The organism is Bacillus sp. JS, assembly GCF_000259365.1.
In the GTDB taxonomy this organism is placed as follows: Bacteria; Bacillota; Bacilli; order Bacillales; family Bacillaceae; genus Bacillus; species Bacillus stercoris.
On record NC_017743.1, the window covers coordinates 2,667,750 to 3,037,500 of the forward strand.

The 369,751-nt window shown below is 44.6% G+C and carries 359 protein-coding genes, 12 tRNA genes, 1 other RNA gene, 6 pseudogenes, 2 riboswitches and 7 other annotated features (2 of these 387 only partly in view); of the genes and pseudogenes, 75 read left to right on the top strand and 303 right to left on the bottom strand.

The window, feature by feature from the left end:
* A protein-coding gene (locus tag MY9_RS13560; RefSeq protein WP_014664795.1) for an AI-2E family transporter crosses the window boundary here: on the bottom strand, window positions 1-336 show its beginning. It extends 726 nt beyond the left edge of the window; only the first 336 of its 1,062 coding nucleotides appear in the window; the start codon lies at window positions 334-336; its stop codon lies beyond the left edge, outside the window.
* 102 nt (window positions 337-438) lie between these two features.
* Here MY9_RS13560 and MY9_RS21955 point away from each other — a divergent pair.
* A pseudogene (locus MY9_RS21955) lies at window positions 439-719 on the top strand (amino acid ABC transporter permease); the annotation flags it as partial.
* A 34-nt stretch (window positions 720-753) separates the two neighbouring features.
* Here the strand turns inward: MY9_RS21955 and MY9_RS13570 are convergent.
* From MY9_RS13570 to cymR, 8 genes are all read right to left on the bottom strand, one after another.
* Window positions 754-885 carry a DUF3918 family protein gene (locus MY9_RS13570; protein ID WP_014664797.1) on the bottom strand — a complete coding sequence of 44 codons (132 nt, stop codon included), beginning with the start codon at window positions 883-885 and terminating at the stop codon, window positions 754-756.
* Window positions 886-906: 21 nt separating this feature from the next.
* The gene (locus MY9_RS13575; RefSeq protein ID WP_003225893.1) at window positions 907-1,098 is read right to left on the bottom strand and encodes a hypothetical protein; all 192 of its coding nucleotides are present in this window, start codon (window positions 1,096-1,098) and stop codon (window positions 907-909) included.
* A gap of 11 nt (window positions 1,099-1,109) precedes the next feature.
* Window positions 1,110-1,634 carry a PRC-barrel domain-containing protein gene (locus tag MY9_RS13580; protein WP_081483633.1) on the bottom strand — a complete coding sequence of 175 codons (525 nt, stop codon included), beginning with the start codon at window positions 1,632-1,634 and terminating at the stop codon, window positions 1,110-1,112.
* A gap of 56 nt (window positions 1,635-1,690) precedes the next feature.
* The gene (gene recD2 / locus MY9_RS13585) at window positions 1,691-4,087 is read right to left on the bottom strand and encodes an SF1B family DNA helicase RecD2 (RefSeq protein ID WP_014664799.1); all 2,397 of its coding nucleotides are present in this window, start codon (window positions 4,085-4,087) and stop codon (window positions 1,691-1,693) included.
* Between the two features lie 24 nt (window positions 4,088-4,111).
* Window positions 4,112-4,732 (bottom strand): tetratricopeptide repeat protein, encoded by a 621-nt coding sequence (locus MY9_RS13590; protein WP_206696623.1) that lies wholly within the window; start codon window positions 4,730-4,732, stop codon window positions 4,112-4,114.
* Between the two features lie 85 nt (window positions 4,733-4,817).
* On the bottom strand, window positions 4,818-5,933 hold the full coding sequence (gene mnmA, locus MY9_RS13595) for a tRNA 2-thiouridine(34) synthase MnmA (RefSeq protein WP_004398509.1): 1,116 nt from the start codon (window positions 5,931-5,933) through the stop codon (window positions 4,818-4,820).
* A gap of 27 nt (window positions 5,934-5,960) precedes the next feature.
* Window positions 5,961-7,103: a cysteine desulfurase family protein gene (locus tag MY9_RS13600; protein WP_014664801.1), complete on the bottom strand. Its 1,143-nt coding sequence runs from the start codon at window positions 7,101-7,103 to the stop codon at window positions 5,961-5,963.
* Window positions 7,104-7,121: 18 nt separating this feature from the next.
* Complete coding sequence (gene cymR / locus MY9_RS13605) at window positions 7,122-7,538, bottom strand: cysteine metabolism transcriptional regulator CymR (protein WP_003225879.1); 417 nt, start codon at window positions 7,536-7,538, stop codon at window positions 7,122-7,124.
* Window positions 7,539-7,740: 202 nt separating this feature from the next.
* On the opposite strand from cymR, the gene MY9_RS13610 reads away from it, so the two are divergent.
* Entirely contained in the window at window positions 7,741-9,006 is a 1,266-nt protein-coding gene (locus tag MY9_RS13610) for a replication-associated recombination protein A (RefSeq protein WP_014664802.1), read from the top strand.
* Window positions 9,007-9,045: 39 nt separating this feature from the next.
* Here the strand turns inward: MY9_RS13610 and MY9_RS13615 are convergent, their stop codons facing one another.
* From MY9_RS13615 to MY9_RS13635, 5 genes are all read right to left on the bottom strand, one after another.
* Complete coding sequence (locus MY9_RS13615; RefSeq protein WP_014664803.1) at window positions 9,046-9,810, bottom strand: tRNA threonylcarbamoyladenosine dehydratase; 765 nt, start codon at window positions 9,808-9,810, stop codon at window positions 9,046-9,048.
* An 81-nt stretch (window positions 9,811-9,891) separates the two neighbouring features.
* A non-coding RNA gene (gene ssrS / locus MY9_RS13620) (6S RNA) lies at window positions 9,892-10,084 on the bottom strand.
* Between the two features lie 60 nt (window positions 10,085-10,144).
* Window positions 10,145-11,923, bottom strand: coding sequence for an aspartate--tRNA ligase (gene aspS / locus MY9_RS13625; protein ID WP_014664805.1), 1,779 nt, complete (start codon window positions 11,921-11,923; stop codon window positions 10,145-10,147).
* A 13-nt stretch (window positions 11,924-11,936) separates the two neighbouring features.
* Entirely contained in the window at window positions 11,937-13,211 is a 1,275-nt protein-coding gene (gene hisS / locus MY9_RS13630) for a histidine--tRNA ligase (protein ID WP_014664806.1), read from the bottom strand.
* A gap of 89 nt (window positions 13,212-13,300) precedes the next feature.
* Window positions 13,301-13,533 (bottom strand) — a binding site (T-box leader).
* Between the two features lie 59 nt (window positions 13,534-13,592).
* Entirely contained in the window at window positions 13,593-13,763 is a 171-nt protein-coding gene (locus tag MY9_RS13635) for a YrzK family protein (RefSeq protein ID WP_014664807.1), read from the bottom strand.
* A 132-nt stretch (window positions 13,764-13,895) separates the two neighbouring features.
* Here MY9_RS13635 and MY9_RS13640 point away from each other — a divergent pair, with 132 nt between their 5' ends.
* Entirely contained in the window at window positions 13,896-15,452 is a 1,557-nt protein-coding gene (locus tag MY9_RS13640; RefSeq protein WP_014664809.1) for an SH3 domain-containing protein, read from the top strand.
* A 26-nt stretch (window positions 15,453-15,478) separates the two neighbouring features.
* On the opposite strand, the gene dtd is transcribed toward MY9_RS13640, so the two are convergent.
* The 8 genes from dtd to comN all read right to left on the bottom strand — a co-directional run bounded on the left by dtd (window position 15,479) and on the right by comN (window position 24,851).
* Window positions 15,479-15,919 (bottom strand): D-aminoacyl-tRNA deacylase, encoded by a 441-nt coding sequence (gene dtd / locus MY9_RS13645; RefSeq protein ID WP_014664810.1) that lies wholly within the window; start codon window positions 15,917-15,919, stop codon window positions 15,479-15,481.
* A gap of 12 nt (window positions 15,920-15,931) precedes the next feature.
* Window positions 15,932-18,136, bottom strand: coding sequence for a GTP diphosphokinase (gene relA, locus MY9_RS13650; protein ID WP_003229747.1), 2,205 nt, complete (start codon window positions 18,134-18,136; stop codon window positions 15,932-15,934).
* A 168-nt stretch (window positions 18,137-18,304) separates the two neighbouring features.
* Window positions 18,305-18,817 carry an adenine phosphoribosyltransferase gene (locus tag MY9_RS13655; protein WP_014477521.1) on the bottom strand — a complete coding sequence of 171 codons (513 nt, stop codon included), beginning with the start codon at window positions 18,815-18,817 and terminating at the stop codon, window positions 18,305-18,307.
* A 5-nt stretch (window positions 18,818-18,822) separates the two neighbouring features.
* Complete coding sequence (recJ, locus tag MY9_RS13660) at window positions 18,823-21,183, bottom strand: single-stranded-DNA-specific exonuclease RecJ (protein ID WP_014664811.1); 2,361 nt, start codon at window positions 21,181-21,183, stop codon at window positions 18,823-18,825.
* Window positions 21,184-21,249: 66 nt separating this feature from the next.
* The gene (locus MY9_RS13665; protein ID WP_014664812.1) at window positions 21,250-21,573 is read right to left on the bottom strand and encodes a LapA family protein; all 324 of its coding nucleotides are present in this window, start codon (window positions 21,571-21,573) and stop codon (window positions 21,250-21,252) included.
* Between the two features lie 74 nt (window positions 21,574-21,647).
* Complete coding sequence (locus tag MY9_RS13670; protein ID WP_014664813.1) at window positions 21,648-22,145, bottom strand: cation:proton antiporter regulatory subunit; 498 nt, start codon at window positions 22,143-22,145, stop codon at window positions 21,648-21,650.
* A 157-nt stretch (window positions 22,146-22,302) separates the two neighbouring features.
* The gene (secDF, locus tag MY9_RS13675; protein WP_014664814.1) at window positions 22,303-24,516 is read right to left on the bottom strand and encodes a protein translocase subunit SecDF; all 2,214 of its coding nucleotides are present in this window, start codon (window positions 24,514-24,516) and stop codon (window positions 22,303-22,305) included.
* Window positions 24,517-24,554: 38 nt separating this feature from the next.
* Entirely contained in the window at window positions 24,555-24,851 is a 297-nt protein-coding gene (gene comN / locus MY9_RS13680; protein WP_014664815.1) for a post-transcriptional regulator ComN, read from the bottom strand.
* Between the two features lie 115 nt (window positions 24,852-24,966).
* On the opposite strand from comN, the gene spoVB reads away from it, so the two are divergent.
* Window positions 24,967-26,523 (top strand): stage V sporulation protein B, encoded by a 1,557-nt coding sequence (gene spoVB / locus MY9_RS13685; protein ID WP_014664816.1) that lies wholly within the window; start codon window positions 24,967-24,969, stop codon window positions 26,521-26,523.
* A 3-nt stretch (window positions 26,524-26,526) separates the two neighbouring features.
* Here spoVB and MY9_RS13690 read toward each other — a convergent pair whose 3' ends face one another.
* Window positions 26,527-27,183 (bottom strand): DUF421 domain-containing protein, encoded by a 657-nt coding sequence (locus MY9_RS13690; RefSeq protein WP_014664817.1) that lies wholly within the window; start codon window positions 27,181-27,183, stop codon window positions 26,527-26,529.
* Window positions 27,184-27,380: 197 nt separating this feature from the next.
* Here MY9_RS13690 and MY9_RS13695 point away from each other — a divergent pair, with 197 nt between their 5' ends.
* A complete protein-coding gene (locus MY9_RS13695) occupies window positions 27,381-27,770 on the top strand; it encodes a TIGR04086 family membrane protein (RefSeq protein ID WP_032728255.1) in 390 nt (129 codons plus the stop codon).
* Between the two features lie 53 nt (window positions 27,771-27,823).
* On the opposite strand, the gene yajC is transcribed toward MY9_RS13695, so the two are convergent.
* From yajC to iolG, 9 genes are all read right to left on the bottom strand, one after another.
* Window positions 27,824-28,090: a preprotein translocase subunit YajC gene (yajC, locus tag MY9_RS13700; RefSeq protein WP_003237527.1), complete on the bottom strand. Its 267-nt coding sequence runs from the start codon at window positions 28,088-28,090 to the stop codon at window positions 27,824-27,826.
* 37 nt (window positions 28,091-28,127) lie between these two features.
* On the bottom strand, window positions 28,128-29,273 hold the full coding sequence (tgt, locus tag MY9_RS13705; protein ID WP_014664820.1) for a tRNA guanosine(34) transglycosylase Tgt: 1,146 nt from the start codon (window positions 29,271-29,273) through the stop codon (window positions 28,128-28,130).
* A gap of 26 nt (window positions 29,274-29,299) precedes the next feature.
* The gene (gene queA / locus MY9_RS13710) at window positions 29,300-30,328 is read right to left on the bottom strand and encodes a tRNA preQ1(34) S-adenosylmethionine ribosyltransferase-isomerase QueA (RefSeq protein ID WP_014664821.1); all 1,029 of its coding nucleotides are present in this window, start codon (window positions 30,326-30,328) and stop codon (window positions 29,300-29,302) included.
* Between the two features lie 29 nt (window positions 30,329-30,357).
* On the bottom strand, window positions 30,358-30,558 hold the full coding sequence (locus MY9_RS13715; protein ID WP_014664822.1) for a DUF2905 domain-containing protein: 201 nt from the start codon (window positions 30,556-30,558) through the stop codon (window positions 30,358-30,360).
* Window positions 30,551-31,555: a Holliday junction branch migration DNA helicase RuvB gene (ruvB, locus tag MY9_RS13720; protein ID WP_014664823.1), complete on the bottom strand. Its 1,005-nt coding sequence runs from the start codon at window positions 31,553-31,555 to the stop codon at window positions 30,551-30,553. Before ruvB ends, MY9_RS13715 begins: the two co-directional genes overlap by 8 nt.
* Before the next feature lie 10 nt (window positions 31,556-31,565).
* A complete protein-coding gene (gene ruvA, locus MY9_RS13725) occupies window positions 31,566-32,171 on the bottom strand; it encodes a Holliday junction branch migration protein RuvA (protein WP_014664824.1) in 606 nt (201 codons plus the stop codon).
* 138 nt (window positions 32,172-32,309) lie between these two features.
* Window positions 32,310-32,822 carry a sporulation cell-cell signaling protein BofC gene (bofC, locus tag MY9_RS13730; RefSeq protein WP_014664825.1) on the bottom strand — a complete coding sequence of 171 codons (513 nt, stop codon included), beginning with the start codon at window positions 32,820-32,822 and terminating at the stop codon, window positions 32,310-32,312.
* A 47-nt stretch (window positions 32,823-32,869) separates the two neighbouring features.
* Window positions 32,870-34,177 carry an MFS transporter gene (locus MY9_RS13735; RefSeq protein ID WP_014664826.1) on the bottom strand — a complete coding sequence of 436 codons (1,308 nt, stop codon included), beginning with the start codon at window positions 34,175-34,177 and terminating at the stop codon, window positions 32,870-32,872.
* Window positions 34,178-34,247: 70 nt separating this feature from the next.
* Entirely contained in the window at window positions 34,248-35,273 is a 1,026-nt protein-coding gene (iolG, locus tag MY9_RS13740) for an inositol 2-dehydrogenase (RefSeq protein ID WP_014664827.1), read from the bottom strand.
* Between the two features lie 236 nt (window positions 35,274-35,509).
* Between iolG and MY9_RS13745 the strand changes: the two genes are divergently transcribed.
* Complete coding sequence (locus MY9_RS13745) at window positions 35,510-36,157, top strand: phosphotransferase (protein WP_014664828.1); 648 nt, start codon at window positions 35,510-35,512, stop codon at window positions 36,155-36,157.
* A 47-nt stretch (window positions 36,158-36,204) separates the two neighbouring features.
* Here MY9_RS13745 and MY9_RS21625 read toward each other — a convergent pair whose 3' ends face one another.
* Window positions 36,205-36,324: a hypothetical protein gene (locus tag MY9_RS21625; RefSeq protein ID WP_014664829.1), complete on the bottom strand. Its 120-nt coding sequence runs from the start codon at window positions 36,322-36,324 to the stop codon at window positions 36,205-36,207.
* A gap of 201 nt (window positions 36,325-36,525) precedes the next feature.
* On the opposite strand from MY9_RS21625, the gene MY9_RS21630 reads away from it, so the two are divergent.
* Entirely contained in the window at window positions 36,526-36,852 is a 327-nt protein-coding gene (locus tag MY9_RS21630) for a DUF5412 family protein (RefSeq protein ID WP_231560773.1), read from the top strand.
* 282 nt (window positions 36,853-37,134) lie between these two features.
* Window positions 37,135-38,589, top strand: a complete 1,455-nt coding sequence (locus MY9_RS13760; RefSeq protein WP_014664831.1) for an alanine/glycine:cation symporter family protein — start codon at window positions 37,135-37,137, stop codon at window positions 38,587-38,589.
* A gap of 41 nt (window positions 38,590-38,630) precedes the next feature.
* Here the strand turns inward: MY9_RS13760 and MY9_RS13765 are convergent, their stop codons facing one another.
* From MY9_RS13765 to nadB, 6 genes are all read right to left on the bottom strand, one after another.
* Entirely contained in the window at window positions 38,631-39,353 is a 723-nt protein-coding gene (locus tag MY9_RS13765) for a YebC/PmpR family DNA-binding transcriptional regulator (protein ID WP_014664832.1), read from the bottom strand.
* 107 nt (window positions 39,354-39,460) lie between these two features.
* On the bottom strand, window positions 39,461-40,060 hold the full coding sequence (gene sgpA, locus MY9_RS13770) for a spore germination protein SgpA (protein ID WP_040082279.1): 600 nt from the start codon (window positions 40,058-40,060) through the stop codon (window positions 39,461-39,463).
* Window positions 40,061-40,207: 147 nt separating this feature from the next.
* Entirely contained in the window at window positions 40,208-41,362 is a 1,155-nt protein-coding gene (gene safA, locus MY9_RS13775; RefSeq protein WP_014664834.1) for a spore coat assembly protein SafA, read from the bottom strand.
* A 115-nt stretch (window positions 41,363-41,477) separates the two neighbouring features.
* A complete protein-coding gene (gene nadA / locus MY9_RS13780) occupies window positions 41,478-42,584 on the bottom strand; it encodes a quinolinate synthase NadA (RefSeq protein WP_014664835.1) in 1,107 nt (368 codons plus the stop codon).
* Window positions 42,571-43,440: a carboxylating nicotinate-nucleotide diphosphorylase gene (gene nadC / locus MY9_RS13785; RefSeq protein WP_014664836.1), complete on the bottom strand. Its 870-nt coding sequence runs from the start codon at window positions 43,438-43,440 to the stop codon at window positions 42,571-42,573. The genes nadA and nadC overlap by 14 nt, the downstream gene beginning before the upstream one ends.
* Complete coding sequence (gene nadB, locus MY9_RS13790; protein WP_014664837.1) at window positions 43,394-44,986, bottom strand: L-aspartate oxidase; 1,593 nt, start codon at window positions 44,984-44,986, stop codon at window positions 43,394-43,396. The genes nadC and nadB overlap by 47 nt, the downstream gene beginning before the upstream one ends.
* A gap of 102 nt (window positions 44,987-45,088) precedes the next feature.
* On the opposite strand from nadB, the gene MY9_RS13795 reads away from it, so the two are divergent.
* Together MY9_RS13795 and MY9_RS13800 are read left to right on the top strand one after the other, a co-directional pair.
* Window positions 45,089-46,276 carry an IscS subfamily cysteine desulfurase gene (locus tag MY9_RS13795; protein ID WP_041521395.1) on the top strand — a complete coding sequence of 396 codons (1,188 nt, stop codon included), beginning with the start codon at window positions 45,089-45,091 and terminating at the stop codon, window positions 46,274-46,276.
* A complete protein-coding gene (locus MY9_RS13800; protein WP_014664839.1) occupies window positions 46,236-46,778 on the top strand; it encodes a transcription repressor NadR in 543 nt (180 codons plus the stop codon). Before MY9_RS13795 ends, MY9_RS13800 begins: the two co-directional genes overlap by 41 nt.
* A gap of 23 nt (window positions 46,779-46,801) precedes the next feature.
* Here the strand turns inward: MY9_RS13800 and pheA are convergent, their stop codons facing one another.
* Genes pheA through spo0B form a run of 4 tightly spaced genes read right to left on the bottom strand, consistent with a single transcriptional unit; the run spans window position 46,802 to window position 50,076 of the window.
* A complete protein-coding gene (gene pheA / locus MY9_RS13805) occupies window positions 46,802-47,659 on the bottom strand; it encodes a prephenate dehydratase (RefSeq protein WP_014664840.1) in 858 nt (285 codons plus the stop codon).
* A 16-nt stretch (window positions 47,660-47,675) separates the two neighbouring features.
* The gene (gene thrR, locus MY9_RS13810) at window positions 47,676-48,119 is read right to left on the bottom strand and encodes a transcriptional regulator ThrR (RefSeq protein WP_003222630.1); all 444 of its coding nucleotides are present in this window, start codon (window positions 48,117-48,119) and stop codon (window positions 47,676-47,678) included.
* A gap of 60 nt (window positions 48,120-48,179) precedes the next feature.
* Window positions 48,180-49,466, bottom strand: coding sequence for a GTPase ObgE (gene obgE, locus MY9_RS13815; protein WP_014664841.1), 1,287 nt, complete (start codon window positions 49,464-49,466; stop codon window positions 48,180-48,182).
* 31 nt (window positions 49,467-49,497) lie between these two features.
* Window positions 49,498-50,076: a sporulation initiation phosphotransferase Sop0B gene (gene spo0B, locus MY9_RS13820; protein WP_014664842.1), complete on the bottom strand. Its 579-nt coding sequence runs from the start codon at window positions 50,074-50,076 to the stop codon at window positions 49,498-49,500.
* Between the two features lie 77 nt (window positions 50,077-50,153).
* Here spo0B and MY9_RS21635 point away from each other — a divergent pair.
* Window positions 50,154-50,278: pseudogene (locus MY9_RS21635) on the top strand (hypothetical protein).
* A 120-nt stretch (window positions 50,279-50,398) separates the two neighbouring features.
* Here MY9_RS21635 and rpmA read toward each other — a convergent pair.
* The 16 genes from rpmA to valS form a co-directional block, all read right to left on the bottom strand.
* Window positions 50,399-50,683 (bottom strand): 50S ribosomal protein L27, encoded by a 285-nt coding sequence (gene rpmA, locus MY9_RS13825; protein ID WP_003222623.1) that lies wholly within the window; start codon window positions 50,681-50,683, stop codon window positions 50,399-50,401.
* Between the two features lie 12 nt (window positions 50,684-50,695).
* Window positions 50,696-51,034 (bottom strand): ribosomal-processing cysteine protease Prp, encoded by a 339-nt coding sequence (locus tag MY9_RS13830; protein WP_014477547.1) that lies wholly within the window; start codon window positions 51,032-51,034, stop codon window positions 50,696-50,698.
* A 2-nt stretch (window positions 51,035-51,036) separates the two neighbouring features.
* Window positions 51,037-51,345 carry a 50S ribosomal protein L21 gene (rplU, locus tag MY9_RS13835; protein WP_010330275.1) on the bottom strand — a complete coding sequence of 103 codons (309 nt, stop codon included), beginning with the start codon at window positions 51,343-51,345 and terminating at the stop codon, window positions 51,037-51,039.
* A 13-nt stretch (window positions 51,346-51,358) separates the two neighbouring features.
* Window positions 51,359-51,434, bottom strand: a sequence feature (ribosomal protein L21 leader region).
* Between the two features lie 57 nt (window positions 51,435-51,491).
* Window positions 51,492-52,358, bottom strand: a complete 867-nt coding sequence (gene spoIVFB / locus MY9_RS13840) for a stage IV sporulation intramembrane metalloprotease SpoIVFB (RefSeq protein WP_014664844.1) — start codon at window positions 52,356-52,358, stop codon at window positions 51,492-51,494.
* The gene (gene spoIVFA, locus MY9_RS13845; RefSeq protein ID WP_014664845.1) at window positions 52,351-53,145 is read right to left on the bottom strand and encodes a stage IV sporulation protein SpoIVFA; all 795 of its coding nucleotides are present in this window, start codon (window positions 53,143-53,145) and stop codon (window positions 52,351-52,353) included. The genes spoIVFB and spoIVFA overlap by 8 nt, the downstream gene beginning before the upstream one ends.
* 148 nt (window positions 53,146-53,293) lie before the next feature.
* Window positions 53,294-54,100 carry a septum site-determining protein MinD gene (gene minD / locus MY9_RS13850; protein ID WP_014664846.1) on the bottom strand — a complete coding sequence of 269 codons (807 nt, stop codon included), beginning with the start codon at window positions 54,098-54,100 and terminating at the stop codon, window positions 53,294-53,296.
* Window position 54,101: 1 nt separating this feature from the next.
* Window positions 54,102-54,782 carry a septum site-determining protein MinC gene (gene minC, locus MY9_RS13855; RefSeq protein ID WP_014664847.1) on the bottom strand — a complete coding sequence of 227 codons (681 nt, stop codon included), beginning with the start codon at window positions 54,780-54,782 and terminating at the stop codon, window positions 54,102-54,104.
* A 52-nt stretch (window positions 54,783-54,834) separates the two neighbouring features.
* A complete protein-coding gene (mreD, locus tag MY9_RS13860; RefSeq protein ID WP_014664848.1) occupies window positions 54,835-55,353 on the bottom strand; it encodes a rod shape-determining protein MreD in 519 nt (172 codons plus the stop codon).
* Complete coding sequence (mreC, locus tag MY9_RS13865; protein WP_040082268.1) at window positions 55,350-56,222, bottom strand: rod shape-determining protein MreC; 873 nt, start codon at window positions 56,220-56,222, stop codon at window positions 55,350-55,352. The genes mreD and mreC overlap by 4 nt, the downstream gene beginning before the upstream one ends.
* Before the next feature lie 30 nt (window positions 56,223-56,252).
* On the bottom strand, window positions 56,253-57,266 hold the full coding sequence (gene mreB / locus MY9_RS13870; protein ID WP_003229650.1) for a cell shape-determining protein MreB: 1,014 nt from the start codon (window positions 57,264-57,266) through the stop codon (window positions 56,253-56,255).
* Window positions 57,267-57,357: 91 nt separating this feature from the next.
* Window positions 57,358-58,053, bottom strand: a complete 696-nt coding sequence (radC, locus tag MY9_RS13875) for a RadC family protein (protein ID WP_014664850.1) — start codon at window positions 58,051-58,053, stop codon at window positions 57,358-57,360.
* Between the two features lie 36 nt (window positions 58,054-58,089).
* A complete protein-coding gene (locus MY9_RS13880) occupies window positions 58,090-58,659 on the bottom strand; it encodes a Maf family nucleotide pyrophosphatase (protein ID WP_014664851.1) in 570 nt (189 codons plus the stop codon).
* Window positions 58,660-58,810: 151 nt separating this feature from the next.
* On the bottom strand, window positions 58,811-59,809 hold the full coding sequence (locus MY9_RS13885) for an SPOR domain-containing protein (protein WP_014664852.1): 999 nt from the start codon (window positions 59,807-59,809) through the stop codon (window positions 58,811-58,813).
* A 133-nt stretch (window positions 59,810-59,942) separates the two neighbouring features.
* Window positions 59,943-60,689, bottom strand: a complete 747-nt coding sequence (locus MY9_RS13890; protein WP_081483634.1) for a prepilin peptidase — start codon at window positions 60,687-60,689, stop codon at window positions 59,943-59,945.
* Between the two features lie 139 nt (window positions 60,690-60,828).
* Window positions 60,829-62,121, bottom strand: coding sequence for a bifunctional folylpolyglutamate synthase/dihydrofolate synthase (locus MY9_RS13895; protein ID WP_014664854.1), 1,293 nt, complete (start codon window positions 62,119-62,121; stop codon window positions 60,829-60,831).
* A 59-nt stretch (window positions 62,122-62,180) separates the two neighbouring features.
* Window positions 62,181-64,823 (bottom strand): valine--tRNA ligase, encoded by a 2,643-nt coding sequence (gene valS, locus MY9_RS13900; RefSeq protein ID WP_014664855.1) that lies wholly within the window; start codon window positions 64,821-64,823, stop codon window positions 62,181-62,183.
* A gap of 59 nt (window positions 64,824-64,882) precedes the next feature.
* Window positions 64,883-65,105 (bottom strand) — a binding site (T-box leader).
* Between the two features lie 165 nt (window positions 65,106-65,270).
* On the opposite strand from valS, the gene MY9_RS13905 reads away from it, so the two are divergent.
* Window positions 65,271-65,462, top strand: a complete 192-nt coding sequence (locus tag MY9_RS13905; protein ID WP_003222590.1) for a hypothetical protein — start codon at window positions 65,271-65,273, stop codon at window positions 65,460-65,462.
* A gap of 18 nt (window positions 65,463-65,480) precedes the next feature.
* On the opposite strand, the gene cotN is transcribed toward MY9_RS13905, so the two are convergent.
* The 8 genes from cotN to hemA all read right to left on the bottom strand — a co-directional run bounded on the left by cotN (window position 65,481) and on the right by hemA (window position 74,617).
* Window positions 65,481-66,506: a spore coat protein CotN gene (gene cotN / locus MY9_RS13910; protein WP_014664856.1), complete on the bottom strand. Its 1,026-nt coding sequence runs from the start codon at window positions 66,504-66,506 to the stop codon at window positions 65,481-65,483.
* Window positions 66,507-66,538: 32 nt separating this feature from the next.
* Window positions 66,539-68,233, bottom strand: coding sequence for a LysM peptidoglycan-binding domain-containing protein (locus tag MY9_RS13915; RefSeq protein ID WP_014664857.1), 1,695 nt, complete (start codon window positions 68,231-68,233; stop codon window positions 66,539-66,541).
* Window positions 68,234-68,363: 130 nt separating this feature from the next.
* The gene (hemL, locus tag MY9_RS13920; protein ID WP_014664858.1) at window positions 68,364-69,656 is read right to left on the bottom strand and encodes a glutamate-1-semialdehyde 2,1-aminomutase; all 1,293 of its coding nucleotides are present in this window, start codon (window positions 69,654-69,656) and stop codon (window positions 68,364-68,366) included.
* A gap of 29 nt (window positions 69,657-69,685) precedes the next feature.
* Window positions 69,686-70,660: a porphobilinogen synthase gene (gene hemB / locus MY9_RS13925; RefSeq protein WP_014664859.1), complete on the bottom strand. Its 975-nt coding sequence runs from the start codon at window positions 70,658-70,660 to the stop codon at window positions 69,686-69,688.
* Window positions 70,657-71,445, bottom strand: coding sequence for a uroporphyrinogen-III synthase (gene hemD / locus MY9_RS13930; protein WP_014664860.1), 789 nt, complete (start codon window positions 71,443-71,445; stop codon window positions 70,657-70,659). The genes hemB and hemD overlap by 4 nt, the downstream gene beginning before the upstream one ends.
* Window positions 71,435-72,379, bottom strand: a complete 945-nt coding sequence (gene hemC / locus MY9_RS13935) for a hydroxymethylbilane synthase (protein WP_014664861.1) — start codon at window positions 72,377-72,379, stop codon at window positions 71,435-71,437. Before hemC ends, hemD begins: the two co-directional genes overlap by 11 nt.
* A gap of 32 nt (window positions 72,380-72,411) precedes the next feature.
* Window positions 72,412-73,242 carry a cytochrome c biogenesis protein gene (locus MY9_RS13940; protein ID WP_003222575.1) on the bottom strand — a complete coding sequence of 277 codons (831 nt, stop codon included), beginning with the start codon at window positions 73,240-73,242 and terminating at the stop codon, window positions 72,412-72,414.
* A 7-nt stretch (window positions 73,243-73,249) separates the two neighbouring features.
* Window positions 73,250-74,617 carry a glutamyl-tRNA reductase gene (gene hemA, locus MY9_RS13945; RefSeq protein WP_014664862.1) on the bottom strand — a complete coding sequence of 456 codons (1,368 nt, stop codon included), beginning with the start codon at window positions 74,615-74,617 and terminating at the stop codon, window positions 73,250-73,252.
* Window positions 74,618-74,846: 229 nt separating this feature from the next.
* On the opposite strand from hemA, the gene MY9_RS13950 reads away from it, so the two are divergent.
* Window positions 74,847-75,344, top strand: a complete 498-nt coding sequence (locus MY9_RS13950) for a hypothetical protein (RefSeq protein WP_014664863.1) — start codon at window positions 74,847-74,849, stop codon at window positions 75,342-75,344.
* A gap of 21 nt (window positions 75,345-75,365) precedes the next feature.
* On the opposite strand, the gene yihA is transcribed toward MY9_RS13950, so the two are convergent.
* From yihA to ilvB, 13 genes are all read right to left on the bottom strand, one after another.
* A complete protein-coding gene (gene yihA / locus MY9_RS13955; RefSeq protein WP_014114673.1) occupies window positions 75,366-75,953 on the bottom strand; it encodes a ribosome biogenesis GTP-binding protein YihA/YsxC in 588 nt (195 codons plus the stop codon).
* Complete coding sequence (lon, locus tag MY9_RS13960; RefSeq protein WP_014664864.1) at window positions 75,950-78,274, bottom strand: endopeptidase La; 2,325 nt, start codon at window positions 78,272-78,274, stop codon at window positions 75,950-75,952. The genes yihA and lon overlap by 4 nt, the downstream gene beginning before the upstream one ends.
* Before the next feature lie 180 nt (window positions 78,275-78,454).
* Window positions 78,455-80,113: an ATP-dependent protease LonB gene (gene lonB / locus MY9_RS13965; protein ID WP_014664865.1), complete on the bottom strand. Its 1,659-nt coding sequence runs from the start codon at window positions 80,111-80,113 to the stop codon at window positions 78,455-78,457.
* A 150-nt stretch (window positions 80,114-80,263) separates the two neighbouring features.
* Window positions 80,264-81,526 (bottom strand): ATP-dependent protease ATP-binding subunit ClpX, encoded by a 1,263-nt coding sequence (gene clpX, locus MY9_RS13970; RefSeq protein WP_003229613.1) that lies wholly within the window; start codon window positions 81,524-81,526, stop codon window positions 80,264-80,266.
* 272 nt (window positions 81,527-81,798) lie between these two features.
* Complete coding sequence (gene tig / locus MY9_RS13975) at window positions 81,799-83,073, bottom strand: trigger factor (RefSeq protein WP_014664866.1); 1,275 nt, start codon at window positions 83,071-83,073, stop codon at window positions 81,799-81,801.
* Window positions 83,074-83,300: 227 nt separating this feature from the next.
* Complete coding sequence (gene ddcA, locus MY9_RS13980; RefSeq protein ID WP_014664867.1) at window positions 83,301-84,305, bottom strand: DNA damage checkpoint antagonist DdcA; 1,005 nt, start codon at window positions 84,303-84,305, stop codon at window positions 83,301-83,303.
* Between the two features lie 118 nt (window positions 84,306-84,423).
* Window positions 84,424-85,023 (bottom strand): 3-isopropylmalate dehydratase small subunit, encoded by a 600-nt coding sequence (gene leuD / locus MY9_RS13985; RefSeq protein ID WP_014664869.1) that lies wholly within the window; start codon window positions 85,021-85,023, stop codon window positions 84,424-84,426.
* A 12-nt stretch (window positions 85,024-85,035) separates the two neighbouring features.
* A complete protein-coding gene (leuC, locus tag MY9_RS13990) occupies window positions 85,036-86,454 on the bottom strand; it encodes a 3-isopropylmalate dehydratase large subunit (protein ID WP_014664870.1) in 1,419 nt (472 codons plus the stop codon).
* Between the two features lie 49 nt (window positions 86,455-86,503).
* Entirely contained in the window at window positions 86,504-87,601 is a 1,098-nt protein-coding gene (leuB, locus tag MY9_RS13995) for a 3-isopropylmalate dehydrogenase (protein WP_014664871.1), read from the bottom strand.
* 20 nt (window positions 87,602-87,621) lie between these two features.
* A complete protein-coding gene (locus MY9_RS14000) occupies window positions 87,622-89,178 on the bottom strand; it encodes a 2-isopropylmalate synthase (protein ID WP_040082253.1) in 1,557 nt (518 codons plus the stop codon).
* Window positions 89,165-90,193: a ketol-acid reductoisomerase gene (gene ilvC / locus MY9_RS14005; RefSeq protein WP_003222549.1), complete on the bottom strand. Its 1,029-nt coding sequence runs from the start codon at window positions 90,191-90,193 to the stop codon at window positions 89,165-89,167. The genes MY9_RS14000 and ilvC overlap by 14 nt, the downstream gene beginning before the upstream one ends.
* A gap of 23 nt (window positions 90,194-90,216) precedes the next feature.
* Window positions 90,217-90,735, bottom strand: coding sequence for an acetolactate synthase small subunit (gene ilvN / locus MY9_RS14010; protein WP_014664873.1), 519 nt, complete (start codon window positions 90,733-90,735; stop codon window positions 90,217-90,219).
* Window positions 90,732-92,456 (bottom strand): acetolactate synthase large subunit, encoded by a 1,725-nt coding sequence (ilvB, locus tag MY9_RS14015; RefSeq protein ID WP_014664874.1) that lies wholly within the window; start codon window positions 92,454-92,456, stop codon window positions 90,732-90,734. The genes ilvN and ilvB overlap by 4 nt, the downstream gene beginning before the upstream one ends.
* A gap of 121 nt (window positions 92,457-92,577) precedes the next feature.
* Window positions 92,578-92,822, bottom strand: a binding site (T-box leader).
* Window positions 92,823-93,267: 445 nt separating this feature from the next.
* On the opposite strand from ilvB, the gene cotQ reads away from it, so the two are divergent.
* The 3 genes from cotQ to MY9_RS14035 all read left to right on the top strand — a co-directional run bounded on the left by cotQ (window position 93,268) and on the right by MY9_RS14035 (window position 95,224).
* Window positions 93,268-93,603, top strand: coding sequence for an inner spore coat protein CotQ (gene cotQ / locus MY9_RS14020; RefSeq protein ID WP_014664878.1), 336 nt, complete (start codon window positions 93,268-93,270; stop codon window positions 93,601-93,603).
* Window positions 93,604-93,767: 164 nt separating this feature from the next.
* Window positions 93,768-94,229 (top strand): GNAT family N-acetyltransferase, encoded by a 462-nt coding sequence (locus MY9_RS14025; protein WP_014664879.1) that lies wholly within the window; start codon window positions 93,768-93,770, stop codon window positions 94,227-94,229.
* 167 nt (window positions 94,230-94,396) lie between these two features.
* Entirely contained in the window at window positions 94,397-95,224 is an 828-nt protein-coding gene (locus MY9_RS14035; protein ID WP_014664881.1) for a YsnF/AvaK domain-containing protein, read from the top strand.
* A gap of 63 nt (window positions 95,225-95,287) precedes the next feature.
* On the opposite strand, the gene MY9_RS14040 is transcribed toward MY9_RS14035, so the two are convergent.
* The 12 genes from MY9_RS14040 to sdhC all read right to left on the bottom strand — a co-directional run bounded on the left by MY9_RS14040 (window position 95,288) and on the right by sdhC (window position 104,210).
* Window positions 95,288-95,361: transfer RNA gene (locus tag MY9_RS14040), tRNA-Arg, on the bottom strand.
* A 129-nt stretch (window positions 95,362-95,490) separates the two neighbouring features.
* The gene (locus MY9_RS14045) at window positions 95,491-96,000 is read right to left on the bottom strand and encodes a metallophosphoesterase (RefSeq protein ID WP_014664882.1); all 510 of its coding nucleotides are present in this window, start codon (window positions 95,998-96,000) and stop codon (window positions 95,491-95,493) included.
* A 15-nt stretch (window positions 96,001-96,015) separates the two neighbouring features.
* Window positions 96,016-96,612, bottom strand: coding sequence for an XTP/dITP diphosphatase (locus MY9_RS14050; protein WP_080488112.1), 597 nt, complete (start codon window positions 96,610-96,612; stop codon window positions 96,016-96,018).
* 12 nt (window positions 96,613-96,624) lie between these two features.
* Window positions 96,625-97,362 carry a ribonuclease PH gene (gene rph, locus MY9_RS14055; protein ID WP_003246039.1) on the bottom strand — a complete coding sequence of 246 codons (738 nt, stop codon included), beginning with the start codon at window positions 97,360-97,362 and terminating at the stop codon, window positions 96,625-96,627.
* A 110-nt stretch (window positions 97,363-97,472) separates the two neighbouring features.
* Entirely contained in the window at window positions 97,473-98,573 is a 1,101-nt protein-coding gene (gene gerM / locus MY9_RS14060; protein WP_014664884.1) for a spore germination protein GerM, read from the bottom strand.
* A gap of 113 nt (window positions 98,574-98,686) precedes the next feature.
* On the bottom strand, window positions 98,687-99,505 hold the full coding sequence (racE, locus tag MY9_RS14065) for a glutamate racemase (RefSeq protein WP_081483635.1): 819 nt from the start codon (window positions 99,503-99,505) through the stop codon (window positions 98,687-98,689).
* A 7-nt stretch (window positions 99,506-99,512) separates the two neighbouring features.
* Entirely contained in the window at window positions 99,513-99,953 is a 441-nt protein-coding gene (locus tag MY9_RS14070; protein WP_003229573.1) for a MarR family winged helix-turn-helix transcriptional regulator, read from the bottom strand.
* Between the two features lie 246 nt (window positions 99,954-100,199).
* Window positions 100,200-100,424, bottom strand: coding sequence for a spore germination transcription factor GerE (gene gerE / locus MY9_RS14075; RefSeq protein ID WP_003184172.1), 225 nt, complete (start codon window positions 100,422-100,424; stop codon window positions 100,200-100,202).
* 115 nt (window positions 100,425-100,539) lie between these two features.
* On the bottom strand, window positions 100,540-100,983 hold the full coding sequence (locus tag MY9_RS14080) for an acyl-CoA thioesterase (RefSeq protein WP_014664886.1): 444 nt from the start codon (window positions 100,981-100,983) through the stop codon (window positions 100,540-100,542).
* 60 nt (window positions 100,984-101,043) lie between these two features.
* Window positions 101,044-101,805, bottom strand: coding sequence for a succinate dehydrogenase iron-sulfur subunit (gene sdhB / locus MY9_RS14085; RefSeq protein ID WP_003229569.1), 762 nt, complete (start codon window positions 101,803-101,805; stop codon window positions 101,044-101,046).
* A gap of 2 nt (window positions 101,806-101,807) precedes the next feature.
* Window positions 101,808-103,568, bottom strand: a complete 1,761-nt coding sequence (gene sdhA, locus MY9_RS14090) for a succinate dehydrogenase flavoprotein subunit (protein WP_014664887.1) — start codon at window positions 103,566-103,568, stop codon at window positions 101,808-101,810.
* A 33-nt stretch (window positions 103,569-103,601) separates the two neighbouring features.
* The gene (gene sdhC, locus MY9_RS14095; protein ID WP_003222512.1) at window positions 103,602-104,210 is read right to left on the bottom strand and encodes a succinate dehydrogenase cytochrome B558; all 609 of its coding nucleotides are present in this window, start codon (window positions 104,208-104,210) and stop codon (window positions 103,602-103,604) included.
* A 292-nt stretch (window positions 104,211-104,502) separates the two neighbouring features.
* Between sdhC and MY9_RS14105 the strand changes: the two genes are divergently transcribed.
* Window positions 104,503-104,949, top strand: a complete 447-nt coding sequence (locus MY9_RS14105) for a YslB family protein (RefSeq protein ID WP_003222508.1) — start codon at window positions 104,503-104,505, stop codon at window positions 104,947-104,949.
* Window positions 104,950-104,992: 43 nt separating this feature from the next.
* Here the strand turns inward: MY9_RS14105 and MY9_RS14110 are convergent, their stop codons facing one another.
* The 14 genes from MY9_RS14110 to zapA all read right to left on the bottom strand — a co-directional run bounded on the left by MY9_RS14110 (window position 104,993) and on the right by zapA (window position 121,363).
* The gene (locus tag MY9_RS14110) at window positions 104,993-106,219 is read right to left on the bottom strand and encodes an aspartate kinase (protein WP_014664888.1); all 1,227 of its coding nucleotides are present in this window, start codon (window positions 106,217-106,219) and stop codon (window positions 104,993-104,995) included.
* Between the two features lie 125 nt (window positions 106,220-106,344).
* Window positions 106,345-106,524, bottom strand: a riboswitch (Lysine riboswitch).
* Window positions 106,525-106,588: 64 nt separating this feature from the next.
* Window positions 106,589-108,361 carry an excinuclease ABC subunit UvrC gene (uvrC, locus tag MY9_RS14115; protein ID WP_014664889.1) on the bottom strand — a complete coding sequence of 591 codons (1,773 nt, stop codon included), beginning with the start codon at window positions 108,359-108,361 and terminating at the stop codon, window positions 106,589-106,591.
* A gap of 135 nt (window positions 108,362-108,496) precedes the next feature.
* Window positions 108,497-108,811 (bottom strand): thioredoxin, encoded by a 315-nt coding sequence (gene trxA / locus MY9_RS14120; protein ID WP_014664890.1) that lies wholly within the window; start codon window positions 108,809-108,811, stop codon window positions 108,497-108,499.
* Between the two features lie 322 nt (window positions 108,812-109,133).
* Window positions 109,134-110,621 carry an alpha-L-arabinofuranosidase AbfB gene (gene abfB / locus MY9_RS14125; RefSeq protein ID WP_041521526.1) on the bottom strand — a complete coding sequence of 496 codons (1,488 nt, stop codon included), beginning with the start codon at window positions 110,619-110,621 and terminating at the stop codon, window positions 109,134-109,136.
* A 214-nt stretch (window positions 110,622-110,835) separates the two neighbouring features.
* Window positions 110,836-111,813: an electron transfer flavoprotein subunit alpha gene (etfA, locus tag MY9_RS14130; RefSeq protein ID WP_014664892.1), complete on the bottom strand. Its 978-nt coding sequence runs from the start codon at window positions 111,811-111,813 to the stop codon at window positions 110,836-110,838.
* 35 nt (window positions 111,814-111,848) lie between these two features.
* Window positions 111,849-112,622: an electron transfer flavoprotein subunit beta gene (etfB, locus tag MY9_RS14135; RefSeq protein WP_014664893.1), complete on the bottom strand. Its 774-nt coding sequence runs from the start codon at window positions 112,620-112,622 to the stop codon at window positions 111,849-111,851.
* 14 nt (window positions 112,623-112,636) lie between these two features.
* Window positions 112,637-113,413, bottom strand: coding sequence for an enoyl-CoA hydratase (locus tag MY9_RS14140; protein WP_014664894.1), 777 nt, complete (start codon window positions 113,411-113,413; stop codon window positions 112,637-112,639).
* Window positions 113,414-113,427: 14 nt separating this feature from the next.
* Window positions 113,428-114,012 carry a fatty acid metabolism transcriptional regulator FadR gene (fadR, locus tag MY9_RS14145; protein WP_040082234.1) on the bottom strand — a complete coding sequence of 195 codons (585 nt, stop codon included), beginning with the start codon at window positions 114,010-114,012 and terminating at the stop codon, window positions 113,428-113,430.
* A 99-nt stretch (window positions 114,013-114,111) separates the two neighbouring features.
* Entirely contained in the window at window positions 114,112-115,794 is a 1,683-nt protein-coding gene (gene lcfA / locus MY9_RS14150) for a long-chain-fatty-acid--CoA ligase LcfA (RefSeq protein WP_014664896.1), read from the bottom strand.
* 189 nt (window positions 115,795-115,983) lie between these two features.
* Window positions 115,984-116,388 carry a DUF350 domain-containing protein gene (locus MY9_RS14155; RefSeq protein ID WP_003222485.1) on the bottom strand — a complete coding sequence of 135 codons (405 nt, stop codon included), beginning with the start codon at window positions 116,386-116,388 and terminating at the stop codon, window positions 115,984-115,986.
* Between the two features lie 14 nt (window positions 116,389-116,402).
* Entirely contained in the window at window positions 116,403-118,760 is a 2,358-nt protein-coding gene (locus MY9_RS14160; protein WP_014664897.1) for an endonuclease MutS2, read from the bottom strand.
* Window positions 118,761-118,780: 20 nt separating this feature from the next.
* Window positions 118,781-120,493, bottom strand: a complete 1,713-nt coding sequence (gene polX / locus MY9_RS14165) for a DNA polymerase/3'-5' exonuclease PolX (protein WP_014664898.1) — start codon at window positions 120,491-120,493, stop codon at window positions 118,781-118,783.
* Between the two features lie 72 nt (window positions 120,494-120,565).
* Complete coding sequence (locus MY9_RS14170) at window positions 120,566-121,099, bottom strand: CvpA family protein (RefSeq protein ID WP_014664899.1); 534 nt, start codon at window positions 121,097-121,099, stop codon at window positions 120,566-120,568.
* A gap of 6 nt (window positions 121,100-121,105) precedes the next feature.
* Window positions 121,106-121,363, bottom strand: coding sequence for a cell division protein ZapA (gene zapA, locus MY9_RS14175; RefSeq protein ID WP_003229534.1), 258 nt, complete (start codon window positions 121,361-121,363; stop codon window positions 121,106-121,108).
* 133 nt (window positions 121,364-121,496) lie between these two features.
* On the opposite strand from zapA, the gene rnhC reads away from it, so the two are divergent.
* The gene (gene rnhC / locus MY9_RS14180; RefSeq protein ID WP_014664900.1) at window positions 121,497-122,438 is read left to right on the top strand and encodes a ribonuclease HIII; all 942 of its coding nucleotides are present in this window, start codon (window positions 121,497-121,499) and stop codon (window positions 122,436-122,438) included.
* A gap of 36 nt (window positions 122,439-122,474) precedes the next feature.
* On the opposite strand, the gene pheT is transcribed toward rnhC, so the two are convergent.
* Both pheT and pheS read right to left on the bottom strand, forming a co-directional pair.
* Window positions 122,475-124,889, bottom strand: coding sequence for a phenylalanine--tRNA ligase subunit beta (pheT, locus tag MY9_RS14185; protein WP_014664901.1), 2,415 nt, complete (start codon window positions 124,887-124,889; stop codon window positions 122,475-122,477).
* A 15-nt stretch (window positions 124,890-124,904) separates the two neighbouring features.
* A complete protein-coding gene (gene pheS, locus MY9_RS14190) occupies window positions 124,905-125,939 on the bottom strand; it encodes a phenylalanine--tRNA ligase subunit alpha (RefSeq protein WP_004398818.1) in 1,035 nt (344 codons plus the stop codon).
* Window positions 125,940-126,020: 81 nt separating this feature from the next.
* Between pheS and MY9_RS21275 the strand changes: the two are divergent.
* A pseudogene (locus MY9_RS21275) lies at window positions 126,021-126,228 on the top strand (hypothetical protein).
* Between the two features lie 66 nt (window positions 126,229-126,294).
* On the opposite strand, the gene MY9_RS14195 reads toward MY9_RS21275, so the two are convergent.
* Window positions 126,295-127,041: a TrmH family RNA methyltransferase gene (locus MY9_RS14195; RefSeq protein ID WP_014664902.1), complete on the bottom strand. Its 747-nt coding sequence runs from the start codon at window positions 127,039-127,041 to the stop codon at window positions 126,295-126,297.
* Window positions 127,042-127,159: 118 nt separating this feature from the next.
* Between MY9_RS14195 and sspI the strand changes: the two genes are divergently transcribed.
* The 4 genes from sspI (at window position 127,160) to MY9_RS14215 (ending at window position 131,396) form a co-directional block, all read left to right on the top strand.
* Entirely contained in the window at window positions 127,160-127,375 is a 216-nt protein-coding gene (sspI, locus tag MY9_RS14200) for a small acid-soluble spore protein SspI (protein ID WP_003222464.1), read from the top strand.
* Between the two features lie 68 nt (window positions 127,376-127,443).
* Window positions 127,444-128,550 carry a CdaR family transcriptional regulator gene (locus MY9_RS14205; protein ID WP_014664903.1) on the top strand — a complete coding sequence of 369 codons (1,107 nt, stop codon included), beginning with the start codon at window positions 127,444-127,446 and terminating at the stop codon, window positions 128,548-128,550.
* A 102-nt stretch (window positions 128,551-128,652) separates the two neighbouring features.
* Window positions 128,653-130,065, top strand: a complete 1,413-nt coding sequence (gene glcD / locus MY9_RS14210) for a glycolate oxidase subunit GlcD (protein WP_014664904.1) — start codon at window positions 128,653-128,655, stop codon at window positions 130,063-130,065.
* The gene (locus MY9_RS14215) at window positions 130,062-131,396 is read left to right on the top strand and encodes a (Fe-S)-binding protein (protein WP_014664905.1); all 1,335 of its coding nucleotides are present in this window, start codon (window positions 130,062-130,064) and stop codon (window positions 131,394-131,396) included. The genes glcD and MY9_RS14215 overlap by 4 nt, the downstream gene beginning before the upstream one ends.
* A gap of 38 nt (window positions 131,397-131,434) precedes the next feature.
* Here the strand turns inward: MY9_RS14215 and MY9_RS14220 are convergent, their stop codons facing one another.
* The 17 genes and pseudogenes from MY9_RS14220 to MY9_RS14295 all read right to left on the bottom strand — a co-directional run bounded on the left by MY9_RS14220 (window position 131,435) and on the right by MY9_RS14295 (window position 148,653).
* Window positions 131,435-131,803, bottom strand: coding sequence for a VOC family protein (locus MY9_RS14220; protein WP_237711724.1), 369 nt, complete (start codon window positions 131,801-131,803; stop codon window positions 131,435-131,437).
* Window positions 131,718-131,905: pseudogene (locus MY9_RS21960) on the bottom strand (hypothetical protein). The gene MY9_RS14220 and the pseudogene MY9_RS21960 overlap by 86 nt, the downstream one beginning before the upstream one ends.
* Window positions 131,848-133,644 (bottom strand): carbon starvation protein CstA, encoded by a 1,797-nt coding sequence (gene cstA / locus MY9_RS14225; protein ID WP_014664907.1) that lies wholly within the window; start codon window positions 133,642-133,644, stop codon window positions 131,848-131,850. Before cstA ends, MY9_RS21960 begins: the two are co-directional and overlap by 58 nt.
* Before the next feature lie 111 nt (window positions 133,645-133,755).
* Window positions 133,756-134,646, bottom strand: a complete 891-nt coding sequence (locus MY9_RS14230; protein ID WP_014664908.1) for a DUF4097 family beta strand repeat-containing protein — start codon at window positions 134,644-134,646, stop codon at window positions 133,756-133,758.
* On the bottom strand, window positions 134,643-135,197 hold the full coding sequence (locus MY9_RS14235; protein WP_014664909.1) for an HAAS signaling domain-containing protein: 555 nt from the start codon (window positions 135,195-135,197) through the stop codon (window positions 134,643-134,645). Before MY9_RS14235 ends, MY9_RS14230 begins: the two co-directional genes overlap by 4 nt.
* A complete protein-coding gene (locus MY9_RS14240; RefSeq protein WP_041521396.1) occupies window positions 135,194-135,520 on the bottom strand; it encodes a PadR family transcriptional regulator in 327 nt (108 codons plus the stop codon). Before MY9_RS14240 ends, MY9_RS14235 begins: the two co-directional genes overlap by 4 nt.
* Window positions 135,521-135,670: 150 nt before the next feature.
* Window positions 135,671-137,173, bottom strand: coding sequence for an alpha-L-arabinofuranosidase AbfA (abfA, locus tag MY9_RS14245; protein ID WP_014664911.1), 1,503 nt, complete (start codon window positions 137,171-137,173; stop codon window positions 135,671-135,673).
* A gap of 18 nt (window positions 137,174-137,191) precedes the next feature.
* Complete coding sequence (gene araQ / locus MY9_RS14250; RefSeq protein WP_014664912.1) at window positions 137,192-138,037, bottom strand: arabinose ABC transporter permease AraQ; 846 nt, start codon at window positions 138,035-138,037, stop codon at window positions 137,192-137,194.
* Window positions 138,038-138,979 (bottom strand): carbohydrate ABC transporter permease, encoded by a 942-nt coding sequence (locus tag MY9_RS14255; protein ID WP_014664913.1) that lies wholly within the window; start codon window positions 138,977-138,979, stop codon window positions 138,038-138,040.
* A 35-nt stretch (window positions 138,980-139,014) separates the two neighbouring features.
* Entirely contained in the window at window positions 139,015-140,316 is a 1,302-nt protein-coding gene (locus tag MY9_RS14260) for an ABC transporter substrate-binding protein (protein WP_014664914.1), read from the bottom strand.
* A 30-nt stretch (window positions 140,317-140,346) separates the two neighbouring features.
* Entirely contained in the window at window positions 140,347-141,531 is a 1,185-nt protein-coding gene (gene egsA / locus MY9_RS14265) for a sn-glycerol-1-phosphate dehydrogenase (RefSeq protein ID WP_014664915.1), read from the bottom strand.
* Window positions 141,528-142,346 carry a sugar-phosphatase AraL gene (araL, locus tag MY9_RS14270; RefSeq protein ID WP_081483684.1) on the bottom strand — a complete coding sequence of 273 codons (819 nt, stop codon included), beginning with the start codon at window positions 142,344-142,346 and terminating at the stop codon, window positions 141,528-141,530. The genes egsA and araL overlap by 4 nt, the downstream gene beginning before the upstream one ends.
* Window positions 142,324-143,013 (bottom strand): L-ribulose-5-phosphate 4-epimerase, encoded by a 690-nt coding sequence (gene araD / locus MY9_RS14275; RefSeq protein ID WP_014664917.1) that lies wholly within the window; start codon window positions 143,011-143,013, stop codon window positions 142,324-142,326. The genes araL and araD overlap by 23 nt, the downstream gene beginning before the upstream one ends.
* A gap of 16 nt (window positions 143,014-143,029) precedes the next feature.
* Window positions 143,030-144,712 carry a ribulokinase gene (araB, locus tag MY9_RS14280; RefSeq protein WP_014664918.1) on the bottom strand — a complete coding sequence of 561 codons (1,683 nt, stop codon included), beginning with the start codon at window positions 144,710-144,712 and terminating at the stop codon, window positions 143,030-143,032.
* 13 nt (window positions 144,713-144,725) lie between these two features.
* Window positions 144,726-146,216: an L-arabinose isomerase gene (gene araA, locus MY9_RS14285; RefSeq protein WP_014664919.1), complete on the bottom strand. Its 1,491-nt coding sequence runs from the start codon at window positions 146,214-146,216 to the stop codon at window positions 144,726-144,728.
* A 183-nt stretch (window positions 146,217-146,399) separates the two neighbouring features.
* Entirely contained in the window at window positions 146,400-147,371 is a 972-nt protein-coding gene (gene abnA, locus MY9_RS14290; protein WP_014664921.1) for an arabinan endo-1,5-alpha-L-arabinosidase AbnA, read from the bottom strand.
* Window positions 147,372-147,567: 196 nt separating this feature from the next.
* A complete protein-coding gene (locus MY9_RS14295) occupies window positions 147,568-148,653 on the bottom strand; it encodes a M42 family metallopeptidase (protein ID WP_014664922.1) in 1,086 nt (361 codons plus the stop codon).
* A 183-nt stretch (window positions 148,654-148,836) separates the two neighbouring features.
* Here MY9_RS14295 and ysdB point away from each other — a divergent pair, with 183 nt between their 5' ends.
* Window positions 148,837-149,229 (top strand): sigma W pathway protein YsdB, encoded by a 393-nt coding sequence (gene ysdB / locus MY9_RS14300; protein WP_003229493.1) that lies wholly within the window; start codon window positions 148,837-148,839, stop codon window positions 149,227-149,229.
* 16 nt (window positions 149,230-149,245) lie between these two features.
* Here the strand turns inward: ysdB and MY9_RS14305 are convergent, their stop codons facing one another.
* From MY9_RS14305 to lytS, 8 genes are all read right to left on the bottom strand, one after another.
* Window positions 149,246-149,515, bottom strand: coding sequence for a DUF1294 domain-containing protein (locus MY9_RS14305; RefSeq protein ID WP_014664923.1), 270 nt, complete (start codon window positions 149,513-149,515; stop codon window positions 149,246-149,248).
* A gap of 55 nt (window positions 149,516-149,570) precedes the next feature.
* Window positions 149,571-149,930: a 50S ribosomal protein L20 gene (gene rplT, locus MY9_RS14310; RefSeq protein ID WP_014664924.1), complete on the bottom strand. Its 360-nt coding sequence runs from the start codon at window positions 149,928-149,930 to the stop codon at window positions 149,571-149,573.
* Window positions 149,931-149,961: 31 nt separating this feature from the next.
* Window positions 149,962-150,162 carry a 50S ribosomal protein L35 gene (rpmI, locus tag MY9_RS14315; RefSeq protein WP_003222418.1) on the bottom strand — a complete coding sequence of 67 codons (201 nt, stop codon included), beginning with the start codon at window positions 150,160-150,162 and terminating at the stop codon, window positions 149,962-149,964.
* 12 nt (window positions 150,163-150,174) lie between these two features.
* Entirely contained in the window at window positions 150,175-150,696 is a 522-nt protein-coding gene (gene infC, locus MY9_RS14320) for a translation initiation factor IF-3 (protein ID WP_010886591.1), read from the bottom strand.
* Window positions 150,697-150,754: 58 nt separating this feature from the next.
* Window positions 150,755-150,885: a sequence feature (ribosomal protein L20 leader region), on the bottom strand.
* A 205-nt stretch (window positions 150,886-151,090) separates the two neighbouring features.
* On the bottom strand, window positions 151,091-151,786 hold the full coding sequence (gene lrgB / locus MY9_RS14325) for an antiholin-like protein LrgB (RefSeq protein ID WP_003229482.1): 696 nt from the start codon (window positions 151,784-151,786) through the stop codon (window positions 151,091-151,093).
* Between the two features lie 20 nt (window positions 151,787-151,806).
* Window positions 151,807-152,247 (bottom strand): antiholin-like murein hydrolase modulator LrgA, encoded by a 441-nt coding sequence (gene lrgA, locus MY9_RS14330; protein WP_014664925.1) that lies wholly within the window; start codon window positions 152,245-152,247, stop codon window positions 151,807-151,809.
* Between the two features lie 133 nt (window positions 152,248-152,380).
* The gene (lytT, locus tag MY9_RS14335; protein ID WP_014664926.1) at window positions 152,381-153,106 is read right to left on the bottom strand and encodes a two-component system response regulator LytT; all 726 of its coding nucleotides are present in this window, start codon (window positions 153,104-153,106) and stop codon (window positions 152,381-152,383) included.
* A complete protein-coding gene (gene lytS, locus MY9_RS14340) occupies window positions 153,084-154,865 on the bottom strand; it encodes a two-component system sensor histidine kinase LytS (RefSeq protein WP_014664927.1) in 1,782 nt (593 codons plus the stop codon). The genes lytT and lytS overlap by 23 nt, the downstream gene beginning before the upstream one ends.
* 166 nt (window positions 154,866-155,031) lie before the next feature.
* On the opposite strand from lytS, the gene MY9_RS14345 reads away from it, so the two are divergent.
* The gene (locus MY9_RS14345) at window positions 155,032-155,814 is read left to right on the top strand and encodes an HAD family hydrolase (RefSeq protein ID WP_014664928.1); all 783 of its coding nucleotides are present in this window, start codon (window positions 155,032-155,034) and stop codon (window positions 155,812-155,814) included.
* A gap of 39 nt (window positions 155,815-155,853) precedes the next feature.
* On the opposite strand, the gene thrS is transcribed toward MY9_RS14345, so the two are convergent.
* The 9 genes from thrS to MY9_RS14390 form a co-directional block, all read right to left on the bottom strand.
* Entirely contained in the window at window positions 155,854-157,785 is a 1,932-nt protein-coding gene (gene thrS / locus MY9_RS14350; protein WP_014480529.1) for a threonine--tRNA ligase, read from the bottom strand.
* Window positions 157,786-158,180: 395 nt separating this feature from the next.
* Entirely contained in the window at window positions 158,181-159,026 is an 846-nt protein-coding gene (gene ytxC / locus MY9_RS14355) for a putative sporulation protein YtxC (protein WP_014664929.1), read from the bottom strand.
* 78 nt (window positions 159,027-159,104) lie between these two features.
* The gene (locus MY9_RS14360) at window positions 159,105-159,746 is read right to left on the bottom strand and encodes a TVP38/TMEM64 family protein (protein WP_014664930.1); all 642 of its coding nucleotides are present in this window, start codon (window positions 159,744-159,746) and stop codon (window positions 159,105-159,107) included.
* 33 nt (window positions 159,747-159,779) lie between these two features.
* Entirely contained in the window at window positions 159,780-160,715 is a 936-nt protein-coding gene (dnaI, locus tag MY9_RS14365) for a primosomal protein DnaI (protein ID WP_014664931.1), read from the bottom strand.
* Between the two features lie 26 nt (window positions 160,716-160,741).
* Window positions 160,742-162,160 (bottom strand): replication initiation membrane attachment protein DnaB, encoded by a 1,419-nt coding sequence (gene dnaB, locus MY9_RS14370; protein WP_014664932.1) that lies wholly within the window; start codon window positions 162,158-162,160, stop codon window positions 160,742-160,744.
* Window positions 162,161-162,274: 114 nt separating this feature from the next.
* The gene (gene nrdR / locus MY9_RS14375) at window positions 162,275-162,733 is read right to left on the bottom strand and encodes a transcriptional regulator NrdR (RefSeq protein WP_040082169.1); all 459 of its coding nucleotides are present in this window, start codon (window positions 162,731-162,733) and stop codon (window positions 162,275-162,277) included.
* A gap of 262 nt (window positions 162,734-162,995) precedes the next feature.
* Entirely contained in the window at window positions 162,996-163,376 is a 381-nt protein-coding gene (gene speD, locus MY9_RS14380; RefSeq protein ID WP_003223584.1) for an adenosylmethionine decarboxylase, read from the bottom strand.
* Window positions 163,377-163,614: 238 nt separating this feature from the next.
* On the bottom strand, window positions 163,615-164,637 hold the full coding sequence (locus tag MY9_RS14385) for a glyceraldehyde-3-phosphate dehydrogenase (RefSeq protein ID WP_014664934.1): 1,023 nt from the start codon (window positions 164,635-164,637) through the stop codon (window positions 163,615-163,617).
* A gap of 203 nt (window positions 164,638-164,840) precedes the next feature.
* Window positions 164,841-165,221 (bottom strand): winged helix-turn-helix transcriptional regulator, encoded by a 381-nt coding sequence (locus tag MY9_RS14390; protein WP_003229458.1) that lies wholly within the window; start codon window positions 165,219-165,221, stop codon window positions 164,841-164,843.
* A 182-nt stretch (window positions 165,222-165,403) separates the two neighbouring features.
* On the opposite strand from MY9_RS14390, the gene MY9_RS14395 reads away from it, so the two are divergent.
* On the top strand, window positions 165,404-166,594 hold the full coding sequence (locus tag MY9_RS14395; RefSeq protein WP_014664935.1) for an MFS transporter: 1,191 nt from the start codon (window positions 165,404-165,406) through the stop codon (window positions 166,592-166,594).
* 23 nt (window positions 166,595-166,617) lie between these two features.
* Complete coding sequence (gene ytbE, locus MY9_RS14400) at window positions 166,618-167,460, top strand: aldo/keto reductase YtbE (RefSeq protein ID WP_014664936.1); 843 nt, start codon at window positions 166,618-166,620, stop codon at window positions 167,458-167,460.
* Between the two features lie 39 nt (window positions 167,461-167,499).
* Here ytbE and coaE read toward each other — a convergent pair whose 3' ends face one another.
* The 10 genes from coaE to MY9_RS14455 all read right to left on the bottom strand — a co-directional run bounded on the left by coaE (window position 167,500) and on the right by MY9_RS14455 (window position 179,647).
* Window positions 167,500-168,093 (bottom strand): dephospho-CoA kinase, encoded by a 594-nt coding sequence (gene coaE, locus MY9_RS14405; protein WP_014664937.1) that lies wholly within the window; start codon window positions 168,091-168,093, stop codon window positions 167,500-167,502.
* 15 nt (window positions 168,094-168,108) lie between these two features.
* Complete coding sequence (ytaF, locus tag MY9_RS21285) at window positions 168,109-168,741, bottom strand: sporulation membrane protein YtaF (protein ID WP_003229449.1); 633 nt, start codon at window positions 168,739-168,741, stop codon at window positions 168,109-168,111.
* A gap of 169 nt (window positions 168,742-168,910) precedes the next feature.
* Window positions 168,911-169,738 carry a DNA-formamidopyrimidine glycosylase gene (mutM, locus tag MY9_RS14420; RefSeq protein WP_081483636.1) on the bottom strand — a complete coding sequence of 276 codons (828 nt, stop codon included), beginning with the start codon at window positions 169,736-169,738 and terminating at the stop codon, window positions 168,911-168,913.
* Window positions 169,739-169,760: 22 nt separating this feature from the next.
* Window positions 169,761-172,403, bottom strand: a complete 2,643-nt coding sequence (polA, locus tag MY9_RS14425) for a DNA polymerase I (RefSeq protein WP_014664939.1) — start codon at window positions 172,401-172,403, stop codon at window positions 169,761-169,763.
* 243 nt (window positions 172,404-172,646) lie between these two features.
* Window positions 172,647-174,386: a sensory box histidine kinase PhoR gene (gene phoR / locus MY9_RS14430; RefSeq protein ID WP_014664940.1), complete on the bottom strand. Its 1,740-nt coding sequence runs from the start codon at window positions 174,384-174,386 to the stop codon at window positions 172,647-172,649.
* The gene (gene phoP / locus MY9_RS14435; RefSeq protein WP_014664941.1) at window positions 174,379-175,101 is read right to left on the bottom strand and encodes a two-component system response regulator PhoP; all 723 of its coding nucleotides are present in this window, start codon (window positions 175,099-175,101) and stop codon (window positions 174,379-174,381) included. Before phoP ends, phoR begins: the two co-directional genes overlap by 8 nt.
* Window positions 175,102-175,312: 211 nt before the next feature.
* Complete coding sequence (gene mdh, locus MY9_RS14440) at window positions 175,313-176,251, bottom strand: malate dehydrogenase (protein ID WP_003237775.1); 939 nt, start codon at window positions 176,249-176,251, stop codon at window positions 175,313-175,315.
* A gap of 43 nt (window positions 176,252-176,294) precedes the next feature.
* On the bottom strand, window positions 176,295-177,566 hold the full coding sequence (icd, locus tag MY9_RS14445) for an NADP-dependent isocitrate dehydrogenase (protein ID WP_003229433.1): 1,272 nt from the start codon (window positions 177,564-177,566) through the stop codon (window positions 176,295-176,297).
* Between the two features lie 164 nt (window positions 177,567-177,730).
* Window positions 177,731-178,849, bottom strand: a complete 1,119-nt coding sequence (gene citZ, locus MY9_RS14450; protein WP_014664943.1) for a citrate synthase — start codon at window positions 178,847-178,849, stop codon at window positions 177,731-177,733.
* 333 nt (window positions 178,850-179,182) lie between these two features.
* On the bottom strand, window positions 179,183-179,647 hold the full coding sequence (locus MY9_RS14455; RefSeq protein ID WP_004398695.1) for a DUF441 domain-containing protein: 465 nt from the start codon (window positions 179,645-179,647) through the stop codon (window positions 179,183-179,185).
* A 96-nt stretch (window positions 179,648-179,743) separates the two neighbouring features.
* Here MY9_RS14455 and ytvI point away from each other — a divergent pair, with 96 nt between their 5' ends.
* Window positions 179,744-180,859, top strand: a complete 1,116-nt coding sequence (gene ytvI, locus MY9_RS14460; RefSeq protein WP_014664945.1) for a sporulation integral membrane protein YtvI — start codon at window positions 179,744-179,746, stop codon at window positions 180,857-180,859.
* Window positions 180,860-180,890: 31 nt separating this feature from the next.
* Here ytvI and MY9_RS14465 read toward each other — a convergent pair whose 3' ends face one another.
* From MY9_RS14465 to dnaE, 7 genes are all read right to left on the bottom strand, one after another.
* Window positions 180,891-181,274 (bottom strand): FxsA family protein, encoded by a 384-nt coding sequence (locus MY9_RS14465; protein WP_014664946.1) that lies wholly within the window; start codon window positions 181,272-181,274, stop codon window positions 180,891-180,893.
* A 93-nt stretch (window positions 181,275-181,367) separates the two neighbouring features.
* Window positions 181,368-183,125 (bottom strand): pyruvate kinase, encoded by a 1,758-nt coding sequence (gene pyk, locus MY9_RS14470; RefSeq protein WP_014664947.1) that lies wholly within the window; start codon window positions 183,123-183,125, stop codon window positions 181,368-181,370.
* Between the two features lie 42 nt (window positions 183,126-183,167).
* Window positions 183,168-184,127 carry a 6-phosphofructokinase gene (gene pfkA, locus MY9_RS14475; RefSeq protein WP_003237788.1) on the bottom strand — a complete coding sequence of 320 codons (960 nt, stop codon included), beginning with the start codon at window positions 184,125-184,127 and terminating at the stop codon, window positions 183,168-183,170.
* Between the two features lie 183 nt (window positions 184,128-184,310).
* Window positions 184,311-185,288, bottom strand: coding sequence for an acetyl-CoA carboxylase carboxyl transferase subunit alpha (gene accA / locus MY9_RS14480; protein ID WP_014664949.1), 978 nt, complete (start codon window positions 185,286-185,288; stop codon window positions 184,311-184,313).
* Window positions 185,273-186,145: an acetyl-CoA carboxylase, carboxyltransferase subunit beta gene (accD, locus tag MY9_RS14485; protein ID WP_014664950.1), complete on the bottom strand. Its 873-nt coding sequence runs from the start codon at window positions 186,143-186,145 to the stop codon at window positions 185,273-185,275. The genes accA and accD overlap by 16 nt, the downstream gene beginning before the upstream one ends.
* A gap of 334 nt (window positions 186,146-186,479) precedes the next feature.
* A complete protein-coding gene (maeB, locus tag MY9_RS14490; RefSeq protein ID WP_014664951.1) occupies window positions 186,480-187,712 on the bottom strand; it encodes an NADP-dependent malic enzyme in 1,233 nt (410 codons plus the stop codon).
* 137 nt (window positions 187,713-187,849) lie between these two features.
* A complete protein-coding gene (gene dnaE, locus MY9_RS14495) occupies window positions 187,850-191,197 on the bottom strand; it encodes a DNA polymerase III subunit alpha (protein ID WP_014664952.1) in 3,348 nt (1,115 codons plus the stop codon).
* Window positions 191,198-191,336: 139 nt separating this feature from the next.
* On the opposite strand from dnaE, the gene ytrH reads away from it, so the two are divergent.
* From ytrH to MY9_RS14510, 3 genes are all read left to right on the top strand, one after another.
* Window positions 191,337-191,678 (top strand): sporulation membrane protein YtrH, encoded by a 342-nt coding sequence (gene ytrH, locus MY9_RS14500; protein ID WP_003229410.1) that lies wholly within the window; start codon window positions 191,337-191,339, stop codon window positions 191,676-191,678.
* Entirely contained in the window at window positions 191,675-192,178 is a 504-nt protein-coding gene (gene ytrI / locus MY9_RS14505; RefSeq protein WP_014664954.1) for a sporulation membrane protein YtrI, read from the top strand. The genes ytrH and ytrI overlap by 4 nt, the downstream gene beginning before the upstream one ends.
* A 102-nt stretch (window positions 192,179-192,280) precedes the next feature.
* Window positions 192,281-192,472 carry a hypothetical protein gene (locus MY9_RS14510; RefSeq protein ID WP_003229407.1) on the top strand — a complete coding sequence of 64 codons (192 nt, stop codon included), beginning with the start codon at window positions 192,281-192,283 and terminating at the stop codon, window positions 192,470-192,472.
* 17 nt (window positions 192,473-192,489) lie between these two features.
* On the opposite strand, the gene nrnA is transcribed toward MY9_RS14510, so the two are convergent.
* Window positions 192,490-193,431, bottom strand: coding sequence for a bifunctional oligoribonuclease/PAP phosphatase NrnA (nrnA, locus tag MY9_RS14515; protein ID WP_014664955.1), 942 nt, complete (start codon window positions 193,429-193,431; stop codon window positions 192,490-192,492).
* Between the two features lie 130 nt (window positions 193,432-193,561).
* Between nrnA and MY9_RS14520 the strand changes: the two genes are divergently transcribed.
* Window positions 193,562-193,864 carry a YtpI family protein gene (locus MY9_RS14520; protein ID WP_014664957.1) on the top strand — a complete coding sequence of 101 codons (303 nt, stop codon included), beginning with the start codon at window positions 193,562-193,564 and terminating at the stop codon, window positions 193,862-193,864.
* An 18-nt stretch (window positions 193,865-193,882) separates the two neighbouring features.
* On the opposite strand, the gene MY9_RS14525 is transcribed toward MY9_RS14520, so the two are convergent.
* From MY9_RS14525 to snaA, 13 genes and pseudogenes are all read right to left on the bottom strand, one after another.
* On the bottom strand, window positions 193,883-195,202 hold the full coding sequence (locus tag MY9_RS14525; protein WP_040082153.1) for a CBS domain-containing protein: 1,320 nt from the start codon (window positions 195,200-195,202) through the stop codon (window positions 193,883-193,885).
* Window positions 195,203-195,378: 176 nt separating this feature from the next.
* On the bottom strand, window positions 195,379-196,281 hold the full coding sequence (locus MY9_RS14535) for a sulfite exporter TauE/SafE family protein (protein ID WP_014664959.1): 903 nt from the start codon (window positions 196,279-196,281) through the stop codon (window positions 195,379-195,381).
* An 18-nt stretch (window positions 196,282-196,299) separates the two neighbouring features.
* Window positions 196,300-197,550 carry an S-alkyl-N-acetyl-metabolite deacetylase SndA gene (gene sndA, locus MY9_RS14540; protein ID WP_014664960.1) on the bottom strand — a complete coding sequence of 417 codons (1,251 nt, stop codon included), beginning with the start codon at window positions 197,548-197,550 and terminating at the stop codon, window positions 196,300-196,302.
* Window positions 197,551-197,567: 17 nt separating this feature from the next.
* Window positions 197,568-198,260, bottom strand: coding sequence for an RNA-binding riboflavin kinase RibR (ribR, locus tag MY9_RS14545; RefSeq protein WP_014664961.1), 693 nt, complete (start codon window positions 198,258-198,260; stop codon window positions 197,568-197,570).
* A 47-nt stretch (window positions 198,261-198,307) separates the two neighbouring features.
* Entirely contained in the window at window positions 198,308-199,636 is a 1,329-nt protein-coding gene (locus tag MY9_RS14550) for an LLM class flavin-dependent oxidoreductase (RefSeq protein WP_014664962.1), read from the bottom strand.
* Window positions 199,633-199,916 (bottom strand): annotated as a pseudogene (locus tag MY9_RS14555) (glutaredoxin family protein). Before MY9_RS14555 ends, MY9_RS14550 begins: the two are co-directional and overlap by 4 nt.
* A 14-nt stretch (window positions 199,917-199,930) precedes the next feature.
* Window positions 199,931-200,935 carry an LLM class flavin-dependent oxidoreductase gene (locus MY9_RS14560; protein ID WP_014664964.1) on the bottom strand — a complete coding sequence of 335 codons (1,005 nt, stop codon included), beginning with the start codon at window positions 200,933-200,935 and terminating at the stop codon, window positions 199,931-199,933.
* Window positions 200,932-201,711 carry a sulfur-containing amino-acid ABC transporter ATP-binding protein TcyN gene (gene tcyN, locus MY9_RS14565; protein WP_014664965.1) on the bottom strand — a complete coding sequence of 260 codons (780 nt, stop codon included), beginning with the start codon at window positions 201,709-201,711 and terminating at the stop codon, window positions 200,932-200,934. The genes MY9_RS14560 and tcyN overlap by 4 nt, the downstream gene beginning before the upstream one ends.
* Complete coding sequence (gene tcyM, locus MY9_RS14570; protein ID WP_041521398.1) at window positions 201,708-202,415, bottom strand: sulfur-containing amino acid ABC transporter permease TcyM; 708 nt, start codon at window positions 202,413-202,415, stop codon at window positions 201,708-201,710. Before tcyM ends, tcyN begins: the two co-directional genes overlap by 4 nt.
* A 29-nt stretch (window positions 202,416-202,444) precedes the next feature.
* The gene (gene tcyL / locus MY9_RS14575; protein WP_014664967.1) at window positions 202,445-203,164 is read right to left on the bottom strand and encodes a sulfur-containing amino acid ABC transporter permease TcyL; all 720 of its coding nucleotides are present in this window, start codon (window positions 203,162-203,164) and stop codon (window positions 202,445-202,447) included.
* Window positions 203,165-203,185: 21 nt separating this feature from the next.
* Window positions 203,186-203,998 (bottom strand): sulfur-containing amino acid ABC transporter substrate-binding protein TcyK, encoded by an 813-nt coding sequence (gene tcyK, locus MY9_RS14580; RefSeq protein WP_014664968.1) that lies wholly within the window; start codon window positions 203,996-203,998, stop codon window positions 203,186-203,188.
* 13 nt (window positions 203,999-204,011) lie between these two features.
* A complete protein-coding gene (gene tcyJ / locus MY9_RS14585; RefSeq protein WP_014664969.1) occupies window positions 204,012-204,821 on the bottom strand; it encodes a sulfur-containing amino acid ABC transporter substrate-binding protein TcyJ in 810 nt (269 codons plus the stop codon).
* A gap of 13 nt (window positions 204,822-204,834) precedes the next feature.
* Window positions 204,835-205,371: an N-acetyltransferase SnaA gene (gene snaA / locus MY9_RS14590; RefSeq protein ID WP_014664970.1), complete on the bottom strand. Its 537-nt coding sequence runs from the start codon at window positions 205,369-205,371 to the stop codon at window positions 204,835-204,837.
* 152 nt (window positions 205,372-205,523) lie between these two features.
* Between snaA and ytlI the strand changes: the two genes are divergently transcribed.
* The gene (ytlI, locus tag MY9_RS14595) at window positions 205,524-206,450 is read left to right on the top strand and encodes a LysR family transcriptional regulator YtlI (protein ID WP_014664971.1); all 927 of its coding nucleotides are present in this window, start codon (window positions 205,524-205,526) and stop codon (window positions 206,448-206,450) included.
* Window positions 206,451-206,500: 50 nt separating this feature from the next.
* Here ytlI and MY9_RS14600 read toward each other — a convergent pair whose 3' ends face one another.
* From MY9_RS14600 to sppA, 14 genes and pseudogenes are all read right to left on the bottom strand, one after another.
* Entirely contained in the window at window positions 206,501-207,184 is a 684-nt protein-coding gene (locus MY9_RS14600) for a metal-dependent hydrolase (protein ID WP_014664972.1), read from the bottom strand.
* A 62-nt stretch (window positions 207,185-207,246) separates the two neighbouring features.
* Window positions 207,247-208,014 carry an SDR family oxidoreductase gene (locus MY9_RS14605; RefSeq protein ID WP_014664973.1) on the bottom strand — a complete coding sequence of 256 codons (768 nt, stop codon included), beginning with the start codon at window positions 208,012-208,014 and terminating at the stop codon, window positions 207,247-207,249.
* 126 nt (window positions 208,015-208,140) lie between these two features.
* Entirely contained in the window at window positions 208,141-208,272 is a 132-nt protein-coding gene (locus tag MY9_RS22030; protein ID WP_041521399.1) for a hypothetical protein, read from the bottom strand.
* Window positions 208,273-208,336: 64 nt separating this feature from the next.
* Window positions 208,337-209,722, bottom strand: coding sequence for an argininosuccinate lyase (gene argH, locus MY9_RS14615; RefSeq protein ID WP_014664975.1), 1,386 nt, complete (start codon window positions 209,720-209,722; stop codon window positions 208,337-208,339).
* Window positions 209,719-210,930: an argininosuccinate synthase gene (locus MY9_RS14620; protein ID WP_014664976.1), complete on the bottom strand. Its 1,212-nt coding sequence runs from the start codon at window positions 210,928-210,930 to the stop codon at window positions 209,719-209,721. Before MY9_RS14620 ends, argH begins: the two co-directional genes overlap by 4 nt.
* Window positions 210,931-211,099: 169 nt before the next feature.
* On the bottom strand, window positions 211,100-211,612 hold the full coding sequence (locus tag MY9_RS14625) for a MogA/MoaB family molybdenum cofactor biosynthesis protein (protein WP_014664977.1): 513 nt from the start codon (window positions 211,610-211,612) through the stop codon (window positions 211,100-211,102).
* Between the two features lie 84 nt (window positions 211,613-211,696).
* On the bottom strand, window positions 211,697-212,884 hold the full coding sequence (locus MY9_RS14630) for an acetate kinase (RefSeq protein ID WP_003223511.1): 1,188 nt from the start codon (window positions 212,882-212,884) through the stop codon (window positions 211,697-211,699).
* A 172-nt stretch (window positions 212,885-213,056) separates the two neighbouring features.
* Window positions 213,057-213,256, bottom strand: a pseudogene (locus MY9_RS21965) (hypothetical protein).
* The gene (locus tag MY9_RS14635; RefSeq protein ID WP_014664979.1) at window positions 213,228-214,217 is read right to left on the bottom strand and encodes a class I SAM-dependent methyltransferase; all 990 of its coding nucleotides are present in this window, start codon (window positions 214,215-214,217) and stop codon (window positions 213,228-213,230) included. Before MY9_RS14635 ends, MY9_RS21965 begins: the two are co-directional and overlap by 29 nt.
* 59 nt (window positions 214,218-214,276) lie before the next feature.
* Window positions 214,277-214,780, bottom strand: a complete 504-nt coding sequence (tpx, locus tag MY9_RS14640; RefSeq protein ID WP_040082146.1) for a thiol peroxidase — start codon at window positions 214,778-214,780, stop codon at window positions 214,277-214,279.
* A gap of 108 nt (window positions 214,781-214,888) precedes the next feature.
* The gene (gene ytfJ, locus MY9_RS14645; RefSeq protein ID WP_014664981.1) at window positions 214,889-215,344 is read right to left on the bottom strand and encodes a GerW family sporulation protein; all 456 of its coding nucleotides are present in this window, start codon (window positions 215,342-215,344) and stop codon (window positions 214,889-214,891) included.
* 13 nt (window positions 215,345-215,357) lie between these two features.
* Window positions 215,358-216,038, bottom strand: coding sequence for a DUF2953 domain-containing protein (locus MY9_RS14650; protein WP_041521400.1), 681 nt, complete (start codon window positions 216,036-216,038; stop codon window positions 215,358-215,360).
* 74 nt (window positions 216,039-216,112) lie between these two features.
* Window positions 216,113-216,607, bottom strand: coding sequence for an RDD family protein (locus tag MY9_RS14655; protein ID WP_014664983.1), 495 nt, complete (start codon window positions 216,605-216,607; stop codon window positions 216,113-216,115).
* A gap of 12 nt (window positions 216,608-216,619) precedes the next feature.
* The gene (gene sppA, locus MY9_RS14660) at window positions 216,620-217,627 is read right to left on the bottom strand and encodes a signal peptide peptidase SppA (RefSeq protein ID WP_014664984.1); all 1,008 of its coding nucleotides are present in this window, start codon (window positions 217,625-217,627) and stop codon (window positions 216,620-216,622) included.
* Window positions 217,628-217,812: 185 nt separating this feature from the next.
* On the opposite strand from sppA, the gene MY9_RS14665 reads away from it, so the two are divergent.
* A complete protein-coding gene (locus MY9_RS14665; RefSeq protein ID WP_040082141.1) occupies window positions 217,813-218,616 on the top strand; it encodes an NAD kinase in 804 nt (267 codons plus the stop codon).
* A gap of 31 nt (window positions 218,617-218,647) precedes the next feature.
* On the opposite strand, the gene MY9_RS14670 is transcribed toward MY9_RS14665, so the two are convergent.
* The 5 genes from MY9_RS14670 to MY9_RS14690 form a co-directional block, all read right to left on the bottom strand.
* Window positions 218,648-220,237: an amidohydrolase gene (locus tag MY9_RS14670; RefSeq protein WP_014664987.1), complete on the bottom strand. Its 1,590-nt coding sequence runs from the start codon at window positions 220,235-220,237 to the stop codon at window positions 218,648-218,650.
* Window positions 220,238-220,256: 19 nt separating this feature from the next.
* Window positions 220,257-221,846 carry an acyl-CoA synthetase MbcS gene (gene mbcS, locus MY9_RS14675; RefSeq protein WP_014664988.1) on the bottom strand — a complete coding sequence of 530 codons (1,590 nt, stop codon included), beginning with the start codon at window positions 221,844-221,846 and terminating at the stop codon, window positions 220,257-220,259.
* Window positions 221,847-222,024: 178 nt separating this feature from the next.
* Window positions 222,025-222,234 carry an alpha type acid-soluble spore protein SspA gene (gene sspA, locus MY9_RS14680; protein ID WP_003223491.1) on the bottom strand — a complete coding sequence of 70 codons (210 nt, stop codon included), beginning with the start codon at window positions 222,232-222,234 and terminating at the stop codon, window positions 222,025-222,027.
* A gap of 93 nt (window positions 222,235-222,327) precedes the next feature.
* On the bottom strand, window positions 222,328-223,533 hold the full coding sequence (thiI, locus tag MY9_RS14685; protein ID WP_014664989.1) for a tRNA uracil 4-sulfurtransferase ThiI: 1,206 nt from the start codon (window positions 223,531-223,533) through the stop codon (window positions 222,328-222,330).
* Window positions 223,534-223,536: 3 nt separating this feature from the next.
* The gene (locus MY9_RS14690) at window positions 223,537-224,682 is read right to left on the bottom strand and encodes a cysteine desulfurase family protein (protein ID WP_014664990.1); all 1,146 of its coding nucleotides are present in this window, start codon (window positions 224,680-224,682) and stop codon (window positions 223,537-223,539) included.
* A gap of 201 nt (window positions 224,683-224,883) precedes the next feature.
* Between MY9_RS14690 and brnQ the strand changes: the two genes are divergently transcribed.
* A complete protein-coding gene (gene brnQ / locus MY9_RS14695) occupies window positions 224,884-226,221 on the top strand; it encodes a branched-chain amino acid transport system II carrier protein (protein ID WP_014664991.1) in 1,338 nt (445 codons plus the stop codon).
* A gap of 104 nt (window positions 226,222-226,325) precedes the next feature.
* On the opposite strand, the gene ezrA is transcribed toward brnQ, so the two are convergent.
* Window positions 226,326-228,029, bottom strand: coding sequence for a septation ring formation regulator EzrA (gene ezrA, locus MY9_RS14700; RefSeq protein WP_014664992.1), 1,704 nt, complete (start codon window positions 228,027-228,029; stop codon window positions 226,326-226,328).
* 196 nt (window positions 228,030-228,225) lie between these two features.
* Between ezrA and hisJ the strand changes: the two genes are divergently transcribed.
* Window positions 228,226-229,032 carry a histidinol-phosphatase HisJ gene (gene hisJ / locus MY9_RS14705; protein WP_014664993.1) on the top strand — a complete coding sequence of 269 codons (807 nt, stop codon included), beginning with the start codon at window positions 228,226-228,228 and terminating at the stop codon, window positions 229,030-229,032.
* On the opposite strand, the gene refZ is transcribed toward hisJ, so the two are convergent.
* On the bottom strand, window positions 229,029-229,652 hold the full coding sequence (gene refZ, locus MY9_RS14710) for a transcriptional regulator RefZ (protein WP_014664994.1): 624 nt from the start codon (window positions 229,650-229,652) through the stop codon (window positions 229,029-229,031). The two genes, hisJ and refZ, sit on opposite strands and share 4 nt — an antisense overlap.
* 126 nt (window positions 229,653-229,778) lie before the next feature.
* Between refZ and MY9_RS14715 the strand changes: the two genes are divergently transcribed.
* The gene (locus MY9_RS14715; protein ID WP_014664995.1) at window positions 229,779-230,270 is read left to right on the top strand and encodes a GAF domain-containing protein; all 492 of its coding nucleotides are present in this window, start codon (window positions 229,779-229,781) and stop codon (window positions 230,268-230,270) included.
* Window positions 230,271-230,307: 37 nt separating this feature from the next.
* On the opposite strand, the gene MY9_RS14720 is transcribed toward MY9_RS14715, so the two are convergent.
* Complete coding sequence (locus tag MY9_RS14720; protein WP_014664996.1) at window positions 230,308-232,047, bottom strand: diguanylate cyclase domain-containing protein; 1,740 nt, start codon at window positions 232,045-232,047, stop codon at window positions 230,308-230,310.
* A gap of 294 nt (window positions 232,048-232,341) precedes the next feature.
* On the opposite strand from MY9_RS14720, the gene rpsD reads away from it, so the two are divergent.
* Window positions 232,342-232,944: a 30S ribosomal protein S4 gene (rpsD, locus tag MY9_RS14725; RefSeq protein WP_014664997.1), complete on the top strand. Its 603-nt coding sequence runs from the start codon at window positions 232,342-232,344 to the stop codon at window positions 232,942-232,944.
* A 21-nt stretch (window positions 232,945-232,965) separates the two neighbouring features.
* Here rpsD and sr7p read toward each other — a convergent pair whose 3' ends face one another.
* The 3 genes from sr7p to acsA all read right to left on the bottom strand — a co-directional run bounded on the left by sr7p (window position 232,966) and on the right by acsA (window position 236,555).
* Complete coding sequence (sr7p, locus tag MY9_RS22035; protein ID WP_041521401.1) at window positions 232,966-233,094, bottom strand: small protein SR7P; 129 nt, start codon at window positions 233,092-233,094, stop codon at window positions 232,966-232,968.
* A 131-nt stretch (window positions 233,095-233,225) separates the two neighbouring features.
* Entirely contained in the window at window positions 233,226-234,494 is a 1,269-nt protein-coding gene (gene tyrS / locus MY9_RS14735) for a tyrosine--tRNA ligase (RefSeq protein ID WP_014664999.1), read from the bottom strand.
* Window positions 234,495-234,544: 50 nt separating this feature from the next.
* Window positions 234,545-234,782, bottom strand: a binding site (T-box leader).
* 54 nt (window positions 234,783-234,836) lie between these two features.
* A complete protein-coding gene (acsA, locus tag MY9_RS14740) occupies window positions 234,837-236,555 on the bottom strand; it encodes an acetate--CoA ligase (protein WP_014665001.1) in 1,719 nt (572 codons plus the stop codon).
* Window positions 236,556-236,714: 159 nt separating this feature from the next.
* Here acsA and acuA point away from each other — a divergent pair, with 159 nt between their 5' ends.
* From acuA to MY9_RS14755, 3 genes are read left to right on the top strand one after another with little or no spacing between them, the layout of a single operon-like run.
* Entirely contained in the window at window positions 236,715-237,347 is a 633-nt protein-coding gene (gene acuA, locus MY9_RS14745; RefSeq protein WP_014665002.1) for an acetoin utilization protein acetyltransferase AcuA, read from the top strand.
* 26 nt (window positions 237,348-237,373) lie between these two features.
* The gene (locus MY9_RS14750; protein WP_014665003.1) at window positions 237,374-238,018 is read left to right on the top strand and encodes an acetoin utilization AcuB family protein; all 645 of its coding nucleotides are present in this window, start codon (window positions 237,374-237,376) and stop codon (window positions 238,016-238,018) included.
* The gene (locus tag MY9_RS14755) at window positions 238,015-239,178 is read left to right on the top strand and encodes an acetoin utilization protein AcuC (protein ID WP_041521402.1); all 1,164 of its coding nucleotides are present in this window, start codon (window positions 238,015-238,017) and stop codon (window positions 239,176-239,178) included. The genes MY9_RS14750 and MY9_RS14755 overlap by 4 nt, the downstream gene beginning before the upstream one ends.
* A gap of 10 nt (window positions 239,179-239,188) precedes the next feature.
* On the opposite strand, the gene motS is transcribed toward MY9_RS14755, so the two are convergent.
* The 13 genes from motS to MY9_RS21645 form a co-directional block, all read right to left on the bottom strand.
* Complete coding sequence (gene motS, locus MY9_RS14760) at window positions 239,189-239,917, bottom strand: flagellar motor protein MotS (RefSeq protein ID WP_014665005.1); 729 nt, start codon at window positions 239,915-239,917, stop codon at window positions 239,189-239,191.
* Window positions 239,907-240,725 carry a flagellar motor protein MotP gene (motP, locus tag MY9_RS14765; RefSeq protein WP_040082125.1) on the bottom strand — a complete coding sequence of 273 codons (819 nt, stop codon included), beginning with the start codon at window positions 240,723-240,725 and terminating at the stop codon, window positions 239,907-239,909. Before motP ends, motS begins: the two co-directional genes overlap by 11 nt.
* 62 nt (window positions 240,726-240,787) lie before the next feature.
* On the bottom strand, window positions 240,788-241,792 hold the full coding sequence (gene ccpA / locus MY9_RS14770; protein ID WP_014665007.1) for a catabolite control protein A: 1,005 nt from the start codon (window positions 241,790-241,792) through the stop codon (window positions 240,788-240,790).
* A gap of 275 nt (window positions 241,793-242,067) precedes the next feature.
* Complete coding sequence (locus MY9_RS14775) at window positions 242,068-243,144, bottom strand: bifunctional 3-deoxy-7-phosphoheptulonate synthase/chorismate mutase (RefSeq protein ID WP_040082124.1); 1,077 nt, start codon at window positions 243,142-243,144, stop codon at window positions 242,068-242,070.
* A gap of 235 nt (window positions 243,145-243,379) precedes the next feature.
* Window positions 243,380-243,706, bottom strand: a complete 327-nt coding sequence (gene ytxJ / locus MY9_RS14780; protein WP_014665009.1) for a bacillithiol system redox-active protein YtxJ — start codon at window positions 243,704-243,706, stop codon at window positions 243,380-243,382.
* A gap of 23 nt (window positions 243,707-243,729) precedes the next feature.
* On the bottom strand, window positions 243,730-244,182 hold the full coding sequence (locus MY9_RS14785) for a YtxH domain-containing protein (RefSeq protein WP_040082123.1): 453 nt from the start codon (window positions 244,180-244,182) through the stop codon (window positions 243,730-243,732).
* A 30-nt stretch (window positions 244,183-244,212) separates the two neighbouring features.
* Complete coding sequence (locus tag MY9_RS14790) at window positions 244,213-244,635, bottom strand: DUF948 domain-containing protein (protein WP_014665011.1); 423 nt, start codon at window positions 244,633-244,635, stop codon at window positions 244,213-244,215.
* 161 nt (window positions 244,636-244,796) lie between these two features.
* On the bottom strand, window positions 244,797-246,095 hold the full coding sequence (murC, locus tag MY9_RS14795; RefSeq protein WP_014665012.1) for a UDP-N-acetylmuramate--L-alanine ligase: 1,299 nt from the start codon (window positions 246,093-246,095) through the stop codon (window positions 244,797-244,799).
* Between the two features lie 249 nt (window positions 246,096-246,344).
* Complete coding sequence (locus tag MY9_RS14800; RefSeq protein WP_014665013.1) at window positions 246,345-249,188, bottom strand: DNA translocase FtsK; 2,844 nt, start codon at window positions 249,186-249,188, stop codon at window positions 246,345-246,347.
* Between the two features lie 159 nt (window positions 249,189-249,347).
* Window positions 249,348-249,953 carry a YtpR family tRNA-binding protein gene (ytpR, locus tag MY9_RS14805; RefSeq protein WP_014665014.1) on the bottom strand — a complete coding sequence of 202 codons (606 nt, stop codon included), beginning with the start codon at window positions 249,951-249,953 and terminating at the stop codon, window positions 249,348-249,350.
* A gap of 15 nt (window positions 249,954-249,968) precedes the next feature.
* Complete coding sequence (locus MY9_RS14810) at window positions 249,969-250,778, bottom strand: DUF1444 domain-containing protein (protein WP_080478262.1); 810 nt, start codon at window positions 250,776-250,778, stop codon at window positions 249,969-249,971.
* Between the two features lie 14 nt (window positions 250,779-250,792).
* Window positions 250,793-251,116 carry a thioredoxin family protein gene (locus MY9_RS14815; RefSeq protein WP_014665016.1) on the bottom strand — a complete coding sequence of 108 codons (324 nt, stop codon included), beginning with the start codon at window positions 251,114-251,116 and terminating at the stop codon, window positions 250,793-250,795.
* Window positions 251,117-251,155: 39 nt separating this feature from the next.
* Entirely contained in the window at window positions 251,156-251,272 is a 117-nt protein-coding gene (locus tag MY9_RS21645) for a hypothetical protein (protein WP_004399150.1), read from the bottom strand.
* 78 nt (window positions 251,273-251,350) lie between these two features.
* Here MY9_RS21645 and MY9_RS14820 point away from each other — a divergent pair, with 78 nt between their 5' ends.
* Window positions 251,351-251,797 (top strand): YtoQ family protein, encoded by a 447-nt coding sequence (locus MY9_RS14820; RefSeq protein WP_014665018.1) that lies wholly within the window; start codon window positions 251,351-251,353, stop codon window positions 251,795-251,797.
* 56 nt (window positions 251,798-251,853) lie between these two features.
* Here MY9_RS14820 and MY9_RS14825 read toward each other — a convergent pair whose 3' ends face one another.
* Window positions 251,854-252,927 carry a M42 family metallopeptidase gene (locus MY9_RS14825; RefSeq protein ID WP_014665019.1) on the bottom strand — a complete coding sequence of 358 codons (1,074 nt, stop codon included), beginning with the start codon at window positions 252,925-252,927 and terminating at the stop codon, window positions 251,854-251,856.
* Between the two features lie 158 nt (window positions 252,928-253,085).
* On the opposite strand from MY9_RS14825, the gene MY9_RS14830 reads away from it, so the two are divergent.
* Window positions 253,086-253,403: a PepSY domain-containing protein gene (locus tag MY9_RS14830; RefSeq protein ID WP_014665020.1), complete on the top strand. Its 318-nt coding sequence runs from the start codon at window positions 253,086-253,088 to the stop codon at window positions 253,401-253,403.
* A gap of 51 nt (window positions 253,404-253,454) precedes the next feature.
* On the opposite strand, the gene MY9_RS14835 is transcribed toward MY9_RS14830, so the two are convergent.
* The 3 genes from MY9_RS14835 to trmB all read right to left on the bottom strand — a co-directional run bounded on the left by MY9_RS14835 (window position 253,455) and on the right by trmB (window position 256,794).
* Window positions 253,455-255,155 carry an NAD-dependent malic enzyme gene (locus tag MY9_RS14835; RefSeq protein ID WP_014665021.1) on the bottom strand — a complete coding sequence of 567 codons (1,701 nt, stop codon included), beginning with the start codon at window positions 255,153-255,155 and terminating at the stop codon, window positions 253,455-253,457.
* Window positions 255,156-255,237: 82 nt separating this feature from the next.
* Window positions 255,238-256,083: a YtnP family quorum-quenching lactonase gene (locus MY9_RS14840; RefSeq protein WP_014665022.1), complete on the bottom strand. Its 846-nt coding sequence runs from the start codon at window positions 256,081-256,083 to the stop codon at window positions 255,238-255,240.
* A 69-nt stretch (window positions 256,084-256,152) separates the two neighbouring features.
* On the bottom strand, window positions 256,153-256,794 hold the full coding sequence (gene trmB, locus MY9_RS14845) for a tRNA (guanosine(46)-N7)-methyltransferase TrmB (protein WP_014665023.1): 642 nt from the start codon (window positions 256,792-256,794) through the stop codon (window positions 256,153-256,155).
* A 206-nt stretch (window positions 256,795-257,000) separates the two neighbouring features.
* Between trmB and MY9_RS14850 the strand changes: the two genes are divergently transcribed.
* Window positions 257,001-257,279: a YtzH-like family protein gene (locus MY9_RS14850; RefSeq protein ID WP_003237926.1), complete on the top strand. Its 279-nt coding sequence runs from the start codon at window positions 257,001-257,003 to the stop codon at window positions 257,277-257,279.
* Here MY9_RS14850 and MY9_RS14855 read toward each other — a convergent pair whose 3' ends face one another.
* The 5 genes from MY9_RS14855 to thpR all read right to left on the bottom strand — a co-directional run bounded on the left by MY9_RS14855 (window position 257,280) and on the right by thpR (window position 262,906).
* Window positions 257,280-258,077, bottom strand: coding sequence for a phosphotransferase family protein (locus MY9_RS14855; RefSeq protein WP_009967993.1), 798 nt, complete (start codon window positions 258,075-258,077; stop codon window positions 257,280-257,282). It abuts the gene before it with no gap.
* Window positions 258,078-258,256: 179 nt separating this feature from the next.
* Window positions 258,257-260,413 carry a type I pullulanase gene (gene pulA, locus MY9_RS14860; protein ID WP_014665024.1) on the bottom strand — a complete coding sequence of 719 codons (2,157 nt, stop codon included), beginning with the start codon at window positions 260,411-260,413 and terminating at the stop codon, window positions 258,257-258,259.
* Window positions 260,414-260,436: 23 nt separating this feature from the next.
* A complete protein-coding gene (locus tag MY9_RS14865) occupies window positions 260,437-261,366 on the bottom strand; it encodes a YegS/Rv2252/BmrU family lipid kinase (RefSeq protein WP_014665025.1) in 930 nt (309 codons plus the stop codon).
* A 48-nt stretch (window positions 261,367-261,414) separates the two neighbouring features.
* Entirely contained in the window at window positions 261,415-262,329 is a 915-nt protein-coding gene (locus tag MY9_RS14870) for a hypothetical protein (RefSeq protein ID WP_014665026.1), read from the bottom strand.
* Between the two features lie 25 nt (window positions 262,330-262,354).
* Window positions 262,355-262,906: an RNA 2',3'-cyclic phosphodiesterase gene (thpR, locus tag MY9_RS14875; RefSeq protein WP_014665027.1), complete on the bottom strand. Its 552-nt coding sequence runs from the start codon at window positions 262,904-262,906 to the stop codon at window positions 262,355-262,357.
* Between the two features lie 148 nt (window positions 262,907-263,054).
* On the opposite strand from thpR, the gene cysK reads away from it, so the two are divergent.
* Window positions 263,055-263,990: a cysteine synthase A gene (gene cysK, locus MY9_RS14880; RefSeq protein WP_014665028.1), complete on the top strand. Its 936-nt coding sequence runs from the start codon at window positions 263,055-263,057 to the stop codon at window positions 263,988-263,990.
* Between the two features lie 33 nt (window positions 263,991-264,023).
* Here cysK and pepV read toward each other — a convergent pair whose 3' ends face one another.
* Entirely contained in the window at window positions 264,024-265,415 is a 1,392-nt protein-coding gene (gene pepV / locus MY9_RS14885; protein WP_014665029.1) for a dipeptidase PepV, read from the bottom strand.
* A 96-nt stretch (window positions 265,416-265,511) separates the two neighbouring features.
* On the opposite strand from pepV, the gene pbuO reads away from it, so the two are divergent.
* Entirely contained in the window at window positions 265,512-266,810 is a 1,299-nt protein-coding gene (pbuO, locus tag MY9_RS14890) for a hypoxanthine/guanine permease PbuO (RefSeq protein WP_014665030.1), read from the top strand.
* Between the two features lie 39 nt (window positions 266,811-266,849).
* Here pbuO and MY9_RS14895 read toward each other — a convergent pair whose 3' ends face one another.
* Entirely contained in the window at window positions 266,850-268,007 is a 1,158-nt protein-coding gene (locus MY9_RS14895) for an ABC transporter permease (protein WP_014665031.1), read from the bottom strand.
* Entirely contained in the window at window positions 268,004-268,714 is a 711-nt protein-coding gene (locus tag MY9_RS14900; RefSeq protein WP_014665032.1) for an ABC transporter ATP-binding protein, read from the bottom strand. Before MY9_RS14900 ends, MY9_RS14895 begins: the two co-directional genes overlap by 4 nt.
* 288 nt (window positions 268,715-269,002) lie before the next feature.
* Between MY9_RS14900 and MY9_RS14905 the strand changes: the two genes are divergently transcribed.
* Entirely contained in the window at window positions 269,003-269,224 is a 222-nt protein-coding gene (locus MY9_RS14905; RefSeq protein ID WP_003152337.1) for a DeoR family transcriptional regulator, read from the top strand.
* 118 nt (window positions 269,225-269,342) lie between these two features.
* Here MY9_RS14905 and MY9_RS14910 read toward each other — a convergent pair whose 3' ends face one another.
* Both MY9_RS14910 and murJ read right to left on the bottom strand, forming a co-directional pair.
* Entirely contained in the window at window positions 269,343-270,062 is a 720-nt protein-coding gene (locus MY9_RS14910; RefSeq protein WP_014665033.1) for a pseudouridine synthase, read from the bottom strand.
* Between the two features lie 68 nt (window positions 270,063-270,130).
* Entirely contained in the window at window positions 270,131-271,765 is a 1,635-nt protein-coding gene (gene murJ, locus MY9_RS14915) for a lipid II flippase MurJ (protein ID WP_040082102.1), read from the bottom strand.
* 202 nt (window positions 271,766-271,967) lie between these two features.
* Between murJ and MY9_RS14920 the strand changes: the two genes are divergently transcribed.
* Together MY9_RS14920 and opuD are read left to right on the top strand one after the other, a co-directional pair.
* Window positions 271,968-273,230 (top strand): NAD(P)/FAD-dependent oxidoreductase, encoded by a 1,263-nt coding sequence (locus MY9_RS14920; RefSeq protein ID WP_040082530.1) that lies wholly within the window; start codon window positions 271,968-271,970, stop codon window positions 273,228-273,230.
* Between the two features lie 189 nt (window positions 273,231-273,419).
* On the top strand, window positions 273,420-274,955 hold the full coding sequence (gene opuD / locus MY9_RS14925; RefSeq protein WP_014665036.1) for a glycine betaine transporter OpuD: 1,536 nt from the start codon (window positions 273,420-273,422) through the stop codon (window positions 274,953-274,955).
* Between the two features lie 38 nt (window positions 274,956-274,993).
* Here opuD and MY9_RS14930 read toward each other — a convergent pair whose 3' ends face one another.
* The 6 genes from MY9_RS14930 to rmgP all read right to left on the bottom strand — a co-directional run bounded on the left by MY9_RS14930 (window position 274,994) and on the right by rmgP (window position 279,826).
* The gene (locus MY9_RS14930) at window positions 274,994-275,176 is read right to left on the bottom strand and encodes a sporulation protein Cse60 (RefSeq protein WP_003223398.1); all 183 of its coding nucleotides are present in this window, start codon (window positions 275,174-275,176) and stop codon (window positions 274,994-274,996) included.
* Between the two features lie 67 nt (window positions 275,177-275,243).
* Entirely contained in the window at window positions 275,244-275,912 is a 669-nt protein-coding gene (locus MY9_RS14935) for a YesL family protein (RefSeq protein ID WP_014665037.1), read from the bottom strand.
* Between the two features lie 21 nt (window positions 275,913-275,933).
* A complete protein-coding gene (locus tag MY9_RS14940; RefSeq protein ID WP_041521403.1) occupies window positions 275,934-277,220 on the bottom strand; it encodes a Gfo/Idh/MocA family protein in 1,287 nt (428 codons plus the stop codon).
* Between the two features lie 11 nt (window positions 277,221-277,231).
* On the bottom strand, window positions 277,232-277,735 hold the full coding sequence (rmgS, locus tag MY9_RS14945) for a rhamnogalaturonan transport/degradation protein RmgS (protein WP_081483637.1): 504 nt from the start codon (window positions 277,733-277,735) through the stop codon (window positions 277,232-277,234).
* On the bottom strand, window positions 277,732-278,853 hold the full coding sequence (gene rmgQ, locus MY9_RS14950; RefSeq protein WP_148267356.1) for an unsaturated rhamnogalacturonyl hydrolase: 1,122 nt from the start codon (window positions 278,851-278,853) through the stop codon (window positions 277,732-277,734). The genes rmgS and rmgQ overlap by 4 nt, the downstream gene beginning before the upstream one ends.
* A gap of 7 nt (window positions 278,854-278,860) precedes the next feature.
* Window positions 278,861-279,826, bottom strand: coding sequence for a polygalacturonan/rhamnogalacturonan ABC transporter permease (gene rmgP / locus MY9_RS14955; protein WP_014665041.1), 966 nt, complete (start codon window positions 279,824-279,826; stop codon window positions 278,861-278,863).
* A gap of 214 nt (window positions 279,827-280,040) precedes the next feature.
* On the opposite strand from rmgP, the gene MY9_RS14960 reads away from it, so the two are divergent.
* Window positions 280,041-282,356 (top strand): helix-turn-helix domain-containing protein, encoded by a 2,316-nt coding sequence (locus MY9_RS14960; protein ID WP_014665042.1) that lies wholly within the window; start codon window positions 280,041-280,043, stop codon window positions 282,354-282,356.
* Between the two features lie 40 nt (window positions 282,357-282,396).
* Here MY9_RS14960 and MY9_RS14965 read toward each other — a convergent pair whose 3' ends face one another.
* The 11 genes from MY9_RS14965 to MY9_RS15015 all read right to left on the bottom strand — a co-directional run bounded on the left by MY9_RS14965 (window position 282,397) and on the right by MY9_RS15015 (window position 293,696).
* Complete coding sequence (locus MY9_RS14965; protein ID WP_014665043.1) at window positions 282,397-283,893, bottom strand: extracellular solute-binding protein; 1,497 nt, start codon at window positions 283,891-283,893, stop codon at window positions 282,397-282,399.
* A 23-nt stretch (window positions 283,894-283,916) separates the two neighbouring features.
* A complete protein-coding gene (locus MY9_RS14970; protein ID WP_080478349.1) occupies window positions 283,917-284,777 on the bottom strand; it encodes a carbohydrate ABC transporter permease in 861 nt (286 codons plus the stop codon).
* Between the two features lie 207 nt (window positions 284,778-284,984).
* Window positions 284,985-285,746, bottom strand: coding sequence for an NAD-dependent epimerase/dehydratase family protein (locus MY9_RS14975; RefSeq protein ID WP_014665045.1), 762 nt, complete (start codon window positions 285,744-285,746; stop codon window positions 284,985-284,987).
* A 77-nt stretch (window positions 285,747-285,823) separates the two neighbouring features.
* Window positions 285,824-287,011: a cytochrome P450 gene (locus MY9_RS14980; RefSeq protein WP_041521404.1), complete on the bottom strand. Its 1,188-nt coding sequence runs from the start codon at window positions 287,009-287,011 to the stop codon at window positions 285,824-285,826.
* Between the two features lie 68 nt (window positions 287,012-287,079).
* Window positions 287,080-288,087, bottom strand: a complete 1,008-nt coding sequence (bioB, locus tag MY9_RS14985) for a biotin synthase BioB (RefSeq protein WP_014665046.1) — start codon at window positions 288,085-288,087, stop codon at window positions 287,080-287,082.
* A gap of 2 nt (window positions 288,088-288,089) precedes the next feature.
* On the bottom strand, window positions 288,090-288,785 hold the full coding sequence (gene bioD / locus MY9_RS14990) for a dethiobiotin synthase (RefSeq protein ID WP_014665047.1): 696 nt from the start codon (window positions 288,783-288,785) through the stop codon (window positions 288,090-288,092).
* Entirely contained in the window at window positions 288,782-289,951 is a 1,170-nt protein-coding gene (bioF, locus tag MY9_RS14995; protein ID WP_014665048.1) for an 8-amino-7-oxononanoate synthase, read from the bottom strand. Before bioF ends, bioD begins: the two co-directional genes overlap by 4 nt.
* Window positions 289,941-291,287, bottom strand: a complete 1,347-nt coding sequence (bioA, locus tag MY9_RS15000) for an adenosylmethionine--8-amino-7-oxononanoate transaminase (RefSeq protein ID WP_014665049.1) — start codon at window positions 291,285-291,287, stop codon at window positions 289,941-289,943. Before bioA ends, bioF begins: the two co-directional genes overlap by 11 nt.
* Window positions 291,277-292,053, bottom strand: a complete 777-nt coding sequence (gene bioW, locus MY9_RS15005) for a 6-carboxyhexanoate--CoA ligase (protein ID WP_041521405.1) — start codon at window positions 292,051-292,053, stop codon at window positions 291,277-291,279. Before bioW ends, bioA begins: the two co-directional genes overlap by 11 nt.
* Before the next feature lie 187 nt (window positions 292,054-292,240).
* A complete protein-coding gene (locus MY9_RS15010; RefSeq protein ID WP_337445508.1) occupies window positions 292,241-292,723 on the bottom strand; it encodes a hypothetical protein in 483 nt (160 codons plus the stop codon).
* A 73-nt stretch (window positions 292,724-292,796) separates the two neighbouring features.
* Complete coding sequence (locus MY9_RS15015; protein ID WP_014665052.1) at window positions 292,797-293,696, bottom strand: dienelactone hydrolase family protein; 900 nt, start codon at window positions 293,694-293,696, stop codon at window positions 292,797-292,799.
* Between the two features lie 217 nt (window positions 293,697-293,913).
* Here MY9_RS15015 and MY9_RS15020 point away from each other — a divergent pair, with 217 nt between their 5' ends.
* Genes MY9_RS15020 through melA form a run of 5 tightly spaced genes read left to right on the top strand, consistent with a single transcriptional unit; the run spans window position 293,914 to window position 299,311 of the window.
* Complete coding sequence (locus MY9_RS15020) at window positions 293,914-294,948, top strand: LacI family DNA-binding transcriptional regulator (RefSeq protein ID WP_014665053.1); 1,035 nt, start codon at window positions 293,914-293,916, stop codon at window positions 294,946-294,948.
* Window positions 294,949-294,981: 33 nt separating this feature from the next.
* Complete coding sequence (locus MY9_RS15025) at window positions 294,982-296,262, top strand: ABC transporter substrate-binding protein (protein WP_014665054.1); 1,281 nt, start codon at window positions 294,982-294,984, stop codon at window positions 296,260-296,262.
* Entirely contained in the window at window positions 296,255-297,166 is a 912-nt protein-coding gene (locus MY9_RS15030; RefSeq protein ID WP_014665055.1) for a carbohydrate ABC transporter permease, read from the top strand. The genes MY9_RS15025 and MY9_RS15030 overlap by 8 nt, the downstream gene beginning before the upstream one ends.
* Window positions 297,163-297,993: a carbohydrate ABC transporter permease gene (locus MY9_RS15035; RefSeq protein ID WP_014665056.1), complete on the top strand. Its 831-nt coding sequence runs from the start codon at window positions 297,163-297,165 to the stop codon at window positions 297,991-297,993. Before MY9_RS15030 ends, MY9_RS15035 begins: the two co-directional genes overlap by 4 nt.
* A 19-nt stretch (window positions 297,994-298,012) precedes the next feature.
* Window positions 298,013-299,311 carry an alpha-galactosidase MelA gene (melA, locus tag MY9_RS15040; RefSeq protein ID WP_014665057.1) on the top strand — a complete coding sequence of 433 codons (1,299 nt, stop codon included), beginning with the start codon at window positions 298,013-298,015 and terminating at the stop codon, window positions 299,309-299,311.
* Window positions 299,312-299,332: 21 nt separating this feature from the next.
* Here the strand turns inward: melA and MY9_RS15045 are convergent, their stop codons facing one another.
* The 3 genes from MY9_RS15045 to MY9_RS15055 form a co-directional block, all read right to left on the bottom strand.
* Complete coding sequence (locus tag MY9_RS15045) at window positions 299,333-299,644, bottom strand: rhodanese-like domain-containing protein (RefSeq protein WP_014665058.1); 312 nt, start codon at window positions 299,642-299,644, stop codon at window positions 299,333-299,335.
* A gap of 115 nt (window positions 299,645-299,759) precedes the next feature.
* On the bottom strand, window positions 299,760-302,174 hold the full coding sequence (gene leuS, locus MY9_RS15050; RefSeq protein ID WP_014665059.1) for a leucine--tRNA ligase: 2,415 nt from the start codon (window positions 302,172-302,174) through the stop codon (window positions 299,760-299,762).
* A 109-nt stretch (window positions 302,175-302,283) separates the two neighbouring features.
* Window positions 302,284-302,498: a binding site (T-box leader), on the bottom strand.
* 102 nt (window positions 302,499-302,600) lie between these two features.
* Entirely contained in the window at window positions 302,601-302,936 is a 336-nt protein-coding gene (locus tag MY9_RS15055; RefSeq protein WP_003223352.1) for a DUF4257 domain-containing protein, read from the bottom strand.
* Window positions 302,937-303,339: 403 nt separating this feature from the next.
* Here MY9_RS15055 and MY9_RS15060 point away from each other — a divergent pair, with 403 nt between their 5' ends.
* Window positions 303,340-304,125 carry a blue-light photoreceptor gene (locus MY9_RS15060; protein WP_014665061.1) on the top strand — a complete coding sequence of 262 codons (786 nt, stop codon included), beginning with the start codon at window positions 303,340-303,342 and terminating at the stop codon, window positions 304,123-304,125.
* Window positions 304,126-304,157: 32 nt separating this feature from the next.
* Here the strand turns inward: MY9_RS15060 and MY9_RS15065 are convergent, their stop codons facing one another.
* Complete coding sequence (locus tag MY9_RS15065) at window positions 304,158-305,351, bottom strand: MDR family MFS transporter (RefSeq protein WP_014665062.1); 1,194 nt, start codon at window positions 305,349-305,351, stop codon at window positions 304,158-304,160.
* A gap of 188 nt (window positions 305,352-305,539) precedes the next feature.
* Between MY9_RS15065 and MY9_RS15070 the strand changes: the two genes are divergently transcribed.
* Entirely contained in the window at window positions 305,540-306,286 is a 747-nt protein-coding gene (locus MY9_RS15070; protein ID WP_014665063.1) for an LMBR1 domain-containing protein, read from the top strand.
* A gap of 36 nt (window positions 306,287-306,322) precedes the next feature.
* Here MY9_RS15070 and bceB read toward each other — a convergent pair whose 3' ends face one another.
* The 12 genes from bceB to MY9_RS15130 form a co-directional block, all read right to left on the bottom strand.
* Complete coding sequence (bceB, locus tag MY9_RS15075) at window positions 306,323-308,263, bottom strand: bacitracin ABC transporter permease BceB (protein ID WP_014665064.1); 1,941 nt, start codon at window positions 308,261-308,263, stop codon at window positions 306,323-306,325.
* Complete coding sequence (bceA, locus tag MY9_RS15080; RefSeq protein ID WP_014665065.1) at window positions 308,253-309,014, bottom strand: bacitracin ABC transporter ATP-binding protein BceA; 762 nt, start codon at window positions 309,012-309,014, stop codon at window positions 308,253-308,255. The genes bceB and bceA overlap by 11 nt, the downstream gene beginning before the upstream one ends.
* A 101-nt stretch (window positions 309,015-309,115) precedes the next feature.
* Complete coding sequence (gene bceS, locus MY9_RS15085) at window positions 309,116-310,120, bottom strand: two-component sensor histidine kinase BceS (RefSeq protein ID WP_014665066.1); 1,005 nt, start codon at window positions 310,118-310,120, stop codon at window positions 309,116-309,118.
* The gene (bceR, locus tag MY9_RS15090; RefSeq protein ID WP_040082064.1) at window positions 310,113-310,808 is read right to left on the bottom strand and encodes a two-component response regulator BceR; all 696 of its coding nucleotides are present in this window, start codon (window positions 310,806-310,808) and stop codon (window positions 310,113-310,115) included. The genes bceS and bceR overlap by 8 nt, the downstream gene beginning before the upstream one ends.
* A gap of 96 nt (window positions 310,809-310,904) precedes the next feature.
* Complete coding sequence (ytrF, locus tag MY9_RS15095) at window positions 310,905-312,215, bottom strand: ABC transporter permease YtrF (protein WP_041521406.1); 1,311 nt, start codon at window positions 312,213-312,215, stop codon at window positions 310,905-310,907.
* The gene (ytrE, locus tag MY9_RS15100; protein WP_003229129.1) at window positions 312,205-312,900 is read right to left on the bottom strand and encodes an ABC transporter ATP-binding protein YtrE; all 696 of its coding nucleotides are present in this window, start codon (window positions 312,898-312,900) and stop codon (window positions 312,205-312,207) included. Before ytrE ends, ytrF begins: the two co-directional genes overlap by 11 nt.
* Window positions 312,901-312,914: 14 nt before the next feature.
* A complete protein-coding gene (gene ytrD / locus MY9_RS15105; RefSeq protein ID WP_041521407.1) occupies window positions 312,915-313,892 on the bottom strand; it encodes an ABC transporter permease YtrD in 978 nt (325 codons plus the stop codon).
* Window positions 313,893-313,921: 29 nt separating this feature from the next.
* Window positions 313,922-314,908, bottom strand: a complete 987-nt coding sequence (gene ytrC, locus MY9_RS15110) for an ABC transporter permease YtrC (protein WP_014665070.1) — start codon at window positions 314,906-314,908, stop codon at window positions 313,922-313,924.
* Window positions 314,902-315,780 (bottom strand): ABC transporter ATP-binding protein YtrB, encoded by an 879-nt coding sequence (gene ytrB, locus MY9_RS15115; protein ID WP_014665071.1) that lies wholly within the window; start codon window positions 315,778-315,780, stop codon window positions 314,902-314,904. The genes ytrC and ytrB overlap by 7 nt, the downstream gene beginning before the upstream one ends.
* Window positions 315,777-316,166, bottom strand: a complete 390-nt coding sequence (gene ytrA, locus MY9_RS15120; RefSeq protein WP_014665072.1) for a GntR family transcriptional regulator YtrA — start codon at window positions 316,164-316,166, stop codon at window positions 315,777-315,779. Before ytrA ends, ytrB begins: the two co-directional genes overlap by 4 nt.
* A gap of 33 nt (window positions 316,167-316,199) precedes the next feature.
* A complete protein-coding gene (locus tag MY9_RS21650; RefSeq protein WP_003229119.1) occupies window positions 316,200-316,337 on the bottom strand; it encodes a hypothetical protein in 138 nt (45 codons plus the stop codon).
* 154 nt (window positions 316,338-316,491) lie between these two features.
* A complete protein-coding gene (locus MY9_RS15130) occupies window positions 316,492-316,764 on the bottom strand; it encodes a YtzC family protein (protein WP_014665073.1) in 273 nt (90 codons plus the stop codon).
* 164 nt (window positions 316,765-316,928) lie between these two features.
* Here MY9_RS15130 and MY9_RS15135 point away from each other — a divergent pair, with 164 nt between their 5' ends.
* Complete coding sequence (locus MY9_RS15135; protein ID WP_014665074.1) at window positions 316,929-317,894, top strand: TIGR01212 family radical SAM protein; 966 nt, start codon at window positions 316,929-316,931, stop codon at window positions 317,892-317,894.
* Window positions 317,891-318,475, top strand: a complete 585-nt coding sequence (locus tag MY9_RS15140; protein WP_014665075.1) for a tRNA (mnm(5)s(2)U34)-methyltransferase — start codon at window positions 317,891-317,893, stop codon at window positions 318,473-318,475. The genes MY9_RS15135 and MY9_RS15140 overlap by 4 nt, the downstream gene beginning before the upstream one ends.
* On the opposite strand, the gene tbcS is transcribed toward MY9_RS15140, so the two are convergent.
* Together tbcS and ytpA are read right to left on the bottom strand one after the other, a co-directional pair.
* Window positions 318,465-319,568: a tetraprenyl-beta-curcumene synthase gene (tbcS, locus tag MY9_RS15145; protein WP_040082058.1), complete on the bottom strand. Its 1,104-nt coding sequence runs from the start codon at window positions 319,566-319,568 to the stop codon at window positions 318,465-318,467. The genes MY9_RS15140 and tbcS overlap by 11 nt on opposite strands.
* A gap of 20 nt (window positions 319,569-319,588) precedes the next feature.
* On the bottom strand, window positions 319,589-320,368 hold the full coding sequence (gene ytpA / locus MY9_RS15150) for a phospholipase YtpA (RefSeq protein WP_014665077.1): 780 nt from the start codon (window positions 320,366-320,368) through the stop codon (window positions 319,589-319,591).
* A 48-nt stretch (window positions 320,369-320,416) separates the two neighbouring features.
* Here ytpA and MY9_RS15155 point away from each other — a divergent pair, with 48 nt between their 5' ends.
* Window positions 320,417-320,932, top strand: a complete 516-nt coding sequence (locus MY9_RS15155; RefSeq protein WP_041521408.1) for a gamma carbonic anhydrase — start codon at window positions 320,417-320,419, stop codon at window positions 320,930-320,932.
* Between the two features lie 251 nt (window positions 320,933-321,183).
* On the opposite strand, the gene alaP is transcribed toward MY9_RS15155, so the two are convergent.
* The 3 genes from alaP to metK form a co-directional block, all read right to left on the bottom strand.
* Window positions 321,184-322,575 carry an alanine permease AlaP gene (gene alaP, locus MY9_RS15160; protein ID WP_014665079.1) on the bottom strand — a complete coding sequence of 464 codons (1,392 nt, stop codon included), beginning with the start codon at window positions 322,573-322,575 and terminating at the stop codon, window positions 321,184-321,186.
* 136 nt (window positions 322,576-322,711) lie between these two features.
* Window positions 322,712-324,610 carry an asparagine synthase (glutamine-hydrolyzing) gene (asnB, locus tag MY9_RS15165; protein WP_014665080.1) on the bottom strand — a complete coding sequence of 633 codons (1,899 nt, stop codon included), beginning with the start codon at window positions 324,608-324,610 and terminating at the stop codon, window positions 322,712-322,714.
* A 148-nt stretch (window positions 324,611-324,758) separates the two neighbouring features.
* The gene (gene metK, locus MY9_RS15170; RefSeq protein ID WP_014665081.1) at window positions 324,759-325,961 is read right to left on the bottom strand and encodes a methionine adenosyltransferase; all 1,203 of its coding nucleotides are present in this window, start codon (window positions 325,959-325,961) and stop codon (window positions 324,759-324,761) included.
* Window positions 325,962-326,128: 167 nt separating this feature from the next.
* A riboswitch (SAM riboswitch) is annotated at window positions 326,129-326,267 on the bottom strand.
* A gap of 196 nt (window positions 326,268-326,463) precedes the next feature.
* On the opposite strand from metK, the gene pckA reads away from it, so the two are divergent.
* Complete coding sequence (gene pckA / locus MY9_RS15175) at window positions 326,464-328,047, top strand: phosphoenolpyruvate carboxykinase (ATP) (protein ID WP_014665082.1); 1,584 nt, start codon at window positions 326,464-326,466, stop codon at window positions 328,045-328,047.
* A gap of 37 nt (window positions 328,048-328,084) precedes the next feature.
* Here pckA and MY9_RS15180 read toward each other — a convergent pair whose 3' ends face one another.
* The gene (locus MY9_RS15180; protein WP_040082053.1) at window positions 328,085-328,327 is read right to left on the bottom strand and encodes a DUF2584 domain-containing protein; all 243 of its coding nucleotides are present in this window, start codon (window positions 328,325-328,327) and stop codon (window positions 328,085-328,087) included.
* 51 nt (window positions 328,328-328,378) lie between these two features.
* Entirely contained in the window at window positions 328,379-329,152 is a 774-nt protein-coding gene (locus tag MY9_RS15185) for an alpha/beta hydrolase family protein (protein ID WP_014665084.1), read from the bottom strand.
* Between the two features lie 150 nt (window positions 329,153-329,302).
* On the opposite strand from MY9_RS15185, the gene MY9_RS15190 reads away from it, so the two are divergent.
* The 3 genes from MY9_RS15190 to MY9_RS15200 are packed head-to-tail and all read left to right on the top strand — an operon-like array spanning window position 329,303 to window position 331,889.
* Window positions 329,303-330,307 carry an ABC transporter substrate-binding protein gene (locus tag MY9_RS15190; protein ID WP_014665085.1) on the top strand — a complete coding sequence of 335 codons (1,005 nt, stop codon included), beginning with the start codon at window positions 329,303-329,305 and terminating at the stop codon, window positions 330,305-330,307.
* Window positions 330,308-330,319: 12 nt separating this feature from the next.
* Complete coding sequence (locus MY9_RS15195; RefSeq protein WP_014665086.1) at window positions 330,320-331,102, top strand: ABC transporter ATP-binding protein; 783 nt, start codon at window positions 330,320-330,322, stop codon at window positions 331,100-331,102.
* Complete coding sequence (locus MY9_RS15200) at window positions 331,077-331,889, top strand: ABC transporter permease (RefSeq protein ID WP_014665087.1); 813 nt, start codon at window positions 331,077-331,079, stop codon at window positions 331,887-331,889. The genes MY9_RS15195 and MY9_RS15200 overlap by 26 nt, the downstream gene beginning before the upstream one ends.
* Before the next feature lie 29 nt (window positions 331,890-331,918).
* Here the strand turns inward: MY9_RS15200 and ytkD are convergent, their stop codons facing one another.
* The 3 genes from ytkD to MY9_RS15215 form a co-directional block, all read right to left on the bottom strand.
* Window positions 331,919-332,395, bottom strand: a complete 477-nt coding sequence (ytkD, locus tag MY9_RS15205) for an RNA deprotection pyrophosphohydrolase (RefSeq protein ID WP_014665088.1) — start codon at window positions 332,393-332,395, stop codon at window positions 331,919-331,921.
* Between the two features lie 208 nt (window positions 332,396-332,603).
* On the bottom strand, window positions 332,604-333,008 hold the full coding sequence (locus tag MY9_RS15210; protein ID WP_014665089.1) for a phage holin family protein: 405 nt from the start codon (window positions 333,006-333,008) through the stop codon (window positions 332,604-332,606).
* 156 nt (window positions 333,009-333,164) lie between these two features.
* Window positions 333,165-333,602, bottom strand: a complete 438-nt coding sequence (locus MY9_RS15215) for a Dps family protein (RefSeq protein WP_003229083.1) — start codon at window positions 333,600-333,602, stop codon at window positions 333,165-333,167.
* Between the two features lie 128 nt (window positions 333,603-333,730).
* Between MY9_RS15215 and ytzI the strand changes: the two genes are divergently transcribed.
* A complete protein-coding gene (ytzI, locus tag MY9_RS15220) occupies window positions 333,731-333,871 on the top strand; it encodes a YtzI protein (RefSeq protein ID WP_003229081.1) in 141 nt (46 codons plus the stop codon).
* On the opposite strand, the gene MY9_RS15225 is transcribed toward ytzI, so the two are convergent.
* Complete coding sequence (locus MY9_RS15225) at window positions 333,865-334,302, bottom strand: FixH family protein (protein WP_014665091.1); 438 nt, start codon at window positions 334,300-334,302, stop codon at window positions 333,865-333,867. The genes ytzI and MY9_RS15225 overlap by 7 nt on opposite strands.
* A 119-nt stretch (window positions 334,303-334,421) precedes the next feature.
* Window positions 334,422-334,895 carry an S-ribosylhomocysteine lyase gene (locus tag MY9_RS15230; protein ID WP_014114882.1) on the bottom strand — a complete coding sequence of 158 codons (474 nt, stop codon included), beginning with the start codon at window positions 334,893-334,895 and terminating at the stop codon, window positions 334,422-334,424.
* Between the two features lie 127 nt (window positions 334,896-335,022).
* Between MY9_RS15230 and yidD the strand changes: the two genes are divergently transcribed.
* Entirely contained in the window at window positions 335,023-335,250 is a 228-nt protein-coding gene (gene yidD / locus MY9_RS15235; protein WP_014665092.1) for a membrane protein insertion efficiency factor YidD, read from the top strand.
* Here the strand turns inward: yidD and MY9_RS15240 are convergent.
* Both MY9_RS15240 and MY9_RS15245 read right to left on the bottom strand, forming a co-directional pair.
* The gene (locus MY9_RS15240) at window positions 335,247-335,810 is read right to left on the bottom strand and encodes a beta-class carbonic anhydrase (protein WP_014665093.1); all 564 of its coding nucleotides are present in this window, start codon (window positions 335,808-335,810) and stop codon (window positions 335,247-335,249) included. The genes yidD and MY9_RS15240 overlap by 4 nt on opposite strands.
* A gap of 93 nt (window positions 335,811-335,903) precedes the next feature.
* Window positions 335,904-336,152: a type B 50S ribosomal protein L31 gene (locus MY9_RS15245; RefSeq protein ID WP_014665094.1), complete on the bottom strand. Its 249-nt coding sequence runs from the start codon at window positions 336,150-336,152 to the stop codon at window positions 335,904-335,906.
* Between the two features lie 205 nt (window positions 336,153-336,357).
* Between MY9_RS15245 and MY9_RS15250 the strand changes: the two genes are divergently transcribed.
* From MY9_RS15250 to MY9_RS15260, 3 genes are read left to right on the top strand one after another with little or no spacing between them, the layout of a single operon-like run.
* Complete coding sequence (locus MY9_RS15250) at window positions 336,358-337,689, top strand: cytochrome ubiquinol oxidase subunit I (RefSeq protein ID WP_014665095.1); 1,332 nt, start codon at window positions 336,358-336,360, stop codon at window positions 337,687-337,689.
* A 42-nt stretch (window positions 337,690-337,731) separates the two neighbouring features.
* Window positions 337,732-338,772: a cytochrome d ubiquinol oxidase subunit II gene (locus tag MY9_RS15255; RefSeq protein ID WP_014665096.1), complete on the top strand. Its 1,041-nt coding sequence runs from the start codon at window positions 337,732-337,734 to the stop codon at window positions 338,770-338,772.
* Window positions 338,773-338,825: 53 nt separating this feature from the next.
* Window positions 338,826-338,984, top strand: a complete 159-nt coding sequence (locus tag MY9_RS15260; protein WP_014665097.1) for a DUF1540 domain-containing protein — start codon at window positions 338,826-338,828, stop codon at window positions 338,982-338,984.
* Window positions 338,985-339,002: 18 nt separating this feature from the next.
* Here MY9_RS15260 and mntD read toward each other — a convergent pair whose 3' ends face one another.
* The 10 genes from mntD to MY9_RS15310 all read right to left on the bottom strand — a co-directional run bounded on the left by mntD (window position 339,003) and on the right by MY9_RS15310 (window position 350,644).
* Window positions 339,003-339,890: a manganese ABC transporter permease MntD gene (gene mntD, locus MY9_RS15265; RefSeq protein WP_014665098.1), complete on the bottom strand. Its 888-nt coding sequence runs from the start codon at window positions 339,888-339,890 to the stop codon at window positions 339,003-339,005.
* Window positions 339,880-341,187: a metal ABC transporter permease gene (locus MY9_RS15270; RefSeq protein ID WP_014665099.1), complete on the bottom strand. Its 1,308-nt coding sequence runs from the start codon at window positions 341,185-341,187 to the stop codon at window positions 339,880-339,882. The genes mntD and MY9_RS15270 overlap by 11 nt, the downstream gene beginning before the upstream one ends.
* 5 nt (window positions 341,188-341,192) lie before the next feature.
* Window positions 341,193-341,945, bottom strand: coding sequence for a manganese ABC transporter ATP-binding protein MntB (gene mntB / locus MY9_RS15275; RefSeq protein ID WP_014665100.1), 753 nt, complete (start codon window positions 341,943-341,945; stop codon window positions 341,193-341,195).
* An 18-nt stretch (window positions 341,946-341,963) separates the two neighbouring features.
* A complete protein-coding gene (mntA, locus tag MY9_RS15280; protein WP_014665101.1) occupies window positions 341,964-342,884 on the bottom strand; it encodes a manganese ABC transporter substrate-binding protein/adhesin MntA in 921 nt (306 codons plus the stop codon).
* Between the two features lie 280 nt (window positions 342,885-343,164).
* Window positions 343,165-344,280 (bottom strand): o-succinylbenzoate synthase, encoded by a 1,116-nt coding sequence (gene menC / locus MY9_RS15285; RefSeq protein ID WP_014665102.1) that lies wholly within the window; start codon window positions 344,278-344,280, stop codon window positions 343,165-343,167.
* A complete protein-coding gene (locus tag MY9_RS15290) occupies window positions 344,277-345,737 on the bottom strand; it encodes an o-succinylbenzoate--CoA ligase (RefSeq protein WP_014665103.1) in 1,461 nt (486 codons plus the stop codon). The genes menC and MY9_RS15290 overlap by 4 nt, the downstream gene beginning before the upstream one ends.
* 90 nt (window positions 345,738-345,827) lie before the next feature.
* Window positions 345,828-346,643 carry a 1,4-dihydroxy-2-naphthoyl-CoA synthase gene (gene menB, locus MY9_RS15295; RefSeq protein WP_003229054.1) on the bottom strand — a complete coding sequence of 272 codons (816 nt, stop codon included), beginning with the start codon at window positions 346,641-346,643 and terminating at the stop codon, window positions 345,828-345,830.
* A gap of 34 nt (window positions 346,644-346,677) precedes the next feature.
* A complete protein-coding gene (gene menH, locus MY9_RS15300) occupies window positions 346,678-347,502 on the bottom strand; it encodes a 2-succinyl-6-hydroxy-2,4-cyclohexadiene-1-carboxylate synthase (protein ID WP_014665104.1) in 825 nt (274 codons plus the stop codon).
* Window positions 347,490-349,232, bottom strand: a complete 1,743-nt coding sequence (gene menD, locus MY9_RS15305) for a 2-succinyl-5-enolpyruvyl-6-hydroxy-3-cyclohexene-1-carboxylic-acid synthase (protein ID WP_014665105.1) — start codon at window positions 349,230-349,232, stop codon at window positions 347,490-347,492. The genes menH and menD overlap by 13 nt, the downstream gene beginning before the upstream one ends.
* Entirely contained in the window at window positions 349,229-350,644 is a 1,416-nt protein-coding gene (locus MY9_RS15310) for an isochorismate synthase (RefSeq protein ID WP_041521409.1), read from the bottom strand. The genes menD and MY9_RS15310 overlap by 4 nt, the downstream gene beginning before the upstream one ends.
* A 289-nt stretch (window positions 350,645-350,933) precedes the next feature.
* On the opposite strand from MY9_RS15310, the gene MY9_RS15315 reads away from it, so the two are divergent.
* Complete coding sequence (locus tag MY9_RS15315; protein ID WP_014665108.1) at window positions 350,934-351,653, top strand: yteA family sporulation protein; 720 nt, start codon at window positions 350,934-350,936, stop codon at window positions 351,651-351,653.
* A gap of 8 nt (window positions 351,654-351,661) precedes the next feature.
* Here MY9_RS15315 and MY9_RS15320 read toward each other — a convergent pair whose 3' ends face one another.
* Complete coding sequence (locus MY9_RS15320; protein WP_014665109.1) at window positions 351,662-352,480, bottom strand: UTP--glucose-1-phosphate uridylyltransferase; 819 nt, start codon at window positions 352,478-352,480, stop codon at window positions 351,662-351,664.
* Between the two features lie 171 nt (window positions 352,481-352,651).
* Here MY9_RS15320 and MY9_RS15325 point away from each other — a divergent pair, with 171 nt between their 5' ends.
* The 3 genes from MY9_RS15325 to MY9_RS15335 are packed head-to-tail and all read left to right on the top strand — an operon-like array spanning window position 352,652 to window position 356,111.
* Entirely contained in the window at window positions 352,652-353,938 is a 1,287-nt protein-coding gene (locus MY9_RS15325) for a UDP-glucose dehydrogenase family protein (RefSeq protein WP_014665111.1), read from the top strand.
* A complete protein-coding gene (locus tag MY9_RS15330; protein ID WP_014665112.1) occupies window positions 353,935-354,885 on the top strand; it encodes an NAD-dependent epimerase/dehydratase family protein in 951 nt (316 codons plus the stop codon). The genes MY9_RS15325 and MY9_RS15330 overlap by 4 nt, the downstream gene beginning before the upstream one ends.
* A 2-nt stretch (window positions 354,886-354,887) precedes the next feature.
* Entirely contained in the window at window positions 354,888-356,111 is a 1,224-nt protein-coding gene (locus MY9_RS15335) for a glycosyltransferase family 4 protein (RefSeq protein WP_014665113.1), read from the top strand.
* 71 nt (window positions 356,112-356,182) lie between these two features.
* Here the strand turns inward: MY9_RS15335 and MY9_RS15340 are convergent, their stop codons facing one another.
* Genes MY9_RS15340 through cotSA form a run of 3 tightly spaced genes read right to left on the bottom strand, consistent with a single transcriptional unit; the run spans window position 356,183 to window position 358,822 of the window.
* A complete protein-coding gene (locus MY9_RS15340) occupies window positions 356,183-356,617 on the bottom strand; it encodes a hypothetical protein (RefSeq protein ID WP_014665114.1) in 435 nt (144 codons plus the stop codon).
* A gap of 1 nt (window position 356,618) precedes the next feature.
* Complete coding sequence (gene cotS / locus MY9_RS15345) at window positions 356,619-357,674, bottom strand: spore coat putative kinase CotS (protein ID WP_014665115.1); 1,056 nt, start codon at window positions 357,672-357,674, stop codon at window positions 356,619-356,621.
* Window positions 357,675-357,688: 14 nt separating this feature from the next.
* The gene (gene cotSA, locus MY9_RS15350; protein ID WP_014665116.1) at window positions 357,689-358,822 is read right to left on the bottom strand and encodes a spore coat protein CotSA; all 1,134 of its coding nucleotides are present in this window, start codon (window positions 358,820-358,822) and stop codon (window positions 357,689-357,691) included.
* Window positions 358,823-359,011: 189 nt separating this feature from the next.
* Here cotSA and cotI point away from each other — a divergent pair, with 189 nt between their 5' ends.
* Together cotI and MY9_RS15360 are read left to right on the top strand one after the other, a co-directional pair.
* Window positions 359,012-360,085: a spore coat kinase CotI gene (cotI, locus tag MY9_RS15355; protein ID WP_081483640.1), complete on the top strand. Its 1,074-nt coding sequence runs from the start codon at window positions 359,012-359,014 to the stop codon at window positions 360,083-360,085.
* Window positions 360,086-360,177: 92 nt separating this feature from the next.
* Window positions 360,178-360,645: a TspO/MBR family protein gene (locus MY9_RS15360; RefSeq protein ID WP_014665118.1), complete on the top strand. Its 468-nt coding sequence runs from the start codon at window positions 360,178-360,180 to the stop codon at window positions 360,643-360,645.
* A gap of 30 nt (window positions 360,646-360,675) precedes the next feature.
* Here the strand turns inward: MY9_RS15360 and glgP are convergent, their stop codons facing one another.
* The 16 genes from glgP to MY9_RS15440 form a co-directional block, all read right to left on the bottom strand.
* Complete coding sequence (gene glgP / locus MY9_RS15365) at window positions 360,676-363,072, bottom strand: glycogen phosphorylase GlgP (RefSeq protein ID WP_014665119.1); 2,397 nt, start codon at window positions 363,070-363,072, stop codon at window positions 360,676-360,678.
* Complete coding sequence (glgA, locus tag MY9_RS15370) at window positions 363,059-364,513, bottom strand: glycogen synthase GlgA (protein WP_014665120.1); 1,455 nt, start codon at window positions 364,511-364,513, stop codon at window positions 363,059-363,061. The genes glgP and glgA overlap by 14 nt, the downstream gene beginning before the upstream one ends.
* Entirely contained in the window at window positions 364,510-365,541 is a 1,032-nt protein-coding gene (gene glgD / locus MY9_RS15375; protein WP_014665121.1) for a glucose-1-phosphate adenylyltransferase subunit GlgD, read from the bottom strand. Before glgD ends, glgA begins: the two co-directional genes overlap by 4 nt.
* Window positions 365,542-365,564: 23 nt before the next feature.
* Window positions 365,565-366,707 carry a glucose-1-phosphate adenylyltransferase gene (locus MY9_RS15380; protein ID WP_014665122.1) on the bottom strand — a complete coding sequence of 381 codons (1,143 nt, stop codon included), beginning with the start codon at window positions 366,705-366,707 and terminating at the stop codon, window positions 365,565-365,567.
* The gene (glgB, locus tag MY9_RS15385; RefSeq protein WP_014665123.1) at window positions 366,704-368,587 is read right to left on the bottom strand and encodes a 1,4-alpha-glucan branching enzyme; all 1,884 of its coding nucleotides are present in this window, start codon (window positions 368,585-368,587) and stop codon (window positions 366,704-366,706) included. Before glgB ends, MY9_RS15380 begins: the two co-directional genes overlap by 4 nt.
* Window positions 368,588-368,819: 232 nt before the next feature.
* Window positions 368,820-368,891: transfer RNA gene (locus MY9_RS15390), tRNA-Glu, on the bottom strand.
* 30 nt (window positions 368,892-368,921) lie between these two features.
* Window positions 368,922-369,012 (bottom strand) — tRNA-Ser (locus tag MY9_RS15395).
* Window positions 369,013-369,015: 3 nt separating this feature from the next.
* Window positions 369,016-369,090, bottom strand: a tRNA-Asn gene (locus MY9_RS15400).
* Window positions 369,091-369,102: 12 nt separating this feature from the next.
* Window positions 369,103-369,179: transfer RNA gene (locus MY9_RS15405), tRNA-Ile, on the bottom strand.
* 15 nt (window positions 369,180-369,194) lie between these two features.
* Window positions 369,195-369,268, bottom strand: a tRNA-Gly gene (locus MY9_RS15410).
* A gap of 10 nt (window positions 369,269-369,278) precedes the next feature.
* Window positions 369,279-369,354 (bottom strand) — tRNA-His (locus MY9_RS15415).
* A 20-nt stretch (window positions 369,355-369,374) separates the two neighbouring features.
* Window positions 369,375-369,450 (bottom strand) — tRNA-Phe (locus MY9_RS15420).
* Window positions 369,451-369,462: 12 nt separating this feature from the next.
* Window positions 369,463-369,539 (bottom strand) — tRNA-Asp (locus MY9_RS15425).
* Between the two features lie 11 nt (window positions 369,540-369,550).
* A tRNA-Met gene (locus tag MY9_RS15430) sits at window positions 369,551-369,627 on the bottom strand.
* Between the two features lie 17 nt (window positions 369,628-369,644).
* Window positions 369,645-369,737, bottom strand: a tRNA-Ser gene (locus MY9_RS15435).
* A 6-nt stretch (window positions 369,738-369,743) separates the two neighbouring features.
* Window positions 369,744-369,751, bottom strand: a tRNA-Ile gene (locus MY9_RS15440) (it continues 69 nt past the right edge of the window).

Consider the following 369,751-nt stretch of genomic DNA (forward strand, 5'->3'; position numbering starts at 1 on the left):
TTCGGCAAACATCGGTATATTTTCTGACAACTCCGTCAGCTGCACGATGAGAACAGGCACCCCCTTATACAGCGCCCAGCCAATCCCGCCAAAAAAAAGAACATAAATCACCAAGATGCTCAAAGTCCTAGGCAATCCTTTGCCATGCAGCCATTCCGTGACCGGAAGCAATAAATAAGATATAAAAATGGAAATAATCAAAGGAATAAAGATCGTTTTTATGACGTACCAAAAGGGTGTCCATAACATATCAAGCATAAAAAAGACGTAGACTGTTAACAGAACCAGCAAACAAATGGCCACCCATAACAAAAGCTGCACCGGTTTTTGAAGCATCTGCTTTCACCTCACCTATATCTTTTGAGGTTTACACAGAATTATTCTTTTATGTTTTCAGCCAGTCATAAGTTGTGGACATTTTTTCAGATCGTTTAGTGTGTTTTTAAATCCGCTATGCTATCTGAAATTACAGAAGCGGCTGATAGAAGCGTCGTGTTCCACCGGGCTGAGCTACACTGACTTTGTTCTTTTCATGCCGCAAGCGCTTCGCTGCATGGTTCCGCCCATTAGATACATCGCTTGCTGTTGTGATTGCTCTGCCCGAACTGATCAGACGGTGGTTATTTTTTTCGATCTTTTTACTTACGGCACTTATGTATGTGGCAGTCAATTACTTCCTTTCAATCGCAGCAAGGCGCCTTGAGGCACGGCAAACATAGAAAAGGATACTCTTTAGAGAGTATCCTTTTTGCATTAAAACATTTTCATCATTCTTCTTCTCATCCGCTTCATGCTTCGATTATTCAGCATGTCAGATTGAGTCGCCATTCGGTACACGAGAGCTCCGGCTCCCATTGCCAAAAGAGAAGTCATCGTCCGATTCATCCTGCGCATCTCCTTTCATGATTAAAAATTGATGCTGCGTTCATCCTCAGAAAACAAATCATCCAAGCTGCTTAACGTTCCGTCTTCTTCCACCTGATGAGTTGCAATTTTCCCTTTCGCCACAGTCAGCTCAATAAAACAGCCCCAGCAATAATATTGGTTCACGCCGATTTTCCCGATATCCTTACTTTTGCAATTCGGGCATATAAGCATATCTCACACCTCTATCCGTTCAGAACGATCTCGTCTTTCCGCACCTCGACAAGCGAATCCGCTCTTTGGATCTGGCGCTTGCTTCCCGCCAGGTCAGAAAAGAAACCGTCCGAGAGTTCATATGCTACGATTATGCCCCTGTCCAAACAAAAGTATACATCTTCCAGCATCCCCAATATATCCCCCTCTTGCGATTTCACAAGCTTCATTTTCATCTGTTCGTATGTGAAGCATGATTTCGGAAGAGGCAGAAGCTGTTCTGAACTGACCGAAGCCAATATGCGGTCATCAAGAACGGAAGAGATATCACACGCCCGTAATAGCGCATGATGATGATGCAAAAACCGTTTTTGTGCAAGAATAAACCCGAGACAATCTCCCTGCAGAGAAAAACAAATATCAGAAATTGTCCCGAGATAACAAGAAGTTCGTTCTGAGTATACTGGGAATCCTTCTACTTCATGGCATGTTCTCAAAGTGTGATCAACCACCTTTTGTTGAACAGGCTTAGGTTTTGCTTTGCGCCTTAGACTCATACGATGAAATCAATTCCACTGCAAATGAAAAAACTCCCGCTTACACGGGAGCATGTTTACAGCTGTTCTTCTTTCATAAAATCAAATGGTGTAATGCCTTCCATGCCAATGTTGGCGTCGTGTACGCTGAATGGGAGCTCTTTTTGGAGAGCCTCAAGCTCGGCATCCATTTCCTCAACCTGTACGGACAGCCTGTTTTTTAAGGAGGTCTGTCTGACAGTTGCATCATTATTTTTCACGCCCCACTCCAGCGCCTCCTCTTCCCCGCATAAAATGAGAAATTTCTTCGCTCTTGTAATCGCGGTATAAAGAAGGTTTCTTCTGAGCATTCTATAGTAGCCTTTCACAACAGGCAAAACCACAATCGGAAATTCACTTCCCTGCGATTTATGAATAGAACAGCAATACGCATGGGTAAATTGATTAAAATCTTTTTTCGTAAACGTCATTTCATTGCCATCAAAAGAAACGACGGCCATGTCTTCTTTTTCTGTATTTTCCTTTGCATAAAATATCGACGTAATTTCGCCAATATCTCCGTTGAATACATTGTTTTCCGGCTGATTGACAAGCTGCAAAATTTTATCTCCGGTTCTGTAGACAACATCCCCGAACTTCAATTCTCTCCGTTTTTCTTTAGGAGGATTTAAAATGTCCTGCAGCATCACATTCAACTCATTGATGCCAGCTTTTCCTCTGTACATCGGAGCGAGGACCTGAATGTCCTTTGCCGTATAGCCTTTTTTCAATGCATTGGCGACAACTTTTTCAACAACTTCTTTAATTTGCGAGCCTCCGCAGCGAATAAAGGATCGGTCCTTTGTGGGGGCAGTCAAATTGTTCGGCAGCAATCCATTTTTCATCTGGTGGGCAAGCTCGACGATTGATGACCCCTCAGCCTGGCGGTAGATGTCTGTCAGTCTCACCGTGGGAATCACCTGGGATGCCAGTAGGTCTCTCAGCACTTGGCCCGGACCTACAGAAGGCAACTGGTCTTCGTCTCCGACAATGATGATTTGGATATGATCAGGGATCGCCTTGAACAAATGATTCGCCAGCCATATATCAAGCATACTGGCTTCATCGATAATTAACAGCTTCCCTTCGATCGGCTGATCCTCTGTATGAGTAAAGCCTTCAGCACCGTTCCAGCCAAGCAGCCTGTGTATCGTGACTGCAGGAAGTCCCGTTGATTCACTCATTCGTTTTGCTGCTCTCCCTGTCGGAGCGGCCAAAACAATCGGAAAAGCTTCATCCTTTTTATAAGCTGACGGGTCTAGTGACACACCGTGAAGCTCTCCGTAGAGCTCGACAATCCCTCTGATAACCGTCGTTTTCCCTGTTCCTGGGCCGCCTGTTAAAAGAAGCATCGGCGAGGAAAGAGCTTTTTGAATCGCTTCTTTCTGGCTGGGGGCATACTGAACGTTCATCCGTTCTTCCAATTCCCCCAAAGCGAGCAAAAACTCTGATTCGGGAAACTGGTCATCATATTCAGTTTGGCTTGCGATATGTTTCACTCGCTTAGCAACATTTTGTTCAGCGTAAAACAGCGATGGAAAATAACAGCGTCCATCTTCTATGACAATGTCTTTATTTTCTCCAAGAGCAATAATCGCGTTAGCGGCATCCATTTCTGTGATGCGCTGATCTTCCTTTGCTGACTGGTTTAACAGTGATTGGGTATCGATGATCAGCTGCTCCGTTTCTATGTACGTGTGCCCCTCTGACAGACAAGTCGTTTCAAGCGTGTACAGAATCGCAGCTTTTACCCGCTCAGGATGATTACCCGAAAGACCCATTCTGCCGCCCAGCTCATCCGCTTTTCCAAACCCGATGCCTTCTACGTCCTTCACAAGCTGATAAGGATTTTCTTGAATCTTTTCAAGCGTCTCGGATTCATAGGCTTGATAGATTTTCATGGACAGCTGCGGGCCAAAGCCAAACTGGTTCAGGGAAATCATGATTTGCTCCAGCCCCTGATGCCGCTGCAAGGCACCGGCCAGCGTGTCTGCTTTCTTTTTTGAGAGCCTCGGAACATCATAAAGCACTGAAGCGTCAGCCAATATTTTGTTAATGGCGCTGTCGCCCAGCTTTTTCACAATTTCTTCAGCTGTTTTTTTGCCGATTCCCTCGAATAAATCACTCGATAAATATTGTATAATGCCTTCCTTAGTCGTCGGTATCTCTTTTTTGAAATGCTCCGCTTGAAATTGGAGCCCGAATTTCGGGTGTGTTACGATCTTTCCGTAAAACGTGTAGGTCTCTTCTTCTTGAAGCGCAGGGAAGTAGCCCGTCACGGATACGGCTTTATCTTCTATGGCTTCGGAGGTCTCTGTGACTTTCACTTTCAGAACCGTATATAAATTGGTGTCATTATGATAGATGACTGTGTTAACTGTCCCTTTTAAATAGGGCTCTTCCTCCAGTTTAAGCTGATCCGGATGCTGCTGCACGAGCTTTCCCTCCTCCTGTGCCTATTATGATGGGTCGATCAGTTTTTTAGCATGAAGCGCAAGCATATGATCTGGCTGGATATCGATCGCCTTGTCCAGCATTTCCAGCGCTTTTTCTCGGTTTTCTTTATAAGCATAAGCGACACCGGCATTATAAAATGCATCTGCATGCCCGGGATCTTGCTCTGTTACAGCTGAGAACTGGCTGAGCGCTTCGTCCAGCATGCCCTCATTGGCTAAGCACATCCCGAATTGAAAGCGTGCTTCCGTATCGTTTTCATTCAGCTCAACCGCTCTTTGTAAATATGGCAGTGCAAGCTTAGGCTGTTCGAGCTTGACAAGAACCGTTCCGAGCATGTAAAACAGGTCGCCGTTTTCCATCCCCGCACGAAGCGCTTTTTCAAACATGTCTTTCGCTTCTTTGTACATTTCTTTTACAACATAGACATTTCCTGCTCCATAATAAGCAGTGGCTGCGCTATTGTCTAATTCTAGCGCTTTATCATAAAACGCAAGCGCACGTTCCAGCTCGTTTACGGATGAAAGCAGGTTGGCAAAATTGATATACGGAATCGCGTCTTCTTTATTTTCTTCAATCGCTTTTGTAAATGCCTCTGCCGCTTTCTCGTAATCGCCTTCCTGCATCGCCTCTATACCGAGTTGATTATAATCCACCGATCATCTTCCTTTCACTAAAAAACCCCAACTCAGTGTTGAGGTTTCTCATCTTTTATACGTACCACAATTTTGTTCCGTCTTTGTACACATCATCAATTGTCCCGCCGCCAAGGCATTCTTCACCGTCATAGAAGACAACGGCTTGTCCCGGCGTTACAGCTCTGACTTGTTCATCAAAGATGACTTCCGCTTCACCTTCGCCAGTCATGCGCACCGTCACTTTATGATCTTCTTGGCGGTAACGGAATTTAGCCGTGCAGGAAATCTCTTCGCCCTTCATGATATCCGAACGTACCCAGCTGATATTTGTTGCTGTGATTTTGTCGGAATATAAAAGCGGGTTATGGAACCCTTGATCTACGTAGAGGATGTTCTTTTCAAGATCTTTCCCTACCGCAAACCACGGCTCGCCGCTTCCGCCGATGCCAAGGCCGTGACGCTGTCCGATCGTGTAGTACATCAACCCGTCGTGGCGGCCTTTAACTTCGCCGTCCATCGTCATCATATCGCCCGGCTGTGCAGGGAGATATTGGCTGAGAAACGTTTTAAAGTTACGCTCGCCGATAAAGCAGATGCCTGTACTGTCTTTTTTCGTCGCCGTTGCAAGTTCTGCTTCTTTGGCGATTTCACGCACACGGCTTTTTTGAAGTTCGCCGATCGGGAACATGACTTTGCTCAGCGTATCTTCTGTCAGCTGATTCAAGAAGTACGTTTGATCCTTGTTTTCATCAATGCCGCGCAGCATTCTGACTTTTCCGCCGCTTCTGTCTACTCTTGCATAGTGGCCAGTCGCCAAATAGTCGGCGCCAAGTGACAATGCGTGCTCCAAAAATGCCTTGAATTTAATTTCTTTGTTGCACAGTACATCCGGGTTTGGTGTTCTGCCTGCTTTATATTCATCAAGGAAGTATTGAAATACTTTCTCATAATATTGCTTTTCAAAGTTTACGGCATAATACGGGATTCCGATTTGGTTGCAGACGCGGATCACATCTTCATAATCCTCTGTCGCCGTGCAAAAACCGTTTTCGTCCGTGTCATCCCAGTTTTTCATAAAGATTCCGATTACATCATAGCCCTGTTCTTTTAACAGCAGGGCCGCCACAGATGAGTCTACTCCGCCGGACATGCCGACGACGACTCTTGTATCCTCCGGCCGTTTTTCCATTTCATTCACTCCAATAACTAAGCCGCCTTATTGTGTCAGTCGTTTGACAACGTCGGCCACATGTTTGGCAGCAGTTTTCACTTGCTCAGCCGTATTGCCGAGGCCGAAGCTGATTCGAATAGAGGACGTCAGCCTGTCACTCTCTTCTCCGAACATAGCAGTCAGAACATGTGACGGCAGGACTGAACCGGCCGTGCACGCTGAACCGCTTGAGACAGCGACACCCGCCATATCAAGATTGACCAGCAGCGCTTCCACTGACACACCGGGGAAATAAAGATTCAGAACATGCGGCAGACTATGCTCTTTGTCCCCGTTGATCTCGAATGCCACACCTGCATCTTTAAGCGTGTCGGCAAAGATTGCTTTAAACGATTGATACTTCTCGTTTTTTTCGTCCCGTTCTTCACTTGACAGCTTAATCGCTTCTTTCAGCCCGACAATGCCCGGAACATTTTCTGTTCCAGCACGGCGTTTTCTTTCTTGCTCTCCTCCGAATAATAGCGGTGAAAGCTTCACATCTTTACTCGCATATAAAAAGCCTGTCCCTTTTGGCCCGTTGAGCTTGTGCCCGGAAACAGACAGAAGATCAATATGGCTGTTTTTCACATCAATTGGCAGCAACCCGAACGCCTGAACAGCATCGGTATGAAAATACGCTTTGTGTTCCTTCAGCAGCTCACCGATTTCATCGATCGGCTGCACTGTTCCGACTTCATTATTTCCATACATCACTGTCACAAGGATTGTATCATCACGCAGTGCTTCTTTCACCTGTTTTGCACTGACTCTTCCATTTTGGTCAACGTCCAGATACGTTATGTCAAATCCGTCTTCCTCAAGTTTTTCACATGTGTGAAGCACAGCATGATGTTCAATTTTTGTCGTGATGATATGTCTGCCCAGATCTTTTCTTGCAAGCGCGGTTCCCATAATCGCCAAGTTATCAGCTTCCGTGCCCCCGCTTGTAAAAATGATCTCCTGCTCTGCCGCTCCGATTTCTGCTGCGATCTGCGCTCTTGCTTCATCCACCCATTTTCGAGATTCTCTGCCAAATGAGTGAATACTGGATGGATTACCGAAACTGCCTGAGAAATGCGGTATCATTTTTTCCAGCACGCGCTCATCCATCGGAGATGTTGCGGCATGATCTAAATAAATCCGTTCCATAATGTTTACACCTCTGATCTAAATATAGAACATATAAGCTTCTTGCTCTCCGTCTGTATAGCTGGCAAGATCCTCTAATGTTGTACTGTCTAAAACCTCTTTTACAGCGTCTCGGATGCGAATCCAAAGTTCACGCTTGGCAGGCTCCTCATCTTCCAGCACTTCAACAGGGCTGATCGGCCCCTCTAGCACACGGATAATATCTCCCGCCGTAATGGCATCCGGCTCACTGCCTAATACATATCCGCCATATGCGCCTCTGATGCTTTTCACTAAACCGGCATTACGGAGCGGCGATACCAGCTGCTCCAAATAATGCTCGGACAAATTATTCGTCTGTGCGATGCTTTTTAATGAAGTCGGGCCCTCACCATGCTTTTTTGCAAGCTCGATCATAATGGTGAGCCCGTATCTTCCCTTAGTTGATATTTTCAACATGAACACCTCTGTTATTTCATGATTTTTCACATTTATAATGGTAATTTCTATATGTTTCGTCCGTTTATTATCTAATAGACCAACTGTTATTATAACATACCTTCAGCGAATTTTCATTGAGGCAAAAGGAAACGGGCCTTTCCCCTTTTCTAATGTACGGTTTTCCGTTACCCTGTAATTAAGTAAGGAGAGATGATAGATGAAGCCATTGGCATATCGAATGCGTCCGACAAAAATAGAGGATATTATCGGCCAGCAGCATCTGGTGGCCGAAGATAAAATTATCGGCAGAATGGTCCAGGCAAAACATTTGTCATCCATGATTTTGTACGGGCCGCCCGGAATTGGAAAAACATCAATCGCCACAGCAATCGCCGGTTCAACAAGTATTGCTTTTCGAAAGCTGAATGCTGTCATTAACAATAAAAAAGATATGGAAATCGTCGCCCAAGAAGCCAAAATGTCCGGCCAAGTGATTTTGATTCTGGATGAAGTCCACAGGCTGGATAAAGGAAAACAAGATTTTCTATTGCCCTATTTAGAAAATGGGATGATCATTTTGATCGGAGCAACTACGGCTAACCCGTATCATGCCATTAATCCGGCGATCAGAAGCCGGACCCAGATTTTTGAGCTTGAGCCGTTAACACCTGAACTGATCAAACAAGCGCTGGAAAGGGCCCTTCATGATGAACATCGAGGCCTTGGCACATATTCTGTATCCATTGATGATCAGGCGATGGAGCATTTTGCTCACGGATGCGGAGGAGATGTCCGCTCCGCTTTAAATGCACTTGAGCTGGCCGTGTTGTCAACGAAGGAGTCAGCAGACGGTGTGATTCATATTACATTAGACACTGCGGAAGAATGTCTGCAGAAAAAGAGCTTTTCTCACGATAAAGATGGTGACGCGCATTATGATGTGCTGTCCGCTTTTCAAAAATCGATCCGCGGCTCTGATGCCAACGCTGCTCTTCACTATTTGGCAAGATTAATTGAAGCCGGTGATCTGGAGAGCATCGCAAGACGCCTGCTCGTCATCGCCTATGAAGATATCGGCTTAGCAAGCCCGCAAGCCGGTCCGAGAGTGCTGCACGCTATTCAGACCGCTGAGCGAGTCGGTTTTCCCGAAGCGCGAATCCCGCTGGCCAACGCAGTCATTGAGCTTTGCCTCTCACCGAAATCAAACTCAGCCATTCTGGCAATTGATGAGGCTCTGGCTGATATCAGAGCCGGAAAAATCGGTGATGTACCGAAGCATTTAAAGGACGCGCATTATAAAGGAGCTCAGGAATTAGGAAGAGGAATCGACTATAAATACCCGCACAATTACGACAATGGATGGGTCGAACAGCAATATCTCCCTGATCCTTTAAAGAATAAGCAATACTACAAGCCGAAACAGACAGGAAAGTTCGAATCCGCCTTAAAGCAGGTGTACGACAAATTAATGAAAAGAAAATAAAACAAAAACAGCCTTGCTCTTCAAGGCTGTTTTTATGCGTTATTTATCCTTTACGCGTTTGATTTCAATGTCTTTCAAAAGATCCATGACAACATGTCCGCCCATAATCAAGCCTGCGACTGACGGCACAAACGCATTAGAGGATGGCGGCATTTTCGCTTTACGGATTTTCGCTTCGTCATTTCCCACTTCTTTTCTGACATCTTCCCGAATGACAATCGGGCTTTCATCAGAAAAAATCACTTGAACGCCTTTTTTGATGCCCTCTTTGCGTAATCTCGTACGGACGACCTTCGCAATTGGATCAGTGTGCGTTTTTGAAATATCTGCGATTTGGAAGCGTGTCGGGTCCGTTTTGTTCGCGGCACCCATGCTGGAAATGAGCGGAATATCCCGTTTCAGACATTCTTTCATTAAATGGATTTTATAATGAATCGTGTCTGACGCGTCAATGACATAGTCGAGATTATAGTCAAAAAATTGCTCGTACGTTTCTTCCGTATAGAACATTTTTAACGCGATCACTTCGCACTCCGGGTTAATGTCAGCGATCCGCTCCTTCATTAAATCAACTTTCGGCTGTCCGACAGTTGAAAGCAGCGCGTGAAGCTGACGGTTTACATTTGTAATGTCCACATCATCTTTGTCGACAAGCAGAATGCGGCCGACGCCTGACCGCGCGAGCGCTTCCGCCGCGAACGACCCGACTCCGCCAACCCCAAGTACAGCCACCGTGCTGTTTTTCAGCGTTTCAAGGCCTTCTTTTCCGATAGCTAATTCATTGCGTGAAAACTGGTGTAACAAGAACCTCACTCCACATTCGTATTCTGGTTTCATCTATAAAATGGCTGATTCATGAGCAGCCGTTTTTCTGCGCACAAAAAATAAAGTCCCAATAGTGCCGTTGCAGCTTTCCTTTGTTTTGAACCCGCTCTCAGCAGGTGGGTGCCCTCTTTTAAATCTTGTAAGTCCTCTTTACCGAATGAAAAGAGGCATGTACGCCATTTAAAAATGCGGGCTCCCAAATCAAAAAAATGTTCGGTCAAAACTAGGTGTACAACTAACACATCAGGACTTTATTTAACTTGTCAAAATCATATCACAGACGATTTTGATTTTCAAGAATCGAACTGCACATTCAGTTCTTAACTTTTTTCTTGATAGAAAGATGAAGCTCATCAAGCTGAGCATCGCTTACTTCGCCTGGCGCTTCTGTCATCAAGCAGCTTGCGCTTGCCGTTTTCGGAAATGCAATCGTATCTCTCAGGTTCGTACGTCCAGCTAGAAGCATAACGAGACGGTCTAAGCCGAGTGCGATTCCGCCGTGCGGAGGAGCGCCGTATTCAAATGCTTCCAGCAGGAATCCGAACTGTTCAGCCGCTTCTTCTGGTGAGAAGCCGAGAAGCGCAAACATTTTTTCCTGAATATCCTTTTCGAAAATACGGATTGAACCGCCGCCAAGCTCATAGCCGTTTAAAACGAGGTCATAGGCTTGTGCTTTCATGTCTTCAGGCGCTGTTTCAATCAGCTCAAGATCTTCGCGGACAGGCATTGTGAACGGATGGTGCGCTGCGTAAAAACGGCCTTCTTCCGGATCATGCTCTAATAGCGGCCAGTCGATGACCCATAAGAAATTGAACAATTTTTCGTCAATCAGTCCGCGTTCTTTCCCAAGCTTTAAGCGCAGGGCGCCGAGTGATGCGGCCACAACTTCGAATTGATCCGCTCCGAACAGCAGCAAATCACCTTCAGCAGCATCAAGTGCTTCAATCAGCTTAGACTGCTTTTCTTCATCAAAGAATTTAGCGATCGGGCCTTTCACTCCGTCTGCCTCAACTTTCACCCAGGCAAGCCCTTTTGCCCCGTAGTTTGCAGCAAAAGCGCCAAGAGCGTCGATGTCTTTTCGGGAGTAGTCGCCAGCACCGTCTTTTACGTTGATGGCTTTGACCACGCCGCCGTTTGCTACAGCTGATGAGAACACTTTAAATTCCGTATCCTTTACAATGTCAGACACATCCGTCAATAGCATGTTAAAACGCGTATCCGGTTTATCAGAACCGTACTTGTTCATTGCTTCGTCATACGTCATTCGAGGGAGAGGAAGCTTAAGTTCCACACCTTTTGTTTCACGCATAACCTTTGCCATCATCTCCTCAGCCAATGACATAATGTCTTCCTGGCTCATAAAGGACATTTCAATATCAATTTGCGTAAACTCAGGCTGGCGGTCCGCGCGCAAGTCTTCATCGCGGAAACAGCGGGCAATTTGATAATATCGTTCAATGCCTGATACCATCAGAAGCTGTTTAAATAGCTGCGGGGACTGCGGCAGCGCGTAGAACTCACCTTCATGCACACGGCTCGGCACCAAGTAGTCACGTGCGCCTTCAGGCGTGCTTCCTGTTAAAATCGGCGTTTCAATATCAAGAAACCCGTTTTCATCTAAAAAGCTGCGAACAGCTTTCGTCACGTTATGGCGCAGCTGCATCGTCTGGAACATAGCCGGTCTGCGTAAATCTAAGTAACGGTGTTTTAAACGAACGTCCTCTGATACCTCTTCTGCTTGATCAGAAATCGCAAATGGAGGTGTCTTTGCAGCATTTAATACGTTCACTCCATCAGCATGAATTTCGATCGCGCCTGTTTTCAAATTCGGATTAACTGTTCCCTCTTCACGCGCCACCACTTTCCCTTGAATATCAAGCACGTATTCATTTCTGATGCCTTCCGCAATAGCAAGCGCTTCTTTTGACACATCTGGGTTAAAAACGACTTGAACAATTCCCGTACGGTCACGCAAGTCAATAAAAATCAATCCGCCGAGGTCCCGTCTTTTTTGGACCCAGCCTTTCAGCGTTACAGATTCACCGATTGCTTGTTCAGTTATTTCACCGCAATAATATGTTCTACCAAACAATGTGTTCCACTCCTTATCCCTTTTGGTTTGCCTTCATTACATGTATAAATTCATCAAGTGCCACTTCAATCTGTTCGCCCGTCTGTGCATCCTTTACATTGATTTTGTTTTGGGCCAGCTCATCTTCACCCAAAATCGCAATAAATCTCGCATTCAAGCGGTCAGCTGTCTTAAACTGGCCTTTCATTTTCTTATTTTCATAATCGATTTCACTGGAAATGCCTGCTTCTCTCAGTTTGTACACCAATGAAACAGAATAATCCTTTGCTTTTTCGCCGAGTGTGACGATATAGCAGTCGATTCCCTTATCAACAGGCAGCTCTCTTTTTTCAGCATCAATTGCGGCAAGCAGGCGTTCGATGCTCATCGCAAATCCGATGCCCGGCGCTTCAGGTCCGCCGATCTGTTCGACAAGCCCGTCGTAGCGTCCGCCGCCGGCAAGTGTCGTAATCGCGCCGAAGCCCTCCGCATCGCTCATAATTTCAAATGCGGTGTGGTTGTAATAGTCCAGCCCCCTCACAAGGTTCGGATCAATTTCATACGAAATGCCAAGATCGCTTAAGTATTGTTTCACTTTCTCAAAATAAGCGGCAGATTCTTCATTTAAATATGTCAAAATCGAAGGTGCCGATTTCATCAGCTCATGATCACGGTCTTTTTTGCAATCCAAAATTCTAAGCGGATTTGTGTGCAGCCGTGACTGGCAGTCTGAACAAAATTCTTCGATGCGCGGCTCGAAGTGTTTCACGAGCGCTTCTCTGTAGCTTTTGCGGCTAGCTTGATCGCCGAGGCTGTTTATGACAAGCTTAACGTTTTCTAAACCTGCTTTTTCATAAATACTCATCGCAAGCGCCATCACTTCAGCGTCGATTGCTGGGTCTTTCGAGCCAATCGCTTCAATTCCAAACTGATAAAACTGGCGGTAACGGCCCGTCTGAGGACGTTCATAACGGAACATCGGCCCTACATAATAAAGCTTTGTCGGCTGTACAGGATTTGCGAACAGCTTGTTTTCATTAAAAGCGCGAACCGCAGCAGCTGTTCCCTCCGGACGAAGCGTCAGGCTTCTGCCTTTGCGGTCCTCGAAGGTATACATTTCTTTTTGTACGATATCTGTTGATTCTCCGACACCTCTGGCAAACAGTTCTGTATGCTCAAAAATCGGTGTGCGGATTTCTTTATATTGATAAGTGCGGCAAGTGTCTCTCATAATTTGTTCAACAAACTGCCAGCGATCTGATTCTCCAGGCAGAATATCCTGTGTTCCTCTTGGAATGTTATATCCCATAAGTAGACCTCCTTATGTATTCCTTTTAAAATATACAATTGTCGTTCATGATGAAAATGAAAAAAACTCCCGCCCCTACTATACATGATAGTAGGGACGAGAGTTATACCCGTGGTGCCACCCTAGTTGGAATATGTTCATATTCCCGCTCGATCCTTTAACGCAGGTTCACGTTCGCTGCCTAATGGCGTTATTCACGCGTTCAGCAGGAAACCTCCGGAGTGTTGTTTCGAGAAAGACGCAATGGGATCCGCTTTCAGCCTGGGGCGGGTTCCTCTCTAGCCATGCAATCTGACCTACTCTTCTCCATTATTGGTTCAAATCTTTCATCATTTGCTATGTACTCAATTTCTATTATAATAATGGGATTGGGGTTCTCTGTCAAGCTTTATTCCGGTTGTTTTTCCTCAGCGCTGCTTCTTTGGACATAAGACCAAATTCAGATGCTGTTTCCGTTAGATAACCAGTCGTATCGGGATCTGCGTGATCGCTGTAATGCAGATTTGCTTCACCGTCTTGAAATGCCCGTCCCATTTTTGGATGATATTTCATGATTTGCACACCTTTTTGATTGTATTTACGCTTAGTATAAACAAATCATTTTATTTTTATTTAAAAATCAGAAAGGACTTTACGATATTAAACAAGAATGCTTTTTTAATGATCATCTGAAAGGAGGACACAATGAGCAAGAAATACTTTGTCCTTATTGTATGTATTATTTTCACCGGAGCGCTTTTCCCGACATTTTCATCCGTTACAGCCGCTCAAGGAGAAGCAGTCATCGCAACAAATGAAATGAACGTCAGAAGCGGCCCGGGGCTTAGCTACGGCATTACAGCGGAAGTAAAAAAGGGAGAACGCTATCCCATTTTAAAGGAAGATGGGGACTGGGTGCAGATCCAGCTTGGTTCCGGAGAAAAGGGCTGGGTAGTCTCCTGGCTAATTACAAAGGAAAACCAGGCCAGCACAAGCTCTTCAGGAAGCAGTGACACTGTGACATCAACAGACCCCGATCTGCGGATGAGAACCGGCCCGGGTACTTCATACGAAGTCATCGGCAAATTCCCGCAAGGCAGCCAAGCATCTGTCATTGATAAAGATTCGGGCTGGATCAAGATTTCCTATCAAAATGCCACCGGATGGGTGTCATCTGAGTATGTCACGTCAGGAGGCAGCAGTTCAGCATCTAATGAGAGTGACCAAACCGAGGATTCCGGTGCGTCAACCACGGGCACAGTCGGTGTTTCTTCACTAAATGTAAGAGCCTCCGCCTCACATGACGCGGCAATTATAACAAAACTTGACCGCGGAACGATACTGACGGTTCTCAACGAGAAAAATGGCTGGGCTCACATTGAGGTGAATGGGCTGAAAGGCTGGGTTGCAAGCCATTACCTTTTGACTAATTCTGATCCAGCTGAGAATTCGGCAAATGCAGGCAGTTCGTCCTCCGCTAAAAAAGCCTATATTATGTACGGAGGAACGAATCTAAGAAGCGATGCGTCAACATCAGCTTCGATCGTTGAGCGTGCTGCCAAAGGAGATTCATACGCCATTACCGGTTCAAAGGGAAACTGGTATGAAATCAAACTTGATAACGGGCAGACTGCTTATGTAGCCAATTGGGTAGTCCAAACATCTAAAAGCGCAGAAGAAGCAGGTGAACCGCCAGTCTCTGATTCTCCGTCTGGAAACGGCTCTCTCAACAATAAAACGATTATTGTTGACCCGGGACACGGTGGAAAAGACAGCGGAACAATCGGGTATTCGGGGAAATTCGAGAAAAACCTGACGATCAAAACGGCAAAACTGCTCGCCAGCAAACTTAGATCGGCTGGGGCAGATGTGTATGTGACACGCCAGGATGATACCTTTGTCAGCCTGCAGTCACGGGTCTCCACGTCTCACTATCGCAACGCTGACGCCTTTATCAGCATTCACTATGACAGCTATGCGGATACCTCCACAAGAGGCAGTACTGCTTACTACTACAGCCCTGCCAAAGATCAGGAACTCGCATCAGATGTCCACTCTGAAGTGGTAAAGCGGTCTTCCATTCCAGACCGCGGCGTATTATTCGGGGATTATTATGTGCTCCGGGAAAACAGACAGCCCGCTATGCTGTATGAGCTGGGATATGTAAGCCATCCGCAGGAAGAAGCCATTGTACATAGCAATTCATACCAAGAAAAAGTAACAGATGGGATCGAAAGCGGATTAGAGAAATACTTCCAATAAAAAAAGCTGCCTCTTGGCAGCTTTTTTTATTTTGAATCCATTATAAGCGTGACCGGTCCGGAATTTGTAAGCTGAACATCCATCATGGCTCCAAACGTTCCGGTCTCTACTTTGATTCCTTTTTCACGAAGCAGGTCATTCCATTTTTCATAAAGGCCTAAAGCTTTATCAGGTTTGGCCGCATTCATGTAGTTCGGCCGGCGCCCTTTTTTCGTATCTCCATAAAGCGTAAACTGTGAGACAGATAAAATTTCTCCTCCTATATCTAAAAGAGACAGATTCATTTTTCCTACACTGTCATCGAAAATACGGAGATTGACAACTTTATCGGCTAAATAAGCTGCATCCTCTTCTGTGTCATCGTGAGTGATGCCGACCAGCACCATGAGGCCTTGTCCAATTTTGCCGACGACCTCTTCGTCCACTGTAACGCTTGCTTCTGTTACTCGCTGAACAACTAATCTCATTTTCTAACCCCTTTAGTTCATGACGCGGCGCACAGAGTAGATATCTCTAATCTGTTTAATACGCTCGACGACTTTGTGCAAGTGATTGATGTTCTGAATAAAAATCGCCATATGAATGGTTGCCACTTTATTGCGATCCGATTTGCCAGAGACAGATGAAATATTTGTTTTTGTTTCGTTCACTGCCTGAAGCACCTCGTTCAGCAATCCGCGACGGTCGTACCCAAGAATCTCTATCTCAACATTGTATTCCTTGCGCTTTTGAACCTGTGACTCATGTTCCCACTCTACCGGGATCAGCCGCTCTTGGGCTTCATTCGTTTTGACATTCGGACAATCTTCGCGATGGACCGAAACCCCTCTGCCTTTTGTGATAAAGCCGACAATATCATCACCCGGCACAGGATTGCAGCATTTTGATAAACGGACAAGGAGGTTGTCGATGCCCTTGACGCGAACACCAGCTTCCCGTTTTCTTCCTTGAGGGTATGGCTTAGGTTCCCCGGTGACTTCCTGAACGATCTTTTCCTGTTCTTCCTGATCGCGCTGTTTTCTCTCTTTTTCTGTTAGGCGGTTTGCCACCTGGAGAGCTGTAATGCCGTTGTAGCCGACCGCTGCGTACATATCTTCTTCATTTGAGAAATTAAATTTGTCAGCAACTTTTTGAATATTCTCCGGTGTTAAGACATCCTTCAATTCAAAATCCAGGTTTTTTATTTCTTTTTCGACCAGTTCACGGCCTTTTTCGACATTTTCTTCACGTCGCTGTTTCTTAAAGAATTGACGGATCTTATGCTTCGCTTGGGATGTTTGGGCAAGCTTCACCCAATCCTGGCTCGGACCATAGGAATGCTTAGAAGTGAGAATTTCAACGATATCACCTGTCCGAAGCTTATGGTCAAGCGTAACCATTTTTCCGTTCACTTTGGCACCGATTGTTTTATTGCCGATTTCAGAGTGAATCCGGTAAGAAAAATCAATCGGAACAGAACCGGACGGAAGCTCGATTACATCTCCTTTTGGCGTAAAGACATACACCATGTCAGAAAACAAATCAATTTTGAGCGATTCCATAAATTCTTCTGCATCTGTCGATTCATTTTGAAATTCTAAAATTTCACGGAACCAAGAAAGCTTTTTCTCAAAGGTTGCGCCTTCATTGGCTGCTTTCCCTTCTTTATAAGCCCAGTGAGCCGCAACCCCGTATTCAGCGATTTCATGCATTTCGAAGGTGCGGATCTGCACTTCCAGCGGATCGCCTTTAGGGCCGATAACCGTTGTATGAAGCGATTGATACATATTCGGCTTCGGCATTGCGATATAATCTTTGAATCTTCCGGGCATCGGTTTCCAGCATGTGTGAATGATGCCGAGCACCGCGTAGCAGTCCTTTATGCTATTCACAAGAATACGGACAGCCAGCAAATCGTAAATTTCATTAAATTGCTTATTTTGCAGCACCATTTTTCGATAAATGCTGTAAATATGTTTCGGACGTCCCGAGAAGTCAGCCTTGATATTCACTTCTTCGACACGTTTCTTCACTTCATTGACAACCTCATCGACATAGAGCTCACGTTCTGCGCGTTTCTTCTTCATGAGGTTGACAATTCTGTAATATTGCTGAGGATTCAAATAACGGAGCGCCGTATCTTCCAATTCCCATTTAATTTTTGAAATCCCGAGACGATGCGCCAAAGGAGCAAAAATTTCCAGCGTTTCATTGGAGATTCTTCGCTGTTTTTCTTGAGGCAGATGTTTCAGTGTCCGCATATTGTGAAGACGATCCGCCAGCTTGATCAATATGACCCTGATATCTTGAGCCATAGCGACAAACATTTTGCGATGATTTTCCGCCTGCTGTTCCTCTTGAGATTTATATTTAATTTTGCCGAGTTTTGTTACGCCGTCTACAAGCATTGCCACTTCTTCGGAAAATGCTTCTTTCAGGTCATCGAGCGTCACATCTGTATCTTCCACCACATCGTGCAAAAATCCGCCCGCAATTGTGGAAGGGTCCATTTCAAGATCGACGAGAATCCCCGCAACCTGAATCGGATGAATAATATATGGCTCGCCCGATTTGCGGTATTGCTCGCGGTGAGCATCTTCAGCGTACAGATATGCTTTTTCGACAAATGCGATATGCTCATCAGATAGATAGCTTCGCGCTTTATCAATAACTTGCTCGGCAGTCAATACTTGTTCGTTCGCCATGGAATCACCTTTTTTAAAATGTAAACTGTATTGTAGTTTATTATCAAGAAAAAAACGAAAGATGTAAAGAGCAGAAGTTCAAATAGCCAAATATTATATAAAATAAATGCAAAACAATAGGAAAAAAGCACCCTGACATGGAGTGCTTTTTTCGTTATGCGATTATCCTTAGTATTTCATTAATGTTAAGATGTCATAATCTTCCAACTTATCTCTGCCGTCAAGGTAAGAAAGCTCGATTAAGAAAGCGATACCAGCAACAACGCCGCCAAGTTCTTCAACAAGTTTGATTGTCGCTTCAATTGTGCCGCCTGTCGCAAGCAGGTCATCTGTAATAAGCACACGCTGACCAGGCTTAATCGCATCTTTGTGGATCGTTAATACGTCTTTTCCGTATTCCAAGCCATAATCCACTTTGATTACTTCACGAGGCAATTTGCCTTCTTTGCGGACCGGCGCAAAACCTACGCCAAGCGCGTAAGCAACGGGACAGCCGATAATAAAGCCGCGCGCTTCAGGGCCAACGACCAAATCGATTTGCTTTTCTTTCGCATATTCAACAATTTGATCTGTGGCATAGCGGTATACATCACCTTTATCCATCAGTGTTGTAATATCTTTAAATTGCACGCCCTCTTTCGGGTAATCCGGTACAATTGTTACGTATTGTTTTAAATCCATCTGTTTTATGTCCTCCTCGTACTTTCATAAGCCTCTGAATCTTGTTTCATCAGCTTATTCAGCCATTCCTTCAGCTCTTCAGCAGAAGAATAATTCAGCTTTTGATCCAGTTCCATCAGCTGCTGTTTCGCCTGATATGTTTGTGAGTCTGTTAAGTCGCGTTTCTTTGCTCCGCTCACAACAGACAGCACACCATTCTCTATTTTAACAAAACCGAGATCAAAAAACACCTTTGTCATGAAATTGATTGTTTCAACAGACCAGCCTTTATGTTTTGCAAGCTCTGAACCGTGTTTTTTCACATCAAAAGCGCCTCTTTTCAGCAAGAACGCATAATACCATTTAAAGTGGTCTCTTGCGGGAAAAGTCGATAAAAAGTGGTCCTCATGATTGAGAAAAATAAAATATATCCGCTCAGGCGCCTTTCCTTCCAGCAAACGTGCGAGCATGTCCAACGAAGGCGGCGGATCCAGCAATACAATATATGCACCATCGAGGTCAAACGCCTTTGCTTGATCTTCTGAGCTGATGACCTGCACTTCTTGACGAAGGCCTTCAGTTTTAAGAAGTGTTGTTGAGTCTTCTTTGAAAGAGACAATGGCCCGTTTAGCAGATGGGAGGGCGGAAACTGTATCTTCCCACGTCCGTTTTCCCCTTAAATCAAACAGCTGCCATTCAGAAACAGCGGCATCCTTTATCATAAGCTGCGGTTTTTTCCGATTGTTCCATTCGTTGATTGACATCTCACCGACAATGGAAATTCTTGATCCAGGTACGATGCCTTCTTCGAGCTCACCTTTATTAAAACCGACGCAATCAAGCTGAGACGACTCATTTTTGATCGTCATTTTGACATGAGTTTTATTTGCCCCTATCTTGCGGACATCTTCCAGTACTGCGTTTTCTACGAGAACGTGCGGTTTCGGGTTCAGCATGCCAAAAGGAGAAAGCATGTTCATTTCTGTGATGCTTTCAACTGTAATGTCCTCGACGCTGCAGACAAGGTCGACTTCCTGTACAGGAACAAAATCCTCTTCCGTAAGCGTATTGTCCGCTATTTCATTCAGCCTGCTTCGCAAATTCGGCACATCCTCGGCTTTGAGCGTCATCCCCGCTGCCATTGGATGGCCGCCGAAATGAGGAAGAATATCTCTGCATTCAGAAAGGCTCTCAAATAAATTAAATCCCCTGATGCTTCGGGCCGAACCTTTAGCGATCCCCTTTTCTTCATCAATGCCAAGCACAATAGCAGGGCGATAGAAACGGTCCACAAGCTTTGAGGCCACAATCCCGACGACTCCCGGGTTCCATCCGGCTTTTGCCACGACAATTGCAGTTTGATCGAGCCCTTGCCGTTCAACCATTTCAATCGCTTCATCCGTCATTTTGCTGACCATTTTTTGGCGCTCTTTGTTCAGCTGGTCAATTTCTGCGGCAAGCTCTTCCGCTTCAAACGAATCCTCTGACATGAGCAAATGAACAGCTGGGTCCGCCTGTTCGATTCTTCCGACGGCATTCAGCCTTGGAGCGAGCTGAAATCCGACAGTTTCTTCGTTCGCTTCTCCAATGTCTCCGCCTGACAGCTTAATCAGTTCTTTTAAGCCGAGCCGGTTTGTCCGCCGGAGCCTTTCAAGTCCTAGTGTTGCAATTAATCTGTTTTCGTCATGCAGCGGGACAAGGTCAGCAATGGTGCCGATTGCCGCCAGGTCAAGCAGTTCATCCGGAAGTTCACCCAATAAAGCATGGGCCAGCTTAAACGCGACTCCGACCCCTGCAAGCTCTTTAAACGGGTAAGTGCAGCCCGGCTGCTTCGGGTGGACGATCGCATGGACATCCGGAAGCTCCGGTCCCGGTTCATGATGATCTGTAATAATGACATCCAGCCCGAGTTCTTTCGCCACCTTCGCTTCATGCACAGCGGCAATTCCTGTATCAACCGTAATGATCAAAGAGAAGCCCCGTTCTTTAATCGAACGAAACGCCTGTTCATTAGGTCCATATCCTTCTTTAAAACGGTCAGGTATATAAAAATCAACTTGAGCCGATAGTTTTTGCAGCGTGTGAAGCATCACTGACGTACTGGTAACCCCATCGGCGTCATAATCGCCATATATCATAATCTGTTCTTGTTGTGAAATCGCCTGTTTTATTCGATCTGCCGCTTCTTTCATGCCTTTCATTTCAAAAGGATCATAAAAATCGGCATCCTTTGTATGTAAAAACAGCCTAGCGCTTTCTGCCGTATCAAAGCCTCTTTTTACAAGCAGGGACGCAACAAGAGGTGTTATATGCAATTGTTCTGTGAGTGATTTGACCTTATCCTGATCTGGTCGCTGGATTTCCCATCGCATTTTTGACGCTAACATAAATTCACCCCTCAACCACCCTATTATACTAGAGCAGGCTGAAGGGTTTCAAATAATATTCGAAAACTAGTCTTTTTTCTCAATCATGGCTGAAGCATCCTGTGTGTCGGTCTGATCAGCAAGCTGGATATCCTCTTGTTTATGGATTGCAGCTCTATTTTCTTTCCGCAGCGTTTTGATTTCCCGCTTTAATTTCATCACCTGAAAAATGCCGACAGAAAATACAATGAGCGCTCCCATTAAAACCGAGCCTAAAATAACAAGAATAAGCGGCCATTCTGACCTGCCAAACAGGTAATCAACTTCTACGGATCGAACATTAATAACTGCAAAAATAGCGACAATTAAGGTAAAAATAAGTGCGAAAATAATGGTCCATTGTTTATTCATTCTCTTTCCCCCAAACTTTTTATTGAGGTAACTTTCCCTATCAAGACTGGTTTTAAACATGGCTTAACACTAGGTTAAGCCATGTTTGCGGTCAATTTTTCCCGGATCAGCCTCTTCAGTCCGTTTCCCTCACCGGACATGACAAGTGTATCGCCTTCATCAATGATTGTTTCAGAGCTCGGATTTAGTTGTTTATCCTGATTCTTCTTAATCATTGCAATGACCGTCACATGATATTCCTGCCCCATATCCAAATCACCAATCGTCTGATGAATGGCAGGCGCTCCCGCTTCTGCTTTACACCACTCTATCATAAAATCATCAAGGGCTGACTCAACCTGTTCTATTGCTTTCGGTTTATATGCCATTCCGCCAAGAATTGCAGAAATCTGCCTTGCTTCAGCGTCATCAAGCTGCATGGAGGCAACACATTCTTCATGGTCGTTTTCGTCAAAATAGTAAAGCTCTCTCCGTCCGTCATGATGAATGATAATTGAAATTTTATCACGGTTTCTAGTAACCATTTCAACTTTTTGTCCTATGCCCGGCAGCTCTGATTCGCGAACCCTCATATATAAACCCTCCTACATATCTGAAAACCAGTCACAAACACGTTTAACACCATATATATGTTTAAATGTAAGCGTATGTCATTATAGCAAATGCCTGTTTTAAGTTCAATGAAACTTCAAAAAACAGGCTGTCCTGCAGAGGACAGCCTGAGATGTTTTATTGAGCCGAGTCTTTTTTCAATTCTTTCCCTTTCCATGCAAGCCAAATTTGTGCGGCAATGTATAGAGAGGAATAAACGCCTGTTAACAGCCCGATCAATAAAGCAATTGAGAAGTTTGTAATAGAAGATGCTCCAAAGATCAGCAACGTGATAACAACGATCACGACAGTTAATACAGTGTTAATAGATCGTGTAAAGGTTTGCTGCAGGCTCAGGTTTACAATATGGTTCAGGTCGGCAAATGTTTTCGGCTTGCGCTTTTTCATATGCTCGCGAATCCTGTCAAATGTAACAATTGTATCGTTAATCGAATACCCGATAATCGTCAAGACGGCCGCAATGAACGTAACATCTACCTCCAGCCTTGTAATACTGAAGAACGTGACGATAAAGAATGCGTCATATAGCAGTGAAGCGATTGCGGCAATCGCCATTTTGTATTCGAATCGGATTGAAACGTAAATGATGATGCCAATAGAAGCTATAGCAACTGCGTACAGCGCATTTCTTGCCAGCTCTTTGCCGACTGTCGGTGAAACTGTGCTGACATTCGGCTCTGTCCCGTATTTGTCTTTAAAGTACGTTTTCACTTTGGCAATCGTTTCTTTATCAGGCACTCCAACAAAACGGGCAACACCGACATTGCTCTTTTCGCCTGACAGAACAACAGTATCAGGGTCCATGCCCAGAGATTCAAAATCCTTCTCAACTTGCTCTGTCGTCAGCTTATGGTCACTTTGCACTTCTATCCGTGCACCGCTTGCGAAGTCAATGCCAAGATTCAGCTTGAACACAAGCAAGATAATAATCCCGGCAATCGTGACCGCACTGGAGAAAATAAAGAAATATTTGCGTTTGCTCGTGAAATCCCATTTTTGGAACGGCGTATGCGGCTCTGTATTTTCGTCCGTATCCTGAATATCCATAATATGCTTCTTATTAACGCCAAACCAGCCTTTTTTCCGATCAAGCCATCTGCTTTCCACAAGGAGAGCGAGTAGAAATCTTGATAAGAAAACGGCAGTGATAAAGCTTGTCAAAATCGATAGGATCAGCATTGTCGCAAACCCTTTAACAGAGCTTGTCCCAAAGATAAAGAGCACAACCGCGGCAATAATCGTTGTAATATTCGCGTCAAAAATTGTCGCAAATGACCGTCTGTTTCCTGAACGGAAGGCAGAGCGAACTGACTTGCCTAGCTTAAGCTCTTCTTTAATCCGCTCATAGGTAATGATGTTGGCGTCAACCGCCATCCCTACCCCTAAAATGAGCGCGGCAATCCCCGGAAGCGTAAGTACAGCATTCATCCAGTCAAAGACCTGGAGTGTAATGTAGATATAAACGGATAGCGTAATCACCGCGATAAATCCCGGCAGACGGTAATAGAAAAGCATAAATAAGAAAATAATTGCGATACCGATAATACCGGCAAACACCGTATCATGGAGAGCTTGCTGTCCAAATTGTGCGCCTACTGATGTCGAATACTTTTCAGTCAGTTTCACAGGAAGTGCACCAGCGTTTAAAATGCTGGCTAAATCTTTCGCTTCTTGAGCTGTGAAATGCCCTTCAATTTTTACATCAGTTGTATTTAGCTCCTGACTTACATTTGGAGCGGATACAAATTTAGGATGCTCTTTTTGAACTTCTTTCTTATAGGAATCACCTTTATCATAATCCAGCCAAATGACAAGCTGATTGTTTGGTGCCATTTTCATGACCTTTTTGGTCACTTCACCAAATTTATCAGCGTCTTTCAGTTTGATAGTGACAATCGGCTCGTTTGTTGTGCTGTCATATGTTTGTTTAGCTCCGTTTTCAACAAGATCAGCACCGTTTAACAGTTCCTTATCATTTGCATCTCTGAAAGAAAGCTGCGCTTCAGTTGCCAGAATTTCACGCGCTCTGTTTTGGTTTGTCACCCCAGCGAGCTGAACGCGAATCCGGTTATTTCCTTCAATTTGGATGTTCGGTTCGCTGACACCGAGAACATTGGCCCGGCGGTTCAACGCCTCTACTGTGCTGACCAGAACGTCTTTTGTGATTTTGTCACCTTTTTTTACAGGCTGTACATCATACAGCACCTCAAATCCGCCTTGCAAATCCAATCCTAACGTAATATTGTTCGCGGCAGGCTTCGTAAAGTAGCCCAAGCCCGTGCCGATCAATAAAACGAAAAGGAAAAACGCAATCAAGCGTCCTTTTTTCATTATGTATATCCTCCCTTAAACCTGTGCGAATCAATCTGCTATCTCAGCAGTTCTTCCAATGCTTCCTGTCCTTCTTCACTGCCCAGCCAATTAGACGTTTTGAATGACTCAACGGTTGCATAGTTCATAAATTCGCCAATTTTCACTGATAAAATATCACTCGCCAGTTCATAAATGTTCAGTTCCATTTTCTTTTTCCACTTCTTATTTGTTAAGTATGACCACAAACTTTCAAGTTCAACATCATCATACCCGAGAATCTTAAACTCTTCCAGTTTGCTGTAAAGAAACGGCCTGACGTGGTCTTTATATAGATCTGCGGGATGCTTCTCCATGAATTCCACGCTCCTTTTTTATTGTTTTTCATGAAGACTTGTCATGCTTGGACGATATATACGCATATCTTTATTGTATATGATTCCAGGTAGTTTGAGAAGGCAGGGGGTAAAAATGGCGAAACAGACGTTTTTAAAGGGCACTCTTATTCTTATCGCAGCAGGAATGGTTACAAGAATGCTCGGGTTTGTCAACCGGGTGGTTATCGCCCGTTTTATCGGTGAAGAAGGGGTCGGGCTTTACATGATGGCGGCGCCTACCTTTTTCTTGGCCACTACATTAACTCAATTCGGTCTGCCGGTCGCGATCAGCAAGCTTGTCGCTGAAGCCAGTGCGCGCGGAGATCATCAAAAAACGAAAAACATTTTAGTCATGTCTCTGACCATCACGGGAGTGCTTAGCCTCATCTTTACACCGCTGTTTCTGTTTTTCGCCCCGGTTATGGCTGAAACGATGCTGACAGATAAGCGAACACTGTACCCGCTTCTGGCCATTACGCCGGTTGTGCCGATTATTGCTATTTCGAGTGTGCTGAGGGGGTACTTTCAAGGAAAACAGAATATGAACCCGCTCGCTATGTCACAAGTCCTTGAACAGGTCGTCCGTATTTCACTCGTAGCTGTCTGCACGACGATTTTTCTCCCTTACGGAATTGAATATGCTGCAGCGGGGGCCATGCTTTCCTCAGTAGCAGGTGAGCTAGCATCCCTTCTTTATTTATTTGTTTGCTTTAAGTATAAAAAAACAATTAAAATCAGAAAGCATTTTTTCCAGTCAATTAAAAATGGAAAACAAACCTTTACCCAATTAATGAGCGTATCCCTTCCAACTACGGGAAGCCGCTTTATCGGAAACCTTTCTTGGTTTTTCGAGCCGATTGTCGTCGCTCAAAGCCTTGCCATTGCAGGTGTGGCGACAATTTCCGCAACAAAGCAATACGGTGAACTGACCGGCTTTGCCATGACTCTGCTGACTCTGCCCAGCTTTATTACATATTCTTTGTCGACCGCGCTTGTTCCTGCGATCAGTGAAGGAATGGAGCAGAAAAAATTGCAGGTGGTGGAATACCGCTTGGAACAGGCGATGCGTCTCTGTCTGCTCAGCGGAGGCATTTCGGTTGTTATTTTATTTGTATTTGCGGATGAACTGATGAGAGTGATGTACGGTTCCTCAAGCGCAGCTGTATTTATAAAAGTGATGGCCCCGTTTTTTTTGCTTTATTATTTCCAAGGCCCGCTTCAAGCTGTGCTGCAGGCGCTTAATTTGGCAGGAGCTGCGATGATGAACAGCTTAATCGGAGCGCTTGTCAAAACAGGTCTTATTTTTGTCCTAGCCACAAGACCGTCTCTTGGCATTATGGGGGCGGCATTGGCCATTGTTACAGGCATGGTGCTCGTCACGCTATTGCATGCAGCAACTGTAAGCAAAGTGCTGCCGATCAGCATTAAAATTAAGGAATACGCACTCAGCTTCGCTGTTATTGTGATTAGCGGATTCATCAGCTCCGCCATCAAACAATATATTCATTTTGGAGCATCTGAGGCTGTGAATCTCGCTGGATGGATTGCGGTGAGCGCCGCTATTTACATTGCCCTCCTGCTCGTTTTCCGTTTAATTAAAAAAGATGAGCTTCGCCGCATTCCCATTATCGGACGTTTGATCATCCGATAATGGTCACGTACGGTGCCCATCTTTTTCATCAATAAATAATTCTCCGTCTGTAAACGAGCAAAATGAAATATCTGAAGGGTTTGTGTATCCGTGTTTTTGCAAATTTTCAAGCAGCCATTGTTTATCTTTACCGATTCTGTACAGGTTTTCGGTTTGAATGGAGCCGTCAAGGATGATTGGCAAATCGAGCTGCCGATGCTCTCCGCTATTTTCTTTCTTTACAATAGTCAGTTTGCCCGACGGTTCTAAAATGGCAAATGATACATCAGCTACTCTGTCGATACTATTTTCTCTGAGCTGAACCATTAAATCATCAAAATTATACCGCTGTGATCTCATGGCGTCTTCGTCAATTTTCCCATATTTAATAATTATGGTCGGCTTACCGTCAAGAAGCTGGCGGACTTTTCGGTTTTTTAAAGATAGGTATGCGAATGTCACTTGAATAACCATTAATACAAGCATTGGCAAAATGGTGTGAAACAAATGATCTTCTACGTTTTCTATGGCCAAAACGGCAATTTCAGCCATCATGATAAAGACAACGAGGTCTAAAATGCTAAGCTCCCCGATCTCCCGTTTGCCCATGAAACGAAAAATGATCAGTATCACAAAATACAATACGATTGTGCGAAACGCAATAGTGAGAAGCTCTTCCATCATGCACCTCCGACTCGTCATAGGATGCAACAAAACGAACAATTTATGTAAGAAAAACCGATTGTATTTCATAAAGCTTTTACGTCTAATTCAAGGGTTAAGGGAATACATTTTTACAAAGACGAGCCATCAGCATGTCTGACGGTTTTGTACAAAAAGAACAGAAGCCTTTTAATACAGGCAGAGAGGAGACAATCATGGAGGAAACGAAACAAGTTGGAAAAGGCATTCTTTACGGCTTAATCGCCATATTTTCAGCCATGCTCCTGACAAGTTTAGCGGTTTCACTTTTATTGACCGCAACCTCGCTGGAAGAGTCATCATTTAACTGGCTGATCACCGCTATCTCATTTCTCTCTTTATTTATAGGCGGATTCATTTCAGGCGGGAAAGGCAAGGAAAGAGGCTGGATGATTGGCGCATTGACTGCTTTAAGTTTTTCACTGATTATTTTATTGTTTCAGTATTTAGGATTTGGAAAGACATTTACGGCAGAACAGCTGCTCTTCCATCTGGGGTTTTTAGGGGTGTGCATGCTGGGCGGGATTTTCGGCGTAAACATAAGGGGAAACAGGTCTTCCACATAAAAAAGAGCGGGCTCACCCGCTCTTTTTTTGTTTGCTATGTATAGCTCCTGCTGTTATTCAGCAGCAGAAACTTCTCTGATCGCGCGGCGGTCGAACGTAAGACGTGTGTTTTCACCAGTCTTAATTACGACTTTGCTCTCATCGATCGAGTCAACAGTACCGTGCAATCCCCCGATTGTCACTACTGAATCGCCTTTTTTCAGTTCTTCCTGCATTTGGCGTACAGCCTTTTGCTGCTTTTGCTGAGGACGAATCAGCAAGAAGTAAAGGACCGCAAACATTAAAATAATAGGAACCAATGTGCCTAAAGTGCCAGTCATCATTTTCACCCCTTTCTGTAAGCCTGTTATTGTTTATTTAGAAGCTTTTCGCATTTGGCTTGTTGTAGCCGTAACGCTCAAAGAACTCTTCTCTGAAATCACCCAGACGATCCTCGCGAATGGCCTGTCTTACCTGCTCCATTAAGTGTAACAGAAAATGAAGGTTATGGTAAGTTGTTAATCGAAGGCCAAATGTTTCATTGCAGCGAATCAAGTGCCTAATATACGCGCGAGTGTAGTTTTTACATGTATAGCAATCACACTCTTCATCAATCGGACGGAAATCTCTTTCGAATTTCGCATTTTTCATATTGAGTCGTCCTTCAGCGGTAAACACTGTGCCATTTCTTGCAATCCGAGTAGGCAGCACACAGTCAAACATATCGACCCCGCGGATTGCTCCGTCGATCAGCGCGTCCGGAGAACCGACTCCCATCAGATATCTCGGTTTATCCTTCGGCAAGAGCGGTGTTGTAAATTCGAGTACACGGTTCATGACATCCTTCGGTTCACCTACAGACAATCCGCCTATAGCATATCCCGGAAAATCAAGGGAAATCAAGTCCTTCGCACTTTGTGTGCGCAGATCTTCATATTCTCCGCCTTGTACAATACCAAACAGCCCTTGTTCATCCTGACGATTGTGGGCATTCAGGCAACGTTCCGCCCAACGGCTTGTCCGTTCAACTGACCTCTTCATGTAGTCGTACTCCGCCGGGTATGGCGGGCATTCATCAAACGCCATCATAATATCAGAGCCGAGTGCGTTTTGGATCTCCATCGCTTTTTCCGGAGATAAAAACAGCTTGTCCCCATTTAGGTGGTTGCGAAAATGGACGCCCTCTTCCTCTATATTACGAAACTTGCTTAAAGAAAAGACCTGAAAACCGCCTGAATCTGTTAAAATGGCGCGGTCCCAGTTCATAAACTTATGAAGCCCGCCCGCTTCTTTGACAATATCGTGACCCGGACGCAGCCATAGATGATAGGTATTGCTTAAAATGATGCCCGCATCCATTGCTTTCAGCTCTTCAGGCGCCATTGTTTTGACTGTCGCCAGTGTGCCAACCGGCATAAAAACCGGCGTTTCAAAGGAGCCGTGAGGCGTATGCACTTTGCCCAGCCGCGCTCCTGTTTGTTTGCATTCTTTTATAAATTCATAGCGTATTGGTTGTTCAGCCACTTTTAATGAGGCCTCCTGTTCTCAAATTAGATAATCAGCATCGCGTCTCCGAAGCTGAAGAAACGGTATTCCTCTTCCACTGCATGGTTATAGGCACGCAGAATGTTTTCTCTTCCAGCAAGCGCGCTGACCAGCATAATCAATGACGATTTCGGCAAATGGAAGTTTGTAATCATTCCGTCAATGGCTTTAAATTCATAGCCTGGATAAATAAAAATAGATGTCCAGCCGCTCGATGCTTTAAATTGCCCGTCATGTTCCCCGGCAATCGTTTCAAGCGTGCGTGTCGAGGTCGTGCCGACAGAAATGATCCTGCCGCCATTTTCTCTTACTTTGTTTAAAGCCGCAGCCGTTTCTTCCGACATTTGATAAAACTCTGCATGCATATTATGCTCTTCCACTTCATCGGCACTCACAGGGCGAAATGTTCCAAGGCCAACGTGGAGTGTGATGAACTCAATTTGCACACCTTTATCTTTCAGCTGCTGTAAAATTTCTTCCGTGAAGTGAAGGCCTGCTGTAGGCGCAGCGGCAGAGCCGATTTCTTTTGAATACACGGTCTGGTAGCGCTCTTTGTCATCAAGCTGTTCTTTGATATATGGCGGAAGCGGCATCTCTCCAAGGGATTCCAGCACCTCGTAGAAAATACCGTCATATTGAAATTCCATTTTTCTGCCGCCATGCTCCAGCTCTTCCGTGCAAACTGCCTTCAATCTTCCGTCTCCAAATGTGACAACGGTTCCTTTTTTCACCCGTTTCGCCGGTTTCGCAAGTGTTTCCCATTTATCGCCGGTTTCTTGTTTCAACAAAAGAAGCTCCACTTTCGCACCGGTATCCTCTTTTGTGCCGAATAACCGCGCAGGCAGCACACGGGTATTGTTCAGCACAAGACAATCTCCTTCGTTAAAAAAGCTGATAATGTGTTTAAACGAGCTGTCAGTCAGCTCTCCTGTATGTTTATCAAGCACCATCAGCCTTGAAGCATCGCGCTGCTCCAACGGTACTTGTGCAATTAAACGTTCCGGTAGTTCAAAATCAAATAAATCGACTTTCATGATAACTTCACCTTTATTCTAGTCTTTTGTTATTTCATTCTGCCGAAAAGATTAAGCAAAATTGATAATACCACACTTATGATAATACAAGTGACAACCGGGAAGAAAAACGTGACATTTCCTTTTTTCACAAAAATATCTCCCGGCAGCTTGCCGACAAAATGCAAAACTGCTCCGATAATAAGCAAAACAGCACCAAGAATCATCATGATCTTAGGAAACTCAGTCATATCGGGGAGCCTCCATTTGGAAATGATGATAAACGGCCGGTGTCACGATCCTTCCACGCGGCGTTCTTTGGATAAATCCAATTTGCAGCAGATATGGTTCATATACGTCTTCAATCGTATGCGATTCCTCGCCGATCGTAGCGGAAATCGTATCAAGGCCCACTGGCCCGCCGTTAAATTTTTCGATCATGCCCATCAACAGCTTATGATCAATATGATCCAAACCGAGACGGTCAACCTGAAGCCGCTCCAGCGCATCCTGAGAAATGTCTTCCGTAATCCGGCTGTCACCCAGGACTTGGGCGAAATCGCGCACCCTTCTCAGCAGGCGGTTCGCCACGCGCGGCGTACCTCTAGATCTCCTTGCAATTTCAAGAGCAGACGGTTTATCAATCTCAACCTCAAATACATCCGCAGTTCTCGTGACAATATCGGCCAGTTCTTCTTGTGTATAGTACTCAAGGCGTGACATGACGCCGAATCTGTCTCTTAAAGGAGCCGTCAATAGTCCTACCCTCGTCGTAGCTCCCACCAGCGTAAACGGCGGCAGGTCAAGCCGCACTGAGCGGGCAGAAGGGCCTTTGCCGATCACAATATCCAGGCAAAAGTCTTCCATTGCAGGATAAAGCACCTCTTCAATCGATCTGTGCAGCCTATGTATTTCATCAATAAATAATACATCTCCCGGTTCAAGCGCCGTTAATATAGCAGCCAAATCACCAGGCCTTTCAATCGCAGGCCCTGATGTCGTCCGCAATTCCACTCCCATTTCATTTGCAACAATGGAAGCCAGCGTTGTTTTCCCAAGTCCGGGCGGTCCGTACAGAAGAACATGATCCAGCGTCTCCTGTCTCATTTTCGCCGCATCTATAAACACGCGTAAATTTTCTTTCACCTTATGCTGTCCGATATACTGTGCCAGATTTTGCGGCCTCAGGCTTTGCTCTATCACTGATTCATGGTTGTCTGCTTCACTTGAGACGAGCCGTTCATCCATGAACATCACCTTACTTTAATAGTTTTTGTAATGCTTTTTTCACATATTGGTCTGTTGTCAGCCCAATTTCTTCTTTAAGGTGAGGAAGCACCTTTTTGATTTCTTTTTCAGCATATCCGAGAACCCTGAGGGCTTCAAGTGCTTCTTCGAGAGCCGTTTCCGCTGTTTGCTTTTCAAGCCTTTCTTCATGATTAAACAGATTTTCAATCATTTCAGGCACAACATCTGCCAGCTTTCCTTTTAAATCTAGAATAATCTGGCGTGCGGTTTTCTTTCCTACTCCAGGAAACTTGACCAAAAAAGCTTCATCCTCATTTTCAATTGCTTGGATGACCGCTCCCGGATCACCCGAGCCCAAGATGGCAAGTGCTCCTTTCGGCCCAATTCCGGTCACGTTTAACAGCTTTGTAAAGAGCGCCTTCTCCTCTCTCGTTGAAAAACCGTAAAGCGAAAAAGCATCCTCTCTGATATGATGATATGTAAAAATCGTTTCTTGGTTTCTCTCCTTATATATAAACGGATTCGGCGTAAAAATCTGATAGCCGATGCCTCCGTTCTCTATGACTATATATTGGGGAGATACATAATCAATCGTCCCTTTAACAAATTCAATCACGCACATTCACCTCTTTGACTGTTCTTCATTGTACCATAAAAACAGCCAAAGTCTTATAGAAAAGTTAACATACGTTCGCTTCTCTCTCATTCTTTCACGAAAAAAAAGACATGAATACATGTCTTCAATCAGATGACGTTACCCGCTGTATGTCTTAATATGTTCGATGACATCCTCAAACTCCGCTTTTGTCCGAAATGGAATGCCTTTCAACAGATTTTTTTGCATGTGGCTTTCCAGCCTTTCTAAATCAATTTGAAAAAAAGACTGAATTGGTTCGGAAGCTGGCTCAGGCCGCCCATGAAAAGTGGAAATCACTCCATTATCCGATACACCGATATACCCGTTGACCTTGCTGAGCGGAGAAATATCGTCCATTTGCTTCCGAAAGAGCACATATCCCTTTTTTTGTTCCACAAGCGTCCATCCGGCATAAGCTGCCCAAAAATCATCCATAGAAAACACTTTTTCATGCTTATGCTCAATGCTGACATCGCCGTCCAAATACACCTTTTCAAGCTGCACATGCACCTGCAGCGGCTCATAGTGCTCCACTTCCGCGCCAAGTGCGCGGGAAGGAGCTCCTATTAAAAATACTGCCGCTGAGCAAAGAATGCCCAGCAAAAGATACGCCGTGCTGAATCGTTTCACCCTCTACACCTCTTTGCACACGTTTATGATTAGTTTGACCAAAGAGGCTACTGCTTAACCGTTTTATCAAAATTTGTCTGCACATTTTCCCTGATAAACCGTTCCTCCGTATACACCTCTGTTCCTTGCTCAGGAATTGTCAAGAATTGCGTCAGAAAAGCACTGAAAAAATACAATGCCGCAAAGATCCAAATTACGCCGCCTGCACCGAGCGGTCCAATGAAAAGGCTCACGATACCCGGCGCGATAAACGCACACAAACCAGATCCCAAATTCAACACTGACATGGCAGCGCCTTTATTATCAGGCGCAAGCGTCGGCAAAAGAGCGCTTAATGGAACGTAGCCGGCTAATGCTGCGCCGTAGCAGCAGGCGATCATCATCATCACCCAATACTGATGCCCGATCAGCTGAGGCGTGTAATAAAGCGCCAGCGTAAAAATGCCGCATCCGACACCGCCAAACCACATGACGGTATTGCGCCAGCCAAGTTTATCTCCAACTGCGCCAAAAATGATATTAAACACAATATTCACAAAAAAGAGCGTCCCCCAAATTTGCAGCCATTCCGAAACCGAATACCCGTAATGTGCTAAATAAGTCGGAAGAAAGATGGCAAATCCAAATTGTCCTATTGCATTAATCGTTTTGACCACTCCGCCGATGCCGACCTTAGGGTTTTCAAACATAATTGTAAATGCCTTCGACAGTTCTTTCCATTTCGGGTGATCTTGTTTTTTTGCTGGGGTAAATTTATCTTTGTTAAAAAATAAGGCCAGAAATCCGCCTGCCGCCACAAACAGCAATGCACTCCAAAGCGTATTGATTTCTCCAAAGGCAGGAACTGCATAGCTGGAATAGAACGGGCCGAGTACGTTAAGGCCGCACGTAAACATAAACCAAAACCAGCCGACAGCTTTTCCGAGAATTTTTTGAGAGGTGCTGTATGATACCCACACGAGAAAAGAGTATGCAAACAGCGGATATCCCAAGCCTCTAAGGGCATAGCTGCCTAAGAGAGCCGGATAATACATATGAGGAATCGCCCAGCCGATAAAAGCGGCCGAACCGAGGATAAACGCAAGCAATCCGATCGTCATCGTTTTTCTCGGCCCCCACGTTTGCACAAACGTTCCTGAAAGCCAAGCCGAGATGGTGACAGCAATGCCGTACATGGTAAATAACGATGCGGATTGCTGCATACTGAGACCATGATCCACGAGAAAAGGAGACAGCCAGCCTTGTTCGAGGCCGTCTCCAACCATAAAGATGACAACGCCAATATAACCCCAAACCATGTGAGAAGGAATTCCGATTTTGTTCAAAACATTTCCTTTAGCATGTACTGTATTCATTTTCTCCACCGCCTACTTAAAGTATCAATGGAGTATATACCCAAGCTTGCGGAATTGTAATCCTTTTTGATTAAAAAGCGATTTTTTCAGTGTGCTCAATACTGACAGGCATGCCAAAAGCAAGCGATTGCTGTGCTGCTCTGGCAATCCGTTCGGCCTGTAAACCGTCATTGCCGGTGCAGGCAGTCTCCTGATTTGTGCCGATCGCTTCTGCAAAACGGAGAATCTCCTCCTCATACGCATCCTTATAGCGTTCAAGGAAAAAGAAATGCGGTTTATCCTTCATCACAAAATCAGCGGTTGACACTTCAACCGTCGTCGGCCTGCTATTGTCCGCCGCTGCAGAGCCTTTCGTCCCGAAAACCTCTACCCGCTGGTCATATCCGTACACTGCTTGGCGGCTGTTATCAATCACGGCCATGGCACCGTTTTCAAAAGTCAGTGTAATAACAGCTGTATCAATATCGCCCAGCTCCGCAAAAGAAGGATTCACCAGAGCCGCCCCTTTTGCATACACTTCTGTCACTTCGCTTCCCATAATATATCTGGCCATATCAAAATCATGGATTGACATATCCATAAACAAGCCGCCTGACATGCGGACATAATCTATATTCGGGGGTTCTGGATCCCGAGACGTGATTTTTAATAAGTGAGGTGTACCGATTTCACCATTTTCAACAACTGTTTTGATTTTCTTAAAATGAGGATCAAAGCGGCGGTTAAAACCGACTTGAAGTGTTACTCCATGTTTCCGGACGGCCGCAAGCGCTTCTCTTGTTTCATCTAGAGAGAAACTAACTGGCTTCTCACAAAAAATATGCTTTTTCGCTTCGGCTGCTTCTCTGATCATCTGTGCATGGACGGCTGTAGGTGAGCAAATAAAAACAGCATCAATTTCAGGATCATGTAATAAATCACGATAATCAGAAGTTATGTATTCAATCTGATGACTGTCGGCCCAGCTTTTTATACGGCTCGCCTGAATATCAGAGATTGCTTTTAATTTCATGTGAGGAATCCGGCTTATATTTTGAACATGAAGTTTGCCGATGCGGCCTGCACCGATAATCCCTGTCACAATCTGTTTTGTCATCGCATGTTCCCCCTTGAATATTCACGAAAGCGCTTTATTTAAAATTAATACTATCCCATTTGTAAGCGCTTTTCAAGAATGGAAATAAACGCTCTATGTCTCTTTTATCACAATTTATGCTTATAAGTAGCCTTCTTCTCCAAGACCAGATACACTAGAATTAGGCTCTTTTTCCTGAACAGTTTATGATTTTCCTATAAACGACTGCATAAAATAGAGCAAAGAAGGTGAATGAAATGCTGACAAAAGCAGAGGAACTGGCCCATTCAGTCATATACCGCAAAAACAGCAGATTTGATAAAGTCAAAGAGAAATCCGAGGAATTAACACTAATCGGCAAGGGTAGAAGCGCCTATGTGTTTGCCTTAACAGAAGGCGGCCGGAAAATGGCGCTGAAAGTATTTTTTCCGGAGTATCAAGCGACAGCAGTCAAAGAAGCCGCGATCTATGAAAAATTAGCCGGGTCCGCATTCTATCCTGACATTTACGAAACTGGCGATTCATTTATTCTTATGGAATATATTAAAGGTGAAACCTTTTATAACTGTCTGAAGAAAGGCATTGCAATCAGTGATAACATGATTCAGCAGGTTGAAGAAGCGCTTTCTGACGCCCGGGCAGCCGGACTGAACCCGTCAGACATTCATTTGCGGAATCTGATATTGACAGAAACCGGAGCGGTGCGGGTGATTGATGTTGCGAGATTTGAGCAGACAAAAACATGCACGCAGTGGGACGACTTAAAATCAGCATATCATTCACTCTACAAAAAACCGATATTCCCCAAAAAGATTCCGGGTTTTTGGCTGGAGATCATCGCATTTTTATATAAGAAAGATTGGTTTCAAAGGCATTTCGCACAGCGGAAAAGAAAGTATTCTTAAATCAAAAAGGCAGCCGCTTGTGTGGCTGCCTTTGTTCTGTATGTTTACTATCTTACGGTAGAAATCAGTTTCATTTGTTCAGGCGACAGCTTAATTCGATAGCCTCTCACAGTTAAGTAGACCGCTTCTGAGTCCTTCTCTCCGGAATGACAATACGTTTTCTTCATTTTCTGTCTCCCCTCACCCTTATTGGTTTTATTTCATCATATCATTGCTTTATTGAGTTAATTTTAAAGAAATGTAAAGATCATATGAATCCGATATATGGTAAAATGAGAGAAAAAAAGGGAGAGAGTCACATCAAGACACGCAGTAAAGTCCCGTTGATGTTTATGCTGCTGGTATTCTTTAGCGGCGCCGTTTATTGGATGTTATTTTCACTAAAAAACGTTCCGAAAGGAAACCTCGTCCAATCGGTTGAATCGCCTGACGGCAGCTATACGTTAAACACTTACGTATCCGAAAACACCTTAAGCTTAGATGCGGCCAGAGGTGAACTTGTAAATGAAAAAACACTTGTTAAGAGAACAATCTATTGGAATTATCCGGACAGCCGTCCAGCAGTGACATGGATCAATCACAACACAGTGAAAATCGGCAATCAGACATTACACCTCGATACTGATGAAACGTATGATTGGCGAAAAGATGATCATTGGATCCGTGAAGAACCGCCTCAGGCACAAGTGAGGTGACGATACATGAATAAGAAAAACAAGCAATTGTGATCGCTTGTTCTTTTATATACGGATTGACTGAACTAGGCTAATTGTTGCAAGAATTTTATAACAAATGCCCTAAGTCGGCCTCTGCAGAAAAACGCAGCGTAATCGATACGCCGCGTTTTTTCTTTTTTCCTTCCTCTTCTTATTGATAATTATCAGTCATATAATGTGACAAATCGATTGTAGAAATAGTTCGATTAGCCCAAAATCCTTTTTATACATGTATTCGAATGGAAGTGAGGAGGAAGCTTGATGGCAGATATTGTTGCTAGTTTAAACGCGATCTTATGGAGTACCCCCGTCATTTATATTTTATTGGGAATTGGATTGATCTTTTCAATTATGACCCGTTTTTTACAAGTCAGACATTTGAAAGGAATGATTGTTCAGATGTTTAAAGGAAAGAGCTCTGAAGCTGGCGTTTCTTCTTTTCAAGCATTATCAATTGCGCTTTCCGGCCGAGTGGGTACAGGAAACATCGCAGGAGTGGCGACAGCAATTGCATTTGGCGGACCCGGCGCTGTGTTCTGGATGTGGGCGATTGCCTTTATCGGGGCGGCGAGTGCCTTTGTTGAATCAACGCTTGCCCAAATTTATAAAGTGAAACAAGACGGTCAATATCGGGGCGGCCCCGCTTATTATATAGAAAAAGGCTTAGGCATTAAGTGGTTTGCCGTCTTATTTGCCGCTGCTGCCCTGATTGCAATGGCCCTTCTGATGCCGGGCGTACAGTCCAACTCCATTGCGGCCGGGGTCAAAAATGCATTCGGCATCTCTCCTTTCATCACAGGGTGTGCTCTCGTTTTATTATTAGGGTTTATTATTTTTGGCGGCGTCAAACGAATTGCTAATGCGGCGCAAATGATTGTTCCTTTTATGGCCCTTGGATATATCCTGCTGTCTTTGATTATTATTGTCATGAACGTGTCTGAATTGCCTGCTGTGATCTCGTTGATATTCAAAAGCGCTTTTGCATTGGATTCCGCTTTTGGCGGCTTAATTGGCATGGCGATTTCCTGGGGTGTTAAACGTGGGATTTACTCAAACGAAGCTGGCCAGGGAACAGGGCCGCATCCGGCAGCCGCTGCAGAAGTTTCTCATCCGGTCAAGCAGGGGCTGGTTCAGGCATTTTCTGTTTATATCGACACCTTGTTTGTATGTTCCGCTACAGCTTTCATGATCTTGTTTACCGGTATGTACAATACCCAGGCTGCAGATGATTCCTTTATCGTCCATCACCTTAAAGGCGTAGAAGCAGGACCTGGTTTCACACAAGCGGCAATTGACAGTGTTCTCCCCGGATTTGGTGCAGGCTTTGTTGCCATCGCTTTATTCTTCTTCGCATTTACAACAATTATGGCGTATTACTATATCGCAGAAACAAATATTGCTTATTTAGCACGGGGCAGAGAAAGCAAATGGGCAATGCTCGGCTTAAAACTGATTATTTTAGCCGCCACGTTCTATGGGACTGTGAAAACAGCTTCACTTGCTTGGGCATTGGGCGATGCAGGGCTTGGCATTATGGTATGGCTGAATGTCATTGCCATTGTGCTGCTTGCCAAACCGGCGCTTCTCGCTTTAAAGGATTATGAACGCCAAAAGAAGCAGGGCTTAGACCCGGTCTTTGATCCGAAAGCGCTGGGTATCAAAAACGCTGATTTCTGGGAGAAAGAATACACTAACGAAAATGAACGTGTCTCTTAAACAAACTAAAAACCGGCCCGATATGACATCGTGCCGGTTTTTTATGAGCGATAATTGGTATACACTTCTTGAACATCATCATCATCTTCAAGGATGTCTATTAATGTTTCCAGTTTCTCAACAGCCTGGTCATCGGCATCTGCATAGGTTTTGGGGAGCATGGTCACCTCCGCTGAAGAAATTGGATATTTCGATTTGAGCGCTGTTTTTACCTCTTCAAAATGCTCAGGCTCTGTTAAAACCTCATATAGGTCTTCTTCAGCCCGCAGCTCTTCTCCTCCTGCTTCCAGCACATCAAGCATGAGTTCATCTTCTTCTATTTGCTGTTTAGTCCGGTCTATCGTAATGAATCCCTTCCGTTCAAATAAAAAGGCTACACATCCGCTCTCTCCCAGACTTCCGCCATTTTTATTAAAGGCAGTTCGCACATTTGACGCCGTTCGGTTTTTATTATCTGTAACGCATTCAACCATGACGGCAATCCCTGAAGGACCGTAGCCTTCGTAGGTGATTTCTTCATAGCTGCTTCCATCTTGGCCTCCCGCAGCTTTTTTAATGGCCCGGTCTATATTTTCATTTGGCATATTGGCGCCCTTTGCTTTTTCGATAACAAGACGCAATGCTGAATTTGCTTCCGGATCCGCTCCGCCTTCTTTCGCTGCCACATAGATTTCTTTCGCAAGCTTCATAAATATTTTCCCGCGCTTTGCATCCTGTGCATTTTTTCTCTTTTGTATGTTTTTCCACTTAGAATGGCCTGCCATGTTTTCACCTGCTTTCCTTTTTCTATGTACACTTTAATGGGTATTGTTCGCTGATGCAAAGAAAAAGGCTGCCGAATATCACTATCACTTCCGGCAGCCTTTCATCCTTAGCGGGTGTTCATTTTATGAAGTCTTCTGAACAGCCCTTTATCTGTCGATACTTGGACGTCACGGCCATTCGCATAGTTGCGAGCAGCTTTTGCGACATTATCTCTGTCAGACTTTGTGAAATCCCTGTGGCTTCTGACTGCGACAACTACTCGGTCATCCGATACCATCACTTGTGTGTCATTGACATTTTTCACTTGTTTCACACGGTTGGCAATTTTGGCCGCCAGTCTTCTGTTTTCTTGGTTGTCATACCCGTTGTACGCCACATTCCGATTCATGTTTCGGTTATTCGTGTTGTTATATGTTCCATCAGTAGCCAGAGGAACGCGATCGTCGGCAGTAACACGGTCACGGTTATTTACATTCGTGGTGTTTCGGTTACCGTCGTTCTGATCCTCCATTAATTCAGAAACAGGACCATCGTGGTCGATTCCGTCTCCCTGTCTGTCAGCATCGTTTTCATTTGTATAATATCCGATTGGACGGGTATTGCCGTTATTGCGCGTATCATTCATCGCATTATTATCGTTTGCTCCGCATGCTGTTAAGCCGGCTGTCATAAGAATCAAGCTAGCGATCGTCATTTTTTTACCCAATGGAAAAACCCCCCGTGGACGAATTGAGCATGTTTGCTCGTTTTTATCATGTGCGTCCGAGGGGCATGTTAAGCGTGTCAGTTCTGTCCATTTGGCAGTGATCTGCTTGAAAACAAAAAAAGGAACGATTTACATCGTTCCGAACGATCACTCATTTTCTTCTTCCGGCCGGCCAAACATTTGGTTTACAGAAGGCTGATTCGTCATTGGCATAGAAACTCCTGCCGAATATGGGTTTGGATTTGGGTTAGCTGTGCCATATGGCATATTAGGACTTCCATAAGATCCCAGTCCCGAGTGGCCAGGCGCAGAGAAATATGGCTGATGATCACCGTCACAGCCGCAGTCGTCATGATCTTTGTACGGCATGAAACCAGGAGCCGCAGCAGGCTGGTACGCTCCCATTACTTGGGGAGTGCCATAATAAGGGCCATATGGCATATGTCCATACGGAGATCCATAAGCCGGAGATGCGTAATGCGGATCACCGTATGAACCGTAATGTCCGTGGTGGCTGTTTTCATGATGCTGGTTTTCATAACCCGAGTCATACTGAGGCGAGACAAAGCCTGGCTGATATCCATGCATCGGATACGGATAAGCATGTGCAGGATAGAACGGATAGCACAATCCGGATCCTGGAAGAATTGGCGAAACAGGCACCGGACATGGTACAAAATGAGCCGGATAATGAAAATAAGGCTGAACAGCCGGCATATTCGGAACTGTGTGATGAACGTTTTCTTCTTCTACACCGCCTACTTCTGGCGCCTTTGGCATATTAGGCATATTCGGATAATTTGCATTTTCCATATTACTCATAGCCTCCTGTTGTGGAAATTGATCTTGCATATGATACATATGATCTATATTTCCGTCATGATGTTTTTTCGGCTCCTCCGGTTTAGGAGGCGACCAAGGCTGGAAAAGCTGTTTCATATCATAATACTCGTTCACATCAGCTTCAGGATACACATTTTCCTGCAAATTAGGCATCGGCGGGACATACGGCACAGACTTCTTTTCTTTCGGCTTTGTGTCTTCTACGTCGACAACGGATTTAGGCTTCTCTTTCGCATATGGATGTTCTTGCTTCACATTCCCGGCCGCAGGACTTTTGCCCGCTTTTGGCTCTTTTCTGACCGGGACGCCTTCTGACGGCACTTTTATTTTCATTCCAGGCATGATTAAGTCTGGATTACTAAGCTGTGTATTGAGTTTTTTCACTTCCTCAACATCGACTCCGTACTTTTCAGCTATTTTCCAGAGCGAATCGCCTTTTTGAACGATATGGATTTTCAACGTTTTCCCCTCCTATGCAAAACGTGAACAGTTCAGCTGTGCTTACAATATGTTTCTTCACAACATATGCCTGAACAAAAGAAGTTATGAGTACAGGAAGGGAAATATTTCTGATCTACGTGATCGAAAGCATTCGATTCAGGGCAAGGAGTGCATCCTCCTGAATGGCTTTTGGCACCTTAATGACGCCTGAAGGCTCTCCTTTTTCAATTTGTTCCAACGACCACAACAAATGCGGCAAATCGATTCGGTTCATTGTCAGGCAAGGGCACATGTCAGGGTTGAGTGATTCGATTTGTTTATCAGGGTGCTCATGAATGATCCGCTGGACAAGATTCATTTCTGTCCCGATTGCCCACTTGCTTCCCGCCGGAGCCTGGTTGATTGTGTCGATAATATATTTAGTTGATCCGCTATCATCGCTTAGTGTCACGACTTCGTGGGAGCATTCCGGGTGCACAATGATCTGAATGTCGGGGTCACGCTCTCTCATATCATGGATATTTTTAGTGGTGAATTTCTCGTGAACAGAACAATGCCCTTTCCACAAAATCACTTTCACATTCGTATGCTCGGATTCAGTCACTAATTCATCTGTAATCGGGTCCCACACCGCCATATCTTCAAGCGCAATGCCCAGATCATAAGCCGTATTTCTCCCTAAATGCTGATCAGGCAAAAATAAAATTCTTTTTTTCTGTGTAAACGCCCATTCAAGCACTTTTTTCGCATTCGAAGAAGTCACAGTTGCTCCGCCATGCTTTCCGACGAATGCCTTGATCTCCGCAGTGGAGTTCACATAAGTTAAAGGTATGATCGTATCTCCAAATATATGCTGAAGCTTCTCCCATGCCCTATTGGTTTGCTGCATGTCAGCCATGTCAGCCATAGAACATCCAGCTCTCATATCTGGCAGGACAACCGTTTGCTGCTCGCCTGTCAGCATATCAGCGGTCTCTGCCATAAAGTGAACGCCGCAAAATACGATGTAATCCGCTTCTTTGTTTTTTTCCGCTACTTGGGCCAATTGCAGGGAGTCGCCTGTTTGGTCAGCAAATTGTATCACTTCATCCTTTTGATAATGATGGCCTGGTATAAAGAGCCTGCTGCCGAACTTTTCCTTAATGGCGGCAACACGCATTTCCATATCCTTTCTTGACAGTCCTTTGTAACTTTCCGGCATCATATCATTCGATTGTTTGATCACATCAAGAATTGACATAACGGCATTCCTCCACAGATTCATTTGATAACGTAACATCCATGCTGATATCTAAACTTTTGACGGAATGAGTCAGAAATCCTAAGGAAATATAATTCACACCCGTCCCTTTAAAAGCAGGCAAAGATTCTAACGTAATCCCGCCAGAGGCTTCAGTTTTTATATGATCCGGTGTGAGCTTTGAAAAATGACGGACCGTATCTGGCGGACAGTTGTCAAACATAATAACATCTGCTCCTGCTTCAATTGCTTCTCGAAGCTGGTCCTCCGTTTCAATTTCCACTTCGATATTTACCATGTGCCCCACGGCCTGACGAGCTTTCTGGCATGCCTCTAAAATAGAGCCGCATGCAGCAATATGATTGTCTTTAATCATGACACCGTCATACAAGCCGAATCGATGATTATACCCGCCACCCGCTCTGACAGCGTATTTTTCCAGCATTCTCAGCCCCGGTGTTGTTTTTCTCGTGTCACAAATTTTAATCTGTTCATCATCCAGCCTGTGGACAGCCTCTCTTGTCATCGTCGCAATTCCTGACAGCCTCTGAATAAGATTTAATACGACCCGCTCTCCTGAAAGAAGCGCTGCCGCCGGACCTCGTAATACTGCAATCACTTCACCTTTTCGCAAAATGTCCCCATCTTTTTTGTGTAAAATGATTTGAACATTTTTATCTAATAAAGCAAAGCCTTCTTTTATCACCGCAGCCCCTGCAAAGATCCCCTCTGACTTTGCAACAATCTCCGCTTCACAGCTCTGCTCTCCAAAAATAGACTGCGATGTAAGATCCCCTGACCCAATATCCTCAAGAAAAAAGTGATTCAGTAATTTTTTCAGCTGTAAATGATTCATTGTTCCAAATCCCCTCGTTTATTCTGATCTTCGTTCCTTTTTTTGTATGGACAATTTGTCTTCCCTGCCAGCTCACCTCAGCATGAGGAAAATCGGTGCGGAAGTGTGCCCCCCTGCTTTCCTCCCGTAAAAGCGCAGAAAACGTCATCAGCTTTGCAGTTTGCCATAAATGAGAAAGCTCCAGCTGCCGAATTGTGATATCCTTCACATTCATTTTTTGAAAAGGCAGCGTATGAAGCCAGATGCTAAGCTCAATCAAACTGCTTTGTTCCCGCAGAATAGACATGTGGCTTGTCATTTTGCTTTGCAGTTCATGCACCTCTATATCCGGCACCTCGTAGAATACGTTTTTGGGAGTCGCTTGATATTGCCTGTTATAAACCGGTTTTTGCATAATATGCTCTGCTGCTCTTTTTCCAAACACCAGCGCCTCCAATAAGGAATTGCTCGCAAGCCGGTTTGCTCCATGTAAACCAGAGCATGCAGTCTCGCCAATCGCATAAAGCCCCGGTACTGTCGTTTCTCCCCAGCGATTAACTGAAACACCTCCCATTAAGAAGTGCATTCCCGGAGCAACAGGGATTTTTCCACTATGGATATCAACCCCTGCTTTTTCACAAATGGCGGTGATGGTAGGGAAACGCGCTTCAAAATCAGAAATCGCACTGAAGTCAATATAAACGTGATTTCCTTTTGCCATTTCCTCATGAATAACCCGTGAGACAACATCCCTTGGAGCCAGGTCACCTAAAGGATGCCGTTCAGCCATAACCCGGCGGCCGTTTTCGTCTACTAAACATCCGCCTTCCCCTCTGACAGCTTCTGAAACAAGCCCATAGGAAACACCATTTTTCACAAGCAGTGTCGGGTGAAACTGTGTAAACTCTAAATCCGTTACTTCCGCTCCGGCCCTGTAAGCAAGAGAAAGACCGTCACCTGTGACAGAGGGATCATTCGTATGATGAAGAAACAGGTTTCCGCAGCCGCCGGCAGCCAGCACAACTTCGTCTGCATGCCTTACCTTGAGCCGCCCCTTGCAGTCTTTTGTCATAACGCCGATACAGCGGCCATCCTCTATAAGCAACTCTGCTGCCGTTTCATGCTCGATTAACTTAATTTTGCTGTCGATCCGTTTGAGCAAATAATCGACAAGCAACCTGCCTGTTGCGTCTCCGCCCGCATGAAATATACGGTTGTATGAGTGGGCTCCTTCTCTTCCGAGACAAACATCGCCTCGTTCATTGCGGTCAAATGGAAATTCACGCTCCAATAGGCTTTGAATCATCATTTTTCCATCATGTAACACATCTGCTGCAATAGCTGGATTATTATGGCCGCACCCTGCGTATAACGTATCCTCCAGATGGGCTTCAATCGAGTCACCTTTTGTATAGGCCGCAGCAATCCCGCCTTGTGCATAGACAGAATTGCTGTTTTTGGCGCTTTTTTTTGTGATAACAGTCACTTCGTATGACGGCGGGAAAGCTGCCGCTAAAGAAAGTGCCGCCGCCCCTGAACCGATGACTGCAATCGTCTTTTTAGACATATGTCACCCTCCTGTTGTTTACACCTGTCTTGACACCTATATTTACACAAGGATAAAATAAACTCAAGAGTTTTTTATGGAGAACGGATGGAGGAAGACCGGATGATTTATTTAGATTATGCAGCGACAACGCCGATTTGTGAGGAGGCTCTTAACGTTTATCAGAAGCTCAGCATGGATATGTACGGAAATGCAAGCAGCCTGCACGATGCAGGAGGAAAAGCAAATCACATACTGGAGTACTGCCGTGAAAAAATCGCCAACATCATTAGCGGTAAAGCAAGCGGCATCTATTTTACAAGCGGCGGCACTGAATCTAATTTTCTGGCCATTCAATCATTGCTAAACGGCCTGCCAAAAACGAAAAGACATTTTATTACGACCGCCATGGAGCATCAGTCTATTCAAAACTGTGCTGCATATCTGGAACAGCATGGATTTGATGTCACCATCATTCAACCGAATGAATACGGGCTTATTACCGAGGAAATATTAGCAGCTCATATCCGTCCAGAGACAGGCTTGATATCGATTCAGCATGCCAATTCTGAAACCGGGATCATTCAGCCCATTCAACGTCTGTCTTCATACCTGCATAACAGGGATATTCTTCTTCATTGCGACGCTGTTCAAACGTTTGGGAAAATTCCTATCAATACAGAAGATTTGGGAGTAGATGCACTCTCAATATCGAGCCATAAAATCCATGGACCTAAAGGAGTGGGTGCGGTCTATATCCGCCCGGATGCCCCTTGGAAACCCGTTTATCCTCTCACTACTCACGAACGAGGATTCAGAGCCGGCACCGTAAATGTTCCCGGGATCGGAGCCTTCACTGCCGCGGCGGAATGGATCGTAAGCGAAATGGAAACACAGATACCCCGCAATGAGGCATTAAGAACATACTTTCTAGACCAAATCCGTATGCGTTCTCTCCCTGTAACCCTTGCGGCAGACACTTCACAAACAGAATGTCTTCCGCATATTGTAGGGTGTTTTTTTCACTCATTTGAAGGACAATATGTTATGTTAGAATGTAATCGGAGCAATATTTGCATTTCAACGGGCAGCGCTTGTTCTGCCGGTTACCACGGTCCGTCAGCAACGATGAAAGCATTAAGAAAAACGGAACAAGAGGCTCTGCAATTTATCCGCATCTCTTTTGGCAGGCATACAACAGCTGACCAGCTGGATCAGTTATTACATACGTTTACAATGCTTTGGGAACAAAAGAAAGGAGAATTTGATATTGACCGAGGAATTAAAGCTTATGGGCGCCAACAGGCGTGACCAGCTTCTTCTGTGGCTGAAGGAATCTGCATCACCGCTGACAGGAGGAGAACTCGCAAAAAAAGCAAACGTTTCAAGACAGGTTATTGTACAGGATATATCGCTCTTGAAAGCGAAAAATGAACCGATTATCGCCACAAGCCAAGGATATGTATACATGGATGCGGCCGCTCAGCAGCACCAGCAGGCGGAAAGGATCATAGCATGTCTACACAGTCCTGAACGGACAGAAGAGGAACTGCAGCTCATCGTGGACGAAGGCGTTACAGTGAAAGACGTAAAAATTGAGCATCCCGTTTACGGAGATTTAACTGCAGCCATCCAAGTAGGCACCCGGAAGGAAGTTAGCCATTTCATTAAAAAAATCAATTCTACGAATGCTGCCTACTTGTCACAGCTGACCGACGGCGTCCATCTGCATACACTGACAGCATCTGATGAACACCGCATCGATCAAGCCTGCCAAGCACTCGAAGAAGCCGGCATTTTAATTAAAGACTAAAAAAAGCCCTCTAGAGGGCTTTTTTATAATTGGTAGGACTGGTATGCACCCAAAAGCTTCACTTTGCAGCCAAGCGCTTCAAGCTCCTGCATGGCTCCTGGAATCAATACATCATCAAACGCTTTCTCAATATCAATAATAAAGAAATAATGGCCTAATCCCGTTTTAGTCGGACGTGACTCAATTTTTGACAAGTTTAAATTTCTCCAAGAAAATGCAGACAGCACTCTATGCAGCGCCCCCGACTGATCATCCTGCGGAAGCATGACCATTAAGGTCGTTTTCGGCCTGGAACTCAATTTTGAATTCACTTCAAAAGATATGTTTTCATCCGGGGACAGGATAACAAATCTTGTATGATTGTCCCTATAATCCTGTATATCCCGTTTCACGATTTTTAATTCGTATGTAGAAGCTGCCATCTCATTGGCAATGACCCCGATATTCAGCTCGGGATGGTCACTGACAAACTTTGCTGCCGCCCCGGTAGAATTGGCGTATTCATATGGAACGGAAGGAAATTGACGATGGAGAAATTTATGGCATTGCGCAATCGCGTGCGAATGTGAGTAAATTTTGTCGAGCTCTTTCCACGCATTCTCTCTAGAGGGATGGACGAGCAAATGCTGATGGATCGGCAACGTCATTTCACCCACGATTGGCAAGGGCTGTTCATGTATTAAATAGTCTATTGTCAGATTTACTGATCCTTCTAATGCATTTTCCAAAGGAACAAAAGCGAAATCAACTTCGCCTGCAACTGCCGCATCTATACACTCCGGAATGGTGCGGTAAGCCACATGTTCGGCGCCGTTTTGAAAACAAGAACTGACTGCTAGATGTGTAAATGTAGCTGCTGGACCTAAATAACCGACTTTCATGACGATTTTCTCTCCCTTATGCACCTGAACCTAATATTTCAACCTTTTCTACAAAATCAAACTTCCTGAGCTTATTCATTAATGTATGAATGTCTTCTTCCATTGCAGACGTACTGATAGACAGTGTCACATTTGCTCTCCCTTGAAGCGGAATGGTCTGGTGAATGGAAAGAACGTTGCTACCAGAATCAGCTACCGCCTGAAGGAGCTGAGATAACGCACCTGACCTGTCCTCTAAATGAAAGAAAAGTGTGATAATTTGTTCTTTAACCATAGTATAGAATGGAAAAACAGCATCTCTGTATTTATAAAATGCACTTCGGCTTAAATCAACCTTTTGAACGGCATCTGCTACTGAGTCTGCTTTTTTTCGATCAAGCAGCTTTTTGACTTCCAACGTTTTTCTCATTGCATCGGGCAATACATCTTCACGGACAAGATAAAATGTCTCCTCTTTCATTTGCATCTCCCCTTTAAAATAGAGAGCCTGACACCAGGCTCTCTTCTCAGCCAACTTTCATTAATCAATAAATTCAAATTCAAATTCAAGAAGCCTGATAATATCTCCATCCTTGGCTCCGCGTTCTCTGAGTGCTTCATCAACACCCATTCCGCGCATCTGTCTCGCAAACCGTTTAACCGATTCATCACGTGAGAAATCAGTCATCTTGAATAATCGCTCAAGGCTATCTCCTGAAAGCACAAATACACCGTCTGGATCGCGTGTAATGTTAAATGGCACTTCTTCATTTTCCATCGTGTACATGACACGGTTTTGTGTAAGCTCTTCCTCATCATACAGCGGGAACTCCGGTGTGTTCTCAAGCTGATTGGCAACCTCAAACAGAAGCTCGCGAAGGCCTTCTCTTGTCACCGCGCTGATCGGGAATACCGGATAATCATCCGTCAGTTTTTCTTTAAAGGCTTCAAGATTTTCTGCAGCCTCCGGCATGTCCATTTTATTTGCAACGATAATTTGCGGACGCTCAGTGAGTCGCAGATTGTACTCGCTCAGTTCCTGATTAATCGTGACATAATCATCATACGGATCGCGGCCTTCTAAGCCGGACATGTCAATGACATGAACAATAACTCGTGTCCGTTCAATATGGCGCAAAAACTGATGGCCAAGTCCGACGCCTTGGTGTGCGCCTTCAATCAGTCCTGGTAAATCTGCCATTACAAAGCTGCGTCCGTCATCCGTTTCAACCATACCGAGATTCGGCACAAGCGTTGTAAAGTGATAGTCCGCAATTTTCGGTTTTGCAGATGAGACAACAGACAGCAACGTCGATTTTCCTACGCTCGGGAACCCGACGAGTCCGACATCTGCAAGCACTTTTAATTCAAGAACAATGTAGCGTTCTTTTCCCGGCTCGCCGTTTTCTGAAAGCTGAGGCGCGGGATTAGCCGGTGTAGCAAAGCGGCTATTCCCTCTTCCGCCTCTTCCGCCTCTTGCAATGACAGCCCGCTGTCCGTGCTCTGTTAAATCAGCGATGACCTGTTTTGTATCATCGTCTGTCACAACGGTGCCTGGCGGAACTTTAATGACCATATCATCAGCATTTCGTCCGTGCTGGTTTTTGGACATGCCATGCTCGCCGCGAATCGCTTTAAAGTGTTTTTTGTATCTAAAATCCATTAGGGTGCGGAGACCTTCATCCACTTCAAAAACGACGTCTCCTCCCTTTCCTCCGTCGCCGCCGGCAGGGCCGCCTTTCGGCACATACTTTTCACGGCGAAACGCAACCATCCCGTTGCCGCCGTCGCCGCCTTTTACATATACTTTGACCTGATCTACAAACATAATGTCCTCCGTTCTAACCGTTAAAACTCCGCTAGTCCAATCCAATTTCAATCAGACATTCGTGACTTGTGATTTTAAAACGCATGATATCAACTTCCTCATATCCATTCTGCCGAATATCATCAAAAGCAGATGGATCGGCAAAGGCGCCGTGGAAATCAAGGTACAGAATCAGCTGTCTATCAGGATGATCTGTTTGGAGCGAAACCGTTAAATGGTTTTCACTCTCTCTGCTGACCGCTTGATCAAACAAATCAAACAGCTTTCTCATCAGTTTCGCCAGCTTTTGGTCATAAGCCGACAAATCCTTAATTTCTCCAAGAACTTCATATTCAAGCGTCATATAATGGGTTTTCCAATTAAATGTAAGAAAATCAAACGCCAAATGCGGTGTTTTCAGGTTTGAGAGCTTTGATTCGTGCTTTGCGTCTATAACCATTTCTTCAATCATTTCAAAGACGCGATCATACTTCTGTAAGCTTAAGTTTCCTTTAATCAGCTGCAGCTTATTCATCCAATCATGCCGGGAATGGCTAAGCAGATGAATCAGTTCGTTTGTTAATGCCGTGTCGCTTATATTTTCTTCTTGATTTTTTGAAACATCCTTCATTTTCGCACTCCCAATCATTTAATTTCTTATTTAGGAGTCTGTATAAGTGTGTATTATGAATTATAACAGAGAAGGCTTTGTTAGAAAAACAATTGTTTTTCCCAGAAATATCATGTTCCTTTTTTCTGGCGCTTTGGTTGATTTGCAGCCAGGCAGAACATTTTATGTATTACTGCTTGGGGAACATATCCAGTGGGTTTGAGATGTTTATTCTCATTCTTGGCGGGGTCTGCTCGCACATACTCTGCATTTCATTCTAGGTGTTTACTCCGCGTATTGCAAAAAAAACTCCAGTCATCAACGACCGGAGTTTTTTGAATCATTATTGAGCTACAGGATATACGCTCACTTTTTTGCGGTCACGGCCGAAACGTTCGAATTTAACAGTTCCGTCGATTTTCGCAAATAGAGTGTCATCTCCGCCGCGGCCCACGTTTTCACCTGGGTAAATTTTTGTTCCGCGTTGACGGTAAAGGATAGAACCGCCTGTTACGAATTGACCGTCAGCACGTTTAGCACCTAAACGTTTAGCCTCAGAGTCACGTCCGTTCTTTGTAGAACCTACTCCTTTTTTAGAAGCGAAAAACTGAAGATCTAATCTAAGCATGTAGCTCACCTCCTATATTATGTTTGTGGTCACACGCAAGTTGTCTTTGTAATCTCGTTCGATTGTCTCTAGCGAAACAATCATGCCTTCAATCAGCAGCTGAGCTTTTTGGCGCGCATCCGGATCAAGAGATTCAGGAAATTCAAAATAAAAATAACCCCCGTCCTCTCCTATATCAAGAAGCGGCTCGAAGCCTGCGAGCACAATGACCGCGTTAACGGCTCCAAACACAACGGCTGTCACTCCGGCACAAACAAGATCTTGTCCATGTTCAGCAAAATTCGCATGGCCCGTCATTTCAAAAGACAATATGCCTTTATCATGAGACCTTCTGATTGTTGCCTGAATCATGCTTACGCGTTGATTTTTTCGATCGTCAATTTAGTGTAAGGCTGACGATGACCTTGTTTTTTATGAACGTTTTTCTTTGCTTTGTATCTGAAAACAGTGATTTTTTTCGCGCGGCCTTGTTTTTCAACTTTAGCCGTTACTGTCGCGCCTTCAACTGTAGGGTTGCCGACTTTCACGTTGTCTCCGCCAACAAACAAAACGTCTTCAAAAGTAACTGTTTCACCTGCTTCAGCAGCAAGTTTTTCGATGTAAACAGTTTGGCCTTCTTCAACTTTGATTTGTTTACCGCCTGTTTTAATGATTGCGTACATTCTCTGCACCTCCTATTAGACTAAGACTCGCCAGATACCAGGGGGCTGTAAAAGCTCTTAACACCTGTACTGAGCGGTTGTAGCAATGGTGCTACATCCATAACATTAAAAAATATATCAAAATACAAGGCGTTTGTCAATCAGTTTTAGTAAGGCAGCAGCAGTTCCTCCATGGAGGAATTCGTCCGCTTATCGGCAAAGTAAGCGTGCAACACTTCATTCTCGTCAAGCTGGCTGAGCTTCTCGCCTGATTTCTCAATAATAATTGGATGTTTGCAGCCGCGTTTGAACTCGGCCATCACGTGATAGACTTTATCCTCCGCCTTTACTGTCAGCGGCAGAAGTTTCTCAAGATCCCGGTTTTTCCCATAATACCTTTCAAGAAGAAATCTCACATGGATATAGTGCCTTTGCCTATATTCCTCAAACAAAGAAACAGCCAGAAAGACAAACAAAACCCATGCGCTGATTTGCAGAGGAATCACAAATAAAACCCAGCACCCGAGCAACAGGCAGAAGCAGAGCGACGTTTTTAGATTGAGCCGGTGAGCCTTTTGAAAGGGCAGCTGTTTGGAAAACAATAAAAATAACAGTTTTCCGCCATCCAGCGGCCAAATCGGCAGTAGATTGACAAATAAAATAGAAAGATTATAAAAGGTGAAGAGTTCAAAGGTATGCTGATGAATCACTGAGGCTTCTGCAAGCATCCAGGCAGCAACCTGAAGCCAGATGTGCTGAAGAGGGCCGGCAATAATGACCGCAAATTCTTCCTTTAACGGCCGATTCCCGTGCTCTTCCACTTCAACCGTTCCGCCAAACGGCAGCAAAAATACACGCTTGATTCTCCAAGAAAAAAACACAGCCAGAGCAGCATGCCCCAGCTCATGAATCAATACAATCAGGAGCAGACATAATAATGCTTTCATATGGCCTGTGAGCAGCCCTAGCGCCGCAATAATCCAAAGAAAAGGATGCACATGGATCTTTAAGATAAGGTCGAGCCATTTATTCAAATGAAATCACCTGAATCGGATCAATAAATTTATCGCCGTCTTTCATGGCAAAATAATAGACCCCTTTATTATGATCATCAAGCTTAATTGAACCAAGCTTTTTGCCTTTATCCACAAAATCATATAAAGCAACATCCACATCTTTGAGCTCGCCATAAATACTGTAGGTGTTGTCAGCATGCTGCACCTTAACCGTCAATCCCGTCTGGCTGTCTTTGCTGACTTCAACCACATAGCCTTCCTTTACGCTATCAATCGTATCGCTGCTTGTTTCAACTTTAATTCCTTCCCCATTGTTCTGAAAATCCTGCTGTACTTTCCCGGATGCAGGCGCGACCAGATCTTTGCTTACTTCAACCTGCTGTTCCTTATCTTTGTGTTCAGGAGCCAGAAAAGCAAGCGGATTTCCAAATTTCGTTTCAAACCAATGGCTTGCCGAAGCAAATTGAAATTCAGTTTCGAAAGTTTTGGCAACTGCGGGTTTAATCTGGCTGGCAGGTCCAATGTTTGTTTTATAGGCTATAGCCGAAACGAGAACAAGGCAGGCCGAAAGAAGACATTTCAGGATAATTGAATCTGTTTTCACCAATGGGTGTTTTCCGTTGAATGTTGGCATGTTATCTTCGTAGACCGGAAGTGTTCCATGCTTTTCCTGATCCGTTACCATCACCCAGGACGGGGGTTTCTGCTTTTCAGAAACTGTCTGAGTAGAGAAACGTTTTGAGCCGGAAAGCTGTTTTCTTCTTTTCTCTAATCGTTTTCTGATTTCATCTGCTCTGTGACTCATTGCCATCATCCTTTGCATTCGTTGGGTTTGTACATCATATGTCTTGTCCATGGCAAATATTCGGTTTAGTCAGGAACAAAGCAGACAAAAACAAAAAAACCTGACACAGCATTTGCTTTGTCAGATTCTTCTCTTTGATTCTATCACATTAAGATCTTACGCCGAAAAATGACTTAATCTTAGCCATCATTCCTTTGTTTTGCTCTTCAAGCACTTGTAAAGGAACAGATTCACCTAAAATACGGCGGGCAATATTTCGATATGCAATGGAAGCGCGGTTTTTCGGGTCCATCGCAATCGGTTCGCCATGATTGGAAGCTTTAATGACTTCATCATCATCAGCCACGATTCCGAGCAAATCGATCGACAGATGCTGTACGATTTCGTCGATATCCATCGTGTCACCGTTTTTCATCAGGTGATTTCTGATTCTGTTTACAACAAGCCGCGGCGATTCAACATTTTCTTCTTGCTCCAGCAGCCCTATAATACGGTCAGCATCACGAACGGCTGAGATTTCAGGCGTAGTGACCACAATCGCTTTATCAGCTCCGGAAACGGCATTTTTGTACCCTTGCTCGATTCCCGCAGGACAGTCTATGATGACATAGTCAAATTCCTGTTTGAGCTCTTGGACCATGTTTTTAATTTGTTCAGGAGCAACAGCTGTCTTATCGCTCGTTTGAGCAGCAGGCATTAAATAGAGCAGATCATCAAAACGTTTGTCTTTTACGAGCGCCTGATGCATTTTGCATCTGCCCTCTACAACGTCTACAAGATCGTAAATAATTCTATTTTCAAGACCCATTACAACATCAAGGTTGCGCAGTCCTATATCAGTATCCACTAAGCATACGCGCTTCCCTAAAATGGCTAAGGCGGTACCGAGGTTCGCAGATGTTGTTGTTTTACCTACTCCGCCTTTTCCCGAAGTTATTACGATAGCCTCACCCAATTCACATTCCTCCCTCAAGCCTTGTTAGATCAGGTCTTAAATGAGCCAAATGTTGAAGGCGTTCAATGACCATATTTCCGTCTGTATCTAAATAAGCACATTCCATTTCGTTCCCTTTTTGAATGTGGTCTGGGGAGCGATTTAACACATGATTGATTCTTAATTGTGTCGGCAGCATTTCAGAGGCGGCGATGACCGCTTGATTATTTCCGTTAAAACCGGCGTGCGCGATTCCTTTCAGGGAGCCCAGAACAAAAATGTTCCCTCCGGCCCTTACTGTTCCGCCGGGATTCACATCACCGATCAGGAGCAAGTCGCCTTTTACCTGCAGCACCTGGCCTGAACGGACAATTTTTGAAACGGAAATAATTTCGGCTTCCTCTTTTATCCGCTGTGCTTCTTTTTTAGTAATGACTTCACTGTCAATAGAATGAACAAACAAATCTTTCTTTGACGCAATCAATTCGGTCAGCTGTTCCTCTTGCTCCTTATATAAAAAGCGATTTCCCAGCTTAACATGGACGCTGATTTTCTGGCCTTTTCCATCGGTATATTGTTCAATTGACAGCATATTCTGAAGACCATCGAGAAGCTCATCAAAAGAACACGCATCATCCAGATGCAATGTTAACCCATTCTTTGTTCCTTTTATCGTTACATATTGCTGCTTTTTGGTCTTCACAATATTCACCTCAACAACATACTCATTTCGTCAAAAAAAGATAAAATCCTTTTTACTCATCTCTCAATTCTTTCTTTAGACTCATAAAAAATAATCTAAACGGCAGAACAAGAATAAGAGCTGCTACAATATTCAATAAAATTGTCGGTATAAACCGGTCAAGCACAAATCCGTTAAACGTCATAATATCTTTATGAATCAAAGACTGAATGCCGAATACGTAAAATTCGAGCAGACAGACAGCCAGAACTGCTATCAATATCACTACAAATGCGTTTGTATGCAGCACTTTAAACGCTTTTGAAGCCAAATAGCATAGCCCTGCAAAACCAAACATGTAAACCCCTAATAGACTTGTATAGTTCATGTCATATAGAAAACCAAAAATAAATCCGTAAATCATCGCGTGTTTTTGATTGATAAAAGCCGACATGAATATCAATACAAGCATCAAAAAACGCGGAGCGAGCACTTGGTCGTCTGTAACGAAAGGAAAATGCACCAAATCTGTAAAAATGCTTTCCGCAGAAAAAACAAGCATCATAACGAAAGGGAGAAGGAAACGTTTCACGATCCTTCCTCCTCTGTATCGACAGTCGGCACGTCACGGTTAACAACGATCACATTATTTAAATCGGTAAGGTCAGCCGCAGGTTTTACATAAGCAACCTTCGTTAATCCATAGGAATCTGACTCGATATCAGTCACTTCACCGATTGTCAGCCCTTCTGGGAAAACACCGCCTGTTCCTGATGTTTCAATAAGATCGCCTTTTTTCACGTCTTGTTTATCCTTACGCTCAATAATTGTCATCTTAAGACGTTTTTTCTCTTTGTCATATCCTTCGATCAAGCCGTAGCCTTTGCTGCCTTTTTTTCCGGAAATTTTCGTCGCGACTCTGTTATTGCGGTCAGTATCGCTTAAAAGCTGAACAGTTGAAGTGAAATTGTTCAGTCCGGAACTTTTGATCTTGCCGATTAATGCACCTTTTTCGTTCGTAACGGCCATATCTTTCGCTACGTTTTGCTGAGTCCCCTTGTTAATGGTGACCTGTTTCGCCCAATTATCAGGGCTTCTGGCGATGACCGTTGCCAAAATCGGCTTGTAATCCTTAATCGATTTGACATGGCCAAGCTCGGCACGCAAGGATTTGTTTTCTTCTTCAAGCTCTTGAAGCTTGGCTTCATATTGTGTCTGTCCGTCAAGCTTTTCTCTCAGACGCTCGTTTTCTTTGTATGTGTTTTTTAAATCATTGATGTTCTCAAATATTCCTGCAAAAAATTCGGCAGGTGTATGAAAAATATTTTGAAATACTCCCGTCGTATCGCCGATCACTTTCTCAGGCCAGGTGGTATTGCGGCCGCCCTTCAGCGAAAATCCAATCATAGCCACCAATATGATAATACACAGAAGTAATAGCATTAACCGCTTATTCGGCATCGTGTTACACCTCTTCTATTGAACTCCCGATTATCTAGTTTTCCCTTTGAAAAGATGGATGTGCTCCAGTGCTTTCCCTGTTCCGATCGCTACACAATCAAGCGGATCTTCGGCGATAAGGACCGGCATTTTCGTTTCTTCGCTAATGACTTTGTCCAAATTGCGAAGAAGCGCTCCGCCGCCGGTTAACACTATACCTCTGTCCATGATATCTGCTGCAAGCTCAGGCGGTGTTTTTTCGAGTGTGCTCTTCACGGCTTCAACAATTGTAGATACAGTGTCGCGTAGAGCGTTAGAAATCTCTTTTCCTGTAATTTCGATTGTTTTCGGCAGACCTGTCAGCAGATCGCGTCCGCGGATTTCCATGTTATCGGACTCTTCAGGAGCTTCTGCAGATCCGATTTCCATTTTAATCGCTTCAGCCGTACGGTCACCGATCATCAGGTTGTATGTTTTTCTGATGTAGTTGATAATCGCGTCATCCATCTCATCACCGGCTACGCGGATTGATTGAGACGTTACGATGCCTCCGAGGGAAATAATCGCAACTTCTGTCGTACCGCCTCCGATATCAACAACCATGCTTCCAGTCGGTTCCCAAACTGGCAGATTGGCTCCGATTGCTGCAGCAAATGGCTCTTCAATCGGATACGCGTCACGCGCTCCCGCCTGTCTTGTCGCATCGATAACAGCACGTTCTTCAACAGCTGTAATACCTGATGGAACACATACCATTACATATGGTTTTCTGGCAAACATGCCTTTATTTTTAATGGCCTGATTGATGTAATATTTCATCATCGTCGCCGTTGTTTCATAATCAGCGATAACGCCGTCTTTCATCGGGCGCAGAGCCACCACGTTGCCCGGTGTCCGTCCAATCATATTTTTCGCATCATTTCCGACAGCAACAATCGATTTCGTATCCGTCTGCAAAGCGACAACTGACGGCTCTCTCACAACAATTCCTTTTCCTTTTACAAAAACAAGCGTATTCGCAGTTCCAAGATCTATACCAAGGTCTCTTGCACCAATTCCAAACATATGTATGTATCTTCCTTTCTTAAAGCAAAAATACCCTAAAGGGAAAAACTCATAAACTCTATTATAGCTTAATTCGACGAAAAAAAAAGTGTTACAAATATCCTTTTTCCTTTAAACTCACAAATTTTTTGTCCCCGATCACCAAATGGTCGAGCAGCTCGATGCCAATCAGGTTTCCGCATTCAAACAGCCGTCTTGTCACTTCAATATCTTCCCTGCTCGGCGTCGGATCTCCAGAAGGATGATTATGAACACAGATAAAGGAAGCGGCAGATCGTTTAAACGCTTCTTTAAACACCTCTCGCGGGTGGACAATAGATGAATTCAGGCTTCCGATAAATACGGTGCGTTTATGGATGACTTGATTTTTTGTATTTAAGTATAAACAGACAAAATGCTCCTGGGTTAAAAAGCGCATATCCTCCATGACAAGATTAGCGCCGTCTTCCGGGGAGCGAATGACGAAATGTTCTTCGTTGGCTAATTTATGAATCCGGCTTCCGAGCTCAACTGCTGCCAGTATTTGAATCGCTTTTACCATACCGATTCCCGGGATGCTTGACAGCTCTTCAACCGATGCTTCCTTCAGCAGACGCAGCCCGTCAAAAGAGCGCAGCAGCCGGTTTGACAGCTCCAAAACAGATTCGTGTTTAGTCCCTGTCCGCAATAATATAGCCAAAAGTTCATGATTCGCTAAGTTCTCGGCTCCGACTTTCAGGAGCCGTTCTCTTGGCTTTTCTTTCGTTGGGAAATCTCTGAGTTTTAATGGCAGATCGTGTATGACCAAGCACTCCTTTTCTTTCCCTTCCCGTTTATAAAATCATCATGCCTTTATATCAAAATGACGTAGAGCTCTCATTGTTTTTGATATAGGAAGGCCCATGACTGAATAATAATCTCCGTCTATTTTCTTTACAAAAAGCGCGCCTCTTCCTTGGATGCCGTATGCACCTGCTTTATCCATCGGCTCTTTTGTTTCAATATACGTCCAAATCTCTTCTTCACTGAGGGGCCAAAACACAACTTCTGTCTTATCATAAAAAGTCTCGCTGTGATTTTCAGCTTGAATGCTGACCGCGGTTATTACTGAGTGACTTCGGCCTGAAAGCCTCCGCAGCATGGATGCAGCTTCTTCTTGATCCTGCGGTTTTCCGAGGCATTCGCTGTCAAGGCATACCATTGTATCAGCACCGATAACAATTGCATGCGGGTGGAGATCAGCAACAGCCTTAGCTTTTTGTTTTGCCAACCATTGGACGTTTTCTTCCGGTGAAAGGTTTCGATTTAATTTTTCTTCTACTTCACTGACAATAATGGAGTAGGGCAGCTGGAGAAGATCGAGGAGTTCTTTCCTGCGCGGAGATTGTGATGCAAGTATTAGCGGTTTTGTCATGTTCGTCATCCTTTCAGGGTTTGCTTAAGAAAAAAAGATACTCGTTTATCCTACCAAATCACGGGGCTTGTCACAATTTCAGAAAAATAACTTTTTCATGACAAAATAAAAAAAGCCTGTCACTAAAGGACGAAGGCTCACGCATTTTCTCTTATTTAACGACGGCTAACAGCTGCTGCTGAGCCTTCCATCCGGCTGCAGCACTTGGCTCCTCTAACTCCTTTAATGCCTGCAGAATCGCTTTTTTCTCTCCTGTTTCTGTCGCTTTTGTTTCACCAAGCGACTTTTCTATTTTTTCTACACTCGCTTTTGCAATGTCTTCTCCGAGAATCGCCTTTGTCGCAAGCTCCGCTGTTTCCTTAAAAGAATCTGTCATATCCGACTCTATTGATAAAGAAAGCTCCTTTCCTCCCCAAGCTTCAAAATCACTGTCGATTAAAAGCTGTCCTAACTGCTGTGAGACATCCTTTTCACTTGCTAAGCCTGCAATAACATACGTATACCCATCATCCTTTGACAGTGACACGGCGGAATAACCCTTTTCGGTCAATTGTTTTGTTAACGTTTCGGCACCCTTTTCATTTGAAAATTTCCCGGCTTGCACAGCGTATGTTTTGTATGTACCTTCAGTTTGTGCCGCTTGTTTTTCTGTGCCTGAGGTTTGTTTATCAGCAGAAGCATCTCCGGCTTTTGCCGTTTGGCTGCCTAGAGAATCCTCTAAAGAGGCCGGTGCTGACGCTTCTTTATTCCCCGACATGCTTAACGCGAATAGCCCTAACCCAGTGCCAATGACAGCCGCGAAGGCAATCGTCGCAGCCACTCTTTTTACTGGTTTGGCAGTCCCGGTCTTTCCTTTTGCATAAGACTTTGATTTTTTCTTTTGATAAGGAGGAACAACTTTAGGGTCCTCTTTAAACACCTTGTCCTCCTCGGAATCCCAATTAAATTCATCTTCATCAGGATGTTCCTGGGATGCCGCAACCTCTTGTTCTGCCTTTCTTTTTTCCTCCCAATTTGAAAATGTCATGCTTTTATCCGCCTCTGTATCTTGCGTCTCTTGTTCGTAAACTGTCTCTTCTTTTCCATTAATCGTCACCTTGAGGGCTTTTTCTGCGGCTTTACTGTTTTTTTTATTCTTTCTTTTTTTCAATTCCGCTTCCTCCCTTCATTTGCTTGACCGTTCTTGTCGGCTTTTCATGCTACACACTTTAGCACAGGCGAAAAAAAAAAGAACAAGACTTTTGTCGTCTTGTCCAAAAAACGTTCGTCAAATTTTTCAGCAGTCATCCCGATGCCATTTTGATATAAAACGAAATGATAGAGTCCCCGTATAAATAGGTTAAAATACTCCCTGCCGCTATTGCGGGGGCAAAGGGAAGCGGCTGCTTTTTGGCGAGTCTACCAGTCAGAACAGCTGCCGACCCGTACAATGCGCCTATCAAAACAGAAAAGAAAAAGGCAGCCGCCAGCATTTTCACACCAAGCACAAAGCCAATCACCGCAAATAATTTAATATCTCCTCCCCCTACTCCCCCATGAGTGATTGCGGCAATTAAAGCCAGAAATAGAAATCCGGCTGCAGCACCTAACAGGCCTGCATACCAGGAATCAAGCGGAGAAATCAATCTCGCAGCGACCAAAAAGGGAAGGAAAAAAATCAATATTCGATTTGGAATCAGCATATAATGAAGATCTGTCACTGCAACAATAATGAGAAGAGAGAGAAACACGACAGCGGTTAACAATTCCAGCGACATGCCAAAGCGTATTCCTGCGGCGGCAAATAAACACGCTGTCACAAGCTCTGCCGCGGGATACATAAAAGAAATCCTATGCCCGCAGCTTTTACATTTACCTTTTTGAAATAGGAATGACAGGATGGGAATTAATTCTGCAGGGGTCAAAGCCCGCCGGCAAAACGAGCATGATGAACGGGGCGCGATAATAGATAGATGTAAGGGGATACGGCGTCCGGCCGTATAGTAAAAAGAACCAAGGATAAGCCCGAAGATAAAAAGAATGAATAGCATAGACAACACACCTTTACTCACTGAGTTATGGTATTGATTGTAGCAAAATGAGAAACCTGAACTCCAATCGGGATTATGCAATTTTACACATAAAAAAGCCGGCAGAATCTTTTTTCGATTCTGCCGGAACCTGATGCGTTTATTTCAACCGTTTGCGAATGTCAGAAATAAAATAAAGAGATCCGGTAATCAGTACAATTTCATGTGAGCCCTTTTTGCTTTCTACGAAATTGATCACATCGTCTGGATCTTCACTCCAGCTTTTATTGCTGATTTCACTTGCATCATAGAGATCTTTTGCAAGAGAAGCACGGGGAAAATCAAAAGAAGCAAAATGAATCTCATCAGCTATGGTTTCCAGTCTTTTAATCATGTTCTGATACGGTTTGTCCTTTAACGCGCTAAATACCACAGAAATGCGTGAATTGGCGAAACGCTGCTTCATCGTTTCCGCCAGCTTTTCAACACCTTCTTCGTTATGCGCACCGTCTAAGTAAACCGGAGGATCTTCTTGAACAAGCTCTAACCGTCCAGGCCAAGCAGCCTTCACAAGCCCGCTTCTTAACGCTTCATCACTGATATTGGCAATATTCTCCTTATTGAGCCACTCCGCAGCCAAAATGGATAAAGCAGCATTTTGTCTTTGGTGGGTGCCAATCAAGGATGTCCGAATATCTTCATAGCAATTTTTGTCCGTTTTGAATGAAAACTGTTCTCCTGCAGGCAGAGCCTTTTCATTGAAAATAGCACAGGTATCATGTAATGACTGGAACGGCGCAGCATGCCGTTCAGCTTCATGGCGGATGACCTGTAAAGCTTCCGGCTGGGTAACTGCTGTAACGATTGGAATACCTTCTTTAATAATACCGGCCTTTTCTCCTGCAATTTCTTCAATGGTGTTTCCCAAAATGTTCATATGATCGTGTCCGATGCTTGTGATTACAGTTAAAAGCGGCTCTACTACATTCGTAGAATCGAATCTGCCGCCCAAACCTGTTTCAAAAATAACAAAATCTACCTTATGAAATTCTGCAAAATATAAAAATGCACAGGCCGTCATAATTTCAAATTCTGTCGGCTGTCCGTGTTCCGTTTGATCAAGGGCTTCAACGTGCGGTTTCATTTGATTAACGAGTGCTGTCCATTCCTCATCTGTAATCGGTGTCCCGTTTACGCTGATCCGTTCATTAAACGTAATGATATAAGGCGATGTAAACGTTCCTACCGTATATCCGGCTTCCTGCAGCATAGAACGGATAAAAGCGACAGTTGATCCTTTACCGTTTGTTCCTGCGACGTGGAGCGCGCGGATTTTTTTTTCAGGATGTCCTAAACGCGCCATCAGCTGCTCCATTCGGCCAAGCCCGGGTTTCACCCCGAATTTTAGCCGCCCGTGAATCCAGCTGCGCGCTTCTTGATATGCAGTAAACAATGATAATCCCCTCTTTTATAAGACAAGGCGGTTTCTCTAGAAACCGCCCCGGCTTTTCATTAGCCCTTCAGCTCAGCCATTCTTTTTTGAACAGCGTCACGCTTTGCCACATAATCTTTTTCTTTTTCACGTTCTTCATCAATTACGTGTGCAGGCGCTTTTTTCATAAATCCTTCATTTCCAAGTTTCTTTTGGACGCGCTCGACTTCTTTCGTCAGCTTATCGAATTCTTTTTGCAGACGGGCAATTTCTTCATCAATATTAATTAAGCCTTCAAGCGGAAGAATAACCTCTGCTCCTGAAACAACGGCCGTCATCGCTTTATCAACAGCCTCGATATCCGTGCCGATTTTAAGCACACTCGGATTCGTAAAGCGTTCAACATATGAACGGTTCGCTTCGAGGCGGGCTGCTATTTCGTCTGTGCTTGTTTTAATATACAGTTCAACCTGCTTGCTCATTGGCGTATTGACTTCACTGCGGATATTACGCACAGAACGGATCAGCTCAACAAGAAGCTTCATGTCAGCTGCCGCTTCCGTATCAGTATGCTCCGGCACGACAACAGGCCATTGACTTACTGTAATCGATTCCCCTTGGTGAGGAAGGTGCTGCCAAATTTCCTCTGTTAAGAATGGCATAAACGGATGGAGCAGACGCATCGTTTGATCAAGCACGTAAGCAAGGATGGAGCGGGTAGTTTTCTTAGCCGCTTCGTCTTCTCCATAAAGCGGAAGCTTCGCCATTTCAATATACCAGTCACAGAAATCATCCCAAATAAAGTTATATAAATGGCGTCCGACTTCACCAAATTCATATCGGTCAGCAAGCTGGGTCACGTGCTCGATCGTTTCATTTAATCGCGTTAAAATCCACTTGTCAGCGACTGATTTTTCGCCTGACAGATCAAGCTCATCGTACGTCATGCCATCCATGTTCATTAATGCAAAACGAGAGGCGTTCCAAATTTTATTGGCAAAATTCCATGTCGATTCCACTTTTTCATAGCTGAAGCGCAGATCCTGGCCAGGAGAGCTTCCAGTCGCAAGGAAATAACGCAGAGAATCAGCTCCGTACTTGTCAATGACATCCATCGGATCGACACCGTTGCCAAGAGATTTACTCATTTTCCGGCCTTGCTCGTCACGGATTAAGCCATGAATTAAAACATCCTTGAACGGGCGCTCGTTTGTAAATTCAATGCCTTGGAAAATCATGCGTGACACCCAGAAGAAAATGATGTCATACCCTGTCACGAGAACGTCTGTCGGATAGTAGCGTTTAAAGTCTTCAGCTGTTACATCAGGCCAGCCCATTGTGGAGAAAGGCCATAGCGCAGAACTGAACCATGTATCCAGCACGTCTGTATCCTGTTCCCAATTTTCGCTATCCTCCGGCGCTTCAAGCCCGACATATAGCTCTCCTGTTTCTTTATGATACCAGGCAGGAATACGATGGCCCCACCACAACTGACGGGAGATACACCAATCGCGAATGTTTTCCATCCAGTGTAAATACGTTTTTTCAAAACGGTCAGGCACAAAATTGACTTTTTCTTCTTTCTTTTGCAGTTCAATCGCTGCATCAGCAAGCGGCTGCATGCGCACGAACCATTGTGTAGAAAGATAAGGCTCCACAACAGCCCCGCTTCGTTCACTATGGCCGACAGAATGCATATGATCCTCGATTTTAAAGAGAACTCCCGCTTCCTGTAAATCTTTCACGAGCTTTTTGCGGCATTCAAAACGATCCATACCTTGATATTGCAATGCATTTTCATTCATCGTGCCGTCTTCATTCATGACAAGAATGCGTTCTAAATTGTGGCGGTTGCCAAGCTCGAAGTCGTTCGGATCATGAGCAGGCGTAATTTTCACCGCACCTGAACCAAATTCCATATCAACATAGTCATCACCGACAATCGGAATTTCACGATTTACAATCGGCAGGATCACCGTTTTTCCGATAAGGTGTTTATAGCGTTCGTCTTCAGGGTGAACGGCAACTGCTGTATCACCGAGCATCGTTTCAGGACGTGTCGTCGCAATTTCAATTGAACCTGTCCCATCAGCAAGCGGATAGCTCATATGATAGAACGCGCCTTGAACATCCTTGTAAATCACCTCAATGTCGGATAGGGCTGTCTTTGTCGCTGGGTCCCAGTTAATAATATATTCGCCTCTGTAGATCAGGCCTTTTTCATAAAGCTTAACGAATACTTCCCGTACCGCTTTGCTTAAGCCCTCATCCAGCGTAAAACGTTCCCGGGAATAATCAAGGCCAAGACCTAATTTCGCCCACTGGCTGCGAATAAAGTCAGCATACTCTTCCTTCCACTTCCACGTTTCTTCGAGGAATTTTTCACGGCCCAAATCGTAGCGGGATTTGCCTTCTTCACGAAGTTTCGCCTCCACTTTAGCCTGTGTCGCGATGCCGGCGTGGTCCATGCCAGGCAGCCACAGCACATCATAGCCCTGCATGCGTTTCATTCTTGTTACAATGTCTTGCAGCGTTGTATCCCATGCGTGGCCAAGGTGTAGTCTTCCAGTTACGTTTGGCGGCGGGATAACAACAGAGTACGGCTCTTTTGCTTGGTCACTGCCCGCTTCAAAAAATTTGCCTTTTAGCCAAAAATCATATCGGTCTTTTTCGACCGCTGCCGGATCATATTTCGTCGGCATTGTTTGTTCATTCGTTTCCATCATAACCCTCCAGCATGTTTAAAAATGGCTGAGAACGAAAAAAGAGCTCTTCATCCCTGTAAAAGGACGAAAAACTCTTTCGCGGTACCACCTTTTTTCATGAACTCTATCAGTTCATGCACTTATAACGGATAACGGGTGTTTCCCGAATTTCTCTACTCTTCCTTCAAGAAATTATGCTCCCGGGCGACCTTCCAATCAGACAGCATAAGAAGCCTTTCAGCAAACGGCTTCTCTCTCTGCATGCGCCTTTTTTGTACTCTTCCCGTTCTAAGCAGGTGTATTTATCAGCTCATTGTATACATTATTTATGTTCTTTATTATAGTAAAAGTGTTTTTGATTCGTCAATCATCTTTTCCAAAAACACCGCTTTCTATACAGATAGGCAGGCACCTATTGCCCAAGTTTACATATGATGCTTGTAAATGCGCAGAGGAGGATGCACTGTGAAGAAACGTTTCAGCTCTTATTCGCTGCCGCCATGGGTCAGACAAATTCGGCTTGTATCCGCACAAGTGATTATTCCCATTACGATTTTTCAAGGAATCAGAACCATTTTCTTTCCGACAACCTTTGATGTTTTGCTGCTCGCAATCCTAATCTTTTTAGCTTGCGCCCTTCATTTAGAATGGATATAAACAAACAAGTCCGCGCCATTAAGACGTGGACTCGTTTTCAGCCTGAAATTTTTTCTCTTGTTCAATCTGATGAATTTTCATCACAAACGGCTCTATATTTTTCATTTGCCAATACGCCTTTAATAATTGTGTACATTCTTCTTTTTCATGCTGTCTTTTCCCGGCTTGATAACCGTTCAGCACTTTGTACATGGCTTGCGGATAAGCCATATAGCTGAGAAATAGACTGACTTCCGCTTCACGTAAAGGAAATGATTTCGTGTATCCATAAAACCATTCGACGCATTCCGGACAAGCTTTCGGAAAGCCTCTGAACATTTTTGTAAAAAAGCCGAGCAGGTCGTTTTGCGGCGGGCCGACAGAAGCTCTTTCGAAGTTTGTAAAATATCCCGTCCCGGTATCATTATATAGAAAATGGTGTATAGACAGGCTGCCGTGGTTCATTACAACCCTTGAAACATCCTTTTCTTTTGCCGACTCATACCAGTCTTCCAGCCGCTCCAGCGCAAAGTTCACCGCGGAAATGGTTTCTGAAAAATAGGTGATGGTCTGAAGTTCAAAAGGAGAAAGGTACCATTCCTTCTCTGCTCTATCGACAAACTGTTCATAGAAGATCTTATCATGTTCCCACTTTTTTTTCGTTTGACCGTAATACCGTTCAATCTCATCACGCCTAACCTTTAGTTCCTGCATGGTTCTTTCGTGAAGGCGGGCTGTCTCTCTAAATAAATAAGCATGTTTCTGATCACGTTCTTCTTCTTGGTCAAATTGGAGCCAAGGCATTAAATAGTAGGTATCTCCGTATTGCCTGCCTGCTGAGAAAAACTCACCGCTATTTGTTCTGTATACAGGAACAAATGAACGAAAACCTTTTTCCTCAATCGCCACCATATGATCTGTAAATTGCCTGCCGCGACCCTCTTTCAACTTTTTCAGGGCAAATACGCCGTAGTCTGTATACACTTTCCAAACAAGAGGACTGACAGGCTCAATAAATTGAGCAGTCAGTCCGTATTCCTGAAGAACCGATTGGGTATCTTCCATTTCATTCACCACATTTTCCGATCGCTTACGGTTTATGCATGGCTATTTTTATATTGAGGAATATAGAGAATCTGTCCTGCTTTTAATTCATCATCCAAGGCTAAAGAATTCATCCTGATCAGCTGCTGGGATGTAATTTCATACCGTTCGCATAAACGTTCGATCGTATCTTCCTGCTGCACAATGCAGATTTTCATTCTCGAAAACTCATCCTCTTCTCTTGTAAAAAGTTTCGTTAGATAAAGAGAATTATCACTTTCCTTTGTTTGAGGTTCCTTCGTTTCAGCAGCAGGAGAAACCCTAGAAACAGCATTCGTTTCCTTCCTTTCAGTCTCAGAGGATTCAGGCAGCTGGAAGGATTGAAAAGGTGTTTCTTCCATAGGCTCTTCAGCCGGTGGTGTTTTTCTCACTTCAATTTCGAAGCTTTCGTCCTCTTGTTCTTCCTCCTCCAGTAGCTTAGGCGCTGAATAAAAAGAATCCTCCTCTTCTTGTTCGGGCAGGAAGGTACGATAGGCCGGTTCAGGCGATTCTTCTTGGGATGCCTCCTCCGAGCTTGTTTTTTGATGGAAATGGAAATGCAAATCGGCTTTGTCATTCTCCGCATATACAGCTGAAGCTGATTCTCTGCTATCTTCTATGGAGAGAGCGGCCTCTGGTACATTCTCCAAAGCTCCATCCTGTTCCGTTTCTTCTTGACAAAGCGCCGTACCAGCCTGATCTGATTGAGGCTCTTCTTCATTTTGAGCCTCTTGACGCAATGCGTATTCATGAATAGATGTTTCTGCTTTTTCCTCTTTGACCACAGTCTCTGAATGATGTTCAGCTTCCAATGCAGGCGATTCTTCTGCGCCAGCGTGTTCACGAAGCTCATCCTCCGCTGGAGAGTCTGCTTTTTCACGAACATCTGCTGCAGCTGCCGGCTCTGCCGTTTCTTTTTTTGCTTTAACGATCTCATGAATCTCTATTTCTGAAGCAGCAGGTTCTGGCTCCGATTCTGCTTTTTCTGTACGAACCTCTGCTTCCATCACTGCAGGCTCTTCAGCCTCGTCTTCCTCTTTTCCATCTTCTCTGGCCTCTGGTTCTGAAGCAACCGATTCAGGCGGCTCAGATTCTGCTTTTTCTGTCTCCAGTTCTTCACGGAGCCCTGCTTTTGAGACAAAAAGTTCTGGCGGTTCATCCTGAAGAACTGCTTTCTCTGCCGATGATGCACCTGGTTCTTCTACATTATGTGCCGGCGGCTCTGAAAGCTCTTCCTCCCTGAACGCCTCAGAAGCTTCATATAAAGGTATCTCCGGTTCTTTGTCTTGCGTATCATCTAAAAGACCTTCGATCGCTAAATCAGCTTGAATTGTTAAAATGCGCGAATCCGTTAATTGATAGTCAAATGCGTCAATAAAAACAAAGACATCCTGTAAATGGCTCACTTTATTTTTTGGAATGGTAATATCCACAGGAAAACAGTGAGCCAGTTCCGCACTTCCATCCTCTCTCTTTCTGACTTGCTCAACAAACCGCTTATCTGTATACATCTCTTCGGTATGTTTGTTTTGATCTATGTTGTACTCACCTGTAAGTTCAAGCGATCCTCTGATTGATACATAATCATTTACTTCCTGAACCCTGATATCAGGATCTAATGAAATTGAAAGCAGTTCAGAAACTTCCTGTCCTTTTTGGAAACAGATCGATTCTTCTACAGAAAATTGCAATCGATGATTTTGCGGCAAGTTCATATCCTCCTTTCATCTAATCCTTAAAATTAGATGTCACTAAAGGTGTATGTATGAACTGGAGAAAATATGAGTGGGAGTGCACGAAAAAACCGGCACAAGGAGTCCTTGATGCCGGTTTTCACTCTTATCTGCGGCTGATCTCAGCAAATACGTTCTCAGCTGCCTGGATTGTGTTTTCAATATCTTCATCAGTATGGGCCGTTGAGAGAAACAGTCCTTCGAATTGTGATGGCGGAAGGAATACCCCTTCATTTGCCATCCCTTTATAATAGCTTGCAAACAGCTTCAAATCTGATGATTTCGCTGTTTCATAATTGATGACAGGTTCGTTTGTAAAGAAGAAACCAATCATGGAGCCTGCACGGTTAAAGGTATGCGGAATGCCATGTGCCTCGGCGGCTTTTGAAATTCCTTCTTCCAGCCTGTCGCCTTTTTTGATGAAATTCTTGTAGGATTCAGGTGTCAGCTGCTTCAATGTTTCTAATCCAGCCGTCATCGCAAGCGGGTTGCCTGACAATGTACCCGCTTGATAGATCGGACCGCTCGGAGCGATCTGTTCCATGATTTCTGCCTTTCCGCCATAAGCGCCGACAGGAAGTCCGCCCCCGATTACTTTTCCTAAACAAGTCAGGTCAGGCGTTACGCCGAAGTAGCCTTGAGCGCAGTTATAGTCGACGCGGAAGCCTGTCATCACTTCATCAAAAATCAGCAGGGAGCCATATTGCTCAGTGATATCACGCAGACCCTGCAGGAAGCCTTCTTGCGGCGGAACAACGCCCATATTTCCGGCAACCGGCTCTACGATGACTCCCGCAATGTCTTCACCGTATTGCTGAAAAGCAAGCTTTACACTTTCTAAATCATTGTACGGAACGGTGATGGTGTTTTTTGCAATGCCTTCAGGCACACCAGGGCTGTCAGGCAGACCGAGAGTGGCTACACCTGAACCTGCTTTAATCAAGAGGGAATCGCCGTGTCCGTGGTAGCAGCCCTCAAATTTTAGAATCTTGTTGCGGCCCGTATAGCCCCTTGCCAAACGGAGGGCGCTCATTGTAGCCTCCGTTCCGGAGCTGACCATACGTACAATTTCTACAGATGGCACACGATCAATGACGAGCTTTGCCAGTTCATTTTCCACTTCTGTCGGAGCACCGAAGCTTGTCCCGTATTCAGCCACTTTTTTAAGGCTTTCAACAACGCGGTCATTCGTATGTCCTAAAATTAAAGGCCCCCATGACAAGACGTAGTCAATATATTCATTCCCGTCAATATCAAAGATTTTCGAGCCTTTTCCGCGCTCCATAAAAATCGGGTCCATGTCTACTGATTTAAATGCGCGAACGGGACTGTTCACACCACCCGGCATGAGTTTTTGCGCTTCTTTAAAAGCCGTTTTTGATTTTTCATAGCTTCTCATCTGCCTCAACTCCTGTCAACTGAATAAAATTACTCCGCAAGCCATTTCGCTGCGTCTTTCGCATGATACGTAATAATCAGGTCGGCACCCGCGCGCTTCATGCTTGTCAAAATTTCCAACACGATTTCTTTTTCTTTGATCCAGCCGTTCTGCGCTGCAGCCTTCACCATTGAATACTCTCCGCTTACATTATAAGCGACGAGCGGCAAAGCAAACTCATTTTTCACGTCACGCATGATATCCATATAGGAAAGCGAAGGTTTGACAATCAAAAAGTCCGCGCCTTCCTCGACATCTGATTGTGCTTCGCGGAGTGCCTCCATACGGTTGGCAGGATCCATCTGATATGTTTTGCGGTCACCAAATTGCGGTGTGCTGTTTGCTGCGTCACGGAACGGACCGTAAAACTCACTTGAATATTTTACAGCGTAAGACATGATTGGAATATTGACGAATCCTTCTTTATCGAGCGCTTCTCTGATCACTGTAACAAATCCGTCCATCATGTTTGATGGCGCAATGATATCCGCACCTGCCTTCGCTTGGCTGACAGCTGTCTGTGCTAAAAGCTCAAGCGATTCATCATTGAGGATGACCCCGTCTTTGACAAGTCCGCAATGGCCGTGGTCTGTATATTCGCATAAGCACGTGTCAGCGACAACCACCATTTCAGGGAAGTGTTTTTTAATTTCCGTGATGGCTTTTTGAACGATACCATGATCATGGTACGCTTGAGTTCCGCAATCATCCTTTTCTTCCGGGATGCCGAACACGATAACAGATTGAATTCCCAGTTTGACCAGCTCAGCTACTTCATCCTTCAATAGATCTAATGATACATGATAAACATCAGGCATTGACGGAACAGCTTTTTTGCCTTCAAGCCCTTCTACGACAAAAATCGGATAGATAAAATCGGATGGATGCAAACGTGTTTCCTTTACCATCTCTCTCATTGCATTTGATGTCCGCAGGCGGCGGTGTCTATTAAATGATTGACTCATATTCTCTCTTCCTCTCTAGACATGCTGCACATTAACTCAAGCATGCCATCTATTGTAAATGTATCTGGTGTATACGATGTAATGCCATACGTCAGAAGGGCGTCCCTTGTTAAAGGTCCGATGGTGATACAGGCAGTCTCATTCGCCTTCCACTTTTTTAATTCTTCTCCCAAGACATGCATAAACGTATGTACGGTTGATGAACTCGTAAATGTTACATAGTCAAAGGAATATTGACCCGCAGCCTTCTTCAGTGCCTTGATGCCTTCTTCGTCCGGAATCGTTTCGTAGAGAACCCATTCCTTCACTTCAAAACCGAGCGGAACAAGCTCTTGTTTTATCACATCACGTGACAAATTCCCCTTCATCACGGTAATCCGCTCTCCCGGTTCAGCATGCTGCTTAAGAGCTGCAGCCAATTGTTCAGCAATATAGTCCTGTGGCATCACATCAACCGATACGTTATGCGTTTTTAAACGGCAGGCGGTTTTTTCACCGACGGCCGCAATTTTTTTATGTGCAGGGAGAATAAGCTGATTTTCCTTCAGATAAGAAAAAAAGAAGTCTGCCCCATTCACGCTTGTAAAAACAAGCCAGCCTGGCGCGGCAAGATCCTCTCTCACCTGTTCCGCAACATCATTCGGCAAAGCGGGGCGAAACGTAATCAAAGAGGTCAAAACCGCTTTTCCGCCGAGCGCCTCCACTTTGTGCCGGAATGATGTAGCCTGTGCCTTATTCCGGGTGACAAGCACTGTTTTTCCTTTCAGGGGAAAATCATTTTCCATCCTCATCAAGCTCCCGTTTTACACGATCAATTAAATCTTTTGCTCCTTTGTCAGCCATAAGAGCGGCACAACGCTTTCCTACTTCCTCCGGATCGTTCCCGGTGACGGTTTCTTTAAAAATGATTTTGCCGTCAGGAGAAGCGACAAGCCCTGTCATTTCAATTTCATCCTGTCCGTTTAACACAGAGTAGCCTGCGATCGGAACCTGGCAGCCGCCCTCCATCGCATTTAAAAAAGCACGTTCTGCCAAAACAGTCCGTTTTGTATATTCATCTGTAAACTGAGAAAACAACGCCAACAGCTCTTCATCCGATTCTCGGCACTCAATCGCCAGTGCTCCTTGCCCCACAGCAGGCAAACAGCGCTCAGGCTCAAGGAATTCGGTTACGACATCCTGCTTCCACCCCATTCTGGAAAGGCCGGCAGCGGCTAAAATAATCGCGTCATAATCCTCTGTTTCAAGCTTTTGAAGTCTCGTATCTATATTCCCTCTAATCCATTTAATTGTAAGGTCAGGCCGCTCAATCAAAAGCTGTGCGCTTCTTCTTAAACTGCTTGTGCCAATGACAGCGCCTTCCTTCATTTCTGAAAGCTTTACGCGATTCTTTGAAATAAGGGCATCACGAGGATCTTCCCGTTCAGGAATACAGCCGATCACAAGGCCTTCAGGCAAAACAGCAGGCATGTCCTTCATGCTGTGCACTGCCATATCAATTTCTTCGTTTAAAAGCGCTTGTTCAATTTCTTTGACAAACAGCCCTTTTCCACCCACTTTTGAGAGTGTGACATCGACAATCCGGTCACCCTTTGTCACGATCTCTTTAATTTCAAAAGTAAACGAAGGGTTGATTTCTTTCAGTTTTTGGATAACCCATTTTGTTTGAGTCATAGCGAGTTTGCTTCGTCTGGAACCTACTTTAATCGTTCTCATCATTTCTTTCCTCCCGAATCTGCTTGGGACATCATTTAACTGAACCAATGGAATTGCGACAGGCTTCCAAGCAGGAAATAATTGATCATCAGCACGAGAAAACAAGCCGTATTCCACAGTGCAGCGACCTTTCCTTGCAGCTCTTTAATCAGCCTGATATAAAGATAATAGCTGTACAGCAGCAGGACGACAAATGAACCAAGCACTTTGGCGTCAAACCAATACAGCGTTTCTAGAGAGACATATGCCCAAATAACGCCGAGAATCAAACTCAGCAGCAGCATCGGAACGCCGATCACATTTAAAACATACGCCATATAATCAAGCTTTGATAAATCTTCTATTCTCAACAGCCATTTTCCCCACTTTTTCTTTTTCAGCAGATGATATTGAAACATGTACAACACAGAAAAAACGAAAGAAAGGGAAAAAGCGCCGTATGAAAGAATCGCCATTGTAATATGAATCACCAAAAGTTCTGACACAAGCTGCCCGGAAAAAGCCGCTGACTGCTGCTCTGTCGGTGAAAATGTGTGAATGGCGATCATAGAAAATCCTATAACATTTGTAAAAAACACAATAAAGTCAACACGTAAAAGCTTTGTCAGTACAAGTGACAGCGTGACAAGCACCCAGGCATAAAAATAAAGCGCCTCCGTGACATTTAATACCGGAAACCGCCCCGTCACCCACATAAAATAGGCCAAATACACGGTTTGCAGAGTCCAGACAATAGAAAGCAACCAGAAGGCCATTTTTCCAGCCTTCCGGTTGTGTTGAAGAAAATCTATAAAATAAAAGAGTACACTTAACGCGTAAATGACAATTGTCCCCTCATTAAGTCTTGCCATTGCAGTATCAATCATTCAGCTTTCACTCACTTACAAGTGGGCTAAAGCCCGCTTTTGATTCAGCCTTTTTAAAAGAGTGGACCTTCTGGCTGCTTTCAAGGGTTTTCATCATTTGACGTCCCGCAGCTTCTTCAATATCAAAAATCTGCATAAACAACGCGAGCTTTTCTTCAGAATCAACATCTGCTGCAAGCTCTTTCACCTTTAAAATCGGATCACGCAGCATTTGGTTAATGATACTTTTGGTGTGTTTGTTCAACAGTTTTTTCTCTCTTGTGCTTAAATGAGGCAGCTTACGCTCGATGCTGTCCATCGTTTCTGACTGGATGGCAAGCGCCTTTTCGCGCAATGCAGAAATAACCGGCACAACACCAAGTGTATTCATCCATTGTTTAAATTCGACAATGGTTTCTTCAATTAACAGTTCAACTTTTTCAGCGGTTTCTCTCCGCTCTTTCATGTTCGCTTCTACAATGCCTTCCAGATCGTCGATATCATAAAGAAAAACACCTTCAAGATCATTCAGCGCCGGATCAAGATCTCTAGGCACGGCAATGTCCACCATAAACAGCGGACGTCCCTTGCGAAGCTTATTCGCGTTTTCCATCATCTCTTTGGACACGACAAATTCACTTGCACCGGTTGAACTGATTAGAATATCAGCCTCCGCAAGCGCGCTTTCAAGCTGATTCAAGCTTCTCGCTTCACCGGAGAAACGGTCAGCAAGCTCCTTGGCTTTCAAGTATGTTCGGTTAATGACAGTGACCTTGCCGATTCCTTGTCCGTGCAGGTTTTCCGCAGCAAGCTCGCCCATTTTTCCCGCACCGAGAATCAATATGTGCTTGCTTGAGAGATTTCCGAAGATTTTTTTAGCAAGTTCAACTGCAGCATAGCTTACAGACACCGCATTTGAGCCAATGTCTGTTTCGGCGTGAGTCCGTTTGCCCACTGTCACGGCCTGCTTAAACAGCTCATTAAAAATAGTCCCGATCGTTTTTTCTTGCTGAGCTGTTTTAAAGCTGTCGCGTACCTGTCCGAGAATCTGCGTTTCACCAATCACCATCGAATCCAGTCCGCAGGCTACACGGAATAAATGCTCAACAGCTGCATCGCTCTCATAAAATGTTAAGAACGGTGACAGCTCTTCTTTGCTTAATTGAAACCAATCAGCTAAGAACTTTTTTATATAATAACGGCCGGTATGGAGCTGGTCGACTACCGCATAAATTTCAGTGCGGTTGCAGGTGGAGACAATGATGTTTTCCAGAATGCTTTTCTCTTCTTTCAGCTGCACCATTGCGTCTGCCAGCTCATTCGGCTGAAAACTTACTTTTTCACGTATCTCAATAGGGGCGGATTTATAATCTACTCCCACAACAAGTATATGCATCGCTTTAATTACACCCCCAACACCCAATCTTAATTTATAATTATTCTAACATAGAACTCATTATTTATAATAATTATAACATAGATTCTTTCACAAAATGTGAACAGATTTTAAAATTCTTATGCTATATTAGAAAAAGCTTCAGGGAAAAGAAGCATTCCTATTGACAATACCAAAAACAGCAGAAATTTACTACACATCAGCTCTAAAAAACAAGAAGGTGATATGCATGAAACAAAAATCAATTTTATTCCCTTGTCTGCTGCTTGCCGCTTCTGTATATGCTTGGCTTGAAAGCGGCCAAGCGGAACTGTTTTCAGGACAGGATCAATGGCCTGTTCTCCTCATGCTGTTAGGCGCAGCCTTTGTATATCAAGGAAAAAAAGAAGCCGTTGCACCCCATTTCTTTATCGGTTTGCTTCTCTTCGGGATCGGTTTACACTTTTTTGCCAAGCCGAAATGGGTATGGTGGCCGGATGATTTTGAAATGATTCTCTTTATGATCGGCTTCTCACTACTCGTTTCAACCGTTCAAAAAAAAGAATATGTATATGAGGCTGTGTCGATGATTTGTTTTTCCCTGTTTTTGTACTTTTTTAAACAAATTATGGCGTGGCTTGAGTCTGCGCATATTCCAACAGCACTTCTGAAGGAGTATTGGCCGTTTGTCTTTATTGGAATCAGTTTATTGTTATTATTGATAAAACGGAAAAAATCTATACGATAAATAAAACCGGTAGAGGATTCTCTACCGGTTTATCATTTTTTTGATCGCTCCCCAAGCTTCGTCTTTCCCCTTTTTCGTTTCTGAGGAAAAGAGAATCAGCTCGTCTTCCGGATCAATATTTAATGTTTGTCGGACAACCTTCGCGTGTTTGTCCCATTTTCCTTTCGGGATCTTATCCGCCTTTGTAGCGATAATAATAACAGGAATGCCGTAATACTTTAAGAATTCATACATCTGTACATCATCATTGGATGGCGCATGCCGCAAATCAACGATCTGTACCACTGCTTTTAATTCCTCGCGTGTCGTGATATAGGTTTCAATCATTCTGCCCCAAGCTTCACGCTCAGACTTTGACACTTTAGCAAAACCGTACCCCGGCACATCCACAAAATGCAGCTCATCATTGATAATATAGAAATTAAGCGTTTGTGTTTTTCCAGGCTTTGACGATGTTCTCGCAAGATTTTTGCGATTGATTAATGAATTGATAAAAGACGATTTTCCTACGTTTGATCTTCCGGCCAATGCAATTTCCGGTAGCCCTCCTTCAGGGTACTGTTCCGGTTTTACTGCACTGATCACGATTTCTGACTTTGTGACTTTCATTTCTTCTCTCCTACTAAGGCATGTTCCAAAACTTCGTCTAGGTGGGATGCCAATATAAATGTCAGCCCCTCTCTGACGCTTTCAGGAATATCCTCTATATCTTTTTCATTCTCTTTAGGCGCAATAATGGTCTTCAACCCCGCTCTATGGGCGCCAAGCGCTTTTTCCTTCAGTCCGCCGATTGGCAGCACGCGCCCGCGAAGCGTAATTTCCCCAGTCATGCCGACTTCACGAGAAACTGCCCGCCCCGTTAAAGCAGAAACAAGTGCTGTTGCCATCGTAATGCCGGCTGACGGACCATCTTTAGGCACCGCACCCTCTGGTACATGTATATGAATATCATACTTCTCATGAAAGTCAGGTTCAATGCCAAGTTCTTCTGTTTTGGATCGCACATAGCTGAATGCTGCCTGAGCTGACTCTCTCATTACATCTCCGAGCTTTCCAGTCAGGATTAATTTCCCTTTTCCCGGTGAAAGCGATACTTCAATCGAAAGCGTATCTCCGCCAACGGTTGTATACGCAAGCCCTGTCACTACACCAACTTGATCCTCTGTTTCAGCTTGTCCATATCTGAAAATGCGTTTTCCGATAAAATCTTGAAGGTTCTTCTCAGTAACCGTAATTCGTTTTCGCTCTTCAGCAACAATGGCTTTTGCAGCTTTACGGCAAATTGCGGCAAGCTGGCGTTCAAGGCTTCTTACACCCGCTTCTCTCGTATAGTAACGAATAATATCAAGAATCGCCTGATCACGCAGCTGCAAGTTGCTTTTCTTCAGCCCGTGTTCTTTGATCTGCTTTGGAAGCAAGTGATCCTTTACGATTTCGAGTTTTTCTATTTCTGTGTAGCCTGCGATATTAATAATTTCCATTCTGTCTCTGAGCGGCCCTGGAATTGTAGCCAAATTGTTCGCCGTTGCGATAAACAGCACTTTTGATAAATCAAAGGTTTCTTCAATATAGTGATCACTGAAGCTGCTGTTTTGCTCTGGATCAAGCACTTCAAGCATAGCAGATGACGGGTCTCCTCTAAAATCAGATGACATTTTGTCAATTTCATCTAATAAGAAAACTGGATTCAGCTTGCCGGCTTTTTTCATCCCTTGTATAATCCGTCCTGGCATTGCTCCTACATAGGTTCGTCTGTGTCCGCGGATCTCTGATTCATCCCGTACTCCTCCGAGTGAGATTCTGACGAATTTCCGTCCCAAGCTTTTTGCAATTGATTTGGCTAAAGACGTCTTTCCGACACCTGGAGGTCCTGCCAAACAGAGGATCGGGCCTTTCAGGGATTTTGTCAGCTTCTGGACAGCCAAATATTCTAAAATACGTTCTTTTACTTTTTCAAGTCCGTGATGCTCTTCGTCCAAGAGACGTCCTGCTTCTTTCAAATCAAGCTTATCATCTGTTTCATCCGTCCACGGGAGAGCAATCAGCCAGTCGATATAGCTGCGGATGACGGAGCTTTCCGCAGAACTTGACGGAATTTTTTCATATCTGTTCAATTCCTTAAGGGCTGTTTCCTTCACATGATCAGGCATGCCTGCTTCTTCAATTTTTTCAGTCAGCGTCTGAACTTCGCCAGTTTTGCCTTCTTTATCGCCAAGCTCTTTTTGGATCGCCTTCATCTGTTCACGCAAATAGTATTCCTTCTGCGTACGTTCCATTGAACGTTTGACACGCTGGCCGATTTTTTTCTCAATCTCCAGCACTTCTTTTTCATTATTAATAAAATCAATGACCTTGTTCAGCCTGTCTTTGACATCTGCCGTTTCTAAAATATCCTGCTTATCCTTTAGTTTAAGGGGCAGATGAGAAGCAACGATGTCTGCCATTCTCCCCGGCTCTTCGATATCAGTAACCGCGGCGTACGTTTCGGCCGAGATTTTTTTAGAAATTTTTATGTACTGATCAAAGTGGTCTAGCAAAGTCCGCATCAACGCTTCGTCTTCTGTATCTTTTGAATCATCTTCATGAATGAGTTGAATGTCGACCGACGTGTATTCCTCGTGTTCATTATATTTAACGATTTGGGCGCGCTTGAGGCCCTCCACCAACACACGAATCGTACCGTTCGGAAGCTTTAGCATTTGCTTAATTTTTGTATAGGTGCCGACAGTGAAAATCTCGTCTTCACCAGGTTCGTCTATCGAAATATCCTGCTGAGTGGCTAAAAATATCATATGATCATGCATCATTGCCTGTTCAAGAGCCTGAACCGACTTGTCACGTCCTACATCTAAATGCAAAACCATCGTCGGGTACACTAATAAACCTCTTAAAGGGAGGAGCGGGATGCTGCGTTTTAATTCTTCTGCCATGTGACTGACACCTCCGTGACTTTAGTATGAACCATTATAATACAACTTTTTCATCCTTGTACAATAAACGGCATGGTTCCATTTTCTATAAAGCAGTCTCCTCGTAGTATACCCTTTCTTTCTGATATGAAAAAGGAAAAGATGTCCTTCATGAAAAAAACCCTATTATAAAAATAGGGTTTAAACGGATTCTTTATTAATTTCAATATGGAACGGTTTTTGTTCCGTTGGCGGATTCACTAAAATTTCATCAAGCACTTCTTGGAACGTCTTCACTGCAATAATCTCGATTTCGTCAATCTGCTTTAAGATCGCCTGCTGATTTTCATATGGAATAATCACCTTTTTCGCACCGGACTGCTTGGCCGCTTTTATTTTCGGAATAACGCCTCCGATAGGTTTCACAAGGCCGTTCAAGCTGATTTCGCCTGTCATCGCAACGGTATTGTCAATAGGAATTTTATGTATCGCCGAGAAAATCCCCGCCGCCATCGCGATGCCCGCTGACGGCCCATCAATCGGAACCCCTCCTGGGAAATTGATGTGAATATCATAATCAGACGGCTTCATTCCCATTGTCCGGAGCACAGTTAACACATTTTCAACCGAACCCTTCGCCATGCTTTTTCGTCTGATTGATTTTGATTGGCTGCCGATGCTTTCTTCTTCAGCTATTCCTGTGATATTAATTGATCCTTTATCTTGAGCCGCGGTTACACTTACTTCGATTTCCAGAAGCGACCCGCTGTTAGGCCCATAGACTGCAAGCCCATTTACAATGCCGACCTGCGGTTCAACACCGATTTTTTGCTCATGCTTCGGTGTAAGCTGACTAGAGTGGATGACCCATTCAATATCCTCAATGGTAATGTCTTTCCGATTCTCCGTAACAGCCATCCCCGCTGCGATTTGAATCATATTGACAGCTTCCCGTCCGTTCCTCGTATAGCTGGTCAGCAGATCGAGGCCTTCTTCAGAGATATTTTTTTCAATTTTATCCGCTGCTGTTTTGGCAACAGTTTTCAGTTCGTCCTTTTCAAGCTCACGGAAAAAAACCTCCAAACAGCGGGACCTGATAGCTGGCGGAATTTCGTTTGGCATTCTTGTGGTTGCGCCAATCAGGCGAAAATCAGCCGGCAGCCCATTTTGAAAAATATCATGAATGTGATTCGGAATTTGTGTATTTTCCTCACTGTAATACGCACTGTCTAAAAAGACTTTTCTGTCCTCAAGCACCTTCAGCATTTTATTCATTTGAATCGGATGCAGCTCCCCTATTTCATCAATAAACAGCACACCGCCATGGGCATGAGTGACAGCTCCCTGCTTCGGCTGCGGTATCCCAGCCTGCCCCATTGCTCCGGCCCCTTGGTAAATCGGGTCATGGACAGAGCCGATGAGCGGATCGGCAATTCCTCTTTCATCAAAACGGGCTGTTGTCGCATCAAGTTCCACAAAAACAGCTTGCTCTTTAAACGGTGATTGTTTATGTTTTTTTGCTTCTTCCAACACAAGCCGCGCAGCAGCCGTTTTTCCAACTCCCGGCGGTCCATAGACAATGACATGCTGAGGATTCGGTCCGCACAAAGCCGCCTTTAATGCTTTAATACCGTCTTCCTGTCCGACAATATCTTGAAAGCTTTTGGGGCGGACCTTCTCAGATAATGGCTCGGACAAGCTGATAGCGCGCATTTTCCGAAGCTGCTCCATTTCCTTCTTTGATTCTTTATCTATCGTGACCTTTTGTGTCCTTTGATTTTTAAGCAAATTCCAAAAATACAAACCAATGATGATCCCAAAAAACAGCTGAATAAATAACGCGATCCCTGTCCAACTCATGGTGGTCCCTCCTGAAAAACAATTTATGTATCCAATTCATTCCTCTGATTGCTAGTATCTCCCATAGGAGGCGGGAATAAACGTTTTTCCGGAAGAGTTTACATGCAAAAAACCTCCTGAATGATTCATTCAGGAGGTTTGTGTTTATCTTTATGCAGATGTTTTATCTTGGCTAACCTCAGTGCCGTCTTTTAATAAAAGGCGAGGAGGCTCTCCGTGTGTCACAGTTGCCCCGGTAATCACACATTTTTCAATGTCATCACGAGAAGGCAGCTCAAACATCACATCAAGCATGATGCCTTCAATGATAGAACGGAGTCCGCGTGCGCCAGTCTTGCGTTCAATCGCTTTTTTAGCGATTTCAGAAAGCGCTTCTTCTTCAAATTCAAGCTCAACGTTGTCAAGCTCAAGCATTTTCTTGAATTGCTTAACAAGAGCGTTTTTCGGTTTTGTTAAGATCGCAACCAAAGCTTCTTCGTCAAGCTTTTCAAGGCTTGCAATAACCGGAAGACGTCCGATAAACTCAGGAATTAACCCGAAGCGGAGCAAATCTTCAGGAAGCACTTTTGAAAGAAGATCTTCTTTCTCAAGATCAGCAGCTTTGTTGTCAGCACCGAATCCAATCACTTTTTGGCCTAAACGGCGTTTGATGATTTGTTCGATACCATCGAAAGCTCCGCCGCAGATGAACAAAATATTTGTTGTGTCAATTTGAATGAATTCTTGATGAGGATGCTTACGTCCTCCTTGAGGCGGCACGCTCGCCACTGTACCCTCAAGAATTTTAAGCAATGCCTGCTGTACGCCCTCACCTGACACGTCACGTGTGATAGACGGGTTTTCAGATTTTCTAGCCACTTTATCGATTTCATCAATATAGATAATGCCTTTTTCGGCTTTTTCCACATCATAATCAGCAGCTTGAATGAGTTTCAAGAGAATATTCTCTACATCTTCACCCACGTATCCAGCTTCAGTCAAAGATGTAGCGTCTGCAATCGCAAACGGCACATTTAAAATGCGAGCCAACGTTTGCGCCAGAAGGGTTTTACCGCTTCCTGTAGGCCCGATTAATGAAATATTACTTTTTGAAAGCTCAACATCATCGACTTTGCTGTTGGAGTTAATGCGCTTATAGTGGTTATACACAGCAACAGCAAGTGATTTCTTCGCTTGATCTTGGCCGATGACATATTCATTCAAGATTTCACGAATTTCCTGAGGCTTTGGTACGTCTTTAAATTCTACTTCTTCTTCTGTTCCGAGTTCTTCCTCTACAATTTCAGTGCAGAGTTCGATACATTCGTCACATATATATACACCAGGCCCAGCTACAAGCTTACGAACCTGATCTTGTGTTTTTCCACAAAACGAGCATTTCAATTGTCCTTTTTCCTCGTTAAATTTAAACATTCTTTCACCCCTTAATCTTGTCTCACTTTTTCTTTTACCGGCAGAGCAAAAGAAAATGATTCTTGAAACGAAACGAGTATGTATTGCATTTTACCATACTTTCCAAAAAGACGGTAACAATGTGTTTCTGACTTGCACATTCTATATGTATGACAAAAAACTGCCCTGCATTAACTATCTTGCCCCAAGAAAAAGAGATAACTCATAATTGTACAAAACAAGGCACGAATGATTCGCGCCCTGTTTTATTATTACTATTATTATGCACCATATTAACGGTTTTCTACAAGAAAATCAATTGCTTTGCGAACTTTTAAATCTTCTTTCATCGCGTCAGTAGAACCGATGGCTTGTTTAATATTTTCAACAGGCATGTTGTATGCTTCAGACATTTTTGTAAGCTCAGCATCAACTTCCTCATCTGATACTTCAAGGTTTTCCGCTTTCGCAATCGCCTCAAGAGTCAGGTTAGATTTTACGCGTTTTTCAGCATCTTCTTTCATTTGCTCTTTTAACGCAGCTTCATCTTGGCCTGAGAATTGAGTGTAAAGCTCAAGGTTCATGCCTTGCATTTGCAGACGCTGTTCGAATTCTTTCAGCATGCGGTCAAGCTCAGTGTCGACCATTGCTTGCGGCACATCGATTTCAGCATTTTCAGAAGCTTTCAGAACAAGCTCTTCACGCAATTTAGCGTCAGCTTCGTTTTCTTTCGCTTCTTCTAAACGTTTCTTAGTTTTTTCAGTTAATTCAGCGAGTGTTTCCACTTCTTCATCGATATCTTTAGCGAATTCATCGTCAAGCTCAGGAAGCTCTTTCGCTTTGATTTCGTGAATTTTCACTTTGAACACAGCTGGTTTGCCTGCAAGATCTTCAGCGTGGTACTCTTCAGGGAATGTCACTTCAACATCCTTCTCAGCACCTGCTTCAAGGCCAACTAATTGATCTTCGAAGCCAGGGATGAATGAACCAGAACCTACTTCTAGAGAGTAGTTTTCAGCTTTTCCGCCTTCGAATGCTTCGCCGTCAACGAATCCTTCGAAATCAAGAACAACTGTGTTTCCTTCTTCAACAGCGCCTTCTTCTTTTACAACAAGTTCAGCTTGACGCTCTTGAAGCGCTTTTAGTTCGTTTTGAACATCTTCGTCAGTTACAGTTGTGTCGTCTTTTTCAATGCCTAAGCCTTTGTAGTCGCCAAGCTTCACTTCAGGTTTTACTGTTACTTTCGCAGTGAAGATTAAGCTTTCGCCTTTTTCGATTTTTTCAACATCGATTTCAGGACGGTCTACAGGCTCGATTCCAGCTTCTTCAACCGCTTTAGGGTATTCTACAGGAAGAAGAATATCCAAAGCATCTTGGTAAAGAGCTTCTACGCCAAAGCGCTGTTCGAATAATCCGCGAGGAATTTTACCTTTACGGAATCCAGGAATTGAAACTTGTTTTACTACTTTTTTAAATGCATCATCAAGTGCTGTTTTAAACGTTTCAGCATCAACTTCAACCGTTAAAACGCCTTCGTTGCCTTCTTGTTTTTCCCATTTTACAGACATGTGTTTCCCTCCAAAAATCTATTCAGGTTGTGTCGGTCTTCCATTCTAAAGCAATCATTCGGCTTCGTCCAACAAAAACAAAGCTGCCAAAGATCAGAATCATTATGTATAGATGTTAATAATGAACTGCAAAGCCTGTCCAACCGTATTTCTTATAACCCGTTATACACAAATACAACCACTATATTATAACATAACACATAGCGCTTTCAACTATATGGCGTGATTTACAAATAAGAAATTTCTTCAATATCTTTTATCATAGTGCAAGCTTCATCGAGTTCTCTGTCGGTAAATTCATACATCATATGAAGTTCTTCTCTTTCAATTTCAATCCCGTGCATCTCGTAGCCGACTTTATGCAGGGCAGCCGCCCAAAGATCAGCCGACAGCAATTTCGGCTGGAACGGATATAAAACGTATAAATGTCTTCTCCACAATTCTTCTACGGCCGCATACAAGGTTGGATTTTCATTTCCAAGTGTCTCATCCAGCACCCTGAGAACACGGTGCAGAATCGGAGCGGCATCAGGCGGGACAATCTCAGACGGTTCAATTGTCAACGACTCGCCAAATTTACTAATGTGCACAGGTTTACTGTACTCATGCTCGGCCAACAGCATAACAATCATCGTTTTGATAATCGGGTGGGCTGAGGGGTCTTGAAGGATTGTTTTGAGCAATCCTGTATACTTTGCTACGTTACGGTCTTTTAAGGAATGAATGAGATTCATTTGCTCCTCAGGGCTTGCCAGCACTTTCTCAGTGTCAATTGTATCCTCGTATTCTTCAGCCCAAGCCTCGTCCTCTCGATCCGGATCGGTCATTTTCCGGCTGAAATCAAGCAGCTTGTAAAATTGCTCGGCGCTTTCTGCCGGCAGCTGATTTTCTTCCAAAACGGCTTCAATAGTGCTTTTGACTTCTTCGTATTTTTTAAGCTGAATTAAGATGGTCATGTACACCTGCAAAACCGTAAAATAATGGCCATAACCTTCTTTGAGCATCTTCTCGCACACACTTTTTGCCTCTTCCAGCTCGCCCAGCTCTAAAAAGCAGATGGCCATCCCTAAGTGAAGATCAGATTCAGTATCATCATATTTCATTGCTTCTGAAAACAGCTCAAGCGCTTCTTGATACTTTTTTTCCTTGAGTGATGACATCCCTTTTTCCACGAGGCGGTCTTTTAGATGAGGAAAAGGAATAATTTTTGCGTTTTTCTTGTCATGCGTCATACCTATATTCCTTTCAGGCATTTATTTTGTTCAAGTGTATCAACACCTGTGAACAAACACAAGAAATGAAAGGTTTCACCAGGCAAAAAAAGCCGCCGGACAAAGACCGGCCGCTTCTTCAGGCTTGAAGCCAAGAGCTTCTTTTCGATTCAAATAGCTTGATTTCATCTTCAAGCAGCAGCGTTAATGAAATTTCATCATAGCCGTTGATGAGCATCTCTTTCCAATGCGGATCAACTTCAAATGAAATTTGATTGCCTTCACTGTCATGAATCAGCTGATTTTCAAGGTCAACAGTCATTTGCAATGACTGGTTTTCATACTGGCTGACTAGCTGTTTCCAATTGTCATATGGCATGCGGATTGGAAGCATCCCGTTTTTAAAGCAGTTCTGATGGAAAATATCAGCAAATGACGGCGCAATGATAATTTTAAACCCATAATCATCAAGCGCCCACGGAGCGTGTTCGCGCGATGATCCACAGCCGAAGTTTTCTCCTGCTATTAAAATGGAAGCTCCTTGATAAACAGGCTGGTTTAATTCAAATTCAGGATTCGGTTCACCATTCGCATCATATCTCCAGTCAAAAAATGCAAAACGCCCGTAGCCTGTTCTTTCAATCCGCTTCAAAAATTGTTTAGGAATAATCTGGTCAGTATCAACATTGATCCGATTTAATACGGCCGCTTTCCCCGTATGTGATTTCAAAGGTTCCATCTCGCGCACTCCTTACACAACTGTTTTTTCCTGATAAAACTTTCTGACATCAACGAAGTGTCCGTGAATGGCAGCCATCGCAGCCATTGCCGGGCTGACGAGATGTGTTCTTGCACCTTTTCCTTGTCTTCCCTCAAAGTTGCGGTTAGAGGTTGACGCACAGCGCTCTCCCTCAGGAACAACATCATTATTCATACTCAAACACATGCTGCAGCCTGACTCTCTCCACTCAAATCCAGCTTCCAAGAAAATCTGGTCAAGCCCTTCTTGTTCAGCCTGAAGCTTCACACTTTGGGATCCTGGCACGACGATGGCTCTAACGCTGTCAGCTACCTTCTTCCCTTTGATCATATCTGCAGCCTGACGAAGGTCTGTCATGCGGGAATTTGTGCAGGAACCGATAAATACGTGCTCCACTTTAATGTCTTCGATTTTCTGATGGGGAGTCAGCCCCATATATTCATAAGCTCTAATCGCTTCTTTTTTGTCATCTTCTGCAGAAAAGCTTTCCGGCGCTGGAACTTCAGAATCGACAGGAAGAACCATTCCCGGGTTAATGCCCCATGTCACCATAGGAGAAATGTCGTTGCCGTCAAGGACGATAGATTTATCGTAAACAGCGCCCGGGTCTGTGCGCAGCGCTTTCCATTCCTCTACAGCCTTGTCAAATTCTTCGCCTTTTGGCGTGTACTTGCGGTTTTTGCAATATTCAAATGTTACCTCGTCAGGTGCAATCAAACCTGCTCTTGCTCCTGCTTCAATTGACATGTTGCAAACGGTCATTCGTTCATCCATCGTCATATTTCTGAATACTTCCCCAGTGTATTCAATGACGTAGCCAGTGCCGAATTTCACACCGTATTTACCGATGACAGCAAGAATGACATCCTTTGCCGTTACCCCTTTTTGAAGCGTTCCATCTACACGCACTTCAAGTGTTTTCGGACGCTGCTGCCAAAGAGTCTGTGTGGAAAGGACATGTTCAACTTCACTCGTCCCGATTCCAAATGCAAGAGCGCCGAAAGCGCCATGTGTTGATGTATGACTGTCGCCGCACACGATCGTTTTCCCTGGAAGCGTTAAGCCCAGTTCAGGGCCGACGACATGGACAATCCCTTGATCCACACTGTGAAGATCGGCAAGGCGCACGCCAAATTCTTCACAGTTTCTTTCAAGCGCCGTTACTTGGCGTTTCGCAACTTCATCCTTTATCTCAAAACGATTGACGGTCGGGATGTTATGGTCCATTGTCGCAAATGTGTTTTGGGGTCTTCTGACCTTTCTTCCCTTTTGTCTCAAACCTTCAAATGCCTGAGGTGACGTCACCTCATGAATGAGATGCAAATCAATATAGAGAAGATCGGGTTTTCCCTCACCATGTTTTACAATATGCTGATCCCAAATCTTTTCGATGATTGTTCGAGGCATCATCTTTATTTCCTCCCTCTACCTATGAACTAAGACCGCTTATCGTAAGCTGTCACACATTAGAAATTGTATTTTCACTCATGATTGCTGCCTTAACTTCCTCCGTAATGGCCTGAGTGCTGCTGAACTCTTCACCCCGTGCCAAGTCTCTTGTTCTTTTTCCGGAAGCCAAGACTTTGTTTACCGCATCTTCTACAGCTTTCGCTTCCTCTTCAAGCCCGAAAGATGTTCTCAAAAGCATTGCCGCTGACAATATGGCCGCGAATGGATTTGCCATCCCTTTGCCGGCAATATCAGGCGCGGAGCCATGAACAGGCTCAAACAGATGAAGACCTGAGCTTGATAGGCTGGCTGACGGGAGCATTCCGAGTGAGCCTGTAAGCATCGACGCTTCATCGCTTAAAATGTCACCAAACATATTTTCAGTCACCACGACATCAAATTGATTCGGTGCATAAATCAGCTGCATGGCTGCATTATCCACAAGCATGTGCTCCAGCTTTACATCAGGAAAATCTTTTGCAACGTCCTCGGCCACTTCACGCCACAGTCTGCTTGATTCTAGAACGTTTGCTTTATCAACAGAGGTTACTTTTCCTTTTCTGGCTGCTGCCATTTTAAAGCCCTCTCTGATCACGCGTTCAATTTCCGTCCGCTTATAAAACAGGGTGTCTACTGCTTCCTGCTCACCTTCAGTGTTTACATAGCGTTTGCTCGGCTGGCCGAAATACAAGCCGCCTGTCAGCTCTCGGACGATAACAAAATCAACATGATCGATGTATTCTTTTTTCAAAGGCGAAGCGTCAGAAAGGCTTTCAAACACCTTCACTGGCCGTAAATTCGCAAACAAATCAAGCTGTTTTCTGATGCTGAGCAGCCCTTTTTCCGGTCTCAGCTCCGAAGGGTTTTGATCCCATTTCGGTCCGCCGACAGCGCCAAGCAATATCGCATCTGCATTTTTACAAGCGGCAACGGTTTCCTCTGGGAGGGGGTTGTTATGTTTGTCAATCGCCGCCCCTCCAATCAGGCCATATTCAAATTCAAATTCATGGTTAAAGCGTTCGGCAACACTTTTCAGTACGTCTGTCGCTGATTCTAATACTTCAGGGCCGATCCCGTCTCCGGGCAATAGAGCAATACGTTTCTTCAAATTAACCGTTCTCCTTTCTTTTATGATCCGACAGCTGTGTGGTTTTTAAGTCCGCTCATATTCGACTCGAAAACCAATTGACGGTTTACTGCGTTCAAATAGGCTTTCGCTGATGCTTCTAATACGTCTTGCGCTATGCCCCGCCCTGCTGATTCTTTTCCGTTCACCAAAACTCTTACATACACCTGGGCAAATGCATCTTCGCCTTTTCTGTTAGACTGAATGCGGTAGTCTAAGAGCTCCACGTCTTTATCGATGCAGCGCTCAAGCGTGTTGTAGATTGCTTCCACACTTCCGGCCCCAGTTGCAGCTTCCTGAATAAGCTCTGCGTTTTCTTGATTTTTCAAAGAAAGAGTAGCCGTAGGGACCTGACTAGTTCCGTAATGTACTTGCAGAGAAAGAAATTCATACCCAATCTTGCGATCTGTTACTTTTTCTTCTAAAATAAGAGAAACAAGATCCTCATCAGTGATTTCTTTTTTCTTCTCAGTCAACTCTTTAAACATCGTAAAGAATTTATTAATCTCTTCACTGTCAAATTGGAATCCTAAAGCAGTCAACCGGTCTTTAAATGCGTGGCGTCCAGAATGTTTACCTAGGACAAGCGCATCTGCGGTTACACCGACAAGCTCCGGCGAAATAATTTCATAAGTTGATTTCTCTTTTAAAAAGCCGTCCTGATGGATGCCTGATTCATGAGCAAATGCATTATCGCCCACAACTGCTTTATTGCGCGGGACAGCCATGCCGGTCAGCTTGCTTACTAAATCGCTTGTTCTCTTAATCTCGTTCAATGTAATACCTGTTTCGACTTGATAGAAATCTTTTCTGATATGAAGGGCAACGGCAATTTCCTCTAATGCCGCATTTCCGGCTCTTTCACCGATCCCGTTCACAGCGCATTCAATTTGATCAGCGCCATTTTCAATCGCAGCAAGAGAGTTTGCAACTGCCATTCCCAAATCATCATGACAATGAGCTGAAAGCTTTGCTTTGTGAATGTTCGGAACGTTTTCCTTCATATATTTAAAGATATTTCCGTATTCCGCTGGAGCCAGGTAGCCGACAGTGTCTGGAAGATTGATAACACTGGCGCCTGCGTCAATCACTTTCTCGACGATTTCTGCCAGAAACGGCAGCTCAGTACGGCAGGCATCTTCAGCTGACCACTGCACAACCGGAAAACGTTCTTTTGCGTATGTCACCATTTCAACTGCTCTTTCAATGACTTGCTCACGTGTCATTTTCAGCTTGTGTTTCAAATGAATGTCCGATGTGGCGATAAAAACATGAATTCTCGGGTAAGCACCATCCTTTAACGCTTCCCAAGCAGCATCAATATCACCTTTTACACAACGGGCCAGACCAGTCACTGAACAATTTTTAATGGTTCTAGCGATTTCCTGAACAGCTAAAAAGTCACCTCGGGACGAAGCGGGAAATCCCGCTTCAATGATATCTGCCCCGAGTCTTTCGAGCTGCTTAGCTATGGCAAGTTTCTCCTGTGTATTCAAGTTCACTCCAGGGGACTGTTCACCATCACGAAGCGTCGTATCGAAAAAATTAATTTTGCGCAACGGAGACCACCGCTTCCTTTTTCTTGCCTTGTTTCACAAACGGCATCATTTCACGAAGCTTTCTCCCCACTACTTCGATTTGATGCTCGTTCTCGCTCGCATTGATAGCGTTGAAACGAGGACGGTTTACTTGGTTTTCGACGATCCATTCTTTTGCGAATGTACCGTTTTGGATATCTTTTAATACTTCTTTCATCGATTCTTTTACTTTAGCATCCACAACGCGAGGGCCTGATACGAAATCTCCCCACTGTGCTGTGTCAGAAATTGAATATCTCATTCCTGCAAGTCCTTCTTCGTACATAAGGTCTACGATTAATTTCAGCTCATGAAGACACTCGAAGTATGCAAGTTCAGGCTGATAACCTGCTTCAGTTAATGTTTCAAATCCTGCTTTGACAAGCGCGCTTAATCCGCCGCAAAGAACCGCCTGCTCACCGAACAAATCTGTTTCTGTTTCTTCTTTAAATGTCGTTTCTAATACGCCCGCTCTTGCGCCGCCGATTCCTTTTGCATATGCGAGAGCTTTGTCTCTAGCTTCTCCTGTCACATCTTGATAGATTGCGAACAATGCAGGTACGCCGGCTCCTTGCTCATATGTTCTTCTGACCAAGTGTCCCGGACCTTTAGGCGCTACCAAGAATACATCTACATCCGCCGGAGGAACAATTTGATGGAAATGCACGTTAAATCCGTGAGCAAATACTAATGATTTTCCTGCTGTCAATTCATCTTTGATTTCAGCTTCGTATACTTTTTGCTGCTGTTCATCAGGAAGCAGAACCATGATGATTTCAGCTTGGGCTGCCGCTTCTTTTACGGAAAATACTTTATGTCCGTCTTCTTGGGCTTGCGTGAAAGATTTTCCTTGTCTAACACCGACGATCACGTCTACTCCGCTTTCTTTAAGGTTCAAGGCATGTGCGTGGCCTTGCGAACCGTATCCGATAACCGCTACTGTTTTGCCTGCCAATACGTTCTCTTTGATATCACCGTTATAATATACTTTTACCATTTCAATCTCTCCCTTGTTATGTTTTATACAATAGATATTGTTTTATTGGATGACGCCTTTTGCTGGGTACCCCTCGCAAAAGCCGTTGTACCTGTTCTCGCGATTTCTTTAATGCCATAAGGTTTCAACAATTCAATAAGCGCTTCAACTTTGTTAGATTCGCCTGTCACCTGAACAACGATGCTGTCTCTGCTGACATCGACGACAGAGGCTCTGAACGGTTCTATGATTCCATTAATCTCTGTTCTCGTTGAAGGTGCGGAGACGACCTTGATTAAGGCCAGCTCCCTCTGGACAATCGATTGATTTGTGATGTCTGTGACTTTCAGAACATCAATCTGTTTGTTGAGCTGTTTTGTTAACTGTTCAACATCATTTTCTCCTTCAACGTGAACGACAAAGGTGATTCTGGAAACGCCTGTTGTTTCTGTGTGTCCAACTGTAATGCTTTCAATGTTGTAATGCCTTTTTGTAAATAGACCGGTGATCCGGTTTAACACGCCTGAGCGGTTCACCACAGTCAATGTGATAATTCTTTTCAAGGTTTCACCCCCACCATTTCATGCAGCCCTTTTCCCGGAGCCACCATCGGGAATACTTTTTCTTCGCTGGCAACCCGCACATCAATGACAACAGGTTCTCTAGACGTTAATGCCTCTTCCAGCTTTTCCTTCGCTTCCGCTTCTGATGAAATTCTGATGCCTTTAATGCCGTATGCTTCGGACAATTTGACGAAGTCAGGCTGAGAAGCGAATTTAGATTCTGAATAGCGTTCTTCATAGAAAATTTCCTGCCACTGTCTGACCATTCCGAGACAAGCGTTATTTAAAATCACTACCTTGACCGGAAGATTTAATTCGCGAATGACATCGAGTTCTTGAAGCGTCATTTGGAAACCGCCGTCTCCGACAACCGCGACGACAGTGGCATCTTTATCAGCCAGCTGTGCACCGATCGCCGCCGGAAGGCCGAATCCCATCGTTCCAAGTCCGCCTGACGTGACCCATTTATCTGCTTTTTGGAACGGATAAAATTGCGCTGACCACATTTGATGCTGGCCTACATCCGTGGCGACAATGGCTTCTCCTTTTGTAAATTGATGAATATATTCAATCAATTTCTGAGGTTTAAAACCCTCTTCTTCATTCTCTTCATACCAAAGCGGGTACTCTTCTTTCCATTCGGCGAGCTGTTTTTTCCATTCGCTTGAATCACTTGGTTTGCCATCTTGTTTGATCAGCTCCTGCAGGACAATTTTGCTGTCTCCCACTACAGGAATCTGTGTTTTCATGATTTTTCCGATTTCAGCTGGATCAATATCGATGTGGGCAATCTTTGCGTTTCTGGCAAAGTGTTTCAGGTTTCCTGTGACACGATCATCAAAACGGGCGCCGATGCTGATTAAAAGATCACAATCATGAAGAGCCATATTGGCTGTATACGTACCGTGCATTCCCGCCATCCCCAGGAAAAGCGGATGGTCAGCCGGGAAGCCTCCGAGCCCCAAAAGGGTGTGCGCCACAGGGATTTGCTGCTGTTCGACATAATTTTTTAATTCTTCTGACGCTTTTCCGTGCAGTACGCCCGCACCCGCCAGGATCACCGGTTTCTTCGCACTGCTCACGGCTTCTACTAGCTTGCGGATCTGCAAGTAATTCGGCTCTGTTGTCGGCTGGTATCCCGGGAGGTTCATCTCATGATCATAGCTGAATTCTCCTTCAATAGTTGCTACATCTTTCGGAATATCGATCAATACTGGGCCGGGTCTTCCAGTTGTTGCAATATGGAACGCTTCTTTAATGATGCGCGGCAGATCTTCCGGCTGGCGAACCTGGTAGCTGTGTTTTGTCACTGGCATCGTAATCCCTAGAATGTCTGCTTCCTGAAATGCATCACTCCCGATAACAGAGGTTGCCACCTGCCCTGTAAAGACAACTAACGGCAATGAATCAATCATGGCATCAGCAAGGCCTGTAACAAGGTTTGTCGCTCCCGGTCCTGATGTGGCGATAACGACACCCGGTTTTCCAGTGACTCTTGCGTATCCTTCCGCTGCATGAATCGCGCCTTGTTCGTGACGGGGAAGGATATGTACCAATCCTGAATTGTATAGCTTATCGTAAATCGGAAGCACAGCCCCGCCCGGATAACCGAAAATCATTTCTACTTTCTCTTTTTTTAATGATTCAATCAGCATTAATGCTCCGCTCATCGTCTGTGTACATTTGGCAGATGCTGAATCCACCTGTACATTAGTCCCCATTTTAGTTCCTCCTTTTGGATTTTCATCCTTTAAAGATCATCTTTTCATTAGCTAGATAGCTGATTATTCAATAAAAAAAGCCCTTCCACCCACAATCAGCCGCGCAGTAACTGCGATAGCTAAAAGGGGCGAAAAGGCTTTTCTTTCCGCGGTACCACCCTTGTTTACGGCCTTAGTCGGCCGTCTCATGGATATTTCTATCCGCTTTAGTAACGAGTGAATCAAGTTCACCCGGCCAAGTCCTACTGTCATTTCAGACTGGCACTCTGAGGCGAGTTCACCTTGTAAAGCTTCGCCGGTTCTCAGCTAACCCGGTTCTCTGTGGAAAGCTTTATCAAGGCTACTTATCCTCATCTGCGCTTTTCATATTCAGCCTTCAGAACGCCTTGCAAGCTGTTCAAGAAGGTCGATTGTTTTTCATTTTTTCAGAATCATATTGCGATCATTTTCGCTTGTGAAGCTTGCGTTATCTTTTGTTGAACTCATATTACGCCGCTTTGGACGCAGTGTCAACAGCATTTTTTAAAATTATTAGACAATTTTGATTAATCAATCTATATTGTATACGCTTTCATTATTGGTACAAAAGGAATTGCAAATGTTAAAAGTTTTTATAATTTTTTTATTAATCTATCAAGGATACACCAGAATAATTCAATTTTACATAAACGTGTAAGATTTTATAACACGCTATAATTCATATGGGAATTGAGTCTGGCAGATCATCTTGCAAACCATTTGAATCTGGATAGGCACTCCCCTTGTTCCCTCGGCATACATTAATGGTATCTTGCAAAGAAAAGGTGATACGATGAATAAATCATTTGCAGACATGCAAGGATTTCCTGTGGGCTTTCCAAGCTTCCCCAGCTTTCCACAGCAGCATTATCCTGCTTCCCCTGCCTTTTACCAGCAAAGCCAGCAGCCATTTGGAGGATACGGATACGGACAGCCGTTCAGCCAGGCATACAGCCCGTTGACCACTCCCTCTGCTATGTACTCCTCTTATCCATACACTTCAGATTTTTTCGGGCAGCAATTTTCAGGCACTGGCTTCAGCGGCCATAGCGGCGGGTTCAGTATTCCGGCGACACATGTCGGTGGTTTTAGCGGAACAGCCGGTGTGCATGGTGGCTTTAGATATTAAAGAAAATTACAAGGGCCGAACTACGAGTTCGGCCTTTTTTTACTTTCAAACATCTTTCGCAACTCATATATTCCAAAGGGGCTTCAATACTGTCAGATTTTCTGTCTTTAAAGTTGGAAACAGGATGAAATATGATTAAGATCAAAGTTTGAGGAGGAATAAAATTGCATATAAAAATAGACGATTTAACTGGACGTCAGGTGGTCTCACTTGTGAATGAGCATCTACATAGCATGACGCTTATGTCCCCGCCAGAAAGCACTCATGCCTTAGGTTTAGAGAAACTAAGAGAGCCTGAAATAACATTTTGGAGCGCTTGGGAGGGTGATGAACTCGCCGGCTGCGGAGCGCTAAAAGAACTGGACAGCCGGCATGGAGAAATCAAATCAATGCGAACTTCTGCTTCACATTTAAGAAAAGGCGTTGCCAAACAAGTTCTCCAGCACATCATTGAAGAAGCCGAGAAGCGAGGTTATGAGCGACTAAGCTTAGAAACGGGTTCAATGGCTTCATTTGAGCCGGCAAGAAAATTGTATGAAAGCTTCGGTTTCCAGTATTGCGAACCGTTTGCAGACTATGTCGAAGATCCGAACAGTGTGTTTATGACGAAGGAGCTGCAACTATGAAGATAGATAAGACAGAGGAAAGTCTGTCTTATCTATTTTTTTGTATTTACACACTTTTCACCCTTTTGATACCCGCCAATGTTTTCAATTTTGTTTAATTCAAAGAACAGCGGGAATTACAAACGACATGAACGATATCATGCAAATTCATGAAGGAGGAGATTGATATGAAAAGCATAGTTGGTGTATTCGAAACTCCGCAGGAAACCATCGCAGCGATTGAAGGCTTACTCACAAAAGGCTATGATTCTGACGACATCTCTGTTGTAACAAGCCGGCGAGATACAGATTATTTGGAGTCACGTACAGGAACAGAGGTCAATCAAGCCATCGATGCACATCAGGGCGAATCTGAATCTTTTTTCGATAAACTGAAAGATTATTTCACAATGGATGATACTGCTGCACACAGCAAAGCATTATCCGATTTGGATATTAAAACGGATGAAATAGACAAGTATCAAGAAGATTTGGATGACGGAAAACTTCTGGTAGCCGTCGATACAGATGCAGACGTAAATGCTCCTATGGATAACGGCAATGCCCTTTCAGGCGGCTTTTCAAGCACAAATGAAATGGCGGATTATACAACGAAAGAAGAAAAAGCGATGCCGCTCCGGGAAGAACAGCTGAAAGTCGATAAGGAAGACGTTCAAACCGGCGAAGTAGAGATAGGAAAAGAAGTGAAAACAGAAAAAAGAGATATGGACATCCCCGTGAGACACGATGAAATTTATGTCGAACGCCGGCCAGTGGATGAAAATAAAGCGGATGCTTCTCCCGTCAACGATTCGGAAGAGATCAGAGTGCCAATCGTTGAGGAAAAGCTGGAAGTGACTAAAAAACCAGTTGTCACTGATGAAGTGGTTGTCGGTAAACGCACTGTTGAAGAAAATGAACATATTTCTGAAACTGTGAAAAAAGAAGAACCTCGTCTGAATAAAGAAGGAAAAGTTGACGGCTTGGATGATGATGATCCGTTAAATAATAAATAAAAATCATAGACCGACAACAAAAAACCTCAAATCCAATTAGGATTTGAGGTTTTTCTTTTGGTACGTCCCAGGAGAGATTCGAACTCCCGACCGACGGCTTAGAAGGCCGTTGCTCTATCCAGCTGAGCTACTGGGACACGTTTTGTTTTTTGTTTTTCGCTTTAACTATCAGCGACAAGATTTATTATATATGGGATGCAACAATAAGTCAACGGTTTTTTAGAATTTTTTTCATGAGGAAGAAAATTTTCTTCCTCATGACATTTTCATAGTGTGACTCGGTTTTGCAGATCCTCAATTTCATTGCCTGCTTGGTCGTAAAAACGGACTGTCGCAGCATCATTTTCTAATGTCAGTATAGCATAGCTTTCTGTCCTGCGCACCCTTGGAAGCCGGATGCTGCCTGGGTTAATCATCAGTTTTCCGCGCAGCACTTCGCTTCCCGCGATGTGCGAATGCCCGAAGCAGATAATATCCGCTCCGAGCTCTTCTGCACGATAGTATACGTTTAACAAGGTCTGTTTTATACCGTGAAGGTGGCCGTGTGTGACCAGTATTTTTCTTGAACCGGCAGTTAGAAGAAGCTCGTCCTTAAAATCGCCGGCAAAATCGCAATTGCCTTTTACAACCGCATAAGGCTCCAATGCCGGATGCCCTGTTTCTAGCTCAGAGTCTCCGCAATGAATCATAAGGTCAACTTCTGCTTCGTGCCGTTTCGCAATGGTCTGGAGTTCTTCTTCAAGCCCATGGCTGTCACTGATAATCAGCACGTTCATGTACGAGCTCCCTCCTTATGCCTCCAAAAGCTTAGACAGCTTTTTAAGCGCGTCAGCCCTATGGCTGATTTTATTTTTTTCATCACTAGTCAGTTCAGCCATTGTCTTATCTTTATCTTTCACGATAAAGATTGGATCATAGCCAAAGCCGTATTCTCCTCTCGGTTCTTCAGCAATATACCCTTCAACATGGCCTTCGACTGTTTTTGTTTCCTCTCCCGGAATACTCACGGCCAATGCGCAGCGGAAACGGGCGGTGCGCTGTTCTTTTTCGATTCCTTTCAGCTCGCTGAGCACTTTATTGATATTTGCCTGGTCGTCTTTCTGTTCCCCTGCATAGCGTGCTGAATAAACCCCGGGTCTGCCGCCAAGATTATCGATGGATAGGCCTGAGTCGTCCGCAATCACCATTTTGTTCACTGCTTTGGCAACAGCTTCCGCTTTCAGAATGGCATTCTCTTCAAATGTATGGCCTGTTTCTTCAATTTCTTCTGTGAATCCAATTTCAGCTAACGATTTGACATCATAGCCTTTTGGCTCAAGAATTTCTTTAAATTCCTTCACTTTTCCCGGATTATGTGTCGCAATAATTGCTTCTTTCATGATGATCAAGCCTTTCTGTCTTTATTTCAGTTCTGGCAGAGAATCCCCCAGCACTTCTTTTTGCTTGTCAATCAGCTCTTGAATTCCTTTTTCCGCAAGACCGAGAAGACCATTCAGATCCTCCCTTGAAAAAGTCGCCTCTTCGCCGGTTCCCTGCAGTTCCACGAAACGGCCGCTGCCTGTCATGATGACATTCATGTCAACTTCAGCAGAGGAATCTTCTTCATAATTTAAATCTAACAAAATTCCCTGTTCCTTATCAATTCCAACAGAGATCGCAGCGAGAAAATCCGTGATCGGATTTGTCTTGATTGTTCCTGCTTTGATCAGCTTGCCAATCGCAATCGCCATCGCAAGAAATGCACCTGTAATGGAAGCTGTTCTTGTTCCGCCATCAGCCTGAATGACATCACAGTCAATCCAAATCGTCCGTTCACCGAGCTTTTCCAGATCTACAACAGCCCGAAGCGCGCGGCCGATCAGGCGTTGGATCTCCATTGTTCTGCCGGAAATTTTCCCTTTAGAAGATTCTCTAATTGTTCTTTGATTAGTTGCCCGCGGCAGCATGCTGTACTCTGCTGTAATCCAGCCTTTCCCTCCGCCCCGCAAAAACGGCGGTACGCGGTCCTCAACAGACGCGTTGCAGATTACCTTTGTATTTCCCGCTGTTATTAGAACAGAACCTTCCGGATGGCTGATAAAATCCAAATCGAATGTGATTGGACGCAGCTCATCGTGTTGTCTTCCGTCATGTCTCATGTTTTACCTCCGATTGTATGTACATAAACCATTTTTGTCCCGGAATTGAATAAAGAAAGAGGCAGCCGGAACGCTAACCTCTTTCTTTCTAGTATATCAAAAATCCCAATTTAAAAACTACCCGTATTCACTTGAGAAGGTCTGGAGACCGGTTCTGTGAGCTTTTCGCCTTTTTCGTTTACAAGCTCTGATTTTCCATTCACTTTAACAGAGACGCCTTTTACATCCGGCTGTTCCGTTAACGTCAGCACAATGCTGTTCAGCACTTCTGAAGAAATCATTTTCGTCTTCTCATCGGCGCTGCCGAATATAGATTGATTGAAATCCAACGTCACGCGACCGTCTTTCATTTTCGGTTTGCTGACCAGCTTTACATCTTCATTGAAGTCTGTTAACAGCCCGCTCACCTTGCTTGGGCCTTTAGCCAATTCATTGATGGCTGCTGTAATGTCGTCTTTTTCCGAATTGTCGATTCGTTTCGTCACAGGCACGTAGTACTCACTGTCTTCGTTTTCCGCCAAATAGTAGACTGTCAGCGGGTGGGTAGCAGTGAGATCATTTACACCGGCTGTTTCCAAATTAATGCCGTCTTTGCGGCTTAAATCATCTGAGATCGGCGTCCCTCCTACAGGCATCTCCTTCAGCTCATGCCCGTTTATTCTCAGCTTCACTTTATCTATCGAACTGAATTGCGTCAGCGTCCACGTCACAGATTGAACGATTTTCTGTTCGTCCTCTTTCTTATAATTTTTGAACTCATTAGAGAAATCAGCTATCGCGGTTCCATCTTTTTTGATGTCAACGTTAACGGTTGTGTCAGCCGGCAATACTGCTCTGAAGCCATTCGGAAGAATTTCAGACACAGGCCCGCCCTGTACGAGGTATTCAAGCGCCTGCTTAGCCGTGCTCTCACTTTTAGGAAGAGGCAGCGTTTGCGCGACGACATACCCGTTTTTATCAATAAGATATAGCTCCCTCATAACAGCAGATGAGGCTTGATCCGTTTTTGCGGTATCACTCTTTTTATTCTCTGTTTTTTCGGCTGCTGTAGTATTTGACTTAGCCCCCGCTTCATCGTTCACGTATGTAACGTCTTGAGGCGGATCAATTTCCTTGGCTGCCTTATCAGATTGAAACAAACCGCATCCGGATAAAAGCAAGGCAGAGGTGAGACAAGTCGCACCAATGACTGCAGGTCCTTTTTTCAGCATACTTTTCCCTCCTAAGGATGTTTGTACTATTATGTATACGAGCCTCTTTAGGAAATAGACCGAAGAATTCCGGCAAAACAGAAAAAACCCGCAACATTCCGTTGCGGGAAAACCTATCTTTTAATCGGTTCTTGCAGTGAGATACATTCCACATGCCCCACTTCATGGCCAAACCAATCGTCTGCGATTTTTGCAAACTGATCACGCGCCCCTGTTGTCAGGAACTGATGATTCGGGGCAATCGGAGACTGGTTCAGCAGCCCTTTATAAGAGAGAATTGTGCTGACTTCCCGGGCTGTTTCATCGCCGGACGAAATAATGTTTACGCGCTCTCCCATATATCTTTGAATGGCTTCTTTTAAAATAGGGTAATGGGTGCAGCCTAAAATCAGCGAATCAATCGATGTGTCTTTTAACGGGTACAGCGAGGTTTTGACAATCTCGTCTGCTGTTTTGTCGAGAAACTTCCCGCTTTCCACAAAAGGCACAAGCAGCGGGCAGGCAAGGTTTTCAACCTTCAAATCAGGATTTAATGCCAAAAGCGCTTCTTCGTATGCATTGCTCTTAATCGTATTCTCTGTGCCGATGACACCGATATGCTGATTATCCGTCACTTTTATCGCTGCTCTCGCACCAGGCTGGATGACTCCGACCACCGGTATACCGACGCTGCGCTGGATGTCATCCAAAGCGATCGCTGTTGCTGTGTTACAGGCGATCACGAGCATTTTGATGTGGTGGTTTTCGAGTAAATAATTCGTCAGCTCCCACGTATATTGAAGCACCTCTTCTTCAGGGCGCGGCCCGTACGGACACCGTTTCGTATCCCCGACGTAGATAATATTTTCTTTAGGTAGCTGTCTCATGATTTCCTTCGCAACGGTTAAACCGCCAACCCCGGAATCAATGACCCCTATTGGTTGTTCCAACAAAATCGCCTCATTTTCTCTTCATTTCATGCTGCAGTTTCATCAAAGATTTTTCGAAGATGGCTATTTCTTCATCTGTAAACGATTCGAACATATCACGCAAATATTCCTGCCTTTTAGTAATGACCTCTTGGATAATCCGTTCTCCTTCAGGCAGCAGATGTATCCGGACAACACGTCTGTCCGCCGGGTCCTTGACCCGCTCAACAAGCTCATTTTTTTGCATGCGGTCGATTAAGTCCGTTGTCGTGCTGCATGCCAGATACATTTTGCCCGATAGTTCGCCGATTGTCATATCTCCCAGTTCATAAAGCCATTGCAGGCCGACAAATTGCGGCGGCGTAATTGCATATTGGTTAAGGATTTCTCGTCCTTTTTGCTTAATGATCGCGGCAATGTGGCGGAGAGACTTTTCAATATCCGCAACATGCTCCAAAGGTTTTGATGTCATTTGTCCATCCCTCACTCAAGGATCTCTTACGCACAAAAGCGTTCCGTGTCTATTTTCCTTCTTTTTTGAAGAAAATGCAAGACTCGCAGGAGAGAAATAGAGGACTTTAGTCAAACAACATCAAGCAAAAAAATTCATTTTATGACTTGCCTACGTTTTGCACAGCATTCAAAAATATGGTTTCGAATGTTCCAAACAAACAGCAATAACCGGCTCCTTCCTGAAAAGAAGGAATACCGGCAAGAATTAAAGCTCTAGCTCACCCATTCTAAGAAGCTCAACAACGGCTTGCGAACGCCCTTTCACACCCAATTTCTGCATGGCATTTGAAATATGGTTTCGAACGGTTTTCTCACTGATAAATAGCTCGCTTGCAATCTCCTTTGTTGTCTTATCTTGAACGAGCAATTCGAACACTTCTCTTTCTCTTTTCGTTAGCAGCGGCTTCGATTGAAATTCTTTCTCCTTCAAGTATTGTAACCCTCCTTGCTAAGGTGAGAGCGAATCAGAAACGAATGGGTTTTGATATAGTCGAGATATCATATGTAAGAAGGGCGCAGGAGGTGACGTTTACAAGAGAATTAGTTTATCGTGTATGGAGAAGCGTTTCTTTCTCCTCATCCGTCCAGCTGACAGCCTTGCCGCTTTCTTTTGAGACTTGAACCATCACGACTGCTCCGGTGAAGCAAGGTTCGCCTTTGTGGTTCTCTCCGAGATAATGCAAGGTAAGAGATGAACTGCCGACAGCGCCTGTTTTCACATAGATGCGCAGCTCTTCATAAGGCATGACTTGGCGCAAATAATCGCACTGCTGGCTTGCCACAACTGTCATGGTCTGTTTATTTTCACTCATCATATTCAGCTTTTTAAAATAAGAAATTCGCGCCTCCTCAAAATATATAAAAGGGGTTACATTATTCATATGCCCAAACATGTCCGTCTCGGAAAATCTTACGGATACCTCATTAAAAAAAGAAAAGGATCTTTTCCATTCTGGAAACGGCATATCAATATAAGCGGGAAGCTTCATCTTTTTTCATCTCCTTATTTTTTAAAAAAACCTCTCCCATGCGGAAGAGGTTTTTTCTTCTTATACTCTGTCGCTCCCGAAGAAATTGCGGAACGCTTGTAAGTTTGTATCTCTATTTAAAGCTGCAATCGAAGTGGTAAGCGGAATGCCCTTCGGACAGGATTGGACACAGTTTTGCGAGTTGCCGCAATCTGCAAGGCCGCCCTCATCCATTAATGCTTCTAATCGTTCAGATTTATTCATGGCGCCTGTCGGATGTGCGTTAAACAGGCGGACTTGCGACATCGGTGCCGGCCCCATGAACTTCGATTTGCTGTTCACATTCGGGCAGGCCTCGAGGCAGACGCCGCACGTCATGCATTTCGATAATTCATATGCCCATTGACGGCGTTTTTCCGGCATTCTCGGCCCCGGTCCTAGATCGTACGTGCCGTCAATCGGTATCCACGCTTTTACCTTTTTCAATGAATCAAACATTCTGCTGCGGTCAACCTGCAAATCACGAACGACTGGGAATGTTTTCATTGGTTTTAAACGAATCGGCTGTTCAAGCTGGTCGATAAGCGCCGTACAAGACTGGCGGGGCTTTCCGTTTATGACCATTGAACATGCGCCGCATACTTCCTCAAGACAGTTCATATCCCATGTGACAGGGGTTGTCTTTTCACCTTTGACATTAACCGGATTCCGGCGGATTTCCATCAGAGCGGAAATGACGTTCAGATTCGGGCGGTATGGAATCTCAAATTCTTCATCGTAAGGCGTGCTGTCGGCTGTATCTTGACGTGTGATAATAAATCGTATGGTTTTTTGTTCACTCATGATTATTTCGCCACCTTCTTCTTCGAGTAATCCCGTTTCCGAGGCGTTATCAGTGATACATCGACATCCTGATACTCAAATTCCGGCGCTTCATACGGGCTTACATGTTTAGCCATTGTTGTTTTGAGCCATTCATCATCATTACGTTCAGGATAATCCGGTTTATAATGGGCGCCCCGGCTTTCATTACGGTTGTAAGCGCCAAGGGTAATCACCCTCGCAAGCTGGAGCATGTTCGAGAACTGGCGTGTGAACATCGCCCCCTGGTTGCTCCATTTTGTCGTGTCATTGATGTTGATCTTTTTAAAGCGCTCCATTAATTCCTGAATTTTGTCGTCCGTTTTCAAAAGCTTGTCATTATGGCGGACAACCGTTACGTTCGCCGTCATCCACTCACCGAGCTCCCTGTGAAGAACATAGGCATTTTCGGTTCCGTCCATGCTCATAATATCAGCCCATTTTTCTTCTTCTTTTTTAACGTGAGCGTCAAATAAAGAAGAAGACATGTCTTCCGCTGAAGATTCTAAGCCGTTTACATATTTCACCGCGTTCGGTCCGGCCACCATGCCTCCGTAAATCGCAGACAGCAGGGAGTTAGCTCCCAAGCGGTTGCCGCCATGCATAGAGTAATCACATTCTCCAGCCGCAAACAGTCCAGGGATGTTTGTCATTTGATCGTAATCCACCCATAAACCGCCCATAGAATAATGGACCGCCGGGAAGATTTTCATTGGAAGCTTGCGCGGGTCGTCTCCCATGAATTTCTCATAAATCTCAATGATGCCGCCAAGCTTAATATCCAGCTCTTTCGGATCTTTATGAGACAGATCGAGATAGACCATGTTTTCACCGTTAATGCCAAGCTTCTGGTTCACACACACATCAAATATTTCACGTGTCGCAATATCACGCGGCACCAGGTTTCCGTATGCCGGATATTTTTCCTCGAGGAAATACCACGGTTTGCCGTCTTTATATGTCCACACGCGGCCGCCTTCACCACGCGCTGATTCACTCATCAGTCTTAGTTTGTCATCGCCCGGGATGGCTGTCGGGTGGATTTGAATGAATTCTCCGTTTGCATAGTACGCTCCCTGCTGATAAACGATTGAAGCAGCAGATCCTGTATTAATCATGGAGTTCGTTGATTTTCCAAAAATGATCCCCGGTCCGCCCGTCGCCATAATGACCGCGTCAGAACGGAAGGATTCAATTTGCATGTTTGTCAGGTTTTGCGCAACAATTCCGCGGCAGGTTCTGTCATCATCTAATACAGCGCCAAGGAATTCCCAGCCTTCGTATTTTGTGACCAGACCCGCAACTTCGTATCTGCGCACTTGCTCGTCCAGTGCATAAAGCAGCTGCTGTCCCGTCGTCGCACCCGCATAAGCCGTTCTGTGATGCTGTGTACCCCCGAATCGACGGAAATCAAGCAGGCCTTCAGGCGTCCGGTTAAACATAACACCCATCCGGTCTAATAAGTGGATGATTGAAGGCGCCGCTTCACACATTGCCTTAACCGGCGGCTGGTTGGCAAGAAAGTCTCCCCCGTATACCGTGTCATCAAAATGTTCCCACGGAGAGTCACCTTCCCCTTTTGTATTGACCGCTCCGTTTATGCCGCCTTGCGCACAAACTGAATGAGAACGTTTGACAGGAACGATGGAAAACAGCTTAACCGCCATTCCTGATTCCGCTGCTTTAATTGTCGCCATGAGGCCGGCAAGACCTCCGCCGACTACGATAATGCTTGATTGACTCATGATAGCCCCTCTCCCTCTAGTAATCTAGTACTCTTAAACAAATGCGAAAATCGCTTTTAAGCCTACGTATGACAGTGCAACAAAAATAATCAGCGTAACGTATGTCGAAATTCTTTGAGAACGAGGCGTTACCGTGATGCCCCATGTAACAGCGAAAGACCATAAACCGTTCGAGAAGTGGAAAATTGTTGATAAAACACCGACAATGTAAAAGCCAAGCATAGCCGGAGAGCTCAAAATATTCGCCATCATGTCGAAATTGACCTCAGCGCCCATTTGTGCGGCAATGCGGGTTTCCCACACATGCCAGCTGACGAAAATAAGAGTGATGATACCGGTTACACGCTGCAGGACAAATAGCCAGTTTCTCATATAGCTGTATTGGCCTGCGTTATTTTTCGCAGTAAACGCTATGTACACACCATAAACTGCATGATAAATTAATGGTAAGAAGATAATAAAAATTTCCAAGGCATACCTGAAAGGCAGGCTATCCATAAAATGAGCAGCGCTATTGAATGCTTCAGCGCCCCTTGCGGCAAACTGGTTGACGACTAAATGCTGAATGAGAAAGATGCCGACCGGTATGACGCCAAGCAAGGAATGCAATCTTCGAAAATAAAACTCTCTGTTCCCAGACATTACTTTACCCCCTGTTTGATAAGTGCGAAATGTGCTAAATCTCTTCCTCCACTTCTTTCAATTGTAAGCACTTTATTAAGATTTATTGACAATTTCATTTTACTCCTCCCTCAAAAGGGCGTCAAGAAAACGCGTACATAAATTATAATTTTCCGAATTGATTAGTTGATTGAAAAATTTTATTTTATCAATATATATTTCTCACTTAATTTTTCATAAGAATTACAGGATCATTCTGTAATCCTCCCCCCTGTTTGAGCTATAATATACGCAGGAGAGAGGGGAGACAGATATGAAGTCTAAATTTGAAGCATCTATTGACAACCTAAAAGAAATTGAAATGAACGCCTATGCCTACGAACTAATACGAGAGATCGTTCTCCCAGATATGCTTGGCCAAGATTACTCTTCCATGATGTATTGGGCAGGAAAACATCTCGCCCGTAAGTTTCCTCTTGAATCATGGGAGGAATTTCCGGCCTTCTTTGAAGAAGCGGGCTGGGGAACCCTCACCAACGTAAGCGCTAAAAAACAGGAGCTTGAATTTGAACTTGAAGGGCCGATCATTTCCAACCGGCTTAAACATCAGAAAGAACCTTGCTTTCAGCTGGAAGCTGGTTTTATCGCTGAACAAATTCAATTGATGAATGATCAGATTGCCGAATCATATGAACAAGTGAAAAAGAGAGCCGATAAAGTGGTTCTGACTGTGAAATGGGATATGAAAGACCCAGTGTAATCAAAAAGGCGGTGACTGCATAGTCCCGCCTTTTTGATTGTCATTACACAGCTGAAGGGTGTTTTGAAAGCTCAAATGCATCGTGAAGCGATTCGACTGCTTTCACCATATCGTTTTCGCTTACGACGGTTGACACTTTGATTTCAGATGTGCTGACCATTTTAATTAAAATGTTTTTTTGCGCCAGTACAGCAAACATTTCAGCCGCTACACCGGGATTTGAGACCATGCCTGATCCGACAATGGATACTTTGGCCAATTTACTTTCTGTCTCGATTTTCTCGAATTCCAGCGCGTCTTTATACTCTTCAAGCACCGCAACGGTTTGGTCTGCATCTTCTGTTTTGACAGAGAAGGAAATTCCAGTCTTGTCCTCGGCCTGCGTTTGGATAATGATATCCACGTTTATGTTTCTTTTGGCAAGTGTCGTAAAAATAGTAGACAAAGTTGTCAGGCCGCTAGTCAGCCCGTAAATGGTTACCCTTGTGATTTGATCTTCAAATGCAATGCCTCTGACAATTAAGTTCTGTTCCATGGATGATTCCTCCTCAATTAATGTACCCGCTTCGGTTTCTGTACTTGAACGCACTTCTAACGGCACTTGGTAATTTTTCGCGAACTCAACAGCTCTCGGATGAAGAACGCCGGCGCCTAAATTGGCAAGCTCAAGCATTTCATCGTATGAGATGCCGGCAAGTTTTCTCGCTGATTTCACATAGCGCGGATCGGTTGTAAACACGCCGGGCACGTCTGTATATATGTCACATTTATCAGCTTTTAAAGCGGCAGCCAAAGCTACTGCTGTTGTATCTGAACCGCCACGGCCCAATGTCGTAATTTCACAATCCTCTGTCATGCCTTGAAATCCTGCAACAATGACGATTTTTCCTTCTTCAAGCCGGTCTGCTAAAACCGATGTGTCGATATCTGTAATTCTGGCGTTTCCGTGAACGGCCTCCGTACGGATTCCCGCCTGCCAGCCAGTATAAGACACGGCGTCATAGCCTTTTTCCTGCAATGCCATTGAGAGGAGTGAAATCGTGACCTGTTCGCCTGTCGCCAGCAGCATGTCCATTTCGCGTTTGCTCGGCTGGTCAGAAATGGCTTTTGCAAGGCTGACCAGTTCGTCAGTGGATTTTCCCATAGCTGACACGACAACAACGACTTGATGGCCTTTCTGTTTTTCTGCAATCGCGCGGTTTGCCGCATTTTGAATTTTTTCGACTGAGCCGACGGAAGTACCTCCGAATTTTTGTACAATAAGACCCATGTATTACCACCCTTTACATTTTGGTTCGTGCGGGTGAGGAGAAAGAGCGCTTTGTCCACAATAAAAAAAGCAATGAGAGGAATACTCTCATTGCTTATCAATTAATCATCATGAATGATTATGAACAACGAGATAGCCCTCCAAGAAAATGATTTCTTGACAGCCTTACATTTATTCAATGCACGGCCAGCAAATAATACCGATGGGGTTTTATTTGCTTCGGCGACGCTCCCCTTTCAGCCTTTTTCACAGAATCCATCTTTCTCCAAAGGCATACTCTTGAAGTTCGCACCTCTATCTTCACCATATAACACGATCTAACTATGAAATTAGTTCACATTTTATCAGATCTTATTGAAAAGGACAACATTATTTTTGCAATTTATCGTAAAGGAGCTGAGCCGCCGCAGCGGGAACACCCGCTTTTTTGATGTCCTCAAGGCTTGCTTCCTTCATTTTTTTAACGGAACCGAAATGCTTTAACAGCATTTTCTTTCTTTTCTCTCCGATACCCGGGATATCATCCAATACGGATTGAAACGCGCTTTTCCCGCGGATTTGCCTGTGAAAACTGATTGCAAAACGGTGCACCTCGTCCTGAATGCGCTGCAGGAGGTAAAATTCCTGGCTGTTTCGCTCCAGATACACCACCTCCAGCGGCTCCCCGATCAGTAAGTTTGAGGTTCTGTGCTTTTCGTCTTTCGCTAAACCGGCGATCGGGATATCCAAGCCGAGTTCATTTTCAATGACATCCCTTGCAGCGTTGATCTGCCCTTTTCCTCCGTCAATGATGATCAGATCAGGCAGCGGCAGATTTTCACGAAGCACTCTCGTGTAGCGTCTTCTGACGACCTCTCTCATAGAACCGTAATCATCCGGTCCTGTAACGGTTTTGATTTTATATTTGCGGTATTCCTTTTTGTACGGTTTGCCGTCGATAAACACGATCATCGCGGAAACCGGGTTTGTCCCCTGTATGTTTGAGTTATCAAACGCTTCAATTCTGTGCGGCGTATAAATATTCAATGCCTCACCGAGTTTCTGCACAGCCCCGATTGAACGCTCCTCGTCCCGTTCGATTAAGGAGAATTTTTCTTTCAGTGCAATTTTCGCATTTTTATGGGCCAGCATGAGCAGTTCTTTTTTCTGGCCCTTCTTCGGCTGGTGAACGTTTGTTTCCAGCAGCTGCTCGATCATGGATTGATCTACGCTGTCCGGAACTAAAATCTCCTTCGGAAGGAAGTGGTTGTTTTTTGAATAGAACTGTCCGATGAATGTAAGGAACTCTTCATCCGCTTCCTGATAAAGCGGGAACATGCTGACATCGCGCTCAATGAGCTTCCCTTGGCGGATGAAAAAGACCTGCACGCACATCCAGCCCTTGTCATATGCGTACGCAAACACGTCCCGGTCGACTAGATCGTTCATCGTCATTTTTTGTTTTTCCATCGTTGATTCAATATGGGCGATCTGGTCACGAAGCTCTTTTGCCCGTTCAAACTCAAGATTCTCAGCGGCTTCGTGCATTTTATCTTCGAGCTCTTTTTTGACCTCATTATAGCCGCCCCTTAAGAAACGGGTAATGCTTTCAACCAGCTCTCTGTTCGTCTCTTCGGAAATGTCCTTTACGCACGGAGCAAGACATTGGCCCAGATGATAGTAAAGGCACACTCTGTCCGGCAGCTTGGAGCATTTTCTGAGAGGGTACAGACGGTCGAGCAATTTTTTTGTTTCCCTTGCTGCCTGTACATTCGGGTACGGCCCAAAATATCGCCCTTTGTCTTTTTTGACATTGCGGGTGACAATCAGCCTTGGGTGGCGTTCATGGGTGAGTTTTATGAAAGGATAGGTTTTGTCGTCTTTGAGCATGACGTTGTATTTCGGATCATGCTTTTTGATCAGATTCATTTCTAAAATAAGCGCTTCAAGATTGGAGGACGTCACGATATATTCAAAATCCTCGATTTCCGTCACAAGCCTTTGGGTTTTCGCGTCGTGAGAACCGGTGAAGTAGGAGCGCACTCTGTTTTTCAGCACCTTTGCTTTTCCTACATAGATCACAGTCTGCTGCCGGTCCTTCATGAGATAACAACCCGGTTGATCGGGAAGGAGGGCGAGTTTTTCTTTCAGTTGTTTGTTCATATGGTACCCTTCCTTATACTTAATCCTTTGTTTCCAGTTTAACACGAACGTTTGTTTTTCTCTAGGATTCACAATTGGCGAATAAAAAAAGCGATCCCTCAATCGGAATCGCTCTGGCATGTAAGCAGCCGAAAATTAAAGATGTTTGTTTACAAGCTCTTGAAGCGCTTCTTTCGGTTTGAAACCGACTGAAGTTTCAACTACTTCTCCGTCTTTTAAGATAAGAAGTGTCGGGATGCTCATAACGCCGTATTTTCCAGCTGTTTCTTGGTTTTCGTCTACATCGATTTTTACGATTTTCAGTTTATCTCCCATTTCTTGATCCAGTTCTTCAAGAACAGGTGCAATCATTTTACAAGGTCCGCACCAAGGAGCCCAGAAGTCTGCCAGTACGACGCCTTCGCTTGTTTCAGCTGAGAAAGATTGATCAGTTGCTTTTACGATAGCCATTATTGAATTCCTCCAATGTGAAATGATGATTTTTAGTATAGCATCTCCCATTCGTTCACGCTATCTTAATGCTTACAAATTATTTTTTCCTGATCATAACCGGTTTACTCATTTTTATCCGGGTTGAATGGGATGTGTCACTTTTATTAAAACACGAATCTGATAATGGCACCGATTACTACAATAGCCCCGATAATCATTAGAATAGTACGAAGCATGGGATAACATCTCCTCTTCACTGTCATGTACTTTACCATGCCCTTTTAATACTGTTTTAAAACATGAAAAAACGCCGGCACAAAGCGCCGGCGCTCTCGCGCGATTATGAATCAGCATGCAGCGTAAGCAAGACGACTGACATTGGCGGGAGTTTTACTTTCAGTTTGTTTTTGCTGAGCGTGTATTGTCTGAACGCTTCCGGTTTGACGTGATGAGGATCGTCAAATGTGTTATGTGCATTCATTTTTTCTGCCGTAAGAATGACTCCGGAATGGTCCGCTGCCTTGTGTAAGCCTCTCAGCTCGATCTCAGCCTCTGCTTGGTTTTGGTGATCGATGTTGCAAATCGTGATATTGATATCGCCTCCAGCTTGTTTTGACGCTGAAATGCTGATTTGCGGGAGCGTTTCACCCTTCCATTCATAGTCGGCACACAATACCTCTGTATCTAAAAGAGAAGCATCCTGGTGCACCTTAAACATATCAAACACATGATACGTCGGTGTCAAAAGCATCCGCTCTCCCTCAGTCAAAATCATCGCTTGAAGAACGTTTACTGTTTGAGCGATGTTGGTCATTTGCACCCGGCGGCAATGCTGATGGAAAATGTGAAAATGAGAAGCCGCCACCAGTGCATCACGTATGGTGTTTTGCTGATAAAGGAAACCTGGATTCGTGCCTGGCTCAGGATCAAACCACGTGCCCCATTCATCAATAATCAGCCCGACCCGCTGCTCCGGATCGTACCGGTCCATAATCGTGCCGTGTTTTTGAATCAATTCATCGATGTATTTGGCTTTTTTCATTGTAATGAACCATTCATCCTCCGTGAATTCTGTGGCTGATCCTTTGCCCTTCCAGAAATCGCCCGGAATCGTGTAATAATGAAGACTCAACCCGTCCATCAGGCCAGCGGCTTTTTTCATAAGCACGTCCGTCCAGTTAAAATCATCGACATTTGCGCCGCCTGCAATTTTATAAATTTCATTCCCGCTGTAATTGCGGACATAAGTCTGAAAACAGCGGTACAGATCTGCGTAGTATTCGGGATGCATGTTGCCGCCGCAGCCCCAGTTTTCATTGCCTACGCCAAAATATTTCAGCTTCCAAGGCTCTTCTCTTCCATTTTGTTTTCTCCAGTCTGACATGGGCGTGCCTTCTTCAAATGTCATGTACTCAATCCATTCCGCCATTTCCTGAACGGTTCCGCTTCCGACATTGCCGCAAATATATGGCTCGCATTCAAGCAGCCCGCAAAGCATCATAAATTCATGCGTTCCGAATTCATTTGATTCAATTGTACCGCCCCAGTGAGTGTTAAGCATTGTTTTACGGTCACCGACACCGTTTGCCCAATGGTATTCGTCCGCAAAACACCCGCCCGGCCACCTGAGGACAGGAATATGCAGCTGTTTGAGCGCTTCCAGCACGTCCTTTCGTATTCCGTTGATATTGGGAATGTCTGAGTCCGTCCCGACCCATATCCCCTCATAAATCCCTCTTCCTAAATGCTCAGCAAAATGACCGTATATATTTTTGTTAATGGTTCCTTTTACGATATCTGTTTGAATCACAGCTTGATGTTCAGACATGCCTCTGATCATTCCTTTCATACGAATATGAAAAGCACCACAGTCAAATATGTGATCTGTCGTTTGCCTGAGGAGTCAGCATGAATGTAAGCGCTTTTAAAGTAACCATATTATATATGTTCGTACATGTCAACGATATTTTCTATCTTATTTATATTTGTACGTATGTATTTATAAATTTAAAAACCCGGACTTTAAAAGTCCGGGTTTTCCTTTATGAGTGTATATTCAACTGTTTGAATTCCTCAGTTAATAACGGGACGACTTCAAATAAATCTCCGACAATGCCGTAATCGGCTATTTTAAAGATGTCGGCTTCAGGGTCTTTATTGATGGCGACGATCACCTTGCTGTTTGACATGCCGGCCAAATGCTGAATGGCGCCGGAAATGCCGCATGCAATGTACAAATCCGGGGTGACGACTTTCCCGGTCTGCCCGATTTGGAGAGCGTAATCGCAATAATCAGCGTCACATGCACCGCGAGAAGCCCCGACTGCGGCTCCCAGGACCTCAGCAAGCTCCTCCAGCGGCTGAAATCCTTCCTTGCTTTTGACTCCGCGGCCGCCCGCAACGATAATTTTCGCTTCAGAAAGATCAACACCGTCGGCTGTTTTTTTCACGACCTCTTGGATCACGGTACGGAGATCAGTTAGAGAAACATCAACGCTTTCGATGCTTCCCGACCTGCTGGTGTCTTTTTCTAAAGCTTGAATGTTATTAGGGCGAATCGTTGCAACAATCATCGGATCGGTGGAAATGACCCTTTCAAAAGCTTTCCCCGAGTAAATCGGGCGTGTGAACACAACATTCCCTCCGGTAACGCTTACATCTGTAGCATCAGAAATTAAGCCTGTTTGCAGCCGGGCAGCAAGCTTCGGCGAAAGGTCCTTCCCCATTGCCGTATGCCCGAATATGACTGAATCAGGCTTTTCTTGCTCAATCACACCTCTCATGACCTGGCTGTATCCGTCTGCCGTGTATGATTTCAGCTTCGGATCCTCGGCTGTGAGAACTTTATCTGCTCCGTAATGAATAAGTTCTTGTGCAATGCTTTGTACATTTTCGCCGATCAGAACACCGATAACTTCTCCATCGCCTGAAATGGTCCTTCCTGCAGCTATTGCTTCAAAGGTGACATTTCGTAATTCTCCGTCGCGTATTTCTCCGAGTACGATCACTTTTTTTCCCATTCTAACATCCCCCTGTTTCTTTGAATGTCCAAGCTTTAAATGACTTTAGCTTCGCTGCGGAGCAATGAGACAAGCTCTTTTGCCTGTTCGGCAGGCTCTCCCTGCAGAAGCTTCCCGGCTTCTTTTTTCGGCGGCAGAAAACGTTCAATGGTTTTCAGCTTTGGTTCGGCGTCCTCCTCGTCCAGGTCAAGATCATCAAGCTCAAGCTCTTCAAGCGGCTTTTTCTTAGCCTTCATAATTCCCGGAAGTGATGGATAGCGCGGCTCGTTTAAGCCCTGCTGAGCTGTGACAAGCAATGGAAGCGTCGTTTTGATTTTTTCAACATCCCCTTCGACATCCCTTTCTGCTTCTGCATCAGTTCCGTTGATGTCGAGTTTGGTGATCGTAGTGATACACGGAATGTCCAGGAGCTCGGCAAGCCTAGGCGCCACTTGTCCTGAGCCTCCGTCAATGGCAACATTTCCGCCGAGAATCAAGTCAAACTCCTGATCCTTCATATAATGGTATAACACTTGAGAAATGGAGTATTGGTCGGGTTCTTCGAGATCATCTTCTATGTTGATTAAAACGGCTTGGTCACATCCCATGGCAAGCGCAGTACGCAACTCTTTCTCCGCTTCTTCACCGCCGACCGTGACTGCGGTGATCGAACCGCCGTGCTTTTCCTTCAGCTGGATGGCTTCTTCTATCGCGTACTCATCATATGGATTAATGATCCATTCCGCTCCGTCATCCTGAATCTTTCCTGCTTCAATGACGATTTTTTCCTCTGTGTCAAACGTCCGTTTCATCAGTACAAATAGATTCATGATCATATCCCCTTTTATTCGCCTTTGAATTGAGGCTTTCTTTTTTCGAGAAATGCCTGGATGCCTTCCTTGGCGTCCTCTGACTCAAATGCTTCCCCAAATCGTTTTGCTTCAAGCTTTAAGCTTCCTTCGTAGGAATACACCTTGTTGGAATAAAGAAGCTCAAGCAAAGACGCAAGCGTTTGCGGGCTTTTCTCTGCAAACTTAGCGGCAAGTGCTTTTGCTTTTTCAAGCACTTCTGCCTCATCTTTTGCTCCAATTGAGACAAGTCCGAGATCAAGCGCTTCTTTTCCGGATATCGGTTCTCCTGAGCCGATGAGCTCTAGTGCCTTGGCTGTACCGACATATTTCGGAAGACGCTGTGTTCCTGCAAAACCCGGGATGATACCAAGGTTAAGCTCTGGGAGCCCCAGCTTAGCATCTTCTGCCGCGATTCTGATGTGACAGGCCATTGCAAGCTCCAGCCCGCCTCCGAGAGCAGCGCCGTGAATCGCTGCGATAATCGGTTTTGGAAAGCTTTCGATTCTCTCCATTAACTGCTGGCCGCGCTCAGCGAGCAATGAGGAATCCTCATTGCCTTTAAACGATGTGAATTCTTTAATATCAGCGCCGGCTGAGAAAAATCTTCCCTCGCCGTGAATGATAATGCTTCGTACGCCTGCATCTGTCTCACATTGATCAAGACAGGAAGACAGCTCTTCTAATATCTGGCTGGAAAGCGCGTTTGCCGGCGGATTGTGAATCGTCAAGATTGCCACAAATTGATCCACCGTAAGTGAAATTGCATTCATAGGACAGAACTCCTTTACTTATTGTGAATTCCGGATACCAATAATTCTAAAACGCTGTTTGAAAGCGCAACAAGATCGTACTTTTGGTCATTCATCACCCAAGTTGTCACGGTTTCGTCAATCGTTCCAAAAATCATCTGCCGGGCGAGGCGGACATCGAGGCCTTCTTTTATTTCGCCTGATTGTATGCCTTCCGTCAAAATGCCATCTAAAATATTTAAGTAGCCTTTTAATATTTCGTTGATTTTCTGGCGCAGCTCCAAGTTGGATTGGCGTAGTTCAAGCTGAGTGACAATCGCGAGATTATGGTCACCTGCTAAAAGGGAAAAATGCTTTGAAATCACAAGCGCCAATTTCTCCTTCGCTGTTGTTTTTTCTTTAATGTCCTCTTCCATCCGCTCAATAAATTGGCCCATTTTTTCTTTGAAAAGAGAAATTAAAATATCTTCTTTGTTTTTAAAATAGAGATAGATGGTGCCGTCCGCTACTCCGGCTTGTTTGGCAATTTTGGATACCTGTGACTGGTGGTAGCCGTTTTCCGCAATGACTTCTACTGCTGCATCAATAATCTGCATATACTTTGGCCGTTTTTGCTTCAATGTTCATCGTTCCTTCCTATAGAAATGAATGACTATTCATTCATAATCATGATAAGAAGGATTTTCGGGTTTGTCAAGTTTATTCATAGGCGTTCTTTTTTATTTGATATGATGATTTTCCGCTTCTTCTTCAAGTAAACGCCTTCTTAAAATTTTTCCGACCGCCGTTTTCGGCAGCTCTTTTCTGAACTCATAGGCTTTGGGCACCTTGTATGGCGCCAGTCGGGATCTCGCAAAGGCGTCCAGTTCTTCTGCATCGGCATTTGCGCCTTTCTTTAATACGACAAATGCTTTTACTGTTTCTCCCCTGTAGGAGTCGGGCACACCTGCGACGACAATTTCCTGGACGGCTTCATGTTCATAAAGCGCTTCTTCTACTTCACGCGGGTAAATATTGTAACCTCCGGCAATGATGATATCCTTTTTCCTGTCAGCAATATAGAAAAAACCTTCTTCATCCATATAGCCCATGTCCCCGGTGAACAGCCAGCCATCTCTCAGAACAGCGGCGGTTTCCTCTGGTTTGTTCCAATATCCTTTCATGACCTGCGGACCTTTTACAATGATTTCTCCATGCTCATACGGAGCGGCAAGCTCACCCGTCTCTTCAGAATAGATCGCGGCGTCCGTACTCGGCCAAGGACAGCCGATACTGCCCGGCTTGTTTTTCCCCCAGATAAAGTTGGCGTGCGTCACTGGGGATGCCTCTGACAAACCATAGCCTTCCACAAGTTTTCCGCCAGTCACCTTTTCAAATTTCTGCTTTACCTCCACAGGGAGCGCGGCTGATCCGCTAAGACAGCTTTTAATGGATGACAGATCATAATGCTGCAATTCGGGGTGATGCAAAAGGCCAATGTAAATTGTCGGTGCCCCTGGAAAGAGCGTCGGTCTGTGTTTGTCGATGATTTTAAGTGTTTCAAGCGGATCAAACTTAGGAAGAAGAATCATTTCGAAGCCTAGTTTAATCGAATAGTTCATGACTGCCGTCAGTCCGTAGACATGAAAAAACGGGACAATGCCCAGCACTTTTTCAGCGCCTTCCTTCACATCGAACATCCAAGCGGCGCACATTTCAGTATTGGCCAAAATATTTTGGTGCGTAAGCATGACCCCTTTGGGATCTCCGGTTGTTCCCCCGGTATACTGGAGGACAGCGATATCATGCTCAGGATCGATCTTCGGGATTGTCAGGAGTTCAGTTTTTTCCTGCTTCAAACTGGAAGCGAACGTGTGAATGTTAGCTGTTTTGTCAAAGTCGATATGAACTTTTTGTTTTTGTGTGAGCGGATAAAGAATATTTTTCGGAAAAGGCAAATAGTCTTTTACGCTGGTGATCAAAATCTGTTCGACTATTGATAACGTTTTCATTTTTATTGCCTTCGGGAAAAGCAAATCTAAGGTGATGATCACACTTACTGCAGCGTCTCTGAGCTGATATTCAAGCTCATGCTCGGTATAAAGCGGGTTCGTCTGCACCACGATGCCGCCAGCAAACAAGACACCATAATAAGAAATCACTGTTTGTGGGCAATTGGGCAGCATAACAGCCACTCTGTCTCCTTTTTGCAGGCCATTGTACTGCAAAAAAGCTGCGAGTTTAAGAGCATCCGTCAGAATGTCATGAAAGGTGAGTTTTTTTCCATAAAAAGATATTGCGGTTTTGTCAGGGAATCGTGCGGCGGAGTCTGTCAGGATGGATTGCAGGGTTTTATTCGGCAACGGAAGCTCATGCGGGATATCGTCGGGATACTCGGCAAGCCACGGCTTTTTAGACTGCATAAAACCTCCCCCTTTCGATTTTAGAGTTCCACCCTATCATTATAGCAGATGGACGGCAAAAAAAAGAAAAAGAAAGGTAAATCTTTCTTTTTCTCGTCATACGAACAGATATATAAGGCCAATTAACAAAAAGATTCCCGCCGCGGCGAGCAGTACTTTTGCAAGCTTTTCCATCTATTCTCCGTCCCCTTATATTCCGGCTGCCACCACAAATGAAAGCCCGACAGAAATGACAAATGAAATAAAGCCGACAGCCCGGTTATCATTTTCGATTTCCTTATCAATTTTAAACCGCGGAGTCAAAAACTCAAAAATAAAATAGCTTAAAAGAAGCATAACAAATCCGTAAACGCCCCAGCCTATCATTTGCAGCAGCGAATTGTGCTGGGAGATGGAATGCTGGAATACGTTTGCGATTCCTAAAATTTTTCCGCCGGTTGCCATTGCCACCGCAAGATTTCCTTTTTGAATCTCTTCCCAGTTTTTATAAGCCGTCACCAGCTCAAACACAGTCAAAAAGAGGACGAGGCAGAGAACCGCGACACTGTAATACGCCGCGATTTCCACAAGCTCGTTTTCCCAAAAATCACTCATGGCCATACTCCCTTTTATTTTAGTTCAACAACCGTAACGCCTGATCCTCCCTCACCTGCTTCACCGAAACGGGAGCTTTTGACGCTGCGGTGGTTCTTCAGAAGATCCTGCACGCCTTTTCTTAAAGCGCCGGTTCCTTTTCCGTGGATGATTGACACTCTAGGATATCCGGCTAACACTGCATCGTCCAAATATTTTTCAACACGGCTGAGGGCATTTTCATAGCGTTCGCCTCGAAGATCAAGCTCAAGCGATACATGATAATCCTTTCCCTTGACCGCCGTAATGATTTTTTCTTTTTTTGGCTCCGGAGCTGATTTGATAAACTCCAGATCTTTTTCCTTTACTTTCATTTTTAATATGCCGATTTGTACATTCCATTCATTGCCGCCGGTTTTTTCAAGCAATGTCCCTTTTTGCCCGAAGGTGAGAACTTTCACCTCATCACCTGGCTTGAAGTCACGTTTTTGCGTTTTCGTTTTTTCCGGTTTTTTGGACTTTTCAAAGGTAGGAACTGCGCCTTCTAACCGTTTCTTCGCGTTGATCAGCTCATGATCCTTGAAGGATTTGTGTTCTTCTTTTATGGAGCGCAATTCATGAATAATATCTTCGGCTTCTTTCATTGCCGCTTTTACTTTATCAGCCGCTTGCTGTTCAGCCTCCTCGAGCATTTTGTCTTTTTTGCTGTTAAGCTCGATGATTTGCTGCTGCAGCTCTTTGTGCAGTTTTTCCGCTTCTTTTCTGATTGATTCTGTCTCGGAAAGCTCTTCTTCCGCACGTTTTTTGCTTTGTTCCAGCGACGCAATCATTGTATCAACTTCGTTATGCTCGGCCGTCATTTCTGACTTCGCCTGCCCGATGATATGGTCTGGAAGTCCAAGGCGTTTTGAAATTTCGAAAGCGTTGCTTCGTCCCGGCACACCAATTAAAAGTTTATAGGTCGGTGACAGCGTTTCGATGTCAAATTCAACGCTCGCATTCATGACGCCTTCTCTGTTATAGCCGTACGCCTTCAATTCCGGATAATGCGTCGTAGCTAACACTCGTGCATTGGTGCGATGCACGTCATCCAGGATGCTCATGGCGAGGGCCGCCCCTTCCTGCGGATCTGTCCCTGCACCAAGTTCATCGAAAAGCACAAGGCTGTTTTCATTGACCTGTTCTAAAATGCCGACAATGTTCACCATATGGGATGAGAACGTACTTAAGCTTTGCTCAATCGACTGTTCATCACCGATATCAGCGAATACGTGCTCAAATACCGCCGCTTCTGACCCTTCATCTGCCGGGATATGAAGACCTGATTGTGCCATTAAGGTTAACAGGCCTAACGTTTTAAGGGTGACTGTTTTCCCCCCGGTGTTTGGCCCTGTAATGACAATGGTTGAAAAATCGCCGCCAAGCTCAATGTCATTGGCAACAACCTGATCAGGCGGAAGCAATGGATGGCGGGCTTTTTTTAAACGAATAAAGCCGGTGTCGTTCATCATCGGTTTTGTCGCTTTGACCGCTTTTGCATATCTTGCTTTTGCAAAAATAAAGTCAAGCGTCTGCAACACTTGCAAATCTAGAAATAGCTCTTCTGTATGCTCTGCCGTTTTCTCTGTCAGCACACGCAAAATCCGTTCGATTTCTTGCTTTTCTTTCACTTTTGCCTGCTGAAGGGAATTGTTCATATCTACAATTGCCTGCGGTTCAATGAATAGTGTTGCGCCGGAGGACGAAGTATCATGCACAATTCCGCCGTAGCTTGATCTGTACTCCTGTTTGACCGGGATTACAAAGCGGTCATTCCGAATCGTAACAATCGTATCAGACAGCATTTTTGAAGCAGAAGAGGAACGCAGCATTGACTCTAACCGGTCTCTGATTCTCGATTCGAGTGTTCTGAGCTGCGTGCGGATTCCTCTCAATTTTTCCGATGCATGATCAAGCACTTCTCCGTGATCATCGATGCAGGAATTAATGTCCCGTTCTAAATCGGACAGCGTGATAAGCTGTTCAGCGTGCTGATGGATCAGCGGAATGTCAACACCGTCTTCAGCCATTTGGGTGATAAAATGTTTCATTTGTTTAACTGCATAAAGCAGGCCAGAGATTTCAGTGAATTCTGAAGGACTGAGAACGCTGCCGATTTCCGCTCGTCTTAATGCTCCTCTGATATCAACAAGACCGCCAAACGGCGCTCGGCCTCTCAGCCGGATAATGGCAGAAGCTTCGTCTACTTCATCCAGCTGTTTTTTGATTTCGTCTATAGAAGCAGAAGGCTTAAGCTGAAGAAGCATTTCTTTTCCGAGCGATGAAGCGGCATGCTCAATAACCTGTTCTTTCACTTTATGAAATTCAAGAGCTGATAATACTTTTTGCTGCACGATTGTGTGAGCCTCCTTACTTAATCGTTGCGCTTCAGGAATGCCTCTACGTCTTCAAGCGACCGGGCATTCAGAACGTTTTTCGTTTCCGTCCATCCTTTGCGCGCGGCAGTAACGCCAGTTTTCATATCGTCTAACATCTCAATATTATGGGCATCAGTATTAATCACCAATGTAACCCCTTGTTCGTTTGCTTTCAGTAAATGCTCTGTGCGCAGATCGAGGCGCGCAGGGTTAGCGTTGAGTTCAAGCGCCGTATTTGTTTTTTTCGCAAGATCAATCAGCTTATCAATATCGATTTCATAACCGGCCCGTCTGCCGATCAGGCGTCCGGTCGGGTGTGCGATAATGTCAACATGTTTGTTTGTCAGTGCCGTCTCAAGCCGCTTCATAATCACGTGTTCCGGCTGATTAAAACTTGAGTGAATCGATGCAATAACGATATCCATTTCCGCCAGCACATCGTCATCATAATCGAGCGTACCGTCAGGCAGGATATCCATCTCGACACCTTTTAAGATACGGAAGTTTTCGAACTCAGCATTCAGCGCGTCAATTTCTTTTGCCTGCTGTTTAAGTCTTTCTGCAGTAAGCCCGTTGGCGACCTTTAAATATTGTGAGTGATCGGTGATCGCCATGTATTGATAGCCTTTTTTGATGCATGCTTCAGCCATCTCTCTGATCGAAAACGCACCGTCGCTCCACGTTGAGTGCATGTGGAGATCTCCCTTGATTTGCCCGGGCTCTATCAGCTCAATGCTATCGCTGTAGGTTTCCACTTCCTGCCCGCTTTCACGGAGCTCCGGCGGAATCAGCGGCAGGCCGAAGTGCGCATAAAATTCACGTTCGCTCGGAAATGTTTTGATCTCTCCGGTTTCAACTGTCTCAACGCCGTATTCACTTATCCGCTCGCCGCGTTCTTTTGCGATTTGGCGCATCTTAATGTTGTGATCCTTTGATCCCGTAAAATGATGGAGTGTTGTCGGAAACTGCTCTTCCGTCACAAGACGGAAATCGACGCTCGTTTCATATTCAAAGGAAAGGATGACGGACACCTTCGTATCTCCGCTCGCGATCACGCTTTTGATGTTTGGCAGTGCAAGAAGCTGTTCCCTTACTTCAGCCGGCTGATCTGTAGCAATGATATAGTCCAAATCCTTCACCGTTTCCCGCGCTCTGCGAAGACTTCCGGCACGAGAAAATTTGATGATATGCGTAAATTGAGAAAGATGCTCCTCAATATCCCGCGCGATCCGGAGGGCATATCCGATCGGGAACCGCTCAGGCTGCTTTCCGGCTTCTCCGAGCGCCTGTAATATTTTTTCTTCTGATTTTTTGCCAAAACCCGCAAGGCCTTGCACTTTTTGCTGTTCACAGGCTTCCTTCAGAGATTCTGCATCATGTACGCCGAGCTCTTTATACAGCTTTGCGATTTTTTTACCGCCGAGCCCCGGCAGCTTCAATAAAGGCACGAGTCCTTCCGGCACTTCTTTCTGCAACGATTCGAGCGTGCTTGATTTTCCTTCATCTATATACTCCTTAATGACGCTGTACGTTCCTTTTCCAATGCCGGACAGCGACATCATATCGTCCATTTCAGATAAGCTTCGGTCGTCCTGTTCCAGGGCTGCCGCTGCTTTTCGGAATGCGGACACTTTAAACGGGTTGTCCCCCTTTAGTTCCATATAGACTGCAATGGTTTCAAGCAGCCGGATAATATCTTTTTTATGCATACAATAACCCCCAGACGTTCACATATGTTTCCATCATACTCGAAAAAAACTTCTCCGGACAAGAGAAGTTTTTTATGCCCCGTACTGTGTCCACAGCTCTTCTAAAAGCCCTGACAAGTACGGTGTATGGTTAATGATCACATTTGCGAGAGACGATTGCCCCATCATTTGCTGCAACGCATCTACCGGCAGAACGGATGCGACATACAACAGCACAAATGTAAATAAATAGACTTCTAGAAAACCGAGAACGGCGCCCAGCAACTGGTTGATTTGTTTGATCACCGGAATGCCGGCGACAATACTCAAGAACGAGCCGATGATTCTCAGTAAGATTTTAGCGATGATAAATAAAACGATAAACGCAATCGCATTATAATAGGCCGCTTCTAAATTTCCCGTAAAAAAAGAAAGAGCCGGCTGTCCCGCTGAAAAGTCGGGTGCGGGAATCCACTTTAAATGCGGCGCCACATTTTTATAGAATAAAGCCGCAAAGGCGATCGATAAAATAAAGCTCGTCAAGCGGATAAACTGCAGGATAAAACCGCGTTTTAACCCCAGTAAAGTCCCCATCAGGAGCAAGATTAAGATGATGATATCCAGCATAGTTGTTCAATCCTTTTCTTTAAGCTGACGCTCCAGTTTTTCACATTTCTCTTGTAACTTAACATAATCGTGCACCACATTTACCGCTGTCAGCACTGCAAGTTTATTTATATCAAGGTATGGATTTTTTTCATTGATTTCTCTCATTTTATCATCAACAATTCCGGCGACATACCTCATATGGGCTCTGCTTTCTTCACCGACAATCGTGAAGTGCTGGCCGTAAATGTCAACGGTTGTTTTTGTTTTTTTGCCGTCAGACAACGTTTCTCCTCCATTCCGCGAGAATCCTAGTTCTTATCATAACACGTTTATTAAATGAATGGAAAGACGAGCCTCCCGCTGTTATGATACACTGGTATATACAGTGAAAAGTGTAAAAAAAGGAGATTATTACGTGTCCCATTCAGTGATAAAAGTATCGTTGTCTGCTATTGACCAAATGAAAATGACGTACAGCGGTTCGCTTACCGCCTCTGTTCCGCAGGGAGCCGTTTTTCAGGCGAAACCGCCCGGCTGTACCATTACAGCATATCAATCAGGCAAGGTCCTGTTTCAAGGCAAAAACGCAGCGGCAGAATCCGCGCGCTGGGGAACAGCTGAGCCTCAGGAAAAGAAGAAACCGGCCAAAAAGCCGGCTGATCCACGCTATGCCCCTCCGGCAGATATCGCCGGCATGTCTGTTATCGGCTCTGACGAAGTCGGAACCGGAGATTACTTTGGTCCAATGACAGTTGTATGCGCGTACGTCGACAAAACCATGCTCCCTTTAATGAAGGAACTCGGTGTGAAAGATTCTAAGGATCTAAAGGATCCACAGATCATCGAGATTGCCCGAAACCTGATTAAAACCATTCCGTACAGCCTGCTGGTGTTAAAGAATGAAAAGTATAACAGCATGCAGGAAAAAGGCATGAGCCAAGGGAAAATGAAAGCATTGCTGCACAATCAGGCGATCACCCATTTATTAAGGAAAATGGATGGAATAAAGCCTGAGGCCATTTTGATTGACCAATTCGCTGAGCCAGGCGTCTACTTCAATCATTTAAAGGGTAGAGACATTGTGAAGGAGCGGACCTATTTTAGCACAAAAGCTGAAGGTATTCACCTGGCTGTCGCCGCTGCTTCAATCATTGCAAGATATTCATTTTTAATGGAAATGGATAAACTATCACGCGAGGCAGGAATGACGCTGCCGAAAGGAGCCGGTCCGCACGTCGATGAAGCGGCAGCCAAGCTGATCCTCAAAAAAGGGGCATCCGCACTCAGAGCCTTTACAAAACTCCATTTCGCCAATACGCAAAAAGCGCAGCGCCTTGCTGATAAAAAACGTTCATAGAAAAAAGCTTGCAGATTTCTCTGCAAGCTTTTTTTATCAGCCTCTTAAAACAGCTTGATATGTGTCTTCTAACGCCTTCAGCACTTTACTGTGCGCTTTTGTCACTTCTTCTTCAGTCAGTGTTTGTTCAGGGTTAACATACTGGAGTGAGAAAGCGACTGACTTCTTGCCTTCCTCCATATGCTCTCCTTCGTATACGTCAAATACGGTTACCTCTTTCAGAAGCTTGCCGCCGGCCTCTTTAATGACGCTCTCGAGCTGGCCGCTTGTGACGGTTTTATCTGTTACAAGAGCGATATCACGTGTCACAGACGGATATTTCGGAATCGCCGTGTAAACAAGCGGTGCTGTTTCTGCTGCAAGTAACGCATGAAGATCAATCTCAAATACGTATGTTTCCTTTATATCCAGTTCTTTTTCCAATGAAGGGTGGACTTGGCCGATGAAGCCGATCAGAGAGCCATTCAGTAAAATGTTCGCTGTTCTGCCCGGGTGCAGCTGTTTGCGTTCAGACTGTACAAATTCAATGCTGTCTAGGACGTTGAGTTTGTCTAACAGCCCTTCGACAATACCTTTGACAACAAAGAAATCAACTGGTTTCTTCTCACCCTGCCATAGCTGCTTGCGCCATAATCCGGTAACAGCTCCTGCCACACGTTCTGTTTCAACAGGTTTTGTGTCCTCTTCCTTCGTCAGGAAAACGGAGCCGACTTCGTACAGTGCAACTGAGTCAGTCTGTCTCGCGAGGTTGTAAGAAACAGAATCAAGCAGATTCGGAACAAGACTGTGTCTGAGAATGCTTCTTTCTTCACTCATAGGAAGCGCAAGCACAGTGTTCAGTGATTTTTCAATCGCAAACGCTGCCGCTTTCTTCTCATTTGTCAATGAGTAAGTGATGGCTTGGGATAAGCCTGCGCCTTCAAGGAAACGTCTGACTTTACGGCGTTTTGCCTGATATGGCGTTAATCCGCCTGTTGTTCCCGCTGTCTCAGGAAGCGTAGACGGAATGTTATCGTAGCCGTACAGCCTTGCCGCTTCTTCGATTAAATCCTCTTCTATTGTAATGTCGCCGCGGCGTGATGGGATGGTCACAACGAGAAGATCATCCGCTTCACCAACCGTAAAACCGAGACGTTTATAAATGCTGATCAGTTCTTCTTTGCTGATCGTCATGCCTAGAACGCTGCTCACTTTGTCAGCAGATACATGAATGTTATTTGCTTCGATTGTCAGGTGATCTTCCTCAACCGTTCCAGCAAGCACCTCACCGCCGGCATACAGATGGATCAGCTGTGCAGCCCGTTCTGCTGCAAGGCGTACGCGCGCAGGATCAATTCCTTTTTCAAACCTTACGCTTGATTCACTTCTCAAACCAAGGTCCTTGGAAGCCTTGCGAACCGTCTGCCCGTTGAAATAAGCAGCCTCAAGCAAAATCGTTTTCGTCTCTTCCTGAACCTCTGACTCTGCTCCTCCCATGACACCGGCAACGGCCTGCGCTTTCGTTCCGTTTGTAATGACAAGGTGATCGGCAGACAGCTTACGTTCTTGATCATCAAGAGTGACGATCATTTCATTCTCAGCTGCTTTTCTTACTACGACTTCCTTAGAGCCAAATCTGTCATAATCAAACGCGTGAAGCGGCTGTCCGTATTCCAACAGGACAAAGTTTGTGATGTCAACAACGTTGTTGTGCGGACGAATGCCTGCATTCATCAGCTTTGTTTGCATCCAAAGCGGTGACGGAGCAATCGTGACATTTTTAATGATTTTTGCAGCATACAGCGGGTTCGCTTCTTGATCTTCGATTTTGACAGCAATGTAATCAGACGCTTGTTCTGAAACAGCCGGGTAATCACTTTGCGGAAGCTTTACCTCAGTGTCTAAAATCGCCGCAACCTCGTAAGCAACACCAAGCATGTTCATGGCATCCGCGCGGTTTGGTGTTAAGCCAAGCTCAAGAATCGCGTCGTCAAGCTGTAAAGCCGCTAAAGCATCGCTTCCTGTTTCAGCGTCATTCGGGAATACGAAAATGCCTTCCGCATACTCCTTCGCCACAAGTTTGCTTTCAATCCCAAGCTCCTGTAAAGAACAGATCATGCCGTTTGATTCTTCACCGCGAAGCTTGGCTTTTTTGATTTTGAAATTGCCCGGCAGCACCGCTCCGACTGTTGCAACTGCGACTTTTTGTCCCTTATCCACATTCGGCGCGCCGCAAATGATTTGTACAGGGGCTTCCGCTCCGATATCCACAAGGCACTTATTCAGCTTATCAGCATTCGGGTGCTGCTCGCGCTCCAGCACATGGCCGATGACAACGCCTTTGATGCCTTCTCCTTTGTATTCAATTCCTTCAACCTCAATACCGGCTCTTGTAATTTTTTCAGCAAGAACAGCCGGGTCCATGCCTTTTAAATCAACATAATCCTCTAACCATTTATAAGAAACAAACATCCTTGCATCCTCCTCTTACGCCTGTTTAAACTGCGAAATAAATCTGACATCGTTTGTATAGAAATGGCGGATATCATCAATGCCGTATTTCAGCATCGCGATGCGCTCAACACCCATTCCGAATGCGAAGCCCTGATATTCCTTCGGGTCAAAGCCAGCCATTTTAAGCACATTCGGGTGAACCATGCCGGCGCCGAGGATTTCGATCCAGCCTGTTCCTTTACATACTGAGCAGCCGTTTCCACCGCATTTAAAGCATGTCACATCCACTTCTACTGAAGGCTCAGTAAACGGGAAGAAGCTTGGGCGGAGTCTGATTTCGCGGTCTTGCCCGAACATTTTTTTCGCAACGAGTTCAAGCGTTCCTTTTAAATCACTCATGCTGATGTTTTTGTCAACGACAAGCCCTTCAATTTGCATAAATTGATGAGAGTGCGTCGCGTCATCGTTATCACGGCGATAAACTTTACCCGGGCAAATGATTTTAACAGGCCCTTTGCCTTCATGCTTTTCCATCGTCCGTGTTTGGACAGGAGAAGTTTGCGTTCTCATCAAAGTTTCCTCTGTGATGTAAAAGCTGTCCTGCATATCGCGCGCAGGGTGTTCTTTTGGCAGGTTGAGCGATTCGAAATTGTAGTAATCCGTTTCAACCTCTGGCCCTTCCTCGACTGTGTAGCCCATCCCGATAAATAAATCTTCAATTTCTTCAATGACAACAGTGAGCGGATGGCGGCCGCCGACTGCAACAGGATTCCCAGGCAGCGTGACGTCAATTGTCTGTCCCGCAAGCTTCTGCTTCATTTCCTCTTCTTCAAGCTTCTCGTTTTTGTCAGCAATCGCATTGGCGATACGCTCTCTTACTTCGTTCGCGAGCGCGCCCATTTTCGGACGTTCCTCAGCAGAAAGTTTGCCCATGCCGCGCAGCACTTCTGTAATCGGCCCTTTTTTTCCGAGATATTGCACCCGAATATCATTGACAACCTTTAATGAGCTTGCCGCTTCTACTTGTTCTAAAGCTTCTTGTTCCAGCTGTTTTAGCTTTTCTTCCATTTTGCATCCTCCTTTTATGTAAACAAACCGTCATATGTCTTTGGAAAACAAAAAAAACCCGCCCCTTATACAAGGGACGAGTTGTGGCCGCGGTACCACCCTTATTTCAGACAGACTGATGCTGTCGTCAGCTTCATTGACATAACGGAATCAGATTCCGGTTCACCTTTACGCGCTGTGTGGCGCGGTCCCGGCGACAACTCAAGAGGTGAAGCCAACTTCCGGCTGCGTTAAAAATGCTCTCAGTCAGCGGCATTTTCTCCCTGGAAAGCAGTTGATCAGAAATTGAGGTCCTCTGTCACGGTTTTTGAAATATTATGTTCTATTATAGAGAAATCCAACGCTTGACGCAACACTATCCTCGCAAGTGATACACGAGGATGGCAGCCGCAACTGCAACGTTTAGTGATTCAGCCTGTCCGTAAAGCGGCACGTACAGGTTCAAATCCGTTTTTTCCAGCAATGCAGCATCCACCCCTGCGCCTTCATTTCCTACAATGAGCGCAAAGGATTCAGACTGAGGGATCTCCCGGTAAGGCGCTCCGTTTTGCAGCGCCGTGCCGTACACTTTTACGCCCTCTGCCTTCAATTCGTCCACATATGACTGCAGGTTTTTTCTCACAACAGGAATATGAAAGTGAGATCCTTGCGCAGACCGCAGTGTTTTTCCGTTAAAGGCGTCGGCCGTGCCGTCACCGAGTACAACTGCATCCAAACCGGCCGCATCAGCCGTTCGAATCATTGTGCCTAGGTTTCCCGGATCTTGAACGGCATCAATCAGCAGCATCTTACGTGCCGTTGCCAGCTGTTCTTCAGGCATATGGCATACGGCGGCAATCTGCTGCGGCGTTTCGGTTTCAGTCACAGCTGAAAACGCATCTTCGCTCAGCACATAGCACTGGATACCCGCCTCAAGATCTGAAGGAATCTTTGTTTCATCCTTTACAAGAATTTCTTTCACCGTACCCGGGCTTTTCAGCGCCTCTTCAACGAGGTGTTCTCCCTCTATCAGAAATGTATTTGTTTTTGTTCGTTCTTTTTTTGTGTGAAGCTTTTTCCAATCCTTCACTTTTTGGTTTTTTGCTGATTCTATATGTTTCACTGTCTGTGTGGCGCTCCTTTTTTTAACATGATGTTATTATATCGCAAGAACAGCACATAATAAACCAGGTGCAGGGTTAGAATATACGTATTACATTTTAGGAAAAGGAGCGTTTTACATGGATCTTAATTTACGTCATGCCGTCATTGCCAACGTAACCGGCAATAATCAGGAACAGCTTGAGCATACAATTGTAGATGCGATTCAAAGCGGTGAAGAAAAAATGCTTCCAGGGCTCGGCGTTTTATTTGAAGTCATTTGGCAGCACGCATCCGAAAGTGAGAAAAACGAAATGCTGAAAACGCTTGAAGGCGGATTAAAACCTGCCCAATAAGACATGAAACCGGGTGACTGCGCCCGGTTTTTTTCTTATATAATAAAAACATGATGAGGGGGAACGCCATGTTTTTACAGCCATTATTAGCGAAAAAAATTATTGCTGAAGTCAAAAAAATGTACGAACGTGAGGTCATTATCGTAAACACGGACGGCCTTATTATGGCGAGCACAAACGATGAGCGGGTCGGACAATTTCATGAAGGAGCGCTTCTCTGCGCAAAAGAAAAACGCAGCGTCATTATTACAAAGGAAGATGAAAAAAGGTTAAAAGGAGTAAAGGCGGGCATTAACCTCCCTGTATTTTCTGATCATGATGTGATTGCTGTCTTCGGGCTGACAGGTGAGCCCGCTGAGATCCAGCCTTACGGAGAACTGCTTCGAAAAATGACAGAGCTGTTCATTAAGGAATCATGGCATTTAGAGCAGTCCCAGTGGCGTGAAAGAATGCTGGAATCTTTCATGATCGATTGGCTGCAATTAAAAGAGTGGTCTTCGGGTTTTCTTGAGAAAGCTCAGCTTCTTGGTGTTGACCTTGCCTCCCGGCGTCAAATGATTCTGATTCAGGGGTATGAGTGGTCACCTCATGATATTGAGCAAATGGGACGCAGCTGGAAATCCTCGTACCCTGCGGATTTGTTCATCAGGTGGGGAAATGAACGGATTTTGATTAATCACGAAGTGCCACAGCATGAACAAAGAGATCGGCTTTTACGGCAGATCCTTCACATTTGTTCGTTTGCCAATACCGCAAACAGCCAATTGGCAGCAGCTGGCGCCGGAAGGGCTGTCGCAAGCTCCAGCCTGACAGATTCATACGAGCAAGCGGAAAAAGCGCTGGCTGTCAGCCTTAAGCGAAAGACGCCCATATTCGAAGAGGATCTGAAGCTTGATATGTGTCTGACGGAAATCAGCCCAGGGACCAGAAATGAATTTCCGCAAAGAGTATTCAGAGAGACGCTTCGGCATCAGGAACTAATGAGAACGATACGGACCTTCTTTCTACATGATTTGTCTTTGAAACAAACCGCAGAAGATATGCATATTCATATCAATACATTGCGTTATCGTCTGGCTAAGGCTGAACAGCTGACCGGTTTGCACTTTGACCGCACCGAGGACATCGTCACGATGTACGTCGCACTCTATTTTTTAGATCAAGATACAAAATAGAAAGAGTTTTAGTTTCATTTTTTGTATGTTTCTCCATGGAAAGCTTTTCTTTTTTTCTTTTACAATAGATTGAAAGCGTTTTTCAACAGGGGGATTGGTGAAATGATCACAAAGGATGTAAAAGGACAGCTGATTCAAATCGTCGGACCCGAAAACTTTGATGACTCAAAAGCCGGCCGGCTCGTTTATTCTTATGATGCGACGCCGCAGTTTCAATCTATGCCTGATGCCGTGATTGCGCCCAGGAATACTGATGAAGTTTCACAAATTTTAACGATTTGCAGAGAACATCGCGTGCCGATCGTTCCGAGAGGATCAGGGACAAACCTATGCGGCGGCACGTGCCCGACTGAAGGCGGCCTTGTGCTTCTCTTTAAGCACATGAACAAGATTCTTGAGATTGATGAAGAAAATTTAACTGCCACAGTTCAGCCGGGCGTCATTACGTTGGATATGATCCGTGCAGTTGAAAGCAAAGGTTTATTTTATCCGCCCGATCCGAGTTCTATGAAAATATCAACCATCGGCGGAAACATCAATGAAAATTCCGGCGGGCTCCGCGGATTAAAATACGGCGTCACCCGCGACTATGTGATTGGTCTGGAGGTTGTGCTCGCAAATGGAGACATCATCCGCACCGGAGGAAAACTCGCGAAGGATGTGGCCGGATACGATCTGACGCGTCTTTTTGTCGGCTCAGAAGGAACACTCGGCATTGTGACAGAAGCCATCGTCAAACTTGTTCCAAAACCGGAAACCAAGAAGACGCTGCTTGCCCTTTATGAAAGCATTGATGCTGCTGCTCAAACGGTATCGGACATTATTGCCGCGAAAATGATACCCGCAACGCTTGAATTTCTCGACCAGCCTACACTATTGGTAATTGAGGATTATGCCAAAATCGGACTTCCGACAAGCGCAAAAGCAGTTCTGTTAATTGAACAAGACGGGCCGCTTGAAACCGTTGAACGGGATATGGAAAAGATTGAGGCGATCTGCAAAAAAGGCGACGCCGTTTCCGTTCAGACCGCACAAACGGAGGAGGAGGCATTCGCCCTGACTGAAGCTCGGCGCTCCGCCCTTTCTGCCCTTGCACGCCTCAAGCCGACGACGATTTTAGAGGATGCGACTGTTCCTCGCTCAGAAATCGCCAATATGGTCAAAGCGATTAATCATATTGCTGCTAAATACGATATTTCCATTTGCACCTTCGGCCATGCAGGAGACGGGAACCTCCATCCGACATGCACGACAGATATACGCAATGAAGATGAGATGGAGCGTGTCGAACAGGCTTTTGCCGAGATTTTTGAGAAAGCGATTGAACTTGGCGGCACGATAACCGGAGAGCACGGAGTCGGGGCCATGAAAGCGCCTTACTTGGAGATGAAGCTAAAAAAAGAAGGCATTGATGCGATGAAAGCGTTGAAAGCGGCATTTGATCCCCAGAACATATTAAATCCCGGCAAAGTGTTTGCAAAAGATGCCAGAAAACGTGTGGTGGCACAAAGATGACAACAGAAAAAGAAATGAAACAGATCCAAAATGAATTTAAAGAGCGTATGGATGAAGGTGAGTTATTAAATTGTATGCGCTGCGGATTTTGTCTTCCTTCCTGTCCGACCTATATCGAATCAGGGTTTCAGGAAACACACTCCCCGCGCGGGCGTATCGCCTTAATGAAAGCCGTGGCGGACGGTATGATTGAACCGGATGATGATGTCGAACGTTCGCTGTCACTTTGCCTCGGCTGCCGAGCCTGTGAACCCGTATGCCCATCCGGCGTGAAATACGGTCAGCTGCTGGAGGAAGCCAGAGATATTATCCACCAAAATAAAAAACACTCGCTTGGCGCACGTGTCATGCGAAAGACGGCTTTTCACGAGCTGTTTCCGCACCAAAACCGCATGCGCTCAGCTGTAAGCCTTATCGGTTTGTATCAGCGGTCAGGACTGCAAACCGCTGTGCGAAAAACCGGTATGCTTCGGGTCCTGCCTGAGCATTTGCGGACGATGGAAGCTGTTCTTCCTGATGTTCCAAAAAGCAAAGAAATGAACAATCGGCCGCATTTCCTGCCGTCCATTGGCCCCATGAAAAAACGGGTCGCCTTTTTTTCGGGCTGCTTAATGGATACGATGTTTTTACCGACTAACAATGCCACATTGAAGCTGCTGCAGCTGGCAGGCTGCGACATTGTCATCCCGCCTGAACAGGCTTGCTGCGGGGCACTGCATGGGCATAGCGGTGAAAAAAACGCAGGGAAAGAGCTCGCGAAACAAAATATCGCTGCTTTCGAAGCGTTAGACGTGGATGCTGTCATCACAAACGCAGGAGGATGCGGAGCCTTTCTTACTGAATATGATCATTTGCTGAAGGATGAGCCGGAGTGGTCGGAGCGTGCCGCCGCTTTTGTTCAAAAGCTGAGGGATTTTTCTTCCGTTTTGGTTGAACTCGATTTCCATCAAATGGACTTAGCGCTCAGGACGCCTCAGGTCGTTACCTATCAAGATTCATGCCACCTAAGAAATGTAATGCATACGTCGCTTGAGCCCCGCCAGCTGCTCCAAAGCATCAAAGGAGCTGAATTCAGAGAAATGGAGAAAGCAGACAGCTGTTGCGGATCAGCGGGAATTTACAACATCGTCGAAGCTGAAATGTCTATGAAAATACTGGACAGTAAAATGGCTGCCGTCAAAGCAACCGAAGCGATCCTCATTGTAACAGCAAACCCCGGCTGCCTGCTGCAGATGAAGCTCGGGATTGAACGCGAAGGACTAAGCGGTAAAGTCAGAGCCGTTCATCTGGCTGATTTGCTATTAGAAGCAACCGGGCAGAAAACAACATGAGAAAGCCCAAAACAGAAATTGTTTTGGGCTTTTGTTCGTTATTCCATCGGACTGCAAATTTCGATATAATGTCCATCCGGATCTGCGATATAGGCGACCGTCTGCCCCCATGGTTTCACTTTCGGCTCCCCGATAATCGAGACGCCTTGTTCTCTCATCCTTTTGATGACAGTTTCTACATTTTCAGTAACAAACCCGATTTCAAATGTGTTTGAAGCAGATGTTTCCGGAATATCCAGCGCTGTGATATTTCTAGCGCTTTCCCTCGTATTAAGGGCCAATATCGTCGATCCTGTTTCAAATTCGACATATGTGCCGTGTTCAGCACGAATCGGCAGTCCTAAAATATCCCGATAAAAATGAATAGCCCGCTTGCTGTCCGATACGTATAGAATAAGATATTTCATTGATAGATTCATTGCCACGCCCCCTCAGCATTTCAATAGTCCTTCTAGCCCGGTATAGATGCTTCCATCCTTAAACTCGGATCTCTCCACATCTGCGCCCACTTTTTCACGGCCGCCACAATAATGATGAAGCCTAACACCAGCATGATGATAGATAATACGCCATTCAATACACTATATCCTGCTGCTTCAGGATTAAGATACACATGGCGCACCATCCAATAGCCCGCATAGTTGACAGTGACATATAAATAGGCAAGCGGGATAAGACATGTCAAAATGTATCGGCGTTTATCGGCGATTTTCAACACGATGGTCGCTCCGATAATCAGCCCTACTGACGCCATCAGCTGATTGGAAACACCGAACAGCGCCCAAATGGAACCGATATCTCCTGAATACAGCAAGTACCCCCACATCAAACAGGCAAGCGCGCTGGCAAATACAGAGCCTGGAATCCAGTCTGTTTTCTTCAGCGGTTTATACACCTCTCCGAAGAAATCCTGGATCAAATAACGGGCAACACGTGTGCCGGCGTCAATCGCTGTTAAAATAAATACCGCTTCAAACATAATGACAAATTGGAAAAAGTATGAGGCCAAATGGCTGAAAAACGGCATTCCGGTAAAAATATAAGTCATACCCACCGCAAGCGTGACGGCTCCCCCAGTTCTCCCTTCTAAGTCCAAGCCGATTTCCCTGCTCAATTCAGGCAGATGGACGACATTCATGCCAAGCGTACGGAAAACCTCCGGCGTGCTGTTAATCGCAAAGTAATCAGCAGGCTGTAAGGCGGTGGCCGCAATCAGTGCCATGATGCCGACAAGACACTCAACAAGCATTGCGCCAAACGCCACCGGCTTCATATCACTCCATTTATTCAGCATTTTGGGTGTCGTTCCTGAGCCGACAAAGGCATGGAACCCAGAGATCGCCCCGCAGGCGATGGTTATTGAGATAAACGGCCAGACAGGTCCTGCCAGCACAGGCCCGCCTCCTTTTACGAATTCTGTAAACGCAGGAAACGGAATGGACGGATTGACGACAAACACACCAACAATCAAAGCGATAAAAACACCGATTTTCATAAAGCTGCTTAAATAATCACGCGGTGCGAGAAGCAGCCAAACAGGAAGCGCAGCGGCAAAAAACGCATAAACAGGAAGCGCGATTGCAAGCGTTTTCGTATCTAGTGTTAAAAAGTCACCGAGCGCGGTAGTCTGTACCCATGGGCCGATAAAGACTCCTGTCATTAAAAAGAGAAAACCGACCGTTGACGCGAGCTTTAAATTTCCCGTTTTCTTATAAAATAAGCCCACGCCCATCGCAATCGGAATCGTAATCCCTACCGCAAATGTTCCCCATGGATTGCGTTCAAGCGCGTGCAGCACGACCATCGAGAGACCCGCCATCGTAATCGTGATAATAAACAGCATGGACAGTCCCGTACAAAAGCCGGCAACAGGGCCAAGCTCATCCTTCGCCACTTCCGACAGCGATTTTCCGTTTTTGCGCATTGATGCAAACAGCACAACAATATCATGGACGGCTCCCCCTATTACCGCCCCGATTAACAGCCACAATAACCCCGGCAAATAGCCAAACTGCGCCGCCAGAATGGGTCCGACCAGCGGCCCGGCCGCTGCGATCGCGGCAAAATGGTGGCCGAACGAAACCCATTTATTTGTAGGCACATAGTCTTTCCCATCCTCAAGCGTGTGAGCGGGTGTCGGCTTGTCATCATTCACTTTGAGAACCTTCACCATCATAAATGTTCCGTATAAACGATAGGCAATAGCCAAAATACACATTGACGCTATCACAATTGTAACCGCATTCATTTTCTCCCATCCCCTTTGCTGTTTTTCATAAATATATCATAATTTCATGGGGAAAAGCGGTCATTTTTTCCTATACAAAAAAGCCGGCTGGGATGGGCCGGCTTGTGGCAGTTAGTTTAGTTCAATGTCTCCAGATGTTGTACGAACTTTTAAATGGTTAGAGGGGCTATCACCTACATAACCTACAATACGGTGCTCTGATTTTTCTTTATACAAGATGTGATCGAGATTGGCCGCGGCATCCCCTGAGTCTGCCTGAAAATCCACTGCCAAAGATGCAGGTTCTTTCTGATACTCTACTGACACACTTCCGCTCGTAGTGACGATGTCGATCTCTTCGTTCTGATGATCCTGAAGAAGATCAATATCACCGGAAGTTGTCTTATAGTTCACCTTTTCAGCTGTTGTGCGGCTGCTTTTTATTGATCCGCTTGTTGTCTTTACCTCACCTTGGCCGAATGAATTTTGGTCAGTTTGAATTTCCCCACTCGTTGTTTTTAGCGTCAGCTCGTTTTCGATGCGTGTATGCTTCAGCTCAATATTTCCTGATGTAGAGTCAGCAGCTGATTGATCCGCTTGCGTATTTTCTATCAGAATATCGCCAGAGGTTGTCGTTACGGTTATCTCATCATACTTCTTTTCCGGAATCGTGATTGTGATTTTCATATCCTTTTCGCTGCCCCACGGTATAAAAGAGATGATATTCTCGCGTGCTATTTGATTGATTGTTAATGAATTGCCATCTTGGCTCACATCGAACAGCTTTTTGCTTTTATCACTGACTAGCCCTTCAGCAGCTACCTGAATATCATCCGTTTGCCCGCTTTTGACCTCTGCATGCATCGAGCTCGTTGTTACCTCAATTTTTTTAATATCTGCAGGATCATATGTTTCGGCAGCTTTCACCTCTTCTTTTGTAAAATCCGAGGTAGCAGCAGAGATGACAGCCCCGATTACCCCGACTGCAAATACTGCGATCAATCCTATTATGATTTTTTTCATGTCTGCGCCCCCGTCACCAGCTTTAAATTATATCTGATATATCGCAAACTCATGCCATACAGCAGCTTGCCTAAATGCCACAGCCCTATACACAAGAGCAGCCCCAGACTGCCAAACACGAGTGATAAAAAGAACTCCAGCATCATGTGCGTATTCATTTGAAACATCACCATGCCGACAAACATAATTGGTGATACAGAAAGTGCAAGCGCCGCCCCGCATAAACCCACGTACACTCCAAAAATGCCAATAGCTGGTCCCAGCACAAAAATCAAATTTAAGATGCTTATCGCTGCTGCTGAACATGCCATCTGAAAGAGGTTCTTCTTAGGGCGCTGCACTGCTGGAGCAGTTTCCGTGACATCTGGCACCAATTCCTTTGCTATTTGTTTTGGGGAGCCGAGTTCCCTGATGATGTCCGCTTCCGGCCTGCCTTCTTTCATCCCTTCTGTAATATGTTCTTCAAAATCAAATAAGATTTCATTCCGCTCTTCTTTAGAAAGCGGCTGTAACGCTTTACTTAACTCCTGTAAAAACTTTTCTTGATTCATCGTTCTCCTCCCCTTGCCGCATCAATGATTTGATTGACAGATGCTGTGAACTGATCCCATTCTGCCAGCAGCAGTTTCATTCGCACGAAACCAAGCTTTGACATCGTGTAATATTTTCTGGCAGGCCCTTCGGAAGACGGCGCCATATATGTTTCTAAATATTCTTCTTTCGTCAGTCTCCTGAGAAGAGGATATAAGGTGCCTTCAGCTATCGCCATGTGTCTGGAAATGTTTTGAGAAAGCTCATATCCGTATTGGTCTTTTTCGGATATTAATACAAGCACACATAGCTCTAATGCTCCCTTTTTGAATTGAGCATTCATCATAAGCTCCTCCCTGCGGCTGGTCAATTTTGTTTATTTTTCCCATCACTTATCCATATGGTAACATCCACTACTGAACATTACAAGGTACTGAATGATATCTACTGAGAAAAAAGAAAAACCGGAGAGAAATCTCCGGCTTTGCTTCTCTTATGATTGTTTTTTCAGGCGGATCACATTCCAGGAAAGCGGCGTGAAATGAGCAGTTAAGCCGTTTTCGCTAACAGACGATGTTCCGTTGGAATGCGGGACGACATTCTTTCTGTTATGCTGGTTTGTCGCTTTGATATCCTGATGCTCAAGCACGATGTGCTCTGCGATTTGGTAGGATTCAAAGCCTCTGAGCGAAATCTCCGTCTCCATCTGATCCTCAGCCTTGTTTACCGCAAAAATAGTGAGGGTTTCTTCCTCTTCAGAGTACACAACAGCAGCATCAACATATGGCACATCAGTAAAATCAGAACAGTCGTACTTCGGAGAAGAAATAAGCGGTTTCAGTGACTCGCCCCTTCCGTAAACAGAAGCATGCATGTATGGATAGAAAATCGGCTGTCTCCATGCTTCTCCGCCTTTTTCCGTCATGATCGGCGCGATGACATTGACAAGCTGCGCAAGACACGCGATTTTCACACGATCTGCGTGCTGCAGCATCGTAATGAGGAGCGAGCCGACTAATAAGGCATCTTCAAAATTGTAAATATCCTCTAAAATCGGACGCGCAGTGATCCACGGCTCGACTTTTTTATCAGCCTCATTTGAGTGATACCATACGTTCCATTCATCCAGAGAGAGATTGATTGTTTTCTTGCTGCGTGTTTTTGCTTTTACATAGTCACAGGTTGCGGCGACAGATTTAATGAAATGATCCAGATCCATGGAACGGGCCAAATAGTTTGGCAGATTGTTATCCCGATTTCCGTAGTAGGTGTGAAGAGAGATATAGTCAACATGCTCGTACGTATGCTCAAGCACCTTCGCTTCCCAATCGATAAAGGTCGGCATGCCGCTGTTTGAGCTGCCGCAGGCAACAAGTTCAATTGATGGGTCAACCCATTTCATGACCTTTGCCGTCTCTGCGGCTAGCCGTCCGTATTCATCAGCTGTTTTGTGGCCGATCTGCCACGGTCCATCCATTTCGTTTCCTAAGCACCATGTTTTGATGCCGTACGGCTGTTCATAGCCATGTGATCTTCTTAAATCACTCCAATAAGAGCCTTTCGGATGGTTGCAGTATTCAACGAGATTACGGGCGGCATCTATGCCTCTTGTGCCGAGATTGACGGCCATATTGACCTCGGTGTTCACCTTTTTTGCCCAAGTTAAAAATTCATTTGTTCCCACTTCATTGGTTTCTGTCGTTTGCCATGCCAAGTCAAGCCGTCTCGGGCGATTTTCAACTGGTCCGACACCGTCCTCCCAGTTGTATCCGGATAAAAAGTTTCCGCCCGGATAACGGATGATCGGAACCTGTAATTCTTTGATCAGCGACTGGACATCTTTTCTAAACCCATTTTCATCCGCTTCAGGGTGATCAGGCTCATATATGCCTTCGTATACCGCACGCCCCATATGTTCGATAAACGATCCGTAAATCCGTTTGTCTACTTCACCAATTTTATATTCTTTGTCTACAATCATTCGCGCTTTTTTCATCACACGTTTCCTCCTTCATTAACCTTTGACTCCCCCTACCGTCAGGCCGGAGATAAAGTATTTTTGGAAAAACAAGAAAATGATAATGACCGGCAAAATCGCAAATACCGAGCCGGATATAAGCATGTCGTAATTATTTCCATAAGGGCTCAGCAAGCTGGACAGACCAATTGGAAGCGTAAACATTTCTTTCGACCGAAGCACAATCAGCGGCCACAAGAAATTGTTCCAGCTGTTTAAGGACTGAAGGATGATCATCGCGCCGAAAGCCGGTTTCATCAGCGGCGCCATAATCCTGAAAAAGATGCCAAATTCCGTACAGCCGTCCATCCTTGCAGAATCCAACAGATCCCTTGGAAGACCAAGCGCATATTGCCTAAAAAAGAATACGGCAACAGGTGAAACGATGAACGGCAATATGACACCCGTATATGAATCGATCAAGTGTAGACCGACGGTTAGCTTAAACAGAGGAAGCATCATAACCTCCAGCGGAACCATCATGATAATCAGCACAAGAACAAAGATGATACTTCTTCCCTTAAAATCATAAACTGCAAGCCCGTACCCGATCATCGAAGAAAAAAACAGGGTGAGCACGGTTGTGAAAAGCCCAAGCACAAGGCTGTTAAAGAACCATTTGAAATAAATGCTGCCGCCGTTAAACAGAAATGTATAATTATCAAGACTCATTACTTTAGGATCAATGTCAAGATTCAGCCCCACACGCAAAAGCTCAGATGACGGCTTTAAGGACCCTAAAAGCAAACAGAAAATCGGAAAAATATACAATAGGCTCAGCATCATAAAAAACAAGGTCAGCGCAATTCTGTAAACGCTAAACTGAGGACTGTGCCGCAACATTTATCCCTCCCCCTTAAACGAGCCTGAAAGCTTTAATGAAATCAGGCTGACAACAAGTATCACAATCAAAAGCACAATGCCGATGGCCGCTCCGTACCCCATTTCGTTGTAGGCAAGCCCCTGCTGATACAAATATCCGACAAGCGTCAGACCAATATTACCCGGGGAATTATTCTGCCAAAGCACGTAGCTTTCCTCAAACATTCTGAAGCCGCCGATAATGCTGATGGTCAGCACATATACGGTAACAGGCTTGAGAAACGGCAGCGTGATGTGTCGGAATTTTTTCATCGTATTCGCCCCGTCTATATCAGCGGCTTCGTACAGCTCTTTCGGCACATTTTGCAGGCCTGCTAAAAAGTAAAGGATGTTGATTCCCATCCATCTCCACGAAGCAAGCAGCACCATCAAAAACATGCCGGTATGTTCATTGTTCATCCAGTTCTGAGGTGATAAGCCGAGTTTGAGTAGGATGGAGTTAGCCAGAGACGTTTCCATTTCTCCGAAGATCAGCCGAAAAATGATCCCCGCGACAATGGTGGAGGTCAATGCCGGTATGAATAGCGCTGATTTAAATATATTTCGAAATTTGACCAGCTTTGAATTCAGGAATATGGCTAGAAGCAATGGGACAGGAATCAGCACGATCAGCGTCCAAAAGGTGTATTCCAGCGTATTCCAAAGGGCGGTATAGAACGTCGGGTTGTTTAGCGCTGTATAATTAGACAATCCGACAAACGACACCTCTCCCGGCAAAATTCTTTGAAAGCTCATGATGAAGACACTAATGATGGGGTATAGAAAAAATACGAGAAAGGATAAAACGAATGGCGCTGTAAACAGATAGGGCGCCGCTTTTTTCGAATAAAATAGATCTCGCCAGCCTGATTGTTTCGCAGCTGAAGGAACGGGATGAACCGTTCCCGTTTTCACAGGTTTCATGAGAACCTCCCCGCTTTCACTTTTTGAATGGGATTCTAATTCTGTTTCAGTTCACCTGCCGCTCTGTCCAAGGCTTGTTTAGGCGTTTTTTGCTGGGATTTAAGCGCGTCGAACAATACGCTTCTGTTGACAAGGTCTGAAGCCTTTGCAAAATCCTCATGTAAATAAATTGGATTGATTTCATCCTTGATATCGAGCAGCACAGAAAAAATGCCTGTTCCGTTTTGGAAGTAATCCGTGTATTTGTTTTTCTCTTTCAATTCCTTGGAGCTCCAAACATCCCAGCGAAGCGGGTCAAACCCGAGTACGCTCCAGAGTTTTTTATTTCCTTCTTTAGAGCCCTTCGCAAAGGCCAAAAACTCTTTTGCTAACTCAACATGCTTGGATTGCTTCGGTACAACGGTTGCCGTACCGCCCAAGCCTGCCGAGCGGTCGCCCCCCTCTTTCCATGCCGGGAGCGGTCTGATGGCAATCTTCCCTTTCAGATCAGGCATATAATCGATAAATCTTCCCATATACCAAATCGGCATGAGGATTGAAGCAGCTCCTCCTTGGTTCATAAAACCGTAGTATTCTTCACTGTGATGCCCGCCGCCTGGAGCAGGAATCATCGTTTTATCATTGATCATGTCTTTTAAATATTGAAGTGTTTTTACGTTGGTGTCATTATTGAGGATTAGCTTGCCGTTTTTATCAAAATAGCCTGAGTTTTGCTGTGAAATCATAGATAAGAAGGTTCCGGAATCATTTGTTTCCACCGTTCCCATCGGCTTCCCTGTCACTTTGCGCACTTTCTGTCCGGCTTTATGGTAATCATCCCATGTTTTAATATCGTCAGGGTTGACGCCGGCTTTTTTCATCACATCCATGTTATAAAACATGACTGTAGTCCCTACATGCGTATCGAGTCCGTAAAGCTTTCCGTTTTTGCTGTACAGGGTCAGCCGCGCCTCTACGAATTTATCGCGGTCCTTTTCAATCAGCGGAGTCAAGTCGGCAAGCGGTATGTCAGAGCCCTTTAAAAAGTTTGAAAAACGGGCCAATTCCACATCGGCAATATCAGGGACGCCTTCTCCCGCTATTAAGGAGATAGATAAGTTATCATGCATTTGTCCATACGGATAAACGACCGTATTCAGCTTAATTTTGCGGTCAGGATATTTTTTGTTCCATTCCTTCACCATTTCCACATAGAACTGCTCATGAAGCCCGTTAAATGTCCAAAAGGTCAGCTCAGTTTCACCCGATTTGCCGGATGATTTTTCTGCTGAACACCCGGCAATGAGTAATGTCAGCAGCATCATGAGCACAAGAAAACAGACAGTCATTTTTTTCATCTGCGTTACCCCTTCCATTCGAGGTGCGGGCTATTCATATAGACCATGATTGATCAGCGTTTTGTTTTCATTGATGATTCTTAATCCGGTGCAGCGGTCTCTTAAGGTGTGCGCGTGTCTGAAGGCATTTTTGACGGAATCCTGCCCGACACCGATTTCGTCAAAATACGCAGGGCCTCCGGCTGATCTCAGCCAATCAGCAAGCACTTCTCCTTCCGGGAGTGTTTGATAAGCCGATTGGATGGCTTGCCGCCGGCTTGGTGAAAATTCGTTCAATCCCTCATCCTTAGCGAGCTTTCTGTATGTGTCAGTTAATAAAACAGCGGCACAGCCCACCTTTGCCCCATGAAGAATCTGAGGCCGTTTTTTCTCCATTAACTCCATCTCAATCCAATGTGAAATATGATGCTCGCCGCCTGATGCCGGACGGGAATGATCTAAGGCCAGCATGACAAGCCCCGATACGATTAAAGACTCCATCAAAACCCGTATGCCAGTTTCCGTTTTCAGCGCGATGTCTTCTGTGTGTGCGATACAGGCGTCAAGCGCCTCCTGAACGATCTTAGCTCCTGCTGGCGAATAAGGCTCGCCGGCAAGATGCCGGGATATTTCCCAATCTGCTAAAGATGTTATTTTACCGAGCATGTCACCAAACCCAGCCGCCACCATTGATTGCGGTGCCGCTTTTAATAGATCCAGATCAGCGAACAGCGCAGATGGGGCCTTCGTTTGAATGGTTGTTTTCGTGCCGTATAAAATAATCGGCGCCCCGGCTGACGTAAAACCGTCTACAGATGGAGCAGTCGGATAAGAAATAAACGGCAACTCTCTCTGAAACGCCGCAAAGCGGACGATATCATGAATCGTGCCCGAACCGACAGCAATCATGACATCCGTTGTTTGTTTCGTATGGATCAGCGCATGAATGAGCGATCGTTCATCAGCTGTCACATCTCCGGCTTCATTTTCTGGAATGATCAGGCACTCGGCCTGAAATCCTGCTTGATTCAGTCGGTTTTCCAAATCAATTCCTGCAATGCGGTGTGTATTCGCGTCGCAAACAAGGACAATATGTTTGTAGTTTTTTCGTTTTACATAATCCAAAAGCGAATCAGCTGCTTGTTTACCGAGGACAATTTCTTCAACTTCTATAGGAGACGTCTCTTCTCCGGCGTGTTCAAAAGCACGCTGAACGTCAGCTGCGATACGATTCATATCAGAATCCCCTCCTCAGCCAATTTGATTACATCCTCTATGGACTCCAGCACATAATCCGGCGTATACAAACGCTGTTCTCCCGGTTTCGCAGAACCAGTAAGCACTAAGGCGCTTTTCATGCCATAAAGCTTTCCCATTGCAATGTCAGATTCAATGCTGTCTCCTATAATCATGCATTCATGTGCGGACAGCCCCATTGCTGTACAGGCAGCCTCAGCCATCAGCCAAGACGGCTTTCCGACAACAAGTTCAGTCTTCGCTTGAGCGGAAGCCTCTATCGCCCCAATCATTCCGGCCACATCAATGGCATTTCCGTCTTCGTTTGGAAAAGAGCGGTCTTTGTTTGTAGCAATGATACGAGCGCCGCCGGCGGCCGCTTGAAAGGCTTGATTTAAATCTTTGTACGTAAGTGTTTCGTGAAGGGAGATAACGAGCCAATCCGCTTCCTTCGGTTCGTTCGCACGCTGCACACCGGCCAGTTTCAGCTCGTCAACCAAACCTTGTTCTCCAAGCACCCATACCTTTGAAAAACGATAATGTTTATTCAGAAAGGCCGCCGTTACACTCGACGACAGAACAATGTCGTTTACATCCGCTTCAATCCCCGCTCCAAGAAGTTTTTTTCTGCACATGGCACGGGAGATATTCCCCCGGTTGCTTAAAAAGACGATTTTCTTTCCCATTCTCCTAAGCGTTTTGATCGCTTCTCTTGCTCCTTCGATCAACTCATTTCCTCTGAATACAGTACCGTCCAAGTCAATCAGAATGCCAGCCGGTGACACAGGCGTATCATGACTGGCCATAATACGCATTTGCTCCGTGTTTTCGATAAAAATGCTTTTCATGCAGGACTGTATTAATTGGGGTTACATCCTTGTTCAGCATAATGGAGTGATAGGCCATTTCGGCAACCGTTTCTAATACAACTGCGTTATGAATGGCATTTAAGGCATCCGTGCCCCAGCAGAACGGTCCGTGATTATTCACGAGCACACCCGGAATCTGTTCGTAGTTATGATGCTGAAAGGTTTCCGCTATGACTTTTCCTGTATTCAATTCGTACTCATGAATGATTTCTTCATCGTACATTTCTCTAGTACACGGAATCGCACTGTCAAAATAATCAGCATGAGTCGTGCCTAAAGGCGGAATATCTCTGCCTGATTGCGCCCAGCTTGTCGCCCATTGAGAATGGGTATGGACTATTCCCCCGATATTCGGAAAGGCTTTATATAAATAAACATGGGTAGGTGTATCTGAAGAAGGCTTAAGCGAACCTTCGACGACTTCTCCTTCAAGGTTCAAAACAACCAAGTCATCTGCTGTCAGGTCGCTGTATTCGACTCCGCTAGGTTTGATGACAATTCTTTCTTTTTCACGGTCAATGCCGCTGACATTTCCCCACGTAAAGGTTACCAGCTGATGCTCTTGAAGCTTTAGGTTGGCAGCCAGCACTTCTTTTTTTAATGTTTCAAGCATGCTCCATCACCCTTTATCAATTCTTTTTGGCGGCAGATGAAAATTGAAGATTTTTGATGGTTTTCAGACGCTTCATGACATGGTTTTCTTTTCCGAAATAATGAACCAGCTCTTTATATTCAGCGTACAATTTTTCATAGACCGCGGCATTTTCGGCATTTGGCGTATAAGATATATCTTTCAGTTTTCCCATGTTCGCCGCTGCATCTTTGATGTCGTCGTATCCGCCTTTTTCTTTGCCTGCGGCTAGCGCGCCGAAAATGGCAGATCCTAAGGCTGGGGCTTGTGGTGAACCAGAAATTTTAATGTCCATGTTCGTCACATCCGCATAAATCTGCATGACAAACGGGTTTTTCTCAGCAATTCCGCCGGCTGCGTACAGCTCCTCAATCGGAACACCGCTTTCTTTGAACGTTTCGATAATCATCCGTGTTCCGTAGGCTGTCGCTTCAACTAACGCTCTATAAATCTCTTCAGGCTTCGTCAGCAGGGTCATGCCAAGCAGCATCCCTGTTAAATCTGCATCAACAAGAGTTGAACGGTTGCCATTCCACCAATCTAAAGCAAGCAGGCCGCTTTCACCCGGCGCTTGATGGTTTGCTTTCTCACTCAGCAGCTCATGAATGCTAATGTTTTTTTCCTTTGCTTCCTCTTGATACGCTTGCGGAACACACGTTTTCACAAACCAGTCAAAATGATCGCCTACACAGGACTGTCCGGCTTCATATCCCGCATAGCCCGGGAGAATTCCGTTGTCCACAACGCCGCACATCCCTGGAACGATATGCACCTCTTCACCAAGAAGAACATGGCACGTTGAGGTTCCCATAATCATCAGCATTTTCCCTGGCTCTGTGATGCCGACCGCCGGCACGGAAACATGAGCATCCACATTGGCAACCGCAACAGCCGTTCCCGGAAGAAGCCCTGTCAGCTTTGCCATTTTGTCAGTCAGGCCGCCGGCTTTTTCCCCTACTGAATGAATCGGCCCTGCCAATTTATCTCTTGTAATCGTTTTCATTGAAGGGTTTAATTTCTCAAAGAAACCATCTGACGGATATCCCGCTTTTTCACTCCAAATCGCTTTATACCCTGCAGTACAGTTGCTTCGCTTGAGCGAGCCGCACAGCTGGTACACGATCCAGTCCGCAGCCTCGATGATCCGGTCAGCCGCTTCATAAATGTGAGGCGCTTCCTCAGCTATTTGCATGACCTTTGGAATCATCCATTCTGATGAAATTTTTCCTCCGTACCGCTGTAAAAAAGCCTCTCCTTCTTCTTCCGCGATTTGATTGAGCCGATCAGCATGTTTTTGTGCCGCATGATGCTTCCAGAGCTTCACATAGCTGTGCGGCTCCTCTTCATATTCAGGCAGCATGCACAACGGCTGTCCGCTGCTGTCAATAGGAAGGATTGTACATGCCGTGAAATCAATCCCAATTCCGATAATGTCTTTTGGTTCAACGCCCGTCTGTTCAAGTAAAGACGGAATGGTTGTTTCCAAGACTTCGAGATAATCAGCAGGGTGCTGCAGCGCCCAGTCGCGCGGCAGCTTTTGGCCCGTTTTGGGCAGGACGGTATCAATGACAGCATGCCTGTATTCTTTTACAGCAGACGCAAGTTCCTCCCCTGTTTGGACATGAACCAACACCGCTCTTCCAGATAAAGTTCCAAAATCAACCCCTATAGTGTAAGCCATGTGACATCCCCCTCTACTTTTGAAGCCGGTAAAGCGCCTCGTTCCATTTTAACTCGTGTTTCAGTTTATGAATTGTCGTATCACGGGAAATGAGAACACTTTCGATCCCCGCCATTTCCGCCCAATCAAGCATTTGCTCCGCTGTCAGTTCATAAGACAGGCAGGTATGGTGTGCGCCGCCGGCTAAAATCCATGCCTCCGCTGCTGTTTTCAATGACGGCTCCGGCTTCCAGAGAACTCGGGCCACCGGCAGATTCGGCATGTCTTTTTCAATTTCCTGGCCGTTGACTTCATTCAGCACAAGGCGGAAACGCCCGCCAATATCAACAATGCTGGCTTGAATGGCCGAACCGCTGATGCCGTTAAATACAAAACGCGCAGGGTCCTCCTTGCCGCCGATCGAAAGCGGGTGAACCTCGATTTTCGGCTGATCCAAAGCGACAGTCGGACACACTTCAAGCATGTGAGAGCCCAGAATCATTTCATTTCCCGGTTCAAAATGGTACGTGTAATCTTCCATGAAGGAAGTTCTTTTTCCTTTGGCCATGATTTTCATCATCCGTACAAGGGCCGCTGTCTTCCAATCCCCTTCACCGGCGAAACCGTAGCCTTTCTCCATCAGGCGCTGAACGGCAAGTCCCGGCAGCTGTTTCATTCCGTGCAGCACTTCAAACGATGTCGTAAACGCTGTGTATCCGCCTTGTTCAAGAAAAGCGGTTAAGCCTAGTTCAATTTTCGCCTGCTCTTTAATGGATGCTACCCTTGCTTCGTCACGTTTTGTTTCCTCGCTGATCACATATAATCTGTCATATTCCGCATAAAGCGTGTCAACCTCGTCGTCCGTAATGCGATTCATCACCTCAACAAGATCTCCGATTCCATATCCGTCAACCTGCCAGCCAAATTGAATATGCGCTCCGACCTTGTCTCCGTCGGTTACCGCGACATGACGCATGTTATCTCCAAATCTGGCAACCTTAATATGTCTGCTTTCATTTAATGCAGCCGCCGTATCCATCCACTGGGACATTTCTTTTTTCACTTCTTCATCATCCCAATAGCCGGCAATGACTTTTCGGCTAAGCCCCATTCGCGAGTTGATGTAACCGTACTCTCGATCGCCATGCGCGGATTGGTTGCTGTTCATAAAATCCATGTCAATCGTACCCCACGGAATATCGCGATTATATTGGGTATGCAAATGCAAAAGCGGTTTTTGATAAGAGGAAAGGCCTTCTATCCACATTTTTGCAGGGGAAAATGTGTGCATCCATGTAATAATGCCAGCGCACGTCTCACTGTACTCCGCTTCTCTTAACAGCTCTCTAATCGTTTCCGGTGAAGTGACGACGGGCTTATGAACCATTTTATATCTGGAAGAAACCCCGCTGAGCCCCTCACAAATGCTTTTCGCATGCTGATCCACCAGTTCCAGCGTTTCTTCCCCGTATAGGTGCTGGCTTCCTGTCACAAACCAGAATTCATAATCCTTTGTCTGAAGCATGTAAACTGCCCCTTTCCCATAAAATAAAACGCTTTCAAACACAAGAAAAAAAGATACGTACTAATGATAGAAAACAAACCTATAAATAATAATTTGTACGAACAACTTCATTATAGTAATTGACTATTACACTGTCAATCTTTTCTTTTAAAAAAAGCCGGGCTCTGCCCCCGGCTTTTTGATTCAATAGGACGGCCAGCCCGAGCTCCAATTCAAATCATTGATAAGAAGCTTTGGAATGCCGTTGTTATTGGCATCATAGGCATGGCGAACAAGAATGTTTCCATTTACAATATCCTGGCCTCCAGGTCCTTTCCATTGATCATTGCCCGAATCCAAAATGGTGCCTCCGCCTTCGAGCATGCTTTTTCCGCTTTTATCAAGATAAGGGCCTGTAATGTTTTTAGATCTTCCGTAAGCAATTTTGTACGTACTGTTTACGCCGGCACAGCATTTATCAAATGAAACCATTAAATAGTAGTAACCATTTTGATACGTAAGAGTAGGGGCTTCCAATGCACCGCCATTATTCGGTCTGGATGCAATCGAATAGAGCGATCCTGTAGGCTTCATCGTATTCTTATCAAGCTTGGTCAGCTTAATGCCGGTCCAAAACGAGCCGAACGCGAGCCACGGGTTGCCATCCTTGTCGAATGTCAGCTCCGGATCAATGGCGTTATAATTATTTGAGGTTGTCGAACGAATCACCAAGCCCTCGTCCTTCCAACTCCCCGAACTGATGCTTGTGGAAGATGCCAGGCCAATGGCAGATGTATTGCTTCCAAAAGAAGAAACAGAATAATACAGCCAGTACTTTCCGTTATAGTATTGGATGTCCGGCGCCCATTGGTTTGGCTCGTAATTCGGCACATAATTGGACCACCACGATAGCGGTGTGCTAAAAATAGATTTTTGTACGTTCCAATTTTTAGCGTCTGAAGACTTCAACACCCGCAGTCCCCGTTCTTCCGTAAGCCCTGTGCCGAGCGCATACCATGAGCTCCCCTCTTTAATCATAGTCGGGTCATGAAGCAGCTCATTAGATGCACCCCAAAACGCGGCCTCTGCGGGAGCAGCGGAAGTGAATAACAAACCTGCAGCCAGAGCGGCACTCGAAAAGTGAAAGAAACGTTTCCATGTTTTTTTTGTTTTCAATTTTGTTCATCCTCCCTTAAATTAGAAAGCGCTTACAAAATAGATTGTTTACCCTCCCTTCCTTTCAAATGAGCTGGGTATCGTAGATCTTCATGTTCAGGACATTTTCGGTATCCTCTTTATTGTAGTCACTCCGCTGTAATTTGTACAGACAAAAAAATATAATCCGCCTCAACAGGCGGATTCCTCCGTATCTTTATTGGTACGTAATTTCATCAACCGTTTTACGATCTAGCTTCTTAATGACTTCTGTAATTAACTTAACGGCGTTTTCATAATCATCACGATGGAGCATGGCTGCGTGCGTATGAATGTAGCGCGTTGCAATGGTAATGGACAGCGCAGGAACGCCATTTGCCGTCAAATGGATGGCTCCCGAATCAGTTCCGCCGCCGGCAATCGAATCAAACTGGTACGGAATGCCTGCTTCTTCCGCGGTAGCGACAACTGCATCGCGCAAACCTTTGTGAGAGACCATAGATGCATCGTAAACGATAATTTGCGGGCCTTTACCCATTTTGCTTTGCGCTTCCTTCTCGGAAATGCCAGGCGTGTCTCCTGCGATTCCTACATCGACCCCAAACGCAATATCAGGCTGTATGGTGTGTGCAGCCGTTTTCGCTCCCCTCAGGCCGACTTCCTCCTGCACGGTTCCGACGCCATACACAATGTTTGGATGATCAGTGTTTTGTAAGTTTCTTAATACATCAATTGCAATCGCACAGCCGATGCGATTGTCCCAAGCCTTTGCGAGCAGGAATTTTTCATTGTTCATAACCGTAAATTCAAAATGCGGAACAATCATATCTCCCGGGAGCACGCCCCACTCCAAGGCTTCTTCCCGGCTTGAAGCTCCGATATCAATAAACATATCTTTTATTTCCACTGATTTTTTTCTTGCTTCAGGAGACAAAATATGAGGCGGCTTAGATCCGATAACCCCTGTGATTTCTCCTTTTTTTGTGACGATGGTGACGCGCTGGGCAAGCATAACCTGAGCCCACCAGCCGCCAACGGTTTGAAAACGGATAAAGCCTTTATCTGTGATTTGTGTCACCATAAAGCCGACTTCATCCAAATGTCCGGCGATCATAATTTTCGGGCCGTTTTCTGCACCAGTTTTTTTAGCAATTAAACTGCCCAGGCGATCTGTTGTCACCTCATCAGCAAATGGTTCTATGTATGATTTCATCACTTGCCTTACTTCTCTTTCATTGCCCGGTATGCCTTTTGCATCTGTTAAATCTTTCAGCATGGTCAATGTTTTATCTAATTTTTCCATGTTCCAAACCCTCCTTCATCAGTCCTGCATTCTTATTATACAAAACATGGCGCTAACCATACGACTATTTCACTTGAAAATCGGGTATATGTTTTTAGAACTTTCTTTTAGAAAAAGTGAAACTTTTTTCTATGCTCTTCGTATTACATCAGATCATCACAATAAGGGAGGTGCCTTCACACAATGTTTGTCATGGTTCTAAGGATTATTTTGCTTGCACTTTTTGCTTATTGTATTTATGCCGTGGTCAAATATGTCGCGAATCCAAAGAGAAGGCTTAAGCTGGCCCAATCAAAAGAACATTTTTATATTATCGATGAACAGAACAATACCCGAAAGAACTTTCAGCTGACGTATAAAGGCGTGCTTTTTGAAGGAGAAAAGCATATTCCTTCCAAGGATCATCCTCTGTTTATCCACACCATCTTTGTCTGGACAGAATCTCCTGAGAAGCTGAAGCATTTCTCTGCAAAAGATTTTGAGAACATTGAAGAAAAAGTGCTGGAACGATATCCAAATTGTAAAATTGACTGGGACCAGCCCATTAAACTTGCAAAAAAAGCAGAAGAGCGTTAAAACGCTTTTCTGCTTTTTATAAATCAAACGGACTGTAGTAAATACCGATGAGAATCGCTTCTATTACCAGAAGAAGCGGTACTCCGTACTTAAAAGAAGCGTGTTTCGTTTTATGTCTGAAGGTTTGCATGCCAAGCCAGATACCGAGCGCTCCAAACACGATGGCTATCAGCCACAGCCGGTCTTCAGAAATTCTCCATTTGTGCTGCTGCGCTTTGCGTTTGTCAACGCCCATCACCCAAAAACCGCACAGATTCATCAACACCAAATAGACTGCAATAACCATGTTGCCTCATCCTTTATATAAAAAAGCCGCTCTACTGGAGAGCGGCTCTATATGATTACTTGTTTAATTGAGCTTTAGCAGCATCAGCAAGCTGATTGAATGCAGTAAGATCGTTTACAGCAAGATCAGCAAGCATTTTACGGTTTACTTCGATACCAGAAAGCTTAAGACCGTGCATTAAATGGCTGTAAGAAAGGCCGTTCATGCGAGCAGCTGCGTTGATACGAGTGATCCAAAGTTTACGGAAATCACGTTTTTTCTGACGACGGTCACGGAAAGCATAGTTTCCAGATTTCATGACCTGCTGGTTAGCTACTTTGTATAATGTATGTTTTGAACCGAAATAACCTTTTGCTAATTTAAGAACCTTTTTACGACGCTTACGCGCAACAGTTCCGCCTTTTACTCTTGGCATTAAATTTCCCTCCTAATTGTTCCTTATCCGATTACTTGATGTTAGCAAGCATTTGTTTGATACGTTTGAAGTCTCCTGCACTTACAACAGCACTCTTGCGAAGCTTACGCTTTTGCTTTTGAGATTTGTTAGCGAATAAGTGACTTGTATACGCGTGAGAACGTTTTAACTTCCCAGAACCTGTCTTTTTAAAACGTTTAGCAGATCCGCGGTGAGTTTTCATTTTTGGCATGGGATTTCCTCCTTATTGCTTTTCGTTTTTCGGCGCGAGCATTAAGAACATGCTGCGGCCGTCCATTTTTGGTTTTGTTTCGACAGTCGCAACCTCAGCACATGCTTCAGAAAAACGGTCTAACACACGCTGACCGATTTCTTTATGAGTGATTGCGCGTCCTTTAAAGCGGATAGAAGCTTTCACTTTATCGCCTTTTTCAAGGAATTTAATCGCATTGCGCAATTTCGTGTTAAAGTCATGCTCATCGATTGTCGGACTTAACCGAACTTCTTTTAAGTTAATGATTTTTTGATTCTTGCGTGCTTCTTTTTCCTTTTTCTGTTGCTCAAATCGGAACTTACCGTAGTCCATGATTCGGCAGACAGGCGGTTTTGCATTCGCTGCAACTAACACAAGGTCAAGATTTGCGCGGCCGGCGATTTCAAGTGCTTCCTGACGGGACTTGATTCCAAGCTGGTCGCCATTTTGTCCGATTAAACGGACCTCACGTGCACGGATACCCTCATTAACCAATTGATCTTTGCTAATAATGAGCCACCTCCATAGTTTCTTCGAATTGATTCACAACTCATTTTGACTGCATTCTGCAGGCAAACAAAAAGTGTGGGCATTATAAAACACCCACACTACGAACATCTGTATCAATAAAAATGTACGGTCAACCTGCCAACTACATGCATGTGTCAATCAGGTGAGAAGCGGGTGCTTCTGCTTGTGATTTATATTCAATTCAATAACTATTCTACACAATACCGGATCTTTAGTCAAGGACGACTTATCCGGAACAACTTTTACATTGTAACATGGGTTTTCTATGAGCGCAAGAGAGAAAAAGAAAATCTTTCATCCTCAACCAGAATGTAAAGTTTATGAACCGCTCATCCACGCACCATAAACGAAAAAAGCCAAGGCATTCAGCCTTGGCTTATCCTCCGATCAACTGCACGAACACAGGAATGACCAGAACCGTTACCACTCCTACTACGACAACCGCAATACTCGCCATCGCAGCTTCAACTTCTCCCATCTCAATCCCGACCGCTACACCAAGTGCATGTCCGGATGTTCCGAGAGCCAATCCTTTAGAAATCGGATTCTTTACTTTAAACACCTTCAAGAACAATGCTCCGAGCGCATATACGATGACAGCGTTAAAGATGACCGCAAAGGCTGTGATGTCGCTGATGCCCCCGATGCCTTTTGATAAAGGAAGCGCAATTGCCGTTGTAGCCGCCTGCGGAAGCATGCTTTTCATTACGGCCGAATCGAGATGAATGCCTTTTGCGAGCAAATAAACAATCGTGACAGAACAGATAGAGCCGGCAATAATGGAGGCCATGATTTGCCACCAGTATTTTTTAAGCTTATCTCTTTGTTTGTACAAAGGAATGGCAAAAGCAATCGTCGCCGGTTCCAAGAAAAACTTAATGATTTCTCCTCCGTTATTATAGTCTGCGTAGGAAAAACCGCCGATTTTTAAAAATGCGATCCCAAGCACCATAGCAACAAACAAAGGAGTGAAAAGAAAGAAGCCTTTTGTTTTCTTAAATAAAAAGGTGCCGATGCCGAATGCAGCAAGTGATACGACAATCCCAAAATAAGGACTCATTGTGCTTTCCATGTGATGAACCTCCTGTTTCTTTAATGGTGAACAAGTTCGTTATTGTTCTGCGGGCTTTGCACTGTTTTTGTTTTCATGTCCGCTGCGGTTTTGCGTTTTCCGCCCAGCGAAATAATCAGCTGAGAAAACAATCCCGTAGCCCCCAGCAAAATAATCGTTGCGAGCAGAATGACAAGAACAATTTGCAGGCCGTATTGCTGCATCACACCAAGCGAATTCATAACAGATATACCTGACGGAACAAATAAAAATCCGATCAGAGAGGTTAAAGACGTTCCGAGCGTTTCCACTTGTTCCAGTTTAATGACTTTCAAACATAATAGGAGAAATAATAAGACCAACCCTACAACCGATGCGGGGATAGGTATTGGGACAATAGCGGCAATCATATTCGAAACCAGCATAATGACGGCAAAAATAAATGCTTGTGTTAAAAACCCATACACTTTTTTAGCACTCATTTTCTTCACCTCTTTCTCTTTGGTACCCTCATTATAAATAAGAATCTCCCATTATGAAGCGCTTACAAGATAACATGCCGAATAGCGGGCCTGAGTTGCAGAATCAAATGGCTGAAATGCAAAAAGCCGCCCATCAAATATGGAGCAGCTTTTTCAATTCTTTCGCATATGTCCGGCTGACCGGTATTTTCGATCCGTCTTTCATGATCAGATTATACGTTGAATTAAACCATGGCTGAATTTCTTTAATATATTCGGTATTGACGACAAAGCTCCGATGGACGCGGATAAAATCAGAATCCGGAAGCTTTTTCTCAATCACAACAAGCGTCTCGCTGACCGTATAAGAATGATCGAAGGTTTTTACATTAACATGGCCATCCTCTGTTCCGGCATAGATAATGTCCTTCGTATCCACGATCACAATCGATTCTCCCACAGATAGCGCGAGCTTATGCTGCCCGGCATGGCTGTTTTGATCTGTTTCGACAATATCCCGATTGACTTTTTTGTATTTTTTCAGCGTTTGCTGAATTCTTTCCTCATCGAAAGGTTTGGTTAAATAATCAAGAGCATCTACCTCAAACGCTTTGAGCGCATACTGGTCATACGCTGTCGCAAACACAACAGCAGGAGGATGCTTCATTTTCTTCAATCGCTTTGCGATATCAAAACCGTTCTCTCCGGATAAATCAACGTCTAAAAACAGCAAATCAGGTTTTTGATCCATCATTTGGTCAAAAGCGGATTCAATATTTTCCGCTTCATTGATTTCCATTTCCTCATTGGTCCGCTTGAGCAAGTAAGCCAGTTCATCCCTTGCCAGCATCTCATCATCAACTATTAACACCCTGAGCATGTTCTTCTCCCTCTTTCATCTGTTGCATTGGCACTTGAAAGGAAACCTCTGTCCCTTTATGAACCTCACTGCTGATATGCAGTGCAGCCTGCTGTCCGAATAAACCGATCAGCCGTTGATTTAGGTTATAAAGCGCTGTACCGGTTCCCTCCTTAGACGGAAATGGCTTCTTCCCCAGTTCCTGCAGGACGTCCGCCGGTATTCCGCGTCCGTTATCCGTCACCTTCATATAGACGGACGCATTATCAGATATGACACAGACTGTAACCTTGCACATGTCTTGTTTTTTCGGAAACGCGTGCCGAAGCGCGTTCTCGACTAGCACCTGCAAAACAAACGGAGGGATTTCAATCTGCTCCAGTCTGCTGTCGATATTGAGCTCAATTTTATATTTCCCGGGAAAACGCGCCTGTTCTAATGACAAATAGGCGTTAAGATGGTTTAACTCCTTTGAGAGCGGGATCAGCAGCTGTCTCGCTCCTTGAAGGTTTGAACGAAAATAAACACTGAGCTGCAATAGGAGCTTGCGGGTTTTTTCAACATCTGTGCGGCAGAGCGCAGAAATCGTGTTGATCGCATTAAATAAAAAATGCGGATTCACCTGTGCTTGTAGCGCCTTGATTTCAGCATCCTTGAGAAGCTTGCTTTGCAGCTCTGCTTCCCCAAGCTCAAGCTGTGTCGAAAACAGCATGGCCAGTCCCTCAGCAAGCTCCTCCTCTACCTGGCTAAGGCCTGCCGGGCTTTTAAAATACATTTTTAAGGTGCCTATTGTGTTGCCGTTCGATGTCAGCGGCAGGACAATTGCGGCGTGCAAAGGGCATTCAGCATGCGTGCATTCAATCTCTTCCTTCGAAATCGCCTTCATGATATGTCCTGTTTTAATTACCTTTTTAGACAGGCCGGTGATCAAGCTTTTTGATGGAATGTGGTGATCCATGCCCGCGCCGACATGCGCAAGGATCTTTTCTTTATCAGTGAGAGACACCGCATCTGTTCCAGTCAGCTTATGGATAATAGCCGCTACACTTTTACAGGAGTTTTCATTTAATCCTTGGCGAAAAAATGGAAGTGTCTGATCAGCAATCGTCAGTACTCGATGCGTTTCGAGAGCCCTCGCCTGCTCTTCCTTGCGAATGATTGCTTGAATAATCGACAGGAAAATAAAACTGCCTGTACCATTGATCAGGATCATCGGAATCCCGATCATGCTGACAAGCTCCCAAGCGTCACTGAACGGCTTTGCCATCAGCAAAATAATGAGCATTTGCAGGGACTCCATGCCGATTCCCACAAGAGCGGCGATACGCGGTGTCGGCATTCGATATCGCTTCGTAAAATACCTGCCGATCAAGCCTGCAAGAACACCCGCTAAAATGGATGACACGGCACAGCTTAAGGCCGTGCTGCCACCGAGTGAAAGACGATGCAGGCCCGCCAGTATGCCAATTCCAGTCCCTACAAACGGACCTCCGAGAAGGCCTCCGATTTCCACACCCAAAATACGGGTATTCGCGATAGAGCCCGATGGATCTATCGTAAGCACCCAGTCATTATTTACGATCATATTTCTTTGAATTTCGATACCTGTATAATTACTGATGATGCTGAAAAGAGAAAAAATAGAAATCAAAACCGCTTTTCCTTTATAGCCGTCCTGATTCTGAAGAGCTTGTCTGAAAAGTTTCGTATGGGCGAGAATGAACCCTAATATAACAATAATCCCTACCCTCTCAAGCATCATAATCATCAAATGAATCATTCATGTCACCTGTTCTTTCCGTTTTCATTCTAGCATGTTTTCGTTTTGCGGCTGACTGTTTTTTTAAAATCATCTGAAAACATATTTCACAAGGCTTTTATCTATTGTAAAATAAAACATGAGCCTTTTGGCAGAAAGATTTGAATCTGAAGCAGAGGAGAAGATCATGAAAGCCGTATTTTTTGATTTAGATGATACACTACTTTGGGACGAAAAAAGCGTCAGAACAACATTTGCAGAAACTTGCTTACAGGCGGAGAAAAAATATGGCCTTGACCCTGAGGAATTCGAAGCAGCTGTTCGCGAAGCGGCGAGAGAATTGTACATGTCATATGAGACGTATCCATATACAGTGATGATCGGCATTAACCCGTTTGAAGGGCTGTGGTCCAATTTCTCAGAGCCTATCAGTGAGGGCTTTCAAAAGTTGAACAAGATTGTGCCGGAGTACAGAAGAAATGCGTGGACAAACGGACTTAAAGCGCTTGGGATCGATGATCCTGCATATGGCGAATACTTGGGAGAGTTTTTTGCGGCAGAGCGCAGAAAACGCCCGTTTGTATATGATGAAACATTTGCTGTACTCGATCAATTAAAAGGCAAATATGAATTATTGCTTTTGACTAATGGCGATCCGAGTCTGCAAAAGGAGAAGCTTGCCGGTGTGCCTGAGCTCGCCCCTTACTTCAATGAAATTGTCATCTCTGGCGCATTCGGCAAGGGCAAGCCGGATGTTTCCATTTTTGAACATTGCCTTAAGCTGATGAATATTGAAAAAGACGATGCCATCATGGTCGGCGATAATTTGAATACTGATATTTTAGGCGCTTCAAGAGCCGGAATCAAAACCGTTTGGATCAACCGGACGGATAAGAAAAACGAAACTGACGTATCGCCTGATTACATCATCAGCAGCCTTCATGATTTGTTTCCTATATTAGAGAAATAAAAAAGCATGATCTCTTCAATGAGATCATGCTTTTTTATTTTATTTTTTCGCTTCAGCTACTGCCTTTTTGACAAACTCATCAAGAGAAATCGTTTCAGAGTTCTGTTCACCGTATTTCCGGACGTTTACCGCGCCGTTTTCTGCTTCTTGGTCACCGACCACCAGCATGTACGGGATTTTTTGCATCTGTGCTTCACGGATTTTGTAACCGATTTTTTCATCACGGCTGTCGACCTCAACACGCAGGCCTTCACGCTGCAGGCGTTCCTGTACCTTTTTTGCGTAGTCTAAATGCACAGCCGGAGAAACCGGGATGACTTGGAACTGAACCGGTGCAAGCCATGTCGGCAGTGCGCCTTTGTGTTCTTCGATTAAGAAGGCGACAAAACGTTCCATTGTTGAGACGACGCCTCTGTGAATGACAACCGGACGGTGCTGCTTGCCGTCTTCACCGATGTATGTCAGATCGAAACGTTCCGGCAATAAGAAATCAAGCTGAACCGTAGACAATGTTTCTTCTTTGCCGATTGCAGTTTTTACTTGAACATCAAGTTTAGGGCCGTAGAATGCCGCTTCACCTTCTGCTTCGTAATAGTCATGGCCGATTTCGTCCATTGCCTCTTTCAGCATGGATTGCGCTTTGTTCCACATTTCATCGTCATCAAAATATTTCTCTGTATCTTCCGGATCGCGGTAAGACAGACGGAATGTGTAATCACTTAAACCGAAATCCTCATATACATCCTGGATTAAACGGACTGTACGGATAAACTCATCCTTAATTTGATCCGGGCGCACAAAGATGTGTGCATCGTTTAACGTCATTCCGCGTACCCGTTGAAGCCCTGACAGCGCACCTGACATTTCATAGCGGTGCATCGTTCCAAGCTCTGCAATACGAATCGGAAGCTCGCGGTAACTGTGAATGTCTTGTTTGTAAATCATCATATGGTGCGGACAGTTCATCGGACGCAATACAAGTGTTTCATTGTCCATTTCCATCGGAGGGAACATGCCTTCCTGATAATGGTCCCAATGCCCTGATGTTTCATACAGCTCTTTGCTGCCAAGCACAGGTGTGTATACATGCTCATAGCCGAGGCTGATTTCTTTATCGACAATGTATCGCTCGATGACGCGGCGGATTGTTGCGCCTTTTGGCAGCCAAAGCGGCAGGCCTTGTCCGACTTTTTGAGAGTTCGCGAACAGCTTTAATTCTTTGCCGAGCTTTCTGTGGTCGCGTTCTTTCGCTTCTTCTAGCATACGAAGATGCTCTTCAAGATCAGCTTTTTTGAAGAAAGCTGTACCATATACGCGCTGAAGCATTTGGTTTTTGCTGTCACCGCGCCAGTATGCGCCTGCAAGGCTTAACAACTTAAATTCTTTGATTTTCCCGGTTGAAGGAACGTGGACGCCGCGGCACAGGTCAAAGAATTCGCCTTGCTCATAGATCGAAACGGTTTCTCCTTCAGGAATCGCATCCAATAGTTCAAGCTTCAGGTCGTCACCGATTTCCGCAAAACGGGCTTTCGCTTCTTCACGGCTGACTTCTTTTCGAACGATCGGAAGGTTCGCATTGACGATTTTTTTCATTTCTTTCTCGATTTTCGGCAGATCCTCCGGTGTAATCGCTTCGTCCATTTCTACGTCGTAGTAAAAACCGTTTTCGATGACCGGACCGACGCCGAATTTAACATCCTTGTAGATACGTTTAATCGCTTGAGCCAATAAGTGAGCCGTACTATGGCGCATAATTTGAAGACCTTCTTCCGAGCCTTCTGTAATGATTTCCACTGTACCGTCTTCATTGATCGGCGTTCTCAAATCGATTTCTTTTCCGTTCAGTTTTCCGGCTAATGATTTTTTCTTTAAGCCCGGACTGATGGATGCCGCGATATCTTCTGTTGTTGTTCCTTTCGCAAACTCCTTGACTGCTCCATCAGGAAATGTGATTTTTACCATATCTGACATCTTTGTCACTCCTTTTTTTGCATATAAAAAACCCCGCCCCCTATGAAAGGGACGAGGTTGAATAAACGGAATCGTGGTTCCACCCTTTTTTCCGCAAAGCCAATACGGCACCTGCGGCTCTAAGCTCTGTAACGGGAGTTCCCGTCAGCCATTACTGTTCCTTTTCAAGGGGTTCACAGCTGAAGTTCAAAGGCGGTAAAGCGAATGGTCCTTAGCTGGGAAGCTTGCAGCCGGGGCTTCCCTCTCTTTGAGCCGGTATCATTCCTTCGTGTCCTTATCAATACGTGTGTCTTTCTTAATCTCCTATGTATTATAAATTGTTCAATCTAAAAAATCAACACGGCCGCGTTTCCTTTTTTTAAACCGACAGCCTTATATATACAGGCTGCCGGCCCTTATCCTTCCGATTGCTTCACCGTTGTTTCTGCATCTGAAAAAGCGTGCAGCGGAAGCATTTCCACTCTTTCTTGAAACACGTTTTGAATGGTCCTTGCCATCATGTGCTCTGGCTGGTCGGTATAAAGCACGACTTCATCAGGCGCAATGGAAATCAGAGGCGCGAGCAAATGAGAATCAATATACATAGGATGATCCCGGACAAACCGCCTGTCTATGTATTTCATTTTTTCCCGTTCCGGCACATAGCGCAGCTCCCATAATGTAAAGGAACCATCATGGACAATATGCACTTTTTTGATACGCGGCTGTTTGGCGTTTACATAGTCTCTGAGTGTTTGAATAAAGTTTTGATATTCCTGTTCCATCTTATATTCATCAATCGCTGCTTCTGTAATATCTCTCAGCTGCTTATAGTATGATCCAAGTCGGAAGGTCTGAAAAGAGCGAATGTAAAATACGCCTTCCTCTAAACAGATCGTTTGGAGTTCATCCAAAATAGATTGTTTCCGTGAAAGCTTCAGCGGCTCAAACTGAAGATCGTCTGCTTCACCTTCCATAATACTGTGTGCGAGCTGAAGAATTTGCTGCTGTTCATCCTGGTCAGTGAAACAATATGTTTCCTCAATCAATGACAGCATATGCTCGTCTTCTTTGCATTCCAAAAAAAATTTGACCAGAATCGGCTCCATAAAACGTTGAATAGAGAAAGCCGGCTTCGCTTTTTTAATCCCGATTTTTCGTATGCCTTCACGGACAATGATATTGTTCCGATCGTCCGAATGCTGAATGAGATGTAAAAAAGCGGCTGCATCATGGTCATCTTCAAAGATTATTTCAAGCATGTTTGTCCCCCCTTACGGCATCTGTTACAAGTATATGGGGGATGTTTTTAAAATAGACGTAAAGGTCACTGGCAAATCTTAATTTGATTCCTGGAACAAGTTTTGCATTTTCTTTCTGAAGATTAATGGCAGCGAAATAAACACGATATACAGAGCGAGAACAAGAAAGAAAGCTGGCAGATTACCAGACAAAAAGCTTGCTCCCAGAACATTCAGCGCAATGGTCCCAGGGATGATTCCCACAGCCGTCGCCGCAAAATACGGCATCGCTTTGACATTGGAAAGGCCTGCCGCATAGCTGACGAAATCAAAATTGATCGGCAGGATTCTTAAAAGGAAGATATAGAAAAATCCGTTATCCTCCATTTGCTTCTGGATGGCTTCAAGCTTTTCATAATAGCCGTTCTTTTTCGCCGCAAACAAACCGGCCGCAAAAAACGAAACAGCTGAAGCACACATTGAACCGACTAACGTATAAAACGTGCCGAGAAGCGGACCAAACGCAAGTCCGCCCGCTATTGAAATAACAGACACCGGAAATAAAACGAGCGGCCTGACGATGGATATCCCGATAAACATCAGCGGAGCAAAAACACCGAACGACAATACCCATACCCTGATCTCTTTCGGCGATACATTCAAATATCTTTTATTTCCCCAAAAGATTAAACCTGCACCTGCCAGCACTGCCAGCCATTTAAAAGCGGTTTTTCGTTTCATACCCTCAGTTCCTTCCCCTTTGAACCGCAGCAGTTACGGATGGCGGCGGTTCTCTCCGTCAAGGCGGATCGGAGCAGCCAAATATAATATCCGCTCCATTAATCTTGCCGCTTTTACTTCTTCCTTTTCTCCCCTTTGCGAATACGTAAAATGATGCTTCAGCTCGTCAGGTGAGAAATTAGAAGAAAAGAAAGTGGGCAGCTGCTGGGACATTCTGTGTTGAAGCACTGTTCCGATGACTTCATCCCTTACCCAGCTTGTCATTGATTCAGCTCCGATGTCATCTAGCATCAATACGGGTGTGGTCTTTACCATATTGAGCTTCTCTTCTAATGTTTGGTCTTGCAGCGAATTTTTAAGCTCTCTCACAAATTCGGGCACATAGACAATCATGGATGAATATTCTTTTTCAGCCAGCTCATTGGCAATCGCAGCGAGCATAAACGTTTTTCCCACCCCGAATTTCCCGTATAAATATAGTCCTTTGCCTTTTCCCGTCTCGTTATAGCTTTTCAGAAAATCTGTAACATGCTGGAACATCGCGAGCCTGCTCGGGTCACTGATATCGACCTGCTGGAACGTCGCACCGAGAAGATCCTGCTGGATATACATGCTTTTCATAAGAGACTTTTGTTTTTTCTGCTGGTCGAGCTTCCGTTTAATTGGGCATTCATAATATTCGATATCAATAGACCGCCCATTGACAACAAGCTTCGGATGGTAGCCCTCCAACAAATTGTTGCAATTTTCGTCTTCCGAACAATAGGAGCAATTCTTGCTTTGTTCGATATATTCATAAAGCTTATTTAAGCTTTTTTCGATCATTTTTTGGTCAATCACTTCTTCATTTTCCTTCAAAAATGCTTGAACATCTTGATCTTTCATGACCTTTTCCTTCATTTGTTCAAGACGTTTTTGAAAATCCGGCCTGCCGGTTACGCCCTGCAGGGAACGGCCGATTGGTTCCATCTATTCCTCACCCCGCATCTCTGTCTTTAATAGGCAGAGTATTTTTTCAGTTTTTGCATTTCTTCCATCATCTTTTTCTTCTGTTCTTCCAAATCTTGCGGATGCAGCTTCTGCTGTCCGGATTCTGAATCGGACGCTGTTTCTTTTTCTTTCATCCAGTCAGGAAGCTTTTCTTCGCGAATCACTTTTTGGTTTCGTTTCGAAGACTTTGTTTTTCCCTCAGCCCATTCAAGGTATTGGCGGTTCTCTTCTATCGCGAGTTTCATCGCTTCCCTGACCGTTTTCACCTTTTTTCGTGCCCAATGTGACGCGATTTTTTGAATATAGTTTTTCGACAGCTTCATGTCGGTTTTCAGCATGACATAATAAATTAACACATTTGTGACGCCTGGCTCGAGTTTCTGTTCGAACATAATTTCTTCTATGATTTTCAGATCCGCTTTTGACGGCTCTGTTCCGTCAGCAATGTCCTGCAGAAGCTTCTTCGGAGAAATCGTCTCCAGCAATGCGATCAGCTTCCCGTCCAGAGAATCCTCTTCTACCGGTTTTTCGCCTTCACGCAGATGCACCGGCTGTGTTTTTTCCACTAAATCGGGCAGCTGTCCGTTTCTTTCGATTTGATACCAGTCGCTGGCCGCTTTTCTTAATGCCTCCGTCGTAATGACATCATGCTCATCAATTGCGCTCATCACGACATTTTGCATCTGCAATGGGTCAATTCCGTACAGATAAGAAAGCTTTTTGATTGTGTCCCGCACCTGCTGGGTCATCGCTTTTCTCGGAATCATCGTCTCAGAAAGTCCCGCTAAAAACAAATCAAAATCAAACACATCCTCCGTTATAGTGTAGGACGGAGCCTGTCCGACAGAAGTATACTCGTTCCCCTCGGCAAGTCTTACCGTTTCCTCCATATCAGATGTGAGCTTCCATTCACTCGGCTGCAGCGATTCAAACGCGTGATTAAACGGCCGCGTAATGTCCTTCGCATCTTCTGAAATGGCCGGGTGCGTAAAAAATTGTTTTAATTGCTGATATTTCGTTTTTCCGACCCTGTTGTACAGAAAAACATTCAGCATTCCGTCTTCAAAAAATTCATTTGGCCTGAGCGGCGGAAGGAGTTCATATATAAAGAGGCGCTCCTGCCGCTCGGATTCTTTCATATATACTTTCAGCAATCCGATGCCCTCGAGCTTCCCCTGTTCCTGATGGATCGTTTTTAAGTTGGACTGTGTCATCCCCATCAGCTGTCTATGTGTGGACTCTCCGCCCCACAGACGGTTTTGTTCAAGCTCTCCCCACAATGTCATATAAAGAGAGAATGCAACTGGGCCGATTAAGGGCTGGTACAGTTGTGTAATAATTTGTCTGTCAATATCCTGCAGCATCGATCTGCTTTTCACCACATACGGGTCTACAGGCAGTACATCTTTCCAATAGTCAGCCATACATTCTCAAACCTTCCGAATTTGTTTCTACCTTTCATTTTACACCGTTTCTTATATCTATCAAATGCCAATTTTGCACATGAGAAAAGAGCTAGAAGAATCCTCTTAGCTCTTTTAACGCTCTTTCTTTATTAAGTCTTTTAATTCGTCGATAAAGACGTTTATATCTTTAAACTGCCGATAGACGGACGCGAACCGCACATATGCGACTTCATCAATCTTAGCCAGCCGGTCCATGACCATTTCTCCGACGAACTCACTCTTCACCTCAGAGCAGCCTTGATTGCGAAGTTCTTTTTCAATATCAAAGCACATGTCTTCAAGCGTTTTGAGTGAAACAGGCCTTTTTTCGCATGCTTTTATGAGGCCGCGCAGCATTTTTTCTCTGCTGAACTCCTCACGCACACCTTCTTTTTTCACAACGATGAGCGGGGTTTCCTCCACTTTCTCAAAGGTCGTAAACCGGTAGTGGCAGGATTCACACTCGCGTCTTCGTCGAATCGATTTTCCGTCATCTACAGGCCGTGAATCAAGGACTCGCGTTCCGTTATGCTGGCATGAAGGACATTTCAATAAAATCAGCTCCCAACTATATCGTTCCCTGCAATGTATTTTCGGCAGCCTCCGCCTTTTGTGACAGCATCTGTCGGGAGAGCCGTTGTTCAATATGTTTCTATAGCATTAGGTGGTTTGTGAAAATCTCCTTCTTATTTTACAAAAAAAATGAAAAAAGAAAAAGCTGACACTCTCGTTTCTTTATAAAAATAAAAGGAGCATAAGCTAAAAAGCGCATAATGGCCTTCTAGCTTTAGCTCCCTTTGTGTTCGCATTTACTTTATAGTACTTTCGCTTGCGCCTGTTTAATTTGCACAGGCCCCATTCCTCTCGGTATTTCAATGTTTTCTCTTGTATCAGCATGTAATGCCTCTGCGATGTAATCAGCAGCAACATTAGGATCTAAGTCTCCACAAGTATAAACATCAATGCTCGCATATCCGTGCTCAGGAAAACTGTGAATCGTTAAGTGTGATTCAGAAATAATCACAACTCCGCTTACGCCTTGCGGTGCAAATTTGTGAAATGCAACCTCGCGCACCTCAGCACCTGATTTTAGAGCAGCATTTACAAACGTTTTTTCAATAAAATCCATGTCATTCAGCTTATCAAAATCGCATCCCCATAGCTCGGAGATAACGTGACGCCCCATTGTTTCCATAGTCATGGACCCCCCTTAACAAGAATTAAAAAGTGAAATTCCAACAACTGGGTCGGCCATTTACCACGGGGGAAAGTTAGTCCGGAGAGGTCCTAACCCTTTAAGTAATTCCGAAACAGTCTCAAGCAAGAAGTTCACGAAAAATAGTATACTGTGTTTAAGTCTAATTTGCAAGGTGCGTTTTTTTAGAAATATGCTGTTAAGGGTTTTTTCTTTAAAATGTGTCCATGACCTTATTTTATACAGCAGACGGATGTTTCATTCGTGCCGCTACATGGCGGATCAAATCAACAACTCTGCAGGAGTAGCCCCATTCGTTGTCATACCACGCCAGCAACTTAACTTTTCTGTCTTCCATTACCATTGTTGTAAGCCCGTCAATGACCGCTGAATGCGGATTTGTATTATAATCAGTCGATACAAGCGGTTCATCTGAATAATCAAGTACACCGTACATCGACGTTTTGGCAGCGCGTTTAAATGCCTCGTTTACGTCTTCAGCCGTAACATCTGTTTTCAGATCAACTACGAGATCAACCAATGAGACGTTCGGAACAGGGACACGCAAAGCGAGGCCGTGAAGCTTTCCTTTCAGATGTGGCAGCACAAGCGAAAGCGCCTTTGCCGCTCCTGTTGTCGTCGGAATGATGGATTCACCGCAAGCCCGCGCCCGGCGCAAATCTTTGTGCGGGTTATCAATATTTTTTTGGTCATTCGTATACGCATGAACTGTAGTCATCAGCCCGCTCTCAATGCCAAACTCTTCATCCAGCACTTTTACAACAGGCGCAAGGCAGTTTGTCGTGCATGACGCATTTGAAATAATCACATGGCGCTCAGCGTCGAATTGGTCTTCATTTACCCCCATCACAATGGTAACGTCTTCATTTTTTCCCGGCGCAGTCAAAATGACTTTTTTTGCGCCCGCTTCTATATGGCCCATCGCTTTATCTTTTGAATTAAACTTCCCTGTTGCTTCGACGACTATGTCAATATCATATTCCCGCCAAGGCAGCTGTTTTGGATCACGGCTGTTTAACAAAAGCACTTTCTTTCCATTTACGATCAGGCTGTCTTCACCAGCCACAACCTCTTTATCGTATCTGCCGTGAATTGTGTCATACTTTATTAAATGAGCCAGCGTTTCTGCGGAATAGCTGGCGTTAATGGCCACTATTTGAATTTGATCGTCTAACATCGCTTTTCTGAAAACCATTCTTCCGATTCTTCCAAACCCGTTGATCGCTACTTTTACCTTCATGTTGGACACCCCTTATCAATTATGCCATCCTAATATGTTACTATCTAAAATTAGTATAACACATTAAAACAAATTCGCCAGTACATATTGATAAAAATCAACGATTATAACGCTAATTTATGATACATCATATGTTTTCTTGCACAAAATATCAGGCGTAAAGCCAAAAAGCAGCCAGCGCTCTGCACTGACTGCCTTCATACTTATGATTCCTGTTTCAACTTATCATTGAGCACACTTTCTTCTAACACAGAAAATGTATCTCCGTACACTCTGTTAATATGATTCGCTCCCCAAGCACACAGCATATCTAATATCCCTTCTAAGCTGCGCCCGTATTCGCTGAGCTCGTATTCCACTTTTGGAGGAACCTGATTATAAACAATCCGGTTAATGACACCGTCCGCTTCCAGCTCACGCAGCTGCTGGGTCAGCATCTTTTGCGTGATGTTGGGCATCAGGCGCTTTAATTCACTCGTGCGTTTTTTTCCGTGCGTCAGATGGCATAAAATCACGCATTTCCACTTCCCGCCAATCACTTCGAGAGTCGCTTCAACAGAAATGTTATATTTTTTCTTCTCCATACAATCCATTCTCCTTACAGGCACCAAAAAGTGACTATAGCACTTAAAAGTACGTACTTTTCTTTCCTAACGATATGTTTCATAATCACATTTGCCGGCTGATTTGAATCTGCTCTTTTTTATTTATATAGCTTACTCAGCAGAATTTCAATCATACAACACACATACAAAGGAGGAACATCATGACTTCAGCCAATAAAAGCAGTATTCCTGCACTCCTGGCTTTGGCCGTAAGTGCATTCGCTATAGGGACAACCGAATTTATCAGTGTCGGCCTTTTGCCGCTCATTGCTGATGACCTGCATATTCCAGTCACAACAGCGGGATTGACCGTTTCCCTTTATGCGCTCGGCGTTACATTTGGAGCACCTATATTAACTTCATTGACCTCAAGCATGTCTCGTAAGACACTATTGCTTTGGATCATGTTTATTTTTATTGCCGGTAATACGATGGCAGCAACCGCTTCAAGCATTGGGATTTTATTAGCAGCCCGTGTGATATCGGCATTTTCACACGGTGTGTTTATGTCAATTGGTTCGACAATCGCAGCGGATATTGTCCCGGAGAATAAAAGGGCCAGCGCGATTTCGATTATGTTTACCGGCCTTACTGTGGCAACTGTAACCGGAGTTCCCTTCGGCACATTTATCGGCCAGCAGTTCGGCTGGCGTTTTGCCTTTATGGTCATTATCGCCGTCGGAATCATTGCTTTTATTACAAATGGCATTCTTGTACCGTCCAAATTACGAAAAGGGACAAAAACAACGATGCGGGATCAATTGAAGCTTGTGACAAACGGCCGGTTATTGCTTTTATTTGTCATTACAGCTCTTGGGTACGGAGGAACATTCGTTGTATTCACATATCTGTCTCCCCTGCTTCAGGAAGTAACAGGCTTCAAAGCCGGAACTGTTGCAGTGATTCTGCTCGGATATGGAATCGCTATCGCTATCGGAAATATGATTGGCGGAAAGCTGTCTAACCGAAATCCGATTGCCGCTTTATTCTATATGTTTATCGTACAGGCAATCGTTCTATTTGTACTGACATTTACGGCCTCATATCAAGCAGCAGGCCTCATCACCATTCTCTGTATGGGATTGCTGGCCTTTATGAACGTGCCCGGCCTTCAGGTGTATGTCGTCATGCTGGCTGAGCGTTTTGTCCCGAGTGCAGTTGACGTCGCATCCGCGATGAATATCGCTGCCTTTAATGCAGGGATCGCGCTTGGCTCATACCTTGGTGGTGTGATCACCGATTCAATCGGATTGATTCATACCGCTTGGATAGGCGGATTAATGGTGGCCGGAGCAGTTATTTTAACAGGCTGGAGCCGCTTGATGGAAAAACGGGATCGGCAGGAAGCCTGACAATTTTAAAGGAGGAAATAAACATGACAACACATTTACAAGCAACAGCAACACTTCATAATGGGGTAAAAATGCCTTGGTTCGGCCTCGGCGTCTTCCAAGTGGAGGAAGGATCTGAACTGGTAAACGCAGTTAAAACTGCCATTGCCCACGGGTACCGCAGTATTGATACTGCAGCTATCTATGGAAATGAAGCTGGAGTCGGAGAAGGGATTCGGCAGGGCATTGAAGAAGCAGGCATTTCAAGAGAGGATCTGTTTATTACATCGAAAGTATGGAATGCTGATTTAGGCTACGAGGAAACACTCGCCGCATTTGAAACAAGCCTGTCAAAACTCGGTCTGGATTATTTAGATCTATACCTCATCCACTGGCCTGTAGAAGGAAAGTATAAAGATGCTTGGAGAGCGCTTGAAACATTGTATAAAGAAGGCCGTATCAAAGCAATCGGCGTAAGCAACTTCCAAATTCACCATCTTGAAGATCTGATGACGGCAGCTGAAATTAAGCCTATGATTAACCAAGTGGAATTTCACCCGCGCCTCACACAAAAAGAATTGATAAGTTACTGCCAAAATCAGGACATCCAGATGGAGGCTTGGTCACCTTTGATGCAGGGGCAGCTGCTGGATCACCCTGTATTGGCTGACATCGCTCAAGCATATAACAAATCTGTCGCACAAATTATTTTGCGCTGGGATCTGCAGCATGGCATCATCACAATTCCAAAATCAACGAAGGAACACCGCATTAAAGAAAATGCAAGTGTCTTTGACTTTGAATTAACACAGGATGACATGAACCGAATCGATGCCCTGAATGAAGATTTGCGCGTCGGCCCTGATCCGGACAACTTTGATTTTTAATGGCAAAAAACACCGTTCATATTGAACGGTGTTTTTGTATTATGCCCAGCTGTTGATGATGTCATCAAGCTGCCTTTTGGTCTCTTCGAGCGTGCCGCTGTTATCGATGACTTGATCTGCTCTTGCTGCCTTTTCCTCTAAGGGCATTTGAGAGCGAATACGGCTGACTGCTTCTTCTTCCGTCAGCTGATTGCGCTTCATCAGACGTTCCAGTTGGAGCTCTTTTGTCACACTGACCACAATAATTTTATCAACCAATGATTCCAATTTGCTTTCGAACAAAAGCGGGATATCCAATACAACAAATGCCTCCCGATTTGCAATGGCCTCATCACGGCGCTTGAGCATTTCCTGCCTGACTGCGGGATGAACAATTGCATTTAAGGCGAGACGCTTTTGTTCATTTGTAAATACCAGCGCCCCAAGCTTTTTTCGATCTATATCGCCATTTGAGAGCAGGATGTCTTCACCGAATTCGTCAATGATTTGCCGGTAGGCCGGCATCCCTTTTTCTACCGCTTGTTTTGCAATGATATCTGCATCTATAACTGTTATTCCTTTTTCAATCAGCATATTGGCTACCGTGCTTTTGCCGCTAGCTATTCCTCCCGTTAAACCAATGACTAAGGTCAAGAGATCCACTCCTTTTTACAATTTCCAGAGCCCAATCGTGATCAGCAGAAGCCCTGGCAAAAACGCCATTTTATCGATCCATTTCCACTTAGACAAAAAATGGCCGGCATTGATTCCGATTGATACAAACAGTGAGCTCATGATTGCCACGGCGATGCTCATCACAATCGGTGAAAAACCGAGAATGGCTGCGCCTATACCCGCCCCAAAGGCATCAATCGATAAGGCAAATCCCAATAAGACCGCCTCAATTCCATTGATCACACCCGATTTGTCGATATCCGCACTCATCGGTTTTCTCAAAATATGAATCACAATCCCTAATGACCGAACCTCTAAATTAAGCAGTGTTTTTTCATGCAATAGGTATTCTTTGTCTTTCGCCGGTTTGAAAAATTGATACAGAACCCACGCACCAATTCCGACCAATATCAAACCGCCAAGCTTCTCCGTCACATATACAGGAAAAAACTTTGTGAGAAAGCTTCCGATCAGCATGGATATAAACATGACAGCACCGGAACAGCAGGCGATAACCAAAATCGCTTTAAACGGTATTTTCATTTTTCTCAATCCGTACGTAAATCCGACTGAAAAACTGTCCAAGCTGACAGCCAACGCCAGCAGCAGTATAGAAACCATTTGCATATCCGTTTCTTCCTTTCTGTTGGTGCTCTTGTATCAGATGTGAAATGCCCGGGATTCATCACAATCATATATATGGGAAAGTGAAAAATCCGTGTTTCAAAAATGGCATCCTCTATTACAGAGTTACTGATATATGCACCGACAGCTTGGACGATGAAGCTTTATGCTGCTATTTTTTCTGGCACCTTGCGCAAAAATGCGTGCCCCTTCCCCCGACGACAATTTTCGAAATCATCGTTCCGCAATTTTTGCATGGCTTGTCTTTTTTTCCGTACACAAAATGCTGCAGCTGGAACATTCCGATTTCCCCTTGGGAGTTGATATACGAGCGGACTGTGCTGCCGCCTGCATCAATCGCTTCCTGCAGGGTATTTTTGATTTCAGCGTGAAGGGTTTTGATTGTCTGATCTGATAATTGATTTGCTTTTGTCTCGGGATGGACACCCGCTCTGAAAAGAGCCTCGTCCACATAAATGTTCCCTAGTCCGACGACCGTTTTTTGATCCAGCAGGGCAGTTTTGACAGCGCGGTTTGTTTTGGCAAGCCGTTCTTTTAAATATGCACTCGTAAATTCTTCTGCATCCGGCTCCGGACCTAACTGAGAAAGCGGGAGCTCGCCCGCCTCTTCTCCCGGTTTAAATAAGTGCATGGTTCCAAACTTCCGAACATCTCTGTAACGGAGCTGGGTTCCATCCGTCATCGTAAATATGACATGCACATGTTTATCGTCTGGCTCCTTCGCTTGATGAAGCCCGTATTTCCCTTCCATTCGCAGGTGGGAAACCATGACATAATGATCTAAATGAAACAGCAAAAACTTTCCCCGTCTTCCGATAGACTGTATCGTTTCTCCTGCTAGATTTCGCGCAAATTCCTCCGGCTCGGCAGGCCGTTTGATGATATTCGGCCATCTGATCTCTACCGATTTGATTGTTTTTCCCTTTACAAGCCCGGTCAGAGTGCGCCGGACCGTCTCAACCTCTGGTAATTCCGGCACATCCATCACTTCCTATCTCTGTTTATTTCGCATCGTACCAAGATGGGCCTGATGCAAAGTCCACCTTTAACGGCACATCTAATGCAAGCGCATGCTCCATTACTTCAGGAACAAGCTTTTCAAGAATTTCAATTTCCTCCTGTGGCGCTTCAAATATCAATTCATCGTGTACTTGAAGCAGCAGCCTTGCTTTCAGCTGTTTTTCTTTCAGCTTGGCAGCCATGTCAATCATAGCTTTTTTGATGATATCAGCGGCGCTTCCTTGAATCGGTGTATTCATGGCCGTCCGCTCCGCAAAACTGCGGATATTAAAGTTTCGGCTCGTCAGCTCAGGAATGTAGCGGCGTCGATGCATAAGTGTTGTTACGTACCCTTTTTGCTTCGCGTCCTGAACTGAATCTTCCATGTACGCTTTTACGCCTTGGAAGCTTTCCAGATAGCGGTCGATAAATGCACCGGCTTCCTTTCTGGTGATGCCGAGGTTCTGTGACAGACCGTAATCACTGATGCCGTAAACAATGCCAAAGTTGACCGCTTTCGCCTGGCGTCTCATCGCAGATGTTACTTCATCCTCAGCAACATGGAACACATCCATTGCTGTTTTCGTATGAATATCCATATCGTTTGTAAAAGCTTCGATCAGATTTTCATCCTTTGAAATATGGGCAAGCACCCGCAGCTCGATTTGTGAATAATCGGCTGCAAAAATGAGCCAGTCTTTTTCAGACGGCACAAAAGCTTGGCGAATTTTTCGTCCTTCCTCAAGCCTGATCGGAATGTTTTGCAGATTCGGATCAGTCGAGCTGAGACGGCCAGTTTGCGTTAAGGCCTGATTAAAGCGCGTGTGCACTTTATGCGAATCAGGTCTCGTCACTTTTAAAAGCCCTTCGATATATGTTGATTGGAGCTTGCCAATTTGTCTGTACTGCAAAATATAGTCGACAATATCATGCTTGTCAGCCAGCTTTTCAAGCACATCGGCAGACGTAGAATAACCTGTTTTCGTTTTCTTTACGACAGGAAGGCCAATTTTTTCAAACAAGATGACGCCGAGCTGTTTCGGAGAATTGATGTTAAACGGCTCTCCCGCGATCTCATGGATTTTTTCTTCATATTCCTTCAGCTTCGCACCCAGTTCTTCACCCATCCGTTTTAAACGGTCAACATCGACCTTGACGCCAGTTGATTCCATTTCTCCGAGAATAAGCGCAAGAGGCATTTCAAGCTCTTCAAACAGCTCAAGCTGATCATTGTTTTCCAGCTCCTGAACAAGCTTTTCCCGAAGGCTTTGAATAGCTAACGCTTTTCGGCCAAGGTGCTCAGACAGTACGTCTTCTGACGGCACTGCCCGTTTTGCCCCTTTGCCGTAAACTGATTCATCGCTCGAAACGATATGCAGGCCATAATCCTTGGCCACACTCGCAACGTCGTCATATGAATTGCCCGGGTTGATGATATAGGCCGCAAGGAGCGTATCAAACTCGGCACCCTTTAGCTCAATGCCCTGCCAGCGCAAGGCAACAACAGCCCGCTTGCTGTCGAAGACCCATTTCTTCTGCTCGTCATTTTCCACCCATTCTTTAAACACCTCAGACTCAACGGCAATGTCTTTCGGAATGAAATAAGCTCCCGTTTCATTTACGATCGAAAATCCGAGAATCGGCTCTTCATGATAATTATCGCCAATCTGTTCAACGACAAATGCAGATGGAGAAACCAATATACCGCTGGTTACGTCTGTAACGATTTCGACATTAATGTCTTCTAACGACTGATCCTGCTCCGCTTCTGCACTGTCTTCCCCAAGCCGTTCAAGAAGCGTGTTGAAGCCAAGATCTTTAAAGATGGCAATGACCTGTTCACGGTTAAAGCCTTGATATTCCAGGCCGGAAACAGATACCTCAATCGGAGCATCCGTCATAATCGTCGCAAGCTCCTTGCTCATCAATGCCTGATCCTTAAATTCCTCAAGCTTTTCCTTCAATTTCTTTCCGCTCACCTCGTCAATGGACTCCAGCAGCTTTTCAACGGAATCAAATTGTTTTAAAAGCTTAATCGCAGTCTTTTCTCCGACGCCGGGCACACCCGGGATATTATCTGAGGAATCGCCCATCAGACCCTTCATGTCAATGATTTGTTCAGGCGTAAGCCCGTATTTCTCTTTGACATGCTCCGGTGTGTAAAATTCAACATCGGTAATTCCCTTTCTCGTAATGGCAACTGTCGTGTTGTCCGTTGCCAGCTGAGTTAAATCCTTATCTCCTGAGAAAACCTTTACTTCAAACCCGTCTTTTTCAGCCGATTTGGCCAGTGTACCGATAATATCATCCGCTTCATATTGGTCCAGTTCATAGCGGCTGATCTGATAGGCATCAAGCAGCTCGCGGATAAAAGGCATTTGTTCGGAAAGCTCAGGCGGGGTTTTCTGTCTGCCGCCTTTATATTCTTTAAATGTGCCGTGACGAAATGTTGTTTTCCCGGCATCGAACGCAACCAGCATATGCGTCGGTTTTTCATCCTCAAGCATTTTCATCAAAATCATCGCAAAGCCGTATACAGCATTTGTATGAACACCTTTGTCATTGCTTAACAGCGGCAATGCAAAAAACGCCCGGTAAGCCAGACTGTTTCCGTCTACAAGCACTAATTTTTTTCGTTCCGTCATTCAATTTCCTCCTAAGAAGCCTCACGCTTCCATTCATCTCTTACATAGTCATTAGCTCCTCTTATTTTAACAAAGTTCAATTTGAAAGGAAAATACGTGAACTATAAGAGAACACACAAAAAAGGACGGGAACACAAATAGGTTCCCGCCGTCAAAATTGGCTCCTTGGATGAAGGGGTTCTACTACATCCTACCAGCATAGGTTTAACAGTGCATGAAGATATTGTTAAACCTTTGTAAACATTAGGCGGACTTTTCAGCGGCCCGTTTCAGCGTCACGGTAAAGACAGTTCCCCGTCCAGGCTCGCTTGTGACATCAATTTTCCCTTCATGAGCCTCTATTAAATGCTTCACAATCGCAAGGCCCAGCCCGGTTCCCCCCGAATTCCTGCTTCTGTCTTTATCTACGCGGTAAAAGCGTTCAAAAATGCGCGGAATTTCTTCTTTCTGAATTCCGATTCCGGAATCGGCGACCTCAATCTGAATGTCTTTTTCTCTGGGCTTTACATTGATAGCCACTGAGCCTCCCTCAGGCGTGTAGGTTAACGCATTGTTTACGAGATTAAGAAATACCTGTTTCAGCCTGTACGGATCACCTGACACATATTGAGGGTCTTTCGGAATATTCAGTTGCAAGGAGATGCCTTTCTCATCGGCCTTATGCTTCAGAAGCGTTTCAATCTCACAAAGCATTTTGGCCGGCTCAAACGTATCGATACTGAGCGTGAAATTTTGCTGCTCGATTTTTGAGAGATCGAGCAAATCCTGAACCAAAGACTGAAGTCTTTCGCTTTCCTTAAGAATAATAGAGAGAAATTCAGAAAGCGCCTCTTTGTCCTCCATCGCCCCATCCAATAACGTCTCCGTAAACCCTTTTATGGACGTAATCGGTGTTTTCAGCTCATGAGAAACATTGGCCACAAAATCCTTCCTCATCTGCTCTAATTTCTTTGTTTCCGTCATGTCATGGAAAACAAGCACAATTCCTTTCCATTCATCGTCCGGCCCCATAATCGGAACGCCGTCCACTTCAAAATAACGCCGTTCTATTTTGATCGGAAGTCTTAACAGCTTGCATTTCTTTGTCTCCGTCATAAAAATATCTTCGACTAGCTGGATCACTTCTTCATGTTCAAATGCATCGTGATAAAGACGGCGCAGCATCTGATTCGGATTGATATGAAACTGCTTGGCGTAAGACCTGTTTACAAGATTAATAAAACCTCTTCCGTCGATCATAATCAGTCCGGAGCCAATGTTTTCAATGACTGTCAGCAGCCGATCCCGCTGCATTTCCTGCGTTCGGGTCATTTCCATCAGATCAATGGCAAGGCTGTTCATCGCACGTCCAAGCTTATCAGAGCGTCTGATATAGCCGCCGTACGTCCGTGCATCATAGTTCCCCTTAGAAAGTTCTGTGGCTACATTTGTCGCTGCTTCTATTGACTTTTTATAACGTGAGGTCATGCTGGAATAAAAATAAACAATGACGATAAATGCGGTACAAAGACTGGCCGTCAGCATTCCCCACAATTCGCCTTTCAAGCCGTCGCTTTTTTCAGAGGCGGAAAGCAGCACATATCCTGTTTTTTCACCTTCGCTTCTAAGTGAAAGTCCGTAATAAAGCTTGTTATCTGCTGTTGAAAGAATCCCCTCATGGCCAGAAACAAGCGCCTGCACCTTTTGGGAATCTGCCGCTCTCCCGTTTGACCCATACAGCACCTTGCCGTCTGTATCAATAACGGCTGCACTCACATCAAGCGCCTCGCCTGCATCTTTAATGATTTTCTCGTTTGCTCGATCATTTAGATTGCCGGCATCAAGTAGCGAAGCCATGTATTTTGCTTCTTTTTCAATGTGTTCCTCTGCTTTCCTTTGACCAGATGTTTCAAAGAGCTGCTGTAAAAACAGCCCGAGGACACAAAACACCAGAATCAAACAGACAACGAATACAGAAAAAAGGCGCACACGGTTTTTATTCATTCATTTTTGGCTCCTCCAGTTTATACCCCAATCCCCTAATCGTTTTAATATAGATCGGTTTTTTGGTATTATATTCAATTTTGTCGCGAAGATGGCTGATATGCACATCAACTATTCTCGTATCTCCGGCAAAATCATAATTCCAGACTGCACTCAGCAGCAGATCTCTTGTCAGAACTCTGCCTTTATGTCTGCCTAAATAAAGCAGCAGTTCGAATTCTTTCGGTGTCAGTTCAAGCTGATTTTCTTTAAAGTACGCTTCATAATGATCAGGCAGGATTTTCAGATCGCCAATTACGATCTGGCCTTCCATGTCATCGTTCTTCATTTCACTAGAGGGCGCAGCCATTTCCGAACGCCTTAAAATCGCTTTGACTCTCGCATTTACTTCCCTTGGACTGAACGGCTTGGTCATATAATCGTCAGCACCAAGCTCAAGCCCTAATACTTTATCGAATTCCTCATCCTTCGCTGTCAGCATTAAAATGGGAAACATCAGTTTTTGCTGTCTCAGCTGCTTGCATACTTCGATTCCGTCCAGTTTTGGAAGCATCACATCAAGCACAATCAAATCAGGTTTCTCTGTTTCCGCTTTTTTGAGTGCTTCTTCCCCATCCGAGGCGGTAATAACATCATAGCCTGACCGTTCCAAATTGTACTGTAAAAGAGTAACAATAGATTCTTCATCATCCACAACTAAAATTTTCTTGTTCATGCTGTGCCTCCAGTATTATAATTCCCCGACATCCTATTTCTCTATTTTATGTCATCTTAACATGTTTCATGATTTTATTTTAGCGAAAGCAGGACATTCCGACAATTCGCCTTTTACACCATTTTTAAAAGAAATACAAACGATAATGGTAGCGCTTTCATATATAGTAAAAAGAGAAAGGCTGTATCAAGCAAGCCTTTCTCTCTTTTTATTAGGATAATACTTTCATGACATTTTTGACAGATTCAACTGATTTATTCAGCTGCGCTCTTTCATAGTCTGTCAGTTCAAGTTCAATGATTTGTTCAAGTCCGTTGCCGCCTACAATTGTAGGAACGCCAAGGTAGATGCCTTCATAGCCGTATTCCCCTTCAAGATAAGCAATTGTAGGAAGGACGCGGCGTTGATCTTTCAAGATCGCTTCGACCATTTCTGTCAGAGAAGCCGCAGGCGCATAATACGCGCTTCCGTTTCCAAGAAGATTCACGATTTCGCCTCCGCCTTTTCTAGTGCGCTCCACAATTGCGTCAATCCGTTCTTTCGGAATGAGAGTTTCAAGCGGGATACCGCCGGCATATGAATAACGCACTAGCGGCACCATATCGTCACCGTGTCCGCCGAGTACGAAGCCAGTCACATCTTTCACTGACAGGTTTAATTCCTCTGCTACAAATGTTCTGAATCTCGCCGTATCAAGCACACCGGACTGGCCGATTACACGCTCTTTAGGGAAGCCGGATTCTTTGTACACCGCGTATGTCATTGCATCAACAGGATTTGTCAGCACCACAATAATAGAGTCAGGAGAATATTTCACGATTTCCCGTGTAACGCTTCTCATAATCTTTTCGTTTGTAGAGACCAGATCATCCCTGCTCATACCAGGTTTTCTTGCGATACCGGCTGTAATGACAACAATGTCAGAGCCAGCTGTATCCTCGTAATTGGATGTTCCCGTAATTTTTGCGTCAAAGCCTTGAACCGGGCTTGCTTCAAGCATATCAAGCGCTTTTCCCTTTGTCGGGTTCTCCAATTGCGGAATGTCAACAAGAACAACGTCTGCCAGCTCTTTTTGAGCGATTAAAAATGCAGTTGTAGCTCCGGTAAAACCTGCTCCGATAACAGAAACTTTTTTACGAGTATTTCCCATGTCTCTCTTCTCCTTTATGGCTAGTTTTAGGCTTTTTCCTTGCTTAGTCCATGTTTTTGATCAGTTCTTCTCCGAACTCTGAACATTTCACTTCAGTCGCTCCATCCATTAATCTGGCAAAATCGTAAGTTACGACTTTAGAAGCGATTGTTTTTTCCATAGATTTGATAACCAAATCAGCCGCTTCGTTCCATCCTAAATGCTCAAGAAGCAGAACGCCTGAAAGAATAACTGAAGATGGATTTACTTTATCAAGGCCTGCATATTTAGGAGCCGTTCCGTGCGTCGCCTCGAAAATCGCATGTCCTGTTTCATAGTTGATGTTCGCTCCAGGAGCAATGCCGATTCCGCCGACTTGCGCAGCAAGGGCATCAGAAATGTAATCTCCGTTCAAGTTCATTGTCGCAACGACATCAAACTCGTTTGGACGCGTTAAGATCTGCTGAAGGAAAATGTCAGCAATGCTGTCTTTGATAATGATTTTTCCTGCTGCTTCCGCTTCGCTTTGCGCTTTGTTGGCAGCGTCTTTTCCTTGTTCTTCAGCAATGCGGTCATATTGAGCCCATGTGAAGACTTTATCTCCGTACTCTTTTTCAGCAAGTTCATAGCCCCAGTTTTTGAAGGCGCCTTCAGTGAACTTCATGATGTTTCCTTTATGAACAAGCGTTACGGATTTGCGGCCATGCTCGATTGCATAATCAATGGCAGCTCTGACTAAACGGCTTGTTCCTTCCTCGGAAACAGGCTTAATGCCAATACCTGATGTCTCAGGGAAACGGATTTTGTTGACGTTTAACTCATTTTGAAGGAAGCTGATAAGCTTTTGTACTTCTTCTGAGCCTTTTGCATACTCGATGCCTGCGTAAATATCTTCTGTATTTTCACGGAAGATGACCATATCAGTATCTTCAGGGCGTTTTACCGGTGACGGCACTCCAGTAAAGTATCTTACAGGTCTTAAGCAGACGAACAGGTCAAGCTCTTGTCTGAGTGCTACGTTCAAAGAACGGATACCGCCGCCGACAGGTGTCGTTAACGGGCCTTTAATCGCGATAAAATATTCGCGGATCACATCTAATGTTTCAGCAGGGAGCCACTCACCTGTTTTATTATAAGCCTTTTCTCCGGCATAAACTTCTTTCCATGTAATTTTCTTTTCGCCTTTGTATGCTTTTTCTACTGCTGCTTCCAAAACCTTCGAAGCCGCGTTCCAAATATCAGGACCGGTTCCGTCTCCTTCGATAAACGGGATAATCGGGTTGTTTGGTACGTTTAATACTCCGTTAGAGACTGTAATTTTTTCACCTTGTGCCACAATAAAAACCTCCCAGTATGTAATTCATATTTAGAAAACATTTTATTTTTCTTATATAGAAAACAAAATGATTTTTCTCAACATTCAATTTAAAGTGTAACTCAAATTTGATGTTCTGAACAAGAGGCTAACCTCATTGACGCAAGCCAGCCTCCAATGGTTCTTTAGGCTCTTTCTTCAATCGGAACGAATTTTTGTTTGTCAGGGCCTGTGTAATCTGCCCGCGGGCGGATCAGACGGTTGTTGTCATACTGCTCAAGAATATGAGCGAGCCACCCGGACATTCTGCTTATAGCAAAAATCGGTGTAAACAAATCATGGTCAATGCCGAGACTGTGATATACAGAAGCCGAATAGAAATCAACGTTAGGCGGAAGCTTTTTCTCTGATGTAACGATGTCTTCTATACGAATCGACATCTCATACCATTTGCTTTCACCCGTCAGGTTTGTCAGGCGCTTGCTCATTTCTTTCAGATGCTTCGCGCGCGGATCACCATGCTTATACACTCGGTGGCCGAATCCCATGATTTTTTCTTTCTTTTCAAGTTTAGCGCGGATGTACGGCTCAGCGTTTTCCACTTCACCGATTTCTGTCAGCATTTTCATAACGCCTTCATTCGCCCCGCCGTGCAGAGGCCCTTTAAGCGCACCGATTGCTGCAGTAATGCCTGAATAGATATCAGAAAGTGTCGCGACGCAGACCCTCGCTGTGAACGTTGACGCGTTCAGCTCGTGGTCAGCATGTAAAATCAATGCTTTGTTGAAGGCTTCAACCTCAATTGGTGAAGGCTCTTCACCGTTTAATGTGTAAAGAAAATTCTCCGCAATACCGTAATCTTCTCTCGGTTCTACAGGCTCAAGACCCTTGCGAATTCTGGAAAACGCTGCAACCAGGCCAGGCACCTTTGCCTGAAGGCGGATCGCCTTTCTGTAGTTGGCTTCCGGGTTCATGGTATCAGCCTCGCTGTCAAGCAGGCCTAATAATGAAATTGCTGTCCTAAGAGCAGCCATGGGATGAACATTTTCGAGGGAATAAGATTTGAAGTGCTCAATAATTTCTTGCGGAACGGCAGCTTCCTTTGCAAGCTGCTGCTTTAACTCTTCAAGCTCTTTTTTGTTTGGCAGCCTTAGATGCCAAAGCAAGTAGATGATTTCTTCAAAACTTGCATTCTCTGTCAAATCATCGATATCATACCCCACATATGTAAGGGTATCGTCAATAATAGAACTAACAGATGATGTTGTTGCTACAACCCCTTCAAGACCGCGTGTCGCTGTCATATATAACATCTCCTTTTCAATAAATTTCCCCTTTAAGAGTGTTGTAAAAACATGAGGCTTACTTAAAAAGCACGATGCAAGTATTTCTCTCCCCCAAAAAGAAAATGCTTACATTTTACTGGCTGCTAGTACTAAAACCCTTTGCTTATGAAAGAACATAACAAATTCTTATAAGCTTATTTAAGTTTAAGCCTATTCTCATTATAAACAATAATCAGACATTTGTTAAATGTTTACCTATAATTTTTTTTTTCATTCTGTGATTTCCCCGAAAAAACGCCTTTATTTGCGGGTTTTTGCATACGAAAAAAAGCGGCTTTAAGGCCGCTTTTTTCATGAAGTGAACAGTTTTACGATCTGCATGGCTAAATAAGCAATCCCCGCTCCGATCAGCGGGCCCACTGCTACTCCGCCAAAAAGCGCGACTGCGAGAATGGTCCCGATCACAAGGGCAGTTGTAATATGCGGGTCATTTTCCAGCAGAGTCAGGCCGTTTTTGGCAATCAGCGCCACTGCGATTCCCGCTCCCAAGGCGATCCATGCGTAGGAAGACCGCATTGCCTCTCCAAGCTGCTTAAATCCGATTTCTCCCGTGGCAATCGGGACAAGAACGGCGATGGTAATAATGGTCACACCCCAGTTAATGCCTTTTGACTGGATAGTTGGAAATAATTTCTGATCAAGTCCAACGATTTTGATGATCAAAAGGACGGATACAGCAAAAAGCAATGATTGGTTTTTTGCGATAAGTGCGATGGCCAAGAGTAAAATTAAAAATAAATTCGCTTGTGTAAACACATGCCATCCCTCCTTTAAGGTGAATGTATTCATATTCAGCCGCAGCGTGAATACATATAAAAAATAGGACATGCTGACGAGAGGAGGACCGTTTTCGTGAATCAATCTTATATTACTATTTTTTTCAGAACCCTCTTTGTCATATCAATTACCGCAGGGTCGATAGCTGCGGCCTATTATTCGTTTCCGTTAACTTATCCGTTCCTGATCGCACTTATTCTTTCATCAGTGATTCATCCTGTTGTCGATTATTTGGACAAAGTGACAGGATTCCCCCGAACGATAAATGTTCTGGGCGTGCTTGCTTTTTTTCTGCTCGCAGCCTTCGGCGTTCTCACCATTCTGGTAGCCGAAATCGTAACGGGTACAGCCTATCTAGCAAAAACGCTGCCTCCGCATATCAGCACGTTTATTTCCTATTGCGAAAAATTGTTTACAACTCATATTCAGCCGCTCTATAACGAGTTAACTCTTTTGTTTCAAGAATTGGAAACGAACCAGCAGGCTTCCATCGTCACCCACATCCAGACACTCGGTGATTCAGCCGCTAAAAATGCCGGGCTGCTGCTGTCCCACATTCTAGAAATGATCCCGAGGTTTTTCGCGCTTCTTCCCAATACGGCGGCGGTTCTGATTTTTTCTCTTCTGGCAACATTTTTTATGACAAAGGATTGGCATAAGCTGAAAGCCATGCTTGTTTTGCTTCTGCCGGATCGTGTGACAGCTAACAGTAAAGCGATCAGCAGCGAATTAAAAAAAGCAATGACTGGTTTTATCAAAGCACAAGCCGTCCTCGTTTTCATCACGATGGTGATTGTGTTTATCGGCCTTTCTCTCTTACAGGTTGAACATGCCGCAACAATCGCTTTTTTAATCGGGTTTGTTGATCTTCTCCCTTACTTGGGTGCGGGCTCCGTATTTGTGCCGTGGATTTTGTATTTATCGATTACAGGCCAGCTGCCCCAAGCGATCGGAATCGGCATACTGTATCTCGTCGTTCTTGTTCAGCGGCAGCTGACAGAACCTAAAATACTCAGTAAATCTATCGGGATCGATCCGCTGGCAACGCTCATCGCCCTGTTTGCCGGCTTTAAATTATTCGGGTTTTTAGGACTGATTGCCGGGCCGGCTGTTCTCGTCATTATCCAAGCTTTCATTACGACAGGCGCATTAAAGGAAGTATGGTCCTATATCACCGTTCAGCAAAAATAAAACAGCAGCCCATGTTACATGGCTGCCGTTTTTATTTGATGATGATCCGCTTATTCTTTGACATTCCTCTCAGCCATTTGAACAGAATTGGCTTACACCAGCCGCGGGTAAACGGGATAAGAAGACAGGCGCCGGCCAAATCTGATAAAAAGCCCGGAAGCATCAGCAATAGGCCGCCAATGAAAATGCATAGGCCGTCAGCAATCGCTTCTCCCGGCATTTTGCCATATTGAAGATCACGCTGAACCTTATAATACACTTCGGTTCCTTGTTTTTTTGCAGCTGCTGCTCCGATAATGCCTGTCAGAATCATTAAAAGAACTGTCGGCAAAATGCCAATCAGCTTGCCTGAAAAGAGGAATATGCCGATTTCTATTGCCGGAAACACAATAAAAAGCAAAAATAAAAATCTCATATCCAAGCCCCCCACACGTGTAACACGCCTCTGTTCAACATAAGGCAAGATAAAGAGAAAAGGAAGGGATTCCCCTTCCGTTTTCACCTGTGATTAAAGAACGCTCGCACGGCCTTGGTAGACTGCGCCTCTGGAAGCGTCAACTGTAATATCCTGGCCTTCTGTCAAAATAGATGTCGCATTTTCCAGACCAACGATAACCGGAATGCCGAGGCTCAATCCGACTACCGCAGCATGGCTTGTCAAGCCGCCTTCTTCTGTAATAAGAGCAGACGCTTTTTCAAGAGATGCAATCATATCACGGTCAGTGCTTTTGGTAACAAGTACCGCACCGTCAGTCATTTTTTGCTCAGCTTCTTTTGCATTTTGGGCAACGACAACCGTACCGTAAGCTGATTTGCGTCCAATGCCTTGGCCTTTAGCGATGATATCCCCGACAGTATAAACTTTCATTAAGTTCGTAGTGCCAGACTCACCGACAGAACCTGCCGTAATGACGATAAGGTCACCATGTTTTACAATTCCGCTGTTCAATGATTTTTGGACAGCATCCTCAAGCATCTCATCTGTTGAGCTTGCATTTTGGCCGCTTTCCGCGAATACGCCAGATACGAGGGCAAGCTTTCTGGAAATAGAGTCATTTACAGTAACCGCAACAATCGGTGCCTGCGGACGGTATTTTGCAATCATGCGTGCTGTATGGCCGCTTTCTGTCGGCGTTACGATCGCAGCAGCGCTCAGGTTAATCGCCGTATGCGCGACAGATTGTCCAATTGCGTCTGTAATTGTCATGCCTACTTGGTCTCTGCGTTTTGAGAGAATTTCTTTATAATTCAAAGCTTCTTCAGAACGGGACGCGATGTTATGCATGGTTTGAACGGCTTCAACCGGATAGCTTCCGGCAGCTGTTTCACCAGAAAGCATGATCGCATCTGTGCCGTCGAAGATCGCGTTTGCAACGTCACTTGCTTCCGCACGAGTCGGACGCGGGTTGCGCTGCATGCTGTCAAGCATTTGTGTCGCTGTGATAACAGGTTTGCCCAACGCGTTGCATTTTTTGATCAGTTCTTTTTGCACAAGCGGCACTTCTTCAGCCGGAATTTCCACGCCTAAGTCTCCGCGCGCAACCATTAAGCCGTCAGACACTTCGAGAATCGCATCGATGTTGTCAACGCCCTCTTGGTTTTCGATTTTAGGGATGATTTGAATATCCTGAGCGTTGTGCTCTTCAAGAAGCTCACGGATTTCAAGCACGTCCGTGGAACGTCGAATGAAAGATGGCGCGATGAAGTCTACTCCTTGCTCAATACCGAAAATGATGTCTCGCGCATCCTTCTCAGTAATACCCGGAAGATTGACACTTACGCCCGGTACGTTAACACCTTTTTTATTTTTCAGTGTTCCGTTGTTTAATACTTTTGTTTTGATTTCGCGTTTAGCGGCATCTACATCAAGTACCTCAAGACCGATAAGGCCGTCATCTAACAGAATCGTTGAACCTTGTGCAACGTCATCGACTAAACCTTCATATGTCACTGAAATTTTATCTGTTGTTCCTACAACCTCGTCCATTGAAATGATAAGCTCTTTGCCTGTTTCAAGCTCAATGCCGCCATTTTCCATTGTATGTGTGCGGATCTCAGGACCTTTTGTATCAAGCAGAATTCCAACGTTCTTGCCAAGTTTTTTGCTTGCTTCACGGATATTTTTAATTCTTGCACCGTGCTCCTCAAAATCTCCGTGAGAAAAGTTTAATCGAGCCACGTTCATTCCTGACTCCATTAATTTCGTAAGCATTTCAATACTTTCACTTGCTGGACCGATGGTACAAACAATTTTCGTTTTTCTCATTTGGTTCACTTCCTTCTGAAATCTTCAGCCTTCAGCTGCACATTAGATAGACAGTTCTTTTGAAAGCTGATACATGTTTTGCTCAACTGTGTGTTTTGTCTCCAATATTTCTATAATATCATGGTCTACAAGCTTATTGTTTTGTATACCTACACAGCGTCCGCCTTTTCCTTCAAGCAGCAGTTCAACTGCATATGCGCCGAGACGGCTTGCCAACACACGGTCAGCAGCACTCGGAGAACCTCCGCGCTGGATATGGCCCAATACAGATACCCTAGTTTCAAGATTTGTTTCTTCTTCAATGCGTTTCCCGAATTCAACCCCGCTGCCTACACCTTCGGCAACAATGATAATGCTGTGCTTCTTGCCGCGTTCGTGGCCGCGTTTTAAGCGGGCAATGATTTCGTGCATGTCATAGTCTGCCTCAGGGATTAAGATCGATTCCGCGCCCCCTGCAAGACCGGCCCACAATGCGATATCGCCGGCATGACGGCCCATTACTTCGATCACATATGTACGTTCATGAGAAGTCGCTGTATCTCGAATCTTATCAATTGCGTCAATTACTGTATTTAAAGCTGTATCGAAACCGATGGTAAAATCCGTGCCCGGAATGTCATTATCAATTGTACCCGGTACACCTACACATGGAAACCCGTGTTCCGTTAATTTTTTCGCACCCATATAGGAACCGTCTCCGCCGATAACAACAAGGCCTTCAATACCAAGCTTCTTCAAGTTTTCTATACCTTTTTCACGGCCTTCAACTGTTTTGAATTCAGGACATCTTGCCGTATAAAGCTTTGTGCCTCCGCGATGTATAATATCGCCTACTGATCCGAGTTCAAGCTTTTCAATCTTTCCGCTGATTAATCCTGCGTATCCGTTGTAAATACCGTAAACTTCAACGTCATGATAAATCGCTTTTCTGACTACTGCGCGAACTGCTGCGTTCATTCCCGGGGAATCCCCGCCGCTCGTTAATACCCCTATACGTTTCATTCTCCATTCACCTCAGCAACATATATGATTAAACATAACATGATCATTGCCCTAAAAACAATGAAAAGGGATCTCCATCCTCCCTATGAAACCTTACCTATTATACAATTAAATAAATCGTTTTTAAATAAAATTTAAGGAATGTCACAAAAAATAAACGTGAGCCAAAGGCTTCACGTTTATTTAGTTTACCCCGATATATTGATCTTCAACCGAGACTTTGCCAATCGCTTTATATTTTTCATAGCGCTGCTGAATTAATTCTTCTTCGCTCAGCTTCAACAAAGTTTTTAACGATTGTTTAAGGGTTTCGTCCATATAACTTGCCTGCAGCTTTACATCGTGATGCGCTCCGCCTTTTACTTCTTTAATCATATGATCTATAATACCTAATTCTTTTAAATCCGGCGCAGTGATTTTCATGGTTTCTGCTGCTTTTTTAGCAAGACTGGAGTCCTTCCATAAAAGTGCCGCGGCACCTTCTGGAGAAATAACAGAATAAGTAGAGTTTTCCAGCATATGCAAGTGGTTGCCTACACCCAGACCAAGGGCTCCGCCGCTTCCGCCTTCACCAATGACGATGCAGATAACAGGTACTCGGAGGCCGGCCATCTCAAATAGGTTTTTGGCAATGGCTTCGCTTTGTCCTCTTTCTTCCGCTGCTCGTCCAGGGTATGCCCCCTTCGTATCAATAAAACAGATAATCGGTCTATTAAATTTGTCAGCCTGTTTCATCAGACGCAGCGCTTTTCTGTAGCCTTCAGGATGCGGCATCCCAAAATTGCGGACAAGGTTCTCCTTCGTATCTTTCCCGCGCTGATGCCCGATTACCGTTACAGGAAGGCCGTGGAACTTCGCAATCCCGCCGACAATGGCTTCATCGTCACCGTATGCTCTGTCTCCATGACATTCAAAAAAGTCAGTAAACAGGTGTTCGATATAATCAAGCGTTGTCGGACGGTCAGCCAGACGTGCGATTTGGACCCGGTCCCATGGTTTCAGATTTTTGTAAATATCATCCTGAAGCTTAGCGAGACGGTCTTCCAGCCGTTCAATTTCCGCACTTAGATCCATATCGGAATCTTGGGTGAATTTTTTTAGTTCGGTGATTTTGTTTTGCAGTTCGATCACCGGTTTTTCAAATTCTAATCTTGGAGCCACTCAATGTCACCTCCTGTTTGATGCATATCCAGCAGATTTTCTAACGTTTTTTTCATATCGTCGCGATGAATAACCGCATCAAGCTGTCCATGTTTTAATAAAAATTCAGCTGTTTGAAAGTCCTCAGGCAGTTTTTCTCCTATTGTCTGTTCAATAATCCGTCTTCCGGCAAAACCGATCAGCGCGCCAGGCTCAGCGAAATTGTAATCGCCAAGAGATGCAAAGCTTGCTGATACGCCTCCAGTAGTCGGATGCGTCATCACAGAAATGATAAGACCCTGATCATCGCTGAACAGTTTTAACGCAGAGCTTGTCTTAGCCATCTGCATCAAACTTAATATGCCTTCCTGCATTCTAGCGCCGCCTGAAGCCGTAAAAATAATAAACGGAACTTTATCAGCTTTTGCTTTTTCAATCGCAAGCGTGATTTTTTCACCGACGACTGAACCCATGCTGCCCATTCTGAATGAAGAATCCATGACGGCGACAACAGCCGGGTGTCCTCCGATGGTGCCCTTACCTGTCACAACAGCCTCGTTTAAGGATGTTTTCTCGCGATCTTTTTCAAGCTTTTCCAGATATCCCGGGAAACCAAGCGGATTTTCCGACAGCATTCCCTGGTTGAATTCCTCAAAGGATTGTTCATCCATCAAGCTTTCGATACGCTGTTTTGCGTTCATTGGGAAATGATAATCGCAGTTCATGCATACCCGCATATTTTTATCCAACTCTTTAGTGAGCATGATTTTTTTACACTTAGGACATTTTGTCATAATGCCTTCCGGAACATCGTGCTTCGCTTGATCAGATGGTACGGAAGCATACTTTTTCTTTTTCGTGAATATATCCTTTAACAAATGATTACCTCCCTTTTGTGAAGGGTTCTCTTCACCGCATGTCATCAAACAGATAGACTTGCTAATAACTTTACCGAAACTATTGTACTTTTTTTGTCAAACGCTGTCATCCTCAATTCGACAACTTTTTATTCGATGACGTGCTCGGAAAGGCTGGGATGAAATCAGATAAGGTGTTGAAACGACAAGGTTGACAGCGTATTCAAAAATAATGTTAAACCCGGCTGAAATTTTTTTAAGGCCAACCCCCTAAAAAAATTTCAGCCGACAGTTTAACTTGAGAACAGCGCGCTGGTCTCCGCCAACGCGCTGCCATTTTTGGAACGAATTAAAATTATTCGCCAATAATCGTAAGTTTTCTTGTTTTTTCTGCGACTTCCTCAGGGTCAACAGTGATTCTTGCAACACCTGTTTCCATCGCAGCTTTTGCCACAGCCTTCGCAACAGCAGGCGCAACACGTTTATCAAACGGTGCAGGGATGACATAGTCTGCGCTAAGCTCATCTTCTGAAACCAGTGAAGCAATGGCTTCAACCGCTGCGATTTTCATTTCTTCGTTAATGTGAGTGGCACGAACGTCAAGCGCTCCGCGGAAAATACCAGGGAATGCAAGGACATTGTTTACTTGGTTCGGGAAGTCAGAACGTCCTGTTCCGATAACGCTTGCGCCGGCTTCACGCGCATCTTCCGGCATGATTTCCGGATTAGGATTTGCCATTGCAAAGATAATCGGATCTTTTGCCATGCTTTGAACCATTTCTTTTGTTAACGCACCCGCTACAGAAACACCGATAAATACGTCAGCATCAACGATGACATCTTTCAGAGAACCGTCTTTGCGGTCTTGGTTCGTGAATTTCGCCACTTCGTTTTTGACATCGTTCATGCCGTTCGGGCGCCCTTCATAAATGGCCCCTTTAGAATCGCACATCACAATGTCACGAACGCCGTAATGGTGAAGAAGCTTGATAATCGCAATGCCGGCCGCACCCGCGCCGTTTGCGACAACCTTAATGGATGACATTGATTTTCCAGACAGTTTCAGTGCGTTTACAAGACCTGCTACCGTTACAATGGCTGTACCGTGCTGATCATCATGGAAAACAGGGATGTTTGTTTCTTTTTTGAGGCGCTCTTCAATGATAAAGCAGTTTGGCGCTGCAATGTCTTCAAGGTTGACGCCGCCAAATGTCGGCTCAAGCAATTTAACAGTTTCTACGATTTTATCAACATCGTTTGTGTTTAAAGCAATCGGAAACGCATCTACGCCCGCAAAGCTTTTGAATAGAACGGCTTTTCCTTCCATAACAGGAAGCGCGGCTTCAGGGCCGATGTTTCCAAGGCCAAGCACAGCTGTACCGTCAGTTACAACTGCTACCATGTTCCCCTTCATTGTATAATCATATACTTTGTTAATGTCTTCATGAATATCCTTACACGGTTCTGCAACACCCGGAGAATACGCGAGGCTTAAATCTTTCGCGTTTCTGACCTCTACTTTTGATTTAGACTCCAGTTTCCCCTGGTTGACTTTATGCAGGTGTAATGCTTCTTCTCTTAATGACATTCTCTTAAACACTCCTTATGGATATTTTTTGATTCGTATACTGCTGCGTTGTTTGCTGCATTCTGCGGAGTAAAATCTATCTGAATATTTAAACAGGATCACATAATTGCTCCAATTGTATAACAAAAAGTGACTCGTTACCACTGTTTTAAAACGACGTTTTTTTGACCCAACAGCTCTTTTAAGCGATATAACACCTGGTGATCCGCATTGATATGAAACGACTCAGGAAGCTTAATCGTCTGTTTCTGCCTTTCATAATAGAGATAAACGCCTGTTTCCCCTTTATGCTCCAGCAAAATGCGCTTAATCTTCGCCAGGATCTCCTGGCTATGCTGACTGCTTTCTATTTTTATATAAACCGATGGCGCTTTTTCTGCATCCATATTTTCTAATAATTCTGCCCGGGACATGATGAATTGGATCTTATCTTGTCTTACTTCGCATTTCCCCGCTGTGAACAAAAGAGCGCCTTCTCTTAAAACGGGTGAAAGCTGTCTGAATTGTTCAGGGAAGACTACGGCTTCCATCTCGCCGGTTTCATCACTGAGCGTTAAAAACGCCATGTTTTGACCTGTTTTCGTCCGAATCGTTTTGATTTTCGACAGCAAAACGCCTAGCGAAAGCTGCCTTTTGACTGTCCGCTGAGCCTGCAGAATGGAGACTGCTCCGTGCGCAGCGAGCTGTTTTCGGAAGGCGGAGAGCGGATGATTTGAAAAATAAATGCCGAGCGTTTCCTTTTCAAATGCAAGTAAATCCACTAGCGGAAGCTCTTCCGTTTCCACATACTTCGGCTTAATTGAAAACGATTCCTCTAAAAACAATCCCATTTGGTCATCGTCCGCGGCGAATAGCTCAGCATGTTCCAAAGCAACATCAATGGATGCGAGCAGCGTGGCCCGGTTTTGGCCAAATTCGTCCATCGCACCAGAAAAAATAAGTGCTTCAAGCACTTTGCGATTTACGCTTTTTGACGGCACGCGAAAGCAGAAATCAAAAAGATCTTCAAATGGTTTCTCTTTCCTTGCTTTATATATATCTTTGACTGCTGAGACGCCTACACTTTTTATGGCGCGGAGGCTGTACCTGACAGATCCGTCTTCAACTGTAAACGGAAAACTGCTTTTATTCACTGACGGAGGAAGGATACGAATCCCGCTCCCCTTTGCTTCGTAAAGATATTGAGAAATTTTATCCTCATTGCCAATGACGCTTGTCAGCAATCCGCACATAAAATATAACGGATAATGAGCTTTCAAATACGCAAGCTGGCACCCGATCATGCTGTATGCCACCGCATGGCTTCGGTTAAAGCCATAGTTTGCGAATTTGACGATTAAATCGTAGACTTCATTTGCAGTGTCTACAGAATACTCCTTTTTTAAGCACCCTTCAACAAAATGGCTTCGCTCTCTGTCTAAGATTTCTTTTTTCTTTTTGCTGACAGCCCTTCTCAATAGGTCTGCTTCGCCTAAAGAAAACCCCGCCATGCGGGAAGCAATCATCATAATTTGTTCCTGATACACTATAACGCCATATGTATCTTCCAAAATGCTCCTTAAATCCTCATGAGGATAATGGACAGGCGCCCGTCCGTGTTTACGGTCAATAAATAACGGAATATTTTCCATCGGACCGGGCCGGTACAGCGCATTGACCGCCACAATATCCTCGAGGCCTGAAGGTTTTAGCCGCTTCAGGACGCTTCTCATCCCTGCAGATTCGAGCTGGAAAATCCCTGTCGTATCCCCTTTGGACAGCAAGGAGAACGTTTTATCATCGCTGTAGGAAATACTTGAAAGATCTATTTTGATGTTTTCTTCTTTTTCAATCATTGAAGTGATGGATTCAATCAGCGTCAGATTCCTCAAGCCTAAGAAATCCATTTTTAAAAGGCCCAAGTCTTCAAGATGATCCATCGCATATTGCGTTAAATAGATCCCTTCATGCCCTTCCTGAAGCGGAACAACATCTGTTAACGGTTCTTCACTTAGGACAACGCCTGCTGCGTGGGTGGATGCATGCCTTGGCAGCCCTTCTATTTTTCGGGCAATTGTATAGACTTGCTGAAGCAGGCTTGACTCCCGAAGCCGCTTATCCAGCTGCGGTGACTGCTGTCTCGCTTCATCCAGCGTCATGCCCGGTCTTGAAGGAATGAGTTTTGCAAGCTGATCTGCCTCCTTCGGGCTGACGCCAAATACTCTGCCGACGTCCCGAAGCGCCGCCTTTGCCGCAAGTGTTCCAAAGGTGATAATCTGTGCGACGTGCATCGCACCGTATTTCTGCTGAACATATTGAATGACTTCATCCCTTCTTGTATCGGGAAAATCAATATCAATATCCGGCATGCTGATGCGTTCGGGATTTAAAAATCTCTCAAACAGAAGGTGATGCTTAATCGGGTCTACATCTGTTATATACAGCACATATGCCACAAGAGAGCCAGCCGCAGAACCCCGTCCCGGTCCTGTAACAATCCCTTTTTCATGGGCGTGCTTCATAAAATCCCATACGATCAGAAAGTAATCGCTGAACTTCATCCGCTTGATGACATCAAGCTCATATTGAAGTCGGCGAAGGTATCGTTCATCAGGCGTGCCGAAACGGCTGCGGAGTCCCTCCATACAGATACCCGTTAGATAATCATCAGCGGGCGTTCCGTCTGGGGTCGGAAAAGACGGCAGACGAGTCTGCCCGAGGCTGACGTCAACTCGGCATTGTTCCGCGATCTCCACAGAAGCTTGCAATGCCTCTGGATGCTCTCGATAAATGTTTTGCATTTCTTCAATTGGTTTAAAATCGAGATCAGGCAGAACTTCAGCAGGTGCATCCGTCAGCTTTTCCCCCGCTTTAATCGCTTTCAGACAACGGTAGGCAGCCTTATCTTCCTTCCTTATGTAGTGCACGTCGCCTGTGGCCGTAACAGGGATACCCGTTTCCTCTGACAGCTTTAGAATCTGTTCAGACAAGATTTGATTCCCTTTAAAAGGCTGATAGGAGAAATAAAAGGCTCCCTTTCCGAATATAGACTGAAACTCCAGCGAAGCTTGAGCGGCCTGTTCGAACAGGCCTCCTTCAAGAAGCGTCTCAATATATCCTTTTTCGCCGGGCGTTATTGCGATAATGCCTTCTCGATAACTGTGAAGCCATTTCGGCTTCAGCCCGCCTTTTGATTTAGATTGCAGAACGCTGCTGATTTTCAGCAGGTTTTGATAGCCTGTATTTGATTTTGCCAGCAGGACGAGCGGGTAGGCTTCAAGCTCGCTGTCATCTGTAAAAACAGAAGCCGTCAAACCGATTATCGGGTTAATCCCTTTCGCCTTGCAAGCTTTATAAAATTGAATAGCTCCGTACATGACATGATCATCTGTCAGCGCCAAAGACGCATATCCGAGCCTGTCAGCTTCACTGACGAGCTCTTCCACAGCCGCGGCGCTGTTTAGCAGGCTGTACCCGCTATGTACTTGCAGGTGAACAAAAGACATGCTATCACCTCTTTCTCATTACGATCCATTTCTTTCTTCATTATAAGGCCGGTTTCCAAAAGAAACAAATGTTCTTTTTTGACTCATCATCATACTTGTCCTGAAAGCTCAATATGATATAAAAGGTGAGGTGATAAAGATGGATCAGGAAGCAGGATTTATGGTGAATTTTATCAATAGCTACTTCATTGCGTTAGGGGTGCTGATCGGGGGCGCACTCATTGGAGGGCTCGGAGCATATTTGGCGGGCGAACCCCCGCTTACAGCCATTACAAAGCTTGCGAACCGGTTAAAAATTTGGGCGCTTGTTGCAGCTATCGGGGGCACCTTTGATGCGGTATACAGCTTTGAACGCGGCATACTCGAAGGCAATACGAGAGATATCTTTAAGCAGCTTCTTTTGATTATTTCAGCCATGGGAGGCGCGCAAAGCGGCTGGCTCATTATATCATGGCTGACCCAGGAGCATCTTTCTTCATGAGGGTCCCACAGCATTACAAAAAACCGGGGTGGCAGCGTTTTTTCGCGGGAATGATGTGCGGAGCCGTAATCAGCTGGTTCTTTTTCCTGTTTACTTACGGAACATTTCAAGAGGAGCAGGTCAGCCTCATCGAAAAACAAAAAGAGCATGTAAAAGACTTGAACAATCAAATTTCGATCTATCAGGAAGACCTCCATAAACTGAATGAAGATAATAAAAGAAAACTGCTGATTCAAAGCGTCAGCGTTAAGTTGCTGAATGGGGATAAATATAAAATATCGCAGCCGGATAAAACGAAATTCGAGGAGCATGTAAAGGATGATATTTCAGAGGTCATTACCAAAGACATAGAAAGCGTCTATCAAACAAAGGATCTTTTGAAACGGACAATTGAAAATAAAGTCTATATGATCAATGAAAAAAAATACGAGGCAACCGTCAAAGAATTGATTATTTATACGAGGCTGACAGTAGAACTTGAAATATCATTCGCCACATAATTATGGATTTTTTTTAAATTCTCCAAACTTCTGTCGCTTTTTCCCATTCTTTTTTATAAACTATATGTGAGGCTTAATGGCGAAAGGAAGGAGGAAAGGGAAATGGAGGTTTACAGTGACCGTCAGTTAGCAAAAGATCAAGCAGCCCGTCTCAGACAAGGTTTTTCTGCATATGCCGAAACAAACTCACTCGCTTCCCTCATTAAAAAAGAACTTCAATCTCACAATCTCCAAGTCTACGAGGACCTTACTGATTTCGGCTGCTGGTTCATCCCCGTCACAGATGAACACTAAGAGAGAGGGTCTCCCCTCTACTCGTGTTCTTTACATAATGTTTCCAGATCAGCTAAAATCCGATCGGCTTCATCCCAGCTGTAAATAGAGGCGCCGGCAGCAAACGGATGCCCTCCGCCGTTATATTTGCGGGCAAGTCCGTTAATGACAGGCCCCTTCGAACGGAATCTGACTCTGATTTGATCGTCTTCTTCTACGAAAAACACCCAAGCGCGGATACCTGAGATATTGCCAAGCGTCCCGACAAGTTGCGACGCTTCAGAAGCTGTTGTGCCGAATTTTTCAAGCGTATCCTTTTTGATGAAAACAGAAGCGGCGCCGTTTTCGGACAAAGACACATTTTGAAAGATAAAGCCGTTAAGCTTCACCACATTCAGTTTTGTTTCATACAATTGATTAAACAACTCTGAGGAAGAGAATGGATACTGAATGAGCTCGCCTGCATATTTTAATGTTTTTTCCGTGGTATTCGGAAATAAAAAGCGTCCGGTATCTCCGACAATGCCGGCATAGATCAGCTCTGCCGCTTTCGTATTCAGCTTCCAGCCGTGCTCTTTTCCTTCTAAATACAGCTCGTAAATCATTTCACTTACTGAGCTGGCGCTTGTATCGACCCAAAGAAGGTCACCGTACGGATCTTCGTTCGGATGGTGGTCGATTTTCATCAGTTTGGCGCCTGAAGGATAACGCTGATCGTCGATTCTTTCCTGATTTGCCGTATCGCAGACAATGACAAGTGCGCCTTCATATGTTTCATTGTCCACCTCATCAAGGGAATATAAGAAGGAAAGGGACGGTTCAGGCGTGCCAACCGCAAAAATATTTTTTTCAGGATATGTTTCACGCAAGATTTCCGTAAGCCCGCACTGTGATCCGTAGGCATCCGGATCAGGACGCACATGTCTATGTAAGATAATCGTGTCATATAATGATATGGTTCTGATCAGTTCTGTTTTCATTTGATTCTCCTTTATTGTTTTTATTCATTAAATCACATTCTCTGCCGACGGAAAAGAAAAATAACGTCAAAACCAAGCCCGTTTTTGTATAGAATGGGTTTGTAAACTTTTACGATGGAGGATTTCATTTATGCTGGTTCTTGTTTTTTTGATTGGGCTTTCAGCCTGCTTTTATGTGTACTATAAAGTAAAAGGCGTACGGGCAAAGCCATCTTTGGCAAAGGAAATCTATTCAGCAAAATCAAGCATGGCCTTAGGGTCACTAGTCCTGTTCTACGGGCTCAACCAAATGATATTATTCCATTCAGTATTAACGTTAGTAATCGGCGGTATCTTTATCGTCATAGGAGCAGGAAGCGCTTGGGCAGGTTATAAAGCCTACAGGCATTACAATCCCCTTCACGCCAAAGAAGCTGAAAGAGATCACGCGTAAGGGGCGCCTGAACGTCCCTTAGCTTCTTTCCATCAGCTGAACCATCAGCATCGCTTTCGACACGATATGGCCTTGGCTGTGCACTTCCACTTCCATTTTCCCGAACTTTCTGCCGGCCTCCAAGATACGCGGTTTGACTTCGATGACCGATTCCATCTGCACAGGCTTCAAAAAGAAAATGGTGATGCTCTCGATTACGAGTTCGCCGCGTTTTTTCGAGCGCAAAAACCGGTTTGCCGCCTGCGTCAATATGGTTGTAAATACACCATATGAAATGGTTCCAAGCTGATTTGTCATTTGCGGCGTGACTTCATACTCGTAAACCGTTTGATCCTCTTTATCATCACCCTCGTCTTTAAACCCTCTTGAAACGATATCATCAAGCTTCTCCCCGACCTGCGGCTGCTTTTGAATCATTTGAAGGGCTTTCAACACATCTTGGCGGCTGATCATCCCGATCAGTTTTTGGTGGCCGTCAGTGACGGGAAGCACTTCGATTCCTTCCCATACCATCATTTGTGCCGCTGAGGCGACAGATGTTTTCCCAATCACCGTAACGGGATTTTTGGTCATGACTTTTTCTATGGATGCATTTCGGTCATGGCCGGCAATATCTTTTGATGTCAGAATGCCGTGGATTTTCATTTGATCGTCGACAACCGGGAAGCGGCCGTGACCCGTTTCAAAATTTTTCTCATACCATTTTTCAAGTTTATCCTTGGGCGAAAGATATACCGTGCGGTCAGCGGGTGTTAGGATGTCCTCCACCAAAACAATTTCTTTTTTGATCAGCTGGTCATAAATTGCCCTGTTAATCATCGCAGCGACTGTAAAGGTGTCATAGCTCGTGGATAAAATCGGCAGTTCAAGCTCATCTGCCAGCTGTACAATGCTTTCATCCGTGTTAAAGCCCCCAGTCACCAATACGGCCGCGCCTGCTTCAAGCGCCTGCCTGTGTGCATTGATTCTATTTCCGACAATCAAAAGATTCCCCGCTGCGGTATAACGCATCATCGCGTCCAGTTCCATCGCGCCGATGACGAATTTATTCAATGTCTTATGGAGCCCCGCCCGGCCTCCGAGCACTTGTCCGTCTATAACATTTACAACCTCTGCATAGGTAAGCTTTTCAATGTTCTCTTTTTTCTTTTGTTCAATTCTGATTGTGCCCACACGTTCAATCGTGCTGACAAACCCTTTATTCTCTGCTTCCTTGATCGCTCTGTACGCGGTTCCTTCGCTTACTTTCATTTCCTTTGCAATTCTTCGTACAGAAATTTTTTCGCCGACAGGCAGTGAATCGATATACGTTAAAATTTGTTCATGCTTCGTTGCCAAGCCTTTCACCTCTAAGGACAGTCTTCTTGTTTTTATTATAAGGTTTCAAAGGATTTATACGCAATGAGGCTGGAAAATAAAAAAGAAGCCCGACCGGCTTCTGACAGCGTTGATTTCGTTCCAGTCAAGCGCAAGGACCTCGTGATTCCTTTTACATCGTAAAGCGGAAAAACCCCTTATTTTTCTTTTAAATGGACATCAACCGCTGTCTTAACAATATTTCGATTCCCTATTTTAGATAAAACAAAGAAAACTGCGAATAGCCATATCGTCCCTATGGCCGTATAGATCAATGGATAAACAGCTGTGTTTGCGATCCATTCATTTATTAATGTTCTGGCATTTACCAGAATAATAAATCCTCCTACAAGCACACCCATCAATTGCGGATGAAACTTCTGCACCAGCCATGCTGCGATAGGGGCAGCGATAATTCCGCCGGCCATAAGTGAAAACACCCATAACCAATTGACGTCCTCCCATCCTAATGAAATAAGAAAACCGGCAGTCGCAGATACCGCGATGGCAAATTCACTTGTGTCTACAGTCCCGACAACTTTCCTCGGGCTCAAGCCTTTGCGGGATAATAAAATCGGAGTGGTCACCGGCCCCCAGCCGCCTCCGCCTGTGGCATCTGCAAAACCAGCGATCACTCCCAATGGGATGGATTGTTTTCGGTTTAACGGCACATGCTTCTTCTCAAGAGCCGGCTTATATTGAAATAAAAACCTGATCAATACATATCCGCCCAGAAGGAGCAAAAACAAAGAAATATAGGGTTTCGCCACATCTCCAGGTAATTGGCTGAGGAATGCCGCGCCTAAAAAAGCGCCTATAGAGCCGGGAATGACAAGCTGATAAACGGTTTGTTTGTCAACATTGCCAAATTTAATATGCGACACTCCCGATGCGGCAGTCGTTACGACTTCCGCTAAATGCACAGAAGCTGAAGCCACAGCAGGGGTGATGCTGAACGCCAATAACAAAGAAGTTGAGGTAACCCCATAAGCCATACCTAACGAACCGTCTATTAACTGCGACAATAAACCAATAAATGCAAAAACGATTAATTTCTTCATCAGCACACCCCATCTATATCAATCAGATATTTTTGATTCTTCATACGAATCTAACAATCTCTTGGCACTTTCATATAAAAAATAAGAGGCTTTGATAATGGCAGTTTCATCAATTGTAAATGCAGGATGGTGCCAATCATGATCACCGTCTGTTCCAAAAAACGCAAAGGACCCCGGAATATGCTCAAGATAATAAGCAAAATCTTCCCCCGCGGTTGATGGGTCGGGATCAATGACTTGAAGTTTCGCTTTATGCGCAGCGTCTCGCACCAGCCCCGTTATTGCCTCATCATTACAAAGCGGCGGCGGTCCGGAATGCCACTTCACATTTGCCTTTAACGAGAAAGCGGCAGAAACCTGCTCTGTGACTGCCAAAAAACGCTGTTTCACTTGATTACGAACCTCTGAATCAAATGTACGAACAGTGCCCTCAATGAAAACTGTATCCGGAATGACATTCCAAGTGCTGCCGCCATTGATTTTCCCTACCGTTAAAATCGCGCTTTGCAGCGGGTTTACATTTCTGCTTACAATCGTTTGCAGGGCGACAATAAGCTGAGAGGCGCCGACAATTGGATCAAAACCATTATGCGGCAATGCTGCATGAGCTCCTTTCCCTTCTATCTCTACTTTAAAACGGTCAACAGCAGCCATAAGCGGGCCTGTTTTTAACCCTACAGTCCCAACCGCGATATCCGGTTTATTGTGAAGCCCAATAACTGCATCAATGCCATCCAGTTGGCCGTCCTCTATCACTTTTGCAGCGCCGGCACCTGCTTCCTCTGCCGGCTGAAATAATAAACGAATTTTCCCTTTCAGACTGTCTTGATTTTCCTTCAATAAAAAGGCCGCACCAAGAAGCGCTGCCGTATGAAAATCATGACCACACGCATGCATGATCCCTTTATGTTTAGACACATAAGGCAATCCTGTTTTTTCTTCAATTGGCAAGGCGTCAATATCAGCCCTCAAAGCAATCGCCGGGCCTTCTGACTCCCCTGCTATATCTGCGAACACACCCGTTTTTAGAGCAGTAGGGCGAATCTTTATCCCCTTTTCTTTAAGGCATTTTTTTATAAAAGCAGTTGTTTCAAATTCTTCTTTTGACAGTTCAGGATATTGGTGCAAGTGCCGGCGAATGCCGATGAGCTGCTTTTCTAGCGTTGAGAGATTTACGGGATTATACTCCCCTTTCAACTTCAGGATGTCATCTCCTGTAGTCTGATAAGGATAGGAGCCTTCTATATTTCTCCAATAATCCAAAGACATATGTTCTGCTCCTTTCCCTATCCCAATATATTTTCTTCAGACTCTTCAACATAAGATGAAATAAATCGGTTCAATTTATCATTAAGACCGCCCGCCCCAAATTTTATATACTTGCTGGAAACCTTCGGATTATCTTCTTTCAAAAAGCTTAAAAAAGATAAAATATAAATGCGCCTGTAAGCTACTTGTGTAATTCCGTACTCAAAAAACCAGTTATCAATGACATTGTATACGCCCCGGTTGACGCCATATAGGTTGTTACATTTCTTGTAAAAGCAGAGATCCGGAAGATTTAACTCCTGATGGGAAAGGAGGCTTTCTTTTTTGTTCGGTGCCATAATCCCAATCAGCTCAAAGCGTTTTGCAACGCACGAAATATCCCTTTTAATTTGCTTTGTTAACGACTCCAAAGAATCAAACCTTCTTTCTTCTCTAATTTTAAAGAGAATACTGCATTCGATTTTTTCTCCATAGATGTCTCTATGAAAGTCAAACAAAAAAATCTCCAATGTCTTTTTAAGGTTAGAGCCGACCGTCGGTTTCACACCGATATTCATAACCCCTAAATAAAATTGATGATTGACTGTCGCCAGAACCCCATAAACTCCATTACGCAGCCCATGCATTTTTGCATCTACATTTGCCGTGGGGAATCCAAGCTTTCTGCCTAATTGTTTTCCTTTCACAACCGTACCGGCAATGATCGTCAAAAAAGTCACCCTCCCCCTCTCAGCTTCCGCATTCGATCAGACGAAACCTAATGATGTGATGAATGTAAAACGGATTGATGCTGCGGAATGCCGAGACCGAGATTTTCCCGCAATGTCCCGCCGCGATAATCTTGACGATAAAGCCCTCTTTCTTGAAGAATCGGAATCACCTTTTCTACAAAAGCATCAAGTGTTCCCGGTATATCCGACCCAATGATAAACCCATCCGCTGCCTCAGCGTTGAACCAAGTTTCAATTAAGGATGCGACACGCTCTGGTGTTCCGATGAATAGCGGCCGCGGAAAAGCCATTTCCTGTGCTACCTCCCGCAATGTCAGATTTCTGGCTTTTGCTTCTCGCTTAATCCGGTCTGTTGTGCTTTGAAACGCATTCTTTCCCACATCGCCAATATCGGGAAATGGCTCATCCAACGGGTAAACACTCAGATCATAATCATCAAAAAAACGGGCCAAATAAGTAACAGCATTTTCAATCGGTATTAATTCTGCAAATTCACGATACTTCTTTTCCGCATCTTCTTCCGTATCTGCCACAATCGGGCTGATCCCCGGAAAAATCCGCACATTTGAAGGATCCCGCCCTTCATCAGCAGCTCGCCTTTTCACATCCGCGTAAAACGCTTTTGTCTCTTCTAATGAATTGGAATGGGTAAAAATCGCATCCGCATTTTTGGCAGCAAACTGCCGGCCTGTTTCTGATGAACCCGCTTGAAACACTACAGGCTCTCCCTGCTTAGAGCGCCCGATATTCAAGGGCCCCTCTACTTGAAAATACTTTCCTTTATGATTCAGGCGATGAAGCTTCGCCGGATCGAAAAACTGCCCTGTTTTCTTATTGTGTATAAATGCGTCATGCTCCCAGGAATTCCACAGCCCGCGCACAACATCCAAATGCTCTTGTGCGATCTCGTAACGTTCAGTGTGTTCTGGCAAATTAGACTTACTATGGTTGCGCGCCGCTCCTTCCTGTGGAGAAGTAACAAGATTCCAGCCTGCCCTGCCCCCGCTGATATGGTCCAGCGACATCAATTGTCTGGAGATCGTGAATGGCTCAGTAAAAGATGTAGAGAACGTCCCTACTAACCCAATATTTTTGGTAACCGATGCTAGCGCAGATAAAATGGTGATCGGTTCAAAACGGTTTAAAAAATGAGGAATCGATTTTTCAGAAATAAATAAGCCGTCTGCAATGAAAATAAAACTAAACAAACCTTTTTCAGCTGTTTGTGCCTTTTTCATGTAAAATTCAATATTCGTGCTGGCCGAGGGATCAACATCGGGATGGCGCCAGCCGTCAGTTGTTCCCCCGACACCGTGAATCATCGCTCCAAACTGAATAAAATCTGAACGTGTCATCTTTTTGCCTCCTTTATCTTTGGATATAATTCGCAAGTGCCAGATCAAGGTGTTCAATGCCGATCTCAGTTATCCCTTGATACTGATTGCCGCGCCCGATTTCGACCACAGGCACATGGCGCACCCCATATTTCACCTGTAAAATATCTCGAAGCTTTTCTTTCTCTGAAACATCGATATGTTGGAACGGGAACCCTTTTTCATTCAAATAATTCTTGACTTCCTCACAATACGAACAGCCTTTTTTACTCCAAACCACAATGTTCACAACATCACTCATTCTTCTGTCCCTCCTTAACGTTTTGCAGCTAAAACTGCATCGCTCAGCAGCTGATAAGACAGCTGTTTTTCTTCAGCATTTTTGATCGGTGTAAAAATAACAAAATCATTAATTTTGTATGTGCCTGATAAACGTGTTAATTCTTCTGCCACTTCTTCCTTTGTTCCGGCAATAATCCCGGTTTTTTGCACGATGATGTCATATGGCTCTGTGACGTTTTCCAGATAGGCCTCAGCCTGTTCGCGGGAACCGACGTTGACCTTACGCCCGTCTTTCAAAACCACTTTTATCGATTCACGCGACACAATATGTTTTTCCGCTTCTTCTTTTGTATGTGCCGCAAAAACAGCGGGAGCAAGATGAAATTCAGCCTCAGATCCTGGGGGGAGATGCGCGTCAAATGCTCGACGGGCTTCCTTCAGCACTTCCTCTTCACCGTTAATAAAGTAAGCAAAGACAAAAGAGATTCCCAGTTTTGCAGCCGAAATGGCACTCTCTGTGCTTCCTCCCAATAGAAAAATACCCGGCTGCCGATCAACCTGCGGCCTAGGACGCAATGCGGCATAGCGGTGGGTATCAGGAAAATCATCCCGTACGAAATGAGTAAGCTCCTCCAGTTTTTCATCAAACTGACGCACCGGTTTTTCATATTCGGCCTGCAGCGCGTCTGTGGACAGCTGAAACCCGCCGGGCGCTTTGCCCACTCCAAGATCTATACGGCCGGGAGCTAACGCTGATAGAAGATAGAACTGCTCCGCCACTTTGTAAGGGCTGTAATGCTGCAGCATCACTCCGCCTGATGCTAAGTGAATTTTCCTTGTGCTTGCAGCAAGATAGCCTAAAAGAACCTCGGGCGCAGACCCTGCAATCTCATCATTGTTGTGATGTTCGGCCACCCAAAATCGGTGATATCCACACTCTTCAGCCATTTGTGCCAATTTCACTGTATGTTGTAATGTATCAGCTGCTGTCTCCCCTTCACCAATCAAGCTTTGGTCTAAAATACTTAAGCGGATCATATCACCGGCTCCTTTATGTGTTCTTTTGGTTCAAATAAATATTCCGGCGAAACACGGCGGAGAAACTGCCTCGTTCTGTCTTTTTTGGTATGGCGGAATACTTCCTCCGGGGTCCCTTGTTCAACAATGACTCCTTCATCCATAAAAACAACTTGATCAGAGACCCTTCTTGCAAACTCCATTTCATGTGTAACAACAATCATGGTGGCTCCGGTTTTCACGATTTCCAGCATTACCTCAAGCACTTCACCGACCAGCTCCGGGTCAAGTGCTGCCGTCGGTTCATCGAACAGCAGCACATCAGGATGAATGGCAAGCGCCCTTGCTATCCCAACCCTCTGCTTTTGTCCTCCCGATAACTGACTCGGATAAGCGTTCAATTTATCTTGAAGCCCGACCTTTCTCAGTTCATTTTCCGCTACGGCATACGCGTCTTGTTTTCTCATTTTCCGGGCAATCGTCAAGCCCTCCATGACATTTTCAATCACCGTTTTGTGAGCAAACAGGTGGTATTGCTGAAATACCATTGCCGTATGTTTTCTGAGCCAGTGAACCTCTTTTTTGGACGGAAAGCTGCAATTAATCACTTTGTCATGTATAGAAATGATCCCTTCGTCTGGACGTTCTAATAAATTCAGGCACCGTAAAAAGGTGGTTTTCCCTGATCCGCTCGGCCCGATAATCGTCACAACTTCTCCCTTGCGTACCGTGAGATTTATCCCTTTTAATACATGGTGGATGCCAAACTGTTTATGGATATTTTTAATCTCAATCATAAAGTGCCCCCTTGAAATCTGGCTGCCTTTCTCTCTAATACTCCATTTACTGATTCTAGGATTAGAGTCAGCACCCAATAGATAATGGCTGCTCCGATAAACGCTTCTAAAAATGCATAATTATCAGAAGCAACGATAGTCGCCGTCCCTGTAATCTCTGGGACAGCCACTATAGCCGCGATAGAGGTGGTATGCAAAAAGCCGATACCCAAATTTGTGAAGTTTGGGATGCAAACCATCAGCGCCTGCGGCAATATTACACGCCGAAAGGTTTGGCTGTGTGTCAAGCCGATTGAATAAGCCGCTTCGACCTGTCCGGTATCCATCGCCAGAATGCCCGACCGGATGATTTCTGTCAGATAAGCTCCGGCAGTTAAAGACAAGGCCATGATGACAAACATGGAGACCGGTATCTCATTGGCGGACCAGCCGAGATGAAAAAAACTGCTGACTTGATCTGCAACAGGAGGTATCCCTAAATAAATCAACATAATGTGAAGGATTGCAGGTGTACTTCGAAAGAAAGACACATAAAACCTTGAGCAAGCCACCAAGCCCTTAATTCTAAAAATTCTAACAATTATATTTCCAAGAGCCACGAGAAATCCAAACACAATCGGCAAAACAGCCATCATCAATGTCAGAGGAATGGTTTTTACCATTTCTTTCATGGCGGAAACAATAAATGGAAAGTCAAATTGCAATCTTCTCCCCCCTCATCCGAAGAAATATATCAATGTATGTTCATGTCAAAAACAGTAACAATCCTTGTTTGATTCTTCTTGATTCGTTTTTCTGCCACTTGAAAGAACCATTCGAATAAAACCGCTACAGCATAATAAACAATCGATAGCGCAATGTAAACTTCAAGAGAATGGTTGCTTGAGGTGATCAATGTTTGGCCCCTTCCGGACATATCCATAACACCAATGGAAAAGGCTAGAGACGTATCTTTTAAAGAACTGATCACCATGTTTCCCATATTCGGAAACGCCTGGACAAGTGCCTGAGGCAGAACGATTCGCCTGAAGGCCTGACTACCGCTTAAGCCAATACTGTACGCCGCTTCCGTTTGGCCTTTATCTACACTGCCCACTCCCGCTCGAATGATTTCTGCGACTGCCGCTGCATTGCTTAACGCATAGGTTGCGACAGCAGCATAAAACGGGTCCATTTTTGATGTATCAATCCCGATAAGCCCAGTAAGCGCCGGGATTCCGTAAAACACGATGAAAAGCTGCACCATGATAGGCGTTCCCCTGAAAAACGAGATATACACTTTTGCCAATTGATTTACAATTGGAATATTGTAGATGCGGGGCAGTGCCAGAAAGAGTCCTAATACAAAACCGAAAAGCAAGGACAGTGTTAAAATGTATAATGTAACCGGTAAATAAGCGGTTAACGTCGGCACAAAATCTCCAATCATGTTCATATCAAACGCTTTTTCCATCACTGCTCCCTCTCTTTTTACCTAATACTGCTCTTTGGAATAGTCGTCACCAAGCCATTTCAAACTGAGCCTTTTCAGCGTTCCGTCATCAATGATTTCCTGTAAGGCTTTATCAATATCGTCACTTAACGTTTGTTCATTTTTGTTAAACATAAAATACACTTTGGCATTTGAAAGCACATTACCGACGGTTTTTTCTTTAATAGCGCTCGTCTTGTTTTGAAAGTCTACTGCAAAAGGCGTAGAGATCGTTGCGTCCGCACGCCCCGATTTCAGCTGATTCGCAGTCTCATTTGCGCCTTGGCCCTCATAGGCAATCTCAAACGGCCGCCCATTTTCCTCATTCCACTTTTTCAGTACAAGCGCTCCGTTGGATGTTGCACTCGTAATCACCCGTTTTCCTTTTAAGTCTTCAATTCCACGGATCGTATCGTTATTTTGAAGCACAGTAATTTTTAAAGGGAAATGGTTGTAGGCAACCCTGTTAAACAGAAATTTTTTCTCTCGCTCTTTGCTTTTCTCCATTTGATGTGCCACAATATCGACTTTATGCTGTCCGAGGCTGACAAGCAGGTTGGAAAATTCCATCGTTTTAAATGTGAATTTATAATTTGGCAGGCGCTTATCAAGCTCTTTGATCAGTTCGACATCATAACCGGTTAAATCGCCTTTTTCATTAATAAAGCAAATATTGGGAAATTGGGTTCCAGTTCCAACCGTGATCGTCTGTACCTTCTTTTGCCCGGCTCCCGTCGTTTGACTGTCTGCACCGCAAGCTGACAGAACTGTTATAAGGGAAAATAATATTGCCATGAATGCTGCTTTCGTTTTCATCTCATCGCCCCATTTATTTTTCAAAACTTGATTTTGAATAATCTGCCCCGAGCCATTTTCGGCTTAGTTTTTTTAGCGTTCCGTTTTTCTCCAGCTTTTTAATCGCTTGATCCGTGTCATCCGCCAAGGTTTGGCTGCCTTTATTAAACATAAAGTACACCTCGGTATCTAATAACACGTCACCGACTGTCTTTTGGCGGAAGGCGTGCGTTTTATTCTGAAAATCGACGGCAAACGGTGTAGCTATCGTTGCATCTGCGCGCCCAGTTTCAATTTGATTGGCGGTGTCATTGCTTCCCTGTCCCGCATATTTTAAATGAATTGGGCTGCCGTGCGTTTTGTTGTACTTTGTAATATAATCTGCCGCATTTGACGTGGCGCCAACTATGACTGTTTTTTCGTGCAAGTCTTTTAATGTATGAATCTTGTGATTATCCTCTTTCACCGTGATGTACATCGGCGAGTAGTTATATGGGACTTTATGATATAAAAAACGCTTTTCTCGTTCTTTATTTTTGGCCATATTGTGCGCAATCACATCAATTTTTTTATTTCCGAGACTTGTCAGCAAATTTGAGAAATCCATCGTTTTAAATTCAAATGTATATTGAGGCAACTCCTTATCGATGGCTTTCATCACTTCAATGTCATACCCGGTCAAATCGCCTTTTTCATCTAAAAACGAAATATTCGGAAAATCTGTTCCAGTGCCGACTATGACCGTTTGAGCCTGAGAATCTGATTTGTTATTTGTTTGCGAACATCCCCCGCCAAGTAATGCAAACACTGACAGCAGCAAAACCAATCCTTTGCGCTTATTCATAGGCTGCCTCACATCATGCCCAGCTGGGCGCACCTAAAAGCGTTGGGTTAAATCGTTCCGGAATCAGAACCTTGTGCATCATCACACCTATGTCCCCGTCTTTTTCCTGCTCAAAATACACTTCATACCCTCTCCTTCTGTACATGTCAGCAAGCCAAGGATGCTTGCGCGCCGATGTGCCGAGTGTCAGTGCAGGAGCCTTCAGCATATCTCGAAGCACTTTTTCTTCAACATACGTAAGCAGCTTACTTCCGGCGCCTTGTCCTTTATATTCCGGCAGTGTCGCAAACCACCACACAAACGGATATTTTGAAGGAGGCGTCTCACTCTCCCACGGGAACCTGATTGTAATCGTTGAAATCAGCTTCCCATCCCGCTCCAGCACAATCGCTGAATGATGTTCAATATTTTCTGATACCATTTGGATATCAGCTCTTGTGGATGGCCAATCAATATCCAGCTGCCGAATGGGCGAAAATGCGCTGTTAACCAGTTTCAACAGCTCCGGTGCATCTTCAACAGTTGCCAGTCGAAAAATATCCTCACTCATTTTTGTCACTCCTCTTCACAAAATATATAATCCCGATTTGTTTACTAAGCTTTTATTGTTTATACTATAAAGCATACTCTGATCTTTGACTAATCAAAAAAAGTAAACCTTCACTTCAGTAATTTTAATGATGAAAAACAGGAGGGAGCACATTGGAGTTACGCTCAATCAAAACGTTTCATACGATTGTGAAATTTGGAAGCTTCTATAAAGCTGCAGAAATACTAAACTACTCGCAGCCGACGATATCGATGCGTATGAAGCAATTGGAGCAGGATTTAGGCGTACTGCTGTTTGAAAGAGGAAAAAGCCTGCAGTTGACAAAAGCAGGGAAACTTTTTTATGAACGAACAGGAGATCTTTTGACACAATACGAGGCGCTTAAACACAACCTCTCCGACTTAAAGGAAGAAGAGGCAGGCATTATCAACATAGGGATTTCAGAGCCGACCGCCAGTCTGATATTCCCCGAGATTTTAAAGGATTTCTTAAAGGATTACCCAAAGATAACGGTTAATATCAAGGTTGATGACGCCAATACTTGCAGTCAAAAGCTCTTAGACGGGACGATTGATTTTGCGGTCTGCGGCGAGCCGGAGCTGATTCTTGAAAATTACTACCATCCATTTTTTTATGACACATTAAATGTGATTGTATCTGATCAACATCCGCTCGCTGAGAAGAAGGCTGTCCATTTGTCTGATTTAGCAGAAGAGCGCTTCATATTTACGCCCGCCAATTGCCCCATTCGCTTACAAATTGAACAGCATTTACATAGAGAACTCGGTAATCGCTACAAAAAAATGGAGCTCACAAGCAGCATGTCACATGAATATTACGTACGTGAAAACATCGGAATTTCAATCTTTACCAGCACCGCACATTCTAAACCGTTCAACGGCACTAAAGTTATTCCAATTCTGAACCTGGATATCACCCCGCCCATAGGGCTGTTGACAAATCAAAAAGAAGTTCATTTTGACCGCGCCACGAAGGACTTGATCGCTCGGATAACCAAACGTTTTCAGCAACGCAGCAAAGAATTGGAAGGAACCTCTGATAAGACCATTACAGGATAACTGAAAAAATAAAAACCACCTCCTGATTCATCAGGAGATGGTTTCACCGCTTACAGCTCGATCGTCTCACCGACCGACATGACTTTGCCGACTCCGCCCGGAAGGCTGTCAGCGAATGCTTCTGGGTCTTGTTCGATGACCGGGAATGTATTGTAATGCACCGGCACGACCTGTTTTGCGCGCAGCCATTCAGCGGCAAGCTTGGCGTCTTCAGGCCCCATCGTAAAGTTATCGCCAATCGGCAGGAAAGCAAGATCAATATGATTCAACTCGCCAATGAGTTTCATATCAGAGAATAGTGCCGTATCACCCGCATGGAAAATCGTTTTACCTTCTACAGTCAGCAAAATACCGGCTGGCATGCCTGTGTAAGTGATCGTTTTGTTTTCTTCATCTGTGATGGCTGATCCATGAAAGGCCTGTGTGAGCTTCACTTTTCCAAAATCGAACTGGCGGGAGCCCCCGATGTGCATCGGATGAACATTCAAGCCTTTCCAGCCTAAGTACACAGCGAGCTCGTTCGGTGCTATAACCAGCGCGTTATTTTGCTTGGCGATTTGTTCAGTATCACCGACATGGTCATTGTGGCCGTGCGTTAATAAGATGACATCCGCTTTTACATCCTCCGGCTTGATATCCGTTAACGAATTCCCTGTTAAAAACGGATCAAATATAATATGGTGGTCCTTCGTTTCCACTGTAATTACAGAATGTCCGTGATATGTCACTTTCATTTCTTTCACCTCGTCACGTAATTTTGTTTTTTTTATTTTCCCTTTTTCAAAAGCTGAAAAACTTATGTTGTTTGATTCTTGTTAATAACATTGAGGCCTCCGGTGGCTTCAATGACAGTCCCAGTCACAAGGTCTGAGTTCTCCTCACACAAGAAAGCGATAATCCGGGCGATATCCTCGCCTGTTCCGGACCTTCCTATCGGCGTTTTTTCTTTGCCGATTCTCATTCTAGCTTCCTCTATCGATGCTTCTTTCATGTCGCCGACAATGTCTCCAGGGCAAACCATGTTGGCTGTTATGCCGAATTCGGCTTCTTCAATGGCGATTGTCTTCGTCAAAGAAGCCAAGCCCACTTTCGCAGCGCCAAATGCCGAGCGATGAAGCCAGCCTGGCGCGTGAGCCGCACCTTGGAATCCGTACGTAATGATGCGTCCGAATTGCTGTTTTCTCATAATAGGAATAACCGCTTTGAATAAATGAAAGACGGCGCTTAAATTTCCTTCCAGCATGCCGTACCATTCATCATCAGTATAATCGGCTAACTTTTTACGTTCAAATATGTATGGTCCCGCGTTGTTAATCAAAAAGTCGATCCTTCCAAAGCGGTTTAAGGCAGTGTCTGCAATACGCAGCAGATCTTCTTTTTTGGTGACATCACCTTTTACAAATTGCAGCCGGTCAAGACAATCGGGACAGGCTTCCTTCAGGCGGCTGACTGCCTCCTCATCCTGTCTGTAATTGACTGTTACTGAATACCCCTTTGCAAGCAACGTTTCAGTCACTTTGCGGCCTAAACCCTTCGAACCGGCAGTAATTAAAGCATGTCGCACATGAATACCTCCCAAAGCAACGTCGCCGCTTTCAATAAAGTGTTTCTTCTTCTACTTTACTATAAAAGGCTTGCAATATCACTTTTTACACTTTGGCATACAAAAAAAGCTGCCTGTATAGACAGCTTATTCTGCAGAAGATGAAGACTCCTGATCAGGCATATCGACATAACCGCTTTGATATGCTTCTGAAATGAGCCTTGTTGTCTCCTGGCTTTCTTGTTCATCATAAATATAGCGTTCCGTTTCTTTTTTCATCATTCTGCCTCCCATCATTATAGAGGTAGGTTGGCTATAATGACGGTTTTTTATGAAGGAAATTTTAACAAACTCCTGTTGCGACGCAAGCTTTCGCTTTCTCAAGCGCTTGCTCCACCTGTTTGAATCCGGTGCCCCCGGCGCTCATTCTTTTTTCAACTGCGTAGTAAGGGTCTAACACAGTGTAAATATCTTCTTCGAATAGTGTGCTCGCCTGCTGAAACTCGCCAAACGGCATATCGCTTAAATAGATTCCTCTTTCGATGCAGGTGTACACAAGTTTTCCGACCACTTCATGCGCTTCTCTGAACGGCATTCCTTTCTTGGCTAAATAATCGGCCAGTTCCGTCGCATTTGAAAAGTCTTGTTTTGTCGCTTGCTTCATGACGTCTTTGTTTACAATCATTGTTTGGATCATGCCTGTGAAGATTTGCAGGCTGCCCTCCACCGTTTTCACTGTGTCAAACATGCCCTCTTTGTCTTCCTGCAGATCTTTGTTGTAAGCAAGCGGAAGTCCTTTCATAATCGTAAACAGCCCCATCATATCGCCGTATACGCGCCCTGTCTTGCCACGGATCAGCTCCGCCATATCAGGGTTTTTCTTTTGCGGCATCATGCTGCTCCCTGTTGCGTACGCATCGTCAAGCTCGATGAATTTAAACTCCTGCGAGCACCATAAAATGATTTCTTCAGAGAAACGGGATAGGTGCATCATCAGCATACTGCTGTTGCTTAAAAACTCCAAAATGAAGTCTCTGTCGCTGACGCCATCCAAGCTGTTTTCATAAATAGAATCAAAGCCGAGCAGTTCGGCTGAATAATCACGGTCGATTGGGAAGGTTGTTCCCGCGAGCGCCCCGCAGCCGAGCGGAGATTTGTTAATCCGCTTCATCGAATCCTGAAAACGCTCCTTGTCGCGCTCTAGCATCCAGAAATACGCAAGCAGATGGTGAGCGAATGAAATCGGCTGGGCGCGCTGCAGATGTGTGTAGCCCGGCAGAATCGTTTCAACGTTCGCTTCCGCCTTTTCAATCAGCGCACTTTGGAATGCCTCAATCAGCTCGATGATGTGGCCGACATGATTCTTCAAGTATAAATGCATGTCAGTCGCCACCTGGTCATTCCGGCTTCTGCCGGTATGCAGCTTGCCTCCGAGCGGGCCGATTTCGTCAATCAGCATTTTCTCTATGTTCAAATGAATATCTTCATAATCGACTGAGAATTCCAATGCTCCCTCCTCTGCTTTTTGCAAAAGGGTATTCAGTCCCTCGCGGATTTTCAGCTCTTCTTCCGCTGTCAGGATACCGCATTTTTTCAGCATGGCAGCATGTGCGAGAGACCCTGTTATGTCTTCAGTGACTAAATTTTGGTCAAATGATATGGATGCGCCGAACTCGTCGACCCATTTTTCCGGTGTTTTTTGAAACCGGCCTCCCCAAAGCTTCTTCATGCTTTAATCTGCTCCTTCTTTTTCACGATGCTGTTCACTTTTGTCGGAAGGCCCCAAAGCTCAATAAAGCCAATTGCCGCATGGTGATCAAACGCATCGTCTTTTGTATATGTTGCAAGTTTTTCATCATATAGAGAATATTCTGATTTACGCCCTTCTACGATTGCATGGCCTTTAAACAGCTTCACGCGAACGATGCCTGTGACATGCTTTTGCGTTTCTTTTAGGAAAGCGTGCAGCGCGTCTTTTAACGGCGAGAACCATAAGCCGTTGTAAATGATTTCTGACATTTTTTGCTCGATGATCGGTTTAAAGTGTGCAACCTCTTTCACCAGTGTCAAATCTTCTAATTCTTTATGCGCTTTGATCAGTGTAATCGCACCAGGGCATTCGTATACTTCCCGGGATTTAATGCCGACGAGGCGGTTTTCCACGTGGTCGATACGTCCGACACCGTGTGCGCCTGCCATTTCATTCAGTTTCAAAATCAGTTCAGAAAGCGTGTAAGATACGCCGTCAATGGAGACAGGCACACCTTGTTCAAATGCAATTTCAATCACTTCCGGCGTGTCCGGCGTTTTTTCCAGCGGAGCTGTTAAATCGTATGCACCTTCTGGCGGCGCCGCCCATGGATCTTCTAAAATGCCGCACTCATTCGCGCGTCCCCAGAGGTTTTGGTCGATAGAATACGGGCTGTCAAGATTGATCGGAATCGGAATGCCGCGGCTCGCCGCATATTCAATTTCTTCTTCACGTGACCACTGCCATTCGCGAACCGGCGCGATGACTTCAAGGTCAGGGTTTAATGATTTAATGGAGACTTCGAAACGAACCTGGTCATTTCCTTTCCCCGTGCATCCGTGAGCAATCGCCTGTGCATCTTCTTGTTCCGCAATTTCAACCAGCTTTTTCGCAATCAGCGGCCGAGATAATGCCGACACGAGCGGGTATTTTCCTTCATACATCGTGTGGGCCTGCAAAGAGATAAGCGCGTAGTCCTGTGCAAATTCCTCTTTTGCATCGATCACGTAGGAGTTTGTCGCGCCGACTTCAAGCGCTTTCTGCTGAACAAAGGCCAAATCTTTGCCTTCACCGACATCCAGACAGCAGGCGATGACATTATATCCTTGCTCCTGAAGCCATTTTATTGCGACGGAAGTATCAAGGCCCCCTGAGTATGCTAATACGACTTTTTTCTGTTCTGACATGATAAAAATCCCCTCTCAACTGTGTTTCTATTTTGTATAAAAATAAATTATTTTTAATAAAAATGCATTTTGTATGTATACACTTTAACAAGTACGTTTCGTTTTTTCAAGCCTTTTATCAAAAAAACTTCACCTAAATTTCAGGTGAAGTTTCGTAGTATTTATTCATTTACTTGTCTTTTCTGATTTCTCTGACCACATGTGCAAGTTCGGGAATAATCAGCTTATTCATTGCCAGCTTAACCGCACCGCTTGAGCCTGGCGTTGAGAAAACAGCGGTATGCTGAATGACACCGGCTGTTGCTCTCGACATGATTGCGGCAGAGCCGATATCCTCTGTATAACTCAGCATCCTGAATATTTCTCCAAAACCGGGCAGCTCTTTCGAAAACAGCGGCGTTATGGCTTCAATTGTGACATCCCGATCTGCTATGCCTGTCCCTCCGTTTAAGAGTACCGCGTCTGTCTGTTCATCCATGCAGCCCGCAAGCACTGACCGCTGCAAAGCATCCTTTTCGTCTTTTACGATTTCATATGCAGCAATATGATGACTGGCTTCTTCTAAAAATGAGATCATCAGCTTGCCGCTTTTATCGGTTTCCTCTGTCCTCGTGTCACTGACAGTAATCACTTTACACCGAACGATATCGGGAGCTTCTTGTTTATGCTCTTGAACGCTCATTGGCCCACCTCTTTTATGTTTTCTGTCTGTCACTATCATGCATCAACAAAAAAGCACATTCAAGAGAATGTGCTTTCATGCGATTTATTTTGCTAAACGAACAACGTCGCGCGCAATCATGACTTCTTCATCAGTCGGAATGATCATGACTTTTACTGGAGAATGCGGATAGCTGATGAAAGCTTCCTCGCCGCGCACGTTATTAAGCGCAGGATCCCAGTATACGCCCATGAATTCTAAACCGCGAAGAACGCGTTCTCTGACTTCCACACTGTTTTCACCGATACCGGCAGTAAAGATGATCGCATCTACACCGCTCATTCTAGCAGCATAAGAACCGATGTATTTGTGGATTCTGCTTGCGAATACTTCAAGAGCCGTTTCCGCGCGCTCATTTCCTTCTTTCGTTGCTTCAACGATGTCACGAAGATCGCTAGAGAAGCCGGAAATTCCGAGCAGTCCGCTTTTTTTGTTTAATGTATTCAGTACTTCGTCAGCCGTTTGGCCTGTTTTCTCCATGATGTATGGGATCAGGGCAGGGTCGATGTTTCCAGAGCGCGTACCCATTGCAACACCGGCAAGCGGCGTAAAGCCCATTGAAGTATCAATTGATTTTCCGCCTTCAACAGCAGCAATACTTGCTCCGTTTCCAAGGTGGCAGGAAATCAGGCGCAAGTCTTTTAACGGACGGCCAAGAAGCTCTGCCGCACGCTCAGTTACATATTTATGTGAAGTGCCGTGGAAGCCGTATTTACGGATGCCGAATTTTTCATAGTATTCATACGGCAGGCTGTAAAGGTAAGACTGCTCAGGCATTGTTTGGTGGAATGCCGTATCAAAAACAGCTACCGCAGGAACATTTGGAAGCACTTCTTTGAACGCTTTAATTCCAACGATATTTGCCGGGTTGTGAAGCGGTGCCAATTCAGAAATATCTTCGATTTCCTTAATGGTTTCATCCGTTAATAAAACAGAATCGCTGAATTTTTCTCCGCCGTGAACGACACGGTGGCCAATTCCGTCAATTTCATTCAAGTCTTTAATAATGCCAAATTCCGTTAACTTATTCAGCAGCATTTTAACAGCTACCGCATGATCCGGAATATCAGTTACTTCTGTATTTTTTTCGCCGTTCACAGAAATTGTGAATACGCTGTCGGCGATACCGATTCGTTCAACTAAACCCTTCGTTAAAACGGTTTCTGAAGGCATTTCGAAAAGCTGAAATTTCAAAGACGAGCTTCCTGCGTTAATTGCAATAATTTTGGACATGATTGACGCTCCTTTATACTCTGTATCAACAACTTCGTTTTTCGTACTTTTTTCCCGGTGAATATCAACATCTTCTCCGAAAAATATCTGACTTTTCCATTTAAACATTGTCATGTCGGCTTTTCAAGTCAACTTGCGTATTGATAACGCTTACAATAAGAAGTCGTTATTTTCAGACACATTCCCTATAGGTTTTGTATTGATGAACGCTTACAATTTGCGGTTTTTCTCTCTGTATTTTGTGTTTCAAAGCTGGATTCAATTCGTCAGTCCGATCTTCAAAAGACAAATAAAAACAGCTTAGGCATCCATCTCATACGGCTGCCTAAGCTGCTTTTAACAATTACTTTTCTTTTTTAAACCAATCATCAAATTGAGCCATCATATCAAGCATCGCCTTTTGATTGGAGAAAGACGGAAGATTCGCAAGCAGAATTTGCCCCGGCGCTTTCGTCTTCTCTCCTTGTTTCTGAAGCACAAGGATGCTTTTGGCATGAGCTTCGTCTTTAAAAATAGATTTTGGCAGCTGCAACAGCGCGTTGATATGAACCTTATCTTTTAAAAACTGTTTCAGCTTGCCGCTTTGGGAGCTCTCAAACAAATGATTCGGAATCATAAAAAATAAGTAGCCGCCCGGTTTGGTATGCTTGACGCTCTGTTCAATAAACAGATGATGCGCGAAGGAATGGCCTTCGTCAGCTTTGAGCTCAAACGCTTCTGCTCCTTCGTCATTTGGATAATAGCCGACTGGCAAATCACAAATGACCGTGTCCACTGGATCGATAAACAACGGCTCAAGGCTGTCCTGATGGAAAAGCTCAAGCTCTTTTTTCAGTAGGTTCGCTTGGGCATACGCGATCTTCAAGAGCACATCATCAATTTCAATGCCAAAGCTGGTTGCCGTTTTTCCAGACAGCTGGTTCAGCATGGTAAACAGAAGGTTTCCGGTTCCCAAGGCTGGATCAAGAACGGTCAGTTCCTTTTTATCCGCCATAAACTTATTCACCAAATAGCTGATGAAAAGCCCGATCGTATCCGGCGTCATTTGTCTGTTCGGATGAGAGATATCCTTCATTCCTTTAAGGACGGCAAGCTGAAAAGCTTTGCGCACCCACTCATGCTCATATGTGCCGAATTCCGCTTTTTCAAGCAGAGCCTGAAGCTGTTTGGTTTTCTGATCAGCAGGCAGTTTCAGCTGATCTGTTTTTTCAAGAAAATACATTTCTCCTGCTTCGGCCAGGGCCTCTATATATGAAATCTGCAATTCATTCTTTATCATAATCGCGGCTTCGTCTAACAGCTCATACACCGCACCTACATGGTCTTTTTGCATATGTGTTCCTCCTTGCCATGAAAAAAGCTCCGGCGGCAGCCTGGAGCTTTTTTCCCTGCTTACTTCACTAATGCCTTAGCAGCCTCAATTGGCTTTTCATAGTTCGGGTGGTTTGTTGCTTCGCTTACATATTCAACGTAAACGACTTTTCCGTTCTCATCAAGGACAAATACGGAACGCGCAAGCAGACGAAGTTCTTTAATATACACACCGAACGCTTCGCCAAATGACATATCTCTGTGGTCAGACAGTGTTTCCACTTTGTCGATTCCGTTAGCACCGCACCAGCGCGCTTGTGCAAATGGAAGGTCTGCACTGATTGTGTAGACGTTGACATCTCCAAGCTTTGCAGCTTCTTCGTTAAAACGGCGTGTTTGTGCATCACAAACACCTGTATCAATTGAAGGGATAACAGAAATAATCGTTACCTTTCCTTTCATGTCAGCTAACGATTTTTCTTCAAGGCTGTTAGTCAGCACTGTGAAATCAGGAGCTTGATCTCCTACCTTCACTTCTTGTCCGACAAGTGTAACCGGACCGCCTTTGAATGTAATTTCAGCCATTATAATTCCTCCCTTTTGTATGTATGTCTCTATCATAGTAAAGTTTCCTGCAAACTGCAAAGTTTATGCCAAAAAAAAGTTAACTGCGGCCGGCGCAGTTAACCTTTTTTAATAATTCATATTGTTCATTTGGTTTTGACTTTGGCTCTGGCCTTGGTTCTTGTTATTTTTCTTGAACATTTGCTGAATGCGTTCAAGTGTTTGAGGGGCTGCGTCTAAAATTTTCTCTATTAAATGAGTATTTTCATCTAAATGAAGCATTCTGATCCCTGTCGATCCGACAATTAAAAACGCGATCGGCGTAATGGACACACCGCCCCCGCTTCCGCCTCCGAAAGGAAGTTTCTGTTCTCTTGTCTCATCGTCTTCCGATTTCTTTTCTGCTGGCTTTCCGCCAAACTCGCTTCCGCCTGCGGCGAATCCGAATCCGACTTTAGAAACAGTTAAAATCACACTTCCATCAGGCGTTTCTACTGGATCTCCGATGATGGTGTTAACATCAATCATTTCCTTCAAGTTTTCCATTGCGGTTTTCATTAAACCTTGGATGGGATGGTCTGCCATATACGCTTCCTCCTTAAACTGATGAATCATTCTTTGAAGTCATTCGAGCCGACGGATTCTTCTTTAATACGGATAGCTCCCGTCCGTATTTGACGAATTTGAAAGCTGCAAGCATAGCATGTCCAAAGCGAAAAAAGAATATACACTGAAAATGGGTCTTGGAAACCGGGACTTGAAACGAAGGGATCACCTCATAAACAGGTTTATTTACAAAGTCCAGATGGTCGTAGAGCATCGCTGCGATACCGCCTTTCACACCCCATACAGCACCTGTTATCACACCTGTCACTGCCGCGTCCTGAATTCCGATAACTGTAATCCATTCCAGCTTTGTGATATGTAAATGCGCGAGAAAAGAGGCACTTATTTTCCGTAATCTGGTGACCTGATGCAAAAGCATTTCAATCTTACTAATGCTTTGCTGCACATCGTTTTGTGTGATTTTCTTCTTTCCGCTGCTTTTTTTCATTTTAGATTCAGTTTTTTGTTTGATATCCACTGTTCCGTCTTCTTTGTTCAGCTTAATCGCCGGGATTGTTTTTTTGATCCTTATCAGGCCAAACAGCGCCGTAATCTTCAATGTCAATTTGTCATTATCATCGGCATGAAGATACTCCAGCGCAACATGGATTTTCATTCTGAGAAGCAGTACGACCCCTATGAGAATAAGAATGGCTGTCAGTGCATACACCATATTCTTCACTTCCTCTAGGAGCATTATCGCCAAATCCTAAAAAAATAAACCCGGACAGAGGTCCGGGTTATCAGTTATTTGCGGTATAATTTTTCATGCACCACGGTGGTATCCGCGATGTAATCATGAATCCCTTGTTTTGTAGGTGAAAAAGCAACAACGATATATAAAATCCAAATCTTATCAATATACCGTCCAACCACTTCACGAAAAATCACTGTACTCCATGTCAGCTTGCAATCTTGCTTCACAGAAACCACTTTGAGGCCGAACACCATTTTACCCAGCGTCTGCCTAAAGTATTTTGTCATTAGTGCGAAATAGGCAAGATAAACAATAAGCGTTGTCACACTGTAGGCCGAGAAGGTAAACATGCCGGATGATTTCGGCAGATCCATTACGGTAAAGAGGGGAGAAACGAGTAAATGGTTTAATCCCCATACCACGAGCCAATCAAGCAGGAAAGCCCAGAAACGAACCCAAAAGCCAGCATAGGCATGTGTCAGCTGCTCCGCTTCTTGCGGGCCTTTGATGTCATTGCGCTCTAACTCTTCATATGTCGCGTCCATTATTGTTCCCTCCTACTTCGCATAGAGATACATCATTCTCGGCGAACCGGATTGCGAAAGCATTTCTCTCATATTTAAAAAATCAATTTCACTTTTAAACATTTTGTTTGCGCCCATGGAAAACAATGAGCCTAATCCGAAGCTTTCCTCATAAGAAATGACAGAGGCGTTTTTCAAATCCTTGTGATCCTTTTTCATCGCCGAAATAGTGTCATCATAAAAACCAAGCTCATCAACGAGATTCAGTTTTTTCGCCTGACGCCCGTCATACACACGGCCGTCCGCAATTTTCTTTACCTCTGCTTTCGACATGCCGCGGCCTTTTGAAATCACATCAACAAAGCCCTCATACGAATTATCAACCATCGATTGCATGATGTTTTTTTCTTCTTTCGTCATCTCACGAGAAGGAGACATAATGTCCTTGTGAGCCCCGCTCTTAATTGTTTCAAAAGAAATGCCGAGCTTATCGGCAAGCTTTGAATAATTGACGCTTTCCATAATGACGCCGAGTGACCCGGTCAGGGTTTCCGGTGTCGCAAAAATCTTATCAGCCGCCGTTGAGATGTAATAGCCGCCGGATGCCGCCATCGATCCCATCGACACATAAATCGGTTTTTTTGTTTCTTTCTTGATTTCTTCCAGCTTCTTATGTATTTCAGCACTTTCATATACTCCGCCGCCCGGAGAATTCACCTTCAGAACGATACCTTTGACCGTCTTGTCATCTTTTGCGCGCTCAAGGTTTTTTAAGAACGTTCTGTGGTTATATCCGTCTGCACCAAGCAGACTGCTTGAATCCCCATTATCCTGGATGGTGCCGCTGACCTCTAATACGGCAATTTTACTTGAGAGACTGCCGTTTTCCAGCGTCTTTTCCTGCGATTCATCCGTCAATGATGTAAGATCCGTTTGAGCGCCTTTGACGCTTTCAAAGAAACTCATAGAGATGCTGACGATAATAGACACGCCGAAAATCCCCAGAGCTATCACTAATGCGATCCATCTTTTTGCATTCATTTTTTCTCCTCCTTTTTCCCAAACTCTCTCATTATACGATTCAATATGAAAAATGTTTCACTTCATGAGAAAGCTCCGGCTTAACGGGCTGCCGGCAAACGTGGTACACTTATGGCCAAAGGTATTTTATCACAAATACTGGATGACAGAAAAACTTAAATATGACAGCAAAGGGGAAATGGGATATGACCGAACAACGCCGTAATGTTTATTTTTTTCACAAACAGGACCAGGAAACAAACGAACAAGCCCGCTCGTTAACACAATTGGCTGAAGAGCATGGATTTACCGTTGTGAACCAGCACTCAGATGCCAATATTATTGCCAGCATTGGCGGGGACGGCACATTTTTGCAGGCAGTCAGAAAAACGAATTTTCGCGACGACTGCTTGTACGTCGGCATTACCAAAAAGGGGAAAGCTCATTTATATTGCGACTTTCATAGTGATGAGCGAGAAAAAATGGTCGATGCCATGACGTTTGAACAAATTGAAGTCAGAAAATATCCGCTGATTGAAGTGACAGTGGATCATGCCAGTCCTTTTCACTGCTTAAACGAGGTATCCATCCGTTCAAGCATCATTAAAACCTTTGTGATGGACGTGCTGATTGACGATCTGCACTTTGAAACGTTTAGAGGTGACGGGATGATTATCTCAACGCCTACAGGCAGCACCGCCTATAACAAGTCTGTTGCAGGAGCGGTTGTTGATCCGCTGCTTCCATGCATGCAGGTATCAGAGCTTGCATCCCTTAACAATAACACCTACCGGACACTCGGCTCGCCATTTGTCCTCAGCTCTGACCGAAAGCTGACCCTTCGTGTGGTGCAAGACGGCAACGAACACCCAATCATCGGCTTGGACAATGAAGCACTCAGCACGAGAAATGTGAAAACGATCGAAATCAAACTGTCTAATAAAAAAATAAAAACAGTCAAACTAAAGGACAATTCATTTTGGGAAAAAGTGAAGCGTACTTTTTTATAAAAAATAAAAGGACAGGCTGCTGCCTGTCCTTTTATGATTTCTCATATACAATCTGGCCGTTAATCACGGTTTTTTTAATATCTAAAAGATGAAGCTGTGCGGGGTCAATGGAAAACGGATCACCACTGAGAACCGTAAAATCCGCGTCATAGCCTTCCGCAATTTTCCCGCGTGACTTCTCTTTATAAATGATTCCGGTGCTTCCTTCTGTATAAAGCTTTATCGCTTCATATACAGATAAACATTCACTTTCATTATAGCTTGGCCCGTTATGCTCATGAATGCTCTTGCGAAGCACCGCGGACTGGATCCCAAGAAGCGGGTCAACAGGCTCAATCGGAGCGTCTGAACCGCCCGCGCATAAAATGCCTTTAGACATTAAGGTTTTCCAGGCAAATGCAGTCTTCATCCGGTCTTTTCCGAGACGGTCAATGACCCACGGAAAATCGCTTGCAACGAAATGCGGCTGAAGATCAAGCGCGATCGGCATGTTTGCTGCTCTCTCGATTAATTTGCTATCAAGCACTTGAGCATGAATAAGCCGGTCATGCCGGCCGTTTTGGGGTGGATGCTTTTCTATTGCGTTGAGCACTTTTTCAAAAGCAAGATCGCCGATTGCATGAACAGCAACCTCCATCCCTTTTTCTCTCGCTTTGCGAATGAGCCGGCCAAGGGTTTCGTCATCATGAACCTGAACCCCCTGAGTTGATGGATCATCCAGATATGGTTCTTTCAATAAAGCCGTTCTCCCGCCAAGCGCCCCGTCCGCAAAGATTTTCATCGCTCCAAACTCCACATACGGGCCGGACGGCTTCTCCAGCTCCTCCCATCGGTCGACAGCCTCATGATGAACGAGCAGATGACAGCGGAACGGATACTTTCCGCTAGCGGCAGCTTTCTCATAAGCTTTCATCGGCACCGAAACATCACCATAATAGGACAAGTCTTCCGAATGTCCGCCTGTCAGGCCTTTTGTCCAGCAGTCCTCTATTGCAGCCGTTAATGCCTCATCAACGTAGTGCTGGGAGACCGGCGGGACAGCCTTCAGAATCAAATCCTGCGCCTTATCAAAAAGAAGGCCCGTCGGCTCTCCATTTGCATCTTTTACGATGACGCCGCCGTCAGGATCAGGAGTGTTTCTTGAAATTCCCGCCGCTTGAAGAGCCGCAGAATTAACAGCTATTGCATGCCTGCATACTCGCTTGAGCAAGACGGGCCTGTCTGGAAACAGGCGGTCTAGATCATGCTTATTTAAATAGTCCGGTGTCTCAAACTGATTTTCATTCCAGCCCTCTCCAATGAGCCACTCGTCTTCAGGAAGCTGCCGCTCTCTTTCCTTTGCAGCCTGTACAATCGCTTCTTTAGACGTCAGTGCGGACAGATCAAGCTGAAGCTGTTTTTCGCCGTGACCGATCAAATGTAGATGGCTGTCAACAAAACCGGGGAACATCACTGCTCCATTCAGGCTGATTTCTTCTGTTTCCGGGGAGCCGTACTTTTCCTTCAGATGTTCATAGCTGCCGGTGCCTTTTATGACACCATCCTCAACATAAACTGCCTCTGTCCGATCGCCTTCTTCGAGCATCGTATAAATGAAACCGCCGTGCCATATCGCCTTCATTCACGTTCACTCTCTTTCTTTACGCCTTTTTATTGGCTTTGAGCTGTTCTTCACGTTTTCTTAATTCCACTCGTCTGATTTTTGCAGAAGCCGTTTTCGGCAGGCTTTCCACAAATTCAATTTCTCTTGGGTATTTGTATGGAGCGGTAATCGTCTTCACATGATTCTGCAGTATTTTGACAAGCTCATCACTTCGTTTTTCATGATTTTGCAGGACAACGTATGCCTTAACGATGGAGCCTCTGATTTCATCAGGGCTTGCGACAACAGCACACTCTTTTACTTCAGGGTGCTTAACAAGCGCGTCTTCCACCTCGAATGGCCCGATCGTGTAGCCGGAGCTGATAATGATATCGTCATTTCGGCTTTCAAACCAGAAGTAACCTTCCTCATCTTTTCTCGCTCTGTCTCCCGTTAGGAAATAATCGCCGCGAATTTGTGTTTTCATTCTTTCCGGATCTTTAAAATATTCTTTAAAGAGCGCAGGCGTGCTGAGGTGAACAGCGATATCGCCAACCTCACCAGGTTTGCAGACTTCACCGTCTTCATTAATGATTTCCACCTGATTTCCCGGTGTTGGTTTTCCCATGCTTCCCGGTTTAATAGCCGTATCTTTCAAAACACCGACTAAAAGCGTGCTTTCTGTTTGGCCGTATCCGTCCCGTACCTTAATGCCAAAGTGCTTTTGGAAAACATCAATGACTTCACGGTTGAGCGGCTCGCCTGCGGAAACAGCGCTGTGAAGGGCAGAAAGATCAAAACGGTCCAAGCCTTCGACCTTCGCCATTAAGCGATATTCTGTCGGCGTACAGCAGAAAACATTGATTTTGTAGCGGTTTAAAAGCTCTAAATATTTTTCTGCTTTGAATCTGCCGTGGTACACAAAACCCGTTGCTCCGCTGCCTAGCACCGCTAAAAATGGACTCCACACCCACTTTTGCCAGCCTGGGGCAGCAGTCGCCCAGACGATATCCTTTTCAGAAATATCAAGCCAAGCGCCGGCAGAAGTTTTTAAATGAGCAAATGCCCATCCGTGTGTATGTACAACACCTTTCGGCTGACCTGTTGTCCCGGAAGTATAAGACAAGAAAGCCATATCATCTCTTGTTGTGTCAGCTGTTTTAAATTGGCTTCCGTCCGCTTCAATTGATAAGAGATTTTTCCAGCCGGCATCATTCTCACCAATAGACAGTGTAATCAGTTTGTCAGCCGTACTGACATCACGGAAAGCGCCGATAAATTCGGAATAGACAATGGCGCCTTTTACCTCTGCATGTTCAATTCGGTATTCAAGATCCTTCGCACGAAGCATTTCAGAGCACGGAATGACAACCATTCCAGATTTCAGGATAGCCAAATAAACTGCATAGGCTTCTAGCACCCGCGGAACCATTACAATCAGCTTGTCTCCCTTTTTAAATCCAAGATCAGCTAAGACCGCTCCGATTTTATTTGTTTCTTCCATCAGCTTTTCATAAGACCATGATTCTTGCTTGCCCGACTCGTCCTCCCATAGAAGAGCGGTTTTTTGTCCAGCGGCACTGAACTTTTCCATTTCATTCACTAAATTATATTGCATAGGGGCAATTAAATCTTCACGTTTTAACACGAACAACTCCTCACTTTCTCCACCCATTATACATAAATACAGGCTCTTTCCGTAAGGATATGCCTAAAAACAACCTCTGTAAACATAGATTTTATAGGCCGCTGGTCCTTTTTTATATGTAAAAAATGAAAAGGAGTGGGGATTCCCCCACTCCAAAGCCATTATGTGAAATTGTAAATTAGAATTGTCCTCCGCCCATGTTTTGTTGAGCAAAAGATACAAGACGTTTTGTGATCTCTCCTCCAACAGAACCGTTAGCGCGAGAAGTTGTGTCTGCTCCAAGGTTTACACCGAATTCAGAAGCGATTTCTAATTTCATTTGGTCGATCGCTTGAGCAGCTCCTGGTACTAAAAGGTTGTTGCTGTTACCTGAGTTATTGTTAGCCATGTGTCTCACCTCCTTGTGAGTATAGAATGTGTTAAAACACATGGCTTCATTCACAAAAACTTTGGTAATTGTATACAGGAGCTAGAAATGGCTTTAAAAGAGTTCAGCGAATTTATCGTTAGCCTCTTGTTCGCTATACAGGGTCATTGTCTCAATGTTATCAACCGCTTCTTGAATATACGGCTCGAAATCAACAAAGCTTTCAAAGTGTTCAATTTTCTCTTTTTTAGGGCGTGTTTTTGGGCTTGGCGGCGTAAAGATCGTGCAGCAATCTTCAAACGGCTGAATGCTTGTCTCATAAGTGCCGATTTCCCGTGATTTTTCGATGATTTCTGTTTTATCCATGGCGATTAACGGGCGCAAAATCGGTGTTGACGTCACCGCATTAATCGCATACATGCTTTCAAGCGTTTGGCTCGCTACCTGACCGAGGCTTTCTCCCGTAATGATGGCAAGCCCGTTTCTCTTTTCTCTGATTCTGTCGGCGATCTGGAGCATAAGGCGGCGGGTTGCCGTCATCGTGTAATTTTCAGGAATTTGTTTTTGGATGAGCTCTTGCGTTTTTGTAAATGGAACGATATGAAGCGTCATGCTTCCCCCAAAACGGGACAGGCATTTTGCCAGATCCATTACCTTTTGCTTTGCGCGCTCACTCGTGTATGGCGGGCTGAAGAAATGAACAGCTTCTACCGACAGCCCCCGTTTCATTGCATAAAAACCGGCCACAGGACTGTCAAAACCGCCGGAAAGCATGAGCATCGCTTTTCCTGCTGAACCAACCGGCAGCCCGCCTGCACCTTTTTCATCACGAATTGTCAAAAATGTTGCTTCTTCCCTGATTTCGATTCTGAGCGGGATGTCTGGGTTGCGGACATCGACCGTCAAGCCTTCTGTATTTCGCAAAATATGGCCGCCGATTTCAGCGTTCATCTGGTTTGTATCTAATTCAAATTGTTTATACGCTCTCTTTGTCGCAACTTTAAACGTATCACCTGGTTTATACTGATCCTTGATAGCCTGCAAAGCAGTTGCCTTAATATCATCAAGGCGGCTGTCACACTTAATCGCCAGGCTGAAGCTTTGAATCCCAAACACCTGCTTTAAATGAGGAAAAAGAGCCTCAGGGTCCTCACCATTTAATGTAATCGTCATGCGATCCCTATTGGAAAAGTATTTCAAATTCGGATAGTCTTTCAAAACGAGTCTCACGTTTTGTTTTAAGCGCTCAATAAAGCTTTTTCTGTTTTTGCCTTTGGTCGAAATTTCCCCAAAACGAATTAATATATGATCGTAATTCATGTTCTACCTCATCATTTCCCTTAATTTTTTGATGCCAGGACGAAGCGCGTTTATAAACGGTTCTGCCACATCGCTTGTCTGGCTGTAATTTAAACTGATTCTGATGCTGCTTCCGGCAATCTGCTCTCCTTTGCCCATCTCTAAAAGAACTTTACTGGGCTTATGTTCTTTTGCTGAGCAAGCAGACGTTGTGGAGACGAATATATCCTGTTCTTCAAGCATGTGTAAAAGCACTTCTGCTTTAATCCCCGGAACAGAGAAATTAATAATGTGCGGTGCGCTATTCATTTGAGGCGTGTTGATAACGACGCCCTCAATTTCACTCAGCCTTTTCATAAACAATTCCTTTGCGGCAGTCATCGTGTCAAGCCGTGCAGCAAAATCAGCAGCGGCAAGATTAATGGCCTTGGCAAGCGAAACCGCACCCGCAGTATGTTCCGTTCCGGCCCGTATGCCTTTTTGCTGAGAGCCTCCCGTTATGAGCGGAATAAGGCGTGTTCCTTCTTTTACAATAAGTGCGCCTGTCCCCTTTAGACCGTGAAATTTATGCCCTGATATTGAACATAGATCAATACCGGCCTTTTCAATTGCCAAGGGCACTTTATAGATGCCCTGCACATAATCAACGTGAAACAAAATGTTCGAGTGCTCTTTCAGCACTTCTCCTGCCTCTTCAATCGGCTGCACGGAACCAACTTCATTGTTCACATGCATCATGCTGACTAGGACGGTATCGGGACGGATGGCTTTTTTTAGTTCTTCAATAGAAACAAATCCGTCTTCGTTTACAGAAAGATAAGTAACATCAAACCCGAACAACTCTTTCAGCTGTTCTAACGATTCCGTAACGGATGGATGTTCAATAGAAGTGGTAATGATATGTTTGCCTGTTTTTATTTTTGACAAAGCGGCTCCTTTTAAAGCCGCATTATTGGCTTCTGTGGCGCCTGACGTAAAGACAATGTCATATTTTTTTAGGCCTAAGGACCTTTTGATTTGATTTTTGGCTGCCTGAAGCAGCTGTTCCGTTTCGGCTCCATATCGGTGCAAAGATGAAGGATTGCCAAAATATCGGCTGCTTGTCTGTTCATACACGTTCAAGACTTCATCATAAGGCTTCGTTGTTGAACTATTGTCTAAATATAACATCATTTTACTCCTTTAATATGAAAGCGATACAAAACTAATTTTATATGTTACCATAACAAATTACTGCTGAAAAAGTAAATAAAATTACTATTGACTTCTTCATGCATTCACCTATAATTAGATTTGTTACTTTCGTCATATTATCTGACAATTAATTGACAGAATATTCTACCATAGTAAAATTAGGAGGACTTATACATTATGAAATCATCACTATCAGCCAAGGAAACGATCGCGATTGGGCTTATGCTCTTTGCACTGTTCTTTGGTGCAGGAAATATGATATTTCCGCCGGAACTTGGACAAGCAGCCGGGGAAAATGTTTGGAAAGCGATGGCTGGCTTTCTCGTGACGGGTGTCGGTTTGCCGCTTTTAGGTGTTGTAGCTGTCGCTTTAACAGGGACGGATGCCAAAGGCCTTGCTGATAAAGCACATCCGGTCTTCGGAACAATTTTTACTGTCGTTCTTTATTTAACAATCGGACCGCTGTTCGCGATTCCGCGGACAGGCACAGTCTCTTATGAGATTGCCGCTGTACCGTTTGTAAGCGGGATACCTTCTTGGGTCGCGCTGCTTGTTTTCACATTTATTTTTTTCGCTATTACGTACTATCTGGCTTTAAATCCTACAAAGCTTGTTGACCGTATTGGAAAAGTTTTAACACCTATTTTGCTTGCTGTTATTGCTATATTAGTCATCAAAAGCATCGTAACGCCGATGGGGGACATTCGGTCACCGCTTGAAGCGTATGCTTCCGGATCATTGTTTAAAGGATTTTTAGAAGGCTATAAAACAATGGATGCACTTGCTTCTATTGTGTTCGGAATTGTCGTTGTCAATGCTGTTAAGGACAGAGGCATCACCAGCCGTAAATCAGTTGCTTCTGTATGTATTAAAGCGGGACTTGTTGCAGCAGCGGGACTCGGTCTGGTTTACGTTTCACTCGCCTATTTAGGAGCAACAAGCACAGATTCTGTAGGACTCCTCGGTTCAGGAAGCAAAATTTTATCTGAATCTTCACAGCACCTGTTCGGATCATTAGGAAATATCATTTTAGGCGTCGCTATCCTATTCGCGTGCTTGACTACAAGCATTGGCCTTGTCTCTTCATGCGGAAATTATTTCTCAAAGCTGATTCCTTCTTTATCTTATAAAGCCGTTGTAACGATTGTCACTGTGTTCAGCTTTATTATTTCTAACTTTGGGCTGTCAAATATCATTTTGTTCTCAGTTCCTATTTTATCAGCTATTTATCCGTTAGCAATTGTTATCATTCTGCTTTCATTTATTGAAAAATCATTTAAAGGCAGACGTGAAGTATATATTCTTTGTTTGATCGCAACTGGTATTTTTAGCATTATCGATGGCCTGAATGCCGCAAGCATTCCTCTCGGTTCTTTAAATAAAGTTCTCAGTCAATCGCTGCCGCTTTACAGCTTAGGATTTGGTTGGGTCCTCCCTGCAATCATTGGAGGCGTTGCCGGTTATCTGATTTCTCTTGTTACAGGTTCGAATAAAAAACCAGTTAATATCAACTAGCGAAAACCAAAAAGCCTTATTGGATCCACATCCAATAAGGCTTTTTTATATTCTGAATACATATAAAAGGCCGAGCATGTATGCGCCGGCCTTTTATATACTCTTTATTGGTATTGATGCTCTTTTGTCTTTTGCGATTCTATTTTTCGGACAGCACCCGGTGCGGCTTTTTCAACTGCGGCTGCTGCTATTTCATACGCTTCATTGTAATCATATTCGTAAAAACGTCTTTCCGCTTCTTTCAGCTGTTCAGATAAAATATGATTCTGGCTTCTGAACCGGTTTCCGAACTGAATGATTTTTTCAATGAGGATGACCTGCTCGACAAGTTCTTCTGATTCCCGGCTTGCTCTGTTGACGATATCTTCTGCTTGCTTCAAATGGGCTCCGGCTTCTTCCATATTTAATGGAAGTTCGTTTAGTTGATTGACTGTCTCTTGAATGTGATGATGCGCGTTCTCCAGCATCTCTTGAATACGGCCCGGAATGCCTGGAATGTTGCTAGTCTTCAACAGTCTTGCTGTCTCAGAAATTGTTTTTTTCAAATTGCTGAGCGTCTCCCTCGCCTGAAGCTCTTCTTTTCTGAGCGCTTGCAGATTTTCACGATACTCGGCATGCTCTTTTTTCACTTCTTCAAGCTGCTTCTCTATTGAAGTAACTTCATCTACTAAAAGTGAGTAGGCGACATGCTCTGCATCAAGCTTATCTTTAACAGATGACAGCAGCTTGCCAATTTCATCAAGGCGCTTTTCAAAAGCCTGCTGTTTGCCGAGCTCGCCGGCTGTCAGCCTGTAGCTTTCCTTCACCAGCTCAGTTTCCGCTCTCGTATGCTCTTTCTCTTCTTTAAGCTTGTCATAAGCAATAATCAATTCAGGCATTTTGCTTAGTACAGATTGACCGGCTTCAACTTCGCCCTCCAGCTGCTGATAAACAGATTGAATATTTTCATCAATAAGCTGCAGAATTGCGGACGCTTCATCAATATCCAGCTCAGTCATCAGGACATGCTCCGCCCGTTTTAACTGATTTGACAGATTTTCTAATTCCTTATCAAGCTGGATATGTTCAAGCTTGTACCCTTTTTCTTTCATCTCGGCATAGCCGTCCTTGAGCTTTGCAATCTGGCCCGGCACCGTCTGCTTACAATCAGCTAACAGCTTCGGCACGTCATCTATGTATGACTGAAGCCGGTCAAGATTCCGGTCCTGCTCAAGCAATACTTTTCGTGCAGTAATATAGTTTCCGCCTTCTGTTTCTTCTTCAAATTGTTTGATGCCGCTCCAAATTTCGTCCAGATCCTTTTCAAGGCTGTCATAAAGGTCCCCGTAAAGGTGGCTGTATGCCAGCAGGTTTTTTCGAGATTTCGAATAGCGCTCCCTCACCTGTTCAATCTCTTCACGGCTCTTTTCCTCACTTGTGACAAGGTCGCTGATTTCCCGAAGAATCTTTTCAATGCTTGATTCCGCCGCTGTCAGCAAGTCGTCGATATGAACGAGCACTTGATTGGCCTTTTTAAACCGGTATTTGTCTGCATTTTCCTCGGCATCATAAAGGAGCTCTTCAACTTTCGGCATGTGGGCTGTGACAATCTCATCCCATTCTTCACGCCACTTCTCAAAGAACTCTTCTGTCTGACCCGTCATTTTTAAATGTTTAATTTTGGACATTTCTTCCACAATCGACCGATTCAGAATTTCAATCTTCCACGATTCCAGCCGGTCGATTTCGGCGTAGATTTTTTTCCTGAAAAAGTAGCCTGCCGCAAACAGCGCAAGCAGTACAATTAATAATCCAATGACAAACTCCATAATGAGCCCCCTTGCTGTTTACCTTAATCTGTCAGGGTGTTTTATTTATTCAGAAAGATTTCAGGATATGTATTGAGAAAAACTGTCGTTTTCATTGTTATTATGATACCATGTAACAAACATTTTTTGACCAGAAATCAAAAACTTTTTGTGCAAAATCGGCAGGATTTGACTATTTTTTCATGGGGTGACATCAATGCAAAAGCGAGACGGACATATTCACACACCATTTTGCCCTCACGGCTCCAGTGACACACTCAGACAATATGCAGAAGAAGCCTTAAAAAAAGGGTTCGAATCGATTACTTTTACCGAACACGCCCCATTGCCGCCCTCTTTCACCGATCCCACGCCGCTGAAGGACAGCGCGATGGCGCAAGCTTCTTTGGAACGCTATATTCATGAAATTTCCGGATTAAAAAAAGAGTATGGCGGACAGCTTTCTATCCGGACGGGGCTTGAAGTCGATTATATTGCTGGATTTGAAGATGAAATTACATTATTCCTGGATACATACGGGCCATATTTAGATGACAGCATCTTATCCGTTCATTTTTTGCGCACAGGCTCTTCCTATCTGTGCCTTGATTATGACGAGCATACCTTTAAAGAGCTGATTTCAGCCTGCGGAAGCATTGAAGCTGTATATGAACAATATTACCGGAGTATCTATTCTTCCATTGTAGCATCTCTCGGCGTCTATAAGCCAAAAAGAGTCGGTCACATCACACTCGTCCAAAAATTCATCAAGCTGTTTCCGTATAGCATGTCAGAGCATATTCGCGGTCTCGTTTCTGAGTGTCTGGATGCCATTGAAAAAAACGGAATGGAGCTCGACTTCAATACTTCCGGCTTAAGAAAAATGTACGCTGGCGGTATTTATATCGAGGATTGGATGCTGAATGAAGCGAAGCAAAAGAAGATCCCGCTTGTGTTTGGGTCTGATGCCCATCAAGCGGGAGATGTCGGATATGCGTATGAGGCGTTTTTGGAACGATGCTAATTGGTGAGCGCCACGTCTCCTGTCCGGAAGACGCTTTTGATCCAAATCTTGATCTCTTCAAAATACATTTTATAAAAATATGGCTCGTGCGGCTGCATGTAGAGCACTTCTGAAATATATTGAGGCTGGAGATAGGGCATCATCAAGAGAGATTTTAATTGAAGAATAAAATGAGGCAGCGGCAGTGTTAAATGTTCACGCTGTTTTTCTCCTTCCTCAATGATCAGCTGGAAGATATACTTTTCCTTCATTAAATATGTCGACATAATTTCCCTGATTAACGTGGAGTCAATTGTGACTTCCCGGTAGACAAAACGAGTTAATTGACGATGATTATGCTGATAGGATAAAATATCGAAAACCAATTGGAGAAGCTGTTCCTGCGTGCTTTGAGAACAGATATTGCTTGCCGCTGTTTCAAGCGTTTTGCTGTAGCCTTCATAAAACTCTGAAACTAAGTGTTCCATCAAGCCTCCTTTGCCTTTAAAATAGTAGGAGATGTGCGCAACATTTACATCAGCTGACTTTGCGATTTCACGGACAGACGTGCCAGAAAATCCTTTTTGGTTAAAAAGCATGACAGCAGATTCAATAATTTTGTCTTTGGTGCTTACTTTCATACGGCTCACTCCTTCCTCTTGATATTATTCAAGCAGGAAGCCGCTGTTCCTGTAAGAACTTATCGACAAATGCCGGCAGAAAAGCCGGAACTTTGTTTTATATTATAGAAAAAGTGAGGGTTTTCCATGTTCCATGTCGAAAAACAATCTGGAGATAAAGAAAAAGACTATCAGCTTCTGCTAAAACAGCTCGAAGCCATGACCGAAGACGAAACAGATCCAATAGCTAACTATGCAAATGCCTCAGCACTGCTGTATCATTCGCTGCCTGAGGTCAACTGGGCTGGTTTCTATTTTGCCAAAGAAGAGGATGGACAGCTTGTGTTAGGTCCATTCCAAGGCCTTCCGGCATGTGTACGGATTCCTTTCGGCAGAGGGGTTTGCGGCACAGCGTACGCAAACGGAAAAGTGGAGCGTGTGGAGGATGTAAACGCGTTTCCGGGACATATCGCCTGCGATGCAGCGTCTCAATCAGAAATTGTGCTTCCGATTCGTGTAGACGGAAAAATGGTCGGCGTCTTGGATATCGACAGCCCAGTGAAAAACCGTTTCGACGAAATTGATGAAAAATACTTAACTCAATTTGCCGAAAAGCTAGAAAAAGCATTAGCGCAGTAATACAAAAGCCCAAAACTGATATCGTTTTGGGCTTTTTTCATTTTATTGAGTCATGAATCATCAAACGGTTTTTCCCGCTCCGTTTCGCGCTATAGAGCGCTTCATCAGCTTCATGCACAAGCTCTTTCAGCGACTTTCTTGTTTCTGTCGTCCAGCAGGAGATACCACAGGAAATGGTTACCTTGGGTTTCGTATTTTTTCTGACCGCATAAACCAGCCGCTCGGTAATCCGTTTCCCCACCGCAACCGGCACATTGGGCAAATAAACCGCCAGCTCCTCGCCTCCCCAGCGGGCACCGACATCATGCTTTCGGATGTTGCTTTTAATCACTGAAGCAACTTGAATTAAAATCTCGTCCCCAGTCTGATGGCCGTACGTATCATTTACATTCTTGAAATTATCAATATCAACTAGAATAAAAACACCCTTTTGGTGGATTTTCATGCTGTATTGAATTTTTTCATCTAAATACGCCCGTGAATACAGTTCAGTCAGCTGATCTGTTTTTACGAGATGCTCCAAACGGTCGCGAAGCATTGAATTGGTTACAGCCAGTGTCGCGTGATGAATCAGCGCCTGAAACAGCTTGTACATTTCAAATGTAAAAGCATACAGCTCCTGTTTCAATAAAACCGCAAAGCCTAAAAGACGGTCGTTTTGAATCATCGGAGCAGCCATCAGCGAGCCGTACCCCGCCTGCCCAAAAACAGACTGGCCATTCCCGATGAAAACCCCTTTTTCACCTTCATACAGCTTTTCTTTCAGCTCATTATAAAAGTCTGATGGCTTCGCTTCTTTAAAAAATGCTGTGCTTCCTGGGAGCAATGCTAGATTTTCAAAATGGTCGATATGAAAAAATCCCACTTCTTCTGCCTGAAACGATTCTGCCATTCTCACAGCCAGATCATTCATTGTATCAGTCAGTGTCAGCCGCTGATTCAAGCGGCGTGATGTTTCATTGATCAATTCCAAATTTGCGATGCTTGCTTTTGATTGTTCGTAGAGCTGGGCATTTTCAAACGCTTTTCCCGCCGCGTTTGCTAACAGCGACATTTCATCAAGGCAGGAATCAGTAAGAAAGCTGTCGCCCGTTCCCTCAGCTTTCAAAACCCCATATGTGCCCTGCTGTCCTTTGATCGGAATATAGGCGGCCGATTCATTTTTCCGCAAAATATCCCCGGACAAATACACTTTGAGCGCAAAGGAATCGGATTTTTCCCCTTCCATATACAGCTCTTTTGCAGGAACCCCTAAACATTGGTCTTGATCGTGCGATATAAATAAAGAAAACTCAAAAAGAGAAAATGTGCTGGTCAAGCTTTCTAAAAGCTGCTTCAGCACATCTGTCTGATCAAGCAGTGAATGGAACAGCTCTGTCATTTTGTATATTTTTTTTTGGTAGATCGTTTTGTTATAGAGTGTTTCTTGTTTCATCGACTGGTTTAAAAATGAAGCAACTACATCCGGAAGCCCTTCAGGAATCTCTTCATCCTGCCTGCATGCAAGATGGAAACGCCTGCCTGAGCCGTCCTCTATCAGATAACATGAAGTGTTTATTTTTGAAACGGAAAAACGGGCTTCACCATCTGCCAGTTTTGTCACAAAGTCTGATGATGACGGTGTAAGCGAAACACAAAGGGTTGAAAAATAGGTTTGAATAGCCGAAGTCAGCCATATGAAAGAGTCGGTGAATGTGACTTTTTCCGATTTGGTTAATAAAAAATCGAGCATATGATAATGAAAGGCGGATAATTGATCTTTAGTTTGTTCTACCATGTTTTTATCACCTAAAAGTTTACCACTAATTTTTGTTTATTATATCATAAACGGTGAAGCAATAATGGAGGAATGGTTGACTTCAAAACAAATAAATTATATAATGACCTTTGTGTGAAATATTGCAGCCTTTTTGTTCAGCTTCTATGTTTTCATTTTGTTCCTTATCCATAAGGTGTATCGTGTAACTCTCTGCTGCTGGAGCGAGGATACATGAAAACAAAATGTGCATGGTCGAATAGAGCAGACGGTTTTTATTTTCCACAAAAATAAAACCAAAGGAGGAGTCACATTATGGCTCGCTATACAGGTCCATCTTGGAAACTGTCCCGCCGTCTAGGAATCTCTCTTAGCGGTACAGGAAAAGAATTAGAAAAACGCCCTTACGCTCCAGGTCCACACGGCCCAGGACAACGTAAAAAATTATCAGAATACGGTTTGCAATTGCAAGAAAAGCAAAAGCTTCGTCACATGTACGGTGTAAACGAACGCCAATTCCGCACTTTGTTTGACAAAGCTGGCAAACTAGCTGGTAAACACGGTGAAAACTTCATGGTTCTTTTAGATTCTCGTCTTGATAACGTTGTGTACAAGCTAGGTTTAGCACGTACTCGCCGTCAAGCTCGCCAATTGGTTAACCACGGTCACATTCTTGTAGACGGAAGCCGCGTTGACATCCCGTCTTACCAAGTAAAGCCTGGTCAAACAATCGGTGTTCGCGAAAAATCAAGAAACCTTTCTATCATCAAAGAATCTGTTGAAGTGAACAACTTCGTTCCTGAATACCTTACTTTCGACGCTGAAAAGCTTGAAGGTACTTTCACTCGTCTTCCTGAGCGTTCTGAACTTGCTCCGGAAATTAACGAAGCGCTTATCGTTGAGTTCTACTCTCGTTAATCGTTTTAAAAACCCCTGCCGCTATGCGGTTGGGGTTTTTTTATCGTCTGTTTCGTCTTTCGCCTCTTGCTGGCCAACACTATCTTGCGCCTGCCGTTCCCAATAATCCCGCTGTATCCGTTCTTTAGCAATCGTGCACATGAGATTCACGCTTTAGCGCTCCTTTCTTTTAAAAGGTGATGTGGTTGATCGTGTTTGCCCTATCTAATATACTCTTTTCCTTTCATTCCTATGCGGTAAACAAAAAGATCCTTTGCCTTCAGTGGCAAAGGATCTTTTTCTTATTTATATGTCACAAGGAAGTATTTTTTCTTCCCGCGGCGCAGAACAGTAAATTGATTTTCGATGCGGTCTTCAGCCGATAGGATATAATTTATTTCTGTCTGGCGTTCGCCGTTAATGTAAACAGCTCCGTTTTGGATGTCTTCACGCGCTTGACGTTTAGAAGGAGATAATTTAGATTGCACCAACACATCTACAAGTGAAAGCTCTTGGCTGCTGTCAACTTCCATAGAAGGAACATCTTTAAAGCCTACCTTTACGTCTTGAGCGGAAAGCTCTTTAATATTGCCGCTGAACAGCGCTTGGGAGATGTTGATGGCTTGCTCCAGCGCCTCGCGTCCGTGAACAAGCGATGTCACTTCTTCTGCCAGGCGTTTTTGCGCTTCACGTTTTTCCGGCGCTGTTTCTGTTTTTTCAGCGTATGCTTCAATTTCCTCTTTTGATAGGAACGTAAAGTATTTCAAGTATTTGATAACATCACGGTCATCTGTGTTGATCCAGAATTGATAGAATTCATATGGTGATGTTTTTTCCTTATCAAGCCAGATCGCGCCGCCTTCCGTTTTTCCGAACTTCGTGCCGTCTGCTTTTGTGACAAGCGGAATCGTAAGGCCGAACGCTTTTGCTCCTTCTTCTTCTGATTTTCTGATCAGTTCAAGACCCGCTGTGATGTTGCCCCACTGATCGCTACCGCCGATTTGCAGTTTACAGTTTTTATCTCTGTAAAGATTTAAGAAATCATAAGATTGAAGAATCATGTAGCTGAATTCCGTATACGAGATGCCGGATTCGATTCTTGAGCTGACCGTGTCTTTTGCCAGCATGTAATTGATACCGAAATTTTTACCGACATCACGAAGGAAATCGATCACATTCATTTTGCCGATCCAGTCAAAGTTGTTTGCGATGACAGCTGGGTTTTCTGCTGCGTCAAAATCTAGAAATCTGGACAGCTGGTTTTTGATTTTTTGGGACCATTCGGAAACGATGTCAGCAGTGTTTAAAGTACGCTCTGCTTTTTTTCCGCTTGGATCACCGATGAGGCCCGTAGCGCCGCCAACAAGTGCAATCGGATGATGCCCTGCAAGCTGAAAACGGCGAAGTGTTAAAATAGGCAGCAAGTGTCCGATATGCAAGCTGTCTGCTGTCGGATCAAAACCTGAGTACAAGCGGATCTTTTCTTCACTCAGCTGTTTATTTAATCCCTCTTCATCTGTCATTTGCTGAATCAATCCGCGGAAGGATAAATCTTCAAGTAAGTTTGTCATAAGATAAAGCTCCTTTTTTGATTAAAATAAAAAACGCCCCTTCGTTTACACGAAGGGACGATTGATTATCGCGGTACCACCCTACTAATAAGAGAATGCAAAACATTCGTCTTATCACTTTGCCTGATAACGGATCAGGTCCGTTCTTTCACTACTGAAAGCCTAGCCGGCTTTGTTTGCAAAAGCGGTTCATGAGTGTATTCGATATATCCGTCTGTGCTGATTTTCACCGGCCATCAGCTCTCTGGAACGTAAGGATATTCTACTTGTCTCAATCTTTACCTTTTCATATGAAGCTATATCATTTTTAACATAAATAAAATCCCGTGTCAACGCCGCCTTTTAATCCTCCATCGTTGACAGATCACCGGCTGGGAGATTAAGCTCCCATGCCTTCAGCACGCGTCTCATGATCTTTCCGCTTCGGGTTTTCGGAAGCTTATCTTTAAATTCAATTTCACGCGGAGCCGCATGGGCTGCAAGACCCTGCTTTACAAATAGGCGGATCTCTTCTTTCAGTTTGTCAGACGGCTCAAATCCTTCCCTGAGTGCAATAAAGGCTTTAATGATTTCTCCCCGTACCGGATCAGGCTTTCCGATTACACCAGCTTCTGCAATGGCCGGGTGTTCGACAAGCTTGCTCTCCACTTCAAATGGACCTACGCGCTCACCGGAGGTCATGATGACGTCATCTACTCTGCCTTGGAACCAGAAGTATCCCTCTTCATCCATGTAAGCAGAATCACCAGACACATACCAGCCGCCCGGCATGAAATACGATTCATACTTTTCAGGGTTATTCCAAATGGTATGCATCATGGAAGGCCAGCCCTTTTTGATAGCGAGATTGCCCATTCGGTATGGCGGAAGCTCATTTCCTTGATTGTCAACAATCGCAGCCTCCACTCCCGGAATCGGCTTACCCATCGAACCGGGTTTAATATCCATGCAAGGATAATTGCAGATGAGCTGACTGCCCGTTTCGGTCATCCACCATGTATCATGGATTCGTTTGTTAAAAACTTTGTGTCCCCATCTGATGACCTCCGGATTTAGCGGCTCACCAACACTGAGTACATGCCGGAGTGAGGTTAAATCATATTTCGCAGCCATTTCATCTCCCGCTCCCATCAGCATCCGAAAAGCGGTCGGCGCGCTGTACCAGACATTGACGCCAAGCTGTTCAATCGTTCCATACCAGCTTTCCGGGCTGAAACGTCCGCCGACGATGACATTTGTTGCCCCGTTCAGCCACGGTGCAAAAATGCCGTATACCGTACCTGTCACCCAGCCTGGATCAGCTGTGCACCAATAAATGTCTTCTTCCTTTAAATCAAGGACCCACTTTCCTGTTTGATATTGCTGAATCATCGCTTCATGGACATGCAGCACGCCCTTTGGCGTTCCAGTGGAACCTGATGTATAGTGAAGCAGAAAACCATCTTTTTTATCCATCCATTCGATATCCAGTCTTGTGCTCTCCTGTTTCGCTGCTTCATCATAATTGATGAGGTTTGTGCCGCTCTCAGCCTCTCCGCCGACTACGAATATATGCTGCAAGTGAGGCAGTTTGTCTGCCGGTATCCTCTCCAGCAGCTCAGGCGTTGTGACAACAACCTTTGCCTCACTGTTTTCAAGCCGGTCCTTCACCGCTCCCTCCATAAATGCTTCGAACAGCGGCCCGGCGATGGCGCCAATTTTGATAGCGCCAAGCATAATAAAATAAAGCTCGGGTGATCTCGGCATAAAAATAAAAACACGGTCCCCTTTTTCCACATTTCCATACCGTCTCAACACATTCCCGGCTCTGTTTGATTCTTCCTTCATTTCTTTAAATGTGTATTTTTCATCCCGTTTTGCGTCTTTATAATAAAGGGCTACTTTGTTTTTTCGAAACGATTCGGCATGGCGGTCAATCGCTTCATACGCCGCATTCAGTTTCCCTGTCTCATGCCAAGAGAAATGTTTCTCTGCCTCGGCCCAATCAAAATGCCGGTACGTTTCTTCATAGTTTTTTAAGTTATGATCCCCCTCTATTGCTGGTAACGCTTTCAAATTCATGCCCAAACATCCCCCTTTGCTGAAGTTGTCACAATTATTATAGTATAAATTCATATTCTTCTCAATTTTTAAAATATAAACCATGTTGAAAACGCTTTATATTTTGGTATTCTTAAAGAAGGCATGTATTTTTATAAGAATTGATGGGACGGTGAATTAGTGGAACATCATAAAACATACCATTCAGCAAACATCAAAACAGCAACCGGCTCTTTACTGATAGAAGGGCCTGTCTCTCCAGAGGATTTGGCAGGTTATGAGTTTCATAAAGATTTAACCGCATTTCGCCCGCCTCGCGAGCAGCATGAAGCGCTAGTCGATATTGCAGGCCTTCCAGAAGGGCGCATTATTATTGCCAGAGACGGCCGAACCATTGTCGGCTATGTCACGTATTTATATCCTGACCCGCTCGAAAGATGGTCTGAAGGAAATATGGAGGATTTGCTTGAGCTCGGAGCCATCGAAGTAGCGCCGGACTATCGGGGATGCGCTGTCGGAAAGACCCTTCTGACCGTCAGCATGATGGATGAACAAATGGAAAACTATATTGTGATGACAACAGAATATTACTGGCATTGGGATTTAAAAGGGATGAAAAAAGATGTGTGGGAATACAGAAAGATCATGGAAAAGATGATGAATGCAGGCGGATTGGTCTGGTTTGCAACGGATGAGCCGGAGATCAGCTCCCACCCTGCAAACTGTCTGATGGCCCGCATCGGAAAAAACGTCAGCCAAGAATCAATTGAACAATTTGACAGGCTCCGTTTTTATCATCGTTATATGTATTAACTGACACTGACAAAGGGGAAAAAATAATGATTGTTGAGCAAATCATGAAAAGAGATGTCATTACATTAACGAAGACGGATACGCTTGAAACAGCAATATGCAAACTGAAGGAATTCCATATCAGGCATCTGCCTGTTGTAGATGAAGAACGACACGTGATCGGCATGATTACAGACAGAGACATGAAACAGGCGAGCCCCAGTATTTTTGAAGAAAACAAACGAAGCCTATTTCTCACACGAAGCGTAGATTCAATTATGAAAAAAGAGGTCGTCTGCGCCCACCCGTTAGATTTTGTCGAAGAAATATCTGCGGTGTTCTACGAGCATGGCATCGGCTGCCTTCCAGTCGTACAGCATCAAAAATTAGTAGGCATTTTGACAAAAACCGATTTGCTGCGGACGTTTGTCAAATTGACAGGCGCTGACCAGCCGGGCTCGCAAATTGAAATAAAAGTAAACGACATCACCAAAAGCCTCGCTGAGATCAGCAGCCTTTGCCAAGACCTTCAAGTGAAAATATTAAGCGTGCTTGTTTATCCGCATGACGATCCCGGTGTAAAAGTGCTCGTCTTCCGTGTAAAAACGATGAATCCGCTGCCGTTTTTGCAGGAACTGCAAAGAAATGGGCACCACGTCGTATGGCCGTCAGAGCAAAGGGATCTGCTATGAGAGACAGTGTATTTATCTATTCTCCATCCTATCAAACCTACATGTTTCATCAAGAGCATCCCTTTAATCAGCAGCGGGTTCTGTTAACATATGATTTGCTTCAGACGATCAATGCCTTTGATGATGGAGACATTGTCACCCCCAGACTCGCCTCAGAAGAGGAGCTAGCCCTTGTCCACACGGATGATTACATTCAGGCCGTAAAGCTTGCGGGCGCCGGAAAGCTTCCCGCTGAAGAAGGAGAAAGCTACGGGCTCGGCACTGAAGATACACCCGTCTTTGCCGGCATGCACGAAGCGGCATCACTCTTGGTCGGCGGCACTTTAACGGCCGCAGACTGGGTCATGTCAGGACAAGCCCTGCATGCGGCAAACCTTGGTGGAGGGCTTCATCATGGCTTTCGCGGGAGAGCCTCAGGGTTTTGCATATACAACGACAGCGCTGTGGCGATTCAATACATCCAGAAAAAATATAGCGCCAGAGTGCTTTATATTGATACAGACGCCCACCACGGGGACGGTGTGCAATTTACATTTTACGATAATCCTGACGTATGCACGCTGTCCATTCATGAAACAGGAAGGTATTTATTCCCCGGAACCGGCCAGATCCAGGAAAAAGGCAGCGGAAAAGGATATGGCTATTCCTTTAATATCCCGCTTGACGCTTTTACAGAGGATGATTCTTTTCTTGAAGCTTACCGGACAGCAGTTTCAGAAGTCGCCGCGTATTTCGAGCCCGATGTCATTATCAGTCAAAACGGCGCCGATGCCCATTACTACGACCCACTGACGCATTTATCAGCAACAATCAATATATACGAAGAAATTCCCCGGCTTGCACATACTTTGGCTCACCAATATTGCGGAGGGAAATGGATTGCAGTCGGAGGCGGCGGATATGATATTTGGCGAGTTGTCCCCCGCGCCTGGGCCAGAATATGGCTTGAAATGAAGGGGATTGATCCGGGACACGAGATCCCGCCGGAATGGATCGCTAAATGGCAAAAACAATGCCCCGTCTCCCTGCCGTCCAGCTGGAGCGATCCGGCTGATTTATATCCTCCGATTCCCCGCAAGCCTGAAATTACAGAAAAAAATGCCCAAACCGTCAGCAAAGCATTATATGCGATACGGTCCGAGCAACAACGAACAAAGTAAAAAACGACCTTCACGAAGAGGTCGTTTTTGATTTTTTGATGACGATTTCCACACGTCGGTTTTCTTTCATGTGTTCGTTTGTCTTATTGTCCTTTACAGGCTTTGTATCCGCATAACCGACAGCAATAAAGCGCTTCGAAGGAAGTTTTTCTTTTGATGTGAAGTATTGAATCACTCCGCTTGCCCGTGCTGCTGATAGCTCCCAGTTCGACGGATATCGGTATGTCGAAATGTTTCGGCTGTCTGTATGGCCTTCGACTTGAATGTCATTTGGAATGGTTTGAAGAAGTACGGCGATTTGGTGAAGAAGTGTTTCAGCATTTTTCAGCACCTTTGCCTCACCTGTATCAAACAGCACCGCCTCCTGCAGAACGAGCACGACACCGCGTTCATCCCGTTTGGCTGTCATTTGGGCCTTCAAGTGATTGTCTTTTATATATGTATTTACTTTCTTGAGAAGCTGATCCTGCTGATCCGCTTGCTTCTTCGCATCGGATGGAGGTGTTTTCTTTTTTTCTATGGACGTTTGGTCCGGCTGAAGCCCGCCGCCATCCTTCTGAATCGAATCGACTGCCGCTTTAAATTTTTGAAGATCGATTTGGGACATCGAAAAAAGCAAAATAAAGAACACAAGGACCAGGGTGATCAAATCTGTAAAGGTAACCATCCAGCTGGATGAAGATTGACTGTTTTTCCCGTTTCCATTCCTTCTTTCAAAACGTTCTCTTCTAAGCTTCATGTATAGATCCCTTTTTTGTTTTTACTTGATTCGGCTGTTTCTGCCATTCTTCCCGTGAACTGAAAACGACCAGCTGGCTTTCAAGGTTGCGCGGGTTTTTTCCGGATTGAACACCGATAATCCCTTCCACCATTACCTGTTTGATGAAAATTTCACTTTCTGTTTTCTCTTCAAGCTTTGCCGCGATTGGGTTGAAGACCATATTGGCCAGTAATGAACCATATAAAGTCGTCAGAAGCGCAACTGCCATATTCGGTCCGAGCATATGCGGATCATTTAAGTTTTTGAGCATCAGCACGAGCCCGACGAGTGTTCCGATCATTCCCCACGCCGGAGCAAATTCTCCCGCTTTTTCAAAAACACGCCGTCCTTTGCGGTGCCGTTCCTCCATTGCTGCGATTTCTGAATCCATGACAAGCCGAATCGTTTCTTCATCCCAGCCGTCAATTGCTAAAAGCAGCCCTTTTTTCAAGAATGGATCTTTGATTCCCCGAGCCTGATCATCCAATGATAAAAGCCCATGTTTACGCGCGTGATCGGAAAGGGAGACAAAGGTTTTCACAAGATCTTTCACATTGTCTTCCTGGCGGATGAATGCCTGCTTTAATACAGAGGGCGCTTTTTTCAGCTCTCTTGGCGGAAAACTGATAAAAACAGCGGCGCATAGTCCCCCTGTTACGATGAAGAAAGAGGTTAGATCAAGAAAAGAGCGGAAACCGCTTACTCCTGATCCCGAAATAATCCCGATAACAATAATAATCGTTCCTAACACAAATCCAACAGGTGTAAGATAATCAAAACGTTTCATCATTTCTCCCCATGAAAAAAGCAAGAATTCACCATGAAGGTGAAGCTTGCTCTTTGTTTTTCTTATGACTTGGTTGACTTTCTTAGTTCGATACGGTGCGGCAGTTCGACGATATGCTCTTCAACCGGCTCTTTATTCATGAGCTTCGTCAGCAGTCTCATCGCAACGGCGCCAATATCATATGTCGGCTGAACAACTGTTGAAAGCTGCGGACGAACCATGAGGCTTAATCTTGTATTATCAAAGCCGATAATGTCGAGATCCTCCGGAATGGATAAGCCCTGATCCTGAGCGGCATGGATAATGCCGAGTGCCATTTCATCAGTTGCAGAAAGAATGGCTGTCGGTTTTTTATCCAGGCTCATCAGATGCTGCAGCGCTTCGAGTCCGGAATCATATGTGTAATCCCCTTCAGCTATAAATTGTTCATTAAACGGAAGGTTAGCTTCTTCAAGCGCACGTTTGTAGCCTTGGAGTTTTTTCGAGCGGTTGATCGGCTCTGTCATTGGTCCGGAAACGAATGCGATATCTTTATGTCCTTTATCAACCAAAAGCTTCACTGCGTCATAAATCGCCTGTTCGTAATCGATAGCGACTGACGGTGTTTCCTCCTGCTCTTCTACAGAAGCGGCAAGTACAATCGGCACTGGGGAACGCTTAAATTCCGCCACATGCTCGTCCGTAATGTTTCCGCCCATAAACACGATGCCGTCCACTTGTTTGCCGAGCATTGTGTTTAATAAGTGCAGCTCTTTCTCCATGTTTTGGTCAGAGTTGCTCAAAATAATATTGTATTTATACATTGTCGCGATATCTTCAATTCCGCGCGCAAGCTCTGAATAGAAAATGCTTGAGATATCGGGAATGATGACACCTACAGTTGTTGTCTTTTTGCTTGCCAGCCCTCTTGCCACCGCGTTTGGACGGTAGCCGAGACGGTCAATGGCTTCCAAGACTTTTTTCCGTGTTGTCGGTTTTACATTCGGGTTGCCGTTCACGACACGGGAAACGGTTGCCATGCTTACATTAGCTTCTCTCGCTACGTCGTAGATCGTAATATTGCTCATCCTAAAACCACTCCTTTTACTGGATACACTTATCCTTATCTATAGCATAAACACTTTATGTAGAGAAATGTCATAATGTCCGAATTTATGTCGTTTATGATTTGTAAGCGTAAGTCAGTAGTGTACATTATTTTTCATTATTCATCAAATTTAATTACTTCTCATGAAATTATACACGTTTTTATAGATGATGAAAACGTATACTTGGATTTTATAACTAAATAAACGAGAAAGCATAAAAAAAGGCCGCAGGCGCGGCCTTTTGGAGTGTTCAATTAAGCGTTGACTTTCACCATTGGCTTCAGTTCATTCAGCCATTTTTCGAATTCAGGAATCGCCATTTGCTGAGCAGAATCAGAAAGCGCGACTGACGGATCAGGGTGAACCTCAGCCATGACACCGTCTGCACCGATCGCTAAAGCAGCTTTAGCTGTCGGAAGCAAGAGGTCACGGCGGCCTGTTGAATGCGTAACATCAACAAATACCGGCAAATGCGTTTCTTGTTTCAAAATCGGCACAGCTGAAATATCAAGCGTGTTTCTCGTTGCTGTTTCGTATGTTCTGATTCCTCGCTCACAAAGGATAATTTGGTCATTTCCTTGTGACATGATGTATTCAGCAGCATTGATGAATTCAGAGATCGTTGCTGCAAGGCCGCGCTTCAGAAGCACTGGTTTTTTCACTGCACCGGCAGCTTTCAGCAATTCGAAGTTTTGCATGTTGCGCGCTCCGATTTGAATGACATCAATGTAGTCAAGCGCTTCTTCGATATGAGCCGGCGTTACGATTTCACTGATAACCGCCAGATCATATTCATCCGCTACACGTTTTAAAATTTGAAGGCCTTCTACGCCAAGCCCTTGGAAATCGTATGGGCTCGTACGAGGCTTAAAGGCTCCACCGCGCAAAATTTTAATGCCTTGTTTTTTCGCAGCTGCAGCCACTTCAGCTACTTGCTCATAGCTCTCTACCGCACATGGGCCGACAATGAATCTTTGCTGGCCGTCTCCGATTTTTTCGCCTTTGATATCAACAATTGTATCTTCAGGTTTTTTCTTGCGGGAGACAAGCAGCGCTTTGCTGTGATCTTCTTCTTGAAGCTCTAAACCGGCTTTGAATATCTCTTTAAAAATGTGCTGGATGGTTGAATTTTCGAACGGACCGTCATTGTTTTCAATGATATTGTTTAACATAGTGCGTTCTCTGACAGGGTCAAATCGGTTGACACCCTGTGCTTCCTTCGCTTTACCGATCTCTTTTACAACATTTCCGCGTTCGTTGATTAATTTTAAAATTTGTAGGTTTAATTCGTCTGCTTTCTGCCTTAAAAGCTCTAACTCTGTGTTGCTCATTTTTTTCATCCTTTCCCTGCACATTCATTTTTTATTTTGTAGTTATCATGCATCTTACTATAAGTAATTCCAAATGGAAATACTGAAATACAAAAAATTTTATAAAAACTCTACTTTATTACCTAAACGCTTTTAAGTGATAAAGTAATCTATGAAGCTATCCTACATGATGTGAGGGCAATGTTCAAGGGTTTTTTACAAAAAAAAGCGCCAGATAATATCTGGACGCTTTTTTCTATGACAAATGCTGCTCAATGGCGGCCTCTGTAATTTGTGAATGTGAGGTATGCCATTTCACTTCACCGTTCTGAATGATGAATACTTGAGGGCTTTCATGCTTTACCCCATATGTTTCTGCGATGAAATTTGACAGCGGCCGGGCTTCTTGTACTTGAAGATAGTAAGCCGGCACATCCTCATGCTGATTTGCAAAGGCATCAAACTCATGAAATGCTGCCTGGCTGATCGGGCATGTGGTGCTGTGTTTAAAGAAGACAAAAGCGCCTTCCTGTTCTGCAATCCGTTTAAATTCTTCTTCAGATTGAATAAGCTGTTTAGCCATGATTCAAACTCTTCCTTCCCTGCTCAGCGATTCATATGCTCAGCCTGTTTTTGTGCATCTTTCAGTTCGTCTTTTACATCTTCTTTCGCCTGGAGGACTTGATCTTTTGTTTCGCCAGCTGCCTGCATCGCTTCTTCCTTCATATCTTGCATTGTTGATGAATCCGTTTTGTCAGATTTGGAACGGTCTCTTAAATCCTTTACCTTGTTCATGATCTGCCCAGACTGATCCGCTACAAGCTGTGTGATGTTGGAAGTTTTGTCTTTTGCGATGCTGACATATTGCGTGCCTTTTTCCTTCGCATCAGCCGTCATTTTATCTGTTTTGTCCCGTAATGCAACCGCTTGGCTGCCGAGATCGTCGCGAAGTTCTTTGCCTGATTTAGGCGCTAGAAAAAGAGCTGTAGTGGCACCGATGATTCCCCCGATTAAAGTTCCGATTAAAAAATCTTTACTATTAATTCCATCTTTGCTCATCATTATTCCTCCTCTAGGTATTTTTTTCTCTTACAGAGCTGATTTTTTCTTTTGCTTCCATTTCTCCCAAATTTCCATTGCTGCTTGGCTCCATGTGACAACTTGATTGATCTTGTCTTGATTTTCTCTAACTGATGCCGATACAGACCCTGCCGCCTGTTTCATGGATGTATTGAACTGCTGTACAGAAGTTCCCACCCCTTGAACAGCATGAACGACCGTGTTCAGCTTTTCTGATTTTTCCTGAATATCTTCAGCCAGGCGGTTAGTCTTATGTAAAAGCTCGGCTGTTTCAGTTGTGATGCCCTTCATTTGTCCCTCCAGCCCTTCAAGAGTGGATGCGACGTGTTTTAGTGTCAGCTGCAGTGACTTCAATGTTTTAGACAAGTAGATCACTAATACGAGAAATGCAATTGCGATGAGTGCAACGCTCAAATAAAGAATAATAATCATCTCAAACCTCCTTGCTGCAGGATATACTGCTGTTTACCCGTTTTCTTCAATCATAAACATGTGTACTGGGCTGTATACATACTATTCTCCGTTATGTAAAAAAATCCTTTAATAAGCTTTCTCGTCAGATAAATAAAAAGCAGTGAGATCACTGCTTTTTATTATGCCATGACGTTTTCGTAGGCTCTCATATACTTTTGGATATCTCCTGCCCCCATGAAGATGAGAACGGCTTTATCATGAGCTTTTAAAACAGAAGTGTCATCTTCTTCAATCAGCTTGGCATTATGAATTTTCCCCTGCAGATCGCCGATCGTCAGCTTTCCAGCATTTTCACGGGCTGAGCCGAAAATATCGCATAGATACACACAGTCAGCGCCGCTCAGGCTTTCTGCAAATTCGTCAAGGAATTGCTGCGTTCGCGTAAATGTATGAGGCTGAAATACCGCAACAATTTCACGATCAGGATATTTCTGTCTTGCCGCCTCAATTGTCACTTTTATTTCTGTCGGGTGATGAGCATAGTCATCAATCAGCACTTGATCCCCTAGCTGCTTCTCATTGAATCTGCGTTTGACGCCCCCAAAGGATTTGAGAGCATGCTTAATGATGCTGGAATCAATTTCTTCATAATGGCATAACGCAATGACCGCCAATGAGTTTAATACATTGTGGTGGCCGTACGCAGGAATATAAAACGTATCATAGAACGTATTGCGGACAAAGACATCGAAAGTTGTCCCTTCCGTGCTTTTTACGATGTTTCTGGCTTGAAAATCATTTTCTTCCCCTGTGCCGTAATACACAACCGGGACGTTCGCATGGATTTTCGGCAGATGCTCATCGTCTCCGCAGGCGATAATGCCTTTGTTGACTTGAAGAGCCATCTCTTGAAAAGCGTCAAATACATCGTCAATGCTTGAGAAGTAATCAGGGTGATCAAAATCAATATTCGTCATGATCGCGTAGTCTGGCTGATAGCTTAAGAAATGGCGGCGGTATTCACACGCTTCAAACACAAAGTATTCGCTGTTTTCATTTCCCTGGCCTGTTCCGTCTCCAATTAAGAAAGACGTCGGTTTTGCATTTTGGATCACGTGAGCCAGCAAACCCGTAGTCGACGTTTTGCCATGTGCACCTGTAACGGCAACACTTGTGAACTTTTTCATGTAGTCGCCTAAAAACTTATGATAACGTATCACCGGAATTCCGTCAGACATCGCTTTTTCTATTTCTGGATGCGTGTCTGGGAATGCATTTCCGGCGATAACTGTCATGCCGGGCTTAATATTTTCCGCGCTAAAAGGAAGAATCGTAATATTTCTTTTTTCAAGCGCTGTTTGCGTAAAAATAAATTTTTCGATATCCGATCCTTGGACAGTATATCCATTATCATGAAGTATTTGGGCAAGCGGACTCATACCTGTCCCTTTTATTCCAACAAAATGATAAACAGTCATAATTGTACCTCCAACAAACGTCTATCTGTTCCCCAGTATATGACGCTCATTTCAATTTGCGACCGCGGCGGGTGAAAAGCTTCCCTTGGCGGCGTATTTTATATGTTTTGTTATGTTCAGTATCCGGTTATTTCTTTCCGATTAAACCTAGATATCAAGATTTGTCTATGCGCAGCTGCTGTAAAGCGGCATAGCTGTTAAATGCTCTAAACACTATCATACCATGTTTGGTGTGAAAATGAACCCATATTATTCGTTTATTAAATCACTTGCCGTGATCAGCACCTCACGGGGTTTGCTTCCTTTTGCCTCTGAGATCATGCCTTCCGCTTCCATCATATCGATCAGCCTTGCCGCCCGGTTGTAACCGATTCTGAATCTTCTCTGCAGGCTTGAAGTGCTTGCACTGTTTTGCTCTACAACAAACTCACACGCTTCGTAAAACAGTTCATCCTCTTCTTTCAGGGCTGATCCTTGTCTTACGAGCTCTTCTTGTTCAAATAAATAGGTTGGCGGCATTTGGTTTCTGACGTGAGAAACAACGCGGTCGATTTCACGATCCGACACAAAGTTACCTTGCAGACGGACCGGTTTTCCCGAGCCGTTTTCCAAAAAGAGCATATCCCCTTTTCCGAGAAGCTTTTCTGCACCGGCGATGTCAATAATCGTTCGGGAATCAACCTGGCTTGAAACAGAAAAGGCGATTCTCGTCGGGATATTCGCCTTAATCAGGCCTGTAATGACATCTACTGACGGACGCTGAGTTGCGACGAGAAGATGGATACCGCATGCTCTTGCTTTTTGGGCGATCCGCGCTATACTTTCTTCCACATCGTTTGGCGCTACCATCATCAGATCTGCAAGCTCATCAATAATGACAACTAAATACGGCAGCTTTTCACCCATTTGGTGTTCCCCGGTTAATTGATTAAAGCGGTCAATGTCACGGACACCTGAATGGGCAAACAACTCATAGCGGCGCTCCATTTCCTCAACCACCCATTTCAAAGCAGCTGTAGCCGCTTTAGCATCAGTAATGACCGGGCTGACGAGATGAGGAATTTTATTGTAAGGAGCCAGCTCGACCATTTTCGGATCAATCAGCAGCACCTTTACCTCACTCGGATCAGCTTTATAAAGCAGGCTGACTAATATTGTATTGATGCATACGCTTTTTCCCGAGCCTGTGGCGCCGGCAATCAAGCCATGCGGCATTTTCTTCAAGTCGATAACGACAGGATTTCCCGAAATATCTAATCCCAGCGCAGCCGTAAGCGGTGACTTGCTTGTCCTGAAAGCTGAGCTGCGAATCATTTGGCGCAAATCAACCACCTTGCTCGTGCGGTTCGGCACTTCAATTCCGATCGTGTTTTTCCCCGGAATTGGCGCTTCAATCCGAATATCTCTTGCTGAGAGACTGAGCTTAATATCATCAGACAAGTTGGTGATTTTATTCACCTTTACACCTGGTTCAGGATGCACTTCGAATCTCGTGACAGACGGACCCTGGGTTACATGGACGACATTGGCGCGGACATTGAAATTTTTCAAGGTCAAATCAAGAAGCTGACGCTGTTCTTCGATCCACGCAGTATCATCTTGGACCTGCGCTGGCGGGACATCTAGCAGTGCAACATTCGGAAATACATAGCTGCCGCGGCGTTCCTCTGCTTTTTGCTGTTTATGCGTATCTCTTTTCAGCATCATGACATTAAAAGGAACGGATGGCCCTTTTTGAGAAGGTGCGTTTTGTTCGGACCTGTTCTCTTGCACACCAGGCCTTGGTTTCGGCTCTTTTGAAGCTTCGTGAGGTTTGCCTGCCCGGATTTCCTGCCGGTTTTCATGGGTTGCAGAAAGCGGTTTGGAAGCTTGGTCCATCCGATCAGTTTCCTCAAGCTCTGTATGGCTGTCTGGCTGAACATCTATCTTCGTTTCCTTAGATTCTGCCGGGATGTCATACTGATTATTTATTATGCTGTCTGATGGCTCTTCTGATTCTTCCGCCTCGGTTTCTGCTTGATCCAGAGCTCCAAATGAATGCTGGTGATCAGTAAATAATGAAGGCTCTTCCTGATGAAATTCCATTTGTTCTTCTTGAACGAACGGAGACTCAGCACCTTCTGCCGCGTTTTCGTGATGATTGTATACTATGCTGTCTGACGGCTCTTCTGATTTTTCCTCCTCAGATGCTGCCTCTGCCAGAGATTCAGGAGCTGTTTGCTCTTCATCAAGTTCAGCAGAGAAAACAGGCTCTTCAAATTGCTCTGCCTGCTTTTCCCTTTGTTCTTCCTCAGCCGATGCAGGCATGATGTCTTCGCGGCTTACTTCACTGCCTGAAAGGCCTTCATTCGCCGTATCTGTGAGTATCTCAGGCGTTGCTTGCCCTTCGGCATGTTCAGCTGGAAAGAGAGACTTCTCTTTTTGCGGCTGTTGAACGCCTGATTCAAATGGCACTTCATTACCTGGTGCCCCATCACGCTCTGTATCCTTTCTGTTTAAAACGCCAGAGGGCTGTTTTTCAAATTGGATATCCGGAAAGAAAGGATTTTCTTTTTTGGAGTGCGCCTGTGTGTCTGAAGCAGGATAGCCGCGTTCACGTTCGATCTCTTCTGACAGCAGTGTTACCTTCTCTTTTACCGGTTTATCCGGTTCGTTCAATGTTTCAGAAGGCTTTTTCGGCACATCCTTTTTAACGGATGGTTTTTGATTGAATCCATAGATTGGCGAAGGGATATTTGTCGGTTTAAACGGTTTCTTCGCCGGCTCTGATGCTTGATATGTATGCTGCTCTTCTTCATTTCTGGGACGCTCTCTGTAAGGTGCAGCGCTTGGACGAGGCGCGGATTTCGGTTCGTCCGATGGTGCACGGCGCCTTCTCAGGTCATGATTTTTGTATCCATCAGGCACGACTGGAAAACGGAACTTGCCTTTTGGATATTCATAATATATTTTAGGATCTTCCAATCTTTTTAATTGTCCTTCAGGATGATGCACCTCTTGTTGCTGCGGAATTTGAGCGGGTTTTGTCTCCCGTTCAGCATCCTCTTCGCTCTCGCCTAAAAACAAATCAAAAAATTTATGAAGCCAACTCATAATTTATCTCTAACTCCCTTATAGTTTTCTGGGACGGTTTTTAGTATACCACTGCTGGTCGGCCCAGAAAAGATTAAGCTATCAGCAGAAACAAAGCCGCTAAACAGGGGCTTAGCGGCTTTTCACATGATTCGTTTTTTTGGGCGGATTTATGGGAGTCTAAAACTGAAATGCCTCTCCCGCCTCATAATCTCCTTCTAACACAAGGATGCCTTTTTCAGCAGGGGCGTCAGGCAAATCAAGCTCTTTCGCTGAGCAGATCATTCCGCTTGACGGAACGCCGCGAAGCTCTGCATCCTTAATGACAAGTCCGCTAGGCATCACAGCGCCGACTTTGGCAACGACAACTTTTTGTCCTTGGTCAACGTTAGGCGCGCCGCAGACGATTTGAAGCGTTTCTTCTCCTACATTGACTTTACATACGCTTAATTTATCGGCATTCGGATGTTTTTCTTTTGATTCTACATAACCCACAACAAACTTCGGAGATAAATCAACGACTAATGTTTCTTCAACGCCGTTTCTGTTTAAAATCTCATTCACATCTTGCACGAATGTTTCTGAGAGCGCAACCGGGCCGTTTTCATCAATGGTCAAGTAAGTAGACGCATTGAAAATGTTGAATCCCGTTGTTTCTTTTGTTTCGTTATTGAAAATTTTGACGACGTCGCCGTGTTTTTCATAGCCTAATTGTTCACGTGTCACATCTTGAAGAGAGATCAGGAGCGTGTCTCCCACACCTTCTTTATTATAAAAAGCGTTCATAAGTAAAAATCCTTTCTAATCCTTTTTCGGACGGCTTTTCGCCAGGATAAACACCGGTTCCAGCTTTCCTTCATTGTACAAAAATGAAAGAGCGGTAATTGGAACGGTGCCGCCTGCAAAGAAGCTCATCGACATTTGTCCTAGAATATCATACCCTGATTCATTCCGGATGTCAGCAAGAATCAGAACGTCCTGATGCGGAACAGAGATCGCCAGCTCCCCTTCTGCACGCTGCTTGTACTCATTTAAAATCGCTTCGTTCAGAATCCGGCTGGCGTCGTATCCATCGTTTGCCCTGAAGAAATAGAAGTAATTGCCGGCAACCGTATCCTCTTTGACAACCGTCGGCAGAGAACGGAGATTAAATGCGGCCGTCTCTCTGATCCGTTCTTTTGTCCAGTTTTCTTTCTCAAGCATGCGCTGGTCAATTAAACGGTATGTTTTCCCGAGATCGAGCGCGTAATAAATTCTTGTCTCTGCGGTATGATCATCATAAATGAGCGGGATATCTTCGCTGGACTTGTCCGGGAAGGAAGTCGAGCGGATGACCGGATAAATGCGAGTTTCTTTCCCGGTCATTTCCTGAGCCTTCCCTTCCATTGCCGTCATTGCTTCGGAAACATAGTACACGATCTCATCAATGGCTTCGTCTTTTTTCAGTTCCCATTTCGCAATAATCGGCGGCAAATCGAGCGTAATCCCTTTTTTTGTCGTTTGATCCTCAACACGGAGAGTGTCTTTTTCTCTGTCAAACAGAAAGGAGCGATTCTCGTGCTGAAGGCGCTGTTTCAGTATATCTGACAGCTTCCTTGAGGTCATTTTCAAACCGATGTCCTCCTTTACGCTTTAGCGAGAGAATCTGTTAAAAACTGTTCAATTTCTTCTTTTGTTTTGCGGTCTTTGCTTACAAAACGATTTACTTCTTTTCCTTCATTAAAAACAACAAAGCTTGGGATTCCGTAAATTTCCCACTCTGCACATGTATCAATGAATTTGTCACGGTCTACGTAGTAGTAAGTGAATTCAGGAAAATCCGCTTCCAGTTCAGGCAGGAAAGGCTCTACAAAACGGCAATCCGGGCACCAGTCGGCAGAAAACATAAATACAGCCCAGTCATCCTGTACCGCTTTTTCCAGCTCTTGAGTTGATTCAATTTTTTTCATTTCATATCCCTCCAGTTGTTTATGTTCTTACATGTTTGTTTATCGATACTCGTCCATTTGGATCATACCAAACTGCTTGAGGCAAAACCACTTATATGCAACGAATGAATATGTAAGATTGGCTTTCCCATTATCATTATCATATTTTATTTGCATTATCAAGCTCGTTTCGTTTAACATCGTGTACATGAGGGTAAAATTTACAGCTGGACATACATAAGGAGGGATTTTAGTATGGAGTTTATCGTCTATTTAGCAGGAGAAATCCATAGCAATTGGCGCGAGGAAATCAAAGAGAAAACAAAATCGCTGAAGCTGCCGATTACGTTTGTCGGCCCGATGGAGAATCATGACCGCTCAGACAATATTGGTGAAGACATTATGGGCGTACAGCCAAATGCCGTTTTGAAGGATGACAAAGCCTCTGACATCAACAACTTCAGAACCGCCGTCCTGATGAATAAAGCAGACTTTGTGATCGCCCTGTTTGGCGAAAAATACAAACAGTGGAACACGGCAATGGATGCATCATATGCGATCGCAAAAGGAAAACCTCTGATTATCATCCGGCCGGAATCACTCCACCATCCATTAAAAGAGCTTTCCAATAAAGCGAATATTACGGTGGAAACCGTCAACCAAGCCATCAAGGCCCTTTCATATCTATTTGAAACAGAATAAGAAAAAAGCTTGTCGAACCGGGCTCACTGCTCGTTCAACAAGCTTTTATATAAATTCTACATATTCTTCTTAATTGCATCCACCGTCTGTCTATCGCAGGCTGTTACAAGTTTGATGAGCATTTCCTTAGCAGCAGCATAATCATCAATATGAATGATAGAAGCGTTTGTATGAATGTAGCGGGAACAAATTCCGATAACCGCTGACGGAACGCCGCTGTTCGAAATATGAACCTTGCCTGCATCTGTTCCCCCGCCGGATACAAAATATTGATATGGAATATCATGCGTTTCAGCCATATCAAGAACAAATTCCCTCATTCCGCGATGCATGACTGTCGTTCTGTCAAGAATACGGAGCAAAAAGCCTTTTCCAAGCTGGCCAAATTCATTTTTGTCTCCGCTCATATCGTTTGCCGGACTGGCATCAAGGGCGAAAAATAAGTCCGGTTTAATCATGTGAGAAGCCGTCTGTGCCCCCCTTAGCCCGACTTCTTCCTGAACCGTTGCACCCGCATAGAGCGTGTTCGGAAGCTCTTTACCTTGTAATTCCTTCAAAAGTTCAATGCTCAAACCACATCCGTACCGGTTATCCCAAGCTTTTGACAAAATTTTCTTTTCATTCGCCATCGTCGTAAACGGACAGACAGGCACGATCTGCTGTCCCGGTTTTATGCCGATTTTGATGGCGTCTTCCTTATCGTCCGCTCCAATATCGATCATCATGTTTTTGATATCCATCGGGCGGTTTCGCTGTGCATCTGTCAATAAATGCGGCGGTATGCTTGAAATCACACCCGGAACCGGCCCGTTATCTGTTTGAACTTCAACCCGCTGCGCAAGCAAAACCTGACTCCACCAGCCTCCGAGCGTCTGGAATCTGAGCAGCCCGTTGTCTGTGATGGATGTCACCATGAAGCCGACTTCGTCCATGTGCCCGGCTACCATAATTCTCGGTGCACCCTCTGCGCCTTGTCTGACTCCGAAAACACTTCCCAGTCTGTCCTGAACGATGTCATCGGCATATTTGGCTAGCTCTTGCTTCATAAAAGCACGAACCTGATGCTCGTTGCCCGGCGCGCCGGGAAGCTGCGTCAGTGTTTGGAAAAGCGCTTTCGTTTCTTGATTCATGTTTTCCCCTCATTTCTATGTAGTCCTTTTATTTTATTAGAAACAATCAAGTTTTCCAAGCACCCTGACCGAATCTGCTCAATCAGCCGCGTATTGCTTAACAGGTTTTGGCTGTTTCTGTATAATGAAAAGTACGATCAACCAGGAGGTGCTTTATTTTGAAATTGCGTCATCTTCTTTTAGGAGCAGGACTTGGAATTTGTACGGCTGTCGTTGTGAAACAATATGTGATTAAGCCTTATATTTCTTCAGAAAAAGCGCTTCGAATTGTAAAATCCGCTTTTAAGCAGCGGGGCCCGATTGACGGATCATGGATTTACACCCAGCCGGAGCCTTACAATATTAACGGAGAAACGGTACAGGTATACAAAACCGGCATTACACGATCAGCTTTCGGAGAATTAGAACAGTATGAAGTCATGGTGGATGCGAAAACGGGGGAAATTGTAGATGTCATTGATACAATCGCTTCTTAACACCGGACAAGCATAAAATAGAAGCCGCTGCCTACGCAGCGGCTCTTTTTATTATATCGCGCGAATCGGTTTGTATACCGGATACCACATCGCATCCTGCACAGCCTGTATAATGTCTTCAGGCTCTTCTGTCGCGACGCCTTCCTTCATTGCGGTTTTTGCAACTTCAACCGCAACGGTTGCCGATACAGTCCGCAAATCCTCTACTTTCGGAAGCATCGGCGCGCCAGGCACCCCGACATTGACCATACTTGCGATCGCCCGGGCGCATGCTTCAAACATGCTGTCTGTAATTAATTTTGATTTGGTGACAATCGTTCCAAGACCAAGCCCCGGGAAGACAAGCGCGTTGTTCGCTTGGCCGATATGATACGTTACGCCATTATACTCTACTGGCGGGAACGGGCTTCCTGTCGTGATCAGCGCACGGCCTTCTGTCCATTCGATTAAATCCTCCGGCTTTGCTTCAGAAAGAGTTGTCGGATTTGACATTGGCAAAATCGCCGGCCGTTTCACATGTGACGCCATTTCTTTGACAATTTCTTCAGTAAAAGCACCTGAAACCGTAGACGTCCCGATCAGGATTGTCGGTTTCGCCTGACGGACCACTTCAAGGAGATCAATGCCTCCGCCATCTCCATTCCGCTGATAATCCTTCACTTCATCAGCCGAACGGGCATACGGCTTTTGGAAATCAAGAAGCTGATTCATATCATCTGTTAACAGTCCGTTTCTGTCTATGCACCAGAAGCGCTGATATGATTCTTCCTCACTCAGCCCCTCACGCACCAATGCTTCGCGCAGCTGTTCGGCAATTCCGATTCCAGCCGTTCCTGCTCCGAATATAACAACTCTGTGATCCCTCAGCGGAACTTTAGACGCTTTTGCACAGGATAAGACTGCCGCCAAAGAAACAGCGCCTGTCCCTTGGATATCATCATTAAACGTACAAACTTTATCTTTATAGCGTTTCAAAATGCTTCGCGCGTTTTTCGCTCCGAAATCCTCCCAATGCAGCAATGCATTCGGAAATGTTTCTCTCGCCAGCGCAACGTAGTCGTCAATAAATTGGTCATAGCGTTCCCCGCGCACTCTGGAATGCTGGTTGCCGACATAAAGCGGATCGTTCAGGAGGCTCTCCTGATTTGTCCCCGCATCTAAAACAACAGCAAGCACTCTGCTCGGATCAATGCCCGCAGCCGCCGTATAAACCGCCAGCTTGCCGATAGAAATCGCGATTCCTCCGACGCCCCAGTCACCGATTCCTAAAATTCCTTCCGCATCAGTTGCAACTATTAAATCGATCGTATCGCTTTGATCTTTATACTGTTTAAAGGCTTCTTTCATACCGTCCGGGTCATCGATTGAAAGATAGAGCCCTCGTGGTTTTCTATATTCATGGCTGTATCTCTGGATGGCCGTTCCAACTGTCGGTGTGTAGACAATCGGAAGCATTTCCCCTAAATGGTCATTTAACAGGCGGTAAAACAGCGTTTCATTCCGATCGTGCAGCGCCGTTAAATAAACATTTTTGCTTAAATCGTCTGGCTGTGCGGAATATTGCTCATACGCTCTTTTCGCCTGATCATCAATTGTTAATACCTTAGGCGGCAGAAAGCCTTTTAAACCAAGTTCTTTTCTTTCTTCCTCAGTAAAAGCGACACCTTTGTTCAAAAAAGGAACAGAGAGCACTTCAAGGCCTCTTAATGTTGTTTGAATGTCTCCTTCGTTTGTTACTTTGAATTGTTTCACCCTGCCTCTTCCTTTCTGAGCATAATTAGTACTAGGTTTGCATTATTAGCCGGAAAACATGCAGGGTAAACATAAAAATATGCTATTGCTTCATTCGCTTGACTGACTCTTTGATGCTTCCGTCCTCCTCCCATTGAAGGGCGCGATACTCGGCATCATGATAAAAAATAAACCAAGCGTCTTTTTCTGCTGCGAACGCCTGCCATTTCTGCTTTTGCGGGATAGAGGTCATCGGGTAATCATCGTAAGCCAGCACCCAAAGCGGATTGCGGTGGGCATGCGTTGGCATTAGATCTGCCATATGTACAGCAGTTTCACCCGCATCCTCGCATATCAGGACACTGTGTCCGTCGCTATGGCCTCCGGTGTGATGCATGGTAATCCCCTCTGTGATGGTTAAAGAATCCTCAAAGGTTTTGACTTGGCCGGCTACAGCCTCCCAATTTTCCTTCCAATACGTATTTTTCGACCGGATATTCGGATGGCGCATTTCATCCCATTCGACAGCTGATGTATAAATCACCGCATTCGGAAAGACAGAGACGAGCCGTTCACCTTCATATTCCGTTAAACCGCATGCATGATCAAAATGAAGGTGTGTCATTGCGATCACATCTATATCGGCAACGTTTAACCCGAGTGCAGCTAATGATGGTTTCACATTCGACTCTTGTGTCACGCCATAGTTTCGTTTTTGTTTATCAGTCAGCTTGCCTGATCCAATTCCGGCGTCAACGATGATATTAAGCCCATCCTTTTGAATCAAAATGGGGTCTGTCCTTAGTTCAATCTGGTTTTTTTCATTGACTGGGTATTTTTTAGACCAAAGCGGCTTTGGAACGACGCCGAACATCGCCCCTCCATCCATATGCGTCACGCCTCCGTCAAGCCAGGTCAACGTGATGTTTCCAATTTTCATTGTTTCCATTTTCATCCCCCCTGTCATCATGGTAGCAAACGGGCCATAAAAAAAACAGACTCCTGTCAGAGTCTGTCTTTACGTTCTCCATTCAACCTCAGCCCGATAGATCGGCTGGCCGAGTGCAGAGAATTTTTCTTCATATTCTGTCATAATATTGCCTTCCAGATTGCTGTTATGCAAATCGAGACTGACGTATGTCAGCAGCAGGCCGTACTCAGAGAAGCTCTTCAAAGAGTACTCAAACAAACCTCGGTTGTCGGTTTTAAAATGAATCGCTCCGCCTTTTCCCATTACTTCTTCATATTTTTTGAGAAAGTGGGAGTATGTCAAGCGGCGTTTTTCATGCCGTTTCTTTGGCCAAGGATCAGAAAAGTTCAAGTAGACCCGTTTCACTTCACCCGGCTCAAACACATCCGTCAGCGTGTCCGCATCTATATTCAGAAGCCTTACATTCTGCGCTTCGCTGTCTTTTACTTTTTGGACGGCTGTCACGATGACGCTTTTAAATAACTCAATACCAATATAATTGATGTCGGGATTTTGTTTGGCCATCCCAGAAATAAATTGACCTTTTCCTGTACCAACCTCGATATGGATCGGATTGTCGTTGCCAAACACTGTGTTCCATTTCCCTTTATAATCAGCAGGGTTGCTGATGGCAATATCTGCGTTTTCAGCCAAAAAGTCATCAGCCCAAGGCTTGTGGCGCATTCTCATATGATTGACACCTCTATCTATTATTTCGACTAACAACATACCATGAATTAAAAAGACCCGCAAGCTCGTTTTTCCAGTGTATCTCTCTTAAGGCCGAGTGCATAAAAAAAGAGGGTCCCGTCTGCTGGAACACTCCTTTCACATGTATAAAAACGCTCTGTTTTGAACAATTTAACCCGTATGATACTGAAGGGATGTGTACCGATATGGGTTTACATTATGAGCATCAAGTTCATTTATTGAAGGATATCTTGACTGACCATCAATTGGACTGCTGCGGAACAGTCGCAGAGTACGAGCAGCTAGAGCGTGTGATTAAATCACTGATGGCAAACACCGAGCTTGATTCAAATTTTAAAAACGTGCTTGAGGATGTTTACCGCTACAGCCAATCAGGAATATCGTCCAAATCCATCGACTCACACATACAAGAGCATCAGAACAGCCTGTCTCAATGGGTAGAGCAAATGGATTCGTATTCCTGATTAGTCAACAATTCGTTTCATGAGGATATGCAGTTCTTCCATTGCATCATGAAATTCCTTGTCATTGCCTTTTGCTTTATGCCAGGCAATGAAAGTGATTGTTTCAGATAACACATACCAAGCCATTCGCAATCGAAGGCTTTCTGTCAACTCTATGCCGTACATGCTCAGCCAGCTCTCCCAAGCTGGCTTTTCGACGTAGTGGTACAGCAAAGGTCCGAGGTCCATCGCCGGATCAGCGATCATGGCGCCGTCCCAGTCAATTAAATACAGCTGGTTGTCTTCAGACAATAGCCAGTTATTATGATTGACATCACAATGGCAAACGACTTTCTCACCGAAATGCACTTCATGCAGGTGTTCTTCCAAATACTTGATCCCTTCTTGAATCAGCGGCGAAGATTGCTGCACAGCAAATACAGCCTGCTTCAGCTGAGACAAAAGAGCCCCCGGGTTCAGCGGTTCTTTTCCAAGTCTCTTCAGCATGTCCAGCAAGGCTTTTGATGTGTGTATTTTACGAAGCAATTCAGCAACGGGCCGTCCGCTCATGTCTTTAGGCTTCAGCTCTCTGCCGGTCATCCAGTGCTGGGCCGTAATGACGTCCCCATTTTCCATCCGTTTTGTCCAAACCAGCTTCGGAACAATGCCTTCGGCGGATAAAACAGCTAAAAAAGGTGAGCTATTACGTTTTAAAAAAAGCTGCTGCCCGTTATGTTTCGCATAATATGCATCTCCTGTAGCTCCTCCGGCGGGGAAGATCTCCCAATCGCTACCTAGTAATTGTCCCAACCAGTTCATATCAATGTTCAACCCATCATTTCTTAAAATATTTTAGAATAAAGGCGAATCGTCTCTAGTCTATCCAGCGAGCGCCTTTTTCGTACGAATCGTATGAAAATAAAAAAGACAGCTATTGAGAGTCTCGTATGCTAATCAATAGCCGTCCTTTAAATTTTAGCGCTATAGCACAAACTTCGTCAAGCAAAACTCTTAAGATCTGATGCTAAATATAAGATAACTGTTCCGATGCCGTTTACTGCAACCGTTTTCTTAATTTCTGCCGGGTCTTGCTGAAATCCTGATGGATCACATAAAAGCCGATATGGTTTATCGTTTGGCAGCCTCCACTCGACAGAGTTCGCACTCGCATGATGGATAACAATGATATCTTTCCATTCGTCAACCTCGTCGAGATCATAAAGCCTGTATGCGATAAAGTGTTCTTTTAGCGTCAAACATTCAAGATGGCGCCGGATGTCTGCAGCGGACCTGAGACGGAATGCGGGATGCGCTTTTCTCAGCGAGATCAGCCTGCGGATATAGTCAACATCTTCTTTGAACGTTTCACGCCGACCCCAGTCCAGCTCGTTGATGCTATCACTGGATTGATAGCTGTTTTCCACTCCCTGCTTCGTCCGGAAAAATTCCTGGCCGCTGTGAATAAACGGCACCCCTTGGGCTAGCAAAATAATTGCGGCTGCAAGCCTTTGCCTGCTTCGCTTTCGGCTGTCATTTTCTTGAGGAAGCGCGAAGCTCATTTTATCCCAAAAGGTGTGATTGTCATGTGATTCAACATAATTGATGGACTGGCTTGGTTCCGGAACAATCGGGGCGAATGCCTTCCATCCGGAAGAGCCGGCAATCCCGTGCATAACAGCTTGCGCTGATTCACCGCTGCCGAGTGCAAACCCTGCTGCCATGAGGTGAAAGGTGTTCCCTTTTACAGCGTCACGAAACATATCATTAAAAAAACCGATACCGGGCATTCTTGGTGCGTTCGCCAAAGTAGCTTTCTGTTCATGCGGCAGCGGTGTAGCCAGATCCCATCCTTCTCCAAAAAGCAGGATTCCGGTCTTTGCCTTAATTGCTTTCTCTTTCATATAAAGCACGGTGTCAATATCTAAAATGCCGAGCAGATCAAAGCGGAAGCCGTCGGCATTGTATTCTTCAAGCCAATAGACCACGCAATCCGCAATGAACTTTCTCGCCATTCTTCTTTCTGATGCAATATCATTGCCAACGCCAGTGCCGTTTGACGGCATCCCAAATTCGTCGTGCCGAAAAAAATAACCGGGCACTGTTTTTTCAAAGGGTGAATTCTCGCGATGATACACATGGTTAAAAACAACATCCAGAATGACTCGCAGACCGTGCTGATGCAGGGTATTGATCATTTGTTTCAGCTCTGTTTTTCTCGTTTGAGGATCATGAGGGTTTGAGGCATAGCTTCCCTCCGGGGCAAAGAAATGAAGCGGGTTATATCCCCAATTATAAGCATCAAGCGGCTTCTCTTCATCAACTCCGGCAAAATCGTTCACCGGCAGTAGCTCGACGTGTGTAACACCGAGCTCTTTTATATACGCCAGTCCAGAAGAACTGCCATTTGCGGTTTGTGTATCAGTTTCCGTTAATGCTAAGTATTTTCCCTTGTTGATCATGCCGCTGTTTTTATGGATGGAGAAGTCGCGAAGGTGCGTCTCATAGATGACGGCATCCACAGGGTTTGAGAATGGCTTAAGCGGAGCAGTCCATTTCATTTGATCCGGGCGCAAGACGACACCCTTCTCTCCATTTACTGTCACGGCCTTTGCATACGGGTCAACGGTTTCCGCCCACTCTGAATTGTTGCAGATGCAGAACACATACTCGTACCCGTGAAGGTCACCCATGACCGTAACAGCATAGACGCCCTTTTCCAAGCGAGTCATTTGGAATGTGCGCCCGCCTTTATTGGGGTGTGAAAGCTTGACTGCAGCTGAGGTTGCAGCAGGTGCCCATACTTTAAATACGGTATGATCCGCAGTATAAACGGCGCCGAGCTCTCCGTCATAATAAAATTCGTCATCAAATGCAGCTGTCCGGATGACCGCGCCGATTTGGAGATCGGTTTTGTGGCCGCTGGATGCACTGACGAAATGGATTTTTCCAAATGTCACAGGATGGTCGGATACGCAGATGTACTTGTATTTCGCTTCAAGGGAGTATTCCTCCCTGACAGCCAGAGGAAAATCTGTTGTTTCTGTCTCAAGCCGAAACGGCGGTGTCATGATTTCTTTTTGTTCAGCAGGAATCAGGACGGTAATGATATTCATGTCATCGACATACGCTTCGAAGCTGCGGCGGATGCTGACCATCGGAAGCTCTCCTCCAAACACGTTTATGTTTTGATCCTGAGGGGTGCAGGACTAGATGCCAGACGAAACGGGGTAGTGCCCATGATTTCTCCGTCAGCATGAAACGGGATTTTGTCCTTCGTGTAAAACGTAATGTCTTTTGCTTTAAACATCGTGACGCCATCCATCTTTGTATGTTTTCCAAATGCCATCAGACATAAAAGCCAATATTTTTTCAAAAACGGCTGGTTTTCAACGATTACGATGTCAAATGTCTTCTCGCGGGGATTTGCTAGCGGCGCCGCCTTCATGCCTCCCCCGTAAAACGGATGGTTGGATACAACCGCAAACCAGACATCATGAAATTCATGCGTCTCGCCTTCCGTTGTACAAGCTAACGTAAACGGCTTAAAGGTTGCTGAGGCGTGCAAATGAGAAAGCGGATACACTAGAAATCGAAGGCGGAGAAAAAGAAAAACCCGTCTCAACGGAAATTCCATCGCCTTTTTATTGACATATGCGTCAAAACCAATCCCGATATGATTCATAAAATAAAGAATTTGTGATTTATCCTGAAGGAAATTGACGCTCCCTAAATGAAAGGTTCTTGTTAGCGGACGCTTTACCTTCTTAATTTCCTGTATCAGGTCGATTTTTTTAATAGAAAATCCCCGTGAGAAATCATTATACGCGCCCGCTGGCACAAAGCTCAGTTCAATATCGTCTACATCCTTCAGGCCGTTGACAACTTCATGCATGGTTCCGTCTCCGCCAATGACGATCAGGCGCTTCAGCTTATATTCCTGTATCGTTGAAATCTGTCTGGCGAGCACCTCGGCGTGTCCCGGATGTTCAGTTAAAAATGAACGGTGCTCAACCTTTCGTTTGATTAATTCCTTTTGAATGGACTTCCAAACACGCAGGCCGTTTCGATGTCCTGCTGTCGGATTAATAATAAAAAACCAATGGCTCATCTTTCTCACCTGCTTATGTTATGAGAAAACCGCTCAAATCGTTCTCTTTTACTCCAGCCACTCTTGTCTGCGATGGGAGTCAGACATGCAGTAAGACAATAGAGCCTTCGCAGCCTTTACCTGATGGTGTTTGATCGGAGCAGTGTTTTTCTTCTGCCGCTCAATCCATTCTTCCGCGCTCCGCTTATCCGCAATTTCTAAGCCGTATGGCGGCTCAGGGTAATCGATGTACGACGTTCTGCTCAGAAGCAATTTTCGAACCGGAATCTCGGCCTGTTTTTCCTTTACGATCTTTGACACAACAGAGTCCGTTCGAAACAGGCTCAGCCCCGGATTTAACACTGATGCAGTCTGAGAGGCTGTTTTCTTGTCCCAAAAACGATTTTTAGACCCTATGTAGACACTGTCTTCCTCGGCCTCTAAAATAGAAACGCAATAAATTTCCAGAGGAGAAATAATCACAATGCTTAATTCAACCGCCGCCTGCTGAATTCTCAGCACAGGCTTATACATAATGAAATAAGAATCGGGCAGCTGTTGGGTCAGATAACGCAAAATGCGGTCCTGCTTCACCTGGTTTGAGAGTTGAGATATTTCTGAAAGAGTAGAGCTTGCCCATTTGAGCTGAAAATCATATAAATGTCTTTTATAAAAAGAAGCAAGCGCCATCCTGCTCTTTGGGAGCCTTACATGAATATCTTCTTCATCCTCAAACCATTGGTGTCTCTCTTCTTGTATATCGGCTTTTATCTCTTCTTTTCTTCTTTTCAATGAAAATTTTTTTCGTTTTTGCACCGGTTCCGGTTCTTCAGCGCTGGCTTGCCTTTCTTCTTGCTGGCGTTCCGCCGCTTCTACCAGTGAAAGCCAGCGCTCTTTTTTCAGCCGTACAAACTGGTTGATATAATGGTACGGATCAAGCTCATATCTCGATATATAATCATGAATTTTGATGATTTGTGCCATGTTTGTTTCTCCACTCCGCAATGAATTAAGATAAATGAAATTTGAATATTTCCTCGTATTTTGGTGATTGGTTCAAGTGTATTTGAAAGAGCGAAAACCGCTCAGCCCTCATCGAAACCTCGCCGCTTTCAAACGGAACATGAGCCGGAAATCCTTCTTCGCCTGTCCATTTTCTCGCCAGCGTCATATGAGGATGATACGGTCTTTTTTCCACTTGAAAACCAGCCTGAAGCACAGCCTGCTTTGTATGCTCCCTCAGCCTTTCAAGCGTGTTGTTTTTCTTAGGCTCCAGGTGTAAAACGCGCGGCCTTTTGCGGTCGCCGAATACATCTATCTTGCCAAACTCAATTGAAAATGGATCGATTTCTGAAGCAATCTCGGCTAGCGAACCTTCAAGCTTCTTTATTTGTGTCTCATCCGCCGCTCCGAGAAAAATTAACGTGATATGATAGTCAAGCGGGTGCACCCATTTTTGAAACGTCAATACCGGCTCGTTTTTCGCAGCCTGGTAAATCGGGTTTGCAATTCCCTCAGGTATGGGAACGCCGATGAAATAATGAGGCCGTATATCTGGCATCCGTCTGACACTCCCTTCTTTAACAGCTATTATTTTATCAATAAAGAGGCTGTGCGGATAGAGGAACAGTGTATGAAAACACTCTCGCACAAACGTTTATTATGTTAGGATATTATATGACACTTGTTTTATTCAGAAAGGAATGACAATGTTGAAAATCGTTGAAAACACAGCTGATCTGATAGGAGATACACCGCTAGTGAGATTGAACCGGCTTCAGCCGAAAAATGCGGCACAAGTCTATTTAAAGCTTGAATTTTTCAATCCGAGCGGCAGTGTGAAAGACAGAGCAGCTTATCAAATGATCATAGAAGCTGAACAAAACGGTTTGCTCAAGCCGGGATCAGTTATTATAGAGCCGACAAGCGGAAATACCGGAATCGGGCTCGCTATGAATGCGGCAGCACGCGGATATAAAGCAATCTTAGTGATGCCTGATACGATGACGAAGGAACGGATCAACCTGCTTAAAGCTTACGGTGCAGAGGTTGTATTAACTCCCGGAGAGGAAAGAATGCCGGGCAGCATTAAAAAAGCGAAGGAGCTTGCCGAACAAATTCCGAACAGCTATATTCCAATGCAGTTCGATAACACTGCCAATCCTGATGCACACCGGAAAACAACGGCGCCTGAAATTGCCCGGGCAATAGAGGAAATCGGAAAACCGCTCGGCGCTTTTGTAGCCTCATCGGGAACGGGCGGAACCATTACCGGAACAGGTGAGGCGCTCAAAGAGCTTTTTCCGGATATCACGGTTCATGTTGTTGAGCCAGCGGGTTCGCCTGTATTATCCGGCGGAAAACCCGGCGCGCATAAACTTGTAGGAACAAGCCCAGGCTTTATACCGCCGATTTTAAATGAAGACGTTTATGATGAAATTATCAAAATCTCTGATGAAGACGCATATACAACGACAAGACGGCTTGCTGCTGAAGAAGGAATTCTTGTCGGCCCTTCATCAGGAGCAGCCTGCTTCGCGGCAATCGAAACAGCGAAACGCCTCTCTCCTGACAAAGTTGTCGTCTGCATGACAGCCGATACAGGAGAACGGTACTTATCAACTGATTTATGGTCATTTATTTAAAAAAAGGACTGGCTTCAGCAGAAGCCGGTCCTTTTATTTTGCAAGCTCGTAAATGGCCTGCGCATATAATGCTGTCGATCTAAGAAGGTCATCAATTTCAATATATTCATCCTTTTGATGTGCGCTGTCAGGGCGTCCGGGGAACAGCGGGCCGAAGGCGACACCGGCTTTTAGCGATCTGGCATACGTCCCTCCGCCGATTGAGATTAAGTCAGCTTTTTTACCCAGCTGGCCTTCATAAACCTTTTGCAGGGTTTTGACTAGCGGATGATCTGCTGACACATGATGCGGCTTGCTGTCTTTGAATTCGCCCAGCTCAAATTCAGTTGCGCTTTCGAATACATCCCGGATCGCTTTGCTTTCTGCTGTCACAGGATAGCGGATATTGATCCCGAGCTCGCCTCCTTGCCCTTCTTTATAGCACAGTGTTCCGACGTTTAATGTCAGCTCACCGCTAATTTCATCCTCACAGTCGATGTTCAGTTTCTTTCCTCTTGTATCACCTGAGAATTTGTCTGTCACCACTTGCACAAACCGCAGTCCTGCATCGTCAAGCTCAGTCTGCTGCAGAAATTCGCACAATAAAATGCCGGCATTGATCCCATTGTTCGGTTCCATCGCATGGCAGGAAAGCCCGTACATACGCAAAATGAGCTGTCCGTTCTCTATTTCAGCTTCTCCTTTTTGATCCGTCGTGCGGAGCATGTCTTTAAATGAAGACAGAATCTCTTCTTTTTTCTGCCCTTCAATGACGGCTTCAGCAGCGTCAGGCACCATGTTCAAACGGAGGCCTGACTGAAACGAGACAAGCACTGCCTTTGGCTCGGCTTGATTTGCGACATGCGGGATAAGTAAAGAAGCATCGATAATCCCTTTTTCCGCGTTAATAATCGGAAAATCGGCGTCAGGCGCAAAGCCAAGTGTTGGCATTTCTTCATGCTTGAAGTAATGCTCTACGCATCTCCAATCGCTTTCTTCATCTGTTCCGATAATCATTCTGACTCGCTTGGACAGCGGCAAATTCATGTCTTTTACGATTTTCAGCGCATAGAATGCTGCCATTGTCGGGCCTTTGTCATCAATGGCGCCTCTTGCATAAATCCGCCCATTACGGATTTCAGCTGAAAACGGATCACTCGTCCAATCGTCTCCCGGCGGCACGACGTCAACATGGCAAAGTACGCCGACAATGTCATCGCCCTCGCCCCATTCAATATGACCTGCGAAGCCATCAAGATTTTTTGTTGTAAAGCCTTCTTTTTCTCCAAGCTCCAGCAGTGAAGTCAGGCTGGCGTTTACCCCTTCTCCAAACGGTTTGCCGGGTCCGGCGGTTGTTTCGTCCATGACACTGTTGATTCTCAAAAATTCCTGCGTATCACGAATTAAATCCTCTTTTCTTCTGATCACTTCAACTTCCCAGTTCATAATGATCCCCTTTCCGCAAGAAATGACTTGCAAAAACCAAATAAAACGAATAATATTAATGGTGTTTTGTTAAAACGTTCGTAATTGGAGGATACTATGTTTCATCTAAAAGAGCAGCAAACATCCATAAAGCAAGAAATCATAGCAGGGCTGACGACCTTTTTCACAATGGTCTATATCGTCGTGGTTAATCCGGTCATTTTGGCTAACGCCGGGGTTCCTTTCGACCAGGTTTTCACCGCAACGATCATTGCCTCCATTGTCGGAACGCTGTGGATGGCCCTGGCAGCAAATTATCCGATTGCTATTGCGCCCGGCATGGGCTTGAACGCATATTTAGCCTTTCATGTCGTAAGCGCAAGCGATGGCGGCATCACATACGCAACAGCTTTCAGTGCAGTATTTACAGCAGGGGTTCTCTTCATTATTTTATCGTTAACGCCTTTAAGAAAACAACTTATAGAAGCGATTCCAAACAATTTAAAATACGGGATCACAACAGGGATCGGGCTGTTTATTGCTTTTATCGGTTTGCGTCAAGCGGGAATTGTGGCAGCTGATGAATCAAACCTGGTTACTCTCGGCAATCTGCATTCACCGGGTGTCATTTTAACACTCGTCGGCCTTTTGATCAGCGTGGTCCTGATGGTGCTGAATGTAAGCGGCGCTTTATTTATCGGAATGGCAGCTACCGCTTTGATCGCCTTTTTTACCGGACAGCTTCATTTTTCAAAGGGATTTATGTCGTTTCCTCATTTGCCGGAAGGATTGATGATCTCAAATCCATTTACCGCTTTTGGCGACGTCATTCATCACGGCCTGTACGCTGTCGTCTTTTCTTTTCTATTGGTCACCATTTTTGATACGACAGGCACAATGATCGGAGTAGCAGAGCAAGCAGGGCTCATGAAAAACAATAAGCTGCCGAACGTGCGAAAAGCGCTGCTTGCTGATTCAACCGCGACGACAGTAGGAGCTGTGTTCGGCACAAGCCCGACGACGGCATTTATCGAATCTTCCGCAGGCGTCGCAGCCGGGGGAAGAACGGGGCTTACAGCTTTGACTGTGGCGGTGATGTTTGCGGCATCAATGTTTTTCAGTCCGCTTGTCAGCGCCTTGTCCGGCATAGCTGCCATCACCTCGCCTGCTTTGATTATTGTAGGCAGTCTGATGATGGGCTCAGTTTCCAATATGAACTGGAAAGAGATGGACGAAGCATTCCCAGCGTTTCTCGTCATTTTGGCTATGCCTTTGACATCAAGCATTTCTACAGGAATCGCCCTTGGCTTTATTTCGTATCCGATTGTAAAAGCGGCACGGGGAAAATGGAGAGAGATTCATCCGCTCGTTATCGTTTTCGCCATACTGTTTTTCATCCAGCTGTTTATTTTATAACACATAAAGAAAACCCAAACGCTCAGTCGTTTGGGTTTTTTATATGAATAATAAAGAGACGGCGGCCGCAAAAAAACAGCAAGCGGCAAACGCATAGTGCAAAGTGTTGATACAGCTTTTTCTGGCCCGGTAATATTCATCACTTTCCATATCGGTGCCAATTAAAAAAGGGGCATCCATGACCTTATCAAAAATAAGCGTCAGGATATAACGGCAAACACCTGTATAAACCAGAAGCGCTATCACCTTCAGCCAAATCGGGGAGACAAAAATCAAAATCGTAAAGGCCGACAAAAGCATGTACATTTCCCTCATATACTCGCCATTCCTCAGCATGACTTTGAAAAACAATTCCTTATAGCCAGTGCAGATCGTTCGCCTTTTAAATATCCTTTTTGAATTGCGGTATAATAACGGTTTTCTTCTCATCCTGTCTTTTACTTTTGGCATTCCCGCCTCCTGGCTCATCATCATCACAAGTCCTGCAAGGGCAAGCCTTCTTTTTTTCTCTTCAGTCACTTCAGCTTCAAAACCCGTAAACGTGGCTGTCTTTTTCAAACTGCGGACGGCTGAAAAAAGCAAAAATAAAATGCCTAAAAGCGCAAGCAAGTGCCACTCAGTCAAAACAATCAAGATAGCAGAACCAGCAAAAAGAATAGCTCTTGCAGAGATATCGCCAATCCATCTCGAAATGGAGCGCGGCTTTCTGATCCTGTCTTGCTTTGAAGATAAAAAGAACATATGAAGGCCAAATAAGTAACATATTAGAAGCGCGCTTTCTGCGAATGTGATGTGAACAGAATGACGGATTAAAGGAAAAACAATGAAAAAGAGCAGCAGCCATTTGGCCAGCGTGACCAAAAAAGAATACAAAAGCGCATACCGTTTTAACTGATAGATTATTTCTTTCTTTTGCAGCAAAAACACTTTGTCCGCTTCCATTAAAAATGTGCGAATCGAGCCTGTAAACATGATCAGCACACACACAGCATACAGCCATCTCCATTCCGCCACTTCAGACCACTCATAAAGAAGGCCTCTTCCGTTCATCAAATCAATATACTGATAGACGACAAAAGCAAGCGCCGGCAAAACGATATAGAGAGCGACTGTCCAGTCAATGACCGCATGCAATACCTTAAACTGATACCTGTAATAGTCAAACAGCCTCCGAAAAAAGAGCGTACGCCCGTTCATGGCCGATCACCTTGAACTGCCTTATAAAAACAGTCAAGCAATGACTGCCCCTCTAATCCGGTCTTGTCCTGAATATCTTTTAACGTGCCTTGGAGAAATAAAGAACCTTTCTCAATCATGTAAAACCGGTCACAGATCTTTTCCGCGGTATCGAGCACGTGTGTACACATGAGAATGCCAGCTCCCCGTTCTTTTTCAGCTTTAAGCATGTCCACAAAACGTTTCGTCGATATCGGATCAAGCCCGATAAACGGTTCATCAATCACATAGATATCAGGCTTAGAGAGAAAAGCCTGGATAAGCATCAGTTTTTGCTGCATGCCTTTTGAAAAGGTGACAGGCAGCTCATGCCTGACATGATCAAGCGAAAACGTCTGCAGAAGGCTTTGGGCCCGTTGTGCAAATTCACTCTCTTCAATGCCATGGAGTGTGCTGATCAGATCCAAATGCTCCCACAGCGTCAGTTCTTCGTAGAAGGACGGATGCTCCGGAATGTATGCAAATGAACAGTTGTTCCAGGCAATTTGCCCTTTAAAATCTTCTGAGAGGCCGAGTATCGCCTTCATTGCGGTGCTTTTTCCGGCACCGTTAGCTCCGATCAGCCCGACCAGCTCCCCTTTTCCGACTTCCAGAAAAACATCGGTGAGCACTTTTTTACGGCTTGTATACCCCGCCTGTTCTATTGAAGCTTCAAGTAAATTTGTCAAACTCACCCACCTCCAAAATTTACTACGAAACAGAATAAAAAAAGTTTCTTTAAGCATAATAATATTGAGCCGAAATACATAGTAATCCAACAAGGATGGCTGCCCAACGAGAATTGGAAAAAATTAATAGGAGTTATCCCTAGATTCATTGCTGCAATATCGTGTATAATGAGGGCGAATTATTTTAACAATTACAGATGTCTGCCTTTGTTGCTATTTCGTACGCAGTTGATAGTCGTGAGTTGTGGTTAGTCAAGTCCATCCGATCTTATGATAGGGAGTGGTTTTTTGAAACCTTCAACAAACCGTATGCTAACTCGAATCAAATCAGTTTACATGTTTATCCAAGAAAAAGGTCTTGTGACAACGCAGGAACTGGTTGACGAATTCGGCATTACACCTAGAACGATTCAAAGAGACTTAAATGTGTTGGCATATAATGATCTTGTTCATAGTCCAAGCCGTGGCAAGTGGGAGACAACGAGAAAGAAAGTAAAGATTACCTCATAAATTGAAAAATTACATAGGGCCGCCTGTGAGCGGCCTGATAGATACAGGGCGAAGAAACTTCCGAGCCTTGTTTTTGTGCGCTTATAAATAAAACCCCGCATTCGTATGCGGGGTTTTTTCATGCTTGCGGTTCATTGAGCCAATGAAGTTCTTCCTCCGTAAGCTCCCGGTATTCTCCGGGTGCCAGAGCGGGATCCAGGGAAACGCGCCCCATCGAAAGCCGCTTCAGATAAACCACTTCATTGCCTACAGCCTTTGCCATCTGCTTGACCTGATGGTATTTTCCTTCGGTAATTGTCAGATATATCACAGTATTGCCATTGTCGTTTGTTTTGATTTCCGCTTTTGCCGGCTTTGTTTTATAGCCGCCTTCTATGTAGACACCCGTTTCCAAATCGGAAATGTTTTCCGGTGAAATCTGTGATTTTAAATGGACTTCATACGTTTTTGGGACATGCTTTTTAGGAGAAAGGAGCCGATGTGCGAGCTGGCCATCATTTGTGAGCAGCAAAAAGCCCTCTGTATCTTTATCAAGCCTGCCGGCGGGAAATGGCTCAAATCTCATCTCCTCCGGCGTCAGCAGATCGATCACTGTTTGCTGCCGGCTGTCCTCGGTCGCCGACAGCACGCCTTGCGGTTTATTCATCATAAGATAAATGAACTCACGGTAATCAACCGGTTCCCCGTATACGGTAACCTCCTGTGTATCAGGATCAACGTGCGCCTTTACATCTTTGGCCGGTTTGCCGTCGATCATAACGGCTCCCGCCTTCACAACGGCTTTGACTTCTTTTCTGGAACCATACCCGCTGTTGGCAAGCAGCTTATCAAGTCTCATTCCTCATCTCTCCTTTATAAAAGAAAGCCCGCAGCATGCGAGCCCTCCGTTTCATCATATCTTGTTCATCAGCCCGCATGTCTGCCTTTCTTTAAGAAACCCGGCAAACGGCGGCCTAAAATTTTCTGCAAAAATCCTAACCGGTAGCCGCAATACAGGTAAACAGCACCGCCAACAGCGGCCGCAATCACCACAACAATCGCAGCTTGCAGCTGGCCATCCTGATAGGAAATAAAGAAGCTTAATACCCACTGTACGATTTTCACGGCAATACCCATAATAGCTGATAAGACCAGCATCAAAACAGTTCGTTTAACCAGTATCTTATACGAATAGCCTGCATGGCGCTTAATCATGATAAATCCATATAAAAGTGAAGCGATATATCCAAGAGCCGTCGCTAAAATCGCTCCGTCAGCCTGCATCAGCTTGATTAGCGGAACATTCAGCACAAGCTTAATCACGACACCGATCACAAGGCTGACAACCGCAAATTTTTGTTTATTGATGCCCTGCAGAATGGCTGCATTGACCGTAAACAAAGAGAACAAAATCGCGACTGGCGAATACCAAAGCAGAATGTTTGCTCCCAGTTCAGGATGAAGGCTCTCTGACCCGTAAAAGAACGTATACGTTGGTCCTGACAATAGAGAGATCCCGACAACAGCCGGAATAATTAAAAACAGGATCGTCTGCATCGTTTGGTTAATCTGCTGATTTAACAGCTTATAGTTTGCGCTTGTAAACGATTCAGTAATCGTTGGAATTAATGTCAGTCCGAAAGCTGTTGCAAGGGAAACCGGGATCATCACGAGCTTCTGCACATACAGGGTTAGAATTGCCAGCATGTCCTGGCTGATGGCTTGATGCCCGGCTTCAATCATCGCTTTGTTAAACGTATTTGTATCAATATAGTTATACAAAGGGATGGCTAGTCCGACAAAAACGTACGGAGCAGCATAGCTGAACAGCTCGAAAAACATTTTCTTGTAGCTTAAGTTTGCTGTCGGACCCGTATTCGGCATCATCGCCAGCAGGCTGCCCTTCCGTTTGTTCCAATAAATATACAGCACGACCAGCCCTCCGAAGGCACCGATCAGCGCTGCGAAGGTCGCATAGCCGACAGCGATGACAAGACCGCCGTTGAAAACCTTCAAAATCAGGTATGTCGCACTCAATAGAAAGATGATGCGGACAATCTGTTCAACGACTTGGGAAACAGCTGTCGGACCCATCATTTGGTGCCCTTGGAAGAATCCGCGAACAAGACTCATAATCGGTACGACCAAAAGCGCTAAGCTGACCATGCGGATGACATAAACGACATGATCAATTGTCAGGCCGTTATTATCCTTGCCTCCCAGCGATATTTCCGCAAACATCGGAGCGGATAGATACAGAATGAAAAAGGCTATCATTCCTGTAACGAGCATAACCGACATGCCCGCCTTGAGCATTTTTCTGCTTGTCTCATAATCCCCTTTGGAATTATATTTGGACACAAATTTAGAAACAGCGGCCGGAAAGCCCATCGTAGCAATATTCAAAAATAAAGTGTATTGGTTGTATCCGTATTGAAATAATGCACCGCCTGTCGCCCCGACCATAATGCTGAAGGGAATTAAATAGACCATTCCCAGAATTCGCGATATATATGTACCGAGCGTTAACACAAACGTGCCTCTTAACAGTTTGCTTGACATGTTTCTTCATCACCATTTTCTACGAAGATTCAACTTTTCTATTTTACCACAACTGGGCATTTAGACGGTAATAAATACAAAAGCAATCCTGTGAACATTCGTATCCGCTGCAAAAGACGTTTAAGGAGCGGCTTTCTTTCGCTATAATAGTACTGCGGACGGGATGTCCGCATACGAAACGAAAAGAAAGTTGATGATAAAGATGAAACAATATGACGTAATCGTAATTGGCGGCGGCCCTTCAGGCTTGATGGCTGCGATTGCAGCAGGGGAGCAGGGCGCTGGCGTTTTGCTGATAGATAAAGGAAATAAATTAGGGCGGAAACTCGCGATTTCCGGGGGCGGCCGCTGCAATGTGACAAACCGCCTTCCTGTGGAAGAAATTATTAAGCACATCCCCGGCAACGGGCGTTTTTTATACAGCGCGTTTTCTGAATTTAATAATGAAGATATTATCAAGTTTTTTGAAAACCTTGGCATTCAATTAAAGGAAGAGGATCACGGCAGAATGTTTCCTGTGACCGACAAAGCCCAAAGCGTTGTTGACGCGCTGTTAAACAGGCTGAAGCAGCTCCGTGTAACAATCAGAACGAACGAGAAAATTAAATCTGTTATATATAAAGATGGACAGGCGGCAGGGATTGTGACGAATAATGGCGAAATGATCCATAGCCAGGCTGTCATTATCGCTGTCGGCGGCAAAAGTGTGCCTCATACCGGAAGCACGGGAGACGGCTATGAATGGGCTGAAGCCGCAGGCCATACCATAACAGAGCTGTTTCCGACAGAGGTACCCGTCACTTCTGGCGAACCGTTCATTAAGCAAAAAACACTTCAGGGCTTATCACTAAGAGATGTAGCCGTCAGTGTGTTAAATAAAAAAGGCAAACCAATCATCACACATAAAATGGACATGCTGTTTACCCATTTCGGCCTCTCAGGCCCTGCCATTCTCAGATGCAGCCAATTTGTCGTGAAAGAGCTGAAAAAACAGCCCCAAGTTCCTATCAGAATTGACTTATATCCGGATATCAATGAAGAAACTCTTTTCCAAAAGATGTTTAAAGAACTGAAGGAAGCACCGAAAAAAGCCATTAAAAACGTACTGAAACCCTGGATGCAGGAGCGCTACCTCCTATTTCTGCTCGAAAAAAACGGCATCTCTCCGAACGTATCGTTTTCTGAGCTGCCAAGGGACCCTTTCAGACAATTTGTAAAGGACTGCAAGCAGTTTACTGTTCTCGCAAATGGCACACTGTCGCTTGATAAGGCATTTGTCACGGGAGGCGGGGTATCTGTAAAAGAAATCGACCCGAAAAAGATGGCCTCTAAAAAAATGGAGGGGCTTTACTTTTGCGGAGAAATTCTGGATATCCACGGCTACACAGGAGGATACAATATCACCTCCGCCCTAGTAACAGGAAGGCTTGCGGGGCTCAATGCCGGTCGCTTTTCCCGCTCCTGACCAGCCTTTTCAAATTTTTACAAAACGCTGAACATTTGAAAATTCTCCGCATTCATGGTAGGGTGAGACTTGTTTTGTTTCACCTGATTGCGGGGTAATTTTAAGAGAGGAATGATCTGCCAGCGTACGACCATACTAAGCCTGCGAGCAGATATAGGCGTACACAAAAAATTTAGAGGGTGAGAATATTTGAAAAATATATCTAGTGTATTTTGGATTGTGATTGTGATCACAGCTGCTGCTGTATTATGGGGCGTTGTTTCTCCAGACAGCCTGCAAAACGTATCCCAATCCGCACAAGCGTTTATCACCAATACGTTTGGTTGGTATTATCTTTTAGTTGTCTCATTGTTTGTCGGGTTCTGTCTCTTTTTGATTTTCAGCCCGATCGGCAAAATTAAACTCGGAAGACCCGATGAAAAACCGGAATTCGGGTTATTATCATGGTTCGCCATGCTGTTCAGCGCAGGCATGGGAATCGGCTTGGTATTCTACGGTGCGGCTGAACCGATCAGCCATTACGCAATTAGCTCTCCATCAGGTGAAACAGAAACCCCCCAAGCCTTTAGAGATGCACTCCGCTATACGTTTTTCCACTGGGGTCTGCACGCTTGGGCCATTTATGCCGTCGTGGCATTATGCATTGCCTATTTCCAATTCCGAAAAGGCGCTCCAGGATTAATCAGCAGCACGCTGTCACCGATTCTAGGCGATAAAGTTAACGGTCCGATCGGCAAATTAATTGACTGTATTGCTGTTTTTGCCACAGTCGTCGGAGTAGCCACAAGCCTTGGTATCGGGGCGACTCAAATTAACGGCGGATTGAGTTACTTATTTGGCATCCCAAATAACTTTCTCGTTCAATTTATTTTGATTGCCATTGTTACTGTGCTTTTCTTGATTTCTGCGTGGAGCGGACTCGGAAAAGGCATTAAATATTTGAGCAACACCAATATGGTATTAGCTGGACTGTTAATGCTGTTTGTGCTGTTTGTCGGGCCTACCGTACTGATTATGAACTCATTTACAGATTCTATCGGACAGTATATTCAAAACATCGTGCAAATGAGCTTCAGACTGACACCGTACGATCCTGAAAAACGCGAATGGATTAACGGCTGGACGATTTTCTATTGGGCATGGTGGATTTCCTGGTCTCCATTTGTCGGCATTTTCATCGCCCGGGTATCCAGGGGACGGACGATCCGTGAATTTTTGATCGGTGTCTTGGTAACACCATGTATTCTCGCGTTCCTATGGTTCTCTATCTTTGGCGTATCGGCTATGGATCTTCAGCAGAACGGCACATTCAATGTAGCGAAGCTGTCTACGGAAACGATGCTGTTTGGAACACTTGACCATTATCCGCTGGCGATGGTGACATCTATTTTGTCACTGATCCTGATCGCTGTATTCTTTATTACGTCTGCTGACTCTGCAACATTTGTGCTCGGCATGCAGACGACCTACGGCTCATTGAACCCAGCCAATTCAGTAAAATTCAGCTGGGGCATCATTCAATCTGCCATGGCTGCTGTCCTCTTGTATTCCGGCGGTCTTTCCGCTTTGCAAAACACAGCCATTCTGGCAGCGCTGCCGTTTTCTATCGTCATCCTGCTGATGATTGCCGCTCTCTATAAATCGCTCTCAAAAGAACGAAGAGAGATCAAAAGAGCGGAGAAAATCGACAAACCGAGAAGTCCAAGAGTGAAAAAGGCATATTAACAAAAAAGATCTTTCCGCGCACGCGGGAAGATCTTTTTTTATTTGCGGTATAGAATAAGGGCGGAAAAACAGTAAAGCTGCTCACCGTCCGGATCGCACGCCGCCGAAACCGTATATTTGATATCAATCAGCTGCTCCTCCGATATCCCTTTTAAAAATGAATTGATTTCCGTCTGTAAGTCTTTTTCATGTTCTTCATCAAATACTGCCACCTTCAGCATCTTATCCGCTCTCCTTTCTCTATCAATCTATTCCGTTTGGAACAGCGTTATGATAGAGAAATGATGATCACCTCATCTCCGGATAAAAAGCTTTCTTTGTATGGTGTTTCTTCTGCGGCACACCGTCTTGGTTCTCCACTTTCAACAGTACAGCATAAACCATTCGCATATGGCAGTAGCTGATCAGGCTGACGCTGAAAAAAGGGACAATGCCGGGCAAGTACGCAAGCAAGAAAAAGAGAGCCACAGTCAGCGCAAGCATCGCAAGCGTATATTGCAAATACGCTACACTGAGCAAGAGCGAAAACTTCACGTACAGACGTTTTTTCCAGTCAAAATGGACAAGCAGCGGAAACACATAAAAAAGCATGGATACGAACAAAAAGCCAAATATCATAATGGCGAAGCGCAGAACATGCAGAAGGAAATGGCTCGGATAAATAAAGGCCAAATCGATATAAATAATCAATCCGATGATCGCCAATACAGCGCCAATCAGATTTGAACGAAAAAACTCAGCCTTGTATTCCCGCCAAAACGTTTTGAGCACCGAAACGTTGTCCTGCCCTTGAATCCACTTCCGCATGACAGCGAATAAAGCCGCGGTCGCGGGCATGATGCCAAACACACCGAGACCGAGCAATACAAACAACAGCCACAGCAAGTTTGTATACGCGAATCTCATGATCCATTCGCAAAAGCGCAGCATCCGCCCCAGTGAACCATCATGTTCCATGGAGGCCCCCCCTTTTTTGCACTATACATTCTGCATCTGAAAAAGCTCTTTAATCCCGATCGGCCTCTTTTCGGCAACCGAGCGCCACATTCCCTCACCAACCGCGATGGAGTAGGCTCCGGCTTCAGCCCCGGCTAAAATATCATAGCGGCGAAGCGGGTCTTTCCCTAAAAAAAGATCCTCAAGCAAAAGCGGATCGCCTCCGCCATGCCCTCCCTCATTTTTGACCACTTGTATCGTCTGCTTTGATTCAAAAAGCGGATAGTATTCGATTGTCTGCTCAGGAAAAGCAAACGGAATTCTGGAAGGTTCGTGAAATTCATTTGATTCGATCCGCCCTTTTGTGCCGTTGATCGTCAGCCGGTAGCCTTCATACGGGGCCGAAAATAAAATCGAATAGCTTAATAGTGCACCGCCATCATATTTGACTGTCGCCACGTACGTATCCTCGATGTCAATTTCTTCGTCAAAAATACACGCGTCAGGCCTGTATGCAGTATATAAGCTGGACTGGTCTCCTGCTTGGAGATGATCATCCTTTACAGAAGCTTTGGAGGAACGGGGATGCCACCTAGAATAGTAATGGCACTTTTCTTTGACCCGGCACGTCCCGCAAAAACGCCCGTCTTCTTCCGGCAAGGGGTTCCACTCACTGTCCGGCCCATAGTAATTCAAGGCGCCATAAGCAAATACCTCCTCCGGATTTTGCCCGAGCCACCAATTGACGAGATCGAAATGATGCGTTGATTTATGGACCGAAAGACCTCCGGAAAGCGGTCTCGACCTGTTCCAGCGTTTAAAATAGCTGGCGCCATGATACGTATCAATATACCAATTTAAATCAACGGAGGTGACCCTGCCTATTTTTCCTTCCAGTATCATTTCTTTGATTTTCCGATGAAACGGGCTGTAGCGATAGTTAAACGCGACGGTGACTTTTCCCTCGCTTTTGGCCTCCGCTTCAAGCACCCGATTCGCATCCTGCACTGTCGTCACCATTGGTTTTTCAGTAATCACATCTGTATTCCACTGAAGGCTTTTTACAATATATGTGACATGCGTATCGTCCCTGCCTGCCACAATGACGATATCAGGCTTTGACACGCGCATCATCTCGTCGAAAGCATCTTCGTTAAACTCGGCCACGTGGGCCAGCTCGGGAAATTTCTCCTTGCAAACGGCAAAACGTTTCGGATCGGCATCCAGCAATCCGGTAATCTCATAATGAGTTGAAAACCGCTCCACCAGCGGTTTGATAAACATACTGAGAGCTCTGCTGCTCACTCCGCAAATGACGATGTTCTTCAATGTTCTCACCTCTATCGGGCTTCAGTTAGTTGGGAAATCAGCTGCAGCGCTTCCTCTGTTTTTTCAGCATACACAGGGATAAACGCTGCCATATCGCGATTCAATCGAAAAGAATAGCCGTTCAGCTGTTTTTCCCCTTTTTCGATCTGAACGGCATAGATTGTTTTCTCTCCTGTTTTTTTATTAACCGTTGTATAAGGAGATGTTTTTTCAGGAGACAATCCGTTTAACGGCTGAAAATTTTCTGGATCATCGTAAGCCTGAAACATGTCTTCAGGCACGATGAAAACATCTCCCTCATGGGCGGTAATTTCAGTCAGCAGTTTTTCCTGAAAAGCTGGAAAGATATCGACCTTCCCGGCATTCTGCCCAGCGGCCATTTTTATGTTTTCCTGTACGCCAGCCTTCATATCAGAAAAGAGAATGACATGCATTCCGTCCGGCCTGTTTGAGCATGATGCCAAAAAGAGCACTAAGACGATTACCCACAAAGCCGTACGTATCCTTTTTGTCATTTCCCCGCTGACCTAAATAGAGGCTCCAGCTCTGTCATGGCCAAAATAAACGCGCCGGCTCCGTGCAGATCGTTTGTGCTTCTTTCGCGGCTGACATAATAGTCATAGAAGCCGGCTGATGTTCCGACACATATGTCTTTGACAAGAAACGCTCCGTCTTCTGTTGTTTCGGTTTTATGCTGAATCAAGCCTTGATACGCTTTTAGTAGTGTTGTTTCGTAAGCTCTGTCTAGATAGCCTTTATTGATTCCTTTCGCAAGTGCGTACATGTACAGGCAGGACCCTGAGCTTTCCAGCCAGTTATCAGACCTGTCTCCCTTATCAACGATCTGATACCATAGCCCTGTCTCCTTGTCTTGATAGCGGCAGATGCTTTCCATCATGTCCTGCAACGTGTTTTTCCACACATGACGGTTTGGATGCTTCTTCGGCAGCTCTTCAATCATGTCAGCAAGTGACATGACGTACCAGCCGATGGAACGTGCCCAAAATTCCGGTGAACAGCCTGTCTCTTCATTGGCCCAAGGCATTTTTTTCGCTTCATCCCAGGCGTGATAAAAGAGTCCGGTTTTTGAATCCTTCATATGCTTTCTCATCAATGACTCCTGCAGCACGACCTGATCAAACAGCTCCGGCTCCTCCTTCAGATTCGCGTATTTCAGTGCGAACGGCCCCCCCATGTATAAGCCGTCAAGCCACATTTGGTAAGAATAACCGTCTTTGTGCCAAAAACCATCCTCAGACGTCCGGTTCAATGTTCCATATAAGCCGCGGAGCCTTTTTGCCGCTTTGACATACCGCTCATCCTTCGTCTGCTCGTATAATGGAAAAAGAATGAGACCCGCTTGAATAGCGTCCAGCTCATCTCTCCTAAATAATAGATTGCCATAATCATCGATTAAGAGATCTGCATAAGCCTTCGCATACTCAAAATACCGCTTTTCCCCGGTTGCTTCCCATAACCGCAATACACCGCATAAGAAAACGCCTTGATGGTAATGCCAGCGGTTTGCAGGCGGCAGCTCCTCGACTGTGTACGTGTTCATAATCGTATTTGCCAATGCCTCCGCGTACGTAAGAGGCGATTTTACAGCGATTGATTGATCCATTGATCCCATCCCTTTCCTAATAAATTCCTTCCTCGCCAAATTTCTTCGCCAAACGATTCGCAAGCATGACCAAAATCAGCCCGACTGCCGCTTTAAATACACCGACTGCTGTACTGTAGCTGAATTGCCCCTGTTTCAGCCCGGCAGTATAAACATACGTATCAAAAATTTCCGCTACTTCCCTATTCGTTGCATTTAACAGCAAATACACATGCTCGAAGCCAAGCTCCAGCGTGTCTCCGATTTTCAAAATCAGCAAAACGACGATAACGCTTTTAATGGCGGGCAGCGTAATATGCCACATTTGCCGCAGCCGTCCCGCTCCGTCCATTTTCGCCGCTTCATACAGCTGAGGGTCAACCGCTGTAATGGCCGCCAGATAAATGATCGTCGACCACCCAGCTTCCCTCCAGATAACCTGAAGAATATACAGGGGCCTGAACCATTCTTCGTTCAGCAGAAAATTGATTTTTTCACCGCCAAAAAACACAATCAGTTCATTAATCAAGCCTCCGTCTACCGTTAAAAGCACAAACGACAGCGATACAACAATGACCCAAGACATAAAATGCGGGATATAAATCAGCGTCTGAACAAATTTTTTAAAGAGAGCAATCCGCACTTCGTTCAATAGAAGCGCCAGCAAAATCGGCACCGGGAAAAATATGGCCAGGTTCAATGCAAATAACACGAGCGTATTTTTTAACAAGAGAAAAAATGTAGGCTCAGTAAACAGCCTGATAAAATGCTTCAGCCCGACCCACTCACTGCCCAAAATGCCGAGGAATGGCTGATAATCCTGAAATGCAATCACAATCCCCCACATCGGGACATACTTAAAAAGCAAAAAATAAATACACCCAGGCAAAATCATCAAGTACAAATATTTTTGCTGGATCAGTTTACTTAGTAAGCGCTTTCTTTTTTCTTTTTTAAAAATGACTGCATCAACAGCCGGCGCTTGCGCTTCTGCTGTTTTCATTTTTTTCAAGCCTCCTTTCACAGGTTCTTGCATTCACTGTAGCTCAGCAGGCAAAAGTCCGTCTACAATCATATGATCACATCCTGTTTTATCCCTTTATGATCAATGGTTCAGCAGTTCCACCTGAAATAAAGACACCGATATTAGAAAATGATTATTGACAATATCTATCAATCTTTGGATTAATTGTATTAAAGTGAAGTGGATTTAGGAAATGGGGGGTTTTATGAAAAGAAGCCAATACAAGTTTTACTACAAGCTGATCACGTTTTTCTGCCTGCTCAGCACCATTCCGGTTATTTTGGTCGGATTGTTTTCGTACGAGCACTCTCAGAAAACGGCTATTTCCAACGTTTCGGAGGAAAAATTCGACACACTCCAGCAGACCCAGCAAAGCATCGAGCATATCTTGAAAACCGTTGATCACTCTTTGACCCACTATGTGAGTTCGCCGCCTCTCCTTCGCACATTGTCCGAGTCTTTGCACTCTGACCAATTTCAAATCTATAACCAAGTGAACCAAGAGCTCAATTATCTGCAAAGCTTTGATACCGACCTGTCCAATCTGACGTTAGTCAGTTTAACGAAAAAATGGTATATGAACAATTCCGGTTTGTACCGCTTAAACACAGACACTCTTCATGAAGCAGCCTCAGCATACACGAAACACAAAGCGAGCCGCTCATATTGGACACTTGAGGAAAACAATCATTTGATTTCCACAAAAGAAGGCACATCAGATAACTGCCGTTACAATATCAATTTAATTAAGCAGCTGCCTTTGAACAGCACAAATACAAAAGGATTAGCCGCCGCAAGCATCCCGAGCTGTTCGCTTGTCAAAAATATGCCCGACTATTCTAACGCCAACAACCTGTTTATCATGGATGAAAAAGGCCGTATCATCCTGCATAACAATATGTCTGACGTCGGAGAATCTCTTCATAACGACGGTTTTGTCCAAAAAATGCTGGCGCAAACCGCTAATAGCGGTCAGTTTGAAACAGTTATTGACCGGATTCAATATAAAGTCACCTATCAAAAATCCGATTATAACACGTGGACTTATTTTTCTCTCGTTTCCCTGCCTGAGCTAAAAAAAGAAGCCAAGTCAATCGGCTGGATCACTTTTACAGTATGCCTTATTTTGTTAGCGCTTTCATTATTGTTTTCTTGGCTGGGTTCCCGCCATTTTTACAAGCCGATCAGGGTGCTTTACGAATCATTCGCAAGGCATGGTGCCATACAAGAAAAACAGCTGCCTCAAAATGAATTTGAGTTAATTGAACAGAGCTTTAAGCAGCTGAAGGACAGAAATGATGATCTTGAAGAAACGATGAAGCAGCAAGCCACCCACCTGCAGCAATATTTTATGGTCAGGCTTATGCTCGGAAAACTGACGGATGAGGAGGTTAATAACCGCTTTGAAAGCCTCGGTTTAAAGCAAAATTGGCGGCACCTTGCCCTGCTTGTGCTCCAAATTGACACACTAAATCATACACCTTATGAGAAAAAAGATATGGATTTGCTTTTGTTTGCCGTCAACAGCCTGATTGAGCGCAGCATCCCGACGGACAAACATCTTGCCCCCGCCGTGGTGGACAAACAGCAGGCAACGATTTTGATCAATCAAAGCGGGACAAAGGAGGAATTCATGGCTGAGCTGAATGAGACTGCAAGGATGATTCAGAAAAAAGCGGAAGCTGAGCTGCAGCTGTCTGTCAGCATCGGCATCAGCCAGCCGTTTGATGCGCTGACAAAGGCGAAAACAGCCTACGCTGAAGGTTCGGAGGCGTTGAAATACCGGCTCAAAGCAGAAAACAAATCGATTATCTTTTATGAAGACCTGGACCAGAAAAAAACCTTCAAAACCCATTTTCCCAAGCAGCTTCAGCATGAGCTGTTCGATGCCGTCAAAGCAGGAGACAAGGAGAAAGCGGACAAATGCCTGCACGCGATTTTGCAAGCCATTTTCACCCAGAACACTAACCCGTACCAATTTCAGATCGCCATCGCGCGCTTTTTGAACCATGTGATTGAGCTGATGCATGTGCTCGGGATCGAATTGTTTGAGCTTGAAGAAAACAAAATGCTGTATGACCAGATTTTCGAGCTGAAAACGTTCGAGGATACCGAAAACTGGCTCAAAAATGAGTTTATTGACCCGATGACAGACAAAGTGAACGCCCGCGCGGATGCCCAGTACAAAAATATTTCCGACAACATCATTCATATCATCCACCATGAGTTTGAATCTGAGTTGACACTGGATGAAATCGCACGCAGGCTCCATTACAACCCAAACTATTTAAGCAGCATTTTCAAAAAAGAAATGGGTATTTCATTCAGCGAGTATGTCTCAAGCTACCGACATCATATGGCGAAAAGCTGGCTTGCCGAAACCGACATGGCGGTCAAGGCCATTGCGGAAAAACTAAAATATAAAAACTCGCAAAATTTTATCAGGTCATTTAAAAAGCTGGAGGGAATTACACCGGGAAACTACCGCCAGCAAAAAAGAAGCATGTAAAAAACCCAAAACACGCAAGCGGTTTTGGGTTTTTCCAGTGTTATTTTGTTTGTTTAAACGCTTCTTCGTATTCCTGAATAATTTGTTTTCCTCCGCTCGACTCCCATTTTTCCACTTCTTTATCGAACTGGCTTTCTGTGATGTCGCCAATCATATATTTATAGGTCGCATCATCAATGATTTTCTTCAGTTCATCCCCCCGTTCCGACTCCGATGCGGAATACAGGCTTTCAGCAGGATTTGAGACGATGATCTTTTCATTGTCCTCAGTCAGCTCCTCATACGCCGTCCGAAGCGGGTCTCCCGTGTTTTTTAAGTAGGCTTTATCAATGGCAATTAAGGCGGACAGCGGCTGAATATCAGTCTGCCAGTCTTTTACCTGGCTTTCTTTGCGTGTGAACGTTTTGTCCTCTCCTTTGTTGTAGTGCACGCCGTCGATGCCATAAGTCATCAGGCTATAGACGTCTTCTTCGGCAATCCGGTCAAAAAATGCCAAGATCCGTTTAAGCTCAGCTTCCGTTTTCACACTCGTTTTCGGGAAAGCAAACACGCCGTTATGGCCTCCTGATGCCCATACCCGCTCTTTCCCATCTGGGCCTTTTATGCGGTTGATGATCTCAAGCTTCATCGATTTATCAGAAGCATGGTCGCGCAGATTGACGGCATCTACCATATTGCCAATATAAATGCCGGCTTTTCCTTGAGAAAAAAGCTCCTGCTGCTGGGTTTTGCTTGTGACGGGAAAATCCTTATTCATATACCCCTTATCACGCAGCTTTTTCATATAATTCATCGTGTCTTTATATTCCTGTGTCATGAAATCAGGGGTGAATTTGCCGCCTGATTCCTTCCAATCTGTCGGCATGCCTTCATACGAGCCAATCGTTTTAAACGCGCCGTAAATCAAGTCATTACGGTCTGCCAGCCCGAACGTATCATCTTTCCCATCCTTGTCCGGGTCGTCCTCCGTAAATGCTTTGGCCACTTCATAAAGCTCATCAAGCGTTTCCGGCGTTTTCAAATTCAAATTGTCCAGCCAGTCCTTCCGAATGACGATTCCCTGTCTGGAAAGCGGTCGCTCTCTGTATATCCCGTAGAGCTTGCCATCGATGGTTACGTTTTTATTAATGAGTTTGTTCATTTTGTTTAAGTTAGGATAATCCTTGATATAATCGCCGATTTCCCAGAACATTCCTGACCGGAAGGCATTCATGACTGACGAATTTTTAATATCCTGGATGGTGACGATTTGCGGAAGATTGCCGGCTGCAAGCGCCGCATTCAGCCTGTCTTCTTTCACCGCGTCTGGAACCCAGGTGATGTCGAGTTCTGTATTTGTCAGCTTTTCAATTTCTTTAATCGCCCTGTCTTTCGGCGGCTGCTGGTGATACAAAATCGCCATCCAAGACAGCTTGACCTTTGAATCCGATTCAGCTTTGCCTTCAGCAGAAGACTGATCAGCCCCTTTACAGCCTGCCAGCACTCCGCCGAGTGCCAGTACAAGCACCATGAAAAGCACCCTCCATTTGTTTCCCATCGTACCCCTCCGTTTCATATTTTTTATCCTTTAACAGATCCCAGTAAAGCTCCTTTTGCAAAATGCTTTTGTATAAACGGATAGACAAGCAGAACCGGGATGGTCGCCACCACTATGACTGCCATTTTAATCGTTTGCTCAGGCGGCGGGCTGCCCGAGCCCATCTCTGACATATCCCCCTGCATGCCGCTTGATACAATGACGATTTGGCGCAGAAGCACCTGAATCGGCCATTTTGCTGAATCATTTAAGTACAAAATCGCTGTCATATACGTGTTCCAATACGTGACCGCATAAAACAATGAAATCGTTGCGATCGCAGGCAGAGACAGCGGCAGCACGATTTTAAAGAAAATGCCCAGGTCATTGCACCCATCGATTTTCGCGGACTCTTCCAGGCTTGCCGGGATATTTTGAAAGAAGTTTTTCAGAATGATCAGGTTAAAAGCATTAATGGCTGTCGGCAAAATGAGCGCCCAGTAAGAATCGAGCAATCCAAGCGATTTGACCACAAGAAAAGTCGGAATCATGCCGCCGCTGAACAGCATCGTAAATACAACAAGAAACATGAGCGGCTGCCGTCCGATTAATTCACGGCGGGATAACCCGTAAGCCATCAGTGAAGATAAAAACATGCTGACTGCAGTACCTATCACTGTCACAAACACAGAAACAAGCAAACTCTTATAAATAATATCTGTTGAAAAAATGTAGCGATAAGCATCTAGCGAAAAAGTGGTCGGTATTAAAATAAATGTTTTCGACACAACTTCTTCTACTGTGGCGAAGGATGCTGCGATGACATGAATGAACGGCAGTACGCATATTAAAGCGAACATCAGCAAAAACCCGTAAATCAACATATCAAACAAGCGACTTTTCAGTGAATGTGCGATAGCTCCCACCTCTCTTTTGTAAGCGTTATCATTCTTTCCTAAACAAGCTGCAGCATGTGACGATATCGTGTCTAAAATGTAGCAAATCAGTAATTGCCATGTCTATAATCATTTGAACAGAGCCCCAGACCGGGTGGGGAATCCCGCACATGAAAGCCAATGACAAAAGAAAAAGAGCATAATCTTAGAAAATGATTATGCTCCGTTTTCCTCCTCGCTCAGAAGCTCGGCCGTATTGATTTGTGGCGAAAAACCAAGTTCATTGACAGCAGATTCAATGGACCATGGCCGGCCCGGATTATCAGAGACGGCGTAATAAGTGCCGTACCGGATATTGGTTTCAATGGCGGCTTTAAAAATTGACAGCAGATCAGGGTGAGAAAGCAGTGTCTTTTTCGTCCGTTCTTTTTCATGCAGCGTATCCATTTCATCTGTGACGACTGTTCCGATTCGAAGGTTGATCACTGAAAGCTTTTTTTCCAAATAAAACAAATGGCCGATCTGTTCAGACGTCAGCTTTAATACACCGTACAAGTTTTTTGACAGCGGATAATCGCTTGTTGTGATTTCCCGTCCTAAGAGCGAGTGCCCGTCTTTTTCGTATACATCTGTGACATGATTGCTGCTGGCGAACACGAGCTTTTGAATGCCGAGCTCTGCTGCCGCGCGGCACAGATAATAGCTTGCCCTATAGAAAACATCCGTCATTTTTTCAAACTCAGCGATGTCCATGACATCGTATTTAATTTTGACAGCCAGTAAATTTAAGATCACATCGGTATCTTTCGGAATCTTCTTCAAGAGATCCTCGTAATTTGCGGCGTCAGCCTGAATGAAAGAGGCTGTGCCATCGAAATGGTCTTTATCAAGCACTGTCACTTCATAATCTGAAATAAGCCCTTCAGCAAGCAGTCTCCCTATCACACCATTTCCGCCGGCAATCAGCACTTTTTTCACTGTGTTCACTCCCCTTTTTTATAGATTGCCCATTTTCGGCGGGGCTGACACTTTTTTTGGCACTCACATGCTTTGGTTTATTCAAAAATCACCCGCAGCTCTTCAAGCGCCCGAAATCCAAAAAGCGGCCGATATCGCCATTCAGAATCTGCGAGCTTCAGGCTGGGCATTCGCTGCAGAAGGGTGTTAATCGCAATTTGCGCTTCTAATCGTGCCAACGAGGACCCTAAGCAAACATGATGGCCATGCCCGAATGAAAGATGCGGATTAGGGCTTCTCGTAATATCGAAGACATCGGGGTGTGCGAATATGCTTGGATCTCGATTAGCCGCCCCTAACAAAAGATAGACTTGTTCTCCTTGACGGATTGTCACCCCGCTGATTTCAATATCCTCTGCCGCAACTCTGGCTGTCATTTGCGTGGGGCTTTCATATCGCAGAGTTTCCTCGACTGCTGTACCAATAAGATCTGGATTTTCTCTCAGTTTCAAAAGCTGTTCTGGGTGTTGCAGCAGACAAAGGACTGAATTGCTGATGAGATTGACCGTTGTCTCATGTCCGGCGATCGCCAGCAATATGCACGTAGATGCTGCTTCCTCTTCCGTCAGCTTATCCTTTTCTTTCCCCTTCAAGAGCATGCTGATCATATCCTGTTGAGGGTGGTGTTTTCGCTTTTGAATCAGCTCTCTGAAATATGCCATAGCCTGTACAGCAATATGATTGCCCTCTGTTAATCCCTTTCTTGACCGGGTAAAATCAATCGTTTGAATGAGACTCGCAGCCCATTCCTTTAATTGCTCCCGATCTTCCTCCGGCACACCTATAATGTTAGCGATGACGAAGCTTGCTAACGGAAAAGCAAAGTCCGAAATGACCTCCATCTTTTTTTCACCTTGCACCTGATCGAGCAACTGGTGAACAGCTTCAATGATGTACGGCCGATAACACTCTGTTGTTCGCGGCGTAAATGCTCCGCTGGCAAGCGTCCGCAATCGTCGATGATCAGGCTGATTCTGAAACAGCATCATTTGATTTTGCACATGTGTAAGGTCCTGATATTTGGCTGATCTTTCAGGCAGCGGTGTGCGGACTTTGAATCTCGCATCTTTCAAAATAGCTGCCGTTTCTTCATATCCCGTGACATACCAGCCCGGATATTTAAAGAAACTCCCTTTATATATAGGATGAACAGCTCGCAATGTGTCGTAAAAAGGATATGGATTTTTCAAAAACTCAGAAGATGCATGTAAAGATGCAATTGTCATGTGATCTTCTCCTTTCTGTTCAAAAATAAAAGCAATCGACATCACACCGATTGCTTTTATTGATTCTTTCAGCTTTTCGCGCTTAAACTGGCCTTCATTTCTTCGACTGATTCAACTTCAAAGCCTAAATCACTCAGCATTTTATGATCCTCGGTCTCCTCTTGCCCGGCAGTTGTTAAGTAGTCTCCGACAAAAATGGAGTTTGCGGCGTAAAGCCCTAATGGCTGCAATGAGCGGAGATTGACCTCTCTTCCTCCGGAAATGCGAATTTCTTTTGATGGATTGATAAAACGGAACAGCGCCAGCACTTTTAAACAATACAGCGGGTTTAATTCGTTGACGCCTTCTAATGGCGTACCATCAATCGCATGCAAAAAATTCACCGGAATGGAATCCGCGTCAAGAGCCTTTAAGCTTTTGGCGATGTCAATGACATCCTGTTTTGTCTCCTTCATTCCGATAATGGCGCCTGAACACGGAGACAGTCCAGATTCTTTGGCGATTTCAACCGTATTGACTCTGTCATCGTATGTATGTGAGGTCGTGATGTTTGAATGGTTTCTCTGCGAGGTATTCAAATTATGATTATAACGGTCTACTCCTGCCTCTTTGAGCCGCTTCGCCTGCTCTGGCTTTAACAGTCCGAGGCACGCACAAACCTTCAATCCATACGTCTCTTTAATTTCATGTACCGCATCTACGACCTGATCTACTTCTCTGTTGGACGGCCCTCTGCCGCTTGCCACGATACAATATGTGCCGATATTCAGATCGTGCGCCCGCTTTGCGCCTTCAAGCAGCGTTTCCTTATTCACCATCCGGTAAGACTCAATTGGCGCTTTCGAAATGGCAGACTGTGAACAATAGCCGCAGTTTTCCGGGCAGAGCCCTGATTTCGCATTCATAATCATATTGAGCTTTACTTTTTTTCCGTAAAAGTGTTTTCTGATGTGAAAAGCCCCGTGCATTAATAGCAAAATATCTTCATCCGGACAATTTAATATTGAAAGCGCCTCTTCGTCTGTCACTTCTGCTCCAGCCAGCACCCGGTCTGCGAGTTCCATCCATTGATTCATTCTCATACCCCCACTTGATTCATCAGTAATGATAGATTGATATGGTCTTTTACCATATGTAGAACCGTTTCTTTCGTCACGTTGGCAAGCTTTGGCGTAATCCCTAAAACCGGCACACCGCATAAGCGTTCAATCATCTCAGGATTGGTTTTTTCATCTTGATCGGGAGAATCACTGATTCCATTGATGATAATTCCGGCGATTGGAAGTCCCATGCTTTCTGCATATTTGACAGTTAAAAAGGTATGATTAATGGTTCCAAGGTTTGGACGCGCCACAATAATCATGGGAAGCTGTAACGCTTTTATGACATGACTGACCAAATAATCCTCTCCCAATGGCACAGAAATACCGCCCGCACCTTCTACGATGAAGCATTCATGTTTTTCTTTAATCCGCCCCCAATGGCTTAAAACCTCTTCCATGGTGACAGTCTTTCCCTCGAGTTTCCCTGCAACGTATGGTGCAAGGGGCGCTTTGAAGGCAAAAGGCGTAATGTCTTCATGAGAGAGACCGGTCTGCGACATGTCTTTCAGCAGACTTGTATCACTATCTGGATGATGGCGTGATATACCGCTTAAAAATGGTTTATACACCCCAACATCTTTGTTATGTTCTCGCAATAATGCGGCGATTCCGCTGGATACAACCGTTTTCCCCACTTCTGTATCTGTTCCTGTCACAAAAAAACCCCTCAAATGATGTGCAGCTCCTTTCCGATTGAATGAAATGTTTGCAGCAAATGATCAATATCACCCGTACTGTGATCCGACGTGATTGTGATTCGAATCCGGCTTTCACCTGGCGCAACGGTCGGCGGCCGAATGGCAGGAGCATAAATTCCCTTGCCCTGCAGCTTTTCAGAAAATATGACCGTTTTATGGGCATCGCCGATGACCACGGGAATAATCGGCGTGTGATCTCCTTTCACGGCATAACCCATATTCTTCAGACTGGTTCTGATCATGCTGATATAAGAAAATAAAAGCTGCCGTTTTTCCCTGCTGGCTTCAATCATGTTGAAAGCCTCGTGAGCAGCCGCACAGCTGGCTGGCGGAATAGCGGTTTGAAAGATAAATGTTCTGGCATGGTTCAGCAAAAAGTCGATGGAGACAGCTGATCCTGCCGCAAAACCTCCTTCCGCGCCAACAGCCTTGCTTAAGGTGCCGATCACAATGTCGGGACAAACACCAAAATATTCACTCGTTCCTCGCCCTGAATCACCCAAAACTCCTGTTGCGTGGGCATCATCAACGACCACGAAGGCATGATAGCGTTTCGCAAGCGAGATGATCTGGTCTAGAGGAGCAATCGTGCCATCCATGCTGAATACTCCGTCTGTTACGATAAAACGGCGCTGATAACGCTGCGTTTCATTCAGCTTGTTTTCAAGATCATTCATATCAATATGCCGATAAACAACTGTATCAGCCTTAGAAAGTCGGCAGCCATCGATCAGACTTGCATGATTGAGCTGGTCACTTAAAATGACATCTTCCTTTTCTGGCAAAGATGAAAGGACACCGACATTGGCCAAATAACCGCTCGAAAACAATAGCGCCGCTTCTGTCCGTTTAAAGCAGGCAATCTTCTTTTCTAGCTTTTCATGCCAGATCGAATTGCCTGTCGTTAAACGTGAGCCGCTGCTTCCTGTCCCAAATTGCTGCAATGCTGTTTGGGCTGCATCGATCAAACGTCTATCGCTTGCAAGTCCTAAATAATTGTTTGAGGACCAGACCGTTTGATTCTTGCCATCAATGTTCCTCTCCGGAACCGGAGCTCCATCCATTGACCGCAGGTTACGATGTACGCCGGCTTCCTTCATTCTGTCTAACCGCTCGTTCAGCCATGAATCAATCTTCAAGGCTCGTAACCTCATGGATCGCTTGTTTCATAATGGCAACCATTTCCTCGAGATCCTCAGCTGTACTGGCGAGAGGAGGCAGAAATGCAATCACGTCCCCAAGCGGCCTTGTCAGCATTCCCAGCTCTCGCATTTTTAAGGAAACTTTGTATCCAACCCGCCGATCAGCCGGATAAGGCTCTTTGGTATCCTTCGACTGAACAAGCTCTGCACCGCACATAAAGCCAAGCTGCCGAATATCCCCCACGTGTGGAAGAGCAAGCAGATCTTGAAGAAGGAAATGGAGCTTTTCACTTTTTTTCGCTACTTGTTCCACAATGTTTTCAGATTCAAATAATGCCAGATTTTCAAGCGCAACCGCACATCCAAGCTGATTGCCTGTATAGGAATGGCCATGGAAAAAGGTTTTTAGGTTTTCATAATCATCATAGAATGCCTTATAGATGTCTTCCGTGGCAAACGTAACAGCAATTGGCAAATAGCCTCCTGTAATGCCTTTACCTGCAGCCATCAGATCAGGCTGGACATTCTCGTGCTCGCACGCAAACATTTTTCCTGTACGGCCAAAGCCTGTAGCAACTTCATCAACGATCATTAAGACATCGTATGTTGTACACAGCTCGCGCACCCCTGCCAAATATCCTTCCGGCATCACGATCATACCGGAAGCCCCTTGTACCATTGATTCTATGGAAAGCGCGGCAATTTCCTCGTGATGTTCCTCAAGCAGCTGTTCAAGCTCTCGCAGGCACTGATCACGGCACTCATCAGGATCACCGCTTTCAGAGCGATACACATAAGGAATCGGGGCCTTGTAACTCTCAAACATCAACGGGCCGTATACGTGGTGGAACAATTCAATTGAACCGACACTGACGGCGCCAATCGTATCACCGTGATACCCGTTTTTCATGGCGATAAATTTTTGTTTTTGGGGCTTCCCGATGTTCTTCCAATACTGAAACGCCATTTTTAAGGCTATTTCCATCGCTTCTGCACCGCTGTCTGAATAAAAGACCCGCGTAAGCTTTTTTGGGCTGATGTTGATTAATGCTTCAGCAAGCTGGGTTGCAGGAACGTTGGTCATGCCTAATAACGTGGAGTGCGCGATTTTTCCGAGCTGCTTTTTTATGGCGTCATCTAATTCCTTTTTACGATGCCCGTGGACATTTAGCCAAACTGAAGAAAAACCGTCATAGTATTCCTTTCCATTTATGTCTTTGACTTTGATTCCCTTGCCGCTTTCGATGATTAAGGGGTTTTCATCATAATCTTTCATTTGGGTAAATGGCAGCCAGAGATGTTTTTTACTTTTTTCTATCAAATCATGAGTCATAATCTTCCTCCCACTCTATTAAAATAGGCTGCTTCTCCAGATCATGTATGTACGTGGTTACATCTTTGGAGCCATCAATAAAAAAGACTCGGCAGCCCGCTTCAGCTCCATATTCTTTCATTGCTGTAATACGCTGATAGCCCAGTTTTTTACTCGCAACATAGCCTGTTATGTAATCCGGATCATCCGACCAGCATAATTCTGCAATGGCTGCCGGGTGCCAGCTTACCTTTGAAGCAAGCGCAAGGGCCTCTTTTATTCTTGAATGTGCCGGCACGTGACTGTAAAGCGCCCATTTTTCAAAATTAGCGTCCGGCCAGTCCATCCTGGAGACCCGCACGCCTTTTTCTTTTGTTTGATCCATTCGCCTGCCTGAGTGAATATCAAACAGCACCGCTCCCCTGACATCAGACCATTCAGGCATTTGTTCATATGCTTTGTCAATCACGTCTCGTGAAACGCCTGCTTTTTCCAATAACAATCGGGCGAGCTTTTGTCCTTCTTCCGGGGAGCTCACTTCATTCGTATGAACAGGCAATGGCTGAATGGTTTTTATCGGTTCATGAACCTCTTCAAATTGAATTTGCATAAAATCAGGCTTTCCTCTTGAATGGGATAACCCTTTTTCCAATAAGGCATTGACTGTACGCTTCATCTCATGGAAAGGAATAAGCCGTTCTCCGCCGGATATATGCTTTCCGCCGTCTTCATGAGATCCATTCATAGAAGCTCTCATTCTGACACTATAAAATGTTTCTTCTTGCATGTTTCCTCGCCCTTTCACTGATAACTAAAGAACGTATATCACATCCTATTCTAAATGTTAACCATTTATAAATTAAAGTTAACAATTAGAATATTATTATTCACATACGATTCTGTCAATATAGGAATTGTGGGGCCGGACCTGAAACGAGCAAAAAAGACCGTTTTACAGTAAAACGGTCCTAGCCTTAGATGTCTATTCCTCTGCGTTTTTTTTGAATTCGATACTTGATGAACAGGCTGATTCCATTGACCATCATCAGCCCAAAAATCGTATTGCCTAACGGTGCCCAACCATTCTCACCTGTGAATAATAAGGACAGGACCACCTTCCCAACAAGTGTCACATTCAATAGGATTAAACCAAATACAAGTGACCGCTTCCAGAAAGCAGCCAAAATAAAACCGAGAAAAACCAGCATGAAAGCAATTGTTAAAACAGCCGAGACCGGACTGCTTAAAAGCATTTGCTCGAATTCCAGCACTTTTTTCATTTGCAGATCAATCTTCTCAGGTTCCGGAAACCAGACCATACTGCTCATCATCAATACAAAAGTGACGATGACTCCTTTCCAGCTGCGCTTATACGCAGCATAAACCAATACTAATAAAAAAAGGGGTCGAATATACCAGCTGAATGGATTGAGATGCCGCCGGAAAGCCCAATCCATTATGTCTTGTCATTCCATTGGTTCCACTTCCCTCGCTTCAATTCTGCGCCTTTCCGCCTGTTTCCTGTAACCGTCACAGCCATGTTTGCAAAAAACGGACTGCTTTATGCCTCATGACTGCTGTTTCGAAATGTCCTGAAGCAGAACGGACCACCCGGTAGCAATCAGAAGCTCCCTGTCCAGCATAGACATCTGCCAGTTCTTTTTCGATTTTGTCCACGCCCTCGGCCGGCGTTAACCGATCGTGTATTCCAACAAGACTAAGGTGCGGGCGCGGCGCGATCAGGCTTTGGATCTCCGATGCGGAAAAATGCTTTGCAAGCGATGGGACGCAATAATAAAAGCCGTGCCTGTCAAGATTCTGTGTTTTGATCAGCACGTGATGATCTACCTGGCTGCACAAATCAACACACACCTTAATCCGGTCATCGAGCGCCGCTGTCCACCACGCCATCAACCCTCCCATAGACATGCCGATGGTACCGATCCTGTCAGACTGAATATCAGAGCGTGACTGCATATAATCTAACGCTCTTAAACTGTCATAAATCATCATCCCCCACATCACTTTTCCGGTCAGAAGCATTTCTTTAAAAATCTCGCTTTCCGCTTTTCCCCGCCGATCTCCAAATCCCCAATGATCAATCGCAAGCACGCCGTATCCGAGAGAAGTAAGCTCATCAGAAAAAGAAGGCGTTTTCAAATAATCCGCTCCCTCAATCAGTTCACTTTTCCCCCTGTCATACCGGCCCCCATGTGAATGCTGAAACAATACGGCTGGGCAAGCTCCTTCTGTTATCCTCGGCTTCACAAAATAAGCGGGCACCTTTTCAAGTCCATTTAAATTAAGCAGGAGCGTTTCAACGATATTTTCTCCTCTTTCTACAATACGTAATGTCTCAACACTGATTGGCCTCCGGTCAGGCAAATCACCAAGCAATCGAAACAGTTGCTTTCTTCTTTCAGCTCTCATCCCATCACCCTTCCTTATTCGCTTACTTCACATTTACGAGACAGATCTGGGTTCCCCTTTATTTTTCCAAAACAAATCACATCCTTTACTAAATATTTAGTAAATATAACGAAATATTCCGAAAATAATTATTGTAACCGCTTACTTTTATATGATAGTATCAATTTATCAAAAACAGGTGAGTTAATATTTTACTAAATAGATGAGAGGGATTCCCATGGTTCGTATTAAAGATATCGCTTTGAAAGCTAATGTTTCCAGTGCAACTGTTTCCAGAATTTTAAATGAAGATGAGTCGCTTTCTGTTGCGGGCGAAACGAGACAAAGAGTCATCAATATCGCTGAAGAGCTTGGTTATCAAACCGTTGCCAAACGCCGGAAAGCCCGCGGGCAAAAACCGCGGGCCCAGCCGCTGATCGGCGTGCTGAGCTGTCTGTCCCCTGATCAGGAAAGGCAGGACCCTTATTTTTTTTCCATTCGCAAAGGCATTGAAAAGGAATGCTTTGAACAGGAAATTTTTATTACAAACTCGATTCATCTCGGCTCCTTTCAGGAACATATCTTTCGGGAATTGGATGGTGTCATTGTCATCGGCCGTGTTCATGATGAAGCGGTTAAGCATATTAGCGGAAAGCTGGAGCATGCCGTATTCATCAATCATTCTCCTGATCCGCAAACATACGATTCGATTGGCATCGATTTTGAATCGGCTTCACGCCAGGCGATTGATCATCTTTTCGACTTAGGCTACAAACGGTTAGGCTACATTGGCGGACAGGAAAAAGAGCATACGCTGAAGGACGGCCAAAGCATTCGCAGAACCATTGAAGACAAACGCCTCACCGCTTTTTTGGAGTCAGCCGCCCCCCAGCCTGAGCATGTGCTGATCGGAGAATACAGCATGCGTGAGGGCTATCGCCTGATGAAAAAAGCAATCGCTCAAGGCCATCTGCCTGAAGCATTCTTTATTGCCAGCGATTCCATGGCGATCGGTGCATTAAAAGCGCTCCAGGAAGCCGGGCTGCAAGTGCCGCGGGATACTGCAATCGTAAGCTTTAACGGGATTGAGGAAGCTGAATTTGCCAGCACGCCTTTAACGACGGTGAAGGTATACACAGAGGAAATGGGCCGGACAGGCGTAAAACTGCTGCTTGACCGTCTTAATGGACGAACCCTTCCCCACCATGTCACCCTGCCCACAACATTAATCGTAAGACAAAGCTGCGGATGTACAGCTAAGGAGGTGACATAAGCAAATATTCATCACGATGATAAGGAGGAAAAGATGAAACACACTTTTGTTTTATTTCTCTCTCTTATTCTGCTTATTCTGCCCGGATGCTCAGCAGAGAAAAGCTCAGCAGATACCGCAAAAAAGACGTTAACCATTTATTCCACAATGTCAACCGACAGTGAAAGAGATACGTTCAGAAAACTGGCGGCAGCATTCGAAAAGGAACACAGTGACATTCATGTCAGCCTTCATTTCCCAGGCAATGACTATGAAAATATGATGCGTGTCAGAATGGCGGCCAATGATTTGCCTGATTTATTCGATACACATGGCTGGGGGAAAATCAGGTACGGAGAATATACAGCGGATCTCCGGGAGATGGAATGGACTCAGGATCTCGATCCCAATTTAAACAGCATCCTCAAAAACAAAAGCGGAAAGGTGTATGCCTATCCGATCAATCAGGCAAAAGACGGCCTGGCGTATAACCGCAATGTTTTAGACCGTTATGGCATTGCCCCGCCGGAAACCATGGATGACTTTATGAAAGCGCTGAGAACGATTAAAGAAAAGAGTAAGGGAAAGATTGTGCCCTTCTGGTTTGCCGGCTATGACAAAAGCTCATTCGCTCAATATTACGACCAATTCGCTACACCTCTTCTCATCACAGACCCTGCCCATAATGAAAAAAAACAGCTCATCAACGGCACTTTTCAATGGAGTAAATTCACTTATTTATCAGAAATCCTCAAACAAATGCAGAAAGAAAAATTGATAAACATCGACGCCGTCACGGCAAAAAAATCACAGCTTATTGAATTAATGGCCCAAAACAAAATCGCCTTTACAATGCAAGGCGGCACACTCGGCCAAGACGTTGCCCAGATCAATCCGAACGTCAAGGTCGGCATTATCCCGACACCTGCCATACATCCCGGTGATGACCCAATATGGATTGGCGGTGAACGCTACACGCTTGCAGCATGGAAAGATTCGCCTCACTTAGAAGAGGCAAAAGAATTTATCGCATTTATGGCCCGCCCGGCCAATGCCAAACAAATGGCTGAGGCCACATCGCTTCCTTCAGGGCTGACCAATGTGAAAGCTGATATTTTCTACGCAAATGATTATGAGCATTATCAAAATGTCAAAGTTGAGCCTTACTTCGACCGTTTATACTTGCCAAACGGAATGTGGGATGTCCTGGGCACGGTCGGACAGGAGCTTACGGCTGACATTTTGGAGCCTCAAGACATTTCGAAGAAGCTGGGAAGAGAATATAAACGACTCCGGGAGCAATCGGAAACACAGGGGGCTGAAAACAATGAGTGAGATCGCAAGGGACGTTCATGTGAAACAGGTTAAGCCAAAAAAGCAGTCCTCACTTTGGTGGATGTACATTCCTGCTTTGCTTTCCGTTCTGGTCTTTATGATTTACCCGTTTGTGAAAGGCACATTGATTACCTTTACAAACTGGAACGGCTTTTCACAAGTCTACCAATGGGTAGGATTCGCGCAATATGAAAGGCTGTTTTCTGACCCTGACACGTGGCACATCTTAAAAAACACCCTGCTTTATGGGCTTGGCAGCACTTTTTTTCAAAATGTGGTCGGGCTTCTGTACGCTCTCCTCTTGAATCAAAGCATTAAAACGAAAGCGCTAACAAGAACAATTGTCTATTTGCCGGTGATGATCAGCCCGCTCATTATGGGCTACATTTGGTACTTTTTCTTCTCCTATGACGGAGGCGCGCTCAACGATTTGCTCGGTGTCTTCGGCATCAGCTCTATTAATGCGCTCGCCAGTCCATCGCTCAATCCATGGATTATTGTCATGATTAACACCTATCAATATGTCGGGATCGCTATGGTTGTCTACTTAGCCGGGCTGCAAAGCATTCCGAAAGATTACTATGAAGCAGCACAAATGGATGGCGCGAAAAAAGGCCAGCAGTTTTTCACCATCACGCTGCCGCTGTTAATGCCCTCCATTACCATTAATATGGTCATCAACATTATCGGAGGCTTAAAGCTGTTCGACGTCATCATTGCGCTCACCGCGGGCGGTCCCGGAAATGCATCACAATCCATGTCCACGTTTATGTATGATTTGTATTTCAAGCGACAGGATGCCGGCTATGCTGCAACACAAGGCATATTTATGGCATTTGTCATTTTGATCATCAGCTTTTGCGCGCTTGCGTACTTTAAAAGAAAGGAGGCGGAAATGTCATGAGAGCCGCCCGTTCAAAAAACACGCGGATCATTATGCTTCTTGCCGCCATTGTAGCCTGTGCGCATTTTATTCCCTTTTATATTCTGCTGACTACTTCATTGAAAGCAAAAGGAGACTACAGTTCGAAATGGATATTTCCAGCCGACATCTCCTTTCACAATTTTTCAGAGGCGTGGGAGCGTGCTTCGCTAGGAAACTCTTTTATGAACACCATGATCATCACAGGTTTTTCTGCCTTGTTATTAATTATATTCGGCTCACTTGCCGCCTACCCGCTTGCCCGGCGGGAAACAAAACTGAATAAAGCCGTTTTTGCCTTGCTGATTTCCATTATGATCATCCCTCCGTTAACATCCATGGTCCCTTTGTACCGAATGGTCGTGGACGCCGGAATGGTCAATACACACGCCATCGCCATTTTGATCAATACAGCGGCTTACATGCCGTTAACCGTATTCTTGTATTCGGGCTTTATCCGATCGACCATTCCAAAAGAGCTTGAAGAAGCCGCAAGAATTGACGGCGCAGGGATGCTGAAAATCTTTTTTACGATTGTGTTTCCTCTGCTGAAGCCGATCACTGCAACCATCTGTATTATTTCTTGTGTTTTTATATGGAACGACTATCAATTTGCCATTTTCTTTTTACAAGATCAAAAGGTTCAGACATTAACAGTAGCCATGGCAGGTTTTTTCGGAGAAAACGCCAACAACCTGCATTTAGTTGCCGCAGCGGCGCTTATGGCAATGCTGCCAATGGTTGTTCTGTTTTTGGCGCTGCAAAAATACTTTATTGCCGGCCTGTCTTCCGGAGCGGTAAAGGGTTAACACTAAAGGAGGAAGCAATATGAAAAAGATTACATTTATCGGCGCAGGAAGCACGATTTTCGCCAAAAATGTGTTGGGAGACTGCCTGTTAACAGAGGCACTGAATGGATTTGAGTTCGCGCTTTACGACATTGATCCCAAACGCCTGCAGGAATCCCAGCTCATGCTCGAAAATCTAAGAGACCGCTATAACCCGAGTGTGGCGATCAACAGCTATGATGACAGAAAACTTGCCTTGCAAAACGCAGGCTATGTCATCAATGCGATTCAGGTTGGAGGTTACAAGCCGAGCACAGTCATCGATTTCGAGATTCCTAAACGGTATGGGCTGCGCCAGACGATCGCCGATACAGTCGGCATCGGCGGGATATTCAGATCTCTCAGAACAATCCCGGTCTTATTTGACATCGCAAGAGATATGGAGGAAATGTGCCCGGATGCGTGGTTTTTAAACTATACAAATCCTATGGCTTCTCTTACAGGCGCCATGCTTCGCTATACCAATATCAAAACAATCGGGCTCTGCCACAGTGTCCAAGTGTGCACGAAGGATTTATGTAAAGCTCTCGGAATGGAGCATGACGGAATTGAGGAACGCATTGCGGGCATCAATCATATGGCTTGGCTTTTGGAAGTCAAAAAAGACGGCGCAGATTTGTATCCAGAAATCAAAAGGAGAGCGAAAGAAAAACAAAAAACAAAGCATCATGATATGGTGCGGTTTGAATTAATGGATAAGTTTGGCTATTATGTCACGGAATCATCCGAACACAACGCAGAGTATCACCCGTACTTTATTAAACGGAATTACCCTGAACTGATCAGCGAGCTGCAAATCCCGCTCGACGAATATCCGAGAAGGTGCGTCAAGCAGATTGAAAATTGGGAGAAAATGCGGGATGACATTGTCAACAATAAAAACCTTACGCACGAACGCTCCAAGGAATATGGTTCTAGAATTATAGAAGCAATGGAAACAAACGAGCCATTCACCTTCGGAGGAAACGTCTTGAATACAGGACTGATCACCAACCTTCCTTCAAAAGCGGTTGTGGAAGTGACATGCGTCGCCGACAGAAAAAAAATTACACCGTGCTTCTCGGGAGAACTGCCTGAGCAGCTTGCAGCCTTAAACCGGACGAATATTAATACACAGCTGATGACAATCGAAGCGGCTGTCACACGGAAAAAAGAAGCGGTTTACCAAGCTGCAATGCTTGATCCGCATACAAGTGCGGAGCTTTCCATGAAGGACATCATTTCCATGTGTGACGATTTATTTGCAGCACATGGCGATTGGCTTCCGGAATACAAATAAAAACTAGGGGATCGCTCTCCCCTAGTTTTTTGGTTTTGTTTCGCCTTCCCAGGCCATCATGCCGCCTTCAACATTGACTGTTTTAAAGCCTTGCTCATCCAGGTACTTGCAGACGTTCATGCTGCGCATTCCTGAGCGGCAGATAAATACGTATTCTTTGTCTTTATCAAGGGTGTCCATTTTTTCAGGAATATCACCCATGCGAATATGAACGGCTTGCGGGATCATGCCTTCCGCTACCTCTTCATCTTCTCTGACATCAATTAAATATAATTCTTCGTCCGCCTCAATTTTTTCTTTCAAAGCGGCTGTGCTGATTTCTTTTATTTCCAAAGAAAACACTCCTATTCACAGTGATCATGTTCAGTATATCAAAGTCAGCTGAACGATTGCTATTCTGAGACTGATGAAAAAAATCCCCTTTTGGCAAAGGGGATTTTTTCTAGGCTTAGTTTGCCACAATATTGACAAGCTTGCCAGGCACCGCGATGATTTTCCGAATCGTTTTGCCTTCAAGCTGCTCTTTGACCTTTTCATCAGCTTGAGCAAGCTGTTCCAGCTGTTCTCTCGTTGCATCGGCAGGAACCTGTAATTTCGCTTTTACTTTTCCGTTCAGCTGAACAACGATTTCAACTTCATCATCCACAAGTTTTGTTTCATCATATACAGGCCAAGCTTCGTAGGCAATTGTGCCGGAATGGCCAAGCTTCTCCCAAAGCTCTTCCGCTAAGTGTGGCGCGACAGGAGAAAGAAGCTTCACGAAGCCTTCCATATATTCTTTCGGCAGTTCTGTTGCTTTATAAGCTTCATTAATAAAGACCATCAGCTGGGAAATACCCGTGTTGAAACGAAGGCCTTCATAATGGTCTGTGACTTTCATGACTGTTTCATGATACACGCGCTCCAATGTTTCACCAGCGCCTTCAACGATTTTGCCATTAAGCTCACCGCTGTCTTCAACGAATAGGCGCCATACACGATCAAGGAAACGGCGCGCGCCGTCTAATCCTGATTCAGACCAGGCGATTGAAGCATCAAGAGGTCCCATGAACATTTCGTACAATCTCAGTGTATCAGCACCGTGAGAGGCCACGATTTCGTCAGGATTGACAACGTTCCCTTTAGATTTACTCATTTTTTCGTTGTTTTCGCCGAGAATCATTCCTTGGTTGTACAGCTTTTGGAACGGTTCTTTCGTCGGCACTACGCCGATATCATAGAGGAACTTATGCCAGAAGCGGGCATACAGAAGGTGAAGCACGGCATGTTCTGCACCGCCGATATACATATCGACCGGAAGCCATTTTTCCAATTTTTCTGGTGATGCCAGCTGATCCGGATTGTGCGGATCAATATAGCGCAAGAAATACCAGCAGCTTCCCGCCCATTGCGGCATTGTATTCGTTTCTCTTCTTCCTTTTTTCCCTGTCTCAGGGTCTGTGACTTCCACCCACTCTTTAATGATCGCAAGCGGTGATTCGCCCGTTCCGCTCGGTTTGATTTCATCCGTTTTCGGCAAAATCAGCGGCAGCTCCTCTTCCGGGACAGCTGTTGACGTTCCGTCTTCCCAGTGAATGACCGGAATCGGCTCGCCCCAATAACGCTGGCGGCTGAAGAGCCAGTCACGAAGGCGGTACGTCACTTTCTTCTCGCCGTTTTTCGTTTCTTCCAGCCAAGCGATCATTTTCTCAATCGCTTCCTGTTTGTTAAGGCCGTTCAGGAAATCAGAGTTCACATGCTCGCCGTCGCCAGTGTAGGCTGCTTCCTCAATGTTCCCGCCTTTTACGACTTCCTTCACCGGAAGGCCGAATGTGTTGGCGAATTCAAAATCACGCTCATCGTGGCCAGGAACAGCCATGACAGCACCTGTTCCGTATGATGCAAGCACATAATCCGCAATCCAAATCGGCAGTTTTTCTCCGTTTACAGGATTGATTGCATACGCTCCTGTGAATACGCCTGTCTTTGTTTTCGCAAGATCCGTACGCTCAAGGTCACTCTTTGATTGAATTTCTTTGATATAAGCTTCAACAGCTTCTTTTTGCTCAGCCGTTGTGATGTTTTCCACCAATGCGTGTTCCGGAGCAAGGACAGTGTATGTAGCGCCAAACAGCGTATCTGGTCTTGTTGTAAACACCGTAAAGGATTCATCATGTCCATCTATAGCAAAATGAACGTGAGCGCCTTCCGAACGGCCGATCCAGTTGCGCTGCATATCTTTAATGCTTTCCGGCCAATCAAGCTCTTCCAAGTCTTCAAGGAGCCTGTCCGCATAGGCTGTGATTTTCAGCATCCACTGCTTCATTGGGCGTCTCTCTACCGGATGGCCGCCGCGTTCGCTCTTGCCGTCAATGACTTCTTCGTTGGCAAGAACCGTACCGAGTGCAGGGCACCAGTTTACAGGCACTTCGTCAACGTAAGCAAGGCCTTTTTCATAAAGCTTTAAGAAAATCCATTGCGTCCATTTGTAGTATTCAGGGTCAGTCGTATTGATTTCACGATCCCAATCATATGAGAAGCCAAGCGCTTGAATTTGGCGGCGGAAATTATCAATATTCTGCTTCGTAAACACAGCGGGGTCGTTCCCTGTGTCAAGCGCGTATTGTTCAGCCGGCAGGCCGAATGCGTCCCAGCCCATTGGATGAAGGACATCGTAGCCCTGCATGCGCTTCATGCGGGACAGAATATCCGTTGCTGTGTATCCTTCAGGATGGCCGACGTGCAACCCAGCTCCAGACGGATAAGGGAACATGTCCAGCGCGTAAAATTTTTGTTTTTCATTATTATCAAGAGTGGCAAATGTTTTGTTTTCAAGCCAATATGTTTGCCATTTCTTTTCTATCTCTTTGTGCTGAAAACTCAAAGTAAAAACCTCCTTCTGATTGAATACGGCGTGTATGGTTCAAGTATTGACGGGAAGGAGAGGATTATATTCAGAATATTCCCAAACTAAAAAAAACTCCCTCATCCCTAAAAGGGACGAGAGACTTTCGTTTTCCCGCGGTACCACCCTCGTTAGCGCGGCATACACCGCACTCACTTGATACTTTTAACGCAGTTATGCGTCAGCGGCTTTTCACCGCTGCAACTCTGAGGTGAGTTCGGAAACAAACTTGATTGACTTTCACCAGCCGTCAACTCTCTGCAACAATATCTGTTTCTTACTGCTCCTCTTCATTGTTCTTATCGCAACCGTAATCTAACTGTATTTTATAGAATTCTGTTCATAAGTGCAAGCAGGTTTGTATACAATGGGAATGTACCCTGAACGGGCGAAGATTGAGGACAATTATTCGGGTGGAGTTTTGGTTTGACGTTTGGACTCGGCCGGTTCGCCTCCGCTGTTCATTTCTCTCACAAAGTCAAAACTTCTGAGAACAGCTTCACCGCCGTAGCCTGAGATAATGGATAAGATGACAAGTTGAATTCCTGAATCGGGGTCAGCGGATAGTACAAGTAAAATGGAAGCTGTCATTCCGATAAACCAATCTTCCAAAAATCCAAGGTAGATAAACCGCTTCGTCATTCTGGGCTTCTCCAGCCTGCCTCTCTTTTTAACGTGACCGAGAATCCCCATGATTCCTCCAATTACACAAGCAATAAGTACCTGATGCAGCATCTTCATCATCACCTTCCTAAAGCCCTTATTTCGTAAAGCGACTTCAGGCCATCCAGCCCCCTTAAACGATTCCGATGATTTTCGATATCTACATACTGGCAAATCTGAAAAAAGCTTGTTTCTTCCATTATATGTGAACACATGATCGGTAAGCTTGATGCATTGGATTCATTTTTCACCCAGTGACATTGACCTAGTTACCTATTTAGCATGTCAAAACCTTTCCGTTCATATGTTCATATTCTGTTCTTATTTTTAGTGTATACGAGGACAAGCCCTAATGACAAACAACAAACTGCGCTTGCTTGAATCAGAACATGTGTTGTGCTAGGGTTACTGTAGAATTCATTTTAAAAAAGGGGAATATCAGGCTTTCGCATAGCAAGCTGACGGCCTAAGGGGGATTTATATGGCTAGTTTTCAATCATTTGGGATACCAGAACAGCTGGAAATCATCAAAAAAGCGCTTGATCACGCGCGAGTCGGTGTGGTAATTACAGATCCCGCACTTGAAGATAATCCTATTGTCTACGTCAATCAAGGCTTTGTTCAAATCACCGGCTATGAGGCCGAGGAAATTTTAGGAAAGAACTGCCGCTTCTTACAGGGGAAACACACAAATCCCGCTGAAGTAGACAACATCAGAACCGCTTTACAAAATAAAGAGCCAGTCACCGTTCAGATCCAAAACTATAAAAAAGACGGAACGATGTTCTGGAATGAATTAAATATTGATCCAATGGAAATAGAGGACAAAACGTATTTTGTCGGAATTCAGAAAGATATCACCGAGCAAAAAGAGTATGAAAAACTTCTCGAGGATTCCCTCACAGAAATTACTGCACTTTCAACTCCTATTGTCCCGATTCGCAATGGCATTTCGGCTCTTCCGCTAGTCGGAAACCTGACAGAGGAGCGATTTAATTCCATCGTTTGCACATTGACGAATATCTTATCAACATCCAAAGATGATTATTTGATCATTGATTTATCTGGATTGGCCCAAGTGAACGAACAAACGGCCGACCAAATTTTTAAGCTGAGCCATTTGCTGAAATTGACCGGAACCGAATTAATCATTACCGGCATTAAGCCTGAATTGGCCATGAAAATGAATAAACTGGATGCCAATTTTTCGTCGCTGAAAACATATTCAAATGTAAAGGATGCCGTTAAAGTGCTTCCGATTATGTAAAAAGATCCCGCTCATCCGGCGGGATCTTTTATTTATGAAGAGATTGATGCCTGCTTTTTTGTTTCTTTAGCTGATTTTAGCCGTTTGTCATATAAAAGCGTTGTGGCAATACTGATCAGCAGCAATACCAACAGAGATAAAACAAGAGCCTTAATGCCGTAATGGTCGACAAGCACTCCTCCGAACAGAGGGCCAATCATTCTGCCGCCTGTCGCCGCACTGTTGACAAAGCCTTGATAAAAGCCTTCTTTCCCTTTAGGGGCAAGCTGATTGGCAATCGTCGGCACTGCAGGCCATACAAGCATTTCTCCGATCGTCAGGATCACCATCGCGGCCAGAAACATTGGAAATTGCTTTGCTGTCAGCAACATGCTGAAAGACACAATAAAAATGATAAAGCCGATGACCATTTGCGCTTTTAGCGACTCGGCCCATCTTTTCACCACAAAACCGACAAGCGGCTGGCCAAGCACAATGAGAATTCCGTTAACCGTCCAGAGCACACTGTATAAGGAAAGAGAGATTCCAATGCTTTGTGTGTACGAAGCAATTGTGGTGGACCACTGAGAATAAGCCAGCCATCCGAGTACATAACCTCCGCTTAAAATGATGAGCGCGGCAAATTTTGCTTTGCTGTTCACAGCATCATAATCAAGCACAGATGTTTGGGACGCATCTCCCGTCTGAATATTTCGAAATCCGAAATATACGATAAAGAAAAAGACCAGATACAATACGGCATTCGCCAAAAATACATATGAAAACGAGAAAGATGCAACGGCACCGCCAAGCGCTGAACCGACGGCCACACCTGCGTTTTGCGCGACGTATATCGCATTAAATGCCTTCCTTCCCCCTTCAGGCCATACCGATCCTGCCATTGCGTAGCTAGCCGGAAAAACAACACCGGAGCCAAAGCCCACAATCGTCAGCAGCACAATATAGGCTGGCCAATCATGAAAAAAGACAAGGCCCATCAGGCTTGCTAACGTAATCGCAATCCCAAGCATAATCGATTTAAAGCCGCCGATTTTATCAAACAAAAAACCGCCGCATAAATTTCCAGCTACACTGGCGCCGGAATTCAGCATCAGGACAAGTCCGGCTACTGTTAACGATTTTCCCAAATGGTTATGGATATAAATCGTATTCAGCGGCCATAAAAAAGAAGCACCCGTCACATTGATAAACATTCCAATAACTAATATTTTAAGAGCACGCGGCATACTCATCCCCCTTTCTTCCCTAAAAAAGCTCATGAAAAAAACGAAACCTAAAACGGCTCCGTATGAATCCAGTTATCATAGCACATTCATTCTATCTGTCTATCTCACATTTTTCAACTGATGAGCGTGAAAAAATCTAACAAATATGGTTCGAAAAATGTAAAATAAATAGAAAAAGGGGTAATAATATGGAAATGGTATTAGCATTCTTAGGTTTTCTTGCATGTCTCATTTCGCTTGGCTACGGATTGTATCACCTCGCCAGATATGTTTTAAAAAAAGAAAAACGTTTCTCTAAAAAACTTTTTTGGCCGCTTTTGATAGGGGGCCTGGTGCTGCTCTTCACCGGGGCAGGCTTGTCAGAACCTGATGCTGCCGCAGCAAATGCTGAGAAAAAATATTCAGCACTAAACGCCGAATATAAAAGTCTCACAAAAGAGCATGAGGAACTTGAAAAAGAATATAAATCTGTCAGCTCTGAAGCAAAGAAATTAAAGGACAATACAGATGATCAAGACAAGCTTGAGAAGCTTGAAAAAGAAAATCGCGAACTAAAAAAGACTCAGAAATCATTAAAAACTGAGTTGAAAGAGCTTCAAGAAAATCAAAAGCAGCTCAAAGAAGATACAAAAACGGTAAAGGCTGAAAATGAAACACTCCGACAAGATAAAACAAAGCTTGAAAAGCAATTAAAAGAGGCAAATAGCCAAACTGCCAGTTCTCATGAAGACGCTGGAGGTTCTTCAAGCAATACGAATAAAAGTGATGAAACCAAGACAGCTGACAAAGCAGAAGGCTGTCATATCAAAGGAAGCAAAAACGGCATCTACCACACGCCAGGCAGTACATACTATGACCGGACAACCGATCCGGCTGAAATGTTTTGCTCAGTTGAAGAGGCTGAAGCCGCCGGTTACCGGGCGCCAAAACGATAAACAAAAAGCTCCAGAATGTCTGGAGCTTTTTCTGTTTCACAACGACGATTTAATGACCTTCTTATAATAAAGAACTGACAGAAAACCAAAAATGGAATAGAGCGCAGTATATAATACCATCACCATAATCATAGGCGTCCACACCTCTGATCCAAATAAGAACCAGCCGGATTGGACGGCAAAGTAACTGTGGAAGAGGCCGACAACCAGCGGGATGCCGAAGTTGTACATCTGTTTAATGCGTATCCCCTTTATCAGGTCGCCTTGCGTAAAGCCGAGTTTTCTTAAAATTGTATAGCTCGGTTTTTCATCTTCACTTTCTCCCATTTGTTTAAAATAAAGGATACATCCTGATGTGATCAGGAACGTTAACCCTAAGAAGCCAACGATAAACATCACGATACCAAACAGTGATTTTTGCGCAATGCTTGTATCCAGTCTTGATAAATGCTCGTTTTTCTTGTTTACCTGTTGAAAAAGTTCATTCGCTTTTTCCATTTGATCCTTATGTTTCACATTGATGCCAATAAATCTTGATTGCGCCAGCTGAATGCGGGGGTCTTTATCCTTGTTCAGCTGTTGAAACAGGCTGTCATCCACAATGACAGCGGGCATGCCCCCGCTTGTAAACGTGTAGGACACAAGAAATTCTTCTCTTAATCCTTTATATTTTAATGGTTCCGTCTCATGCTTGCTTTTCACTTTAATAACACCAGAGTCCTTGAAGACCATTATTTTTTTCAGCAAGTCGGTGTATCCTGAGAAAACGGCTTCTCCAGACGCCACATCGACACCTTTTACATCTTTGTCGCTAACAACAGCAAGCTGCATGTTGCTAGGATCACCCTGCATCTCTTTCGGAGTTCCATCCATGATATTTGCAATGTCAACATTTACTTGCAGGACAGGGGTTACTTTTGTAACAAACGAGATGTTGCTTTCACTCAAACTGTTTTCAAATAACTTGGCATCTTTCTCGTTCATGAATGAAAAATCAGCCGCTACATTTTGTTCAGCGGTCTTTTCTGACGAGTAATACGAGATGTAAGCAAGAGATAACAGCCCGATCGCGAGCGCTGAAACGGTTGTAATAATCGTCAGCAGCAAAGCGTTCGATTTCATTCTGAACATGATCGATGACAGTGACAGGACCTCAGAAATATTTAAGTAGCCGCCCTTGCTTTTTCGAATGATGTTCGAGATAAATGTAACTGAACCTTTATAAAACAAAAACGTCCCGATAATGACGCTCCCCAGAATAAAGCTCATCGCACCAAACAGTTCATTAATGGTCTTGAATTTTCCGCCAAACAGCTCAGAAGACACATAGTATCCTGTCAAAATCAGCACGATGCCTAAAGCGCCGATTATCATTTGGAAAAATGATATTTTCTTCACTTTGTCTTCAGTGGAAGACGTTACTTTAAACAAAGATAATATACTCTGTTTTTTGATAAACATATAATTCATGATCATAATCAAAAGGTAAATGCCGCAGAACACAATGACCGTTTGGACCAAGGCCTGCTCAGAAAAATGCAGCTTCGCATCCGCTTTGACATCGACAATTTTGAACAGAATCATCAAGACCAGCTTCGATATCGAAAACCCGGCCGCGACCCCGATCGCTAATGAACCGAAATACAGCATGACATTTTCTGCGCTTAAGATGCGAAAAATTTTATGCTTTGTCATTCCAATTAATTGAAACAGCCCGATTTCTTTACTCCGTCTCTTAATAAAAATCGTATTGGCATATAAAATGAAGATCGCCACTACAGCCACAAGCAAAATCGAAGCGGTTTTAATAGCCGCGGCTCCCTTGATTGAACCCTTCACTTCGTTAATTGCTGGATCATACTGCAGCGTGACAAAAGCGAAATAAAGCGCCACACTAAAGATGAGCGCAAACACATACAGATAGTAATTCCGAAGATTCTTTTTCAAATTTCGCAGGATGAGCTGATTAATGTTCATGCTGCACCCCGCCTAACACGCCTTGCGTTTTCATAATATCCTGGAAAAACGTTTGCCTGTCCTGGCCCCCTTTATTCAGCTGTGTATACATTTGCCCGTCCTTAATAAAAATGACTCTGCCGCAGTAGCTGGCCGCGACAGGATCATGGGTGACCATAATAATCGTGGCGTGGCGTTTTTGGTTGAGCTGACTCAGCTTGTTTAATAAATCGGAGGCCGATTTCGAATCGAGCGCGCCGGTCGGTTCATCAGCGAAAATAATGCTCGGGTCATGAATAAACGCTCTTCCGGCAGATGTTCTCTGCTTCTGGCCGCCGGAAATTTCATTCGGGTACTTATCCCTTAATTCATATATTCCCAGTTCCTTTGCAACTTCCTCAAACTTACGATTGGCTTCCTTTTTTGACAGTTTCGTGATTGATAATGGCAGAAGGATATTTTCTTTCACTGTCAATGTGTCTAACAAATTGTAATCCTGAAAGATAAAGCCTAAATGCTGTTTTCTGAATTCAGCCAGCTGCTTTTCCTTCATAGCCGTCATGTCATTTCCATTAATATGAATGGTTCCGTGACTGACCTGATCGATTGAGGACAGTACATTAAGCAAAGTGGTTTTTCCCGACCCGGAAGCACCCATAATACTGACGAATTCGCCCTTTTCAATGTGAAGATCGATGCCCTTCAGCACTTCCTGTTTATTCAGCTTGTTTCCATAACTTTTTCGAATTTTATTCGCTTCTAAAATCATCATTTATGCAGTCTCCTTTATATTGGATAATCTCATTATAAAAAGGAATGCCGGGCTTTTCCTTCGATACGGCGAACAAAAAAGAAAAGCATGTGACATTTTCGTCACACGCTTATGACCCGTTCAAATTGATTCCGTTTCGGAAAGGTTAATGTAAAAACTGTCCCCGCACCGAGCTCCGACTCAACATCAACATGAATCAATAACGGCGCCGCTGCTTTTTTCACCAAGTACAGCCCCATGCCAGTGGACGCTTGATTATGGTGATCTGTTGTGGATGTAAACCCTTTATCAAAAATACGCGGTACATCCTTTGGGTCAATGCCCCTGCCACAGTCTTTCACTTGGAGCTGCGTCTGTTCCCCTTTTTGAAAGCTTTTGATCTCAATTTCAGAGGCTTCGCTATATTTCACCGCATTTGTCAGCAGCTGCCTGATGATAAACGCCAGCCATTTTGCATCACTCAGCACTTCTTCAGCCTCAAGCTGTATGTCAAAACCGACCCCTTTTTGGATACACCACGATTGTAAATCTTTGATTTCCTTGAAAATCAAAGGCTGAAGCTGAATAAATTCTACAGACAGATCGTTTTCAATAAATGAAATGCGTTTTTGATGAAGCTGTTGATCAAGAAGCAGGTGAATACGCAACCATTCATATGACAGCTGGGATTTCAAAGCTTTTTCTTCCATTCTGTCAATGATTAAATGCATTGCTGTTAATGGGGTTTTGACCTCATGAATCCATGCCATCAGTTCATCTTTTTCATTTTCCAATGCTAAGCGATGCTGTGTTGCAGTCTGCTTCAAGTGTTTCGTTTGCCCGGTAATGCTTCTGTCAACGATTGCTTCAAATGGCGTTTCCGGTTCATTTATGGCAGTCACATCGAGATTGTTTTCCCATGTTTTCAGGCTTTTATAAAACGCGGTTTCTTTCCGATAGCGGAACCAAAGGAATATAACAAAAAACAAGATGCACAAATACACCATATAAAGCACATTTCCAAATGATATGAAAGGATCAACAAAAGCTACGACCAGCATTAAAGCCTGCTGAAACAAAAACGCTGCAATCCAGCTTCGTCTTTCAGTTAGGAATGCTTTAATCATAGAACTGATCCTCTTCCTTCGCGATGTAGCCCTGGCCCACCTTTGTCTCGATATATACGCCAAGCTGTAGGGCGTCCAGTTTTTTTCGCAGGCGATTGACATTGACGGTCAGCGTATTATCACTTACAAAACGCTCATCGTTCCACAAGCTTCTGATCAGCTCTTCCCGGCTGACGATCTTGTTTTTTTGCTCTATTAATTGTTTTAGAATGAACATTTCATTTTTGGTCAGTTCAACAGATCCTTTGTCATTGCTGACGAGATTCTGCTCCGCGTCTACAGCAGCGCCGCACCACGTTTTAATCGCGCCCGGCTCCGTATTATAATGGTGCACACGCCGGAACATCGCTTGGATTTTCGCGATCAGCACATCAAAATGAAACGGCTTTTGAATAAAGTCATCGGCCCCGAGCTGCATGGACATCACCATATCTGCAGGATGATCCCTGGAGGATAAAAAGAGAATCGGAACATTTGACCGGGAGCGGATCAGCCGGCACCAATGAAAGCCGTCAAATTTAGGCAGCTGTACATCAATAATGACACAATCAGGATTAACCGCCGCAAATTCCTGCAGCACCTGACTGAAATCCTGAATGCCGTATACATCATAGGACCATCCCGTTAAACGATCCTTGATCTCCTGAAACAGCGATTCATCATCTTCAATCAGCAAAAGTTTAAACAATCGACTCACCGCACTTTTTCCTTTTTTATCAAGTGTATAGCAAAACGCCATCATGCGCTATAGAGAAAGCCGGCTGTCTCAGCCGGCTCGTTTGCATTATAATTCTCTTCTCAACGCTGTCAGCACGTTGGTTTTGGTTGCTTTTCTAGCCGGATTCATTCCGGAAATGACTGCGACCCCTCCGCAAATCACAACGGCAATGATCACAAGGCTCGCCGGTATGTAGGAGAATGTGTAATTCAAATCGCCCGCATCGCTTCCGCTTGTCGCCGCGAGAATCATCGGAACGGCCAGGTTGACAAGGTAGCTCACGCCGTAGGAAATGATAATTCCAATCACACAGCCTAAAATCCCGATATATGCGCTTTCCATCAGGAACATTCGGCGAATGATAGACGGGCTCGCCCCAATCGCTTTCATAATGCCAATCTCCTGCGTTCTCTCTGTCACCGCCATCGTCATCGTGTTAAAAATGCCGATCGCTGAAATAATAACTGCGATACATCCGACAAAGATCAGTCCGATTTTGAAGACCATGAAGAAGGTGTTGGCTCCCTCAAGTTCGGTAGTCACTGATGTGACATAGTATCCGTCATCTGTTAGATCCTTTGTCAGCTGTTCCACGTTCTCAAATTTATCAGCAAAAACGCCAATGTTAGTTTCAACGTTCCCGCCTTTAAAATCTAAGAATTCCGAAAAATCCTTTTTGAATTGATCACTGATGAAAATGTTTGAGTCCTCCATCCAGTCTTGAGATGGTTTTTTTGTAATACCGACAATTTTAAAGTCACATGTTTTTGTTTTTGTAACATCGCCTGTTTTAGGATCTGTCTTCGCTACACTTAGTTCAATCGTCTTGTTCAGAATGTCTTTCGTATAGCCTTTTGGTTCTTTTATATCTTCTGGATTGCCTTTTGCCTCTTCGATTTTTTTGTTATATTCTTCCGATTCTTTTTTCGTCAATAATCTCTTTGCGAAGTCGTATCCTACTACGATTTCATTTTCCGACTTTGCGACTCTTCCCTTTTCCAATTCCATATTGGCCTTTAATTCATCATTCATATTAGTAAAAATGAGATTTGAGCTTTCATTTGTGCGATTGCCTAAAGTAGCTTTGTTTGGTTCATACACTTGCGTTCTTTCGACAACTGACCTTACGTGATCGTACTTCTCTAAATCAGCTTTTTTAATCGGCTTGTCTCCTTCCTTGCCCATTACACTGACTTTCGTTACAATCTGCTGGCTCATTGTCATATCTGTAATCGTCTTTTGAATCCCAAATCCAACCGACGACAGCACAACCAAAAACGCACACGCCATTGTTGTCGCAAGTATCGTCATAAAGACGCGAAGCCTGTTTTTCTTCATATTTCTTCTGATAAAATGAACCTGATCCTTAAACCTCAACGGTAATTCCCCCTTTTAGCACACCATCATGGAGCTGAAATTTTGAATGTCCGATAGAAGCGACTTCATCATCGTGAGTAATGATCACAAATGTAATGCCACGCTCGCGATTCAGCTGCTGGATCAATTCCAGCACTTCATGTTCCGTTTCCGAATCAAGGCTTCCCGTCGGCTCATCCGCTAAGATAATCGAAGGATTTAAAATCAACGCTCGAGCAATACTGACACGCTGCTGCTGGCCGCCTGACAGTTCATTCGGATAATGAGCGGCGTGATTTTCCAGACCGACGCGTTTCAGCATGTCCTGCACCTTTTGCTTCCGCTCAGAGGGCTTGATTCCTTTTAATGCCAACGGCATTTCAACATTCTCATACGTCGTTAAACCCGGGATGAGCTGAAAGCTTTGGAAAATAAACCCGAAATGGTCAAGTCGAAATTGCGCCCATTCCTTTTCATTAAACCCCGTAACATCAGTGCCATTAATGACAATCCGCCCTTTTGTCGGCGATATGTAGCCGGAAATCAAATTCAAAAGCGTTGATTTCCCTGATCCGCTTCGCCCGACAATGCAGGCGATTTCCCCTTTCGCCACGCTCAATGAAACATCCTTCAATACTGGAACTTCATTCTCACGGCCCTTTTTTCCGATCGTGAAAGAATGGTCGATATGCTGAACATCTATCATATGTTCTCTCTCCCTTACAAAAGTTTTGTTTTTTTATAAATCGCAAAATAACTAATCAAGAAACCGATTACCGCGCCGGCAGCCATGCCAATGAGATAGCCTGTAAAGCTCTCGCTGGCAGAAAATCCAAAGTACCCAAAGCCCATGATTCCTATGATAATAACGATGATCTGCACCGGACGGTCAAGCGGCTTCCATAAGAAGAAGTACCCGTTTCTTTCATTAGATAGTTTGACAAAACTAATATAGCCGATGATGTAGAAGATAATAGTCATGATAGCCGGAATCACTAAATAATATGGTGAATTCTCAACCCATTTCGCGTCTACATAGATTATCGGAATGAAATACTGCACCCATTTGGGTACTGGACCATGGATAAAATCTATTGATCCGCCAAAAAGGATCTCAAGGTTGATCGCAGGCAGGCTGATGAGTAAAAATGGCGAAATGGCCACGGTAAATGAGACCAAAAGCTGTGCAAAAATATTGCCTGTCAGAGCTCCACCCGCCATAACAAGCGAATAAGCCAGCATGCTGACAATGATCATTCCAAGGCTGTAATTGTGAAAATAAACGGCCTGATCTGGCTTCAAAAGCATGATCAGCAAAACAGACAAAACGTAACCTATGAGCTGCGGCACCACAATCACCATTCCGCCGGTAAGGAACTTCGCATGAAATATCTGCCCTCGTGTATAAGGAAGGCTTAATGTAAAATCAAAGAAGCTCTTGCTACGTTCAATCCCAAGCTGGCTGACCGCCAAAACGACTCCCCAAATCCAAAAAAATGAGATAAATGTGCCGTTTAAATAGTTAATCGAAAATACGCAGGTTCCGACCCACTCGTCCTGATGAGTGACACAGCCTTGATATGAGATGTACGTATTTAAAACGGTAAAAAGATTGCTAAGCATTAATACTAAAATAATTATGGCCAACAGAGCTTTATTTTGCTTCCACTCTTTATAAAACAGCCCGAAATCCGGCACACCACTTCCCTCCAAATCGAAAGCATTTCTTAATTTTTCGTTTTCTTATAAATAGAGAAGTAGCTCACAAAGAATCCAACTACGGCTCCAATGATCATTCCCAAAATGTAACCAATGATGGACTGTCCGGCAGAATGTCCAAATAAACCAAATCCAAGAATACCAAAAACGATAATCAGCATTTGTACAGGACGGTCTAATCTGTTCCACAGGAAAAAGTATCCGTTACGTTCACTTGGATGCTTTTTGAAGCTTATATAGCCAATCAAGTAAAACAGCATGCTCATTACAGCTGGAATGAATAAAATATATTTACTGTCAGACAGCCATCCATTTGCAACGTAACCAATAGGCACTAGATATGATAAATTACTCGTTAGAGAAAAATAAGCCTCAGGGGAAGGGGATAGTTTCCATATACTCACGCCAAAAACAACTTCAAAGTTCCCTGCCGGCAAAGCAACAATTAAATACGGCAATACCGCAGCAGCAAATCCCGTTAATAACTGGGCAAAAACATTCCCCGTTAATGCCCCAGCGGCCATCAACAAACAGTAAGCCATAAAACTAATTACGATAACTCCAACGCTGCTGTGCTCAAAAAAGTAGACGTGTTCAGGGTTATAGACAAGAATCAGCAGCCATGCGAGCAAAAAGCCAATCAATTGTGACAGCACAATCACAAAACTGCCTAACCAAAATTTCGTCTGAAAAATTTGGCTTCTGTTATACGGGAGACTTAATATAAAATCCATCGCGCCTTTCGAACGTTCCATTCCCATGAAGCAGACCGCCAAAATGACACCCGGCACCCAATTGATATCTATCAGATTGCTTACTCTATAATTGACAATAAAATCACAATATTGCGGGTCTTGATGAGCCAGACATCCTTGATAAGACAAATACGTATTCACAATAGAGAGCGGATTTGCCAACACTAAAAACACGATACTTAACAAAATCACCACTTGATTCTGCTTCCACTCTCGATAGAGGAGACCTCGGTCTACCATCTCCGCTTCCCTCCAAACTTCGCAATGAACACTTCTTCTAAGTTGACAGGAAGCTCATTCCATACTTTTGGCTTCAGCTCTCTCAAAAAGCTCTTTTTCTCCTCATCGCTTTTCGGGATCAGCACCGTGTAAAACACACCGGCCTGATCGAGCATCGGAATGTTTTTCTCTCTGATGGCCAAATTGACATCTGTATCAAACGCCATTTGAATTTTGATGTATTCTTCTTTTAATTCATCAAGATCCATTACATTTGTCAGCCTGTTATCTTCGAGAAAACCAATTCGGTTGCACATCCGCTCTATGTCCTCAAGCCGGTGGGAAGTGATCAGGATGCTCGTATCACGCTCTGCCACTTCATCGACCATCAGCTGCAGCACATCATGCCTTGTCACCGCGTCTATTCCGTCCGTCGGCTCATCCAGAAGAATTAGCGCCGGTCTCGCCGCAAACGACAGAACGAGCGATAGCTGTTTTTTTAAGCCCGTCGACAGTTCGCGATATTTTTTCGTTTCCGGAATTTCGTATCTGTTCATCAGCTCATTCGCGTACGTGACATCAAATTTCGGATAGATTCTTCTCAAAATATCGACTAACTGCTTGTATGTATACTTATCGTAAAACGGATTTTGAACAGGCATGTAGATGATATTTTGTTTGACCTTCGGATGCTTTTTGATTTCTACGCCGTCAAATAAAATTGTCCCGCTGTCTGCGAAAATGATTTGCTGGATTAAGCGGAGCATCGTCGTTTTTCCTGATCCATTGCGTCCAAGCAATCCGAAGATTTCTCCTTTTTCGATTGTTAATGAAACATCTTTTAACACTTGATTGCCGTCAATCGTTTTTGACAGCTGCCGCAGTTCAATCATTTTTCTTTGCCTCCCTTCACATCAGCGCTGATTTCCTTTATCCATTCTTGCAGTTTTTCCAGCTCAACCCCTGCATAGTGTGCATCGATGATGAGCTGTTTGAGTTGCTCTTTAATCATCGTCATCTTCCCTTCAACCAGTGTCGTTTTTGCATTCTCCGATATATAGGTTCCTCTGCCCCGCAGCGTTTCAATAATCCCCTCTCGTTCAAGCTCTTTGTACGCTTTGCTGACAGTGTTCGGATTCGCAATAATGATCGTCGCCAATTCTCTGACAGAAGGAAGCTTATCACCAGGCTTCATGATCCCTTTCAAACAAAGCTCTTTCATTTGCTGAATAATTTGTTCGTAAATGGGTGTTGAGCTTCTTGGATCGATTTGAATCATTTACTTCCCTACTTTCTATACGATCTGAACCTTTTACAGATAAAAATGGTCAATGATACTTTTTTGCCATTCAAAACCGATCATCACGAGAACAAGAAAAAAAGAACAAGCGATCACAGATGCCGCAATCAGCATCGGCACGTTACGTTTGTTTCGTTTTTTATGTTTCATAACTGCCTCCCTTAATTTCAATATATAAATGGTGTTATATCAGTGTCTATAGTGTATTACTTCAATTAGTACACTTAATACAATAAATACTTTGGCACTTAAAGTCAATCCTTTTTTTACAAAAAAACGGACCCTTATGAAAAGGGTCCGTTTCCTACACATCAAGAGGGTGCTGCAGGATCATATTATTTTGCAAAGCTTGAAGCTGAAGCCTCATTCTGTACAGCTGTTCTCTCTGCTGATCATTTGACGACAGCCATAGCTTATTCAAGGCATTTACCGCATCTTCAAGCTGCATTTGCGCATCACTATATTCTTGATCATTATAATGCTCTTGTTTAGAAGCGATTTTCAGCTGTTCTTCAGCATAATCATACGCCTGCATACATTGCTGGAGATGTTCATCTACTGATTGTCTTGTTGCCACAGTAACCCCTCCTCTTGGTAATGGAAGTCATCCATCATTCTTATTGTAGCCTCATCTGACTTTGTTCAATAAAGTAATTTATGGTCGATATTCATTTGTTCTCTTGTGAAATGCGTGCTACAATTTTAGGATGCAATCGTACGCAAGGAGGCACATGAATTGTAATGCAGAACAATCCTTTTCCTTATTCAAATACGGAAAAACGCTATCATACATTGAATTATCATCTTAGAGATCATTTCGGCCATAAGGTGTTTAAAGTGGCGCTTGACGGCGGCTTTGACTGTCCAAACCGAGACGGCACCGTTGCCCACGGAGGCTGTACTTTTTGCAGCGCCGCAGGCTCAGGTGATTTCGCCGGGAACCGGGCCGATGATTTAATTACGCAATTCCATGACATCAAAAACCGCATGCACGAAAAATGGAAGGACGGCAAATACATCGCTTATTTTCAGGCTTTCACAAACACTCACGCCCCGGTTGAGGTGCTTCGTGAGAAATTCGAATCTGTCCTCGCCTTAGATGATGTGGTCGGCATTTCGATCGCCACACGCCCGGACTGTCTGCCTGATGATGTCGTGGACTACTTGGCAGAGCTGAATGAACGCACGTATTTGTGGGTGGAGCTTGGGCTTCAAACGGTTCATGAACGGACTGCACTTCTGATCAACCGCGCACATGATTTTAACTGCTATGTGGAAGGCGTCAATAAATTAAGAAAACACGGCATACGTGTCTGCTCGCATATTATCAACGGACTGCCTTTGGAAGACCGGGACATGATGATGGAAACGGCAAGGGCTGTTGCAGATTTGGACGTCCAGGGAATTAAAATCCATCTGCTTCACCTACTGAAAGGCACGCCGATGGTCAAGCAATATGAAAAGGGAAAGCTGGAATTCCTTTCTCAAGATGATTATGTGCAGCTCGTCTGCGATCAGCTTGAGATCATTCCGCCGGAAATGATCGTCCACCGCATTACAGGTGACGGACCGATTGAGTTGATGATCGGGCCAATGTGGAGCGTCAACAAATGGGAAGTGCTTGGCGCCATTAATAAAGAGCTGGAAAATCGAGGCAGCTATCAAGGAAAGTTCTTTCAGCGGCTTGAGGAGGAATCAGCGCTATGACTTTGAAGAAAATTCTTCCTTACAGCAAAGAACTGCTGAAAATGGCCGCGGGAGAAGGAGATATCGTTGTAGATGCAACGATGGGCAACGGACATGATACACAGTTTTTAGCGGAGCTTGTCGGTCAAAACGGCCACGTATACGCTTTTGACATTCAAGAATCAGCCGTGGCCAATACACAGGAACGGCTCGGTGAGACTTATCAAGCGCGAACAACATTATTTCACAAAAGCCATGACAAAATCGCTGAATCCCTTCCGCCTGAAACACATGGCAAAGTGGCGGCCGCGGTATTTAACCTCGGTTATTTGCCGGGCGGGGACAAATCAATTACAACAAACGGCAGTTCTACGATCAAAGCAATTGAACAGCTTCTCAGCATCATGAAAGACGAAGGCCTGATCGTTCTCGTCGTCTATCACGGCCACCCGGAAGGCAAAGCGGAAAAAAATGATGTGCTTGAGTTTTGCCGGGACTTGGACCAGCAAACAGCCCGTGTATTAACATACGGATTTATCAATCAGCAAAATGACCCGCCATTTATTGTCGCCATCGAAAAAAAAGCTCAGATCAGCAAATGATTTGAGCTTTTTTCTTTGAGTTTTTCATCCAGGACATTTTTTGAAATTTCCGGTAGGCTCTGCCGTTGATATAAAAGAAAAAGGAAGTTTTTCCGCTGGCTTTGATCAGCTTCCTTGCGAGCCGGCCCATTTCCTTTTGGCCTGCCACTTTATCATCCGACAAATAAACGCCAAGCAAGCCTCGATTGATTAAACGATGGAAGTTTTCATGCGGAATGCCTTGTAAATGCTCGTCGGCTTTATGGATAAAGTGTTCAAGCCGATTCATCATCTCTTCATGAGACTGATAATACGAGCAGAAATTCAAGTCTCCTTCCAGCAAGTCCTCCTCTTGATCAATCAAATAATCAAGCAGAATATGAAGACCCTGTATGTAAGGAAAATAACTGTCGCGGATTTTTTTAGCGGTGCTTTCTGTGAAATCAGGCTGGAACGAATACGCAACTAGACAGAAAATGCCTAACGTTGAACCTGCACAGGCTGAAAATTCATACCACTCCATCTCAGGGAGCTCTGATTCATATTGAGTAAACCACTTTTCAAGCCGCGGAACACGTTCATGCTCAATGACATGCTTATGCACCTGCAAATCGCAATAATAGCCGCACAGTTCAAGCAGATAAGGTTTAATCATGTCATAGTGCTCAATGGAGCCGAGAACACGCTGGCACGTTTTGACCAGTTCATGCAAATATCCGCTGTCATCCTGTTCTTCTCTGAATTGATAATAGTTTTGCAGTTCAGCCCCTACTGTCAGTGCGTCCTGCATTGAGGCATGAAGCATCCGAAAATCCTGCGGGTCAAGTGAGGTGCTGCGGTCACACAGATTGTCCAAATAATCACTAATCGTTTGATACGCGATGATAAACTCGACACATTTCTGTTTTTGGCTGCCTGACAATAAAGCCAGTATTCCGCCGCCTTCACAGTGAAACGTTTTGTCCCGAATACTTGCGGTTGCCTGCGCTTTTAACTCACTGTTATGAATCGATTCTGATTTTTGCTTCCATATGTCCAGCTCTTGATGAACGAGCGGAAAAATATCTCGATATACCTTTGCCATCAATCCAAAAGGATGTTCCGGTACTGTCAACACATGCACCCCCAACTAGTTCAAATATATTGATCAGTAAACGCTCTTGCTGCTTTAAAGACATCTTCTCTTTCGGGTTCATTAAAGATCTCATGGTAAAGCCCTTCCCACTCTCTGTACGCTTTATTATGAGAAGCAACGCCATTAAACCACTTGATGACCATCGTTTTATCAACAAGCTTGTCATCACCGGCCTGCATCACAAGAAGCGGCACTTTCAAAAATGCATCTGTCGGCACCATCGCTGACTCAATTGTCTTTAAAAGCTCTCTGTACCATCTGACAGAAACTTTCCTGACGTATAACGAATCATTTTGGTCAGCCTCGATGACGTCCTCATTGCGCGTCGCCATATCAATTGATAATCCCGAATCAACCTTAAGCGACGGAGCGATAACATTCAGGCCTCTTGATGCAAGGTCAAGCGCTTTATTGACTTTAATTTGCAGTCCGAGACACGGTGATGATAAAATAATTCCCGTAATGCGGGGATTTCTTTGTTGTTTAAACCATTCAATCGCGACCAGACCGCCCATGCTGTGACCTAAAAGAAAAACCGGCAGATCAAAGGTTCGCGCTTTATCTATCCAAGCATCTACTTCATCAATGTATTCTTGAAAAGAGCGAATATGCCCTCTTGCCCTTGTCGTTGTTCCCTGTCCAGGCAAATCGCCCATGACAACGTGATAACCCGAAGATCGCCACATTTCAATCAGCCATTTATATCGTCCATGATATTCACTTGCCCCGTGAATGATTACAACCACTGCAACAGGTCTGTCTGCTTTCCAGGTCCACATGCTCTTCACCTCATACGAAATTTAAATAGAGAAAGAAGGATGAATCTTATGATCTACCCTTATAAGGAACACATGCCAGATATCCACCCAACAGCCTTTATAGCTGACAATGCAACAATTACCGGTGATGTTGTGATCGGAGAACAGTCCAGCGTTTGGTTTTCTGTTGTCATAAGGGGAGATGTTGCGCCGACCAGAATCGGAAACAGAGTCAATATCCAAGATTTGAGCTGCCTCCACCAAAGCCCGAACAAGACGCTGCTCATTGAAGATGACGCCACGATAGGCCATCAGGTTACACTTCACAGCGCTGTCATCCGCAAGAACGCCTTAATCGGCATGGGCTCAATCATTTTAGACGGAGCCGAAATTGGCGAAGGCGCCTTTATTGGTGCCGGCAGTCTGGTCCCGCCCAGAAAAATTATTCCGCCTGGCCATCTCGCCTTCGGCCGCCCTGCAAAAGTCATCCGCCCTTTGACGGAAGAAGATCGAAAAGATATGCAAAGAATACGGTCAGAATATGTAGAAAAGGGCCAATATTATAAATCACTTCAACAAACATAAGACCTGCTTCGTCTTACTTTACCATTTTTCAAATTATTTTTGAAAGCAATAACCATCGTTAACCCGGACGTCATGACGGTTCGGGTTTCAATTTTTCCATAAAACGTTCACATGTCGCATTAAACATATAAACGTATGACTTTTATCTTATCACAAAACTGTAAACAGCCTCTGCAAAAACACATACCTATTCTTTCCTGTTCTCTATTTTCTATGAGCACACAAAAAGAGCTCACTGGGAGCTCTTTTTGTCAGCTGATATTTCGTTCACTGTCATTAGCCGCATTTTTTTTATGAAAACCTTTTCCATAGTACACGGCAAGCAAGATGAGAAACCATATCGGCCCGATAATCACGGCTACTCTTGTATCAGGGCTGTAAGCCATAAGAATGACGACGAATGCCAGAAATGCCAATGACACATAAGACGTAAACGGAAAGAAAGGCATTTTATACTTTAAGTGTTTCTTTTCTTCGGGCTTCAAACTTTTCCTGTATTTGATTTGAGAAAGCAAAATGATTGCCCACGTCCAAATCGCTCCGAACGTCGCAATACTTGTAACCCAAGTAAATACCTTCGCAGGGACAACGTAGTTTAACAGCACTCCGACTAATAAAGCGCCCGCTGAAGCCAGAACAGCTTTACCCGGGATGCCGCCTTTCGTCAGCTGACCGTATGCTTGTGGCGCCTCTTTCTGTTCCGCCAAGTTAAACAGCATCCGCCCTGTGCTGAAAATACCGCTGTTGCATGAAGACAGCGCGGCCGTCAACACGACAAAGTTAATGATGCCTGCGGCTGATGGAATGCCCACTTTTTGAAATGTGAGAACAAATGGGCTTCCCTGGGAGCCAATTTCCTGCCACGGATAAATAGACATAATGACAAATAAAGCGCCTACATAAAAAATCAAAATCCGCCAAAATACTGTATCGATTGCTTTGGCTAATGATTTTTGCGGGTTTTTCACTTCGCCAGCCGTCACCCCGATCATTTCAATCCCTAAATAGGCGAACATCACCATTTGAAGTGACAATAAAACCCCTTTTATTCCATGAGGGAAAAATCCTCCGTTATTCCATAAATTGCTGATTCCGGTTGCAATGCCCCCATTGCCGACTCCTGCAATAATCATCAATAAACCGACAGCAATCATAGATAGGATCGCGACAATTTTAATCAATGCGAACCAAAATTCCAGCTCGCCGTAAGCTTTGACAGCCAGGAAATTAACACCCGTCATAATGATCAGCGCCGATAATGCCCAAATCCAGTTTGGCACATCAGGAAACCAGAACCCCATATAGATGCCGACAGCAGTAATTTCAGCCATACAGGTGACAACCCATAAAAACCAGTAGTTCCACCCTGTTAAATAGCCTGCAAGCGGTCCCAAATAATCACGCGCATACCTGCTGAAGGAACCGGCAACCGGTTTTTGAATGGCCATTTCCCCAAGCGCTCTCATAATAAAAAACATGACCAGGCCGCTTGCGGCATATGCTACCAAAATACCTGGCCCTGCTAACTGAATAGCTGATGCGGAGCCGAGGAACAACCCCACTCCTATGGCAGCTCCTAAAGACATTAAAGAAATATGCCTTTCTTCGAGTCCGCGGTGCAGCTCTTGTTTTTGTTTTTGCATGCTTTCTTCTCCCCTAGAAAAAAATATCATTAAATCATTTTTCTGAATATTTCGTGTGGATTGGATAAATCAATGATGATGGAGAAATAAAAGGATAATAACAAGGCTTTCGACTAATCGAAAGCCTTGTTGTCTGTTACACAAAGATGACTTCTTTAGGCTGATGGCTCAGCTCTTCAGGCATATACCGTTTTTCAATATTAATGCTGTGCCAGATCATAAAGATCAGTACAGTCCAGATTTTACGGCTGTTATCAGCCTTGTCCGCACAATGGTCTTCAAGAAGCTGAAGGACATAATCCTTATGGATATATGCATCCGTTTGGCTTTCTTGAATAATATTTCGCACCCATTCGTTCATTTCGTTTTTCAGCCAATGACGGATCGGTACAGGGAAACCAAGCTTTTTGCGGTTTAATACGTGCTCAGGCACAATTCCTTCAGCGGCCTTGCGAAGAAGATACTTCGTCGTGCCGTTTTTCGTTTTCAGCTCATCAGGAATTTTTGAAGCGACGTCAAATACGACTTTATCCAAGAACGGCACACGCAGTTCCAAAGAATTCGCCATCGTCATTTTATCCGCTTTTAACAAAATGTCGCCGCGCATCCAAGTGTGGATATCGACATACTGCATTTTGTTGATATCGCTGTACGAGCTGCTTTCTGTAAAGTAAGTCTTCGTCACATCGCGATATGAAAGGTTCGGATTATAATGCTTCAACAGCTGCTTTTTGACAGACTCTTCAAAGATTTTCGCGTTACCGATATAACGATCTTGAAGCGGAGTACAGCCGCGCTCAAGAAGGCTCTTTCCTCTCATCCCTTCAGGCATAACGGCAGCAACGTGTAGAAGCATTTTTTTCAGGCCGGACGGAATGCGTTCAAATGGTTTGAGCGAAAGCGGTTCACGGTAAATGTTATATCCACCAAAGAGCTCATCCGCTCCTTCACCTGATAAAGCAACCGTTACATGTTTTTTCGCTTCTTTTGCAACAAAGTACAACGGAATCGCTGCCGGATCAGCAAGCGGGTCATCAAAATGCCATACGATCTTCGGAAGCTCATTCATGTATTCCTCAGGCGAAATGACTTTGCTGATATTTTCAATGCCCAGCGCCGCTGCAGTTTCTTTCGCTACATCGACTTCACTGAAGCCCTGCTGTTCAAAGCCGACTGAGAATGTTTTTAAGCTTGGATGAAATTCCTTCGCAACAGACACAATAAAGGAAGAATCAATTCCGCCAGACAGGAATGAACCGACAGGAACGTCACTTCTCATATGAACGTTTACAGAGTCATAGATCGCGTCTCTGACTTCTTTCACAAGCTTGTCTTCTTCAGTCTGAACCGGCTTGAAGTTCGCTTTGAAATACGTTTTGAATGTGATATCGCCGTCCGGGCGGATTGTGAACTGTGAACCCGGCTCTACTTTTTTCACATGGGCATCAAGCGTGTTTGGTTCAGGAACAAATTGGAAAGACATGTACTGCTGCAATGCCTCTTTGTCTATTTCAATATCATTCTGAGCAACCATTAAACTTTTTCTCTCTGAGGCAAAATAAACCTGATCATTGATCGTTGTGTAGTACAACGGTTTAATGCCGAATGGATCTCTTGCTCCATAAAGCACATGATCGTTTTTATTCCAAATCAGAAAGGCAAACATACCGCGCAATTTGGACGCCGCTTCTTCTTTATAATGACGGTAAGTCGCAAGAAGAACCTCTGTGTCCGAATCCGTGTTGAATGTGTACCCCTTTGCTTCAAGCTCTTCTCTCAGTTCAATATAGTTATAGATTTCCCCGTTAAAGATAATCCAATATGTTTCATCTTCATATGATAAAGGCTGTCCGCCATTTTCTACATCAATAATGCTGAGACGTCTGAATCCGAATCCGACGTGCTCATCATGGAAATATCCATCACTGTCAGGACCGCGGTGAACGATCATTTGGTTCATTTGTTTGATTAGTTCTTCTTGATCAGCGGTTTGAGCTAACGGATGCTTGTTAAAAACCCCGACAAATCCACACATAGTATTGCCTCCATAATTAAAATTGTCATCATTGAACCCCTATTTATAGACGCTGTGAATAGTATTTGGTTTCACAGTTATGTAAAAAAATAAACATGAATACAACGATAAAAAAGGAAAGCCGCTTAACCAGTAAGCGGCTATAAAATTATTCTCCTAACGCTTCTTTACGCAGCTGCTCCGCTTTGTCTGTACGCTCCCATGGAAGGTCAACATCGTGACGTCCAAAGTGGCCGTACGCAGCAGTTTGTTTGTAGATCGGACGGCGTAAATCAAGCATTTTGATAATGCCGGCAGGTCGTAAATCAAAGTTATTGCGGACAACTTCAATCAGTTTTTCCTCAGAAGCTTTTCCGGAACCGAATGTGTTGATTGAGATTGACACAGGCTGTGCAACACCAATCGCGTAAGCAAGCTGCACTTCGCAAGAATCAGCAAGCTCAGCCGCAACGATGTTTTTCGCAACGTATCTTGCTGCATAAGCCGCAGAACGGTCTACCTTCGTCGCATCCTTTCCTGAGAACGCGCCTCCGCCGTGGCGTGCATAACCGCCGTACGTATCAACGATGATTTTGCGTCCTGTAAGTCCCGCATCCCCTTGAGGGCCTCCGATTACGAAACGTCCTGTTGGGTTGATGAAATATTTTGTTTCTTCATCAATCAACTCTTTAGGAACAACCGGATTGATGACATGTTCTTTAATGTTGCGCTGAATTTGCTCAAGTGTAATTTCAGGGTGGTGCTGAGTTGAAATAACAATCGCGTCAATGCGGACAGGCTTGTTATTTTCATCGTACTCAACCGTTACCTGTGTTTTGCCGTCAGGGCGAAGGTACGGAAGAATATCTTCTTTACGGACTTCACTTAGGCGGCGGGCTAATTTATGAGCAAGTGAAATTGGAAGAGGCATAAGCTCTTTCGTTTCGTTGCACGCATAACCGAACATTAAACCTTGGTCACCAGCACCGATCGCTTCAATTTCTTCTTCGCTCATTGTGCCTTCACGAGCTTCAAGCGCTTGGTCTACACCCATTGCGATATCAGCAGACTGCTCATCAATTGATGTTAAAACCGCACAAGTTTCCGCATCAAATCCGTATTTCGCACGTGTGTATCCGATTTCTTTAATGGTTTGGCGCACTGTTTTCGGAATGTCAACATACGTAGATGTTGTGATCTCTCCGCTGACAAGAACCAAACCAGTTGTCACAGATGTTTCACAAGCAACACGCGCGTTAGGGTCTTTCTTTAAAATTTCATCTAAAATGCTGTCAGAAATCTGGTCACAGATTTTATCTGGATGCCCCTCCGTAACAGATTCTGATGTAAATAAACGACGATTTTTACTCATGATTTGCTTCCTCCTGCACAAGGTCTCCCGATAGACCTTGCATATATGATACGGAACTCGCTCCCTCTTATACAATGTAACGTTATATTAGAGAATGTTAATTGGCATATTTATGAAATAAAAAAACCTTTTCCATCGAGGAAAGGGTTTGGTCTTTGTGCCTTTCACTCTTATCGCTCAAGGAATCATACAACCTTGCAACAGGTTAGCACCTTGGTTGTCTCACTCAGTTCAACATAATAAATAACAGAGAAACCGGTTGCTGGGCTTCATAGGGCCTGTCCCTCCGCCAGCTCGGGATAAGAGTATCCGCTCAATGAAATATCTTATCGTAAAAGGGTTTGCAATGTCAATATGATTCAGAAGAAATAGGCACCTATATTGAGGGAAAACAATGGAAATGCACACACAAAAAATGATAAATAGTATAGACTATTTGAAAATATATGTTATACTAATTCACAATTAGCAAAACACAAAAAACGATAAAGGAAGGTTTCATATGAACTCAGTTGATTTGACCGCTGATTTACAAGCCTTATTAACAAGTCCAAATGTGCGTCATAATTTATCAGCAGCACAGCTAACAGAAAAAGTACTCTCCCGAAACGAAGGCATTTTAACATCCACGGGTGCTGTTCGCGCGACAACAGGCGCTTACACAGGACGTTCACCTAAAGATAAATTCATCGTGGAGGAAGAAAGCACGAAAAATAAGATCGATTGGGGCCCGGTGAATCAGCCGATTTCAGAAGAAGCGTTTGATCGGCTTTATACGAAAGTTGTCAGCTACCTGAAACAGCGAGATGAGCTGTTTGTTTTCGAAGGATTTGCGGGAGCAGACGAGAAATACAGGCTGCCGATCACTGTCGTAAATGAGTTCGCATGGCACAATTTATTTGCGCGGCAGCTGTTCATCCGTCCGGAAGGCAATGATAAGAAAACAGTTGAGCAGCCGTTCACCATTCTTTCTGCTCCGCATTTCAAAGCGGACCCAAAAACAGACGGCACTCATTCCGAAACGTTTATTATTGTCTCTTTCGAAAAACGGACGATTTTAATCGGAGGAACAGAGTATGCCGGAGAAATGAAGAAGTCTATTTTCTCCATTATGAATTTCCTGCTGCCTGAAAGAGACATTTTATCCATGCACTGCTCCGCCAATGTCGGTGAAAAAGGTGATGTCGCCCTTTTCTTCGGACTGTCAGGAACAGGAAAGACCACTCTTTCAGCCGATGCTGACCGCAAGCTGATCGGTGACGATGAACATGGCTGGTCTGATACAGGCGTCTTTAATATCGAAGGCGGATGCTACGCTAAGTGCATTCACTTAAGCGAGGAGAAGGAACCTCAGATCTTTAACGCAATTCGTTTCGGATCAGTTCTCGAGAATGTCGTTGTTGATGAAGACACACGTGAAGCCAATTATGATGATTCCTTCTATACTGAAAACACGCGGGCAGCTTACCCGATCCATATGATTGATAACATCGTGACTCCAAGCATGGCAGGCCATCCGTCTGCAATTGTATTTTTGACGGCTGATGCCTTCGGAGTCCTGCCGCCGATCAGCAAACTGACGAAGGAACAGGCGATGTACCATTTCTTGAGCGGTTACACGAGCAAGCTTGCCGGAACTGAACGAGGTGTGACGTCACCTGAAACGACGTTCTCCACTTGCTTCGGCTCACCGTTCCTGCCGCTTCCTGCTCACGTCTATGCTGAAATGCTCGGCAAAAAGATCGATGAACACGGCGCAGACGTTTTCTTGGTCAATACCGGCTGGACCGGGGGCGGCTATGGCACTGGCGAACGAATGAAGCTTTCTTACACAAGAGCAATGGTCAAAGCAGCGATTGAAGGTAAATTAGAGGATGCAGAAATCATAACTGACGATATTTTTGGCCTGCACATCCCGGCTCATGTTCCTGGCGTTCCTGATCACATCCTTCAGCCTGAAAACACGTGGGCCAACAAGGAAGAATACAGAGAAAAGGCATTCTACCTTGCAAATGAATTCAAAGAGAATTTTAAAAAGTTCGCACATACAGATGCCATTGCACAGGCAGGCGGCCCTCTCGTTTAAAAAGCAAAAGCCAAGAGCAATTAGCTCTTGGCTTGTTTTAATTGACAGAATGCAAAGAAGTCAGCTTGTACGTAATGAGCGTCCGGCCGTCTTCCCATTGAAGCTTCTGCACTTCAGCTGTGCCCGACTTTTCGCCAAGCTTTGTTTTGCGCACATCCATCGGAATCTCCATCGGATATACACGGTATCCGTCCTTCTCTAACGTGAATATATTTTCATCTATGCGAACTTCTTTTCCTTTTGTCACAATCAGTGTATTAAATTCAACAGGCATTCCCAAAGTGAGATCCCCTTTCGTTCTCTTTTTTCTTTATCATACCATATTTCATTGTCAGCGGTTTTTCATCCATTGTGTAAGCTGCCGAACGATACGCCGGTTTTCTTTTGGCGGGAAATAATGTGTGAATGTACTGTAATACCACGTCTCAACCGGCTTATGCAATTGTTTTAGCCTCTCTTCAAATAAATAGGAATGCTGAATCGAAACATTTTGGTCTTTTTCTCCATGGATTAACAGCACGGGAGCCTGAATTTTGTTTACTTGATCAAACGGTGTTCGCCACTGATATTCCTCAGGCACCTTTTTCGGTGTTCCGCCGATGACTCTTTTCATCATTCGCCGCAAATCCTGCCGCTCCTCGTATGTAAGGATCATATCACTGACGCCTCCCCAGGAAACAAATGAAGCCGCATGCCTTCCCATTTCGATTGCCGTGAGCATTCCCATAATCCCGCCGCGGGAAAACCCGAAGATATGAATTCTGTCCTTCTTGACATTTGGGTGCTGCTGAAGAAGGCGAAAAGCAGAAAATGCATCCTCCCTGTCTTCTCCGGCAAAATCCTCATTGCCTTCTCCTCCTTGATTTCCTCTGTAAAAAGGAGCAAACACCACAAACCCTTGGGATGCAAACTGGATAATCCGGCCCGGCCGCACCATGCCCACGCTTTTAATCCCGCCGCGCAAATATAAAAATCCGTCATATTGTCCCGGTTCCGCCGGCTCAGCCAGAAGCCCCTTTACCCGTAACCCATTTGACAGATAGCAGACCGTATACAAACGCACATGCTGGCTTGGCGACGGAAACCTTCTTTTCTCTACAATCAAAACAGCCGCCTCCTTTTTTCTATATGCTTTCCTTACTCCAAAATTACATCCGGTGAAACTGATTAGGCATTCACACATTTTTATACCCATCATACGATATGTAAAGCAAAAAAGGATATTAACTTGATGCGAAATAAGGAGGTTGTCTATGTGAACAAATGGTTAAGGTTGGGCTTCGCCTGTGTCGGCAGTATCTTTCTGATGATCGCCCTGGCAGCTTGCAAGCAAGAAGAAACGCTGACCAAAGTTAAAGTGGCTGAAGTGACCCATTCTATTTTTTACGCACCTTTATATGTTGCGGAGTCTAAAGGATTTTTTAAGGAAGAAGGGCTTGATGTCAATGTGAATACGACCTGGGGCGGAGACAAAACGATGACATCGCTTCTTTCAAACGGCTCCGACATCGCGCTTGTCGGGTCAGAAACATCTATTTATGTCGAGGCGCAAGGGGCTAAAGATCCCGTCATTAACTTCGCCCAGCTGACTCAGACAGACGGGACGTTCCTTGTCGCGAGAGAAGATGTTGAACACTTCAACTGGGATCAGCTGAACGGAAAAACGTTTCTCGGCCAGCGAAAAGGCGGCATGCCTCAAATGGTCGGCGAGTATGTGCTGAACAAACATAAGATTGACCCGCATAAAGATATAGACCTCATCCAGAACATAGATTTCGCCAATATTGCCAATGCGTTTGCTTCTGGAACCGGTGAGTATGTACAGCTCTTTGAACCGCAGGCTTCTCTCTTTGAGAAAAAAGGCATCGGCCATATCGTGGCTTCATTCGGAGAAGAATCAGGCGAGGTTCCTTACACGACCTTTATGGCGAAACAAAGCTACCTGAAGAAAAATGAAGACACAGCCGTCAAGTTTACAAAAGCCATTTACAAGGCGCAGCAGTGGGTTGAAAATCATTCTGCGAAGGACATCACAGATGCCATTAAAGATGAATTTGATGATACCGACCCAGACGTCATCGAAACATCCATTGAACGCTATAAAAAGCAGCATTCATATTCGCCAGATCCTCTGCTTAACGAAAAAGAATGGGAGCTGCTCCAAGACATTATGGATCAAGCGGGAGAACTGCCGAAGCACATTCCATACAATCAGCTTGTAAATAAAGAAATTGCTGAAAAAGTCACCTCGGAGAAATAGGAGGCGCCATCTATGTCTTTCTTACATGTCGACCATGTAACCCATACTTACTTTTCTATCAAAGAAAAAACAACGGCTGTGCGGGATATTCATTTCGATGCCGAAAAAGGTGATTTCATCTCATTTCTCGGCCCAAGCGGCTGCGGAAAAACAACACTGCTTTCCATTATTGCCGGATTGATTGAGCCATCGGAAGGCAGAGTTCTGATTGAAGGCCGTGAGCCGAATCAAAAAGAACATAACATTGGCTATATGCTTCAGCAGGATTACTTATTTCCCTGGAAATCTATCGAGGAAAATGTGCTTCTCGGTTTAAAAATCGCCGACACGCTGACAGAAGAAAGCAAGGCCGCTGCACTCGGTCTATTGCCGGAGTTCGGCCTCATAGATGTGGAGAAAAAATATCCGAAAGAGCTGTCAGGCGGGATGCGCCAGCGGGCCGCGCTTGCAAGAACTCTTGCGCCAGATCCAAGTCTGCTTTTGCTGGATGAGCCATTTTCCGCGCTTGATTTTCAGACAAAGCTGTCATTGGAAAACCTGGTATTCCGCACATTAAAGGAATATCAAAAAACAGCAGTGCTTGTCACTCATGATATAGGGGAAGCGATAGCGATGAGCGATACGATCTTTTTATTTTCGAATCAGCCGGGCACCATCCATCAGATTTTTACCATTCCTAAGGAATTGGCCTCGATGATGCCTTTTGACGCCCGCCAGGAGCCATCCTTCCAGACGCTGTTTCAAACGATATGGAAGGAGCTGAATTCTCTTGAGAAACAGCAAAGAAACCATTGATCTGCTTCATGAGCAGTATCAATTCAAACAAAAAAAGGAAAAGTGGAATGTCCATTCTTTTCAGCTTGCCATATTTATTCTCTTTTTCTCAGGCTGGGAAATCTCCAGCAGGCAAGGCTGGATCGATCCGCTGATCTTCAGCTCTCCATCAGCTGTATGGCGTTTATTGCTGGAGAAACTCGGTGACGGTTCATTACTGTCACACATCGGCGTCACTTTATTCGAAACGGTGCTAGGCTTTTTGCTTGGAACGTTTATGGGCACGTGCCTCGCCGCTTTGTTATGGTGGTCCAATCGGCTTGCCAGGATTTTAGATCCGTATCTTGTGATCTTGAATGCAATGCCGAAAGTGGCCCTGGGCCCGATCCTGATTGTCGCACTCGGTCCCAGTTTTATTAGCATTATTGCGATGGGAGCCATCATCAGCGTCATTATCACCACCATCGTTGTGTACACCGCCTTTCAGGAGGTCGACGAAAACTATACGAAAGTCATGAAAACATTCGGCGCAAAAAAATGGGTTATTTTTAAAGAAGCCATACTGCCCGCATCCTCTCCCGCGATTATTTCAACATTAAAAGTAAACGTCGGTTTATCATGGGTTGGCGTCATTGTAGGGGAATTCCTCGTTTCGAAGGTTGGATTGGGATATATGATTATTTACGGATTCCAAGTCTTCAATTTTACACTCGTCTTCTTAAGCCTGCTGATCATCGCCATCTTTGCCACACTGATGTATCAGGGTGTCGAGCTGCTGGAAAAGAAATGGACGAAGGGCAGGACATAATAAAAAATCCGGCACATGTGCCGGATTTTTTATTCGATCCATCCAGATTCTTTCAGTTTTTTCAAACTGATCGGAAGAACGGAATCCTTCATAATAAAGCTGAACTTTTTATTGCGGGAAAGGTTCTCCGGAAGCTCGTGAAACAAAACCGGGCCTTTCGTTTCAAAGTAATCAGCTTGCTCTTCAAGCTTTTCTATATCTGCAAAATATATATTTTTCACAATCACTTTTTCTTTACCGAGAACCTTATACTGTCCGAGATACTTGAGGCTTTTGACTCTCGCGCCCGTCTCTTCCTTTACTTCCCGGAGCGCAGCCTCTTCTGCGCACTCCATCGGCTCTACTTTCCCGCCTGGAAACTCATAGCCTCTGTCCTCATGTTCTGTTAAAAGCCATTTGCCGCCAAAACGGCAAATCACCCAGACATGCTTCGGGCTGTCCGAGAAAGGCTGATTGTCAAAGGAAAGCTGAACAGTATTCTGATAATAATCTTTAAACTCGTACATGTTTATCCCTCAAATCCGTTCCTAGCTATCTTCCATACATCATACCACAGTTACGTTTCTGCGGAAGCCTTTTATCAAAAAATAAGGGAAACCCAGCACGCCGTCAGGTTCTGCATACAGACTAGCTCGTACAGTTTTTTGCGATACCTATTGCTGAAAAGTGCGACTGACGCTCTGGGCTTTATTATGACCCGCGAACAGGGAAAAGTTACGGTTTGCGTTTAAATTTATTTTTTAACGTTTCTAAAAGATCGACAAGCACCTGGGGAACCGGTATGCCGAGAGAACTGGCTGTTACAACAATTTGCACAGATTCATAAAGAATATAAAACATAATAGCCAAGTCACGAATGGACCCCTGTGTATTCAGCAGCTGATCAAAAAAGTGGCATACAGAGATCAGAGCCAGCGTGACTAATTTTTTGACAAGCCGGGCAAATATCTTCTTAAACGACAGTTTGTGAATAATTGTTTCCTTCAAAGTCGTACTGATAAATTCAATTGCCATAAGAGAGAGCAAAATCAGAAATGAATACTGAAAACCTCCGAAGAAAAAACCCGCTGCTGAAACGCTGACTGCTATTAACGAAAAGATGCCAAAGTCTCTATCCATTTATCCCAACATCCTTTCACAGAAACGGCCTTACGATATTCTATGGAAAACAAGCCGACCGGATTGGATTTTTCAGAAAAATGGACTGGTTGTCGCCTATTTTTCAGATACAAAAAGAAAAGCCGGACATCTGTTTTTAGACGTCCGGCCGTTCTTTTACCCCAGGTAAGCTTTTAGCATCCAGTTATGTTTTTCAATATTTTGATGGATCGCAAGAAGCATGTCCCCTGTTGTTTCGTCACCGACTTCATCAGCTAAATCCATGCCGTTTTTCAGCTCTTCCGCGATGACCGTAAAATCATCGTATACGCTTTGAACCATTTGTTCAGCTGTTTCATTTCCAGCCGCTTCTTTGACAGAAGCCGTTTCTAAGGATTCCTTCATTGTTGCAATCGGTTTTCCGTTCAGCGCCAAAAGACGTTCTGCTAAGTCATCAATATAAGTTGCTGTTTCGTTGTACAGCTCCTCAAACTTTTCATGAAGAGTGAAGAAATCTTTCCCTTTCACATACCAGTGATAATTATGTAGTTTCACATACATGACCGTCCAGTTGGCTACTTGTTTGTTCACTGCTTGAATCAATTGTTCTGACATGGTATCTCCTCCTTGTTATATGACTATGTATACCCTTAATATCGTACGCTAAAACCTCTTTTTTACCCTTATCTGTCACGATTTCTTCTATTATGCTACAATTGTTAAAAAACGGGAGGTGGAATGTCATGACGCTTCTCATTACGATAAGTATTTTGATTGTGCTGGCTGTGTTGCTTGTAACCATTTGGACGACTGTAAAAGCCTATAATGTAAAGCATACCATTGATCCACCGCAAGAAAATCACTCTGATTCACACAATCAATGATGATGTGATTGCTTCTCTTCTGACTGATTGCCCGCAGCATCGGCGTCTCCGACTTGGACTTTTAAGGTCGGCATGCTATGCTGTTTTTTTGCTGTGACATGGGATTGGACAGTGTATACACCATCTTCCTTAAACGTTGTTTCCAGCCGGTATACGCCTTTTTCTTGTTTCGCCTTAAACATTTGGCTGGCGTCTTTTTCCCCTTCTTTCCATACTTCAAACTCTACTTCATCGGCATCTGTCACAGCTTCATCACCGTATGATACGGCTGCTTCATAAGCAGCGCTGTCTCCGGGTTTTATTTTTTCAGGACCGGTCAGCTTGACATCCAAAACCTTGGGCGCCTCATCTGTATTTGCTTTGCTTTCGCCAGATCCGCATCCGTTAAGCAAAAAAGCAGAAAAAAGCAGAACAACCAACATCTTTTTCATGCCATCACCCTTTCATCGTTTACCTAAATAGTAGCAAACGCTTACAACAAATGGTACAAAAAATATGAGACGTCACAAAAAAGACCTTTTTGCGCTTGAGCAAAAAGGTCTTTTCTATTTTAGCCAAATACTTTTAGCAATTCTTCTTTATCCTGTGAAAGCCAGAAACGCATTAAACGTTTAGCGCCTTCCAGATCATGAAGCTTCGCTTGGCCGCACTGCTTCTCATTCGCAGCTGGTATTTCGGTAATCTCTACCGCTTCCTTCATTGTGTCTTCAAGCAGATCAACGATTTCCGCCGGTGTCGGCTCTCCGCTCACTACAAGATAATAGCCAGTCTGGCAGCCCATTGGAGAGATATCAATGATATCAAAATGATCATATTTCTCTGCATGAGAACGAATCGTAAACGCGAGCAAATGCTCGAGTGTGTGAATGGTGTCAGGCTTCATTGCCTGCTTATTTGGCTGGCAAAAACGAATATCAAATTTATTTACAACGCCGTCTGTTCCTACTTTATGCACGCCGCAATGTCTTACATATGGAGCAACAACCGCATTATGATCAAGCTCAAAACTTTCTACTGAAGGCATAATGGCACTCTCCCTTTTCTAAAAATGTACATTCATTATAACATACCTTTCCGATAAGAATAATCGAATAGCTTTTCAATCTGCGTTTTTTTTCTTATACTTGCATCAGAAAGGTTGCTGAATACATATGAAAACCCTATTTATCGCTCTGATCAGAGGATATCAAAAATTCATCTCGCCGCTGACGCCGCCAACATGCCGCTTTTATCCGACTTGCTCTCAATATGGAATCGAAGCGATTAAAACACATGGGGCTTTAAAAGGCGGCTGGCTGACAATCAAACGGATTTTAAAATGCCACCCGTTCCATCCGGGAGGAGTCGATCCCGTTCCTGAAAAGAAACACAAACATTAAGCGTTATAGCCGTTTACGACAAGATCCAGTTTTCCTGTGTCAGGATCAATAACCAAGCCATGGACTGGAACGTTTTCCGGGAACAGCGGATGATGTTTAATGACTTCTACGCTGTCTTTCACACTTGCTTCTACTGAATCAAAGCTTTTAAACCATTGATCAAAATCAACACCGGAGTACTTTAATGTTTCGATGCGTTCTTCCGGAATTCCTCTTTCTTTGATTCTATCAAGCATGCTTTCGCTGCTGATTTTGCTCATGCCGCAATCGTGATGTCCGATCACACATACCTCATCGGCGTTCAGCTCGTACACTGCGACGAGTAAACTTCTCATGATGCTTCCGAATGGGTGTGTCACAAGCGCACCGGCACTTTTAATGATTTTCACATCGCCGTTTCGCATATTCATTGAATGCGGCAGCAGTTCAACCAGACGAGTGTCCATGCAAGAAAGAATCGCCATTTTTTTATCGGGGAATTTTGACGTTTTATACTTTTCATACTCTCTTTGTTCAGTAAATGTCTTGTTAAATTCGAGAATATCATTTAGAAGACTCATGTTCGTTGTCCCTTTCTATTCTTTTTACTCTTCAATATATCACAACACTTGTTTATTCGTCATAATAAAAAAAGACAAACCCTCAGGTCTGCCTTATTTCCCCATGTTATAGCGTTTTTTGAACTGCTCAACTCGTCCGCCTTTTTCATTGAATTTCTGGCGGCCTGTATAAAACGGATGCGTGTCAGAGCTTACTTCTACTTTAATGACGGGATATGTGTTGCCGTCTTCCCACTCTGCTGTTTCATTAGATGTTTTGGTCGAGGTGCTGAGAAAACGATAGCCGCTGTTGACATCCTGAAATATGACTTTGTGGTTTTTTGGATGAATTCCTTCTCTCATGAGTATCCCCTTTCTTTAAATCGTAATAATTACGTTTTATTTTATAACGTCACAAACGTTTTGTCAATCTTCTTACATCCTTCCCTCTGTTCTCTCATTGTAAACCTCATGGCATTTAAGAATAGGAAGAATAATCTAACCTAGGAAGCAAATAATAAACCCAAAATACATACAGAACGTCTTTTGAGAAAGGTGGTTTACGATTGTGGATGATTTAGTTTTGGCCAGAAGCCTTTTTGGTACGACAATGGGCTTCCATATCATTTTCGCAACGCTTGGAGTCGGTCTGCCGCTCATGATTTTAGTGGCGGAATTGATCTATCAAAAAACGAAAGATGACCATTATGCGATCATGGCGAAAAGGTGGACGAAAGCACAAGCTGTTTTACTGGGAGTCGCCATACCGACCGGAACGATCGCGGGCACTCAGCTCGCGCTTTTATGGCCGGGATTTATGGAAGTCATCGGCCGGGTCATGTCCCTGCCGTTTCAAATTGAAATCTATGCTTTTTTTGTTGAAGCCCTTTTCATGTCGATTTATGTATACGCAGCAGACCGCTTATCACCTGCAATGAGGATTGTTGCTGTTTTCTTTGTGTTAGTCGGGGCCGCAGCATCCGCTGTTCTGATCACGAATGTCCATGCCTTTGAAGGAACTCCGGCAGGTTTTAAAATTTTAAACGGAAAAATCACAGATGTTGATCCGTGGGCCGCGTTCTTCAACCCAAGCTTTTTTATCACTGCAGGCCATGTCGTTTTATCCGCATTTATGACGGGAGCGTTTATCGTAGCTTCTGTGGCCGCATATAAAATGATCCGGACGAGAAAAAAGGAAAAGGTCTATCGCTTTCACCGGAAAGCCCTTTTGCTCGCACTCACGATCGGAGGTATTTTTTCATTGCTGACCGCTTTGAACGGACACGAATCAGCACAGATGCTGTACGAATACCAGCCCGAAAAATTAGCCGGTGCGGAAGGCCTGTTTGAAACAAGATCCCACGCTCCGCTCGCGATCGGCGGTTTTACCGACCCGAAAGAAGAAAAAGTAAAATGGGCTATCGAGATTCCATGGGCTTTAAGCTTTTTGGCAGCGAACCGTTTTGACACTGTTGTAAAGGGATTGAATGCATTTCCTAGAGATGAATGGCCGCCGCTTTTTATTCACACGCTGTTTAATGCGATGGTCGGAGTAGGCATGCTGTTGATTCTTTATTCCATTATCGGTGTGGTCTGGAGAAAGGTGCTCAAGAAAGACCGATTCCCGACGTGGCTTTTGGTCATTTTCATGACAGCAGGCCCTTTTAGTCTTATCGGCATTGAATTCGGCTGGATTTTCGCCTGTACGGGGAGGCAGCCTTGGGTCATCTATCATCTGCTGAAAACATCGGATGTCGTGACAACGACTGGTTCGATCGGAGTGCTCTTCTTGTTTTTCACATTTGTTTATGCCGTGTTAGGCGCAGCTGTCGTCTACGTGCTCTTGTACTATTTCCGCAAGCACCCGGTTGACGAAGATTTAAATACAGCGGAGTCGTAATGGCTCCGCAAACAGGAAACCAAATGGAAGGAAGATCGACAAATGGACATTTCAACTGACGCTCTGATCGCCATCTCAATTATCTGGGGCTTTGTGTTTATTTACGCCGTCATGGCGACAATGGATTTTGGAGCTGGATTTTGGTCTATGATCTATTTAAACAAGGAACACATGAAGGCCACCGATATTGCGAATCGATTTTTGTCCCCGACTTGGGAGGTCACAAACGTCTTTATTGTGGCCATCGTCGTGGCGCTTTTCAGTTTTTTCCCCGGTGCGACATTTGTGCTCGGCACCGTGTTATTAATTCCCGGCAGCATAATTTTGCTGCTTTTAGCGATCCGAAGCGGATTTCTCGTTTTTTCAAACACAGCAAAAGAGCGGAAAACGCTAAGATATATTTCCGGCATCTCCGGCTTTATCATTCCTGCTGTTTTAATTTTGGTGCTTCCTGTGACTCACGGAGGATTTATCGAAAAAACGGACGGGATCTATAACTTGAATATGTCTAAAATCTTTTCAAGCCCCAACGCCTATTCATTTATCGGGTTTGCGATTTTAAGCACCTTATTTTTATCCTCGCTATTGCTTGCTGATTTTTCAAATGTAGCAGAGGAACAGGATGCGTACCGGGCCTACAGAAAAAGCGCCCTGATCACCGGCCCGATTTCACTGCTGTTTGCTGTATGCATTATGGTGACGATGCGGAATGAAGCAAACTGGCTGTACAGCGGAATGCTGAATGATTTCACTTGGATTATTGCATCGTTTATTACATTTGTCATTGCTGGAATCGCTCTGTTTCTGCCAAACAAAAGTTTTGGAAAAAACATCGGAAAACCGCGGCTTGCACTTGTCGCGATTGGAATACAGTATTTTCTCGCAAGCTACGCGTACGGGCGGGCGCATCTTCCGTATATGATTTATCCCGATGTGACAGTCATGTCAGGCTTCACAGAGCCAGCAACGTTCAGGGCACTGTTTGCGACGTATATCGTCGCATTTATCATTCTATTTCCGGGCTTTTATTTCTTCTGGAAAATGTTTATGCGAGATAAACGCTATATCCGCCAGGAGGAATAGAGGTGAAGCCTGCCGGCTATACTAACCCAGAACCTTTATAAGGAGGGGATGGCATGGAGCAGAAAATTCTATGCGAAGTCAACAACTGTTCTTATTGGGGCAAAGGAAACAAATGCACCGCTGATGCCATTTATGTTGTCAGCCATACTGGTGAAACGGCTGAAAACAGCCGGGAAACAGACTGCAAAACGTTTAAGCCGCATGAATTGTAATTAAAAGAAAGAGCTGCATCAGCCAGCTCTTTCTTTTTGCATGTTGAGTGTTCTCAGCTTTTTAGTCATGACCCCGTTTGCAGGTGAAAACAAAAAGGCGCTTGCATACCATATACCTGTCATGGCCGCCATCGCTCCTGAAATCGAAACATTAAGCCACGTTGCGAAGAAATAGCCCATGATCGCCGACAGCCCGCCAATCAACGCGCTGAGAATCAGCATATAAAGAAGCCGGTCTGTCAGCAAATGTGCCGCAGCAGGCGGAACAATCAACATGGCCACAACCAATACAGCACCCACTGAATCAAAGGAAGCAACAGTCGTCAAAGACAGCATGCCCATTTGCACGTAATGAATGAGCAAAACCGGTATTCCTAAGGCTAAAGCCATTTGAGGATCAAACGAAGCGATTTTAAACTCCTTATAGCACACACTGATCAACACTACGTTTAAAACCAGAACAGATGCCAGCATCCAAAACGCTTTCGGCCCGATATCAACTCCGAATGCCGTCATCGTATTCCACGGCACAAAAGCGATTTCTCCCATTAACGAGTGCTCAATATCGAGATGGACATTCGCTCCATAAACAGAAAGCAAAATGACGCCGATTGCAAATAAGGATGTAAACACAACGCCTATGGCAGCATCTGATTGAACCCCCTTGCTATGAAGAAGCTGAACCAAGAAAGCCGTTAACAGACCGGTTGCGGCTGCGCCGATAAACATAGAAATCCCATCGAGACTTCCCGTCACTAGAAAAGCGCCGACAATGCCAAGCAACACTGTATGACTGATTGCGTCGGCCAGCATCGCCATGCTTCTCAGCACAAGAAATGTGCCGATCAATGCGCAGCTTACACCGACTAATACACCGGTAGCTATAATCCATGCTTCAAAACTCATTTGCGATCTGTCCCTTCTCGGCTTCATGAGACGCTTTTCGCAGCTCAGGCATCCGGCCATACAGCTTTAATAATGAAAAAAGCCGTTCTCTCGTTTCCCCTGGCAAACGATCCGGATCAAAGCAGTCCTGGTCGAATTCTATATTGGCAAGCTCCATTTCATGCATGAGATACACTTCATACATCCACTGCTTCAAAGCTGTGTGGTAGCCTTTTTCAATCCCGGTGCTTGTGATTTGCCAAACTCCATTTTCGATACACTTAATGCACCTCTCTTGTTCCAAGTCATTTAAAACCTTAAGGCATAATGAAGGAGATAGACGCCTTTTCTTTCTTACACTCTCAGCTGTTACACAAAGATCTTTCTTTTCATACTGTTCATAAATCGTCAGCAGCACTTGCTCCCTGCTTGTTCTGCGCCGAAGCCTCATCAGCCTTATGGCTTTAGCCGCCAACCCCCGCTTAGGCGCGCAAATCATTGAAAAAAGAAAGATCAGCGTTGCAGATATGATTATTAATGGCCCTGTCGCCATTCCCTTCATGGTCGTGCTCAGCAGGGTTCCGGCCACTCCGCTGACCCCGCCAGTGATCCCGGCAATGACGATCATCCCTGTCAATCGTTCGGTCCAATATCTTGCAGCTATGGCAGGTGTAATCAGCATAGCCGCCATTAATATCACACCAACCGTCTGAAGCCCAATAATGACAGCACCGACAATCAGACTAGCCAAAAGTCCGTTCAAAAAACGCACCGGGATTCCCAATCCCTTTGCAAACGCGGGATCAAAAGTAATCAATGTAAATTCCTTAAAGAAAACAATACACAGGAGCAGCAGAACAGCAGATATTCCTGCAATAAGAATGATATCCTGTCTGACCAATGAAGCCGCCTGGCCGAACAAAAAAGAATCAAGCCCGCTTTGGCTTCCTGCCCCCTGCTGCTGAATATATGTCAAAAGAATAATCCCAACCCCAAAAAACACAGAAAGAACTATCCCGATCGCCGAGTCCTCCTTTGTTTTTGAAAGCCGCGAAATCACCTGAATACAAAACGTTCCGAGCAGTCCGGCAAGCGCCGCACCCAGCAAAAAGAAAGGCAGTGATTTTTGCCCGGTGAACAGAAAAGCGAGACACACGCCCGGCAGAGCTGAATGGGTCATCGCATCGCCGATTAAACTTTGCTTTCTCAGCAGCACAAAGCTGCCCAAAACACCGCTTGCCGCCCCGAGCAAAAGCGTACCCGCCAGCACCCACTGTGTGTTCGGATGCTGGAGCTGCAGCCACAAACTTTCAAACATTGCGCTCACTCCTTATGCCCTTCTGCTATGACTTTATCTTTTAAAAACGTAAGCCTTCCTCCATATGTTTTTTGCAGGTTTTCGATTGTAAAAACGTTTTCCGCCGGTCCGAAAGCGATTTTTCTTAAATGAAGCAGTAAAATCCAATCAAAATAATCCTCGGCGGTCTGCAAGTCATGATGGACGACAAGCACGGTTTTTCCTTTTTCTTTGAGTTCTGCCAGAAGCGTCATAATCGCGCGCTCCGTCGCTGCATCGACACCTGCAAACGGTTCATCCATAAAATAAATGTCAGCGTTCTGGCAGAGTGCCCGGGCAAGAAACACCCGCTGCTGCTGGCCGCCTGACAGCTGGCTGATCTGCCTATTCGCATAATCAAGCATCCCGACTTTTGCTAAAGCGGCCTTCGCCATTTCCACATCTGCTTTCTTTGGCCTCTTTAATAAACCGATTCTTCCGTATCTTCCCATTAGGACGACATCGAGCGCGCTTGTGGGGAAATCCCAGTCAACCGAGCCGCGCTGCGGAACATATCCGATTCTGGTCCGCTGATCCTTATAGTCTTTGCCGTAAATAGAAATGTCTCCTGAAGCCCGGGGCACAAGACCGAGAATGGTTTTGATCAAAGTTGATTTTCCCGCGCCGTTTGGGCCGATAATGCCAATCAGTTTTCCTTCCGGCACCTGCAGCGAAATGTCCTGCAGCACAGGCCTTTTATGATAAGCAACTGTCACATTATCAAGCTCAACAGGGAACATATCCTTCACCTCTTTTCTTTATTTAAGCGCTTTAGTAATCGTGTTGATATTGTGGCGGAACATTCCTTCGTATGTGCCTTCTTTGGTGCCCTTTTCACCCATGGCATCCGAATAAAGCTGGCCGCCGATTGTGACGGTATGGCCTTTTTCTTTAGCGCCTTCCACCACTGCATTGATTGATTTTTCAGATACGCTGCTTTCTACGAACACAGCTTTTATTTGTTTTTCTGTCAGAAGATCAACCAGCTCCTGAACATCCCTTAATCCATAGTCCGAATCTGTGCTTAGTCCCTGCAGGCCTCTTACCTTAAATCCATACTCATTCCCAAAGTACGCAAACGCATCATGAGCAGTCACAAGCACACGGCTTTTCTCCGGAATATGTGCGATCTCCTGACGCGACCACTTATCTAAATTTTGCAAATCTTCTTTGTATGCTTTGGCATTTTTCTGAAAGTCATCTGCGTGCTGAGGCATTGCTTTGCTGAATTGCGCTTCAATTTCATCCACTGCATAGATCCATAGCGGAATGCTGAACCACACGTGGGGATCAAACGTCTTGCCTTCCCCCGCTGAAATAAGCTTGTTTTTCGGAATGGCCTCAGCAACTGCCGCTGCTTGTTTTTGTTCGCCAATTTTTTGGAGGACGTCCTCCATTTTCCCTTCCAAATGCAACCCGCTGTACAGAACAACATCGGCTGACATTAATTTTTTCGTGTCACCTTGCGAAGCTTTGTAAAGGTGCGGATCAACCCCCGGCCCCATTAAAGAGGTGACTTTTACATGCTTGCCTCCGATGTTTTCTGCTGCATCGGCAATTTGAGATGTTGTCGCTGTCACTTGTAATTGTTGATCAGCGCTCTTTCCGGCTGAATCTGTTCCGCATCCTGTTAAAGCAAAGGCCGCAAAAAGCACTGCCGCCATCAGCCCTCGTTTCATGTTCCTCCTCCTCTTTGCCATCAATGTCCGATTGTTTTATCTTATGATGTCAGTTCTTAGACATGTGACATTAAATTAGACAAAAGCATATTTTGTTTACACAGGACAAAAAGTTTCCTTTGTGCAAAATTATCGCGTTTGGCCATTTTTGTCAAGCTCCATTTACATAAAAAAACCGGCTGGGTCAGCAGCCGGTCCAAACGAGAAGGGATGTATTCAATGAACACTTTTACTGTAACAGCATAGTGTCATTCATTCAAAATAGCAAAATGCTTTTTTCTTACCCATGCTGTGTGAAAACATCCATTTTGGTCACATATTTTCGCATAATATCTTGGTTCACCTCAACCCCTAAACCAGGCTGTTTTGACACAGAAATAAATCCATTATCAATACGAATATCAGGGGTCACAATATCTTCATCCCAATAGCGTGAAGATGATGAAATATCGCCGGGTATTGTGAATTGAGGCAGTGAAGCAAGCGCAACGTTCTGCGCTCTCGATATGCCGGTTTCCAGCATTCCTCCGCACCACACCTGCATATGATGCTCTTGGCATAAATCATGAATTTTTAAAGCTTCTGTTAAGCCGCCGACACGCGAAGGCTTTATATTAATAATTTTGCAGCTTCCCAGCTCAATCGCCCGTCTCGCATCATCAACTGAACAAATGCTTTCATCAAGGCAAATGGCCGTTTTCAAATGTTTCTGCAAGTGGCGGTGGTCAACGATGTCGTCAGCTTGAAGAGGCTGCTCAATCATCATTAACTGGAATTCATCAAGCTCCTTTAAGCGGCTGATATCCTTCAGCTCATAGGAGGAATTGGCATCAGCCATGAGCGGGATGTTTGGGAACCGGCTGCGGATGGCCTTGACCAATTCCACATCCTGCCCAGGCTGAATTTTAATTTTTATTCTTTGATAACCTTCTTTTTGATAGCTTTCAATTTCCTTCAGCATATCGTCAAGGGGTGCTAGGCCGACAACCACTCCGGCAGGGACTTTATCTCTTGTTCCGCCCAATGCCTCAGCAAGAGATATGCCCTTCTTTTTGGCATAGATATCCCAGACAGCCGATTCAAGTCCCGCTTTTGCCATCCGGTTTCCTTTATACCGCGCCAGGCTGTCCGGCACTTCTGAAGGGTGATTAAATTCACGGCCGACGACATTTGGAATAAAAAAATCTTTTAGCATATGCAAACATGTTCCAATGGTTTCCTCGGTGTACCAAGGAGAAGAGAAAGCAGAAACTTCTCCCCAGCCTGTAACACCGGATGTATCAATGGCTTCCACGATCAGAAATTTGCGCTCTTGAAGCGTTTCGATACTGTTTTTAAACGGTTTCTTTAAATTCATGCTCAAATGGTAAAGCGTAATTTTTTCTATTTCGATCATAGCAGTTCTCCTTTACGCGCATCCTTCAGCCGATTTCGCAAGAGCTTATTAGACGCATTGCGCGGCAAGCGGTCAAGCACAAAGAATTTTGCCGGAATTTTATACTTCGCCAAACGTTCTTTGCAGTATGCCCTCAATTCTTCTGCGCTCACAGGCTTGTGAAGGACAAGATAGGCGTGAGGCACTTTCCCCCATTTTCTGTCCTCAGCCCCTGAAACTCCGGCTTCGGCCACAGCGGGGTGTGAAAGCAGCACTGACTCCACTTCGGCCGGATAAATGTTTTCTCCGCCAGAAATGATCAGATCTGAACGTCTGTCTAATACATATAAAAAGCCTTCATTGTCCAAATACCCAAGATCACCTGTTTTCAGCCAGCCATTTTGAAAGGAGGCTTCGTTTGCGCGCTCTCGGTTAAAATAGCTTTTCATGACATTTGGGCCTTTGACCATAATTTCACCGTGTTCGAACGGTTCACATGCCTGTCCGTCCCGCTCGATTTTGATTTCACATGAAAACAGCGGTTTCCCCGCAGATCCGAGCTTCTCCATGCTAAATTCCGGCGACAGGGTAACAATTTGTGAGCAAGTTTCTGTCATTCCATATGACTGAAAGACAGGGAATCCTTTCTCACGGCATTCCTCAAGCAATGGCAGCGGTGCAGGACCGCCGCCGAGAAGAATGCATCTGATGGATTCAGGGCAGCGGCTTGTTTCTTGTAAAAGACTGGCCAGCATAGTCTGCACCGCAGATACCATTGTCACTTCATGCCTGTTGATAGAATCCAGCACATCGCTTACGGAAAAACGCTGATGAAGCACGACAGTCATTCCATAGATCACAGATTTAAATAATGCGGACAAGCCGCTGATGTGAAAGAGCGGCAATGCGATAAGCCAGCGGTCTTGTTCTGTTATACCCAAATTAAGCGCGGACGACACCGCACTGAAATAATGGTTGCCGAACGTTTGCTGAACTCCCTTGGGCTTTCCTGTCGTACCCGATGTATACATCAGCGTCGCCGTTGCATCCATTTGCATATAAGCCTGGATCTCCATTTCCCCCGCGGCTTCTTTCATCAATTCATCCACATCAATTGTTTGAACGATATGTTCATACTCTTTTCTGTCAAAGCTTGAATCTGTCAGTAAAAAGCCGGAGCCGGAATCCTCCAGCTGAAACAGCCTTTCATGTGTTGACAGCTTCGTATTCAAAAGCACCGCTTTAACACCTAGCAAAAAACAAGCGTGAACAGCGTATACCATTTCTGCACGGTTTTGGAGCAAAATAGCCGCAGTATCCCCTTTCCGAACCGAATGAGCGGCAAGCTGTTCCGCCATTCGTTTAGACGCGACAAACAATTCTGCAAAAGTTACGGTTTGGTCTTCATAGATGAGAGCAATTCTCTCAGGTGTCAGCTGTGCCCGCTGCATGAGCCAGTTGGGCTGTTCTGTCAGCATGTCATCATCTCCGAGGTAAAATGTCTGTATTGAAAAGAAAACAGCTTGGACCGCAAAGTCTCAAGCTGTTGGTTGACTAAGTATTGCTGATCACGGGAAACGAGGGAACTGTCCGAAATCAGGTTTGCGTTTTTCCTTAAAGGAATCACGGCCTTCTTTTGCTTCATCTGTTGTGTAGTAAAGAAGGGTAGCATCCCCTGCAAACTGCTGAATTCCAGCAAGTCCGTCTGTGTCCGCGTTAAACGCAGCTTTAAGAAAGCGCAGTGCGGTCGGGCTTTTTTCAAGCATTTCTTCACACCATTTAATCGTTTCTTCTTCAAGCTGTTCCAAAGGAACGACTGTGTTGACAAGACCCATGTCCAGTGCTTCCTGTGCGTTGTACTGACGGCATAGGTACCATATTTCACGTGCTTTTTTGTGCCCAACAATTCGAGCCAGATAGCCAGAACCGTAACCTGCATCGAAGCTTCCCACTTTAGGGCCTGTTTGTCCGAAAATTGCGTTGTCTGCAGCAATTGTCAAGTCACATACGATGTGAAGCACATGGCCTCCGCCGATCGCATATCCGGACACCATCGCGACAACCGGTTTCGGAATGACACGGATTAAACGCTGAAGATCCAATACGTTTAGACGCGGGATCTGGTCGTCTCCTACATATCCACCGTGACCGCGCACTTTTTGGTCTCCGCCAGAACAAAATGCTTTGTCCCCTGCGCCGGCAAGCACGATAACCCCAACATTTTGGTCGTCTCTTGCGTCAGCAAACGCATCAATCATTTCAGCAACCGTTTTAGGGGTAAACGCATTATGTACCTCAGGTCGGTTGATTGTTATTTTTGCAATGCCATTATACGTTTCATACAATATCTCATCGTATGTCCGTTTTGTTTTCCATTCAGCCATATGATGACCTCCTTTTATTCTCTATGTGAATGAGTCAGATGCTTGTCAAAAACTCACTCACTATTTTACCAAACAATCGCGGCTGTTCCACATGGACCGTATGTCCTGCCTTTGGAACAATCTCTATTCTACTAGAAGGAAGCATCTTATGCACCTCTTGATTGATGGCGCAAAATTTTTCGTCCCACTCGCCGCAGATAAGGAGCACAGGAACGGCTATTTCTTCTACACGGCTCCACAAGGAAGGCTGTGAACCGGTGCCCATGCCGGTTAAACTGTTCGCAAGCCCAATCTTATTGTTCCGCAGACGGCCCGATCGTATCCTGTGCCGAATATCTTCAGCCAGCCGCTGCTGGGATGAAAACAAAGGGATATTCTCCCAATACTCAACAAACGCTTTGATCCCGTCACGCAAAATAAAATCAGCAAGCTTCCGGTCCCGCATGATTCGCTCCCGCCGTTCCCCAAGCGTTTTGAGCCCCGGCGTTGTGCTTTCAAGCACAAGTGCTGATACCCGCTCTGGATATGTCGTCGCAAAGGAGTAAGCAAGCCTTCCTCCCATAGAATACCCAATCAATTTCACTTTGTGAAGTTTTAATTGATCAAAAATCTCGGCAAGGTCAGAAACCTGCCGGCTAGTGCTGTATCTTTTCCCATTCAGCGGGGCATCGGTTTCACCATGCCCTAAACAATCAATTTTGATCAAGCGGGAATCAGGCAGCATCTCATCAAGAAAAGTCCATGATTGTTTGCTGCCTGTAAACCCGTGCAGACAGACGACGGCTTCGGAAGCATCCTGTCCGACGTCTGTCACAGCATACCGGACACCATCTGACACCGTTATGTTTACAGATCCCATTGTTTTTTCACTTCCCGCACAGCCTCGTTCAGCATATCGCGATGAAGCTGGACTCTCGATTGGCGATCTGTTTTGATTTCGATCAAATGGAGTCCGGGCTTGTCTGCCTGCGGCGCGTAAGCTGTTTTGAATTCATCCCATGAAGCCGGGCATGAATACGTTCCGCCGTAAAGTGCAGCCGCATGCTTGAAATCGAGCCCAGTCGGTGTGCCGAACAAATCTTCAAAGTGTGTCTTCTCAGAAGCCTGCGGCAAAAAGGAGAAAATCCCTCCGCCGTCATTATTGACAAGAATCACAGTAAGAGGAATGCCCAGTTTTTTGGCCGCGAGCAGGCCGTTTAAATCATGATAAAAAGATAAATCTCCAATCACAAGGGTAACAGGCGCTTTTGTTCCTTCACATACCCCAATCGCAGAGGAGACGACACCGTCTATCCCGTTTGCGCCCCGGTTTGAATAAATCCGGAAAGAGCGTTCCTGCTTTTCAAAAAACGTATCAACATCCCTGATCGGCATGCTGTTGCCAACAAACAGCGAGCTGTTTTCAGGCACAAGATGCTGAAGGATTCGATAGAGATTGCCTTCAAACGAAACATCTTCACTGCTGATGGTTTGCAGATGCGCACGGAACCGCCTATTGACAAACTGCCACTTCTCAAGCCACTCTGATGATCTGGTGGCAGCAGTAAGGCCTGCCATGATCTCCTCAGCAAAAACAGACGCATTACAATGGATCATATGCGCGCTTGCCTGTGTCGGGTCTCTCCACCCTCCATCCTCGTCAATCACGATTTGCTGAATCGCCGGATCATCCTTGAGCCATAAGAAAACCGGTTTTGAAACAGGCATCGGCCCAAACCGGATGACAACCTCAGGACGAAGTTTCAGCTTCAGCTCATCATCTTTTAAAAATGAATCATACGCATCAATGACAGTGCTTTTATCGTGAACACCATTCCGCAGATTAGACAGCGGATCCGCTAAAATCGGATACTGAAGCGCTTTTGACAGCGCAATAATGTTTTCCTTATCCGCTTCACTATGGAGCTCTCCGCAGACGATCATTCCTTTTTCAGCCTCTGTGAGCATTTCAGCCACATCAGACAGGGATTCGCGGTCAACAGACTGCGTACCCGTTTTTACAGACACATGACGGCCTGTTCTCATTCTTCCAAACGGCTCATCCGAAAGATCCGGCATTAGCGGTTCGCGCAGCGGCACATTCACATGGACAGGCCCCATTGGTCGTCTTTGTGCTTCACCGGCAGCGCGGCTTGCCAGCGTTCGGATGTATCTCAGCATTTGCGGAGACTCTTCAGGAAGAGCAGAGTCTGTGAAAAACTTAACAAAGTTACCGAATAAGAAGTGCTGATTAATAGCCTGCGGTGCGCCTACTTCGCGCAGCTCATGAGGCCGATCAGCAGTTAACACAATAATTGGCACCCTTGAATAATGGGCTTCAACCACAGCCGGATAAAAATTGGCCGCGGCTGTTCCTGATGTGCAGATCAATAGTACGGGACGCTGCTTCGCTTTTGCCAATCCTAGTGCAAAAAACCCGGCCGATCTTTCATCAATTTGGACATGGACGCTAATATCGGGGTGCGCGGCAGCAAGAATAGCCAGCGGCGTGGATCTTGAGCCCGGACAAACGACGGCGTCCGTAATTCCGGAAAGGGCGAATTCATCAATAAAACTTCCGATGTAATGAGTAATCGGGTTGACAGTCAACGCCTCTCACCTCCTAATGCAGAGATCATCGGCTTCAATTTAATCTGCGTTTCTTCATATTCCGAGATTGGCTCCGAGTCTTCCACAATACCGCACCCGGCAAACAGCCTTGCTGTTCTGCCTTCGATCAGTCCGGAACGAATGGCTACTGCGAATTCCCCGTTATCCTGGCTGTCAATCCAGCCGATAGGGGCTGCATACCAGCCGCGATTCATCGGTTCAATCTCTCGGATCACTTCAACAGCTTTTTCCTTAGGTGCTCCCCCAAGCGCCGGAGTGGGATGCAGCTTCTCAATTAAGTCAAAAATCGAAGCAGAGTCACGCAGCTGTCCGACAATCGGCGTAAATAGGTGCTGAACGCTTTTTGTTTTGTACAATACAGGCCCATCAGGCTTTTCAACCTCTGAACAGGCTGATTCAAAAGCATTATGAATCATGCCTACGACAATATCATGCTCATGCAGGTTTTTCTCATCGTTTAATAATTCAAGCCCGATCCGGCGGTCTTCTTCTTCATTCACGCCTCGTTTAATGGAGCCTGCCAGACAAGTAGACATGACAGTGCTGCCGTCCCTTTTGATCAGTCTCTCTGGAGATGCGCCGACAAAGGTTTTGCCTCCCTGTTCAATTGCAAAAACATAACTTGTCTGCTGATCTTTCAGAAGCGTTTTAAGCACCGGTTCAATTTGGATTGGACCGTCAAACGTGAGCAGCAGCTCTCGGGCAAGAACCACTTTATCATATTGTTTCTCTTTAATTTGGCTTGTTGCCGTTTCGATTGCTTTCAGCCAATCATCCTTATCCAGCTCTTGAGATGCTTCAATCATAGCCTGGCTTCCCAGATCTAAATCAGGAACAATTAATTCCGCTGCAAAAGCTTGTAAGCCTTCCAAAACAGCCTCTGCATCTTCTTGTCCTTTTACCCATCTGTTGACTGTTAAGAACGGGCCTTCAGCAGTCATTGTCAGCATAAGCGAAGGCACAAAGAAATCCCCTTCCGAGAAATGGTCCCATTGTGTACCTCTTTCTTCGCAAGGGTCAAAAGAAAATCCTCCGAATAACACAGGTCCCACTGCAGAATGCTGCAGCTTTTCTTCTTCATAAATATGAAAAGCCGTCTTTTTAAAGCGCTCCCATTGTTCAAAAACCTCACGATACCGCTCGCTGTTTTTTTGATTTGTCTGGAAAACCGCTTCTTTGCCAAGACCGACTATTGTCAATTCACTTTCAGGATCTGACCAAAAAAATCGATTGCCTGTATATTTTTTTGCTCTGTAATTGAAAAATGATAGAGGGTCAAGAGACTCGATTTGTCTCGAATAGCTTATTAAGACAGCATGGTTGACTTCTTTGGCTTTATGTAATGCATGTAGAACTCCCTTTCGGAACGTACGCTGCACCGTTGTCACCATGAGACATTCCTCCATAATCCTTAAAATGCTTTTAATACCATACACCTGTGTCTTCTTTGTGTCAAACACAGATCATGCAGTCCAAATGGCCTGCCTTACCTATTATAAACCTAATTTCAGAAATGAAAAAGAAACAAAGCTTAAATTTCTTTCTCCACTGGTAGCAAAGCTTGTATCCGCTTACCATAAAAGGAAAACTTCCTATATTCCTCCATCCGGCATTTATGAAAGTTCTCGGGCGATCTGTTCATACTAAAGGTATGCATCAAAGAGAAACGAGGCGATCACATTGCTTACAAAAGACCAGCTGCAGCATTTAAAAAGTGAACTGGAACAAACGAAAAAAGATATTTTAAACCGTTTTAAAGACAATGACCATTTTCAGCTCAATTCAGCCTTTCCTTATGATTCAATGGGTGAACTTTCAGCTTATGATAACCACCCCGGAGACCATGCAACCGAACTTTACGAGCGTGAAAAAGACATCGCTCTCGATTTACATGAGCGAGAGCACCTTCGGGACATTGAGCATTCATTAAAAGCGATAGAAAACGGTACGTACGGTATTTGTGAAGTCAGCGGAAAGGAAATCCCTTACGAAAGACTTGAAGCGCTTCCGACTGCCACAACACTCGCGGAGTATTCGTCACAGGACGTGGTGTCCAAAGACCGTCCGATCGAAGAAGAAACACCTTTCGGGCAATTTGAATTTGACGATGATGAAGAAATCAGAGCGCCATATGACAGTGAAGATTCCTATCAGGATGTCGAAAAATACGGTAACTCACAAACGCCGCAGGATATGGAAAATCCGCCGCTCAGCTACGATGATATGACGATGAACGCCGAAGAGAATATCGGCAATACGGAGTCTTACGAAAATTTCATTGCTACTGATATCACCGGCAAAGAAATTACAGTTTATCAAAGCAGGGCCCATGAGCGTTATGAGGAAGAGCTTGACGAAGAGGGAATCATGACAACATTCGGCGATCTCCACGCTGATTGAACCCCCGATTATCGGGGGTTCTTTTCCGTTTTCAGCATATCGGAAATCAGCCTCAAATAATCCTTTTGCAGGCCGATGTCATACCGCTCGCCCTCTAGCAATTTCCCGTAAACATTGCGTGCCCCGAGTGAAGCTTTAATCGCATCCGTTACCTGCACTTCTCCTCCGTTATCAGCTTCTAATTCGTCCAGCTTATCAAAGATATCCGGTGTAAAAATATAACGTCCTGCTGCAGCAAAATGAGATGGCGGGTTTTCTTTAGGCTTTTCCACAATATCCTGGATGCGATAAACCCCTTTTTCAACAGGCTCCCCCTTTATCACCCCGTAATGATGTAAATCCTCCGTTTTTGTTTCTTTTAAGCCGATCACACTGGACTGATATTTCGTATACGCTTCAATCAGCTGCCCTAAAGCCGGCTGATTGGCGGAAAAAATCAGATCATCGGGCAAAACGACGGCAAAAGGTTCTCCGCCTGCAAATGGCCTTCCGTAAGAAATGGCATCACCCAAACCCTTTGCATAAGGCTGGCGCACATAGTGAATCCGTATATCTGGAATTGGATGCTCACTGAGTAAATGAAGTTTATCCCGGGAGGCCAGAAAAGCTTCGAGTGCCAAAGAGGAATCGAAGTAGTCGACAATCAGGTTTTTATGGCTCGATACAACCATCAAAATGTTCTCAATGCCTGACTCCTTTAGTTCTTCAACAATATAATGAATTACAGGCTTAGACCCTACCGGAAACATTTCTTTCGGAATCACCTTCGTCACCGGCAGATTTCTCGTGCCGAATCCTCCGGCAGGAATGATCGCTTTTTTTATCATGGTATTTTCCCCTCAGCTTATGTTTATTACATGATATTCCAAGAGCGCATCCCGATGTTTGTCCATGTGAAATTAGGCGGACGCAACTGGGCAGAAAGCGGAATCACGAACCAGCCCTTTTTTAATAGGATATTGATATATGACCAGTAATCTTGAAAAGGAGCTCAGGTGATGAAAATTTGTGTGGTTGGCGCCGGATATGTCGGTTTAACTTTATCAGCGGCACTGGCATCCATCGGGCATGACATGATATGCACAGACAAAGACGTCAAAAAAATCGAGCAGCTGAAAAATGGAGACATTCCCTTTTACGAGCCTGGGCTTTCTGATGCAATAAACCATTACGGCAATCTCTCGTTTTCTTCTGAAGTGAAATCGAGCATGGAGAAATGTCCCGTCATCTTTATCGCAGTCGGAACCCCACCGCGTTCGGACGGGTCAGCTGATACGAAAGCCCTGCAGTCCGTCATCAGCGATTTGAGCGAGGCGATTCGATCGTATAAAACCATTATTACGAAAAGCACTGTTCCGCCCGGGACAAATGAAAACATAGCAAAACAGCTGGTTGCCTCCGGTGTGTCTGAAAGTTTGTTTAACATCGTATCCAATCCCGAGTTTCTGCGGGAAGGCAACGCCTTATATGACATGCTGCATCCTGACAAAACGGTCATCGGTATTCAGGAAGGCGATCACGTATCGGCAGCAATCGTCAAATCTATTTACAAACACATTGACACCCCTTATATCATTACAAGCTTAACAGGAGCAGAGCTGATCAAATATGCCAACAATTTCTTTTTAGCAGCCAAAATCTCGTTCATTAACGAAATGGCCCGTTTATGTGAAGCCTATCATTCAGATATCTCGGATATTTCCCGCGCTATTGGACTAGATCCGAGAATCGGGAGGCACTTTTTGCAGGCTGGCATCGGATACGGAGGCTCTTGTTTTCCAAAGGATCTGCAGGCGCTGCAATTTGCTGCCAAGGAAAAAAACACGGAGACCTTCCTGCTTCAAGCCGTGCAGCACATTAACGACACTCAGCTCGGCCTGTATATCAAAAAAATACAGTCATTCTTCGATACACTTCAAGGCAAGAAAGCAGCTGTACTCGGCATTTCCTTCAAACCCCATACCGATGACACCAGAAATTCTCAGGCCGTCAGACTGATTGAAGGGCTGGCAGAGCTGGGATGTGATGTTCATGCATATGATCCTGAAGCTGTCCTTCCAGAACATTTGCAGCAACATGTAACTCAGCATTCTCAAGCTTTTGATGCGATAGAAGAGAGTGACTTTTTATTTTTGGCGACAGAATGGCCTGAGTTTTTAGCGTTTGATTGGAAAAAGGCTGCAGGCATCATGAAAGGGCGTCTTGTGATTGACGGACGCAACGTACTGAAAAAAGAACCGATCGAGGCTTGCGGCCTGATCTGTACGGGGGTTGGGCGCCCATGAGAATACTCGTCACAGGAGCAGCGGGATTTATCGGCTCCCACCTCTGCGAAGAATTACTGAAGGATAAGAAACATCACGTTATCGGAATCGATGACTTTATCGGTCCTACTCCATTTTCCTTAAAATTAAAAAACCTTAAAACCCTGCTGCTAGAAAAACGATTTACGTTTATAAAGGAAAATCTGCTGACAGCGGATCTTTCTCCCTTACTAGAAGGGGTAGACGTCATCTTTCATTTGGCGGCCATTCCGGGTGTCCGCTCAAGCTGGGGCAATCATTTTCACCCATATGCCGCACATAATATCCAAGCGCTCCAAAGACTCCTTGAGGCATCCCGGGAACATCCTATTCAAACGTTCATCTTTGCATCCACCTCTTCCGTCTATGGCGAAAAACAAGGAAAAGTCAGCGAGAACACATCGCTTTCTCCTTTATCTCCGTACGGGGTAACAAAGCTTACCGGTGAAAAGCTTTGCCATGTGTATCAACAAAGCTTTGGCATTCCAATTGTGATTCTCCGTTTTTTTACCGTTTACGGACCAAGACAGCGGCCGGACATGGCTTTTCACCGGCTCATCAAGCAGCACCTTCAGCAACAGCCGCTCACGATCTTCGGTGACGGGCAGCAGTCAAGAGATTTTACTTACATCGGCGACTGTGTCAAAGGCATCACCGCTGTTCTTGGGAAACCCCACCTTATTGGTGAAACGGTAAATATCGGCGGCGCTGAACGTGCCTCAGTCTTAAAGGTTGTCTCCCTCATTGAAGAGATTTCCGGTAAAAAAGCAATACTGCACTTTTCGGACAAAATAGCAGGGGAACCGAGTAACACGTGGGCGGATATTTCAAAAGCAAAGCAGCTCTTGCATTATGATCCCGCCACATCCTTAAAGGATGGCTTGACTAACGAAATTGCCTATTTATCGTCGCTGTATCAGGGGGAATGAAAATGAAGCTTGCCTTTATCTGTACAGAAAAGCTGCCGGCGCCCGCGGTACGCGGCGGCGCTATTCAAATGATGATTGACGGTGTCACGCCCTATTTCAGCAGCCGCTACGACCTGACCATTTTTTCAATAGAAGATCCATCGCTTCCAAAAAGAGAAACGAAAAACGGCGTACATTATATCCATCTGCCAAAAGAGCATTACCGAGAGGCGGTAGCCGAAGAGCTGCGAGCCTCTTCCTTCGACCTCATTCATGTGTTTAACAGGCCTTTAAATGTCTCTTTATATAAAAAGGCTTCACCAAACAGCAAGATCATTCTGAGCCTGCATAACGAAATGTTTTCTGAAAAAAAGATGACCTTCGCGCAAGGAAAAGAAGTACTCGACAATGTCTCCATGATTACAACTGTCAGCGAATTTATTAAACAAACCGTCATCGAACGTTTCCCTGAAGCCGAGGACATCACAAAAGTCGTGTACTCGGGCGTTGATTTACACGCTTATCCGCCCGTCTGGACGACGAAAGGCGCGGCTGTCAGAGAAACATACCGAAAAAAATACGACATTGAGGATAAAAAAGTTATTTTATTCGCCGGCCGCTTAAGCCCGACAAAAGGACCTCACCTTCTCATCCACAGCATGAGACGGATTTTGCAGCAGCATCCTGATGCTGTACTTGTCATAGCGGGCGGGAAGTGGTTCAGCGATGACAGCGAAAATCAATATGTCACCTATCTTCGCAAGCTGGCGCTGCCGTACAGAGACCACGTGCTCTTTACAAAATTCATTCCCGCAGACGACATACCAAACCTTTTTCTGATGGCAGATGTATTTGTTTGCAGCTCTCAGTGGAATGAACCGCTCGCCCGTGTGAATTATGAAGCAATGGCAGCCGGCACGCCCTTAATTACCACAAACCGGGGCGGTAACGGAGAGGTCGTAAAACACGAAGTCACCGGCCTTGTCATTGACAGCTACAACAAACCTTCTTCATTTGCAAAAGCAATTGACAGAGCCTTTACAGATCAAGAATTAATGAACAAAATGACAAAAAACGGCCGTAAGCATGTAGAAGCTTTATTTACCTTTACACATGCTGCCAAACGACTCAATGAAGTTTACCAATCCGTTTTGACCCCGAAAAACAAACAATTCCCGCCGCCTTTTCTGACGCAAAACCTTGATTTATCATCAATCAATCAGCTTTTTGTGAAAGCAAAATCATAAACCTACAGCTCGCGTTGCAAAACGGGCTGTTTTTTGTTGCAGAGAGCTCAAAAAAAGGCATAAAAGTGACTTTATGCCTTTCGCTTTACAGCTGAAGAAAACCATGGAGCTGGTTTAGAATCACTTGGAAGAATGATGATTTCCACTCTAGCTTCCTCCACTAATTCTGGTTCTTCATCATCATGCTCTTCTTCCTCAAAGAGCGGCATTGAGCGTTTCGACTCACGCTCCTCCTCAGGCTCTCGAGCAGTTTCAAATTTCGTTTCTTCTTCATCATTGATGATTTTGTGTTCAGTTTCCTTTTCCTTCGTTTCTTCTTGATATTCTTTCGGTGCATTGATGTGAGGAAGCTCTCGGATGCTGCCCACAGCTAAATGCTTCTCCTCTTCCTCCTTCTCAGCTGAGATTGAGTCATGAGCCTGCCATCCCATTGACCCAGGCGGTGTAAATACGAATTGGTCGAGATCCAATTTAGAAATAGAGGCTTTTTGTCTCGAAGACCTCATGTCAATTCGCCTCCCGATACGCTTTTATCTTTTTATAGAGTTCCGGCAGTTTATCCAAAAACGAATCTTTAGATTCTTCAACGGAAATCATATTTTGCAGCGCCCAGTTATACTTCTCATCTGACCACGTTTTCTTTTGCTTCAAATAATATTTATGGCCGATTGCACAGAACAAATGCGGAAACGCGAGATCAATCCAAAGTACCTCATACTGTTTTTCTGTGAGCGGATACACTTTGTCATAGGCCGCAAGCAGCGCAACCATGAAATCAGTATCCCACACAGAAAGCTTAACCATCACTTTATTCAGCAGAATACGAAGGTCTCTTGAAGGCAAATCGTAGGTAATCGAGTGAAGCTCCTTTAAAAAGGGCTCCCCGTCGATCTCAGTCAAACGTGCCAATGTAAAATCCTGAAAACAGAATCCGCCATGCTCGAGCGTTTCTTTTGTCCAGGTTTCGTATTCTGAGTCATCAAGCGCTTGAAGTGCTTCTTTTCCTCTTGCCAGCATTTTATCAGCATGTTTTAAGAAAGTTTGCGAAAATACGTCATCAGGATAAGATGCTGCGATCTGCATATTCCCTTCAAGTTCCTGCAGCTTCCATCGGTATAATTTATGCCATTTTCCCAGCCTGCTTCTCTTCTTGCTTTCATCTGTGCAAACATATCCTTTTGACGCATGATGAAAATGGCCTGCAAACGACATGACTTTTTTCATTTGCTCTGCATCATAGTAAATCATTTCTTTTCCTGTCACTTTGTCATATAAGCTGTAAGAAACCTGATCCGTGCCCAAGCAGCTACCGCCATTTTTTGTTTGATGAATCGGCGCTATCGGCAGCCCTTTCTCTTGTAAATGGGCATGAGCCTGAGTAATAAAAAGCATCCGCTCCGGCTTCATTTGCGCTTCTTTTAGCAGCTTTGGGCCATGATCAGTTTGAACTTCCCAGATTTTGCGCCCGCTTTTGTTCGATTTCAGCGCCACATTGTCAATATGAAAAGGATAATAGCTGAGAATTTCAGACACAATCTGTTCTTCATGCTCTTTTTGGTACACTCTGTTCACCCCTTCTATCTGTTCTTTTCATAGACGCTGAGCAGATTTTCAGCTACCCTCTGCCAGCCGAAATTGCTTTCTGCCTCACGGCGGCTGTATTTCCCAAGCCGTTCCCGCTTTTCCGAGCTTCTCAGCAAATCATTGATATGTTCGGCATATTGTTTAGGATTTTCAAAGTCATGAATGATGTAGCCGTTTTTCCCTTCCTCTATGACCTCTGGATTGCCTCCCCGATTGCTTGTAATGATAGGCAGTCCCGCAGCCATCGCTTCATAATGCACCCTTGCTAAAGGTTCCTGCCACTGTGAAGAGCACACAAATACATCTGACATGGTATAAAGGCGCGGAATGTCCTTTGGCTTCACAAATTGAATAAATGTGACATGATCCTTTTGCATCGCGCCAAGGGTATGAAGATGTTTGACATAGTTATTTAACTCATTATCTCCGAACCATTTGGACCCGATAAACACCATCATGACATCGGGATGCTCCTCAATGATGTCCGGCAAAGCCTGCAATAAAATGTGCGGGCCTTTGACTTTGCTAAGACGGCCGACAAATAGGACGATTTTTTTGCCGTGAAGCCCCAGCTCGCTTCGCATCTCTTCGCGAGCCCGCTGTCCTTCATTCGTCCAGCGGGGATGGTACGCTTTTAAATCCACACCGGAATAAACTGTTTTTGTTTTTGATCGGGCTGACGGAAAACGGCTTGTGATCGTCTGTCCGATATAATCGCTGACCGTAACAATCTGCGCTACGGAATCGATGCAAATCTCTCCTTCTGCCTGGCTGATTTTATCGTAAGCAAACATTTCATTGTGAACGCTTAATATAAAAACAGCGTCCGGCGCCTGTTTCTTCAATTTTGGAACCCAGCTTGGGCGATTACAAACATGCACAAGGTCAAAGCGGCTCCTTCTCAGCTCTTCTCCAACAGCTTCTTCATAACGGTCTTCATCCAAATGTACATAATGGACACCGTCTGCAGTCTCTCTATCAGCGAGATTAGGATCTTTAATAGAAAACACAGTCACCTCATGTTTTTTGGCAATTAAAGGGGCAACCGCTTCGAGGTAGATTTGAATGGCGCCTCCTCGAACCGATGGGACAGGAAGCTTCTCTGTGGCGATCAGTGCTATTTTCATACATAGCCTCCATTCCTGCATGATTTTTAACTAGTTAGAATCATGATACGGCTGATCAACCAACTTGTGCGGATTGGGACTGCCCCAAAAACAAAACGGGTAAACAACCATATTCTTCTAGTAAATATAGTCAAATATCTCAATCATTTTTTCCTTTTGATTCATAAGGTAGGAGTAAAACAGGTAAGGATGTGTCCTTTAATGGCAGAAAACCACGAAGTCATTGAGGAGGGGAATTCATCAGAGCTTCCTTTATCAGCAGAAGATGAAAAAAAATTAACGAAGCTGGCTGAAAATGTGCTTCAAGGATGGGATGTGCATGCTGAAAAAATAGACGTCATTCAGGGAAATCAGATGGCGCTGGTCTGGAAGGTCCACACAGGCTCCGGCGCGGTTTGTCTGAAACGAATACACAGACCAGAAAAGAAAGCGTTATTTTCCATTTTTGCGCAGGATTATTTAGCAAAAAAAGGCATGAATGTTCCTGGCATACTCCCAAACAAAAAAGGCAGCCTATATTCCAAGCACGGCTCCTTTCTATTTGTCGTATATGATTGGATCGAAGGAAGACCGTTTGAGCTGACTGTAAAGCAGGACTTGGAGTTTATCATGAAAGGCCTTGCTGATTTCCATACAGCGTCCGTCGGTTATCAGCCGCCGAATGGCGTTCCCGTATTTACCAAATTAGGGCGCTGGCCGAATCACTACACGAAACGGTGCAAACAGATGGAAACGTGGAAGCTGATGGCGAGAGCGGAAAAAGAAGACCCTTTCTCACAGCTTTATCTTCAGGAGATAGACCGCTTCATTGAAGACGGCCTGCGCATCAAAGACCAGCTTTTGCAATCGGCCTATGTTCCATGGACTGAACAGCTGAAAAAAAGCCCTAACCTTTGCCACCAGGATTACGGAACCGGAAATACACTCTTAGGAGAAAATGAACAGATTTGGGTCATCGACTTAGATACCGTATCATTTGATCTGCCTATTCGTGATTTGCGCAAAATGATTATTCCGCTTTTGGATACGACGGGCGTTTGGGATGACGAGACATTTCATGTCATGCTGAACGCATACGAATCCAGAGCCCCATTAACTGAAGAACAAAAACAAGTCATGTTTATAGATATGCTGTTTCCTTATGAGCTTTACGATGTCATTCGCGAAAAATACGTCCGCAAGTCTGCTTTACCGAAGGAAGAATTAGAATCAGCTTTTGAATATGAACGCATTAAATCAAACGCATTGCAGCAGCTGATTTAAATCCATCATTTCCCCCGCATATCGGGGGTTTGATCTTTATAAGCTAAAGGGTAAGTATAAATGTAAAATAAATACATACGGAGGTTGCAAACATGAAAAAGATAATCGGCGCCATAGCAGTTTTTGTGATTACATACGCGCTGTTTTCAGCCGCAGGATACCTGTTTCCTGTTGACCAAGAATGGTACAATTCATTAAAAAAACCCGACTGGACGCCAAGCGGTTCTGCAATCGGCATCATTTGGGCCATTCTGTTTGCCCTGATCTCCCTTTCAGCTGCCATTATATATGCTGCGTTTTCTTTTAAAGGTGCGAAAAGCTTTTGGTTTGCGCTTTTAATAAATTACGTGCTCAATCAGGCATTCAGCTATTTCCAGTTTACGCAAAAAAATCTGCTGGCTGCATCGATTGACTGCCTGCTTGTCGCCATCACAGCAATCGTATTACTGATCATTGCGAAAAAATACAGCAGAGCCGCAAGCTATCTTCTTTTGCCTTATTTTTTATGGAGTGCATTTGCGACGTTCTTATCCTTTACTATCGATTCAATGAATCTGTGAACAAAAAAAGCCGCTTATACAGCGGCTTTTTCATATCATCGGCTTGATGCCCCAAATGTCCTTCGCATATTCCCGGATCGTGCGGTCGCTGGAGAAATATCCAGAATGAGCAATGTTTACAATCGAACGCTCAGACCATTTCCTTCGTTCTCGATAATCAGCTTGAATTCGCTCTTGCGCATCTGCATATGAGCTGAAATCCTTCAGTACAAAATACTCATCATTATGCGGGAGCAGTGAGTCATAGATCGATTCGAACTCATCTGCTTCTCCCTCAAAAAAACCATTGATCAGCTGATCGACTACCTGTCTGATTCTCCGGTCATGCTGATAATATTCCCTCGATCTATAACCGCCGTTTTCCTGATATGATAGAACATCATCCGCTTTTAAGCCGAACGTGTAAATACAATCAGGGCCCACCCGCTCAAGGATTTCGATATTAGCGCCATCATGCGTGCCGATTGTCAAAGCGCCGTTCATCATAAACTTCATATTTCCTGTACCAGACGCTTCCTTGCTTGCGGTTGAAATTTGCTCACTTACATCTGATGCCGGAAAAATTCGCTCAGCCATAGAAACTCTATAATTTTCTAAAAAAACAACTTTGATCAGCTGTTTGACCGCCGGATCATAATTGACTTTATCTGCGACAGAATGGATCAGCTTAATGATTTTCTTGGCATAATAGTAGCTTGGTGAAGCCTTTGCCCCGAAAATAAAGGTTTGCGGGTAGATTGAAAACCCAGCGTCCTCCTTGAGGCGGTTATACAAATACATAATGTGAAGAACATTCAACAGCTGACGTTTATATGCATGAAGCCGTTTCACCTGAACGTCGAATATGCTGTCAGGGTTCACAACCACCCCTGCCGTGCAAAAAATCAAATCGGCAAGCTCTTGTTTTTTCTTGCTTTTGTTGTTTTGAAACTGTTCAATAAATGCAGGATCAGAGGCGTACGATTCTAAATGGATCAGTGATTCCGGCTGTTTCACCCATTCATCGCCGATCGCCTCTGTAATGATGGCAGACAAGCCTGGATTCGCTTTTAACAGCCAGCGCCTGTGGGCAATCCCATTCGTCTTATTGTTAAAACGATTCGGGAACAGCAAGTGAAAGTCACGCATCTCTCTTTCCTTTAATATATCGGAATGAATTTTTGCAACACCATTTACACTGTAACTGCCTACTATGGCCAGATGAGCCATTTTGACAACACCATGCGCTGTAATCGCCATGTTCTCTATCCTTTTCCAGTCTCCAGGATACTTTTCCCAAACTGCGCGGCAAAACCTTTCATTGATCTCTTCAATAATCATATACATGCGCGGGAGCAGCGGCCTAAACAAATGAATCGGCCATTTCTCAAGCGCTTCTGACAATGTTGTATGATTCGTATAAGAGATCGTATGTACAGTGATATGCCAAGCTTCTTCCCAGCTCATGTCCTCTTCATCGAGCAAAATCCGCATCAGCTCAGGCACCGCAAGCGCAGGGTGAGTGTCATTAATATGAATGCTCACTTTTTTATGCAGGCCGGATAAAGATTTATGTGTTTTTCGGTAATTGTTTACAATGCTTTTTAAGCTTGCGCATACCAAAAAATACTGCTGCTTCAGACGTAAAATTTTCCCCTCGTCATGGGTGTCATCGGGATATAAAAATTCAGAAACCGCTTCTGTTTCCCGCTTATAAGACAAAATATTACCGCCATGATAATGCGCATAGGGCTCGGCGTTCCAAAGCCTTAACGTATTGACAGTGCCCGTTTCATAGCCGATGACCGGAATATCATAAGGAACAGCGGTTACAATTGTCGCTTGTTCGTGGCGAAAATGCAGACGCCCGCTTTTTTCTGTCATATGCACCTCGCCCCAAAATGGAACGTCAACTGCCTGATCCGCATTCCTTACTTCCCATACATTCCCGTTTTTCAGCCATTGCTCAGGCAGCTCCACCTGATGCCCGTCTACAATTTTTTGCTCAAACAAGCCATGCTTGTAACGGATGCCCATCCCGTGCCCCGGCAAGTTCAACGAAGCAAGAGAATCTAAAAAGCAAGCGGCCAACCGGCCAAGCCCGCCGTTGCCGAGACCAGCATCGTTCTCTATCTGAAGGATCTCCTCTAAATTGATGCCGATATCCTTTAAACCAGCTTCTACAACATCACGAACACCGAGATTCATTAAGTTTTGTTCAAGGAGCTGACCGAGCAGAAATTCGATTGATAAATAATATGTCTGCTTCCCGGAATTGGATCTGCTTTTTTCATTCGTCTTGATCCAATCTGCACTGATATACTCTCTGACCATATTGCCCAACGTTTTATATTGATCCAGCTTGGCAGAATCTTTAAAGCTTTTTCCGCACGTCATTTCCAGGCGCTTTAAAAATAAATCTGCAAAGCGTTCTTTACTCGAGAACATCCCGTCCACTCCTTGTCACATGCTCGAAAATGCGCTGATACTCTTTAGCCGACTTCCCCCAGCTGTAATCTGCATTCATTGCGGTCTTCATGATGCTCTGCCATACATCCTGTTGGCGATAAAACGACAGCGCCCTTTCAATCGTAAATTTCAGGTCATGCGCATTGAAGGCGGAAAATGTAAAACCATTGCCCGTCCCCTCTTCCTCCTGATAGGAACGGACAGTGTCGTAAAGTCCGCCCGTTTCTCTAACAATGGGAATGGCGCCATATTGAAGAGCAATGAGCTGCCCCAAGCCGCACGGCTCAAATTTCGACGGCATCAAAAACATATCAGATCCCGCATAAATTTGGTGGGCAAGCGGCTCATCAAACCCAATATAAGCTCGGCACTTCTCATGAAAAGCAAATTCTGCATGTCGGAAATAATCTTCAAATTCACGTTCTCCTGTGCCCAGCACAACCAGCTGTATGTCTTGCTCCTCAAGAAGCTCGTGCATAATTCTGCGGACAAGATCAAGCCCCTTTTGTTTAGTGAGCCTTGTCACCATACTGATCAGCGGAATATCGTTTTTCTCTGGAAGCCCCATTCGCCGCTGAAGCTTCGTTTTGTTTTCCATCTTGCATGCAAGATGTTCCGAGTCGTATTGCGCCTCTATATAAGGATCGCTTTTCGGCTGATAGAACGTATCATCAATGCCATTTAATATGCCCGTTACATCATTTTCCCTATATTGCAAAACCTGTTCCAGCTGCTCACCATAATACGGAGTCAAGATTTCATTTCTGTAAGTAGGGCTCACAGTCGTCACATGATCAGCCGCAATGATGCCCGCCTTCATAAAATTAACAAATCCGTTGCATTCTAACCTTTCATAGTGAAAATGATCCATCTCAAGACCCAGCAAGTCATGTGTGACATCGGGAGGGAATATGCCTTGAAACTGTAAGTTGTGAATCGTGAGCACGCTTTTCATCCGTTCATAAAAAGGATGTTTTCTGTACTCCTCTTTCAGCAAATAATTGACCATCGCTGTATGCCAATCGTGAGTATGAACAATATCGGCTGGAACATTCACAACTTTGGCAGCCTCCAGCACAGCTCTTGAAAAAAAGGCAAACCGCTCACCGTCATCATAATGCCCATACAATGAATCCCTGTTGAAATAGTACTCATTGTCGATGAAGTAATAATTCACATCATCCTCTGCCATATGTTCAATTCCGCAATATTGCTGCCGCCAGCCGACAGCTACGGTACACTCAGCCTTTTTTTTCATACGCATTTTCCACGGCTCAGGTATTTGGCTGTACTTCGGCAGCATCACAGCTACCTCATTGTCTAATCGCGCAAGCGCCTTCGGAAGAGCACCTGCTACATCGGCAAGACCTCCGGATTTAACAAATGGGGTACATTCAGACACAGCAAATAATATCTTCAAGAATTCATCAGCTCTCCTTGCACCAAACCTTTTCTTAATACAAGCGGCTGGTCAGCTGTTCCAGCAGCTTCCGTCGCCTTGCCGATTTTAACGTCCTTATCAGAAATGACCTGCTCAAGAAGACAATCCTCGCCAATCTGCGTTTTTTGCATAATAATGCAGTTTTTCAGCTTCGTACCCTTTCCAACATGGACCGCCCTGAACAAAATGCAGTTTTCAACCTCTCCTTCAAGCACACAGCCGTTTGCCACCAAAGAATTTTTGACAGTGCTGTGTTTTCCGTATTTCGTCGGCGGTTCATCCTTCACTTTTGTGTAGATCGGCTGCTGCGGCAAAAACACCTGCTGCCAAAAACGAGGCTGAATGAGTTCCATACTGTGGGTATAATATTTTTCCACCGAATCAATAACAGCGGCATAACCTGAATATTCATAAGGGCAAATGGTCAAGGCGGAAGCTTCCTTTTCAACAGCCTCCTGAATGGTTTTATAGCCTTTTTCGCTATGTCCGTAGATCAGCTCCTTTAAAAGTGTTGTAGACATGATGTAGATTTGCAGCGACTGGCCGTCCTGAAATACCTCGGTGACATCGCAGCCAACCTCCTGATGGCGTTTCAGCACATATTGAAATTGAATGTTGCATACGGTATGGCTGTTGGAGATAACAGCATATTGCTGCGTGCTTCTGTGGAAGTAATCTAGATGGTCCGAAAACTGGCGAAAGGAACCGAATTCATCGTATTCGTGATGAAGATGGGGAGACGGGAAAAAAAAGAGACCGTCCTTTTTCCGATGCAAATCCCATTCCTTACCTGCCCCAAGGTGATCCATGAGCGAACGGTAACGATACTTCGGAAAAATGGCAACACTCCTAATATCCGCATTCACCATGTTGGAAAGCATAAAATCAATCAGACGGTATCTGCCGGCAAAAGGAATCGCCCCAAGCGACCGCTGTGCTGTTAAATCCTGAAGAGAATGCTTATATGTGGTTTCATCTATAACACCTAACATTTGATTATTGAACACTGATTCTGCCCCCTGTTCAGTAATTAAATCAATTCTTTTTCTACAAATTCCTCTGAAACGAGCAGCACCTCTTCAATGTCTTTTTCGGAGCGAATCACTGCACCATCCGGGAGCACCATCCCCTTAGGAACGATGGCATTTTCAATCACTACATGCTCCCCAATCGTCACATCCGGCATGATGACGGATGATTTGACAGTCGCATACTTACCGACAGTCACACCTTGAAAAAGAACGGAGTGAGACACATTTCCATACACAACACAGCCTTCGTTCACAAGCGAATCTTGAACCTGCGCATCAGATGAAATAAATTGCGGGGGCTGATTTGGATTGACGGAGTAAATTTTCCATTTGCGTTCAAACAGCTTCAGCTCCGAGTCCTCTTTTAATAAATCCATATTGGCTTCCCACAAGCTCTGCACTGTTCCGACATCCTTCCAATATCCTTTGAACGGATAAGCGGAAAGCTTCTTTTTCTCCTTTAAAAGCAGAGGAATAATGTCCTTGCCGAAGTCGTGGCTAGAATAAGGGTTCTGATCGTCCATCTCAAGATACTGTTTCAAAAGCGGCCAATTGAAGATATAAATTCCCATTGAGGCAAGATTGCTCTTAGGGAACTTAGGCTTTTCATCAAATTGTGTGATCGTCCCATCTGGATTGGCCTTCATAATCCCGAACCGGCTTGCTTCCTCCCAGCCCACTTCAATGACAGAGATGGTCACATCCGCTTTCTTTTCAATGTGAAAATCAAGCATTTTGCCGTAATCCATTTTGTATATGTGATCTCCTGATAAAATCAGTACATACTCAGGATCATACTGATTCAAATAATTGAGATTTTCATAAATGGCGCTTGCCGTCCCTTTATACCATTTGACTTCTGACGACTCGGCATAAGGAGGTAAAACCGTCACTCCGCCATTATATCTATCAAGATCCCATGCACTGCCGATTCCAATATAGGAATTCAGCTCAAGCGGCTGATATTGCGTTAAAATCCCGACTGTGTCTATGCCTGAATTAGAACAGTTGCTTAGGGTAAAATCAATAATCCTGTATTTTCCCCCGAAAGATACAGCCGGTTTGGCCATATTTTTTGTTAATCCGCTGAGACGGCTGCCCTTTCCGCCGGCAAGGAGCATGGCTACACATTGTTTTTTCATCTTTTTATCTCTCCTCTTTTTCTAACCGCCCGTAAAATCGAGATGCCGTAAGGGGGGATGGTCATCGTGATATAACAAGGTTTATGATGAAGAGCTCCCTTTTTGGCCGATAACGGCTTTTTATTGATTTGTCCTGAGCCTCCATATGTTTCACTGTCACTGTTCAGCACTTCGATGTATTGGGTAAAAAAAGGAACTCCAACATCATATTGATGATAGACCGCGGGTGTAAAATTACAAATGATGACAAGCGCCTCACTATGCTTTTTGCCATAGCGAATAAAAGAAAAGATTGATTGTTCGTCATTATGGACATCAATCCATTCAAATGATTGTGCACGATGGTCATGTTCATAAAGGATTTTGCTTTTTTGATAAAAGCGGAGAAGATCTTGCGTAAAAACGCTGGCTTTCTGATGCATGGGGAAGGAGTCCAAAAACCAATCAAGCTGTTCTGTATCTTTCCATTCATCAAATTGGGCAAACTCTGATCCCATAAAGATTAATTTCTTTCCGGGATGCACTGTCATATAGCCCAGCAAAAGCCGATACTGGGCAAATTTCTGCCAGTAGTCGCCAGGCATTTTATTAAGAAGTGATTTTTTCCCGTATACGACTTCATCATGAGAAAACGGCAACACAAAATGTTCACTAAACGCATACAGTAATGAAAAAGAGATAAGCTGATGACAATGCCGCCTTTCTTCAGGCGGCGTCTCCATGTATTTCAGTACGTCATTCATCCATCCCATATTCCATTTATAATGAAAACCAAGCCCCCCTTCCTCAACGGCACCTGTCACTTGAGGCCATTCTGTAGAATCTTCCGCGATCATCATCACCTGTGGATACGCCTCTCTCATGGTTTGATTGAGTTTTTTTAAAAATTCAACAGCATATGGATTCGTGTGGCGTTCATCCTGATTTGGCCAATACAAGATATTAGCCACTGCATCAACCCTAAATCCATCTATATGATAGAATTCCGCCCAGTACAACGCATTCGAAATTAAAAAACTATGAACTTCTGGTTTTCCCAGGTCAAAATTTGCCGTACCCCATAACCAGTTCTCCCGATCACGTTCTTCTTTGTATTCATAAAGCGGTTCTCCATCAAACATATAAAGGCCATGTGCATCTTTACAAAAATGTCCAGGAACCCAATCTAAAATGACTCCGATATTTTGTTGATGACATTCATCAACAAACCTCATCAGATCGTGCGGTGTGCCAAACCTGCTTGTCGGGCTGTAATACCCCGTTCCTTGGTAGCCCCAGGAACGATCATATGGATGCTCATACACTGGAAGCAGTTCAATATGGGTAAACCCATGCTCTTTGATATACGGAATAAGTGTCTGACTTAACTCTTTATAGGAGTAATGCCTGCCATCAGAATGCTTCTTCCAAGACCCGAGATGCAGTTCATAAATGAAAACAGGTTTCTCATACAGCGTCTTAGTCTTCTGTTTCTTTTGCCATTTTTGATCTTGCCAGCTGTACCCTTCCAAATCGTAAGTAAGTGACGCTGTGTTTGGTCTGACTTCTGAATAAATGGCGTATGGATCTGCCTTCAGCCTAATCTCACCGCAATTCGTCACGATTTCATATTTATATCGTTCCTTTTCTCCTAAACCCGGAATAAATAACGTCCAAATGCCATTATCATTCACTCTGTGCATCACATGCTGTTCTCCCGACCAGCTGTTAAAATCCCCAGCCACTCGTACTTCCGACGCATGAGGCGCCCACACACAGAATTCATATCCGCTTGTGCCATTCAGCTCACGAAAATGCGAGCCAAACAGCTGATAGCTTTTAAACAGACTGCCTTCGTGAAAAAGATAAACATCATGTGCTGTAGGGCTGGCAGCGGCCATGTAATCATCCTTTCTGACATCATAGTTTTCATTTATAGTATTTATTCGAAGAAATAAAAAAAAGCCCTTTCCTGAAAGCGCTTATACTTATAGACAATTAACTTCATTTTCTGAAGAAAAACAAAATATATGGAGATTTTTGTTGCCTGTTTTAAAATAAAGAACGAAGCTTATGACATATCCATGATTGATAAAAATAAAAAAGCCTTGCAGGATATGCAAGGCTTCTGGATGACCCGTACGGGATTCGAACCCGTGTTACCGCCGTGAAAGGGCGGTGTCTTAACCGCTTGACCAACGGGCCGACAATTATAAATTTATATCTGTAATCATATGGCGGAGAAGGAGGGATTTGAACCCTCGCGCCGCTTACACGACCTACACCCTTAGCAGGGGCGCCTCTTCAGCCACTTGAGTACTTCTCCATATGGCTCCACAGGCAGGATTCGAACCTGCGACCGATCGGTTAACAGCCGATAGCTCTACCACTGAGCTACTGTGGAATATAAAAGTCATGGTGGGCCTGAATGGACTCGAACCATCGACCTCACGCTTATCAGGCGTGCGCTCTAACCAGCTGAGCTACAGGCCCATGACGATATAAAAATGGAGCGGGTGATGGGAATCGAACCCACGACATCAGCTTGGAAGGCTGAGGTTTTACCACTAAACTACACCCGCAATTTTTATTTGGGGCGATTGATGGGAATCGAACCCACGAATGCCAGAGCCACAATCTGGTGCGTTAACCACTTCGCCACAACCGCCAAAATATATATTGATAAAATGGTGGCTCGGGACGGAATCGAACCGCCGACACACGGATTTTCAGTCCGTTGCTCTACCAACTGAGCTACCGAGCCTAAGTATTTAAATGGCGGTCCGGACGGGACTCGAACCCGCGACCTCCTGCGTGACAGGCAGGCATTCTAACCAACTGAACTACCGGACCATTTTAAAATTTGGTTGCGGGGGCAGGATTTGAACCTGCGACCTTCGGGTTATGAGCCCGACGAGCTACCGAACTGCTCCACCCCGCGATGATTGGGAATATGTATGGCGGAGGAAGAGGGATTCGAACCCCCGCGGGCTTTGACACCCCTGTCGGTTTTCAAGACCGATCCCTTCAGCCAGACTTGGGTATTCCTCCGTATAGTGGTGGAC

What these genes read in the sequence shown, in the direction of transcription:
- MY9_RS13570 (WP_014664797.1), bottom strand. Translation starts at nt 885, where the DNA reads ATGAATCGGACGATGACTTCTCTTTTGGCAATGGGAGCCGGAGCTCTC.
- MY9_RS13575 (WP_003225893.1), bottom strand. Translation starts at nt 1,098, where the DNA reads ATGCTTATATGCCCGAATTGCAAAAGTAAGGATATCGGGAAAATCGGC.
- MY9_RS13580 (WP_081483633.1), bottom strand. Translation starts at nt 1,634, where the DNA reads ATGAGTCTAAGGCGCAAAGCAAAACCTAAGCCTGTTCAACAAAAGGTG.
- MY9_RS13590 (WP_206696623.1), bottom strand. Translation starts at nt 4,732, where the DNA reads ATGCAGGAAGGCGATTACGAGAAAGCGGCAGAGGCATTTACAAAAGCG.
- mnmA (WP_004398509.1), bottom strand. Translation starts at nt 5,933, where the DNA reads ATGGAAAAACGGCCGGAGGATACAAGAGTCGTCGTCGGCATGTCCGGC.
- MY9_RS13600 (WP_014664801.1), bottom strand. Translation starts at nt 7,103, where the DNA reads ATGGAACGGATTTATTTAGATCATGCCGCAACATCTCCGATGGATGAG.
- MY9_RS13610 (WP_014664802.1), top strand. Translation starts at nt 7,741, where the DNA reads ATGAAGCCATTGGCATATCGAATGCGTCCGACAAAAATAGAGGATATT.
- hisS (WP_014664806.1), bottom strand. Translation starts at nt 13,211, where the DNA reads ATGGGATATAACATTCCAAGAGGAACACAGGATATTCTGCCTGGAGAA.
- MY9_RS13635 (WP_014664807.1), bottom strand. Translation starts at nt 13,763, where the DNA reads ATGAAATATCATCCAAAAATGGGACGGGCATTTCAAGACGGTGAAGCA.
- MY9_RS13640 (WP_014664809.1), top strand. Translation starts at nt 13,896, where the DNA reads ATGAGCAAGAAATACTTTGTCCTTATTGTATGTATTATTTTCACCGGA.
- dtd (WP_014664810.1), bottom strand. Translation starts at nt 15,919, where the DNA reads ATGAGATTAGTTGTTCAGCGAGTAACAGAAGCAAGCGTTACAGTGGAC.
- relA (WP_003229747.1), bottom strand. Translation starts at nt 18,136, where the DNA reads ATGGCGAACGAACAAGTATTGACTGCCGAGCAAGTTATTGATAAAGCG.
- MY9_RS13655 (WP_014477521.1), bottom strand. Translation starts at nt 18,817, where the DNA reads ATGGATTTAAAACAATACGTAACAATTGTACCGGATTACCCGAAAGAG.
- recJ (WP_014664811.1), bottom strand. Translation starts at nt 21,183, where the DNA reads ATGTTAGCGTCAAAAATGCGATGGGAAATCCAGCGACCAGATCAGGAT.
- MY9_RS13665 (WP_014664812.1), bottom strand. Translation starts at nt 21,573, where the DNA reads ATGAATAAACAATGGACCATTATTTTCGCACTTATTTTTACCTTAATT.
- MY9_RS13670 (WP_014664813.1), bottom strand. Translation starts at nt 22,145, where the DNA reads ATGAGGGTTCGCGAATCAGAGCTGCCGGGCATAGGACAAAAAGTTGAA.
- secDF (WP_014664814.1), bottom strand. Translation starts at nt 24,516, where the DNA reads ATGAAAAAAGGACGCTTGATTGCGTTTTTCCTTTTCGTTTTATTGATC.
- comN (WP_014664815.1), bottom strand. Translation starts at nt 24,851, where the DNA reads ATGGAGAAGCATCCCGCAGATCTATATAAAGACCACGTCAGGCCGTTT.
- spoVB (WP_014664816.1), top strand. Translation starts at nt 24,967, where the DNA reads ATGGCGAAACAGACGTTTTTAAAGGGCACTCTTATTCTTATCGCAGCA.
- MY9_RS13690 (WP_014664817.1), bottom strand. Translation starts at nt 27,183, where the DNA reads ATGGAAGAGCTTCTCACTATTGCGTTTCGCACAATCGTATTGTATTTT.
- MY9_RS13695 (WP_032728255.1), top strand. Translation starts at nt 27,381, where the DNA reads ATGGAGGAAACGAAACAAGTTGGAAAAGGCATTCTTTACGGCTTAATC.
- yajC (WP_003237527.1), bottom strand. Translation starts at nt 28,090, where the DNA reads ATGACTGGCACTTTAGGCACATTGGTTCCTATTATTTTAATGTTTGCG.
- queA (WP_014664821.1), bottom strand. Translation starts at nt 30,328, where the DNA reads ATGAAAGTCGATTTATTTGATTTTGAACTACCGGAACGTTTAATTGCA.
- MY9_RS13715 (WP_014664822.1), bottom strand. Translation starts at nt 30,558, where the DNA reads ATGACTGAGTTTCCTAAGATCATGATGATTCTTGGTGCTGTTTTGCTT.
- ruvB (WP_014664823.1), bottom strand. Translation starts at nt 31,555, where the DNA reads ATGGATGAACGGCTCGTCTCAAGTGAAGCAGACAACCATGAATCAGTG.
- MY9_RS13735 (WP_014664826.1), bottom strand. Translation starts at nt 34,177, where the DNA reads ATGAATACAGTACATGCTAAAGGAAATGTTTTGAACAAAATCGGAATT.
- iolG (WP_014664827.1), bottom strand. Translation starts at nt 35,273, where the DNA reads ATGACAAAACAGATTGTGACAGGGATTATCGGTGCAGGCCGCATCGGC.
- MY9_RS13745 (WP_014664828.1), top strand. Translation starts at nt 35,510, where the DNA reads ATGCTGACAAAAGCAGAGGAACTGGCCCATTCAGTCATATACCGCAAA.
- MY9_RS21625 (WP_014664829.1), bottom strand. Translation starts at nt 36,324, where the DNA reads ATGAAGAAAACGTATTGTCATTCCGGAGAGAAGGACTCAGAAGCGGTC.
- MY9_RS21630 (WP_231560773.1), top strand. Translation starts at nt 36,526, where the DNA reads ATGTTATTTTCACTAAAAAACGTTCCGAAAGGAAACCTCGTCCAATCG.
- MY9_RS13760 (WP_014664831.1), top strand. Translation starts at nt 37,135, where the DNA reads ATGGCAGATATTGTTGCTAGTTTAAACGCGATCTTATGGAGTACCCCC.
- MY9_RS13765 (WP_014664832.1), bottom strand. Translation starts at nt 39,353, where the DNA reads ATGGCAGGCCATTCTAAGTGGAAAAACATACAAAAGAGAAAAAATGCA.
- nadA (WP_014664835.1), bottom strand. Translation starts at nt 42,584, where the DNA reads ATGTCAATTCTTGATGTGATCAAACAATCGAATGATATGATGCCGGAA.
- nadC (WP_014664836.1), bottom strand. Translation starts at nt 43,440, where the DNA reads ATGAATCATTTACAGCTGAAAAAATTACTGAATCACTTTTTTCTTGAG.
- nadB (WP_014664837.1), bottom strand. Translation starts at nt 44,986, where the DNA reads ATGTCTAAAAAGACGATTGCAGTCATCGGTTCAGGGGCGGCGGCACTT.
- MY9_RS13795 (WP_041521395.1), top strand. Translation starts at nt 45,089, where the DNA reads ATGATTTATTTAGATTATGCAGCGACAACGCCGATTTGTGAGGAGGCT.
- pheA (WP_014664840.1), bottom strand. Translation starts at nt 47,659, where the DNA reads ATGAAAGTCGGTTATTTAGGTCCAGCAGCTACATTTACACATCTAGCA.
- thrR (WP_003222630.1), bottom strand. Translation starts at nt 48,119, where the DNA reads ATGAAAGAGGAGACATTTTATCTTGTCCGTGAAGATGTATTGCCCGAT.
- obgE (WP_014664841.1), bottom strand. Translation starts at nt 49,466, where the DNA reads ATGTTTGTAGATCAGGTCAAAGTATATGTAAAAGGCGGCGACGGCGGC.
- spo0B (WP_014664842.1), bottom strand. Translation starts at nt 50,076, where the DNA reads ATGAAGGATGTTTCAAAAAATCAAGAAGAAAATATAAGCGACACGGCA.
- rpmA (WP_003222623.1), bottom strand. Translation starts at nt 50,683, where the DNA reads ATGCTTAGATTAGATCTTCAGTTTTTCGCTTCTAAAAAAGGAGTAGGT.
- MY9_RS13830 (WP_014477547.1), bottom strand. Translation starts at nt 51,034, where the DNA reads ATGATTCAGGCAACAATCAGAAGGTCTCATGATAAAGGCATATTGTCT.
- rplU (WP_010330275.1), bottom strand. Translation starts at nt 51,345, where the DNA reads ATGTACGCAATCATTAAAACAGGCGGTAAACAAATCAAAGTTGAAGAA.
- spoIVFA (WP_014664845.1), bottom strand. Translation starts at nt 53,145, where the DNA reads ATGAGTCACAGAGCAGATGAAATCAGAAAACGATTAGAGAAAAGAAGA.
- mreC (WP_040082268.1), bottom strand. Translation starts at nt 56,222, where the DNA reads ATGCCGAATAAGCGGTTAATGCTATTACTTCTGTGTATTATCATATTG.
- mreB (WP_003229650.1), bottom strand. Translation starts at nt 57,266, where the DNA reads ATGTTTGGAATTGGTGCAAGAGACCTTGGTATAGATCTTGGAACTGCG.
- MY9_RS13880 (WP_014664851.1), bottom strand. Translation starts at nt 58,659, where the DNA reads ATGACAAAACCGCTAATACTTGCATCACAATCTCCGCGCAGGAAAGAA.
- MY9_RS13890 (WP_081483634.1), bottom strand. Translation starts at nt 60,689, where the DNA reads ATGCTATTCATTCTTTTTATCTTCGGGCTTATCCTTGGTTCTTTTTAC.
- valS (WP_014664855.1), bottom strand. Translation starts at nt 64,823, where the DNA reads ATGGAAACGAATGAACAAACAATGCCGACGAAATATGATCCGGCAGCG.
- cotN (WP_014664856.1), bottom strand. Translation starts at nt 66,506, where the DNA reads ATGGAAGATACCCAATCGGTTCTTCAGGAATACGGACTGACTGCTCAA.
- hemL (WP_014664858.1), bottom strand. Translation starts at nt 69,656, where the DNA reads ATGAGAAGCTATGAAAAATCAAAAACGGCTTTTAAAGAAGCGCAAAAA.
- hemB (WP_014664859.1), bottom strand. Translation starts at nt 70,660, where the DNA reads ATGAGTCAATCATTTAATAGACACCGCCGCCTGCGGACATCAAATGCA.
- hemD (WP_014664860.1), bottom strand. Translation starts at nt 71,445, where the DNA reads ATGGAAAATGATTTTCCCCTGAAAGGAAAAACAGTGCTTGTCACCCGG.
- hemC (WP_014664861.1), bottom strand. Translation starts at nt 72,379, where the DNA reads ATGATGAGAACGATTAAAGTAGGTTCCAGACGAAGCAAACTCGCTATG.
- MY9_RS13940 (WP_003222575.1), bottom strand. Translation starts at nt 73,242, where the DNA reads ATGATTGATACTGCAATGGCAAGACTTAATGAGGGGACAATTGTCATT.
- hemA (WP_014664862.1), bottom strand. Translation starts at nt 74,617, where the DNA reads ATGCATATACTTGTTGTGGGAGTAGATTATAAATCCGCCCCTATTGAG.
- MY9_RS13950 (WP_014664863.1), top strand. Translation starts at nt 74,847, where the DNA reads ATGAAACAAAAATCAATTTTATTCCCTTGTCTGCTGCTTGCCGCTTCT.
- yihA (WP_014114673.1), bottom strand. Translation starts at nt 75,953, where the DNA reads ATGAAAGTCACAAAGTCAGAAATCGTGATCAGTGCAGTAAAACCGGAA.
- lon (WP_014664864.1), bottom strand. Translation starts at nt 78,274, where the DNA reads ATGGCAGAAGAATTAAAACGCAGCATCCCGCTCCTCCCTTTAAGAGGT.
- lonB (WP_014664865.1), bottom strand. Translation starts at nt 80,113, where the DNA reads ATGAGTTGGACAGGGATCGCGTTATTTATTCAGCTGTTTTTTGGGATC.
- clpX (WP_003229613.1), bottom strand. Translation starts at nt 81,526, where the DNA reads ATGTTTAAATTTAACGAGGAAAAAGGACAATTGAAATGCTCGTTTTGT.
- tig (WP_014664866.1), bottom strand. Translation starts at nt 83,073, where the DNA reads ATGTCTGTAAAATGGGAAAAACAAGAAGGCAACGAAGGCGTTTTAACG.
- ddcA (WP_014664867.1), bottom strand. Translation starts at nt 84,305, where the DNA reads ATGACGCATGACAAGAAAAACGCAAAAATTATTCCTTTTCCTCATCTA.
- leuD (WP_014664869.1), bottom strand. Translation starts at nt 85,023, where the DNA reads ATGGAACCTTTGAAATCACATACGGGGAAAGCGGCCGTATTAAATCGG.
- leuC (WP_014664870.1), bottom strand. Translation starts at nt 86,454, where the DNA reads ATGATGCCTCGAACAATCATCGAAAAGATTTGGGATCAGCATATTGTA.
- ilvC (WP_003222549.1), bottom strand. Translation starts at nt 90,193, where the DNA reads ATGGTAAAAGTATATTATAACGGTGATATCAAAGAGAACGTATTGGCA.
- ilvB (WP_014664874.1), bottom strand. Translation starts at nt 92,456, where the DNA reads ATGGGGACTAATGTACAGGTGGATTCAGCATCTGCCAAATGTACACAG.
- cotQ (WP_014664878.1), top strand. Translation starts at nt 93,268, where the DNA reads ATGAATAAATCATTTGCAGACATGCAAGGATTTCCTGTGGGCTTTCCA.
- MY9_RS14035 (WP_014664881.1), top strand. Translation starts at nt 94,397, where the DNA reads ATGAAAAGCATAGTTGGTGTATTCGAAACTCCGCAGGAAACCATCGCA.
- MY9_RS14045 (WP_014664882.1), bottom strand. Translation starts at nt 96,000, where the DNA reads ATGAACGTGCTGATTATCAGTGACAGCCATGGGCTTGAAGAAGAACTC.
- rph (WP_003246039.1), bottom strand. Translation starts at nt 97,362, where the DNA reads ATGAGACATGACGGAAGACAACACGATGAGCTGCGTCCAATCACATTC.
- gerM (WP_014664884.1), bottom strand. Translation starts at nt 98,573, where the DNA reads ATGCTGAAAAAAGGACCTGCAGTCATTGGTGCGACTTGTCTCACCTCT.
- MY9_RS14070 (WP_003229573.1), bottom strand. Translation starts at nt 99,953, where the DNA reads ATGACATCAAAACCTTTGGAGCATGTTGCGGATATTGAAAAGTCTCTC.
- MY9_RS14080 (WP_014664886.1), bottom strand. Translation starts at nt 100,983, where the DNA reads ATGAAGCTTCCCGCTTATATTGATATGCCGTTTCCAGAATGGAAAAGA.
- sdhB (WP_003229569.1), bottom strand. Translation starts at nt 101,805, where the DNA reads ATGAGTGAACAAAAAACCATACGATTTATTATCACACGTCAAGATACA.
- sdhA (WP_014664887.1), bottom strand. Translation starts at nt 103,568, where the DNA reads ATGAGTCAATCAAGCATTATCGTAGTCGGCGGAGGTCTTGCCGGCCTC.
- sdhC (WP_003222512.1), bottom strand. Translation starts at nt 104,210, where the DNA reads ATGTCTGGGAACAGAGAGTTTTATTTTCGAAGATTGCATTCCTTGCTT.
- MY9_RS14105 (WP_003222508.1), top strand. Translation starts at nt 104,503, where the DNA reads ATGAAGTCTAAATTTGAAGCATCTATTGACAACCTAAAAGAAATTGAA.
- MY9_RS14110 (WP_014664888.1), bottom strand. Translation starts at nt 106,219, where the DNA reads ATGGGTCTTATTGTACAAAAATTCGGAGGTACTTCCGTCGGCTCAGTC.
- uvrC (WP_014664889.1), bottom strand. Translation starts at nt 108,361, where the DNA reads ATGAACAAACAACTGAAAGAAAAACTCGCCCTCCTTCCCGATCAACCG.
- trxA (WP_014664890.1), bottom strand. Translation starts at nt 108,811, where the DNA reads ATGGCTATCGTAAAAGCAACTGATCAATCTTTCTCAGCTGAAACAAGC.
- abfB (WP_041521526.1), bottom strand. Translation starts at nt 110,621, where the DNA reads ATGTCTGAACATCAAGCTGTGATTCAAACAGATATCGTAAAAGGAACC.
- etfA (WP_014664892.1), bottom strand. Translation starts at nt 111,813, where the DNA reads ATGGGAAAAAAAGTGATCGTACTCGGAGAAATACGCGACGGAGAATTA.
- etfB (WP_014664893.1), bottom strand. Translation starts at nt 112,622, where the DNA reads ATGAATCTATTTGTACTGATGAAACGGACGTTTGACACAGAGGAAAAA.
- MY9_RS14140 (WP_014664894.1), bottom strand. Translation starts at nt 113,413, where the DNA reads ATGAATGCAATTTCACTTACGGTGGATCAATTTGTGGCAATCTTGACG.
- lcfA (WP_014664896.1), bottom strand. Translation starts at nt 115,794, where the DNA reads ATGCAGTCTAAAAAGCCGTGGCTTGCCGAGTATCCCGACGATATCCCG.
- MY9_RS14155 (WP_003222485.1), bottom strand. Translation starts at nt 116,388, where the DNA reads ATGAGTGATTTTTGGGAAAACGAGCTTGTGGAAATCGCGGCGTATTAC.
- polX (WP_014664898.1), bottom strand. Translation starts at nt 120,493, where the DNA reads ATGCATAAAAAAGATATTATCCGGCTGCTTGAAACCATTGCAGTCTAT.
- MY9_RS14170 (WP_014664899.1), bottom strand. Translation starts at nt 121,099, where the DNA reads ATGCTGGATATCATCATCTTAATCTTGCTCCTGATGGGGACTTTACTG.
- pheT (WP_014664901.1), bottom strand. Translation starts at nt 124,889, where the DNA reads ATGTTTGTTTCTTATAAATGGTTAGAGGATTATGTTGATTTAAAAGGC.
- pheS (WP_004398818.1), bottom strand. Translation starts at nt 125,939, where the DNA reads ATGGAAGAAAAGCTAAAACAGCTGGAACAAGAAGCTTTAGAACAAGTA.
- sspI (WP_003222464.1), top strand. Translation starts at nt 127,160, where the DNA reads ATGGATCTTAATTTACGTCATGCCGTCATTGCCAACGTAACCGGCAAT.
- MY9_RS14205 (WP_014664903.1), top strand. Translation starts at nt 127,444, where the DNA reads ATGTTTTTACAGCCATTATTAGCGAAAAAAATTATTGCTGAAGTCAAA.
- glcD (WP_014664904.1), top strand. Translation starts at nt 128,653, where the DNA reads ATGATCACAAAGGATGTAAAAGGACAGCTGATTCAAATCGTCGGACCC.
- MY9_RS14215 (WP_014664905.1), top strand. Translation starts at nt 130,062, where the DNA reads ATGACAACAGAAAAAGAAATGAAACAGATCCAAAATGAATTTAAAGAG.
- MY9_RS14220 (WP_237711724.1), bottom strand. Translation starts at nt 131,803, where the DNA reads ATGAAATATCTTATTCTATACGTATCGGACAGCAAGCGGGCTATTCAT.
- cstA (WP_014664907.1), bottom strand. Translation starts at nt 133,644, where the DNA reads ATGAATGCGGTTACAATTGTGATAGCGTCAATGTGTATTTTGGCTATT.
- MY9_RS14230 (WP_014664908.1), bottom strand. Translation starts at nt 134,646, where the DNA reads ATGAAAAAAATCATAATAGGATTGATCGCAGTATTTGCAGTCGGGGTA.
- MY9_RS14235 (WP_014664909.1), bottom strand. Translation starts at nt 135,197, where the DNA reads ATGAATCAAGAAAAGTTTTTACAGGAGTTAAGTAAAGCGTTACAGCCG.
- MY9_RS14240 (WP_041521396.1), bottom strand. Translation starts at nt 135,520, where the DNA reads ATGAATGCTCAATTCAAAAAGGGAGCATTAGAGCTATGTGTGCTTGTA.
- abfA (WP_014664911.1), bottom strand. Translation starts at nt 137,173, where the DNA reads ATGAAAAAAGCGCGAATGATTGTAGACAAAGAATATAAAATTGGTGAA.
- araQ (WP_014664912.1), bottom strand. Translation starts at nt 138,037, where the DNA reads ATGTTGCGGCACAGTCCTCAGTTTAGCGTTTACAGAATTGCGCTGACC.
- MY9_RS14255 (WP_014664913.1), bottom strand. Translation starts at nt 138,979, where the DNA reads ATGAAACCTGTGAAAACGGGAACGGTTCATCCCGTTCCTTCAGCTGCG.
- MY9_RS14260 (WP_014664914.1), bottom strand. Translation starts at nt 140,316, where the DNA reads ATGAAAAAAATGACTGTCTGTTTTCTTGTGCTCATGATGCTGCTGACA.
- egsA (WP_014664915.1), bottom strand. Translation starts at nt 141,531, where the DNA reads ATGAATCGTATCGCAGCTGACGTTCAGCGTGCTTTTGAACACGCCGGA.
- araL (WP_081483684.1), bottom strand. Translation starts at nt 142,346, where the DNA reads ATGCGTATTATGGCCAGTCATGATACGCCTGTGTCACCGGCTGGCATT.
- araD (WP_014664917.1), bottom strand. Translation starts at nt 143,013, where the DNA reads ATGCTTGAAACATTAAAAAAAGAAGTGCTGGCTGCCAACCTAAAGCTT.
- araB (WP_014664918.1), bottom strand. Translation starts at nt 144,712, where the DNA reads ATGGCTTACACTATAGGGGTTGATTTTGGAACTTTATCTGGAAGAGCG.
- araA (WP_014664919.1), bottom strand. Translation starts at nt 146,216, where the DNA reads ATGCTTCAGACAAAGGATTATGAATTCTGGTTTGTGACAGGAAGCCAG.
- MY9_RS14295 (WP_014664922.1), bottom strand. Translation starts at nt 148,653, where the DNA reads ATGGAAAAATTAGATAAAACATTGACCATGCTGAAAGATTTAACAGAT.
- ysdB (WP_003229493.1), top strand. Translation starts at nt 148,837, where the DNA reads ATGTTTGTCATGGTTCTAAGGATTATTTTGCTTGCACTTTTTGCTTAT.
- MY9_RS14305 (WP_014664923.1), bottom strand. Translation starts at nt 149,515, where the DNA reads ATGGTTATTGCAGTCTATTTGGTGTTGATGAATCTGTGCGGTTTTTGG.
- rplT (WP_014664924.1), bottom strand. Translation starts at nt 149,930, where the DNA reads ATGCCAAGAGTAAAAGGCGGAACTGTTGCGCGTAAGCGTCGTAAAAAG.
- rpmI (WP_003222418.1), bottom strand. Translation starts at nt 150,162, where the DNA reads ATGCCAAAAATGAAAACTCACCGCGGATCTGCTAAACGTTTTAAAAAG.
- lrgB (WP_003229482.1), bottom strand. Translation starts at nt 151,786, where the DNA reads ATGGAAAGCACAATGAGTCCTTATTTTGGGATTGTCGTATCACTTGCT.
- lrgA (WP_014664925.1), bottom strand. Translation starts at nt 152,247, where the DNA reads ATGAGTGCTAAAAAAGTGTATGGGTTTTTAACACAAGCATTTATTTTT.
- lytT (WP_014664926.1), bottom strand. Translation starts at nt 153,106, where the DNA reads ATGCTCAGGGTGTTAATAGTTGATGATGAGATGCTGGCAAGGGATGAA.
- lytS (WP_014664927.1), bottom strand. Translation starts at nt 154,865, where the DNA reads ATGATTCATTTGATGATTATGATGCTTGAGAGGGTAGGGATTATTGTT.
- MY9_RS14345 (WP_014664928.1), top strand. Translation starts at nt 155,032, where the DNA reads ATGAAAGCCGTATTTTTTGATTTAGATGATACACTACTTTGGGACGAA.
- thrS (WP_014480529.1), bottom strand. Translation starts at nt 157,785, where the DNA reads ATGTCAGATATGGTAAAAATCACATTTCCTGATGGAGCAGTCAAGGAG.
- ytxC (WP_014664929.1), bottom strand. Translation starts at nt 159,026, where the DNA reads ATGCTTGAAATAATCTTTGAAGATGACCATGATGCAGCCGCTTTTTTA.
- MY9_RS14360 (WP_014664930.1), bottom strand. Translation starts at nt 159,746, where the DNA reads ATGAAACGAAAAACCGCTTTTAAATGGCTGGCAGTGCTGGCAGGTGCA.
- dnaI (WP_014664931.1), bottom strand. Translation starts at nt 160,715, where the DNA reads ATGGAACCAATCGGCCGTTCCCTGCAGGGCGTAACCGGCAGGCCGGAT.
- dnaB (WP_014664932.1), bottom strand. Translation starts at nt 162,160, where the DNA reads ATGGCTGACTATTGGAAAGATGTACTGCCTGTAGACCCGTATGTGGTG.
- speD (WP_003223584.1), bottom strand. Translation starts at nt 163,376, where the DNA reads ATGGAAACAATGGGGCGTCACGTTATCTCCGAGCTATGGGGATGCGAT.
- MY9_RS14385 (WP_014664934.1), bottom strand. Translation starts at nt 164,637, where the DNA reads ATGAAGGTAAAAGTAGCGATCAACGGGTTTGGAAGAATCGGAAGAATG.
- MY9_RS14390 (WP_003229458.1), bottom strand. Translation starts at nt 165,221, where the DNA reads ATGGAGAAGAAAAAATATAACATTTCTGTTGAAGCGACTCTCGAAGTG.
- MY9_RS14395 (WP_014664935.1), top strand. Translation starts at nt 165,404, where the DNA reads ATGACTTCAGCCAATAAAAGCAGTATTCCTGCACTCCTGGCTTTGGCC.
- ytbE (WP_014664936.1), top strand. Translation starts at nt 166,618, where the DNA reads ATGACAACACATTTACAAGCAACAGCAACACTTCATAATGGGGTAAAA.
- ytaF (WP_003229449.1), bottom strand. Translation starts at nt 168,741, where the DNA reads ATGCAAATGGTTTCTATACTGCTGCTGGCGTTGGCTGTCAGCTTGGAC.
- polA (WP_014664939.1), bottom strand. Translation starts at nt 172,403, where the DNA reads ATGACGGAACGAAAAAAATTAGTGCTTGTAGACGGAAACAGTCTGGCT.
- phoR (WP_014664940.1), bottom strand. Translation starts at nt 174,386, where the DNA reads ATGAATAAAAACCGTGTGCGCCTTTTTTCTGTATTCGTTGTCTGTTTG.
- phoP (WP_014664941.1), bottom strand. Translation starts at nt 175,101, where the DNA reads ATGAACAAGAAAATTTTAGTTGTGGATGATGAAGAATCTATTGTTACT.
- mdh (WP_003237775.1), bottom strand. Translation starts at nt 176,251, where the DNA reads ATGGGAAATACTCGTAAAAAAGTTTCTGTTATCGGAGCAGGTTTTACC.
- citZ (WP_014664943.1), bottom strand. Translation starts at nt 178,849, where the DNA reads ATGACAGCGACACGCGGTCTTGAAGGGGTTGTAGCAACAACATCATCT.
- MY9_RS14465 (WP_014664946.1), bottom strand. Translation starts at nt 181,274, where the DNA reads ATGAGATTTTTATTTTTGCTTTTTATTGTGTTTCCGGCAATAGAAATC.
- pyk (WP_014664947.1), bottom strand. Translation starts at nt 183,125, where the DNA reads ATGAGAAAAACGAAAATTGTTTGTACCATCGGTCCAGCAAGTGAAAGT.
- pfkA (WP_003237788.1), bottom strand. Translation starts at nt 184,127, where the DNA reads ATGAAACGTATAGGGGTATTAACGAGCGGCGGGGATTCCCCGGGAATG.
- maeB (WP_014664951.1), bottom strand. Translation starts at nt 187,712, where the DNA reads ATGTCATTAAGAGAAGAAGCATTACACCTGCATAAAGTCAACCAGGGG.
- dnaE (WP_014664952.1), bottom strand. Translation starts at nt 191,197, where the DNA reads ATGTCTTTTGTTCACCTGCAAGTACATAGCGGGTACAGCCTGCTAAAC.
- ytrH (WP_003229410.1), top strand. Translation starts at nt 191,337, where the DNA reads ATGGATCAGGAAGCAGGATTTATGGTGAATTTTATCAATAGCTACTTC.
- ytrI (WP_014664954.1), top strand. Translation starts at nt 191,675, where the DNA reads ATGAGGGTCCCACAGCATTACAAAAAACCGGGGTGGCAGCGTTTTTTC.
- MY9_RS14510 (WP_003229407.1), top strand. Translation starts at nt 192,281, where the DNA reads ATGGAGGTTTACAGTGACCGTCAGTTAGCAAAAGATCAAGCAGCCCGT.
- nrnA (WP_014664955.1), bottom strand. Translation starts at nt 193,431, where the DNA reads ATGAAAACAGAACTGATCAGAACCATATCATTATATGACACGATTATC.
- MY9_RS14520 (WP_014664957.1), top strand. Translation starts at nt 193,562, where the DNA reads ATGCTGGTTCTTGTTTTTTTGATTGGGCTTTCAGCCTGCTTTTATGTG.
- MY9_RS14535 (WP_014664959.1), bottom strand. Translation starts at nt 196,281, where the DNA reads ATGAAGAAATTAATCGTTTTTGCATTTATTGGTTTATTGTCGCAGTTA.
- sndA (WP_014664960.1), bottom strand. Translation starts at nt 197,550, where the DNA reads ATGTCTTTGGATTATTGGAGAAATATAGAAGGCTCCTATCCTTATCAG.
- MY9_RS14550 (WP_014664962.1), bottom strand. Translation starts at nt 199,636, where the DNA reads ATGACACGTTCAGATTTTATTCAGTTTGGAGCGATGATTCACGGTGTC.
- MY9_RS14560 (WP_014664964.1), bottom strand. Translation starts at nt 200,935, where the DNA reads ATGATCCGCTTAAGTATTTTAGACCAAAGCTTGATTGGTGAAGGGGAG.
- tcyN (WP_014664965.1), bottom strand. Translation starts at nt 201,711, where the DNA reads ATGATTGAGATTAAAAATATCCATAAACAGTTTGGCATCCACCATGTA.
- tcyL (WP_014664967.1), bottom strand. Translation starts at nt 203,164, where the DNA reads ATGGAAAAAGCGTTTGATATGAACATGATTGGAGATTTTGTGCCGACG.
- tcyK (WP_014664968.1), bottom strand. Translation starts at nt 203,998, where the DNA reads ATGAAAACGAAAGCAGCATTCATGGCAATATTATTTTCCCTTATAACA.
- tcyJ (WP_014664969.1), bottom strand. Translation starts at nt 204,821, where the DNA reads ATGAATAAGCGCAAAGGATTGGTTTTGCTGCTGTCAGTGTTTGCATTA.
- snaA (WP_014664970.1), bottom strand. Translation starts at nt 205,371, where the DNA reads ATGAGTGAGGATATTTTTCGACTGGCAACTGTTGAAGATGCACCGGAG.
- MY9_RS14600 (WP_014664972.1), bottom strand. Translation starts at nt 207,184, where the DNA reads ATGAAAGTGACATATCACGGACATTCTGTAATTACAGTGGAAACGAAG.
- MY9_RS22030 (WP_041521399.1), bottom strand. Translation starts at nt 208,272, where the DNA reads ATGAAAAAAGAAACGGAACGCTATATTTATGATGAACAAGAAAGCCAG.
- argH (WP_014664975.1), bottom strand. Translation starts at nt 209,722, where the DNA reads ATGAAGAAGCTTTGGGGAGGCCGGTTTCAAAAAACACCGGAAAAATGG.
- MY9_RS14620 (WP_014664976.1), bottom strand. Translation starts at nt 210,930, where the DNA reads ATGTCAGAACAGAAAAAAGTCGTATTAGCATACTCAGGGGGCCTTGAT.
- MY9_RS14625 (WP_014664977.1), bottom strand. Translation starts at nt 211,612, where the DNA reads ATGAGCGTTCAAGAGCATAAACAAGAAGCTCCCGATATCGTTCGGTGT.
- MY9_RS14630 (WP_003223511.1), bottom strand. Translation starts at nt 212,884, where the DNA reads ATGTCCAAAATTATTGCAATTAACGCAGGAAGCTCGTCTTTGAAATTT.
- MY9_RS14635 (WP_014664979.1), bottom strand. Translation starts at nt 214,217, where the DNA reads ATGCAAAAAGACCATGTAGGTGCGGTGTATGAGCTGTTAGACGAAGCC.
- tpx (WP_040082146.1), bottom strand. Translation starts at nt 214,780, where the DNA reads ATGGCTGAAATTACATTCAAAGGCGGTCCGGTTACACTTGTCGGACAA.
- ytfJ (WP_014664981.1), bottom strand. Translation starts at nt 215,344, where the DNA reads ATGGCAGACCATCCCATCCAAGGTTTAATGAAAACCGCAATGGAAAAC.
- MY9_RS14650 (WP_041521400.1), bottom strand. Translation starts at nt 216,038, where the DNA reads ATGGTGTATGCACTGACAGCCATTCTTATTCTCATAGGGGTCGTACTG.
- MY9_RS14655 (WP_014664983.1), bottom strand. Translation starts at nt 216,607, where the DNA reads ATGGACGCGACATATGAAGAGTTAGAGCGCAATGACATCAAAGGCCCG.
- sppA (WP_014664984.1), bottom strand. Translation starts at nt 217,627, where the DNA reads ATGAATGCAAAAAGATGGATCGCATTAGTGATAGCTCTGGGGATTTTC.
- MY9_RS14665 (WP_040082141.1), top strand. Translation starts at nt 217,813, where the DNA reads ATGACCGAACAACGCCGTAATGTTTATTTTTTTCACAAACAGGACCAG.
- MY9_RS14670 (WP_014664987.1), bottom strand. Translation starts at nt 220,237, where the DNA reads ATGAAGGCGATATGGCACGGCGGTTTCATTTATACGATGCTCGAAGAA.
- sspA (WP_003223491.1), bottom strand. Translation starts at nt 222,234, where the DNA reads ATGGCTAACAATAACTCAGGTAACAGCAACAACCTTTTAGTACCAGGA.
- thiI (WP_014664989.1), bottom strand. Translation starts at nt 223,533, where the DNA reads ATGAATTACGATCATATATTAATTCGTTTTGGGGAAATTTCGACCAAA.
- MY9_RS14690 (WP_014664990.1), bottom strand. Translation starts at nt 224,682, where the DNA reads ATGTTATATTTAGACAATAGTTCAACAACGAAGCCTTATGATGAAGTC.
- brnQ (WP_014664991.1), top strand. Translation starts at nt 224,884, where the DNA reads ATGAAATCATCACTATCAGCCAAGGAAACGATCGCGATTGGGCTTATG.
- ezrA (WP_014664992.1), bottom strand. Translation starts at nt 228,029, where the DNA reads ATGGAGTTTGTCATTGGATTATTAATTGTACTGCTTGCGCTGTTTGCG.
- hisJ (WP_014664993.1), top strand. Translation starts at nt 228,226, where the DNA reads ATGCAAAAGCGAGACGGACATATTCACACACCATTTTGCCCTCACGGC.
- refZ (WP_014664994.1), bottom strand. Translation starts at nt 229,652, where the DNA reads ATGAAAGTAAGCACCAAAGACAAAATTATTGAATCTGCTGTCATGCTT.
- MY9_RS14715 (WP_014664995.1), top strand. Translation starts at nt 229,779, where the DNA reads ATGTTCCATGTCGAAAAACAATCTGGAGATAAAGAAAAAGACTATCAG.
- MY9_RS14720 (WP_014664996.1), bottom strand. Translation starts at nt 232,047, where the DNA reads ATGGTAGAACAAACTAAAGATCAATTATCCGCCTTTCATTATCATATG.
- rpsD (WP_014664997.1), top strand. Translation starts at nt 232,342, where the DNA reads ATGGCTCGCTATACAGGTCCATCTTGGAAACTGTCCCGCCGTCTAGGA.
- tyrS (WP_014664999.1), bottom strand. Translation starts at nt 234,494, where the DNA reads ATGACAAACTTACTTGAAGATTTATCCTTCCGCGGATTGATTCAGCAA.
- acsA (WP_014665001.1), bottom strand. Translation starts at nt 236,555, where the DNA reads ATGAATTTGAAAGCGTTACCAGCAATAGAGGGGGATCATAACTTAAAA.
- MY9_RS14750 (WP_014665003.1), top strand. Translation starts at nt 237,374, where the DNA reads ATGATTGTTGAGCAAATCATGAAAAGAGATGTCATTACATTAACGAAG.
- MY9_RS14755 (WP_041521402.1), top strand. Translation starts at nt 238,015, where the DNA reads ATGAGAGACAGTGTATTTATCTATTCTCCATCCTATCAAACCTACATG.
- motS (WP_014665005.1), bottom strand. Translation starts at nt 239,917, where the DNA reads ATGAAGCTTAGAAGAGAACGTTTTGAAAGAAGGAATGGAAACGGGAAA.
- motP (WP_040082125.1), bottom strand. Translation starts at nt 240,725, where the DNA reads ATGAAACGTTTTGATTATCTTACACCTGTTGGATTTGTGTTAGGAACG.
- ccpA (WP_014665007.1), bottom strand. Translation starts at nt 241,792, where the DNA reads ATGAGCAATATTACGATCTACGACGTAGCGAGAGAAGCTAATGTAAGC.
- MY9_RS14775 (WP_040082124.1), bottom strand. Translation starts at nt 243,144, where the DNA reads ATGAGCAACACAGAGTTAGAGCTTTTAAGGCAGAAAGCAGACGAATTA.
- ytxJ (WP_014665009.1), bottom strand. Translation starts at nt 243,706, where the DNA reads ATGGCTAAACAGCTTATTCAATCTGAAGAAGAATTTAAACGGATTGCA.
- MY9_RS14785 (WP_040082123.1), bottom strand. Translation starts at nt 244,182, where the DNA reads ATGAGCAAAGATGGAATTAATAGTAAAGATTTTTTAATCGGAACTTTA.
- MY9_RS14790 (WP_014665011.1), bottom strand. Translation starts at nt 244,635, where the DNA reads ATGATTATTATTCTTTATTTGAGCGTTGCACTCATCGCAATTGCATTT.
- murC (WP_014665012.1), bottom strand. Translation starts at nt 246,095, where the DNA reads ATGACTGTTTATCATTTTGTTGGAATAAAAGGGACAGGTATGAGTCCG.
- MY9_RS14800 (WP_014665013.1), bottom strand. Translation starts at nt 249,188, where the DNA reads ATGAGTTGGCTTCATAAATTTTTTGATTTGTTTTTAGGCGAGAGCGAA.
- ytpR (WP_014665014.1), bottom strand. Translation starts at nt 249,953, where the DNA reads ATGAACGCTTTTTATAATAAAGAAGGTGTGGGAGACACGCTCCTGATC.
- MY9_RS14815 (WP_014665016.1), bottom strand. Translation starts at nt 251,116, where the DNA reads ATGAAAAAAATTGAATCAACTCAAGAGCTGGAAAAAGCGGTACAGGAT.
- MY9_RS21645 (WP_004399150.1), bottom strand. Translation starts at nt 251,272, where the DNA reads ATGCAAATAAAATATGATAATGATAATGGGAAAGCCAATCTTACATAT.
- MY9_RS14820 (WP_014665018.1), top strand. Translation starts at nt 251,351, where the DNA reads ATGGAGTTTATCGTCTATTTAGCAGGAGAAATCCATAGCAATTGGCGC.
- MY9_RS14825 (WP_014665019.1), bottom strand. Translation starts at nt 252,927, where the DNA reads ATGAATCAAGAAACGAAAGCGCTTTTCCAAACACTGACGCAGCTTCCC.
- MY9_RS14840 (WP_014665022.1), bottom strand. Translation starts at nt 256,083, where the DNA reads ATGGAAACAATGAAAATTGGAAACATCACGTTGACCTGGCTTGACGGA.
- trmB (WP_014665023.1), bottom strand. Translation starts at nt 256,794, where the DNA reads ATGAGAATGCGCCACAAGCCTTGGGCTGATGACTTTTTGGCTGAAAAC.
- MY9_RS14850 (WP_003237926.1), top strand. Translation starts at nt 257,001, where the DNA reads ATGGGTTTACATTATGAGCATCAAGTTCATTTATTGAAGGATATCTTG.
- MY9_RS14855 (WP_009967993.1), bottom strand. Translation starts at nt 258,077, where the DNA reads ATGAACTGGTTGGGACAATTACTAGGTAGCGATTGGGAGATCTTCCCC.
- pulA (WP_014665024.1), bottom strand. Translation starts at nt 260,413, where the DNA reads ATGGTCAGCATCCGCCGCAGCTTCGAAGCGTATGTCGATGACATGAAT.
- MY9_RS14865 (WP_014665025.1), bottom strand. Translation starts at nt 261,366, where the DNA reads ATGAGCCATTGGTTTTTTATTATTAATCCGACAGCAGGACATCGAAAC.
- MY9_RS14870 (WP_014665026.1), bottom strand. Translation starts at nt 262,329, where the DNA reads ATGGCACAAATCATCAAAATTCATGATTATATATCGAGATATGAGCTT.
- thpR (WP_014665027.1), bottom strand. Translation starts at nt 262,906, where the DNA reads ATGCCAGATATACGGCCTCATTATTTCATCGGCGTTCCCATACCTGAG.
- cysK (WP_014665028.1), top strand. Translation starts at nt 263,055, where the DNA reads ATGTTGAAAATCGTTGAAAACACAGCTGATCTGATAGGAGATACACCG.
- pepV (WP_014665029.1), bottom strand. Translation starts at nt 265,415, where the DNA reads ATGAACTGGGAAGTTGAAGTGATCAGAAGAAAAGAGGATTTAATTCGT.
- pbuO (WP_014665030.1), top strand. Translation starts at nt 265,512, where the DNA reads ATGTTTCATCTAAAAGAGCAGCAAACATCCATAAAGCAAGAAATCATA.
- MY9_RS14895 (WP_014665031.1), bottom strand. Translation starts at nt 268,007, where the DNA reads ATGAACGGGCGTACGCTCTTTTTTCGGAGGCTGTTTGACTATTACAGG.
- MY9_RS14910 (WP_014665033.1), bottom strand. Translation starts at nt 270,062, where the DNA reads ATGAGACTTGATAAGCTGCTTGCCAACAGCGGGTATGGTTCCAGAAAA.
- murJ (WP_040082102.1), bottom strand. Translation starts at nt 271,765, where the DNA reads ATGTCAAGCAAACTGTTAAGAGGCACGTTTGTGTTAACGCTCGGTACA.
- MY9_RS14920 (WP_040082530.1), top strand. Translation starts at nt 271,968, where the DNA reads ATGAAACAATATGACGTAATCGTAATTGGCGGCGGCCCTTCAGGCTTG.
- MY9_RS14930 (WP_003223398.1), bottom strand. Translation starts at nt 275,176, where the DNA reads ATGCTGAAGGTGGCAGTATTTGATGAAGAACATGAAAAAGACTTACAG.
- MY9_RS14935 (WP_014665037.1), bottom strand. Translation starts at nt 275,912, where the DNA reads ATGGAACATGATGGTTCACTGGGGCGGATGCTGCGCTTTTGCGAATGG.
- rmgS (WP_081483637.1), bottom strand. Translation starts at nt 277,735, where the DNA reads ATGACAAAAAGGATACGTACGGCTTTGTGGGTAATCGTCTTAGTGCTC.
- rmgQ (WP_148267356.1), bottom strand. Translation starts at nt 278,853, where the DNA reads ATGGGATCAATGGATCAATCAATCGCTGTAAAATCGCCTCTTACGTAC.
- rmgP (WP_014665041.1), bottom strand. Translation starts at nt 279,826, where the DNA reads ATGAAAACAGCAGAAGCGCAAGCGCCGGCTGTTGATGCAGTCATTTTT.
- MY9_RS14960 (WP_014665042.1), top strand. Translation starts at nt 280,041, where the DNA reads ATGGGGGGTTTTATGAAAAGAAGCCAATACAAGTTTTACTACAAGCTG.
- MY9_RS14965 (WP_014665043.1), bottom strand. Translation starts at nt 283,893, where the DNA reads ATGGGAAACAAATGGAGGGTGCTTTTCATGGTGCTTGTACTGGCACTC.
- MY9_RS14980 (WP_041521404.1), bottom strand. Translation starts at nt 287,011, where the DNA reads ATGACAATTGCATCTTTACATGCATCTTCTGAGTTTTTGAAAAATCCA.
- bioB (WP_014665046.1), bottom strand. Translation starts at nt 288,087, where the DNA reads ATGAATCAATGGATGGAACTCGCAGACCGGGTGCTGGCTGGAGCAGAA.
- bioA (WP_014665049.1), bottom strand. Translation starts at nt 291,287, where the DNA reads ATGACTCATGATTTGATAGAAAAAAGTAAAAAACATCTCTGGCTGCCA.
- bioW (WP_041521405.1), bottom strand. Translation starts at nt 292,053, where the DNA reads ATGCAAGAAGAAACATTTTATAGTGTCAGAATGAGAGCTTCTATGAAT.
- MY9_RS15010 (WP_337445508.1), bottom strand. Translation starts at nt 292,723, where the DNA reads ATGGATTGGGCTTTCCGGCGGCATCTCAATCCATTCAGCTGGTATATT.
- MY9_RS15015 (WP_014665052.1), bottom strand. Translation starts at nt 293,696, where the DNA reads ATGAGAGCTGAAAGAAGAAAGCAACTGTTTCGATTGCTTGGTGATTTG.
- MY9_RS15020 (WP_014665053.1), top strand. Translation starts at nt 293,914, where the DNA reads ATGGTTCGTATTAAAGATATCGCTTTGAAAGCTAATGTTTCCAGTGCA.
- MY9_RS15025 (WP_014665054.1), top strand. Translation starts at nt 294,982, where the DNA reads ATGAAACACACTTTTGTTTTATTTCTCTCTCTTATTCTGCTTATTCTG.
- MY9_RS15030 (WP_014665055.1), top strand. Translation starts at nt 296,255, where the DNA reads ATGAGTGAGATCGCAAGGGACGTTCATGTGAAACAGGTTAAGCCAAAA.
- MY9_RS15035 (WP_014665056.1), top strand. Translation starts at nt 297,163, where the DNA reads ATGAGAGCCGCCCGTTCAAAAAACACGCGGATCATTATGCTTCTTGCC.
- melA (WP_014665057.1), top strand. Translation starts at nt 298,013, where the DNA reads ATGAAAAAGATTACATTTATCGGCGCAGGAAGCACGATTTTCGCCAAA.
- MY9_RS15055 (WP_003223352.1), bottom strand. Translation starts at nt 302,936, where the DNA reads ATGAAGATGCTGCATCAGGTACTTATTGCTTGTGTAATTGGAGGAATC.
- MY9_RS15060 (WP_014665061.1), top strand. Translation starts at nt 303,340, where the DNA reads ATGGCTAGTTTTCAATCATTTGGGATACCAGAACAGCTGGAAATCATC.
- MY9_RS15065 (WP_014665062.1), bottom strand. Translation starts at nt 305,351, where the DNA reads ATGCCGCGTGCTCTTAAAATATTAGTTATTGGAATGTTTATCAATGTG.
- MY9_RS15070 (WP_014665063.1), top strand. Translation starts at nt 305,540, where the DNA reads ATGGAAATGGTATTAGCATTCTTAGGTTTTCTTGCATGTCTCATTTCG.
- bceB (WP_014665064.1), bottom strand. Translation starts at nt 308,263, where the DNA reads ATGAACATTAATCAGCTCATCCTGCGAAATTTGAAAAAGAATCTTCGG.
- bceA (WP_014665065.1), bottom strand. Translation starts at nt 309,014, where the DNA reads ATGATGATTTTAGAAGCGAATAAAATTCGAAAAAGTTATGGAAACAAG.
- bceS (WP_014665066.1), bottom strand. Translation starts at nt 310,120, where the DNA reads ATGATTAAAGCATTCCTAACTGAAAGACGAAGCTGGATTGCAGCGTTT.
- ytrE (WP_003229129.1), bottom strand. Translation starts at nt 312,900, where the DNA reads ATGATAGATGTTCAGCATATCGACCATTCTTTCACGATCGGAAAAAAG.
- ytrC (WP_014665070.1), bottom strand. Translation starts at nt 314,908, where the DNA reads ATGGTAGACCGAGGTCTCCTCTATCGAGAGTGGAAGCAGAATCAAGTG.
- ytrB (WP_014665071.1), bottom strand. Translation starts at nt 315,780, where the DNA reads ATGATTGAACTGCGGCAGCTGTCAAAAACGATTGACGGCAATCAAGTG.
- ytrA (WP_014665072.1), bottom strand. Translation starts at nt 316,166, where the DNA reads ATGATTCAAATCGATCCAAGAAGCTCAACACCCATTTACGAACAAATT.
- MY9_RS21650 (WP_003229119.1), bottom strand. Translation starts at nt 316,337, where the DNA reads ATGAAACATAAAAAACGAAACAAACGTAACGTGCCGATGCTGATTGCG.
- MY9_RS15135 (WP_014665074.1), top strand. Translation starts at nt 316,929, where the DNA reads ATGCAGAACAATCCTTTTCCTTATTCAAATACGGAAAAACGCTATCAT.
- MY9_RS15140 (WP_014665075.1), top strand. Translation starts at nt 317,891, where the DNA reads ATGACTTTGAAGAAAATTCTTCCTTACAGCAAAGAACTGCTGAAAATG.
- ytpA (WP_014665077.1), bottom strand. Translation starts at nt 320,368, where the DNA reads ATGTGGACCTGGAAAGCAGACAGACCTGTTGCAGTGGTTGTAATCATT.
- MY9_RS15155 (WP_041521408.1), top strand. Translation starts at nt 320,417, where the DNA reads ATGATCTACCCTTATAAGGAACACATGCCAGATATCCACCCAACAGCC.
- alaP (WP_014665079.1), bottom strand. Translation starts at nt 322,575, where the DNA reads ATGCAAAAACAAAAACAAGAGCTGCACCGCGGACTCGAAGAAAGGCAT.
- asnB (WP_014665080.1), bottom strand. Translation starts at nt 324,610, where the DNA reads ATGTGTGGATTTGTCGGGGTTTTTAACAAGCATCCGTTAGCTCAAACC.
- metK (WP_014665081.1), bottom strand. Translation starts at nt 325,961, where the DNA reads ATGAGTAAAAATCGTCGTTTATTTACATCAGAATCTGTTACGGAGGGG.
- pckA (WP_014665082.1), top strand. Translation starts at nt 326,464, where the DNA reads ATGAACTCAGTTGATTTGACCGCTGATTTACAAGCCTTATTAACAAGT.
- MY9_RS15195 (WP_014665086.1), top strand. Translation starts at nt 330,320, where the DNA reads ATGTCTTTCTTACATGTCGACCATGTAACCCATACTTACTTTTCTATC.
- ytkD (WP_014665088.1), bottom strand. Translation starts at nt 332,395, where the DNA reads ATGTACGAGTTTAAAGATTATTATCAGAATACTGTTCAGCTTTCCTTT.
- MY9_RS15210 (WP_014665089.1), bottom strand. Translation starts at nt 333,008, where the DNA reads ATGGATAGAGACTTTGGCATCTTTTCGTTAATAGCAGTCAGCGTTTCA.
- MY9_RS15215 (WP_003229083.1), bottom strand. Translation starts at nt 333,602, where the DNA reads ATGTCAGAACAATTGATTCAAGCAGTGAACAAACAAGTAGCCAACTGG.
- ytzI (WP_003229081.1), top strand. Translation starts at nt 333,731, where the DNA reads ATGACGCTTCTCATTACGATAAGTATTTTGATTGTGCTGGCTGTGTTG.
- MY9_RS15225 (WP_014665091.1), bottom strand. Translation starts at nt 334,302, where the DNA reads ATGAAAAAGATGTTGGTTGTTCTGCTTTTTTCTGCTTTTTTGCTTAAC.
- MY9_RS15230 (WP_014114882.1), bottom strand. Translation starts at nt 334,895, where the DNA reads ATGCCTTCAGTAGAAAGTTTTGAGCTTGATCATAATGCGGTTGTTGCT.
- yidD (WP_014665092.1), top strand. Translation starts at nt 335,023, where the DNA reads ATGAAAACCCTATTTATCGCTCTGATCAGAGGATATCAAAAATTCATC.
- MY9_RS15240 (WP_014665093.1), bottom strand. Translation starts at nt 335,810, where the DNA reads ATGAGTCTTCTAAATGATATTCTCGAATTTAACAAGACATTTACTGAA.
- MY9_RS15245 (WP_014665094.1), bottom strand. Translation starts at nt 336,152, where the DNA reads ATGAGAGAAGGAATTCATCCAAAAAACCACAAAGTCATATTTCAGGAT.
- MY9_RS15255 (WP_014665096.1), top strand. Translation starts at nt 337,732, where the DNA reads ATGGACATTTCAACTGACGCTCTGATCGCCATCTCAATTATCTGGGGC.
- MY9_RS15260 (WP_014665097.1), top strand. Translation starts at nt 338,826, where the DNA reads ATGGAGCAGAAAATTCTATGCGAAGTCAACAACTGTTCTTATTGGGGC.
- mntD (WP_014665098.1), bottom strand. Translation starts at nt 339,890, where the DNA reads ATGAGTTTTGAAGCATGGATTATAGCTACCGGTGTATTAGTCGGTGTA.
- MY9_RS15270 (WP_014665099.1), bottom strand. Translation starts at nt 341,187, where the DNA reads ATGTTTGAAAGTTTGTGGCTGCAGCTCCAGCATCCGAACACACAGTGG.
- mntB (WP_014665100.1), bottom strand. Translation starts at nt 341,945, where the DNA reads ATGTTCCCTGTTGAGCTTGATAATGTGACAGTTGCTTATCATAAAAGG.
- mntA (WP_014665101.1), bottom strand. Translation starts at nt 342,884, where the DNA reads ATGAAACGAGGGCTGATGGCGGCAGTGCTTTTTGCGGCCTTTGCTTTA.
- menC (WP_014665102.1), bottom strand. Translation starts at nt 344,280, where the DNA reads ATGATCGAAATAGAAAAAATTACGCTTTACCATTTGAGCATGAATTTA.
- MY9_RS15290 (WP_014665103.1), bottom strand. Translation starts at nt 345,737, where the DNA reads ATGCTGACAGAACAGCCCAACTGGCTCATGCAGCGGGCACAGCTGACA.
- menB (WP_003229054.1), bottom strand. Translation starts at nt 346,643, where the DNA reads ATGGCTGAATGGAAAACAAAACGGACATACGATGAGATATTGTATGAA.
- menH (WP_014665104.1), bottom strand. Translation starts at nt 347,502, where the DNA reads ATGGGATCTGTAAACATAACGGTGTCAGATGGTGTCCGGTATGCTGTG.
- MY9_RS15310 (WP_041521409.1), bottom strand. Translation starts at nt 350,644, where the DNA reads ATGGTGACAACGGTGCAGCGTACGTTCCGAAAGGGAGTTCTACATGCA.
- MY9_RS15320 (WP_014665109.1), bottom strand. Translation starts at nt 352,480, where the DNA reads ATGATAAAAAAAGCGATCATTCCTGCCGGAGGATTCGGCACGAGAAAT.
- MY9_RS15325 (WP_014665111.1), top strand. Translation starts at nt 352,652, where the DNA reads ATGAAAATTTGTGTGGTTGGCGCCGGATATGTCGGTTTAACTTTATCA.
- MY9_RS15330 (WP_014665112.1), top strand. Translation starts at nt 353,935, where the DNA reads ATGAGAATACTCGTCACAGGAGCAGCGGGATTTATCGGCTCCCACCTC.
- MY9_RS15335 (WP_014665113.1), top strand. Translation starts at nt 354,888, where the DNA reads ATGAAGCTTGCCTTTATCTGTACAGAAAAGCTGCCGGCGCCCGCGGTA.
- MY9_RS15340 (WP_014665114.1), bottom strand. Translation starts at nt 356,617, where the DNA reads ATGAGGTCTTCGAGACAAAAAGCCTCTATTTCTAAATTGGATCTCGAC.
- cotSA (WP_014665116.1), bottom strand. Translation starts at nt 358,822, where the DNA reads ATGAAAATAGCACTGATCGCCACAGAGAAGCTTCCTGTCCCATCGGTT.
- cotI (WP_081483640.1), top strand. Translation starts at nt 359,012, where the DNA reads ATGTGTCCTTTAATGGCAGAAAACCACGAAGTCATTGAGGAGGGGAAT.
- MY9_RS15360 (WP_014665118.1), top strand. Translation starts at nt 360,178, where the DNA reads ATGAAAAAGATAATCGGCGCCATAGCAGTTTTTGTGATTACATACGCG.
- glgP (WP_014665119.1), bottom strand. Translation starts at nt 363,072, where the DNA reads ATGTTCTCGAGTAAAGAACGCTTTGCAGATTTATTTTTAAAGCGCCTG.
- MY9_RS15380 (WP_014665122.1), bottom strand. Translation starts at nt 366,707, where the DNA reads ATGAAAAAACAATGTGTAGCCATGCTCCTTGCCGGCGGAAAGGGCAGC.
- glgB (WP_014665123.1), bottom strand. Translation starts at nt 368,587, where the DNA reads ATGGCCGCTGCCAGCCCTACAGCACATGATGTTTATCTTTTTCACGAA.